Source organism: Pedobacter sp. AC190, assembly GCF_979258025.1.
In genome coordinates this window covers 3,229,605-3,690,977 of sequence record NZ_OZ409824.1, presented here as the reverse complement: position 1 = coordinate 3,690,977, position 461,373 = coordinate 3,229,605, and the positions used below count along the sequence as shown (strand labels likewise).

Genomic DNA, 461,373 nt, shown 5'->3' with positions numbered 1-461,373 from the left:
TTACAGTAGATTGCGCCTGACCTAATACAATCACGGTAACTTGCGATAACGGCAACTTTTCTTGGTTGTAAACTATCCCTGAAATCCTAACTAATGGTTGAGCCACAGCAAAACTGCAAATAGCAATTAAAAGGGAAAGGATTAGCCGAAATTTGAGCATTGGTTAGCGTAAAGATTATATTTTTTTTCACAGATGCATACAAATCTTTCAGGGAAATATGGAGTGATATGTTTTTAGCTTCCGTGATTTCTGTATTTTCGCGGCTAATTATTTACTCCCAATATTTCAATGAGTTTACTCTTTTATCTCCCGAAAAATTCGAGATTAAATGCTAATACTTGTGGTTACTAAATTTTTCATTTCGATAATGGTTTGGCTTGGGCTATCCGTCGCAAATATTGCACTTCCAGCAACGAAAGCATTAGCACCTGCCGAAACTAATTTAGCAATATTTAGCAAACTTACGCCACCATCAACTTGAATAATTAAATCTTCATTAACGCCTTGAATCAAGCGTTTTAAATCCTGAATTTTTTTATAGGTGTTATGAATAAATGCTTGTCCGCCAAAGCCAGGATTTACCGACATAATCAACACCAAATCTAAATTTTCAATTACATCTTGTAATAATGTAACTGGAGTATGAGGATTCAATGCAACACCCGCTTTACAACCAGAAGCTTTAATTAATTGAATAGTTCTATGTAAATGCGTACAGGCTTCGTAATGAACTGTAATCCGATCTGCTCCTGCTTTAGCAAATTCTGGAATAAACTTATCGGGTTCAACAATCATCAAATGAACATCCAAAGGTTTGGTAGCATGTTTTTTAACCGCCGTCATTACAGGGAAACCAAAAGAAATATTTGGGACAAAAACTCCATCCATCACATCAACATGAAACCAATCTGCCTCACTCTGATTAATCATTTCGATATCGCGTTGTAAATTGCCAAAATCGGCAGCAAGTATGGATGGGGCAATAATGTATTTCATTTATTTTATTTTGTCGTCATTGCGAGGTACGAAGCAATCTTAATGTACTGCTCTAGAGTAAAAAGGATTGCTTCGTACCTCGCAATGACGAATTGGTTAAAAATTATCCGTAACAATGCAAGTTACAAAATCATTGTTAAACAAAATAGATTCAAATAAAAAACCCTTCCAGTAAAACTGAAAGGGTTTAACAATTATTTTTTCAATTTAATTTCTATTGCTTGTCCATCTCGAGTAATCTCTACAAATTCCTCTATCCTGTCGGTGTAATTGTTTGTATAGTTTTGATACTCATAATAATCAGTTCTGCCCCCATAATTATTGTAACCACTACTACGATAAACTGGTGTAGTACCTGACTTTGAATAGCTGGCAAAAGACTGTATAAAATATTTACCAGGTTTCATTTTAACAAACTTAAATCGACCATAATCATCAGTTTGCACTGTAATACGATATTTAAAAGCTTGTTCTGACATGTAAACACTCGTTTTCTTGTTCTCTTCATTTTTCTTAACCGATACCAATCACTGAAATGGGTAGTTACTGGAAATAAGGTTACCACCACATTTTTGGCGTAAATTTTTTCAGGGCCCCACTTACCTGGTACTTTTGCGTACGCCAAGCCTTCTATACTTGATGTACCCAATCCAAGCATATTTATAGCCTGTAAGGAATCAAATGGAACTTGCGGGTAATAAGCGGCCTTTTGAGCATTTGCATTAAAAAAAAATAATGTAATGATTAGGGAGAAAATAATGATTTGAAATTTTTTCATAATTTAGATGTCGAATTTATTTTTTAAAATTGTATGTATAATACTACATAAATAAACTATTTTGTGTTAAAAACCAATAAACATGATAAAATATTTAACCATAATCGCCCTCGTTTTTGTTTCTAGTCTAGCCCTTGCACAAAAGGAAAAGCCATGCGGCGTGAAAGATGGATTGCAAGAGGGAACTTGTAAAGAATTTTTCTCGAATGGAAAACTGAAGTCTGTAGCAAACTTTAAAAAAGGAAAAAGAGAAGGAATATGTACTGAGTATTTTGAAAATGGTCAAGTAAAAGTTAGTGTTAACTATACAAAAGATAAGAGAAACGGACCGTGCAAATATTTTCATGATAATGGACAAGTAGATTCTGAAGAAAGTTATGTATATCGTGATTTTGCAGAAGTGAAGGAAGGTGTTTTCAGAAAATTCTTTCCCAGTGGAAAGCAAAAAGAGAATTACAAGTATATTGATGGTAAATTAGACGGTGATTACATCGCATATTATGAAAATGGCAACCTTAAAGAAACTAGAAAAACTTACATTAAAGATTTAATACAAGGCGAATTGAAACTTTATTACTAAACAGGAAAAATAAAAATGGAGGAGCAATACAAAGATGACTTGCGTAATGGCCAGTCAATTAGCTATCATCCAAATGGTGCGATAAATTGTACAGTTTTATTTATAAATGGTAAAGAGGGAGTGAAAATTTGTAAAGATGATAAAGGAAAGATTATTGGCAAATAGGCTAACAAAAAACCCTTCCAGTAAAACTGAAAGGGTTAATTTCGGTTAGTGGAGACACCAACCGATAGAACTTTATAAGTTCCCTTTAGGAGACTTAGGAGTTACGCCTGTGGCGCAGCGGGCTTTTCTGGTCTTGGTAATAAAACCTTACGAGAAAGTTTCATTTTACCTTGTTTGTCGATGTCTAATAATTTAACTTCGATTTTGTCACCTTCTTTCAATACACCGTCCATAGTTTCTAAACGTTCCCATGAAATTTCAGAGATGTGCAATAAACCATCTTTACCTGGCATAACCTCAACAAATGCACCGAATGGCATAATTGATTTTACTTTCCCTTGGTAAACTTCACCAATTTCTGGTTTAGCTACGATATTACGGATACGGGTAACAGCAGCATCAATTGCAGCTTTGTTATCAGCAAAAATTTCAACGATTCCTTTACCATCAACTTCTTCGATAGAGATTGAAGCACCAGTTTCGCGTTGCATTTCTTGGATAATTTTACCTCCAGGGCCGATAATTGCACCAATGAATTCTTTCTCAATAGTGATAGAAACAATACGTGGAGCATGTGGCTTCATGTCTTCATTAGGCTGAGCAATGGTTTTCTTCATCTCGTTTAAGATGTGTAAACGACCATCCTTAGCCTGTAATAAAGCTTTAGTTAATACTTCGTATGATAAACCATTGATTTTTAAGTCCATTTGACAAGCAACTATACCATTTTCAGTACCCGTTACTTTAAAGTCCATATCACCTAAGTGATCTTCATCACCTAAAATATCAGAAAGGATTGCATATTTACCAGTTTTCTCATCAGTAATTAAACCCATTGCGATACCAGAAACTGGAGATTTAATTTTGATACCAGCATCCATTAATGCTAATGTACCAGCACAAACAGTTGCCATTGATGATGAACCGTTTGATTCTAAAATATCAGAAACAATACGGATTGTATATGGATTAGCTTCACCTTGAGGTAAAACTTTTTTCAACGAACGTTGTGCTAAAGCACCGTGACCAATTTCGCGGCGACCGGCACCTCTGTTAGGTCTAACCTCTCCAGTTGAGAAACCAGGGAAATTATAGTGCAATAAGAATTTTTGGTAACCGTTAAAGAAAGCACCATCAATCATTTGTTCATCATCTTTGCTACCTAAAGTAACTGATGTTAAAGATTGAGTTTCGCCACGTGTAAATACAGCTGAACCGTGTGCAGCAGGTAAATAACCAACTTCACTCCAGATCGGACGAATTTCAGTAGTCTTACGGCCATCTAAACGAATACCCTCATCTAACAATAGATTTCTAATTGCATCGTACTGAACATCATGGTAATAATGTTTAGCCATTGCTTTAGTTAAATCTGCAGTATCTTCTGGCATTGCCTCGAAAAATTCATTGATGATGGCAGTGAAACCAACTTTACGCTCATCTTTGTTCGAACCAGATTTCGCAACTGCGTAAACTTTATCGTAAGTATCAGCATAAACCTTAGCTTTCAAATCAGCATCATGGTCTTCATGGCTATATTCACGTTTTACAGTTTTACCAGTAGCCTCAGTTAATTCAACCTGAATCGCACATTGAACTTTAATTGCAGCATGTGCAAATTTCAAAGCCTCAACCATCTCATCTTCTTGAATTTCATCACACTCGCCTTCAACCATGCCGATATCGTTAGCCGAACCAGCAACCATAAATTCTAAAGTTGCACGCTCTAAATCGCTAGCGTATGGATTGATTACCAATTTACCATCAATTTTCGCAACACGTACTTCAGAAATTGGACCGTTGAAAGGAATATCAGATACTGATAATGCAGCCGATGCTGCTAAACCTGCCAAACAATCTGGCATTATATTTTTATCAGCAGAAATTAATGAAATCATCACTTGAGTATCAGAGTGATAATCACTTGGGAACATTGGGCGTAAAGCTCTATCAACCAAACGAGAAATTAAAACCTCGTAATCAGATAATCTTGCCTCACGACGTAAAAAACCTCCTGGAATACGACCAGTAGCCGCATATTTCTCTTGATAATCAACCGATAAAGGTAAAAAATCAGTACCTGGTTTGGCACCCACAGTTGATACTACAGTTGCTAACAACATGGTATCGCCCATTTTAACTACCACCGAACCATCAGCTTGTTTAGCCAATTTACCAGTTTCAATTTCTACAATTCTGCCATCGCCCAAATCGAACGATTTTTTTATTACATTCATTTAAATAGAATTATGGCGTGTTTTCCTCTTTCTACACACCTTGTTTATATATGTTTTTGTTTTTGCAAACGAAGATAAGATTAAAAAAGCCTATCCATAACAAATCCCGTTAATTATTTAACAGGAAATGTAAAAAGCCATTCTCTAAAGAATGGCTTTCGCTGATAAAATTCGCTTATTTTTGTTTAATGATATCACGAAGCGATAAAGCTTTGATGATAGCACGGTAGCGCTCAATATCTTTTTTGTATAAGTAAGCCAAAATACCGCGGCGTTTACCTACCAATTTTTGAAGTGATAACTGTGTAGAGAAATCTTTACGATTTTTCTTTAAGTGTTCTGTTAAGTGCGCAATACGGTATGTAAATAACGCTACTTGACCTTCTGCAGAACCAGTGTTGGTTTCTACTTCGCCGTGTTGTTTAAAGATTTCGGCTTTCTTTTCTGGACTTAAATACATTCTTGAATAATATTAAAGTGTAAAAATTAATTAATTATGTCGCAAAGATAAAGTTTTTTAGCTGATAAACAAAGAGCCGCTAATTGTTTAATTAATAAACTATTAAAACTTTTTTTTCGAAAAGCAAGGTTTTGTTTTAATCGGTAACTACAGCCCCGCCCTCGCTGCAATCTTTTAAAAACCTCTGGATTGCTGAGGAACGAAGTGTCTGTTCCATCGCTTGCAGATTCTTCGTTCCTCAGAATGACAGTATATTCAAGGTTGCTGCAATTTTTAAAAGGATTTTCGCTAAGTCGGGTTTAGAGAACTTAAGATTGAATAAGCAACTTAGTTTTTCCTTGCAATCGTTCAAACAAAACAAATACCTTACTTTTGCACAAAACATTTACCCTTGGAAAAGAATCAATTTAGCATTTTCGAAAGCGAATTACGTGTCCGTCCTGATGATATAGATATGTTTAACCATGTGCACAACAGCAAGTACCTGGATTATGTATTGGCAGCACGATACGAACAAATGGAAAAATTCTATAACATGCCTTGGGAACATTTCACTAAGCAAGGTTTGGGTTGGGTAGTTAGTCATGTTGATATCAATTTCAAACGTCCGCTTTTGATGAACGACCTGATGTTAATACGGACTGGTATTTTAACCATGCATGATAAAGGTTGTTCGGTTCAGTTTGAAATCATCAATAAGAAAACTGGCAAAGTAGCTTCAGATGGGATTTTCGATTATGTACTAATAGACTTGAACACCAGCCGTGGTACAAAAGTCACTGAGGAAATGATAAAAGCCTATAGTATATAAAGTGATTTTCAGTTTTTATGTAATTCCATAGATTTTAGCCACCTCGGTTCATGTCATCACGAAATGGAAACTGCAACCTTTAAAACTGCTGTCATTCTGAGGCACGAAGAATCCGCAACCTAGTGGTTCTATCCTAAAATATTGCACTCACATTTTTCGTAGGTAAATTGGCGGTTGTATTTCATCGCTTGGAGATTCTTCACTGCGTTCAGAATGACAAACCTATAGTCATGTTGCATTTATACAGCATATGAATAAATGTTGAAATAAAATTCCGTGTCTTCTGTGCATCCGTGGCCAACAAATCAATCAACACCTTAAAAATCAGTCATCAAAATTTGACAATCAGAAAATTTATTTATATTTGCCATATCAAAAAGAACAGAACCATGATAGTATCTGCAATCCGTTTTAGGTTTTAACAACCGAGGATTCCCTCCATTCAATTTCAGATATTTGCAGTCAGGCTGCATATCTTTTGGTTTATTCATCACATTTTACAATATTAATATATGTCACAGTCAGTAAAGACGCAGGGCAAACTATCATCTTTTTTTGATGTACTTGTACAATCATTAAAAGGCCACGAAGTTGATTTAACTTCAATCAGTATAAAACGGGCCATAATTCTATTAGCCATTCCAATGATGTTGGAAATGGCCATGGAATCGGTTTTTGCTTTAGTCGATTTGTATTTCGTAGGGCACTTAGAAAACAGTAGCCATGCAATCCAAACGGTTGGTTTAACCGAGTCGGTTTTAACCATTATTTATTCATTAGCGATTGGCCTAAGTATGGCTGCGACAGCTGTTGTTGCCAGAAGAATTGGCGAGAAAAACCCAGAAGCCGCATCAAAAGCAGGTATGCAAACGATTGTGATTGCTGTCGCAATTAACATTTTAATCAGTATTGCAGGCTTAATTTACGCCAGAGAGATCCTTTTGCTAATGGGCGCTTCGGCGGAAACCGCTAATCATGGTACAACATTCATGAGAATTATGATGGGTGGAAGTATTATTATCGTACTCTTATTCTTAATCAACGGAATTTTTCGAGGTGCAGGTAATGCAGCAATTGCGATGCGAAGTTTATGGATTGCCAACATCGCTAATATAATCCTCTGCCCTATTTTTATTAATGGTTTCGGACCAATACCAGCATTCGGTTTAACAGGCGCTGCCATTGCAACAACTATTGGTCGAGGACTAGGGGTAACATATCAGATTTACAATTTATTTAATGGTAAAAATGCCTTAAAAATTCGCATCAGTCATTTCCTACCTGATCTTGAACAAATAAAGGCAATTGTGAAGATTGCTGCTCCTGCTATTTTTCAATTTGTAATTGCAAGTTGTAGTTGGGTTTTCTTAGCAGAATTAGTAGCTACAACAGGTGGCGATGAGGGTTCAGCAGGTTATCAAACGGCATTACGTTTGATGATGTTTTTCTTGTTGCCAGCTTGGGGATTAAGCAATGCAGCAGCAACTTTAGTGGGACAAAACTTAGGTGCAGGCCATATTGATCGAGCGGAGCAATCTGTTTTTCAAACCTTAAAATACATTATTGTTTTTATGGCGGTGGTTAGCGTTGTGTTTCTAACCTGCGGTCATTTGTTTGCATCTTTCTTTACTTCAGATGTGAAAGTAATTGAGATTGCTAGTAGGGCTTTAAAAATTTTAAGTATTGGCTTTATTATATATGGAGCCGCAATGGTGTTTAGCAGTGCTTTTAACGGCGCAGGCGATACCTGGACACCAACCAAAATAAACATTTTTGCATTTTGGTTGTTCCAGATTCCGTTGGCTTACTTCCTGGCAAAATACTTAGAAATGGGTCCTACTGGTGTTTTCATTGCCATACCAAGTGCAGAAGCAGGAATTGCCGTTGCAGCATTCATCTTATTCAAAAAAGGTAAGTGGAAGAAAACAATGGTTTAGAATTTTGTCAATACTTAAGTAACAGACTTAAAAAAACATGCGCTTTAGAAATTATGCAAAATCTGTATTTATAGTAAAATTCTTATTTTAAAAGCTATATTTCAAAACGATTTATTACTTATGTTGTTGTAAATGTACTTAAACTTAAATATATGACGATTCAGCTGAACACCGACAAAAACTTGACTATCCATCAGGAATACGAAAACAAAATTAAAAATGCAATTAACGAAGGTTTAAGCAGATTTGATGATTTAATTACTCGTTTAGAAGTTCATCTATCAGATGAAAACGGAAGCAAAGAAGGCTTAGAAGATAAGCGATGCTTATTAGAAGCCAGAATATCAGGAAAAGAACCAATTGCGGTCACCAATTTAGGAAGCAACTACGATTTAGCCCTACATGGTGCAATAAACAAATTGAAAAGCAAACTCGAAACAATAGCCGGAAAGCTTAAAACACATTAAAACAAAAACGCCATCATATTTGATGGCGTTTTTTGTTTTTAAATTAATTTATCTTTCAAAATTGATTAAGGTACTGCTTTTCTAAAGTTTAATTATACACTAACTTTTTCAAGCTGTTCGATATAGGCTAAAAACAAGTTCATTGCTCTTTTTCGATCATCTGTAACATCAAATTGAAGTTTGTGGTATAAATAATCTTCTAAATCGAAATTTGGTATTTGAGGCAAATCTTTCAAAACTTCGTTTCTGTGCGCCAAACCAAACTTTAAAGCTGCATTAAATTCTGTTTTAAATTCTTGCGAAATTTCTTTATTTGCTACCCAGGCAGCATACATAAAAGGTAAACCTGTAAAGTTTTTCCACTCCTCGCCCATATCATAAACGAAAGCAAAGTCTTCTTTTTTGCCGAAAGTTCTATCTCCAATTAAAACAATAGCATCTGTTTTAACAGTTGGATCGGTTGTAAATTCAACTCCTAGCTTCCAATGAAATTTCAGCAAAACTTTTGCAAGATTATTTGACGTCCTGGAGTGTGCATCCAATCTTAAAGTTTTAATCTCAGCAACAGGAACATCACTAAAAATAAATACCGAATTTACAGCGCCATCGCTGCCAATACAGTAATCAGCTACAATATTTGCATTAGGTACAAAAGGAATCGCAGCAACTGGCATTAATCCTAAGTCGACTTCGCCACTAATTACTTTGGCAGCGCATTCTGATGGAATATCTAAACTTAAATCGATTTTATTGATGATATCTGAATGCTCTAATCCGTAAATAAAAGCTTTAGTATTGGTATAGGCAACAGCCGATATTTTAATATTATTCAAGGTGTTATATAAATATTTTATTATAAAATTACAGTTATTGAAATAAAATCCAAAGTATGTAATGATTCTTTAATCAATAACCAAACCATCCAAATGAACGGCACTATTAAATTCGAGCACAGTAAACTTTCCATCTTCAAAACCCATTTTATATAAAACTGTATTCTGATGTGGAAACTCAGTCATTTCGCTTAATGGTTTATCTAAAAGTAAACAAAGAAAAACACGCATTGCTCTACCATGCATACAAAGCAAAACGGTTTGTTCTTCGGGTTTGTTAGATAAAACTTCCATTGGTTGTTTTAAACGTTCATATACATCCTGAACACTTTCTCCGCCTTCAAAATGAGCCGTATAATTACCATCTTCCCAGGCTTTCAGCATTTCACGAAAAGCATCTCTGGCATCCTCTGTATTTGCTTTACCTTCCCAAACACCCCAAGCTAGCTCATCCAATCCAGAAAGTTTTTCCCAAGGCAAATCAGAATCAATAAATTTCTGAACAGTTTGCCATGTACGTTTTAAATCTGAGGTATAAATTTTATCAAATGGAATGTTTTTATAAGTCTGATAAAAAGCCTCGGCTTGTGCTCTTCCCGTGTCATTTAAATCAGAATTTATACCTCTTCCCTGTACGATTCCTTGTTTGTTTAATTCTGTTTCTCCGTGACGGATGATATAAATTTGTTTAGCCAAGATCTTTATAATTTAAGGATAATCGTTATGATTTAGCAAATGCCAAATCTTGAATATTAATGTAAAACTATGCTGTAAGTTAATTCTTTAGGTAAAAAGATTATGAATTATGAAAATACCTTAATCTTAAAACCTTAATTAACTACAGGCAATTTATAGTAAGCTGGTTTCTTTTCTTCTTCAAAAACCACGTTTTCAAAATCGGTGACTACATTATATAAAGTATCTCGTTCGATTGCCTTTCTGCCGACTTGCTTAATCAAGTTTACCAGTTCTTTGGTACTCATTGCAGGCGTTTGTTCTTCCGCACCAGCCATCGAATAGATTTTAGTCGTATCATCTAAAGTTCCATCAATATCATCAACACCATAGTTTAAGGATAACTGAGCAGTTTCCCGACTAATCATAGCCCAATAAGCCTTAATGTGATCGAAGTTATCCATATAAATACGGGCAATGGCATAGTTTCTTAAATCTTCGATAACGGATGATTCAGAAACATTACTCATTTGATTATGCTGATTTCTAAATTTTAAAGGAATAAAAGTTTGGAAACCGCCGGTTCTATCTTGCAACTCACGTAGTTTTTCCATGTGATCTACCCTATGTTCAAATTTTTCGATATGACCATAAAGCATAGTCGCATTACTTCTCATGCCAAGCTTGTGCCATTCTTCGTGAATAGCCAACCATTGCTCGCCTGTACATTTATCTTTTGCAATCTGCTCCCGTATTTCTGGATGAAAAATTTCTGCACCACCACCAGGCATAGATTGTAAACCAGCCTCTTTCATCAATTTCATACCAGTAGCGTAATCAATTTTCGCTTTCTTAAAAATATAATGATATTCTACTGGTGTTAATGCTTTCACATGCAGCTCAGGACGATGTTCTCTTATAGCGGTAAACAAAGCAGAATAGAAAGCCATATCATACTGTGGCAAAACTCCCCCAACAATATGAACTTCAGTTACAGGCTCACCATCATATTTTTTAACGATATCGAGCATTTGCTCCATAGTTAAAGCCCAGCCTTCTTCTTTTTGTTTAATTAGTCGAGAGTAAGAACAAAATTTACAATCGTAAACACAAAGGTTTGTTGGCTCTAAATGGAAATTCCGATTAAAATAAGTGATATCGCCATGCTTTTTCTCTCTGATAAAATTAGCCAATATTCCTAAATAACCTAATTCGGCATGTTCGTAAAGATGCACTCCCTCTTCAAAAGTAATTCGCTCTCCGTTGAGAACCTTTTGTGCTATGTTTTGTAGTTCAGTTGATAAGTTAGTATCAGCTAATATTTTTTCAACTTGTGAAGTTGTAGTCATTCCTGATTTTATTTTGAACAAAAATACAATATTGAGGCGATTTGAAAATCATTTTCTTGTAACAAACGGCAAGTTAGCCGTAGATTAACTGTTTTTAAATTTCGGAAAACTGAAAAAAAATTATTTAAAATAAAAGTTGCTACGGAAGCATAGAAATATTTCCCCTTGAAATTAAGTGTCAATCTGTGTTTGCGTGGCAAAAACATTATAATAATCAATTCGGGAATCTGTGGCAAAAAAAAAGCACCTCTATTTAGAAGTACTTTTTAATTATGTTTTTTGTAGGTAGATTTTATCTTGCAGCTGGAACAAATGTTAATACAATATTTGCTGTTTTTCCTCCAAACTCAATTGGCGATTTCACAACCATCTGCGTACTAGAAAGTTCTGTTAATACTAAACGGTAACCTTCAGCAACATTTTTAGCTTTATCACCTTCGTAGATTTTTTTAAACTGGAAAGTTTGATCTTTAGGTGCAGCCGACCAGAAAATAGTTTGCATTACTGCTCCACAAGTGCTTGAAGCTGGTAATGTATAAGAACCATTTCCGCTGTTAGTTAATTTCCAGGTACTACCTTGAAAACATTTGTAAGATTTTTCTCCAAATAAACCTTGAACAGCACCATCAGGTAATCCTTCTAAAGCCACATTGCTTACAACCCAATCACGTACAACCGTGCCTCTGCTCCCTGTTACACCTGCAGTTACTCTTTTTGCAGTGTTACAACTTTGCATCATAATTAAGGTAGAACATGCTATCGCGATAGCTATAAATAATCTTCTCATTTTTTGTTTAATTAATTTTCGTCAGAACAAACACATAAATCTTGCCAAAACAAATTGAATCTAAAAATTAGTATCAAATTGTTAAATTGCGCATAAAAATATCCTCAATAACAAAAATCATAATGAAACCCGAAACCCTTGCTATTCACGCTTCTAATCTTGTTAAGAATACAACTGGAGATGTTACGCCACCTATAAATTTATCGACAACTTTTTTTCGTGATGAAAACGGAGCTTATCCAGGTGGGCATATGTATAGTCGTGTGAGCAATCCAAATCGTTCTGCTTTAGAAAACACTGTAGCCAAATTAGAATACGGTGAAGATGCAGCGGCTTTTGCATCTGGCAATAATTGCGGCATGAGTTTGTTTCAGGCTTTAAAACCAGGGAGCCATATTATTGCACCAGATGATATGTATTGGGGAATTAAAAAGCAATTACTAACGATTTTTAATGAAACATTAGAATTCGATTTTGTTGATCAAACAGACTTAGAGCTAATAAAAGATTGTGTAAAGCCAAACACTAAATTAATTTGGATTGAAACACCCTCAAATCCATTATTAAAAGTTACAGATATTGAAGAAATCTCTAAAATTGCAAAAAGCCACAACATTACTTTAGCTTGCGATAGTACTTTTGCATCGCCTATCCTACAAAATCCAATTTTATTAGGCGCCGATATTGTAATGCATAGCAGTACCAAATACCTTGGTGGCCACAGCGATATTCTTGGAGGAATTTTGGTAACAGCCAAAAAGGATGAATTGTGGGAGAAAATCAAAAATATTCAACAAACTGGTGGCGCAGTACCATCGCCATTTGATTGCTTTTTACTTTGCAGAAGTATTAAAACTTTGGCCTATCGCATGAAAGGTCATTGCGAAAACGGGAAAAAAGTTGCTCATTACCTAGCGAACCACCCAAAAGTTGAGGCTGTTTTTTACCCAGGTTTAGAAAGTCATCCTCAACATGAAATTGCAAAAAAACAAATGAAAGATTTCGGCGGAATGATGTCTTTTTTAGTTAAAGGCGATGCAGAAGAAACCAGTATGGTAGTTAATAAAGTACAGTTATTTGCACAAGCTACAAGTTTAGGCGGTGTTGAAAGTTTAATTGAGCATAGATATTCTGTAGAGGGACCTGATAGCAAAACACCTAAAAATTTATTAAGAATCTCGGTCGGATTAGAACACGTTGATGATATTATCGCAGATTTGGAACAGGCTTTAGGATAGAACTTTTGTCATCCTGAGCTTGTTGAAGGAAATACTCATTTAGATCGAACTAGAGTGTTTTTTTGACTAAATGGGCTAAAGTTTCTAATTACCAAAAACTAGAAATCCCATTCAGTAAGTACAAAGCAATCTTAAAATTTTTAGGTCTAGCTGATTAATATTGCTTCTTTCCTCGCAATGACGAACGCTTAATAACAGGTGGAAAACTACCCTTTGTTTATAAACCCGATTGCAGCGGCAGCCCCCGATTTTTTATCGGGGCTACAGCGAAAAGCGGGACTGTATATTCCGAAGAATTACAATCCCGCTCATTTTCAAATTTTATTTCGGATTACAAGCGGTGACTAACTTAGCCGAATAGTTTGGGTTTAATGGCTCGTTTGTTTGCGCTAAACGCTGAGAACCAGTATTTGCAGGACAAGCGATGTCGCCAGCAGCATCATAAACGATTCTATTTCCTGCAGCGATTAACTCTTTTGGCACATAAACCTGAACTTTTGTTATGGAGTAACCTGAAGGATAATAACGTACATAATACCCATCAGGATGTTTGGTCCAGATGCCGCTTGGCACATCGGTACGAGGTGGAGCCATACCAGCAATTATTGCATACTTTTCCATGTCGGCATAAGTATAATTACCTGAAGAAACCAGTTGGCGAATGTTATTTTCGGCTTCAAAAACTGCTTTTACACCAGATGGCAATTGGTCTTTAGCTTTCTCCATCACATCGAAAGGTAGAACGCCTAATGCGCCTCCTTCTAATTGAGTAAGCTGTTTAGGAGTTAAGAGTTTTATGGCAGTTAACTTAACCTGACCAGCATAATCGGCAAATTTTGTTCGGGCAATAATTGTCCACAGCAAAACCTGAATATCGTGCTGATCTACATCCTGGTGTTTTTCTGCACTTTTTAATATAGAAACTACAATTTCCTCTTTCGGGCCTAAAACTGGTGCAAACATATAACCATCGCCTTTTGATGGTGCAAATGTGCCTGCTTTTAGGCAATAACTTTTATTGGTCATTTCATAAAGTCCTTCGCAAAGCACAAAACCGCCATCTGGATTTTTAGGCAATAAGTATAAAGGCTGGGCTTTTAGCGTGGCTTTAAAGTCGGGCATCATTTCGCCTTCGCGATTTACATCTTCGAAAGCTGTTGTTATTGCTGCAGGTTGTTTTAAAAATTTATCTACTCCTAAAGCTTTGGCGCCTTGTGCAGTTCCAACTTTTAATAATTTATCTTTTAATCCGCCAAATTGAGCATTGGCATTATTGATACTTGCAATGGCTAATAACACTGCGAAGCAAAGGTTTTTTGCGTTTTTCATTAATGATTAGATTTTAATAGGTAAGACAAACTTAGAGTTTTAAGCGTAAATTTTATATTAAATATTGCGTTTTATCATTTCAATATAAAATTAGGTAGTTCATTTTCAATATATTATTTAATTTTCAGAATTTTATTTTGTGAATTAAAATTAAATTCTCACATTTGAAATATTATTTGGCAAAAAGCTAAATAAAAGTCAATCTTAATCGGGTTGATTTATAAAGAAGTGGCGAGAGACTGGCTCCGTGACCCACTGGCAACCCTCAGAAAGAGAAGGTGCCAATTCCTGACCGAATAACATGGTGTTATTTGGAGATATAAATTAGAACTGATGAAAACATTAAATCTTCTATCGCAAAGCGAGCCCAGTGTAAACCTTAAAAAGGTAGAAAACATTTCTATTTCTTTTATTTGTTGTGATATGCAGGCGATTACTTGTATGTGCTGTTGGATACAGTAATTTAAAAAACTTCCTTTTTTGTTTCTATTTCAAACTGGAAGGTCCCGATAAATCGGGATACGCCTAACGCCTACCAGAATTTTCATGATTTTAAGATTCATGATTTCGGGTAAACTTATCAAACAATCACACATTTAATTATTAGAAATTATGTCAACATCATATAAATTTGAAACCTTACAAATTCACGCAGGTCAGGAAATAGACCCAACAACTGGTTCAAGAGCTGTTCCTATATATCAAACCACTTCTTACGGCTTCAAAAATGCAGAACATGGAGCAAACCTATTTGCGTTAAAAGAATTCGGAAACATTTACACCAGGATTATGAATCCAACGAACGATGTTTTTGAAAAACGTATCGCAGCTTTAGAAGGTGGTGTTGCAGCTTTAGCAGTAGCATCGGGACAAGCGGCACAGTTTATTGCACTAAATAACATTTTAGAAGTGGGCGATAGTATCGTTTCTTCATCACACATTTATGGCGGAACTTATAACCAGTTTAAAGTTTCTTTTAAACGTTTAGGCATTCATGTAGATTTTGCTAACCCAGATGTTCCCGAAGAATTTGAGGCGAAAATTACAGAGAAAACAAAAGCTATTTATTTGGAAACTATAGGCAACCCTGCATTTAGTATTCCTGATTTTGAGAAAATAGCCGCAATTGCAAAGAAATATGATATTCCTTTAGTAGTTGATAATACTTTTGGTGCGGCTGGATATTTATTTAAACCATTAGAACACGGTGCAAATGTTGTTGTAGAATCGGCAACTAAATGGATTGGCGGACATGGAACCAGCATTGGCGGCGTTATTGTTGATGGCGGAAACTACAACTGGGGTAACGGAAAATTTAAACAATTTAGTGAACCATCTGAAGGTTATCATGGTTTGGTTTTCAGCGATGTTTTTGGCGTTAATGGTCCTTTTGGTAATATTCAATTTATTATTCGTGCCCGTGTAGAGGGTTTAAGAGATTTAGGCCCAGCCCTTTCTCCATTTAATTCTTTCCTTTTGCTACAAGGTTTAGAAACATTATCACTTCGTGTGCAACGCCATGTTGATAACGCTTTGGAATTAGCAACCTGGCTAGAAAATCACCCAGCAGTTAAAGAAGTTTCGTACCCAGGATTAGCAAGCAGCAAATACAATAGTTTAGCTAAAAAATATTTAAGCAATGGATTTGGTGCGGTTTTATCTTTTGAGTTAGACGGCAGTAAGGAAAGCGCAACTCAATTAATTGATAATTTAAAACTGATTTCTCATTTAGCTAATGTGGGTGATGCCAAAACACTGATCATTCAGCCTTCGGCAACTACACATCAACAATTAAGCGAAAGCGAACAACTGGCTGCTGGAGTTAAGCCAAATTCACTTCGTGTTTCGGTAGGAATTGAGCACATCGATGATATTAAAGCCGATTTCGAACACGCATTTTCGGCAATCAGTTCGCAATTAAACGTAAAAAGTTTACAGGCCTAATCACTTTCGTTACCAAATCAGAATATCTTTTAAGAATGAGCACATTATCAACATATAATTACAACAAACAATTCAAATTAGAAAGCGGCAAGAAACTTCGCAACCTGCAAATTGCTTATCAAACTTATGGCAAATTAAATGCTAAAAAAGATAATGTAATTTGGGTTTGTCACGCATTAACTGCTAATGCAGATGTTTTTGAATGGTGGGAAGGTTTATTTGGGCAAAATGCTTTGTTTAATCCAAACGATCATTATATAATTTGTGCAAACGTTTTGGGTTCTAACTACGGAACCACAAGCCCTTTAAGTACTAATCCAGTTAATGGATTACCTTATTATTTATCGTTTCCACAATTTACTGTTCGCGATTTTGTTTCGGCACACCAACTTTTAGCTACGCATTTAGGAATTGATTCAATTAAACTTTTAATCGGCGGTTCTTTAGGTGGCCAGCAGGCTGTAGAATGGAGTATTATCGAACCCAATAAAATTGAAAACTTAATACTTGTAGCTACAAATGCGGCACATTCTCCATGGGGAATTGCTTTTAACGAGAGTCAACGTTTAGCCATTACTACCGATAGAACCTTTTACGCAAACCAACCTGATGGTGGCAGCAAAGGTTTAAAAGCAGCACGCAGTATTGCGCTTTTGAGTTATCGTACGTATAATGCTTACGGAAGTACACAAGTAGAAAGTGTAAACGACAAAACAGATAATTTCAGAGCTTCATCTTACCAAAATTACCAGGGAGAAAAATTGATAAATCGCTTTAATGCTTACAGTTATTATTATTTAACTAAAGCGATGGATAGCCATAATGTGGGTAGAAATCGTAAAAGCATTGCGGAAGCCTTGAAATTGATCAAGGCAAATACCTTGGTAATTGGAATTGAAAATGATTTCTTATTTCCAATTGCAGAACAGAAATTCTTAGCAGATAACATTAGCGATGCACAGTTCGCAGCTATACATTCTGAATATGGCCATGATGGGTTCTTGATTGAAACCAACGCCTTAACGAACATCATCGGTACTTTTATTAAAGAAAGCCGTGACAAAAAGATAATTAAGCTACAGCACACAGCTTGATAAGATGGCGGAAGGTTTAAGGAAAAAACCTAGGCTAAAGAAGTAAAATAATTAATCAGCCACGGAAGCACTAAAATAAAGAAAATATGGAATTTAATTCCGTGTAAATCTGTACTTCCGTGGCAAAACATAATAAAATTTGATGGTGAGTATCAAACGTCCAATCTTGATACTCGCTACTTGATACACTAAAACACCATGAGTAAGAATTTAAAAATCGGTTTATTTGGTTTCGGAGTTGTAGGGCAAGGATTATTAGACATAATCCAAAGCCAGAACCTTAATTTAGAAATTATTAAAATCGCAATAAAAGATCCAAAAAAGAAGCGTACGCTTAATAAAGATTTATTTACAACCGATAAAAATGAAATCCTGAATAATTCGGAAATCAATACGATTGTAGAATTAATTAATGATGCTGATGCGGCCTATGAAATTGTAACTACAGCATTAAAAAACGGTAAAAATGTAGTCTCTGCAAATAAAAAAATGATTGCTACTCACTTAAAAGAGTTGGTAGATTTACAACAAAAACATGGCACTTCTTTATTGTATGAAGGTGCGGTTTGCGGGAGTATTCCAATTATAAGAAATTTAGAAGAATATTATGATAATGAGCTTTTTCATGCTTTAAGTGGTATTTTCAATGGTTCATCAAATTATATTTTATCAAAAATTTTTAACGAAAACCAAAGTTACAATGCAGCTTTAAAAGAAGCTCAGGATTTAGGTTTCGCAGAAACAGATCCGATTTTAGATGTTGGTGGTTACGACCCGAAATATAAATTGGCTATTGCAACAGCTCACGCTTATGGTTTATTTGTGAATCCTGATGCAATATTAAATATCGGAATCCAGAATCTTTCTGCTCATGACATTAAATATGCTCGTGAGAAAAATTTCAAAATTAAATTAGTACCCACTGCTCGTAAAGTAAATACAAAAGATATTGTTACCTATGTTTTACCTAAACTTGTTGCAAAGGATGATTTTCTATATAACGTTGAAAATGAATACAATGCAGTAACCGTTCAGGCAGCTTTTGCTGATAAGCAGTTTTTCTTTGGTAAAGGTGCAGGTGGTCATCCAACTGGTGCTGCCGTACTTTCGGATATCGCTGCTTTACGTTATGATTATCGTTATGAGTATAAAAAATATCACTCAGAAAATGGAGCGAAACATACCGAGGATATTTTACTTGAAGTTTATCTGCGTTATGCAGATGAAGATTTAATTAAGTTATTAGAGTTTGACGATATCAGCGAGCGCTATGCTGCAAGCAGTTTCAAATATGTAATTGGGACAGTTAAATTAGAAAACCTGATTAAAAATCGTGATTTACTTTTAGATACTAATGTTTTTATAGCCTACACTGGCAGACAAATTTATAAGCAAGACAAAGTTGCTGATAATGTTTTTGCAGAGGAATTGGCTGCCCTTTAATTTTTTTTAAGGTTAATTTTTTATTTGTTTTGTTGTTAAGCACAAAGGTCGGAGCGAGTCCGACCTTTTGCGTTATTCATTTTTCAAAACAATTTGACCTTAAATTTCCTAAATATTCTGAACTAGTTTCTTCCAGCCATATGCATTAACTTATGTGCTAAATCTTTGCCTAAATATCCATCGATAATTCCATGGACAACATATAAAATTGGAGTCATTAAGATTGCAACAACAAATTTATAGGTGTAACCAACTAAACCAATTGCAAATACCATCTGCCAACTATAGTTATAATTAGGATTAATGTAAAATGCAATAAATATCACAACAAAGCTATCAATAAATTGAGATACCAATGTCGAACCTGTTGCCCTTAACCATAAAGCCTTTTCTCCAGTGATTCTTTTTATGCGATGAAAAATATAGGCATCTAAGACTTGTCCTACAATAAAAGCGGTAATAGAACCGACGATAATCCACATTCCTTGCCCAAAAATACTATCAAAAGCATCAACCATATTTAATGGTCTGCCGTTAACCTTATTCATTACCCAAAAGTCTGATGCTGTTAGGTGAATTGCTCCCCATACAACCAAAAATGCAAATGCAATTAAAATAGCGGTTAATATGGAAAGAAAACGAACTTGTTTTAAGCCAAAATATTCATTAATGATATCTGTCATAACGAAAATTATTGGCCAAGTTAAAACTCCCGCCGACATGTTAAAAGATAAATGCGGAACGCCAAACAAATTCATATCAAACTTTTTAAAGCCCAAAGTCTCCTCAACACTAAACAATTTAACCCCAATAAACTCTGATAATATTGCATTTGCCACAAAAAAACTACCCAGAATGAGTAGTAAACGGCTTTCTTTAGTTTTAAAAGTCATAGAGGATAAATCTAAAAATAAATTGCATCAGATTTATTGTTTCGAATGTTAAATTTAAAATTTAAGTTAATTCTCATTACATTTTACAATCGTTCGACCTTAAAAATAGGTTAAGAAATTAAATCTACCAATCTTTGCGCCTCGGAAAAAACTAACAGAACATGGCTAAGAAAAAAAACTTTTATCTCATTTTAATTTTGGGCTCATTAGCAGCAATTGGGCCTTTCTCAATTGACATGTATCTACCTGGTTTTTTAGACATTGCCAAAGATTTGAAAAGTACAGAATCTACTGTAGCATTATCTCTATCGAGTTTCTTTATAGGTATTTCTGCAGGGCAATTACTTTATGGGCCCCTGTTAGATAAATTTGGAAGAAAAAAGCCATTGTATTTTGGATTGGCGCTGTATATTCTTTCTTCGTTTTTGTGTTTAGCGGTAACAGATGTTAACCAATTAATTGTCCTTCGGTTTGTTCAGGCAATCGGAAGTTGTGCAACAGCAGTTGCATCGATGGCAATGGTTAGAGATTTATTCACGGTAGAAGAAAGTCCCAAAGTTTTTGCTTCTTTAATGCTTGTTATTGCAGTTTCGCCAATGCTCGCCCCTACTGCAGGCGGTTATTTAATTTCGGCTTTGGGTTGGAAATATGTATTTGTATTCTTAGGTTTTATGGCAATATTAATGTTATTGGCATCGATATTTAAATTACCAGAAAGCTATAAACCCGATCCAAGTTATTCTTTAAAACCAAAACCTATTCTTACCAATTTCTTACTTGTTTTAAAAGAACCACAGTTTTACACGTATGCCTTAATCAGTTCGATTACATTTTCGGGCCTATTCGCATACGTGTCTTCTTCACCACAGGTGTTTATGAAAATTTACGAAGTAAGTAAAACTGGTTACGGTTGGATTTTCGCATTGCTATCTGTTGCATTTATAGGATCAAGCCAGTTAAACAGTTTAATTTTAAAATGGTTTACAAGCAAGAAAATAGTAACCTGGGCTTTGGTTGCTCAATGTACTTTTAGTTTATTATTCTTAATCTTCGCTTTAAACGATTGGTTAAATTTGTATTTAACCATCGGCTTTATCGCTTTATTTCTTTCTTGTTTAGGGTTTATAAACCCGAATGCAGCAGCCTTATCTTTAGCACCATTTACTAAAAACGCAGGAAGCGCATCGGCTTTAATGGGTGCTTTACAGATGGGATTAGGCGCATTAGCATCGGTAATGGTGAGTTTATTTAGCGAACATTCGGTTGTACCTATGCCCTTAGTGATGACTTCCGCTGCCTTTATTGCCATGTTTTGCCTACTAATTGGCCGAAGATTTATAGTAACCGAAATTGAGGCAAGTGCAGATACAGCAGTTGTTGCACATTAGTTTTCTTTTGAAAATACGTCCTTGAAAACTGTAATGATAAAAAGACTCGTTTTCTTAGAAAAACCCAAGCTATTTCAAATACTTTATCTGCATTAACCTATTTTTAGTTTCAGATTTTAGCAAATAATAGATTGAAATAAAAAATGTTAAAGTTAAACTGTCTTTACATCATTTTCAGCGTAATCCTCAATATCGGTGATATAATGATTAATCAAAAGGAAATCGAATAGTGGTTTGGCTTCTGGTGTAACAGGCATATTAGCAGTAGTAATAACCTGGTTGGTTTTTTTATCTAAAAAAGGATAAGCAAATAATCGAACATTGGTATTAAACATATCGTTTACATAACTCAATAACTGGCCCGAATAATTTTCGCCTTTAAAGTTCGAAGAATTAAATACAAACTTCAGGTTATTAATATTTGTAGCTAAACCAACACTTTTAGGCTTACAACGGGCTAAATATTTAGCCAATCGATTATGGCGGGTAAAGTTCGATACGATTACAATGTTACCTGTATCGCACATTTCCTGAGCTCGTTTGGCAACAGACTCTAAATCGATATCATCAGGCGTTTCGTTGTCATCTGATAAAACATTGGTTAATAAAACCTCAATCATAACAGCAATATTGCCATCCTCTACTTTATTGGTACGCTTAAATTGTTCTGTTGCTTTATTAAATAAGCTAAAATTTGGTAACGACTTCTGACCATACTTGGTTCTTAAAATCATTATATCTTTTTTGTACAATAAATCTTTTGCCTGACGAGGATGTGCATCAGCATCGAAAATTGCAGCGGCAGAAAAATCTTTCATAATCATATAAAGATTAAGCAAGATGTTATTCACCTCTGGAAATGCTGGACCTTTTACTGAAATTAAATCGATTTCTACCGATCCAATAGTTAAGTTATCAGCCAAAGATTCTACCATTAATTTAGGATCTTGATAGAGATAAAAAGCCGCATAAACCAAATTAACCCCAATAATACCTAAAACACGCTGCTGCATGTTTACGTCTGTATCAAGCAATCGAACGTGAAAGAATATTTCGTTTGGTAAACCCCCAGGTTCATTTTGAAAACGAAGGCCAACCCAACCGTGAGGTTCGTTAGTACGTTTATAATTTAAAGTGGTAACAGTATCTGCGAAAGCAAAAAAAGTACGACTTTCATACTTCTCGCCAGATAAACGTTCATTTAACAACCCAAATTCATGGTCGAGCATTTGCAAAAGCCTATTCTGACTAACATAGCGCCCGTTAGCTTCTGCTCCGTAAATAGCATCACTAAAAGTCATATCGTAAGCCGACATTGTTTTAGCAACTGTTCCAGATGCTGCGCCAGCATTAAAAAAGTTTCTAGAAACTTCCTGACCTGCACCAATTTCAGCAAATGTGCCGTAAATTCTTGGGTCGAGGTTTATTTTTAATGCTTTACGTTTAGTATCCAGAATTTCTCTTTCCATGCCGCAAAAGTACAAAAAATGATATTAAGCTGATTTTAAGAATGCAAAATAAAATCAATCTAAATACAATGCAAAAAAATAAGGTTAGCATCATCCAATGCTAACCTTATAAAACCTAAACTTAAACTATTATGAAACCTGCATCAGTTACTCAACATACCAAACTCACTCATCTTCTGATGCAAGATTCATAACCTTTTACCTAAACTAAACTATTATGAAAAACCCTCTTTCTAGAATATCTTTATTACGATACTACAATTTCTTTGTGTTGTAATTTAGCATCGTCTTTTTTGCTGATATTGATATTTAAAATACCGTCTCTATATTCTGCAGTAATTTTATCACCATCAGCTGTATCTGGTAAATTAAACGATCTGGCAAATGAGCTGAAATCGAATTCTTTACGAGTAAAATCTTTAGCCACCTGGGTTTCGTCTTTTTTAACTTCTGCCCAAACAGAAAGTGTGTCTTTTTTTAAATTAATTTGAAAATCTTCTTTCTTTAAACCTGGCGCTGCCAACTCAATAATATAAGCAGTTTCGTTTTCGTATATATTTACGTTTGGCGATTTATCAACCATTTTATTTTTAGTTACTGCATCGCTAAACAATGAATCGAAAACATTGTTAAAGTAAGGAGCTGTGTTGCGGGTTCTGTTGTTAAAATTTACAAGTGTCATATCTCTAATTTTTATTTTTTTTAATTGATACAAACCATTATTCAACTTACATACCAAACCAAATATTTATGATTTTTAAGACATTTTGGCAAAATAAATCCAAATCAAAAGACAAATTGACAGAAATACATCGTTTTTCAGACAAATTCAATTATAAAACGAATATTCATCTGCGCTTTGTTGATTTTGATATGATGGGACATGTAAACAATTCTGTTTACTTTACTTACCTCGAAATTGCCAGAACCAAGTATTGGGAAGAAATTGTAAAATGGGATTGGAAGCAAACAGGAATTGTAATCGCTCATGCGGAGTTAGACTATATTCAGCCGATTTTAATGAACGATAAAATTGCCATCCATGTTAAAACCTCAAGAATTGGAGAAACCAGTTTTGATTTAGATTATCAAATCGTAAAAATAAAGGGCAACGAGGAAGTGATTTGCAGCAAAGGCAAAACCGTTTGCATTGCTATAGATTATGCAACTAAAAGACCAACGGCTATCCCAACTGCTGAAAAGCAAAAAATGGTTGGATTTGAACAATTATCGTAAATTGTAAATATAAATTCGATTGTTACGTTTTTGGAGGCCTTGAAAAGCAAATTTTCACTAACAATTAATGTTAGTCGGGCTTTACACTAAATCTTTTTAACCTTATTCTTCGACTACGCTCAGAATGACAGGCTAAAAAGGATATCGTTTCAATCCCGTTTAGGGTAGCTTGGCAACTACAATTATTTACAGTTGCCAAGAGGCCTGGTAAAATCCGTTAACTTTAAACCCGACAGGAGCGGCAGCCCCGAGTTTTTTTTACGAGGGCTATAGCAAATGGCGGGACTACAATTGCCACAAAGATTGAAACTTACATTTCCAAAATTTTTCAAACAAAAAACTACAATTTATCAGGCATAATCTTTCCTGGGTTTAAAATTCCGTTCGGATCGAAAACCTGTTTAATTCCTCGCATTAAACTCAAGTGAATTTCGGAATATTTAATAGGCATAAATTCTTTTTGAACTAGGCCAATTCCGTGCTCACCAGATAAAGTACCGCCTAAAGCAGTGGTTAATTCGAAAATTTCTTTGATGCCAAATTTCAACTTATTGGTCCAGTCCTCATCACTCATTCCAGCTTTGATGATGTTTACGTGTAGATTTCCATCGCCAGCGTGACCGTAACAAACACTTTCGAAACCATATTTAGCACCAATTTCTTTTATGCCATTTACCAGCTTAGGTAAAGCGGCACGAGGCACAACAGTATCTTCTTCTTTATAAACCGAATTAGACTTTACAGATTCGGCCATTGTTCTACGCATCCGCCAAAGTTCTTCCTTTTGTTGGGCACTATCTGCGAATAATACTTCAGAGCAGTTGTGTTCTTCTAAAACGAGGTTGGTTTTTTCGCAATTTTTAAAAATGTCGTCTAAATCATCACCATCAAATTCGATCATTAATAAGGCAGCAACATCATCCTTTAAGTCGAATTTAATATCATCAAATTTAATTACCCACTCCACTCCTTTTCGCTCCATAAATTCTAAAGCTGATGGTGTTACACCTGCTCTAAAAATGGCAGAAACTGCAGCACAAGCATCTTCATTAGTTGCGAATGAACCCATCATTAAAACTGATTGGCTAGGTTTTGGCAAAAGCTTGGTTACAATTTTGGTTACCACGCCTAATGTCCCCTCCGAACCAATCATCAATTGGGTTAAGTTATAACCCGATGCATATTTCAAGGTATTGGCGCCAGTCCAAATGATATCGCCATTAGGCAAAACAACCTCAAGATTTAAAATATATTCTCGAATTGTGCCATATTTTACAACCCTTGGTCCGCCAGAACCATGAGCAACATTACCACCAATAAAACAAGAACCTTTGCTGCTTGGATCTACAGGATATAGTAAGCCTTTTTCTGCAACAGCATTAATAAACTCTTCGGTAATTACGCCAGGCTCAACCGTAGCTTGCAAGTTTTCTGTATCAATATCAATAATAGCCTTAAACTTTTCCATTGATAAAGAAACACCTCCATAAATCGGCAAGGCTGCGCCACTTAAACCTGTTCCACCACCACGAGGAGTTACTGGGATATGCTTTTCATTACAAATTTTCAGTAATGCAGAAATATCAGCAGCGGTAGCGGGTTTAACCACAACTTCGGGTTGGTAGCGTAAATCTTCCGTTTCATCGTGACTGTAATTATCCAGGCTCTCTGCATCAGTAAATACTTTTTCTGCACCAATTGCTTGTTTAATTTCTGTTAAGATTTCGGCATTTATTTTGGTAAAGTTCATTTTAGTTAGTTGGTGTGTAGGTTAGTTTAACAAAAGAATGGCCGATTTGGCCTGGCATTGGCGGATCGAGTTTTTTAATACTCACATCAATTTTTTCTACAAAAGGATAAAGCTTAATCACTTTTAAAATGATATTTTTCAAAACCGTTTCTAAAAGTTTTTGAGTGATTTTCATTTCCTCCAGAATGATGGAATTTAAATCCTCATAATTAACCGTTTGGCCTAATTCATCATCAAAACCAATTGGCGAAAATTCGGTTTCCAAATCAACAATAAAATGATTTCCTGTTAATTGCTCTTCTGGATAGTATCCGTGCAGGGCAAAGCATTTCACATCTTTTAAGGCTACGGTTTGTTTAAAGTGGTTCATCTATGTTTTGTATGTTGCAAAATTAAATTTTTATTCATGAATATAATACCCATTGCCGTAAATTGTTACCTTTGAAATGAACGCTTTATCATAACCAAATTAGAATAAATAATGAGCAAATCAGTAAAAAAAGACTTATACGAGGCCCCAGACTATTATTTGTTAGATGAATTGCTAACAGATGAGCATAAATTAATTCGTGCAACAGCAAGAGATTGGGTAAAAAAAGAAGTTAGTCCAATTATCGAAGATTATGCTCAAAGAGCCGAATTTCCGAAACATTTAATAAAAGGTTTGGCAGATATTGGCGCTTTTGGGCCAACAATTCCAGTAGAATATGGTGGTGCAGGTTTGGATTATACTGCTTACGGAATTTTAATGCAAGAAATTGAGCGTGGCGATTCAGGCATTCGTTCTACTGCATCTGTTCAGGGTTCGTTAGTGATGTACCCAATTTACGCCTATGGAACTGAAGAACAGCGTAAAAAGTATTTACCCAAATTAGCCAGTGGCGAAATGATGGGTTGTTTTGGATTAACAGAGCCAGATCATGGTTCAAATCCTAGTGGAATGGTGACCAACATAAAAGATGCAGGTTCTCATTACATTTTAAATGGTGCAAAAATGTGGATTAGTAATGCGCCATTTGCAGATATTGCTGTAGTTTGGGCTAAAGATGAAGCAGGAAAAATACGTGGAATGGTTGTAGAACGTGGAATGGACGGTTTTTCTACACCAGAAACACATAATAAATGGAGTTTAAGGGCATCTGCAACTGGCGAGCTGGTTTTTGATAATGTTCAAATTCCAAAAGAGAATGTTTTTCCAGAAATTAGTGGATTGAAAGGCCCTTTAGGTTGCTTAAACCAAGCTCGTTATGGTATTGCCTGGGGTGCTTTAGGTGCTGCAATGGATTGTTACGATACCGCATTGCGCTACTCAAAGGAAAGAATACAGTTTGGAAAACCAATCGGCGGATTCCAGTTGCAGCAAAAAAAATTGGCCGAAATGGTTACAGAAATCACTAAAGGTCAGTTATTGGTTTGGCGCTTGGGAACACTTAAAAGTGAAAACCGTGCAACTGCTGAACAGATATCTATGGCCAAAAGAAATAGCGTCGAAATCGCTCTAGATATTGCCCGAAATGCACGCCAAATGTTGGGCGGAATGGGAATTACTGGAGAATACTCTATTATGCGCCACATGATGAACCTGGAATCGGTAGTGACTTACGAAGGTACACATGATATACATTTACTAATTACAGGTATGGATGTTACAGGATTAAACGCCTTTAAATAAGGAGCAGAATTTTAATAGAATAAAAATTAGATTAATAGTTGATGAGAGATTACAAAAAATACACCTACATACCTGCCACACCTGAAGAGGTTTATTTAGCACTAACAAAAGATATTAGCATAAAACTTTGGACTGGTGCCGAAGTTGAATTTGAAGAAAAGCCAGATACTGAATTTTCTTTTTGGGATGGAGATATTGTTGGTAAAAACCTAGAGTTCGAAACCAATAAAAAAATTGTACAGCAATGGTATTTTGGCGAAGATGGAGAACCATCCATTGTTACTATAAAGCTTCATGCAGAAAAATCTGGAACATCTTTAGAATTTAAACAAACCAATATTCCTGACGAAGATTTTACTGATTTTACCGAAGGAATTGAAGAATATTTTATCGGCGGATTAGTAGATTTCTTCGACGAATAAAACATAAAGCCAGTCTTGCTGTTTTGATTTTAACCAATTTATAAAATCATGAATAAAACCGTAGGACTTATATTAATTATTGTTGGAATAGCCATGCTGGTTTGGACTGGCTTTTCTTACACTCGAAAAGAGAAAATTGTGGATGCTGGTCCGATACAAATTTCAGCAGATAAAGAGAAATCGGTTAACTGGCCTCCTTATGTTGGCGGGATAATTCTGGTTGCAGGCGTGTTTGTATTCGTAGCCTCGAAAAGAAAATAGAAAAATTGCCATTCTGAACTTGTCGAAACGCATTATTGCTGTTCGACAAGCTCAATGTGGCAAAGCACTATATATCGTTACTATAAACAGATCTTATTGCATCTCTTAAGTTATATTTTGATGCCATGACTTCTCCGTAAGCACCAGCACTGCGAATGGCAAAAACATCTCCCCTAAAAGATTCTGGTTGCTCAACTTCCTTACCGAAACAATCAGTACTTTCGCAAATTGGGCCAACTATATCGTACTTGATTTCATTTCCATTACCACGGGTTAAGTTCTCAATTTTGTGATATGCTTGGTACAACGCTGGGCGCATTAACTCAGTCATACCTGCATCTAAAACCACAAAGTTTTTCTTTTTCCCTTTTTTGATGTATAAAGCTCTGGTAATTAACGAAGCCGATTGACCAACTAAAGCTCTTCCTAACTCAAAATGAACTTCCTGATTAGGTTTAACCTCTAAAAATTCGTTAAAGATTTTAAAGTAAGATTCAAAATCAGGCACTTGATGATCAGGGTTATGGTAATCAATACCTAATCCACCGCCCACATTTAAAACTTCGATACTAAAACCTTTATCCTCAAACCAGGTTGCAAATTCGTTTACACGAACGCAAAGATTCTTGTAAACATCGAGGTTTGTAATTTGAGAACCGATATGGAAGTGAATTCCTAAAAACTTAAGGCTTGCAGATGCTTTTAAAGTTTCAGCACATTCGGGTAAATCCCAAGAATTAATACCAAATTTATTTTCATCTAAACCTGTTGTAATGTTGTGGTGTGTATGCGCATCAACATTTGGGTTAATACGAATAGCCACTTGTGCCACTTTGCCTTTCGCTGCAGCAAGTTCATTTAAAACTTCCAGTTCCTGAATAGATTCTACGTTAAAACAGAAAATATCCAAATCCAAAGCCTCATTTATTTCTTTATCAGATTTACCTACACCAGCAAAAACGATTTTTTTGTTGTCAAAACCAACTTCAACAGCTCTTCTCACCTCTCCTGCACTCACGCAATCTGCACCAAATCCAATGGTTTTAATTTGCTCTAGCAAAACCGAATTAAAGTTTGCCTTAAGTGCATAATGGATGTGAAACTGATAAGGAGCTGCTGCATCTGCGCAAGTACGCAATGTTTTTTGCAATAACTCTGTATCGTAATAGTAAAAAGGTGTTTCTATATTGTTAAACTTTGATATATCTTTATCCGCGAACATGTTCAAATTCCTTATTATAATTTTAATTTTATTCTTTGGGCTTATTTATTTGGGTAATTACCTCGATTTAAAGCATGGAAGAATTACCCAAAAGCAATACAACGGAAAAATCCGATTTTTTATCGTGTTACTCCTAATTGCATTGTTCCTTTTATTTATCAAAAAATGAAGATAGCAGCAGCCATATTTGTCTTTCTAATTATTTCAGCTGGATTATTTAACTCCTACAAGAAATATAAAAACGGAATGTTACCCGCAAACTTTTTAGCCTTTCATTGCTTAATGGGCTTGCTTTTTATTATTGCTGCATTCTTCTTATTATTCGAATAATCTGTTGTGAAGACTTCTCAAGGCTTCAGTTTTATACTCACTTAAAATCAGTAACGAAACGTTATAATTACTTCCTCCGTAAGAAATCATCCGAATTGGAATGTGTTTTAAACCTTCTAAAACTCTGCTGGCAAAACCATGCTTTTCTGAGCCGAAATCGCCAACAACACAAACAATACTGTGGTTGGTATCTACTTCTACAGTTCCGAAACCCTCTAACTCCTCAATAATTTTCGAAAGATTTCCAGTTTCATCAATCGTTAACGAAACGGCAACTTCCGAAGTCGTAATCATATCGATTGGTGTTTTATAACGCTCAAAAACTTCGAAAACACGACGTAAAAAGCCGTACGCCAATAACATTCTGCTCGATTGAATACGAATTGCTGTAATTCCATCCTTAGCGGCAATCGATTTAATTTTTCCTTTTTCGCTATCGTGCGTAATTAAAGTACCTGCAGCTGTTGGCTCCATAGTATTTAATAAACGAACTGGGATTTTGTATTTCTGCGCTGGAAAAACTGATTGTGGGTGCAAAATTTTTGCTCCAAAATAAGCTAACTCAGCTGCTTCATCAAAAGATAATTGAGCAATTGGCTTGGTTCCTTTAACAATACGAGGGTCGTTATTGTGCATTCCGTCGATATCTGTCCAGATTTGAACTTCTTCTGCAAGAATTGCAGCACCTAATAAAGAAGCAGTATAATCACTTCCTCCACGACGTAAATTATCTACCTCGCCAAAACTATTACGACAGATAAAGCCTTGTGTAATAAATAATTTATTGCCTTTATGTTGTTCTAATAATGGTGTTAAGTGTTTAGTTGTAAATGGAATATCTGGCTCATTATCTTCATCCGTTTTCATAAAATCCAATGCAGGCAATAAAACAGATTCTACACCAATTGATTTTAAATAGATATGATATAAGGTTGTAGACAATAATTCGCCTTGCGCTAAAACAACTTTCTCTTCAATCGAAGTGAAAATATCGTTGGTTAAAACGGCTAAAAAACTGAAATGATAATCGATCACCTCATTTCCCATCTCCTGAAAATCGGAAGCTGGTAAAAGCTCAATTACAAAATCCTTATATTTTTGATATAAATTTTCGACGCACTCGCTTCCCTTCTTCTTATCTCCAGCTAAAAAATAATTTGAAATTTCCACTAAGCTATTTGTGGTACCAGACACGGCTGATAACACTACAATTTGCTCTTCATTTGGATTAATGATATCCAACAACTTCGTCATGCGCTCGGGACTACCTACTGAAGTACCCCCAAATTTTAAAATTTTCATCTAATTAGTTATTATTTTTAGCTGTAATAAAAAGAACACAATTTTACATCGTGCCTACCAGACAATAAAAAAATGTGGTTGTCTCATTTTTAATACTGGATTTTCTTTATTATTGTATCGGGGCGTGAAAATAAGCAAAACAAGCTTAAAAGCAACAACCTCAACAAAATAAAATTTGGGAAAGTTTAATTTATTTTGATCACAACCAAACTTCCAGGCATACATTTTTGTTCAACACCAGATATTAAATTAAAATAAAGCTCAATGCAATCAATTGATCAATCAACACAAGCGACCATTAATCAATGGTTAGGCGGCAATTACGACAAAAAAACAAAGGCTGAAATACAAGCCCTTGTCGACCAAAATGCAACAACAGAACTTACCGATTCATTTTATAAAAGTTTAGAGTTTGGTACTGGTGGTTTACGCGGAATAATGGGTGCTGGCTCTAATCGCATCAACAAATATACTATTGGAACAGCTACACAGGGTTTGGCGAATTATTTAAACAACAAATACCCAGGCGAAAAAATTAGTGTAGCCATTGCTCACGATAGTAGAAACAATTCTGATTATTTTGCTGGAATTACTGCTGATGTTTTTTCTGCTAACGGAATTCACGTTTATTTCTTTGAAGCTTTAAGACCAACGCCAGAATTATCTTTTGCTGTTCGTCACTTCAATTGCAAGAGTGGTGTAATGTTAACAGCATCGCACAATCCGAAAGAATACAACGGCTATAAAGCTTATGGCGCAGATGGTGGTCAGTTTACTGCTCCTGATGATAAATTGGTTATCGACGAGGTAAATAAAATTCAAAGCATAGACGAAGTTAAATTCGATAGAGTTGATACAAACGTTGAATTAATTGGTGAGGCAGTAGATAAATTGTATTTAGATGGCATTACTGCGCTTTCAATTTCTCCTGATGCCATTAAAAGACAACATGATTTAAAAATTGTTTTCTCACCTATTCATGGAACAGGAATTACTTTAGTTCCTAAAGCGCTTGAACAATTTGGTTTCACTAACGTAACAGTTGTTGAAGAGCAAAGTAAACCAGATGGTAATTTCCCAACGGTTGTTTACCCAAATCCAGAGGAAAAAGATGCTTTAACTTTGGCAATGAATAAAGCTAAGGAAATCGATGCTGATTTAGTTTTAGCAACAGACCCTGATGCTGACCGCGTTGGTATTGCTGTTAAAGATAATAACGACGAATGGGTATTACTAAACGGAAACCAAACAGGCAGTTTATTAATCAATTATATTGTTTCGGCATGGGAAGAAAAAGGTAAGTTAACTGGTAAAGAATATGTAGTTTCTACAATTGTAACCACCAGTTTAATTAAAGCTATTTGCGATGCTAAAAACGTGGAGTACTTTAATACTTTAACTGGTTTTAAATGGATTGGACAAATCATTACTAAACTACAAGGCGAAAAAACTTTTATTGCAGGCGGTGAAGAAAGTTATGGTTATTTGGTGGGCGAATTAGTTCGCGATAAAGATGCTGTTGTTTCTGCTGCGTTTATTTCTGAAATGACTGCTTACTACAAAGATAAAGGTGCTAGTTTATACAATGCGCTTTTGGATATGTATGTTGAGTACGGCCTGTATAAAGAAGATTTAGTTTCATTAACCAAAAAAGGTAAAACTGGTGCTGAAGAAATTAAGGCAATGATGGAGAAATTCAGAAATAATCCGCCTGTATCGTTAGGTGGCTCTAAAGTTTCTGTTTTAAAAGACTACGAACTAGGTCAGGAAACTGATTTGGCTACAGGAAAAGTAACTAAATTAGATTATCCAGCTTCAGATGTTTTACAGTTTATTACAGAAGATGGAAGTATTGTTTCTGCTCGCCCAAGTGGTACAGAACCAAAAATTAAATTCTACTGTAGTGTAAATGCACCTTTAGCTGATAAAAAAGATTTCGAAAAAGTAAACGGAGAATTAGGCGATAAGATTAAAGCTGTAATGGCAGATTTGCAGGCTTAAGGCTCGTTAAACCACAGATAAAAAAGAATGAACACAGATGGATAATTTCATCTGTGTTTTTTTTATAATAGTAAATTTGATAATCGAAACATCTGGTCCTGTCTTTCCAGATTTATACGTATTTATTGCCGTTGATTTCAATCAACGGTCAAAGTAATTCTCTATTTTCTTTGCTGCAATCAATTTCTTTAATACTTTTGCAGCAATAAAATGTTAAAAAAAGTCCTAATATTTTTTCTGGTAATCTGTACAATTTCAAATTGCTACATGCAATTGGTTGTGTACTCAGGTTATCAAATGAATAAGGAGTATATCACATCCGTATTTTGTATCAATAAAGCACACCCAGAGTTACATTGCGATGGACAGTGCTTTCTAGCCAAAAAGTTGAAAGATTTAGATGGCAAGAACAAACAGACACAAGATAATTTAAAAAGAGTAATTGAGGCCGAACCAGAATTCCAGGTTGTAGGTATTAATCATAATATCCATTATTTCATTATCAAATCAGAAAGTGGTTATCTCGAAAAACCAATTAAAGACCTTTCTATTTCTATTTTTCATCCGCCGAAAATCGTTTAAAGTATTTTTATTTATTCATTGCGTGGGTCTTGCTCTCGCATGTTTGGCTATTTGTCATACTGAGCACAGCGAAGAATCTCAAAGCCAATAGCTATTAATTTGTTTTCTGCTGTAACGTTAATTTCTACTAAAGTGTTAGAGATTTTTCATTGCATTCAGAATAACATAGGACTATAAATTCACTTATTCAATTTTCAGATATGAAATTATCACAATACTTATTGGCATTATTATGCCCTATTATACTTTTATCGTCATGCAAAAAAAGCGATGATGAAATCTCTACAGATACAAAATCAAGTTTTACTTTAGAGTTCGAACATCAGGTAAATGGTGCTTCTTTAGCTTTAAATACAGCAACTTACAAAAACACCAAAGGCGAAGATTTCAAAATCAATGTTTTCAAATATTATGTAAGTAATGTTAAGTTAAGCAAAGCTGATGGTACAACTTATCTTATTCCAGAAAGTTACTTTTTAGTTGATGAATCTAAAGCAGCATCTAAATTAATCACCGTAAATAATGTACCTACAGGTGATTATACCAAGATCGAATACACTATTGGTGTAGATTATGCCCGTAATTTTGCAGGCGCACAAACTGGTGCCTTAGATCCTATTAATGGCATGTTCTGGACCTGGAACAGCGGCTACATTTTTGTAAAATTAGAAGGCACTTCGCCACAATCAACAGCGGCAGGTAATGCCTTAACTTTTCATATTGGTGGCGTAATTGATCCAAATAATACGATTAGAACATATTCTACGGAAATTAACTCAGCCAATCCGTTAAGAATTAGAGTAGATTCAAAACCAGATATGCACTTTATCGTAAATGCAGCATCGCTATTTACGGGTACAACTGATGTAAGTTTTGCTACATTAAACTTTACTATGGGTGGTGCCAATTCGGTAATTGTGGCTAATAATTACACAAAGGGTTTATTCCGCCTGGATCACATTCACAATTAATATGTGGAGGAAATCAATCGTCTTCGCAGTGCTTTTTTTAAGCATTGCGTTGATGTATGCTTGCAGCAAAAATGAAGCTGAAATTAAGCCGGAAGAAAAGAATATATCTTTTATCATTCCGTCTAATTTCCCTGCTCCAGCATACAATTTCGAGGAAAATAAGTTAACCAATGCAGGTTTTGAGTTAGGTAAGAAACTTTTTTATGATGCCCGTTTATCAGCCGATAAAAGCGTTTCATGTGGAAGTTGTCACCAGCAATTTGCGGCGTTTGCAAATCTCGACCATAAAGTGAGCCATGGTGTAAATAATTGCCAGGGAAAAAGAAATGCTCCACCCCTTTTCAATTTGGCGTGGCAAAAAGCATTCTTTTGGGATGGCGGTGTAAAAAACCTCGAAACATCGCCTTTAAATGCTATTACAGATGCTTGCGAAATGGGAACTGATATTCAAACGATCATTACGTTTTTGAAAGGTACAGCGCCCTACCCTGAAATGTTTAAGCAGGCTTTTGGTTCAACAGAAATCAATTCACAATTGGTATTAAAATCATTTACACAGTTTATGGGCATTTTGGTTTCTGGAAATTCGAAGTACGATAAAGTGATGCGTAAAGAAAGTGGTGTTTCATTTACTGCCGAAGAACAAACTGGTTATACGCTTTTCAAAGCCAAATGTACTTCCTGCCATGCTGAACCTTTTTTTACTGATTTTTCTTATCGCAATAATGGATTGGATTTAGTGAGTACCGATGAAGGCAGATCGCACATTACAGGCCTGCAGAGCGACTTCGGAACGTTTCGTGTTCCAAGTTTACGAAACATCGAATATACAGGTCCGTATATGCACGATGGCCGTTTTTACAGTTTAGATGAAGTTTTAGAGCATTACAATTATGGAATACAAGCAGCTCAAAATTTAGATCCTTCGTTAAAAAATGGCATCCAGTTAAACAGCTCAGAAAGGGCACAAATCAAAGCATTTTTAAAAACACTAACCGACAATGAGTTTATCAAAAATACATTATATAGCGAATCGTAAATTATTAATAATTGCGTTTCTTTTAATCAGCAGCAATATTTTTGCCTGTGATATTTGCGGTTGTTTTATGGGGATTACGCCTTATTACAATCGAAACAGTATCAGTTTGCTGTATCGCTACCGTTCATTTAATGGTTACGATGGTCAATCGCATTCCTTGTTCCCCAATGGAGGCAAATTTTTTATTCCCGCTAGAAATCAGGATTCGCCAATAACTGGTCATGCTGGAAATCCAGATGATTACGAATTATACCGCTCAATGGAGATTAGAGGAAAATATTTCATTAACAGCAAATTAGAAATTAACGCAATCCTGCCTTATGTTTCAAACAGCGAACGTTACAATGGTTATACTTCTACCGTTGGTGGAATTGGCGATGTAAATTTATACGCAGGTTATCACCTTGTGCAAAAACTAGAGGATAATTTTAAGCAGCAACTTATTGCAGGTGCGGGTATTAAACTTCCAACAGGTAAAAACAATTTCAAAAACACTTCAGGCATTCGTTATTCATCCTTGCAACAAGCTGGAACAGGGAGTACTGATGGTTTTGTTTACTTAAACTACATGGTTGGTTTGGGAAAATTTGGAGCGAGTTTAAATACGTCGTACAAAGTAAATGGAACTAATAATCGCGATGAGGGAATTGCAAACAGTACAACGAGTTTTTTGAATATTTTTTATACACAAAGAATCGGAAAAGATATTCAGATAATGCCATCAGCTCAATTTTTCTATGAATATTCTGGCGGAGAAAAGTACAACGGCGTTAAAACTGGCGAACATGTAATGAATAATTTAATGGGTGGCATCGGTGCTGATATTTTTTATAAAAACGTTGCCCTTAATGCAGGAGTACAAAAAAATATTTGGGAAGCAGAAACAGACCACCCGATGAGTGCAGGAAAAGTTTATGTAGGAATTACTTATAATTTTTAAAAACAATGAAAAAGAAAATAACAATAGTTGCTTCGGCATTAATCTTACTATTTAGTGCGTGTAAAACGGAGCCTAAAGCAAATGACATTAAGAAAGAAGTTTTAAATATCCACGATAAATTAATGATTGATGGCGAAAAAGTAATCAAGAATCGAATGAAATTAGATTCGGTTTTAAAATCTAATCAAATTAAGTCTACTCAAGATTCGTTAACCGTTGCAGATTTAATTATCCGTTTAAACAAAGCAGATGAAAATATGATGGATTGGATGCATTTCTTTAATGATGATTTTAAAGGAAAAAATGAGCAGGAAGATTTGGAATATTACAAATCGCAAATGATAAAAATTCGTGCAGTTGAAGATGCATACATTAAAGTTACCCGAGAATCAGATTCTTTATTGAACATTTTCAATGTAGATCCAGCTAATAAGATGAAAATTTCTAACCATAAGCATTAAAAAAAATGAAAGCAATAACATCGTTAATAATTCTAGTCGCGTTGATTACATTAGGCTTAAAATCAAATGCCGACCCAAAAATTGAATACAAAGAAATATCGTTTACTGATTCCGTACAGAAAAAAGTTGTTGACCCGGTTTGTAAGATGAAAATAAAACCAAATGTTGCGAAAAGTTCAGTTTACAAGAAGACTACTTACTATTTTTGTTCTGAAGGTTGTAAACAGAAATTTATGGCTACACCTTCTAAGTACGTACCTACTAAATAACAAGAAAAACATTGGTAGTGAACAGGGCGCTAATCAGGCTACTTCTGGCGGATAACAAGATCGTTTTTTGTATCTGTAATGGTCGTCTTTCAATCGTGTTTGCATTGAGTTTAGTCGAACGAGAGACGAACAAGAGACGAACAATACACGAACAAGGTAGGTTTTAGCTACCTGCCGATTATAGCACAAGTTACTACCAGTTACCGCGTTGATTAATTACATCACCATCACTTATTAAAATGGAGATTAGTGGACAAATCACGCATCAATTAATTGCCATCTGCAAAACAGAGGTGTATATTTACATTTTTAAAATCAAATCATGAATAAAATTATTTCTTCCATTGCCATAGGATTGGTTTCAGCAGTTGCACTCTCATCATGTCAACAAGATAAAAAACTTCCGTTTTATGGCGAGCGCCATGCAGAAACCATTAAAGATGCCGCAGGTGTAGAAAAAATTGATACCGTTTATCAAACCATTCCAAATTGGGCTTTTTTAAACCAGGATAGTGTTTTAACTACTAATAAAATAACCGATGGTAAAATTTATGTAGCCGATTTCTTTTTTACTTCTTGCACAACCATTTGCCCAACCATGCATCGCAACTTAATGACGGTTTATAAGGATTTCAAAACTAATCCTGATGTTATGTTTGTATCGCATACTATTGATTTCAAATACGACAAACCATCAGTTTTGAAAAAATACGCTCAAAAATTAGGCGTTGATGGTGCAAAGTGGCAATTTCTTTATGGCAGTAAAGACAGCGTTTATACCTTAGCCGAGAAAAATTATTTAGTTGCTGTTGGCGAAGATAGTACCGCTAAAGATGGCTATATTCATCAGGGTTATTTAATTTTAGTGGATAAAAACCGACGTATTCGTGGTGCTTACGATGGTACGAAAGAAGATCAGGTTGAACAACTGAAAAAAGATATTCCAGTTCTATTGGCTGAGTATAAAAAATAAATTTTAGCCACAGATGAAAAGGATAAAACACAGATAAAAATCAAAATCTGTGTTGATCATTGCTTATCTGTGGTTAATTCTAACAAAACATAAATGCGCAAATACATCATCAATTCCATTTTTCTGCTATCTGTTATAGCTATAATCATTTCTTGCCAAAACCAAAAAGACATTGATTTACAAAACTATATGTCGAACGGAAAAGATATTTATAAGGCTAAATGCCAAAACTGCCATGGTGTAAATGGTGAAGGATTAGGTCAGTTAGCACCACCCTTAACCGATTCTATATTTCTAAAAACCAACAAAACACGTTTGGCTTGTTTTATTAAAAATGGTGCTAACGAAACCATGGTAATCCATGGTAAAAAATACAAGGAAAAAATGCCTGCTTTCCCCGAACTGGCCGATATAGATATTGCTCAGGTAATGGTTTTCGTAACCAATTCTTTTGGAAACAATCAAGGTTTTGTTCCTTACACAGAAGTTTCTACGCAATTACAAAATTGTAAATAGCAGAAAAAATCTCTCTGTTTTTGCTGTCTTTTTGGTTAAAAAAATCCATCTTTGCCCAAAATGCAGGTTGTTCTATCGCTGTTTCGATATTATCGAGAGAGAGGAAAGTCCGGGCAACATAGGGCATCTCGCTTTCTAACGGAAAGGGATTTAGGAATGAAAACCTGAATTACGGATTAGTGCAACAGAAAATATACCACCCAGCGCAAGTTGGGAAAGGGTGAAAACGTGCGGTAAGAGCGCACGAGCATTGCAGGCGACTGCAGTGGTTTGTAAACCCCGAGCGTTGAAAGACCAAATAGGCTAACGCATGTAGGGCTGCCCGTCCGATGTTAGTGGGTAGGTCGTTAGAGGTAAACGGCAACGTTTACAGTGGATTAATGATAGAAATTCTGAGTAATCAGAAAACAGAACCCGGCTTATAGACCTGCATTTTTTATTTTTTCGGAAAGCTAAAACGGTACTTCTTCGTCTGCTTCAGCCCTGTTGCTTACTATATCTTTTTTGCGATTGCTGTCATGCTGAGGTACCAAGCATCTGCAGCTATGAAGCAGATTCTTCGTGCCCCAGAATGACAGTCTATTCAAGGTTGCTGCAAACAAAAAAGTATACCGTTCACATCAGGTTTATTAAATAAAAACTTGTAGAAATAAACTTACAGCCAAACTCAGATATTATTTCAAATCTGATAAAACCTTTTCATTGATTTCTCGTTTATAGCCTAAATCATTGTATGAAAAACTATACATTAATTAAAAAATAATATATTCGTAACTCAATTAGCATAAACAAATATTAAATGGCCAAACTATTAATTATTGACGATGAGCGGGCAATAAGAAGTACCTTACGCGAAATCTTAGAGTACGAAAATTACGACGTTGAAGACATAGATAATGGCATCGACGGGCTTGAAATGATTAAAAAAGGTAATTTCGACCTCGTTCTTTGTGATATCAAGATGAATAAAATGGACGGTTTGGAAGTGCTTGAACAGGCACAAATTATCAAGCCAGATTTGCCGTTCATTATGATTTCTGGTCACGGTACGGTTGAAACCGCCATTGAGGCCAGCAAAAAAGGCGCATTTGATTTTATTTCGAAACCACCTGATTTAAATCGTTTATTAATCACTGTTCGTAATGGTTTAGACCGTGGAACTTTAGTTACAGAAACCAAAGTTTTAAAGCGTAAAGCCAGTAAAACCCGTGAAATTTTAGGCGAATCTGAAAGTATTTCTAAAATAAAAGAAACCATTGAACGTGTTGCTCCAACGGAGGCTCGTGTTTTAATAACCGGAGCCAATGGTAGTGGTAAAGAACTGGTTGCAAGATGGTTACACGAAAAGTCAAACCGTGCTGATAGTCCTTTAATCGAGGTTAACTGTGCGGCAATTCCATCAGAATTAATTGAAAGTGAATTATTTGGACACGAAAAAGGCTCCTTTACATCAGCTGTAAAGCAACGTATCGGAAAATTCGAACTGGCTAACGGCGGAACTTTATTCTTGGATGAAATCGGCGATATGAGCCTTTCTGCGCAGGCAAAAGTGCTTAGGGCTTTACAAGAGCATAAAATATCTCGTGTAGGTGGCGAAAAAGAAATTGACGTAAATGTTCGTGTTTTGGCGGCGACCAACAAAGATTTGTTAAAAGAAATTGAAGACGGAAATTTCCGTATGGATTTGTACCACCGATTAAATGTAATTAATATCCATGTTCCGCATTTAGCAGAGCGTACAGATGATATCCCCGTTATTGCACAAAACTTTTTAGATAGCATTTGTAATGATTACGGAATGCCTGTTAAAAAAATTAACGACGGCGGTATGGCAGCTTTGCAGGCTTTACCCTGGACAGGAAACGTACGTGAACTGCACAATATGATTGAACGTTTAATTATTTTAAGTGATAAAGTAATCACGGAAAATGATGTACGTGCTTTTGCTAACCCAGGTGGTGGCACCAATATTGGTGCCGCAACAAGTGCGCAAATTGCAAATAATAACAACGGTTCAGGTATGTCATCATCTTTTGATAGTTTTAATAATTTCCAGGATTATAAAGATCACGCAGAAAAGGAATTTATTAAATTTAAGTTGGAGAAAAATAACTGGAATGTATCAAAAACTGCCGATGAAATTGATATTCAAAGAAGTCATTTATATAGTAAGATCGAAAAATTTGGATTGAAAAGAGCTGATACTCCCTAGCCCTCTAAAAGGAGGAATTATTAGCGAGATTTAAAATAAAGGAAGTTGAAATATTGAGATTTATCTTAATTTATTTCAACTTTTTTTATTATAATAATTGTTGACCTACATGAAAAGAGGAAAGTCAAAAGTCCGCTTTAGAGGCTTGAGGTTTTACCCCATGTAATCGTTCTGCCGCATTAGTAAAGCTCTGTATTTATTAAAAATTGCAGTTTTAGATACAAATCCTCTGTATCGATTAGCCTCATCAACAACAGGTAAAAGCCATGCATTTTCTTGCTCCATTTTTTTTAATACAGTTTTTAAATCTTCATTTTCCAATATTGTAATTGGAGCTGGCTGTACTAAATCTGTAGCTAACAAAGTTTCCTTATCAGGATTGTTTACCATTTCACTAAACAATTCCTCCATATAGATAATACCTTTAAAATCGTCTAAATCGTCGGTTACAGCACAAATATTTTTATGCGATTGCACTATTTCATTCATTTTTAATGAAATCAAATCATTCATATTTAATTGAGGATAAGTTTTCTCAATCAAATATTTCAATTTCATCTGATTTAAAACCGTTGTATCTTTATCTTCATGAGAAAGCAATTCTCCTTTATCGGCAAGAACCTTAGTATAAATAGAGTGTTTTTGTGAGCTACGATTAATGGCGTAAGAAATCGCAGTAGTAATCATCAAAGGAACCATTAGTATATAACCGCCCGTAATTTCGGCAATCAGAAAAATACCTGTTAATGGGGCGTGCATAATCGATCCTAATGCAGCAGCCATGCCAGCGACAATAAAATTAGAAACATTCAACTGTGCAATTCCAGAAAGATTTACGGTATAAGCGAAAATAAATCCAATTAAACCGCCCATAATTAAACTTGGTGCAAAGGTACCACCATTACCACCCGCACCCAATGTAATTAGAGTAGCAAGCGATTTCATAAAAATTGTTACCACCGTAAACAATACAACCAATGCTGGAATAGTATTATAATCTTGAAAAATACTGTTGTTAATTACAGCCAGGTAATCTCCTCTTAATAAATTTTTCATCGTAATATAACCTTCTCCATAAAGTGTTGGAAAAAGGAATACTAAAAAGCCAAGCATTAAACCGCCAACCACAACTTTTGTATACGGATGTTTGATTTTATAGAACAACCCTTTTACAGCATAATTAGCCTTAGTAAAATAGATAGAAAATAAGCCTATTAAACCTGCCAAAAGAACATAGTAAAATAACGCATTGATTTGCCAGCCTTCTGTTACGAGAAAAAATAGTTGCTGTGTATAAAATATTCTTGCTACAACGGCAGCTGTTGCAGCAGATAATAATAATGGGATAAACGCTGGAATGGTAAATTCTGGTAAGAGAATTTCGATTGCAAAAACAATACCTGCGACAGGACTATTAAAAGCGCCTGCAATGCCCGCTGCTGCACCACAAGCTACAAGCATGGTAATTTCTCGGTAAGACAGTCCTAAAAATCGACCTAAATTAGAACCAATAGCCGAACCGCTCGTTACAATTGGCGCCTCTAATCCTGTTGAGCCACCAAAACCAACGGTAACTGCAGCCGTTATTATTTGAGAATAAATATTGTGTGCTTCTACTCTACTCGATTTTTTTGAAATGGCATAAAGTAATGGTGTTAGCCCAGTTTCAAATTTACTTTTTCTGATAAAATACTTAATGTATAAAACCGTTAGAAAAATACCAATCATTGGAAATATGAAATACAGATAATATTTGTATTTCCAATGCCAGTCTGATTGCAGAAATTCTTCTATGTGATGCGTTAAACTTTTTAAAGCCGCGGCAGCTAATCCAGCTAAAACACCAACAATTACAGCTAGGATGACTAAGAAATTACGGTTTGATATTTTCGATTTTCTGTATTGATTAATCTTATCAAGGTAATTTACAAAACGGATATACATTCTCTTGTTTTTTAATATAGAGCGAATGTTCCAAATGTAGCTAAAAGTGAACGCCGAGGCAATATTTAACTTAATTATTTATGCATCAAACTTATCTAAAAGTTTAATTAGGGTTGCGTAATCTTTCGGATATGGTGCATCAATTACAATATCTTTATCATCCAAACCTTTAAAAACCAAGTGCCTTGCATGCAAAGCAAAACGCTTCATAATTGGTTGTTCTTCTTCGCCTTTGGTTAATTTATAGCCTCTTTTAATTGATGAAAGAAAAACAGGTTTACCCTTATACATATCATCACCGACAATTGCCGCTCTTTGAGTAGCCAGGTGAATACGAATCTGGTGCATTCTACCCGTAATTGGTTTACACTCTACCAAAGTGTAGTGCTTGTAATATTTTAAAGAATTGAAAATAGTTTCTGCTCTTTTACCTTCTGCTCTATCGATGGTTACATTCTTATTTCCGTCGTTTAAAATTGGCAAATCGACAATTAGATCGTCGAAAATTACGTGGCCATCTACAACAGCGTGATAAGTTTTATCAACTTTTCTTCTTTCAAACTGCATCGATGCATGGCGGTAACCTTCTGGATTTTTTGCAATAATTAAAGCTCCTGAAGTCTCCTTATCTAAACGGTGACAAACCTGTGCATCATCGCTATATTGCTTGGCTAAACGCAAAACATTGGTTTCACCAGATCCACCTCTTTCATCAAGCGATGCTAAGAAGGGTGGTTTATTGATTACGATAAAATCGTTGTCTTCGAAAAGAATAAGGTCTTTAAAATTTGGGTACTTCAAACTGTGCTGTTATTAATGAACCGCAAAAATACGGATTTATTTTAATTGCACTAAGGATTAGCCACAGATAAAGCAGCTGACTATCGATAAGAAGCTTTGAAAACATCAATTATTTAAAGGGTGCTGAAATTTTTCGGATAATATGAATAAAGTTTTAGCAAAACCCTTTAGATTATTTCAAAACTTGTATATCAATTATGGAGTGGTTACGGTTAAGCCTTCATGCGTTAACTCAAGTGTTTCTAATGCTATTTCACTATCATTTGAAATTAGAATAGGACCGCTATATTTAACTGGAAAAGCATTTTTTACCATCCATATAAAAATGGGCTCATGATCTTCATTAAGTAATTTAATGGTGATGTTTCTTCGTTCTATATTTCCAATACTTTTTGTGTTAATCCAATTAAAGAAATCATTGTCGTTTTTGGCAATGCTTCTTTTTAAAATAATATTTGAAAACTTTCGAATACCAGGAATCTTTCTACCACTATCTACAGGACTTGAGCCATCCCTCGTAATAACAGCCTCTATTTCAATATCCAATCCTGATATTTCGGTAAAACCAATTCTACTCCCTCCCCAATCTGCTGTAAAATTATATCGATTAATTGCATTCTCAGACATAGTATCTTATTTTAATTACTTGAAATACAATATAATAACAAAATTTAAACAAACGAAAAAAGCCGAAGATTAATTAATCTTCGGCCTTAATATTTTGATTTTAATATTTAAGATAACTCGAACTTATAACCAACACCTTTAACAGTTGATACATAAGTTTCGCCTAATTTTTCGCGTAGTTTACGAATGTGAACATCAATTGTTCTATTGGTTACCACAACCGAATCTTCCCAAATGTTTTTAAGAATAGATTCTCGGGTATAAACTTTTCCTGGCTTAGATGCTAATAGATACAATAATTCGAATTCTTTTTTAGCTAAAACCACTTTATTACCACCTTGAAAAACCAAATAGGCTTCTCGATCTATAACCAAATCGCCTATTTCTAATTTATTTTCTGATAACTCTTCAGTGCCAGAGTTTCTTCTTAATATAGCATTTATACGGCTAACTAAAGCTCTTGGTTTAATTGGTTTAGCAATATAATCATCAGCTCCGACGTTAAAACCTGCAATTTCTGAGTACTCTTCGCTCCTCGCGGTTAAGAAAACCATAAACGTATTTTTGAATTCAGGGATTGCACGCATTAAACGACAAGCCTCAATTCCATCCATCTTTGGCATCATAATATCCAGAATAATTAAATCAGGATGAACTTTTTTGGCAACTGTAATTCCCTCTTGACCATTCGACGCTGTAAAAACCTGATAACCTTCTTTCTTAAGGTTATATTCAATTAATTCCAGAATGTCTGGTTCATCATCAACAATTAATATTTTCTGACCTGCGTTGTTCATAGTTAAATATTTGTTACGAAAGTAGTGTCTCTGATGTACTTTTCAGTTAAGCCTAAGTTAAGAAATTGTTAATAACTTAAATTAGTTTAACATTGATTTTCTTTTAACGTAACGTTTTTGCTAAAAACGCTTCAAGCTCTTCGCCACGAAGGTTTTTTGCTGCAATTTTCCCAGCTGGATCAATTATGTAAGAAGTTGGAATTGCTTGAACTTGATATTTTTTAACTGTTTCTCCATTAAAATCTTTCAATTCAGAAACATGTGTCCAAGTTAAACCATCTGCCGCGATAGCGCTTAACCAAGCTGCTTTATCGGTATCTAGCGAAATACCTATAATATCAAAATTCTTAGTTTTGTACTTATTGTAAACCTTAACTACATTAGGATTTTCTTGTCGGCAAGGCTGACACCATGACGCCCAGAAATCTACCAAAACGTATTTTCCTTTATAATCAGATAAACTAACTGGTTTTCCATCCGCAGTATTAACTGTAAAAGCTGGGGCAACCTGGCCAACCTGAACTGTTTTCAGCAACGCCATTTGTTTAACGAAAGCATCAACAGTTGCATTCCCTTTTATTTCTTCTTTAACCTCATCTGCAAACTTCACTAATTCTGCCTCAAATTCTTGTGGGCTTAAAGTATTCATTGCATAAAAACTAGCTAAAGTACCTTTGTTATCCTTTGCAAATTTAATGATGGCCGAATTTAACTGATTAGTATATGATTCGTAACGTGGCTTTAATTCTTCCAAAACTGCAGCTCTATTTTGAGGTTGTGTAGATACTTTATTCTCAAAATCGGCTTGCAATTGTTCAACTTGCTTAGCATAAGTGTTTCTAATTGCATTTAATTCTGATAGTTTCTCAACTTCATTAGCGCCAGAAATTTTATAAGCCATTGTTTTATCAGCTAAATCTGCTTCTAGCTTAATTTCATCGCCGTTTTTAGCAATAAGCATAAATTCGTGGTTGCCAACAGAAACACGGAAAAAATCGACAGACGGAGTTTTACGAATAAACTTAAATTCGCCTTTTTCTGATAAATTGGTTGAATCAATAGCAACCATCTGGCTGCTTTGCATTCCATATAAAAATACTTTCTTTTCCGTTCCTGGATTTTTAAAAGTACCATCAATTGTAAAACTATCTTTTGGTTTACAAGCTGTGAAAGCAATCGCAATTAGTACGATCAGGCTAAAGTTTTTTAATCTCATTATTTAAGTTTTTCAAGTATTAATTCATTTATTTTTTTTGCATCAGCCTTGCCCTTGGCCAACTTCATAACATCGCCAACAAACAATCCTAAAACGCCTTTTTTGCCTTTTTTATACGCATCTACCTGTTGTGGGTATTTATTTAACACTTCATCAATAAAGCTACCTAGCTCATCACTGTTTTCAGAAATTAAAAGGTTTAGCGATTGTGCTAAATCAGCAACGTTTACATTTTCTTTTTGTTCTATTACAGGTAATAATTCTTGTATGGCAATTTGTTGTGTTAGCTTTTTATCATCAACTAAATTTATAGCAGCAGCCAATTGTTCAGGTGTTACTTTATAATTAACTATAGTAATTCCTTTATCGCTTAAAACGGCTCTTATTGGTCCAATTAACCAATTTATAAGCGTTTTTTTAGTATTTACAACTGGTAGAGCCTGATTAAAGTAATTTAGTAAATCTAAATCTTCGGCAAATAATGTTGCATCAGCCTTGCTGATTCCGAAATCGCTAACCATTTTCTTCGATATTTCATTTGGCAAAGCTGGCATAGCAGATTTTAGTTCCGCCAGCCAATCATCAGAAATGTAAATGGGTTGCAAATCTGGGTCAGAGAAATAACGATAATCATTTGCCTCTTCTTTGGTTCGCATTGGCGAGGTTGTTCCTTTATCAGCATCGAAATTTAAGGTGCTTTGTATAATGGCTCCTCCGTTAGAAATCACCTCAACCTGTCTCTTAAATTCAAATTCCATAGCTCTACGTACGTTACGCATTGAGTTTAGGTTTTTAACTTCGCAACGTGTTCCAAATTCAATACTACCATTTTCACGGATAGAAATATTTGCATCACAACGTAAGCTGCCCTCTTCCATGTTTCCATCGCTCACATTTAAATGGCGAACGAGTTTTCTAATTTCGCTTAGCAAAGCTGAGGCTTCTTCTGCACTGCGAATATCTGGTTCGGTAACAATCTCAATTAGTGGTACCCCTGCACGATTTAAATCAACTAAAGAATAGTGATCATCCTGATCATGAATACTTTTTCCTGCGTCCTCCTCTAAGTGAATACGGTTAATGCCGATTTTTTTTAGCGAACCATCTGCAAGTTCTACCTCCAAATATCCGTTTACACAAATAGGCTGGTTATCTTGTGTAATTTGATAACCTTTTGGCAAATCGGCATAGAAATAATTTTTTCTATCGAAATGATTAATTTGATTGATTGTACAATTTAAAGCCAGACCAATTCGAATAGCTTTTGCTACAACTTCTTTATTCAGCTTCGGTAAAGCACCTGGTAAAGCCAAAGAAACTGCAGATATATTTTGATTGGGCAAAGCACCAAAAGATGCACTATCAGCAGAAAATATTTTAGTGTTTGTATTTAACTGAACATGAATTTCCAGTCCTGAAACGAGTTCGTAATTGTTTTCGGTTGTCCCTAAACTCATATTAAAATGATGCCTTTAAGTGTATTGTGCTGGCAAATATAGTTAAAGAATGTTAAAACGGATTGCCACACTTAAACTAGTATGTAATGCTTGTGTCTATTTCAATAATTAACACACACAAGAAACCTTTAAATTAAAAGATTATGAAAAAGTTAGTATTATTTGCTGCAGTTCTGATGGTTTCATTATTCAGCATAAACAATGCAAAAGCTCAGTTTAGCTTAAATGTAAATATTGGCTCACAACCAGTTTGGGGCCCAACTGGATATAATCATGTAGACTATTATTATTTCCCAGATATTAATGCTTACTATTATGTTCCATCAGGTCAATACATTTTCTTAAATGGAAGCCGTTGGATTTGGGCGAATAGTTTACCTGCACAATTTGGCAATTTCGATTTGTACCGCTCTTATAAAGTTGTTATAAACGAGCCAAAGCCGTATTTAAGAAACAATGTATATGTTGCCAGATATAGCAAATTCAAAAACTATGGCGGTCGTCAAACAATTATAAGAGATAGTAGAGATACTAAATATTACGTAGTAAAAGGACATCCGAACTATAGTGTTAATAAAACTGTAGTTGTAAATAACAACCGACCAAACCGTAATCAAAAAACTGTTACAAGAGTGAATCAACCAACTCGCCAGCAACAAAGCAATGGCCGTGGAAATAACAAAGACAACAACAGGCCAGAACGAAATGGCGGTCAACGTGGTAACGACCGTCACTAATTAATATAGTTGGTTATCTAAAAGGAGTTTCTGTCGAAACTCCTTTTTTTATAAATCTGTTACAATAGAAATTTTGGCACAGCGTTTGAATTTGTATTAATACACACAAATTAAATTTAGATTACTATGAAAAAGTTATTAATCATCTCGGCGATTGTAGGTATCGTTGCTTTAACATCAAATCAATCTAACGCTCAAGTAAGTTTAAATGTAAACATTGGTACACAACCTGCATGGGTTCCTGCTGGTTACCAAAACGTTAATTATTACTATTTACCCGAAGTACAATCTTATTATTATGTACCACAAAGGCAGTTTGTTTATTTAAGTGGTAACAGATGGACAAGATCAAGATATCTACCAGCGAGATATAGAGGATATAACTTAAATCGAGGTAGAAAAGTTGTGGTTTATGGCAATAACCCATATAGAAACTACAATTCGCATAGTGTTCGTTATGCAACGCAAGCTAATTACTATGGAAGAGGAAACCGAGTTTTTCATAGCGAACCAAGAAGAACTTTTAAAACCTATAAAGTGGTAAACAGAGGCCACGAGTTTCGTGGAAGAGATCATCATGATAGAGGACGTGGAAGAGGAAGACATTAAAATAAAAAAGGAGACAATTAAATTGTCTCCTTTTTTATTTAAGCATTTTCTGGTTTTCCAGCTCTGCTTTTATCTATTTGAGCATTTATCCTTTTCAACACTTCATCAATATCGAAAGGTTTACTAATATAATCATCAGCAAATGCATCTATAGCTTTTTGTTCGCTATTATTTTGTGCAGACATTACTATGATTGGGATATGTTTAGTAAAAATATCCGTTTTTAAATCTTCGCAGATTTCAGCTCCATTTCCATCAGGCAACATTACATCAAGCAAAAACAAATCAGGCATTGCATCCTGAATATTTTTTTTAAGCTCTGAAAATGTTGATGAAAGCTGAAGTTCAAATCCTTCCTCTTTTAAAAGAATTTCAATTACATTTCTGATTTCCTGATCATCTTCTAAAATGTGTATACGTTTTTTTGACATGGTTCAAATTATTGTTTTGGTTTAAATATCGAAATTATTTTTATACGATAGTAACAGTAACACCTAAACCTTCTAAATGTTTTACAATTTGTTCAGAAATTCCTTTATCGGTAATTATATGATCAATTTCCTCTAATCCACAGATTTTACCAAAGCCTCTTTTCCCAAATTTTGTAGAATCGGCAAGTACAATTGTTTTTTGCGCAGCATTAATCATTTTGCGGTTCAATTGGGCTTCCATAGCATTCGTTGTAGTTAAACCAAAATCTAAATCAATTCCATCTACACCTAAAAAGAGCTTATTAAAATAAAAATCCTGTAAAACTTGCTCCGCATAACTCCCCATAACTGATGATGAACTTTTACGTAGCAAGCCTCCAAGCTGTATTACTTCTATCGTCGATTCCCGCATGAGCTCTAATGCTACGTTTAATGCAGAAGTTACAACTGTTAAATTTATTGCTGGCTGAATATTTTTGGCAAAATATAATACTGTTGTTCCAGAGGCAATTACGATCGAGTCGTTATCATTTAATAATTCAGCGGCCGCTGCACCAATTTTATTTTTTTCTGATGATTGTATTTTTTCTTTTTCGTTAACTGGTCGATCAACAGTGTACGGATTATTCATTGTTGCACCACCATGTGTTCTAAAAAGCAGGCTCTTGTCTTCAAGCAGTTTTAAATCCTTTCTAATAGTAACAGACGAAACTTTCAATTCCTTACATAAATCAACAACATTTATATATTGATCTCGTTGTAAACGGCTTAAAATCAACTGGTGCCTTTCAGCTAAATTCATCATAATAACTAGATATGTTTTTGCAGAGCCACAAAATAAACAATTTGCTAAAGCATTTAAATAAATTAGATGATATTTTTTTAACACGTACATAATATTATTCCGATTACGATTACTTATAATTGCGTATTGTTTCGTTTTATTATCTTTTGCTTTAAATGAAGAGAAATCATAATCCCGTAATTTCAGAAAACATAATATGGGACATCATTATTATCGGTGGTGGTGCTACTGGTTTAGGTACAGCTTTAGATGCAGCAAGTCGTGGTTATAAAACTTTACTGGTAGAACAGGCTGACTTTGCAAAAGGTACATCAAGTAGAAGTACGAAACTGGTGCATGGCGGGGTACGTTATTTAGCTCAGGGCGATATTAAATTGGTTAAGCACGCTTTAGAAGAACGCGGATTTTTACAACAAAATGCTGCTCATCTTGTAAATAAAGAAGAATTTATAATCCCTTGCTACAACTGGTTTTCAGTAATCAAATACTTAACAGGATTAACTTTATACGATTGGCTTGCAGGAAAATACAGCTTTGGAAAATCTAAGTTTTTATCAAAAAAAGAAGCTTTAGCCATAATACCTGAAATAAAATCGAAAGGCTTGAAAGGCGCAATAAGGTATTTCGATGGTAAATTTGATGATGCGAGATTAGCCATAAACATTGCGCAAACTGCAATTAAAAATGGTGCAACGCTTTTAAATTACACCAAAGTTACAGCATTAAAAAAAACTGGAGCAACCGTTAATGGAATTGAAACGGAAGACGCTTTAACACATAAAAAATCGACATTTACTGGAAAAATCGTAATAAATGCTACAGGTGTTTTCGTTGATGACATCTTAAAAATGAACGATCCGAAATCTAGAAATATGGTTCGACCTAGTCAGGGTGTTCATATTGTTTTGGATAAGAAATTCCTAAACAGCGAATCGGCATTAATGATTCCAAAAACTTCTGATGGCCGGGTTTTATTTGCAGTTCCATGGCATAAACATTTATTAATTGGCACCACAGATACTCCTTTAAATGAGCATAGCCTGGAACCAAGAGCCTTGAAAGAAGAAGTTGATTTTATTCTGGCTACCGCATCATTATACTTTAATCATAAACCAACTGCAAATGATATTTTAAGCGTATTTTCTGGTTTAAGACCACTCGCCGCTCCTTCTAAAACCAATGGAAGTAGCACTAAGGAAATCAGTCGCGACCATAAATTAATCGTTTCTGCAAAAGGGTTAATCACTATAACAGGTGGTAAATGGACAACTTATCGTCGAATGGCTGAAGAAACCGTTAATCTGGCAATTAGTGAAGCTGGTTTACCACCTAAAGATTGTATAACAAAAACCTTAAAAATACATGGTTGCATCGATCTTAGAGATGGAAATTATCTTGACATTTATGGTACCGACCGATCTAAAATAGAAGCGATGATAGCAGAAAATCCAGCTTTGGGCAAAAAACTTCACCCCGATTTTCCTTATAATGAAGCGGAGGTTACTTGGGCAATCAGAAATGAGATGGTTGAAACTGTTGAAGATATTTTAAGCCGAAGATTAAGGGTTTTATTTATTGACGCACAAGCAGCGATAGAAATGAGTAAAAAAGTTGCATCTATTTTAGCAAAAGAATTAAACGCAGACCAAGATTGGGAAGATAACCAGGTTGAAATTTTTAATAAATTGGCCTTAGGTTATATTTACCAACCGAACAATAAAAAAGAAACGGCTTCGGCCTGATGATACCTAACCAAATTTAACATTATGAGCAAGTTTATCTTATCTCTTGATCAAGGAACAACAAGTTCGAGGGCAATTATTTTTAATCACAACGGAGAAATTGTGGCAATTGCGCAAAGAGAATTTACCCAAATTTATCCTCAGGCTGGGTGGGTTGAGCACGATCCGATGGAAATTTGGACAACTCAGCTATCAGTTGCTGCTGAAGTTATTGTTAAGGCAGGTTTGGCAGCAAGAGATATAGATTCGATAGGCATAACTAATCAAAGAGAAACAACCGTTGTATGGGACAGGGAAACTGGGATTCCAGTTTATAACGCCATTGTTTGGCAAGACAGACGTACATCGGCTTATTGCGACGAAATTAAGGGTAAAGGATTAGCTCAAAAAATTCAGGAAAAAACTGGCTTAATCATCGATTCTTATTTCTCGGCAACCAAAGCAAAGTGGATTTTAGATAATGTTGAGGGCGCAAGAGAGCAAGCAGAAGCTGGTAAATTAGCCTTTGGAACTATTGATAGTTGGCTAATCTGGAAACTTACTGCAGGCAAAACGCATGTTACCGATGTTACAAATGCATCAAGAACAATGATTTATAACATCCATACTTTAGAATGGGACAATGAATTACTTGATTTATTTAGCATCCCTAAACAAATGTTACCGGAAGTAAAATCATCGAGCGAGGTTTATGGCGAAACAGCAGGCAACATTTTAGCTGCAAAAATGCCAATTGCAGGTATTGCTGGCGATCAGCAATCTGCTCTGTTCGGACAAATGTGTATTGAACCTGGAATGGTTAAAAACACTTATGGAACAGGCTGTTTTATGCTAATGAATATTGGAAAAGAGCCAAAAATATCGGCTAACAACCTTTTAACTACTATTGCATGGAAAATTAAAGATGAAGTTTATTATGCACTTGAAGGTAGTATTTTTATTGGTGGAGCGGTTGTACAATGGCTAAGAGATGAAATGGGATTAATTTCAAAATCTGCTGATGTAGAAACTCTGGCAAAAAAGGTTCCTGATACACAGGGTGTTTATATAGTACCCGCGTTCGCTGGCTTGGGTGCTCCACACTGGGATCAGCATGCCCGTGGAACCATAACAGGCTTAACTCGGGGCACAAACAAATCGCACATTGCAAGAGCTGCATTAGAAAGTATTGCCTATCAAACTATGGATGTTTTAAAAGCTATGGAAGCCGATGCTGGCGTAAACATTGCTGAACTTAGAGTTGATGGTGGTGCAACGGCAAATGATCTTTTAATGCAATTTCAGGCCGATTTGCTCCAAAGTAAGGTTATTCGTCCAGAAGTTACTGAAGTTACAGCAATTGGGGCGGCATATCTTGCGGGCTTAGCTACCGGTTTTTGGGGTAGCATCGAAGAAATTCGATCGCAGTGGAAAATTAATAAAACCTTCTCCGCACCAGATGGAATAGATAATACCGAAAGAATTAAAGGTTGGAACAGAGCTGTAAAAGCTGCCAGAGTTTGCGCCGAGGATTAACAATAAAACTTATTAATATGAATGCATATTTAGCAGAATTTATAGGCACAGCCCTCATGATTTTATTAGGCAATGGCGTAGTTGCCAATGTGGTACTAAAAGGCACAAAAGGCAACAATAGTGGCTGGATTGTAATTACTACAGCATGGGCACTCGCTGTTTTTGTAGGTGTTGTAGTAGCGGGGCCACATAGTGGCGCACATTTAAACCCGATCGTTACATTAGGTTTAGCTATTGGAAAAGGTTTTGATTGGGCTAAAGTACCCTTTTACATTATTGCTCAAATTAGCGGTGCCATGTTTGGTGCTTTACTGGTTTGGATAACGTATAAAGATCATTTTGATGCTACAGATGATAAATCTTTGAAAGCTGCTCCTTTTGCAACAGCTCCTGCAATTAGAAACAAGATTTCTAACTTATTTTCTGAAATCATCGGAACCTTTGTTTTAATCTTCGTTATTTTTTATTTTACTGATGCAACTTTGGGCACAAAAGAAGTTACACCGATCGGCCTTGGTTCTATGGGCGCAATTCCAGTTGCGTTTTTGGTTTGGGTAATTGGCTTAGCCTTAGGCGGTACAACAGGTTATGCAATAAATCCTGCACGAGATTTAGGCCCAAGAATTATACATAGTTTAATTCCAATGGAAGGTAAAGGTGACAGCGATTGGTCTTATGCCTGGGTACCGATAGTTGGCCCTATTATAGGCTCTACTTTAGCCGCATTGGCTTTTTTAGCCTTGAATATTAAATAACAAGATTTGAGTAAAAATCAACCTTTATTATAAAGATAACCTAATTTTTACCATAAAATTAATTAGTTGAAACCAATAATTAATACATTTGTTTCATAATTGATTCATTCATGTTTGAGCGCATGTTTGGGTTTAGATATGGGGTAGACTTTAATTAGTCTATCCCTTTTTTATTTCCCGTTAGCTATTTTATTTTCTTAATATAGATTAATTTTTATCTAAAATTATTGTTAGAAATTTGACCTTAAATAATTATCAATCAGTTAACGACATGAAAAATCAACTTAATTATGCTCAGCTCTTTTTAAGATTTGCACTTGGCATAGCTTTTATTTATGCAGTAATAGATCGCCTGGGTTGGCTTGGTCCTGCTGATGGTAAAAATATTGCATGGGGAAACTGGCAAAGTTTTCTGGATTACACACATATCTTAGTCCCTTTTTTAAGCCGTTCACTATCTGATATTTTAGGATTAATAGCTACAGTTTCAGAAGCCGTATTCGGAATATTATTAATAATTGGTTTTAAAACCAGATTATCGGCAATTGGTAGTTTTGCACTTTTGCTTGGTTTTGCGTTATGTATGGCTATTTCTTTAGGCTTAAAGGCCCCGTTTAATTATTCAGTTTTTTCTGCAAGTGCTGGCGCATTATTACTCTCTACAACCTCGGTTTATAAATGGAGTATTGACAATCTACTAATCAAAAATAAATGATGCTAAACCGAAAACACATTTGCATTTTTTACTTTTAAATACTGATATTCAAACCAATAACAAAAAAATTTTTCACTAGATTTAGTTGTTTTATAGCAGCAACAACTAAATTCGATGGTCGGGCAAATCAATCTTAATTTCAAAACTACCAGATTATTAATAAGTCTGATGGTTTTGATTTCTGCCATTCAGAATAGCGCAGCTCAAAACAAAAAAACGCTCTTATTTAAGCATTTAACACAAGAAAATGGCTTGAGTGATCCAACAGTAAGGGCCCTCCATATCGATAAAGATGACTTTTTATGGATTGGCACAGAAAATGGACTTAACCGATTTGATGGAACAAACTGTATCACCTATAAAAAAACGAAGGTTAACCAGTCAAATATCCCTGGCAATTATCTAACAAATATTATTGAAGACAAAAATGGAGATTTAATAATCGGTTCTCAAAGTAATCTGGTAAAGTATAATAAGAAAACGGATAATTTCAGTTTATATAATTTTTCGCTACCAGATTTACAGCAAAACTATTACTCCTTCCCTTTTTACATCGATAAGCAAGATAATCTTTGGGTTTATCTAGCAGGTAATATTTACAGGCACAATAGCAAGAAGAAACAGCTAATTAAAATAACAGAATTTTCAAATGGTTACCAGTTTAAGTCAAAACCATTTTATCAAGAGCTAAACTGGTTTATAAGCCGTGGTGTTAAAGGAATTTATATCAATAGAATTGAAGATGGAAAAGAAAAAAGTGCGACTGAATATTTCATGCCATCTTCTAATAAAAACAGCCTAATTTCCCATATAGAAGATGTTTACATTGCATCAGATACATTATTGTGGTTAGCTGGAGAGAAAGGTTTAATAAAATTAAACCTCATAAATGGTACTTACAAAGTATTCAATTCGCATGTTAAAATAAAAAACATCGTTTGTACAGCCATAGCCAAGTATCCAAATAAGCCCTTGTTGTTTGTAGGTACAAATGGCAGCGGTTTATTAATTTTCGATTTAGTTACCGAAACCTTCATAAATCATTATGAACACATTGAAAGCGATCCATATAGTATCTCAGCAAATTACATCCGAAGGATTTATATTGACAGTAAAAGCAATCTTTTTTTAGGTATTGATGGTTACGGACTCGATTACACAAATTTAAATCAGGTAATTTTTCCCAGATATGTAACAAAAGCGGAAAATAAGGATAATAATATAACCGCCATATTAAAATTAAAGGATCAAGTTTGGTGTGCAACCAAAAATTCGGGGATTAAAATTTACAATCACGATTTATCGAAAACTGTTAGCACAGAATTTCAGCATTTGGGCATTAACAAATTAATTCAGTTAGAAAATAATAATGTATTAATTGAATTAGCAAACGGTGCATTTTATCTTTTTCAATATAACAGGAATAAATTCACCCCTTTGAAGGCGATTTTTTCGAACAATTTTAAAGGAAAAGTTGATATCCATCAAATGCTAAAACTTGGCAAGGATAGCTTGTTTGGAGCCACGGAGTTTGGAATTGCAAGAGTTCAGATTAGTAAAAATAACACGATCCGATTCGACCTGCTAAATGAACCTAATAAATCAATAACATGGCCAAATGTTCAGCAATTAATTCAGTTGCCTGGAGATAAAATATTGATTCAAACTTATTACACAGCCATGTATTTATTCGACGTAAAGCATAACCAGTTTACATTTGGGCATAAAACAATAAGAACACCATACGCAACTAACGGAAAAGCGGTTATTGGCAAATACTTATATCTGGCCACAACTGCAGGGTTACTAAAGTACAATATTGAGAAACTTTCGGAAAAAGAAGAGCTTTTAATTGACGCGAAATGCACTAGTCTAATTACTGATGAGCACAATAATTTATGGATTGGAACTAATAATGGCTTATATTTTTATAATACGTTAAAAAAAACAACAATTAAGTACACAACTTCTGATGGTTTACAGAGCATGGTATTTAATGTTGGTTGCATATCGAAGTTATCAGAAAATCAGATTGCTGTTGGAGGCATAAATGGTGTAAATATTTTCAATCCTCAAAAAACAGTCCCGTTTAAAAGCATTGGTTGTCCTAAAATTGTATCTATTCAAATTAATGATAAGCCTTATAAAAATGCAGGAAATTCGCTAACAGCAAAGAAATTAAACTTAAATCACAATGAAAATACGATAACGATAGGCTTTAGTTCCATGGATTATATCAATCCCTTACAAAGGAAAATAAAATATAAAATGGCAGGCTACGATAATAGGGAAGTTATTGTAACAGGAAATAGCGAATTACGATTCCCAAATATGCCTTCTGGTTCATACATTTTTGAAATAACGGACCTAATGAGTAATAATAAAACGGTAATGGCCATAACCATTAACGCACCTTTTTGGCAAAAATGGTGGTTTATTACAGGCATAATCATTAGTTTAATTTTAATAGGAATTCTTGTTCTGTTTTTATACCTGAGATGGCTTAAGCAAATGCAAGTTTTGCAGTTGAGACAGATGATTACTTTCCAAAAAGAAGATAGAAAAAGGATTGCGGATGATCTTCACGATGATTTAGGTTTAAAATTATCGTCGCTAAAACATTATTTATTGGCTGGTGATATAAATAAAATGATAGAAAGTGGAGAGCTAAGAAAATTATCCGCACAATATATAGATCAGGCATTGCATGTTTTAAGAAATACTTTGATTAACTTAAGTCCTAAGACGCTGGATGAAAACGGTTTGATTATTGCATTGCATGATTTAACAAGCAATATTAACAAACTGGAAATCATTAAAATTTATTTAGATGATGTAGGTTTCAATGCCATTTTAAAGAAAACACAACAATATGCTTTGTATAGAATTTGCCAGGAACTGATTAATAACACAATAAAACATGCCGAAGCTAAGAACATATACATTTCTATTGTTAGCAGAAATGACAAAGTAATTTTACTGTATGAAGATGACGGAAAAGGTTTCGATTATTTTGGAGCCAAACGAGGTTATGGTCTGTCTAATATAGAAGCTCATATCCATGCAATTAAGGCAGAAATTAATATTGATACAGAAGCTGGAAAAGGTTTAGCTGCAACAATTACAATAAACCTTAAGGCAAAAAAAATAAAAACTCTAAATTAATGGTTAAAATACTTATTGCAGACGATCATAATATGATGATAAACGGCTTAAAGCTTATTTTGGCCGTTCGCACCGATTTTAATGTAATTGCTACAGCAAATAATGGTTTAGAAGCCATAGAACTTATTAAAAAGGATAAGCCCGAGGTTGTACTCCTTGACATTAATATGCCTTTATTAAATGGTTATCAAACTTTACAAGTCATCAAAACAGATTTTCCTGATGTAAAAGTGATCGTTTTATCAATGTCTGCCGACAGAAAGAGTGTACTTAGTATGCTCGAGGCTGGAGCAAATTCTTATTTATTTAAAAATACAGATGATAAGACCCTATTTAAAGCAATTGATGAGGTTTCTAATGGGCGATATTATGTTAGTACAGAAATACAAGACGTGCTTGAAGAATTTTTAAGCGGACACAAAGATTATTCTAAAAAGGGCAATCAAAAAATACTTTCATCAAGAGAAATAGAAATTGTTAAACTTATTACCGATGGAAATACAAATGCAGAAATTGCTGATATACTCTTTTTAAGTATAAGAACAGTAGATACACATCGAAAAAATATATTGTATAAACTTGGTTTAAACAACACCGCAACTCTGGTTAAATACGCAATAGAAAATAAAATATTTCTGGGTTTAGATTAGTTATGCTGAAATGGTGTATCTAATTAATAAACTTCAACTAATATATCTGATGAAAATATTTATTTAAGTATCCTTTTTAAAAAAGGTGCCTACTGAACACCTTTTTTAACACTAACAATCATCACAACATACTTCTGCCACAGGAACAAGCTGCGAGGTTCGATAAATTCTATAAGAGCCTAGTCCAGTTGTCAAAGGATTTAACGGTTCGGCAAGTCTTTCAGCATTTGCATAATCATGTTTTCCACCTTCTATATGCCACATATTATCCATTGGAAACATCTCAACACAGAGTACGCTTAAGCTGTTTTCTTTAGGCAAACCAAGTTCTACTAATCGCTGTTGAATATCTTCTACCTTTAAAATTGCAATTCCTGTTTTTCCACCTTCTTCCTTTGAAACTACATCATTTTTAGCCAAAACCCTCCTTTTAGGAGGTATATAAGGCATGTAACCCGAGCTTAACAATAAATTCCGATAAGATAAACCATCTGCCTGACGTACTTGCGTATATAACATGTACCATAAACTGGTTTGCGGAGGATTAGCAGTTATATTTTTACCATTTAATACGGCGGTTGCGAATTGTGCGGTAATAACCACTTCATTTTTAAAGGCAATATTAATTGAAGGTTTTTCTAATATTTGTCCGCTATCCTTTCGCAAACGTTCTACTTTATTGGCAACTAAAACCTCCTTTAATTTTTTCTCAAAAAGTGGTATTTTTCTTCTTATAACATTACACGATAAATTTGGTGCTGGGTGCTGCACACCGTTCACTTTCAAAGGCCTACCATATCTGCCTTGAGCGGTGCTCCACAACTCTTTTTTATGACCTAATCTTATCTCATAACTAAAAAAGCCAAAAAGTTCATCGCTATCTGCATGTAAGCCTGGAGGCAGAGGCAGCATATAAAAATTAGATTTACCAGAATTATCGTCCCCACGTAGTAATTCCTGCATGGCTCCCATTCCAGCAAAATCATTATCCATTCCTGGAATAATCGTCCTTATTTTCTCATCGTTAATATTTAGAGGAGCATCAACGGGATCGTAAGTTTTTAACTCCTCACTTATACTGCAAAGTAATGGATCTGGAGCATTTGATAGTACTCTGGCAAAGTAAGTGTCGTTACGATCTCTCGGGCCTTCTTCCATTTCTAGCCAAAGAAATCTTTGTCTTAAATCTGTTGATCTATACTTTTCTTCATCAGAAACATAAGGTGACAAGGCAATACCTGCTGAAACCAATTTTGGAATCTGTGCAGGAATTATAGTAACTGGAAGATGAATTTCTTTATCCTTAATTTCTGGATCAATTACAGATGGAATCCCTTTCTTTTTAAAATGAACTTCTATACGGTAACTGATAATTATTTCTGGCGGCAATAAAGAATCAACCTCTTTCGGATCAAAAGCATCCAAAAACAAAAGTCTGGAATACGTTCTTTCAGGCTCATGAAGTGCATTAATTGCTACAGTATCAGATACATTAATTACTCCTGCTAAAACCTCATTGCTAAACGAAACTTCACCTTCTCTTTTCCATTTTCTGTAAATGAAGAAACTTTCTTTTTCTAAACCATCCCAGGCCCAATCTCTAAGTAAAGTATAATCAACACCAATTATCCATCGATTAAACAATTCTGCCTGAGATGAAAAAGATATAGAAGAAGAATCTGGAGCAAGGGAATGTCTCATTAATTTGGAACAGCCAAACTGTAATCGCTTACCTTTTTCACCTTCTAAAGTTAAATTATGAGCCGTTATGTTAAAAGCATCAGCAAGTCTACTCAGCTCCACTGGAGTATTACTTTTTACAAACTGTAAAGTGATTTTATTTTTAAAAGTTTTAATCTGATGCTGATCTACAGCATGTTCTGGTTGTAAATAAACTGCCTTAAACCCGCCATCGATTGGCGACAATAATCCTGTTTCATCAGCTCCTGGCTGATAAGAAGTTAAGGTTATTCTTTTCCCCTCGGCAATACTTAAGTCTGCATAATCATTATCTGCGTGCTTAATAATTGGAATAAAAGTTAAGCGAATATGCCTCGATGTTGGTAAAACCAAATCATAATCAGCGCCTGTATCGTTATAACCTTCGGTAAAAGTCAATTGCTTTTCATCTTTATGAACAATGTTAAGCAAAACTTCATTATCAAAGTTGCCTTCATCGAAGTTGTACTCCTTTTGGTAAAGAACGATGTATGATTCTTTACCATTCTCAGAACGGCCATTATCCATCTCTAAGCTTTTGATTTCGACTTGTACCTTAAATGAAGATACATCCGGATCTGATAAACCTATATCAATACCCTTTTTTTCATCTGCAGGTAAATCATTTAAAATGGCTTTCAGCTTATCAATTACATTATTATACTTACCTGTAAAAACAACAGCAGGATAGCCTAGTAAAGGGCGTTGAATTTTCAAAACTGGGTTATCAATCGTAATCAGATTTTGCAAAATACTGGTGTCTTTAATATCTGCTACTGTTGTTGAAGGAAGATTATCATAAACGCTGCTAATGTTCGTGATTTTTAAAGCGCCTGCTGCAATGTGTCTTTTGAAATGTAAATCTGCCACAGGTTTTTCGCCACCGTTTAAAGCCTTTTCTGTAACAGATGGTCCGCCACCAGAAATATCCATTAATCTAACCCTGAATTGATAATCGTTTCCATAAACCAAGGGAATATTATTTCTTGGATCAGCGGCATAAGGATGAAATGTTCTTTTTGGTATAGAATTAATCGTATTATCAATATCTGGTCGAGGTTTGATCATTTTATCAGGATGCAGCATATTAATATCTTCAGCATCTTTATCTGCGATTGAAATTGGTTTCCCCATCCAGCTACTAAAGTACATTGGCAACCAAAAACCTGCCCCTTTCGAGTCTCCATGTGCCGAAGGATGAACTTCTATTCCTGGTTCTATAATTTCTCCAGCCTCAGAAATAATAATTCGCCCATTATTTAGGGCTGTATTTTGTTGAAGAATTAAACTATTTTGAGATAACCATTGCTCCTCACCCTTTTTCCGAACATCTACCCGATAGCCAAAAACGCCCAGTGGTGTATCAACATCACTTCCACTTTCCTCTTCTTTTTTAAGCATTTGGCGATTATACCAAATCGCAATCTGCTCATCATCCCATCCTAAACGAATACCTACATCTTTTAACGGAGGGTTAGATTTATCTTTTTCTTGGAGCAAATCTTGATTAACGGGCTGATTGGCATGAACGATTTTAGCGAAACCATCATCATAAACGATTGCATCTTTTAAAACTTCATCGTAACCAACATTATTAACGGCGGTTTGAGCAACGGGAAATTGTACTGCAGAAAACAGTACTCGTTCATTAAGCCCTTTCAAAGCTGGAATTCTTGCTGCATATTTCATTCCATCTAAACCTTCGAAAGCACTACCAGCTGCAAAACCTGTATAAAGCCAGCCACCGTTTTCAAAAAGATTTGCCGCATCATTAACAGCGATTGAAGCTTTATAAATTAAACCTGCCTTTTCTGCCAACGCAGGATTCCTTAAACAGAGTGCAGTTACTTTCCCCCAAGACAAAACATCTCTTTGAGTATTTTTATCTGTGTTTTCTGTGTTTTTATTTTTTATAGCACAACTGTATTCATCTCCAGTAACCGCATACTTACTTCTTGCTCTTACGAAATTAAAAGAGCTGCGATAACTGTCGGGCAAATATTTTCTAATAGAAACATTTTTATATCTATCAAGTGCATCTCCAGAACGCTGCTCCGCTTTTCCCGATTCCGCATCGCTGATTTTCATCCCATCAGTAAGTTCCATCTGAGTTTTTAATGCCTCCCAAATTTCGCGACTTGATGTAATTTGGTTTTCAATTATTAATGATGAGGATTCTAATGCATTACCTGCCAGGGGTAATCCATCTGAGCTATTTATAACCATAGCTTTAAATAGAAGTTCTGTATCTGCAAAAGCTGGTAAGCCGGCTTCTAAGGGCAACAACGGATTTAAATTTCTCGGAATAACAACAATATTAAACGTTATCCGACCATTTTGATAATATTGAGGGAAAGTTAAAATACAAAGACTTGGTTCCATGATAATCTTAATTAAGAATTAAGCAATGAGATTTGTTATTAAGCAATTTGACGGGTTTCTTCCCATGTTTCGGTAAAGTTGATATCGATAACCCAGAAAATACTGATATCTAGAGCAAAAGTACACATGGCAATACAGCTTGTTGGTCCACCATTTAATTGTTTCTGAATTTTACCCGCTGCTTCAATTTGAATGGTAATGGTTACAATACCACCAAATATTTCTGCACGACCACGGAAATAAATAAACGCTCCAACAACCAATTCTTTGGTATTTAGCGACATATCCACACCAACCATGTACATTACCGCTACGCTGCCTATTACAGGAAGGCCAACACAGAGCTCTACTCCAAAACCAAATTTAAAATACAAGGTGGGCGGGCTCTTTAAATCGGCGGCTAAACCAACTTCAGCCCTGCCAGTTGCATAAATTGTTGCTGCCGCGAGCGAAACACACATAACTCTTAAATCTGCCCCTAATTCTAAAAACGCACCAGCCGAAGGCATAACCTGATCTATAGTTTTAGGTATTTTTATTGGCTGATTGAAATAACAACCGATTTTAAAGGAAGCATCAAGTTTTAGAGGTGTAGTTGGCGAATTGTAATTAACCGGATCAAAAGGGAATTTTACAAAAGGAATTTCTTTTGATGCTTTGAATTTATAATCCCAGCTATCGGCAGCATTACTCATTGCAATCTTCAATCCTTTTTTAACCGCTTCAACAGGTTGTGTTGGATCCAGATTATCTAGAAATTCAAGAATCTGATATATTTTCTCTAAAGGTTCAGCCAATTTAAGTTGTGGTGCGCTTCCTGATTCAAAACCAGGATTTAAGGATGCTTTAGCCTTAAAATCGCCACTTATTGTCATCAATGATTTGAAAGAAGCTAAATCGACAACAATACTCATGTTACCCATCTCGTTTTTCCATTTATCTATTGCGCCTTCAGAATCTGTTACATAATCTACTAGCGTATTCGAACTTGGTCCTGTTTTTGGATCACTTTTGTACTTAATATACATTCTGAATGGGGAATCCTCAGAACCAATAACATCGAAGGTAAAATTATCTGGCACTTTAAAACCAGTAATTGCTTTTGATAAACCACCAGGAAGTATTTTAGTTACTGCGGATGCAACATCTTCTATTTTTATTGCATTACCAATATTTGGAAACGGGCCTTTACTATTCAGCAACCTAAAACTATCTGCCAATAATGGTGCTTCAGTTAAAAGTTGACCAATTTTTAATGTATCGTAACTTGGATCAGCTAATAGAAGTTTTTGCGTTCCTGTGTTTTGTACAAAACCGTACCTTTTAGCAAAAAAGGATTCGTTATCATTAAGTAAAGCTTCAGGAAAACTAATTTTCGAAATATTTTTAGGGCCCGGAATACTAAATGACGGTTCTTTTCTATCGCGTAAACCGTCTCTTATAACAGGTACACTTTCTTTATTTGCAACAGGAACTACATTACCAGTAATTTTATCAAGTTCTATAACGCTCCAGCTTCCATCGGCAGGCAACTGAACTGAACCCTTTGCTGCAGCAATAAAAGCAAATTTATTTTGATTATTTCCTCTGGAAGATGCAGAAACATCAACACGGTTAACCTGAATTACTTGCTCACTGGCACCAAGATTTAAAATGCAATCAACATTCCCTCCCACCGAATTCTGACTACGCATCATTAATTCTTTAAAAACATGCTGAGGAACAGGAACACCTTCTGGTGCGAGTTGTAAATAGCCCTTAAATTGCTTTCCAGTGTGCCTTTTATATTTGCTATAATCTCCCTTTCCTTCTACATCTAACAGTACGTCGGCATCAAAAGTAACCCCAATAAATTGCGCATGAACTAAAGAACCCGCAACATCTTGATGCACATAGTTCGATGGATCAGCTTTCCAGTACTCACCAGCCTGAGGCATGTAATCAATCGAAATAATATCACCAGAAACTTCCTTGATATTGTGTACATTATATAAACCGCCAACTAAGCCAGGGTAAATGAAATATGGATTATCAAACGAACCTACATTGCCTTGTGGGTTTTTCTTGGCCTCAAACGAAAAATCAAAAATACCATCACTTTTAGCTTGCCAACCGCTATCCTCTCTATAAATTATGGCATTATTTCTTCGGTAAAAAGTAACTGTTCTTACCATGCAAATTCCCCATGGATAAACCATACTTACCGCTTGCACAATCTCATGAGATAGACGGCCTCTCATTACGTCGAATTTAACCTGAGCAATTGTGGCAAATTTCGACAATGGCGCCAACCAGTTACTAAAGGTACTGGCTCCGTAACCCGAAAAATCGATATGCGTTAAAGGAACACCTCCAGATTGAATTCCTGACTCACTAAATCTCCCTGAAAATATGGTGTGTACACTTGCTCCCAAAATGCTTTGGGTTAATGGCTCATTGTATTCGCCAATTAAATTTTTCATCTGTACAGTGAGGCCACTCATTTCTGGAGGACTCATGGAATCAAATGGCTTGTTAGCAGCAATTCTAAACTGCAAACCACCTTTTAATTTAAGTTGTTGGAGTTCAAATTCGGGAACAATAAAATCTAAATGCCTGTTGTTTACCGTTGCCTGCTGCGTATTATAGGGCACCAAATTAGCAATAGAAAATTTGCCATTTGGTAAGCCAAAAAGTATGGCACTCCTTAAATCCCCATCTTTCTCTAAAGGATTTAAAGGTGTTGGATAAGTTCCCGCCACAACATCATCTGGCTTAAGGTTACGCCGAAAACGGGTCATATATTTCAGGGGATCAATATCTATTACATGATTATCAAGCTGTGTAAATACGGTTGCTGGTCCTTGATCACTGTAACCGAGGATGCCCATTTTAGGATATGTACTATCATCAGGTGGAGTTAAATTAATCAATGGTTCCCAGGTAATATGAGGCAGAGTAAAGCCGTTTAACATTGCCATGGGCGATCGCAAATTCATTTTCTCAATATTTACAACCTGTTCAGAAACTTGTTTAATTTTTGCATAACCAGCAGAAACCGATCTAATTTGATTAAACGACATCGAAATACCTAGCAAATCGTAATTTGTACTTAAATCCAGTAACGAAAACACGTGTGGTGTTCTCAAACTGGCAGAATTTTTCATCCTGTCGTACACCGCATGTTCAGTTGAAACCATTGCAACCGCAAATTGACTGTTACTGCTTTCCAATTCCTTGCCAGCAGGTTGAATCATTGGAGGAGCAACCAGATTGGTGTTATAATTTAACTTAAAATCAACTTTAACCGCTGCCATACCAGCATTACTTTGCTCCCAATCGCAAGTTGAAGTAAGTAAACCAGCCATGCTTTGGTTGTAACTTGCAGCATCGCGAAAAGTTGCAACGGCTCTACTTGGACGGTGTATAGTTTCTGTAGTATAAGGATGCGGTAAAGTTGGAATCAAGTCGGTTAAACCGTAAAGAATTGTTAGTTTACCCTTGTTGATTACGTTTTCCGTATTCCAACTTCCCGTTAAGATTAATCCTGCTGGTGGCGTACAAAGTAGATAAGCATTTTCTAAAGCAAACCGATATCGTAAATCAGCTTTTTTTATTTCCTTGAATTTAACTGGCGATATCAAATTTTCGGTATTTTCTGCTACGATGTTTTGTTCGTAAAGCATGTCCTGATCTATAACCATTAGCTGCGATAATGCGGTAGATGCATACTTAACATATATGCTATCTCTAGTCTTTGGTGCAACTGGTGTTCCGTCTGCCTGCAAAGGTTTATCAGCATCAACCTGAATATCGGCTAATGCAACAATGCCCTCCACTCCTTCTTCCAAACATGTGTAATCGAATTTTTTCTTTCGATTAAAGGATAATTTCAAATCAGTTTTAATTCCTGATCCTAAAGTGGTATCCCACATTTTGTAGTTTTCTTCAATAGTTTTGAAATCGGCTTTTAACTCATGAATTAGAAATAATCCTTGTTCTGCAAATATAATCGGACTATTTAAAGCGACAGGTAATCGGCTATCTAAACCTTGCCAACTACATTGCAAGCCAGGCTTTAAAAATAAAGTCAAGGCTCCATTGTTTCGAATGGCAAATGGTTTAGTAATATCAAGTTCATTTAAAGAAAGAGACCAACACGAATATCTTATCTCAGCTTCGCCATTAATTTTAAAAAAAGTAGATTTCACATCAGAAGAAATAAACCTTTCACTATCCGATGGCATTTGAATGAGGAGTTTATCAAGCGAAGCTTCAAAGGTGGCAGGTTTATTCGTATAAGAAAACGATCTGATATCACCATATAATTTCCAACTGGCAGTGTCAATTCGGTTAATGGTTATTTTTTTTACCGCATAAGCCAGCACTAAAAGGTTCGGTAGTTTAACATCCGATGCTCTTGAATCAGAGCCATACAAATCGGTACCTTTTGGAGCAAAAGTATTATCTAAATTTAACTCTAAAGCAAAAGTAATTTCGGCACTGAGCTTTATAGAATCGGCAAGCACGCTTACTGCTTTAGAAAAGGTCACTTTACCCGAATTCACTTTAAAGCCTGTATATTTTGTATTACCTGCACTCGGTGCGAATAGATCTGCACGAATCCAGATGCTACCTTTCGCCAAACTATATCCGTTAGTTCCTCTGGTAATTTTCGATAATTTTAAAGGAATGAGCATTAATGGTTTTGAATCGCCATTTAAGTAAATTGGTATCAGTTTTTCGTATGTAAGAAAATCATACCAAACTAATCGCCCATCATTCGCGATAAATGGCCCCAAAGTTTTAGAAACACCAGCAATGGATGTTAACCCACCTAAACTAGATAAAGCCTTAGAATTTGAAACTAAACTAGAAAGCTTTGTAATATTATTCAAAGATGAGAAAGGAGTTTCTCTTCGAATAACCAATTGATCGTTATCTCCTTTTGGTACTTTAAGGGCCGAAAATTCGCTTAAAAGTTGATTTCTGTTGATATTTTCTGTAATCTGAGTTAAAGTTTCCGTTTTTAAATTGCGACTACTAACTGCTGAAACATCGGATTGTTTTAGTTGATTTAGCAGCACACTGATTTCTTCTGAATGAGCTTCTGATTGAATTATCAAATCGTGAACCAGATTCAAGTGGCTTTTTAAGGAGATAGTTTTGGCCATTTTAAGGGATAATTACGGCATAAATGCCAATTAAAAATTAAAAACGAAATGCAAAAAAACTATAATCGAATAAGTGTAGCTGTAAAAAAAGATAGAGCAAATAATACAGGAATAATACGCACCAGTGGCTCTTTCAGAAGAAAGCCTTTCAATAATCTAACTTTAAGATCCTGTTATGTAAGCATACATATACACTATGTAAATCTGCAATAAAATTCTTGTTGTATAAATACCTGTTTTACGGTATAATGGAAAAAACCAGCCGAAAAAAACCCAATAAATCTGAAACTTTTTTAACAAAGGTTAATAACCTAAGTTTTGTTCATAACTATATTAAACAACTTAACAACGAACAGGTTATCTATTTAATACACAAAAACAAGGCTTATGAAAAAGTGCATTTATGTTGTAGAAGATAACCCAAGTATTAGAGAGATAATTGAGTTTTTATTAACTGAAGAGCTTTACGAAGTTAAAAGCTGTCGGGATACCAAAAGTTTTTGGCACCAAATGGAAAATCAAAAGCCAGACATGATTATACTGGATATTATGTTACCCGATGGAAATGGAATAGACATTTGTGCAAAGCTGAAACAAAACGTAAAAACATATGCGATTCCAGTTATGATGATGTCTGCCAATAATAATTTAGCACATGTAAAATCTAAATGCACAGCTGAAGATTTTATCAATAAACCTTTTGATTTAAATGATTTTGCAAAACGTGTAGAAAAGTATGTCCCAAACTAGTCTTTAAAATATATTAACATTAGTGCAAAACTTTTTCAATGTAAATATTGTTCAATTAGTGATTTTTGAAACAACCAAATCATAATTACTCCTCATATGAAATCTATTTTAACAGATACGGAATACAAACAAATTATTCGCCGTATCGCAACGCTTTCTTCTCTATCAGCTAAAGTTACTGATTTTGAGGAGTTAAAAACCTTGAGCGCCTTAGCTATGGATTACGAAACCCGTAGATATGATTTCAGTTTATCTTACAACTCGGCCGCTCAAAATTTCTCAATTAACCAGCATTAGTGCTCGATAATTGTGGGGTAGTCTTTTTAATTTTATTACTGGTTAAAATAACCATTATTAATGCTGTAGATAAAAAAGCACCTTGAATGATGTATGCCCTTCTTTTTTGCTTAATGCCCTTATAAAAATTATAAAATGCAATTGCGCCCATTCCCGCCAATTCTATATTCTTCTTCACTCTTGAAGTAGCATCATTTTTATGACTAAAGCCAGCCCTCATTAAACTATTTACAAGGCTCAAATTTTTTTCAATAGTTTTCTTTGTTTTTGATTTACTGGTATGTAAGCCAATTGCTTTTCCTGCCGTTTGTAAACCTGAAATAATTAATTCGTTTTTAATTTTTGTAGTATCCTTTTTCACCATAATCTTACATTTAATGTATTAATTCAACACTAAAAAAAGAGTTAAAGTTTTGGTTATTTTAAAATAAAAGAAGCGCAGAAAAAGGGATCAAGCAAAAAAGTTGGGGAGTTGAGAAGTTTATTTAATTTTGTTCAACATTATTATTTTGGACAGCTCAATATTATCTTTTATACTACCAGAAGGGTTAACTGAATACTTCGAACTTGATAAGTTCGAACTTTCTGAAGGCTCTTACCATATTTATCTTTTAGAGAAAAACATTCATCCCGAAGAGTATTCAGGAGAGAAGTTGATTTCTAAAGGCTTTTTCGATGAAATCACCGTTCGTGATTTTCCTTTGCGTGGAAAACCTTGTTTTTTGAAGGTGAAGCGGCGCAAGTGGCAAAATCTCAATACAAAAAAGATTGTTTTCAGGGATTGGAACCTGGTTGCCGATGGCACCAAGATGACTACCGAGTTTGCATTTTTTTTTGAAAAGCTATTTGGATTCAAGCCCAATAAGCTGTAAAACGCTAGGTCATTTCTTTGGTGTTGACGGCAAACGTCTTGAGGAACAATATGCTAGCCATCTGAGTGGATTTACCGTTTGGGATCAGCTGCAGCATGCTGAGGACTGGCTTATATTTCCTGAAAATATGGGTGAATATCTTTCCATAGATGAAACCAGCCTGTCGCAGGGAGAGTTGTATACCGTTTTGACCAATAAGGCTGCAAAAGGTAAAAAAGGTGCCCTTGTTGCAATTATTAAAGGAACCGAAAGCGAATCGGTGATCAAAGTCCTATCTCAGATCAAGGTAGGCTTGCGCAGAAAAGTGAAAGAAGTTACTCTTGATCTTGCTCCAACTATGTCTCGTATCGTTAAACGGTGCTTTCCTCAGTCCAAACTGGTCTCTGACCGGTTCCATGTTCAGCAACTGGCTACCGAAGGCGTCCAGGAAATAAGGATAAGACATAGATGGGAGGCGATAGAACAGGAAAATAAGGAAATGGAGCTGGCCAAGACTGTAAAAAAACGATGGGTGCCGGAATTACTTGAAAATGGTGATACAGTAAAACAATTGCTCGCAAGAAGTAGATACTTACTGTTCAAGCGAGAGGTCAACTGGACACCTTCACAATCACATCGGGCAGAACTTTTATTTGGCTTGTATCCTGATCTTGAACAGGCCTATAAACTGAGTCAGGGTTTGTCCACTATACTCAGTACATCCAAGGACAGGATAATTGCTTTTAAAAAGCTGGCCATCTGGTATAATCAAGTAGAATCCGCTGGATTCAAATCGTTTAACACAATTTCAAGAACAATCCAGAACAACTACGAAACGATACTAAACTACTTCGATAACAGATCAACCAATGCCTCCGCAGAATCCTTTAATGCAAAGATAAAGGCTTTTAGAGCACAGTTTCGAGGGGTTAGAAACGTAAAATTCTTTCTATTCAGATTATCTAAAATTTATGCATAGAATTGCTCCCCAACTTTTTTGCTTGATCCAGAAAAAGTATTGTGAAGATCTACAGTTTCATTATCAAAAAAGAAAGCCCTTAATTACATCGCTGCAATAAGGGCTACTTAAAACTTAATCAATTCTTCAATTATGAACTGACTAAATCATTACAACTATATAACAAACAGTATATCAGATGGTTTTATTGTTTAAAAAAAATATATTATCATTTAGATAAGACAACATAATTTGGGTCTTCAATTACATTAACCTCAATAACCGCTTCAGCATTTTTCAACAAAGTCCTGCAATCTGAACTCAATCCTCTTAAATGTAATTTCTTCCCAGCTTCTGCGTAACGTATAGTCAATTTACTCAGGGCATCTATTCCACTCATATCTGCAACTCTGCTTTCTGAGAAATTTATAACCACAAGCTCTGGATCTTGTTCTACAGTAAATTTTTCGTTAAAGGCAGAAACAGAAGCAAAAAATAAAGGCCCAAAAATTTCGTAATGCTTTACACCATTTTCATCAATATATTTTTTCGCTCTGATTCGTTTTGCGCTTTCCCAGGCAAATACCAAAGCAGAGATTATTACACCAACTAAAACTGCTAACGCAAGATTATGTAGAAAAATAGTAATTAATGCAACTAAAACCCCGATAACGATATCCTGTTTCGGCATTTTATTAATAATTTTAAAGCTGATCCATTCGAAGGTACCAACGGCAACCATAATCATAACGCCAGTTAATGCCGCCATCGGAACACGTTCAATTATAGGCGCTCCAAAGAGAATAATTAAAAGAATAGTTAAAGAGGCAATAATTCCCGATAAGCGAGCTCTCGCTCCCGCAGATAGATTTACCAAGGTTTGTGCAATCATAGGGCAACCTCCCATTCCAAAAAAGAAACCATTGGCAATATTTGCTGTTCCCTGCGCTATACATTCCCGATTGCTATTTCCTTTTGTTGCAGTAATTTCATCAACAAGATTAAGTGTTAGTAAACCCTCTGTTAATCCCACTCCTGCCATTATAAGCGCATAAGGGGAAATAATTTTTAAAGTCTCTAGTTCAAAAGGAATTTTAGGAATATGAAATGGCGGAAAACCACCACTTACTGAAGCAATATCTTTAACCGTTTTGGTATCAATATTTAAACCCAAAACAAGTAAGAACACAACCATAATTGCAACTAATGAAGGTGGAATTACTTTAGTTATTTTTGGTAAAAAAGCAACAATTGATATGGTTAGTAAAACCAAACCCACCATTAGATAAAGTGCATTACCCGAAAGCCAAACCAGTTGACCGTTTACTACTGTTTTAAATTGTTCGAGCTGAGCCATGAAAATCACTACAGCCAAGCCGTTAACAAAACCATACATAACGGGTTGAGGAACCAGCCTTATAAATTTCCCTAATTTAAAAAGGCCAACTATTATTTGAATTACACCCGCTAAAACGATGGCCGCAAATACATATTCAATACCATTCGATTTCATTAAGGCAATTAAAACGATTACGGTTGCTCCCGCCCCGCCCGAAATTAGGCCTGGTCTGCCACCAAAAATCGAGGTAATTAAACCCATAATAAATGCAGCATATAAACCTACCAAAGGCGGAAAACCTGCCAGAATAGCAAACGACAAAGACTCTGGCATCATCGTCATTGCCACCGTTAGTCCAGCAAGTATTTCGTTTTTATAGTTAACTTTTTGTTTAAAGTCGAATAAGTTTAGGTACGATTTCATATTTCGCACAAAGGTAGTTTAAAATTTATCTTGAGCTTTCAAATAATTTACCAGTGTGCGTTATTAATCTTAGCTAAATAAACCTGCAAAAATCTTATTCGAATGCAATTTGGCCTTATGGTCGTAGATATGAGAAGTGCTCATAATTTCATTTACGCCATATTTTGCAACAAAAGCCTCTAAATTTTCTTTTATCGTTTCCGAACCGCCAATAAAAGAATAATACAGCATTTGTTCTACCGCTTCTTTCTCGAGCTGATCCCAGTGTGCATTGATATTTTGAACAGGTGGTTTTAGCATTTCTCTTCTTCCAGTTATTACGCCTAAAAACATCCTTTTTACTGAGCTAGACAATACTTCTGCTTCATCATCGGTATCTGCGGCAACAACATTTACACAAGCCATAACATAAGGCTCTTTTAAAAATTTAGAAGGCTTAAAGTTGTTTCGGTAAATTGTAATGGCCTGCTCAAAATAAGCAGGAGCAAAGTGACTGGCAAAAGCATAGGGCAAACCTTTTTCTGCAGCAAGTCTGGCGCTATCGGTACTAGAACCTAAAATCCAGATTGGAATATCCAATCCCTCTCCAGGAATGGCACGTACTTTTGCACCATAATTATCTGCCGAAAATAATTGATGCAACTGATCTACATCCCTTGGAAAATTATGTGCCGCGTTAAAATTCTCACCTCTAATAGCCATAGCTGTAACCTGATCAGTTCCAGGCGCTCTACCTAAACCTAAATCGATACGATTAGGATAAAGCGAGGCTAAAGTTCCAAATTGTTCGGCAACAATTAGCGGTGCATGATTGGGCAGCATTATTCCACCAGAACCTACACGAATTTTCTTTGTGCCACCAGCTATAAAACCAATAAGTATTGCAGTTGCAGAACTGGCAACACCAGCCATATTATGATGCTCTGCAAACCAATAACGAGTATAACCTAATTCTTCAGATTGTTGAGCAATTTCTAAACTCGTTTTGAAAGTATCGGCAGCAGTATAGCCATCTAAAACGGTTGCAAGGTCGAGAACGGAGTATGGTATATTTTTAAGCGAATTGTTATTCATATCTTCAGGATTTTTAATCTGACGAACAAAAATATCTTTTATAAAACCAACTAAGGTTTATCTTTCTACAAATGACCTTCAGAAAACACTTCAGAATCGTTCAAACATCTCAGGAGTTAAATCTGTTAAAAACGTATGAAAATATTTTTACTATCGATGTTTTTTTCCATTTCGGGCTTAATCGCTAAAGCTCAGTTTAGCGATTCTACGAACTACCACATTAATGCAAGTTCTACAGGCTCAATAAATAAAACCAATAATGAAACTGCTTATTTACTAAATAACAACATCAACCTTGGGATAAAAAAGAAAAGTATCGTATTAAATAGCAGTACAACTTGGCTGTATGGGAAACAAAATAAAGCCTTAAGTAATAATGATTTCTCGACTACCATGAATTTCAATTTGTATAAAACCTTCCCTCATTTTTATTATTGGGGGCTCGTAAATTACAACACCAGTTATTCTTTAAAAATTAAAAATCAACTTTTAGCTGGAGGAGGAATAGCCTACAATTTTGTAGATAAAACCAATACTTATATTAATGTAAGTAACGGTGTTCTTTTTGATCAAAGTAGCTTAGTTGAACTTGAAGATTACAACACGATAAGAAATTCGCTCAGACTGCAATTTCATTTTTTAATCAAAAACATTGTAAGCTTAGATGGCAGTCATTTCTTACAAAATTCTTATTCAAGAAAAGGTGATTACATTATCCGTTCTTCTACAACTGTAGGTTTGAAAATTAGAAAATGGATTAGCCTAACAACTGCTTTAAATTACAACAAACTAAATATTACACAACGTGAAAACCTTAATTTAACCTATGGTTTAAGTATTGATAAATATTTTTAGCACTACCCAAAACACAAATATTCTTCAATAAATTGTTTTCGGCTAATCATTTCCAAATATGGATAATCGCCAGACAACTGTTTTCTAATTCGCATTCTGTAAAGAAAATGGCCACCCAAATCGACAATAATTGGTGCTTTAGCAGCAAACCAAACAGTATGGGGCTGTTTCCAGCAAAAGTGATAAAAGTTTGAGGTAATCTGTAAATCCTTGATTTCAGGATGATAAAAGTTTAAAACCTTAGGTGTGATTAGCGGATTTAAAACATCAGCCTTGCGAATCATTGACAAATGATCGGTATTGCAAAATTCGTAGTCTACAAGTTTAGGATGATCTGGATGAGGAAGGTTTTTTAACAAACGGAAACCTTTGAACTTTTTTCCATTCAATATCCAAACTAACTTCGGATAAAACGCCTCCCTACTCTGCATTTCAACTAAAGTTATTGGCGAGTTTTGAAACTCGATTGCGGTACCGCATGGGGTAAATACATCTGCACGATGTAATTCGCCAGTTATTTCACAACAAAAGCTTTTTTCACGAAAACTTTCGGGAAAGGCTTTTTTCCAATTTCGGTGCCACGGACTTTCTTTATAATATTTTTCGGGTAGCCAAAGTGGCGCTAAGTTTAAAGCGGGTTCTTTAAGGTTATCAATATTTTGTATTTCACTATTCATTCCCTTTAAAAACGTTCACCACATTAGTTTTCCATTTTATATAGCCAAGGTTACCACAAGTGTATGCAACAAAGTTTTCTACCTCTTCTGGCACATCGTTAACCACCCTAAATCTGATCGTATATTTTGGATTGTAGCTTATATAAACCACCAAATCATCTTTACGTTGACCAACAGACAACATAGATTGTAAATGAATATCCTGTAATTCTGCAGCAGCCTGTTTCAAACGTTCATTCATTATTCTAGCTAATGAAACATCAGGAACAAAATCAGTTTCTGTAATTGCTAATACGGTAACTGTCATAAAATATCTTCAAATTAATTCTTAATCAACAACACAAATGATATCAATTCTTGTTGAAACTACGGCAAAACTATACTAATATTTTTAGTAAACAAATATTAACGAAAGAATTTTACACGCTTATGGATAAGCCACTGTTAGTAAGCAAAATAAAATTTAAAGAGTAAAATAAGTCTGCCTACAGGTTTACCTTTTATTAGTTATCGCCTTAATATATTATCTTAGCCCTAATTAGTTTTTATGAGAAATATACAAAAAACAGCCTTAATATTGATTGGTTTATCTCTTTTAAATTTCCAATTATTTGCTCAAAAAGTAATCGAACCTAAGGATACACCTGCAGAATGGTCGAAACCTTACAAGCCTTTTCGCATTGCGGGCAACCTTTATTACGTTGGCACTTACGATTTAGCTTGTTACCTAATAACAACCGACAAAGGCAATATATTAATTAATACAGGCTTAGCCAACTCCTACGCTATAATTATCAATAACATAAAGCAATTGGGCTTTAAGGTTAGCGATATTAAAATCTTACTAACTACTCAGGCCCATTACGATCATTTAGGGGCAATGGCCGATTTCCAACAGCTAACTCATGCCAGCGTAATGATGGATAAGGAGGATGTAACTGTTGCTATAGATGGTGGAAGTTCTGATTATGCATTGGGCGGAAAAGAACCTAGCTACAAACCAGTTAAAACAAATAGACTATTAAGTGATGGTGATCTAATTTCTTTAGGAAACATGAAGCTTAATATGCTTCATCACCCTGGACATACGAAAGGTTCTTGCAGTTATATATTTGAAGTAAAAGATAAGAACAAAGCTTATAAAGTATTAATAGCCAATATGCCAAGTATTGTAACTGATAAAAAATTCTCAGAAATACCTGCCTACCCTAAAATTGAAGAAGACTACAGAAGTACCCTTCAAAAAATGAAGAGTTTATCATTTGATATTTGGCTTTCTTCACATGCCAGTCAGTTCGATCTTCACAAAAAACACCAGGAAAACGCAGCTTACAATCCTGAGGCATTTGTAGATAGAAAAGGATATGATGAAGCATTGAATAAACTCTCGGCAGATTTTTCGAAGAAGATTAAACAAAAATAGCTTCACTCTTATTACATGATTTTACATAGCGCTGTTAGTCAAAATCAGGAATAACTTTAGATTTGCTTGATCCTATAAACATTAATGGCAAAAGGCAGAAATACAATTCCAATAGAAAACATATCATTCAGAGATCGTTTATCGTCGCTGAAGAATTTACCCAATTTTTTTAAACTGGTTTGGCAAAGCAGCCCCAGTAAAACTTCCATCAGCTTTGCTTTAAGAATTCTTCGATCTGCAATGCCTGTTGCCTTGCTATATGTCGGCAAGTTAATTATAGATCAGGTTGTAGCCTTAAACAGCAATGCTGCTGGCGGAGATATTCAAAAGCTGTGGGAATTAGTTGCTTTGGAATTCGCTTTAGCTATACTAACAGATGGATTGAACCGAATGATAAACCTAACGGACAGCCTGTTAGGCGATTTGTTTTCTAACTACACTTCCATGCGTATTATGAAACATGCCGCAACTTTGGATTTAGATCAGTTTGAGGATTCTGTATTTTACGATAAATTAGAACGAGCCAGACAACAAACCATTGGAAGAACGGTCTTACTTTCGCAGGTGATGAGCCAGGTGCAGGATTTTATATCAATGGCATTTCTTTTAACTGCACTAATCGCTTTTAATCCTTGGTTAATATTACTCTTGCTTCTTGCTATAATTCCTTCTTTTCTAGGCGAATCCTATTTCAACAGTAAAAATTATGCGCTTTCGAGAAGCCAAACTCCAGAGAGACGGGAATTGGATTACGTTAGGTATTTAGGTGCCAGTGATGAAACAGCTAAAGAGGTTAAGATATTTGGCCTAGCCGATTTTATAATTGGAAGGTTTAAAACCTTATCAGATAAGTTTTATGCTGATAATAGCAAATTGGCTGTTCGTCGTTCGGCCTGGGGAACTTTCTTTTCTGTGCTCGGCACAATGGGTTATTACGCCGCTTATGGTTTTATTATTTACAATACTGTTCAGGGTAAAACTACCGTTGGAAGTTTAACTTTCCTTGCAGGTTCATTTCGCCAGCTTAGCGGTTTAATGGAAACCATGTTGGCAAGATTTACCATGGTATCGCAAGGTGCCATTTATCTGAATGATTTTATCGAATTTTTCGAGATTAAACCAAAAATCACCAAACCAGAAAATGCTTTACCTTTTCCAAATCCTATAAAAACTGGCTTTATTTTCGAAAATGTAGGTTTTCAATATCATAATACAGAAAGATGGGCAAACAGAAACCTGAGCTTCGAACTAAAACCAGGAGAAAAACTAGCGTTGGTAGGCGAAAATGGTGCTGGCAAAACAACTTTGGTAAAGCTTTTGGCTCGTTTATACGATCCTACCGAGGGTCGGATTTTATTAGATGGAAAGGATTTAAAAACTTATGATTTAGATGATTTAAGGCACAACCTCGGTATTATTTTTCAAGATTACATTCGTTATCAAATGACCTTTCACCAAAATATAGCCGTAGGAAACATAAAAGAAATAGATAACGAAGCATTGGTTAAAAAGGCAGCTGAAGAAAGTCTTGCCGATCAATTAGCGTTGAAACTTCCAGGTGCTTATCAACAATGGTTAGGTAGAAAGTTTAACGATGGCGTAGAACTTTCGGGTGGAGAATGGCAAAAAGTTGCACTTGCAAGAGCCTACATGAAAGATGCACAGGTTTTAATACTCGATGAACCAACCGCAGCTTTAGATGCCCGTGCGGAATATGAAGTGTTTCAACGCTTTGCAGAATTAACAAAAGGAAAATCGGCGGTATTAATTTCCCACAGATTTTCTACTGCTCGCCTTGCCGATCGGATTTTAGTTTTAGATAAGGGAACACTTCTAGAATCTGGCACTCATGCAGAATTACTTAAAGCAGATGGAAGATACGCAGAACTATTTAAACTTCAGGCCGCTGGCTATCAGTAAGTTACATCATCGAAAGTGAAGCACCAGTTTTAATAAAATTTGCTTTAACGGATGGGAACTTATTTTTAAGCCAATTGAGCATATATGTAGCTCCATCTTCTTCGCTTGCAACATGCCCAAGCACAATTAAACAAATATTTTCGCCTTTTGCTCTTGCATCCCGAACATATTCTGCGGTTTCCCATTCAGAAATTTCGCCAGTAACTAAAACATCGGGTTTATTTTTAATTATGGCCTCAATTTGTCTTTGTCCGCCCGCAGCACCTGGCATAAGTAAAATTTTGCTGCAAGAGGCCTTTAAATCTCCAATATAACGAAGCGAAGGAATTTCCAGTTTCGTCTTTAAATCATAAATAAGTTCCTTTAAACTTAATGCAGATGTAAAGTTGTACATATTCTGATCAGGATTACCATATTTACCCCAGCTTAAGCGTTCAACCAAACCTTTTCTAACACCATCTGGATGAACACTATGAATGTAATCATGATTTCGCCAAACAGCAATATTATGTTTTTTTAGTAATTCCGATTTATATTTAAAAACCTCATCATTTTCAAGCCATTTTGTTGCATCCTGATGATTATAAAAAGTTGGCTCGTGGGCTATTATAAAGTTTGCACCTAAAGCAATTGTTTTGCGAATAACTTCGATTGTAGCAAACATACAAGTAACCACACCAGTAACTACAATATCTGCATTGCCCGATTTTAATGTATCAACCGTGTTCGGAATTGCACCATTCGGAACCTCACTTATAAACGAATTCATGATCTCTCCTACGGTTATTTGACGAGATTCTTCTACAAATAGAGATGCTATGGAAGAGAATGGAGAAGAAACCAGCACTGCAGAACCAGTTGCAATAGTTAAATTACTTAGAAATTTTCTTCTCTGAACATTGGATACATTTTCTCCGTTTTTCATAAATCAGTTTAATTTGGTTTGAACCTAAAGTTAATTTTTATTTACCAGTAATCATCTGTACAATTGTGCCGTAACTCATCCATACCATGGTAATTACAACGGCCAAACCTGTTATGGTTAACAATAACGGTTGTTTATAATTCGAAACAATTTTAGAACGATACGCTGCAACAAGCATAATTCCTAAAGCAATTGGCAAAATAAACCCATTAATTGCCCCTACAGTTAATAATATAGAAACAGGTTTGCCAATAAGGATAAATATTATGCAGGAGATTGAAATAAAGGTTATAATTATTTCTCGGTTAAATTTCAATATCACAGGGTGAAAACTTTTAATAAATGAAACCGATGTATAAGCAGAACCCACAACTGATGAAATACCAGCAGCCCAAATAACAACTCCAAATATTTTATATCCAAATTCGCCACTTGCTAATTTAAAAACTGACGCCGCAGGATTTGATGGATCGAGCTTTACACCTGTGCTTACTACGCCTAAAGCGGCAATAAACAAGAGCAAGCGCATTAGTGACGCCAAACCAATAGCGCTTAGCGCACCCTTATTTACAGCACTCAGGTTTTCTATACCAGTTTGTCTGGCATCAAGTAAGCGATGTGCCCCTGAAAAGGTAATATAACCACCAACTGTTCCGCCTACGATTGTTAACACCGCGGTAAAGCTAAATTGCGTCGGATTTACAGCTCTTATTGCAGCTTCTGCTAACGGTGGTTCGCTTACCCAGGCAATAAACAGAGCAAGTAAAATCTTAATCAAACCCATGGTTTTTGCAAAAACGTCCATCGCTTTGCCTGCCTCTTTATAAATAAAAATGCCGATTGCAATAATGGCACTAATTATAGCGCCATGACTTACACTAATTCCGAAGAGTACATTTAAGCCAAGTCCAGCGCCCGCAATATTTCCGATATTAAATGCTAAACCACCTAAAAAAACTAAAAAAGATATAAAGTAACCCAAACCAGGGAATACCTGATTGGCAATATCTTGTGCAGGTTTATCGGCAACAGCAATAATCCTCCAGATATTTAACTGAGCTACAGCATCCAAAATAATCGAAAGTAGAATTACAAAGGCGAAACTTGCCCCCAGTTGTTCGGTAAAAACAGCCGTCTGCGTTAAAAAACCAGGACCAATAGCCGAAGAAGCCATTAAAAAAGCCGCACCTAAAAGAATACTCCAATTATATTTTTTCTTCATTTGATTAGTTATGGTGCTTTTACAGCAATTCCTTTCGATTTAAACGCTTCCCTTATTGTTTTAGCAAACTCTATAGCATGTTTACCATCGCCATGTAAACAAAGTGTTTCTGCATTTACTGCGATTATTTTGTTGTTCATTGAAACGACTTCTTGATGTTCAGCAAATCTTAAAACCTGTTGTACAGATTGTTTTTCGTCTTCAATCATTGCCCCGGGCTGCGTTCTTGGCGTTAATGATCCATCATCCTGGTAACTTCTATCGGCAAAAACTTCAGAAGCGGTAGCAAGTCCTGATCTTTCCGCTGCTTCAATCATCTTACTTCCAGCCAATCCATATAAAATTAGATTAGCATCAAAATCGTAAACCGCTTGTACAATGGCTTTAGCAAGCTCTATATCTTTTGCTGCCATGTTATAAAGTGCGCCGTGCGCTTTAACATGATGTAATTTTGCACCCACAGCCTTAACAAAACCATTTAAGGCTCCAATTTGATAAAGTGTGATCTGGTAAGCTTCCCTAGCAGATATTTTCATTTCCCGTCGTCCAAAACCTTGTAAATCCTGAAATCCAGGGTGTGCGCCAATAGCCAAACCTTTTTGCAAGGCCAGCGCTACAGTATCCTGCATAACCTGTGCATCGCCAGCATGAAAACCACAGGCTATATTTACTGATGAGATATAATCCATCAAAACGATATCATTGGGCATTGAATAATTTCCAAATGCCTCTCCCATGTCGCAGTTAATATCTATACTTTTCATCAGATTAAATATTTAAAATTTATAGAATCGGTAATTATTGATAATTCACTTTCCCGTTCAAAATACAAACGTTCAGCCTCATCTGCAGAAATTTCCGTAAAATTTATTACATCGCCTGGCTTTAATTGCGCACAAAGTGATAAATCTACATCTGCGATTCTGGCAATTCGAGGATATCCGCCAGTAGTTTGGCAGTCGGCCATTAAAATTATAAGTTCGCCACTTCCCGTAACCTGAATGATTCCTGGGCTTACGGCTGTGCTTAAAAGTTCTTTCTTTATTTTTCGTTTCAAAGATTTACCAACCAGCTGATACCCCATTCGATTACTTTTTATGCCAATAGTGTATGGATTAGACAAAAATGTGAGAATTGAATCTACATCAAACCATCCAAACTCATTTGCTGGAACAACTCTTATGGTTTTCAAATCCGCAGGGATTAATTCAGTTGTAGCAATGCTCCATCTGGTATATGAATAGCCTTTGCCTGATAGTTGTTTAAGAATCGTTTCGGCTACCGTATTTACTTCATTCTTATTTTCCAATACATCGCCCTTTTGTAAAACACGACCATTAAACCCGCCTAATTTTGCTGGCACATAAGTGCTTTTACTTCCCATTAAGTTTAATACATCCCATCCCCCCGAAATTGCTAAATAGGTACGAACACCATTTATATTAGGCGTTAACTTAATTACCGAACCTTCAGGAAAAAACAAGGGTCTATCATCTGGTACAATTTGTCCATTAAAATTCAGGTATGCTCCTTTTCCGCTATACGAAATCAAGATATCAGTTTCTGCTTTAAAACTTGCATCAGCGTATGTAAATTCAATAGTTGCGGCATTATCGTTGTTTCCAATGGCTCGATTAGCAATTCTATGAGCAAGACTATCCATTGCACCAGAAACTGGCACAGCTTGATCTAAAAAATTGTTTCTGCCTAAATCCTGAATGGTACTGAATATTCCTGGCTTAATGATACTGATCCTCATACTTCAACTAAATCATTAAACGCTTTGGCACTAATCGATTTAAATACAACCTGATCGCCTGCTTTTAAAAAAGATGGAATTTCTCTTGCGGCATCAAACATTTTAATTGGCGTTCGCCCTATAATTTGCCAACCGCCTGGCGTTTCCATTGGATAGATTCCAGTTTGCCCGCCTGCTATACCAACAGAACCTGGTGCAATTCTAGGATTCGGAAATTGCTTTCTTGGAGTAGATAATCTTTCATCCATCCCGCCTAAATAAGCAAAACCTGGCACAAAGCCAATCATAAATACCCTGTACTCAACAGCAGTATGCAATTGAATAACTTCTGCTTTGCTCAAATTATTGATATTAGCAACCTCCGAAATATCTGGACCAAATTGCTCATCATAACAAACTGGAATAATAACATGATCACTTAAAAAGGTGGCATCATTCTTTTCTTTTAGGCTAAGGAGATTTACATACGCAGATACTTTTTCGAAACAGGTTTCGCCCGAGAGTGCAGAAGCATTAACTAAAACTGGATCGTAAAAAATGCTTAAAGTACAATAGCCTGGAACAGTTGAATTTAGTCCCGAAAAGGGATTCCTTAGAATTACCTCGTTAAAAGCTGCTATTGTATCAGATAAATCCTTACTTATTGTATCTCCAAATTCTATTGTAACTGATTTTTCGCTTAAAGCGTAAATACGCATTGGAGAATCAGAAATAAAAGTTTTAGTCATATAAATTTGGAGGAAAATCTTATTAAAAATAAATTAATTAGCTGAAAAACAGTTACAAAATTTACATTTCTTAAAAATGATTATATAATACAACAATTGCAACCGTTTAACATTTTACCTTAACACTTAAAGCGAACCACCTTTTACAAGAATAGATTGATCGATTATGGTTTGCGCAAACGAACTTCCAGCTATACATTTCATCATTCTACTAAAAGCTAATTTACCCAACTTAAAGCCACTTGTTTCGGCATAAGTAATTTCTGGATAAAACAACTTAGGAATCATTCCATCGCTTATCGCAATTATACCAATATCCTCTGGCGTTTTAAGCCCTTTTCGTTGAATGGCTTTCATGGCTCCAGCTAAAGTTTCATCGCTCATGCAAAAAACTACAAAATCATTTTTCTTATAATTTAATAGCGCCTTTAAAGTCATACTTTCTGCTTCATCTGAACTTGTGGCGTGCACCGTTTCTAAATTTATGTCAGGATTTGCATTTAACAGCACTTCAGAGAATTTTGGTAACCTAACCTGGGTTATTGACATATTCTTATCGCCAAAAATGCCAAAAACACGCTTAACATCCTTCTTTAAAATTTCTAAAGCCGCTAAAGTTGCTGCGTGTGCATCATTAACACAAATTTTATTGCACGACTCATACGCAGGAACTTTATCAAAAAAAATGACAGGAATACCTTGCGTATCCAATTTAAGAAAAGGTTCTATTTCTTTGGTTTCTGATGTAATGGCAATAAATATTCCTGAAACTCTTTTATGCCTACAATTTTTCAAAATCTCCAGTTCGATCTTTGGGTCGTTAGATGAACGATAGATAATAATCGAATACCCATAAATCCTTGCATCTTCCTCAATCGAACTTATAAAGGAGTGATAAAAGAAATTCGAAAGACTCGGAACAACCACCGCAAACTCCTTGCTATTATGTGTTCTCAGGTTTACGGCATAAGGATTTGGGTCGTACTCTATAAGTTCGGCCAGCTCATTCACTTTCTTTTTTGTTTCAGCCGAAATATCTGGATGGTCTTTTAAAGCTCTGGAAACTGTTGATATACTTAGACTTAACTTTTCAGCAATTTTCTTTAATGTAGGATTTTGACGCATCTCTATTTATTTGGTTACTCAAATATAAGTTTTCCACAACAAACATTTCCGCAAATGTTTCCGCAAACGTTTGCGGTTAAATTTCTCTATTTTGCGGGGTTTCGAATCGCTTTTACTTTTATCTTCATATAATTATTAGAAACAAAAGGTAAGCCAGGCTTTAATTATTTAAGCCGTTTTCTTAATCTAGTAATCTAGCCAAATACCTAACTAAAACTAAACTTTAAATATGTTTCTAACCAAACTGATTAGAGTGATTATGAGTAAAATCGAAAGAAAAAAATACTCGCATTCGCCTATCTTTTTAACTAACGGTAAAACTTCCATATTTAGAAGACCGCAAGTTTCTAAGCATTTTAATCATGTTAAGGGTTTCTTATTGTTCACGCTTCTATTTATCGCTTCATTTGGCTATGCCCAAAAAGACAGCGATTTCAAAACAGTTAAAAATCGTACCTGGTGGAAGGAAGCTGTAGTGTATCAAATTTATCCTAGAAGTTTTAAAGATAGTGACGGCGACGGTGTTGGCGATTTAAAAGGAATTATATCTAAGCTCGATTATATTAAAAGTTTAGGGGTTGATGCTGTTTGGTTAAACCCAATCTTCTCTTCGCCTAACGATGATAATGGTTACGACATTAGTGACTATAGGAACATAATGAAGGAATTTGGTACCATGCAGGATTTTGACAAATTACTTGCAGGATTGCACGAAAGAAAAATTAAACTGGTTTTAGATATGGTTCTTAACCATAGCAGCGATGAACATGAATGGTTTAAACAATCAAAATCTTCTCGTACAAATTCTTACCGCGATTATTACCACTGGTGGCCAGCAGAAAAAGGAACGCCAACACCAAGATATAGTTTCTTCGATGTAAATAATGACGCCTGGAAATTCGATAAAACGACTAATGCATATTATTTACATTATTTCTCTCAAAAGCAACCCGATTTGAACTGGGAAAATGAAAAGCTTAGAAACGAGGTTTACGATATGATGAAGTTCTGGTTAGATAAAGGAATTGATGGATTGAGAATGGATGCCTTTCAATACGTTTCAAAAGATACTACCTGGCAAAAATATCCTGAAGGTTACGAAAAAAATATAATTAAATATTACGGTATGGGTCCAAACCTGCATACTTATTTAAAGGAAATGAATAAAACAGTTGTTAGCAAATATAATGTAATGACTGTTGCAGAAGGTGCAGGCAGTACGCTTGAAGATGCGCACTCGCTTGTAGATGAGGATAGAAATGAGTTAAATATGGCCTATCATTTTGAAGTGATGGATGTCGGGAACGATCCCAAAGGTTATAAACTTACTGATCTTAAGCGTGTTTTTACCAAATGGGAAACCTCATTTGCTGATAAAGGCTGGCTAGCTGTGTTTCTCGCCAACCATGATGTACCACGAATGGTGAGCAAATATGGCAACGATAATGAGCAGTTTAGAGCAGCTTCTTCTAAATTATTAACAACGTTAATTATGACCATGCGTGGTACACCATTTTACTTTAATGGCGATGAACTGGGCATGTCGAATATCAAATTCGATAAAATTGAAGATTATAAAGACATTGCCACCATAAATGCTTACAAAAACCATGTTGCCAAAGGCGAAAATGTTACAGCTTTTATGGAACAACAAAAATTCATATCGCGTGATAATACTCGAACACCTTTTCAATGGAATTCTTCAGAGAATGCAGGATTTACGACGGGCAAACCTTGGATAAAAATTAATCAGAATTACAAAGCAGTTAACGTAACAACTGAAGCGGTTGATCCAAATAGCGTTTTATCTTATTTTAAAAAGATAGTTGCCCTTCGTAAAAATAGCGCTGCTTTAATTTATGGCACTTATAAAGTTTATGATATAAACAACCCTGAAGTTTACTGTTATACACGTAGCGAAGGAAATGAGAAGGTGCTGGTTATCTTAAATTTTTCTACTAAAAAAATCAATTATAAAATTGATAAAAACATAAATACCAATGCTTCTAAACTGCTAATCAGTAATTATAATAAAGCAGCTATAACAGCAAACCGCATTAATTTACTGCCTTGGCAATCTGTAATTTATAAACTTAAATAACCTTAAATATGATTGTAGCTTCAGAAAAAAAGGTTGAAAGTTTTTCATCGGGAATTAAGTTAAATTTCGGATCTATTATAGCCATGAACTTCGGTTTCTTTGGCATCCAATATAGTTTTGGTTTACAGCAAACCAACATGACGCCGATATATTCTTACTTAGGCGCTAATGCAGATCAGATTCCATTGTTAAATCTTGCTGGCCCAATGACTGGATTAATTATTCAGCCTATTATCGGTGCAATGAGTGATAAAACCACCAGCAGATTTGGCAGACGAAGACCTTATTTTTTAATTGGAGCTATACTGTGCAGCATTTGTTTATTTGCCATGCCCTACAGCAGTTCTATTTGGATGGCGGCAAGCATACTTTGGATTCTAGATGCAGGCAATAACATTACAATGGAACCTTATCGGGCTTTTGTAAGCGATAAACTCCCATCAGAACAACATGCTCTCGGCTTTTTAACACAAAGTTTCTTTACTGGCCTGGGCATTACTTTAGCCAACTTAACGCCAGGTATTTTAATTGCTGCGGGCTTAATCAGTATTCACTCCAGAAGTGCAAACAATATTCCATATACCACTTATGCTGCTTTTTTTATCGGAGGAGTAGTTTCCATCGGCTCTATTATGTTCAGTTGTTTCACCACAAAAGAAACGCCTTTAACCGCAGAAGAAATTAAAAAGGTTAAAGCAATGCCTGGCGGAATCGGAAGCATTTTTAAAGATATTATCGAGGCCTTTAAAGTTATGCCACCAACAATGAAAAAGCTCGGCATTGTTTATCTTTTTAACTGGTATGGAATGTTTATCTATTGGCAATTCATTACCCTGTGTTTGGCCAAAACAATTTTTAACACCGTTGATCCCGCTTCTGATGGCTTTGCCTCGGCACAATTGCTAACAGGAACGGTTAATGGGGGTTACAATGTGATCACTTTTTTAGTTGCTTTTCCTTTGGCCTATTTCGCCAGGAAAATCACAGCACAAAGGGTCCATTTTTTAAGTCTGATATTAGGTGGTTTATGCCTGATTTCTTTACCAATGATAAACAACGAAGCTTTGCTCATTATTCCAATAATCGGATTGGGTATTGCATGGGCAAGTATGATGGGTACACCTTATGCCATGCTGGCTGGGAGCATTCCGAAAGCGCAAACTGGAATTTTTATGGGTATACTGAACATGTTTATCGTTATGCCGATGCTACTCGAAACCATAACTTTTAAATATATATACAAGTACCTTTTGGGCCATAACCCCGAAAATGCCATTTTATTTGCAGGTGCATTAATTGCTATTGGCGGAATAATGGTTTTATTCATCAAGAAAAAAAGCGTAGAACTAGGATGATCGATATAAATGCATATAACCTTTCTTTAAACCTTTTGCATGAGGCATCAACACCGTTTGGATTTGTTGCAGCTGTGCATGAACACGATAATTACAAACGTGTTTGGACTAGAGATGGAGTAATAACATCAATTGCCGCATTATTGAGTGACGATAAAAAATTAATAGAAACGGCTAAATCTACTATAGAAACACTTTTAAGCAATCAGCATTCGCTTGGTTTTATGCCTTCTAATGTTTCACCAACTGATCACACAGTAAGTTATGGCGGAACTTCAGGCCGAGCCGACAATCCATCTTGGGCTGTAATTGTTGTATGTGCTTATACAATTTTAACTGGCGATAAATCCCTTTGGGAAAAATATCAAAGGGAACTTAAAAAATGCTTTTCGGTAATGGATGCCTGGGAATTTAATGGCAAAAATTTAATCTATGTTCCACAAAGTGGAGATTGGGCTGATGAATATATACAACATGGTTATATACTTTTTGACCAGATACTAAGGGTTTGGGCATTACGTTTAGCTTCATCAATAACTACAAATAAACTTTGGACAGATCAGGCAGAAAAGATTGTAAAATCCATTCGACAAAATTATTGGAAAACAGAAGCTAATCAATCTACCTATGCACCAAACCTGCTTCATCAAATGGAAGATGCTTCGAACGAATTTTGGTTAATGGGATTTAATCCAGCAAGAATTTACAAATATTTTGATCTACAAGCCAACACATTCGCTTTACTATTAAATATTGGCGATCAGCACCAAAATGATAGCTTATTAAGTTGGATAAAAAACCTATATACCAAGAAAAAATTCATGCTCCCATCCTTCTATCCTACTATTAAAAATGAAGATGCAGATATGAATGAGCTTAAAAACAATTACGCCTATGCCTTTCGTAACCAACCAAATTACTTTCATAATGGTGGTTTATGGGCAGTTTGGAATGGCTGGTTGGTTTCCGCATTAAATCAATATGGAGAAGTGGTACTTGCAAAAGATTTAATAATAAATATACATACAGCAAATGCAAAGGCAGAATTATTCAATGAATGCTTACATGGTGAGGACAAAAACCCTTGTGGTGTACCAAATTGTACCTGGAGTGCTGCGGGAGCCATAATTGCCGAACAATCTATATTAAATAACTCCTTTGCAAAGCTTTTTAAATTTTAATTGGTGGAAAAGATGAATGAGACTATGAATGATCTATCGAAAAAAAAGGTGCTGGTAATTGGAGAGCTACTGGCAGATTTAATATCTGAAAAAGATATAGAATCATTGGCGTTTTCTTCTGGATTTGTAATGAGTCAAGGCGGAAGTTCTGCAAACTTATGTGCAAACTTAAAATGGATGAATATTGATGCCGAACTAATTGGCTCGGTTGGCGATGATGGTTTAGGGACCTATTTAATAAATGAGATAAAAGAAGTTGGATTATCGGATAAATATTTAACCCGACTTCCAAATTATCAAACAAGTTTGGTATTAGTTGGCAAGAGTAAGAACACTCCAGATTTTATCGCTTACAGAGGTGCAGACCTGCAGATAAAAAAAATTGAAGATAACCTCATTAATGAAGCTGAATTATTACACACCACAGCTTTTGCGTTGAGCAAGGACCCAGCAAAAAGCAATATTTTAAATGCTTTTTCGAAGGCTTACAAAATGGGTAAATATCTGTCGATTGATTGGAATTATGCCCCATCTATCTGGAATGAGGATAATGGAGTTAATGTTTTCAATCAAATTTGCAGATTTAAGCCTCTTATAAAAATAAGCTTAGATGATATTGAAAGATTTACGGGCAGAAAATTAACTATTGAAGAATCGATGCAGGAACTTAATCATATAGATGCACGAGTAATATGCCTTACTTGTGGAAAAGATGGTGTTTGGTTCAAAAAAGAAAATCAAGCCTGGTTTCATAAACTAGCCTTACCTGTTAACAAAGTAGTTAATGTTACAGGTGCTGGCGATGCATTTTGGGCGGGTTTTCTGGCACATTTTATAAACAAAAAATCTATCGAGGATTGTATTGAAAATGCGCTTACAACTGCTAGACAGAAAATAGAGAAATCTGAGCCATTATATAAGGGTAATTTGATTAACACGTAAAATAAATTGTATCTTAACTAATAACATCTAACCAGAAAAAACATGACAAAACACATCCCACCTTAAGATTAAACCTACAAAAACTTAAATAACCAAAATTTACTAACCAATTTAATAAATCAATTATGAACATTACTTTACCAAAAAGCAATTGGACTGTTTCGTCTTACAAACAGAAATTGCATTCTTTGGAGAAACTTATTATATTAAGTTTCTTAATGCTGTTCCTTAGTACAGCGGCATTCGCTCAAACTGTAGTAAAGGGTATCGTTTACGATAGCGATAAATCACCTATTCCGGGAGCAACGATTCAGGTAGCTGGCACAAATACCAGAACACAATCAGACATTGAAGGAAAGTTTTCAATTTCAGTTCCTTCACCTACGTCAAAATTAATTTTCAGCTTCGTGGGTATGGAAACCCAAACCGTAAGTGTTAATAACCAAACCACTTTGAATGTTACCTTACTTTCATCAAATAACCTTGATGCTGTAGTAGTTGTGGGTTACGGCTCGGTTAAGAAAAGTGACTTAACTGGGGCTGCTACAACTGTTTCGGCTAAAGATTTTAACAAAGGCCCTCTCAACGCACCTGATCAATTAATTCAGGGTAAAGTTGCTGGTGTGCAAATGATTAACAATAGCGGTCAGCCTGGTGGCGCATCTACAGTAAGAATCAGGGGTAACTCAGCCATTACAGGTACAGGACAACCACTTTATGTAGTTGATGGAGTTGCACTTGATGGTAGATCTGCAAGACCTTCTACCAGTGCAGGTATTGGTACTGCTCCAGATGGCAATCCATTAAACTTTATCAATCCAGCTGATATCGAATCGATGGAGATTTTAAAAGATGCATCTGCAACAGCAATTTATGGTTCTCGAGCTGCTTACGGTGTAGTTTTAATCACCACCAAACGCGGTAAATCTGGCGATACGAAAATAGATATTAGTGCATCTGCAGGTGTTGGAAGCATTTCAAAAAAGGTTGATGTTTTATCAGGAGATGAATATCGTGCAGCTTTAGCTAAATATAATTTAGCAAATGGAAACTTCGGCACAAGTGTTGACGCTTTAGATGAAGTTCTTCGTACCGCTTACAATCAAAACTATTCTGTAGGTATAAGTGGTGGTTCAAATGGAAATACTTTCCGTGCATCTTTAGGCTATCAAGATCAGCAAGGTATCATTAAATCTACTGATTTTAAAAAATACAGCGCAGGTTTTAACGGTAATTTTAAGTTCTTAGAAAGCAAAAAATTAGGCCTTGATATTAATATGATTAGTAATCAATACTTAGAAAGTATTGCACCAATTACAACCGACGCAGGTTTTACAGGAAGTTTAATTAGCCAGGCATTATCTTGGAACCCAACTCAATCATTTTATAACCCAGATGGTAGTTTGTTTATCGATTATGGCTCTACAACAATTAATCCTCTTGCTGCATTAGCCGCAAATAGCGATAAGGCTAAAGTATCAACCATTTTAGGAAGTGTATCTCCATACTATAAAATAACACCTTGGTTAGAATACCGAATGCTTGCAAGTGTTAATTACAGTAATGGTAACAGAAGGGCATCAACAAGAAGCTTCTTGAACTTACAAGGAATTCAGCCAGATGGTAATTTCTTAGGTGGTTATGCAAGTTATTCTAACACCGAATTAATTACTCAACAATTTACCAATACCTTAAACTTTAACAAAGAGATTGCAACAAAATTAAATTTAAACGCAATTGTTGGTTACGAATATTCGAATTTCATTAACAAGGGAACCATTAATACAGCAACAGGTTTTGGCGATATTGCATCAGATTATACCGATTCTTTTCAAACTACTGCGCCTGCTAACCGTACTTTCTCTGCTTTTAATAACCCAACAACAGAGTTGCAATCCTATTTCGCAAGAGCAATTTTTAACTACGATAGTAAATATATTTTAACCGCAACATTCAGAGCGGATGGATCGACCAAATTTGGTAAAACAAATCGTTATGGTTACTTCCCTTCGTTTGCAGCAGCGTGGGATATTAAGAAAGAAGCTTTTATGAAAGATGCTGCCTGGATTGACCAACTAAAATTAAGAGTGGGCTATGGTAAAACTGGTAACCAGGATTTCCCTTCTGGATCTGCACAACAACGATATGATTATGGCAATGCCAATGGTGCACCAACTTTAGTAGCGATTAACAACGCAAATCCAAACCTAAAATGGCAGTCGGATAAACAAACCAACGTTGGAGTTGATTTCGGATTTTTAGGCAATAAACTAACAGGATCAGTTGATTATTTCAACAAAGAAACCAACGATTTGTTATTCCCTCAAATTTCATTTGTACCTGCAGTTGGTGGAAATGTTCCTACTTGGGTGAATTTACCAGGCCAAATTATCAATAAAGGTGTTGAGTTAAGTTTAAGTGCAAATGTAATCGAAAAAGACAATATGTCATGGAATGTAAGTGGTAACGCTACATTTATCAAAAATAAAGTTCAAAACATTAACGGCATCATCAAAACTGGTTCATTAAACGGACAAGGTTTAAGTGGAGTGACAACAGAAGTTATTCAAAATGGATTACCGCTTTTTGCAATGGTTACCAGACAGTATAACGGTTTAGATGCAAATGGTTTCTCTTTATATACTGATGATGGTTTTACTAACTACTACGTAGGTAATCCGAATCCAAAAGTAATTATGGGTTTCAGTACTAATTTCAGATATAAAAAATTCTCCTTAACAGCAAACTTAAACGGTGCTTTCGGACAGAGCATTTACAACAATACAGCAAACTCAGTATTGGCAATTTCAAATTTAGGTACACGTAATGTTTCTTCAGCTTTAGTAAGTTTACCAGTTCAAGAATCTCTGGCAAATCCTATTGCTGCATCTTCTAGGTACATTGAAAAAGGAGATTATGTAAAATTGGCGAATGCTACAATTAACTATAACATTGGTAATGTTGGTAAAGCAATCAAATCTTTGAATATCTATGTTAACGGACAAAATTTATTTGTAATAACAAACTACACAGGTTTTGATCCAGAGGTTAATGTAAATAAGAGTGTAAGTGGCGTACCATCTGCAGGTATAGATTACACCGCTTATCCAACTGCTAGAACTTTCAATTTCGGAGTTAATTTTTCTCTTTAATTTAATTCATAATAACATGAAAAATAAATATATTATAGGTTTAACAATGGTAGCCTTAAGTTTTGCAGGTTGTACCAAGTTAAATGAAGACCTGAATGGTCAGGTTGGAAGTGCTGGGGTATCTGGCGGTAATGTTTCGGGTTTATTAGGTGCATCTTACGCAGCGATGATCGGCCCTTACCAAGCTCCATGGAATTGGGCAGCTCTACAAGAGGTAACCTCTGATGAGATAATTGTTCCAACCCGTGCAGGCGACTGGGATGATAATGGAGCATGGCGCTCGTTACACTTACATAAATGGGCTCCAGATCATTCTAGAATTTCTGATGTTTTCAGAGATTTAAATAGTATTTCTTATGTATCAACAAGCGTTTTGGGCGCAAATCCGACTCCAAGCCAGGCTGCACAAGCTCGTTTTTTACGTGCCTTTGCGCAATTTTCAATTTTAGATGGCTGGGGACAAGTTCCGTACAGAGACGCAGGTGAAGACGTAACTAAACCATCGCGAGTTAGAAATGCAGCCGATGAAGTTGCTTACTTGGTTAATGAATTAACGGCAATCATTCCTGATTTACCAGCTGGCCCAGCAAACATTGCCAATAAAAATGCAGCAAAAACACTTTTAATGAAAGTATATTTAAATAAAGGTGCCTTTATTAATAGAAATGCGCCTACTTTCGACGCGGCAGACATGGCTAAAGTTATCACATTAGCTGATGAAATTGCTACAGGTGGTTATGTTTTATCTGCTAACTACTTTGATAATTTTGCACCTACTAATGATGTATTGTCAAAAGAGAATATTTTTACTGCACAAAATATTGGTGGTACTTCTGGAAGCGATTTAGATGGCCAGTGGAAATGTACCACCCATTATAATCAAAACCCGAGTGGTTACAATGGCTTCTCTTCCTTATCTAACTTTTATGCTAAATTCGAAGCAGCAGATAAAAGAAGAGGTGGTTCGTATGCTGGTCAAACCAATGTCTCTGGTTTGAGAGTTGGATTTTTAGTTGGTCAGCAAGTTGATCAAAACGGTGCTGCCTTAAAAGATAGAAAAGGAAATCCTTTGGCTTTTACTCCAGAAGTAAGCATTATCGAACGCGATCCTAATCACTTAGAGGTTGCTGGTATCCGTGTTATTAAATATCCAGTAGATTATGCAAATTCAGGCTCTAAAAAACCTGATAATGATTGGGTTTATTTCCGTTACGCTGATGTGCTGTTAATGAAAGCAGAAGCACAATTAAGAACTTCATTAACGCCACAAGCACTAACGATTGTTAATTCAATTAGAACAGTTAGAGGTGCATCTACACTGCCAAGCTTAACTTTAGACATTCTACTTGATGAGCGTGGTCGCGAACTTTATTGGGAAAGTTTCAGAAGACAGGATTTAATTCGTTTTGGAAAATTCCTTGCAGCTTGGCAAGAAAAACCAGCGAGCGAGGCTAAATACTTATTATTCCCTATCCCTGATAACCAACTTGGAAATCCAAACCTGATTCAAAATACAGGTTATTAATTTACACTAAATATTAATTAAACTAAGCCTGATTTTATCAGGCTTAGTTTTTTAGTAAAAAGTACAATACAAATTTATCACCATGAAGATTACGCCGATACTTTTATTAATAATATCCTTTGGTTTGGTTTCGAAAGCACAAGACCCCTGGAAAATCAAAGCCGATAAAATAGATCCGAACAATTACTATGGCGTAACCGTTGCAAACGGAATTATTGGAATAGTTTCTGCCCCGCAACCTTTTAAAGTTAAAAATGTTGTGCTTGCTGGTGCTTACGATACTTACGGAAGAGGGCGTGTAAGTAATTTCCTAAACGGTTTTAATTTACTTAATATGTATATTGAAATTGATGGAAAGCGGTTGGATGGACAAAATACCCAAGCCATGCAGCAAGAATTGAATATGCAGCACGCCTCTTTTACCACACAGCTAAATTACGGAAGTAAAGCGACTATAAAGTATACTTACTATGCATTGAGGCAATTACCATTTTCGGTATTAATGGATGTAACAATTACAGCCAAAGAGGATTTAAAATTAACGGCCGCAAGCGTAATGGAAACCCCCGACGCGCTTAGAGATGTCGAAAATTACTATAATGAAATCGATAGACCGCATGTCACCCTTAGTTTACTTACTTCGACAGCGAAGAGTCCTACTGGCAAATTACAGTTATGCGCTTCGAATAGTTTTTTATTTACCGAACAACATGGTAGCGAGCCGAAAATTATCCATGAAATGTGGGATAATAATAGCCATTTGATGAAATTTAATAAAACCTTAAAAGCTGGCGAAAGCTATACCTATTCAGTTGTTGGAAGTACGATTAGCTCTGCTCAACATGCAGATCCGCTTAACGAAGCAGAGCGCATGACGATTTTTGCCAAGCTGGAAGGACATGACAGATTAATTAAATTCCATAATTCGGCATGGGATGAAATATGGAAATCGGATATTCAAATAGAAGGTGATCCGCAGGCACAGCAAGATGTACACAGCATGTTATACCATTTAACAGCCTTTTCTAGAGCAGGCACTTCCTATTCTTTGTCGCCAATGGGTTTATCTGGTTTAGGCTATAATGGCCATGTTTTTTGGGATACGGATATTTGGATGTTTCCAGCTTTGCTTGTTTTACATCCTGATATTGCCAAATCTTTAATCGAGTATCGTTTCGAGAGATTGGAAGCTGCAAAGAAAAATGCTTTTTCTCATGGTTTCAAAGGGGCCATGTATCCATGGGAAAGTGCCGATACTGGTGTAGAAGAAACACCTGTTTGGGCGTTAAGCGGTCCGTTTGAACACCATATTTCTGCCGATGTTGCACTCGCAGCCTGGAATTATTATGCTGTAACCCAGGATAAAATCTGGTTAAAAGAAAAAGGCTGGCCTATTTTATCTCAAACTGCAGATTTCTGGGCGAGTAGAGTAGAAAGAAATGGACCGAATCAATATGATATAAAAAATGTTGTAGCAGCAGATGAATGGGCAGAAAATGTTGATAATAACGCCTTTACCAATGCTGCAGCTAAGCTGAACTTAAAGAATGCAAATTTAGCCGCAGCTATTTTAGGGATGCCTTTAAATAAAGACTGGGAATTAGTTGAGAAAAACATTCCCGTTTTGAAATTTCCTGATGGGGTTACCAAGGAACACGCTAGTTACAACGGCGAGGGTATAAAACAAGCTGATGTTAATTTACTCGCCTATCCTTTAAAAACTATTGTAGATAAAAATCAGATTGAAAAAGACCTCGCATATTACGAAACCAGAATACCTGATGAAGGAACACCTGCAATGACTCATGCCATTTTTGCCTTGCTTTATGCAAGAACTGGAAACGGTAATAAAGCTTATTCTTATTTTAAAGAGGCATATCAACCAAATTTAAATCCACCATTCAGAGTTATTGCAGAAACTAAAGGGGGTACAAATCCTTATTTCGCAACTGGAGCAGGGGGTGTATTACAAAGTGTTTTAATGGGTTTTGGCGGATTAGATATTTCTCCAAAAGGAATTACACAGATACCAAGTGTTTTACCTCCAAACTGGAAATCAGTAAAAATAACTGGTGTTGGAGTTGATGGAAAAACATTCATAAATACCAATAAAAAATAAAACAACTTTAAGAAATTTAAGAATCTGAATAGAAGTTTAAATATTTTTTAATTCAGAAATTAATATCAAAACATTCTCAATAAAAAAGCATCATTTTATTCTCCCAATGAAAATAAAATGATGCTTTTAAGCTTGTAAACTCTATTTTAATAACTTTAGTAAGACACCGTTTGTCCAACCAAAACCATCTTGTAAAGGATATTCCCCTCCACCCCCGCCTTTACTATCGGCATTAACAACATTATATTTCTCCATAAGCTTACCTGTTTGTTTAAATACCGCGATGTTTAAATTTACCCATCGTTTAGTTATGGTATCAGCAAGTTTATCGTATCCATAATTATGCAGTCCTTGAATGCTTACCCATTGCAATGGTGCCCACGCATTTGGCGAATCCCATTGTTCTTTAGTCGTTTTTACGGTTGTTATTAAACCGCCTGACTTTAAAAAATCCTGCTCAACTTTCACCGAAACGAATTTGGCCTGAGCGGGTGTTGCTATTTTAAAATACAAAGGAAATAAAGCGGCTAAAGTAACTTGCTTTGATGGCATTTGCGTTTTCCAATTATAATCGGTGAAGAAATTCTGCTTATCGTTCCAGAAGTATTTTAAAATTGCCGTTTTACGTTTTTGCGCCTTGGCTAAAAACAAGCTTGCTTTCTTTAAATCGCCCGCCTCTAAATTGGCTGTCTGTATAGTTTTCTCCAAGTTATACATCAATGTATTTAAATCAACAGGGAGTATATCAGTCGTAATAATCTGACTAAAATTTTCGCCATCCGCAAACCAGCGGCTACTAAAATCCCAACCCGATTCTGCAGCAGAACGTACATTTCTTAAAAACACGGCAGGTATTTGCTTTGTCTTCTTTGCTGCTTCAAAATCTTCCTTGTAAGATTCTTCTCTTGGCTGATCGCCAGCATCGTAATAGCGGTTTAACACAGTTCCATCCTTCATTTTAACAGAATGGTTAATTGCTTTACCATTAGCTAAAGTTTCAGCGCCTTTCATCCAAAAGTTATATTCTTTTTCCAGCGCTTCTTTGTAGTCGCTAACCTTAACGTCTGGGTTGTTTTCGGCCAACAACTGAACCATAGAAGCAAAGAATGGAGGTTGCGAACGTGTTAAATAATAGCTTCTGTTTCCATTCGGGATAAAACCATAAGTATTAATCAGATAGGCGAAATTATCGATCATATCTTTCATAATTTTTGTTTTACCTGCTTTTTTTAGGCCAAGCATTGTAAAATAAGAATCCCAATAATATATTTCTCTAAATCTCCCGCCAGGTACTATGTAAGGTTTTGGTAAAGGCAAAAGTGATGTCTTAATGTCTGAAACCTGATCAGGACTTCTTTCCAAAACTTTCCAAAGTGTATCCAAATGCTTTTCTATTCCTGCACTTATATCAGATTGATAAAGTGCATTATGGTTTTCTGGCAAACTAAAATACTCATTAACAAATTTTTTGAGATCGAATTCTTTCAAATCTTTTTGCTTTGCATAAGCCTCCATAATCACATTCGATGTTCTTTTAGGAATAGCATCTGCAAAAGATTTACTATCGGGATAAATACCAGCCAACTGCACCTTTTCAAATAAACCTGGATAGGTTTGAATTGGGCTAAGCTGCTTTTGGGCGATTGATTTAAGGGAGATGAGCAGGAAACAAAAGATTAATATTTTTCTCATAAAATTATAGCATTGATATTAAAGATAAAAAAAATATCTTCCAAAACACTTTGTTAATTCATTAGTTTTTAATGAGGTAAACATCTTGTAAAAGCGAATGTTTTATAGCAGGAGTTTACGTACATTAGATATCGACCAGATTAAAGTTATGACCGAGAATCAAGATCTTTTTTTTTCTAATTTACCCATCAATAAAATTGCGCTAAGCGAATTACTGATAAAGAAAGATGCTTTTTTTGATGTTCCCAATGATTGGCATATTATTATTACAGATATTAAAGGTTCTACAAATGCAGTTTTATCAGGCTTACACGAAACCGTTAATCTAATTGCTACTGGAAGTATTGTTACTGTTTTAAACCTAGCATTTAAAGCAAAAATTTTAGTCCCATTTTTCTTCGGTGGCGATGGCGCAACTTTTATAGTTCCAAATGTTATTGTAAATGAGGTGATGAAAGCACTGTTGCTTTACAGAACCAATATGCTTCAAAATTTCAATCTCGATTTAAGAGCTGGAATTATTCCTGTTTCAGAAGTGTATGCAAAAAAACATAGCTTAAAAATCTGCAGATTTAGTAATTCGGGGAACTTTTCTATACCAATTGTTTTAGGCGATGGCTTGGAATATGCAGAAAAGATTATCAAGGGAGAAGATTATTTATTAAACGGACACGATGCCTCTGATGATGAACTGGATTTAAGCGGAATGCAATGCAGATGGGATAAGATAGAGCCACCAGAAAATAGCGAGGAAGTTGTAACGCTTCTTGTAATCGCTCAAAACTGCTCTAAACAAGCTGAGGTTTTTAGCGAAGTTATTAATCAAATTGATAAAATTTATGGAAATCAGGAGAAACGTCAACCCATTTCGATCCCTAAATTAATTTTCCGAACTAGTTTCAATAATCTTGGCAAAGAAATGAAACATCGTTTAGGAAAAATTAAGTTTTTAGAACTCATAAAAACCTGGATAATTAATCTTTACGGGCGTTTCTACTTTAAAACAGAAAGCGGCAAAAACTACTTAAAACAACTGGTAGAAATGGCTGATACTTTGGTTATAGATGGCCGAATTAACACCGTAATTACAGGTGTAAAACAACAAAGATTGGCTTTAGAAAAAGTATTAAATGAACTCGAAAAAACTGAGAAAATTATTTATGGATTGTATGTAAGTAATGAATCGGTTATGTCTTGTTATGTAAGAGATTTAGAAGATGATCACATCCACTTTGTTGATGGTTCGGAGGGTGGCTATACTAAGGCAGCTGGTGTTTTAAAAGAGAAAATTAAACAACAACACATACAATTATAAATAAGAAGAGGATGTTTTAAAACATCCTCTTCTTATAATGGAAATTTAGAATTTATTCTCCTTCTTCCCCACCATTTTTCATTTTCATTAAAACGGCATAGGCATTTTTAACAACAATATTTTCTGCCGTTATTTTAGTTTTTACTTCGGTAAAACCATCCATAGTAACACCAGGCTCTACAGTAATCATTTTGTAATGGTTACTGCCTTTATCAGCAAAAACATAAAATTTGTTTTCCCATTTCACAATTGCTTCTTCTGGTACAGCCTGAACATTTTCGTGGTTTAAAGCGATTGAGGCGTTTAAGAATGTGCCTGGCAATAGTTTACGATCTGCATTCTCCAGATCGCAATGTACACTTGTTGTTCTGTCATTTTCTATACTTGGTGTAATTAGGTGTATTTTAGCAAAATATTTTTTATTAGGATTTGCCGTTGTTGAGCATACAATTTGTTGACCGATTTTTAAGTTGGCAGCATCGCCTTCAAAAACAGTTAAGCTAACATGTAGTGCACCTGGACTAATCACTTCAAATAATATATCAGTCGGGTTAACATATTTCCCTGTATTTACATTAACTTTTGTAACATAGCCACTTATTGGGGCATAAATTTTAATGCTTTTCGAAATGTTGTTTTCCGTAAGCATTGCGGGATTAATGCCAATAAATCTTAATTTTTCAGCAAGCGATTTCACCTGAATTTTTTGATGATTAAATTCGCTCTCGGTTACCTGAAAAACCTTATCGCTTGTTGCTTTCGTTTGGTTTAAAGCCTTTTGCCTGTTGTAATCGGTTTCCGAAAATTTGAGTTTATTTTTCGCGGTAAGATAATCTTGTTGCAGCTGAATATATTCCTGATCTTCTGCAGTTGCCAAAACCGCACCCTTTTTTACCTGCATACCAGGTATAAGCATCATCTTATTAATGTAACCACCCATCGGTATACTTACAGAAAAGATATTTTCTGGTGGAACATCTACAACGCCGTTTACATTTACCGCACTATGCATACCTTTCGATTTGGGTTTCCCAATTGCGATACCAGCATTTGTTACTTGCTCGGCACTTAATTGAACTTCATCAGCTTGCAGCTGTATAGTTTTATTTATTGTCGTATTTCCTTCTTTTTTATCTTGATTACTACACGCAGTTAAAATTGCTACGCAGATAAAACTTGTTATTAATTTTCTTTTCATTTTTAATTATTTATCAATTGCAGTAATTCGTTCAATTTCAAAAGCCGCTTCGTTAAACTGCTGAACCTTATCGTAATATTCGTTTCTTAGCTGAATAGATTGATTAATCAAAATAACCCAATCCAGGTAGCCAATTTCGCCAGCATTAAGTTTTAATGTTGATGCATTAACGATGTCGCTTGCGTTAGGCAACATTTTTGTTCGATAAGATTGTATTACTTTTTGAAGCTGGTTATGGCTTTCTATAACATTCTGTAATTCTGTATGAAGCTGCTTTCTGGTTAATTCAAGTTCTTGCTTACGCTGTTCTGCAACTATACCCGAAGCTTTAATCCTCGATTTTTGAGCACCAAAAAATAGCGGAATTCCGACGCCAATACTCACAGAAGAAAATCGATTACTCCGATCAAAATATTGTTCTACGCCCATGCTATTGGTTTGATAACCTTTTATACTCGAATTATTATACCCTAGGTTTAAAGATGGCAACAGCTTGCTTCTTTCTAAAGCTTGTTGCTGTTTCGAAAGCTCAATTTGCTGTTCTTTTACACTTAAAAAGGGATTATCACTAATCTCTACTTTTTGACTAGCCGTTGAAACATAAACAATACTATCATTTAAGGGCGATAAATTCTTTTTACTATTCAGCAAAACGTTAAATCTGTTTAAGTTTAGAATATAATCTGTTTTTAATGCTTCGAGTTGATTTGCAATATGTTGCTTTTGATTTTCTGCAGTTCTATACTCCAATACATCAATGTCTCCCGATTTAAAACGCTGTGTAGATTTATCTAAAAAAGCTGAATAAACGCGATCTGCCCAGCTTAGTAATTTTTGCTTTTCATTTAGAATTAATAAGTGATAGTAGTTGGTTTTAACTTCCGAGCGGATATCCAACTGCAAACCTTTAACCTGTATTTTGCTAATACGAGCATTCGTTTTATGCAAGGCTGATTGTCTTGAATATACTGTAGGAAAATCAAGTGCCTGACTAACCGCTACATTATTATCATTTGCTAAACTATTGAATTTACCGTGTTGGTAATTAATTTCAGTTTTAGGTAAATCAAAAGCACTTTTCTTCAACTCCTGATAATACCTCGACTCTGTTTTTGCAATTTGAATAGAAATATTGTTCTTTATCGCAGTATCGAGTGCAGATTGAAGACTAATCTTTTCTTGTGCATTTGCATTATTTATCCCAAATAGAATTAAAAAAACCGCAATTGTAATTCCTTTTTTCTGACGGAAATAACTAAATCCTTTTTCGAATAAAATATATAACATAGGTAAAACAAAAAGAGTTAAAAGTGTAGATACTAGTAAACCACCAATAACCACGGTAGCTAATGGCTTTTGTACGGCACCACCAGCACCAGTACTTATTGCCATTGGGATAAACCCAAGTGAAGGAACAAGGGCTGTCATTAGCACCGCACGTAATTTAGATTTGGTAGCATGGATTACGATCCGTTTTACATCTGTCCAACCTTCGTTTTTCAAACGATTAAACTCTGACACCAGTAAAATTCCATTTAATACCGCAACGCCAAATAATGCAATAAAACCTACCCCTGCAGAAATACTGAAGGGCAAATCTCTGATCCACAACGCTAAAATCCCCCCGATTGCCGATAAAGGAATTGCCGTGTAAATTAGCAAACCTTGTTTAACTGAACTGAAAGCGAAATAAAGCAACAGGAAGATTAGCAAAAGCGCTATTGGTACAACAACAGCCAAACGTGATTTAGCCGCCACCATGTTTTCAAAAGAACCTCCATAAGAAATGGTATAACCTTTAGATAGATTGAGCTGCTGACCAGCTTTTTGTTGAAGTTCTTCTACAATAGATTGAACATCTCTATCCTTAACATTAAAACCAACAATAATTCTTCGCTTGGTATCTTCTCTTTGAATTTGATTTACACCTTCTACCTCATCGATAGATGCCACCATACTCAAGGGAATTTGATTACCAGATTTTGTTAAAATCATAAGTTTCTCTACATCTGTAATATTCTTTCTAGAATCGTCGTTTAGCCTTACAACCATATCAAAGCGCTTTTCGCCTTCGTAAACCTGCCCTGCAATTTGACCTGCAAAAGCCGTATTTACAACTCTGTTGATGTCGTTTACGTTAAGACCATACTTGGCCATGCCATCGCGGTTATATTTAATTACTACCTGCGGCATCCCAGTAACCTGTTCCTCGTATACATTTATAGCCCCTGGAACTGTACCAATAATAGCACCTAACTTCTTTGCATAACCAGCAAGAGAATCTAAATCTTCGCCGAAAATTTTGCAAACTACGTCCTGCCTCGCTCCCGTCATTAACTCGTTAAAACGCATTTGTACAGGGAATTGAAACCCAACGGTAATACCTGGAATTACTTCTAATTCTTTAGTCATTTTAGCACTTAATTCAGGGAATGATTTTGCAGAAACCCACTCTTTCTTCGGTTTTAAAATAACCATCATATCGCCTGCTTCAAATGGCATTGGGTCGGTAGGCACTTCGGCACTACCAATTTTGGTTACAATTTTTTGTACCTCAGGAAACTTAGCCAATAGAATTTTAGAGGCTTTTTGTGTGGTTTCTATGGTGTTGTTCAGGTTACTTCCAGTTAACAATCGAGTTTCTACAGCAAAGTCTCCCTCCTCTAACTGAGGAATAAATTCGCCCCCCATTTTTCCTAAAATAAAAACAGAAATGGCAAATAGAAATATGGTAATCGCTAAAATAGTTTTTGGAAAACCTAGGACTTTACTTAATGCAGGTTGATATTTTCTTTCGAACCAAATCATCAGCTTATCTGTAAGGTTCTTTTTATGACTGATGGTTTTATTTAAGCACAAAGCCGACATCATCGGTACGTAAGTGATCGACAAAATAAAAGCACCCAAAATTGCAAATGCAATCGTGAAAGCCATTGGCTTAAACATTTTTCCTTCAATACCTTCTAATGATAAAATTGGCAAGTAAACAATTAGAATGATAATTTGACTAAATACAGCAGATTTTATCATGGAGCCAGTTGATTTTCCAACCTCCGTATCCATTTGGTTTTGATCAATTCGACTTAATCCCCTAAAATGTTTACTATGCGAGAAACGATGTAAAATCGCTTCGACCACAATAACAGAGCCATCTACAATTAACCCAAAATCTATCGCCCCAAGCGACATTAGATTTCCACCAACACCAAATTTATTCATCAAAATGATGGCAAAAAGCATAGATAATGGAATTACAGAAGATACAATTAAACCTGCCCGTAAGTTGCCCAGAAAAAATACGAGCACAAAAATTACGATCAATGCACCTTCCAATAAATTGGTTTCAACAGTAGAAATAGCGTTATCCACCATTTTGGTTCTATCTAAAAAAGGTTCTATAACAACACCTTCTGGTACCATTTTTTGAATTTCGGCAATCTTATCTTTCACTCTTTTTACAACAACTGAAGAATTTTCGCCTTTAAGCATCATAACTACAGCTCCTGCAACTTCACCCTGATCGTTATAAGTCATTGCACCATATCGAATTGCAGAACCATATTGAACTTTGGCAACCTGCCCCATTAAAACTGGCATACCATTGTCTAATGTTTTAACTACAATTTTTTCAATATCCTCTAAACTTGTTGTTAGTCCTTCACTTCTGATGTACAATACCGTTGGCCCTTTTTCGATGTAAGCGCCGCCAGTATTCTCATTATTTTTTTCGAGTGCATCGAAAATTTCTGAAATGGTGAGTCCGTAAGCCTTAAGTTGCTCTTGCTTAACAGCTACTTCATATTGTTTAAGTTTTCCACCAAAACTCGAAACTTCTGCAACACCAGGTGTACCTAAAAGCTGGCGACGAACAATCCAATCTTGAATAGTTCTGAGTTCACGTTCATCATACTTACCTTCATAACCTTTCTTTGGTCTAACAACGTATTGATAAATTTCTCCTAAACCTGTAGAAACTGGCGCCATTTCGGGCGAACCGATGCCCTGTGGAATTTGCTGCTGAACTTGTTGCAGCTTTTCGCTTATTTGCTGCCTTGCCCAGTAAACATCCGTTTCTTCATTAAAAACAATGGTTACAAGTGAAAGCCCGAAGCGGGAAAAACTTCTGATTTGCTTTAGTCCAGATATGCTACTACAAGCCTGTTCTATCGGAAAGGTTATTAAACGTTCGATATCTGGCGCACCTAAAGAAGGTGAAACCGTTATAACTTGAACCTGGTTATCCGTAATATCCGGAAGGGCATCTATTGGTAATTTGGTAACTTCATATGCGCCCCAACCAATAAGGGAAAACACAAACAAAGCTATAATCAGCTTATTCCGAATGGAAAAGCCAATAATTTTATTCAACATAATATAAATATTAACGAGTATAATCTTGCTTCTTCAGCCAATAAATTGCCTGAAATTAATTGAGAAAAATAGAAGAAGATTAAGAAATTGGTGGTCGGAAAAGACTACCAAATGAAGGATTTGAATGTGCAAACTGGTAACAGAAAACCTTACTATCGTTCATTTTTAAACTCGTTGCTTTAATCATAACGAATTTATCTGCTGGTATTGCTAAAGAAATAATGTGATGACCATCTATTTTCTTGAATGGTAACTTCATATCCTCCTCCTCGTCGTTATCATTAATATCTTGCCCTAAGTAATGCATTTCAAGAAAACTCCAAAAGCCTACCTCGGCATTGAGTTCATGATGAACGATATAATGAGAAATTAATTGGGGTGTTTTCAACACCTCGCGTAAGGATGCGTTGAAAATAAAAACAGGGAACAGAAGAAAGAGTAATACTTTGCTCACGTCGCAAATATAGAAAAGACACCATTCATTTCAAACCAGCTGGGCTATCATATCTGTTACGCTATTTTATTCTATTTATAAATGGTTGATAATTTTTGTTCTGAAAAAATGAATTTTTCAAAAATCCATAAGATACACTGCTCCGTATGTATTCCCAAAAGATGTAAAAATCTTTTAATAAACCAACACAAATTAATGAATACTCAAGAAGCGAATCTTAAATGCTTTTTAAATAAAGTAAAACAACTCCGTGGTTTCGGAGATATGGATTCTTATCGCATTGTTAGTGAGTTAAAGAACCTGAAAGCAGATTTATCAGAAGAACAACTGCATTCCGTAATCCAAAACTTTTCTACGCCTGAAAGTTACGAAGAAGGTAAAAACTGGATCATTGATAATTTAGAAAATAGCTAAAACATATTCATAATGTATCCTTAACCTGAAAACCAAGTTTAAAAGGCTAAATTTACAAAATGAAAAACACCTTAATTATAGCTTCTATATGCTTAACCCTATCAGCATGTGGATCGTCTTCACACTTATCAGCAAATGGTTCTGATAACGATTCTACTGAAGTTGCACAAATTCAAAAACCAACTACAATTACTGGAAAAATGATGGCGCCTGAAAATGCCAAAGTTGGAGATTCAGTTAAAATCCGTTTTACAGTTTACAACAAAACAGATAGTACCCGTAAATTTTGCAAATGGCATACACCTTTTGAACCATTGATTAGCAAGTATTTAGACATTACCTCTGATGAAGGTGTTGAAGCATCTTACAAAGGGGCAATGGCCAAAAGAATTATGCCACCTCCGGCAGATAGCTATATTGCTTTAAAATCAGGAGATAGTCTGGTTTCAGAAATAAATATTTTGAAAGGATATGATTTATCTAAACCTGGCAAATATACCATCAAGTACAATGCTGAAAATATGAGCGGTATTGTAGTTAAAGACAGTATTACGATAGCACTCTTAAAGTAAAACAAAAGATGTTCGGGTATATTCCCGAACATCTCTTATTATAAGATAGACCTTATTAATCCTCCATCTACACGAATGGATGCTCCATTTGTTCCAGAAGCAAGTGGGCTCGAATAATAAGCCACCGCATTGGCTATTTCCTGTACATCCAAAAATCTTTGAATTAATGATGTTGGCCTCATATTTTTAAAGAAATCAGTTTCAACCTCAGCGGTTGTTAAATTTCCAGATTTTGCCAAATCTTCTATAAAGGCACCAACACCTTTCGATTTTGTTGGCCCAGGCAGTACAGAATTCACCGTAACATTAGTGCCTTTACAAAGCTCCGAGAGCCCTCTGCTAACGGCCAGTTGTGCCGTTTTGGTCATCCCATAATGAATCATTTCATCAGGTATAAAGACAGCTGATTCGCTGGAAATGAAAATAATTCTTCCCCAGTTTTTATCGAGCATTTTTGGAAATAAGTGTCGAGATAATCTAATCCCGCTCATTACATTAACTTCAAAAAACCTGAACCAATCTTCGTCAGAAATTTCGGCAAATGCTTTAGGCTCGAAGATGCCCGCGTTGTTAACCAGAATATCAACATAAGGCAAATCAGCAATTAATCGGGCTACATCTTCAGATTTTGAAAAATCGGCAGCAAAACCCGAAACCGAGCCCTGCGGATTCAAATCGCGAAGCGCTTTAACAGCCTCATCAACACTTTCATTTGTTCTTCCGTTAATGATTACGTTAACACCTTCCTTTAATAAGGTTTCGGCGATTGAATAACCAATTCCTGCGGTAGAGCCGCTTATAAATGCTGTTTTATTTTTAAGTTGTAAATCCATTATCAGGCTAATTATTGTGTTAAATCGATTTCAAAATATAAAGGCCTCTTATAAAAAGAAGCCTTCGAAAATTAGTTCATTTTCCAGTCTGGTCTTTCGAAATGACAGGTATATCCATACGGATTTTTTTGCAAATAATCCTGATGGTCTTCTTCTGCATTCCAGAAATCTGTAGCTGGAACAACCTCTGTTACAATTTTTCCTGGCCAAACACCCGATGCATCCATTTCTGCAATTAATGCGTTAGCCGTTTCCTGTTGAGCTTCATTCTCAAAGAAAATTGCAGAGCGATAAGATGTACCTACATCATTACCTTGCCTGTTTCTGGTTGTTGGATCATGAATCTGAAAGAAATATTCAAGGAGTTTACGATAAGATAAAATTGTTGGATCAAATGTTATTTCAATGCCTTCTGCATGGGTGCCATGGTTGCGATATGTTGCATTCTTAACATCTCCGCCAGTATAACCAACAATTGTTGAAGTAACACCTGGAAGATGACGAATAAGCTCTTCTACACCCCAAAAACAACCTCCAGCTAATACAGCTTTTTCAGTATTCATATATTAATTCGTTTTATAATTAAAGTTACATTACTAGTGCGTAAACCACAAGAATTGGAAAAAAAATGCCATTTTAAAGACATCCCAATACTTGGATTTGTTTTTAACTTTAGTAAATTAATATTGTTAATTGAATGAATTTCGGTAAGCTGTTGGCGATAGATTTGTTTTCTTTTTGAAAAGCTTATTAAACGATTGCGAATGTTCAAAGCCGAGTTGATAAGCAATTTCACTGATGGATAAATTATTATTCGAAAGTCTTTCTTTTGCTTTATCAATCAATTTATTATGTATGTGTTGCTGCGTACTTTGGCCTGTAAGTACTTTCAATAATCCACTTAAATAATTAGGAGATATATTTAATTGATCAGCCACATATTGCACTGTAGGCAATCCTTTCACCAGTAAGTCATCGCTTTCAAAATATGCATTTAATAGATCGTCCAGACTATCTAAAGTGTTATGGTTTGCAATTTTCCTAGTTAAAAACTGCCGATGATAAAACCGATCTGCATAAGTTAACAGCAATTCTAACTGGGCAATAATAACACTCTGACTGAACTTATCAATATTGGAATGATACTCTTGTTCGATGTTTTGCATAATGCCCAGCAACATAGTTTCTTCTTTATCAGAAAGATGCAAGGCTTCGCTTACAGAATAGCTAAAAAATTCGTATTTCTTTACCAGTCTAGCTAAGCTTGTATTCCAAAAAAAATCAGGATGAATCAATAAAAGCCATCCAGTATGTTTTATTTCTTCCTTTATTTCTATCGAAAAAACCTGACCAGGAGATATAAAAAACAAAATCCCTTCATCGAAATCATATTGCTGTTGGCCATATTTCATTTTTCCATTAAAATTTCTTTTCAATGCAATTGAATAAAATTCATCGACCATTGTTACAGATCGATTGCCTGGCAAATGTTTAATGGAATTAAGATTGATTACACTAATTAATGGGTGCTCTGGTTTAGGAAGCCCCATTAATTTATGATAGTCGCTTATTGTTTTATTTCTATGCGGTTGCAGATTTGCCATAATCCAATATAAACATTATTGATTATAAGCAGCCGCAAAATCGATTGCAAAATCTTTAAGTTTTACTTTGCCTGTTATTTTTGAATTACTTGCGTAGAAATCTTTAGCTAATAAACCACTATGCAGGCTTCCATATAATTCAACAATTTGTTCAGCCAATTTTATAGGGAAACCATTTGATTCTAAGCCTTTTTGCATTTCTTCATCGCTAATCAATATCCATTTTAAGTCGGGTTTCCCAATAGCCTGTCCCAAAATACTAGCAGCTTCATTACAAGTTACTTCATCGCTTGCTACGTAACGCACTTCTTCACTCGTCGTTTTTACCAGTTCATCTGCTGCTGCAATGGCAATGTCTTTAGGAGAAACCATCAATACTTTATCATCTCCTCCGTAATTGGATGCAATAAAACCAACACTTTTAATCATTTTAATAAAACCTAAAAGATTATAATAAAATGAAGTAGGCCGAATCCGAGTTAGTGACACATCAGGTAGCTTTTTCAGTATTTCTTCAACCAAATGCGAACCTAAAATAATACCAGTTCCTTTATCCAAATCGCCACCAAAACTACTTAACTGAACTACACGTTTTACACCTGAAGCCTTAATTGCTGTGGCATAATTATTTCCAACAACCTGGTAAAAAGTTAAAGGATCAATCGAATGATCGTAATAGTAAGTCGGTGGAACCATACAATAAACAGCATCTGCTTCGGCAAAAGCATTTGTTAAAAATTCAACATCCTCAAGTGATCCTATTGCGGCAGTTGCACCTAATAATTCAATATCAGCTTGTCTGTTCTGGTTACTACTAATTACCGTAACCAAATGACCTTTTTCTATTAACTCTTTTGTTAAGGGCTTGCTGATATTCCCCAAAGAACCTGTAATTATAATTTTCATCTTTTATTTGATTTATTTACAATCCAAAGGTCCTAAACAGTTAATGTTATAAATTAGCCAAATCTATTTTTATTGTAGCCTAAAAATGGGTTATTATTTTAATCTGTAAAGTTATGATCAGCACTTAACCTGGTGCTTTCATGATAATCTATTATAGAATTTATGACTCGAACTGCCGTGTTTAAATCCTTCTCTCCCACCAATTGCTTATAAATAAGGTTCATTTTTTGGGTTTCATTTTTTGCATTTAAGATAAACTCTTTTCCCGATTTAGTGAGAGATAATACTTCTATTCTCTTATCTTTCCCACTGGTAGCGCTAATAATGAATCCTTTGTCTTCTAATTCTTTAATCGATCGGCTTATAGTTTGTTTTGGTAACATCGATTTTTTTGCAATTTCTGATGCGGTACTACCTTCTACACTTATATTAAACATTACAGGCATATAAGATAGCTTCATATCTTTCCAAATGGGTTTTATATTATCATGTGCCCAAATATCAAGTTGTTTACGAAGATTAAAGATAATTCGTTGCCAGTTCTCTGAACCATTTCGTTCAAAATCAAGCAATTCTTTGTCGATGTCTTTTTCTACAGCCATAGCACAAACATAACAAAATTAATTATCAACATTGTTTACTAACTTAGTAAACAATGTTTACCTTTGTACTATTAAGATTATAATATTCCTCCTCAAATAATTAACTCTTTATTAATGCAAAGCTATACAATCATAATATCCACGATCATCAATTCGACTGAAGATTTAAAAGGCATACAAAAAGTAATCGAGCATTTGCCATCTATCTCAGAATGGTCTCATGATTTGGATGATTGCGATAAAGTATTGAGAGTAGTAAGCGAGATTAACGTTTCAATGGTACTGGTAGAACAACTAGGTAATCTAGGTATTACTGCTAACGTAATGGAAATATTTCAGGAAGAAACATCAGAAATTAATGGCTTTGTTATTCTTTAACTGAATCTGCGTATGACATCCAAATCTTAAGTAATCAGGAAATTAATCATTTGGAAGAAACAACTATAGAAACAAGCAAAAAAACAATTGTATATTTAAAAGGTGGTATCTTGTTGCAGCTGATAAACGGAAACCAGATTGTCTTCTAAGTTAAAGGCTAAAGATTTTTTACAACTTCCATCTTGCTCTACGCAATGCATAATTAACGTCGATTTAAAATCAATAAACATGCCTACCTTCAGCATTAATTCGTTAACAAAACTTATTGCAGATATCTCTTTAACAAGATGTATGTATACTTCCTCAGATGTTTCCCAAGCTGTATGATCAATAAGATCTACCCATTCAAGTTCAATTTTCTTTACAAAAGCGCCTACTTTTTGCCGTTCAATAATTGCGTGCATATTACCATTATTATTTTTTAAGCCTTCTTAAAACAAGAACCTGGAGAGTGTTATTTTGATTTAGGCTAAAAATATTTTAGACTGCGAATTACCGAAAAAAAGAACCCGAATTTTTACCTTTTATGCAAAGTGCATTAAATTTTATGCCAATAAGATCACCCGCAATAAATTTTTAACATCAAAAAGGAGCCAATTACGACTGATTACAACTACAAAGAATAATAAATCATATTTTTAATTTTTCCAAAAAACACCATAATTTTAATGCACTTTAACCGTCACATTTAATCTATTTTATGCAAACAGAGCCAAATATTATGCATATTGTCTATTTGTAACTAATGAGTTGCACAAAATGTGGCTATCTTTGCAGCCTTATATTTTTTCTAAAATATTTAGAATTTCTAGATTAATTTTTGTTTTAAAGCTTTTATACTATTAATGACTTTCACCTGTATTATCATTGATGACGATCCCGGAACCATAGAACAGCTTACTGAATACATTTCGCTAATTCCAGAGCTAAGTTTATTAAAGGGGTTTACTAACCCGATGCTTGCTGTTGAAGAAATTAATCGATCTGTCGATCCATTGGATTTTCTTTTTACAGATATAGAAATGCCAGAAATTAGTGGTATTGAAGTAGCTAAACAAGTGGGCAATAAAATTAAAAGCCTGATTCTGGTATCTTCTCATTTAAAATATGCTGTTGAAGGCTATGACTTATCCGCAAAACAGTTTTTACCAAAACCTTTCAATTTTAAAAAATTTGAATTAGTTGTTAATAATTTAATAGCTAATATTATTAAGGAAAGGCCTTTTTTATGGATTAAGGTAGGTAAGAAAAACGAATTCATGAAAACTGATATTGATCAGATCGTTGCATTTGAAGGCGCATCAAACTATATCAAAATACATACAATTGATAAAACCGTTATCACTTACGGAAAGATCTACGAATTTGAAAAACTTTTAGAACAATACAGCGGTTTTATCCGAATTAATAAGTCGTTTATAATCTCTGAGGCCTACATTCAAAAAATTGAAAGTAATATGGTTCATCTCACTAAGAACATTCAGGTTAAAGTTGGCGCTACCTTTAAAAAATCATTTTCTCTTCGTTTAGAAGAAATTACTCGCACAAAAATTATCTGATAATTTACCATTCTTGTTGTTGAGTAACCTATTTTATTGTTGCAAAATGCAATAATAAGCAGATTGTTTTAAAGCAAAAATGATCTGTTATTTAACTCGAAGTTTTTGTAATTAATGGTTCATTGAACAATGAACTTATAAATCATCTGGCACAAATTAGATATTTAATTTGTACCAGATGTATTTTTTTGAAGCGGAAAGCGAGGGATTCGAACCCCCGGACCTATTACAGTCAACAGTTTTCAAGACTGCCGCATTCGACCACTCTGCCAGCTTTCCGCTGCAAAAGTAAGCATCTCAATCAAATCTGCAAGACCCAAATGAAACAAAATGCAACCAACGGAGGTAACACAATGGTAATCAACGAAAATATTTTTATTTAGAACCGTAGAAACTGAAATTAACGATCAGAAATTGCCTGGAAATGTAGATTAATGCAATATTATTAATTTAACTTTGCTATCCATTCAAAGATTTTTCAAAATCATCGAACATGACTTCAAGTTCTGTTTTTTTGATAAAAATTGCTCCACATTCTTCCGGAACAGTTTCTATTTCTGTAAGCACAGTAACAGTTCTGATATTTAAATCAAACAACTGCGATAGTTCTTTAAATTTAGATGGTGCTAATTTGAAAACCATACGTTTTGCTTTTTAGAGGTTCAGCATACCAAGAAAGGCAAAAAAAATTAAAATAAAACACATCCACAACTAAAAGGTGTAGGATTATCACTTTATTTATTAACATAAATAGCTTATCCACAATTGCTTTATAAAAAACCCTTGCATAATTGCAGTAAGTTCATCCCCTATTAAGCATTAATCATTTAGCCTATTTTATATTTATTTTAAAAAAATCTATCGCAACATGCAACACAAATAACAAACCTGCGACTAAGAGATAAGAAACCTAATTAGATAACGAAATTAACAAACTCAAAAAGAATTGCAGCTAGCAGAAAAAATAACTGATCAGGAACTGATTATTATGTGCCGCGAAGGAAAAGACTTCGGCTATACTGGATTGTATAATAAATATGCTAAACGCATTTACAATTCTATTAGTCGCTTGATAAGCCATACTGCAGAGGCCGAAGATATTCTTCAGGAAACCTTTTTTACTGTATTCAGCGAGCCTGAGAAGTTAGTTAGCATTGTAAATTTCGAGGCTTGGGTAAGGCGGATGGCAATTAATCGCTCAATTTCTCATCTTCGGAAAAAGAAAATTAGCTTTTCTGAACTAGACGACTTCCCTATAGCCGCAGAAGAAGAATATGATGCAGAAGAAAATGAAATATTTGATTGTAAAGTTGAGGATGTGAAGAGAAGCATTGAAAGGCTATCGGAAGGTTATAAAACCATATTAAATTTATATGTATTTGAGAAAATGACACACGATGATATAGCAACAATGCTCGGTTTATCTTCCAGTACGGTAAGAACTCAATATCACAGAGCAAAAAAAAGAGTACTAGAATCATTAAAAGATAAGTGTTATGATGAATGATCAGTTAAAAGAATTTGTAGAGCATAACAGGGAAGAATTCGATCAGCTGGAAGCACCAGTTTTTAACCTTGAAGGTTTCAAAGCAAAACGAAACCAAGCTCCAGAAAAAAGAAAAAATAAAGTCCTTTTTTTAACAACCAATAAGTGGCTTGTCGCAGCTTCTATAGTTGTAGTATTTGGCTCTTTGTTCTTCTTTTTAATCAGAAATGAAAAACCATTCCCCACGGGTGAAATAGTTCGGAAAGTACAAAAAGATTTAAATGAAGAAATAAGGCAAGAACCGCAAATTAAAGATTCAGAGATAAAAGTACTTAATAATGGCACTAAAACATCTTATACTTCATTTAAAGGCACAACAGGGGCTAAAATAAAATATAAATTAACAGATAAAAATAACTTATACCTAAATCTTAATGATAGTACATCATCGAGCAACAGACTTTCGGCAATTCTTGAAATTGAAAGAACAGGCACAATGAGTAATGCGGTTTTAGATAAGTTATCAGAAACTTTAAATAAAGATGAAAATAGTAATGTAAGGCTTGCTGCCCTTGGTTTAATGGCAAAATACAGTTATGATGCCTATGCATCAGGTCTATTAATCCGTTCCCTGAATGTACAAACCGACCCAATGGTTCAACTAGAATTGGTAAACATACTTGGTAAAATAGAGAACATAAACATCAATGATAAGCTTTATGCATTAGCTAACGATCCAAATACTTTTAGCGCAGTTAAAGATGAAGCTTACAATATCTTACTTCGAGAAGACAAATTATAAAAACAAATAAACTTAAATACAAACACATGAAAAAGCAATTAATCGTATTACTCTCCCTTTTTTCCATTACCCTCTCAGTTTCTGCTCAAAAAGAATATAAACTATCCAAAAGTTCGGGTAAGCTTAATTTAAACATTAGCGGCGCTGTAATAGAAGGCTACAATGGCAACGAAATTATTTTCTCTTCGCCAAAGGCCGAACCTGTAGAAGTAGACGAGCGAGCAAAAGGTTTAAGAACAGTAAGTGGCTCTGGATTTACGGATAACACAGGTTTGGGAATAGATGTATCTGAAAAAGGAGAAGAAATCAATGTTAATCCGGTAGGTAGAAACACCAAAGGGATTCTGATAATTAAAGTACCACAAAACATTAAAATTTCTTTTAAAAACACCAATGTTAATCAAGACGAACTGATCTTAAAAAACTTGAAAAATGAAATTGAAGTATCGGCTAGTTATAATAAAATTAAATTAGAAAATAACAGCGGTCCAATGAATGTTAAAACCTTATACGGTTCTGTTGATGCAATTTTCAATGGAGAAATAAAAGGACCTGTATCGATTATCTCCGTTTATGGTTATGTTGATGTTTCTATGCCTGCAACAACTAAAGCAAATATCGAGCTGGGTACAAGTTATGGTAATTTATATTTGGCAGAAGGTTTTAAAATCGCCATAGATAAAAAACCAGTTGAAAAAACGGATGATGCTGCCTCTGGCTTAAACTTAGTAAGTTCAATGGGGAGTAGCAACTTTACAAGTAATTTAAGTCAGATTAATATCAGAGGAGATAAGGAAAATCTTAAAGGGAAAATAAACGGTGGTGGTGCTGATTTTATTATAAAATCGAACTATAAAAATGTTTATTTAAGAGATAAGTAATATCTTCCTTGTAAACGCTCTTTAAAACCCCTCCCATCCACATTTATGTGGACTAAACCTCACCTAATCTTAATTTATGAAAGCAATAATTTTCTGGCTGTTTACGGCCTTAGTGCCATGCATTGCCCTTTCTCAAACGAAAGTAACTAAATCATATCCTGTAAAAAATGGCCAAACGATACAGTTTCGCTTCGATTACCCTAAAATTATACGAATTAGCACCTGGGAAAAGAATGAGATTGCCGTAGAAGCAACGGTAAACATTAATGATGGGAAAAATAATGATGCTTTCAGTTTAGAAGAAAATACCGTTGATGGAAAAATTTTAATAAGCAACAAGCTGGATATAAAGCAAATACCAAATGCTTATTATATTGTTGAAAATGGTATTAAAACGAAATTCAACTCTAAAGAAGATTTGGATAACTATCAGAAAGATAAAAACAGACAGTCTGGTGTATCTATTTACCAAACACAGGATGTGCAAATAACCATCGATATTAAAGTTCCAAATAATGTAAATACAGATATCGCATCAGTTTATGGTATAGTAGAATTAAAAGATTTCAACGGTCCAATAAAAATTGATGCTAAATATGGTGGAGTTGATGCCAGTTTAACCGAAGCTAAAATTGGAAAAATTAAACTAACAAATCATTACGGCAAAATATACACCGATCTTAGTTTAAAGCCTACCGAGCAAACAGAAAAGAACTTTTTTACTTCGATAACTGCTTCGCCAGGTAAAGGCCCAGAGTATGATTTTAGTTCAAATTTTGGGAATATATACTTACGTAGTCAGATTAAATAAAATTAAATCTTTTGGTTTCTTAACATAAAAATAAAGGTGAGTGTTATCTAGCGATAATGCTCATCATTGTTTACAAGCAATATTTGGAACTATACACCGAACATCATTAGCAAAATGAATTTCGAAATATCCACTTAATGAATTATTAAGATTTGGCAGAGCTATGAAACGATCGATAAATGGTAAAACCGATAATCAGATAAAAACTAAACTTCCACTTCTTTATTGTATAACACGGCAAATCTCGTTAAAGAAATAATTAGAAATATTACTTCCTTCAACTTGATGCAAAACACCATCAATTCTTCGCAAATACCCATAAAAAATGCCATCGATCATAACTCTATAAAGCGAAACATCGTCTTTTACAGCAGTAATTATGATTATAGTTCCCTCTAAGTTTATAATTCGGGTATCGGTGCCCGGCATAATGTGCATAACGCAAAGTTTGCTAATTATAACTTCGAAAACAAATTCTATCTTAACAATAACTTATTATGGAAAAATCATCAATCGAGGTTATAATTGGTATTTGCAATTTCTTTGATGATGTCGAAATGTTCTGTTTTAAGTGGCTTACTTAAAAAGGAATAGACTAATTTGTATTTCTTAGCTTTAAGCCGATCAGATTCATTCTCAGAAGAAGAAACTAAAATTACCCTAATCTGCGAGGCATAAGGCCTTAATTCCAAAATATCTAGGAGCTCCCATCCATTCATGCCTGGCATATTAATATCCAACAAAATCAAATATCGTGTGTCTGGATCATTGCATTTATCAAGGTAAGCCAAACCATCTTTTGCGCCAGTGAAATAAACATAATTATCAGAAAATTCAGTTTGCTGAATTAATGTTTCATGAATGAACAAAATAAGTTCATCATCATCAATATTTAATAACTGTATTTTCATCTAACTTTCACACTTAATAGTATATTAAAACTATACTCCCTACTCAAAATAACTTAGTTAATTTTTCTTACAGCAAATATATTAAAATATGCTTGTTACCGTCTAAATGCTATTTCATAATACAAATAATGAAGATTTTGCTCATTTAACACAGGGTATTGATCTGCAAAAGATTAAAAAACAACAAACATATAATCTTTTAATAATCAACACCTTACTGCCTAAACAGTTTTAGCCATATGAATTATTTTTTATTTGTATGTCTCACAAGTATCACTTTCGACGAAAAATATCCATATTTGAATAAAGGATGCTTAAATATTACTATTAAATATTTCAATATCTTGTAAAACTAATCATCCCACAATGCCCTTACATCCTGGCTATTCTATTTTTAACCTGATTACCGCACCTGCGATATTACTGAAGCAGGAAGGAAAAAAATTAATCGTAATCGAGGTTAACAAGGCCTATGAGATGCTGATTGGTTTGCAAACTGAATCATTAATTGGAGCAGATATTTTGAATCCAGTTAACTTACCTGTAGAAAACAGATATTTTTTTGAGCACAAATTAGTAAAATCCTCTTTAAAGAAATCACTTAAAAACCAAACTGCCGATAAGTTTATTCTTAGTACGAATTCTCTTCCATACGAAAAGATAAAAGTACGTTCTAATGCCGAATTGATAGTAGAAAACGTTCCTGTTTGTGCCCCAACCGACCATACAATCTTATGGATTCATAGTATTGCAATTAATGATGTAATATCATTGCAACAGGTTGATGATAGTGAAAAAAGATTTAGAAATCTGGTTCAGGATGGTTCAGATATGATTGCGATATTAGATGAAAAAGGCAGCTACAAATATGTGAGCCCTACTTCAGAAGCAATACTTGGAATTCTACCAACATACCTTATTGGCAAAAATGCTTTTGATTTCATTCATCCAGATGATAAGGATTTTGTATTTGATCAATTTATTAAAATAGAGAAAAACAATAGGCTTGCTCTTGAACCTTTTAGATTCGCTTCGGCATCAAATGAATGGAGGTGGATAGAAACCATAATCACCGACTTAAGAAGCGATCCATCCATAAACGGCATTGTTGCCAATTCTAGAGATATAACGGAACGAATTGAAGCTGAAAAAGCTTTATTAATAAGCAACGAACGCTATCGGTATGTTACCATGGCAACATCTGATGCAATTTGGGATTGGGACGTTGTTGACAACAGCTTGTACTGGGGAGAAGGGTTTATGACATTATTTGGCTATAAAGAACAGCCAGGTTTTGTTGAAATTTCTTCCTGGATATCTCGTTTGCATCCAGAAGATATTGAAAGAGTTGAGACTGGCATTTATAGCTTAATTGAAAGTGGTGGAACGAATTGGTTAGATGAATATCGTTACTTAAAAGAAGATGGCAGCTATGCTTATGTAATAGATCGGGGTTTCGTGATCAGAGATATTAATGGCAAAGCAATTAGAATGGTTGGTGCCATGCACGATATTACCCAGAAAAAGAAAGAAGAACAACAGCTGCGTTTATTGGAGTCGATGGTAAAGCACACCAAGGATGCGGTAATGATTACGGATGCAAACAAGAACCATTCTGGATTAAAAATAACCTATGTAAATCATAGTTTTACTAAAATGACAGGTTATTCCATCGAAGAATCGTTAGGTCAATCACCAGAATTTCTTTCAGGAAAAAACACTTCAAAAAAAACAGTAAGAGATCTGCGTAAAAGCCTTAATAATTTTGTAGCGAATGAGGTTACCATGATTACCTACAAAAAAGACGGCACAGAATTCTGGATGAACCTCGCCACCACGCCTCTTTCGGATGAAAACGGAGTATTTACACACTGGGTGATAATCCAAAGGGACGTTACACAACAAATTAAGTATTATAGTGCTATAGAGCAGCAAAACGAACGCCTCAAAGAAATCTCCTGGATGCAATCTCACGTTTTACGGGCACCTCTTACCAGACTTTTAGGACTTACCTATATTTTAAAAAATAAAATTCCACAACAAAAAATGTCAGATCTGGAGATAACGAATGAAATCGAAAACTCTGCTCAGGAATTAGATTCCGTAATCAAGAAAATCGTACTCAGAACTGATGAGCTTGAAGAATTAGGCTAATAAGCGCTTTAACTTAGGGTGTTAAATATTTTCTTAATCCTAAACCTTTATTAACTGCATAATTTTCATAATTTTATAAGGTAATTTTTATCTATACTATGCCGTTTATTCCAATCTCTGAAGCAGATTTACAATCATTTAAAGACGACCTTTCTCAATCAAATAAGTCAGCTGCTGAGCTTTTTTCTACATTAAAAAATCTAAAGAACGGATTTAAAACCAATGAAGATGAGCTGGTTAAGCTTAAATACAATTCAGCTAAAAAGCGTTTAGAAAACGATTACCTGTTAAAGAAGGAGCATTGGGATGCAGAAATTCAAGAACTTAAAAAACAGTTCAAACAGTTAGATAACCGAATAGTTGCTGCAGAACAGAAATTAAAAAATGGTATTCCAGAAGATTTAAATATTATGGAAAAACTCATTGCAGAGCAAGAATCTATAGTCGAAGATCAGGAAAAACTTAATATTGCCGAAACAGAACTTATCGCACATGTAAGAAACATAGATATTGAATATGGCAAAGAGCAAGAAAAACTCAGTCAATTAAATACACCAGTCGACAACAATTATAACGGATCAATTGAAGATGATTCTCCTATTGATATAGCCGAAAAGCAGATAAAATTTAGAGTTAGCATCATATCACTGGTTCCAATTTTAATTATTCCCCTATTGGCCGATTTATTTGGAAAAGCTATTGGATTGCAACAAACAAATAATTTAAACCACCAGCTAATAAGCGGACATTATTTTTTCTTTATAGCTTTAATTTTAACAGAGCTATTCTTAGCAGATAAAATTAAAACCCGTATATCTAGATTGCTGTCAGTCCGTTATCTTCAGGCATCTTTCACCGAACTTCAACAGTTATTTAATAAGAACAACAAAGAATTAAATTCATTTAAATAATTAATTTAATCTAAAATTGAAAGTTTACTAATCATTTATAATAAAATTCAATTTGAGTTCAAACATTAAAAACCATATGATTAACTTTGTGCCCAATGATTTTATATAAAACAAACGAACAAGTTGAACTAATGAAAATTAGTGCAATGTTAGTAAGCCATACACTTTCCGAAGTAGCAAAAATTTTGAAACCAGGTATCAAAACAATCCAAATAGATAAACTGGCAAATGAATATATCTTAGATAACGGTGCAGTACCCTCTTTTTATAATTACAGCGGATTTCCACACCACATCATTACCTCTGTTAACGACGTGGTGGTACATGGTTTTCCAAATGAAACCGAACTTAAAGATGGAGATATAATCTCAGTTGATGTTGGTACGATAAAAAATGGATTTCACGGAGATCATGCCTACACATTTATCATTGGAGAAGTTAGCCCAGAAATATTAAACTTGGTTAAAACAACAAAAGAATCTTTATTTATAGGTATAAAAGAAGCTATAGTTGGCAAACGATTAGGTGATATTGGTTTCGCCATTCAATCGCATAATGAAAAACAAGGTTATGGCGTTGTAAGAGATTTTGTAGGTCATGGCTTAGGCAAAACAATGCACGAAGATCCCCAAGTTCCTAACTATGGCAGAAGAGGGAGTGGAATAATGCTGAAAGAAAACCTAGTTCTTGCCATCGAACCAATGATAAACTTAGGTACAAAAGACGTATTTATAGAAAAAGATGGGTGGACAGTGCGAACAAAAGATGGCAAACCATCTGTTCATTTCGAGCACGATGTATGTATTAAAAAAGGTGAAGCTTTAATTCTATCTGATTATACACCAATAGAAGCAGCAGAAAAAGCAAATATTAACCTAAACACTAGCTATTATTAGTAATAGCTAGTTGTTTTTTCTCACTATAAACTCTCCTTTAAATTGGCTCCCCTATTTTCAAATTATCAGAAAATATCTATAAAACTCAATTCAGTTTCCAGCTAATTATTTCCAGTAAAACAATTTCGTTGCTTATGGGCCAATGCAGTCCTGCTGTTTGCTACAATCTTTTTGGCCATTGGCAGTACCCGATCGTATAAAAGCCTGCCCATCCAAAAAGGATTTTCGCTACCATCAGGTTTAAAGCGCAAGGCCAGATACTTTTTTGAAACATTCATCCTACCCAAACTATAAAAATACCTAATAACCCTTAAATGAAACTGGAAACCTTAGATGTTCTAAGATGTCTTAGCTGGTAAAATTAATATCCTGTTACCCTTAACCACTTTGGTCTTTTAGCTTTCTGCTTTGATCTTTAAGAGTTCAGCATAAACAATGGAGCAATTGAAATCCCAAGTATTCCATTTTGGTCTTTTAACCTCACTCTTTACTCGATATTATTAATAAATTAAGCATCTAACAATCTGCGGTCATCCCTGTAATCTGAAGGAATTTATTAATAACCCTTAAATGAAACTTGAAAACTTAGATTCCCTTAGAATGTCTCCTATGTTTACAAAGGCTTAAATTTGTGAATATAATTGAAGGAGGATGAGAGCACATGGATGTCTAAATAGCTTTTTAGCATATTGTATCTAAGAACTTGCCTCATCCTTTTCTATCTTTTCGAGTTTGAACAGAATGTAAGGAACCATGCTTCATGATATCCAGAATATCCAACCAGGAGAGAAAACGAAGAGAGATTCATCAATTACATTATAAGATAAAAGATGAAAAAAGTATTAAAACAAGTATTGGGCATAGATGTAGCCCAGAAAGAATTAGTGGTAACCTTAGGTAGAACACTGGAAGATTTCACCATCGAGCTTTATGCCCATAAGGTTTTTAAGAATAGTGATTCGGGGATCAGATCACTATTGGAATGGGTTAAAAAACATACGGATAATACGATAAATATTCGTTACGTAATGGAGGCCACAGGCGTTTACCACCAGAAAATTGCCTATCATCTGGCAGAAAATGACTATGAAGTAAGTATTATTCTGCCCAATAAGATAAGCAACTATATGCGCACATTAGAGAACAAGACCATCACTGATAAAACTTGTTCAGAAGCTATAGCCCAGTTTGGATTAGAGCGTAAGTTAGATAATTGGCAAAGGCCAAAGGCGGTGTATAGAAATCTTCAACAACTATCACGAGAGCGTGATCAAATTGTATCAGAAAGATCCATGGTTAAAAATCAGTTGCATGCAGAAAGTTCTGAAGCATATCCCTACCAGAAAAGTATAGAGCGGCTACAGGACAGAATATTTTTTTTGAATAAACAGGAAAAAGAAATCAAGCAAGATATCAAAGAGATTGTTAGCGAAAATAAAGATTTGGAGCAAGAAGTGCGGATTATGAGCTCAATACCGGGTGTTGGAGAATTGACAGCAATAATAGTTCTGGCAGAAACTAACGGATTTGAATTGATACGGAGTAAAAAACAGCTTACCAGCTACGCAGGCCTTGATGTAAAAGAAAAACAATCCGGTACATCAGTAAAAGGAAAGCCAAAGATATCTAAGAAAGGAAATCGAAGTTTAAGAAAGGCAATGTACCTGCCGGCATTAAGTGCTGTTAAATGGGACGAAAGATTTAAGGCAATATATGCCAGAATTGTGGGTAGAAATGGAATAAAAATGAAAGGGTTAGTCGCAGTACAAAGAAAATTATTAGAAATGATGTATATATTATTTAAAAATAAAAATACATATGATACCCATTATCTTGAAAAAGAGAATAGCGTACAGATACAAGATCAGTACGCTATTACAGGCTAGTTCTAGACTGCCTAGAAAACAAAATTAATAAAATATTATTTGGAAATCAACACAGAATCTTAGATGGTAAAATCAATTTCCAGTTACCCTTAACTACTTTGGTCTTTAATCTTTCTGCTTTAGTCTTTTAGCTTTCCGCTTTAAGCATCATAAAAAACCCTGTAAACCAAGAAACCCCTGCAGTTGTTACTACAAGGGTTCTTTTATTAATCTGCTTTTAGCAGTTTAAGATTTGGCACCGACCTACTCTCCCACGTGTTACCGCAGTACCATCGGCTCTGGTGGGCTTAACTTCTCTGTTCGGAATGGGAAGAGGTGGACACCACCGATATAGGCACCTAAATGTTTTTAAATAAGTGTTACGTTTTAAGTATTAGCTTTTACGTTTTAACGTACCACCTACAACTTATAACCTACAACTTAAATGACATATTATTGAAAGAAGTTAAGTTTTGAAGAACAAACAACAGTATGTTGCTTTTGAAAGCTTCGGATGATTAGTACTACTCGACTATGCTGTCACCAGCTTTACATCTGTAGCCTATCAACGTAGTAGTCTTCTACGGTCCTATATGGAATTCTCATCTCGTGGCTAGTTTCGCACTTAGATGCTTTCAGCGCTTATCTATTCCCAGCGTAGCTACTCTGCAATGCCCCTGGCGGAACAACAGATTCACTAGAGGCTAGTCCAACCCGGTCCTCTCGTACTAAGGTCAGCCCCACTCAAAATTCCTACGCCCACAACAGATAGGGACCGAACTGTCTCGCGACGTTCTGAACCCAGCTCGCGTGCCACTTTAATCGGCGAACAGCCGAACCCTTGGGACCTTCTCCAGCCCCAGGATGTGACGAGCCGACATCGAGGTGCCAAACCTCCCCGTCGATATGAGCTCTTGGGGGAGATCAGCCTGTTATCCCCAGCGTACCTTTTATCCTTTGAGCGATGGCCCTTCCATGCAGAACCACCGGATCACTATATCCGTCTTTCGACCCTGATCGACTTGTCTGTCTCACAGTCAAGCAAGCTTATGCTATTGCACTCCTCATACGGTTACCAAGCGTATTGAGCTTACCTTTGAAAGCCTCCGTTACCTTTTTGGAGGCGACCACCCCAGTCAAACTACCCATCAAACAATGTCTCCCGCTTAGCGGGATTAGACACCGAATACAGAAAGGGTGGTATTTCAACGTTGGCTCCACGACGCCTAGCGACGCCGCTTCAAAGCCTCCCACCTATCCTACACATCCTGTATCCAATGTCAATGTTAAATTGTAGTGAAGGTGCATGGGGTCTTTCCGTCCCGTTGCGGGTACCCGGCGTCTTCACCGGGACCACAATTTCACCGAGCTCATGGCTGAGACAGCGCCCAGATCGTTACACCATTCGTGCAGGTCGGAACTTACCCGACAAGGAATTTCGCTACCTTAGGACCGTTATAGTTACGGCCGCCGTTTACTGGGGCTTCGATTCAATGCTTCTCCTTGCGGATGACATCCCCTCTTAACCTTCCAGCACCGGGCAGGTGTCAGGCCTTATACTTCATCTTTCGATTTTGCAAAGCCATGTGTTTTTGTTAAACAGTCGCCTGGGCCTTTTCACTGCGGCTGACATTACTGCCAGCGCCCCTTCTCCCGAAGTTACAGGGCCATTTTGCCGAGTTCCTTAGCCATGATTCACTCGAGCACCTTAGAATCCTCTTCCCGGATACCTGTGTCGGTTTGCGGTACGGGTTTTTATAACCTGAAGCTTAGCGGTTTTTCTTGGAAGTCTGTTTACCTGCTCTATCCACTCAACCGAAGTCTCGCGGTACTATTAGGTTTCAGCTAGGTCTGCGGATTTGCCTACAGTCCTAATACCTACGCCCTTTAACGATCTATTCCGTCAGATCGCGGCAGTGTCACTACTCCGTCCCCACATCGCAGTTATAAAAAGTACTGGAATATTAACCAGTTGTCCATCGAATATCCCCTTCGGGTTCTCCTTAGGACCCGACTAACCCTGATCCGATTAGCGTTGATCAGGAAACCTTATCCTTTCGGTGGGCGGGTTTCTCGCCCGCCTTATCGTTACTTATGCCTACATTTGCTTTTCTATACGCTCCAGCACCCATTACCAGATACCTTCGCTGCATATAGAATGCTCCCCTACCGATATATTTCAATCCCATAGCTTCGGTGATACACTTAATGCCCGTTTATTATCCATGCCCGATCGCTCGACTAGTGAGCTGTTACGCACTCTTTAAATGAATGGCTGCTTCCAAGCCAACATCCTAGCTGTCTGTGCAATCGGACCTCGTTAGTTCAACTTAGCGTACACTTAGGGACCTTAGCTGATGGTCTGGGTTCTTTCCCTCTCGGCCCGTGACCTTAGCACCCCGGGCCTCACTGCAGATCATATTATATAGCATTCGGAGTTTGTCTGGATTTGGTAGGATTTGACTCCCCCGCACCCAATCAGTAGCTCTACCTCTATATAACTTAATATCCACGCTGTTCCTAAAAACATTTCGGGGAGTACGAGCTATTTCCCAGTTTGATTAGCCTTTCACCCCTACCCACAGATCATCCGGAAACTTTTCAACGTTTATCGGTTCGGTCCTCCAGTACGTGTTACCGCACCTTCAACCTGTCCATGGGTAGATCACAAGGTTTCGCGTCTACCTCCTCTGACTATACGCCCTATTCAGACTCGCTTTCGCTTCGGATCCGTGTCTTAAACACTTAACCTTGCCAGAGAAGAGTAACTCGTAGGCTCATTATGCAAAAGGCACGCCGTCACGCCACCTGGACGCTCCGACCGCTTGTAAGTACACGGTTTCAGGTTCTATTTCACTCCCCTGTTCGGGGTTCTTTTCACCTTTCCCTCACGGTACTGGTTCACTATCGGTCTCTCAGGAGTATTTAGCCTTACCGGATGGTGCCGGCAGATTCCCACAAGGCGTCTCCGACCTCGCGGTACTCAGGATACTACTAGGCTAACATTCTATACGTGTACCGGGCTATCACCGTGTATCGCTGGGCTTCCCATCCCATTCCACTTCTGTTTGTTAATACCACATCGTAGTCCTACAACCCCCACTTTGCCGTAACAAAGTAGGTTTGGGCTCTTTCCCGTTCGCTCGCCACTACTTAGGAAATCATTATTATTTTCTCTTCCTCTGCTTACTTAGATGTTTCAGTTCGGCAGGTTTGCTCATTATATGTGACATGTCTTCAACATGCCGGGTTGCCCCATTCGGAAATCTTCGGATTAATTCCTATTTGCAAATACCCGAAGCTTATCGCAGCTTATCACGTCCTTCATCGCCTCTGAGAGCCAAGGCATCCCCCGTGTACTCTTTATTACTTTCTTCTACTTATACGCCTTTTGCGCCGTATAGTATGCTTTTTTGCTCTTGTTATGATGTCTCATACTTATCAGTCTCTTGCGATCCCTTTAAGTGAGCACAAACACAACAGTCGCCTATTGTTGTTTGCTCTTCTTTTTTAACTTCTTCCAATATGTCAAAGAACTTTACCAAGACCTAAGTAAAGGGTATAAGATTGCAGGTTTCATTGTCTGCGCTCAAGCCTTTAGCTTCATCTTGTTAGTAAAAAACTGCGGTCTCGAACCGTTTTATATAATATAGATTTATTATAAATGCCCCATGGCGTTTTCTTCTTTTCTTGTTATGTCAATGTAGTATACCGATCCCGGTAATCCTGTTTTTTAAAAGCTTTCTGCTTTCGTCGCTGAGCTTTCCGCTCAGGTGTGGAGAATAACGGAGTCGAACCGTTGACCTCCTGCGTGCAAGGCAGGCGCTCTAGCCAGCTGAGCTAATCCCCCAAAGGATTTGATTTTGTAGTCCCGTCCAGATTTGAACTGGAGACCCCTACATTATCAGTGTAGTGCTCTAACCAGGCTGAGCTACGGGACTTCTTGTTAGGTTGCTTATAGTTGCGGGTTAGTATATTACCGCTACCGCTTCCTTTGCTTACCTAGCTGTCCGTGCCGATGTCTTTTTGGTTATTGGGACAACCGTCATTTCTTCTGGGTGTTTCTTTGTTTTCTTTTCGTTTTTTCGTTGGTTGGTTGTTTGGTTCTTTCGTACCCGGTATATAGTATAAGAATAATATCTTTCAACTTTTAACCTTCAACGTATAACCTACAACTTACCACTTATAACTTTTTTACTTATTAGAGTATCATGTTGCGCAGCGAGTAGTCAACTCTGCTCCAGAAAGGAGGTATTCCAGCCGCACCTTCCGGTACGGCTACCTTGTTACGACTTAGCCCCAGTTATCGGTTTTACCCTAGGACGCTCCTTACGGTTACATACTTTAGGTACCCCCAACTTCCATGGCTTGACGGGCGGTGTGTACAAGGCCCGGGAACGTATTCACCGCGTCATTGCTGATACGCGATTACTAGCGAATCCAACTTCATGGGGTCGAGTTGCAGACCCCAATCCGAACTGTGAATGGCTTTGTGAGATTCGCATCATATTGCTATGTAGCTGCCCTCTGTACCATCCATTGTAGCACGTGTGTAGCCCCGGACGTAAGGGCCATGATGACTTGACGTCGTCCCCTCCTTCCTCTCTGTTTGCACAGGCAGTCTGTTTAGAGTCCCCATCATTACATGCTGGCAACTAAACATAGGGGTTGCGCTCGTTGCGGGACTTAACCCAACACCTCACGGCACGAGCTGACGACAGCCATGCAGCACCTAGTTTCGTGTGATTGCTCACTTATCTATCTCTAGATAATTCACTAACTTTCAAGCCCGGGTAAGGTTCCTCGCGTATCATCGAATTAAACCACATGCTCCTCCGCTTGTGCGGGCCCCCGTCAATTCCTTTGAGTTTCACTCTTGCGAGCGTACTCCCCAGGTGGAATACTTAACGCTTTCGCTTAGCCGCTAACTGTATATCGCTAACAGCGAGTATTCATCGTTTAGGGCGTGGACTACCAGGGTATCTAATCCTGTTTGATCCCCACGCTTTCGTGCCTCAGCGTCAATAAAACCATAGTAAGCTGCCTTCGCAATCGGTGTTCTGAGACATATCTATGCATTTCACCGCTACTTGTCTCATTCCGCCTACCTCTAGTTTATTCAAGCCCGTCAGTATCAAAGGCACTGCGATAGTTGAGCTACCGTCTTTCACCTCTGACTTAACAGGCCGCCTACGCACCCTTTAAACCCAATAAATCCGGATAACGCTTGGATCCTCCGTATTACCGCGGCTGCTGGCACGGAGTTAGCCGATCCTTATTCTTCTGGTACATTCAGCTTCTTACACGTAAAAAGGTTTATTCCCAGATAAAAGCAGTTTACAACCCATAGGGCCGTCTTCCTGCACGCGGCATGGCTGGTTCAGAGTTGCCTCCATTGACCAATATTCCTTACTGCTGCCTCCCGTAGGAGTCTGGTCCGTGTCTCAGTACCAGTGTGGGGGGTCATCCTCTCAGATCCCCTAGTCATCGTCGCCTTGGTGGGCCGTTACCCCGCCAACTAGCTAATGACACGCATGCCCATCTTAATCCTATAAATATTTGAACATTGAATAATGCTATTCTGTGTTTTTATGCGGTGTTAATCCGAATTTCTTCGGGCTATCCCCCTGATTAAGGTAGGTTGCATACGCGTTACGCACCCGTGCGCCACTTTCATATCCAGCAAGCTGGATAATCTCGTTCGACTTGCATGTATTAGGCCTGCCGCTAGCGTTCATCCTGAGCCAGGATCAAACTCTCCATTGTAAAATGTGTTGTAAGATTCTGACCAGTTTTAACTATTGTTAAAAATAGTCTTCTTTTTTTTAATTATGTCTGTCAGACATTGACTTTAAAATCAAGCTTCGGTACTCTGTACTTGAATCCGTACTTCATTACCCCGCTTGCGCTACATTGACATCTCTTTTAAGAACTTATTCGGCTCAGTACCTCGCGGCGGCCTTTTTATATATCTTCGGGTTTCAGTTTCTGCTGGTCTTATTCGTCCTGCATATGTTTCATCCGTTTCAATCTCGTTTTTTTATCTTCCCGACATCCGCCGTTCCGATCTTTTTGTTTTCCCTTCGTTTCCGTTGGGAGTGCAAAGGTAGGAATCTTTTTTAAACTTCCAAATAAAATAATTTTTATTTTTTCGTTCGTTTTAAAGGTTAATCATTATCACTTATCGCTCTCGCTAACAACCCTTATTCCCAGTCTTTCATTTTCTCCCTCTTCCTTCCGAAGCGGGATGCAAAGGTAATAATATTTAGCATTCCTGCAAAGCTTATTTTAAAATAATTTAAGCTCTTTTTCCTGCCCTACAATACCTCAAACATCTTTTCCCTTCCTTCCGAAGCGGGATGCAAAAGTAGAAAAATTATTCGCTCCAGCAAAGCCTGCCCCGCTTTTATTTGACACCACCACACTAACTCCATGAAGATCAATAAGAAAAAATGAAAACTTTTTTAAACCTGGGTTGTTTGGCTGGGCGCCTTGGATGCTAAATATCGGGGACTGAAAAGCATTTTGTTCCCTGTCGCCCGAACTTTAACCATCTAAGAAGTCTTAGAACATCTAAGTTGATGGCGGATTAGTTTGCACGTTGAGGGTTTTTCAGCCATATAGATAGATAGGACATTTATGTTAAAGGCGGATTTAGTTATATGGTGCACGAATTTTAACCATCTAAGAAGTCTTAGAACATCTAAGTTGATGGCGGATTAGTTTGCACGTTGCGGTTTTTAACCATATAGATAGATAGGATATTTATGTTAAAGGCGGATTTAGTTATATGGTGCACGAATTTTAACCATCTAAGAAGTCTTAGAACATCTAAGTTGATGGCGGATTAGTTTGCACGTTGCGGTTTTTAGCCATATAGATAGATAGGATATTTATGTTAAAGGCGGATTTAGTTATATGTTGCACGAATTTTAACCATCTAAGAACTCTTAGAACATCTAAGTTGATGGCGGATTAGTTTGCACGTTGCGGTTTTTAGCCATATAGATAGATAGGACATATAGAAAGGTTACCAATAGTATATAGTATATGTGGATGTCAGATGTTGAAATTATTTTTCTACAGATGTTACAAGGATTTGCTAAGCAGCAGTGAACGGGTAAATAACATCGATTAAAGGGGATTTCGAAGTTAATTAGTTGAGGGTTCTGAAATTGATGAGAGGGACAGCTGTATTCGGGCAAAGTTTCTTAGTTGACCGGAGATTTTTTTGGCTAGAGTTAACAGGGTGATAACAGGGTGTAAACTCGGTCAGGACTCGGTTATAACAGGGTGCGTAACCCTGTATAAAGCCTGTGTTTACCCTGGCTAAATCCTGATGACAAATGGGAAATTATCCGCGAAGGTTTTAAATGGCTATAAGGGGTGGTAGCGGGATTGAATCCAAGAGATTTTTTGGCTACTCATTAGAACATAAGTTATCAGAATGCATTTTTTGTTGTGAGAAGAATTGCAGGATCTGCAACCGTGCAACCTGACCTTTGAAATACCAGCCAGAATGAATTAAACCCGACCCTAATGGAAAACCCGCAGGATGAAGTAACGATGAGATCGGCACACACCTTAACCGAGGATTTGGAATGGAGGGCGGGACTGCAGAATAATAGTAGAACAAACGTGGATTTACATGTAATGAAACTATATGTTAAAAATTGTTAACTATATATATGTACTGATTTGCTTTCCATAGCTTAGCGCCGAATTGTTTTTATTGATGTTATCGTATTATTAATTATCTTTGCAGAATGTTTAAAGTTAAACACTTAATTATTTTAGTATTTGTTGCCGCTATTGGTATGGCGGGGTGTAAAAGTCGTTTCGAAAAACTTAGGGCTAGTAATGACGTTGCTAAAAAATACCAGGAGGCTATTAGATTATATAATAAAAGGGATTTTAGTAAAGCATTAGTGCTTTTCGAAGATTTATCTCAGAAATATCGCGGACGTGAGCAAGCTGAGGGTTTGAACTTTTATTACGCCAATACTTTATATAAATTACAGGATTATACTACTGCAAGATATCAATTTAAAAGCTTTGCCGACACTTATCCTGCGAGTAAAGATGCAGAGGAGGCTCGTTATATGGCAGCATATTGCTACTATTTAGAATCGCCAACTTTTTCTTTAGATCAGGAGAATACGTATAAAGCTATTGATGCATTGCAATTATTTATCAACTTATACCCAACAAGCGATCGTGCTGTGGCTGCTGCAAAGTATATTGCAACGCTTAGAGGTAAATTGGAAGATAAGGCCTTTGAAAATGCGAAAATGTATTTAACTACTGGCCCGAGTAATGTAGAAAATTACAGAGCTGCAGTTATTGCGTTAAAAAATGCACAAAGAGATTACCCAGATATTAAATATGCTGAAGAAATGGATTTTCTAATGATCAAATCTCAGTATATGTATGCTAAAAATAGTATCCCTGTTCGTCAGGAAGATAGATATAATGAGGCTACCGACTTATATAACGAGTTTACACAAAACTACCCTAAAAGTAAGTTTACCAATGATGCTAAACAGCTTAAATCAGATATTGAATCTGGTATAGCATTTAACAAACAAGAAATGGCTACTTTTGCTGCCGACCAGGCTAAGTATATGGAAATGCTTAAAAGAACAGGCAAAATTAAAGACACAATTTCTGCAAAGCCAATTAAAGCAGATAACACAAATATTAAAAACAAGTAACACATGAATACTAACAAACCTGCTGTACCAAATACAACAATTACCAGAAATGTACGCGATTTAGATAAATCAACTGATAACTTATATGAGTCTTTAGTTGTTATTGCTAAGCGAGCAAATCAGATTTCGAATAACATGAAAGAAGAATTGCATGGTAAATTGGCAGAATTTGCATCGAGCAATGATAACTTAGAAGAGATTTTTGAAAACCGTGAGCAAATTGAAATCAGCAAGCACTATGAGCGTATGCCTAAGCCTGTTTTGGTTGCAATTGATGAGTTTTTAAACGAAAAAATTTATCACAGAAATCCTTCAAAAGAACAAAAGTAAATTGCAAAGCATGGCGTTTAGGGCATGGCGTTAGTATGCATACGCTCTGGCTCTTTGCACTATAAAGTAATGCGTTTACGCTATGCTGAAAAATAAAAATATAATCCTTGGCGTTTGCGGTAGCATCGCAGCATATAAGTCGGCATTTTTAGTTCGGCTTTTAGTTAAAGCTGGTGCAAATGTTAAGGTTATCCTTACCCCCGATGGTGCTAATTTCATTACACCACTCACCCTTGCTACGCTTTCTAAAAATCCTGTTTATACACAATACTTCGAAGAAGAAACTGGGGTATGGAGCAACCATGTAGAACTTGGGCTTTGGGCTGATTTAATAATTATTGCCCCAATTAGTGCCAATACTTTAGCTAAACTTTCTACTGGAATATGTGATAATCTGTTAACTGCGGTTTATCTTTCTGCCAAGTGTCCTGTTTATGTAGCACCCGCTATGGATTTGGATATGTGGAAGCATGAAAGCACACAACAAAATATTGAGCGCATAAGCAGCTTTGGCAATGTTGTTATTTCGCCAGGAAATGGTGAACTAGCAAGTGGCTTAGTTGGAGAAGGCCGAATGGCTGAACCTGAAGAAATTGTTTCTTTTCTTGATAATGCCATAAAAAAATCGATGCCTTTGTTTGGCAAAAAGGTTATGGTTACAGCTGGACCGACTTACGAAGCCATTGATCCAGTTCGTTTTATTGGAAATCATTCATCAGGTAAAATGGGTTTTGCCATTGCTGATGAACTTGCAAGATTGGGTGCTGAGGTAACTTTAATTGCAGGGCCAACTGCTCAACAATCAAATCACACCTTAAAAAGAATAAATGTAGTAAGCGCTTTAGATATGCTAAATGCCTGCAACGTTCTTTTTAATGAAACCGATATTACAGTAATGTGTGCAGCTGTTGCAGACTACAAGCCTAAAACCGTAGCTAACCAAAAAATTAAAAAACAAGACGGCGATTTTAACTTAGAATTAGAGAAAACAACCGATATTCTTGCGTCATTAGGAAAAAGTAAAAAACCGAATCAGATATTAGTTGGCTTTGCTTTAGAAACTAACGACGAAGAAAATTATGCGAAAGGCAAACTGGAAAAGAAAAATCTAGATTTAGTTGTCTTAAATTCGTTAAACGATGCTGGTGCAGGATTTAAATCAGATACAAATAAAATTACTATTTTTAACAAGGCTTTAGAGAAAACGGTATTCGAATTAAAATCGAAAACTGAAGTTGCGAAAGATATTTGCGAAGCCATTTTAAAAATAATATAATGATAAAAAGGATTATTTGTTTGCTATTGCTTATCGGTTTTGGAAAACTACAGGCACAGGAACTTAATGCGAGGGTACAATTATTAGCGCCCCAGGTTTCGAACATTAGCAAACCTACACTAGATGCCTTACAAAAAACGATTCGGGATTTTTTAAACAACAATAAGTTTACGAACGAAAGCTATAAGCCACAAGAACGCATTGACTGCAATTTTGTAATTACAATAAACTCCTGGGATGGTGGTTCTGGTTATACTGCCGAGGCTCAAATTCAAAGCAGTCGCCCTGTTTTTAACAGCACTTACAACAGCACACTGCTAAACATGAGCGATAAAAATTTCGACTTTAGCTTTAATGATGGCTCCGTAATCGATTTTTCCGACCAGAATTACATTTCGAATATCAGCGCTCTGCTAACCTATTATGCTTATACCATTATTGGTTTAGATAAAGATAGTTTTAGTAAAATGGGCGGTACTTTTTACTTTAAAAAGGCTCAAAACATTATTAATCTGGCACAAGCTTCGGGTAATGCTGGCTGGAGAGCGGCCGATGGGTTACGCAATCGTTTCTGGTTCAATGAAAATGCGCTAAATCCAATTTTCTCTGAGCTACGCAATTTCATTTACAACTATCATTTCTCTGGTTTAGATCAATTAACGGATAACGATAAAGGACTAATGCCGATTGTAAACGCACTTTCTTCCTTGCAACAAATGGATAAACAGAAGTTGGGTTCAATTTTTCCAAATGTGTACTTCGCAACAAAAGCCGAAGAAATTACCAATGTACTTTCAAAGTTAAATACCCAGGAAAGAATGAAGGCTTACAATATGCTTTCAGAAATCGACCCCGCAAATATTGGCAAATACGAAGGTTTAAAACAGAACTAATTTCTGCTTGCAACACTTATAATCTCTTAAATGATGAAAAGGTTTTTGTTTCTTACTATTTGCCTTTTTCCATTAAGTTTATTTGCCCAATCATCTTTCATTATTCGTGGCTTTGGAAAAGGTTTTAAAGATGGTGATAAGATCTTTTTAAGCTACAGACAAAGTGGTCAGATAATTGATGATTCTACTATAGTAAATCAATCTACATTCGAATTTAAAGGAAGCACTAATACAAAAGTAAGAGGCTATTTATCGAGAAACAACAACCCCAGATATGCTGTAGATCTATCTGATTCCTTTAGCATTTATGTTGAGGCAGGACAAATTACCCTAAATTCTGTCGATACTTTGAGTAACTCAATCATCTCAGGAACACCATCAAATAATGATTATGCAGAACTTCTTAAAGCATTAGGTCCGCTTAATAAGCAAATGAAAAAATTAAGCGATGCTAATAAAGAATTGAAAGATACGGCATTACTAAATTTGAACAAAACAAGATTAGAGGCTGCCTATTATGATACATTTCCCATTCAATTTAACTTTATAACTAAGCACCCAGATTCTTATGTAAGTCTACTTACTTTAGGAAGTATGGCTCGATCTTCCAAATTCTTACCACAAGTAGAACAAAGTTTTGCCAAGTTAAGTGCCAACCTTAAGGCAATGCCAGAAGGCAAGGAAATAATCAGAAGGATTAGTGAAGGCAGAAAAATTTCAATAGGCATGCCAGCAAAGGATTTTATACAAAATGACATAAATGTAAATCCAATTAAACTCTCTTCTTATCGAGGTAAATATGTTTTGGTTGACTTTTGGGCGTCATGGTGTGCTCCTTGCAGAGCAGAGAATCCAAATATTTTAAATATTTATAAGCAATACAATTCTAAAAACTTCACTGTTTTAAGTGTATCTATTGATACAGATAAAACGAACTGGCTGAATGCTATAAAGGAAGACAAACTTCCGTGGATGCAGGTTTCTGATCTTAAAAAAGAAAATGAAGCGGCTAAACTTTATGGTGTTACAACAATACCTTCTAATGTATTAATCGATCCTGATGGAAAAATTATTGCTAAAGATATTAAAGGAAAAGAGTTACGTGATATGTTGGTTTTGTTATTAGATTCAAAGTAAATAACCCAAAAGCAATTACTTTTTTAATTAGCCCCGACAAACGCGAAAATACTTTTGGTTACAACAACTTAAACTCTTGCAGAAACCGTAACCAAAAGATTGTAGTATTGGCGGGAACGAGGTTACAAAAGAACCACAGGTTTTGCGCTTCAAATAATTTTATTAAAATCGGTAAGGCAATTAAGTATGTCCTTATTAAATTATAACGAATTACCTCCGAGCAGTTTTTCAAACTCCCCTACTCCGCAAATAATTGCCTAAAATTACATGCAACGTTTTCAACAAAACAATGTCTTATAGCAAACAATGCACGTTTTCGTTAAAAATTTGTTAAAACATTTTGATATTACGAATAACTTCGTACATTTGAATACGAAATAATTCGTAGAACTGTAACATATGAGCAATAACAACATCAAACCAACAGAAGGCGAAATGGAGATCTTACAAGTACTTTGGCAAAAAGGCCTTTGCACAGTTCGGGAAGTTCATGAAGCTTTAGATAAAAAAGATTCTGGTTACACAACCACCTTAAAATTAATGCAAATTATGCATGAAAAAGGAATGGTAGAAAGAGATACCAATCAGAAAACACATATCTACAAAGCGATAGTTAATCAGGATAAAACTGAAAAACATTTGGTAAATAAAATGATTGACAATGTGTTTAATGGTTCGGCAGCAAGATTGGTTATGCAGGCTTTAGGTAACCATAGCGCAAGTGCAGATGAAATAGACGAGATAAAAAAGTATTTAGAACAATTAGAAAAAAACAACTAATATGGAAACTTTAGTACAACAGTTTATCAAAGCATTCGGCTGGAGCATTGTTAACTCGCTTTGGCAAAGTGCCCTAATTTATGGGGCTTTGTTTATCGTATTACTTAGCTTACCAAAACTTGCAGCGAAGTATAAGCACAACCTCGCTTTTGGAGCAATCGTTTTAATGTTTGCCTTCTTTGTTTACAATTTTGTTAGTCATATTATAAAAAATATGCCGACTCAAAATGCATTGTCTGGAGTACAAAAGTTAGAGGCTTATCAATACTTTAATAATTTGCCACAAAGTTTTAGCAGCAAAGCTGAGCAATATTTCCCATTAATAATTATATTCTACCTGATTGGTATTGCACTGCAGTTATATGTTATTGTTAAAGGTTACAGTAAACTTTCTAAATTAAAAAAGGATAGCCTGAGCGCTATTCCAGCGCATTGGAAAACCATTTTCGAAACCGTTACGGCTAATTTAAAAATTAATAAATCTATCCAGTTTCATTTATCGGCTATTGTAAATGTGCCATTGGTAATTGGGTATTTAAAACCAGTTGTACTCTTCCCTATTGCATTGGTTAACCAATTAGACAACGATCAGGTTGAGGCTATTCTAATCCATGAACTATCACACGTTCGCAGAAACGATTTTCTACTAAACCTAATCAAAACCGCGATTGAAACCTTCTTGTTTTACAATCCGTTTGTTTGGATGGCGGGTAAATTTATACACATTGAACGGGAGCATGCTTGTGATGATCTGGTTCTTAAAATAACTGGAAAGCCACTAAACTATGCGCATGCCTTACTAAAACTAGAACTACTTAAAGACAAAACCAGTCCAGCTTATGCATTGGCTGCTACTGGCAAATCGCAAAATTTGTATCAACGTATTAAAAGAATAACCAACATGAAAACAAATTATTTAAACGCCAAACAGCAAATGGCAGCGCTAACTTTAGGTGTAGCTTGCTTATTCTCAATCGCCTGGATTAATCCTACTGCGAAGAAAAACACGGTAAAAAAAGAAATTAAACATAATATCCTTCAACTTACTGCTGTTGCAGACAATGGTAAAACAGTTGTATTTATGGATACGACTAAGAAACGAAAAATAAAAATTGTAACCATTGATGCAAATGGCAAGAAAACGGAGTACAATTCGGTAAAAGAAATGCCAGATAGCTTGAGAAAAGATTTTTATAAGGACGAGCTTTTTGCAGGTAGAAGAGCTTTCATTTATAAAAATGATTCGTTATTTGAATATAAAGATTCGTTATTAACTAGAAAAATGTACAATGAGTTCCATTCGCCAGCTGCCCAGTTGAAATGGAAGAAATTTGGAGAAGATGTTGCAAAAGAATACAGCTCGCCAGAAGCACAAGCGAAATGGAAAAAATTTGGAGAAGATATTGCAAAGGAATATGGATCACCTCAGGCGCAGGCTAAATGGAAAAAATTTGGAGAAGATGTTGCCAAAGAATACAATTCGCCAGAAGCACAAGCGAAATGGAGAAAAATGGGCGAAGATATGGCGGCTAAAATAAACACACCAGAATTTAGAGCGCAGCTAGATCGGGCCAGAATTAAAGCTTCAACGAATGCTCGTCTTAAAGGCTTATCAGAACTAACAATAGTAAGAGGTGATACTGCGTTTGGAGGTTCAAATAACAAACTTACTGGTCCAGACGGCTCTGTATTTTATTTCAACAACTCAAATAGCAAACTTAGACAAAGCGAAGAATATAAAAAGTTGAAACAAAAATTCGACATGGAAGTAAAAGAACTTAAAGAAAAAATGGAGAAACAGGAAAAGAAAGAAAAACCTGAGCAGCTTGAATTGAAAGAACAATAAAAAAACCAAACAAATTATAACCGACAGCGAAGATTTATCTTCGCTGTTTTTATTTTCGGCCATTGTTAAAATAACTTTTTAGTATTTTTGCTTAGGTATGCTACAAAAACTTTCCATTCGTAATTACGCATTAATTGATAGTCTTGATATCGAATTTGATCAAGGCTTAAACATAATAACTGGTGAAACTGGTGCTGGAAAATCCATCATTTTAGGTGCGCTTTCTTTAATTTTAGGTCAAAGGGCCGAAAGCAAGTATTTCTTTAATCAGGATAAAAAGTGCGTAATAGAAGGCACATTTTTATTAGCTGATGAAAATTTAAAAGTGCTTTTCGAGGAACAGGATTTAGATTTTTTTAACGAAACCATTCTTCGCCGCGAAATATCTATCGATGGAAAATCACGTTCTTTTATAAACGATACGCCAGTAAATTTATCGCTTTTAAAACAAATTGGAGAAAAGTTAATTGACATACATTCGCAACATGCCACACAAGAAATTAACAATGCCGATTTTCAATTGTTGATTGTTGATTCTCTTGCCAACCATAATGCCACTTTACTTCAGTATCGATCAGGTTTTAAAAAGCTGAAGCAAGATACTAGCCGTTTAAAAAAATTAACCAGTGATGCTGATGAAGCAAGAAGTAAACAGGATTACGAACAGTTCTTATTTAATGAATTGGAACAGGCAAATTTAAAAGAAGGCGAGCAGGAAGAATTGGAACTTGAACTGGAAAAATTAACGCATGCTGAAACGATTAAGAGGGCATTAATTACGGCCTCAGGATTATTAACTGAAGCTGAACCTTCGGCCATGCAACTTTTGAAAGAAGCACAGCTACAACTTCAAAGTATAGAAAAATTCGACTCGAATATTAATGTGCTTTACGAACGTTTACGTTCATCAATTATAGAAATTAAAGATATTGCCGATGAAACTTCGGCCATTGAAGCCAACACAATTCATAGCGCCGATCGACTGGAACTTATAAACCAGCGTTTAGATTTACTTTATTCGCTTCAACAAAAGCATCGGGTTGGTGGCAACGCAGAATTACTGGCCTTGCAACAACAATTGGAAAATAACTTGAACCAGTTATTATCTTCTGATGAAAACATTGAAAAGCTGCAAAAGGAAATCGAACAGTTAGAATCTGAATTGCTTAAACAAGCAAACCAGCTTAGTGCTGGACGAAAAAAAGCAATAAAATTAGTAGAAGCGCAAACCGCTCAAACTTTAATAAAGGTTGGTATGCCAAATGCTAAACTAGTATTAGCTCAAAATCAATTATCGGAACTGAACAAAGATGGTTTGGATGAGATTAATTTGCTGTTTACTGCAAATGCGGGTCAATTACCTGCTCCTGTTAGTAAAGTAGCATCGGGTGGAGAGCTTTCGAGATTAATGTTATCCATTAAGGCATTATTAGCTAAACACACAGCACTCCCTACCATTATTTTTGATGAAATTGACACAGGGATTTCTGGAGAAACAGCATTAAAAGTTGGCGAAGTGATTTCGGTATTGGGAGCAGATATGCAGGTTATTTCCATCACCCATTTACCTCAAATTGCTGCAAAAGGCAAGTCGCATTATTTTGTTTATAAGAATGATGATGGCGGAAAAACCACTACAGGAATCAGAAAGTTAAAGCAGGAAGAAAGAGTTAATGTAATTGCAGAAATGTTAAGTGGTAGAAATCCTGGTGCTTCTGCAATAGAAAATGCCAAGGAACTATTAAATTAATTTTCTTCATTAACGGTTTTTTTAAACCTCTTTTATAAACTAACAAATTAGTTTATATTTGTTTTAATGAAAAGAGCGTTAATATTTTCTTTGCTTGTATTTGTCGCCACGATCACATTTGCGCAACAAGCTTTTATGCTTTCGGGCGCAGTTAAAGGCAAAAAAGGAGAACCGCTCCCAGGCGCAGGTGTATACGTTAGTGGTTATAAAATTGCTACCGTTGCAGATAACAATGGTCGTTATAGCTTAAGTTTAAAACCTGGAAATTACGATATTCTTGTACAGCTAATCGGTTTTAAAGCTTTCAATAAGAACATTATAGTAGCCGATAAAGCCTTAACATTTGATTTTGTTTTAGAAGAAGATGCCTTCCAGCTTCAGGAAGTTACCATTAAACCAGATCCAAACCGAGAAGGATATATCAGAATGTTTACCGATTTTTTTATCGGGACCACGCCAAACGCCCAGCTTTGCAAAATTATTAATCCAAATGTTCTCATCATTGATTATAGCAACGACGATGCTAAGCTAACGGTGAAAACCAATCAGTTTCTAATAATCGAAAACCAGGCTTTAGGTTATCGGGTAAAGTATCAGTTAAATAATTTCGAGTTTGATAATAAGAGCAGAATCATTTATTATGAAGGCTTTCCTTATTATGAAGATTTAAAAGGATCGAAAGGGAAAATGAAAAGATGGGCTGAAAAAAGAATTGAAGCGTACCATGGCTCAACACAGCACTTTTTTAATAGTTTATATGCAGGAAAATCAAAAGAAGAAGGTTTCGAAATTAACAAATTAATTAGACAGCCAAATCCAAATAGGGCACCAGATAGCCTAATTAATGCCAATATTAAAAGATTAATGCAGGTTAAACAGGCTTTGAATGGTACAATAAAAATTATGGCTGGCGATTCTCTTAACTATTGGAGCAAGCAAAAAAATGCTCCTGCCACAATCGCCATGCTAAACAGGCAACAGGTTAATACCGATACATTAGTTAAAACGTATAACGAAAGTATAAAATCGATTAATTTTAATGATGTACTGTATGTAATTTATAAAAATGAGCGTGAGGCTTCCAGTTATGCCAACCGAATTGGGCAATCGATATCCAGACCTTTAGACATGCCCGATTATCAGGTTTCACTTATAAATTTACAGGTTGCTCCTGTTTATTTTTATGAGAATGGCGGTACTTACAATCCACGATCTATGTTGTATGAAGGCTATTGGAGTTGGGAAAAAATTGCAGATAGCGTGCCGCTCGATTATCTTCCACCAAAGCAAAAACCCTAGAATGTTAAAATTGTTAAAATCCAATAAAAGTTTTAACAATTATTATTCCATTTGGCTACATTCGCTCTCATGATTAAAAGCGCTTTTCTGTTTCTGCTTTTCTGGGTTTTTACAATGAGTGCTTTTAGCCAGGGAACTTTTTCGATAAGTGGAAAAGTTAGAGACAATGGTGGCGTATTACCTGGTGCGGGCGTTTACTTAAGCGGCTATAAAATTGCTACCGTTGTAGATAATAACGGTAACTTTAGCTTACCAAACCTTAAACCAGGGAGTTATGATTTATTGGTTCAAATGGTTGGATATCTACCTTTTTCTAAAAGTGTAATCATTTCAGATCAATCGGTACAGGTTGACCTCCTTTTAAAAGAAAATACATTTCAACTGAATGAAGTTACCATTAGAGCCGATCCAAACCGAGCAAAATATATAAAGCAGTTTACAGAGTATTTTATTGGAATTACACCCAATTCCAAGCAATGCAAAATTTTAAATCCGCAGGTTTTAAATGTAGATTTTGATGTTACTAAAAGCTTATTAACTGTAAAAACTACAGAATTTTTAATTGTAGAAAACAAAGCCTTGGGTTATAGGTTAAAATATATGCTTGATTATTTTGAATACAATAGTCGCACACATATAATTTATTTTTCTGGTCACCCATTTTTTGAAGAATTAAAAGCTTCGGCTGCCAAAAAGAAAAAATATGTTGAAGCCAGAGAAACGGCATATTACGGTTCGTCTCAACATTTTTTCCGTTCACTTTACGAAAATAAAAGTAAGGAAGAAGGATTTCTGATTAACAAAATTATAAAAACACCAAATCCAAATCGTTATCCAGAAGAGGTAATTAACGATATGCTTGTTAAAATAAAAACACTTCCCGAAAAAACAGGGGTAAGAAAAGTTGCAGGCAAGATTGATGGTGGCCTGCTTGAATTTTGGACCAAGCAAAAAGAAATGCCAAGGTTTATAGATAAATTTAGTCGGGCAGATGTTAATCCTGATACGCTTGTTCACGATTACAATAACAATTTAAGGTGGATCAATTACACAGATGCACTTTGTGTTCAGTACACCAAAGAAAAAGAATCTCTTGCTTATTCTAATACAGGTTTTTGGATTTTCCGTCCGCTTGATGTGCCTGAAAATGAAATCTCAGTTATAAATTTAAGTCAGGGTCCAGTTCGTTTCTATGCAAATGGTGGAGTTTACGATGCACGCTCTATGCTTTACGAAGGCTATTGGGCCTACGAAAAAATAGGCGATATGGTGCCGATGGATTATATCCCGATAGGAAAGAAATAGTTACTATGCGCTTTTTCTACTGGTAAATACTTCTACACAAATTATTAACATCTGCATAAAATTACTAAAAATATTAGTAATTTTATATTATGGTTAATGAGGACGAAAGCACATATTTTAAGGGAAGAGGCGCTCAATTTAACCCGCACAATAAATTTTTAAAAGATGCCTACGTAAAAGAGCATGATGAAGGGATTGATGATTGGGAAGAAAGTGATCACAAAACAACTTTTCTCTTCGAAAACTCGAAAACCATTGTGAATAAAGTTGATAGCCCTGATGTTGGCATGGATTATTCATTAAATCCTTACCAGGGTTGCGAACACGGCTGCACTTATTGTTACGCCCGTAATGCACATCAGTATTGGGGTTACAGTGCAGGCTTAGATTTTGAGCGAAAAATAATCGTCAAAAAAGATGCTCCTATCCTATTCAAAAAGTTTCTGGAAAAGAAAGGTTGGGATGCTACCACAATTTCTTTATCGGGCAATACAGATTGTTATCAGCCAGCTGAGAGAAAATTCAGGCTTACCCGCCAGCTTTTAGAAATCGCACTGGAATATAAGCAGCCAATTGGCATGATCACAAAAAATTCGCTTATTCTCAGAGATATTGATATTCTGCAAGAAATGGCTAAGCTTAATTTGATTATGGTTTATTCATCAATAAATAGTTTGAACGATAAACTAAGATTAGCTATGGAACCAAGAACTGCAACGGCAAAACAACGTTTAAAAGTTGTAGAAGAGTTAAGCAAGGCTGGAATTCCGATGGGTGTAATGGTTGCGCCGTTAGTTCCTGGATTAAGCGACCATGAAATTCCTACGGTTTTAAAAGCAGTTGCTAACGCGGGCGCCATTCGTGCAGGTTATACAATTGTTCGTTTAAATGGCGCAATTGCTCAAATTTTTGAAGATTGGTTGCGTAAAAATTTTCCTGATCGGTTTGATAAAGTTTGGCATATGATACAAAGTTGCCATGGTGGTAATGTTAACGACAGCAGATTTGGCGATCGAATGCGAGGCGACGGCAATATTGCGAAAATGATAAGAGATAGTTTTCGGTTACATTGTCGACTTAATGGTATAAATACGAAGGATATATTTTTGGATAGAAGTCAATTCAAAATCCCCACCGATCAAATGTCATTATTCTAATTTTATTTGTCAGTTAGTTGATTAAAACTTAGTTTTAAAAATGAATATTGCTTTAATAACTTACGAAGATAAAGGTGCTTATGATAGTCCGACGGTTGAAAGTGAAGATGATAAACTCCTGTTATTCTTAAAAGAAAAAGGTTTAAATATTGAAACGGTAATTTGGAATGATGAGCAGATTAACTGGGAAAATTATCAGCTTGCAATATTAAAATCGCCATGGGATTATTTTGATTTATATGAAGACTTTAAAAGTTGGTTGAATCTCCTGGAAGGAAAAAACATCAGACTGTTAAATCCGATTGATATTGTTAGATGGAATGCCGATAAACATTATTTAAAAGAAATTGAGTTGGCTGGATTGAATATTACACCTAGTATTTTCATTAACAATAGCGACGAAATAAATCTTAATGCTTTTTTTGAAAAGTTTAATACCGATAAACTTATTGTAAAACCTTGCGTTAGTGGTGGTGCTAAAAATACATTTAAAGTTACAATAGATAATGTTGAGGCGGTTAATGAAAAACTAAGTTTGCTTATTCAAAATGAGGATTTTATTATTCAACCCTTTCTCCCTGAAATTTTAGAAAACGGCGAATGGTCGTTTATTTTCTTTAATGGCATTTATAGCCATACTTTAGTTAAAAAAGCAAAACAAGGAGATTTTAGAGTTCAACCCGCACATGGGGGTTCTGTACATATCCAAAACCCAGATCAGGCTTTAATAGAAATTGCTGCAGAATATGTAAAGCTTTTCGCTAAAGATTGCCTTTACGCCAGGGTTGATGGCACATTCGTAAATAACCAATTCTTACTAATGGAATTAGAATTAATCGAGCCTTTTTTATTTTTGAATACTGCTCCTCAAAATTATGAGAATTATTACAATGCTTTAAAAGCATTAATCTAGATAAGTAAACATTTCATGGCCGTAGCAGCCATAGCCATGAAAACTTATTGCCTGCCAAATTCCTGAGTCCAGTATTTGCCATCTTTGGCAGCACCCATTTCCTTGAAATTAGCATTCATAATATTTTTGCAATGCCCTTCGCTGTTTATCCAGGCATCGAAAACAGATTGTTCCGTTGGTTGTCCTGCGGCAATATTCTCTCCATAGGTTGTCCACTTGTAACCAGCAGCCGTAATTCTATCTCCAGGATTTTTGCCATCTTTAGAAGTATGATCAAAGTAGTTATTGGCATTCATATCTTTACTATGCGATAATGCAGCGGCCGCTAATAAATTATTCCAGGTTAATTTAGCAACAGGAGGCATAACCGTTGTACCACAGTTACAACCAGCAATTCGCTTATCGTTTACAAGTTTTAATAAAAGATCGTTGTTTAAATTTGTGGTAACTGCAGCACCATTATTAATTGGAGGGATCGTTTCAACGTCAATTGCTGTCTTTTTACAAGCAGTAAAAACAATGGTAAAACCAATCATCAGGATAAATATCTTCTTCACAATTCGGGATTTTGTAACGAAAATACGTAGTTAATTGGTAAAAAAAGAATTTGCTGTTTATTTTCCAACAAGATGGCACAGACTTATTACTCACTACTAACCAGTTATTTACAAAAATGTAAGTTTACCAATACAGTTATTAATAACCACCTTAAGCAAAAAAGCTCCAGATTTTCATCTGAAGCTTTTTCGATTTATTAATTTGAAGAATCTTCTTTTTTAGGTTCTTCTTTTTTCTTCTCGCCCTTTTTATGAACGATGCTAATTAACTCTGTTGTTTTATCATAATCAATTTCTAAAACATCACCTTCGGTTAATTCGCCTTTCAAAATTTCTTCAGCAATTGGATCTTCCAAATATTTCTGAATAGCTCTCTTCAACGGACGTGCACCAAAATTACTATCAAATCCTTTGTCAGCGATGTAATCTTTAGCATTTTCAGTTAATACGATTTCGTAACCTAATGTATGAACGCGACCGAATAAAGCTTTTAATTCAATATCGATAATTCTGAAAATTTCATCTTTACCTAAGCTGTTAAATACAACTACATCATCAACACGGTTTAAAAACTCTGGCGCAAAAGCACGTTTTAAAGCACTTTCAATTACACCACGACTGTGAGAATCTGCCTGATTTGTTTTTGCTGCAGTAGAGAAACCAACACCCTGACCAAAATCCTTCAATTGGCGTGCACCAATATTAGATGTCATAATGATAATCGTATTTCTAAAATCTACTTTACGACCTAAACTATCTGTTAACTGACCTTCATCTAAAACTTGCAATAAGATATTAAATACATCAGGGTGTGCTTTTTCAATCTCATCCAATAAGATTACAGCATAAGGTTTTCTTCTAACTTTTTCAGTCAATTGTCCGCCTTCTTCGTAACCTACATATCCTGGAGGCGCTCCTACTAAACGAGATACCGCGAATTTCTCCATGTATTCACTCATGTCAATCTGAATTAGTGAATCATCACTATCAAACATGAAACGAGCTAATTCTTTTGCTAATTCTGTTTTACCAACACCAGTTGGGCCTAAGAAAATAAATGAACCAATTGGTTTTTTAGGATCTTTTAAACCTGCTCTGGTACGTTGGATGGCTTTGGTTAATTTCTTAATCGCATCATCCTGACCGATAATTTTCTCGGCCACTTTATCGTACATGTTCAATAACTTAGCGCTATCTGTTTGGCCAACACGTTGTACAGGAATCCCTGTCATCATGGCTACAACTTCAGCTACATTATCTTCAGAAACTTCGTAGCGCTTGGTTTTAGTTTCAGCTTCCCATTCCGCTTTAGCTTTATCTAATTCTTCAATTAAATTTTTCTCTGTATCGCGAAGTTTGGCCGCTTCTTCATATTTCTGACTACGAACAACTTTGTTTTTCTCTAACTTAATATCTTCGATTTTAGCTTCGATATCGATAATGTTTTGAGGAACATGAATGTTGGTTAAGTGAACTCTCGAACCTGCTTCATCTAATGCATCAATTGCTTTATCTGGCAAGAAACGATCCGAAATATAACGAGAAGTTAAAGTAACACAAGCCTGAATCGCTTCATCGGTGTAAGTTACACCATGATGTTCTTCATATTTATCTTTAATTCTGGTTAAAATTTCTACAGTTTCATCAGGAGTAGCTGGTTCTACCATTACTTTTTGGAAACGACGGTCTAATGCACCATCTTTTTCGATATACTGGCGATACTCATCTAAAGTAGTTGCACCAATACATTGGATTTCTCCTCTCGCTAAAGCTGGTTTAAACATGTTCGATGCATCAAGCGAACCCGATGCGCCACCTGCGCCAACGATTGTATGAATCTCATCAATAAATAAAATTACATCAGTAGACTTTTCAAGCTCGTTCATTACAGCTTTCATACGCTCTTCGAACTGACCGCGGTATTTTGTACCAGCAACCAACGATGCTAAATCTAAAGTAACTACACGTTTACCGAAAAGCACACGCGAAACTTTACGCTGCACAATACGCAAGGCTAAACCTTCTGCAATTGCCGATTTACCAACTCCTGGCTCTCCAATTAAAATTGGATTGTTCTTTTTTCTACGAGATAAAATTTGCGAAACACGCTCAATTTCTTTTTCGCGGCCAACAATCGGGTCTAAACGACCTTCTTCTGCGGCCTTCGTTAAATCACGACCGAAGTTATCTAATACTGGTGTTTTAGATTTTATATCAGAAACCTTTTTAGGCGCTGTAAAGCTTTCTTCTTCGCGATAATCATCATCACCACCTGTCGATGCGCTGTTTGAAATATCGTCTCTGAAACCGTTTTTATTTACTTCAACTTCCTGTTTAAAAACATCATAAGTAACCCCGTATTGCAACAATATTTGTGAGGCAATGTTATCATCATCTCTCAAAACCGACAATAATAAATGCTCGGTGCCAATTAAATCGCTTTTAAATATTTTAGCTTCTAAGTAAGTAATCTTTAAAACTTTTTCTGCCTGTTTGGTTAATGGTATATTTCCTAAATTTACGGTAACACTCGATGTACCGCGAACGGCATCTTCAATTGAGCGGCGCAATTTACTGGTATCAACCCCTAACGATCGTAAAATTTTTATTGCCATACCATCGCCTTCGCGGATGAGGCCTAATAATAAATGTTCGGTTCCAATGTAATCATGCCCTAAACGGAGAGCTTCCTCCCTACTAAAAGAGATTACATCTTTAACCTGTGGTGAAAATTTTGCTTCCATAATACCTTTCTTAACAGCTCGCCTCTAAACTATAAAATTAATTATAAAAAGCGACCTTACTGTTTTGTTTATTTTATCAACAATTGCGCCATATAGGTGGATAAACAGGCTTTCGGATATCTAACTACCTAAAAATTACTCTATGAATAGCATTCAGACAAATAATTACTCGCTTAAATATATCTACGTAATAACTGTTTCGTGGGTTTTAAAACAAGTTAAAGTCTAAAGCATAACTAAAACTACCTTATTTGTCGTCTAATTGTAAGGATTTATTCTGGCTATTTTACTGACAAATTGTTGCTTTTCGACTATGCAATTTACAGTTTTTGACAGAAAAATAAAAACAAGCTGACATCATTTAACATATTACAACGTTAAAATCTATATGCTTTTAGAAAATCTACTAACCTAAATAAATATTCATACGAAAGAAACCCTTAAAAAGTTGCTATTGTTTTAGAAAAGCAGTGTAGTTACTAATATTTAATGCCAGTCCCGCTAACGTTGCAATCTTTTGTGAATGGGGCAGGGAATTTATTTGAAGATTAACAAAAGTATTTTCACTTATATCGGGCTACTATACCCAAGCATGTAAAACCATCAGGTTTCGGCGGGTGAGACACCAGCCGATAGGTAAATATTAACCAAAGTATTTTCACTTATATCGGGCTACTATACCCAAGCATGTAAAACCATCGGGTTTCGGCGGGTGAGACACCAGCCAATAGGTAATGATTAACAAAAGTATTTTTACTTATATCGGGTTACTATACCCAAGCATGTAAAACTATCGGGTTTCGGCGGGTGAGACACCAGCCGATAGGTAAATCTTTTGTGAATGGTATAGGTTATCTGTTGGATCCTTAACATTCTGGAGCAATATGCTCCTGTTTTTTACTTGTTAATGTAGCCCCTGCACTGGCAATAACAACTAAACCGACAGCAAGCCATTCGTAAACCGAAAGATACTCATGCAAAAATATAAGGCCAGATAAGGCCGCAGCAGCGGGCTCCAAACTCATTAAAACGCTAAATGTTTTTGCTGGCATTTTCCGTAGGGCATTAATTTCTAAGGTAAAAGGAATAGCACTCGATAGTAAAGCCAGGGCTAAGCCCGAGAGTAAAAAAACTGGTTTTATATTAAATAAAAGTCCATCCCAAATGGCTACAGGAAGTACTAAGGCAGAGGCAAATAACATGCCTATTGCAACTGCTTGTCCACCATCCATTATTTTAGAAATGCGGCCACCCATAACAATATAGCCAGCCCAGAAAGCTCCAGCCAGTAGCGCCAATAAAACACCGATTAAATCTACACCGTTATTACTCCATGGCGCTATTAATGCAATTCCTGCCGCAGCAAGTATTACCCACAAATAATCTAAAATGCGCTTCGAACCTGTTAAAGCCAAAACCAACGGACCGATAAACTCTAGTGTAACCCCCAATCCGAGCGGAATTCTGGCTAGTGCTAAGTAAAAAATCAAATTCATTGCTCCTAATGTTAAACCATAAAGGGCAACTGCTTTCCATTGTGCTGATGTTAATTTTTTTAAATTGGGCCTATTATAAATGAACAAGATGATAGCAGATAAGCCAATCCTTAATGCAGAAGTTGATGCAGCGCCCAAAGCTGGAAAAATTCCTTTAGCAATTGCAGCCCCACCTTGCACACTTATAATAGATAGTAAGACAGCAGGTACTGGCGGAATTGAAAGGTTTTTTTTATTCTTAGTCATCAATTAAGGATTTCTGCAAAAGTAATCTTTTTGAATGAGCCTAAAATGTTTATTTAATTTATGGATTTACTGTTACAGTCTATCAAAAATGGTGTTATAATAGTAACCATTGCAAGTAAACATAATAAAGAGGCTTTTAAAAGCCTGAAAAGATATTTAACTACTCTTTAAATGACTAGAATTTAGCTTATATTTGAGTATAAACTTACCTCATATGCTATTATTTGCTGCTCCTTTATATTTTATAGCCTTTATTGGCTGGTTAATTTATGCATCTTTAGTAAAGAAAAACATCAAGCAGAACATGCAAATGGTTTACATTGGCTCTGTTTTTAGCGTAATCTGGATCGCTATTATATTCCTATCCATTTAAACGCAAATCCTGGCAATTCGTTAATCTCTTTATCTTTCTCGAAACAAGTTTCCATTTCATTTGAAATTAAGCATCTTTGCAAAAACAAAAATTTCACAATGTCTGACGAGAAAATAATATTTTCAATGGCTGGTGTAAATAAGATTTACCCACCACAAAAACAGGTTTTAAAAAATATTTACCTTTCATTTTTTTATGGCGCTAAAATTGGCGTTGTTGGTTTAAACGGCTCTGGTAAATCATCTTTACTTAAAATTATTGCTGGTTTAGACAAATCTTACCAAGGTGAGGTTGTTTTTTCACCAGGTTTCTCTGTTGGATATTTAGCTCAGGAACCTATTCTTGACCCTGAAAAAACTGTACGTGAAGTTGTTGAAGAAGGGGTTGCTGAAGTAACTGCAATTTTAAAAGAATACGAAGAAGTTAATGAAGCTTTTGGTTTAGAAGAAAACTATTCTGACCCCGATGCCATGGATAAATTAATGGCTAGACAAGGCGAATTGCAAGATAAAATTGATGCAATGGGTGCCTGGGAGCTGGATTCGAAGTTGGAAAGAGCAATGGACGCTTTAAGATGTCCTGATCCTGAAACTAAAATCGGTGTATTATCTGGTGGCGAACGTCGCCGTGTTGCGATGTGCCGTTTGTTGCTTCAAAAACCTGATGTTTTATTATTGGATGAGCCTACCAACCACTTGGATGCTGAAAGTATCGATTGGTTAGAACAGTTCTTACAAAACTACGAAGGAACTGTTATAGCCGTAACCCACGATAGATATTTCTTAGATAATGTTGCAGGCTGGATTTTAGAACTCGACCGTGGTGAAGGTATTCCATGGAAAGGAAATTACAGTAGCTGGTTAGAGCAAAAAGCAAAAAGATTAGCGCAAGAAGATAAAACGGAAAGCAAGCGTCAGAAAGCATTAGAACGGGAGTTAGAGTGGGTGCGTATGGCTCCAAAGGCCCGTCATGCAAAATCTAAAGCTCGTTTAGCCAACTACGATAAGTTAGCATCGGAGGATGGAAAAGAAAGAGAAGACAAATTAGAACTTTTCATTCCTGCAGGACCGCGTTTGGGTAATGTAGTTATTGAAGCTACTAACGTAACGAAGGCTTATGGCGATAAGGTGCTGTTTGATAACTTAAACTTCTCCCTTCCACCAGCAGGTATTGTAGGCATTATCGGTCCGAATGGTGCAGGTAAAACTACTTTGTTCCGTTTAATTACTGGTCAGGATCAACCCGATAGCGGAACTTTCCGTGTTGGTGAAACCGTAGAATTAGGTTATGTAGATCAAATGCATAACGATTTAGATGCTGATAAAACGGTATATGAAAATATTACGGATGGTTTAGATAATATTCAGTTAGGTACAAAAGCTGTAAATGGCCGTGCTTACGTTTCTAAATTCAACTTTAACGGTGGCGATCAACAGAAAAAAGTTGGTATTTTGTCAGGCGGTGAACGTAATCGCGTTCACCTGGCGATTACTTTAAAGAAAGGTGCTAACGTACTCTTACTCGATGAGCCTACCAATGATATCGATGTTAACACTTTACGTGCGCTGGAAGAAGCTTTAGAAAACTTTGGAGGTTGTGCGGTTGTGATTAGTCACGATAGATGGTTCTTAGACCGTATTTGTACGCACATTTTGGCTTTCGAAGGTAATTCTGAAGTGTATTACTTTGAAGGTAACTATTCTGATTACGAAGAAAACAGAAAGAAACGTCTGGGTGATGTTGCGCCGAAACGAATTAGATACAAAAAATTAAACTAAAAAAAACGCCCGATGAGAATCGGGCGTTTTTTTTATCTATTTTCCTATAATCTTTTTTATCGCGGCATCGGTTACAACTTCCATAACCTTATAGCCAGCCAAATTTGGGTGAACACCATCTGTCGTATATTCTGCCTTTTGACCATTTCTTTCATCAGCCAAAGGGGTAAAATAATCTAAAACGGTAAGGTTTTTCGATTCAGCGTAATCTACGATAGCTGCATTGAGAGCAATAATTTGCTCTGCTGTTCCTTTAAGCGATTTATTCCAAGGGTATTCGTAAACTGGCAGATATTTACAAAGAATAACTTTTATATGATTTTTTTTTGCCAATTCGGCCATTGATTTAATGTTATTGAGAATTGTTTCATTCGAAACGTGACCTTTATTTCCCGCCAGATCATTGCTACCCGCTAAAATAATTACAGCCTTAGGCTTTAAATTTATCACATCCTGCCTGAAACGGATTAACAACTGCGGCGAAATTTGTCCGCTAATTCCTCGATCTAGATAAGCATTGTTACTAAAATACGCTGGATCTTTTTGCTTCCAGAATTCAAAAATAGAACTCCCTAAAAACACCACACGCTTCTCCCCCTTTTTAGGAAGACCAACTAATTCGTTTTCTTTTTTATATTTTGATAAAGCCGCCCAATCATCAGAAAAATCTTCTTTCGTATTTTGTGCATGTAAACTGCACACGCTTGTAACGAGAATAAATAGGGATAATATTATTTTCATTTTTTAATAGAGATCTATTTGTCAAATCAATGATATGCAAAACCTATTGCGATAAACTCAGCCTGACAATCAAATTGAGAATTAACAAGATTTAAAAAATCTACAGAGGTTAAATTATTTATTTTTTCTCTTCTCTTGGGCCTCTTTTATAAATAACCAAACCGTTTAAGAAATTACGTAAAATCTGATCGCCGCAGGGCTTAAAATTTTCATGGTCGTCGTTTCTAAATATATCGCCTAATTCGGCTTTTGTTACTTTAAAACCAACCAAATCACAAATGGTTATAATATCTTCAGTTTTTAAAGAAAGTGCTACTCTTAGCTTTTTTAATATATCGTTGTTACTCATGTTTAATAAATGAATTTTGAATAATTAGATAATCAGATATCAGGCTTAATTACCTAACTTGTCACCCAATTTATTTTAACCTTTAACCTTTAACCTTTAACCTTTAACCTTTAACCTTTAACCTTTAACCTTTAACCTTTAACAAAAAACCTAACTTGCTACTTCGAGTTTTAGTTTTTTACCCTTTATTTTTTCGCCGCTTAATACCTTTAAAAGTTTATCAACTTTATTTCTTTTAACGGCAATGTAACTTGTTGTGTCTTTTACCTCGATAAGTCCCAGATCTTCTTTATCCAAGCCACCTTTTTGCAAAAATAAACCAACAATATCAATCTTGTTTATTTTATCTTTTTTACCATGAGCCAAATAAAGCGTTTGCCAATCACTAACTTCAGGCATTTTATATTTTTCGCCTAACTTTTCTTCTTCAATGTTTTCTGGCAGATATTTATAATGCTCCTCATTATTTAAAACCGCATAAGCAGTGCCTTTTGCATTCATTCTCGCGGTACGCCCATTACGATGAATGTAGGCGTCTTCTGTGTAAGGAAGTTGGTAATGAACGATGTTTTCTACTTCAGGAATATCAAGGCCTCTGGCCGCCAAATCGGTTGTAACTAAGATTTTGTGGCTTCCGTTTCTAAATTTCAGCAAAGCCTTTTCTCGGTCAAACTGTTCCATGCCACCATGAAAAACATCGTGCTCTAAGCCATGTTCAAAAAGCAAATCACTAATTCGGTCAACCGTTTCGCGGTGGTTACAGAAAACTAAGGTATTCTTGTTTCCAATCTTACTCAGCAATTTAAATAAAACATCAAGCTTATCAGCCGCTGTTGGCGCAACAACCTTTTTTAATTTTAAATCGGGCTTTACTTCTGCATTTTTAGAAAAATCAACTTCAACAGGATTATTTAATTTAACAAAGGCAGGAACTTCTTCCATTTTCGTTGCAGAAGTAAGTATTCGTTGTTTTAACGATAAAAGAGAACCGATGATGTACGACATATCCTGTTCAAAGCCAAACTCAAGCGATTTATCAAACTCATCAAGAATTAAGGTTTCAACGAAAGATTCATCAAAATTCTGATGTTCCAAGTGATAGGCAATTCGCCCTGGGGTGCCAATTAATACAGCGGGCGGATGCGCAAGATTGTTCTTTTCTATACGAACAGCGTGGCCGCCATAACAGCAATTCACTTTAAAAGAAGTGCCCATTTGCTTAAAAACCTGCTCTATTTGCAAAGCAAGCTCACGCGATGGCACCAAAACAAGCGCTTGTACACCTTTAATGTCGACTTTGAGGTTCGACAATAAGGGCAATAAAAATGCTAATGTTTTACCCGAACCCGTAGGTGCTATTAAAACAACATCTTTGCCAGCTTTTGCTGCCTTAAGCGATGCATTTTGCATATCGTTAAGGGCAGTTATATTTAATCTTTTAAGCGCATTTTCTATCATTACGCCAAAGATAATCATTTCTCTTTGTTGCTATCTACCGAAGATTTAATTAGAACTTCAGAAATCTTGTTTTTAATCTTTTCAAAACAGAAAAATTAAATCTTTTTTCTAATAACATTAACATTCTGCCTCTTTGCGACATAGAATTCGTAACTTTCTCAGTAACAGCATCAACCGATGAAATAATGGTTTCTGCAAGTTCATCTGCAAATTTATTAGCACGACTTTGTTGTAATAATTGAAGTTCCTGGATTAATTCAGCTTTCATAATAAAAAACGATTTGGTTAACTAATAGTAAATGTAACGTTTAGTAAACTGAAATTGTTGTAAAAAACACCAAAATAACCAACAAATTACATTTAACCTGTTGATAACTAAGTTTTTGTTAGCAAATAAACAATACCGACTTAACAAGGATTTAATTTTTAGCACTTATTTTTATAAAAACCTGATTACCATTTGTTAACCTCAAAAAAAACAATGTATGACATGGAAAAAATTTAGTGGCGAAGTAATCCAATCTTCTATCCTGGAAGAAATTGAACAAGCAATTATCAGAGAAACAGAAAATGGATACAAACTTAAAGTCTGTATCGGAACCGATTCGCAGGTTAAGGGTTTAATAACCGATTTTGCGACTGTAATCGTATTACTAAGAGAACATCATGGTGGTTTTATGTACATCCACCAGGAAAAGTCAAATCAACAGGTAAGTATTAAGGAAAGAATGTTAATGGAGGTGCAAAAGTCTATTGAAACAGCCTATTCCATTTGCGACTTGCTCGATATCTATGATGTAGCCCTCGAAGTACATGCAGATATCAACACCAATCCATCATTTAAATCGAATAAAGCTTTGAACGATGCAATGGGCTATATCTTAAGCATGGGCTTTATTTTCAAAGCCAAACCCGAAGCTTTTGCAAGCTCCACCTGCGCCGATAAAATGGTGCATTAACTATTTAAACATATTATGGAGTATCTTTAAAACATTAACTTATAATGGAAGAGATACTCCTTTTTCATTTTAAAATAAAAACAACAAAATAGCTTTTCGGCTGTTGTGTTTTAAATTTATAATTTGAAAACTTATCGTTTAGAATTCTCGCAAAAAATACCAGTTGATTTAGATACAGCCTGGAACTTCTTTTCATCACCACTTAACTTATCTGAAATTACACCAGATGATATGACTTTTGATGTGACTTCACCCATTTCAAAAGATGCAAAAATGTACCCTGGTATGATTATTACCTATAAGGTTGCACCTTTATTGGGGATCAAATTAAACTGGATGACAGAAATCACCCATGTAAAGGATAAAGAATATTTTATTGATGAGCAGCGATTTGGTCCATTTGCTTTTTGGCACCACAATCATCATTTCGAAGCCATTGATAGTGGTGTTTTGATGCACGATATTTTACACTATGCCATTGGTTGGGGTCCAATTGGATCTATTGCCAATAGTATTATTGTAAACAATAAAATAAATGGAATATTTAATTTCAGATATAAAAAAGTAGAAGCCTTATTTGGCAGGCTCTAAATCCTGGCTACCATTTTTTAGTCGATATTGTTTCCGCCTTTTTTTTCGGTTTCTCCGTAAGGTTAGTCGCAAGTGCTTTCTTAAAATTTTCAGCAAGCTTAGCTGCCTTTGCATAAGTAGCCTCAACAATATCCTTCCATTCGCCAGCATTTAGTTTGCCTGGCGTTTTTTCTAAGGGGGTTGCAATTTTGGTAGTTGCAACGTAATTACCATATCGATCACGTCCGTATGGAATGTACTCAAATTCGCTTAACCAGAACCTATATTTTTTATCCCTTGCTTCGAAGCTGAACTTGTAATTCACCTCTCCGCTTGGGTGTCCTGCCACTAAGATTGTTTTATCTATTATCATTTTACCCCTAGCAAGCATTGAGGTATCGGTTGTGCTTTCTGTGTTGATCGATTTTTTATAAAGATTAAAAAAAGAGGCAGCTCTTAACATCAAGCTATCTTTATTGGTTGTTTTCGTATCCACAACCTCATAGTAAATATATTTACCATTATCATCTAATGGAAATTGCTTTTGCTGGGCAACAACATTTAATGAAGCAATCGTTAATAATAAAATCAAACTGTATTTCATATTGGCAAATATTTACTAAAAAAATAAAGGTAATAAAAAGCCTCTGGCTTAAAAGCCAGAGGCTAGTTTTCGAAATTAATTATTTCTTAAAAAGCGTAAACAGCTGCTAAAGAGAACTGACCTGCATTAAGCGCAGCACCTCCTGTTTTATTAAAGAATGGTTTATCACCATTGTGATCTAATCTCACCTCAGGAATAAAAGTTAAACCGCCTGATTTAATATTAGCTGTAAGCGTTAAGCCCGTGTAAGATGTGCCTTGCACCGCTCCAACATCCTTTGTTTTGAAATACTCACCTCTTAAACCTAAAGTTACTGCTTCGGCAACAGCAATCTGAGGATACAAAGCAACGCCTGCGTAACCGCCTGCATCATCAGCCATATCGTAATTAGCTGCATTTAAACCCAATTTAAAAGATTTCGTAATTTGATATGAAGTTGTTAAATCTTCGATTGTACCGTAACCATAAGGATCTGCTCCAGATAATACATTTAAGTATGCCGTCCAGCCTTCAACAGGCGAAATCATTAACTGACCGCCAATGCTCGAAACACCTCGGGTTGCACTGTAAACATTCCAATCGTTAAATAAACCAGCCATTAAACTCACTTTATCAGAGAATTTATAGGTTGCTTTAATACCTGCATTCTGGAACGGACCATTTGTAAATAAGTATGAAGTTGAATAGTTAAAGTTTCCAACTGGCGAGATCACCTCATAGCCAATAAATGTTCCCATGTAACCTGCAGTCATTGAAAACTTATCCGAAAAATCATAATTCACATATAAATTCTGAATGTGGAATGATGAACCTCCAGCGGCAGCATCTGGAAGAGATTGTGTTTGACCACGGGGACCGAATGAAATTTCACCAACAAACGATGCTTTTCCTGTTTTTTTCTTTAAAACCAAATCGATCATCCCTAGAGAAACTGAATTATGGTCAGAAACGAATGATGTCGGAATATTAGATCTTTTAGCAAAATCATATTTATAATAGGTATCTACAGAACCTGAAAATTCAAGTGGAGACGTTGGCGCCTCTTGCGCCAGGGCACACGTAGTGCTTGCTATACTAAATATAGCGGTTAAAAATTTCTTCATGTTTGAGCTTATGAAATGGGTTTAGATATAAATTACTTGTTCCTAAAGGGCTTCCTGAACAGGACTATTAGATGCAACATAAGCTGCTCTTTCATCCACTAACAAGGTACCTTGAGAATATTTTTCATCATGTTGAGATGCATCAAGACCAATTTCCTCTTCCTCATCAGATACTCTGATTGGGTTGATTAAGTTGACTAGTTTGAAAATTACGAATGATACAACAAAACTAAAGATGATTACAATTACAGCACCTTTTAACTGTGTTACAAAGAATGCAGGGTTACCGTAAAACAAACCATCGGCACCAGCAGCATTTACCGTTTTGGTAGCAAAAACACCAGTTAACAACATACCAACAATACCACCTACACCATGACAAGGAAATACATCTAAAGTATCATCTAAGCTTGTTTTTTGTTTCCATGAAACAACAAGATTTGAAACTACTGCCGCAATAGCACCAATAAATATACTAGAAGGAATACTTACAAAACCAGCACCAGGCGTAATGGCAACAAGACCAACAACGGCACCGATACAAAAACCAAGAACCGAAGGTTTTTTACCTCTTGCAACATCAAAAAACATCCAAGATAAACCTGCCGCACCTGCAGCCGTATTGGTAGTTAAGAAAGCAGAAACAGCTAAACTATTTGCACCCAATGCAGAACCCGCATTAAATCCGAACCAGCCAAACCATAATAAACCTGTACCAATTAATACGTAAGGAATATTAGCAGGTGGAACTTCTTTATGCTCCAGGTGAGATTTTCTACGTTTTAACACTAGCGCACCAGCTAAAGCCGCCATACCAGCAGAAATGTGAACTACTGTACCGCCTGCAAAATCTAAAACACCCATTTTAAACAAGAAACCTTGTGGATGCCAGGTCCAGTGTGCCAATGGTGAGTAAACGAATATGGCGAATAAAACAATAAATAAAATGTAAGAGGTAAAACGGATACGCTCTGCTACTGCACCTACTACTAAACCAGGTGTAATAATTGCAAACATTAATTGAAACACAGCAAACAAAGAAAGCGGAATAGTTAAGTCCGATCCTCCTTGAAGGTGTGGTGCGCCTGAATTTACACCTTTAAAAAATAAAAATGTCGAAGGATTTCCTATAAAACCACCTATAGTATCGCCAAAAGCTAAACTGAAGCCTACAACAGTCCATAGAACCGTAATTACGCCCGCAGCTACAACACTTTTAATCATAGTAGAAAGAACATTTTTACGATGAACCATACCACCATAGAAAAATGCAAGTCCTGGTGTCATTAAAAATACAAGTGCCGCAGCAATTAAAATAAATGCCATGTCTGGCCCACTGTACTTTCCTTCATCAAAATTTGGAAGTAATGGAACAAATAGTGCCAAAATTGCGAAAATCATCAAGATCACAAATGGAGCATACTGTTTAACTAAAATTTTACCCATAGTTTTAAGTTTTATTTTGTTTGGTTGATTAAATAATAGAAATAACTAAAATTATTTCAATAAAAGTACAACATATTGTACTTTTTACACCACCAACATTAAATATTTTAACAAAAACAGGGAATTTTTATAAAACAGAACAAAAAATAGATCAATAATTGAAATTAATTAAAAAAAGCTGAGTTATGAACAACTCTTTTTACCAAAAACAAAATAACCAAATACAATACAATTGTATTATTTTACCTATATTTTATGAGAAATTAGCATTCAAAACTTCATAAAAACAAAAAATCTCATGAAATTTCATGAGATTCTATCGAAATTATATTAAATTTTAATTTTTTAGCTAAAATATGCTGAACCTTGAACAACGCCTCTTTTTTCAATTTCTTTATCAATATAGGTTTGAATTGACGATTTATTAAGCCCCCAGTTTGGCGCAATTAATAAATCCCAGTCAGAAATACCAAAAAGTCTTTGTATTACAATATCTGGGCGCAATAATGGAATTAACTCGCAAAGCAGATCAGTATATTCCTCTAAAGTAAAAAGCTTAAACGGTTCTTTTTTGTATTTAACACCCATAATCGAGCCTTCTACAATATGTAAATGATGAAACTTTACAAATTTGATTTGAGGAAAGCGGTTAATTTCGTGAATGTAACCCAACATCATTTCTTTTGTTTCCCAAGGGAAACCGAAAATTGTATGCACACATAAGTCAAGCTTGCTGTTTTCTAAAAGCTTTACAGCCTCCACAAACTCACCATGACTGCAGCCTCTGTTAATTTGATTAAGGGTTTCATCGTAAATCGACTCCATTCCCATTTCCAAATCAACATCATACCGATCGGTGTAACTTTCTAACAAAGCAACTTTTTCTGCATCGATACAATCTGGTCGGGTACCTACTGAAAAACCAACTACATCTTCTGGATTAACAGAAAGTGCCTCATCATACATCATCTTTAAATAATGTACAGGTGCATAGGTATTGGTATTGGGCTGAAAATAAACTATAAACTTATCTGCCTTATAAAAATTCTTTCCACGCTCCATACCTTTTTCAAGCTGTTCGCGGATTGTAGGCATTTTTCGAGAAATTTCTGGCGTAAAAGAATCTACATTACAATAAGTACATCCGCCATAACCTTTACTCCCATCACGATTCGGACATGTAAATCCGCCATCAACAATAGTTTTAAAAACCCTTTGCCCATTATACTTCTCACGCAAATGCGTGCCGTAATTTTTATATCCTTTTATTCCTAAATCAACCTGTGTTCCCATTGGCTGCAAAAATACACAATAACTATCGAGATTTGAGTATCAAGCAAAAAGACTTATATCAAGATTACAAATGCCTTATTAATATTAGCTCGATGTTCACTTATCAAGAACTAGGTTTACTTACTTATTAACTATGATTTTCGTATATTGAATTTATTGGGGTTGTGCGATGTTTGGGTAATCGAAGAACTGCTGTTGAATTTTGCAATTTCACCTCACCACTGCAAACGGCGAAGCCCTCATTGAGGATAAACCCTCGCTGGCGCTTTTCTGTTTATTTTTTACGCCTATAATAAAGTTGCGTTAAGCCTGTTTCAAATGCTTTGACCTCGATGAATTCAAGTATTTGCTCAGGTCTTCCATCTTTAAAAAGTCTTGTTCCGTTGCCTAATAAAACTGGTATAACCGAAATTATTATCTCGTCTATTAAATCGTATTTCAATAGTTCATTTATTACTTCTGCCCCACCATCGCAGTAAATATTTTTTCCTTCTTCTGCCTTTAATTGTTTAACCAATTCAGTTATGTTTCCTGTATAAAAAATGGTTCTGCCTATCTGCGGCCTTTCAGTCCTTGTAATCACATAAACATCTCGTTTTCCATTGTCGTAGTGAGATGAGCCAATTTCTTTAAGCACATAATCATAGGTTTTTCTACCAATAATAAATGTATCAATCGTGTCCGTAAATTCTGCATAGCCATAGTCTTCGCCTTCCTTTTCAACAAGTTTCAAGAAACTAAGGTCGTTGTTTGGTTTTGCAATGTAGCCGTCTAAACTTGTTGCAATAAAAAGTGATATTTTTCGCATCTGTTTTAAATTTTAATGGTTACGCAAAAATACTTTTTAACAACAAGTTGCACTTTGTAAAAATGCGACAAATTAAAGTAATGATGGTGGGAGACCAGTATTTCGCTTGATTTCATTGCTAAGATGCGAATGGTCGTAATAGCCACATTCAAATGCAATATCTAATAAGCTACCATTTTGACTTGATTTTTTGATTAAACTTAAAGCATTCTGAAAACGAATAATGTTTGAATATTCTTTTGGCGAAAGTCCGATGAGCTTTTTAAAATTTCGCTCTAATTGTCTTACTGTAGTGAAATGTTTTTTTGATAGCTCGTAAATACCAGTTTGTCCACCTGTTGAATGAATATCATTAATAACGGATTGTAATTGATTGGTTTTTGTTTTTATTCTTTCAGAATAAAAATGGTCGAAATAAATGAATGGATTTTCTAATGTTTTATCAACATTAAATGAATTAGATTTTTCAAATTCAACGGTATCATTGGTCAGCTCATTTTGTGAAGTATAGCTATAAAAGTTTGCAAAGGTTGCAGGTTTTAGACACACACCTGTTAAATGCGTTTCGTTATCAATAAAGCTGTCTTTAAATGAAGTCATTGCTCCAACTACATAAGTTTTCCCAAACTCCATTATAGTTGATCCGTTGTCAGTCAAACAAGCATCTCCCAAATTCATTACAATGCCCGCACAACCATCTGGAAAAACCCGTTCCCATTGTCTTTCAACTTCGTTTCCTTTCAGTTCCCAATAGAAATGAATATAGGGCTCTAATTCTTCGCAAGGTTTTATTTTTTTGTACTTCATTGGTTTCTGAGGTGTTGTTGGTTACGATAGCATTTTTTGGCTTTGCGAGGGTGGGCAACCGAAGTGCAAATCTTCAATTTTGTACAAAAGTTGAATCGAAGAACTGCCGTTGAGCTTTGCAGTTCGCCCCACTATTGCAAACGGCGAAGCCCTCACCTAAGGTAAACCCTTATTGTGCGTTCGTTATTTTTTTAGCTTTATGTTTTTCCAAATTTCTTTTGCCCAATCAAAATCATTCTTTTCGTCAAAATAAATGGCAATTTGTAAAACTTGTTTGTCAATTATTGAAAACCCATAAAACCCTTCTTGTCCTGCGCTAGGCATTTCGCAACCTAATAGAAAAAAAGAGAAACATGCAATAATAATGAAGTATTTTAATTTATGCATTGAGTCGTTATTTAATTACAGCCAACGTTTTGCACGTTTAAGTTGAGCCTAAAATTACTTGCACCAAATACCCAAAGCACTAATCTAAATAAATGGCATGAAATTTTCGTGTTCTTACTTCGCCCGAGGCTTAACTTAAACCTGTTGTTAGGTGTAGTACTTTTAATCGGGTATTTTGATAAAGGCTTGTTGTTTGATAAAGTCATTTTCGTCAAAATCACCAGTTACATTATAAGAAGTAATTGATAATCCATATTTCGAATTAAAATAGTCGATTTTAAAATGTTTTAAATTAATACTAGTGGCATCCATAGAAATCTGGACGTCATCCATTTTAAATTTTAATAATTCTTTGTTTGTTTTCAGAGCTATTACATTTCCATCTACTGAATATTTAGTACAATTGTATTCGCCACCTAAACCAGATGAAAACATGGAAAAATATTCTATTTCAATAGTCCAATCTTTCCACTGTCTTACTTCTTGCTTAAAGGGTTGAGTTTTCTGAAGTCCTGCGCCTTGAACCAGACATCTAACCGAAATTGTGTTTCTATCTTTCCATTTTATCCAAAACGGATAGTTATTTCCGAACCTTAAGAAATCTCGGGAGGAATAGTTGCAGTTTTTATTAAACGGAATAATTTGAATAGCTGTAAATCCCGAACCAAAAGCCATTGAGCTTTCTATGAAATATCGATATAAAGTAAATTCATTATTTGGCGAATTTAGCTTTTCTCTGCTCTTAATTAATGAACTGTCAATGCTGTTGTCACAACCGAGCGTTAATATAATCAACAGAATTGGTAGAAGGTTTTTAATTCATATGGTTTGTATTCGGTTGTATTACACCTAACGTTTCGGGGCTTTGCGATGGTGGGGCAATCGAAGTGTGCACTTCCCAAAATTCAGACCATTTAAAAGTAGAATTCTAGACCGAGCGCAGCGAGGCTATTAGAAAAACTATTAATTTTAATTGGTAATATGAAAAGAATCAAGTTTACGGAATCCCAGATTGTAAAAGCAATCAAGGAACATGAAAGCGGCAAAAACGTTCATGATCTCTGCAGAGAGTTAGGAATTAGCACTGCAGCCTTTTACAAATGGCGCCAAAGGTATGGCGGAATGGAAGTCAAAGAACTATCGAAATTAAAGGCGCTGGAAGAAGAAAATGCACGTTTAAAGAAGATGTATGCGAATCTTAGCCTCGTGCATGAAGTTTTCAAGGAGGCTGTAGAAAAAAAGCTTTAACGCCTGACGAGAAAAGGGATCTAGTGGATGAAATGGTAAAAAGGATTAGCCACCGTCAGGCCTGTAAATGCGTTGGATTGAACCGAAGCAAACATTATTATCAACATAAACGACGCGATGACAGTGAATTAGTTGATGCGCTTTCAGTTCTTGTTGAAAAGCACGTTTCCATAGGCTTCTGGCAGTGTTATTACCGATTGCGTCGAAAAGGGCTTAAATGGAACCATAAAAAGATTTATAGGATTTATACCTCAATGAGGCTTAATATCCGGCGCAGGGCAAAGAAGAGGCTGCCGGAAAGAGTCAAAAAACCCTTATTTGTGCCAGAAACGGTGAATGAGGTATGGTCTATGGGTTTTATGAGTGATGCGCTTTGGAATGGAAGGAAATTTAGGTTGTTGAACATCGCTGATGATTACAACAGAGAGATGCTTACTATGGAGATAGATTATTCACTTCCAGCATTGCGAGTTATAAGAGCCTTGGATGAGCTAAAACAATATAGGGGGCTTCCAAAAAAAATAAGAATGGATAATGGGCCGGAGTTCATCTCGCATAAGCTCGATGAATGGGCAAAGGAAAACAATGTTGAACTGGTGTTTATCCAGCCAGGAGAGCCAACACAGAACGCATATATTGAAAGATTGAATGGGAGCATCAGAAGAGAATTGTTAAATGCCTACATATTTCACTCCCTGGATGATGTAAGGGAGAAAGTGGAAGAATGGATGGTGGATTACAATTACCATCGACCACACCAGGCATTAAACTTCAAATCTCCTATAGATCTATTGCAGGAAATTAGAGGACAAAATTATACTTTTGAATGGTCTGAAAAACAGGGGAGCTTACAGTGTACCACTGTCTGCGAGTACAAAAGTAAACTATCGTTGCTTTGCCTGTAAAAGAAGGGTTGAAGTCCGTTAAAGATAAAATACTCATCACTCTCTTTCTTGTTGAAGTCAACTTTGTCAGTTGTTGAAATGATAGTTGTTTGGCTGTCGCCAGTCAAACCCCAATTCATTGTCTTAATAAATAATATTTCCTCAACTGTATTTGATTTTACTTCGGTTGTTCTGTAAGTTGCTTGGTCGTCAATTCCACAACCAAGCAAAGTTGATAAAAGTAAAATGTTTCCGATTGTCTTTCTCATTTCTAAATTTCAAATTGCGTTCGGTTCGTTTACGCTCGGTCTTACACTTGCCGCTAACGTTCGGCGGCTTTGCACAACTTAAACGTTTATTGTCGAATATAAACGTTTAAGCTTTCTTCTTATTTATAAAAGCATAAACAGGAACGCCCAACAAAACAATCACAAGTCCAGGCCAGGTATATTGTTGTTTATAAATTAAAAGCAAAATACAGAAGGCAGCACCAATTAATAAATATACGATTGGAGTAACAGGATATAACCAGGTTTTGTAAGGTCTTTCCATATCAGGTTTTTTAAACCTTAAATAAATCACACCAAAAACTGTAATCATATAGAACAATACAATTACAAAAGAGATCATATCTAAAAGATTACCATACTGACCGCTTAAACACAAAACTGAAGCCCAGATTCCTTGCATCCAAAGTGATTTTTCTGGAACTCCGTTTTTATTGTTTTCAATAGCTGCCTTAAAAAACATACCGTCTTTTGCCATGGTTTGAAACACCCTTGATCCAGCAAGTACAATCCCGTTTACACAGCCGAATGTGGAAATCATAACCAACACAGCCATTATAATTGTGCCTAATCCTCCTCCAAAAATCTGTTCAGAAACCACAACGGCAACTCGATCGTTAACAGCAAAAGCAATCCCATCTCTGTTCAAGCCATTTAAATAAACAAAATTGACTAACAAATAAAGGATCATTACTGCCGAAGTACCCAAAACCATCGAACGCACGACATTCTTTTTGGGATTTTCAATTTCTCCCGAAACAAAGGTTACGTTTTCCCAGGCTACACTAGAAAATACCGAACCAACCATTGCAGCTGCAATTCCACCCATTATCGTCATTCCAGAAATAGATTCCCATCCAGATTTGGTAAAGTTTCCGCCAAAATCTGTTTTTAAATTATTAAAAGCACTCCATCCAAAGCCCATATTTTCACTCCAGAAATTGTTTTTCACTAAAAGAAAACCTAAAATAATTAAGCCAATTAAAGCTATAATTTTTGATCCCGTAAAAACATTCTGCAACAATTTACCGCTCTCCACACCTTTTGTATTAATATAGGTTAAAAGCAAAATAACCGCAATAGCCAGAATCTGGATCCAGGTAATTTTATAACTACCACTTTGAAAAATTGGAGCAGCATCGTTTAATGCTGGAATCAGATAGGCCGTAAATTTACCAAAGGCAACCGCAACAGCTGCAATAGTACCTGTTTGAATTACGGTGAACATACCCCAACCATACAGGAAGCCCATCATCTTACCGAAAATCTCTTTCAAATAAGTGTATTGCCCGCCTGCTTTAGGAAACATGGAAGAAAGTTCGCCATAAGAAATCGCAGCAGCGACAGTCATTACGCCTGTTATGATCCACACAACAATTAGCCAGTAACCAGATCCTAAATTCCTCATAATATCAGAACTCACGATAAAAATACCGCTTCCGATCATCGAACCCATTACCAGCATTGTAGCATCAAAAAGACCTAATTTTCTTTTAGAAGGTTCTTTTTCCTGTAGTTTTTCCATTTTTTAGTTTTGTTTGGTTTGGTGTTTAGCTTTAGTTTGGGCTAATTTATTTAAAAAAAACAATTCAGCGCATCCTGCATTGTATCATTTTAATCGAATAAAAAATATTTTATTCATGTTATTAATTTTTCTCAGACGAGTAATCAGTAGTAATTTATTTATTATATTGCTAAACTAATAACCAAAACTAAACGATTCAGTATCCTCACATTAAGTACTAACCAAACTTAAAATGTTATGAGCTGTTGAGTACTGAATCAAGAACTCAAAAACCAAATATTAACTATGGATTTTTTACAAAACAATTTAATTTATGCAGTTCCGGCTTTAGGCCTTATCGGAATTATTGTAATGATGTTTAAAAGCGCCTGGGTAAGTAAGCAAGATGCTGGTGATGCAAATATGCAAGAACTCGCTGGTTACATCGCCGATGGGGCAATGGCCTTTTTAAAAGCAGAATGGAGAGTATTAAGCATTTTCGTAGTTTTTACTGCTGCACTTTTAGCATACTCTGGCACCATTACCGAAATTAATGGTGTACCCATGCATTCCAGCTGGATTATTTCCATATCCTTTATTATAGGCGCTGTATTTTCGGCTACAGCAGGATATATAGGAATGAAAGCCGCAACTAAGGCTAACGTAAGAACTACTCAGGCAGCCAGAACCAGTTTAAAACAGGCCTTAAAAGTTTCCTTTACTGGCGGAACGGTAATGGGTTTAGGTGTTGCAGGATTAGCCGTTTTGGGTCTAGGTGGATTATTCATTGTCTTTCTTTCTTATTTCAATGTGATCGGGACCGATGGTACCGTGAGCGTATTAAATATGAAAACAGCTATCGAAGTTCTAACAGGCTTTTCATTAGGAGCAGAATCAATTGCTTTATTTGCACGTGTTGGCGGTGGTATTTATACAAAAGCCGCCGATGTAGGTGCAGATTTAGTAGGTAAGGTTGAAGCAGGGATTCCTGAAGATGATGTACGTAACCCAGCAACAATTGCAGATAATGTGGGCGATAACGTAGGTGATGTTGCGGGTATGGGTGCCGATTTATTCGGTTCTTATGTGGCAACTATTTTAGCAACGATGGTTTTAGGCCAGGAAATTACGGTTACCGATAAGTTTGGCGGCATGTCTCCTATCCTCTTGCCAATGGTAATCTGCGGATTAGGAATTTTATTCTCAATCATTGGAACCTGGTTTGTAACCATAAAAGATGAAAAATCGAATGTTCAAAATGCATTAAACCTTGGCAACTGGTCTTCGATCGTTATTACAGCAATTGCATCTTTCTTTATTGTGAAATGGATGTTACCTGAAACTTTAAGTTTACGTGGCTATGCATTTTCGAGCATTAATGTTTTTTATGCAATTATTGTGGGTTTAGTTGTTGGTACAATTATGAGTATTGTTACCGAGTATTTCACTGCAATGGGCAAAGGCCCTGTTAATTCAATTATACAACAATCTTCAACTGGCCATGCTACAAACATCATCGCAGGTTTATCGGTAGGTATGAAATCTACGGTTATTCCAATCTTAGTTTTAGCTGGTGGAATTATGGCCTCATATCATTTTGCAGGTTTATATGGAGTTGCTATTGCTGCCGCAGGTATGATGGCGACCACAGCTATGCAGCTGGCAATTGATGCTTTTGGTCCGATTGCAGATAATGCTGGCGGTATTGCGGAAATGAGTCAGTTGCCACCTGAGGTTCGCGAACGTACGGACAACTTAGACGCCGTTGGTAATACGACTGCTGCAACAGGTAAAGGTTTTGCTATTGCATCTGCTGCACTCACTTCATTAGCACTATTTGCCGCTTTTGTTGGTATTGCAGGCATCACGGCTATCGATATTTACAAAGCTCCTGTTTTAGCGGGTTTATTTGTTGGTGGAATGATTCCTTTTATATTTTCAGCACTGTGTATTCAGGCTGTTGGAAAGGCCGCAATGGATATGGTACAGGAAGTTCGTCGCCAGTTCCGCGAAATCCCTGGAATTATGGAGTATAAAGCAAAACCAGAATATGAAAAATGTGTTGCCATTTCAACCAAGGCATCCATTAGGGAAATGATGATGCCAGGAGCAATCGCTTTAATTACACCAATTATTATTGGCTTTACTTTCGGACCAGAAGTTTTAGGAGGCTTACTTGCGGGCGTAACCGTTACTGGTGTACTAATGGGGATTTTTCAAAGTAATGCTGGAGGAGCCTGGGATAATGCCAAAAAATCTTTTGAGCAAGGTGTAATGATTAATGGGGAAATGTTTTACAAAAAATCAGAGCCACACAAGGCTTCTGTAACAGGAGATACCGTTGGAGATCCTTTCAAAGACACTTCTGGACCTTCGATGAACATTTTAATTAAATTAATGTCTATCGTTTCATTGGTTATTGCGCCATATATAGCAGTTAAGGCGGTTACAAATGAACATAAGCAGGAAATTCGCAAGGAAATCAGAATTCAGCAAAAAACTGATGGAGCAGGCAATACAATTATCGATACTTTAACAAATACAACCGACACTTTAACGCATTAGTTGTAAAAACATAGATATAAACAAATGATAAAGGGGGTTTTAACAAAAATCCCTTTTACTATTTCGTAATTTTTAATTAGGTTTACCGCTTATTATCATAAAATCAACAAACACAAAAGACTAAACAACTTATGAATCTTAAAAAGCCCATTGATGTGCTGATAGCAGAGTCTGCTGAAAGTGGTGAGGGTACACTCAAACGTACACTGAGCAGTACGAGTCTCGTAGCTCTAGGTATAGGAGCTATTATTGGCGCAGGTTTATTTTCTTTAACTGGTATTGCCGCAGCTGACCATGCAGGACCTGCCGTAACTTTATCATTTGTATTAGCTGCAGTAGGCTGTGCTTTTGCAGGATTATGTTATGCAGAATTTGCATCTATGATTCCAGTAGCAGGTAGTGCATATACTTACTCTTATGCTACAATGGGTGAGTTTATGGCTTGGGTTATTGGATGGGACTTAGTATTAGAATATGCCTTAGGTGCAGCCACTGTAGGTGTTTCATGGTCGGGATATTTTAATAAATTATTGCATGAATTTGGCTTGGAAATGCCGCTGTACCTCACAAAATCATTTGCAGAAGTTGATGGCGGAGGTATTAATTTTCCAGCGGTAGTAATTGTTTCATTACTTTCATTAATGTTAATACGCGGTACCAAAGAATCTGCAAGTCTTAACAATGTTCTAGTAATTGTTAAGGTTACAGTGGTGATTGTATTTATTGCGCTAGGTTGGAAATTCATTAACCCAGCAAATCATACACCTTATATACCTGCAAACACAGGCGTTAAAGGAGAATTTGGTATTTCTGGTATTGCGGCAGGTGCTGCATTGGTATTCTTTGCTTTCATCGGTTTCGATGCGGTATCTACGGCAGCACAAGAGGCTAAAAATCCACAAAAAGGAATGCCAATTGGTATATTAGGCTCATTAGTGGTTTGTACAATCTTATACGTTTTGTTTGCACACGTAATGACAGGTTTAGTGCCTTTTACAATTTTTAAAGGTGATGCTTCCCCTGCTGCTACAGCATTTAAAGTTACAGGATATACCTGGTTGCAAATGGGTTTAATCATCGCAATTTTAGCAGGTTATACTTCAGTAATATTAGTAATGTTAATGGGTCAATCTAGGGTTTTCTATACAATGTCTAAAGATGGGTTATTACCTAAGTTCTTTAGCAGTATCCACTCTAAATTCAGAACGCCATTCAAAACAAACATATTTTTTATGTTCTTTGTGAGCATCTTTGCAGGATTTGTACCAGTTACAGATTTAGGTCACATGGTATCAATTGGTACTCTATTCGCATTCTCATTAGTTTGTATCGGCGTAATGTTGTTACGTAGAACAGATCCAGACAGACACCGTCCTTTTAGAACACCTTGGGTACCTTTTGTACCAATTATGGGTGTAATTGTTTGCGTGTATTTAATGTCTTCACTTCCGTTAGAAGCTTGGATTAGATTAGCCATTTGGATGGCAATTGGTGTAGCCATTTATTTCTTCTATGGAAAAGGAAATTCAGTTCTTAGAAACAAAGGAAAGGTTGTTCAACCAGTTGACCCTCCTAAGCCAGAATTATAATTCTAAAGAAATATCTTTTTTAAAAGCCCCGACAAAATCGGGGCTTTTTTCATGTTAAATAATTGTTAATAATTTATCTTTGCAAAAAAGATCAGATGAGTCATCCATTTTCATTGTTAAAAAAATACTTCTTTACCATTATTCTTATCGTGCTGTTTTCAGCCCAGGCGTATTCGCAAAGAACCATTAACGATGTAATGGATTCCACTACAGTTAATCATTTGTTAATTATTTCCAAAAAATATGGCTCACTTTCTTTTAGTGGGTATTTACAGCCTCAATTTCAGGTTGCTCAATCGAATGGTACACAAGCCGAATACCAGGGCGGCAATTTTGGCGAATATACAAGCAATCGCTTTCGACTAAGAAGAGGCCGTTTGCGTGCAGATTACATGCTTTTAACGGATGAAGGTGCGCCATCTACCTATTTCGTGCTTCAATTTGACGGGACAGAACAAGGGGTTGCGATCCGCGATTTTTGGGGCCGTTACTATGAGAATAAATGGAAAATACTGGCTGTAACATTCGGTTTATCTGGTCGCCCGTTTGGAAATGAACTGCAATTATCTTCGTCTGTACGAGAAGCACCAGAACGCGGCAGAATGTCGCAAATTCTAATGAAAACAGAACGTGATTTAGGGGCTACCTTTACCTTAAACCCAAGATGGAAAGATGCTAAACTTAAAAACATTTCATTGGATTTTGGTATTTATAATGGACAGGGATTAGCGGGTTCAGGAGAATTTGATAACAGTAAGGATTTTATTTTTAGGTTAAGCCATAAGCCTTATAAATTTAAAAATATCCCGCTTAGTATAGCAGGAGGAATAAGTACACTTCAAGGCGGCTTAAATCATAGATTACCTGTGAGCTATAGAATGCAGAAAATTAACGATTCATGGCAAATGGTAAAAGACTCTTCCGCTTCAACGATAAATAAGGTTGCACCAAGAAGATATTATGGTGCTGATGTTCAATTATCAACCAATACAAAAAGCTGGAAATCAGAGTTTCGGGCAGAAGTAGTTTCTGGATTGCAAACGGCCACAGCAACAACTTCAACAACACCTGGATCATATCCTGTAGATAATAAATCGATCGCACTGCCCTATTATACGAGAACCTTTAACGGTGCATATTTTACCTATGTACAAACGCTTAATAGTACAGATAACCAAATCATCTTCAAATACGACTGGTACGATCCAAATTCAAAAGTAAAAGGCATGGATATTTCAGCCGCTCAGCGTTTAACTGCTGCAGATGTAAGATTTGATACTTTTGGATTTGGCTTTTTACATCACTTTAATCCACATTTTAAGGCTGTAGTTTATTATGATATAATTAAAAATGAATCAACGCAGATACCAGATTATACCGCAGACCGAAAAGACAATGTATTTACTTTGAGAACGCAATTCTATTTCTAATAAATTAATAAGGTTTTAAAACAAATTGCTATACCTTTGCTTAAAATTGTTACGCTATGAAATTCGATTTTATGAAGTTCGACTTAAGTCAGATTCTATCGACAACGATGGTTCTTTTTGCTATAATCGATATTTTAGGCGCAATTCCAGTAGTAATTGAGTTACGCAGAAAAGCTGGTCATATCGAATCAGAAAAGGCTTCTCTTGTTGCTGCCGGCTTAATGATTTTGTTTCTTTTTGTTGGCGAATCCTTACTTAAAGTAATTGGTTTAGATGTTGAATCTTTTGCAATTGCAGGTTCATTTGTAATTTTCTTTATTGCAATGGAAATGGTTTTAGGACTCACCATTTTCAAGGAAGAAGCTCCGGAAACGGTTTCAATTGTTCCTTTGGCATTCCCCTTAATTGCGGGAGCAGGCACAATGACCACGCTGCTTTCCTTAAAAACAGAATATCACACTCAAAATATCCTGGTCGGGATTATACTTAATATCCTGTTTGTTTACTTCGTTTTAAAAAACACCAACAGACTCGAAAAATTATTTGGAAAATCGGGCTTAAACATTCTTAGAAAAGCCTTCGGTGTAATCCTATTGGCTATAGCCATCAAGCTATTCAGAAATAATACGGGCCTGTAAGTAGCGATATAGCAAGGAAGATGTTGCATGGAGAATGAGTAGGTTCTAGTATCAGTTGTTGTCTCACTGACCGAAAAACTAAGATCTATAACAAAACTTCCTATGGTGTCTCACAGACCGAAAAACTAAGATCTATAATAAACCCCAACCATCTAATCTGTATCCTCATTACCTACCTGTTGGTGTCTCACCACCGAAAAACTAAGATCTATAATAAAACCCAATCATCTAATCTGTATCCTCATTCCCTACCGGTTGGTGTCTCACCGACCGAAAAACTAAAAATCTATAACAAAAACATCCTATCGGTTGGTATTTCATCAACCGAAATCTAAAAATCTGTAACAAAAATTGCGTATATTGATCTAAACAATAAAGCTATTATGAAAAGCTTTGAAGAATATACCGTTATTATCGGGGCAATTGCTGTTTTAATTGAAGCAGTAAAATACCTTAAAAAAAACCTCAAATCCTGGTTTGAGCATTCTTAGGTTTTGATTAACCTGGCCACAAACATCGTGTCAGCATTTTCAGTGTAACCTTTTATTAATTCCATCGATTCTAACTCAAGTGGTAAATTAGTTGTAATGTGCTTGATAACTTCTTCGTTTTCGGCAGCAAAAGCCGAGCAGGTAATGTAAATTAAAGGCTTTCCAGGTTTCAAATATTTAACAACATTTTGAACGATGGTTTTCTGAATTACCGAAAACTGATTTATTTTCCGTTCTTCAAAGAAAGTTAACATTTCAGGAGTTCTGCCCCATGTACCTGAACCTGTACAAGGCGCATCGAGGATAATGCCATCAAACTGGTAGTGATGTAAAATCTGCTCGTTGTTCTGCAATAAATCAAGTTCTTTTTTATGGTACTTTTTAATACCAGCCAATCTAAACCGTTCATCGAGATTCATCAGTACACTTTCACGTAAATCACTGACCAACAACTCCACAAGAGGCTCTAAACTATGCAGCAACAAAGATTTGCCACCCGATGCAGCACAACAGTCCCACCATTTATCCCACTTGTTAGGCTTAAAATAACTACCTGTATGCTGAGATGATAAATCTTGTACCTGATAACTTCCCTCGCTTAAAATAGTTTCGAGTTTGGTACCATTGGGTAAGGCTAGTGTGGTATCCGAAATCACATTAACCTCCACATTTTCTGCTTTTAACTTAGCGGTAACTGATGAAGCATTTTCTGCGGAAACCCTGATAAATAAATCAGGTTGCACAAAAAATGATTTGTAGAATTCTGCTTTATCAATACTTTCTGATAAATGGCTATTGAAGGGGTAAACCTCTTCCAACTTAAAATCGGGGTATTTAGCGGAAATTAGTTTTAGCTTTTCAGTTAAAGCAGCTGTTATTTTTTCACTTAAATCAGGCAAGTTTTTCTCAACAATCAGACTTAAAGTATCATGACAAAGAAAATCAGCTACACTTAAACGCTCTTCATTAGTTAATGGAGAGAGCGCTTTCCCTAATCTAAAAAAACTATATAAATGCCTGGTCGCCCACCTTCTATCTGAAGAGCCCATTTGTTTGTTTTGCTTAAAGTAAGCTGGCAAAAAGCGATGCAAAGGCAAATTTCCATCGTAATTTTGTAAAACCTGTTCAAAAGCCCTGATCTGGTGTTCAACTCTCATGCATTTAATTAATAAATTTTACTCAATAATATTTAAGGCAAAGTTTTTATAGCGCAAAAGCATCAGGCTCATGTTAATATAGCCATATTGCTCATCATGGATAAAAGTGAAATTATTTTGTAAGCCTTTATATTTCTCTTTAGTTAAATATTCCAGGTAATCTTCGCCATATGAAGCTAACACCTTACCGAAAAAGTAAGCTACATCGAAGCCTTTAAATGCATATTCTCCTGGCTCAAATCCATATCTGCTACGATATTTCTTTACAAAACTGATCACATTCGAACTCTTATAATCAACCTTATAAGATGAACTGATTATGGTATTTAAATCCTGAAGTTTATCGGTTGGATAATTCTGTTTAGACCACAGTGGGTGCCCGAACAAATTAATATTGTAACCACCAGAGGGTAAATTCTTCAACTTATAAAGCTTTTCGATAGTTGGTAATACAAAAGCCCGATCTGATGAAGTGATTACCACAACATACTGCTTTCCCTTAATCATTCTGGTTTCGAAGGTAAAAGCCGAAGCGTATTCCTGTACAACAAATTTATTGTTGGTTTGCGCCTGGAAGTAACCTCGTAAAGGATTAGCAAACTGTTCGTCTTCCGTTTTCTTCGGGTTAATAATTACAATAACTGTATTCGAAGGATTATAGGTTTTAGCAATATAAGCAGCTATTTTTTTCGAGTGTAAACCAATGTTGCTCACAACCGATATCAGATTTGGGTTATCAAAATCAGAAGGCTGCGAAGCTGCAAGAGGAGAAACAACGGCAACCTTGTTCAATTTGGAATAATTGGCTATGTATTTTAAACCATCGGGAAAAACTGGTCCTACAACTAAGTTGCTCTTTCTAAAATTTTCGTTTTGATAAAGAGAACCAATCCGTGCATTATTATCCTGGGTATCAAAAACATTAAGTTTAAAATTTAATCCAGAAGCAGCAACGGAATCCAAACCCATTTTAAAGCCTTGGTAAAAATCGATAGGCATAGCATATTTTTCTGCTTCAGCCTTACTCATCGATCTTAAATTAACTTCGTTAAGTTTAAATGGAACAAGAAGCGAAACATTAGCTTGAGAGAATTTTTTAATGCCTTTTTTCTCAGCTGTTTTCTCTTTCTCCTCAGTTTTTTTAGTTTCTGTTTTCGGGGTTAATACCTTAGGCGAACAAGCGCCTAAAATCATGGTAATCAATACCAAAAAACAATAATTCTTATTCAATTTCATACCTATCGTTTTTAACAAAATATGCCAGCAAAGTTTATTCCACATTGCCGGCATAATCATTTATTTTATGCAGCCCAGATCGAAAACCCAGGCTTAAAGCTCGAATGAATTATTCCCACTCTATAGTTGCAGGTGGTTTAGAGCTGATATCGTAAACAACTCTGTTAATACCTTTAACTTTATTGATGATTTCGTTAGAAATTTTGGCTAAAACAGGATAAGGCAAGTGACACCAATCTGCAGTCATACCATCTACTGATTCTACAGCACGAAGCGCAATTACGTTCTCATAAGTACGCTCGTCGCCCATTACCCCAACCGACTGTACGGGTAAGAAAATTGAGCCCGCTTGCCAGATTTTATCGTATAATCCAGCGGCTTTTAACTCATGCATGTAAATTGCATCAGCATCTTGTAATATTGCTACCTTTTCTGCGGTAACTTCTCCTAAAATACGAATACCCAAGCCTGGCCCTGGGAAAGGATGACGGCCTAAAATCACATCATCAATCCCTAATGCTTTACCTACTCGGCGAACCTCATCTTTAAATAATGTTTTTAAAGGCTCAATTACTTTCAATTTCATGAAATCGGGCAAACCGCCCACGTTGTGATGCGATTTAATAGTAGCCGAAGGACCATTAACGGATATAGATTCAATCACATCAGGATAAATTGTTCCCTGACCTAGCCAGTTTACACCAGTAACCTCGTGTGCTGCATCGTCGAAAACTTCAATAAAAACGCGACCAATAGCCTTGCGTTTTAACTCAGGGTCAGTTAAGCCGGCAAGCTGACTTAAGAAACGATCCTTAGCATCAATTCCTTTAATATTTAAACCCATGTGCTTGTATTGCTCCAGCACCTGACTGTATTCGTCTTTACGTAAAAGGCCATTATCAACAAAAATACAATGTAAATTTGCTCCGATAGCCTTGTGCAATAAAACCGCAGCAACACTGCTATCTACACCGCCTGATAAACCTAAAACAACTTTATCATTACCTAAAGTTTCCTTTAATTCGGCAATTGTAGTATCTATAAATGCTGCTGAAGTCCAGTCCTGACTACATCCGCAAATATCAACAAGGAAATTTTCTAAAAGAATTTTACCGTCTGTACTGTGTGTAACCTCTGGGTGAAACTGAATCGCATAAGTATCAGAATCTTTAATGTGATAAGCTGCAACTTTAACACTTTCTGTGCTCGCAATTAATTCAGCATTAGCTGGCATTTCGGTAATGGTATCGCCATGGCTCATCCAAACTTGAGAATCGATGTTAATGCCTTTGAATAACTTGTTCTCTTGGTTTACAAAGTTTAAGTTAGCACGTCCGTATTCACGGGTTGAAGAAGCCTGAACATTTCCACCAGATTGTTGAGCAATATATTGCGCACCGTAACAAACCGCCAATAAAGGAAACTTTAAATGGAAATTGCTCAGATCTACCTGAGGTGCATCATCCTGACGAACAGAATAAGGACTGCCTGAAAAGATAACGCCTTTTACGTCAGCGGTATTAATTTCAGGAAGATTGTTGAATGGATATATTTCACAGTAAATATTCAGTTCGCGAACTCTACGGGCAATGAGTTGTGTAAATTGCGAACCAAAATCGACGATAATGATTTTTTCTTGCATCCGCAAAGATAGAGAAAGAAAGGGAATTGTTAAATTGTTTTAATGTTATTTATTCCCAAATTTAAAGTAAGTTACCTGTTATTATATGCACGCTATCGATGGTTAATCATCATCCTAATAATTTGGCCTTTTAACGATTGAACAATTGATCAGTTAACTTAATCCTCAATCAACTTCACTTCAACCCCAAACTTTCTTAAAAAATCTACTCCTTCATCGCTTGACAAGCCTTTGTAGGCCGCATAAGACTTAGAATAATAGACCAATTTAATACCTGATGATAAAATTAATCTGGCACAAGCAATACAAGGCGATAAAGTGGTATACAACGTACAACCCTCTATTTTGGCTCCATTTTTTGATGCATATAGAATGGCGTTTTCTTCTGCATGTAAAGCCAATGAGCAACTTCCCTTACTATCTCTTGCACAACCATGCTCTGGCCATTCTTCATCACAATTATGCGTTCCAGCTGGCGGACCATTATAACCGATAGAAATTATGCGGGTATCTTTAGTTAAAACGGCTCCCACGTGCGCACGAACGCAATGAGAACGTTCAGCCAGCTCAGTGGCTAGATTCATAAAAATAGAATCGAAACTTGGTTTATTGGTCATGTATTGAATTAAAAAAGCCACAAAAGCTTACGCTTCTGTGGCTGCAAAAATAGTTTATTATATTTTAATGACCGCCAGAAATTTTTTGGTCAAAACTTATTCCTTGAGATCTTAATATTCCGCTAACTTTCCAGGCGTAAAATGCTAAATAAGCGAAGCAAATAATACCTACTATATAGCTATATTGAATACCTGTAAATTCTGACACGACACCTTGAAGCCAGCTGATGATACCACCACCCATAATCATCATGATTAAGAAACTACTGCCCTGGCTAGTATGCTTACCTAAACCACTTACTGCTAAAGTAAAAATACAAGGCCATAAGGTACTGCAGAACAAACCAACACTTGTAATGGCGTAAACACTAACCATCCCTTTTGTAAGCATACCAATTAATAAAGCTGCAATTCCTATTGCTGAGAAAATTAATAACATTCGTGCAGGGTTACCTTTACTTGCCATATCTGCAGCAATTAAAACCAAAATAATCAAGCCATAAACATAGAATGGAGCCAAATCGTGTTTAGCAATTGCATTTACAGCTAAGAAGATCCCAAATGCTAAATATGGAGCAATAAATCTTAATACTTTTTGAGTACTTACGTTATCGGTAAAAGCTTCAACAGCACCAGTCCATCTACCAATCATCATACTTGCCCAATAAAGCGAAATATATGGTGCAATGTCTTTAATTTCAAATCCAAGGTCTTTTTCCATGTAAGCAGGCAAATTACTTGCCGTAGAAACCTCTACACCTACATAAACAAAAATAGCAATCATACCTAATACCAGTTGTGGGTATTTTAAAGCAGAGCCTTTAACCGATTTATCATCTTCTCCCGAAGCCTCTACTAAAGTAGGTCGATCAGGCAAAGAAGACATTTTTAAGAATACGGCGACTGCTATGAATGCTACACCTAAAATTAGGTAAGGAATTTTAACACTTTCAACGCTTATATCTGTAGTTGCATTTGCGGCAGAACCAAATATGGCAAAACTTACTACTAATGGACCAATTGTTGTTCCGAAGTTATTAATACCGCCTGCTAATGTTAAACGCTGAGAACCTGTTCTTATTGGACCTAAAGCAATCGCTAGTGGATTTGCAACAGTTTGTTGTAGGGAAAAACCTAATGCAACAATAAATAAACCAGAAAGCATTAAAGGAAAAGAATGAAGATTTGCCGCTGGATAAAAAAGTAAAGTTCCAAGCGCAGAAATTACCAAGCCAAGTGCTAATGAATTTTTATAGCCTAACTTATTAACAATATCTTGTTTCATTAAAACAGAAATTCCATTGTAAATTAAAGCTCCAACGGTATATGCAATGTAAAATGCCAATGAAACCAATTGACTTTCTGCTTGTGATAAATCAAAAGCTTTTTTAAATACAGGAATTAAAATATCATTACTGGCGGCCACAAAGCCCCAAAAAAAGAAAACGGTAACTAAGGGTATAAACTGCCCCCACTTCGTTTGTACTTGTTCTTTGCTCATTTTTTAAATTTAGTTTTAGTGGGGCTAAACATAATTAAAAAAAAATTAAAAAACGGTTATTTTATGCAAAGCACCCAACAAAAATAAAGTTGATATGTTTAGCTTTAAATTGCATATTCGCATATTCATAAAACACACAATGCATGTTTGAAGCCATATTGTTGGGTATAGGGGCAGGGATTATTTCATCGTTTTTAACAGGGCCGGTTTTTTTTGCAATGATAAAAACCAGCATCGAGAGAGGCTTCAAAGCAGGCTTTTCCTTAGCTGTAGGTGTAATTATTAGTGATATCGTTTTAATTGCTTTAGTACTATTCGGCAGTCAGTTTTTTGATTATAAAGCAAGTTTTGATAAATATGTTGGTCTTATCGGCGGTGTATTTCTACTCGCCGTTGGCGTGTATTACCTCGTTTCTAAAATCACGGTTAATTACGATAGTTCTACACTAAAAAAAGTAAGTAAGCGAGGTTATGTTTTAAAAGGGTTTTTAATGTGCATTCTTACACCATCAACCCTTATGTTCTGGATTATTGTAAGCGGCATAATTTCGGTTAAGCTTAACAATATGTTAAACGAAAAGTTGGTTTGTTTTTTCATTGCAATGGCTACCCAGCTCTCTATAGATGGCGCCAAAAGCTTTTACTCGAGTAAACTCCGTTACAAAATCAAAGAAGATTCATTAAAAAAACTGAATAAAATAGCTGGCGTTATTATCGTTTTCTTCGCGATATGGTTATTGTACAAAACGTACATTCAGTTTTACGCTTAAGAAAAATAAGGTTGATATTATATTTGGTAGAATTAACTCGAAATTTTCAAAACTTTTAGAGCAAGAAGGTGTTATTTACTATTATTAATCATACGGTTTTTCTGTATTTTTGATAAATTAATCATTCTCCTATGAAAAGCGAATTTATCTATATCCCCTTCAATAGCTCAAATGAAAACTATATTGAAGAGATGGCCAATCTTTCAAGCAATTTATTTCATGTAAGTACGGATGTTAGTTCCGACAAGAAATCTTTGCAAATAGAATCAGAAAATCAAAATCTAGTATCAATCATGGTCAATCCAGTTTATGCGATTATTACTAAAGTAATTGAAAGCGATCTGGCGAATGAAATCTATGAAATGATCACCGCTAACACAAAGAAGTTCTGCAACTAGTTTTCCTAATGCAATATCGTCAACCGGTATCGGCAAGCGATCTCTTCATTAGTAATATTTAAAAAATAAGCACAAAAAAATAGCTCATATAAAAATATGAGCTATTTGTATTTTATTTAGAATTAAAGCTTTTTAATAAGCTCTTTGATTATTTCCTTCTTTCCAGTTAACAAAAGCTTTGTTTACAACCTTGTTACCACCAGGCGTTGGATAGTTACCAGAGAAATACCAGTCGCCCTTGTTTTTCGGACAAGCAATATGTAAATTCTCTAAACTTTGGTAAATTACCTCAACTTCTGCTACAGTACCTTTAGGTGTAATAATCTGCGCAATCTTAGCCGAAATTTCTTCAGGTGTAAAAGGTTTGTAGATTTCTTTTACATGGTTAACAATTTCTTCCTTTGGAAGGAATAACGAAGCTTTACATTTTGCATAAACATCTTCAATAACCTGCCACATACCTCTTTCAGTAAGCAACTGAATTGCGGCATCGAAAGCTACAAACTGCCCCATTCTACTCATATCAATACCGTAACAATCAGGGTAACGAATTTGAGGTGCAGAAGAAACGATAATAATTTTCTTGGGATGAAGGCGATCTACTATCTTAATAATACTTTGTTTTAATGTAGTTCCACGAACAATCGAATCATCAAGTGCAACCAAAGTATCCTGGTGGTTATTGATAATTCCGTATGTCGTATCATAAACATGTGCAACCATTTCTCCACGATCTGCATCCTGGGTAATGAAAGTACGAAGTTTAACATCTTTAACAGCCAGTTTCTCTACTCTTGGTGCCATAGAAAGTAATTCATCAAGCTCAGTATCGCTTAATTGTTCTTTTCTATGTAAAAGTGTGTCTTTCTGATGGTTACGAACATATTGCTGAACCCCATCTACCATACCAAAAAAGGCAACCTCCGCGGTGTTGGGTATAAACGAAAATACGGTATTCTTTAAATCATGACCAACAGCATTAAGCACCTGGTTGCACAATAAACGACCTAATTGCTTGCGCTCGCGGTAGATTTCTACATCGCTTCCTTTAGAGAAATAAATACGTTCAAATGAACAAGATAATCGCTCGGTAGGCTCACGAAACTGCTCCATGCTCACCTCACCATTTTTCTTGATGATTAAGGCATGACCAGGATCAATTTCCTTTACATCTTTAAACTGAATATTAAATGCAGTTTGTAATGCAGGTCTTTCTGATGCTGCTACAACAATTTCATCGTCGTAGTAATAATAAGCTGGGCGAATGCCTGCAGGATCACGCATGATGAAAGAATCACCATTACCAACCATACCACAAATCGAATATCCACCATCCCATGTTTTAGCCGAGCGACGAAGAATGTTTGCAATATCTAAATTATCAGAAATCTTATGCGTGATGGCTACGTTATCGTGTCCTTCTTTTTTATACTGATCAAAAAGGTCTTGATTTTCATCATCTAAAAAGTGACCGATTTTTTCTAATACCGTTACGGTATCAGCTTTTTCTTTCGGATGCTGTCCCAACTCATACAATTGCTCTAATAACTCATCAACGTTAGTCATGTTAAAGTTACCTGCAATAACCAGATTACGGGTCATCCAGTTGTTTTGCCTTAAAAAAGGATGGCAGTTTTCGATACTGTTTTTACCATGTGTACCATAACGCAAATGGCCCATTAACACCTCGCCGATAAAGCTAACGTTGTTTTTGAGCCATTCTGTATCCTGCATTAATTCAGGTGTGTTTTCTTGAATATCAACGAATTTGCCTTGAACATATTCGAAGATATCTGCTACCGCATTCGAAGCCATGCTCCGGTATCGGCTTATATACCTACTGCCAGGTTTCATATCTAACTTAATGGTTGCAATACCTGCGCCATCCTGGCCTCGGTTATGCTGTTTTTCCATTAAAAGATATAATTTATTAAGGCCGTAAAGTGCTGTACCGTATTTCTGCTGGTAGTAAGAAAGTGGTTTTAACAGGCGAATAAAAGCGATTCCGCATTCGTGTTTTATCTGATCACTCATTGTGTGGGTTTGAAGCCGCAAAGTTATCCTTTTAAACCATAGCTACCTAAACAAAAATGTTTTCTTTTGTCACAAGTAGGTTAATTTGAAATAAACTCAAAATGAAGCAATTGTAAACTTGAACCTATAGTATTATCTAGAATCTTTCTAAATAATTTGGAAGGTAAGTGTAATTTATACACCTTTGCGCTAAATTAGAATCAGTCTAAATTGAAGAAACTATACATTTCATTATTATTAGTTTTGATTTGTTTCGCCGGGATGGCGCAAATTCGGAACGTGGTCACTGGAAAACTGGTCGACCCTCAAAATAAGCCATTAGAGCTTGTAAATATTAAGGTTATAGAAACCAATCAGTATGCAATAACCGATAAATCAGGTGTTTTCAGGATAAATGGTTCAGAAATCAATAGTATTTTGACGCTGGAATTCTCCTATATCGGTTACCAGAAATTGAGAGTTCCTGCCACAATAAAAGCTGGAGAAACCAATCTTGGAAACATCGGCTTAAAAGTATTGGATTTGAGTTTAGAGAACATTGATATCAATGCCAAGAGAAATTATACTGGACAAAGCAACTCTTCTTTGGTAATCAATCGGGATCTAATTGAGCAAATACCAGCATTGAGTGTGAATGATTTATTAAATCAGATTCCAAACAGGAAAATTACACCTCCATCATTACAGAACATTCAAAATTTAACACTTCGTTCTGCATTTGAGCCTACCACGTCTGGTAGAGATGCGTTTACACTAAATAATTCATTTGGTGTGGCCATTATTGTTGATGGAAATAACATTAGCAACAATGCGAATATGCAAGGCTACAATCCTGGTTTAAGAGGTTTAGGCGCTACAAGTATTAGCAGCAACAGCTATGGTTTAACAGGAACCTCATCTACCAGCTCTTATAGCGGAGATTTTGCTTATGGAGGTACCGATTTAAGGCAGATACCAGTTGATAACATTGAAAGTATTGAAGTTATTGCAGGTGTAGCTTCTGTTAAATATGGAGACCTTTCTGATGGAGCGGTTGTTATCGAAAGGCAAGCAGGTAAATCTCCTGCGTATGTTCGTATGCAAATAAGAGATAATGCGACATCATATAGTTTCTCTAAAGGCTTTGCATTAAGTCCAAAATTAGGAAGTTTTAACGTAGGCCTTAATTATGTAGATTCTTATGCCGACAACAGAGATAAAATTAAAGCTTATAAACGAATCAATACTAGTGCAATGTGGACTAATAGTTTTGGTCGTGATAATAGATTAAAAAATACATTAAGTTTTGATTATGGTAGAAATTTAGATGGCATTAAAAAGGATGATGACGATCCTACCAGTAGAATAGTAAGCTTTAACAGTTGGAATATGAGCGTTAGTAATCGTTCGAATTATAGACTAAGTGGTTCTTTCTTAAAAAATATTGGTTTAAACTTAAGATATGGCGAATCTCATCAGCGAAGCTATACGGAACAATTTGTTAATAGTCCTTACATTTTATATAATAATGCAACAGAAACGGGCTTGGTTAGCGGAATTTACGATAAGGGTATTTACACCGCAGTAAGCGATGTAGACGGCAGACCAATTACGGCTTCAGCACTACTCGATTTTAGTGCTGAGTACAAAACAGGTAATCTAAATCATTACCTTAATTTTGGCGCAAGCTTTTCTTACGCAGCAAATAAGGGGCTAGGAAGACTTTCTGATCCAGCGAGGTCCAGAATAGGCTTCAATACTACAGGAAACAGTTTATCCAGCGGTCCATCAGAGCGTTATTACGATTTTGCCCTGGCCTACGCACAGAAAGATTTTGGCTTATATGCCGAAGATGTATTTAGTTTAAAAGTAGGTGGTCGGGATTTAAACTTCAGAGGTGGATTAAGATTAGATGGCCAGAATGGGTTTGTAACTCTATCTCCACGTACCAATATCAACTATCAGTTAACGGATGATTTTAGATTTGGATTTGCCTATGGTTTATCTGTAAAATCGCCAGGTTTAGGACAAAGATACCCTGGTCCAACATTTGTTGATGTTCCACTTATTAATGCTTATAACGGAAATGCTAATGAAAGTGCGAGTATTTTCTACGTCCGCAGATATGATCCAGATGGCAGCAAATTAAAATCATCAAAAGGGCAAACTTTTGAACTTTCAGGTCTATATAAAATAACAGATTATCAATTATCATTCTCTGTGTTTCATAAACTAAATACGCAGGGCTATAATACCGTGATTGAAAGAGAGATAGTTACACTCCCTCAATATTCCTCTACTTTAGTTCCAGGAAGCCAACCATTAATTACACAAAATGGAACAAAAAGATTTTTACTTACACATAATGAGTTCAACAACGATTTAAGGTCAAACAACCAGGGTTTTGATGTGATTCTTAATACGCCCAAATATGAGGCAATTTCTACATCTTTTAGTGTTAGTGGTGGTTTATTCAGATCGAGTTATCAGGAAACCGGACCAAGAGCGGCAGGACCAACTGCTGAAGATACAACTTCCCCAGATTACCCAATAACTGGTCTTTATGCGCCACGTAAAAAGACAACTTATTTTAGCTCAGGAAGAGTTACCTCATCAACCCACATTCCTGCAATAAGTTTAATTGTACAACTTACGGCCGAATTTAGCTTCTTAAACAAAACGATTTATAATCAAAATGATGGTGTTCCTTTTGCCTACTATACCAGGGATATACAATATGTTGAAATAACAAATCCAGATCCTAACAGTAAGGTATATGGTCATTTATTCATTCCACTAAATGAATTAACAACCGATAATCAGTATAGAATTTATTCCAATTATCACCTTAGCTTAGCAAAGGAAATAAAAAAACGATTCAAGTTTGCTTTCAACGCCTATAATTTTTTGAATTATCAGCCACGATATCAAAAGCCCAACAGCAACACGGTAAATGCTCCAAATGGTGCGCCAACATTTGGTATCGAATTATCTTTAAAACTTTAACAACGATGAAAAAAATTGCATTACTAGTAATTATAGGATTAGTGTTTGGTTGTAAAAAAAACAATCAACCCGATGTATTACCAACAGATTTGAATGTAAAAGTAACTTTCGATCTCGCAAACAGTGGTTATACCTTTCCTATATCAAATATCACTGTTAGAATAAAAAGCTTAACATCTGGCAGATTTCTATCTATAGCTACCAACGATAAAGGTTTAGGGAAATTTAATAATTTACCCGCAGGAAGATATGATGTTGATGTAAGTTATACAGTTTCAGCTGCCGATTACACTTCAATCACAGGAATCATTACCACAAAGCCCGTTACATTTAATGCTGCCGAAAAAAATAAATTGGTTAATAAAGATAATTCTGCTGAACTAACATTGAACCTAAAAGCAGGTGTTATTGGTACTTGGTTAGTAAAACAAGTGTATTATGCTGGTTCAGACAGAACGCTAGGTGCGCTATACAGAGATCAGTTTATTGAAATTTACAACAACACAAACGAAATTATGTATGCCGACAGCCTATACATCACCGAAATTTGGGGCAGACAAAGTTCGACAAACACGACCTATAATTTACAGGTAAATGGTCAATACGATTGGTCTAAATCTTTAAACATGAGTAGCACCAATGGTGATCCAAATACCGATTTTATTTATGCAAAAACACTTTGTATGATTCCAGGCAATGGAAAAACCCATCCCGTAAACCCAGGTGAAAGTATAGTGTTAGCTCAAACGGCTTTAAACCATAAATCTCCATTTGTTGGAACAGATGGTGTAACCATTTCGGTCCGTAGTCCTGAACTTACAGTTGATTTAAGCAAAGCCGATTTTGAAGCCTATTACGGATCTTTTTTAACAAAACCTCTGGATTCTGATATTGATAACCCTCTTGTTCCAAATGTTGAAATATTATCTTACACGGGTACGGATATGATTTTAGATAATACAGGTCGAACTGGTATTGCTATTTTCAAAGTAGATGGAACACAAATTGTTAAAAACTGGCCAATGTACAACGAGCCCAGTAAAACAACACCCTCTTCTACTGCTCGCAAATATTACCAAATTCCATCCAAGTATATTATCGATGCTATGGAAATTCAGCCAAATGTAGCTTCAGCAAGATTACCGAAAAAACTAGGGGCAGATTTAGACGCTGGTTTTGCTTTTGTTCCTAAAGGAGCATACACTTCCCAATCGGTGATTCGCAAAACAGAAAAAGTAGAAAATGGCAGAGTTATACTTAAAGATTCAAATAATTCCACTGAAGATTTTGACTTCTTAGATATTGCTTTACCTCGGGCTTTTAAATAAAATAACCAACAAACACGCACTATTATAAATACATGAGAAAACTCATCATATCATTATTGTTATTGTCAACAATCTTTCGGCTTAATGCACAAACTAAAGATGATAGTTCACAAAATCAATCTTTATTAAGCAAGAGCTATTCAATAGATTCAGCTTTGACACAACTCTACCGATTTGCTAAAAATAATCCATTATTTATGGAAACAATGATGCCAAACAAATTCAATAACCTTACGGTAAAATACAATTTAGATAAAGGTCATTATATTCCAGTGCAGGGAGCATCTAAAACACAGGGCATATCATTATTTAGTGAGGGTAAAACTACTTTAGAAAAATTTCATCTATACGGTGCATTCACTTATCAAAGAACAACTGAAGATAGTACCCGTTGGGCGCACCAAACAAGACAAGCAGGTTATGTACCTTATTATTTTGGCTCACAAAAAAACAATCATTACGAGCGCTCAATTTATAAAATTAATGCAGCCGTGAGCCGAAAAATGATTGGCAATAATCTTCCTGTTTCACTTGGGCTGGATTATCGGATTGGAAATCATTTTAGCAATAACGATCCACGAGGAGATATTAAAGATTTTCAGTTAAATCTTAACCCTGCAGTTGGTTATAATATTTCTAAAACAATTTTAATTGGCGTAGGCTACCAATATGGATATGGCAGAGAACAAACAAAAATAGGATACAAAAATAGTACATATACAGAAAATACGGTAGCCCCAATTTATATCAATTATTTAATGACAGGTTACAGCGGAGCGCAACAGGTTCAACAAACAAATTTGCTTAATTACGATAATAATCAAGATCGCCAGTTTGCTAAAATATTTGCCAACTACACATTAAATTCTAACAGCAGTATCGCTTTAACATTGAAAAAAGGCAAAGAATCACAGCTTTTTAAACGAAACATATCAGATGTGGTAGGATATAATAAGTTTATGACTTACAGTATTAAAACCTCATCCGCAGATTTAATTTGGTACAAAAATATTGGCAAAAATGAACTTAATGTTGCCATTAACTATAATTATGATGAAGGCTGGGCTTATGACAATGCACTTGCTGGTATTAATTACATTAATGATATTGAAAACTATGGTTTGAAATTAAATTACACAGCAAAAGGAAAAGATGGACTAATCAACAACATAATTTTTGGCGTTCAAAGTACCGACGACATTAAAAAAGACGGAAATTATTTGGTTGACATTGCTTACCGAAGAATTAATTTTAATGCAGGTTGGGGATTAAATAAACAGTTGGGTAAAAACCGAAGTTTTGGCGCTGATTTTAATGCTAGATATAGCTTAAAAGCTTCATCACATATTATTGCTCCATTAGAAAATGAAAATATTTTCTACAACTATGTCATGTATCCCGATTATCAATTTAACACCTCAAACAATTATAGTTTAGGATTATCGGCCGATTACGCTTTCCCTTCATATAAAGGAATACAGACTTCGGTAAAAATATCAGGCAGTTATACGCAACGTGTTGGTAATTATATAGATTTACAAAGAACCATATTTAACACGCCTGGCAAAGACCGTTTTTCTTCCAATATCAGCCTAAATCTGTATTTTTAACCCATGAATAGAGTTTTTATTACGCTTGCCTTTATCCTCACAGGATTAATTTTATTTTCATTTCAATCTTCAAATTTTAATAATGATGATGACTTGAGCATAGATAGCTTGCGTAAAGTTTATTCGAAACCAACCAGCGAATGGCCCAAACCAACGGTTGATCAAGGTGCCGTTTTTGAAGAGTTGGGCGAGCTACCTCCTACCCCTGTTGATATAAAAAATGATTCCGTTAAAAAGGTAATCGAACTTGGAAAAATCTTATTTTTCGATCCCCGTTTATCAGGCTCAAATCAAATTTCTTGCTCAAGTTGCCATGCACCAGATTTGCATTGGGCAGATGGTCGCCAGGTTTCTATCGGTCATGATCATTTAGCAAATATCCGCAATGCGCCATCCTTAGAAAATGTTTGGTTCTACAAAAAGTTGTTTTGGGATGGTAGAGCAAATAGTTTAGAAGAACAAGGCGAAAGTCCGATAAGTGCGCACAACGAAATGCATCAAGATACAAAAGCGCTAGCCAAAAAATTAAGTAAAATTAAAGGCTACAAGCCATATTTTACCGATGCCTTTGGCGATGCAAAAATTACAAATCAAAAGATTTTTGAAAGTCTTGCAACCTTTCAGCGAAGCATTGTAAGTAGAAGAACTGCATTCGATCGTTTTCTGGCAAAAGACAAAAAAGCCTTAACCGATCAGCAAATTGTAGGCTTGCATTTATTTAGAACAAAAGCACGTTGCATCAATTGTCACAACGGTCCGCTTTTTACCGATAATGAATTTCATAATGATGGGTTAACTTACTATGGTCGTAAGTACGAAGATTTAGGGCTTTACAACGTTACGAAGAAACCCGAAGATGTTGGGAAGTTCAAAACGCCAGGATTGAGAAATGTAATGAAAACAGCTCCATGGTTTCATAATGGGTTGTTCCCAGATATGGACGGTGTAATGAATATGTATAATATGGGTATGCCAGTGCAAAGGGTTAAACCAGAGCAACTGAATGATCCTCTGTTACCTAAAAACGATAAGCTTTTAAAAGGCTTAAGATTAAGCAATGCGGAGAAAGATGCATTAGTTTCATTTTTAGAAGCATTGTCTTCTCCAACCGTTCTAATAAGAATAGAAACTCTTCCACAGTAAAGCCGAATTTATCGTCAGGCTGAATTTATTTCAGCATCTTAATTAGAAATGGATAAGTGTGAAATAATTTCAGGTTTAAGGCATAAGCTTTAAGTAAGAGGAAATTGCTTAATAAGTAAAAGTATCGAACGCTTAACACTTCCCAGATAACCGCATGCCTATTGCATACATAGTGCATCCCTAAGGCATGATGATTGCATTTTAAGGCATATGTTATGCAAGCATACAAATATTACATTTTGGCCGATTTCAAATCCTCACCAAAAAAGATGGATGCATGTTCATCAAACGCTTTGGTATCGCCACTGGTATAAAAAGATTTTCTACCTGTTCTTGCCAGTTTTACTTCAATCTCAGGGTGTCTTTCTAAATAATTAACCAAACTACCAGCAACAATTTCACCCTGTGTTAAAATGCTTATATAATCAGGAAAAGTAGTTTTTAGTTTTGGTAATAACAAAGGATAATGTGTACAGGCTAATAAAACACAATCAATATCGTTGGCCTGTGCCAGTAATGAATCGCAATATTCTTTAACAAAAAAATCTGCACCCGTTTGAAGGTAATCATTATTTTCGATTAAGGGTACCCACATTGGACATGCCTGCTGGTGAACCTCTATTTCTGGAAAAAATTTATTAATCTCTAACAAATAAGATTTGGAGTTAACGGTTCCTCTTGTACCCATAACCCCCACCTGCTTACTCGTTGTGTAATTACCAATAACTTCTGCTGTCGGCCTGATTACGCCAAGCACCCGATGATTTGGATATTTTGAAGGCAAATCCTTTTGCTGAATGGTTCTTAAGGCTTTAGCTGATGCTGTGTTACACGCCAATATAACAAGCTCGCAACCGCTTGCAAAAAGCCACTCCACACATTCTAAAGTATATTGATAAATGGTTTCAAAAGAATGATCACCGTAGGGAGAACGGGCATTATCACCTAAATAAATATAATCGTATTGAGGTAACTTCTCTGCAATAGAGCGAAAAACCGTCAATCCTCCATATCCTGAATCGAAAATACCTATTGGTGATGATTGTTCCATAGTGTAATCTTTTGCTAATTATTTCGTGCTGAATTGTTAGCAATTAAACAATGTAGCAATTTATTTCCAAGATAAATCTTTCAAACAAAAAAGCGGAATTAAGTTGAACTTAATTCCGCAGTATTTTAATGAGCTAAAAAAAGCTTTCGCTTTAAGTGCTTAAATTATTTTTTAGGAGCTGCTGGTTTTGCTGCAGTAGCAGTAATACCTAATTTAGTTTTTACTGCACCTGTGATATCGTCGCCACCTTCCCAGAAAACTAAGTTGTTACCACCTTGTCCGTTAGCAATATCAAAAACGTATGCTAAACCTTTTTCTTTTGCAATTGCAGAAATAGCTGTAGCTACTTTACCTTGAATTGGCTGAAACAACTCACCTTGTTTAGTACCTAAATCTTGTTGAGCTTTAGTCTGTGCATCACCAATACGTTTTTGTAAATCTTGTAATTCAGTTGCTGCTGTTTGTAATTCTTTATCAACAGTTTCTTTATTTGCTTCGCTACGCGTTTTTTCTTTAGCTTGTGCTGCTGTTAATTTAGATTGATATTCTTTAATCATCACATCTATTTCAGCTTGTTTAGTTTTACTTAAATTTTCTAAAGTAGTTTGTGCGGTCTTAGATTCAGGTAAGTTTGCAAATACCTCTTCAGAATTTACGTGACCAATCTTTTGCTGTGCATTTGCCATATTCGCTGTAAACAATAAACCTGCTGCTACAAAGAATACGTTAATTAACTTTCTCATGTTTTATTTTACTTTTTATTTTTTTTAATTGTTTTTCCTAATTCAAAGGGGCGAATATACTAATTATTTACAGTCCCTGGTTTGTAACCTAATTTTACGATAACATCATTACTAACATCGTAACTGCTGCTTGCATAAATCATCATGGTAGCTTCACTACTTTTATCAAAAATGAAATCAAGGTATTTCGCTTTTGCAATCTGTTTAATCACATCTGCTACTTTTTCCTGGATAGGTTTGATCAGTTTAGTTCTGCTTTGGAAAAGATCTCCGTCTGGACCAAATTTCTGACGTTGAAATTCTTTAGCAGCTTTTTCTTTCTCGATGATTTCATTTTCACGACGTTTACGCATATCATCAGTTAACAAAACCTGGTCAGCCTGATAAGCTTTATACATCCTGTCGATTTCACCAAAGTTTTGATCAACCTGTTGTTGCCATTGTTTAGAAGCTACTTCTAACTGGCTTAATGCAGATTTATATTCGGGCATGTGCTTTAGAATATACTCTGTATCTACATAAGCAAACTTTTGGGCAAAAGCGCCAAAAGTTGTGCAAAGTAAAAATGCGATAAAAAGGTACTTTTTCATTTGTGTGTGTATTTAATGATTAGTTCTAATAACCTAAGCTTTTTATAAACTCAACTTACTTTGTTTTATTGCATAATTAATTATTTTTTTAATCATAAACAATTAAAATCCGCCTAATTGTTGTGCAATACTAAAGTGGAACTGGCCTTTATTTGCATCTGGTAAACCAGGAATTGCATCGAAACCATAACCATAATCAATACCCAGTAAACCAAATATTGGTAAGAAGATACGTGCACCAACACCAACCGATCTTCTGATATTAAAAGGATTGAAGTCGTTAAATCTATCCCAGGTGTTACCACCTTCAGCAAATGCTAAAATAAAGGCGGTAGCTTGCTGACTTTTAATTACTGGATAACGTGCCTCTAAAACATATTTAGTGTAAATCGGGCTACCTGATGTTTGCGCCTGATTTGCATTTGCGCCTACAGGAATAACGGTATTATTCGCATAACCACGCATCGCGATTAACTCAGAACCTTGCAAGAAATCAAATCCTTGCATACCATCACCACCCAATTTAAATCTTTCGAATGGCGACTGGCCAACACCACTGTTGTACGAACCTAAGAAACCGAATTGTGCCTGAGCTTTAATTACAAACTGCCCGCCAACACGTTGGTACCATTGTGAATCGAACTTCCACTTGTGGTACTCTGTAAATCTATATCTCGTTTTATCAGAAGCTGTAGCATAATTCACATTGTTAAATAATGAATATGGTGGTGTTGCCTGAATGGTAAAACGCAAGAATGAACCTGATGTTGGATAAATTGGCGAATCCCTTGAATCACGGCTAATCTCTTGTGATAAGTTAAAGTTATATGAAGTACCAGTAGAGAATTTAAATCCTGGATAATTTTGAAGGATATACTGTTGGAAACTTAAAGAGTGACTTAACTGGAAATAGTTATCTGGCCAGTTTAATCTTCTACCCAAACTTACCGTTACCCCATTTAAACGGATTTTGTAATAATTAGGATTACTAGAATCGCCAATACCACTCGATTGTAATGAAGTAAATGCACTTACACCAAAGCTTACTGGTTTCTCACCACCAAACCAAGGTTGAGAGAAAGAGAAACTATACGATTGGTAATATTTACCATTGGTTTGACCACGTAAACTTAATTTTTGTCCATCACCTTTTGGAAGTGGTTTATAAGCTTTAAGGTTAAATAAATTTCTTAAAGAGAAGTTATTAAAGGTTAAACCTAATGTACCGATAATACGGCCACCACCAAAACCACCCGATAACTCAATCTGATCAGAAGGTTTTTCTTCTACAGCATACTCAATATCTACTGTTCCATCTGCAGGGTTCGGACGTGGGGTTGGTACTGTTTTTTGTTCGTCAAAGTTACCTAAAGCACCAATCTCACGAACGGTACGAATTAAATCACTTTTGTTAAATTTCTGTCCTGGCTTGGTACGAATCTCACGTAAAACTACCTTATCATTAGTAATGGTATTTCCTTTTAAGGTAATACGGTTGTTGGTGTACTGCGGACCTTCATAAATGCGCATCTCTACATCAACAGTATCATTATAAATTTTAGTTTGAACTGGATCAATATTGAAAGTTAAATAACCATTATCAGTATATAAACTGTTAATATCGCCACCATTTTCGCCACCACCATTTATTTTTTTATCTAATTTATCCTCACTAAAAACATCACCTTTTTCGATACTTAAAACTTTATTTAAGATATCAGTGCTGTAAATTGCATTTCCAGCCCAGGTAATTTTACCGAAGTAATATTTTTTACCTTCATAGATATCCATTTTAATATTAACCTTTTTACTGTTGTATTGATAAATGCTATCCTTTAAAAGTTCTGCATCGCGGTAACCCTTTTCATGCAGTTTGGCAATCATTTTAATTTTGTTCTCTTCGTATTTTTCCTTACTGAATTTACCAGATCCCCAAAAACGCCACCAGGCAAACTGCTTCGGATTTTTAAGGTACTTTCTTAACTTAGCAGCTTTGAAATCCTTATTTCCGGTAAAATCAATGTGCTGAACTTTAACACGATGTCCTTTATCAATATTCGCCTCTAAAACCACACTGTTTTCAGAGTTTGGATCTTTACGCGTTGTGTAATTTATTTTAGTGAAGAAATAACCCTTATCTAAAAGGTATTTTTTTACAATTGCAGACGTTGTATTGTATAAGTTATCGTTAACGATTTTACCTGTTTTATCATTCAGCTTTTCTTGAATAGCTGTTTTTTCCGATTTACGAACACCTTTTAAATCAATTGAGCTTAAACGAGGACGTTCAACAACTTCAATTTCAAAATAAACGGTATCCTGAACAAATTTTTCGACATTTAATTTAACATCATCAAACAATCCTTGTGCCCAAAGTGTCTTAATAGCATCAGCGGTTGCTTCGCCTGGTAAAACAACTTTATCACCTTTTGCTAATTTGGATAAAGTAATTAATACCTCTTTATCCAGGTATTCAGTACCAGTAATTTTTGTACCACCAATGATAAATTCCTTTGGATTAAAATAATCGAGATCTAAGCCACCAACCTTCAATGAAGGGGTTGCCGGAGCCTGACCTTGTGGACGTATTTGAGCAAAGGCCGGAGCGGCTAAAACTAATAGGATTAAAACTTGAAATATTCTTTTCATTAAAATAATTTGTTCAGTAATGGCCACGAAGGTAACAATGTTTTACAAAGCAAAATTGCTTTATTTCCCATACCTGTTAAGTGGTTACATTTATCGTATAAAAGTGGCGCTAAGTTAATTTAAACGCTTGTTAAAAAGTGTTAAAAGAAAAATTAGTTTAATTGTTCGCTAATTTTACCAAAACGTCGTTCGCGTTTTTGATAATCAACAATGGCTTCAAAAAGATTTTCTCTTCTGAAATCGGGCCATAAAACATCAGTGAAATAAAACTCTGTATAAGCCATTTGCCAAAGCAAATAATTACTTATACGGTGCTCTCCACTCGTGCGGATCATCAACTCAGGATCTGGAATATTTACAGTTGTTAACTTAGACGAAAACAGATTTTCATCAATATCATTAATATCAATTGTATTATCTTTTACTTCAGCAGCAATTTTCTTTGCTGCATTTACAATTTCCCATTTAGCACTGTAGCTTAAAGCCAGCGTTAATGTGCATTTCACATTATGTGCTGTTTTATCCATAGCTTCTTTCAAATCATCTATACACTCTTGTGGTAACGATTCGATGTTGCCAATCGCATTAAGCTTAACATTGTTTTTGTTAAGTGTTTCGGTTTCCTTGTTTATGGTCGAAATCAGTATTTGCATTAAAGCATCAACTTCTGCTTTCGGACGGTTCCAGTTTTCTGTCGAGAAAGCGTAAAGTGTAAGGTATTCTATACCAACCTCTACACAGCCTTCTACAATATCTTTTACCGAAAGTACGCCTTGTTCATGACCAAAAACTCGCATTTTGCCCTGGCCTTTTGCCCAACGGCCATTACCATCCATAATAACGGCAATGTGCTTTGGTAGGCGGCTATAGTCTATTTGTTCTTTAAATCCCATTAATTATGTCAAAATCAGCTTAAAAGGAATAGCATTTTGAGGATACAAAGGTAAAAGATATGCCAACACTAACAAATAGATAAGTGTCTCTTTTTCTAAAATCTCCTCTTTGTACTCCAGCGGCACCAGTTTGATGCAATGAAGGATCGGATAAATTAAGCCCAGGGTTGTTCCCAACGTACACTGGATTTGCTGGATAAACACCGCTTACATCGTCCAAATAATCAGTAAACGCAGTTCTGTAGCCAAGTTCTGTAAATACGCTCCAGTTATCCTTATAATTATACCTGAACCCGCCACCAAATGGAATGGCAAGTGCTGTATTTTTATACCCGTTTTCCTGTCCTTCGGTACCTAAATAATCTAATCGGTAAGTTTCTCCCTGGTATTTTATTTTCGGTTTAAAATTTATAAAACCTATACCTGCAAACAAATATGGTGTAAACCTTCTGGTGCCATCATTTATCGCATAGTCGAAAAAATTAAAGTCGATAATTGCACTACCTTCATTTAATGCGGTTTTAAAGCTTAGGTTACGTTCTCTGAACTGCTCATTACTTGAATTTGCATCATTGGCCTTAATTTGCCCATAATTGTAATTAAACCGAAGTCCGAGGTACGAATTAAAGTTGCGCTTTACAAAAATGCCTGCATTAACCCCACTAACCTGAACCGGGTTATATTGATTTAAATCGCCAACATAGCCTGCTCCACCTGCAGAAACACCAATTTCCCAAGCGCCCCTGAACGACTGTGCACGGCTTAATTGAGAAAATGATAAGATAATGAGGATGAAAAGGATAGGTTTGTTTATCGCCATACTTAGTAGTTACGGGTATCGATGCCCCATAATAATTTATTCCTTAACGTACTTAAGTAGGTTTCATTGTTAAGACGAATAAGATTTATGCAAAAGTGGGCTTTTTTAATGGTAATTTTTACCGAGCGTTCTACTGTTACCGTTCTACTATCGCAGCTTACCAGAAATTTCGATTCCCTTGCCTCTACTTCAAAAGAAAGTGCATTATCATCAGGCACAACAACTGGCCTTACATTTAAATTATGCGGTGCAATTGGGGTTATTACAAAATTCTGAGAATCGGGGTAAATAATTGGTCCACCGCAGCTTAATGAATATGCTGTAGAACCCGTAGGCGTTGCAATAATTAAACCATCAGCCCAATAAGAGTTAACAAATTCACCATTCATAGAGGCATGAATAATCATCATTGCAGAGTTATCACGACGGTGAATCGTAATATCGTTCAAGGCAAAGTTTTCCTCCCCAAAAAGATGGTTATCAGATTCTAAACTTAAAAGAGAACGTTCATCTATAGTATATTCACCATGAATTAGTGCTTTTAAAGCCGATTCTATTTCATCTTTATTAATACTGGCTAAAAAACCCAATCGACCGAAATTAATACCTATTACTGGAATACCCGAATCTCTAATCAAAGAAAGTGTATCCAATAAAGTGCCATCTCCTCCTAAGCTTAATAAAACATCGGCATGTTCTTTTAATTCTTTGTGGTTATGGAATATTACTGTATTAGCTGGAATCTTAATTTTGCCGTGTAAGGAGTTTTTAAACTTATGATGGAGAACAGGCTGTACATTATGCCTTTTTAAATGGTCGAAAACTTCTTGAACGTAAGGTAACACGGTGTCATTAAAGTCTCTTCCGTAAATTGCAATCCTCATAATAAATTTAAACGTTTAAATAGTTCATAAAAGAATCAAAACGTTCTTGAGAACCATCATCAATTTGGGTATTGTTATAAACTTCTTTAACCTGATAATCGTAACGTTCGAAAGAAGCGACCAAGGAAGTAATTTCAGTTTTATTTACTTTCAAAGTGATTTCTAAACGAGTAGAATCTTCGAAAGAGCTTACATATGATGAAAGTATTTGTGCATTATCAGCCTCGACGATTTGCGCAATATGTGCCAGAGAGTTATCCCGATTACTGATTTCGAGTACAATAATTCCACCAGGCTCATTAACGGCATACAATTCGGCAACAGAGTTTATAATGTTGTTAATAGTGATTAAGCCTGTATAATTTTTCTGTTGATCCAAAACAGGTACAACAGTTAATTTTAGCGAACCTAATAACCTGATCACATCGTAAGTGTGTGCGTTTGTAAAAACAAAGGCATTTAATAGATTTACAGAAACCTCTTTTACTAAAATATTGTAATCGTGTATTTCCAACAAATCATCTTCGGCAAGCAAACCCAAAAACTGACCATCGCTAACCACAGGGATATGCTTAAGCTTAAACTCGTTCATACGATCTAAAGCTTTTTGCAGCGTGTCGTCCGTTTTTATAGGCGCTATTTCATTCGATATGATTTCTTCGGCAAACATTATTTTAATAATATTCTATCTAAAAACTTCTCTAAATATCCGTTAAATACTTCAGGATGCTCCATCATCGGTGCATGTCCGCATTTATCTACCCAGTTTAATTCTGAATTTGGCAATAGTTGGTGAAATTCTTCTGCAACTTCTGGTGGTGTAACTTTATCGTTTTTACCCCAAATTAATGAAACAGGTATTGTTATTTTCGATAATTCCTTAGCCATATTGTGTCTTATTGCAGATTTGGCCATGGTTAAAATTCGAATTACTCTCGATCTATCGTTAACGGTTTTAAAAACATCATCAACAAGTTCTTTAGTTGCAGTGGCAGGATCGTAAAAAGTAAATTCTACTTTTTCTTTTATATAATCGTAACTCTCTCTTCGAGGGAAAGAGCCGCCAAAGGCATTTTCATATAAGCCAGAGCTACCCGTAAGCACCAAAGCTTTAACAAATTCCTGATGAGCAACAGTAAAAACCAAACCAACGTGACCACCCAAAGAATTTCCAACAAGCACAACCTGATTCAGGTTTTTAAATTTCAGAAAACGATGAACATACCTGGATAATGCTTTAACCCCCAGTGTTAAAATTGGTAAATCATAAATTGGAAGTATAGGAACAATAACACGATATCGATCTTTAAATTGATCTAAAACAAGCTGCCAGTTACTCAATTCGCCCATAAGGCCATGCAATAATACCAGCGTTTCGCCTTCTCCAGCTTCGATGTATTTAAATCCGTCTTCTTCTATTACCTGGTATGTCATATATAATAAGTGGTATTGTGTTACTAAGTTAGTAGAGTAAAATTAAATTTTCGCATTTATATGCCATTTTTCTGAAATAAAATCAGAAACGGTATAAAAACATTGATTAAAGTACCAAAAACGAATATTATCAATGATCTATTCCGAATTGGTATTAAAATAATACTACCCGCTGTGTTTTTTTAGCTTTAAGCTCTGTACAGCTTAGCCTAGTTTCTCTTTCACTATTTCAGCAATCAGTTTTCCATCGGCTTTGCCTGCAAGTGCTTTATTAGCCATGCCCATAACTTTTCCCATATCTTTAACTGATGTCGCACCAGATTGTTTTACAACATCTGCAATAATTGCTTCAACCTCTGCACGATCTAATTGCTTAGGCAAGAACTGATTAATTACTTCAATTTCTTCTTCCTCTACCTGATATAAATCTGCACGATTTTGCGATTTGTAAATATCAGCAGATTCTCTACGTTGCTTAATTAATTTTTGAAGAATCTTAAGTTCTGTTTCTTCAGTAATTTCTTCTGATGCACCTTTTTCGGTTTTAGCAAGAAGAAGAGCAGCTTTTATGGCTCTTAATCCTCGCAATTGGGCATCGTTTTTAGCCAACATGGCCTTTTTTATTTCCTGATCTATTGTATTTGATATCATTTTTAACCTCAAAACCCAAAAAATGGGCATTCCTAATATTAGTTTAAAATAAAAAAATTATAGTGTTATTCCCTCTCCGTACTAATTCCTATCCAGGTAACTAGGGGGTTCTATTTATGATTGTGCCCGTAGCTTGTGCTGATGGCATAATTATCATATCATTTATATTTACGTGCTTCGGTCTGCTTACTACATACCAAATTGCATCAGCAATATCATCGGCAATTAATGGTTCAAAACCTTCGTATACTTTTTTGGCTCTATCTTCATCACCTTTGAAGCGAACAATCGAAAATTCGGTTTCTACACTACCTGGATTAATTGCCGTAACTTTAATTCCATGTTGCAAAAGATCTATTCGCATCGCTTTATTTAGCGCATCAACCGCATGCTTACTTGCGCAATATACATTTCCGTTTGGATAAACTTCTTTCCCTGCAATAGAACCTATATTAACGATATGCCCCGATTTGCCTGGAATCATCCAATTGGAAACAATTTTAGTTACGTAAAGCAAACCTTTCACATTGGTATCAATCATGGCATCCCAATCATCGGTATCCCCTTGATTAATTGGCTCAAGCCCCCGGCTAAGCCCTGCATTATTAATTAAAACATTTACCTTTTTCCAATCTTCAGGTAAAGCTTCCAGCGCAGCTGATAAACTTTCTTTCTCCTTCACATCGGCTAAAACCTGTTTAATGGCAATACCATATTTAGCTTCCAAATGATGAGCCGTTTTCTCTAAACGATCAGCTCTTCTGGCAACTAGAACTAAATTATAACCATTGTGAGCGAAGATATGTGCGCTAGCCTCTCCTATACCAGAAGTTGCGCCCGTGATTAAAGCTATTTTAGACATTTGATAAAATTAAAAAATTGCAGCTTGTTTTAAACAAGTTATCAATTGCAACAAAGGTAAGTTTTTTTGGTTTGCCAGTCTACTCGAAAAACAAGCTGAATGTAAAATGACGTAGCTTCGCTTTATCTAAAGGATTAGCAAAGGCTGTATTGTCATGTTGTATAATATCATTCATCGAATAGGAAACTTTTATTTCGGGCGACATTTTAAAATACTCGAAATATAAATCGAACCCGATACCTGTTTCGTAAGAAAGGTAATTCCGCTTATTTTTTAAAAACTTATTAATAGGTGTTTCCCCTTCATCGAAAGTTTTCTTTTTAGAAGCGATATCGATTGAATATTTTGCACCACCAAGCCAATAAGCTCTGAAATTATTTAAACGATTTGATTTTATCTTTATCGCTAAAGGAAATTCAAACATGGTAGCCTGAACTTTTTTATCAATGGAGGTTTGAAAGCCAGCAGGAATAATTGAAGTGTTAACGGGTTGAGCTACTTCTGGAGCAGGCTCATATTCGTAACGCATCACGCGGTCACTAAAAATTAATGATGGTGTGGCACGCAAATCAAAGTTTTCTGAAATCCTTCTGTTTACAACAAAGCCTAAACCAAAACCAACTGATGGCGGACTTGAAATGGCACGCATAGGTTGGGTAACCTGCTTACCATCAAAAGGATCGAAATAAGGATTACGCCAGTTGGCAGCCTTTAAAATTTTATACTCGGCAGAAATGTATTGAAAGCTGAAGCCAAAATGTAAGTCTTCATCATCTACCCCACCGCCCCAATTTTGAGCAAAAGTGATTGTAGTAACCAGTAAAAAGGAGATGATGAGGCTTAATTTTTTTATCATTTAGTACCCGTATAAATCGAACTTATTCCAAACGTTAAAATTCTTTGTTTGGTACTTTTGAAACCTACTTTTTCCATCAAATTGGTAAAATCAGCTCCATCAGGAAAAGCTGCAACAGATTCTGGCAAATAAGTGTAAGCTCGGTGATCTTTAGAAAACAGTTTTCCAAAGAAAGGAGTAACCTGCTTAAAATAGAAACTATATAATTGCTTAACAGGGAAAACCTTTGGTTTAGAGAATTCGAGGATAACCATTTTACCACCTGGTTTTAAAACCCGAAACATATCCTGCAAACCTTTTTCCAGGTTTTCGAAATTACGCACACCATAGGCACAAGTAATTGCATCGAAAGTATCGTCACTAAAATGCAGCCCCTCAGAATCGCCAACCTGAACGGAAAACACTTCATTTAAGCTGCGTTCGTTGATTTTCTTTTTAGCCACCTCTAGCATACCTTCAGAAATATCCACACCAATAACTTTTTCAGGATGAAGTTTTTTGATCGCTTCAAAAGCAAAATCGCCCGTTCCGGTAGCAACATCAAGCATAATTCTTGGATGTATAGAAACCAGTTCCTTAATTGCTTTTTTACGCCACAAAACGTCAATACCTAAGGAGAGGAAATGATTTAAAAAATCGTAAGTACCTGAAATGTTGTTAAACATAGTTGCAACCTGCTCCTTTTTAGTTGCATTTTCTACTTGATATGGAGTGATATTCTGATTCATGATATTGGCAAAGATAGGTTTATTGTTTAATTGTTTTAATCGGTGAATTGTCAAATGCGAAACAGATAATCAGTTAAAGAATTGAAACGCTTAACCATCCTCTCAAAATTACTACCTTTGCAATATGATTATCAAAACGGCAACATTTGTTTGCAGCAACACCCAGATCTCGGCTTTGCCGGCACCAACTATGCCAGAATATGCATTTATCGGCCGTTCAAACGTAGGTAAATCTTCTTTAATTAATATGTTGGTTAACCATCATGGTTTAGCAAAAACATCGCAACGTCCAGGTAAAACCCAGTTAATCAACCATTTTTTGATTAATCAGGAATGGTATATTGTCGATTTGCCTGGTTATGGCTATGCAAAGGTTTCTAAAACCAGTAGAGAAAAATGGGAAAAATTTATCCGAGCTTACATTACGAAAAGAGAGAGCTTACAATGTGTTTTCGTGCTGATTGATAGCCGTTTAGAGCCGCAACAAATTGATATTGAGTTTTGCTATTGGTTAGGCGAAAAGCAAATTCCTTTTGCTTTGCTTTTTACCAAAGCAGATAAACAAGGGATGAATGAATCTATAAAGAACGCCAATGCCTTTAAGAAAAAGCTTGGCGAATTTTTCGAAGAAGTACCAGCAAGTATTATAACTTCTGCCGAAAAACATACGGGGAAGGAAGATGTTTTGAACTTCATTTATGAAGTAAATAAAGATTTTGTTAAACCCATTATTACCAAGCAGTTTTAAAATTATTGGCTCCCAAAGCCAGATATTATAAAACACCCTATATATTAAAATGAAAAAATACTTTTCACTCGTATTATTCGCACACTCTATTTTTGCTTTGCCTTTTGCTATGATTGGCTTCTTTTTAGGTGTAACAACAACAGAAAATCCTTTTCAATGGCAAAAACTAATACTGGTTTTGCTTTGTATGGTTTTCGCACGTAATTCTGCGATGGCTTTTAACCGCTATCTGGATCGAAACATAGATGCAAAAAACCCGCGGACTAAAATGCGTGATATCCCAGCAGGTAAAGTTACGGCAAATGAAGCGCTGATTTTTGTAATAGCAAACTGCGTTTTCTTTATCATAGCAACATTTTTCATTAACAGCCTTTGTTTTTACTTATCGCCTGTTGCCCTATTTGTTGTTCTTTTTTATAGTTATACAAAAAGGTTTACCTCGCTTTGCCATTTGGTTTTAGGCTTAGGTTTATCGCTTGCTCCAATAGGCGCTTACATTGCAGTAACAGGTCAATTTGCTTTGGTGCCAGTTTTATATTCGTTTGCTGTATTATTCTGGGTAAGTGGTTTCGATATTATTTATGCTTTGCAGGATGAAGATTTTGACCGTGAAGAAAATTTACATTCCATACCATCAGCCCTTGGCATAAAAAATGCACTTAACGTTTCTGTTGTGTTGCATATTTTCTCTGCTGCCTGCGTTATTGCACCGATATTTTTAATGCCAGATTCGTTTAGCTGGGCTTATTATATCGGGGTTGCTTTCTTCTGCTTTGCCTTAACTTATCAGCATTTGCTGGTAAAGCCAAATGATATAAGCAAAGTGAATAAAGCATTTGCTACTACAAACGGAATGGCATCGGTGGTATTTGCATTGTGCTTTTTAATTGATGCCTATTTAAGAACTAAATAATAGAATTTTGAATAAGTTGATTAGCATTTTGTGTTAAAAAACCTCATCCATCATTCAATAATTATAATACTATGATTATAAATAAAAAACCAAGAACATATATCCCTAACGATTTAAAAATTAGCTGGGAGAGCTTAGAACCACTTTTTGCAGAGTTACAAAATCGTGAAATTGCAAGCGCTGATGAACTTGAACACTGGTTAAAAGATCGTTCGGAGTTAGAAGCTGCCCTGGAAGAAGATTTCGCCTGGCGCTACATAAAAATGAGCTGCGATACTGCAAACGAAGCCCTGGTAGAAAGTTTCCAGTACTTTGCTACAGAGATAGAGCCTAAAATTTCGCCCTTATCAAACGAATTAAATAAAAAATTTAGCGATAGTCCATTTATGGATGATTTGGATAAAGAAAAATATTTCGTTTACAGCAGAGCGATTAAAAAAGCTTTAGAACTTTACCGCGATGAAAACATCGAATTGTTTACGGAATTACAGGTTAAACAGCAAAAATATCAGGGCATAACTGGTGCTATGAGCGTTGAAATAAACGGACAGGAATATACCTTAGAACAGGCTTCGATTTTCGTTAAAGATTTAAACCGAGAAGTTCGTGAAAATGCCTGGAAAACCATTCAACAGCGTAGATTGATTGATAAAGATGATTTAAACATCTTATTTGATGAGTTGATTAAATTACGGAATCAGGTTGCCCTTAATGCAGGATTTGAAAACTATCGCGATTATATGTTTCAGGCTTTAGGCCGTTTTGATTATACGCCGCAAGATTGTTATGATTTTGCCAATGCGATTGAAAAAGAAATTGTTCCGATTTTAAAAGAACAGGCAGAAAAACGCCGAGAAGCTTTGGCTTTAGAAACCTTAAAACCTTGGGATTTAGAGGTAAGTGTAAGTGGTAAGCCTGCTTTAAAACCCTTTAACAGCGGAGCTGAATTGATTGATAAAAGCATTGCCTGCTTTAATGCTATCGACTCAAAACTTGGCGATAAATTGGCGATAATGAAAGCCAATAATCTTTTTGATGTAGAAAGTAGAAAAGGTAAGGCACCAGGTGGCTATAATTATCCATTAGCAGAAACTGGCGCTCCATTTATTTTTATGAATTCGGCGAATTCGCTTCGCGATTTAACCACTATGGTTCATGAAGGCGGTCATGCAATACATACTTTCTTAACTGCAAATTTAGAGCTTAACGATTTCAAACACTGTCCTTCAGAAGTTGCCGAATTGGCTTCCATGAGCATGGAATTAATTTCTATGGATAACTGGAATGTTTATTTCGACAATCCAGAAGATTTAAATCGGGCTAAAAAAGAGCAATTGGCTGATGTTTTGAAAACTTTACCGTGGGTTGCAGTCATCGACCAGTTTCAGCATTGGATTTATACCAATCCGAATCACACTGCAGCAGACCGTGAAGAAACTTTTAAACAAATTTATAATCGTTTTGGAGCAGGTTTTGCAGATTGGGAAGATTTACAGGCTCAATTTGGAAACGTTTGGCAAAAACAATTGCACTTATTCGAAGTCCCTTTTTACTACATAGAATACGCAATTGCCCAGTTAGGTGCCATTGCTGTATGGAAAAACTACAAAGAAAACCCTGAAAAAGCATTAGAACAATATTTAGCTGCCCTTTCGTTAGGTTACACCAAACCAATGAACGAGATTTACGAAACCGCTGGTATTAAATTTGATTTCAGCGCAGAATACGTAAAAGAATTAGCTCAATTTGTTAAAGACGAATTAGAAAAACTAGGTTAATACAACATAATTACGAGTAACGAGCCGTAACATTAAATGTTACGGCTTTTTTTGGCTCACTATATTCCTAAAAAAGGTTTACAGTTTCATAACTTTTAAAATAGGCATATTACAAATTTATACCGCAGTTAATTCGGATTCAATTGTCATATGTCCGAACTAAATCCGAATCAACTCCGATTAAGACCCGTACTAAAGGTTAAGATGAACTTAACCCATGTCTTATCCTTATATAGCTATACAGGTTATTGTTTTAATTTTGAATTGACTATACATCCAAATTTGGTAATTCTGTGTGAACTATACATTTGTGTTTTGATCTGATTTATATTTTTTAGGCTTCCACCTTTTTTTCAGTTCTCCCTGTTTAATGCTGTTTCTTTTGTTTCCATACACTGTCTTTAGTGTATAGCTTTTTTAGGAATCGACACTATTCGACGCTTTCTTCATTAGAACATCCGGGCAATTTGGTTATTATTTTTTAGTTTTTGTAAGTGTTGTTAAAAAAAATAACACAGTTTAAAAAGGCGATTTCTTTTTAAAAGAACCTGCCTTTTGTGAAAATTTGCTAATAAAGTTAAACATTGTTAAAAAGAGCTGTTTCAAACACCCAATGATTTAGTTTCGTGTAATTAATCCTCAGATCAGGAAACTAATCATCACTACTAAACTGCTATGAAACGAATCGCTCTGTTTTTCATATTACTTTCTGCTATATTATTTATTGATGTACAAGCTCAGGACAGCAGAGGTAAGATTTCTGGCTTGTTAATGAGCGAAAAAAAGAAATCAATTTCAGCAGTCATTACAATCAAGAGTTTAAAAGATTCAACATTTATTAAAACGACAGTTTCGGATGCTACGGGTATTTTTTATTTTGAAAATCTTCCTGTAGCTACCTATTTGGTATCAGTTAAGGCGATTGGTTTTCAAACTGTTGATGTTAAAATCGAAATTAGCGCTACGCAATTATCAGTTGATAAAACACTTTTGCTTACTGAAGAAAATATAAATTTAGGCAGCGTTAATATTTCAGGTAAGAAACCATTAATTGAGCGGTTTAGCGATAAAACAGTAATGAATGTAGAAAACAGTATTGTTGCAAGTGGAAATACAGCGCTCGAAGTGCTTGCCAAAATGCCAGGGGTTTCTGTTAATCAAGATGGGATTATTAACGTTAAAGGAAAATCGGGTGTTAATGTTTTAATTGATGGAAAAACTACTTATTTATCAGCTGAACAGCTAGTAACCAGACTTCGTTCTCTAAGCAGCAGTGAACTCAAATCAATCGAGTTGATTACTAATCCATCGGCTAAATACGACGCCGAGGGAAATGCAGGTGTAATCAATTTAAAGCTTAAAAAAAATACAGGTTTCGGTACAAACGGTAATCTAGATTTAGGATTTGGCTATGGCAAAAACTCTAAAAGTAATGCGGGATTTTCACTGAATCATCGAAACAAAAATTTTAATATTTTCGGTAATTTTGCTCATAACAATAACAAATACCAGGAAGATTTAGACATTAACCGCATCACAAATAATGGCGTATCGAATACTTTTTTTCATCAGTATAATACACAAATCCGTTCTTCTCATAACAACAATTACAAAGCTGGCATTGATTATTTTATTAATGAGAAAAATACAATTGGTTTTTTAACCAGTGGCTACTTTAATAACGGGCACGAAAAATCGAACGGTATAACCGATATTGGTACTAGTTTTATAAAAATAGATTCCTCTATTGTAGCTGATAACCCTTCTAAAAACAAATACCGAAATCAAGCTTATAATCTAAATTACAAATCGATTATTGATACGCTTGGGCAGGAATTTTCTGCTGATCTAGATTACGCACAATATCGAAGTGAAGAACAAACCGTTTATAATAACTATTTTTCAGATGTACTTGGAAATCCTTACAAAGCTCCGTTAACTTTTAGAAATTTAACACCATCCTTAATAAAAATAAAGGCGGCAAAAATTGATTATGTTTTACCTTTGAATACTGCGACAAAACTAGATTTTGGCTTAAAAAGCAGTTGGGTAAGTACTGACAACGATTTTCGATTTGAAAATTTTGTAGCTTCACAATGGCAAAACGACTTAGGTAGAAGTAATCGTTTTATATATGATGAAAGCATAAATGCAGCTTATACAAACTTCAAGCACGATTTTAAAACAACAAGTATTGAACTTGGTTTAAGAGTAGAACAAACCAATTCAAAAGGTAATTCGGTTAATGAGCAAAAAATAGTTAAACGACATTATTTCGATTTCTTCCCAAATTTTTCTCTAAATCAAAAGTTATCCGCAAACAACGAACTTAGATTTTCATACAGCAGAAGGATAGAAAGGCCAGATTATAAATCGTTAAACCCTTTTGTGTACTTTGTCGATTTGTACACTTTTAGTCAGGGAAATCCATTCCTAAACCCAGAATACACAAACTCTTTTCAACTTTCTTATAATTATAAAAAAGAGCTTAATGTAACTTTTGGATACAGCATTACAAACAATTTAATTCTTGATGTGCTCTTGCCTGACAACGTTAAAAAAACACTTTATCAAACCGTACAAAATCTTGATAAACAATATGCTTACGACTTAACTATTGGGTATCCAACTACAATAGGTAAATTTTGGAATATGGATAATACGATAACGAGCACTTACAATCAAATCAAAACATCCGATTTAGGCGGAAATAATTACGATCGAAAAAAGGTAAATTTTATTTTGAACAGCAACCATAATTTCGTGATCGGCCCATCTATTTCTGCCGAACTTTCAGTCGAATTTGTTTCCGCACAGATTTACGGAACTTATGCCATTAAGCCATATTATGGAATAGATTTCGGCTTAAAAAAATCATTCGCTGATAAAAAATTGAATCTAAAATTTGCCCTTAATGATGTTTTTGATACTCGCAAAGCCAGAATAAGCAGTGCTCTTACTGATTTAAATTATAATCTTACTCAGAAACAGGAAAGCAGAATTTTTAGGTTGAGCCTAGGCTATACTTTTGGCAGCAATGCAATTAAAGCGGTTAGGGAAAGAAAAACCAGCGTTACTGATGAGGAAGGGAGAATTAAATAAGTTGTAAAAAAATATAGTCCGTTTGTTTTCGCAGATTTACGCAGAAAATAAAGATCATAACTACCAAGATCTTTCCCACAGACATCCGAAACCTGCACAACAAAAAACCTAAACCTCTTCTTCCTTTTTAGTTATCATAATTAAAAACATTACTAAAACAGAAAGTATAATCATAACCAGGTAACTATGACTTAAATTCAATTCATCCTTCGCTGGAATTAAATTCACGATTGCGTAGCTCAAAAAAGAAACAATTACATAGGTAATTCCACCTGTTAAACCGCCAGCTATTCCTGCATTTTTAGGGAACTTACTTAAGCAAAAAGTAAAATAGTTGTTAAAGGTAAAACCTGCTCCAATGTGAATAATAAATGCAAAAAATATAAGCGACCAGAGGTTGGATATAAAATTGATGCTAATCATCATTAAAATCACAAATACTACCTGCAATATCGAATTAATCATCAATCGCTTAAAAAACGGCTTATTAATCGTTGCCTTACCAATAAAACCACCAACCATCCAGGCAAAACCTAAAACAAGCGAGCTATAACCTGCAACAACTGGCGAATAGTGTAATTCATGTTCAATAATAAATGGCCCTGTCATATTGTAAACCATCACCATACAATAGGCCAAACCAAGCATTACAATTCCTAAAGTAAAACTGGTTGTTTTTATCATATTTATATAGATGCCAGTAATTTTTTTGAGCTGAAAATCGGTAAAATGTTTAAGTGTTTCGCCGCTGAATACAAATTCTAATAACGCAAATACCAAAGCAAAACCTGCCAAGAAGTAAAAGTTAGATTCCCATCCAAAAGCAGTTTGAAGATACCCGCCTACAAACGGTGCTATTATTGGCCCTGTTGACCAAATAATAGAGAATAAACTTAAATAGTGTTTAAGTTGATCGCCAGAAAATAAATCTACAAAATAGGCTCTTTTAGCAACCACAATTGCCCCAACGGAAAGCCCATGAATTATTCGCATTAAGTAAATCAGATAAATATTATGTGTGATTGCAATGATTAAACTTGCTGCAGCAAAAATCAGCAACGCATACAAACCAATTTTATAACGTCCGAAGCTGTCTAAAACACTGCCAATAAATAGCTGTGCTACGCCATAGCTGATTAAGAATATACTCAGCGTTAATTGCACCTGAATATCACTAACCTGCATTTCGCCAGCCATTGTTGGTAGTGAAGGAATATAAATATCTGTAGCAAAACCAGATAGTGGAATCAATGCAAAAGCCAACAAGGTAGAAATCCCTTGGTTCTTTTCTTTAATATATTTTATGTTATTAATTTCTACAGCGGGCATTTTATCTTTATTTAAAATCAAAGATCGACAGAAGTCGATTGGGTAATCAAGGAAGCAAAATTAGTCTTTTGCTTTAAACCGAAATTATGAAAATCAAAGAATTAGTTTTACAAAACAAATATTGGCCAAATTTGACTTTCAACCTATATTTAGGGCTTTTTTAAATTAGAATTTTCAGTCTTTTTATCGTGTGATGAAATTTATATCTTGCTTTAAACGTTTTTAACTGATATTTTTTTAAGTTTGAGGAATACAACAACCAAAACAGATGTTCGAAAAGCTATTCAGAAAGAAATCTATCTCCAAGATATTACAAGATGCAGCAAAAGGCTACGGCGATCATGAAAGTTCCTTACATAAAACACTCGGTGTTCGCGATTTAACCGCCTTCGGTATTGCAGCAATTATTGGAGCTGGAATTTTCAGTACAATTGGTAAAGCCAGCGCTGATGGTGGTCCTGCGGTAATATTTTTATTTATTTTTACTGCGGTTGCTTGTAGTTTCGCGGCATTTGCTTATGCAGAATTTGCTTCAATGGTACCTGTTTCTGGTAGTGCTTACACCTATTCGTATGTTGCATTTGGCGAATTAGTTGCATGGATTATTGGCTGGTCGCTCATAATGGAATACTCTATTGGTAATATAACGGTTGCTATTTCCTGGTCAGATTATTTTACTGGACTACTTTCCACCATAAAAATTCCAGCCCTCGGTATTGAAGGCATCCATGTTCCCGATTGGATGACATTGGATTATTTAAGTGCTTACAACGGCCATAAGCATGCTGAAGCACTTTTAGCTGCTGGAAAAAACCTTCCAGATTTAGATACAGCAACAGCTCTTGCTAATAATGCATGGCTTACTGCTCCAAAAATAGGAAGTTTTCATATTGTTGCCGATATCCCCGCATTAGGTATAATTATCTTGATTACCTGGTTAATTTACCGCGGAATGAAGGAAAGCAGAAATGCCAGTAATGCAATGGTTGTGGTTAAACTTGCCGTTATTTTACTAGTATTAGCTGTTGGTGTTTTTTATGTTGATACAAAAAATTGGGATCCATTTGCACCTAACGGTGTTTCTGGTGTATTAAAAGGTGTTTCTGCAGTATTCTTCGCTTATATAGGTTTTGATGCAATTTCTACAACTGCCGAAGAATGTAAAAATCCACAACGCGATTTACCCCGCGGCATGATGTGGGCAATCATTATTTGTACCATTCTTTACGTTGCAATTGCTTTAGTTTTAACTGGAATTGTAAAATCAGATACTCTAGCAGTTGGCGATCCTTTAGCCTTTGTATTCGACCAGATAGATTTAAAATTAATGAGTGGCATTATTGCAGTTAGTGCCGTTTTTGCTATGGCTAGTGTACTTTTAGTTTTCCAAATGGGGCAACCCCGCATCTGGATGAGTATGAGCCGTGATGGTTTACTACCAAAATCGTTCTCTAAAATTCACCCAAAATACAAAACACCTTCATTTGCTACAATTGTGGTGGGTTTCGTTGTTGCTGTTCCTTCGCTTTTCATGAATTTAACTATCGTAACCGACCTTTGCTCAATAGGTACTTTATTTGCCTTTGTGCTGGTTTGCGCAGGTGTTTTAGTTTTACAAAACCGACCAGATGTACAGCGAGGTAAATTCAAAATCCCATATGTAAACAGTAAATTTATTGTTCCCATCGGTTTAATTGCAGGCTTAATTTTTGCTTTTACACAATATGGAAAAGAAACAAAAGCATTCTTTTTTAATTCTCCTAAAACGGTTCAAACGGTCAACTTTGTTACTTCATTAAGTGGTGATGAATTGAGAATTGTAAAAGAGGAAATCATTAATAATGCAAAACCACAAATCATTTTAAGCGATAAGGTTGATGCCGAATCTTACCTAAGCAATTTGCCTGCGGATAAATATCAACAGTTTATTTCTGCATCTAAGGTATCCATAGAAAAGAAATACGAAAGTGGCTGGAGCTTGTTTAAACACAAAATACCGATGTGGATTTTTATCTTCATTTGTATCACAATTTCTTTTTACTGCGTTACTAAAAATTTATCATTAATACCTGTTTTGGGCTTAATCAGCTGCTTATATATGATGTGCGAGCTTGGCATATCTAACTGGATTGGCTTCGGCATTTGGTTAGTTATTGGCTTGGTTGTATATTTCGCTTATGGCTTTAGACATAGTAAGTTGGCGAAAGAAAACGCTTAAACAATTCTTATTTGTTTTGGAAATGAATGACAAGTTCTTAGTGGCGGACTGTAGTCCCGCTATTGCTAATAGTCCTCATTCGTACCTCATTGCGGACTATTTTGCTCTATCGGGTTTATAAACAAAGGCTTTTGCCCAAAAACCTGAATGTAAAATCGTTTCGGTCGGTGAGACACCAACCGATAGATAAAAGATCTTGCAAATACGATGGGAATGATGAGTTTAATAAATTCTAAACCTTTTTCTTTTTAAACACAAATACGGTTAAAATAATTAATCCAACTCCTGAAAGTATAAGATAGTATTCGCTATGAGCTAAGCCATTAACCTTTGCTGCTGGACCAGCAATAAACAATACTATTGCTAATATTATTAAAATATTTCGTCCCATTATACAGGTAATCTATGTAACTCAATATCATCAGGCGTAACGAAAATTAAAGGAACTTTCTCTACGTCAACATAGCTACTATCCAAACCAAAACTTCGCTCTTCAGATAAGCTCAATTTTTTAAGGATAAAATAATAATCCATTATAGTACGCTCGTATAAACTCAGTTTAGTGAATTTAGATAAATGTTTTTCTAAAAGAACAAAACGGAAATCGCCTGCAATTTTATGTTTATTTAAAGAAGTATATTGACTGGTAATATCTACTTCACCATTTCTAACTAGCTCTTCAACTACCTTACGGTATAGTAAGTTTACTCTTTGCTCAATTCTGAAACCTAATTTAAAATCGATACGAATTAACTTCCCTGGAATTAAGAATTCAACCTTATAATCTAATGTATAAGGCTCATCCATTACATCAACGTGCACCAACCAATAAACATCGGCACGTTTTGGCTCTTTCTGAATAATAGAGTAAATAATTTTAGATTCTATTTCCGTTTTGAAGTTTGCACTTGTTAAATAAACCAATTGAGATGAATATTTCGGCACCGTTTCATCGGCGCTCAGCTCACTTAAAATATCATAATAATCTTCAATCTCGACATACTTAACGAAACGATTTTTAATTTTTCTGGCTACAAACCAGCTCCACATCACGGTAAAAAGTACCGAACCAATTAAAACCGTTAACCAGCCACCTTCTGAAAATTTGTGTAGGTTACTGAATAGAAATGTACCTTCGATTACAACGTAAACTGAAATAAAAATGGCAATTAAATACTTTGGAAAACGCTTACTTCTTAAATAAACACTAACCAAAATTGTTGTCATCAACATCGCAATTGTAATGGAAAGCCCGTAGGCGGCATCCATTTTCGAAGATTCTTTCCAGAAAAAAACAATACTACAACAGCCCAACCAAAGCATCCAATTAATGGATGGAACATAAAGTTGTCCTTTCGAGAGTGATGGATAAACAATTTTAATTTTTGGCCAAAGGTTCAAACGAACCGCTTCAGATATTAACGTAAACGAACCACTAATTAAAGCCTGACTGGCAATTACCGCAGCCATAGTTGCCAGAATAACCATCGGAATCTGAAACTGACTAGAAATAATCTGAAAGAAAGGATTCATTTTAGAACTAGGAATAAAAGTACCTTCGTTTTGCAAGATCCAAACACCTTGCCCTAAATAATTCAAAATCAAAGTTACTTTAACGAAAATCCAGCTGATTCTAATATTATTTCTTCCACAATGTCCAAGGTCTGAATACAATGCTTCTGCCCCTGTTGTACAAAGAAATACGCCACCTAATATAACAAAGGCTTTACTGTTGGTAACCAATAAGTGAATGGCGTAGTAAGGATTAAGCGCACGTAAAATGCTTAAATCTTTAACAATGAACAATACCCCTGCAACACCTAAAACAGTAAACCAAACAAACATTACAGGACCAAAAAGTTTACCAACCAAATTGGTTCCGAATTGCTGAATAATAAACAATAAGGTTAAAATTGCAATTACAACAGGTACAACAGGAACATCAAATTTATTGGTTAAACCCTCAATTGCAGATGTTACAGTAATACTTGGTGTAATAACACCATCAGCCAGAAGTGCACAACCACCCACCACAGCAGGAACAATTAGCCATTTAGCTTTTTTTCTTACTAAAGAGAATAAAGAGAAAATACCCCCCTCACCTTTATTATCAGCTCTTAAAGTGATAATAACATATTTGATGGTTGTTTGTAAAGTAAGGGTCCAAATGATACAAGAAAGTACGCCCAGTACGATATCATTGGTTATCGAACCAGGATCTGTAACCAATCCATGCTTAACCCCTAAAATAGCCGTAAAAATTGCATTCAAGGTGTATAAGGGCGAAGTACCGATATCTCCGAAAACGATACCTAAACTTATTAAAACCCCGCCTGCGGTTAACGCATTTACATTCTTATTATTTGACACTTTGTTAATTTTTTAGTGCGGCAAAAGTAAACTAACTATAACAATTTAACAACCAATTTATTGTGTATTTTAAACACTATATAATTGCAATTTTAATATATACTAAAAAAACACGAAATAGGCCAGCTAAAACGTTTTTTCGAGAAAGAAAATATGTGCATACGTAAAAAAACAAAATTTATTGTTAAATTGTGTTAAATTATCGCTTTTGAACAAAATGTTTAATTTCTTTGTTTTAAATTGATACATTTGCTACATAATTTGATGAAACTCTACCCAAAGATAACGCTTCTTTTAAAACTTGCCTGCATTTTGTGCATAGCAATGTTTTGCGGCATAAATTCTTGGGCTCAACAATCTGATAGCATTCGCATTAGCCTTAAAACAAGAGCTAAAAAAACAAGCAAAATTCCTGAAATTAAAGCCAATATTCAGCCGTATAAACCACTGTATATGTCAATTAACGGTGGTAGTATGTTTGGTACTTATTCTGCAACTAATAAAAGTACAACTGTAGCGACTAAAGATAAACTTCTAACAATTGTTAAAATCTATCCAAATCCAGTAGAAGACCAGTTAAATATCATTATTTCTTTAAACAGAGATACGCCAGTAAATATTAAAATTATTGATCTTTTAGGAAACGAAGTAGTTACTTTGGCTAACGAACGCCTAAATGCTGGCGAGCAAACTAAAAGCTTTGCAATTCCCAGCCGTCTAAATGCAGGCATCTACTTTTTAAAAGTTGCAGCAGGCGCAGAAACTCAGGTAAAACGAATCTCAGTTTTATAACACCGTTTTCTTTTCTATTTTTGAATGATTGAGATTTTTCAAATCTAATCTATTACTATAATTTATTTATATGAAGATAATAGCCATTGGCCGTAATTATGCCGAACATGCAAAAGAGTTAAACAATCCTGTTCCAACAACTCCAGTAATATTCTTAAAACCCGATACTGCACTTTTAAAAGACAATAAACCCTTTTACCACCCCGATTTTTCAACCGACGTTCATTACGAACTTGAAGTTGTTTTAAAAGTATGCAAAGAAGGCAAGCACATTGCAGAAAAATTTGCATCAAATTATTATGATGAAATTGGCTTAGGCATTGACTTCACCGCTCGTGATATTCAAAGCAAGCATAAAGAAAAAGGCTTGCCCTGGGAACTTGCTAAAGCATTTGATAGTTCTGCGCCTGTAAGTATATTTTTACCAAAAACAGATTTCGAAGATTTATATAATTTAAATTTCGAATTGAAGGTTAATGGCGAGCAACGCCAGAATGGTTATACTAAAGATTTACTGTTCTCGTTCGAGAAGATTATAAGTTTTGTTTCTCAATACATCACTTTAAAAAAAGGCGACCTTATTTTTACTGGCACGCCTGAAGGTGTTGGCAAAGCGAATAAAGGCGATAAGCTAGAAGCCTGGTTAGAAGGCAAACAACTTTTAAATTTTGATGTAAAATAAATCGAATGCAAATAAAATCAGGTTTTAATTTTAAGTATTACGTTACTCTTTTTTGTTTTTTAATTTCAGTAAGTCAAACTTTTGCTCAGCAAATATTCAGCAATAATAAATATCCGTTAACTTATTTCCGTCAGCCTTTAGATATTACACCCCCTGCCCTTGCAGGCTCTTTTGGAGAAATCAGGGCAAATCACTTTCATTCGGGTATTGATTTTAGAACCAATCAGAGAGAAGGTTACCCTGTTTATGCTATCGCAGATGGCTATATATCGAGATTAAGAGTACAAAATAGTGGTTTCGGACAAGCGCTTTACATTATTCACCCTAACGGATATACTTCTGTTTATGGACATTTACAACGCTTTGCGCCAAAAATCGCAACGATTGTCAAAAACCTAGAGTATGAAAAGAAGTCATTTGAAATTGACGAATTCCCGAATGAAACTCTGATTCCTGTTCGCAAAGGCGAAGTGATTGCTTGGTCTGGAAACCGCGGCAGTTCTGGAGGCCCACACTTACATTTCGAAATCAGAGATACAAAAACCGAGGAGACCATTAATCCTCAATTTTTCGGAATTGACATTCCAGACAATATTCCTCCCGTAATTTACAGTTTGTACACTTACCATCTAAATGGAAAAGTGTTTAATGAAAACACAGCTAAGCAAGCAATCCCAATTTCTGGGGCAAGTGGGAATTATAAGGCAATTGCACCTATTAATTTAACTGGTGAAGTTGGTTTTGGCATTGTAGCAACTGATAAACATAATGGTTTATCGGGCACAAATGGCGTTTATTCGATCCAGTTAGAACTGGATGGAAAAATAATCTACATTTCAGCCTTGGAAAGATTTGCTTTCGAAGATAGTAAAGGCATTAACGCACACATCGATTATCCTACCTTTTTAAATACCAAAAGGAGCATACAAAAAAGCTTTGTCGAGCCTGGTAATCCTTTAAAAATATATAGCAATTTAGTTAACCGCGGGCATATAAATTTCAATGATGGCCAACGTCATGAACTGCGTTACACCATTACCGATTCGAAAGGCAATGCCTCTATTTTGCAATTTATAGTTAATGCAGGCAATGCCCCTATCGCATCGCCAGTTGTGGCACCTGGTATAATTTATCCCTACAATAAGGTTAACGAATTTAATAGCGATGAAATAAAAGTTCTTCTCCCTTTAGGAACTTTATATAGTGATTTAAACTTTGCTTATAAAAAACTTCCAAAACCTGCTGGCAACTCTTGGTCTGCAGCACATCAGATTCACAACCGTTATACACCGCTTCATACAGGTTTCAATTTATGGATAAAAGCAGATCATGTTCCAGAAGAACTAAGAGCAAAGGCACTTATCGTTAACACCAATGGCTCATCACAAGGTGGAAGTTTTGACGATGGCTATATAAAGGCAACACCAAAAAATTTCGGTAGTTTTTACATCGCTATAGATACAATTGCTCCACGAATAGTCCCTGTTAATATTTCAGAGGGAAAAAACATGGCTGGTTTATCTAAAATATTTTTCAAAATCAGCGATAACCTTTCTGGCGTAAAAAGTTTTAACGGCTACTTAGATGGAAAATGGGTTTTAATGGAATTTGATACAAAAACAGCAACACTTTGGCATAGCTTTGATGAGCGTACAACCCCTGGTAAACATACGTTGGAACTGGTTGTTGCAGATCTGAAAGATAATACCAAACGCTATTCTGTGTCATTTTTCAGATAATTTGAGGCAATTACTAAACCGTATCATAGGTTATATTGTTAAATTGCACATCAATCATTTTATTATTCAAAATTCAATCATTTATATATGGCAGAGTTACAAGAAGGTGATTTAGCACCTGAAATTACATCTAAAGATCAAAATGGCGCATTAGTTTCTTTAAACGATTATAAAGGAAAAACGGTTGTTCTTTACTTTTACCCGAAAGATGATACGCCTGGATGTACAGCTGAAGCCTGCGATTTCAGAGATAACTATCAAGGTTTGCAGGCAAAAGGAATTGTAGTTTTAGGCGTAAGTGTTGATGACGAAAAATCCCATCAAAAATTTGTAACCAAGCATAACTTACCATTTACATTACTAGCCGATACCGACCAAAAAATTGTAAATGATTATGGTGTATGGGCAGAGAAAAACATGTACGGTAAAAAATATATGGGTACCGTCCGTACCACTTTTATTATTGATGGCGAAGGAAAAATTTCGCACATCGTTAAAAAAGTTGACACTAAAAATGCCACACAACAAGTACTCGATTTAATCAATAACTAATTATGATATAGCAAGTAAAATATTAACTTTGCTATGTAACAACAACCTCATATTTTAATGAAACATACAATTAAAGAGCTAGAAGATATTGCCTCTCAAATTAGAAGAGATATCGTAAGAATGGTTCACGGATGTCAATCTGGTCACCCGGGCGCTTCGCTAGGATGTACAGATTTTTTTACCGCTTTATATTTTGAAGTATTGAACCACAAAACGGACTTCACGATGGAAGGTAAAGGGGAAGATTTGTTTTTCCTTTCAAACGGACACATTTCTCCAGTATGGTACAGTACACTAGCGCATGCTGGTTATTTCGATAAAAGTGAATTGGCAACTTTCCGTAAGTTGGATTCGAGATTGCAAGGCCACCCAACTACACATGAGCACTTGCCAGGAATCCGCATCGCTTCAGGTTCATTAGGTCAAGGTTTGTCTGTTGCCATCGGAGCTGCATTAGCTAAAAAGTTAAACGGCGATAAATCTTACATTTTTGCCTTATTGGGCGATGGAGAGTTACAAGAAGGACAAAACTGGGAAGCGGCTATGTTTGCGCCTTTCAATAAAGTTGATCATTTAATTGCTTCAGTTGATTATAACGGACAGCAAATTGATGGACCAACCAGTAAGGTTCTTGCTTTAGATGATTTACAAGCAAAATTTGAAGCTTTTGGATGGCATGTAATCAATACCGACGGAAATGACATGCAAGCTATTGTTGAAGGCTTACATTATGCTAAAACCTTAACTGGTAAAGGTAAACCAATCTTAAACTTAATGAGCACACAAATGGGTGCTGGTGTAGATTATATGATGGGTACACACAAATGGCATGGTACAGCTCCAAATGATGAACAATTGGCAGCAGCTTTGGCACAATTACCAGAAACATTAGGGGATTATTAAAGTTGAAAGTTTAGCGTTTAAAGTTTAAAGCTGAAAGGCAAATGATTACAACGAAGAACAGAAACGAAAACAATAAATTAAGAAATTGTGAAAAAATATACATACACAGAGAAAAAAGATACACGTTCGGGATTCGGTGCTGGCTTACATGAAGCAGGCAAGAAAAACGAAAACGTAGTTGCATTATGCGCCGATTTAGTTGGATCGCTTAAAATGGATGCTTTTATTAAAGATTTTCCTGAGCGTTTTACTCAGGTTGGTATTGCAGAAGCAAATATGATCGGTATCGCAGCGGGTATGACCATTGGTGGTAAAATTCCTTTTACAGGTACTTTTGCTAACTTTTCTACTGGTCGTGTTTACGATCAGATTCGTCAATCGGTAGCTTATTCAAACAAAAACGTTAAAATCTGTGCATCTCATGCTGGCCTAACTTTGGGCGAAGATGGTGCAACTCACCAGATTTTAGAAGATATAGGCTTAATGAAAATGTTGCCAGGAATGGTGGTTATTAATCCATGCGATTACAACCAAACTAAAGCTGCAACAATGGCAATTGCTGAGTATGAAGGTCCTGTTTACTTACGTTTTGGTCGCCCAGTAATCCCAGTGTTTACAGATCCTGATCAAAAATTCGAGATTGGTAAGGCATGGATGGTTAACGAAGGAACCGATGTAACGATTATTGCGACTGGCCACATGGTTTGGAAAGCAATCGAAGCTGGAGAAAAATTAGCAGAGTTAGGTATCGATGCAGAGATTATCAACATCCACACAATTAAACCTTTAGATGACGAAGCAATCTTAAAATCAGTTAAAAAAACCGGCTGCGTGGTAACCTGCGAAGAGCACAATAAATTTGGCGGTTTAGGCGAAAGTGTTGCTCGTTTATTAACTACAGAATTACCTACACCACAAGAATTTGTAGCAACTAACGACACTTTTGGCGAAAGCGGAACACCAGATCAATTAATGTCTAAATACGGCTTAGATGCGGTAAACATTGTTGAAGCTGTTCAAAAAGTTATTGGCAGAAAGAAATAATAAATCGATAATAAACGCCTATTAAATTTACTGGGCGTTTATTATTTGAAAATGAGCGTACAGAAGTATTTGGCAAATTTGTCCCGCCATTCGCTGTAGCCTGCAATTGATAAAAATCAATTAAAGGGCTGTCGCTTCTGTCGGGTTTAGAAACAACATTTCTGTACAAACTACGTTTTGCGTTTAGTGTTTTTGCACAAACCGCAGTTAATAAACCTGATTGAAGTGAAAAGCCCGCAATCCCGATTTTCTAGGGAGCGGACTTGTAACGAAAAGCAGGGCTGCACAAACCTAAGAAACACGAACTTACATTTTCTAAAAATATAATGAGCTTTTTGTTAAACGGTTTTTAAAAATGGCCGAAAATTAAAACCCTATTAATGAAACAAGTTGAAGATGCCGAAATTCTTGCAAAGTTTGCTGTCGAGAAAACTCGAAACGAGGCATTTAACTTGCTTTTAAAAAAATATCAGCAAAAAATTTATTGGCACATACGTCGTTTGGTTTTAAATCATGATGATTGTGATGATCTAATTCAAGAAGTTTTTGTTAAGGTTTGGAAAAATCTTGATAAATTCAGAAGTGATTCTCAGTTATATACCTGGATTTATCGCATAGCTACAAACGAATCGATCACATTCCTTAACAAGCAAAAGCAAAAAAACAATATGCCATTAGATGAAGTATCATCTGAATTGGCTGATAACCTTGTTGCCTCTTCTTATTTTAACGGCGATAAGCTTGAGATTAAATTGCAAAAAGCGATTCTTACACTTCCCGAGAAACAGCGGATTATTTTCAATATGAAATATTTTGATGATATGAAATATGAAGAAATTTCTGAAGTTTTAGGAACATCGGTTGGTGCTTTAAAAGCGTCATTTCACATCGCGGCAAAAAAAATTGAAGCTTTTATTACAAATGATGAGATAGACTATTAAACCTTTTCACTTTAATTGTATCATATATCTGTGATGAATGAAAATTTAGAAAATAACGATTGGATTAACGAAGCGCCTACCCTTGCCGCAATGGGCAGACGTAATCCCTTCGCCGTTCCTACTGGATATTTCGACAATTGTGAAGAGGAAGTTTTCAGCAAAATCTTTTTAGATAACCTGAAACAAAAAACATTTGAAAATGCTTTTGAAGTTCCTCAAAATTATTTCGAAGAATTAACAGAAAGAATTGAAACCAAAATTGCTTTGGAGCAAATTATTCAGCGTGAAAAGAGCTTTGCGGTACCAGAAAATTACTTCGAAACCTTACAAAGCAGAATTACGAGTAAAATTGCTGCCGAAGAACCAAAGAAAGAAGCTAGAATTATACCGCTATGGAAACGCAGTTTTGTTAAATATGCAAGTGCTGCTTGTTTTGTGCTTATATCTTCTTTCGGAGTTTATTTCTACCAGAATAACGAAGTTGCAAATATTCCAGCGGCTCAGTTACAATCTGCAGATTTTGCAAACGAACAAATGCTTTATGATATCGACGAAAGTACAATTATAGACCATTTAGAAGCTCAAAACATATCAAATACAAAAACGACTTCTGCTTCAGATACAGAAGTGGAAAACTACATCCTGAACAATTATTCGTCGAGTGATTTGGCTCAGGAATTATAAAAATTAATAAAAATGAAGAAGTTATTTTTTGCCGTTTTAATGTTCATGTTACCTTCGATAATTTGGGCTCAAAAACCAAGAGGAGAAGAAATAGAAGCACTAAAAATCGCATTTTTCACAACAAAATTAGATTTATCAGCTGAAGAAGCAAAAGTATTCTGGCCTATATATAATGATATGCAGGCAGAACAGAATGCAATTAGAAAAGAACGTTTTCAAAAGATGATTTCTTTTAGAAAGGTTGCAGAAATTGATAATTTAAGTGATGCACAAATTCAAACTTTAATTACAAGTGAGTTCGATTTCAGGCAGCGTGATTTAAACATCGAAAAGAAATACTACAATAGATTTAAAGCGGTATTGCCTATTAAAATTATTGGCAAATACTACAGAGCGCAAGAAGCCTTTAAGCGAGAGCTGCTTAACCGTTTTAAAGATAAACAGTAAAATGAAAGACTTGCAGCGATGCAGGTCTTTTTTATTTTAAAGCAACCTTCATTTCCGTACTTTTGTACCATGTTAACACAGCGCCAGTTGTTTCTGCAACATAATGCACAAACATCACCAGAACCATTAATGCTCGAATTTGTAAAAGCCAAAGGAATTTATATTTATGATGCTGCAGGTAAAAAACACATCGATTTAATTGCAGGAATTGGCGTAAGCAATGTTGGTCACTGCCACCCTGCGGTGGTTAAAGCTATACAAGAGCAAGCTCAAACTTATATGCATCTAATGGTTTATGGCGAATATGTTCAAACACCACAGGTTAATTTTGCTAAAGCACTCGCTGATATTTTACCAAAAAGTTTAAACTGTACCTACTTTTTAAATTCGGGTACTGAAGCTGTTGAAGGCGCCATGAAGCTAGCGAAACGTTATACAGGAAGAAAGGGTTTTATCGCTTGTAAAAATGCTTATCACGGTAGTACGCAAGGTGCCGAAAGTTTAATGGAAAGCGATTTCTATTCTTCTGGTTATGGACCTTTTTTACCTAACGTAAGTTTTATCCAGCATAACAATATTGATGATCTGGATAAAATAACTGAAGAAATAGCGGCTGTTTTTATCGAACCTATTCAAGGTGAGGCTGGAATTAGGGTTGCTGACTTGGAGTACATGCAGGCGTTAAGAGCAAAATGCAATGAAACCAAAACGCTGTTAATTTTTGATGAAATACAATCTGGTTTTGGCAGAAGTGGTAAAATGTTTGCTTTCGAGCATTATAACGTAATTCCTGATGTTTTACTTTTAGCCAAAGGTATTGGTGGTGGAATGCCAATCGGTGCTTTCATAAGCTCTTTAGAAATTATGTCTGTACTTTCTCATAGCCCCATTCTTGGTCACATGACAACTTTTGGTGGTCATCCAGTTTGTTGTGCAGCAGGTTTGGCAACTTTAAGAACTTTAGTTGATCACCATATTGTTGATGAAGTTGAAGAAAAAGGACAGCTTTTTAAGCAATTGCTTGTTCATCCTGCAATAAAAGAAATAAGAGGAAGAGGTTTGATGCTTGCCGTTGAGTTCGAAAGTTTTGAAATCAATAAAAAAATTATCGATGCCTGTATTTTAGATGGCATTTTATCTGATTGGTTTTTACATTGCAGTAACTCTATGCGTATTGCCCCGCCTTTAATTATTGTTAAAGAAGAAATCGAAGAAGCGTGCCGTATCATTTTAAAAAATATTAACTTAGTTGTTGGTTAAAGCTGAAAAACGAAAGCGGAGAGATTAAAGCAAACCATGAAGGTCAATACCAGAAGCTTTTGCAATTTGTCTTGATACTAGCTACCTAATATTCGATACTAAAATGAACGTACTGATAGTTGAAGATGAGAAAAGCCTTGCGCTTGAAATGGATGAATTTCTGAGCAATGAAGGTTTCATTATTGAGCATGCCTGGAAAAAAGCATCGGCAGAAGAGAAAATTTTTGTAAACAGTTACGATTTTATTTTACTTGACTTGGGCTTACCTGATGGTGATGGTTTTGAAGTTTTAAAACAGCTAAAATCTTTGAAAGACAGAGATGACGCGGTAATTATTTTAACCGCAAGAAGTGCTGTAGATGACCGAATTAAAGGTTTAGATGAAGGTGCAGATGATTATTTACCAAAACCATTTTCTTTAAACGAACTTTTGGCACGTATGCACGCCATTATCCGTAGAAAACATAAACTAGAGAAAAACGAAGTTGATATTCATGGTTTTTTACTAAACATTCAGAACAGAACGGTTTCTTTTGCAGATGAAAGATTAAACTTAACTAAAAAAGAATTCGAAATTTTCAACTACTTAGTACTCAACAAAAATCGAGTGGTTTCGAGAATGAGCTTAACCGAGCATGTTTGGGGCGATATTTTAGAAGTGAATTCAGATTCTAATTTTGTTGATGTACATGTTAAAAATCTTCGAAAAAAATTATCGGCTGTAAACCCTACCGATTGGTTTGAAACGGTAAGAAGCATTGGTTATCGGATTAACTGCTAGTTAGCTAAATATCTAAAAACAGAAAGCCTAAAGGAAATCAATTTCTTAATTTTAAAATCATCCCAATCATCCGCCCAAGGCGAAACAAACGCAACATTCAATTTAACATATAACATCATCCGTAAAAAATGAAGTTACAGGTAAAGTTTTCACTTTATAATGCCATTACCAAAATTGCAATTATAGTGGTTTTGGGCGCTATTATATTGTTTTCACTCGATAGACTTGCCTACAACCAACTCGACAACCGTTTACTCAAAAAAAAAGGAAAAATAATTGAGCATTTAAGCGATGGAGAAATAGATAGCCTTTTAAGCAACGAACCAAGTTTTACCGATTATAATATCTTAAAGGAAGAGTTTATTATTTTAACTGACATTCCCGATAATCAAAAAGATTCATCAGCCAGGATTATCACTGAAAAAAGGGAAATTGAGGGCGATATTGAATTTTACAGAATACTAAACTATAAATTCAATTACCGCCAAAATTGGTATAAACTCGAACTTGGAGAGAGTATGACTGCCTTGCAGGGCATTAAAAACTCTATTCGGTTTTACATGCTAATAGTGCTTGTTGGTGCTTTAGTAATAACCCTACTTACAGATCTTGCTTTTACCAATTTTTTACTAAAACCATTTTATTTAATTATTGATAAAAAACTTAATAAAGTTAACGACCCATCGCATTATAATTATCAAAATATTCCTACAAATACGGATGATTTTAAAATTTTAGATAATAGTATTAATTCGCTAATGCGTAAAATCAACACACTTTTTGCATTAGAAAAGCAGTTTATCGCTAACGTTTCGCACGAATTATTAACACCTATATCAATTCTAAGTACAAGATTTGAAAATATGCTTAACACGCAAGGAATACCTGTTGAACATGAGAATAAAATTTTCGCTTCTTTGAAAACTTTAAATCGCTTAAAATTTATCATTAATAGTTTACTGTTAATCTCTAAAGTTGAAAACAACCAGTATTTAAAAACAGAAGAAATTAGCTTAAATGAAGAGCTTCAGGACATATATGAAGATTTAGAAGATCGAATGGCTGACAAAAACCTGAATTACCAGCTCGATTTGAAATCAAATTATCATTTTACAGGAAATAAAGCGCTTATACATACTTTACTCATCAACATAATAAATAATGCCATAAAGTACAATAATGAAAATGGCGAAATCAAGGTTATTGGGGAGCTTAAAAATCACCATTACAAACTAACTATTAGTGATAATGGGCCAGGGATGAGTCAGGAGCTGCTAGAAAATGCTTTTGATCGTTTTAAGCGTGGCAATACCGAAGAACATGGTTTTGGTTTAGGTTTAGCTATTGTACAAAGTATAGCCAAATTTCATAAAATTGAAATCGAGATCCACTCTGAAGAGCATAAAGGAACCAGCATAACTTTAATCTTTCCTAAAGAAAATAGTCTGATTTAGTGATGATAATCGGATAGTTACAAATTTGTAACTTTGTGGTTTATGTCGATGAAACTATTTTTCAGAAGTTTATTTCTCTTTACCATAAGTTTTATAGTTCTATTCAGTGCTGAATTAAAAGCTCAAAAAGTTGTAGAAATACACGATTCCATTCCACAGCATATTTTCACTTTTAAAGAAATTGAAGTACTCGAAGACAATGCTGACCAATATTCTTTTGAGCATATAAGAAGCAATTCTTTTGACGGGAAGTTTAAGGCCAGCATTAGCAGCACACCTCAAACTAAAAAACTTAATAAAACCTATTGGTTTAAAATTAAAATAAAGCAAAATGAATTGGCTAACAAGCCCTTTTTGCTCGAATTCTTTGATCAGACGATCGATCAGATGACCGTTTATATTCCACAAAGTGATGGAAGTTATAAAACTGAAAATCTGGGCGATGCACAGCCGTTTAATAAAAGACTTATTCACCATAAAAACTTCGAAATCCCTATTCAGAATGATGGGACAACCGTAAAAACTTATTATTTCAAAATAAAATCGTCGCAGATATCAGATATAATTATTGTATTAAGGAGTGCTGAATGGTTTATTTCTTATGCTTTAGATGAATATTTTTATTTCGGCATTTTTAATGGGATGATTTTAGTTTTCAGTTTCTATAACCTGATTATGTATATCGCAATTAGGCAGAAACAGTATTTATACTATGTTTTATACAACCTTAGTGTTGGTTTTTTCGAAACGAGTAACGATGGGATTGCTTACCAATATTTTTGGCCAAATGCACCTGCCTGGAATCAGGTAGCTTATGCTTTTGCACTTTGTGCTACCAGCATTTTTGCTCTGCTTTTTACTAAAGAACTTTTGCTCATTCAAACAAAAGCCCCAAAAATTAACAAATTAATTTTTGGGGTAATCCTGGCAAGATTAATCTTCTTCGCTTACTGCTATCTGTTTAATCAAAATTTATTTAGCTATAAATTTATCGAAGCAATACCTTTATCAGTAGCTTTTTTTACTGGAATTTATATTTATAAAAAAGGTTATAAACCTGCTCGCTTTTTTGTACTTGGTTACAGCTTTTTATTTGCGGGTTTCATGCTTAAATTTTTAATTATGCTTGGGGTGAGCTGGTTAAATTTTGGCGTGATTACTTATTACAGCCTTAATTTTTGTTTTATACTGGAAATGATTTTCCTCTCATTTGCCATCGGAGATAAAGTTCGAATATTAAAAACAACCAAGGATAAAGCGCAACAAAAAATGATTCGACAAATGGTTGTTAATGCAACATTAAAAGATACCATTAACCGAGAACTGGAGACTAAGGTTGAAGAACGAACCAGAGAGGTTTATCATAAATCATTAATTATCGAAAGCAAAAATCAGGCACTCGAAGAAGTAAATACGTTATTGCAAAAACAGGCTGAAGAAATATCGAGAATGAATGCTTTGTTAGCGCAAGACAATGAAGAACTGCAGGAGAATGTAGAGAAAGTAACCAGAGATCGGGTTATGAATACTGAAGTTGATTTTGAAGAGTTCAGCAAAATATATCCAGATAAAGAAGCATGCTACAATTTTTTAGCAGAATTGAAATGGAGTAATGGTTACCATTGTAGAAGATGCAGTAACGATCATTATTTCAATGGTCATATTTTAAATAGCAGACGTTGCAGTAAATGTGGTTATGAAGAATCGGTAACTACCTATACTATTTTTCATGGTACACGAATTCCAATCAACAAAGCATTCTATATGATTTTTCTAATCTATTCTTCAAAGGGAAAAATCTCTTCACATAAGCTTTCTGAAATTCTTTCTATAAGGCAAAGCACTTGCTGGACATTTGGAGCCAGAATTAAGAAAGTGATGGAAGACAGAAAAAAAACGCTTAAAAAAACAGGGAAAAACGGCTGGAGTCAGCTTGTAATCGAATAATTAAACCTTTATTAGGTCACAATAACGTTGTATTAAAACTTTTTTTCAAGATAATACCATAGGTACTTAAGCGTATAAAAATGCATTCGCCACCTAAGTTATTAATGGCACTTAAAGCCTGATAATCAAGCCAGAGCGAGTGTAAATCGGGATGGTATTAAAGCGTATCAAAATCACTATAAAACACTATATATCAACATCTTAAATAAAATTCAACATTCAAAATGCTTGGAATTAACATTTAATCCTTAGTAACTTTACTTCATAATTATATTAACAAACCAAAAAATTATGAGAAAAAAATTTACGTTGCTAATGGTATTTTTTCTTTGTGCCGTCTCTTTCAGTATGGCTCAGAATACAACCATCAAAGGGGAGGTAAAGGATCAAAAAGGCCTGCCGTTACCAGGCGTATCGGTAAAAGTAAAAGGCACAAATCTAGGTGCGTCTACAGCAGATAATGGTACATTCTCCATTTCAGCTCCACAAAATTCGACATTAGAACTTTCATTTATTGGATATAAATCAATCGAGGTGCCAGTAAATAATAGTACGACACTTAACATTACTATGTCTGATGATAATCAGCAATTAAATGAAGTTGTAGTTATTGGGTATGGCACTACTACTAAAAAGGATTTAACTACATCAGTTGTATCTGTTTCATCTAAAGATTTAGAAAATCAGCCGATCACCAATCCACTTCAAGCGATACAAGGTCGTGCAGCAGGTGTTCAGGTTAGTTCCCAATCTGGCAAACCAGGTTCTGGCATTACAATCAGTATTCGCGGTAATACTTCGATAACTGCATCCAACAGTCCACTTTATGTAATTGATGGTGTTACTTCGAGAGATGCAAGTTTCCTAAACGCAAACGATATCGAATCCATGACCATTCTAAAGGATGCATCTGCGGCGGCTATTTATGGTTCGAGTGGTGCAAACGGTGTGGTATTAATTACAACTAAAAAAGGTAGTTCAGGAAAATTAAAGGTTGCATTTAATGCTTTTACAGGTTTTTCTAATTTCTGGCAAACTCAAGATGTATTAAACAGTGAGCAATATATTGCTTTAATGAAAGAGTTAGGCTACACGACTTTCGGTGGCAACAATAACACTGATTGGCAAAAGGAAACCTTTAAAACAGGTACTCAAAACCAGTATCAGGCATCAATTTCTGGTGGAATTAAAGGTGGTCAGTATTATTTCTCTACGGGCTACCAACAAGATAAAGGTGTGGTTGCACCTGCAAAATTAGACCGCATAACAGCAAACTTTAATGGTAGTCAGAATATAACTTCGTGGTTAAAGTTAACAGGTAATGCAGTTTTAACTTCAAGCACTTCCGTTGATGTTGGGGATAACAGCAGTGTTTCTCGTGGTGGTGTTATTCTTGGTGCTTTAACAACCCCTCCTACTATAGGCATTTTCGAAAGCAATGGCCAATACACTACTATTCCAAACGCTGGCGGATGGGATAACCCATTAGCTTTGGCTTTTGGTTCGAACAACAGAACACGTAATTTTAGATTTATTGGCGCTTTTGGTGCTCAGGTAAATTTTACGAAAGATTTATTCTTTAAATCTACAATCAGTACAAACGCTAACAAGAATTTCTATCGCTACTTTACCGATAACTTCTTAACAACTTATGGCCGCCAGGAAAGGGGTGTTTATAGAGATAACACAACCAGAGACCATGTTTGGTTAAACGAAAACATATTAAACTATACAAAAAATGTTGGTAAAAATGCTTTCACTGCAACTGGTGGTTATACATTACAATCATCAGATTGGAAATATAGCAATAACGAATTAACTCGTTTTTATGATGTATCGGGCAGACCTACAGCACCATCTGTAGCCTTAACTATTCCGCAAAGAGCGCAATGGTCTAAACAATCGTACCTTGCCCGTATCACATACGCTTACGACAGTAAGTATTTATTTAGTTCTAACTTCAGAGCCGATGGTTCATCGAGATTTGCGAAAGAGAACCGTTTTGGATACTTCCCTTCATTTTCTGCAGGCTGGAGAATTTCTGGAGAGAACTTTATGAAAGACAGCAAAACCATCAACGATTTAAAAATTCGTGGAAGCTGGGGTAAAGTTGGTAATGATGAGGGAATTGGAGATTACGCCTATTTAAAACTTTACAGTGTAAATGCTCAAGGCGAATACAATTTGCAAAACCCAGCTAATAATAACCTGTCGTGGGAAAAAACCACTCAAACAAATATTGGTTTAGATTTAAGTATGTTTAACAGCCGCATTACATTTACTGCTGATGCGTACTTAAAGAAAACAAACGATTTATTAATTAATGTGCAACTACCTCCATCATCGGGTTTTGGTAGCCAGGCGTACAACATTGGTGCAATGGAAAACAAAGGTTTAGAATTTGTTTTATCAACAAAAAACTTCGATCGTGATAAGTTTAAGTGGAGTACCGACTTAAACTTCTCTATTAACCGAAACAAAGTAACTGATTTAGGTGAAACGACTAAATCTTTAGATTTTGCAGGAATTTATGAGCGTGATGCTGCTGTCCGCGTGGTAGCAGGCAAACCTCTTGGAAGTTTTTATGGTTATGTGTTTACAGGCGTAAATCCTGCAACTGGTGCTGCACAGTATGCTGATACAAATGGAAATGGCGTTACTGGCTCTGCTGACCCAGGCGATAGAACTTTCATTGGTTCAGCTCAGCCAAAATTTATATATGGAGTTACAAATAGCTTGTCATATGGAAATTGGGGCTTAAATTTGTTTTTCCAGGGCGTACAAGGAAGTCAGTTATTTAATGCTTCAAGAATTGATATAGAAGGTATGTTTGATTCTAAAAATCAATCGGCTGCAGTTTTAAACAGATGGACTACTCCAGGACAGATTACCAATATTCCAAAAGCGCTTAGAAGTAGCTCAGAAAATTCATTAACATCTAGCCGATTTGTTGAAGATGCATCTTACTTACGTTTAAAAACAGCGACGTTATCTTACAGTTTTGGTTCATCATTTTTAGAAAAATTAAAAATGAGTAAGCTTACTGTTTTTGCTACTGGCTACAATTTATTAACCTTTACCAATTATTCAGGTTTAGATCCAGAAGTTAACGTAAACTCGGCGAACGGCCCTGCAATGGGTGTAGATTATGGTACTTACCCACAATCTAGAAGTTTATTATTTGGTATTAATGTTGGATTTTAAGAATTAAAAAAATGAAACTATATATATATTCGTTAGTAGCAGCCGCAGCATTAACCATCACTTTGCAAAGCGGGTGTAAAAAAGATTTTCTGGAGAAACAACCATTTAATCAGGTAACAGGTGATGTAGCGTTTACAACCGCTGCAGGAGCAGAAAAATTAATGGCTGGAGCCTATGGAGGCATGTACAATGATTACCATATCTGGGATTACATGGTTAATGGAGATGTAACATCTGATAATGCTTATGCAGGTGGTGATAATCCTGCTAACATTCAAATCGATTTATTTACAGCAAATTCTACAAATGGTAATGTTGGCCGCGATTGGTCAGGGCTTTATTCGAATATTAAAAATGCGAATGAAGTATTAGAAAACGTTCCAAATATTAAGGATGCCGCTTTAGATGCCAATGGCAGAAGAAACCAGATTTTAGGCGAAGCTTCAACTTTAAGAGCATATTTTTACTTTCACTTAGTAAGATTATGGGGCGGTGTGCCACTAATATTAAAATCACCAACATCATTAGAAGAAATGCAAAAACCACGTTCTTCTGTTGATGAGGTTTATACACAGATTATTAAGGATTTGGAGTTTGCCTTACCAAATGTGCGTACAACCGCTCCTAATAAAGGTATTATTACTAAAGGAATTGTTAACGCTTTATTAGCAAAGGTTTATGCTTCTAAACCTAATCCAGATTGGGCTAAAGTGCAACAATATGCCGATGCTACTATAAACGGTGGCTACAGTTTAATTGGCTCTTTTGATCAATTATTTGATGGCGCACACAAAAATAACAGCGAATCTATTTGGGAAATGCAATACGACGGATGGGGCGGCCCTAGTGGTCGTGGAAATTGGATGACTGGTGTAATTGTTGGTACAGGATGGAAGCGTTTTTGCACACCAACCAACGATTTAATAGCAGCATTTGATGCGGAAGGTGATGTAATCCGTAAAAACTCAAGTACGAGTTTTAAAAACGTTAGCACTGAAGGATGGTCTGACGATTATTGGACAAAATCTAACTATCCATTTATTAACAAATATCGCAATGATGATTTAGCAAATTCTTACATCATTCGCCTTGCTGATATCAAACTATTAAAAGCAGAAGCTTTAAATGAGTTGAGTGCTTCTGGATGGTCTACAGCTGCGCCTATTGTTAATGAAATTCGTGGTCGTGTGAATTTAGGTATTACACCTGCCAACGATCAAGCGTCAATGCGATTAGCTATAGAAAAAGAGCGTCGTTTAGAACTTGCCTTCGAAGGCCAGCGTTGGTTCGATTTATTAAGAACAAACAGAGCAATTGCCGTGATGAATGCACAAAAAAATGGAAGCGGTGCTAATTTAAATTATAATGTTACCGCAGCCAAGTTACTTTTCCCTATTCCGCAAGCGGAAATGGATAGAAACCCTAACATACGTTAGTAGGGTTTTAAAACAAAAGGCGGCAATTGTCGCCTTTTGTTTTAAATACGAAATGTTAGACAAACGAACCTTTAAAAAATCTACTCTATTCACTAAACTGAATTCCAAATGAAATTATCCTATAGCATATTTTTACTCAGCAGTCTTATTTTTACTGGATGCGCCTGCAAAAAAAGCAACACGAAAAGTACTAACACAGGCAGCACATTTCCTATCGAACCTGTAAAAACCGAAGTGGCTTTCTGGCTTACTAAAGGAGATCAATCGCAATTATTGAGCAAGCAAAACATAGCCTTAAATTTTTCTGACGCAACAAATGCGAATCCGACCATAGAGGTTGATCCAAATACCAGTTTTCAAAGTATTGATGGCTTTGGTTATACTTTAACAGGTGGTAGTGCAAGTTTAATCAACGCACTTCCTGCAGCCGATAAAGACAAATTATTAAATGAATTATTTGGCACAGCCGATAATGCTATCGCAGTTAGTTATTTAAGAGTTAGCATAGGTGCTTCTGATCTAAGTGCATCAGCCTTTACCTATAATGATTTACCTGATGGTGAAACTGATGAAAATCTAGCTAAATTTTCGTTATCAAAAGAGGAAGCTGATTTACTTCCGATACTTAAAAAGATTGTAGCTATAAATCCTTCGATTAAAATTTTAGGTTCGCCATGGACTGCACCCGCCTGGATGAAAACTAATAAGAGTTTAATTGGTGGAAGCTTAAAGCCAGAATATTATGCTGCTTATTCGAAATATCTAATTAAATATATCCAGGCGATGAAAGCTTTAGGCATTACAATCGATGCCATTACGCCTCAAAATGAACCTTTACACCCAGGTAATAATCCGAGTATGTATATGGAAGCGTTAGATCAGGCCAAATTTGTCAAAGTTTTAGGACCAGCATTTCAAGCCGCAGGCATAACTACAAAAATTATTGTTTACGATCATAATGCAGATAAACCTGAATATCCAATCGCAATTTTGAACGATGCTGAAGCTAAAAAATATGTAGATGGTTCTGCTTTTCACTTATACGCAGGCAATATTTCTGCATTAACTCAAGTGCATAATGCTCACCCCGATAAAAATATTTATTTTACTGAGCAATGGGTTGGTGGTCCATCAAATTTTTCAGAAGATTTAAAATGGCATGTTTCTACATTAATAATTGGAGCAACACGCAATTGGAGTCGTAATGTTTTAGAGTGGAATTTAGCGGCCGATCCAAATTATAATCCACATACCGATAAAGGAGGATGTACAACTTGTTTAGGTGCCATTACCATTGCGCCTGCAGTTAGTAGAAATGTAGCATATTATGTAATTGCTCATGCTTCCAAATTTGTTAAACCAGGCTCAATACGTATAGCATCGAACATAGTTGGTAATTTGCAAAATGTTGCATTCAAAACCCCTGATGGTAAAACGGTATTAATTGTTTGCAATAATAACAATTCTGATACCTCTTTCAACATTAAATACAACGGCAAAATTGTTACCAGCTCTTTAGAAAAAGGTGCGGCTGCAACTTATCTTTGGTAAATATATTGGTGAAATTTAATCAGATTTGTTAATTTTAAATTTGAAAAAGCATTTAATTCTTAACTCAATCCCGTTAAAATGAAAAAATCACTCCTATTTATTGCTGCTACATCCATGTTCCTGGCTTCTTGCGAAAGTGATAGTAAAAAGCAAAGTACTTTAGACTCCAGTATTATGAGTGATCATGTTTCAGAGTACTCAAAACCTGATGAGTGTTATATTTACAATAAAGATAAAGACTTAGCAACATTAAGAATTTACAGTACTGGAGGAGATAAAATTTTAGGTCAGCTTACTTACAGCCTTGATGGAAAAGATAAAAATAGCGGCCCAATTTATGGAATAGTTAGAGGAGACACCATTATTGTAGATTACAAATTTCAGTCAGAAGGTGTTTATTCTAGAAGGCAGGTTGTTTGGGTAAAACAAGGAGATTCCCTATTAGAAGGGTATGGAGATGTTTATCAGGTAAATGGTGATGTGAAATTTAAAAACATAAGCAAATTAACATTTGGTAAATCGATAATTTTCGAACATACAAATTGCAAATAAGCAAAAAGGCTCGCTTCAAAATGAAGCGAGCCTTTTTATTACCGCATACGCGATAATAAGTTTTTATAGGTTTTCGAATCTTTCCCAAAAGCCATCTACTGGTAATTTGGCAAAAATATCAACTGGTTCTTTTTTAACTGGATGCAAAAACCTTAACCTCCTTGCATGTAAGCAAATACTTCCTTTTCTACTTCCTCGTGGATAACCATATTTATTATCGCCAACAATTGGGCAACCCATAGATGAAAGCTGAACCCTAATTTGGTGAGAACGACCCGTTAACGGATCAACTTCAATTAGAAAATAATCGCCAACCTGTCCAATTAAACGATACGAAAGTTCTGCCCTTTGCGAACCCTGAACCTCGGTATTATAATAAGTTACAACGTTTTTTTGCGGGTTTTTAACCAACCAATGAACGAGCGTTCCTGATTCTTTTTCGGGTTTGTTTTTTACTACCGCCCAGTAAGTTTTCTTTACCTCCCGATTTTTAAAAACGGCATTCATCCTTTCCAGTGCTTTACTCGTTTTAGCGAAAAGAATTACACCGCTTACTGGCCGGTCTAAGCGATGTACAACACCCAAAAAGGCGCCATTAGGTTTATTATATTTCTTAGCTATGTACTTTTTTACCTGCTCATCTAAAGGTTCGTCACCAGTTTCATCAACCTGTACAATATCTCCTGCCCTTTTACTTATCGCAATTAGGTGATTATCTTCAAAAAGTATGTCTTTATCGGTAATTGGCATAAAACCCCTCCGCCCCAAAAGGGGAACTTAAGTTCATATTTATTTTATCAAATTGCATAAATACTTAATCCATTAATTATTTTGAGAAAAGTTTTTTAACTGCCCTTCAGAGTGCTGGGATGGTTAATATTGTTCTTTCTCGCTAGGGAAATCGTTCGCTTTAACATCGCGAATGTAAGATTGCGCAGCACCCAGAATATCATCATATAAATTAATATACTGGCGTAAGAAACGAGGTTTAAAGCCTTTGGTTAAACCAATCATATCATTTACCACTAAAACCTGACCATCGCAGCCATTTCCAGCGCCAATGCCAATTGTTGGAATGTGTAAACTTTCCGAAACTTCTCTGCCCAAAGTTGCAGGAATCTTCTCTAAAACGATTGCGAAACAACCTGCTGCCTGTAAAGCTAAAACATCTGTTTTTAATTTATTAGCTTCCTCTTCTTCTTTAGCACGAACTGTGTATGTTCCAAATTTATAAATAGATTGAGGAGTTAAACCCAGGTGCCCCATTACTGGTATGCCTGCAGTAATAATGCGTTGAACTGATTCAATAATCTCTTCTCCGCCTTCTAATTTTACACCATGAGCACCAGATTCTTTCATAATTCTGATTGCAGAATTTAAAGCTTCTTTAGAGTTTCCCTGATAAGAACCAAAAGGTAAATCGACCACAACAAAAGCACGCTTAACCGCTCTAATTACCGATGCAGCATGATAAATCATCTGATCTAAAGTGATGGGCAAAGTGGTTTCATGCCCAGCCATAACATTCGAAGCCGAATCTCCAACCAATAAAACATCCAAACCTGCATCATCCAAAATGGTAGCCATCGAATAATCGTAGGCTGTTAACATTGATATTTTTTCACCACGTTGTTTCATTTCTTGCAAAATGTGTGTGGTTATTCTTTTTATTTCTTTATGTACCGACATGGCTTTTATTTTGTTGCACCAAAAGTATTGTTTTTTCTTTAATTAAGCCGAAAGACCAAAGTTAAAAGACTAAAGCAATCTCAGCCTTAAATCATTTTTATCCAAATCGGGTTTCTCGGTTTTCTGCTTTTAGCTTTAACCTTATTTCATTTTTTTCTTTAAATTCCCAATCGTAAATCCTATCTTTGTACCCCGAAATGGAAGGGATATATTCATCTTTTTTTGCACCCCGCAAAAACGGCTTTAATGCCGAAAGCCATTCTTTTTTCAACTCTTTTTTAAATCAAAATCCATATTGTAATTACCATGACTAACTACACCAAGTTACCTGCGATTTTATTACTGGCCGATGGCACAGTTTTTTACGGCAAAGCTGCTGGAAAAATTGGAACCACTACTGGCGAAATTTGTTTTAATACCGGGATGACAGGTTACCAGGAAATTTTTACCGACCCAAGTTATTTCGGACAAATTATGGTTACCACCAATTCTCATATCGGGAATTATGGTATCCAGAAAGAAGAAATCGAGTCTGATTCTATAAAAATTGCTGGTTTAGTTTGCAAAAACTATAACATTGTTTATAGTAGAAAACAAGCAACAGAATCTATTCAGGATTATTTCCAGAACGATAATTTAGTTGCAATTTCTGATATTGATACTCGTGCCTTAGTTCGTCATATTAGAGATAAAGGTGCAATGAACGCTATCATCTCATCAGAAATTACCGATTTAGAGGAATTAAAGAAAAAATTAGCTGAAGTTCCATCAATGGAAGGCTTAGAACTTTCATCAAAAGTAAGTACTAAAGAGCCTTATTTTTATGGAAATCCAGAAGCGAGTTTAAAGGTTGCTGCTTTAGATTTAGGCATCAAGAAAAACATTCTTCGCAGTTTTGAAAACCGCGATATTTATGTTCAGGTTTTCCCTGCAAAAACAAAATTTGCAGAAATGCAAAAATTCAATCCAGATGGTTACTTTATTTCAAACGGCCCTGGCGATCCTTCGGTAATGCCATACGCAGTAGAAACCATTAAAGAAATTTTAGAGGAAGATAAACCACTATTTGGTATTTGCCTGGGTCACCAGTTATTGGCAGAAGCAAACGGCATTGGTACCATGAAAATGTTCAATGGTCACCGCGGTTTAAACCACCCAGTTAAAAATATTATTAAAAACCATTGCGAGGTAACTTCTCAAAACCATGGTTTTGGTGTGGTACCTGATGAGGTTAGAAACTCTGATAAAGTTGAAATTACCCACTTAAACTTAAACGATAAATCTATCGAAGGTATTCGTGTTAAAGGTAAAAAAGCATTCTCAGTTCAATATCATCCAGAATCTTCGCCAGGCCCACACGATTCTCGTTATTTATTCGACGATTTTGTTGATGTAATGACTGGTAAATTAACTTGGTAATTTAAGCCAAAAGCTTAAATCAAATTATAAAATCTGCGAATCTATGGCTATAAAAGAGCCGAAGATTCGCAGATTTGTTTTACAGCAAACCTCACCTACCAAAAGCATCATTTTACCGACATTTTCGTTATAACTGATTAAATTGATTTTCTATTCATTTAAAGCTCCTTACATTCGTAATATGGAAACAAACAAAGCCATTATCAGTGTTAAAAATCTGGTAAAAAAGTACGATGATTTTATCGCTGTTCAAGATTTAAGTTTTGAAGTTTACGAAAATGAAATTTTTGGTTTATTGGGCCCTAACGGTGCTGGCAAAACCACAACACTCGAAATTATCGAAACCCTTAGAGCCAAAACATCAGGTGAAATAATCGTCGATGGTTTTTCGGTTGATAAGCAAGCACACGATATTAAGCAAATTATTGGCGTACAATTACAAGCTGCTGGTTATTATCCAAATTTAAACCTTGTAGAGCTGCTGGAGTTATTTGCAGGTTTATACGGAGCAGATATTAAGCCAATGGATATGCTGGAGAAAGTAAATCTTCAAGATAAAGCAAAAGCCAAATACAAAGCACTTTCGGGTGGACAAAAGCAACGTTTTTCTATCGCAACAACCTTAATAAATCAGCCTAAAATTATCTTTTTAGATGAACCAACCACAGGTTTAGATCCGCAGGCAAGAAGAAATTTATGGGATTTGATTACCGAAATTCGCGATGCAGGAACAACGGTGGTAATTACTACACATTATATGGATGAGGCGGAACAGCTTTGCGACCGTGTTGCCTTTGTTGAACGTGGACAAATCATCGCTTTAGATACACCAGATAATTTAATCGATAAGTTAGTTAACAGTGGTTTTGAGCGCAAAAAAGAAGTTAAAAAAGCCAATCTAGAAGACGTTTTCATCAATCTTACAGGCAAAGAGTGGCGAGAATAAACCAGAGCTAATCCTATATCGAAAAGCAATACCTGCATTTCAATTAAAGTTAATCCCGCTTTTCGCTTTAGCCCCGAGAAAATCGGGGGCTGCCGCTCCAATCGGGTTTAAAAACACAAAATAATACAACTATTAATCAGAATAGTAAATGAAAAAATACAGCAATACAACAGCAACACTGGCATTAGCAAAGGCAAGCTTTCGCTCCATCATGAGAAGCCCTTCGGCAGTGGTTTTTACACTTGCTTTTCCCTTAATCTTTATCCTCGTATTTGGCTTTTTAGGTGGCGGCGGCACGCATATCGATGTTGGCATTACACCTGGCTCCGACATAAATAACCCTGTTATTGGTATGTTAGAAAAAACAGGCATGATTCGCCTGGTAAAAGATAAATCAAAAGCAGATTACGACAAATTACTTGAAAAAGGAAATGTTGATGCCATGATTGATGTACACAAAAAGGTAAATTCGGTTGCGTATTCTGTTAATGTTGTTTATACATCGGCTTCAATGGATAAAGGCAATATCCTTAAATCGGTTTTAAACAATTTGTTTTACGATAAAGAATTAAAGCCATCAGTTGCTGAGATTAAAGAAAGTACCGTTCATGGTCGCGAATACAAAACCATCGACTTTATTTTACCAGGACAGTTGGGCTTCTCTTTATTAAGTACGGGCGTTTTCGGAACTGCCTTTGTGTTTTTGAGTTTACGCCAAACATTGGTAATTAAACGCTTTTTTGCAACACCTGTAAAACGTTCGAGCATTGTAATTGGCGAAGGCATTGCAAGAATCGGCTTCGCGCTACTAGGTGCATTATTTATCATTTTAATCGGTCATTTCTTCTTTGGGTTTACACTAGTTAACGGCGTGCTTACCGTTCTCAATATGCTTATTTTAGCCACACTCGGGATAATTGTATTCATGGGATTTGGCTTCATTATATCTGGCATTGCAAAAAACGAAAGTATGGTTCCGCCAATATCCAATATCGTAACATTACCACAGTTTTTATTATCAGGAACATTCTTTTCTATAGAAGCATTCCCGACGTGGTTGCAACCGATCAGTAGAGCTTTACCATTAACTTATTTAAACGACGCAATGCGTAAAGTAGCTTTTGAAGGCCTAGGTTTATGGGATGTTAAATTTCAGATAATGATTTTAGTAATCTGGGGAATCGGAATTTACGCTGTTGCGGTAAAAGTATTCAAGTGGGAATAATAAAAAAAGCTTTAATAAAAATGGGATATTGCTACAAACAATATCCCATTTTTATTTAAACTATAATTTCTTACTATAAAGCTGCCTTTACCAAAAATGGTAAAATCTCCTTTTGAAAACTGACAAAGTTCTTACGAACATCAGAATCGCTAACCGAAGTAAATGCAAATGAGAAAACAATACTTTTGCTCGCCTTAAGTAGAAAGGCTAAACCTTCTCTACGAGCTGGATTATTTTTAAAATTATCCAATTGCAAATAAGCAGCTAATAAAAGTGCCTCAAGTTGATCAGAAAGATGTTTTAAAAACTCCTGAGAATTGGCATTCTCGCGAACAAAATCCCAACCGATAAATTCGTTGCAGGCAGTAAAAGAAAGTCGACTGGTTTTCATTACCAGAGCCTTTAAATGCTCTTCTTCTGATGCATAACTTACTTTATTATGCAAAATTTCGTACAAATTCTGATCTAGATAATCCATTAAAATACTATCTAAAACTTGTTCTTTACTCTCGAAATATTTATAAATAGTTGCTTTAGCAATGCGTGCCTTTTTAGCTATTTCGTTTACACTTGTTTTGTGGTATCCGTATTTTCTAAAAAGTTCTTTAGCTGCCTTTTTTACAGTCTCCTTAATTTTTTCGGCTTCCATTCTAGTTGGTTACTTGTAAATTTTGGCCAGATATAGCCACTGTATATTGTTTTAAACCTCTTACCGCAGGTGCTTTTACTGGACTTCCATCTTCCAGTAAAAATTTCGCACCAGAACAAGGGTCGGTTACCGTAATTGTTGGGTCATCCAAATTTACAGCACATTTTTGCTCGGGATTTACGCTACTGCAGCGATCGAAAGCTACGTATCTGTTATCCGTTCTTCGGTAAAGTACTAAACCAGCTATTCCATAGCCATTAATAATTACTGCACCACCTGGACTGCTCAACCTGCTTAATCGTGGGTCGCTTGTTGGCATACTAAAACTTACCCCAACTTCTGGAATATAGCCTTCATCTTTTCCGCAACCTGTAAATAATACAAGTACAAATAATGCGCTATATAAATATTTCATCATTATATTAAAGCAGATTTATATTGCTTTAAGAAGCGAACATCGTTTTCTGAGAATAAACGCAAATCTTTAATTACATATTTAAGATTTGTAATTCTCTCTATTCCCATACCAAAGGCAAAGCCGCTGTATTTTTTCGAATCGATACCACAGTTTTCTAAAACATTCGGATCTACCATACCACAGCCTAAAATTTCTACCCAGCCGCTATGTTTACACATGTTACAACCTGCACCTTTACAAATGGTACAAGAAATATCCATCTCTGCTGATGGTTCTGTAAAAGGGAAATAAGACGGGCGGAAACGAACTTTTGTCCCTTCGCCGTATAATTCTTGTACGAAATAAAATAGTGTTTGCTTTAAGTCTGCGAATGATACATTTTCATCCACATACAAGCCTTCTATTTGATGGAAAAAGCAATGTGCTCTGGCCGAAATAGCTTCATTACGATAAACACGTCCTGGCATGATGGCACGGAATGGCGGTTGCCCTTGTTCCATCATACGTACCTGTACCGATGAAGTATGCGTACGCAAAGCGATGTCTCCCTTTTCGCCACCCTTTTTAATGAAGAAAGTATCTTGCATATCTCTTGCGGGATGTTCTTCCGGGAAATTTAAAGCGGAGAAATTATGCCAATCGTCTTCAATCTCAGGACCCTCTGCTACAGTAAAACCTAGTTTTGCAAAAATCTCTACAATTTCGCGACGAACCAAAGCTAGTGGATGACGAGAACCAATCTCAAAACCTTCGCCAGGCAAAGTCATGTCTAAAGCAGACTCTTCTGTTTTCGACGCAGCTCCTTCAGTTGATTCTTTTAAAGCTTGGTATTTTGATTCAGCCAGTTGCTTAAATTCATTTAAAACTTTCCCCAAAGATTTTTTCTCTTCCGTAGAAACCGTTTTAAATTCTTCAAAAATCTCTTTAATGATACCTTTACTACCTAAATATTTGATGCGAAACTGCTCTAATTCATCAGCTTTCTCCGTTACGAAAGCATTGATTTTTTCTGAGTACTGTGTTATTTTGTCCTGTAACATGGCTTCAAAGATACAGCAAATAATCTAATAAATTTAATCGAAAGCGGTTCAAAAACCATATTTAAACGTATTTCTTACAACAAAATGAACTATGTCACACAAAAAGTCATTTCTTGGTAAAATGAGATTTGAATATGGTCCAAATTATTAAAACTCCTAGTCCAAAACCTAATGAAAATAAATAGCAATAGCCGAATTCTATTTTAGTAAAAACATACTTAGACACTACATATAATATTGTTGCCCCAAGTGCAGTCAACCATAGAAATGCAGAACACATCATTAAAACAAAAACACGGTCGCCGCCTAAGTTTTTTAACTTCGATAAAAGCAAAAACAGAGCAAAGGGCAGTGTAAATGCTGATAAAATGAATTGATAAGTTTGCATTATTTTATAAATTTATTGAATGTGTAATTTTAGAACCGATTGTTTAAATAAGGCTAACTTATTAAATACAGCAGAACTCAGCGATTTATTGGGTTCGAATTGGATGGACGAGATGATACGCCATACTTATCAAACGGCAAGATACCAAGTACTGAAAACACGAAACGTTAAACAAATAGAGGCTTTAATTGGTATAGAAGGAAAAACGACTTTATATTTAATTGACGAACAATACTATCTTTTTGAGGATATAGACATTTGGATTCATGAAGTATATGCTTCAAAGCAGCTCATGTGTTTAATTGTTGAGCAAATGAGGGCTCAACAAATTACTTAAATCAATTAGAATCTATATAGAATTGTATCTTCTCTTGGATTTCTGTAGTGAAATAATAATAATCGTAATCGCCGTTTGCATCTACATAATCTCGCAAATGGAACTTATTGGCCAGTTCCACGCCAGTTTTTGCAATCATATAAACCATGTCCTCTTTCAAGCTGTAAGCAATGCCAGAATAGGAAATAACATTAATTAATTCATCATAGATAAAATTGCTAAAAGCTTTACTTGTAATATCGAAAACAGCCCATTTATGGCCTTTTTTGACACCAAAAAATTCATCTCCAATGTATTTGATATCGTCATAAATTAACGGAAAAACGACTGAATTAAAACCTTGTATATGGAATAACAATCCATTTTTATAATCGACAATGAGTTTCAAAACGCAATAAGGCTTATAAATGTTTTCTTCAGTAATTTCTTTAAAAAACGTATTTACAGGAACATCGAACGATACATTTAAATCTTCAATTTTATAACATTCAAAACCTAAAACTGATTTACCGTCCGTTTTATAAAGACCAAATTTATTGTTTTTTCGAATCAACAAAACGTCAGTATAAAATTCAATAATCTCTTGGTAACCATCAATTAAAACGAGTCCGTTATCAGAAATTAATAGATTTGCTGCTGCATACTGATGCTTTTTAACCTCATAAACGATGGTTTCGCCCATCTCCATCTCAATTACGTTGATGAGTTTTGGATCGTATCGCCCTAGTAAGAGAAACTGATGAGCATAAGCCAAGCTATTCTCACTATCATTTTCCCTTACGTAGAAAAATTTGCCCGATTCATCAGCTTCAAATTTGTTATTAAATTCAAAGGGTAAAATGCTGTTACTATTAACATCAATAATTCCGTATTTCTCCTCTAACTTGGCGCAGTAAAATATGTTGGGAGCAGAAATAAGATATATATCGTTATGTATTGGCGCCATCTTTATCTGCCCATCCAAATTGACTAAGCCAAATTTGCCATCCAGTTTTACGATGGCGCAGTCACCCTCAAAATCAAAAGCATCATCATAAGATAGTGGAATAATTATTTTACCTGTTTTATTGATGTAGCCAAATTTACCAGCCTTACTTACAACGGCAGTAGTACCTTGTTCGAAACCATAAAATTCATCAAAAAAAGGTTCGAATAATATGTTTCCCTCTTCAGATTTTAAACCCCAAAGACCATCCATTTCGAAAATTTCTACATCAGCCTCTTCTTCAAATTCTCGCCAAATGTGAACCCAACCATACTCGTAATCAGGATAATTCAACAGCGCTTTAAAGCTATCGAAACCTAGGGTAGCATTTTTATTAAAAGCATTAAAATCGATTAAAGAAACATCATCTGCTTCTAGTGCTCAGGTAAATACGGCATTGTTTTGTTGAATATCAAGAAGTAATTGCTTGGCTTGTGCTTCGTGACCTTTATTGGTCATGTTGAATACATCCCAGGCATCTAAGTGAAAATGAACCTCTTCCAACTTATCTAAATACGCGAATAATTTTTCTTTGGCCGATAGAAAAGTCTCCAAATTATCCACCAATCCATGATGCTGATTTTCAATAAGTAAGTAAATCTTTTTAATATGATCGATACAAGGTTTTGCATTGAAATACAAACCTTGGTTATTGAAGTTTACGTGGTTGTTGTAAGTATTATCATCAATAAAACCTCCATCTACCAGTAAGGCTTGCAATAAAAGTGGCACTTCGTAACCCTACTCGCTAACCATTACATCAGTTTGCTGACTCTGGGTCGGCTTGGCGACATTATAAATATAGATTCTGTGCGACATTTTGATCAATTTTAAATTGATGTTGCAAAGACACAGATAACAATAGAGAAAAACGGAACATCGATTTACAATGTTCCGTTTGAAAAAATTTTATTTAATTACGCCAAGTTCTTTACCAACTTTGGTAAATGCGGCAATGGCTTTATCTAAATGATGTTGCTCGTGGCCAGCTGATAACTGAACGCGAATCCTTGCTTTTCCCTGAGGAACAACTGGATAGAAAAACCCAATTACATAAATACCCTCTTCCAACATTTTAGCTGCAAAGGTTTGTGCAATTTTAGCATCGTACAGCATAACAGGCACAATTGGATGAAAACCAGGTTTAATATCAAAACCAGCTTCAGTCATTTTTTCACGGAAGTATTTAGTATTGCTTTCCAACTTATCTCTTAAAGAAGTCGTTTCGCTTAACATATCTAAAACAGCGATAGATGCACCTGCAATTGCTGGCGCTAATGTGTTTGAGAAAAGATAAGGACGAGAACGTTGGCGCAGCATATCGATAATTTCTTTTTTACCAGATGTAAAACCTCCAGATGCACCACCTAAAGCCTTACCTAAAGTCCCGGTGATGATATCAATACGATCCATCACATTAAAATGCTCATGTGTACCGCGACCAGTTTTACCTATAAAACCTGAACAATGAGATTCATCAATCATGATCAAAGCTTCATATTTATCAGCTAAATCCGCAATTTTATCTAAAGGTGCAACCGAACCATCCATAGAAAAAGCACCATCAGTTACAATAATTCTATGTCTGCAATCTTTAGCAGCAATTAATTGCTTTTCCAAATCTTCCATGTCTGCATTTTTATAACGGAAACGTTGTGCTTTACACAAACGGACCCCATCAATAATCGATGCATGATTTAATTCATCAGAAATAATCGCATCTTCAGCGTTAAATAATGGTTCAAAAACGCCACCGTTCGCATCAAAAGCTGCCGCATATAAAATGGTATCTTCCGTACCTAAAAAAGTAGAAATTTTCGCTTCTAATTCCTTATGTACATCTTGTGTTCCACAAATAAAACGTACCGAAGACATTCCATAGCCATGATCATCAATTGCTTTCTTTGCCGCTTCGATCACCTTTGGATGAGAAGAAAGGCCTAAGTAATTATTTGCACAAAAATTTATAACTTCTGCACCACCGCTTACTTTAATATCTGCACCCTGTGGAGTAATAATTATGCGTTCACGTTTAAATAATCCTGCGTTTTCAATTTCTTCAAGCTCTTTTTGAAGAACAGGTTGTAATGTTTTATACATGGCTTTTTATTGGTTGATTTTGTTATCAAAGTTATAAAAAAAACTACTCACGGCTGTAATTTGAAGCATTTAATGCTGAAATTTCGAAAACAAACGTTTGACGATTTGATAAAATCATGAATTTTCTGAAGTAAAATCTGCAACGTACAGCTAATTTTTATTCACCTTAACAAACTTTAACACCTAACTATATGTATAGTGTAAAAACTTATTCGATATTTATAGCGTAACTAGTCAACACTCATGATCAGAATCTTCAGCCTCATAATCTTTTGTTTCCTTTATAATTTTGCCTCCGCACAACAATTTACCGTAAATGGTATAATAAAAGATATTAGTGGACAAGTTGTTCCTTTTGCTTCTGTTTCTATTAAAGGCACAACAAAAGGTACATCGGCAAATGTTGATGGTAAGTATGAAATAAAACTAAATAAAGGCGAAACCACCTTAAATTTTAGAGCAATTGGCTATAAACAACAAGAACATACCCTTAATTTAATTGCTTCAAAAGAGTTAAACATCTCTTTAACTTCAGAAAGTTACACGCTAAATAATGTTACTATTAAAGGTAATGCCGAAGATCCAGCATACGAAATTATCCGCAAAGCGATAAAGCAAAGAAAAATTCATTTGGAAGAAGTAAACGCTTTTACTTGTGATGTTTACATTAAAGGAGTACAACGCTTAAGGAGTGCACCTAAAAAATTTATGGGTCAGGATATTAGAAAGGTAATGGAGCTTGACACCAACAGACAAGGGATTATTTACCTTTCAGAATCGCAAAGTAAATTCAGTTTCAAACGACCAAACGAAGTACACGAAGAAATGATTTCATCGAAAGTTGCGGGCAGAAACAATGCTTTCAGTTTTAACAAAGCATCGGATTTAATTATTAATTTTTACGATAACTATTTACTTGAAAACACATTAAGTTCGAGAGGTTTTATTTCGCCTATTGCAGATAATGCAATGTTTTATTACAAATACAAATATTTAGGCGAAACACGCGAAAACGGAGAAGTTGTTAATAAAATAGAGGTAATTCCCCGTCGCCAAAACGACCCAGTTTTTAGAGGTATTATTTATATTATAGAAGATAGCTGGAGAATTTACAATACCGATTTATACTTAACAAAAAGCGCTGGTATTAATTTTATTGATACTTTAAGCATCAATCAACAATTTACAAAGGTTAAAGAGGTTTACATGCCTACGAGTATTAATTTCCAGTTTAATGGAAATGTTTTAGGCTTTAAATTTGCTGGTTATTACGTTGGCGTTTACAGCAATTACGACATCTCACCTGTTTTTCCGAAGAAATTTTTTAGTGGGGAAATTTTGAAAGTTACCGAAATGGTTAACAAGAAAGATTCGATTTACTGGACAAACAACCGCCCAATACCGTTAACACCTGATGAGAAAATTAATTATGTTGTTAAAGATAGTATTGCCAAAAGGAAAGAATCTAAAGCCTACTTAGATTCCCTTGAAAAGGATAATAATAAATTCGGAATCGGAAAACTCTTACTTAGAGGTTATAGTATTAACGATCGTTTTGATAAAGAATACATTTCTTTCGACCCAATTTTACGTTCTATATTTTACAATACTGTTGAAGGCTTTGCAATAAAATATGGTGTAACTTATCGAAAAGTGTTCGAAAATCGTCGTAATTATAGTATCAGACCTGAGTTGAGATATGGATTTGCTAATCAAAAGCTTACAGGAAGTTTAACGGGCAGTTATTACTACGACCCGTTAAAAAGAGCAACTGTTGGTGCATCTTTTGGTAATGGTATTTTCGATTTGAATAATCTTGGCTCGATGACCGCCTTGGGAAACACGATTAACTCTTTACTTTATGAAAAGAATTTCCCTAAATTTTATGAAAAAACCTTTGTTAATTTGAATACAACCCGCGAATTAGCGAGTGGATTACAAGGTTCTTTGAGTTTAGATTACGCCAGAAATCATACTTTAACAAATTCATCTGATTTTAAATTTTTCGATAACAAGGAACGAGAATTTACCTCGAATAATCCGTTTACACCGACAACTGAAACACCACTTTTTCCAACTTATACATCGGTTAGTGCAACCGCAAGCTTAACTTATACAATAGGCCAGCAATATATTACCCGTCCAGATGGTAAGTTTTATACCGAATCGAAATATCCAAGAATAACGGTACTTTATAAAAAAGGGTTTAAAGATTTATTAGGAAGTAATGTAGATTATGATTTCGTGAAAGCAGAAGTTTATCAGGATAGAATTAGCTTAGGCTTATGGGGCTATTCATCGTTTTTGGTTGGAGCTGGAAAATTTATAAATAATAATCAATTGTATTACCCCGATTTCAAACATTTTGCAGGTAATATTTCAACCATTTTCCCACCAAACTTAAGAAAGTTTCAATATCTCGATTTCTATCAGTTTAGCACCAACCAGCAATACTTCGAAGCTCATGCAGAACATAATTTTGCAGGCTTTTTCTTAAATAAAGTACCACTTTTACGCAAGGCGAAGCTCGAAGAGTTTATTGGTGGTGGTTATTTATCTTCCCCAGAAAAGAGAAACTATAAAGAGTTTTACTTTGGCTTACAACGTTTAGTATTAAGAGTAAGTTATGGTTTTGCTTACGATGGTGGCAGAAAACTAACACAAGGGTTTAGAATTTCTTACGGATTTTAAGCACAAAGCTTGAAGGCTAAAGCTTTGTGCTTTGGTCTTTAAGCTTAATTTCTTATCTTTGCCCCCGCTTTAAACGCCGTTTGCAACGGTATCAACAGCGTTATGAAAAAATATCAAACACTACTTTACTATTGCTATAGTTACATAGCAGAGGCAGAACAATTCGCTGCCGATCACTTAAAATTCTGTAAATCGTTAGGTTTAGTTGGCCGCATTATCGTTGCCAATGAAGGTTTAAATGGCACAGTTTCTGGCTCTGCTGAATCTTGTAAAGCTTATATGGAAGCTATTCATGCTGATGAAAGGTTTGCAAAAACAGAGTTCAAAATTGACGATGTAGAAGAACTTTCTTTTATTAAAATGCATTGTCGTTATAAATCTGAAATTGTGCATTCGGGTTTAAGAGATACTTCCATCATCAATCCAAACGAAAAAACTGGTAAGCATTTAGAACCTGTCGATTTCATGAAAATGAAAGATGATGAAGATGTTATTATTTTAGATGTTCGCTCTAACTATGAGCACAATTTAGGCAAATTCAAAAATGCAGTTACTTTGGATATCGAAAATTTCCGCGATTTTCCAGAGCAGATTAATGAACTTGCAAAATATAAAGACAAGAAAATTTTAACCTATTGTACTGGTGGAATAAAATGCGAAAAAGCATCTGCCCTACTTCTACATCATGGCTTTAATGATGTTTACCAGCTTCATGGTGGGATTATTAAATATGGTAAAGAAGCTGGAGGTAAGGATTTCGAAGGTAAATGTTATGTTTTCGATAACCGAATTGCTGTTGATGTTAATGAGGTAAATCCAACAATTGTTTCCGTTTGTTTTAATTGCGGAAAAACCACTCCCAAAATGATTAACTGTGCGAATCCAGAATGTAATGAGCACATTACCCAATGCGATGAGTGCGGAGATGAATTGCAAGGCTGTTGTTCAGTTCCATGTACAACTAATCCTCGTAAACGACAATACGATGGCACTGGTTACTACGTAAAAGTTCCCCAGCCAGTAGCTAGTGCTAAACAAGTTAAAAATGCAGTGGTTTAGATAACAACTGCATTTTTAATTTTATTATTTCTTGTGCAGATAAGTATAAAAAATCAGCATTTGATAAACTTCCATTTTATCGCGAAATAATTCAATTTAAGATCTTCGATTTATTTTTCTTTAACTTCGTGTAAAAAAACGACTACCAAATTTACACATGCAAAAATTTTTACGCTGCGTTTTCTTCCTTATTATCTGTACTTCTGTAAACTTATATGCCGCTGATATAAAAAGTATCGGAGTTCCGTATATAGAAAATTTTTCGAAAGCGCTTTATGCTTCTGGTAACCAAAACTGGAGTGTAGCAAAAGATAAGGATGGCGTAATGTATTTTGGCAATGCCGAAGGTTTGCTTACTTATGATGGGAAATACTGGCAGCAGTACAAAATGCCGAATAACCAAATTGTTCGCTCGGTTGCTGTAGATAATAATGGTAAAATTTATACTGGCGGTTTTGGTGCTTTTGGATATTGGTCTTTTAAAAAAAATAAACTAAAATATACCTCCTTAACTAATTTAATTCCAAAATCCGACCAACTTAAAGATGAAATCTGGAAAATCCATATCTATGGCAATAAAATCATTTTTCAGTCTTTTAGCACCATTTATATTTATGTAAACGGCAAGATTTCAATATTAAAAAATGCAAGTAATTTTTTATTCTCTTACAAGATAGGCAATCGCTTTATTGTAGAAAACAAAGGCTTATACGAGCTTAAAGGAAATAATTTAGAATTTATACCAGGTAGCGACGTTGTGTGCAAAACAGGGGTTTTATCGATTTTACCTTTTAAAGAAAACATGTTATTAATTGGAACGGGTAAAGACGGATTGTTTCTATTTGACGGGAAAACATTTACACCGTTTAATACAGCAGCAAATTCTTTTCTTTCGGCGTTTCAGTTAAATAATGGAGCAAAAATTCTCGATAAATATTATGCTTACGGAACCATCCTTAATGGAATTATCATTATTGATGAAAATGGTAAAATCATCCAGAGGATAAACAAATCGAGCGGTTTACAGAACAATACTGTTTTAAGTTTATATGCCGATAATGAGCAAAATTTATGGGCTGGGCTGGATAATGGTATCGATAGAATTGAACTCAACTCACCTTTGTATTTCTATCTTGATAAAACAGGTATTTTTGGAACAGTTTATTCTAGTGTAATCTTTCAAAATAAAATCTATTTAGGAACTAATCAAGGTCTTTTTTATAGTGATTGGAATCAAAACGACCAGTTTTCGAACTTAAATTTTAAACTCATACCAAATTCGCAGGGGCAAGTTTGGGAGCTTACTATAATCGATGGTCAGCTTTTATGCGGCCATAACAACGGAACTTTTAACGTTATAGGCAATAAAATTGAAAAACTAACGGGTTATAGTGGCGGCTGGACAATAAAAAAGCTAAATAGCAATCCGAACATACTAATTCAAGGAACCTATACAGGTTTATTATTATTTAATAAAAATAGCAGTGGAAGATGGCAATTCTATAAAAAAATAGCCAATTTTAGCGAGCCTTCGAGATATGTAGAACAAGATAACAAAGGCGAAATATGGGTTAGTCATGCTTATAAAGGCTTATATAAATTAAAACTAAGTAGCGATTACAGCACCGTTATTTCGAACAAGTATTATGATGAGAAAAATGGTTTACCAACGAACTACAACCTTAATCTATTTAATTTAGAAGATAAGATTGTTTTTGCGAGTGAATCTGGATTCTTCACTTATGATAATATAAGCGATCGGTTTTCTAAATATAACATACTCAATAAAACGCTTGGCTCTTTTGCCTCCTCTAATAAAATTATTAATGCTGGTTCTAAAAAATACTGGTTTATTAATCATGGTAAAACTGCTTTGGCTAATTTCGGTGAGGCAGGAAAAATCTCTATAGATTCAAATCGTTTCAGCATTTTGGATGGAAAGATGGTTCAGTATTACGAAAACATCAGCCGAATAAGTGATTCTATTTATTTAATAAGTGTTGATGATGGCTTTGTTTTTTACAATGCAAGTCAGAAAATCCAATCATCTTCAAGTAAGATTCAGCAAAAGGTTTTAATTCGTAGAATCGAAGATATTACAGATAAGTATTCCATAATCAGTGAAAATGGTAATGGTGGTTCTGAAATTGAAATTAGAAATAGCAGAAATAATATCCGCATTTCTTTCTCGCTACCGCATTACAGGCAAGCTAAAATCAAGTTTCAGTATTATTTAGAAGGTTATTCAAAAGATTGGTCTGATTGGAGTTATGCCACTCAAAAAGATTTTACCAACTTAAGCAGCGGTAAATACCAATTTAAGGTAAGAGCGAAAATCGATGATTCGCAAGTTAGTGATATTACGACCTTTGAGTTTACTGTTCTTAGGCCATGGTATCTGAGCAACTGGGCTATAATCCTGTATTCGATTATGTTTGTGATTATTTTAGTCATGGGTAAAAAAATCTATGAGCGTAAACTTCAAAAAGATAGTCAGAAAATAACAGATAAATTGCAAGCCGAGCAAGATGAAATTTTAAAGCAAGAATCTGAAGCGAACGAAAAAGAGATTCACAAGCTGCAAACAGAAAAATTGCAAGCAGAGCTGGCTTCTAAAAACCGTGAGCTTGCTAATTCTGCTATGACGTTGGTTTACAAAAACGAATTACTTCAAAAATTAAGCGATGATATTTTAAAGCTTAAGGATGAAAATGGAAAAAAACTTGCAGATGAACAAATACGTAGAATTCAGAAAGTAATAAATGAAGGGATGAATGACGAGCGTGACTGGCATTTATTTGAAAATAGTTTCAATGAAGCACACGAAAGTTTCTTCAAAAAGCTTAAAGCGGGCCACCCGGATTTGGTACCAAACGACCTTAAATTATGTGCTTATTTAAGAATGAATATGAGCAGTAAAGAGATGTCTTCTTTACTTAATATCACCCTGAGAGGAGTAGAAATTCGCCGTTATCGTTTGCGTAAAAAGCTTAACGTTCCACACGATAAAAACCTCACCGAATTTTTAATGGAACTGTAATTTTAGAATACACAACGCTTGACATAAAATGTACATAAAATTGGTTTTTAACCATTTATTACTACTCACTACTTCTTTGGGACTACATCATTACCTCTCATAAGCAATATTTAATGTACTCAAAAAGCTTTGTGTAAATTATACACTTTGTGTGTACGTAATCATCTAGTTACAATTCAAAAAACTGCGTTTTCAGTCCAATTTCGCAATTGGTATGCAGCCTTGAGATACTACTCTTTTGTTAATGATGTATTAATGTAGAGGTAATACAGCTTGCACAAGAGCAAAAACAACCTCACATTAGATTAACAATTAAACTAAATTTATAATAAAGCATGAAAAGAATCTTTACAAGACTTTCTGTTCTAGCTGCTATTTGTCTACTAACAATTAACGTAGCATTTGCGCAAAACATTACTGTAAAAGGTAAGGTGATTGATGGAGGTGATAAATCATCTCTACCAGGCGTAACTGTATTAGTTAAAGGTACACAAACTGGTACGCAAACAGATGCAAACGGCAACTACTCAATCAGTGCGCCTGCAAACGCCACTTTGGTATTCAATTTTATCGGTTTTACTGCTCAAGAGCTGGCGGTATCAAACCGAACAACAATTAATGTATCATTAGCATCACAAGATCAACAATTAGAGCAGGTTGTGGTTGTGGGTTATGGTACTCAAAGAAAAATTGATGTTACAGGTTCTGTAGCGACAGTTAAAGGAGAAGATATTTCTAAACAAGCATCAGTAAACCCAGTAAGTGCCTTACAAGGTAAAGTAGCTGGTGTTTCAATTACGAACAATGGTGCTCCTGGTTCATCTCCTCAAATTACGATCCGCGGAACGGGCACAATTTATGGCAATACGGGTGTTTTGTATGTTGTAGATGGTGTTTGGTATGATGAAATAAGCTTCTTAAACCCTGCTGATATAGAAAATCTAAGTATTTTGAAAGATGCGTCTTCTCAATCTATTTATGGTATCCGTGCAGCAAATGGTGTTGTTTTAGTAACTACTAAGAGAGGCAAAACTGGCGAACCAACCATTAATTATAACGGTTCTGTAGGTTTCAAAGCGGTTACCAATCAGGTAGAAATGGCTAATGCAACAGAATATGCAACCATTATCAATGAATTATCTGCTTCTAATGGAGCAAGCCCATTATTTGCAAATCCTTCCTCTTTTGGTACAGGTACTAATTGGTATAATCAGGCATTCAGAAATGCTCTACAAACTAATCATCAATTATCTGTGAACGGTGGAACTGAAAAAACAACATATAACTTCTCATTAGGTTACACAAACGAGGATGGTATTGTTAAAACCCAAAATTACAAACGTTATACTGCAAAATTATCGAACGATTTTCAGGTACTAAAACCTTTAAAGATTGGTTACACGGTTTCTGGTACATCTATTAATTCAAATGACATTGATGGTGGTATCTTCCGTCAATTGTATGCTGCAGGCCCAGTTGTTCCAGTATATTATGCAGATGGAACCTATGGAGATGCTAATGATTTCAGTTTGGGTGGTGGTAATAACTTTAACCCCCAAGTTACTTTAGATTTCTTTAATCAGCAATCTAAAAACTATCGTATTAATGGTAACGTTTATGCAGAATTAACAATTGCAAAAAACTTTACTTTTAGAACTAGCGCAGGTGGTGATTTCGGTCAGGCAGAAGTTAGAGGTTATACACCTTTATACTCAGCAACTCAAGGCCAAAGAACTACTCAAAGTACTTTAAGAATTAACAGAACTGAAACCAGAAACTGGATTCTTGAAAACACATTAACATATAAAAACACGTTTGGTGATCATAGCATTACTGCATTAGTTGGTACTACAGCGCAAAGGAGAAAATCTTATAATATTAACGCAACGGCTTTTGATGTTCCATATTCTAGCGATGGCGATTTATATCTTTCATTAGGTACCGCAGCTACACGTACAGTTGTTGATGGTGGAAGTTTATCAACTTCAGCATCTTACTTTGGTCGTGTAAACTATTCATATAAAGATAAATATTTATTAAACGCAACAATTCGTAGAGATGCTGCATCTCAGTTTTTTGGTGGTGGTGATTTATGGGGTAATTTTCCTGCAGTTGGTGCTGGTTGGGTAATCAGTAACGAAAACTTTATGAAGGACCAAAAAGTAGTAAACTATTTAAAACTAAAAGGATCCTGGGGTAAAGTAGGTAATGCTGGTGTACCAATTAACCCGACAACTTTAACAGTTGCTCAAGGTGGTAATTTAGTAGCTTTCTTTAACGGTGTCGGCTATACGGGAGCAAATGTTAACTCTTTAGTACCATCATTCTTGAATTGGGAACGTACTACAGGAACTGATATTGGTATTGAGGCGAGATTCTTAGATAATCATTTAACAATCGAAACTGGTGTTTATAATAAGAAAACAGAACAAGCAATTTTCGAAATTCCTATCTTAACTTCGATAGGTACTGCATCTGGTACTTTAATTGGTAATCAGGCCGATTTCCAAAATCGTGGTTTCGAATTCTTAGCTACCTATTCAAATCAATCTAAAAACGGATTTGGTTATTCAGTTAGCGGTAACATCGGCATCAACAATAATAAAGTATTATCAGTCGTGACTGGTCAAAACCCAATTTACGCAGGTGGTGCTGGCATAGCAAATGGTGGTTTAGCAACACGTACTATTCAAGGTGGTGCGATTGGTCAATTTTTCGGTTACGATGTAGCTGGTATATTCCAAACTGCTGCTGAAGTAACAGCTTCTGCACAACCAAATGCTAAACCTGGTGATTTTAAATATGTTGACCAAAATGGCGACGGTGTTATTGATGGAAAAGACCGAATTGTTTTAGGTAATCCTAATCCTAAATTCAGTTACGGTTTAAATACAACTTTCAATTACAAAAACTTCGATTTATCTCTCGACATTCAGGGTGTAGCAGGAGTTGATGTATACAACGCAAACGTTGCATACCGCTTTGGTAACGAAAACTACAGCAAAGATTTCTATGATAACAGATGGCATGGTGCTGGTACTTCAAATATCTATCCTTCTGCAAATGTTGGTTCAACAGCAAATGCTGCTCCTAACTCTTTCTATGTTGAAGATGGCTCTTATATTCGTTTAAGAAATATCCAATTGGGTTACGCTTTACCATCATCACTGATGAGCAAATGGAAAATGCAAAGAGTAAGAATTTTTGTTGATGCACAAAATGCAATAAACCTATTTGGATATAAGGGCTTCACTCCAGAGATTGGAGGCACACCAACTAATGCAGGTATTGATGCAAATGTTTATCCACTATCAGCTACTTATAGATTAGGTCTTCAAGTTACTTTCTAATAAATAAAGCAATGAAATTAAATTATAAAAATAATTATATACAAAAGATTGGACTTATTGCTTTATGCGCTAGTCTATTTGTATTACCTGCATGTAAAAAAAGCTTTTTAGATGTAGATCCTCAAGCGCAACAACCAGCTATTAGCTTTTGGAAAACACAAGATGACGCAACAAAAGCTGTAAACTCCATCTATGCAAATCTAAGGAGCTGGGAAAACACAGCTTTTCCAGCACTTGCTGTGGAAAGTATCGCTGGTGATGATGCTGAAAAAGGAAGTTCTGCAAATGATGCAAGTTACTTAAATGGCTTTGATAGCTTTACAGTTACTTCAACCGAAGGTCAACTTCAAGGTTTCTGGACAGGTCAATATCAAAACATCAATCTTTGTAATCAACTTTTAGATAACATTCCTGCAATTAGCATGGACGCTACTTTAAAAGCGAGATATATTGCTGAAGCTAAATTTGTTCGTGCCTACTCTTATTTTAGACTAGTGCGTGCTTTTGGTGACGTTCCTTTACGTTTAAATGTACCAAAGGATGCTTCAGAATTTAATATACCAAGAACACCTAAAGCGCAAGTTTGGGCTGCAATTGAGAAAGATTTAGATGATGCTGCAGCTGTTTTACCTCAAACATATACTTCTGTAGATTTAGGAAGAGCAACAAAAGGTGCTGCATTAGGATTACATGCGAAAGTTGCTATGTACCAACAAAAATGGGCAGACGTACTTTCCTTAACAAATACAGTTATGACTTTAGGTTATAATTTAGTTCCTAGTTATGAGCAAAGTTTCCGTTTAAATAATGAAAACAGTGTAGAATCAGTTTTTGAAATTCAGTGTGAAATCATTCCAAGTATAGCTGGTTCTGCAACTTCTCAATATAGCCAAGTACAAGGAGTAAGAGGAAGTGTTGGTGGATGGGGATTCAATGTACCAACTGCCGTAATCGCTGCTGCATATGAAATTGGTGATGTTAGAAGGGATGCAACCATAATTTTCAGAGGAGAAACAACCCCTCAAGGTGATGCAATCAGCGCTACAGGTGATAACCCTATGTATAACCAAAAATCTTACGTACCGTTTAGTCAAATAATTACTGGATTTAATGAAGGTGCTCAACAGAACGTGAGGGTTCTTCGCTTTGCTGATGTTCTTTTAATGAATGCAGAAGCTGCTAACGAACAGGGCAACCCAGCTTTAGCTAGAACATCACTTAACCGTGTACGTGCTCGTGCTCGTGGTGGCGTTGCTACAGTTTTACCTGATGTAACCACTTCTGATAAAGATGTATTGCGTACTGCTATTCAGAAAGAAAGGCAAGTTGAATTAGCGATGGAGTCTGATCGTTACTTCGATGTAATCCGTCAAGGTCGTGCTGCGACTGTTTTTGGGCCAAAGGGCTGGAAAGCAAATAAAAATGAGGTATGGCCAATTCCATCCACAGAAATTGACAAAAGTGCTGGCACTTTAACACAAAATCCTGGTTATTAATCGCTTAATTTAAAAAAATGAAAACAAAATATTTTGTATTGATGGCGGCTGTAACCTTAGGGTTATCATCATGCCAGAAAGAATTTGAACCATCATCTTATGCACCTGCATTAAGTATTGGAGGATATACTAATTCAAAACAAATCGCATCAGCAAACCTAGTTGCACACTGGGCCTTTGATGGAAGTTTAGTAGATAGCGTATCAAATACTGCTGGTACCAATACTGGAACAAGTTTTGGTACTGGCATTAAAGGAAAATCTTTACAAGGTGGAACTGATAGTTATTTTTTAAGTGTACCATCGGCTAAAGTTTTAGGCTTGAAAAGTTTCACTTTAACCGAATGGATTAACACACCGCCACCGTCTAATGGTATCGTTGCTCTTTTTAGTCTTTCTAACAAATCTCAGTTTTGGGGAAATTTAGAAATCTTTGTAGAAAACGGCAGTACTAATGAAAATGCGACATTAAAAATCGTATTTACAAACAATGGTGTAGGTGATAAAACTTATACTGCTAGTAATGTTGTTAATTTCTTTGGGAAATGGAACGCTTTTTCTGTTTCATACGATGAAGCTACATCTACAGTTAAGGTATATGTTAATGGTTCTAGAGTAAGTTCTGGTAAACTTGATGGCATAACAGGTCCATTGAACTTTGTTAACTCTGGAAATTTGGTTTTCGGCACAACACAATTTATGACTACACCTAGCCAAACAACAAGTCACTCAAAAGAACCTTGGGCTAGTTATTTAACTGGCCAGTTAGATGAAGTTAAACTTTTCAATAAAGCATTATCTGATGAAGAAGTTGGATATATAGCTAAACTAGAAGGAAGAGGAAAGTAATTTTTTCGTCTTCATAGACAAAAATAAATGAGCCATCTTATGATGGCTCATTTCAACTACCTTACTATGAATATAAAATTTTATTTTTTACTGTTATTAACTGTTTTTTTTTCATGTAAAAAAAGCAGTACACCTTCCCCAATAGAACCTCCTATTGTTCCTCCAACATCATTTCAATTTTCTGATTTAAAAGTTAACGGAAATTTTGCTGGCTTTACTTATTACGGATTGAATAACATCCCTGTTGTAAAAATCACCTTTTCATCTCCCATCAATCTATCTTCCGTTGTAGGGAACATTACTTTTACCGATGCCGCGGGAACGGCAACTCCATTTACTCCAACTTTAGAAAACAACGATAATACGCTTGTAATAACGCCTTCAGCAGCATTACAACCAATTACAAAATATATTTTAACCACAAATACAGGTTTGCTTTCAAAAGCAGGCAACAAATTACAAAGCAGTGTTGCTGTAAATTTAATTACAGCTGTTGATGATACCGACAAATTTCCTCGAATTAGCGACGATGAGCTGTTAACATTAGTTCAAAAACAAACATTTAAGTATTTCTGGGATTTTGGTCACCCAACCAGTGGTTTAGCCCGAGAAAGAAATACATCTGGTAACACCGTAACTTCTGGTGGTTCTGGTTTTGGCATAATGGCTTTAGTTACTGGCATTAGTCGCAATTTCATCAGCAGAGCTGATGGGCTCACTCGAATGCAAAAAATTGTTTCCTTTCTTAAAACTGCTGAGCGCTTTCATGGTGCTTATCCGCATTGGTTAGATGGAAATACAGGAAAGGTAATTCCGTTTAGCACAAAAGATAATGGTGGCGATTTGGTAGAAACATCATTTTTAATGGCTGGTTTAATTACCGCTCGTCAATACTTTAACGGTGCAGATGCATCAGAAACTACCTTAAGAACAGACATTAACACAATTTACAATGGTGTTGAATGGAGTTGGTATCGTAAGGATAATGGCAATGTTCTTTATTGGCACTGGAGCCCTAATTACAATTGGGATATGAATTTGCCAATAAAAGGTTGGAATGAATCTCTTATTACTTACGTTATGGCTGCAGCCGCTCCTACTTATTCTATACCTAAAACCGTTTATGATAGTGGTTGGGCACAAAACGGTGCAATGAAAAACGGAAACTCTTACTATGGCGTTCAACTTCCTTTAGGGCCAGCTAATGGTGGACCTTTATTTTTTTCGCATTATTCATTTATGGGCATTAATCCGAAAGGCTTAACAGATACTTATGCCAATTATGAAACACAAACCAAAGCGCACGCTCAAATAAATTATAATTATTGCAAAGCAAACCCGACGGGTTATTATGGTTATGGGGAAAATTGCTGGGGCTTAACTGCTAGCGACATCAAAAATGGTTATACAGCAAGTTCTCCTGGTAACGATGTCGGTGTAATAGCACCTACCGCAGCACTATCATCCTTTGCATATACGCCAACTGAGTCTATGGCAGCTTTAAAATACTTTTACTATAAATTAGGCAACAAAACCTGGGGTGATTATGGTTTTTACGATGCTTTTTCACTTCAAGATCAATGGTTTGCTACTTCAACTCTTGCAATAGATCAGGGCCCGATTATCGTTATGATAGAAAATTATCGTACAAATTTAATCTGGAACCTATTTATGAGTGCTCCAGAGGTTAAAGCAGGAATGCGTAATCTGGGATTTAGTAGCCCAAATCTTTAATTACAATTTTACATAATGAAACTAACATTCCAAATCCTTCTTATTATTTCGATTACTTCTGGTCTAAATTGCACTAGCAATGCACAAGATTTCGAAGTTATAAAATTAGCTCCGCCGATAAAAAAAGGCTTATCAGATAATCAACTGCTCGATGTTGTACAAAAACAAACTTTCCAATATTTTTGGGATGGTGCAGAACCTGTTTCTGGCTTAGCAAGAGAGCGTTATCACGTAGATGGCGTATATCCAGAAAATGATAGAAATATAATTGCAACTGGAGCTTCAGGTTTTGGTTTAATGTCTATCCTTGTTGGTATCGATCGTAAATTTATCACTAAAAAAGAAGGCTATAATCGTTTAAATAAAGGTTTAAGCTTTCTGGCAAAAGCAGAAAGATTTCACGGCGTTTGGCCCCATTGGATGCTTCCTTCTGGAAAACCCAAAGCATTTGGAAAAAACGATGACGCTGGAGATTTAGTGGAAACTTCTTTTCTTGCACAAGCTTTACTTTGTGTGCGCCAATATTATGCAAACGGAAATACAGAAGAAAAAGCATTAGCAAAAAAAGCAGATGAGCTTTGGAAAGGCATTGAATGGAATTTTTATAGAAAGAATAACGAAAATGTATTATACTGGCATTGGTCGCCAACGGCAGGTTGGAAAATGAACTTTGCAATTACGGGCTATAACGAATGTTTAATAACTTATGTTTTAGCGGCATGCTCTCCTACCCACGGTGTACCAGCTGAGGTTTATCATCAAGGTTGGGCAAAAAATGGAGCTATTAACACAAATATTTCTTTATATGGTCATCCAATAAAATTAAAACATAATGTTGTTGGTGAAGGCGTTGGACCTCTTTTTTGGGCTCAATATTCTTATTTAGGTTTAAATCCGAAGGGCTTAAAAGATAAATATGCCAATTATTGGGAAGAAAACAGAAATCAGGCATTAATAAATTACGATTATGCTATCGCTAATCCTAAAGGCTTCAAAGGTTACGGAAAAAACTCTTGGGGCTTAACAGCTAGCTACTCCGTAAAAGGATATGCTGCTCATAATCCTCAGGAAGATGAAGGAGTGATCAGTCCTACCGCGGCTTTATCATCGTATCCATATACTCCGAAAGAAAGTATGCAGGTAATTAGATATTTATATGAAAAATTAGGTGATAAAGTATGGGGTAAATATGGCTTTTACGATGCATATAGCGAAACTGAAAAGTGGTTTCCTAAGCGATATATAGGTATAGATCAAGGGCCGATTGTGGTGATGATAGAAAATGGAAGAACAGGTTTATTGTGGAATCTATTTATGAGTGCACCTGAAGTGAAAACTGGATTAACTAAGCTAGGATTTGAGAGTCTGGCTATAAAATAATTATCATTTCGAGTTGCAAAGTATCTCATTTGTTGATTAGATTTTTTTGTACCTCGAAATGACTTTTCAAGTTTAAAACATGAAAAAAACAATACTTACAATATTAATATTAGGTTACATTTCTGCAGTTTTTGCGCAGCAACAAAAAACTTATTGTAACCCTATTAATGTTGATTATGGTTACACACCATTTGAATCCTTTACAGAATGGGGTAAACACCGTGCAACCGCCGATCCAGTTATAGTAAATTATAAAGGCGAATTCTTGTTATTCAGCACCAACCAATGGGGTTACTGGCACAGTTCTGATATGCTGAATTGGAAATTTATAGAACGTAAATTTCTTCGTCCGTGGAATAAAACCAAAGATGAACTTTGCGCACCAGGTGTCGGCATTATTGGTGATACAGTTGTCGTTTTTGGAAGTACTTATACTAAAAACTTCACCTTGTGGGGCAGTACAGATCCTTTAGGCAATAAATGGTTCCCATTAGTCGATTCGTTAGAAATTGGCGGCTGGGATCCTGCATTTTTTACCGATGATGATGGCAAGTTTTACATGTACAACGGAAGCAGCAACAATTATCCAATGTATGGTGTAGAACTAGATAGAAAAACATTTAAGCCAATAGGAACGCGTACACCGATGTACTTACTTCAAAGCTGGCGTTATGGCTGGCAACGTTTTGGCGAATATATGGACGATACTTTTCTTGATCCTTTTGCTGAGGGTGCGTGGATGACCAAACATAATGGCAAGTATTATTTTCAATATGGTGCGCCGGGCACAGAATTTAGTGGATATTCGGATGGCGTAGTAGTTGGATCCAAGCCGCTTTTTTACGATAGTCCCTATACACCTCAATCAGATCCACTAAGTTACAAAGGCGGTGGTTTCTCTCGCGGGGCTGGTCATGGTGCAACATTTCAAGATAATGCTAAAAACTATTGGCACATTTCTACCAGTATAATTTGTGTTAAAAATACTTGGGAACGTAGAATGGGAATCTGGCCTACTGGCTTCGATAAAGATGATGTGATGTGGACAAACACTGCATTTGGCGATTATCCGTTATATCTTCCATCTGAAAGAAAAGAGAACGGTCCTGCTGGCCCAGGATGGATGCTGATAAACTATAAAAAGCCTGTTACAGTTTCATCAACATTAGGATCATTTAATGCGAATAATGCTGTTGATGAAAGTATTAAAACTTATTGGAGCGCAAAAACAGCCAACAGCGGCGAATGGATTCAAACAGATTTAGGAAGTTTAGCAACAGTTAATGCCATTCAAATTAATTACGCTGATCAGGATGCGGAATTTATAGGAAAACAAACAGGAATCTTTCATCAATACAAAATTCTTTCATCGGTAGATGGCAAAAAATGGACTACTCTTGTTGATAAGAGTCAAAATAAAAAAGATGTTCCTCACGATTACATTGAACTAGAAAAACCTGTAAAAACAAGGTTTATTAAACTGGTTAACATACACATGCCAACGGGGAAATTCGCGATCAGTGGATTACGAGTTTTCGGAAACGGTAACGGACAGAAACCGGATGCTGTTAAAAACCTAATTGTATTACGAACCGAAAAGGATAAACGGAGCGCATACATAAAATGGCCTTCGGTAGATAATGCTTTTGCATACAACTTGTACTATGGTACAGCGCCAGACAAGCTTTATAACTGCATTATGATACACGATTTTAACGAGTATTGGTTTAAGGCCATGGATAGTCAAAAAGCTTATTATTTCTCTATTGAAGCGATAAACGAAAATGGCGTATCGGCAAAAACTGAAGTTAAAAAAGTTGATTAATTTTTAAAAGAATAATACACACATATAATGAACAAAGCGAAATTCCTTTTTATTTTACTGACAATTGTAGCAGTAAGTTCGAACGCACAAACGAAAAAACCTGTTTCTACCGATGAAGCAAAAATGAACACCTTTATCAGTAATTTGATGTCAAAAATGACTATCGATGAGAAAATCGGTCAGTTAAATTTGCCAAGTTCGGGTGACATTACAACTGGGCAGGCAAACAGTAGCGATATTGGTCAAAAAATAAAAGATGGTAAAGTTGGAGGGCTTTTCAATATTAAGGGCGTTGAAAAAATTAAAGCGGTACAAAAAGTAGCCGTAGAAAATAGCCGAATGAAAATTCCATTGCTTTTTGGTATGGATGTTATCCATGGCTACAATACAGTATTTCCAATTCCACTAGGTATGAGCTGCGTTTGGGATATGAACCTTGTTCAAAAATCGGCAAGAGTTGCAGCGATTGAAGCAAGTGCAAGCGGAATTAACTGGACATTTTCTCCGATGGTTGATATTTCCCGCGATCCGCGTTGGGGAAGAATTTCAGAAGGCAATGGAGAAGATGCCTATCTAGGTTCTCAAATTGCTGCTGCAATGGTTAAAGGTTATCAAGGCAAACTTCAAGCTAATAACGAAATTTTAGCATGTGTAAAACACTATGCTTTATATGGTGCAGCAGAAGCTGGAAGAGATTACAATACAACCGACATGAGTAAAGTACGCATGTACAACGAATACTTTCCACCTTACAAAGCTGCTATTGATGCTGGCGCCGCAAGTATTATGGCTTCTTTTAACGAAGTTGACGGTATCCCTGCAACTGGAAGTAAATGGTTAATGACTGATGTTTTACGTAATCAATGGGGATTTAAGGGTTTTGTGGTAACCGATTATACTGGTATTCCTGAAATGATTGCACATGGTATGGGCGATTTGCAAACTGTTTCTGCTTTGGCTTTAAACGCTGGTATAGATATGGATATGGTTGGCGAAGGTTTCCTTGGAACATTAAAAAAATCACTTGCTGAGAAAAAAGTAAGCATCGATCAAATTAATAGAGCTTGTCGTTTAGTACTTCAAGCTAAATACAAATTAGGTTTATTTACCGATCCGTATAAATTCTTAAATACAGAAAGAGCCGAAAAAGAAGTTTTCAATGCAGAAAACCGTCAGGTTGCACGCGAAATTTCGGCAGAAAGTTTTGTATTATTAAAAAATAACAACAACATTTTACCACTTAAAAAAACTGGAACCATTGGTTTAATTGGTCCATTGGCTGATAATACTGCTAACATGTACGGTACCTGGAGTGTTGCTGCTTTATTTGATAAGTCGGTTACGGTTTTACAAGGTTTAAAAAATGCAATAGGAAACGATGCTAAAATTTTAACCGCTCGTGGCTCAAACTTTTTAGCCGATTCTGTAGCCGAACATCGTTACGTAAATATTCACAATCCTACTTACAAACGCGATTCTCGTACAGAAGAGGAAATGATTAAAGAGGCTTTAAAAGTTTCCGAAAAATCGGATGTTATTGTTGCTACAATTGGCGAAGGTTCGGAATTTACAGGCGAGGCAAGTAGTGTTACGGATATTCAAATTCCTGAAACACAAAAAAACTTGTTAAAAGCATTAGCTAAAACTGGCAAACCAATAGTTTTAGTATTGTTTACTGGTCGTCCATTGGCTTTAAAATGGGAGCAAGAAAATATTCCTGCAATTTTAAACGTTTGGTTTCCAGGTAGCGAAGCTGGAAATTCGATTGCCGATGTGCTTTTCGGAAAAGTGAATCCATCTGGCAAACTGAGTACAACTTTCCCACAAAACGTTGGTCAGGTGCCGCTTTATTATGCACACAAAAATACGGGTCGCCCGTTGGCTGAAGGCAAATGGTTCGAAAAATTCCGTTCTAACTATTTAGATGTAAGTAACGATCCGCTTTATCCTTTCGGATTTGGTTTGAGTTACACCACATTTGGCTACAGTGATGTTAAATTAAGTTCAAACACCTTAAGCAAAGGGAAATCCATTACCGCATCAATTACCTTAAACAATACTGGAAAATATGAAGGTAAAGAGGTTGTTCAGTTATATATTCAGGATTTAGTAGGAAGTATTACTCGTCCCGTTAAAGAACTTAAAGGCTTCCAAAAAGTGAGTTTAAAGCCAGGCGAAAGCAAAAACATAACATTTACCATCTCAGAAAACGACTTGAAGTTTTATAATTCTGATTTGAAATTCGTTGCAGAACCTGGAGATTTTAAAGTTTTTATTGGTTCTAATTCGAGAGATGTAAAAGAAGCATCTTTCTTATTAAAATAAAAGTTAATATTGGTTGGTTACACCCCAGACTATTGCAAAGTAGCTGGGGTTTTTTAATTTTGCTTTATGAAGAAGATCATTCTAACCATATCCCTCGTTTCTTTGATATTGGCCTTAAAAGCTCAAGAGTTTAAACAATTTGAGAAAGGAAATTTCATAAAAGGTAGAGATTCAATTTATTACAGAATTCTTTTTCCCGAGAATTTTAACCCTGCTCAAAAATACCCAATCGTTTTCTTTTTGCATGGAAGTGGAGAAAGAGGAAATGATAACGAAAGCCAATTGGTGCACGGAGCTAAATTGTTTCTAAAAGACGAGAACCGTAAAAAATTCCCTGCAATAGTTGTTTTTCCACAATGCCCCGCTAATGATTATTGGGCAAATGTAAGCATTGGCCCTAATGAACAAGGTAAAAGAAGCTTTAGCTTTGTAAATGGTGGCGAACCCACAAAAGCTATGCATGCTTTGGTTGGCATGGTAAAAGATTTCTTAAAAAAACCATATGTAGATAAAAAGCAAGTTTACGTTGGCGGCCTTTCTATGGGTGGTATGGGTACATTTGAATTGTTGAGAAGGAAACGCAACACATTTGCCGCTGCAATTACCATTTGTGGTGGAGACAATACCAACAACATTAATAAATACAAATCGGTTCCGCTTTGGATATTTCACGGCGGCAAAGATGATGTAGTTGACCCAGCTTATTCAATTGCCGTTTCTGAGCGTTTAAAAACTCTTGGCGATGAAGTTAAATTTACACTTTACCCAAATGCAAACCATAACAGCTGGGATAGTGCATTTGCCGAGCCAGAGTTGTTGCCATGGTTATTTTCGCATAAAAAGAATTAGAAAAGCAGGTTTCAGTAATAATCGGTTTCGGTAGCCCCGCCATTTGCTTTACTTGCCTCATAAAAATTCGGTTACGTGTTCGCTCCTGTCGGGTTTAACCAATTTAGGTTTACCTAAGTAACCTAGACCCGACAAAATGTAAAGCCCGGAAACCGAGGAACGAGGTTGAGGACTTGAAATGGTGGCGGGACTGATGAGAGCAATGAGCACAGGTTCTGCTCTTCAAATAAAAAATGATGAAAATAACAAAGGCCTGAAGAAAAATCTTCAGGCCTTTGTTATAAATAATAATTCGATTTTATTCGGCCATATTGTGATAAACCGCTTGCACGTCATCGTCTTCCTCTAATTTGTCAATCAGTTTTAAAACATCGGCAGCTTGTTCTTCTGTAACCTCGTGGTGCGATAAAGCAATACGCTCTAATTTTGAGCTTTTTAACTCAATGCCTTTTTCTTCTAATGCTTTTTGTAAAGAACCAAAGTTTTCGAAAGCAGCTTGAGCAACAGCAATATCATTTCCTTCTTCATCGGCTTCAACGTATAATTCTTCCAAACCAGCATCGATTAATTCAAATTCTAATTCTTCCAAATCTAAGCCCTCTCCAGGCACAAACCTGAAAATAGATTTACGGTTAAAAATAAAATCAAGCGAGCCTGTTTTACCTAAAGAACCATCCGTTTTATTGAAGTAACTACGTACGTTAGCTACTGTACGGTTGGTGTTATCGGTAGCTGTTTCAATCAATACAGCAACACCATGCGGTGCGTAACCTTCGTAAACAATTTCCTCATAGTTAGCCATCGATTTATCCGAAGCACGTTTAATTGCTGCTTCTACCCTATCTTTTGGCATATTTACAGCTTTTGCATTTTGCATGGCTGTACGTAAGCGAGAGTTGGTTTCTGGATGAGGCCCAGATTCCTTAACTGCCATCACGATATCTTTACCAATACGCGTAAATTGAACGGCCATTTTGGCCCAACGCTTAAATTTTCTTTCTTTTCTAAATTCGAATGCTCTTCCCATTTTTAGTATCAAGTATTTAGTATCAAGTATCAAGACATTGGTCTAGGATTTACTATCAACCTTATTTATTTTTTATTTTGCTTTGGTCTTTCAGCTTTTACTTTTTGCTTCAGGCTTTTAGCTTTTCTTTAAATTATTTAACATATCAATTGTAAGTTTAGATAAATCGAACTCAGGTTTCCAGTTCCAATCTTTTGTAGCATAACTATCATCAATAGAACGAGGCCAGCTATCTGCAATTTGCTGACGAGGATCTTTATCGCCGTAAGTTAATTTAAAATCAGGAATATGTTTCCTGATTTCTGCAGCTAAAATTTCTGGTGTAAAACTTACACCACCAAAATTATAACTGCTACGAACCGAAATCTGATCAGCCGGGGCATCCATTAATTCAATTGTTCCTCTAATGGCATCATCCATGTACATCATTGGCAACTCAGAGCTTGCATTTAAAAAACTCTGGTAACTACCTTTTTTTAATGCATCGTGAAAAATATGAATGGCGTAATCTGTTGTTCCGCCACCTGGAGCAGCCTTCCAACTAATTAAACCTGGGTAACGAATACTTCGTACATCCAAGCCATATTTTTGATGATAATATTCGCACCATCTTTCTCCTGCTAATTTGCTAATTCCGTAAACGGTATTTGGATCCATGGTGCAATATTGCGGCGTATTATCTTTTGGCGAATTTGGACCAAAAACGGCAATAGAACTTGGCCAATAAACTTTTGCTGTTTTATACTCAAGTGCTAAATCCAAAACGTTTAATAATCCGTTCATATTTAAATCCCAGGCAAGTTTAGGGTTTTGTTCGCCAGTTGCCGATAACAAAGCCGCTAGTAAATAAACTTGTGTAGGCTTATATTTATGAAAAATGCCTTTAATCATTTCCTTATCGAGTACATTAACGAACTCAAAAGGTGCGGAGTTTTTGATATCATAGTCGGGTCTGCGAATATCGCAGGCAACAACATGATCATCACCATAAATTTTACGTAACATGGTAACCAATTCAGTACCAATTTGTCCGTTTGAGCCTAAAACAACTATATTTTCTTGCATATTTTTTGTAGAGATTGAGCAAAGGTAAAAAAATGAGATAAAAGGGCTGTAAAATATTTAAACTAAGTGAATAGCTTTAAAAAGTATAAACCATAATAACACACTTCAATAGTATTTATGCGCTTGCAAATTGAAGCTAAAAGAAATTAATTATTACATTTACTTCTATTCCAAATATAAATATGGGTTCCATTCAGCCAGAAGAATCTCTTGATTTAATTAATCGCCTAAAACTGGGTGATGCGGCTGCGTATGAAAAAATTTATAACGGTTTTAGTAAAGAACTACTAGCGCTTGCTTACAAAAAAACGAGTGATAAAGTTATTGCCCAGGAGCTGGTTCAAAATATCTTCATATCCCTTTGGGAAAAAAGAGCGACTGCAGATATAAAAGATTTACGTAATTACCTTTTTGGTTCATTAAAATTTGGTGTTATCAATCATATCCGTTCGGAAGTAGTTGCAAACCGATATATTGAATATGAACAGATTACTTATAGAACTAACTCAGAAGATACATCGAGTATGGTTGGCTTAAAGGATTTATCAGAAATTATTGAGAAAAGCCTAAATTCTTTACCCGAAAAAACTCAAGAGGTTTTTAGATTAAGCCGATATAATCATCAAACTACTAAAGATATTTCTAACGGTTTAAACATATCAGAAAAAGCTGTAGAGTATCACATTACGCGTTCCCTAAAACGCATAAAGGAATATCTTAAAAATTTTTACATATTTTTCTTGCTGTAAATCAATTAATTACAATTATTTCAAAACAATTAACACTTTAGCTTTAGGGTATCACCTCAGTTAGGTTACTTGTATATATTAACCAAATATTTCTTTTATGAACAAACAATCGTTTTACGATTTACTTACCCGATACGAATCTGGAAATTGTACTGAAAGTGAAAAACTTTGGCTTGACCAATGGTATGGTTTATTAGGAGATAAAATTATTAGCAATCTTTCTTCAGCTGAATTAGATGAAATGAAAGATAATGCTTGGTTAAAATTAAAACAGAATACTCAACAGCCCAAAAAACGAAACACTTTAAAATTAATTTGGGTAAAAACTGCAATTGCAGCATCTGTAATTATAGCTTTTATTATTTCTGGAATTTATGTTTTCAGCGATCATGCCGAAAGTTCATTTATGAATGATAATAGCGATTTAACCTTAATCTCTAAAACTAACGAAACATCAAAACCAATAATTATTTCTTTAAACGATAATAGTGAAGTTACGCTTCAGCCGAAATCGAATATTATTTATCCAAAAGTTTTTGCAGCTAATAATCGTAAAGTTTACTTAAAGGGTGATGCTTTCTTTTCGATAACTAAGAATGCTAAAAGACCTTTTTATGTTTATAACAATAAATTAATTGTTAGAGTTTTAGGCACAAGCTTTTTCGTAAAACAATCGTTAAAAAACTTGCCTGCAGAAGTTGCAGTTAGAACTGGTAAAGTGCAGGTTAATGAAAATACTTGTAACGATATTATTAATTTACCTGGAGAAAAAATAGCAATTCCTGTTTTGCTAACACCAAATCAGAAAGGCTTATTTAAAGCGCATAATATAAAAACCACTTTGGTTGAAAAACCAATTCCTTTAGCCGAAGCTTATAATATAAAAAACAGCATCAATTATAACTTCAAGGAAGAAAATTTAAAAGCCATTTTTAAAACCCTTACAGATGCGTATGGCATTGAGATAAAATCTTATAATGAGGAGATTTTAGCTTATACGTTTACAGGTGACCTAAGCAAAAAAGGACTTTATGAGCAACTAGACCTGCTTTGTGGTTCAATATCGAGCAAATACCAAATAGAAGGAACCAGCATTGTGGTTTCAAACAAAAACTAACCAAACATATAAAATTATGAAGATAGAAATGATATCAAACAGCCCATAATCTCGGCTCAACTTCCATAATATATTCTTAAAAAACAAAGCCGACAATGTGGGGCATTGCCGGCGAGTTAAATACATCTGAATGTATCTATGGTATTTCCATGTCCAATAAATCCAATCATTTAATGAACAATAACCAAATTTATGAAAAAAAATCAACTTATTTCGCTGGCAATTTATGCAATGAGAGTTTCGATTTACCAATTACTTGCAATAACTATTTTTACTTGTTCTGCGTTCGCTAAAAATGCAGATGCTCAAGACTTTCTTAACAAACAAATTTCAATTAAAGCCGATCAAACGGATATTAAAACTATTATAGAGAAAACGGAGTTTCTTGCAAAAGTTAAATTCGTTTATAGTCCTCAATTAATCAATTCTGATAGAAAAGTTTCTATCAACGTTGTAAATCAAAAATTAAAATACTTTCTTGAGAATTCGCTAAAACGTTATGACGTGGGATATAGGATAGTTAAAGATCAGATTTTGCTCTATTCTATTCCCGCTAATAACAACTTAGAAATTCTAAAAGCTTTTGAAGGTGTTGTAACAGGTAAAGTTACCGATGGAAAAGGCAATCCACTTCCTGGCGTATCTGTATCAGTCAAAGGCAAAACTATAGGCACAACTACTGATGAGAACGGTTCATTTTCATTGAAAGGCCTAACGGTAGATAGTCGCATATTAGTAGTAAGATATGTTGGCTTTATTTCTAAAGAAGTAAACTTATCGCCAGGCAATGCAGACGAGAACTTAACAATTAGCCTATCAGAAGATAATCTTCAGTTAGAAAGTGTAATGGTTACAGGCGGTAATCCGAAGAAGAAATTAGAAAGTAGTGTTGCATTAACTTCAGTAAGCAGCAAAGATATTACCAACAGAGCGCCTTTAAACAGCACCGATTTATTAAAAGCAATACCAGGCTTAACTGTAGAAAGTACAGGTGGTGATGGTCCGGGTAATGTTTGGGTAAGAGGGTTTCCTCAAGCAGGTGGCTACATTTTCTTAGGTATTCAAGAAGATGGATTACCATTACTTCCAACAGGATTTAACACTACACCATCAGTAGATCAATATTATAAAACGGATTTAACAATCCAAAACATCGAAGCCATTAGAGGTGGTAATGCTTCAATTATACAGGCAAATACACCTGGAGCGGTAGTTAACAATCTAAGTTATGTTGGCGCTGATAAACAATATGGTCAGGTTAAATTTACAACTGGTTTTTCTCAAGGCTTATATCGTTTCGATGGAAATACTGGAGGCAAAATCAGTGATAATGTAAAATATAACATTGGTGGTTTTTACCGCACAGATAATGGTGTAGTTGATCAAGGTTTTAATCCTGCTAACCGCGGAGGACAAATTAAAGGTAACATGACTTTTAATTTCAAAAACAATAAAGGTTTCATTCGTGTGTATGGTAAATACTTAAATGATAAGGTTCAGTTTCTGTTAACCAGTTATTATCCTTATGATGGAACTGGAAAACCAACAACTTACCGCGATTATAATATTGCTACCCAATCTATTGTTCCAGTTCAAACGGAATGGAGTTACAACGACCCGGCAAATGGCATGCACAATTTTAGCCTAACTGATGGTATGCATACTAAATTGGGTTCGGGTGGTTTCCAGTTTAATTACTTAACCGATGGTGGATGGCAAATCGTAAACAACTTCCGATACCAAAATACCCATACCAATGTTACCTACACAGCACCTGGAGGAATTGCGGCTAGAACAGCAACAACACCATATTATTTACCAGGCGGTGCAGTTTCTCCTTTTGTAGCTGGAGATCAAGTAATTACATCAAACGCACAAGGACAATTCAATACTGATGTTCAAATTATTGATTACTTAGATTTAAAGAAAACTATAAAAAATCATAGCTTAAACATCGGAGGTGGGATACATCAATATAATCGCGATGATTTACGTTATGCTTTTAGATCATTTACAGAATTCAAAGAACATCCAAGTATTATTTTACAATCTCCTACTGCTTTAGAAAGAACAATTACAACCAAAAACACATTCATTGGCGATACTAGAACATTATCTGTTTACGCAGGAGATGAAATTAAATTATCAGATAAATGGCGTGTAGATATTGGCGCCAGAATTGACAACCAAAATGTGCAAGGTGACAGACCTTACTATGCATTAAATGCTGATGGTACGGTTAATATTAGAGCAGCCGCTTCTCCAACTATTTTAGGTTATACCAGCTACGATGAAACATTAACTAACTGGGCTGCATCAATTGGTGCTAATTACAAAATCAGTTCAACATCGAGCGTATTTGCCAGAGCAACGAAAGCTTACAATGCACCAAACATTGGCGATTATAATGCATCGGCATATAATGGTGCTAACATTAAAAAACGCCCAGTTTACTTAGGTGAAGTTGGTTTTAAATATGCTAAAAACAACTTAGCAATTTTCGCATCGGGAAGTTATTCAGCAATTAAAAATGTATCGTTAAGCATTAATGTACCTACAGCAGCAGCTGGCCAACAGGCTTTGGTAGCCTTCGGTTCTACCCGTACATTTAGTGCTGAATACGAAATTTCATACAAAATCGCTAAACCTTTAAGTTTACGTTTTACGGGAACTTTACAAGATTCGAAATACACAGATTACGAAGCTAATACAAGTGGAAACGCAGCTGTTGCGGCAGAATTTGGTAACCGTGTTTACAGCTTTACTGGAAATAGAACTGAGCGTGTACCTGTTTTAAATACAGAACTAGGTGCAAACTACGATTACAAAAACTTTAATTTATATGTTGCAGCTAATTACGTAGGATCACGTTATACTTCACCAAGCGATAGTTACAAATTACCTTCTTACGTGGTAATGAAAGCAGGTGCAGGTTATAACTTCACTAAAAAATTAGCATTAAGAGTTTGGGCAGACAACTTGTTAGATGCAAAAGTGTTAACCGAAGGCGATGTTCGCGGAGATCAATTTAGAGACTTCGCAAATGTAGCTCCAGGTCAATTAATGATAGGCAGAACTTTACTACAACGTACTTTCTGGGGATCATTAGCTTATTCATTTTAACAATTAAAGCCGGGGTTTATGCTCCGGCTTTTTAATTAAAACATTTCATTATGACAAACAGAAGAGCATTTTTACAAAAAGCAGGCTTGGCCGCAGCAGCAGCTTATTTAAGTCCATCGTTTATTTCATCAGCATTAGCTAACCCAGCAAAGATTTCGAAAATAGGCATTGGCCTTTTTACACTAAGAGATCAATTAGCGGCCGATGTGAATGCGACAATCCAAAAAGTGGCAAGTATTGGCTACAACCAGGTAGAAACTTATTACGGCTACCCGGGCAAATACGAAGTAAAAGGTTTTTGGGGTTTAGAAGCAAAAGACTTTTCCAAACTACTTAAAAACAATAATCTCACTACACCGAGCGGCCATTACAATGTTTCCGATTTCTTATCGGGAAAGGGTGATACCGTTCTAAAATCGCACATTGAAACGGCCGCAACTGTTGGACAGAAATACTTTGTAATACCAGCCTTACCAACCGATGTTAGAGCAACTGGTACCTTAGATGATTATAAGAGAATGGCCGCATTATTTAATCAGGCTGGAGAACTATGTAAAAAATCGGCCTTAAAACTAGCTTACCACAACCACAATTTCGAATATAAGGATCAAGGAAATGGTGCAACAGGTTATAATATTCTTTTAAATGAAACTGATGCAAAACTGGTGAGTTTTGAATTAGATATTTTCTGGGCCGTAAATGCAGGCTTAGACCCAGTTGAAATGTTTAAGAAAAATCCAGGTCGCTATAGCATGTTTCATGTTAAAGATATGGATAAAACAGACAAAGCAGTTTTTGCAGAAGTTGGTTCTGGTCAAATAGATTTCAAGAGCATTTTTAACGCTTCGAAAACAGCAGGTTTAGATTATATTTTTGCAGAACAAGATTTAGTTAAAAAAGACGTTTATCAAAGTATTACAGAGAGCTACAAATACATTAAAACTAACCTAATATAAAGCCAATTACTTGAAGCCAAGGCGATGGTTATTCAGATATAAATTTAAAGCTTACCAGTAAAAACACCTGAAAGAATTTAAATTTTATCAGGTTTAAAAAAACGTTTTAGTAAACTGGAAATGAGCATTAAAGATTATTATTTAGAATAATTCCACCAAGTAACAATCACATTGCATAGTGTTATTTATACACTGTTGATTTAATATTTACCGCAGATTTTTCTAATATTACTAATTCAATATATTATAACCAAAATATATAAAATACACAAAGACGATGCATAGAAGAGAAGCACTAAAAAATGTTGCATTCTTGCTGGGCGGAGCAATCTCAGCGAGTACAATGGGCGTTTTATTTGAAAGTTTTACGCTCCCAGAAAACGAAAAAAACTTCGTATCATTCTCTCTGCAGGATGAAAAGATTTTTGCCGAATTTGCTGATATTATTGTTCCGACTACCAAATCGTCTGCTGGTGCAAAAGCTGCAGGTTTAGGCAAGTTTATTCCAATGATGATGCAAGATTGTTATCCTAAGGAAATGCAAACCTCATTTGCTAAAGGTTTCAAAGCGCTTCAGGCTAAATCACTGGCAGATTTCAAGAAAAGTTATGTAACCTTAACTACCGCCGAACGAACTAAACTAATGGTCGATTTAAGAACGATGTCTTTAGCTCAGAAAGAAACTAAATCAGAAGAAAACAAAGATTTGGTATATTTCTTTATTACCGCCAGAGATTTAACTTTACTAGGCTACTACTCTTCGGAAATTGGTTGTACCAAAGCCCGCGAATATGTTCTTATACCAGGAAGATATGACGGCAATGCGCCTTTAAAACCAGGCCAAAAATCTTGGGCAACTTAATTTCTAAACCTCAACTACAAAACATCATGAATTTAAATACAAATTTAAAAGCAGAAAATACTTACGATGCTATAGTTATAGGCTCGGGTATTAGTGGCGGCTGGGCTGCAAAAGAATTAACAGAGAAGGGTTTACGCGTTCTAATGCTCGAAAGAGGCATGAACATTGAGCACATTACAGGTTACGAAACTGCAATGAAAAATCCTTGGGATTTTAAACATGCGGGTAAGTTAACTGAAGAGCAAAAACGTACGCATCCTGTTCAAAAGAGAGATTATCCGTATAGCGAAGCGAACGAAAAATGGTGGGTTAACGATTTAGAATGCCCGTATACCGAAGATAAACGTTTCGATTGGTATCGTGGTTTTCACGTTGGAGGTAAATCTTTAATGTGGGGTCGCCAGAGTTACCGATTAAGCGATCACAATTTTGAAGATAATGCAAAGGACGGACATGGTTCTGATTGGCCTGTACGTTATGCAGAACTTTCACCTTGGTATGATTATGCAGAGCGATTTGCAGGCATCAGTGGTTCTAAAGAAAACTGGTCGACTTGTCCAGATGGAGAGTTTTTACCTCCAATGGATTTAAATATTGTAGAAAAATCAGTAAAAGCTCGAATTGAAGAGCACTATAAAAGAGAGCGTATTATGATGATTGGCCGTGTTGCCAATTTAACTGTACCTCATAAAGGTCGTGGTAATTGCCAGTACCGTAACTTGTGTAGCCGTGGTTGCCCTTTTGGAGCATATTTCAGCACACAATCTTCTACCCTACCAGCTGCAATGGCAACTAAACGCCTAACAGTAAGACCGTACTCTATCGTAAATCATATTATCTACGATAAGGATACTAAGAAAGCTAAAGGTGTAATGGTAATTGATGCGGAAACAAACAAAACGATGGAATTCTATGCGAAAATTGTTTTTGTAAACGGTTCTACTTTAGGTTCTACATTCATTTTATTAAACTCAACTTCAGAAGCGCATCCAAATGGATTAGGTAATGGAAGCGGCCAGTTAGGACATAACTTAATGGATCACCATTTCCGTTGTGGAGCATCCGGCGAAGCCGAAGGTTTTGATGATAAATACACTTATGGTCGCCGTGCCAATGGTATTTACGTTCCTAGATATCAAAATATAGGTAACGATAAACGTGATTACTTGCGTGGCTTTGGTTATCAGGGTGGCGCAAGCAGATCGAATTGGCAGAATGATGTTGCTGAGTTATCATTTGGTTCTGGCTTAAAAGAAAAAATGACTAAACCAGGTAAATGGAGTATGGGGCTAGGCGGTTTTGGAGAAATGTTACCTTACTACGAAAACAAAGTTTACATCGATAAAACCAAAAAAGATAAGTGGGGACAGCCTGTATTAGCAATTGATTGCGAATACAAAGAGAACGAGAAAAAAATGCGTGTAGATATGATGAATGATGCTGCTGAAATGTTAGAAAAAGCAGGTATGAAAAACATCAAAACTTACGATAATGGTTGCTATCCTGGTATGGCTATCCACGAAATGGGAACTGCAAGAATGGGTAACGACCCTAAAACTTCTGTTCTTAATAAATGGAATCAAATGCACGAAGTTAACAACGTATTCGTAACAGACGGTGCTTGTATGCCTTCTATCGCATGTCAAAATCCATCATTAACATTTATGGCTTTAACCGCCCGTGCTGCAGATTATGCAGTAAAAGAATTAAAGAAAAATAATATTTAAATAAAAGGTTAAGCTAAAAGGTTTAAGGTGAAAGGTTACAACCCTTCCGCCTTAAACCTTTTAGTATATATCCTCTAATCGATATGCAAAGAAAACTAAGAATGGGCATGATAGGTGGCGGTAAAGACGCCTTTATCGGCGCTGTACATCGCCTTGCGGCAAACATGGATGGTTTAATCGAATTATCTGCGGGTGCTTTAAGTGTAAATCCAGAAGTTGGATATGAATCTGGGAAACTTCTTTTCCTTCCAGATAACAGAATATACAAAAATTACGAAGAAATGTTGAAGGCAGAAAGTGAATTACCTGCCGACGAAAGAATAGATTTCGTAACCATCGTTACTCCAAATTTTGCTCACTTTGCGCCTGCAATGTTAGCGCTCGAACTTGGTTTTAATGTTGTTATCGAAAAACCAATGACTTTAACCTTAGAAGAAGCTAAACAGCTTAAAGCTAAAGTAGAAGAAACAGGTTTAACCCTTTGCTTAACGCATACCTATTCAGGTTACCCGATGGTTAAGCAAGCTAAACAAATGATTAGCGAAGGCGCTTTGGGTGCTGTAAGAAAAATTATAGTAGAATACCCGCAAGGCTGGTTAAGCACACTTTCTGAAAGAGAAGGCAATGCTCAGGCGGCTTGGCGTACAGATCCCTCTAAAACTGGTAAAAGTGGAAGTATGGGCGATATCGGTACTCATGCAGCTCACCTTGCCGAATATATTTCAGGTTTAAAAATTGAAAAAATTTGTGCTGATTTAAGCATTGTAGTTCCTGGAAGAGCAATTGATGATGATGGAAATGTCCTTCTTAAATTCGATAATGGCTCAAATGGCGTATTGATTGCATCGCAAGTTGCAGCAGGCGAAGAAAATGCTTTAAAAATCAAAATTTATGGCGAAAAAGGCGGTATGGAATGGCATCAAATGGAACCAAATACATTAATTGTAAAATGGAGCAACGAACCTGCTCAAATTTACAGAACTGGAAACGGCTACATGGGTAGTTTTGCGAAACACAATACTCGTACACCAGGAGGCCATCCCGAAGGTTATTTGGAGGCTTTCGCAAATATTTACAAAAATTTTGCTCTAACAGTTGATGCTAAGCTGAATAACCAAAAACCAACTGCAGAAATGCTTGATTTTCCAAATGCTGAAGATGGGATTCGTGGAATGGCGTTCATCGAGAATGCGGTAAATTCAAGTAATTCTGATCAAAAATGGTGGGACTATAAAATTTAATCAACAATGACAACGATAAAAGGACCAGCGGTATTTTTGGCACAATTTATTAGCGATGAAGCGCCATTTAACTCTTTAGATAGCATTTGTGAATGGGCAAAAGGCTTAGGCTTTAAAGGGATCCAAATGCCAACACTTGATAACCGTTTTATTGATTTACAAAAAGCAGCGGAAAGTAAAACTTATGCTGATGAGTTAAAAGGTAAAATTGCATCATACGGATTAGAGATTACAGAACTTTCTACTCACCTACAAGGTCAGCTGGTTGCAGTTCATCCTGCTTATGACGATTTATTTGATGCCTTTGCACCAAAGGAAGTTCATAAAAACCCGAAAGCAAGAACCGAATGGGCTGTACAACAAATGAAGTATGCGGCTAAAGCTTCTCAAAATTTAGGCTTAAATGCGCATGCTACCTTTAGTGGCTCGCTATTGTGGCAATACTTTCATCCATGGCCGCAACGGCCTGCTGGATTAGTTGAGGAAGGTTTTGCAGAATTGGCGAAACGCTGGACACCAATTCTAAATGAATTCGATAATTGCGGTGTAGATGTTTGCTACGAAATTCATCCAGGTGAGGATTTATTTGATGGCGAAACTTACGAAATGTTTTTAGCTGCAGTAAACAACCATCCTCGGGCATGCTTATTGTACGATCCATCGCACTTTGTATTACAGCAATTAGATTATATTCAGTATATCAACATTTATCACGAAAGGATTAAAGCCTTTCATGTTAAGGATGCAGAATTTAATCCAACTGGTAAGCAAGGTACATTTGGAGGTTACCAGAGTTGGGCAGATCGTGCAGGCAGATATCGTTCTCCAGGAGATGGCCAAGTTGACTTTAAAACCATTTTTAGTAAATTAGCTCAATACGACTTTAAAGGTTGGGCTGTTATGGAATGGGAATGCTGCATTAAAAATCAGGAAGATGGAGCAAGAGAAGGCGCAGAATTTATTAAGAAAAACATCATCAATGTAACAGATAAAGCCTTTGATGATTTTGCTGCATCGGGAAGCGATGCTGCTTTTAATAAGAGAATATTAGGATTATAATACAATAACAAAACACAAATACACACACACATGAAAAAAACATTTTTAATTTTAGGCGCTGTAGTCATTTTTATGGCGTCATTTTCGAAAGCCGATTTAGAGAAAGAGAAAGTTGTTACAGCAACTGCAACTACAAGTAGCCATGCATTTTATCAAATATCTGCAGGTGAAAAATTAATCAACAAATCAGATTGTTTAGGATGCCACAACAAAACCAATAAAATCATTGGTCCTGCGTATGTAGAGGTTGCTAAAAAATACCCTAACAACGAAAAAAACATTAATTATTTAGCTGATAAAATTATTAAAGGCGGAACAGGAGTTTGGGGCACAATGCCAATGACAGCACATGCCACTTTGAAAAAAGAAGATGCTAAGTTAATGGCAAAATATATTTTATCGTTAAAAAAATAAATCAGAGTAACATCTAAACCTTATCTAATAATGAAAACAGAGCAAGAAAATAAAAATGCGAGTAACCGCCGTGATTTTATTAAAACCAGCGCTATTGCTGCCGCTGCATTTATGATAGTTCCTCGCCATGTACTTGGCGGAAAAGGATTTTTAGCACCAAGTGATCGCTTGCTTGTTGCCAGTATTGGTGTAGGTGGTAAAGGAGAAAGTGATGTAGCAATGTTTGCTAAAAGCGGCAAAGCAGATATAGCTTTCTTGTGCGATGTTGACGATCGAAGAGCTGCTAAGAGTGTTAAAGCTTTCCCAAAAGCTAAATATTATAAAGATTGGAGAGAAATGTTGGATAAGGAACATAAAAATTTCGATGCCGTTTCTGTTTCAACACCTGATCATAACCATGCGATTCAAACTTTGGCAGCAATGCAGTTGGGGAAACACGTTTATGTTCAAAAACCATTAACTCACGATATTTATGAGGCCAGAATTTTAACTCAGGCGGCAAAAAAATATAAAGTGGTAACTCAAATGGGTAATCAAGGTGCATCGAATGATGGAGCCCGTCAAATGAAAGAATGGTATGAAGCTGGTTTAATTGGTGATGTACACACCGTTTATGCGTGGACTAATCGTCCAGTTTGGCCACAAGGTATTCCCTGGCCAACAACAAAGGCCGAAATTCCGAAAGAATTAGATTGGAATTTGTGGTTAGGTACAGCTCCAGAAAAAGATTTCGTTGATAAATTGGTTCCTTTTAACTGGCGTGGATGGTGGGATTATGGAACAGGTGCTTTAGGCGATATGGGATGTCATTTAATTGAAGCTCCGTTTAGTGTATTAAACTTAAAATATGCCAAAGAGGTCGAAGCAAGTGTTGGCTCTGTATATGTTGATGAATTTAAACGCGGCTACTTCCCAGAAAGTTGTCCGCCATCAAGCCATGTAACTTTGAAATTCCCTAAAACCAACAAAACCAAAGGCGATGTAACTATGCATTGGATGGATGGTGGCATTCAGCCAGAACGCCCTGAAGAATTAGAAGCTAACGAAACTTTTGGCGATGGAGGTAATGGAACTTTATTTATCGGAACAAAAGGCAAAATGATGGCCGAAACTTATAGCGCTAACCCAAAACTTTTACCATTAAGCAGAAATAAAGACATTAAAGTTCCTGAAAAATATGCTCGTGTAAAAGATGGCGCTAATGGCCATTACGCACAATGGGTAGATGCTGCAATTGCAGGTTATGGAAAGCAAGAAGTGAGCTCTCCGTTCGAAATCGCTGGTCCGTTAACCGAAGCTTTATTAATGGCTAACCTTGCAATTAGAAGTTTCGATATTCAAAAAACGGTTAATGGTAAGGTTACTTACCCAGGCAGGTACACAAAAATGCTTTGGGATAATGATAACATGAAAGTAACCAACTTTGATGAAGCAAACCAGTTCGTAAAACGCGAATATCGTAAAGGCTGGAATAATTTAACTCTTTAATTAAAATCAAACCTCATAGGCTTAAAAACTGTGAGGTTTATTTACAAAATCATAATGAAAAAATACATCCTTTCTGCCTGTATTTTACTAGCAGTTACTCAAATATCACAAGCCCAAAAAGGATTTAAACCCTTATTTGATGGTAAAACGACTACAGGTTGGCATACCTACAATAAAACTACAGTTGGTAGTGCATGGCAAGTTCAAGATGGTGCACTTCATTTTGATTTAGCTGCAAAGGGCAAAGATGGCGGTGGCGATTTGGTTACCGATAAAGAATATGGCAATTTCCACTTAAAATACGATTGGAAAGTTGCACCAAAAGCAAATAGCGGATTAATTTTCTATGTGCATGAAGCCCCACAATATGGAGCTACTTATTCAACTGGCCTGGAAATGCAGGTTTTGGATAATGATGGTCATCCAGACGGAAAAATTACCAAACACCGTGCTGGAGATTTATACGATTTAGTAAAAAGCTCATCAGAACCTGTTAAACCAGTTGGCGAATGGAACAAGGCAGAAATCATCAGCAATAAAGGTAAATTAACATTAATTTTAAACGGTGTTACGGTTGTAAAAACTACCCTTTGGGATGATAACTGGAAAAAACTTATTGCAGGAAGTAAATTTGCAACCTGGAAAGACTGGGGAACGTTTAAAACTGGAAAAATTGCCTTACAAGACCATGGCGACGAAGTTTGGTACAAAAACATTTCAATTAAAGAACTATAAAATATGGATGATGTAAGAGGAGAAATGTGTAATGTGAATTACAAAATCCTCTTAACCGTTATACATCATCCACCTTACATCCTACATTTTACATATAACCAAATAAACTAATGAATAGCACAACTCGCTTTAAACTCTCTTTCATGATGTTCCTTGAATTTTTCATCTGGGGCGCATGGTTTGTAACACTGGGAACTTTCCTGGCTAACAACTTAAAAGCTTCTGGTTCTGAAACTGGAGCTGTATTCTCAACGCAATCGTGGGGAGCAATTATTGCACCTTTTATTGTTGGCTTAATTGCAGATCGATATTTCAATGCAGAAAGAATTTTAGGTGTTTTACACATTGTTGGCGCAATTTTAATGTACCAAATGTATAATGCAACTGATGTAAGTGTGTTTTACCCTTATGTTTTAGGCTATATGATTTTGTTTATGCCAACACTGGCATTGGTAAATTCGGTTTCATTTAACCAAATGAAAGACCCAGAGAAAGAATTCGCAAACATCAGAGTTTTTGGTACTATAGGTTGGATTATCGCAGGTTTATTAATCAGTTTTGTTTTTCATTGGGATTCTCCAGAAGGAATTCAATCTGGTTTATTGAAAAATACATTCTTAATGGCTGGAATAGTATCTCTTGTTTTAGGTTTGTTTAGCTTTACATTACCAGCTACTCCTCCAAAAGTTTCAGAAGGTGGTGTAAAAGTTAAAGATATTTTAGGTTTAGATGCATTAAAATTACTTAAGGATAAAAACTTTGCAATTTTCTTCATTTCATCTATTTTAATCTGTATTCCATTGGCATTTTATTATCAAAATGCAGGGCTATTCCTGGCTGATATAAAAGTTTCTAATCCAACAGGTAAAATGGCAATAGGTCAGGTTTCTGAGGCCTTGTTTTTACTGGCAATTCCAGTTTTCTTCTCTAAATATGGATTTAAGAAAACTATTCTTGTTGGTATGTTGGCTTGGGCTTTACGATATGTGCTTTTTGCTTACGGAAATGCAGATAATTTAAGCTTTATGTTAATCATCGGAATTGCACTTCACGGCGTATGTTACGATTTCTTTTTCGTTTCTGGCCAGATTTACACAAACTCGAAAGCTGGCGAACAAGTTAAAAGCGCTGCACAAGGTATTATAACATTAGCTACCTACGGTGTTGGCATGCTTATTGGTTTTATGGTTGCAGGACAAATTACAGATATGTATAAATCTGGAGATATGACTGATTGGAAAATGGTTTGGATTATCCCGGCAGGAATTGCTGCTGTTGTCTTCTTACTTTTTGCATTACTATTTAACGATAAAACTAAATCCGAAGTTGAAGCTAAAACAGCATAATTCTAATTAAAAAATAAAATACTTACTAAGCAGGCTCATAAACAGCCTGCTTAGTTGTTAAAACAAAAAATATGTTAAACAGAAGAAAATTTTTAATTAATAGCAGTATGGCAACAGCGGCTGCTTTTTTAATTCCATCGTTTGCTTTTGCAGCTGATGAAAAAGTAGTTGGTTTACAGTTGTATTCTCTTCGCGATTCTCTTCCGAAAGATGTTAAGGGTGTTATAGAGAAAGTTGCTCAGGCAGGCTTTAAAGAAGTAGAAACTTATGGTTTTTCAGTTAAAGATCAATTCTGGGGATTAACTCCTCAAGAATTCAAAAGTATTTTAGATGCTAACGGTTTAAAAGCAGTTAGCGGACATTACAGCTTAGGAAGCTATTTGGTTGATGACAATACGGATGAATTGAAAGCTGCCATTGCTGCTGCAAAAGTTTTGGGTAGTGAATATGTAACCATTCCTTGGTTGGATCAGGGCATCAGAAAAAATGCCGATGATTACAAAAAACTGGCCATCAAAATTAATAAAGCTGGCCAAATGTGTAAAGATGCTGGAATAAGACTGGCTTATCACAACCACAATTTCGAATTTGATAAACAAGGCGATAGTAATGGTTATGAAATTTTATTGACAGGAACAGATAAAAGCTTGGTTGATTTTGAATTAGATTTATACTGGGTAGTTCGCTCGGGAAGAGATCCAATAAAATTATTTAAAGAAAATCCAGGGCGTTTTACCATGTGGCATGTTAAGGATATGGATAAATCGAAAAAGGAATTAAATACGGAAGTTGGAAAGGGTTCGATTAATTTCAAATCAATTTTCGCTGCGGCAAAACTTTCTGGTATGAAACATTTCTTTGTTGAGCATGAAACTAATTATCAGCCAAACCCAATCGAATCGGTAAAGGCAAGTTGCGAATACATCAAAAAAGAATTGATTTAACCTATAAATTTTTAACATGAACTCTAGAAGATCATTTATAAAACAAGCAGGATTAGCAGCGGGTGCAGCACTTTTAATTCCGTCGTTTGCTTTTGATAAAGTAACAAAAAACGTTGGTATACAGCTATATTCTTTACGCAAAGATTTACCTGGGGATGTGAAAGGCATAATTGCTAAAGTTGCAGAAGCTGGATATAAAGAGGTTGAAACCTATGGTTTCGCTAATGGCAAATTTTGGGGATTAACACCGAAAGAGTTTAAAACTTTATTAAAAGATAATGGATTGAAAGCTCCAAGCGGCCATTATGGTATGGATGAATTTAGCAAAACGGGTAAAACCGATAAGTTGAAAGCAGACATAGAATCATCTGCAGCAATTGGCGGAAAGTATTTTACAATAGCTGGTGCCCATGTAGATATGGATAAAGGTGTAGATGGCTTTAAAAAAGTAGCTGATGATTTTAATAAAGTTGCCGAACTTGCAAAAGCCTCTGGTTTAAAATTTGCTTACCACAACCACGATTTTGAATTTAAAAAATTGGGCGATACTACTGGATATGATGTTTATCTAACTGAAACAGATAAAAATCTGGTAAATTTTGAGTTGGATTTATATTGGGCTGTTCGTTCAGGCAACGACCCTATTGCATTGTTCAAAAAATATCCAGGACGTTTTCCAATGTGGCACGTAAAGGATATGGATAAAGCTAAACCAGAATGGAATACCGAAATAGGAAAAGGTTCAATTGATTTCAAGTCTATTTTTGCTGAAGCAAAACTATCGGGCATGAAGCATTTCTTTGTTGAACACGAAACAAATTACAACCCCACTCCTATCGAATCAATAAAAACAAGTTACGATTATTTCAAAGCAAACTTAATATAGTTAGATCTCCCACAGATTAAATGAGAATACAATATTTAATCTGTGGGAGTATTTAATTCAACTTCGTAGCAATTACACAAGTATTTTTAAATCGTTTGGTGTTACCCTTTAAGTCAAAAACATCAAAAACCACTACATAAATACCCACCTTAGCAACATTCCCGCTATCAGCTAAACCATCCCAAATAATATTTCCGCTTGTTGCTATTGTTTGGTTCTTTAAAAGTTTCTTTATCAAAACGCCCTCATCCGAATAAATATTTATAGTTGCTAGGCTCGAGTTTTCTGCAAACTGATAATCCAAAGCTAAAACATCTTCAAATCCATCACCATCAGGAGAAAATGTTTTCGATCTTAAACTTACAACGTTTTCATTTCCTGTTAATTCCTGAGAGTTTTTATAAGTTGGTGTTGCAAAACCAACAGATGCTGCTGCCGATTTAAAATTATTAGGTTCATTTGTATCAACAGAAAATGAAACTCTTTCTATAGAAATTCCATCTTCATTTTGGATTAATGGATGATGGATTTTAGCATCGTAATTTAACCGATCAATCACCTCATTGCTACTCAAAAGAATTAAACTTCCCTTATCATTATTATAAGCAGGTAATGAGCTTACTTGAGTAAAATGATCTGGATTTAAAGCAAAATAATTTTGTTTAATGTTTGAAGTATTACTGGTAATTACCCAATAAGTTTTTGGATTTAAAAGAAAACTTTTGGTAGAAATCGATTTCAAATTTGCAATCGCTCCTTTCGAATCTACACTTGCAACTTGCAAATCTTTTAAATCTAAAGGCTGAGTAGAATTATTGTAAATCTCTATAAAATCGACACCATTAGGTTTAGGATTAAACAATACCTCTGAAATAAGAATATCGTTCTTTAATATTTTCTTAGCAATAAATAATGTTACATAGTTTGCTGAAGCAGCCAGTTGATTTCCAGCACAATCTGTAACATTATTTATCTCCGTAGTGCTTGTTACACCCCTTGATAATGAACTACCTAATTTTAAAGTTACTGATGAAAACTGAGGTGAAATTATTACTTCAGAAGGATTACCGATACCATTGTTTATCTTATAATTTTGAGCCTGAACAGCCGATAAGCTATCTAAAGCTTTTGAAAAATCAATTAAGATTGTCACACTATCAATAACTGTAGCATTAATAATTTTCGGAATTTCGGCACTTAATTGAGTACGGTAAATAGAATTTCTCTTCCCTGGCGTTCCGCCGCTGGCATCTAACGTTGCAGCCCAGTTCTGACTTCCTTTACATAAATTTTTTGCATCAATTAATTCAAGAGTAAAACCGCCTTTGGTTTTTAAATCATCTTTATACCAGCTATCATTATAACCTACTTTATCAATTAATAATCCTTTTTCATTGCTTAAGGTAAGTACATCTTTATCGTTATTCAAACTTGGCCAAGGCGCCAGTCCAATGGTTTTACCAAAAGGTTTAAACTGATTTGTATCTGCGTTTGCGCACAATATAATATGCTCATTTGGTTTTATTGTGTCCGATAGAAATGTGTAAGTTGACGTTTGGTCAGCATATTTCCATCCTCGTGTTAATATATATTCATTAGAAGTATTCCATAATTCTACAAACTCCTTTTGCGGCAAACCAGGACTTCCTGCAGGGTTTGCAAAAATTTCATTAATTACTACATCACCATAATTGGCTAAGTAAGGCTTGATATAGAAAAAATTAATTAAGGAGTTGGGATCAATAACATTATCCTTTTTATCTTTTACGTTATTAATCACCAATGAATAATTATCTGAAATTAAAGGATTTTGAAACGTTAACTTACAACTACTTTGATTGTAAACCACAGAGTATGGATTACCGAAACCATTTGATAGACTATAATTCAGCAAAGATGAGGCGGAAGTTTCATCAAGCGGTTCGGAGAACGTGACTTCCAAATTATGTCCATCGATAACTGAAATTGCCTTAATGGTTGGTGGTGTAATATCAGCTGCTAAATCCTTTACTTCAAAATCATCGAAAAAAAATAAAGTATTTCTTGATGCAGTCGCATATCTACAATAAACACCTGAAAATGAAGACATTGTGTAAGTTTTATCAGTAACTGAACCCTCTAAAGCGAAACTCTGCCCACCGTTAACATCGGTAAATAAACTCCATAAACCATTTTCGTTTCTTGTTACTTTGATTTTTGCGGTTAAAACATTAGCATTTGCTCTGCTTCTCTGTGCTCCTGTTATTATTCTGGTTGTAGAAGTTCCTGTTTGCCTATATAAATGAAAGCCGTCTGTAGAGCCTGTTTCACCAATTTGGACAAAATATCCTCTCAAAGCAGATTTTAAATCGGCATTATCAGATGTTAAATAAACACGAGCATAATTAGTCGTAGTAGGGTTAAAATTTAACCTAACATAAAACTCCCAACTTGCATTTAAACTAGCCGAATTTACTGTAGACAATGATAAAATCTGCGACGCAATTGGTGGTCCATTTGCTTGTAATTGCTTTTGAGCGTTTACCAAAAAATAATTGCCATCGCCCTGCCACACAGGATTTCTAGAAAAATCTGCGTCATCAAAGCGATCGGAAAACTGGGAAAATGCAATTTTAGAAAATAACAATAGGGATATAAGCAGAATTTTCTTCATATTTGGCTTATATCAAATGTTTAATAAATATAATAATTAAAAATTAAAATGAAAGTAGCAGTAGTAGGTGCAACCGGATTGGTTGGTACCGTAATGTTAAAAGTATTGGAAGAAAGAAATTTTCCCTTAACAGAGTTGATTCCCGTAGCATCAGAAAAGAGTGTTGGTAAGGAAATTACTTTTAAGGGTAAGAAGTTCCCAATCGTTAGCATGGATACTGCAATCGGAATGAGACCAGACATCGCTTTGTTCTCTGCTGGTGGAAATACTTCATTAGAGCATGCACCACGTTTTAAAGAAGCTGGTACAACAGTTATCGATAATTCTTCGGCCTGGAGAATGGATCCAGCTGTTAAATTAATTGTTCCTGAAGTAAATGCACACGAGCTTTCTATCGATAATAAGATTATTGCTAACCCGAACTGTTCTACCATACAAATGGTAGTGGTTTTAAAACCTTTGCACGATAAATATAAAATTAAACGCGTTGTTGTTTCTACCTATCAATCAGTTACCGGAACCGGTGTTAAAGCGGTAGAACAATTGATGAACGAGCGTAAAGGCATTGACGGACCAAAAGCATATCCGTATGAAATCGATTTAAACGTTCTTCCTCATATCGATGTTTTCATGGATAATGGTTATACCAAAGAAGAAATGAAAATGGTTAAGGAAACGAACAAAATCATGAGCGATGACAGTATTAAAGTTACTGCTACTACTGTTCGCATTCCAGTTATGGGCGGTCACTCGGAGTCTGTTAACATCGAATTTGAAAACGATTTCGATTTAGCTGAAGTTCGCAGCATTCTAGAGAAATCGCCAGGCATTATCGTTGTTGATGATGTAGCTAATTTGAAATACCCAATGCCGAAAGATGCACACGAGAAAGATGAGGTTTTTGTAGGCCGTATCCGTAGAGATGAATCAGCTCCCAAAGCTTTAAATCTTTGGATTGTTGCAGATAACTTGCGTAAAGGTGCTGCAACAAATGCAGTTCAAATTGCAGAATATTTAATTCAGAAAGAATTAGTTTAAAAAAATTAAGCCTCCGATCAAAATCGGAGGCTTTTTTATGTGCTCTCCAATTATGAAAAATATTCCGATTGCATTAATATATTCCAGATTAATAATTGGTTTCCTTGTTATTTTCCTCAGTATTCTTCAGGTAAATCATTATCCAACCTTGGCTATTTCATTGCTTTCTATCGGATTTTTGACTGATATTTTTGATGGAATCATTGCCAGAAAGCTAAATATTTCTTCAGAAAAATTGAGGCGGCTGGATTCTAGCATCGATCAGATTTTCTTTATCTCTGTTGCTGTTGCCACTTATATTCAGTGTCCAGATTTTTTCAAAAATAATTTCATTAAGCTGGCCATTTTAACTGGCGCTGAAGTAATGATCTACTTAGTAAGTTACTTAAAGTTTAAAAAGGAGATTGCAACACATTCTATCGGCGCAAAAATTTGGACGATAATCTTATTTGCCACGTTGATCGAAATCATCGTTCATTGCGAATCAGTTTTATTATTTGAACTCTGCCTATGGGTAGGACTGATTACCAGACTGGAAATTTTAGCCATTGTTTTCACTTTAAAAAAATGGGCGAACGATGTACCAACAATTTACCATGCTGTAAAATTACGCCAAGGCAAAGAGATCAAACGCCACAAACTCTTTAATGGATAGTTTAAGCTACAGCAGATTTTATTTCAGATATTTTTTTTGGAAAGCAATTTCAGTAGCTTTTAGGTAATATCAGCCCCGCTCCCGCTTCTGCCGATAGAAAAAATCGGCATCTCGCTTTGATCGGGTTTAAATGGCTAAGATAGTAGCTCGAAACTACATAAATTAAACCCGACTGGCAGCGGTATCCTGATCTTTCCATCAGGATTTGGCAAAAGGCGGGGCTACATAAACATGAAACCCACAGGTTTTGCTTTCCAAATAAAAATAGTTACAATCCATTATTATTGGTCAGGGTTTTCAAATAATTTTATATTTGTTCATCATCAAAAGATAAATCTATGCGTTTAAAAATACCTTTGCTTTTCATATCGATTCTTGCAGGCAACATCGTTGGTGCTCAAAACAGAATTCAAAACCTCGAAAAAGCATTTAATAATTTACTGGCTGATGAACAGGCAAAACACGCCATTACCTCACTTTGTGTTTTGGATGCCAATACAGGAAAAGTTCTGTTTGCCAAGAACGAGCAGATTGGCTTGGCTACAGCATCAACTTTAAAAACGATAACTGCAGCAACAGCATTCAGTATTTTAGGTAAAGATTTTCAGTTTCAAACTACATTAGCTTATACTGGAAATATTACGCCTGATGGAACTTTAAAAGGAAATTTAATCATCGCTGGTAGTGGTGATCCAACTTTGGGTTCTCCACGTTACCAAAACAAAGAAAATGCAGTTTTAACACAATGGGTTGCCGCAATAAAAGCAGCTGGCATTAAAAAGATTGATGGTACCATTATTGGCGATGATCGTATTTTTGGAACGCAAACCACTCCAGAGGGTTGGGTTTGGCAAGATATTGGTAATTATTACGGTGCTGGAACTTCGGGTTTAGCATGGAGGGAAAATCAATTCGATATTTATTTAAAACCCGGAACAAGTACAGCTGATGAAGTTAAAATCATTAAAACCGTTCCTGAAACACCATATATTCAAATTGTAAATGAATTAAAAACAGGCAGTTCAGGAAGTGGCGATAGAAGTTATGCGTTTCTTCCTCCATACTCAAACGTGGCATATTTACGGGGCAGTTGGGGCATGGGAATTAGCAAAACAGGAATTTCTGTAGCGTTGCCCGACCCTGCTTTTGATTGTGCTTATCGTTTGCAAGATACTTTGAAAAGATTAGGCATTTCGACCAATCAACAAGCTACAACCACAAGGTTAATGGAATTGAATAAACAGGTAGTTCCAGCAATTACTCAAAAAATAAGCACCATAAGCTCACCAACTGTGAGTGAAATTACTTATTGGTTTTTGAAGAAAAGCATTAATTTGTATGGAGAAACATTGCTAAAAACCATTGCCTTAAAATCTGGGAAAACAGCAACCACCTCAAAAGGTGCCGAAACGGAAATTAATTATTGGGCAGCAAAAGGAATCGACAAATCGGCTTTAAACATTATTGATGGCAGCGGTCTTTCGCCAGGCGATCGGGTAACCACATCGGCAATGGCCAGTATTTTATTTCAAATTCAAAAAGAAAATTGGTTCTCTGATTTTTATAAAGGGTTGCCAGAATATAACGGTATGAAAATTAAAAGTGGTACTATAAATGATGTTTCTGCCTTTGCTGGTTATCATACCGATGGCGCTGGGAATAAGTATGTGGTAGTAATTAACATTAATAATTATAGCGGAAGTGGAATCAACAAAAAACTTTTTAAGGTTTTAGATGAGTTGAAATAAGTTTTAGGCAACTCGAATATCGACTATGGCTATTTTGCGTTAACGATGAAAGCGGCATCCTTTTTGGCTTGGCTGTAATGCGGAGCGTAGTCTAAGCACAGCCAAAAAGATAGAGCGTACAGCGTGTTAAAACGCCTAAATCATCTTGCGGCATTTGTGCTTAACCTAAAGGCCTAACCTGAAGTTTAATTCCCGCTTCGGTTAGAACCGTTTTAACATCGTTCATTGCTTCAGTACGAACTTCGCCAGCAACTGATAAATCAGCAACCCATAACAATGTTCTAATACTAATTGCGTATTCGCCAAAATCTTGAATAATAATTACAGGCTTAGGTAATGATAAAACCCTTTCGTTTTTCGCCAATTTATCTCCTATTATTTTACGGGCAACCTCTATATCCGTTTCATAAGGTACGCTGATGTTAAATTCTATGCGTTTACTTCTGTCTTGCATGGTCCAGTTGATCAGATGCTGCGATAATAAATCGCCGTTTGGAACAATAATATCAGAACCTTCAGCACTATGAATTTTACTCGAGCGTACTCCAATTTCTTTAACTACACCCGATTTTGTTCCTATTTCGATCTGGTCGCCAATTTGTATCGGGCGCTCAAAGGCGATGATAACACCCGAAACCAAATTATTTACAATATTTTGTAAACCAAAACCAATACCAACACCCAATGCGCCAAGCATTATCGAAAGTTTATCAATAGGAATACCAGCGGCCGCCACGGCGATAAAGAAACCGATTGTCCAGATAGCCAATCGAATCAGTAACATCATGGAATTTAATCCACTTCTCTTACCACCAGAAACTGCTTTCTCATGGCCAAAAAAGAAACTGATGAAACTTGAAATTACTGAGGAAAGCCAAAGAATACAGATAAAAATCGCAATGCTTGCAAAGGTGAATTTGTAACTGCCAATGCTTCTTGTTTCGTTAAAGAAATTAGATGTAGATGATGTAAGTAAATCGTATAATGTAATATTTCTAACAAAAGACACAAAAAATACCAATGCAGCAATTACCCATAAATAACGTTGGAGACGAAACTGCAATTCTTTATAATTGATAAAATCGGAAAACCTACTCGATTGATATGCTTCCGTTTGTAAATAAATGGCCTCTAAAACCATTGTACAAAAAACTTTTAAACTAATACCCAGCATTAAACATTGAATAGCACTAACGCCAAATATTTTTGCAAGCGATAATCTACCTGTAAGGTTGAATAATAATGATAATGCTACCTGAATAATGGTAAAGATGATTAAAGCCTTTGTTGCTGATGAGGGTTCTAACTGAATAAATAATTTTGTTTTATTTCGAAGAACACCTAAACATATAACGATTAGCAAAATTCCAGCAATAAATAGTGTCCATCTTTCTCCATAGGATGAGTCTAATAAAATATCATCCAGTGCGTAAAAACACCACATAATAATTAAAGAATACCACATCAACTTTGCTTCTCGAGTTAAAAACGGAGGAATCAAGATACATAATGCGGCAAGCCGAAGTAACTCAAATGTATGCAAGAGCGACATAGTCGGGTTGGCGAAAAGAAACGGAATGTATGTAAAAAATGCAAAAATTGAACTAATCAAAACACTACGTTTTAAGAAGCTTACTTGGTTTAAAATACTATCCTTATCCTCAAGCTTTTTAACTCTCCGCATGTTCGAGATCATCCAGGCGGTTAATAAGCCAAAGATAAAAAGGCCAAGTACCACAATAGATATTTTACCGCCTAAAAAAATAATAAGAATTCTACCTGAACGTTCTAATGCTTTAATTACCGTTTCAAAAAAGGGGCTATCATACTGACTTTGTTTAGAGCTAAACAATGGTGCTTCCTCTTGCGACCACATATTTATCCTTTTCGAAATTGATAAATAAACCATATCTGATGATAGGTTTTTGGTTTGCAAAAGATTAACAGATATTCGACTGCTTAATAAGTTAAGTTTAGTAAGAACTTGTTTTTGGGAAATATTAAGTTTTTTCCCGTCGTTTAAAACTTCTGAAAGTTGGGTTTTAAGCGTCGAATCGGCAACCTGAGCTTTTAAACCAGCATCGTCCAGCATTTTCTTTAAATCGCTGTTACTTTTATTTAATTGAGTTACGTATTCTGTTAAAACTGTTTTGTAACTAAGTAAATTATCAGAAACCTCTGCCAGCATAATTACGGCACTATTAAGACTCCTCAGGTTCATGTTTGCTCCATTTTTTTCGAAGCGGGTTTTGAAACCTTTTACCTTCTTCGTTATATCTGGCAATGCGTTTTCGATTCGGCGAACATCATAACCTCGTTGCAATAGAAATTTGTCTCGATCTATTTTAAAGTTGTAAGTCTCGATTTTTGTAACCAATAATGGAATTTGAGATTCATCAAGTAGCTTAATTTTTTTAACTGTTGTAGAATCTTTAGTTTGTGCAGATAGCAGTTGAACAGATAATAAAACTGTTGCAATTAAAAGTATAAAAAAGCTTTTTTTATGGAGGCCAATTGAAGACATATTTATGTATTACTGTAAATTTTAAATAAAGACTGTAAAACTTTGGATTGGTTTGAATAAGGAATGATAAAGTTAAAGTTTTATTCGCATTTTCATCTAAATCTTATCAAGTCGATTTCGTTGTTTGGGTAGCTTACTAGATCATGAAACTTGGTTTAGTGATTTGCTCATCAGGTAAGTTCCTTATCTGGCAATTTATGTTTTATGTGATTTACATTTTTGGCTACCCTGAATTCCCCTCCTTTGGATGGATGCCTGAAACACGGGGGGTTCTCTTGCAAAATTTAAGTTCTTTAAACCCGATTGAAGTGGAAATACTTTTTTACCGCATTGCGCTAGAATATACTGTCATGCTGAGGAACGAAGCATCTGCAACCGATGAAAAAGATAATTTGTGCTTCAATATGACGGAATTTGAAAAAAGATTGCAACGAAAAGCGGGACAACAGTAACCGAAAAGCAACTACAATTGCTTTCCAAAAATTCTATATTAATTTAAAATTAACGCCAAATTACTAACGTAACATTAACCTCGAAAACGCTTTATTTATTTAAAAAATATATTAACTTTGATGTTACGCTTAGTAATTGTACTTTGTACACTAAGCGGGTTAAAAAATCAACAAAAAATCAAATAGAAATGAGCATAATTGTTAATGTCCATGCGAGACAAATCCTCGATTCAAGAGGCAATCCAACAGTAGAAGTTGAAGTAGTTACAGAAGCAGGCGCATTTGGTCGTGCAGCTGTACCAAGCGGTGCATCTACTGGCCAGTATGAGGCTGTTGAATTACGTGATGGAGATAAATCTACATATTTAGGTAAAGGCGTTTTAAAAGCGGTAGAAAATGTAAACACTAAAATTGCTGATGCATTGAGAGGTGTTGATGTTTTTGAGCAAAACGCAATTGACAAATTAATGTTGGAGCTTGATGGTACTGAAAACAAAGGTAATTTGGGTGCTAACGCAATTTTAGGTGTTTCTTTAGCTGTTGCTAAAGCTGCTGCTGATGAAATTGGTCAGCCTTTATACCGTTATATTGGTGGCGTTAATGCAAACACTTTGCCAATCCCAATGATGAATATCATCAACGGTGGTTCTCACTCTGATGCGCCTATCGCTTTCCAGGAATTTATGATTATGCCAGTTGGGGCACCATCTTTCTCTGAGGCTTTACGTTGGGGAACTGAAGTTTTCCATAGCTTAAAGAAAATTCTTCACGATAGAGGTTTATCTACTGCTGTAGGTGATGAAGGTGGTTTCGCTCCAACTTTTGATGGTACTGAAGATGCAATTGAAACGGTTTTAAAAGCAATTGAAACTGCTGGTTATAAACCAGGTTCTCAAATTTGTTTAGCCTTAGATTGTGCTTCATCTGAGTTTTACAAAGATGGTAACTACGATTATACTAAATTTGAAGGCGCTACTGGCGTAATTCGTTCTAGCGAAGAGCAAGCACAATATTTAGCTGATCTTTCTGCAAAATATCCAATTATCTCTATCGAAGATGGTATGGACGAAAATGACTGGACGGGTTGGAAAAGCTTAACTGATAAAGTTGGAGACCGTGTTCAATTAGTAGGTGATGATTTATTTGTTACGAACGTTACGCGTTTACAACGTGGCATTGATGAGGCTACAGCAAACTCAATCCTGGTAAAAGTAAACCAAATCGGTTCTTTAACTGAAACGATTAATGCAGTAACCTTAGCTCAAAACAACGGTTATACTTCGGTAATGAGTCACCGTTCTGGCGAAACTGAAGATGTTACTATTGCTGATTTAGCGGTTGCTTTAAACTGTGGTCAGATTAAAACTGGTTCAGCTTCTCGTTCTGACAGGATTGCAAAATACAATCAATTATTACGTATTGAAGAAGAATTAGGCGAGAACGCTCGTTTTATCGGTTCGAAATTCAAATACGCTAAGAAATAACCCCTACATCCCCTAAAGGGGCTTAAGGAACTGCCATTAGCCCCTTTAGGGATTTGTGGTGTTAAAAAGTTGAAAAACTTATTTGCAGAACATCCGGAGATTTTAAATCTTCGGATGTTTTTTTATACATTTACGTCATTGCTTCGTGCCTAGCAATGGCGATTTTTTGAGAAAAATTATGAAACGTTTAATAGACCTTTTCCGCAACAAATACTTTCTTGCAACAGCGGCCTTTGCTGTTTGGATGTTATTTTTTGACAAAAACGATATGATGTCGCAATACGAATATCGTAGCCAGGCGAATAAATTGCAGGAAGAAAAGGAATATTTCGAAAAAGAAACCGCTCAGGTTAAAAAAGATTTAAACGAATTAAACACCAATTTAAACACTGCTGAAAAATTCGCTCGCGAAAAGTATTTCATGAAAAAGGATAACGAAGATGTTTTTGTGATTATCCATGAAGAGAAAAAAGATTAACCAGGATTTTTAAGGATTGAAAGATTTTAGGTTCGATTGTAAATAAAAATGGTAAAGTATATGCGATTTTTAGGATTTATAAAGTTAAAAACCAAAAAATTTTAATACTCAAATTTCGGAAGTGAGAGCTTAAACCTTACCGTTACTATCCTCAAAACAAAAATAAAAGCTACTACCGCAAGTTTTGCAACAACACTCTCCACATCTATTTGAATTAAAAAGTAGTAAAGTAAACCACCCAAAATACAAGCGGTAGCATAAATTTCTCTTCTAAATACTAATGGAATGGTGTTGAGCAAAGTGTCTCTAATAATTCCTCCGAAACAACCCGTGATTGTTCCCAATGCAATGCAAATACCAGGATTTAAGCCAAAGGCTATGCCTTTTAATATTCCAACCATTGTAAATAAGCCCAAACCCATACTATCAAACAAGAATAGTGTAATCTTTAATTTCTGCACATGCGTTTTAAAAAACATGGTTGCCAAGGCAGTAAACAAAACAATTAAGCAAGTTTGCATATCCCGCATCCAGGCAACAGGTGTATCGCCAATGAGTAAATCTCTAACCGTACCTCCACCAATTGCAGTTACAAAAGCAATAATTAAGACTCCAAATGGGTCGAGTTTGCGTTGCATTGCAGTAAAGGTGCCCGAAATTGCAAAAGCAATCGTTCCTAAAACTTCAATTACTTCTGATGTAGAAATATTATAATTCTCCATTGCGCTTACGTAAACACCATTCTGTGGCCAGTAGAATTAAAATCAATCCGAATAACCATTTCATGTTAATAAGCTCATCATATTTGCGATCTTCGTAGCTAATGGTTTTAATATTTTCGTTTTTAAGAATCTCATCAGCAATTTTCAGCAAATCAGCTGGCATAAAAAGCTTTCCATTACTTTGTTTTGAAATGGTATTAAGCAATTGATGATTGGCAGTAGTTTGCTGGTATTCAGCAATTAACGCATTTACATAGAAACTTCCAGATGCTGTGAATTTTTTACCGCCCAGAGAGGTACTTGCTGTATAGCTGTAGTTTCCTGCAGCCATTGTTCCAGCATCGAGTTGGTAAGCAGTTTCTGTTTTCGAAAAAACATAATTGAAATATTTCCCTGCCTCATTTTTAACCTGTAATTTCACTTCAGGTTCATTTACCGCTTGATAGCTTTCATTGTAAAGCGTTCCATTGAATTGGATAGATTCATTTTCATCATATGCAGATTTAGAAGTAAACACCTTAAATCTTCGCTTATCATCTTTTACTGAAAGATATTGTACGGTTTTAGAAATCAAATCATTTAAGCTTGATTGCTCACTTTCGTTTTCAGCTTCAGAAAGTTTCCAACGCCATAAGCCCTCTCCCATTAAATAACCTGACTTTTGGCTATTATCATTAATAAAGAATAATAGAGGTTGTGAGGTACTTACCTTTCCGATACGTTGGTTAAAAATTGGTGTTGCACTGGCGTTCACTGTTAACCTACCAAAAGGCATCAATAATGGGTCGAAAGTAGAAAACCGCTTCTTATCTTCTTCGGATAAATTAAAGCTCGTAAAACCATTAGCAAAATCGGGATAAACTTCTTGAATGGAACCATTGGCCGCACCTAAATTAACTTGGTTCTGGATTTGATTGAAAGCATTTACATTACTTTGTGCACCCAAAACATACCATATGGGTTTCTTTAAAGCTTTTACTTTTTGTAAAAATGCAGTCGAGATATTCTGAACATCTGGCAATTGATACAGTACAATCAAATCAAACTTGGATGGGTCTGTTGCATTTAAATCATCCGCTAAAGCAAGTTTTGCCTCATAATGTTTATTTAGTGAAACGGCTTCTTTCAAAACCGCTAAATCGGGATGCGGAGCAGCAGCAGCGAGCAATACTTTTTGTCTTCCATCGATCACTTCCACATAAAAAGTTTGTGAATTATTTTTCGTTGTGATTTCGTTTTGTAGTGCAGTAAGTTGAACGGTATATTTTTGAATACCGACTTTACCAGCATGTAATTTTACGGGAATGGTTTTCACAAAAGAATTTCCGCTAATGGCAATACTTTGTTGCTGAACCTTTGCACCATTTTGATTCACTGTTAACGCCGTGCTTTCTCTATCACTTTGAAATGCCTGAACCTGAACTTCAATCGTAAAATCGTCATCTAAATAAACGATGTTGTTATAGTTTACATTTGAAATTAAAACATCGCGTTTCGGAATGCTATCGCCCAAAGCAACAGTATAAACTGGTGTATTGATTTGGTTAATGCTATACAATGGATTACCGCCATGATTGAAAATACCATCAGTAGCCAAAATAATAGCTCCCACGTTTCTATTGGCATATTCATCTTTTATTTTCTGGAAAAATGACGATGCATCAGAAAGTTTACCTTGGTTTTTAAAATCTAAACCATCATTTACTTTATCTGAAAAATTGTAAGCTTTAACTTCATATTTATCCGAAAGTTTATCCTGTAAACTTTTTAGATTTTGTTCATAAAGGTTCTGGTTAAAACCTGGTGCTTTAACCTGACCAACAGATAGCGAATTATCTTGCCCGATAATGATGACAGCTTTATCTAAAGTATAGTTTAGCGTTTTAATTAATGGTGCAAATATCAACCAGGCGATAGCCGTGACAGCAATAAGTCTGATTGCTGTTAAACCATACTGTAGTTTTTTATCTAGATTTTTATTGTCCTGATACAATAACCACGCATACAAAATACCCAGAGCAAGGCAGCCTAAAAAATACAAAATAGAAGTACCAGCAAAAAAGCTATTCATATTTTATAAAGATGCTAATTTTGTGTTTAACCGCAAAGAAAGATGCTAAAGCTTTTGCCACGGAGATTTTTGAATTTTAATATTAACATATTTTGCCTCGAAAACACGGAAAGTACGGAAAAAGGTTTTCTTCAGTGTAAATCGGTGTTTCCATGGCATGGTTTACAAATAAATATTTAGCTTTAACCAAACCAAATTTTATGAAGTTAATCTATTTAACGTTTTTATTATCCCTCAGTATAATGGCCAGTGCCCAAAACAATTTCAAAACAACCCAAATTACATTCGAAAGAGTAGAAAAAGCTTACAACGAAAAATGGGGAACTTTAGAAAAATTTGTGAAAGCTGCTGGTTTTGGTAACGATTTTTCTATGCTGATTAACGCCTACAAAACTGAAGGAAAGTTAGAGGTTTGGTTGAAAGGCAATTCAGATCAGCAATATAAACTATTTAGAACTTACGATTTCTGTGCGCATTCTGGCACATTAGGCCCGAAAGTTATTGAAGGCGACGGACAAACGCCTGAAGGTTTTTATTACATTAATGTTTTCAACCCGATGAGTAGTTTTCACTTATCACTCGGTGTTAATTATCCAAATTCGGTTGATTTAGCCAGAACTGGAAATGATAGAAAACCTGGTAACGATATCTATATCCACGGCAAATGTGTAACGGTTGGCTGCATTCCACTTACAGATGAAAAAATTAAGGAAGTTTATGTTTTAGCTGTTGAAGCTAGAGATTCTGGTCAGGAGAAAATACCTGTTAACATCTATCCTTTCAACATGACAGCTGGAAATATGAAGAAATATGCATCTCAATTCCCTGCCCAAGTCAGCTTTTGGAAAACTTTGCAACCTGTGTATTTGGCTTTTGAAAAAAACAAAAACTTAGCTAATATTAAGGAAGTGAAAGGAAAGTATGTTGTAAAATAAAACCTGCTAAACTTTTTTGTCTTTAAACCTGCTTGCTGGTCGAGATTTATAATCTAGATCAATTCATTTATGGATTTGTAATCCATATTTAAAAAGACGGCATTGCAAATCCCGACTAACGAGTAAAGAACGTGAAGGAAAAGTACTTTGTAAAATAAAACCTGCTAAACTTTTTAAAAAGACGGGATTGCAAATCCCGACTAACGAGTAGAACGTGAAGGAAAAGTACTTTGTAAAATAAAACCTACTAAACTTTTTTGGCCTTTAAGCCTGCTTGCTGGTCGAGATTTATAATCTCGATCAATCACTTTTGGATTTGTAATCCATAATAAAAAGATGGGATTGCAAATCGCGACTAGCAAGTTAAGGAAGTGAAAGGAAAGTATATTGTAAAATAAAACCTGCTAAACTTTTTTGTCTAGCAGGTTAACTTTTATCTTTTGCCTTTAAGCTTTCAGCTTAAATTACAGCATTCCACCACAAACAGAAAGCGTTTGCCCAGTAACGTAAGCGCTCATATCTGATGCTAAAAACACACAAACATTAGCAATATCTTCCGTTTCACCAGCACGCTTCAACGGAATATCTTTTTCCCAACCTGCAACAACTGCAGGGTCTAAAACCTCAGTCATTTCAGTACGGATAAAACCTGGAGCAACTACGTTAGCACGAATATTTCTTGAACCTAATTCTTTTGCAACCGATTTTGTAAAACCGATAATTCCAGCTTTAGATGCGGCGTAATTCGCTTGTCCAGCATTACCCGTAACACCAACAACCGAACTCATGTTAATGAAAACACCTTTACGGGCTTTCATCATTACTTTAGAAGCAGCTTTGGTTACATTGAAGATAGATTTTAGGTTAATGTTGATAACATCATCCCAGTTTTCTTCACTCATACGCATTAATAAACCATCTTTAGTAATACCTGCGTTGTTCACAACGATGTCGATTGTTCCAAATTCTGCAACAATATCATTGATTAATTGCTCTGCCTGGTCGAATTTTGAGGCATCAGAACGGTAACCTTTAACTTTTGTTCCAAAGCTTTGTAATTCTTGCTCTAAAGCTTCGCCTTTTTCTACTGATGATAAGTATGTAAAAGCGACGTTAGCACCTTGCTCAACAAATTTTTCAGCTATTTTACGACCAATACCTTTCGATGCGCCTGTAATTAATGCTGTTTTTCCTTCTAATAATTTCATAACCCCAATCCCCTAAAGGGGACTTTTATATAATGTGTAAAAAATTTAAACTGTTGTAAAGTTAATACTTAAAACGAAATTGACTAATGACTTTCGACTTAAACCGCCGGCTCCTGCTGACTCAAGCAATGAAAACTTCCCAATCCCCAAATAATATCAACAGAATTTATCCCAATTACTTTTCTATCTGGGAAACAATCTTGAATAATATCTAAAGCTTTTTGGTCGTTTACATCATTAAAAATTGGCACAACAACTGCAGCGTTTGCGATGTAAAAATTAGCATAAGATGCAGGTAAACGTGTATCATCAAAAATTACTGGTGATGGCATCGGCAACTCCACAATATTCAATGAACGACCATCTTTTAACTTCATTGCTTTCAAAGCTTCTAAATTCTCCTGTAACAAAAGATAATTTTCATCCAAAGGATTGCTTTCAACAACCGTTAAAACAGTGTCTTCATTTACGAAACGTGTAATATCATCAATGTGACCATCAGTATCATCGCCTACTATTCCATCGCCCAACCACAAAACCTGTTCTTGTCCGTAATATTCAAGCAAATATTGCTCAATCTGCTCTTTCGTTAAATGTGGATTGCGATTTTCGTTCAACAAACACGCGGTCGTGGTTAAAACCGTACCAGCTCCATTAAATTCTACAGAACCACCCTCCATCACAATATCTGGAGTAAATAAAGGCAAATCGAAATGCTTCGCAATTTTAGTTGGTACCACATCATCTAAATCAAAAGGAGGATATTTTCCACCCCAGGCATTGTAACCCCAATCTATTACCGCCTTTTCGTTCCCTTTAACCACAAATGCAGGTCCGTGATCACGGCACCAGGCATCGTTAGTTTCGTTAAAATAAAATTCAATTTGCGATAAATCTGCATCAACTTTTGTTAATTCAGCAACAGCAAACGCTTTCATTTCTTCATCTTTAACATTAATGCGAACTTTTTCGCCTTCGGCAACAATTTTAATAAATTCGCAATATGGCTTGTAAATCGTTTCAATTTTCCCTGGCCAGCTCGCTTCCTTGTGCGGCCAGCTTAACCAGGTTGCCTCATGCTTCGCCCATTCAGCAGGGAAAGCATAACGTTGTTGTTTCGGCGAATAATCAAATTGATTAATATTTAAATGTTCTTTTGGTGGGAAATTTGACATCAATTTTTGTTTTATAAAATGAATGGTTCGTGAGGACACGAACCATGGATTTTCAATTAGGTTTTCACTTTAAGTTTTAGCCTTAATCTTCATCAATATATCTTTTCGTAATCGGCTGATAAGAATCAATCCTTCTATCTCTCAAAAACGGCCAATGCTTACGCATGAAGTCACTTTGGTCTAAATCCAGCTCTACCACTTCAGTTTCTTCTTGATCATGCGAAGCTAAATAAAGCAATTTACCTTGCGCATTCGTAGCGAAGCTTCCACCCCAGAATTTCATTGCACCATCTTGCTCAAAACCAACGCGGTTTACACTCACTACTGGAACGCCATTTGCAACCGAATGCGAACGTTGAATGGTTTGCCAAGCATTATATTGATCCTCGTTGGTTTCTTCATCCTGTGTTGTATCCCAACCAATTGCCGTTGGATAAAACATAATATCAGCACCCATTAAAGCTGTAATTCTTGAAGCTTCTGGATACCATTGGTCCCAACAAATTAAGATACCGATTTTGGCGAATTTCGTTTCGAAAACCTTATAACCTAAATCGCCTGGTGTGAAGTAAAATTTCTCGTAAAAAGCCGGGTCATCAGGAATATGCATTTTGCGGTATTTACCTAAATAAGAGCCATCAGCATCTAAAACAGCAGTTGTATTATGGTAAATACCAGCAGCACGTTTCTCAAATAAAGAAGCAATAATTACAACCCCCAATTCCTTAGCTACAACCTGCAAAGCATCAGTAGATGGACCAGGAATAGCCTCAGCTAAGTCGAAATTCGCATAATCTTCCACATCGCAGAAATACAATGAAGTAAAAAGCTCTTGCAAACACACAATTTGTGCACCTTTTGCGGCCGCTTCTCTTACTTTTACAATCGCTTTATCTAAATTTTCCTGCTTATCTTTAGTACAACTCATTTGTACCAAGCCAACTTTTACTTTCTTCATTTCTTAAAATTATTGGATGAAAGAACAATAGAATGAGTGAATTGCAAGCATTCAACCGTTCAAAATTCTTTCACTCTAAATTAAGTTGCAAAGTTACTATTTTGTTTAAAAGTAGAACGGCATAATTGTGTAATTGTTTTTTTTGAAAAGCAAAGGCAGTATTTAAATCATTGTCAGTCGGGCTATCCGTTAAATCTTTTTTTGTTACTGTCACACTGAGCCTGTCGAAGTGCAACAAAAAAAGGATATCACTTCTATCCCGTTTAGGTAAGAAAAGATATTGCTACTATTTTGGGTTGCAACATTTATAAATTCGGCTAAAGCCAGTTTAGAATTTTTAATATTCAGGCAGCTAAAGCAGCCTGCAATGAACAGCCCATTTAATAGCCACATATCATTTCATTGCCCCCCAGCTTCAGCCAACGGTTCGCTAGAAAGATTACACCCCGATCTCTTCCCTGTACTCTTGTTGTAACTCGAAAAGACATTTTGCGCACAAACAACCATCATACAATTCAGAAATGTATTGAACTTCATTAATGCTGAGTTGCACCACGCTACACTGGCATTTGGTATAAGAATTTGCTTTACATTCTATAGCCGTTCCACATCTTTCGCAGGGAATGATTTCGTGTTTGCTATGTGGAATGTTAGACATTTAGCAAAAGTAAGGACAAAAAATAAGGTTTTGAGCGTTTGCCCAAAACCTTATCTATTTTATTGCTTTAAGATTGCTTCGTGCCTCGCAATGACGAGCATGATGGCAAGCTTTTCACTTTAATCTCTCGGCTTTAACCTGAGCAGCTAATACAGCCTTCTTCCATTGAACAAACTGGTCCGTCAACAATTTCTTCTGCAACCTGGTCTTGAGTCATTTCAGCAGGAATTACCGCTTCGATAGCTTTACCACCTTGGTTTTCAACAGTGAATTTAACTGCTTGAGATGCCGCTTGAGTACGTAAGTAATACATACCAGTTTTCAAACCTTTTTCCCATGCGTAGAAATGCATTGAAGTTAATTTCGAAGTGTTTGGTGCATTTACAAACAAGTTTAACGATTGCGATTGACAGATATACGCGCCACGGTCTGCAGCCATATCGATGATGTTACGCATCTTGATCTCCCAAACGGTTTTGTATAATTCTTTAATGTAATCAGGAATTGCAGCAATACCTTGGATTGAACCATTTGCCAATATGATTTGATTTTTCATATCGTTATTCCACAAACCTAGTGCAACTAAATCTTTCAATAAGTGTTTGTTTACCACTACAAACTCTCCACTTAATACACGACGGGTGTAAATGTTTGAAGTATATGGTTCGAAACATTCGTTGTTACCTAAGATTTGAGAAGTAGATGCAGTTGGCATTGGCGCAACCAATAATGAGTTGTACACACCATCTTTAACAACTTTCTTGCGCAACGCGTTCCAATCCCAACGGCCGCTATCTGGAGTTACATTCCATAAATCAAACTGGAACTGTCCTTTTGATAATGGCGAACCTTTAAACGTTTGGTAAGGACCATTTTTCACAGCTAAATCGTGAGAAGCTGTCATCGATGCGAAATAAATCGTTTCGAAAATATCTTTGTTCAAACGTTTTGCTTCATCGCTTTCGAAAGGTAAACGTAATAAGATAAACGCATCAGCCAAACCTTGCACGCCTAAACCAACTGGTCTGTGGCGCATGTTTGAGTTTTCAGCTTCCTGAACTGGGTAATAGTTATGGTCGATGATTTTATTCAGGTTTAAAGTAGCCTGATAAGTTACATCGTATAATTTTTGGTGGTCGAAAGCACCATTGATTACGAAACGAGGTAAAGCTAATGATGCCAGGTTACAAACCGCAACCTCATCTTTAGAGGTATACTCAATAATTTCTGTACATAAGTTAGAAGACTTGATTGTACCTAAATTCTGTTGGTTAGATTTGCTGTTCGCTGCGTCTTTAAACAACATATAAGGTGTACCGGTTTCAATTTGCGAATCTAAAATGGCAAACCAAAGTTCTTGTGCTTTAATGGTTTTACGACCACGACCTTCAGCTTCGTATTTAGCATAAAGTTCTTCAAATTCTTTACCGAAACAATCTGCTAAACCTGGTGCTTCGTGTGGGCAAAATAATGTCCATTCGCCATTATCTTTAACACGTTGCATAAACAAATCGTTTATCCAAAGCGCATAAAATAAATCACGGGCACGCATTTCTTCTTTACCGTGGTTTTTACGCAAGTCTAAGAATTCGAAAACATCTGCATGCCATGGCTCTAAATAGATTGCGAAAGCACCTTTACGTTTACCCCCACCTTGGTCTACATAACGAGCCGTATCATTAAATACACGTAACATTGGAATAATACCGTTACTTGTACCGTTTGTACCACCGATGTAAGAACCTGTTGCGCGGATGTTGTGGATACTTAAACCAATACCACCAGCACTTTGTGAAATTTTAGCCGTTTGTTTTAGCGTATCATAAATACCCTCGATGCTATCGTCTTGCATGGTTAACAAGAAACATGATGACATTTGAGGTTTTGGCGTAGCTGCATTGAACAATGTTGGCGTAGCATGCGTAAACCAACGCTCGCTCATTAAGTTATACGTTTTAATTGCACTCTCGATATCTTCTTTGTGGATACCAACAGAAACACGCATAAATAAATGCTGAGGACGCTCAACAATTGCACCGTTAACTTTTAACAGGTAAGACTTTTCCAAAGTTTTGAAACCGAAGTAATCAAAACCAAAATCACGATCGTAAATGATCGAACTATCTAAAATATCTTTGTTTTTTTCAATAATCTCATAAACATCATCAGCGATAAGCGGTGCCGCTTTCTGTGCTTTCGGGTCGAAATATTCGTACAACATTTTCATCGTACCCGAGAATGATTTTGTAGTGTTTTTATGCAAGTTAGAAACCGCAATACGCGATGCTAACAAAGCATAATCAGGGTGTTTTGTAGTTAACGAAGCCGCAGTTTCTGCCGCAAGGTTATCCAACTCTGATGTAGTTACACCATCATATAAACCTTCGATTACCTTTTTGGCAACATCGATTGGGTCTACAAGGTCTGAATTTAAACTATAACATAGCTTTTGAATACGGGCTGTGATTTTGTCAAATTGTACCGCTTCTTTGCGGCCATCTCTTTTTAGTACGAACATAATTTATGAGATTTATTTTTTAGTATCTAGTAGCGACATCAAGTATCAAGACTTAACCTTTCGCGTTTATAATTCTTGTTTATTTTAGTATTAAGTATGAGGTATCAAGACCTTAAGCCTTTTGCCTTAAACCCTCAACCTTAAAAGTCTTCGTCTAAAGAAAACGCTTGTTTGTTGTTATCAGCAGAGGTTAAAACACCACTTTTTTGATAATCACCTACACGTTTCTCGAAGAAATTTGTTTTTCCTTGTAATGAAATCATTTCCATAAAATCGAATGGATTGGTTGCATTGTAGATTTTTTTGTAACCCAATTCTTGTAACCATCTATCGGCAACGAATTCGATATATTGGCTCATTAATTTTGCATTCATACCAATTAGGGCAACTGGCAATGCATCGGTAATAAATTCTTTTTCGATTTCTACTGCATCGCTGATAATACCGTGAACTTGTTCTTCACTTAATTTATTGCTTAACATGCCGTATAACAAACAAGCAAATTCACAGTGAGAACCCTCATCTCTCGAGATTAATTCATTACTGAAAGTTAATCCTGGCATTAAGCCACGTTTTTTCAACCAAAAGATAGAGCAAAAACTTCCGCTGAAGAAAATACCTTCAACTGCTGCAAATGCTACTAAACGTTCTGCAAAACTTCCGTTTTCAATCCAACGAAGTGCCCATTCTGCTTTTCTTTTTACTGCCGGAACAGTATCGATAGCGTGGAATAAACGATCTTTTTCTTCAGGATCTTTAATATAAGTATCGATCAATAAAGCATAGGTTTCAGCATGGATATTTTCCATCATAATCTGGAAACCATAGAAACAACGAGCTTCTGGCAATTGTACTTCACTCATGAAGTTTACAGCCAGGTTTTCGTTAACAATACCATCACTAGCAGAAAAGAAAGCAAGGATATGAGAAATGAAATGTCTTTCGCCATCATTTAAATTATCCCAGTGTTTTTGGTCGTCAGAAAGGTCAATTTCCTCTGCAGTCCAGAAACTAGCTTCGGTCTTTTTATACATTTCCCAAATTGCCGGATATTTAATCGGCAAAAGCACGAACCTATCTTTGTTTTCTTGTAGTAATAATTCCTGTTCCATAAGCTGATATTTTTTAATCTTCGTTTTAAACAGAGCCGACAAAACCACGCATCCATCAATTTTATATGATGATTGTAATGTTTTTTATCAAAACTCTAGAGTGAAAGTGCTAACCTCGTCGCCTGGCAAACAACGTAGTTTTTAGTTAGGTAAATTTAAAATTATTATCAGAAGGATATCTTTATAAATTACTAAAAACTAAGCTTTTATATTTGTTTCTAAGCGCAAGAAGTTAAAGAACTTTGTTGAAACAAATATATATACGATAGCCATTTTTAGTGAACCAAAGTTGTTAACACTACCATAATTTCAGTGGAGAAACTCATCAGCCAAATATCATTTTCGAGCGAAAAAAAAGCTAATCATTTCTTTTTAAGGGTTTAGTAAACAAATTTAAGTGTTAATAACTTAAATTTTGGGGGTAAAAGCACGTAAAAATAGAGCTAAAAAGAGTATTACTCTAATGTGTAACTCAACCTTACTTTTGCTATACCTTTACGATAGATACCGATCTGTTTAGCAGCACTTTCCGACAAATCAATTGCTAATCTTTTTGAAAAAGGACCTCTGTCATTTACCTTCACAACAACTGATTTTCCATTATCAGGATTAGTTACTGTGATCAATGTGCCGAATGGCAAAGTGCGGTGTGCAGCAGTTAATTTTTTTGCTCTATATTTTGCGCCGCTAGTGGTTCGGCGGCCTTCGAATTTTCTGTGGTAATAAGTTGCGAGAACTGTTTTTTTAATACTATCTGGCTCATTTGATGAATCAGAATTTTGTGCTTTACCTTGTAAAAACAGGAAACAAAAACTTAATAACAGAAAATACTTCATAGGCTAAAATTTCTTTATCGAGCCTGCAAATATAAGCATTTAGTTTATAATCAATAAATTGTAGAAAAACCATGCAAAAAAGGGAATAGAAAGAACGTTATTTTACTAGATAAATTAACCTACCACTTAACCCTACTCTCCCATTCTTCATACTGTGGCAACATCTTTTTATAGGTCTCAATATCCCAAATAATATCCCATTGTTTAACGTAGTCGGCTAGTGGTTGCAAACCTACTGAAGCTCTTCTTTTATCAACATTATCTGGATCAATTAAGGGAGATAAATAGTATTTATCAGGTTGATCAGGGACTGAACTTAGCTGGCTACCATAAATTTGTTTTTTACCTTCTCTAAGCGCAACACGATCTTCTAAAAGCGCTAGAGAACTTGCCCTAGCCTTATCATTTTTAACTGCTTTTCTCAGCATTGGCAAATACTTTTGTTGAGTTTTCAAATTTGCATGTTGAATCACTAAAAATAAAGTAAGATTTCCTTTTGCACCAACTTTATCTTCACCAAGCCAACCATACTGATCTAAAATTTGAGTGACGGTAATGGTGTTTAAACTATCGTGATAAACCATGAGTTTGCGCAAGCTATCTACTTTTGAACTGGCATGTCCATTGTTTTTTTGAGCAGCAATAAACTCCTGCCTTATGCCTTGATCAGTCTTGTAAACTTCTTCTAACTTAGTTTTTGCATCCTTATTATAATTCGATTCAATTTGATTAATCTTTGTCTGCAATTTTGCTATTAGTTTATTCCACTCAGGTTTATTATGAAGCGCACTTAAATCTGGGTCACTTTTAAAATGCGCTAGATCTACCCAACCGTTTTCTATGCTTAAATCTAAAAATTTAAAAGCACTGATCTGGTCTCCTGCAAGTGTTGCAGAGCAAGCAGCATTGTAAAAATCATTATTATCTTTTTGTTTATTTTTAAAAGCCAACAAATAAATCTCATTAGATTTTACGTAATTTTTCGATTTATACAAATCTTCCGCTTGTGAGATTAACTGCTTATAATTGCTTTGTGCGAGTGCATGAATCGTAAAATTTAAAAGCAATAAAACTAACAGGATATTTTTTTTCATGATGATGAATTTTTATCAGGCATTAACAAAACTAATCAATTAGTTCTAAAATATAAAGCACAAAAAAGGTGTACAGCTTATTGCCATACACCTCTACCTAACCCAACTATATCCACCTATTTCTTATCAGGCACGAAGTTCATAGAAATAGAATTTACACAGTGACGAGTGTCTTTATTGGTAAATCCTTCTCCTAAAAATACATGACCTAAGTGTGCACCACAATTAGTACAAACAATTTCTGTACGAGAACCATCTGCATCTGGAATACGCTTTACAGCACCTTTAATTTCATCATCAAAAGCTGGCCATCCGCATCTTGCATCAAATTTACTTTCTGATCGATACAATGCCGCATTACAACGTTTGCAAGTATAAGTACCTTTATCTGTAGTATGCTCGTATTTACCTGTACCAGGATATTCAGTTCCTTTATTTACAATTACTCTTTCTTCTTCGGGTGTTAATGGATTCCAGTTCATTTTCTTTTTTGGTATTATCTGTTCTGTTCCCTGCGATTGCGTTACAACTTTCTTATCTTGCTTTTGAGCGCAAGCAGAAAGCCCAGTGACTAAAACAACAGCAGAAATCAAAAATAGTTTATTTAACATTGTTTTCATACATCAATATACGTTATAGATTTCGTTTTGGTTTATTGGTTTAGCGGTTTGGTTTAGTGTTTACAAAGGAATGATAAATCGTCATTCTATACCTTACTTAAACAAGAAAGTAAAAGAAAATTGCCACGGAAACACGGAATACACGGAAAAGGTATGAAAATACTACATTCAAATTCCACATCGATTATCAACTAGAAAACAACGCGTCTTATTTCAAGTGGTGGCTTGCCAAAATTCAATACTAAAGCAACTTTACAATCAGCACATTTCAAGAATTTATAGTTTGGGCTAAATCTTCGTTTGCAATTCCATTTTTTGATTTTATTTCCAATATAACCGAGTCGAAAACCATGAAATCAGCATAGAAACTATGTGGCAACAAAATATCTTTATAATAAACGGGATAGTGCTTTTCACGTTCATAATGGTAGCCCCTACTTTCCAACTCAATACAAAGTGCATCTTTGTAAACAATCTCTAGAAAACCGCAGCCCAAATCTTTATGAACTTCGATTGCAGCATTAATAATTAAGTTAGTTTCATTTTTATAGGGAAGATTATCTTGTCTTATTTGATAATCCATAAAAGATAATTTTAACTAATCTAATCAAATTTCTCCACTCCCTTTAATTTTTAAACCTTTCACTTCTTCTTCTTCCATTTTCTTTTCCCCTTTTTAAATTTCCGTGTTTTCCGTGTTCCGTGGCAAATAATATTCACCCATTTATTAATTCCTTAACAACCAACATCTCCTCGAATTTCCATGTCTTCCGTATTTCCGTAACAAAAACCCAAAAACAAAAAAAGCGTCTCGAAATTAATCGAAACGCTTTCATTTATCTAAATTTTAAAATCTTATTTTGCTAATTCTTCTGCCATTGCAGCACCAATTTCAGCAGGGCTTTCTACTACACGAATACCACACTCACGCATGATTTTCATTTTAGCAGCAGCTGTATCATCAGCACCACCTACAATTGCACCAGCATGGCCCATTCTACGTCCGGCAGGAGCAGTTTGACCAGCGATGAAACCAACAACAGGTTTAGTACCGTTTTCTTTAATCCAACGGGCAGCTTCAGCTTCCATTCCACCACCAATTTCACCAATCATGATGATACCGTGAGTTTCAGGATCGTTCATTAATAATTTAACCGCTTCAACAGTTGGTGTACCAATAATAGGGTCGCCACCGATACCGATAGCAGTAGTAATACCCAAACCAGCTTTAACAACCTGATCTACCGCTTCGTAAGTTAAAGTTCCTGATTTAGAAACCACACCTACATGACCCTTTTTGAAGATAAAACCTGGCATGATACCAATTTTAGCCTCATCAGCAGTGATTACACCTGGGCAATTAGGGCCGATAAGCGTAACATCACGGTCAGAAATATATTCTTTAACCTGAATCATATCCTTAGTTGGGATACCTTCAGTAATACAAACAATCACTTTAATACCACCTTCGGCAGCTTCCATAATCGCATCAGCAGCAAAAGCTGGTGGAACGAAAATGATAGATACATTTGCTCCTGTTTTATCAACAGCATCTTTAACAGTATTAAAAACAGGCTTATCTAAATGCAATTGCCCACCTTTGCCAGGCGTTACACCACCAACTACGTTTGTACCATACGCTAACATTTGTTCTGCGTGGTAAGTTCCTTCGTTTCCGGTAAAACCCTGAACGATAACCTTAGAATCTTTATTTACTAAAACGCTCATGTATCAATATTTTTTTGTGCAAAGCTAATATTATTGACTGGAAAGTCAAGCCTAAAAACACATTATTTCCGCCATTTTTTCACGAAAATGTAAGGAATACCACTGTGGCCGTTTCAACCAAGCTCTAAACTTCAATCTTTTTTAAATCTATTAAATTTTTAAACCTTCGGGATTTCTTTCGCGGGATAAAAAAACCTTAAATAGAAGCAGATTCTAGTTGATTTAAACTGGATTGAAGTGGTATACTTTTTTGTTTCAGGTTTCTGACAAGCACAGACTGGCATCAACAAAAAAGATACAAACAAAAAGCCAGACTAACTTTAAAATTTAGTCTGGCTTTGCTTTTCAAATATTTTATCTATTTAGCTTCTACTTTTTCTGGTTTGGGCGTAGTTTCAACTTTCCATTTTTTCGCCCATTCTGCCTGTTCAGCTTCATCATGGAACGTCCAGGCCACAAAACGACTTATTTTCTGTCCCTGACTCATTTGAACCGTACGTACTTCGAAGGCATTTGCATTAACCAAACTGTTATAAATGCTTTTTAAGTTAGCACTTTTAGACACCAAAGAGCTAAACCATAAACATTGTTTAGGGATTTGAGCGCTTTGAATAATCATTTGCTCTACAAAGGCACGTTCTCCACCTGGGCACCAAAGCTCTGCTTTATTTCCACCGAAGTTTAAAACATGTTTTACTTCTTTTTCATTACCGCCCAAGTTGCGCCATTTTTGACGGGTACCTTGTTCTGCTTCCTTTAAAGAAGAGTGGAAAGGAGGATTACAAACTGTAAGGTCAAACTGCTCTCTTCCGCCAACAATACCTCTAAAAATACCCAATTTGGAAGATTGCAAACGTGCTTCAATAGCGCCTTGCAGCGGTTTGTTTGCATCTACAATACGTTGAACCGATTCAATTGAAAGCGGATCAATATCTGAAGCCACAAAATTCCATCCGTATTCCTGATGACCTATAATCGGGTAAATACAGTTTGCACCAACACCAATATCTAATACCTTAACGTTGCTTCCTTTCGGGATTTTACCCTTATTACTCGAGCCTAATAAATCGGCAACGTAATGAATATAATCTGCCCTGCCTGGTATAGGTGGACAGAGATAATCTTTAGGAATATCCCACTGTGGAATGTTATAAAAGTGTTTCAATAATGCCCTATTAAGCGCTTTAACGGCATTTTGATCGGCAAAATCGATTGAATCATCGTCGTGTTCGTTCTTAAAAACGAAACGTTTTAATTCTTTTGAAGAAGCGATAAGTTGTTTGAAATTGTAACGTGAACGATGTTTGTTACGTCCGTGTAACTCGCTTTTTTCGGAGCGGTTATTTTCTTTTTGAGCCAATGTGATTTGGTTTAATTAAACAAGCTGTGTTGCCCGTTTCTAGTACAAAGGTATGATAATTAGTTTGGAGTTTATTATTTAACCACAGATAGACAGGATAAACACGGATAAAAGTTTCTCTGGTTCAAATCTTATAAGCCTTAGTGACAAGATTAGTTTTTAAATTTAACCACAGATGGATCGGATGAATATTGATAAAGTTTTAAAGATTAAAATCTGTGCTCATCCGTGATCAAAACTATATTATTCCTCCTCGTTTTTTTCAATCATTGCTGGCTGAATTGCCTTTAAATATTTTGCCTGATCGAATTGGTTTTCGCTTTTAGCAATTACAATTGTTGCTACACCATTGCCAATAACATTAGTTATTGCTCTGGCTTCGCTCATAAAACGATCTACACCAATTAGGATGGAAATGTGTTCTATCGGCATAATTTTAAGCGCCGTTAAGGTTGAAACAAGTACGATAAAACCGCTTCCAGTTACACCTGCAGCACCTTTAGAAGTTACCATTAATACACCCAAAACAGTAATCTGCTGTCCAAGTGATAAATCGACATGAAAAACCTGACAAAGAAATATAACAGCCATGGCCAGGTAAATGGCTGTTCCATCTAAATTGAAAGAATAACCCGTTGGAATAACCAAACCAACTACTGATTTATCGCAACCAATAGCTTCCATTTTTTGCATCATACTTGGTAGAGCCGATTCGGAAGATGAAGTGCCAAGAACAATTAATATTTCCTGGCGGATAAACTTAAGATATTGCCAAAGGCTAAAATTGTAGTATCGGCAAATGCCATTTAAAACTACAAAAATGAATAAAATACAGGTTAAGTAAACAGAGCCCATAAGCTTTGCCATACCTACGATACTTTGCAAACCATGTGTACCAATACTGAAAGCCATACCACCGAAAGCACCAATTGGAGCAAGGCGCATAATGACCTTCATTATTTTAAAGAGCACTTTTGATATTTTATCAAAAGCGTTTAAAACCGAAGTACCTTCGCCCCCCAATTTATTTAAGCCATAACCAAATAGAATAGCAAATAGTAAAATTTGTAAAATATTACCTTCGGCAAATGCAGCAATTACATTGTGTGGAATTATATGAAGAAAAAATTCTGCCCAGTTCATATCTTTTGCCTGCTCTGCATAGCCTGCTATTTTGGTTGTATCACCTGCTTTTGCAACCATACCTGCACCTGGCTTAAGAATATTAGCAACTAATAAACCAATAGCTATGGCAACCGTACTCACAATTTCAAAATATAAAAGTGCCTTGCCGCCAACGCGTCCAACTTTTTTCATATCGCCCATGTGTGCAATACCTAAAACGATAGTAAAAAAAATAATTGGTGCAATTAACATACTAATCAGGTTAATAAAACCCTGACTGATTAATTTTGCAGTTGGCGCAAAACCTGGAAAATAGGTACCCACAAATATACCGACTGCTATTGCAACCAAAACCTGAAAGGTTAAGTTGGAAAGGATTGATTTCATTTATATGTTTTGAAAAATGAAATATAGGGTAATTTTTGTTTCTGATAAAATACTCCACAAAAAAACATACAACCTACGAAAACCGAACTGGTTTTATTTTATTAGGGCATTATATCGATTACATCGCCAGCGGCAAATATACCGAAATCTGCCTGATTGAATTTTAATAGTCCTTTATCGGTTTTAGTTAATCCTTTAGGATTTGCTAATCGAATAACCTGACTATCGCCCACAACAGTAGCTTTATTACCATGAACGATAATAGCCGTACTTTCATCAATTCCAATACAAATCAAATCGGGGTGTGCAGCCAAAGCAGAAATTAAGCGGTTGTAGCGATTACGTTTTAGAAAATGTTGGTCGATAATTGTGTTTTCCAACAACCCCATTCCTTCCTCAAATTCTATATTTTTATCCCAAAGCTTATTAAAAGTTTCTTTGTAAACGGTATCTAAAAGTTGTTTTCCAGTAATCATGTACTTGCTCATTACGGCAGCGCCAGCGCTTGTTCCTGCTATTGTAGAACCATTTTTATAGGCTTTATGAATTGCTGAGTAAATTGGAGTATTTAAAACCGATTTCATAAAGCGGCTTTGGTCGCCCCCTAAAATGTAAATTAACTTTGCCGAAGCTAAAGAATCAAGCCATTTTTTATCGTTTACATTATGTTTGCTAAAATTGAAGTTTTTAACATTATGCATATTAAGCTTCTTCATTTGGGCAGACAAAGTTTTAAATCCAGAATCGGGAATTGCGCTTGCCATTGGCAAAACAATAATATAATCTGTTGATTTTAAATTTGCAGTTTGAAGCATTTGTTTCATCAAGGCATCAGAACGTTCTCCACCTCCAATAATGAATAGGTTACCTTTATTTTGAGCTTTCGCAAATTGCGAAAGGCTTGCAATTACAAACAACAAAAATAGTTTTCTCATTATTTATAGATACTTACTTCTATTTTACCATCAGCTGTAATTGCACCACGATACATCCCTTCGGTATTAAAAGGCATTGCAACATTTCCTTTTCTATCTAAAGCAATTAAACCGCCGTCGCCACCCATTTTACCAACTTTATCTAATGCAATTTTAGATGCCTCAGCAACTGATAAACCTTTATACTCCATTAAATCGGAAATGGTTTTGGCTACCACATTACGAATGTAAAACTCACCCCAGCCCGTGCAAGAAATACCTGCGGTTTCGTTATTACAGTAGGTTCCAGCACCAATAATTGGTGCATCACCAACACGACCATATTTTTTATTCGTCATACCACCAGTTGAAGTCCCAGCCGCTAAATTTCCTGCCTTATCTAAAGCCACACAGCCCACAGTTCCAAATTTATAGTCGTGGTTTTTTGATCCCAACAATTCTGATTTCTTACTTCCATGATCCAAAACTGCTTTAGTTGAGTCCTCTTTAATAGCCTGTTGCAAACCATCCCAACGCTCTTTAGTCCAATAATATTTGGGATCAACAATTTCCAAACCTGCTTCTTTTGCAAACTGGTCTGCTCCAGCACCAACCATCATTACATGCTCAGATTTTTCCATTACTGCCCTGGCTGCCGAAATCGGATTTTTAACCGTTGTAACTCCTGCTACAGCGCCAGCCATTTGCGTTTTGCCGTCCATAATTGCGGCATCAAGTTCATTACGCCCATCATGCGTAAAAACAGCGCCTTTGCCAGCATTAAAATGTGGATCGTTTTCTAAAACATGAATTGTTGCTTCAACGGCATCCAAACTGGTTTTACCTTCCTGAATTTTCGCATAACCCGCTTTTAAAGCTTGCGTTAAAACTGCAATATAGGCCGCTTCTTTTTCAGGAGTCATATTCTTTTTTAAAATGGTTCCGGCACCGCCGTGAATAACCATAACATATTTTTTCTGTTGCGCAGAAACTTGAAGAGCGAGTACTGAAATTAATAGAACAGCCAGGAATTTTAAAGATTTCATCTTTTATAGATTTAAGAAGATGTTAAATTAAGAAAATACTTCGGAATAATCAGGATTTAAACCTTAGCGATTCCTTCTGATGAGAACTGCAAATCGTAAAGCTTTTTGTAGTAACCATTTAACTTAAGCAGTTGCTGATGCGTACCTTTTTCCTTGATTTCGCCTTTATCTAATACAATAATCTGATTGGCCTTTTGAATAGTTGATAAACGGTGTGCAATTACAATCGAAGTTCGGCCATCCATTAAGTTATCAATTGCCTTTTGAATCAATAATTCGGTTTCGGTATCTACGGATGAGGTTGCCTCATCTAAAACCAATATCGCAGGATTATGCACCAATGCTCGAATAAATGATATTAGTTGTGCCTGACCCGCTGAAAGTGTAGAGCCTCTCTCCATTACATTATATTGATATCCGCCTGGTAAACGTTCAATAAAATCGTGTGCACCAACTTTTTTCGCTGCGTTAACCACTTCTGCGATTGTAATTTGAGGGTTGTTTAAAGTAATGTTATTTAGAATTGTATCTGAGAACAAAAACACATCTTGCAAAACCGTTGCAATGTTGCTTCGTAAATAATCGAGCTTAAAATCTTTAATATGTATTCCATCAACAGTAATTTCTCCCTTTTTAACTTCGTAAAAACGGTTTAAAATATTTATTGTTGATGATTTCCCTGCGCCAGTTGCACCAACTAAAGCAACGGTTTCGCCAGCTTTTACGTTAAAGGTTAAATTTTTTAAAACATAATTCTCTTCGTTGTAAGCAAACCAAACATTTTTGAATTCGATATTTCCTTCCAGCTTTGCTGGCTCTATCGTTCCATTATCAATGGTTTTCTCGTCTGTATCCAAAACTTTAAAAACACGTTCTGCACCCACCATGCCCATTTGCAAAGTGTTAAATTTATCCGCCAGTTGGCGAATTGGCGTGTAAACCATGGCCAGATACATGATAAATTGGTTGATTACACCAGGCGTAATCGAGCTACTGAAAATGCTTTTACCTCCATACCAAATCAGCAACGCTAAAGACATGGCCGAGATTAACTCTACAATTGGAAAAAAGATAGAATAATACCAGTTTGAGCGAATATTCGCATCGCGATAGCGTTTATTAATATTGTAAAATTTCTTATACTCCTGTCTTTCTCTGGCAAAATATTGCACAATAGAAACACCGCTAATGTGCTCTTGCAAGAAAGTATTTAAGTTAGCAACTTCAGTTCTTACTTCCTGAAAGGCAGCTTTAATAGACTTTTGAAATTTTCTTGTCGCTATGATTAACAGCGGAACAGGAATTAAAACTACCAACGTTAACTTCCAATCTATGGCTAGCATTACGCCAACGATTACAACAACTTGCAAAGAATCACCAATCATAGAGATTAGTCCTTCCGAAAAAATATCAGCAATGGTTTCCAAATCAGAAACCGTGCGGGTAATTAACTGGCCAATAGGCGTTTTATCGAAATACTTTAATCTTAATTTTGTAATGTGATTGAATACATTTATTCGCAAATCTCGAATTACCGATTGACCTAAAGTATTGGTTAAAAGTGTTTGACTGTATTGAATGATGGTTTGCAGGACCAACATTAAAATCATAAGCATAGTCATGGTAACCAAGCCATTATAGTCGCCTTTTAAAATAAAGTTATCTAGTGTATAACCTATTAAAAACGGACGTACAGGAGAAATTGCAGCAAGTAAAACCGTAAGAATTACTGATAAAACAAAGACAGCACGATAAGGCTTAACGTACTGAAAAATACGCTTCAGCAATCCTTTGTTATATACTTCGCCTGTTACTGCCATTCTTATGGGTTATGGGTTTAGAATTTACTTAAGCAAAAGCTTAATTGGTTACGAATTTTTATTATTTTTTTTTACAGCCAGATCAATAACTCAAAATCTGTAACTTTTAACTAATTTATAAATGGATATTCTACCTTAACTAAAAATAAACCACAAGCAGGTACCGATTGCCCAGCGTTGCTGCGATTTTTACTATCTATAATTGCTTTAAAAGCATCAATATCAATTTCGTTTTTCCCTACACGAACCAATGTACCAACAATTGCTCTAACCATATTTCTTAAAAAGCGGTCGGCTTCTATTGTAAAAACAATACTTCCGTTTTGTTCTTCAACAATAGCCTGCACAATTTTGCAATTATTGGTAAAGGTTTGAGTATTGGATTTACTAAAGCAAGAAAAATCAGTATAATTTAATAGTTCAAATGCAGCTTTATTCATCAAATCTATATCTAATTTATCTTTTACCAACCACGAACGGTTAAGTTTAAAAGGATCTTTTTCGAAATGAATATAATACTTATAGGCTCTGGCTGTAGCATGGAAACGAGCGTGCGCATCCTCACTAACAGAAATAACCCTTTTTGCTGCTATTTGATAGGGCAAAAGGGCATTTACACCCGCTATTGAGTTTATTACTTTACTTTCTTCAATATTTTCTACATCAAAATGAGCGAAAAACTCTGTTGCATGTACACCAGCATCGGTTCTGCCACAACCTAAAGTTTCTATTGGCTGTCTAAAAAATGTAGACATAGCCTTATCCAACAACTCCTGAACGGTTATGGCATTAGGTTGAATTTGCCAGCCATGATAGGAGCCGCCATCGTAAGCGATTTGTATGAAATATCTTTTTTTACTCAAAGTGATGCAAAAATACTTTTTTCCTTTTATTCATGATGTTGTAAATCGGAATTAAATATATTTGTCGAAAATATTTGATTAACATGATACAGAGAATACAATCGATTTGGCTTTTACTGGCGACAATTGTTTTAATTTTAATGTTGTTTTTACCCATAGCAACAAATGTTGGAGGTAAAGAATCAGTGGTTTATATCAAAGGAATGCAGCAATCTTTTAGCGGAGATGGATTACTAGTGAAAACTAATATTCCGATGTTACTTACAGGAATAGTTATAACATTAATATGCTTTGTAAACATCTTCAACTTTAAAAGAAGAAGTTTACAAAAGAAGATTATTGTTTTTACAATCGCTGCAATTATTGGTTTTGCTTTTTGGTGTAGTATATATCTTAAACAACTTCCAACTGGTATTGAAGGTGCAAGTTTTGGCGTTGGTGCTTATATGCCTGCTCTCGCCATCTTATTTCTTGTTTTAGCAATTTTCGGTATCAATAAAGATGAAAGATTAATCCGTTCGGCAGAAAGGTTAAGGTAACTACCGAATGTCGAATTCTATTAAACAAACTTATTTTACAAAATTCAAAACTCAAATAGACCATCAAATTATTCTTGCAAAGTTTAATTTGATGGCTAATAAACCACACGAGCTTTGTTTAATAGCGGCAGATGAATTGCAGCATTATTTAAGCAAACAAACAGATTGGGTTCACAATTTTGGTTTATCTCATCAAGGTGAAGGTGTAATTATTGGAAAAATGTTCGGCGTTCTGGTCGTTCAAAATCAAGAAAATGAAATTGGCTATCTTTCAGCATTTTCGGGTAAATTAGCTGGCAGTAATAATCACCTCAAATTTGTACCTCCTGTTTTTGATTTATTAGCGAAGGATGGCTTCCTTAATAATGGAATGCAAGAACTTAGCCGCTTAAATCAGGAAATAAGAGATTTAGAAACAGTAAACCAAAAAGAGCACCATACATTAATTAAAGATTTAAAATTAAATCGAAGAAATCACTCGGTAGCCTTACAAAATAAAATTTTCGATCATTATCATTTTTTAAATCAAGCTGGAGAAGAAAAAAGCTTGACCGAAATTTTTAAAGAAGAAGGCCATAAAAACCCACCAGCTGGCGCTGGTGAATGCGCTGCTCCTAAACTTTTGCAGTATGCTTTTCAACATAAAATGAAGCCAATTGCGCTTGCAGAGTTTTGGTGGGGGCAATCGCCAAAGTCAGATTTTTGGAAACATGGCCATTTTTATGCTTGTTGTAAAGAAAAATGCGAACCTATTTTTAAGCACATGCTTAACAAAACTGACGTCCAAAAAGGTTAACCAGAACCTGCAATCAAGCTTATTAACATCGAAAAAAGCTTAAGCATTAATTTACAGGCTTTTACATTAAAAAACTATTTCGTTAACCATCAATAAAATACGGATTATTAACCGTACCTTTGCGGCTTAAATAAATAAAAGACGAATGACAAACCCATTTCAATTATTGGGGATAAGTGATGACGTCGTTAATGCCGTAAAGGACCTTGGATTTGAAACTCCAACGCCTATTCAGGAGCAAAGTATTCCTGTACTGTTAGAAGGCACTAATGATTTTGTTGGTTTGGCCCAAACAGGAACAGGAAAAACAGCCGCATTTGGTTTGCCGCTGTTAGAACTAATCGATTTTAAACTTAATAAACCACAGGCATTAATTTTATGCCCAACTCGTGAGTTATGTTTACAAATCGCTAACGACCTTAAAAACTTTTCTAAAAACGTTGCTAATGCCCACGTTGTTGCCGTTTACGGTGGCGCGAACATTATGCAACAACTACGCGAAATACGCCAAGGCGTTCAAATCGTAGTGGCCACGCCCGGCCGTATGTTGGATATCATTGGCCGTAAGGCAATTGATTTTTCTTCAGTTAAATATGTTGTGCTTGATGAAGCTGACGAAATGTTAAACATGGGTTTCCAGGATGACATTAACGACATTTTATCAACTACTCCTGATGACAAAAAAACCTGGTTATTCTCGGCTACAATGCCTGCAGAAGTTCGCCGTATAGCTAAAAACTACATGGATAACCCTGTAGAATTAACCATGGGCACAAAAAATACAGGTAACGTAAACATCGAACACGAATATTATATCGTTCGTGCCCGTGATAAATACGCAGCCTTAAAACGTATTGTAGATTTCAACCCTGAAATTTTTGCAGTAGTATTTTGTAAAACCAAATTGGATACACAAGATGTTGCTGAGCATTTAATTAAAGATGGTTACAATGCTGATGCTTTACACGGCGATTTATCGCAACAACAACGTGATAAAGTTATGCAACGTTTCCGTGAGCGTAACATGCAATTATTAATTGCTACTGATGTTGCTGCTCGTGGTATCGATGTGAGTGGCGTAACTCACGTAGTTAACTATTCTTTACCTGATGAGATTGAAAGTTATACCCACCGTTCTGGCCGTACTGGTCGTGCTGGTAAAACGGGTATTTCAATCTGTATTATCAACTCTAAAGAGTTAGGTAAAATTCGTCAGTTAGAGCGTATTATTGGTAAACAGTTTACTAAAGCTGAATTACCTACAGGATTTGATGTTTGTGAAAAACAATTATTCTCGTTAGTACATAAAGTACACAATGTAGAAGTTAATGCAGAACAAATCGAACAGTACATTCCTCGTATTATGGATGAATTTGCTGAATTGAGCAAAGAAGAAGTAATTAAACGTTTTGCATCTTTAGAGTTTAACCGTTTCTTAGATTACTATTCTAAAGCACCTGATTTAAATGCAGCCGTTGGTGATGATCGTGGTGAAAGAGGCGAACGCGGCGAAAGACGTGGACGTGGTAGCGAAGGTTACACTCGTTTATTTATCAACTTAGGTTCGGTAGATGAGTTTACTCGTGGCGATATGTTATCTTTTATCTGTAACAACGGTAAAATTGCTGGCAAAAGCGTTGGTAAAATCGATCTAAAAGGTGTTTTCTCTTTCTTTGAAGTTGAAGATGATGTTGCTGATAAAGTTTTTGAAGGCTTTAAAGCAGTTGAATTCAATGGTCGCCAGGTTCGTATCGAAAAGAGCGGAGATGGTGGTCGTGGTGAAGGTGCAGGCGAAAGACGCGGTGGCGGTGAAAGACGTAGCGGTGGTTTTGGTGGCGAACGTAGAAGCGGCGGTGGCGGCGGTTACCGTGGAAACGGTGGCGGTGGCGACAGAAGAAGTTCTGGTGGTAGCGGACGTAGAGAAGGCGGAAGTCGTGAAGGTGGTAATAGTGGTGGCGGTTTCAGAGATTTCTCTGGACGTAGCCGTGAAGATAAAGGCGGAAGTCGTGAAGGTGGAAGCGGACGTAGAGAAGGTGGAAGTCGTGAAGGCGGAAGCGGCGAACGTCGCAAAAAATGGTAAATTACTAAACCAAATATTTTACAAGCCGTTCCAATTTATTGGAGCGGCTTTTTTGTTAAAAATCATACCGTAAAAAGCGTATAAAACGCAGAAAAACATCTAAATACCATATAATCAATTCATTAGTAATTATATTTAATAACCTAAAAACCAAATATAATACTATGAGCAGACATGGAGCACTTTATCAGGACATCGTTCCTTTCACATCCCGCTATTATGACAAAGGAAAATTTGGCAGAATTTTCCCATCGTTACCATCCTTCGCACCAGACACAACAAAAGTTAGAGAGGCGCTGAAGGATATTGGTAAAAAAGGCGGGATTATGGATGCAAAGGATGATTTAAGTCAAAACCCAATTGATTTAATTACAAACCCTGCATTACAAGTAAACAATCCGAATTCGCCAGTTATGAGTGCTGGAATGACCTTTTTGGGTCAATTCATTGATCATGATATTACTTTTGATCCAACTTCGAGTTTGGAGAGACAATCAGACCCTGAATTTATTGAGAATTTTAGAACTCCGAGTCTGGCATTAGATAATGTTTATGGTAGCGGGCCAGGCGCCTCACCTCATCTTTATGATCAATCTGATGGTATGGGTATTAAAATGTTATTACACCCATTAGGTTCAAAAGGGAAAGATGATATCGATAAATTTGATGTGCCAAGAAACAATCAGAATACAGCACTAATTGGCGATCCTCGAAACGATGAAAACCTAATTGTTTCGCAACTCCAGGTGCTATTTTTAAGATTTCACAATATTTTATTAGATGCCATTAAAGTAAAATATCCTACAAAATCTCCATCGATTATTTTTAATGAGGCACAAGAACTAGTTCGGTGGCATTATCAATGGATACTTCTCCATGAGTTTCTCCCTTTACTTTGTGGGCAAGATATTGTTAATGATGTATTGTTAAATGGTAGAAAATTTTACGGCTGGCATAATCAACCTTATATTCCTGTAGAGTTTTCTGTAGCTGCATATCGTTTCGGGCATAGTCAGATTCGTCCATCCTATCGTGCTAACTTTGGCATTGCTAATAAACCGAATCCGACTCCATTTTTTGCAGATATTTTTGATTTTAATGCCGATCATACTCATCCAGATCCAAATGACTTACGCGGGGGAAAACGGGCGGATAGACGATTTTTAGATTGGCATACTTTTTTTAATCTCGGAGATGGGAGCATGCGGCCTAATAAACTGATTGACACTAAACTTTCATCACCATTATTCCAGTTGCCAGGCTTTGCTTCAGCAGATGTTATTTCTTTAGCGAGCCGTAATTTATTAAGAAGTTTAACTTTCAGTTTACCATCAGGTCAAAGAGTTGCCCATGCTATGCGCTTACAGCCATTAGGTGCGGATGTATTTGATGATTTAAAACATTACAAGGTTAACTTTGAAAATAGCACGCCACTTTGGTTTTATATTTTAAAAGAAGCGGAGGTACAACAGATGGGCTTGCGCTTGGGTGATGTTGGTGCACGTATTGTTACAGAAGTTTTTGTAGGACTATTGGAGGGAGATAATACTTCTTTCCTGAGCCAAAATCCTTTTTGGAAACCAACATTACCATGTTGGGAGCCTTATCGCTACAAAAAAGATTTTACAATTGCTGATTTAACAAGGGTGGCAGAAGGAAAGATACCAGTGATATTGTAAATGATGATACAGAGCCTGATCTTTTACTTAAAAAATCAGGCTCTGTATATATTTGTTATTATTAGAAATTCAAGTTTAATCTTGTAAACACATAACGACCAAGGAAACCAAATTGTGGAGCCTGGTTTGGATACAAAATTCCAGATGTGCCTTGACTAGCTAACAAAAGTTCTTGTGGATATACATCGAAGATATTGTTTGCGCCTACCGTTAATTTTAAGCTTTTTGTTAGGTTGTAACCTAAGCCTAAATCTGTAATTACACGACCTGTTAATTCTTGTCTGTTTGCCACACTACAACATCAGTAGTATTTAACTTTTTAGATACAATTCATTCAGAATCGTTCTAAAGGACTATCCGATTAGCCTTGGAAGAAAATTAGGTTATATTTACTCTTAAAAAATTTTATAAATGTTTTCTAAAAATTTAACCTTAATACTTATTCTTTTACTTTTTGGTTCTAAAGTTAATGCGCAACAAAAAGCCGATTTAAACAAAATGCAATGGTTTGCTGATGCAAAACTCGGCGTTTTCATCCATTGGGGCATATACTCGGTTAATGGCATTTCCGAATCGTGGGCTTTTTACAACAATTATATCAACCACGAAAATTATATGAAACAGCTTAGTGGGTTTACTGCTACAAAATATAATCCACAAGATTGGGCAAATTTAATTAAAGAAAGTGGTGCCAAATATGCAGTTATTACAACCAAACACCACGATGGTATTTCGCTTTGGAACACCAAAGCCCCAAAAGCAACTACAACCTTAAATACTAGTGCTGCAAAGAAAGATTTGATATCACCGTTCGTTACCGAACTTAAAAAATCGGGGTTAAAAACTGGCTTATATTTTTCACTTCCCGATTGGAGTTATGCTGATTATGATGTTTTTACTAGAGAAAGAAAACGCTACGATTCAAAAGCAGATTTGCAGAGGTGGAATAGATATTTAAATTATTATCAAAGCCAGCTGAAAGAACTTTCTTCACAATATAACCCAGATTTATTATGGTTTGACGGAGATTGGGAACATACACCAGAAGAATGGCAAAGTGATAAAGTTCACAGTTTATTGAAAGTTAAAAACCCGAACATAATCATTAATTCGAGATTAGATAAACATGGCGATTATGATACGCCCGAACAAGGGGTTCCTGTAGTAAAACCAAACGCCAAATATTGGGAGCTTTGTTATACCATGAACGATTCCTGGGGATTTCAACCTTATGATAACCATTACAAATCATCTAATATGATTATCAGAACTTTAGTTGATTGTATTAGCATGGGCGGAAATTTATTGTTGGATATCGGTCCGAAAGCAGATGGAACAATTGCACCAGAACAAGTTAAAATTTTAAAAGATTTGGGCCGCTGGACTAATAAACATAGTGAGGCAATTTACGAAACGCAGGCAGGAATTGCAGACGGACATGTCAATGCAAAAACGGCTCTATCGAAAGATAAAAAACAGCTTTACATTTATGTTGATTTCAAAACCACAAAAGGCATTGTATTAAAAGGCATTAAATCAACAATAAAAAAAGTAGAAATTATTGGAAGCAAAGCTGAAGTTAAATCGACAAAGTTTAACGATACAGATTATATTTTTGATGTTAAGGAAAATGATTTTGATAATGATGTTACCGTGATAAAAGTTTCATTCAACGAAGAAATTCAATTATCAGATAAGAAAGAAAATCCACTTTCTTTACAAGCATTATTTGAGATTACCCATGCAATGGATTTTACGAATTTAAACTTTAGAACCCTTGCTGGCGATATAAATAATGGAGTAAATATTTTTAATTGCACCAATCTTATGGCAGATGGCGTAGGGTTTAAATCAGGAATACAAAATGCAAAAAACAGTGTAAATGCCTGGGTGGTTAAAAATGCAGAAGCTTTGTACAAAACTACATCTGGAATTCCTTTTGGTCATTACACGGGAAACACGGCTTTATCCGCAGATAAACAAACGCTTTATCTTTTTGTAGAGGGGACGCCAACAGGTCCAATTGCTATTAAAGGATTAAAAAATAACATCAGCAGAATTAGAGTTGTTGGCGAAGGCACCATGCTATCGCACGAAATTTATAACAAATTATACTGGAGTAAAGTTCCTGGAATTATTTACATCGATATCCCGAAAGACAAATTGGACCGGCAATTAACTGTTATCGCTGTGCTTTTAGATGGGCCAATTGATTTGTATAGAGAAAAAGTTGGAGCTATTGAAAGCAATCTGTAATTATTTAACAATTGTAAAATAGTTATTCGACTTTATAATTATCCTCAAATTGAGTTACTTTCGCTAATTATGCAGGCAAAATATATTTCCTATAAGGAAACTGGTTCGTTTTCGAAACTGGTTTTAGATTATATTAACAATGAAGAGCAGCTAAAGGCTTTTTACAGTTATCGCCCTGATATGGCTGGCTTAGCCGAAGCATTAGAAAAAAGACATTTCATCGGCGATAGAAACACCCTTGTTGAGGTCTTGAAAGATCAATACCAGCATTTAACGCCCAACAAATCGGTTAGTAAAAACATCGAACTTTTAGGCTTAGATAATACTTTTACAGTTACAACGGGGCACCAACTAAATCTGTTTACAGGGCCGCTATATTTTATCTACAAAATTGTAACAACAATAAATCTTGCCATTGAGCTAAAAATTGCACATCCAGATAAAAACTTTGTGCCAATTTATTGGATGGCTACCGAAGATCACGATTTTGATGAGATCAACCACGTAAGTGTTGATGAGAAAAACATCAGCTGGATTCAAAATACAAATGGTGCAACAGGAAGATTAAGCACAAAAACTGTTGCCGCAGCTGTTACTGCTTACAAAGGTTATTTGGGCATTTCTAAAAATGGAAAACGAATTGCAAAATTGGTTGAGCAAGCATATTTAGAACACGATAATTTAGCAGATGCAACACGGTATCTGGTAAATAATTTATTCGAAAAATATGGTTTAGTAATCGTAAACGCAGATAATCCTCAATTAAAAAAACAGTTTTCGAATATTATAACAGCCGATATTACTGAGCATAATAGTGCTAAAAACATTAATCAAAGTTCCAAAGACTTAGAAGATTTAGGTTACAAAACTCAGGTTAACGGTCGGGATATAAATTTTTTTTATTTAAAAGATGATTTACGCGAACGCCTGATTTTTGAAAATAATAAATATTCAGTCAATCATACTGAAATAAGTTTTACAGAAGCCGAACTCAGGACTGAAATAGAAAGCCATCCAGAACGTTTTAGTCCAAATGTAGTAATGCGCCCGATGTATCAGGAAGTTATTTTACCAAACATAGCTTATATTGGTGGTGGCGCAGAAGTAGCTTATTGGATGCAATTGAAGGCTAATTTCGATTATTACAAAATTGATTTTCCTGTGTTACTTTTACGTAATTCGGCTTTGCTGGTAGATAAGCGTAGTGCACAGAATTTATATAACCTTGGTTTTTCTTTACAGGATGCATTTTTACCTGTTGAAGAATTAAAAAATATTTGGGTACAAAGAAATTCTACGGCTCAATTAAGTTTAGCTGATGAAACAAGAGCCATCAATAGTATTTTTGACCAGATTAAACTGAATGCATATAAAATAGATAAAACACTTTCTGTTTCTACTGATACCGCTAAACAAAAAACCAATCATTTACTTGCCAACCTCGAAAAGAAACTATTTAGAGCTGAAAAGCGCAAACATGAAACAGCTTTAATTCAGATTGACAATGTAAAGAAAAGGCTTTTCCCCAATGGAACGTTGCAAGAGCGAATTCTAAATATAGCGCCAATGTATGTAAATTATGGTGAGGATTTTCTTTCATCATGCATAGAAAACTTCGAACCGCTTGGCGGAGACTTTACTTTATTGTTACCTTAAAAACTCTGTTGTTGCGAAGTAAAAAGCAATTTTAAAAATAATGCAAATAAACAGTCGAAGTTTTAGGATTGCTTCGTAACTCGCGATGACAACAAATTGCATAAAATGAATTTCATAACCTTTACCGAATCTAATCTTCGAACATTTACTTTCAACGTTTTCAAAAAAATGGGCTGTTCTGATGAACATGCTGAACTTGCAGCTGATGTTTTAATCCGTTCTGATTTACGCGGAATAGATTCTCACGGTGTGGCTCGTTTAAGCGGGTATGTTCGTCTTTGGGAGAAGAAACGAATTAATGCTACGCCAAACATTAAAATTGTTCATGAAACACCAACTACAGCAACTATTGATGGCGATGCTGGCTTAGGTTTGGTTGTTGCGCCTTTTGCCATGAAGGTTGCAATAGAAAAGGCTGAAAAATATGGCAGCGGCTGGGTTTCAGTAAAAAACTCCAATCACTTTGGTATTGCAGGTTATCATGCTTTAATGGCAGTTGAAAAAGATATGATTGGTATCAGCATGACGAATGCAAGCCCTTTAGTTGCACCAACTTATGCCAACGAACGGTTGTTGGGAACTAATCCGATGTGTTATGCTTTTCCAGCGGGAAAATATCCGCCTGTTATCGTAGATATGGCAACTGCAGCAGCTGCCAACGGAAAATTAGAAATTGCCCAAAGGGCTAATAAAGATATTCCCGATGGATGGGTTCAGGATAAAGACGGTGTAAATTCTAACAACCCGAACGAATTAAAAACTGGTGGTTCTTTATTGCCATTGGGTAGCGATAAAGACCATGGTAGCCATAAGGGTTACGGTTTGAGTGCTACGGTTGACATTTTATCAGCTGTACTTTCTGGGGCGAATTACGGCCCTTGGGTGCCTCCTTTTGTTGCTTTTTTAGAGCCATCGGCCAACCCTGTCGGCGAAGGTTTAGGTCATTTTTTAGGTGCGATGCGTGTAGATGGTTTCCGCCCTGCTGAAGACTTTAAAAACCACCTTGACAATTGGATAGAACGTTTTAAAAGTGCAAAAACAATCGATCCTGAGAAGAAAGTTATTATTCCAGGAGAACCCGAGCATGAATTTGAGCAAAAAAGAAAAACCAACGGTATTCCTCTAATCGATGTTGTAGTTAACGATTTAAATGAGCTAGCCGAAAAATTAGGAATTGAAGGACTGAAGTAATCGCATAAAAAAGCCGTGGATATAACTAAAATCCACGGCTAAAAAAACTAACTAATACTTATGGTTTAACCTACCATAAAAGGCAAAATCTTTTATAATTTACCTGTTAAAGGGAACGCATTTTCAGAAATATTGCGGTTCTAGATTTGCTCGAAATACCATAACCTTGAGCCACAACACTAATCTGTAAAGTTTACTGAGGTGTAAATTCGAAAGCTAAAGCTGCACTTTTTTCAATGTTTGATAAGGATAAAATCGTTTCGCCATTTACAATTTGCCATTTCACCTTTTTACCTGTTGATAAAAGAATAATTTCAGTTCCCTTTTTAGGAAAACTTCCCTTCCATTTTACCGCTTTTATATTGGTTTCATCTTGTTTTAAGCAATATATAGCAAATTTCTTCTTAGCATCTTTACTTTGTGTAAACCAAAATTGACCATCATGATAATCTTTTGTAATTCGGGTGTTGTAAATAGCCTTTCCGTTTTTAGATGTCCATTTACCAATCTCGTTTAATTGATTAGTTACCTCAGTTGGTAAAGTTCCATCAGGTTTTGGTCCAACTCCAAGCAATAAACTTCCACCTTTGGCTACAATTTCCACCAATTTATGAACCACTTCTGCGGCTGATTTATATTGATCATTTGGTACGAAACCCCAGGCACCTCCTAACGTCATGCAGCTTTCCCAGGGATAATCCAATTGTTTTTCTGGAATTCTTTGTTCAGGGGTTTGATAATTCTCGTAGGGTCCATGAACTGTTCGATCGACCATTAGTAAACCAGGTTGTGCATTTCGGGCCATGGAAGCAATTTTTGGCATATCGATATCTTGGCTCCATTTTGGTATGTTTGCGCCCCACGATAAAACTTCTTCATTTACCGTTTCCAGCGGACGAACCCAACCTCCATCAAGCCACAAAATATCTACACTACCATAATTATGCATTAACTCACTGATTTGATTGTAGGTAAAATCTTTAAATTTGTTCCAACGCCAGGGATACTTTTTAATGTCATAATTGTTATTTCGATCTGCCGTAGCATATTTTTGCCACCAGTAATACTGCGAGTGCCAATCGGGTTTAGAAAAGTAGGCGCCTATCATAAAGCCATCTTTTCTAAAAGCATCAAAAACGTATTTGGCTACATCTGCTTTAGGGTTGCTGGCAAAAGGACCTTTAGCAATACTAAAGTCGCTTTGTTTGGTATCAAACATCGCAAAGCCATCGTGGTGTTTAGTTGTAAAAACGAGGTATTTCATACCTGCTCGTTTACCCGCTGCCGACCATTGTTCAGGGTTAAATTTTGTCGGATTGAATTGTTTACTAAAATCCCAGTACCACTTTTTATAATCATCATAAGAAATAGTCGAATCTCTTTCTATCCAATCTTCAGAGCATAAAGTCCAGGATTCTATAATTCCAGGAACTGCATATAATCCCCAATGGATGATCATTCCAAATTTCTTGTCTTGCCAAGTTTCTAATTTTTCCTTTACCAATGGATCTTTTGGCCATTCGTAAGTAGTTGACTGTTGTACAATATCATTCCGTTGTGCGTATGATAAAATAGAGCAACAGCCAATTAAAAGAGATAGTAGGAGTTTTTTAGTCATGATTTATAAAAGAAAAATCCCAGCCTTAATGGCTGGGATTATTAACTTATTCGTTTATGGCATCCAGAAAATCTTAGTTTTTCTAGTGTCTTTTGATTGAACTGCTTGATAATTTACACTATTCAATGTTTTTTCCTTTGCAGGATAGATCAATCTTGTTGGCGGTGTATCAAATCCTGATAACTTTCCTGCTGTTGGGAATGTTAATACAGGGAAACCTGTTCTTCTATACTCCGACCAAGCTTCTGTTGATTGTAAAACACCGTAGTGAATCCATTTCTGATTGTAGATTAAGGCTAATTTGGCTGCAGACGCACCTGCATAAGTTGCAGTTGATGTATTTACCCAAGTATCAACTACTGTTGTTGCAGGAGCTGCTACATTTTTAAAGCCACCGCCCTGATTTAAATTGTTAAGGTAATGGTAAAAAGTCACCGATTGTCTTAACGCATTATCATAAGCTGTTTTTGCATCTGCTGTGCTTCCCCATCTTTCGTAAGCTTCAGCTTTTAGGAAGTTAACTTCAGAAGCCGTAATTAAAATTCCAGGTAGTTTTTGGTTATACAAAAACGTTGCAGAATCTAAAACTGAATAATCTGCAAAGCTGTTCTCTTGTTGTGTAGTAGTAAAAGTAACTGGCATTGCTTTATAGTCTGCATTTTGAACAAATTTACCACTTACTGTGCGGCCAAATTTATCGTAAATTACAGGAATACGAGGATCGTTTGCAGGCAACATTACGGTATTTAAAGCATAGTCTGTTGCATACCAGGCGCCTTCAAAAAATGCATCATGCAAATCGCTTGTGCTATTTGTTAAAGTTTGCAGTAAAACATCTGAAGTTGCAGGGTTGTAAATACCTAGATTTCCACCATCCACTAAAGGTGTGGTTGTTTGATTTCCTAACATAGCTAAAACCGCTGTTCTGGCTGTAGTTTCATCTGTTTTAGAAATGCGCATTAACAATCTTAAGCGTAATGAGTTTGCATAGCGAGCCCACATATTCATACTTCCCTTTAATAAGATATCTGATTTAGAAAATGCTGCTGTTGTTGTATTACTATTAAAATAAGTACCTGCAGCGGCTAAATCAGCAATAAAGGTTGTATAAAGTGCCTTTTGTTCGTCGTATTTTGGATTGTTAATTGTACTGGTAGAGTTAAGACTCCCCGCAGCAGAATATGGAATATCACCCCACAAATCAACCATTTTAGCAGCTTGCTCAATTAAAACAACTTTTGCAGCTTGCATTATTGCTTTCTGATTAGCCTGTTCAGCAGCTGACAAAGAATTGTATTTCAATTCCATTACACGGTATTGTGCCATAACGCCACTACCGTTACCGCCAGTGCTATAGAAATCATCCCAATATTGCTGAGAATAACCATCGCTCTGCTGATAAATGGTATTTCCATTCGATATGTAACTCGTTTGTGCATATACACCTGGCATCTGTGTTAAAAAGGTACGAACATTCCAGTATTTAGCTGCTACTCTATCATTATTTAACATCCCAGTAAACAAGCCAGGTAGATTTGGGTCTAAGACTTTTTCTGGGTTATTGAATTTGTCTTCAAGATCCTTTTTACAACCAACCACGGTAGTTATTGCAATTAAAAGAAAGCTTGCTTTTATAATTAACTTTTTCATAATTCTTTTCTTAGCTGATTAAAAGTTTGCGTTTAATGAGAATCCAAAATTTCTCGATGCTGCTGTAGAACCTACGTCAACACCTTGCGACCACCATTTATTGCCTAGAGGTGCCTCAGGATCTAAATCTTTTAAAGTACGGTGGATGTAAAACAAGTTACGTCCGATTAATGAAAAACGAAGATTTGAAATACCAATCTTTTTTGTAAAAGTGGCTGGGATTTTATAAGTCAAGGTAATTTCACGCATCTTAATATAATTATTTTTAAAGATTTCAGCCTCAGTTAAAGATCCTTCACCCCAATTAAAAGTTGTTAAATAGTAATCAGCTGCAGAAAGAACTTTTGTATTTGGCAAACCTGTAGTTTCATTAACGCCTTGTAATAATACACCATCATTATAGGTTTTACCATTACTAGTGTAACGTAAACCACCATTATCGGCATCTCTAAACTCCATTGAGTTTTCTAACATACCTGCTCCACGCATATATTTTAAGTTAGGTGCAATCATTTTGCCACCAAAACGATAATCAATTGTAAAATCTAAAGCAACGTTACCGTAACTAAATGTATTCGAAAATCCACCGACTGCTTTAGGCATGATATTACCCGCTTTAACATAAACAGAGTTATCCATTACATAAAAACCGTCATCATTAATTAAATTGTTTCCGCTAGCATCTGTTTTTCTAGGACGGATATAAATGTTACCCAATTCTTCACCTGCTCTTGCAACAATTTTAGCTGTAGATTGATCTGAATTATAGAAATTGATTTCAGAATCTGCGTCCTTTAATGAATTTACTTTTGATTTGTTAGTAGAAAAGTTAAACCTTGTATCCCATCTAAACTTCCCTGCTATTGGAGTAGCGTTTAAAGCTAATTCAAAACCTCTGTTTCCTATTTCGCCAACGTTTACAATTTGGGTTTGGGCACCGTTTGTAGAACTTACATCTAATGGTAAAATCTGGTTTTTAATTTTGTTATCGTAATAACTTACATCTAAACCTAATCTACCGTTAAGAAAACGTGTTTCCAAACCAAACTCAGCCTCATGTTTTTTCTCTGGCAACAAACCTAAGTTTCCGTAAGATCGTGCTGAAATAATTGAAGGAACGGATCCGTTTATCGTTTGCAAAGAAGTTTGAGTATAAGAGATATTTGATTCATATACTGGAGGCGCGTTACCTACAACACCGTAAGATGCTCTTAATTTACCATATGACCAGAATTTAGGTAATTGCCACAAATCGCTGAATACAAAACCACCATTAACCGAATAGTAAGAATATTGATTATTTGCAGGAGGTAGTGTAGATACATACTCCTGACGTGCTGTACCCTCTACAAATAAGAAATCTTTATAGCTTAGGTTTAATAAACCTAAGTAAGCGTATTTTAATTGCTCTTTACGAGATTCTGTAGTTTCAGCTACACCGAATGAGTTTGATAAAGCAAAGAAGTTTTCAGTTACCAAACCGTCTCTTGTATTTGATCTCAAGTCTTTATAGGTTTCTTTTCTACCTTGATAACCACCACTTAAAGAAACATTAAAATCTTCTCCAATTTTATTAGAATAAGTTACCAATGCATCTCCGTATAATATCGAATACTGACCTTGACTAGTTGTATAAGAACCAGTGCTTGTATTGCCATTTAATGCGCTTGGAATTTCAGTAAACTGACGATTTTCGGCTTTAACACCTGTATAGTCATTACCAATACGACCTCTGAATTTTAAATTTTTAGCAAAATCATAATTCAAAGTAAAACTAGATAATAATCTGTTTTCATTCTCGTCGTAAGTATTTTTTAACTGTTGCCAGTAAAAGTCTAATAAGTTTGTTGCTCTAATATTATAAACAAATGGCTCAGGGCGAGCTGTTTGATCGAAAGTTGAATATTTATAACCGTTACTGGTTTGGTATTTTTCTTTCATTAAACCCATATCTTCAGCACGGCTAAAGAAACCAGCAAATGAACCTAAAACTTGTCCCAATTGATATGGTCTGTTTCTGGTTTTAGTATTAACATAACTAACAATAACATCAGCAGATAATTTAGGTGCTAACTTAACTGTTGAGTTTAAGTTGAAAGAATTTTTAGAGCCTGTATTTCCTGGTTGAGTTCCTTTGTAATCGAGTCTTGAAGCCGAAAAACGATAGTTTAATGCTTCAGTTTGATTAGATATTGCAACATTCGCATTCGAAGTGTAACCTGTTTGATAAACATCTCTATAGTTGTTTGGCTGAGGAGAATAAGAACGAATAGAACCATCCCACCATCTTACCTGCTGACCATCCATTTTAGGACCAAAGTTAGCGTAAGCTCTGAAATATGGTCTTAAACCTGTTGGAGAAAGTGGATCTGCAATCCATCCTTCTTCATTTGCACCGTTAGCTACGTTAGTTTCTCTATCGTAACCAGGACCGTAGGTGTTTTGAAAATTAGGTAGAAAAGCAACTTTGTCCATAGAACCTTGATAATTAAAATCAATACCAAGACCTCTGTTTTTTGAACCTTTCTTTGTGGTAATAACAACAACGCCACTTCCAGCATCGGAGCCGTATAGTGCAGATGCACTTGCGCCTTTTAATACCGTTAAGCTTTCGATATCTGCTGGGTTAATATCCAAAATACCATTACCACGAACACGTTGATCATCCCAATAGTTATTGTTATTTGCTCCAGCTGCACCATTCTGTCCATCATTTCTGATCATTACTCCATCAACAACATAAAGCGGCTGTTGATTATAGTTAATTGAGTTAATACCACGAATTTGAACATTTACAGCGCTACTTGCACCACCTGGTGCAGTTGTAATTTTAACACCAGCAGCTTTACCATATAATGCAGAGGCAAAATTGGTATTACCAGCTTCCGTTAATTGTTTCGCTGTAACGGTACTTACTGCGTAACCAAGAGATTTTTCTTGTCTCTTAATACCCAAAGCTGTAGTTACAATGTTTACATCGTCAAGTTGGTTAGCACTTTCCTTTAATACAATATTTAGTGTTGACTGATTGTTAAAAGGAATTTCTTGTTTAATATATCCAATTGCGGTAAAAACAACTATTTCGTTCGAGTTTACAGAAATGGTGAATTTACCCAGAGCATCCGTTTGCGTTGCTTTGGTTGTTCCTTTAATAGAAACACTAACACCAGGTAGTGATCCCGATGCATCTTTCACTGTTCCAGTGATATTCTTCTGTGCAAAAACTGTTATTGTTGATAAGACTAACAATAACATACTTAAGCATCTTAAGTACATTTTTTTCATATTTAATTAGGTTATTGTTTGATTAGTTTTGTTTAAGGGGGTATTCATTGCGGTTTTTTATTTCTCCATATTTTATTAATTAAATTATATTATCATTCAAATTGACTGTATTCTACTATTAAACTTGCTGCCGCTAATAATTCTGCTTCATCAGTAAGGGTTGATAATTTGATCGTTGTTAATTCTGATATCCGTGGCATGCAAAATTGGTTTATAGCTTGTTGAATTGATGGCAATAACATTTTTCCAACTTTAGCTCCTCTTCCACTTAAAACAATGCATTCCGGATTTAAAATATGCATCAAGGTTGCCAACCCTTTTCCAATTTGAAAGCCCGCTTGAGAAGCTATGCTTATAGCCAGCGGATCTTGCGCATTAACGGCATCTAAAAAGTGATCTCTGGGCTGCTTGCTTTTATCCTGAAAAAGAATCTTCATGCTTGATGCAGCACCTTCTGACAAGGCTTTCTCTGCCTTTTCTGCCATCACCAATAATGAAGTATCAACCTCTAAGCAGCCTCGTTTGCCACAAGAACATAAATTATTACTATCTGACAATGGAATATGACTGAATTCACCTGCATAACCGCTACTTCCTCGGTATAATTGCCCGTTCACAATAATTCCCAATCCAGTTCCCCAGCCAATGTTAACAACCATCACGTCTTTTAGATCAACAGCTTCACCAAAATTCAATTCTGCTAAAGCAATTAAACTCGAGTCATTATCAATATAAACTGGAAGTTTTATTTCTGCAGTAAGGTATTCGCGTAATGTAGAGCCATCCTTTACAGGGAGATAGGATGAATTAACGCCTAGCTCAGCATTTACGAAACCAGGCATCCCAACACCTACACCTATAATATCTTTTCGGCTGATATTTGATTCATTAATGCTTTTGTTTACGAAATCGATAAGTGTTTTTACATCACTATTATCTTTAGACATGTTAAAATCCAGATACTGCGTTGGAATTACCACATTACGAGATAAATCGTAAATGTTTAATCTGGTAATTAACTGATCCATTGCTACTGCAACGATAAACTTTTTATGATTCGGATTAAGCAGGTAAATTGACGCTCTTCGGCCACCTGTTGATGGCGCTAAGCCTTGCTCGATGATATAATTCTCTGCTATTAAACCATTTACAATAGAGGTAACCAATGGCAAGCTTTTTTTGGTAAGCTTACTCAAATCCGTCAACGATAACGTTCTTTTGTAATAAAGATGCTTGATAATATCTGCCCGAAGACGTTGATTTTTTTCAATTATTACAGACATTTTTATTTGGTTTATTGGCAAACTTAATAATTTTTAACAAAAGAATGGCATACTTAATAATTTTTTTTAAAAGTTTTTTTCCAAATAAAAAAGGCTTAAATCTCTTTAAGCCTTTTTGTTATGTTTTTTTTGTGGTTAATTCTTAATGAATTCCTCTAAGCAATCTACTCCAGCGTATTTTGTGCAAGAAAGACCCTTCACTATCCCAACTCATCCAAATAAATAACGCTTTACCAACAATGTGGTCTTCTGGTACAAAACCCCAATAACGAGAATCTGCTGAATTATGGCGATTATCACCCATCATCCAATAATAATTCATTTTGAAAGTATAAGAAGTCGCTAGTTTATCATTGATATACCAATCTTTACCCTTCTGTTCTACCTTATTACCTTCGTATGTTCTAATAGCCCTGTAGTATAAAGGCATTGTATTGCTATCAATATTTACGGTCCATCCTTTTGCAGGTATTTTTATTGGTCCAAAATTATCTCTGTTCCAAACACGATTTGGATCGTGAGGGAATGTACCTCCTGGTTCAATTTCAGTTGCTGTTGCAGCCGTCATTTTCACCGACTTAACAAAATCAAATGCCCTTATTTCATCAGCCATTTCTGGCGATATTTCTACACTGTAAGTATTTGCAGCAATCGGCTGCGCATCACCCATTTTCAAATTCAAATCATCAAATACACTGTAATTGAAATCCATGGTTTTGAACTGAATAATGTAAGGCATCATGCCTGTATTTTTTAACGGTTCATCCTTGCCATTAACATTGGCTATACCGTTTTTCATACTGATCACATCACCTCCAATACCAATACAGCGTTTAATAAAATTTTCTCTTTTATCAACCGGCCTGCTAATTATAGTAAACTGGCTATGAATTGAAGCCCTTCCGTATTGCCGAACTAAATCGTAATAACTTGGAACCTGATTTTCGACCGCAACGGTATCTCCTTCTGGGAAATTGAATACCACAACATCATTTCTTTTAACTTCTGATAAACCTGGTAAACGACGATATTTCCACTGAACGCCATCCCAATAAGCTTTTGTAGAGGTTGTTAATGGCATCGTGTGATGAGCAAAAGGAAAAGCAACTGGAGTCATTGGCACACGAGCACCATAATTAACTTTACTTACGAAAAGAAAATCCCCAATTAACAAAGAACGTTCCATCGAACCAGAAGGAATTGTGTAAGCTTCAATAAAAAACACCCTGATAATTGTTGCAGCCACAACTGCAAATACAATTGCGTCTACCCACTCGCGGGTTTTGGTTTTTTTCTTTTTATCGGCATCCTTTTTCTTCTGCCAGAATTTGTAATTCATATATATTAATTTTAACGGTTTAAATTAATTAAACCGATTAACGTTTATCTGATTCCATTTTAGATTTCAGCATTTTTCTTTTCCGCCGCAATCTTTAACTTTCTATTCAAAAATATCAGTAATACTGAAAAATCCTTTTTTGTCCTTCAACCACTCGGCCGCCACAACTGCGCCTAAAGCGAAACCAGCTCTGCTATGCGCTGTATGCTTAATTTCAATCTCATCAACTTCGCTACTGTAAATTACGGTATGTGTGCCTGGAATATTTTCTATTCTGTGCGATTCGATAAGTAATTGTTCTGCCTTAGGAAACAAATCTACATCTGTACCTACAACTTCATTTAGCCATTCCGATTTTCTATCCAGATGATCTACTATACCTTCTGCAATTGTAATCGCTGTACCGCTTGGTGCATCTAGTTTTTGGGTATGGTGAATTTCTTCTACCTGAACCTCATAAGCTGGATAATTATTCATCAGCTTTGCTAAAGTTTGGTTCAGTTTAAAGAACAAATTAACGCCAATACTAAAATTAGACCCATAAAGTAGCGTATTGTTACTACTATTACATTCATTTTTAACTTCCTGTAATTTACCATACCAACCAGTTGTACCTACCACTACTGGCACATTTGCATCAAAACAAATATTTATATTATTCAGTACAGAATCTGGTGTGCTAAAATCTATCGCAACATCGGCTGCTTTTAAATTTTGACGGGTGAGTTCTTCCTGATTATCGATTGAAATTTTTAAAACGATTTCGTGACCGCGTTCCAGAGCAAATTTCTCTATAATCTGGCCCATTTTACCATATCCTAAAAGCGCAATTTTCATTGAGTAATATTTTAGTTTTATTGTTATTGGTTTAAAATCTTAAAGATAGTTTTAATGCAGGAGATCCGTTAAAACCATACATCATATTTGGATTATTTATTAATGTCGGACTGATTTTAAATGAGATTGTATCGTCAATATTAAAATAATTCAACCTTGCTGCAACATAAGCATCAACAACATTTACCGCATAAACTGCAAAGTAAGAAAATATTACAATTTGGCTATTTCTTTTGTAAATCGATTGAGCATTTAACACATTCGTATCATCGTATCTTGCTATATCTGGATTTTCCTTTTGTCCAGGATTTTTGGCTCTAAACTGCGCTTCTTTTAAGAAAATATTATAATTTTTACGGCTTTCGATATAAGATAAGGTTAATGCCGTAAAACCACCATAAATTAACCCAACCTTACCTAGGGTATAAGTTCTCTGCCAAAAATGGCCTGTTTTTTCGCCTTTGGCATTCAACTTTTCATTTAAAAGCTGATTGTTATATAATTGTCCCCATCCTGGAATAATTAGAGATCTGAAAATCGCTTTCCTCCCTGCAACCTTACCTGGATTTACATATTTCTGCTTTATCGTATCGGCTTTTTTATTAGAAGAATCTATTCTAACTGCTCTTATCGGAGTAGTTTTTATTGTATCTGCAGGCCTTAATAATGTATCTTTAACCTGGCCCAAAGCCAGATTTGCCATACAGAAAGTAAGTATAGAAAAAATTATTAAACGCTTTAATTTCAGCATTACCAATCTAATAACTCTAAAATTCTATTTAAGTCATCATCGCTTACAAAAGGAATCTCAATAGCACCTTTACCATTTTGAGTAACCTTTAATTTTACACGAGTTGCAAATTTAGAAGCCAAATCATCTTGTAATTTTTGATATTGAAATGAAGCTGATTTTTCTTTAGGTTTTTCAGTTTTCAAAGGCAAATGATGCAAGTTACGAACCAACTCTTCGACTTTACGAACCGACAAACCTTTTTCTAAAATCTCTTGATGAATAAATAACTGTTTATCTACGCCATCTACATTAATTAATGCTCTTGCGTGCCCCATAGAAATTCTTTGATCGCGAATAGATGCCTGAATTACTGGTGGAAGCTTTAATAAACGAAGGTAGTTAGTTACCGTTGTACGGTTTTTACCAACTCTTTCGCCCAATTGCTCTTGTTTTAATCCAACCTCATCAATCATTCGCTGAAAACTTAAAGCAACTTCTATTGCATTTAAATTTTCACGCTGAATATTTTCGATAAGAGCCATTTCCAACATCTGCTGGTCGTTAGCACTTCGAATATAAGCTGGAATTTGAGTTAAACCTGCCAACTTCGAAGCTCTGAACCTACGTTCGCCAGAAATTAACTGGTATTTATTTGCACCAAGTTTTCTAACCGTAATTGGCTGAATTAAGCCCTGCACTTTAATAGAATCTGCAAGCTCGTTCAATGCAACCTGATCAAATTCGGTACGTGGCTGGTATGGATTGGTTTCAACTTCCGTTAAACTTACGTGACTGATATTACCAATCTGCTCGGTTTCGCTAACAGCATTTACCTGCTGTTTCGGCGGATGAGAAGATTCGCTATCATCTAAAAGCGCACTTAACCCTCTTCCTAAACCTGTTTTTCGCTGAAAAGATGTCATCTATAAATTTATAAAGTTGCTGTATCTATGTTTTCTTCTTCTTTTAACAAACCGTTTTTCTTAACAATTTCGCGGGCAAGATTAAGGTAATTAATCGCTCCTTTACAATTTGCATCATGCATAATTACCGATACACCATAACTAGGCGCCTCGCTTAAACGGGTATTACGTTGTATAATGGTATCAAAAACCAATTCATGGAAATGTGTCCGTACTTCTTCTACAACCTGGTTCGATAAACGTAAACGAACATCGTACATCGTTAATAAAATACCTTCTATCTCTAATTCAGGATTTAAACGGTTTTGTACAATTTTAATTGTATTCAGTAATTTACCCAAACCTTCCAATGCAAAATACTCGCACTGAACAGGAATAATTACAGAATCGGCTGCTGTTAGCGCATTTATGGTAATTAAACCTAAAGATGGAGAACAATCGATTATAATGAAATCATACTGATCTTTAATTTTCTCTAAAACCGCTTTCATTTTATACTCGCGATTATTGAGGTTAATCATCTCAATTTCTGCACCTACTAAATCGATGTGAGCAGGAAGTAAATCTAAATTCGGTGTATCAGTTTTCTGAATCGCCTGTAAAGGGTCGATATCATTGATGATACATTCGTAGATACTATCTTTTATATTTCGTGGATCAAAACCGATGCCTGAAGTTGAATTTGCCTGAGGATCAGCATCTACCAATAAAGTTTTGTATTCTAATACGGCTAAACTCGCAGCCAGGTTTATAGATGAAGTTGTTTTACCAACACCACCTTTTTGATTTGCTAATGCAATAATTTTGCTCATCTATATATCCGAAATTTACTCTACGTTTACGTTGGACGTTTTTATTTCATGCCTTTTAATCGGCAAAAAGTTCTATTTTTGCGTTGTTTACGCCCTTTTTCTCAATCAGCTAAGATACAAACTATATGGTAATTTTAGCAATAAGGGCATTCGGGTTTTGCACATCTTATTAACAATTTAAGCATGATTACTATAATTGCCGCCACCAACAGACCCAATAGCAATACGCTGAAAGTTGCTAAATATTACCAGCAGCAACTTAAACAAAAAGGTGTAGAATCTAACTTGTTCAGTTTGGAGCACTTACCTGTTGATGTTTTAAATACAGATATGTTCGGTAAAAGGTCTACTGCTTTCCAAAAAATTCAGGATTTAATTTCGAATACGGATAAATTCCTTTTCGTAATGCCCGAATATAACGGCAGCTATCCTGGTGTTTTAAAAGTACTTATCGATGCCTGCAATTTCCCAGATAGCTTCTACGATAAAAAAACGGCCCTTGTTGGTTTATCATCTGGCAAATATGGCAATATCCGCGGCGTAGATCATTTTACAGGCGTTTGCCATTACATCCATCTTCACATTTTACCTTTACGTATTCACATTCCTAATATCAAAACCGAGTTAGATACAGATGGCAATTTAATTAAAGAAGATACCATTAAATTTACCAACGAACAGATCGAGAAGTTTATTAAATTCTAACCGCATTCAATCTTTTATTCAAGTCAATCGCTTCTTAATCATTTGAAAAGCACAGCCTGCATTTCATTTTATTGTTAGTCCCGTTTTTCGCTTGTACGCTTCGCTTCGTCGTGCCTCCTTGCTGCAGGGTACCGCTACAACCGTGTTTAAAAACTCAGTTTTCTGCATTAAATAAAAATTTTAAAGGTTTAGTATTTACGGAAAAGAGGGGTTTTTTATTCTGAAACACAGTCTTTTATAAAATAAACCTGGTAACAGTGAACACGAAGCCCGATTTTTTCAGGGGCGAGTAAAGCGAATAACAGGACTTTCGAAACCGATAAGCACCGAAGCTTGATTTTCAAAACAAAAAAATATTTCGGTGTGTGCGGTTACCGACCAAAAATTAGAAATCTTTAAATAAACGAATTCCGAAAAGCTCAGAAAGACATGATTATTATTGGCTATTCAAGCGCATATACCGCAAAAGATGCTAGCCAATGATCACCACCATAATTGCCCGCAAAAACCAGGGGTAAGGCGTTAGCTAAAAACTTGTCAGCAGTTACTTCAAAATGTTTCTTTAATTTATGGTTTTTGGGTAAATCTTTCGCAATTCCTTTCATACACCAGGCTCTTGTAAACGACAAACCAACCAAATGAACGCCTTGATAATCATTTATATCACTAATAACAGGCAAATCGCTGATGCGTTTTAGGCTTCGCTCCTCGTAGAATTTATTAAGCCAGCTTACAAATTGTGCATTCGGTAAAACCCGACGCATTAAATCGGCTATTTCTAAACTTGGCGAAAAGAAATCAGAACCATCGGGTTCTAAATAGGCTGGAGTTGAGGTATTGTCTAAATAAAATGCTTTTGCTTTATCGTCAATTTGTTTTTCGAAAGCCGTGTCTTTGAATGTCCTAGCCCAATCTAAGGCGAACACCAAACCAAATGCAGTATTTGGATGCACGCCAGTTCTGTTCGGATAGGTTTGTTTAGGTAAATAAGCCTTCCAAAGTGTTAAAATTTGTTTAGTTAAAGGCTGTAAAGCGGCATACCATTTCTTGGCATCTGGATTATCCCAGGTGTATAATTCCTGATCTAGCTTTAGTAACCACGCCCAGCCATAAGTGCGTTCGTAAGTATTGGCAACCTGATATTTGGTAAAATATTCGGCCTCTGCAAGCATTTTTTCTGGCATAAAAGTTTTATTTAACTGCGCAATTATTTCTGATTTATTTTTAAGATCAGGGATTGTTTTCAACAACCTTAAAAGCATCCAATGTCCATGAACCGAACTATGCCAATCTAAGCAACCGTAAAATGCTGGATGCAATTCGCTTGGCAGCAACCTTCCATCAACTGCTGTATTAGCTACGTGCGATGTTTTATTTGGAAATTCCTGAATAATGCAACCCATTGGCATTTTTGAAAGCTTTTCTGCGACTTCAGCAGTTAAATTTGGTACAACCTGCGAATGGACAAATAAAAAGGAAAATAAAAGCGTAGAGATGGCAAAGAACTTTTTCATCGTTGACTGGATTATTAATTTATTATTCTTTATGCTGAAATTTAAATGATGTTTTCTTGAATGACAACTTCAATAAGCAACAAACATTTTATCAGGCTCCAAACCTAATCCATTTATCCCCTTCGTGACCAAAGATAAAAGAACCTGGGTGAAGCATTTCGGCCATATCTTCTATTAAGGAAACTGCATTTTCGGCAGAGCGTTCGCGATTAACATCATCGTTTAATAATATAATACGATTATTTTTTACTGCCTGCCAATCGGCATCTAAAACTGATGGCACTTCACGCATTAAATCGGTTAGTGTTTTTCCTGGTTGGTAATAAATAACAAATGCAGCACTTAAAATATCTGATTCGATCATTCCGCCTGCAAGGGCAATTTCTTCCGACAAAAAATAGCTTGGATTGTTGCTAACATCGAGTAAGGCAACAGGCATTTTATCCATAAACTTAATTTTGTGCTCAACAATATCTAAACGTTCCTGTAAATCTTCTTGCTTGCTGGCATCCAAGCCAATAAATAAATCGTTTAAAAAAGACATCTGCATTAAATTTATTAATTTGTGCAAAAATAACAATCCTTTTCATGCTAGGCTCATTTAAGTATATATTTTGGTTTTTTTGCAGTATTATTTTCATTTCGTGCAAAGAGCCAACAAATAATAAAGATAAAAAAACCTTTAATATTAATCTGGATCAGGGCTTAACCTCTTTAGATCCTGCTTTTGCTCGTAATCAAAATGCGATTTGGATGACCAACCAAATTTTTAACGGCTTGGTACAAATCGATTCTACTTTGCAAACCGTTCCTTGTATTGCAAAAACCTGGCAAATATCTGATGATGCTTTAACCTACACTTTTAATCTTCGAAATGATGTTTACTTTCAAGACGATCCTATTTTTGAAAACGGTAAGGGAAGAAAAGTTGTTGCCAGCGATTTTGCATATAGTTTTTATCGTTTAATCGACCCAAAAGTAGCTTCATCTGGAGGTTGGATTTTTAGCGATAAAGTAAAGGATCAAGGTAACTTTATTGCCGTCAACGATACCACATTTCAAATAAAACTAGTTCGCCCATTTCCGCCATTTATGAGTTTACTAACTTCTCAATACTGTTCTGTAGTACCCAAAGAGGTAGTAGAACATTATGGTAAGGATTTTAGAAGTCATCCAGTTGGAACTGGTCCGTTTAAATTTAAGTACTGGAAAGAAGGTGAAATATTAGTGCTTTTAAAAAACGAAAATTATTGGGAAAAAGATTCAACTGGCACCCGACTACCATATATCGATGCCCTAAAAGCTTCTTTTATTACCGATAAGCAAAGCGGTTTTATGAGTTTTTTGAAAAAGGATTTAGATTTTTACTACAGCGTTGATGGTAGCTATCGCGATGATATTTTAACCAAAAGCGGCAAAATGACATCAAAGTATAAAGGCAAATTTACATTAAGAAAAGGGCCTTATTTATGTACAGAATATGTTGGAATTTTAGTTGACACAACTTTAAAGGTTGTAAAAAAATCGCCATTAAGATTTAAGAAAGTTAGGCAGGCCATTAATTATTCCATCGATAGAGATAAATTAATTAAGTATTTAAGAAATGGAATTGGAATTCCCGCAACATCTGGTTTTATACCAAAAGGAATGCCTGGTTTTGATAGCGCTGTTGTACGTGGATATTCTTACAACCCTAAACTTGCAGCAAAATTATTAGTAGAAGCAGGTTTTCCCGAAGGAAAAGGCTTAACGGAAATTACCTTGAATACCACTACAACTTACAAGGATTTAATCGAATTTATTCAAGGTGAATTAAACGCCATTGGTATCAAAACTAAAATAGATGTTAGTCCGAGTGCCAGTTTAAGAGATTTAATGTCGAAAAATAATGTAAACTTTTTTCGAGGAAGCTGGATTGCCGATTACGCCGATGGCGAAAATTATCTGTCGATGTTTTATTCTAAAAACAAGGTTCCATACGGGCCAAACTACACTGCTTTTTACAATAAAGATTTTGATAAACTATTCGAAGAAAGTTACTACGAGCCCGATAATGAAAAAAGATTTAAACTCTACCGCCAAATGGACCAAATGGTAATGGATTATTCACCTGTTATACCTGTTTTCTACGATCAATCGGTTGTAATGTTGCAAAACAATATAAGTGGCTACCCAATGAATCCGCTGAGTTTAATGATATTGAAAAAGGTAAAGAAAAAATAAATTGTTTTTCTTGAATTATAGATTTATGCCATAAAAAAAGCCTTCGATAAAAATCGAAGGCTTTACTTTTTATATGATTTGGGTATCTATTGTTGAACACCGCCCATTCCACCTTGCTGTTGATCTTGCTTAGTATCGTCGTTTTTAATTTTTTTCTTCTCTGTAAATTTAAGCTTACCGAAAGAATAACTAAAGTTAACACCAAAAGAACGAAGTGGGTAGTAAATATTCTGACTTTGATAAACGGTACCTGTTGCAGTAACCGAATTATTAACAGTTTGAATATGTAAATCGCGGTTAAATGGATTCAAAGTATTAATACCAATGCTTCCTTTTTTCTTTAAGATTTCTTTCTTAAATGATGCGCCGTAGAAAATCATCGCATCCGTTTTACCTTGATAGGTTCTACGTGGAGAGTTTACAACACCAAATAACTCAAAGTTATAACCTTTACCAAAACCATAAGCCGAACGGCCGAAAATGTTATAATTCAAGAATGTTCCAGTACTAATATTTAATACTGTATTGGTAACCTCATATGTGTTTAAACCAATGTTAGTCATTAAAGTCCATTTTGGTTTAGGATTGTAAGATGCAAAAACGTTCATTCCGTAAGTTTGCGCTGTACCAACGTTAATGTATGAAGTATAAGTTTTGTTCGTACCGTTTTCAGATATTGGCGAAATTGAACTTTCGATTACGCCACCTGTACGACGGTAGAAGACAGATGCATTGATAATTGAACCTTTAATATAAGTGTTGTAGCCTAATTCAAAGTTATCACTAAGTTCAGGATTTAACTGAGGGTTACCCTGCATGATATTAAACTGATCGCTTTCGTTACGGAACGGATTTAAATAGGATTGACCTGGTCTTTGTAAACGACGGTTATAGCTTAATTTTAAAGTTGCATTACCTTTTAAAGTTTGCGATAAAATTGCACTTGGGAACAAATTAAAATAATCATTTTTCTGAACACCACTATTTTGTGTGTTGAAATCAATCTGCGTGTACTCACCTCTTACACCACCTTTAAATTTCAATTTTTTAGTAAGCTCGAAACTAACTACACCATAAACGGAAGAAACATCCTGGTTATATTCAAAATCTTGTGCAGCATTATCAAACTGACTTTTAATATCACGTAAGATAGCTTTTGCGCCAACCTCTAAAGTTGTGGTTTTAGTAAAAGGATAGGTATAATCTGTTTGGAAGGTATATTCGTTATTTTTACCAGTATTATTACTGATGGTTTGGAAACCCGCAGGGAAAGCTGCAGAGGTAAGAATATTACTAAAACTTGTTGGTGTACGACCGCTAGATAACTGAGCAGAAATCGAAAATTCTTCTCCTTCTTTTTTGCTTGTTTTTCTGTAATCGACATTCCAGTCCAAGTTATTAAAAGTCATATCCATATCACTAACATTAGTTGCTGGCAAGCCATTAATTATGTAATTCGATGCACCAGGACCGCCGTTAGAAAAACTATTCATTTTAACATTAGTACTGATGTTGTTATAAGCATTGAAATCGTAATCTAAACCTAAGCTACCATTATAACCCTGACGGCTCCATTTAGAATAACCATCTTGCGATACGCTATTTAAACTTCCGTTATTTAATGTTGTTTGATTTAAAATAACTACTCTCGAATTTTGAGCGTATGCTAAATTTGTACCCAAGCTTGTATTTACACTTAAACGACCAGTTTTAGCCGTTAAGTTGAAAGAGCCGTTGTTTTGGCGGGTTCCAGCAGAAGCATTTACCGTACCACTAACGCCCTGAGCATTAGATTTTTTTGTTATGATATTGATAATACCACCAGAACCTTCAGCATCATACTTTGCTGATGGACTTGTAATTACCTCAACACTTTTAATCTGCTCTGCAGGAATCATTTTTAAAGCATCAGCAACGCTGCTTGCCATTGTGCCAGAAGGTTTTCCATTAATTAAAACACGAACGGCACCACCACGTAGCTGAACGTTTCCGTTCATATCTACCGATAACATCGGTACTTTACGCATCACATCTGTTGCATCGCCACCAGCATTTGTTCCATCCGCTTCGGCGTTATAAACCATTCTATCGATTTTATTTTCGATAACTGCTTTTGTTCCTGTAACCTGAACTTCTGCCAAACTATTTTCTGTTGATGATATAAAAACATTACCGAGGTTAAAATCGGGTTTGGCTGGTGTAGTGCTTACCAAAACAGTTTTTGTTTTGTAACCCATAAAACCAATTAGCAATTTATAATCGTTTGGTGCAATGTTTTGTAGCACCAATTTTCCTTTAGCATCGGTTACACCACCGTTAACAGATTTTGTTGTTTTAACAGAAATCAAAGAAATTGTTGCGTAATCTATAGGCGCTTTAGTTACCGAGTCTAAAACAGTAATAGAAACACGGCCTAAAACGGATGACTTTTGAGCGCCACCCATGCCAAACTGTGCGTTTGCGTTAAAAAATATTCCAAGAATGATGAAGGTTAATAGTAGAATTCGTTTCATTTTAATAGTAGTCTTTTGTAATTAGTCTACGCAAGGTGCATTTTGTTACATAGCTGCAAAATACTTTTTATGCCACCGCGTTAATTTGGTCGGCAAAGGTGAGGTTTTTCTCGGTAAAAAATACCAGAATTTGAAAATGAATCATTTATAAACAAAAAATGGGTAACAAACTTTTAGTTCATTACCCATTTTATATTTTTTTTTTAGAATGATTGAATCTTAACTATCTTGAGGTATTATTCGGTCTAGAATAAACCAATTGCATTACATTAATATTCCGCATGGCGAAAGCAGCCTCACAGTAGTTTAAATAATAGTTCCATTTGCGAATAAAGGCTTCATCAAAACCCAATGCTTTTGCCTTATCTAAATTCTTATTAAATTCTAAAAACCAAAGATGAAGTGTTTTGGCATAATCCAAACCCATATCTTTCAAATCAACCATAGTTAAATCGCCTGTATTGTTAATGGCATTATTAATTGCAGCAACAGAAGGCAACAACGATCCAGGAAATATGTGTTTCTGAATCCAATCTACTCCATTTCTTAATTTATCATAGCGAGAATCGGGAGCAGTAATTACTTGAAAAGCAAAAATTCCGTTTGGCTTTAACAATTCCTGGCATTTTTCGAAATAGGTTTCTAAATATTGATGTCCGACAGCTTCCAGCATTTCTATTGAAACAATCTTATCAAATGTGCCGTCAATTTTTCGGTAATCCTGAATTATGATCGAAACTTTATCTTCCAAACCTTCTTTCTTAACACGCTCAATAGCCAGTTTTTGTTGTTCTTTTGAAATGGTTACCGAAGTAACTTTGCAACCATAGTTTTTGGCCAGAAATATTGCATTTCCGCCCCAGCCACTCCCAATTTCTAAAACATGATCTGTAGATTTAACTTTTAACTGCCTGGCTAATCTATCGTATTTTGCATATTGAGATTCTTCTAAATTTAAATCATCGTTTAAAAAATAACCACTTGAGTAAGTCATGGTTTTATCTAAAAAAGTAGCAAAGAAATCATTATTTAAATCGTAATGTTCTGATATATTTTTCTGAGAACCTGCCAAAGTATTCGCTCTGCGAATATGAGTAAGTTTATTAACCCACTTAAAAAGATTAAGAGCTACAGATTTTACCTTGCTTCCTGTAACTGATGGTGCATTTTCGATATTTAGAATTACCCATTTAATAACATTGGTAATGTTGTTGGTATCCCAAAGACCTTCTGTATAACCTTCTCCGAAACCAATATCGCCATACAAAGCTATAGATTTAAAAAAATCGGGATGATTTACCTGAATATTTGCCGAAATTTTATCCTCACCGTTGCCAAAAACTAACGTTTCTCCGCTTGGAAGCGACATTTCAAGTTTACCTAAAGGCATTTTCGATAATGCATTGATTACAATTCTTTCGAAAAAACCAGTTGATGTTTTGGTAGCGACTAGGGAATTCATATTTCTGGGAGCGTTTGTTAAGGTTTATATGGTTTATATACGTTACGTTGTAGCTCAGGGTTTTCGGCTTTTGGATGAAAAGATAGTTTTTTTAACCAAAGTCTGAATGCTTGCCAATGGATCATACCCATAATTTGCAAAGGAATTAATGGAATTGAGAAAAAACACTTCAACAAACTAACATTATTTAACGTTTTTTGTTCACCCTTTAAAGTGCTGATAAAAAATCGATTACCCTGTTTATCAATATCATCGATGTTGATTTCTAATTTATCCGTCGGTATTTTTAAGTTAAAATCAAATACATCATCATGATTGATAAATGGAGAAACATAAAAGTATTTAGTTGTTATTTTTTTAAATGTATCGCCATCCAACTCCTCTTTTCCGAAGAAAAAAAGTTTCATTTCGCGGTAAGTATTACTAATTTCAGCAACGCAACAAACTGGATTTTCAGCTTCATCGAAACAATAATAAAACGAAACGGGATTAAAATTATAGCCTAATACATTTAAATTGGTTAAAAGCTTAATTTTTAAACTACTTCCATCAACGCCGTTCTCTTTAAGGTAAGTTTCCAGGTGCTGTCTGGTATTTTTGGTTTGGTCAGGATTTTCCTTTGGTAATTGAAGATGTTCTTGATCCCTAAAAGAAAACAAATTAAACTTATTCCGACTAAACCAACGAAGTTTTTTAGCCAATAAATCTATTTCATCCAAATCGATATAAAACATATACACTTTGTACCAAAAAGAATGTTTTTTTGGCGCCAGGCGATGGTGCATTACTTTTGCAGTATATATGGATGATTTTAATGGCATTTATTTCAATTTACAAAAAAAAACACTTTATCGGTGAAGTGAAGTACGATGGCAGTGATTAACAGCTTTGTCATTTTGAGCGCAGCGAAGAATCTACAGTATATTCGTCAAAACGAAAATATCTTTTTATACACTATCAACTATTATCGGCAGCATTCTATCGACTTCAGATTCTTCGTGCCTCAGAATGGCAACAAAAACTACGGTCGAAATTACGACAACCTTTTACATCATTAAGCACAAATCTACCGCACTTTTATATGCATCTTCATGAAAACCATATTTAAAATAACTGCCACAATAATAAATCGGACCACTTTCATTTAACTCATGCAATCGCTCTTGTGCCTGCATTGCTGGCACATCAAACAACGGATGATGATAATCGATTTCCTTTACAATTTTACTTGGGTTTAAAGTTTCCGTTGGGTTGATTGAAACAAAGTAATTTGTTTTTTTAGAAACACCTTGCAGGCTGTTCATCCAATAAATGGTGCTCGGCAAAAACTTATCACCTTGTTTTTCTACACGGTAATTCCAACTGCTCCAGGCCAATTTAGCTTTAGGCATTTGATCTTCATCAGTATGTACAACCGCTCTATTTAACTGATATTTAAACTTCGAAAGCAACTCGGTTTCTAAAGCGGTTTTATCTTTTACAATATCAAAACTCTGGTCGGCATGGCTCGCCATAATTACTTTATCAAACTCAAACTTCTCTCCTTTTAAATTTTCGACCTCAACCTTTCCGTTTTCTAATCTATTCACGGAAACGATTTTATTATTTATTTTAATCCGCTCTCTGAAAGGTGCAATCAGCTTTTCGCGATAAGCCTGGCTCCCATTTTGCAAGGTGTACCATTGGTGTTGTGTATCTAAACCCAAAAAACCATGATTCTTGAAAAACCTGATTAAAGTTATCGCTGGGAAATCTAAAATCTGTTCCATTGGCGCACTCCAAACCGCAGCACTCATCGGAATAAGGTATTGCCAAAGCATATCATCACTGTAACCAAATTCCTTAAAAAATCTTCCAATCGAATAATCCTGATACTCAGGTTTATCTAAAATTTCTATACTTTGTTTATTAAAACGGTTAATTTGCATCAGCATTTTTAAATAAGAAATATTAAAAATATTCTTTCGCTGTGCGAATAAATGATTTAAACTCGAACCACTATACTCTAATTTTTTTGGCAAAAACTGAACGCTAAAAGACATATCCGTTTTAATAACAGGAGCATCAATCTCGGCAAACATTTCTGTCAAATTTGGATAGGTTTGGTAATTAAAAACCATAAAACCACTATCCAGATAAATCGGTTTTCCGTCTTCTTCAAGCGTAATAGTATTAGTATGTCCGCCAATGTAATCGGCCTCTTCAAAAACAGTAATATCGTATTTATGTTGCAGTTTATGGGCACAACCCATTCCTGCTATTCCAGAGCCAATAATGGCGAGCTTTTGCATGATGTAATTTTGAGATGTATGATTTTGCTTGGTCTTTCAACTTTTTGCTTTAAGCTCTTTTTTCGAATAAATAATGACAAACCATCCATTCGTTACCTTTATTATAATTAAATAATTCGGCACAACTCATGTAAAACAAACGCCAGTAAACCCACCATTTTACAGCCTGATCTTTACCGTAGGTGTTTGCTAAAATTGGCATGATTTCGGTTTTATGTTTATCCATATTGCTTAACCAGGCCTCAGAAGTTTTACCGTAGTTTGTACCGTTTACCACCCAATGTTTGTCGATTTTTAAATCATCATTAAAATAGAAAAATAGATGATTTGATGGCATAATTCCGCCAGTAAAAAAATATTTACTCATCCAATCGGTTTCATCAATTACCTCAAACTTGTAAGCTAAAGTTTTGTGTGTAAAAATATGAACAAACAACTTTCCATCGGGCTTTAAAAAACCTGCAACCTTATTCAGCAAAAATTTATAGTTGCGCATGTGCTCAAACATCTCTACAGATACAATTCTATCGAAAGTATCGGCAATGGTAAACGTATTCATATCGGCCGTTAAAACCGTTAAGTTTTCAATACCGCGTTGTTTAGCTGTTTCATCAATAAAAATTTTCTGCGTTGCAGAGTTAGAAACCACCGTAAATCTACTTTCGGGAAATTTAGCCGACATATAAAGCGATAAAGAACCCCAGCCACAACCCAATTCCAAAACATTCTGACCACTTTGTAAATCAGCTCTTTTACAGGTTAAAGCCAACATATCATCTTCAGAGGTATCAATATCCTTAACTCCAGGTTTCCAGTAACCACTGCTGTATTTAAGATTTTTACCTAAGCAATATTGAAAAAACTGAGTCGGTAATTCGTAATGCTGTTCATTAGCCTCGGCGGTGTTTACAGCAATTGGCGATTGCTTAAGCTCCTCCACCAAATCCATAAATTTTTCCTGCTGCAGTTCTTCATTATCTAAAGTTTCATCATCTAAACGCTGCTTACAAAGTTTTCTAATACCCAATCGCAAGGCAGTATCAGGAAGTTTATCGTTTTCTAAAAGTTTATCGTACCACATAATTTATAAGTTAATAGCTATAGGTTATAAGTTTGGGCAACTGTACACGCACCTCAACGCACAACCTCTAACCTAATTTTTCCAAGGAAAAAAAGCACTCGTTGTTTCCTGATATTTTTTATAGGCTACTGGCTTGCTTCTCAAATTTTGCTCTTCATTATTCGGAACGCCCGTAACTTTGGTTAATAAGTATAAAATTATGGCGGGACTAATGATGGCTAAAATTCCCCAAGGAGATGCCAAAGCAAAAACAAAATAAGCCATCCATGTTAACCATTCGAAAAAGTAATTTGGGTGACGGCTGTAATGCCACAAACCTGTATCACAAACTTTTCCTTTGTTTTTCGGGTCTTTTTTAAAGTCTGCAAGCTGTTTATCGGCAATCATTTCACCAAAAAAGGCAATAATCCAGATCCCAATTCCCACAAATTCCCAAATGCTTATCTGTTTAGATAAATTCGCGGTAATAATAAAGAAAGGAATCGCCAGTAATACATTAGAAATGGCCTGAAATTGAAAGAAAAAAAAGAAATTTCTATCCGCTTTTTCGCCCCATTCTTTTCGTAGTTGTTGGTATCGCCCTTCTTCTTCGCTTAAATGACCAATAACACGCTGCCAAAGATGTAAGCCTAAGCGCAGTTCTGCCAATAAAAACATACCACAAATTATAAGCTTTCTGGTTTCAAAACCCTCAGATAAAAAGAAAGTAATTAGGGTAATTACTGGAAAATTTAATGCCCAGAAAACATCTACAACACCAGCATTTTTAATTTTTTTTGCCCACAACCAAACCATAAACATAATGGCGCAGCAAGCAATTAACGATACAAGGGCAATGAAAAACAGGTGTCCCGTTTGAAAAGGCATAAAATTTAAGGTAAAAGGTTTAAGGCCAAAAGCCACAGTTTTAACATAACTGAAACCTTAGCAAGACACCCTACACCTTTAAACTCGCCCTATCGCTTACTAAGTAATTCTTTAACACCTTCACCCGGTTTTAGTTTAAATAAATAAACCAAAACATAAGCTAAAGTTGCTATGCTACCTAAACATACGAACAAAATTGTAATAGAGATTTTAAGAATAATACTTTTTTCTTTATAGAACATCCACAAAGTAATAATGAAGATGTTAGCATAGAAATCCCACAGCGTAGCACGCATCCAGGGAATGCTCCCTAAAAAATCCCATTGTTCAAACAGATCACTTTCTAAAGAAGTTGTAATAACCTTGTAGCACATAAAAACCAACAGTGCAGAGAAAACAATTTTTAGGAAGTTGATCATAAAATGAGATTTAATATTTATTTGAAAAGCAAGGTTCTGTTTATATCGGTTACGAAAGCCCCGCCATTCGCTTTACTTCGTTACACTCCGTGTTCGCTCCTGTCGGGTTTAAATAACAAAAATCATTGCAAAAATGAATAGCAAATGGTACATTTTTCTGCATAAAATTAATTGCCATTGGCTTCAACCAATGGATAAAAATTTTAACAAGCAAATAAAATCTTCCTTAAACCTTCCTAATTTTAATAATCCTCATCCAATGTAGCATCTTCATAACTGGGTATGTTGGATCAAACTCCCACCACTTCGATGCAAAATTCGGACTATTTGGTTTTTTGTGGTGATTATTTTGGAACAATTCGCCCATCAAAAGAAAATCCCATGGAAGAGAGTTTTTGCTATGATCATCATTATCGTGGTTTGAATAGCCATATTTATGACCGCACCAGTTAACAATTGCACCATGCAATGGACCCATTAAAAAATGAATTGGTAATAAGATAAATAACCACCAATGGTTAGCAAACATGATGTAAAAACCAATATAAAACAAACCACATCCAATTCTCCAAAACCATGAATCTCCAATTCGATCAACCAAAGGCCACTCAGGGTAATTACCTTGAAAAGCAGGTTCAGGCTGTATTTTAAAATGAAGATAATTCATATACATATTCTTTGTCGCAATCATCATCCCAAAAACATCCTTAAAAAAATGCGGCGAATGCGGATCTTTCTCTGTATCACTATAAGCATGGTGCATACGGTGCAAAATAGCGTAAGCCCTCGGATTTAAAAATGATGAACCTTGCGATATCAATAAAACCAAATAGAAAAATCTTTCCCAAAACAATTCCATTTTAAACATTTTATGTGATGAATAGCGATGCAGGAAAAATGTTTGGCTAAATAAAGATAAAAACCAATGGCAAAGAAAAAATATTAGAATAATCATGTATTGTGTGTGTACTTTATAAACGAAATTTGAGGGCGTTTAGTTTTGTAGGCCATAGAAACCTAAAAAGTGAGATTTTTGGAATAAAGAGAATCCTGTTCCGCATAACGAAACAGGATTTATGATTGTTATATTATCTACCGAAATCGTCTTGAACTCTAACAATATCGCTTTCATCTGATGGGTTTGAAGCATCAGTATGTTGCCAAATTTCTGCAACAACACCCCAATCTTCTAAACCGATTAAACGATGGCGTTTACCTTGTTGCAATTTAATCTGATCTTTTGGAGCGTATTTTTTTACTTCGCCTTCTTCATCAGTTTCGCTGGTTTTAATACCAACAGTACCGGTTACCACTTGCCAAATTTCGGCTCTGCGGTGATGATATTGCCAAGATAAGCGAGTATTTGGTGCAACAATTAAAATTTTAGGGCTTAATTTCCCGCCAATTTTAAGGTCCTCAACGTTTAAACCGTCGAAATAAGTATCGGCAAATTGTTGTGCTTGCGCTTCATCAATAACAAAAAAACCTCCCCAAGGACGGGTTTCATCGCGGTTTACTACATTAAAACCTTCAATTTTTAAGCGTTGTGCAACGTTATCAAATATTTCTTTTTTGTCGTTTTCCATAATTGGCGTAAAAATAATGCTTTGAAATTAAAAAAGCCCCTTCGGGCTTTTTATTTTCTTAATATTTCAAAAACTATTTAATTTCTGACATTACAATATCTGTTGCTTGTCCTGTACTTTGAATAATTAAAGGGAAAGCGGCGTTATTCAGCACCCATAATTCTTGTTTCCCATCTTCATTTATAACATGAAAAACATCAACATCTTTTCCATTTATTTTTATCGCAGCAGTTTCAGGTGTTTTAATTTTAAACTTTGCACCTCCATAAGTAAATGCTTTTGTATCCGTTAAAGTTTTAAAAGCATCTTTAGAAATAATAGAAAAAGTTTGAGCATCGCCCAACTTGGTTACACCTAAAGCAGGCTGGCTAACCTGAACTAGCTCTGTACCGTTTGCAAATGCTTTTTCACTCATTTCAAACGAACCTTCTCCATAACCATCTACACCCCAACCAATGCTATAAGGCGCTGTTGTACTAATAATTTTTAAAGCCAATGGAAATTCTTGTCCACCAACGATAGCTGTAGCTGTAATTTGTGTTCCCGTTTTAATTTCGGGCACAAATTTTTGTGCATTAGCAACTAAACAAATCGCTAAAAAGCAATAAATAAGAATAATTTTTTTCATGGGAATTAGTTTTTTATTGAAGATAAAGTTTTTTTCGCAACATAATTATCATACACAAAAAAAGCCTTCAATATTTTAATAATGAAGGCTTTGAGCTATTTTATTTCTTTAATTTTCGAGGAGATTTTCTATAACGCTTTCAATAAAGATCGATTTGCCATTATTCCACGTTTGTGGTGACGACATATCTTCTATTATATGTTTTATTTTAGAATCAGGAATGTTTCCAAGATCCTTAAACTCTGTAACTAAGCTATAAGAGTTCATATCACCAAAACCTCTTAGCTGCCTAACCTTTTGCAGGAAGATGCTTAAATCTGATTTTCGTTGTGGATTTTCCATATAGCAAATTTAGAATTTCCCCTAATTAATCATACAGTAAAAATACCCTTTTTGAAAAAAAATTATTGATTATTATCAACAAAACACAAACTATGCTTAATTTATGCAACATATAAAAAAAGCTTAATCGAATTTCAAAGCGCATCTACTTGTCTGGAGTGAACTTTTCTACCCGATTTTGAATAGGTTTAATACTTACCAAATAGCTATAAATTGCCTCTAAATCGGTTTTTTTCATTCCTCCATACATCACCCAGGGCATTGGAGTATTTATGCCATTGGTTTCTACCAAAGGAGATTGATAATTTTTATCTGAAAATGCTTTGAATCGGTTAACAAACATTACTTTGCTCCATTTGCCAATACCAGTGCTAACGTCTCCCGTAATATTTGAAGAACGCAACATTCCTCCTGGTAATTTAAATTCCATGCCTCCCCCAAATTCGGTTCCCTTAACTATATTTCCTTTATCTGTTTTGCTATGACAGTCTACACAGCCTGCAGCGTTTATTAAGTATGCACCATATTTTAAGGTGTCATTTTCTAAAGGTCTTGTTTGAAAATCAGCCTTTTTAGGCATTGTATTTATGATAAAGTTTACGGGAAAATCAGATTCTGATTTTGCTACTGAATGTTTTATTGGTTTCAGTATTCTAACATAAGCGATAATGTCATAAATGTCCTTTTTATCCATCTTTCCAAACCGATGCGAAGCCATTACTGGAAACAAAGCTTTACCATCTTTATTTACTCCTGCAGTAATCGCTCGAAAAATTTCACCATCGGTCCAACTCCCCAAGCCATAAGGTGTAAGGTTTGGAGCTACATAAGAACCAGGAAAACCCATTTCCTGATTAAAAACCTCACCTCCTTTACCTAAAGTATTAGCTTTTAAAGGCCCTGCAAATTTAGTCCAGTCTCTTGAACTGTGGCAATCTATACACACAGTTACATGATTGGCCAGATATTTTCCATTTTCAATAGTTTGAAGTGTTTTTTCAATCTTAATTGATGGTGCTGCACCTACATCGGGAAGGGCGATTTTTACATAAGTTCCAACTGCGACAGCCAAAAAGAAGATAATTCCAAGTAGGATTAGGATAATTTTGAGAGCTTTCATTAGTTTTTTGTTTTGTTTGTTATCTAAATTTCGCTAAAAAATCTGAATTACAGCACTTTACAAAAAAAATATCTAAAGTTTTTTTAATAATTACATTACTTATTACTTCGGTTTTATTATAAAAGATGTTGATTTTTTAGTTCTAGTATGAAAACTAAAAGAAACTCTGGAAGATCTACAATTGATCATCATTCTTTTAAAAAATGCTTGGGTAGGTATACTAATTCAAGGCATCTACCTAGTTATTAGCAGATAATAAAGATCACCTGGTAATCAAAGAACACTCGCCTGCGTTTAAGAATAATGTAGTGATTTATACAAAAAATGAGGATGATAGAGACAACTCATGCAGAATACGATGCTAAAAGAGCGATCCGCTTTTTACCAAAAACTTGAAGGGGAACCAATCATAAGGCCTGGCTGTTTGTCATCATGTGCCACACCTTTATTAATGAATATTAGCTTTTTATTAAAAACACGTAGGTAACAGAAACTAAAATTAATTGTTTGCATTAAAGTACAACATACTGCTTTAAACTATTCTCTATATGTGTTGCTATATAGCGTTTTTTATAATCCAAAAGGTTGCTTAAAACGTTTATAATACAAAGACGATGGAAATCGGAAACAGAACAAGCTGAAAATCTATAACAGAGTAGGCAACGTTTAAAACTTGAAATTATGAAAATGCAAGAATTGAATTTAAACGAAATGAAAGAAATTAACGGTGGCGGAATTTTTGGAAACAATGATTCTGCAAGTTCGGGCGGATTAGGCGGAAGCCTTGGAATTGGTAATTTATTATCCTTCTCCAATTCTACCCAGGATGGTGACGAATCCAACAACACCTCGTTCTCATTAGGCAACAATATTGGCGGCAGTTTAGCTGGCATTTTTGATAGCCTTAAATCATAAGTGAATGCCTTATGATTTAAAGGGGCAGCAATCTGTAAAGGTTGCTGCCTTTTTTATTACTTTTTGATAAAGGTGCGGTATTCAAAAAAAACAGAAGTAAGTCTGGACTAGAGGCCCCTTAATCTTCATCCAATAGGTATAACGTACGACAAAGCTGTGCTCTATTACAAATTCAGCATGCTGTATCCATATCAAAAAATCAATTCCTGATTATTTCTTCCTGAGAATAAGATCAAAAAACCTAATTACAACTTAATTCATGCTTTTCCTATGGTTGGAAATTGCTTGTTCCACATCTCTCTATATGCGCCCTTCTTATTTAATAAAAATTGATGCGTACCTTCTTCTATCGTTTCTCCTTTATTTAAAACCACAATTTTATCGGCATTTACCACGGTACTTAAACGGTGAGCTATTAGAATAATGGTTTTGCCTTTTTCACGTAATATCGAAATTGCATTGTGAATATATTCTTCCGAGGTGGAATCTAATGATGAGGTTGCTTCATCCAAAATTAAAATTTCAGGCTCGCGATATAAAGCTCTTGCAATCGCTAACCTTTGTCGTTGTCCTCCAGAAAGATTAGTGGCATTTTCACCTAGATAGGTTTCAAATCCTTGTGGCAAATTTTCTATGAAATCCAAAATATTTAACTGGCTGCAAACCCTTAAAACACGTTTCATATCAGGTTCCATTTCACCCACTGCAATGTTATCAATTACATTTCCAGCAAATAAATGCACATCCTGTGGTACAACACCAACCAATTTACGCAAGCTTTCGTTGGTTAAATAATTTATATCAAATTCTCCAATTGTGATATTACCCGACTGAAGCGGGTAGATATTTTGCAGCAATGACAGCAAAGTCGTTTTACCCGAACCACTTTCACCAACAATCGCTGTAATCTTCCCTTTTTGCACTTTCAGGTTGAAATCTTCAAATACGGTAACCCTTGTTCCATACCTGAAGTTTACATGTTTAAATTCGATATTGCCAATCATATCCGTGGTCAGTTCGGTACGATTTTCAGTTTTTTCCCTTTCCAAATCCATAATCTCGAAAAGTCGGTCTGCGGCAATTCTTGCATCCTGAAAAACCTTGTTCATACCAATTAAACCAATAACTGGTCCAGTAAAATAACCTATTATGGCATAAAATGATAAAAGTTCTCCTGGGGTAATTAAATTCTGAATTACAAAACTTGCACCTGCCCAGAGCAGAATAACAGCAAATAAACTAGATACAAAACTACTGGCATTACCAATTAGCAGTGAGTTTGTACCCGAAGTATATACGGTTTTCAGCAATTCTATAAACCTAATTTCAGTTTTAAGATTTGAAAAGTTTTCGAGTCCAAATCTTTTTATTGTACTTACAGAATTTACCGATTCGACTAGTTGATTCTCCAAATCAGCACTTTTCTCCATCAGTTTTCTTTGCGTACTTCTATTCAGTTTATTCGAGAAATAATAAATTATGGCATATAGCGGGATAACCGTAAGCATAATTAACGCCAGTTTCCAGTAATAGGTAAACATTAGCGCAAAAGAAAATATCAGGATGAAAACATTAAGGGCAAAACCAATTAACACATCATTAATAAAAGCCCTGATTTTTACGGCATCATTCATTCTCGAAATGATTTCACCAACACGCATGGTATCAAAAAATTGCTGAGGAAGTTTTAATAAATGTTTGTAATAGCCTAAAATTAGCCTGGCATCTATCTGCTGACCAGTTTTTATGGTTAAAAGTGTCTTAGCATAATTGATAAAAATCTGAAGCAAAATGATAATTATCATAACGGTTCCCATCAAATTAAGCAAATTTGTATTGCCTTCTGGTAATACGTTATCTACAATTTTTTGCAGGAAAATCGAGGTGGATAAACCTAAAATAGTATAGAAGATTGCACCAATTAAAACCTGAATCAGTATCGATTTATGGGGCATTAAAAGATACAGAAAACGTTTTTCCAATGAAATACGCTCCGTTCCCGCAGTAAAATCATCTCCAGGAAGCAGCATTAATAAAACACCACTCCATTTTTCTCTGAACTCGCTATGGGGGATTTTTTGCATTTCGCCATATGCTGGGTCCATTACCTCTATATAATCAGAATGAATTGCATAAATAACCACGTAGTGCGGCAGCTTATTTTGGATTACATGTGCAATAACAGGTAAGGGGATACTGAAGAGATTATCATAATCGGCTTTTACACCTTTAGCAGAAAACCCCAATCGGCTGGAAGCTTCAATTAAACCTAAAACATTTGTTCCTTTTTTATCTGTCGAAGCATATTGCCTGATTCTGGCAATTGGCATGTCGAGGCCATAATGTATCGCTATTGAAGCCAGACAAGCTGCTCCACAGTCGGTTACATCGTGTTGTTTTATAATGGTTCTTTTTGAATTGGAACCAACGGTAAATTTTGCTTTGATCCTGCTAAAGATTGTGTTCAATTTCATAGGCTTGTTAAAGTATTTTCTTTAGCTTGAGGAATTACATTTGGATTCAGCCAATCGTCTGCTTTATCGTAAAGAAGTTGAAAAAGAGTTCTTCGGGTTACAAAAAAACGAGCTTGCAATGTCATCCCCTTTTTAATTTTCCCCACATAGCCGTTTTTTAAATTAAGACTGTTTTTATCTAATAAGCACCGGACTTTAAAAAAAGGTTGTCCACCATTTTGCATAAAAACATCGCTGGAGATGGAAATAATTTTTCCTGTTGCCATCCCCCATTGATTATAGTTATAGGCATCGATCTGAAACCTGGCTTTGGTCCCTATATTTAATAAACCGATATCTTTTGGTTGTACGTAGGTTTCGGCAATAAGGCCCGAATCGGGAGAAATTTCCCCCAGAATTTCATTTGCAGAGATTGAGCTGCCAGGTTGAATACCTTTTAATTCCTGAACTGTACCAGTTAAAGGTGCTTTTATGGTATAGAATTCCTTTTCCTCCTCATACTGCTTGTCTTTTGTGCCAAGCTGTTGATTTTGAATGGTTAGCTGATTCAACTCAGTTTGCCACTTACTACCTTGTTCTTCGCCGATTAGAGAGAGCTCGTTAAATACATTATCTTTTTTGAGTTTAACCTCATCATACTCTAGCGCAGAAACAGCTTTCTTCTTAAACAAAAACGCATATCTATCAAAGTTTTTTAAGGCCAGCTGGTATCTTGCTTTCGCCTCGGTTACCCTTTGCATAAATAAGCTATATTGCTGACCATAAACGCCTGACTTAAGGTCGAGCTTTTTAGACCAGTCGTTACGTCGATAGGCATTGATCAATAAACCCAAATCAAAAAGCTGGTCTCCTACATCTGTTTGCTGAAACTGGTTCAACTCATCCTGACTTTCAATGTTCTCTTTTTTTATGGTAAATAATACCTGACCCGCTTTAACATGCATGTTTTCTTTAATAAAAAGAGAATCTATTCGTCCAGCTACCAAAGGTTTAATCTCGTTGCGCTCAGCGGTTGGCCTAAAAAGACCTGTGCTTTTTACATTTACATCTACACGGATAAGAAACATTGAAATAAATGCAACAAGCAATACAATCAGTAGTACCTGATAAATAATCTTGGTTCGGGAATTATGAGAATGAAAATGATATTCTGCAGTATTTTCAATAATCTCTTTCGGAAATATATATTTTTCGCTATCCATATCTACTGTTTATATACGAAAAGGAGCGCTTTTAGTTTTATAAAGAATAAAAGAACCGAGTGACTGGTTCTTTCATTTACTAGTTTTTCTAAATTTTATTTGTTTACTCCGATGCCGAAAGCAGATAAATTTAGATTAATCCCGTTTACGATGGATATCTTGGTAATGCTATGTTTATCGCCACTATTTCGCTCAATGGTTAAGTTCAACAAACTATCAGTGGAGCTACTTGCCGAAATCCCACTGGAATAGCTTTCGCCGCCACCATTAATTTCCCGCATCTCTTTTATTGATAAATTTTTCATGATAATAGATTTACTTAAACTTACTCTTTTAAAGGTTTTCAGCTTCCCCTTGTTTTGAGAATTTTTGTGCTACTTAGATAATAAACGCATTTCTAGCAGCTAAGGATTACGATTAAGCCGTATTTGAAACAACCCTCCCGAATAAGTTACAACTCCTGGTTGTCGGATATTTAAAACAAAAAAATATATTGAATTTTAGTTTTTTATTAAACAAAAAAGGCTTCGATTAAATCGAAGCCTTTTTATAAACTGAGGTTTTAATTCAAATTAGCTGGTTAAACTTTTGAATAAGCCTTCTAAGCTTCCACCAATGTTATTACCTAAAGAGAACGAGGTTTTACTCGATTCATCTCCGTCTTGTGTTTCATTAGAGAATGATAATAAATTACCAATTCCAATCGAACCTAATAATCCACCTGAACTAGCTGAATCATTACCACCTAATAAACCACCACCGTTGATTTCTTTCATTTCGTTTAAATTTAACTCTTGAAGTTTCATAACGTTTCTAATTTTAATAATGCCTACTCTATTTGAGGTTTTCGGCTAACCCTGCATCGCCTTCGCAATGTTATTATAAAAACGATACAGATGCTAAATTGGTTTTCACAAACCCTTGATTAACAACACCCCAGCAGAATACTTTAAAGCATTTAGTTGTTGTCTTTAAAATACTATTATCGTTTTGGATTCGTTTATCGCGTGTGCGTGAATTAGATTATTGTATAAATGAAGATGGTTGACAAATTAACAATGGGTAAACAATTCAAGCCTGCATTACCAATTTCCATTCATTTCCAAATTTGAGATATTGAAACGATTATGCACCTGCTCTAGCAAAGCGCTCCTCATCTTCGACAATACGTTTCCAGCTAATAAACAACACTTTACCAAGAAATAAAATTATTAATATGATCTTCCATAGAGCCGGACCATTTGAGCGAGTTTTTGTGCGGTCTTCTTAGTCATTTGATTTGGAGTTAGCCGCCAGGTCCAGTTGCCTTCTGCTGTACCTGGAATATTCATTCTAGCCGAACCATCTAAGTTTAAAACATCCTGAACAGGTAATATTACTAGCTTTCCCTGGCTAGCGTAAGCTAAGCGGGTGATTATTTCATTGATATTTTTAGTATTAATTTTCATACTGGTAAACCTACTTAATCGTTTTTTTTCACCTTGCTGGATATCTTCCATATACCACCCTAGAATGGTATTATTATCATGTGTTCCCGAATAAACGACTGTATTAGAATCGATATTGAAAGGAGCGTGAAGGGAGCCTACCAGATCTTCACCAAATCCGAACTGAAGAACGGCCATTCCTGGCAGCTGGAGCTTTGACCTCAGTTCTTCAGACGCTGCAGATCTTTCGCCTAAATCTTCAGCGATAAAAGGTAAAGCACCCAATGACTCTTTTATAATACGAAAAAATGCTTCTCCAGGCCCTTGTATCCACTCACCCGATCTTGCATCAACAGCTGCCGCATCAACCTGCCAGTATTTAGAAAATGCCAAAAAATGATCCAGTCGAATAACATCAAAACATTTGGCATTCCACTTCAAGCGGTCGATCCACCATTTATAATCATTATCCCTGTGTTTTGCCCAATTGAATATTGGCATTCCCCAGAGTTGACCTTTTTCATTAAAATAATCGGGCGGAACCCCAGCAACTTTATTGAGACTTAAATCATCTTTGAGTTTAAAATATTCAGGCTGACTCCAAACCTCCACCGAATCATAATCGAGATAGAATGGTAAATCGCCTATAATTTTGATGTGGTTTTGGTTGGCAAGGGCTTTAAGCTTAAGCCATTGTTTGTAAAAAATAAACTGCTGCCATTTTATCGCTAAAAGCTCATCTTGATTTTCCTTCTGAAAATCCTCCAGGCTTTTTTTGTTTCGATATTTAAATTCATCAGGCCAGTTGTACCATTCTGCTTGCTGATGATGAGCTTTTATAGCCGTATAAAGTGCAAAAGCATCGAGCCAGTTCTCCTCCAGCTTCATAAAAGAATAAAAATCCTTCCACAGTGCGTGTTCTTTTAAGCAAAGAAATTTTTGGTAGGCTGCGTCTAATCCTTTACGCTTTGCAGAACTGACCAGTTTAAAATTGATCCTTTCACCGTCTGGGATCATAAAATTTTCCAATTCTTTCCTGCTTAGCAGCCCCAGTTCGCTCAGGGATTCTAAACTGATTAGCAAGGGATTTCCCGCATGTGCAGAATTACTGGAATAAGGTGCGTGACCGTTTTCTGCTTTGGTTGGATTTAACGGTAAAATTTGCCAGTATCGTTGTTTCGATTTTGATAAAAAATCAATGAATTGATAAGCTTCCTTGCCCATATCGCCAATTCCAAATGCAGAAGGAAGCGAAGAGATGTGCATCAATAAACCAGCTGAACGCCCAGAAGGGTTTTCACTAAGCTGAAGTACAGCCACATTCAATTCGTGAAAAATCTGCCTAACCAATATACCATCTTTTAATATATCCTTATAAATGGCTTTACCAGAAATTAAATCGGTGATTCCAGAAGGTGCCTGTTTGGGAAAATGGATCTGCGTATCTTCCCAGCCTATTTTCAAGTCTTTAGTTTTAAAGCCCTCTATCCCTAATGGTAAGACTACAATAATCCATTGGTCATTCAGATTTCTGGCAAATGCGACAATTCTATCGGCATATTTTCCTTTAACTTTCAAAGGAACGTAGCTGCCCTGTTCAAACACGATTTGATGGGATTTTCTTAGTTTGAGGAGCACTGAAGTTAGATACAACTTGATCTTCCCATCGTAACGCTCCCTCCACAATTTAGCAGTATCTACCTGGTGGGCAATACCAGCTAATATTTGATTTCTCAAAGAATAATCGACTGGTCTTCTGTTATCAGGATCAACCAAACTCAAATCCCAAAGCTCTGTGCCCTGATACACATCAGGAATACCTGGAGCAGTAAATTTTAAAATCAGTTGAGACAGACTGTTCAGCACGGCTGAATCTGCAATTTTGTAAACCCATTCCTGGATCAACGAGCCAATAATATCGCCATTATTAAGGCAAACTTTGATAAAATCTTTAAGCACTTGTTCGTAACTGGTATCAGGCATTGCCCAATCAGAGCGCTTCTTTGCTTCTCTTAACGCTTTTTCAATAAATGCATCTAACCTTAAATTTAAATCCTGATCGGACTGACCAGCAAATGGCAGAATACCAACGATGTGTTGAAGAATAAAATACAAATCATTTGGATGTATGGAGCTGAAGTTAGGGTTAGTTTGTTTTGTTATGGCACGACTAATTTTGTTTATAAACTTTGCCCACTGCTTCGGTACATCGGTTAAAACATTAAGTCTGGCACGCACATCCTCTCCCTTTTTGGTATCATGAGTAGCACTCGCATTCATCGTAAAAGGATTTTTTTCTTGCCGTTCGATCATTTTTTTGTGAAAATCCTTAACCTGTAATCCAAATGCTTCGGGGGCATCTCCTACTTCATTATGCCCCGTAAAACGATTGAAGGTAAACATTAAAGTATCTTCAACTCCTTTTGCCATTAAGGGTCCCGAAAACTGCATGCATCGCTGATAAAACTCAGATACTTTTTTATTGTACACCGCATCATCTTCAAGTGTATTTTTCAAAAAGATTTTCTGCAACAGTTGTCCTCCAGCTGCTAAGGCTTTATCTTTTAACAAAGATTTTAATAAATGCCCAATATTTGCAGCGACTTCTGGCTTAGCAGGGAAATCATATTCGTAATATCTGTAAACAGGCATAGCGATGAGCATCTCACCAATAGAAGCCTTAAGTACCGAATGATCAAAACTTTCACCTCTCGAGAGGTTCAGACGCAGAAAAAAATCGAAAAGGTTGTTTAACTCTCCCTGCATATATTCCTTTAAAATGCAGCGTTTTTTTTCAATTACCATGTCTCGGGGGCTTAACTGCTTCCCAGTAACACTTCCGTAAACTTCATCGAAGATTTCTTTCGCTTTAGTATTGGTAAAAAGATTATTAGACAGCGCCATGAAATCGTAGCCAGTGGTTCCATCGCATTTCCAATCCTGCCCAAGAGTTTCGTTCTTGGCAAGAATTTTTTCAACCACCAGATAAACATCATCTCCCAAGGTAGATCGTAATTGGCTCAGGTAATTTTGAGGATCGTACAGGCCGTCGATATGGTCAATCCGAAGGCCATTAAATACCCCGATTTTGACCAACTTAAAGATATACTGGTGGTAGGCTTCAAAAACCTGCTTATCCTGAATGTTTAAACATATTAAAGCATGAACCGTAAAAAATCGTCGATAATTTATTCGCTCGTTTGTTTCCTGCCAGTCGCATAAACGGTAGAATTGTTTACCTATAATCTCTTTGAGCAGGTTTTTATCTTTATTGATTGCTGATAATTTTTTACCTGAAATCTTTGCTGAACCTTGCCTGTTAATTGGCCAGTTCTGGTTTCCATCATTTAAAAAATATTCGTTTTTATATTTAACAACCGTTATTTTATCTTCCTTTAGTGAATCTTCCAGAGAACCATCCAAAAAAGGGACCATCAGTTTCCCATCAAAACTTAAATCAAAATATGTAGCGTATTTGGATTTTTCGCCCTTCTTTAACACATCCATTAACCAGGTATTATCTGGGTGAAATGCCATGTGGTTGGGTACAATATCCTGCAACCAGCCAATTGAAGCATTATTAAGCAAACCAGAAATTTCAATCAGTTCCGCCTCCGTACCAATTTCAGGGTTAATCATTAACGGATTCACGATATCATACCCATGGGTACTTCCGGGTATGGCAGCAAAAATGGGAGAAGCATAAATGGTATCGACACCCAAATCCTTCAAATAAGGGATTATACTTTTTAATTTTTTAAAATTAAAGTTTTTATTAAACTGAATACGGTAAGTAGAGGCAGGTTTATACATGGCTTTGCGAAAAAATAAGCAGGGTTTCAGCGGTAGCTGTTATTGTTTTAAAAGTTGTGGAGGGCGGTGGTGACTGTATATTTCCATGCCCCAGAGAATTGAAGATCAGCGATGCTGCTTTAGGAATAATTTCGCTGATGATCTGGCTTTCAGCAGAAAAATTGAGGATGCAAAAAATACTTTCCTCCGAGTTCCATCTTTTTAAAATTACAGTTTGCTCGGCTATCAAGGCCTGAGCATCAAGGCAATTCCGATCCAGATTACCCAGCACTTTAGATTGCTTTCGTAAGGCAATCAGTTCTTTATAATACTCAAACATAGATGCATGTTTATCCAAGTGGAGCAGATTCCAGTTAAGTTTGGATGATTCGAAAGTTTCGATGCTTTGTGGGTCGGGCGGATGGCCGTTTTGATGAAAGGCAGAAAATTCCTCCTGACGGCCTTTTCTTACGGCCTCAATAAGCTTTTCATCGTGGTGACTTACAAAAAACAAAAAAGGATTTTCTTCTGCGTATTCCTCGCCCATAAAAACCAAAGGGACAAACGGGCTGCAGAAAACTGCGCCAGCCATAAGTTTTAGCATCGCATGGCTATACAATGCCGAACTTCGTTCACCTAACATTCGGTTCCCAACCTGATCATGATTCTGAGAGAACACTACAAACTGTTTACCCGCATTGCCAGTGGCTTTTCTGCCAAAGGTTTTTTTTCGGTGACGAGAATACTGACCATCATAAACATAAGCATCCCGATAAGCTTTGGCTAAATGTTCCACGCCATCAAAATCCTCATAGTATCCAGTTTTTGGCTCACCAGAGGCTACTCTTAATGCGTGGTGAAATTCATCTATCCATTGCCCATCCATTCCGTAACCCCCAGATTCTTGCGGGTTGATGTAGCGATTATCATTCAAATCCGATTCAACAATAAGATAATAATTCCTGCCTGTTAGCTGTGATAATTGAGCAGTGGCAGATTTTACTTCTTCTAAAAAATGATGGGCACTAAAATCTTTAATGGCATGAACGGCATCCAATCTTAAAGCATCTATATGGAAATCCCTGAACCACATCAGCACGTTTTCGAGGTAAAACTTTCTTACCTCATCACTATATGCATCATCGAAATTAATGGCTTTGCCCCATGGAGTTTGGTATTTATCGGTAAAATAACCACCAAAATCATCCAGATGATTACCTTCTGGACCAAGGTGGTTGTAAACGACATCCAATACTACCGCAATTCCTTTCTTGTGGCAGGTATCTACCAAATGTTGCAGTGCCTGGGGCCCGCCATAGGTGTTTTGTACAGCAAATGGAAATACTCCATCGTAGCCCCAGTTTCTGGCTCCAGAAAATTGAGCGACGGGCATAATTTCAATGGCTGTAATCCCTAAGTCAACTAAATAATCAAGCCTGTTTTCAATTGCTGAAAGTTCTCCATTGGAAGTAAAAGTTCCGCAATGAAGTTCATAGATAATGAAATTTTCCAAATCGGGGGTTTTCCAACCATCATCCGCCCAGGGAAAGGCCGTTAAATCGTAGGCGATAGACCTATCATCATTATTTGCTTTCCAAAGCATTGCGGGATCCAGTCGTTGCATCAATTTATGTTCAAAGCCTTTATCCCCATCACTGGCTTCCACAATTAAGTTATATATTTCTCCAGGTTGAATTTCAATACCATCCAGCTGCCAATATCCATTTGGTTTGGCAACAAAATCGATGTGATTGTCTGATGACTGAAGTTGTAAAATGACCTGTTTTAGCCTCGGCGCCCACAACCAAAATACAGCCTTACCCTGATCAAAATTTAAACCGATTGTGCGTTTACTGAGGTTAATTTCCATTTATTTTTGCTTCCAGAATGTTATAAAATGATGAACTAAGCCCTTTTTCCAAACCTCCAGGTATTTTGACAAATAATTCTGGGATTTGTTTTTAAAGGTTCCCCGAATACTAATAGTTAAACACAAACAGCAGTAGAAATTAGCCCTCTAGCCGATTTGGCCAAAATACATCAAACGTTTTTATGAACATAAACACTATCGAGAATAAAAAGGTTTAGGATTGCAATTTATTGGCATTTAAAGATCTGGACAGTCTTACATGCATTCGGAATTGGAGTAAATCAGTTCCATTTTTAAACTGCAGCAAACTATTCAACTAATTTAAATTATAGAAAACCTTTTTCGTTTATAAATGTCGTTAAAATGGTATAACCTTAGAAAAAATGGAAAATTCTGAACGAAACAAATCCGACAGGGATATTATAGAGAATATAAAAGAAGCTCACAAGATTGCAGATAAGAAGACTGAAAACCAGGATAACCCTAATAAATCGGATTCTATCTCAGGCGATCTAAATGAACAGATTAAAGGAAGCGACGCTGATCATGATCAACAAATTGCTAGTGGTGATCAGGAAGAAATAAAACAAGAGCAGATTAAGGGTAGCGACGCGGATCAAGATTAAACTAATCTGTGTGATACAACTGTTAAACAATTAATAAATCTTATCATGAACAAAGGAAAGCAACATACTGAGGATAATAAGGAAAATAAAAAAGAGGTGAATAATGAATCTGTGGATTCCGATAATTCATCTGCTGATAAAAGTAAACCAGAGGATAAGAATAGGCCTAATAATGAAGCAGAATTTGAAAATCCTGATGACGATCCTGCTTAACATCATCGTTCATAGTCACTTTTTTCCAAACTTTTGCTCCTAACTTACTGTTATTTACTTACATCATCCGTAAATTTTAGTTATGAAAAACTCCATCAAAATTTGCATGTTAGGTATATCATCTTTCCTGCTACTCTATTCAGCTACCAGTAGTAGCACCACGATTTATCCTATTGTTCATCATAATCATATTCAAAACAGCGATGAAGTCTTTTTAAAACAAAGCGCTCTGCTCTGCCTCGAACAGTTAAGGGCTTCTAATTTGGCAGCTAAACAAGGTGGCGAACGTATAAAAAAAACAGCAACCAGGTTAACTTTAGAACTGACTAAAGTTAGCGAAGAGTTAAGAATGCTGGCTAAGAGTAAATCCATCGATTTACCAACTAGCTTACCTAGTGGAGGAATGAACCCCGATGGAAGAATTGATTCGGCACCAGAAAATCTTCGTGACACCGCAAGGCTGAGAAATAATAACGGACAAGCGGGGAACACTGGTACAAGCGCTTCGGCGAATGCAGGGCTAAGCAATACTACCACAAATCAATTAATCGAAAATTTAACATCGCTTAAGGGTAATGCTTTCGATCAGGCTTATACTGCCCTGTTAAATAATGGCCATAGCAGAGCTTTGCAATTGTTAGAGCAAGGTGCAAAATCTTCAGATTCGGGTGTAAGTAATTTCGCTAAAAAGCATCTTAAAACCATACAGAAAATAAGCATCAAATAAATTATACCTAAAAATATTGAGCTTCATTTTTGTCATTAACTCACGCATTCAACTAATGTATGAGTTGCTACAGAAGCATAATTAATCTCATTGTATATCTATAATTTTAAATCATGAAAAAGTATAAATTTCTATTATTGAGCCTTTTTACTCTAAGCATTGCAGCTTGCAGCGGTGAAAAAGCAGACAAAGAACATGCAGATAGCATGAATAAATATACGGATACCAATTTCTCCACTGTCGACACCAATACGGTTGACAGCGCCAGAACAAAGGATTATCCTGATAGCACCACAAATGCACCAAGAATGACAGGCGGAAAAGCAAAAGTCGAATAAACAGCCTTAATGATTCTTAATTTTATTACTGGAAAGCATCATCTATCTAAAGAAAATATCCAGAGCAAAAAAATTAAAGAGTTAAACTCGGGCTAAAGTATCCTCATTGTCTTAATAAATAATTGAAAAATGGAAAATCAAAATAAAGAAAAACAACAAACCACTGATAAGGAAATCGAAAAGGAAGGTTATACTAAAGACGAAATTCCCTTTGCAGATGGGAAAGACACTAAACTTGATAAGGCGATTGATGATACATCAAAAACGAACAACAAAAAAGAAGATAAGTAAGATTGTTTTTGGTGAATGTGGCCAGATTTATAGATTCTAGAGCTAATTTCCTGAGAACATTTATTTATTTCTGTTGTATTAGTTAGACAGAATTTTAAGATTTTATGAGCAAAACAATTTATATTTTGGAAGATAACTTTGAAATTTTAGAAGTTATTAGCCTTATATTATCAGCAGAGGGTATGGAAGTTTGTGGATATAGCATGGTTTCTGAATTTCAAAAAGCCTTGGAAAAATCAATGCCTGATTTGTTTATAATTGACGTTACCCTTCCCGATGGCCATGGTTTGAACATTTGCGATCACCTTAAGTTGGATCAAAAAACAAAAAATATTCCAGTTATCTTAATCACTGCCAACTCCGAGATTGAGAAAATGAAACTTCGCAGCCGAGCCGACGACTTTATTGCCAAGCCTTTCGATATCGAGGACTTGGTTAAGAGGGTAAAAAGACTATTTTAAACTCAGAATTATTTTTTATCCTGTGCCTTAAGGTGCTTATCTTTTGCCTGTCTGAAGGAAGTGGGACATATTTCAACGAAACTCCTGGAGAAATCATTGAAAGACAATAAAGGGTTTTTCTTGATGTGATTAGTGACATTTCCATTTGCAGAGAATATATTACAATTCCATAAAATCTTTAATATTCCCAGATCAATTGGAGATTATCTCTTAACTAAAACATAGTAAGTTTGTATATGGTACTGAATGTATTGATCAATTTAGGGATCGCGCTCCTGACTTTTTGTGTAATGGAATGTGTATCCTGGCTAACGCACAGATTCCTAATGCATGGCTTATTCTGGAATCTACATGAAGATCACCACAATAAGGCACATGATTTTTTTGAGAAAAATGACCTTTTCTTTGTCATTTTTGCTTTAATTGCCATTGGCTTCTTTATGATTGGCAACTACATTGAAGGCTGGGGCTTTATGTGCTACATTAGCATTGGAATCACACTTTACGGACTTGCTTATTTTTTTGTGCATGATATTTTTATCCATCAGCGATTTAAGTTGTTTAAACGCACAGACAACTTTTACTTGCGGGCATTGAGGAAAGCACATAAAGTTCACCACAAACATCAGGATAAAACAGAAGGCGAATGTTTTGGTATGTTATTCGTGCCTTTAAAATATTTTAAAGAAGCAATTAAAAGTCAGCGTTAAAGATCACTGTCAATTCGCAATAAGCTTTTCAATTTAACGCCCTAGTTTACAAATAACTTCAGGGATGTCTTTAAGTAAATGCTTTCTGTTAAAATGCATTTCTATAGTTTAAGCGATGCGCTTCCAACATGAAAAATATTGCTTTTTATTTATTAAAACCCTTATTTCTTAACCCAGCATCGTTTTTATGATGCTCGAAAACTGTTGCTTTGAAAGTAGATATTCCATTAAACTATTAGTAAACAATTATGTATAATGGTACAAAAATACTTGTTCTATTGAAAATAAAAAAGCCGATCCAAAGTAATGAATCGGCTTTTGCGGGTGGAGAATATCGGATTCGAACCGATCACCTCTTCACTGCCAGCGAAACCGACAACTATATTTATATAAGTGATTATCAACCATTTAACTAACAGCAAAAATGCCGTTCAGTAAACATTTAGACAACAATTACTATTTTTTTAACAACCACTCCCCTTTGCCAGTGAGAATCCAGTCAGCATTAACACCATACTTTTCACTCAAAAGATTGATCACATAAAAGCTAGGAGTTCTATTAGGCTCCTTCTTTAGTCGATGATAGTTTGGGTATTGCAAATCATGATTAGCGCAGAAGTTAAATAGGTTTTTGATTTTACCTAATTGCTGCAGTCTATCCATTACAATGAAAAACCGCTTATTAACTTCTATATCGTAGGCTTTGGACCTTGAACCTTCTGTTTGCTTTTCTTTATTTTCCATTTGATTCCGAAAGTTTGGTCCAGCGTTCAAGTTGTTTACTGTCGTAGTTGTAGGCATTGAATGTTGTTGCAGCATCTTTATATTGTTTTAGTTCATCATCAGTCATGTAAGGAAGAAATTGCTCTATCTTAAGCATCTCTTGGATATTCTGGTGGAGGAAATATTTAACTTCATTAAACTGGCCTTGAGCAATCATTTCTCCATCACCCAGGATTAACCACCTGGCATCAACATCAGGATAAAGTTTTAAAATCTTTATCACAGGCTCTAATCCTACACTCCCACCCTCAGCAATTAGTCTAGCTACATATTGAGGAGTCGAATCAATCAAAGCAGCAAATGCTTTCTGGCTCCCACCAGACTTGATGTCTATAACCTGTTTAATCCTTTTATTAATTGACATAGTTCTATTTTAAAACCCGATATTTTGACACAAAGTCCTTCTAATGGCCAGCAGGTTGTGGAGGATTAATTCCAAGCTTTTCATAATTGATTCCTTTTGAGATGTCACTATCTTTAAAGTTGAATTTTATAAATGCTGGTATTTTCTTCATACCTTTTATTTTTTCATAATTCTCTTGGATATATTTGTAGAAATTTTTAGGTAATTCCCTAACTGTATTGTTTGAGATTGTTGACGGCTCTCTACCTTGTATTATAGCTATTGAGTCCTGCTCAAATTCTTCACTACTTTTCAAAATCGACACTATAAAACACTTACATCCATCATGACATCCGTCCCAAAGAAACGTTTTAGGGTATTTTCCATGAAACATTTTACATACATCATTCTCGTGTTTTGGATTATTTGAAGGTTTAATTTCATACCCCACTATAAAGTCCAGTTTTACATAGCTCTTTATGCTAGCAAGTCTCGATTCCCGATTGTATTTATCATTTACAATTTGCCGCTCTACTTTAATTTTGTCGTTAAGCTTTTTAAATTCTACTTTATCAATACTTCCATCTAAATAACCGACTTTTTGTAATCGTTCCTTTAAAAAGCCCTCGACTGGAATATCGAATGGCTGGTTAGATAATGCTAATTTTATAATTCTTTTTTCATTCTCGTAATCTTTATTCTTCCTGTAAAGAACAAGTAGACGGTAGTAGTTAAAAAATACGCTTTTATCTTTGGTAATTTTTTCTTCGTAGGATCCTATTGCTTCGTCAATTTTTCCAGATTTTTCTAAATCATAGGATTTGTTTTTTTGAAAATAATGGTCGTCGAAAAACATATTATTCTATCAATTTATAATTTTTATTAAAAGCTTCGTTTGACATTGAGAATTCAAACCTCATGTTATTAAAATATCTATAATTTCCATCCTTAAATAATTTAACCAAACCCTTTCTATAGAAGAACCCATTTACATATGCACTTTGCATGATTCTATGGACTATCTCTGATATTTCCTCTATTCGTTTTAACTCTCTATGAAAAATATTAATATTTATAGTCCCCGATAATCTAGCGTTCAAATCTTCTTCTGGATCTTCATCTCCCAGAAGTAAAACAGTTGACCCCTCATATTCGGAACCTTCATCATCTAAATATGATGATAAAAGATTTAGCTCAATAGCGTCAACCTTACACTCCATTGGTCTCGGTTTAATGTGAAAACCTCCTAATGGATAGGTGCCATCAGACCAAACCTCACTGTCTTTGAGGTGATCAAGAGCAAATATCAAAACATCAGTTTCCCAAGACTCCATTTAAGACATTTCCAGTATTTTTAACCTTTGTTAATTAAAGCATCAACTTCCGCTTGCAGCTCTTTTCTTCTACGCTCAAGTTCATCACTATCACCTGCCGCAATTACTTTGAAGCTTTTATTGAATACAAAATAATAATTATGGATTATAAGAGCGTTATAGGCGTTTCTCGCTCGAAAAGAGTGATCAATTCTGAATCCATCAAAAACTGGTTTGAATTTCTTCTCCTCAACTTTCATACGAGTTTTATACTTTAAAAGGACAGAATCGACCTGAGCCTCTAGACTTGAGTAATATAGATAAGAGCTGTTCGTTTCATAATTTAAAATATTATCAAGCTTTGCCCTGTGAACAAGTGAACTAGCTTTGCTTTTTGACTCTTGAAAAGAAGCGATACTGTCATTGAGGTTTTTCGCAATCCCTGAATCCTCAAAATCCGAATATGTCTTTGTCAGCTTCCCCCAACTTGCGGACTGATAGCTTGCGGGATTGTTCAAGTTCTTAATTAAATAAGCCTTCGCTGAACCCTTAGCTTTGCTGATATCGACTGGAGTCTGGGTAAATGCCGACAGTGAAATTAATGAGAGAAATGTTAAAATTAGACTTTTCATATTATCTGGTTTTCTTGATTATTTGTACTACACTAAAAATTTGCTCAACTTCATCCAGATAGAGTTCCTCATCAGGATAGTTTGGATTTAAAGAATGTATAGTAATGATCCCCTCCTCCACATCATGATTACTTATTTGCTTTATAAGAATACCTTCTGTTTTGTGTACAATTACCCAATTGTCATAGTTGTGGGTATGTAGACGGTAGACCCACTGATGACGAGGCAAGTCTCTACCAACAGCAATTCTACCAGGGAATATACTTTGTTCAGCTAAGTCTTCTGAATCTAAACAAACCATGCTATCTCCTCTAACTTCGAAACCAAGATAAGTACCTCGATGTTCCTGCTCAACTGCTATAACTACATAGTCAAAATCCTCAAAATATTCAGGATCAGCAAAACCTCTTAAATATCCTGCGTACGCTTTTGCTGGAACAACCTTTATCTTCATGCCCATTGTACCATCAGCGGCGTATAGAAATTTTTTGTTGCTCCCATTCTCGTCTTCCTTCACTGGATGCAAGCTAATTGGCGAGGCTTCATGACGTGGATTTTTATATTCATCATTAGGGTTAAGCATCAAGCCCGAACCAGTCTTCAAAAACTCCTCATTTAAGTCTGGAAATGTATTTAGAATTTTCTCCATAAATAATGGCTTTATAGCTGTAGAATTTTGGGCCATTTTTCCAAGCCTGCCATTACCAACCATAAGCATCTGCTCTGCCTCTCTCAGACTTAATCCTCTATACTTCAGAAACAAAGCTAATCGCTCATGCTGTTCTCGAATTTTTTTATCCTGATTTTCAGACATTTAGAAATTTCTATAAGAATTTCTACATTTTTCTATATTAGTGTAGAAATTTCTATTTACATTTGTATTATATAACAAAACAAAAGTAACGAAATACACTTAAGCGCACAATCCCAAATAATAACTAAATGTACAATGCGACGAAAAATAGCAGATTAATAGCTGGACTGATTGACAAGTCGGTAGAATTCTTTGTGCATAGGAACGAGGTTTACTGCCTGCATGACGGAATCAGATACACTTTTGACGAGATACCACAATGGATCCTTGATATAGTGGAACTTGATATGTTGAAGCATCCTGATGCTCTTAAAGCGCTTGCCTTATGGGAAAACCTTGATAGCGAGGATCACATCAGACAATATATCATTTGTCGATTCGGTGGAATCGATGATGAACCAGATATCGATGTAAATGGATTGGTTCATGAGGCCGAGTATTTTGATTGTGGATTGAGAGGAACATGCAGGTACGAAGGTAAGCTTTGCACCGCCCTTAAAGTTCAAAATGGATATCTAACTAAAATGGAGCTTGAAGTTCTAAAGCATTTAAACTTATCGGATAAGCAAATAGCATGTAAACTTAACATATCCACTGAAACCGTAATCACTCACCAACAAAACGCAAGAAATAAAACTGGCTTAAAATCAAAAGTTGAGCTTGCAATTTTCGCTCAAAAAAAAGGCATCATATGACGATCGTAAACATTACAAAAAATCCTACATGGACCGATATGATCACTGGTCTTGAAGTAGACGAGGAATTGAATGCTCCATATGAGAAAATGAGATCATTAACCTCTTTGATCAGTGGAACATTAAAATTGAAATACCCATTACGAAGCTTTACCACAAGCAAAAACACTCTTCAAGTTAAGGGTAGAAATGTGGAAGTACTTGTAATCAGAAGAACAATATAATTCATCAGCAAAATCACAACAACATGAATTTATTCCATCGCAACAACAAAAAGAACGGCAGCTTGCAGCAACAGGCTGTCGATCAACAAGCAAAACTGGTACCCGTTATATGCAGGTACCCTCACAGAGCTGATGCTAATGGTAGTGTACCCACAAAATTAGTATGGGTTCGCTCTACAGCTGAGCCTCAATTCCGTTTTGTAAACTTCATAGCATGGACTTTACATATCCACTTGATGAACGGAAAAGGCTTTCTATTCTTGATCATGAGAGGAGGTCAGGATGCACATTGAGTTTACTCTTCAAGCTCATGAGATTAGGAGGCTAATGACCGAAAGCATGGAGCTTGGAGCAAAAAAAACCTTAGTCGAATTAGGGCTGCTCACCCCCTACTTAAGCAAACAGCAAGCTTATAACATGTATGGTCGAAAGCAGGTTGATAGATGGCTAAAAGAAAAGCTGATCAATAAAATCAAAGACGGCACCAATACCAGTAGCATCAGGCTTTCCAGAATGGAGCTTGAGGTTGTATCAAAAACCAGTAACAGAATGAGCTGGTATAACAATTACGTAACGGAGGAAGATTAATGAGCCTAATAACAATAAAATTAACCAGACCAGTAACTAAAGCAAGTTTAATTGCTGACAAGTTCAAAAAGAAAAAGGTTGAAGTTTTAGGATTCATTAATAGAGCTGGCTTTTCAGAAAGTTTTTATAACAAAAACTTCTTTCTGATTGAGAAAGCCAACAAAGACACGACTGAAACCAATTTCGATTATTACGTCACTTATGATGGCTTTACAGCAATAACGGCATCATTAAGTGGAACAATTGCAGATAAGGCGAGATCAGAATTCATCCACGCATTTGCAAAATATCCAGTGGACGACGAGAATTCTAAAATCAGTCTTGTAAACAAAAACCTTCAACAAATAGAATCAATTCTAAACCAGTTAAAAGATGAAATCAAATTCTAATTACAACGAACCCTCCAAATCAAGGAGGTTCCGCGAACCAAGCAGGGAAGAAATGGTAAAGGGTGATAGAATAATCTTGGCTTTAATCTTTATGGCAGCATCTGCCTTAGCAATCATATCAGCAATCTAGTATTCACAACAACAAACAATCACAGCAATGAAAAGTATTAATCTAACAAAACTATCGCTTAGAAATTTCAAAGGTATAAAAGATCTTACCCTGGACTTTGCGAAACAAACAAACATCTTCGGAGCAAATGAAGCAGGTAAGACAACAATTTTCGATGCTTTTAACTGGCTATTATTCGGAAAGGATAGTTTCGATCGTAAAGACTTCGCAATCAAAAATACTGTTTTCCCTGAGCTTAACAGACAGGAACACGAAGTTGAAGGTGTTCTGGTGATCGATGATGAAATAGTTTCGCTAAAAAGAATCTATAAAGAAAAATGGACCAAACCAAAAGGCGCTACCAGGTCTGAACACACTGGAAATGTTCAAGAGTTTTACTGGAATGATGTTCCAATGCAAGCTGGCCAGTTCGCCGCTAAAATTAGCGAGGTGGTTGATGAAACTGTTTTCAAATTAATTACCAATGCTCTATACTTTAATCTGCTTCCATGGAAGAAAAGAAGAGAGTTCCTTTTCAAATTAGCTGGCGAAATTACCGACAACGATGTTGCCGCAACAAATAGCAAGTTCAAAGATTTAGTTGCAATTATCAGCAGCAAAAGCCTTGATGGTTATAAGGCTGAACTTAATGCAAAGAAAAAGAAGCTTAAGGATGATCTTGCTGCTATTCCTTTCCGTATTGATGAGCTTAGCCGCTCTCTTCCTGAGCAAAGAAACTTTGTTGCTTTAAAAGTTAAAAAAACCGAACTTGAAAGCAGCATTGCCGATATCGACACGTTGATCAGCGATAAAAGTAAAGCTAGTCAACAGCACTTAAATAATCTTCAGGAGAAACAACGTGGCATACACAAAATTAAAGGAGAATTAAACGATTTAAGATTCAATGCAGAATCAGATTTCAAAAAATCTATCAATGAACTATCGTCAAAAAGATCTACTCTTCAAAATGCCATCGCTGAGATCGAGCGCAATCTTAAGAGCAAAACTATCCTTATGGATAGCCAGAATGACACTAAGAAAGGCCTTGACCTAAGAAGAGACAATCTACGTCAGCTGTTTGATTCTACCAATAGCAAGGTTATTGAGTTTGATGATAATCAGTTTGCATGCCCTACATGTAAACGTGCATTCGAAGCTGAAGTAGTTGAGGAAGGTAAAGCGCAAATGCGCAAAAACTTCATGGCTGACAAAAATAAAGCGCTTGATGAAATTGAGGCTAAAGGGTTGGCACTAAAGAAAGAGTCCGAGGATTGCGAGCAAATGGTTTCAACTCTCACTACAGCAATCAATGACATAAATATTCAGCTATCGGCCGCGAGAAAAGATTTAGAAACATTCGAGGCTGAAAACCAAAATACATTCATAGTATTTAACGTTGAGAACTTCGAAAAAAGCGAAGCGTATGTTAAAATCAGCAACTCTTTAACAGCTGCAGAGCGTGAACTTGAAACTATTCAAGAGCCAGTAGAAAATAACACCGATGAATTAAAATCCCAAAAAGCTACGATATCAACTGAGTTAGATTCGATCAAAAAGGAAATTAATCTGGAAGATCAAATCACTATCGGCAATCAACGTATCGAAGATTTAAAGGTTCAGGAAACTAACCTATCTGCTCAGCTTGCAGAGCATGAAGGAACTGAACACACCATTGAAGAATTTACAAAAGCTAAAATTGAGCTTATTGAGCAAAGGATCAATGGCAAATTCCAGTTCGTTAAGTTCAAAATGTACGATTACACCATTGATGCTAACCCGATCGAAACTTGCGAAACGATGTATAAGGGAGTTCCTTTCAGTGATCTAAATACTGCTGGTAAGGTTTGGGCAGGCATTGATATTATCAATACGCTTTCTGATCACTACAAAGTGTTCGCTCCTATATTTTTGGATAACAGGGAAAGTGTGAGCATGATTCCTGCCACAGATAGCCAGGTAGTTAATCTAATCGTTTCACCAGATGATAAACAGTTGAGGGTTGCTTAATGAAAACGCAACACGGTAAACAGTACCCACTGGTCCGTTGTGATGATTGCAAATTCTATGAAACAACGGACCATCCATCAATCAAGTACTGCTCAAAAATAAAGATGATGCAGCCAGTGGTGGAATATAGAACATGTATAGTTAAACAAAAAATCAGCAAATAAAATGACAACAACAGCAGTAACAAGAACAAATCAAGCAGTATCATTCAATTTCTTTGATCCAGAACAATTTGCGACAATGAAAATGATTGCAGAACATTTTAGCGATTCAGAGTTAGTACCAGAAATGTACCGTACTAATTCAGAAAAAGGAATTACAGAGAAAAAGGCACAGGCCAATTGCATGATTGCGCTCAGTCTCGCTCAGAGAATGCAAGCTGATCCACTTATGGTCATGCAAAACCTAATCGTTATTCAAGGCCGCCCATCATGGTCTTCTAAATTCCTGATCGCAACGGTGAATACATGTGGCCGTTTCGAGACATTGAAATATAGATCAACCAACAAAGGGAAAATAGGAGTATTAAAGGTTCCTTACATAGTATGGAAATTATTACCTGGGGAATCTCAAAAAAAGAAAGTTACCGAGTACAAGGATGTTGATTACGGCACGCTTGAAAATATATGTATGGTAGCTTATACAAAAGAAAAAGGTTCGTCTGAGGAATTGGTATCTACGGAAGTTTCAATACTGATGGCTATACAAGAAGGTTGGTACGATAAGAATGGATCAAAATGGGTAACAATGCCAGAAAAAATGCTTAAGTATCGTGCCGCTTCCTTTTGGACAAACGAATATGCTCCAGAAATATCAATGGGAATGAAAACTGAGGAAGAAGCCGAGGACATCATCGACATTGAGCATACAGATGTCAGTACCCATGTCAATAATGAAATTACCGCAAAAGCAAATTCTAAAGAAATCAATTTCGAGGAAAACAACGGCAGCAATGGATCGGACGAATTACCAGAAAAAGAACCTTCAGTACTTGATCAGGTTGGCCAACAATTAGCAGAACAGGAAGAGGCAGGAGAATCTACAGGTAGAAGAGCTACATTCTAATGAATCTGCACGTAATAGGAACTGGTAGTAAAGGTAATGCCTATATCATTCAAAACGATGATGAGGCATTACTTATCGAATGTGGAGTTAAGTTTTCAGAATCAATGAAAGCATTAAACTTTAACACTCGTAAAGTTGCAGGCATCCTTATAAGTCACAGTCACTTGGACCATTGTAAGCACGTTAAAGATGTGATTAAGTCAGGAATCGATGTTTATTGCTTAAAAGAAACGAGCGATACTTTCGGAGTCGCCAGTCATCGAATTAATAATGTTCTACCAGGTAAAACATTTATGGTCGGTAACTTCAAAGTTGCTTCTTTCGACTTAAAGCATGATGTTCCATGTATCGGCTTCATTATCGAGCATTCTCAAACTGGAAGATTCTGTTTCATCACAGACAGCTACTATTGCGAATACAAGCTACCTGCAATGAACAACATGATTGTTGAAGCAAACTATTGCGAAACAATTCTGCAAGCTCGCTTAGATGCAGGTGAAGAGCCAAGCTTTCTGAGAGATAGGGTTATAAGAAGCCACATGAGCCTTCAAACCTGCAAGCAATTTCTTTTAGCTAATAATTTGAAAAATGTATTCAACATCGTTCTAATCCACTTAAGCGACAGAAACAGTCATGCACTAAGGTTCCAAAAAGAAGTTAAGGATTTAACTGCCAAAAAAGTAACAGTCGCCGCAAACGGCATCGTAATTCCTTTTGGCAAAACACCATTTTAAAATGAACAATCAAATATTACCAGTCCTTGATCTTGAAAAACTTCAAGAAAAAGCAAATGCTTCAGCTATGGCTGGAGCCACAAAAGCCATTGATGATTTTTACAACAGTTATGATAGTCCTTATAAAAAAGCAATCACTGAAAACTTGAAAAATAAGTCAGTAGATCAAAATTTTAACATTCCAGACATCATTGGTGTGCTTAACCAAAAGTTCAGCGAAGAAATCGACATAATAGCAAATACAGCAATTGCTAAAACCTTCGCACCAATGGTCAAGGCAATCCTGACACGGGAAGATGCAGAAATCAAATTTTCACGAATACTAAAGGAATTCATTGAAGCAACAGATTTCGAGTACAACAAACTAGATGTTGACGATTACCGAGTTGAGAGGGTAACCCGTCATGATGGAGTTTTAAGGGATAGTTTTTTTGAATATCAAATATCGAATGGTGAAGTAGGTTATGAACTTCATTTCTACAAGAACAATGAGAATACAACCATTATGAGCTTGCCTTATAAGCAGGATGAAAGAAAAAGCTATACCAGCAGAAGCTATGAAACTAAGCAAATCATGAAGATTTCTTTAGATGCTGGCGCAACGTTGGAATTGCCGTTCACAAAGGGAATTCTTGAAGACCCGTTCACCTCTTTTATTGCTCGTTTGGTGATAGGCAACAACCATGTAATTTTTGATGTCGAAGATTTTGATGAGGATATGTTTCCAAGAGATGAGTGCCATTGCTAAATAACTAAAACACTGGCTGGGAACCATGATGCAGCAACATCACCCAGCTATTAAATCACAACAACAATGATTGATATAGAATACGACGACTTTCTGAAAAGTAAAGTTAGACTGGCTCAACCTGATGGCTTTGACTGTAACCTAGACGAGATCAATCCAGCATTGAAACCGCACAATAAATTGATGGTAAAATGGTTGGTTGAAGGAGGTAGACGGGCTTGTTTTGCTTCATTTGGATTGCATAAAACTGTAACACAGTTAGAGGCTATCAGAGTAACATTAACTAAAACTGGTGGCCGTGGGTTGATCATTGCTCCTCTTGGAGTAAGAGCAGAATTTACCAAAGATGCGATAAACATTCTGGGATGGTCAGACGGCCCGAAATTTATTAGACGAATCGAGGAGGTTGGCGAAACTGGAATTTACATCACCAATTACGAAACCGTTCGCGATGGCAAGTTAGATCCTCGCCTATTTCAAGTGGCCAGTCTTGATGAAGCTTCTGTTTTACGTGGGCTTGGAGGTTCGAAAACCTTCCGTGAGTTCATGAGACTTTTTACAGGTGATGCTGGTCCTAATGGCGATCGTCGTGGAACTGAAATTGTAAAATACAGATTTGTTGCTACTGCCACACCATCACCTAACGATTACATTGAATTACTAGCTTATGCGGACTTTCTTGGCATCATGGATGTAAGCCAGGCTAAAACAAGATTCTTTAAGCGTGACAGCACAAAAGCTGATAATCTTAAGATTTACGAGCACAAGGTAGAAGAGTTCTGGATGTGGGTTGCAAGCTGGGCTTTATTCGTTTCTAAACCATCTGATCTAACAAATGATGAGTCGGATGATCAAGGCTACAATCTACCTCCATTAGATATCCGTTGGCATGAGATTCCTTCTGATCACACAAAGGCAGGTACCGAAAAGAATGGCCAATATAAAGCATTTGCAGAAACAGCCATTGGACTTGAAGGTTCAGCCAAAGAAAAAAGGTTAAGCCTTAAAAACCGTATTGACAAAATGGTCGCTATAGCAGCTGAAGATTCCGATGCGCATATAATCCTCTGGCATGATTTGGAGGATGAGCGTAGAATGATTGAGAAAGCATTTCCAGATTGCAAGTCGGTTTTTGGTAGCCAAAAGCTTGAGATCAGGGAAGATATTGTAATGGACTTTTCTTCTGGAAAACTTGGAAAGCTTGCAGGAAAACCATCAATGCTCGGATCAGGCACAAACCTGCAGAAGTTCTGCTCATGGGCAATCTATTCTGGAATCGGCTTCAAGTTTAATGATTTTATACAATCTATCCACAGGCTTTTAAGATTCGGGCAAACAGGAACAGTGCGAATAGATCTAATCTACACCGAGGCAGAAAGACAAATCAGAAAACAGTTAGAAAGAAAATGGCAGCAACACAATTTAATGGTTAACAAAATGATTGATATCATAAAACAATACGGCCTTTCACAGGCAGCAATGGCTCAAATGCTCACTAGAAAAATGGGCGTTGAAAGAGTTGAGATTAAGGGTGAGCGTTACACCTGGGTGAATAACGACAATGTTAAAGAATTGCCTTTAATCGAAACAAACTCAATCGGCTTAATTCTATCATCTATTCCTTTCGAAATGCAATACGAGTACTCTCCCAATTACGCTGATTATGGCCACTGTGAGAGCAGCGCAGAATTTTGGAAGCAGATGGATTACTCAACACCAGAAGCATTCAGAACTTTAATACCAGGTAGAATTTGTGCAATACACATTAAAGACAGGATCATACCTGGAGGAATAAATGGCTTAGGCTTTCAAACTGTAAGTCCTGTACATCTACATGCAATTAACCATTACACAAAACATGGCTTTGCCTACATCGGAATGAAAACGATCGTTACCGATGTTGTTCGAGAGAATAGCCAAACATATCGTTTAGGCTGGACAGAGCAATGCAAAGACGGTTCTAAAATGGGTGTTGGAATGCCAGAGTATCTTTTGCTTTTCCGTAAACCACCAAGTGACACCAGTAATGCATATGCAGATATTCCAGTAATAAAGCAAAAAAGAGAATTTGACAAAGCAAGCGGCCAGTACAGCAATAACGGTTATTCTCGTGCTCGCTGGCAGATGGATGCTCACGGCTTCACAAGATCTTGTGGTGAGCGATTACTAAATCCAACAGAAGTATCAAGACTTGAATCCGATGCTATTTTCAAACTATTCAAAACTCACAGCCTTGAGGAAGTTTGGGATTTCGAACAAGTAGTTAAAATTGCCGAAACTGTAGAAGCAGCTGGCAAACTTCCTCCAGGCTTCATGCTGCTTCAACCACAAAGCTGGAGCGAAGATGTATGGACCGATATCACCAGAATGCTTACACTAAACGGATCTCAATGGAGCCACGGTAAAGAAGCTCACGTTTGCCCAATGCAGTTTGATATTGCCGATCGAGTTATTGAGCAAATGAGTAATCCAGATGATATAGTACTCGACTATTTTGGAGGTTTGGGTACCGTGCCATTGCGAGCAATCAAGAAAGGCCGCCGAGGCTATGGTATAGAGCTTAATCCTGTCTATTTCTTGGATGGAGCAGGTTATTTAAAATCAGAAGAGCTTAAGCGTATTGTTCCAACATTATTTGATTTAGCGGAGGAGGTAGCGTAATGACTCACGGATCATTATTTAGTGGAATTGGAGGCTTCGATTTAGCCGCAGAATGGATGGGATGGGAAAACAAATTTCATTGCGAGAAAAACCCATTCGGACAAAAAGTATTAAAACATTATTGGCCAAAAAGTAAAAGTTATGAAGACATCACAACAACAGATTTCACTATTCACCGAGGGAAACTCGACATCATTACAGGTGGCTTTCCCTGCCAAGATGCAAGCACAGCAAAGCAGTGGGGTGAAGGTCAACAGGGGCTCAAAGGTTCCAGAACAGGACTATTCTGGCATATGGTTCGGGCAATTGAAGAAATACAACCCCGTTTCGGTGGTGTTTTCGAAAACGTCGAAAATTTTCTTAGAGTTAACGGAGGAAAAGACTTTGGAACAGTACTCGCTGAATTGGCCAGAATGGGGTACAATGCAGAATGGAGAGTTTGCAGAGCGTCAGATGTCGGTGCCCCCCATCACAGGGCAAGGTTGTATATCGTTGCTTACCCCAACAGCCTCAGATTACAGAAGGGACAAAGTTTTTTTTCCCATGTATACGAAAAGGCATCACCGATCGCCTGGGTCTCTAACGGAGCATCTGTACAGACTTTTCGGGGCGGTTCCTGGAGTAGTGAACCACCAACTTTATGCCTGGATGATGGGTTTTCCAATAAAGTACTTGGACTATCGGCGTCTCAGTTCAGAAAGCAACAGTTAATGGCTTATGGCAATGCAGTAGTTCCTGATATACCATTCAGAATATTTAAAGCAATACATCAATACGAATCATTATGAAAGTAGCATACATAGCTCACCCAATTGGTGGGAACGTACATTTCAACATCCGTCAAGTAGTAAAGAGAGTTGGCGAGATTAACAGAACGGAAGCAGATATATTACCGTTCGCACCATACATAGTTGATTGTATGGCTTTAAATGACAGTGATCCAAATGAGAGAAGCAGAGGATTTAAAAACAACTACCATTACTTTGAATCTGGCTTTATACAAGAGCTTCGCCTCTATGGTACCCACATTAGTTCAGGTATGCTAGAAGAAATCGAGTGGGCAGGTAAGTTTGGTATAGAAGTCAAAAACTACATTCACACTTTAGATAATGAAGATTCATTATTTGTTGAAATCCTTAATGCCGTATCTAAAACATTAGGCATTACTCCATCAGAGATCTTATCTAAAATAAGGAAAAGAGAGAACGTTATGGCCAGACAATTTTTGATAGGTATATATTATGACATGGATAAAAATGCTGGTCCAACTGATCTAGGCAAAAAGATGGGCTTAGACCATTCAACAGTACTTTATAACAAAGCTACCTGTGATGACTTATTATTCTCAGACAGCAAATTTAAAGCTCTTTATCAGGCCGCTAAGAGCCTTCTGTAGCTTTCGAAACATATCTTTTGGATATGTAACCAATTATCACTAAAATTGATGCATTAATGGCAAGGATTAGAACAATAAAACCAGACTTTTTTAAGAACGAAGATATAGCAGAATTACCAGCTTTAGTCCGACTTCTTTTCATCGGATTATGGACTCAAGCAGACCGTGAAGGGAAGCTCGAAGATCGTCCAAAAAGATTAAAAATAGAGATATTTCCTTACGATGAATTCGACATAAATGAAGGGTTAAATATGCTGCAAGATCGTGGTTTTATCACTAGATATTCTGTCATTGACGAGCATCATGAAAGCACAGTGCAAGTACCATGCAAGAACAGTGCGAGCACATACATTAAGATTTTAACTTTTCAAAAACATCAGCAGCCAAACACAAAAGAAGCCCGTAGCGCTATCCCTGACCCTGTTTTTCATAAAGCACCATACAAGCACAGTGCTAACACCGTGCTAGCATCACAGGAAGGGGAAAGGGAAGGGAAAGGAAAGGAAAGGGAACAGGAAGGGGAAGGAGAATGTTCCCCGCACCGTGATGAAGAATTTGAAAATTCAATTTTGGATTTTTTCGGGTTCAGCGTACACAGAAATTTTGATAAAGCAAGAACCGTAAATGAGTTCGTTTTTTCTTTAAAAAATTCTGATCGTTTGGATTATTTCAAAACCCAGTTTGACGCCTATCGAGACTTCAAAGATTTGTCGCAAGGTTTCATTCACTCGTTTCAAAATTTTATCGGAAACCAATCAACCGAATTTAATGACGGCGCATGGAACGCAGAAAACTGGACCTTCAGGCTAAACGAAGAAAAAGAAAAAAGTTCCGCGAAAAAAGAAAAAGCCAACGGAGGGCAGCAAACCACCAGAGGTATTCAGGCAGCAATGAAAGTGGGAGAAATTACCATGACGGAGGATTAACATGACACAGATCGCAACAACAACCAACGGATTGGCCATTCAGCAAAACAGCCATCCCCTACTCGCACCACCAGCTGTTCGAGAAGAAAAAACAGAAATTTTTAAAGCGGTTCAAATCGCTTTCGCCAAAGCTATGGCCGACTTAAGTCACAAAGGAATGTCGACCGAAGATTTGCAATACATCGTGAACGAATTGACCAAGAATATTCGCACAAAACCGAACCTAAACAACATCAGAGCCATTGAGATTCCGATCGCTTTTGCAAATGGTGTTCGTGGCAAATACGGCGAATACTTCGGTTTAAACGTGATATCTGGCGAGTTTTTCATCGAGAAATACCTCGAGAACGATAGACTAGAAGTTGCCAAAACATTGCCAGCTCTTGAAGTTCCAAAAAAAGAAATCATCATCACCAGAGATGATCGAATAAAGTTTGCCATTGCAGCTTTCGAAAAGTTTAAATTTCAAGACTCCTACAACGACCTAGGCAACATCGTTTACGATTTTCTTGATCGTGAAGGCCTAATAAAATTCACCACAAAAGAGAAGTTCGATGTGATGAATAAAATTCGACAAAAAGAATATCAACGATTATCAGCACCAACTTCCATCAGAGAAAAAGCTCAATTTGAAGTACAAATTCAAAAAATGATCGACTCAAACGAATCGATTATACCAGCAGCAAAGCGTGAATGTCTCCGAATGTTCTTCGCCAGTCTAAAAGAATCTGGTCAAGAGCTTCAGTTTGAAACGGCTCAATTAGATGATAATTTCTTGACTAATAGCGAATTAAACAAAACGCAGCTTAACGATGGAGGAGAGCCGAATCATGCCTAAAGTGCTCAAAACGAACGCTAAGAGTTCGAACCGCAAACCTGCGAAGAAAAAAAAGGGTGCACCAGACTTCTTTTGCGCTCTGGTTCGATCTGACCTGAAGCTTGAGATTATCACAGAGCATCGCTTCCATCCTACCCGACGTTGGCGATTTGATTACGCGATCCTTGAGCACAAGATTGCCATCGAAAAAGATGGTGGAGTCTGGATGAAAGGTGGAGGTGCTCACTCAAGACCTCAAAACATTTTGCGAGACATGGAAAAGCTCACGCAAGCGAGCGTTTTAGGCTGGACAGTAATCAGAAGAACTCCTGATCAGTTGAACAAGCAGGAAACGCTTGATTTAATTAAGGAAACTTTGAAAAATAGGTATTTAAAATAAAATAGCAGAAGTTATTTGATCCATATTGATATCGGTAGCTTGTGACCGATAAGTCTGTGGAGGTTTGACAGCGCAATGGCAGTTCCAACAGGAGTTAACGAAAAAGACTTCCATTTCGTGCTGTTATGAATACTTTTAGCCGCCATATAACCTTTCAAATTCTTCTCGCAGAATTCTTTCAGTTCATTTTCATCTAACTTATTTATCGCTAGAAAACCTACAATATATTGAATTCTTTCTTCTACAAACCCCATATCTCGCAAGGCTTTGGTTAAAGTATCTTTCTCGTTATATCTTAATTGCAGCTTTGTTTGATCGTGAAAACTTTCTATCAATAAGATGTTCGCTTCTGATTCGTTTAACTGGATTTCCTCCCTGCTAAAACCCTTTGCAAAATAAGGGGAATAAAATTTTAACAAATTCAACTGAGGATCACCCCACTTGCCAGTAGACAAACTACCTAACCTTAAGTATTCTAAAATCGAAATATCATCATCAACCTGATCAATATCTAATTCCGTCAGAAACGATGTGTATTCATTAAATTTTGAAACTAACTCCCCTAAGTTCAATTCACCTGTAAACTCTGTTTTTCTTATTATATGTGTTGCACTTAACAGATTCAGTTGATGAACTGTCAATGACGATGCTATTTTTAAACTTTCATCTAATACAATTCTGACCCTATTTTTTTGAGGAGTTTTAGCACGTTCAATTAAAATTTCAACCAGCATATCTGCAACATCCTCGTCACCATTTTTTGCATACTCCTTTTGCGCTTGATATAAAGAATCGATCATCCCAGGATCCTTAAATTCATCTAAGGATTCAGGGCTTTCGGTAGCCAAACGGGATATTAATTTTTCTGCAATTTCGGTAGCGCGTTCTATTGCTACGGCAGCAGCTTCGTCTCTAAGCTTCAGAAAATTATCCTTAAAGACATCAATAGCGATATTTTTGGCGTCTATATAGGTAAGCCCGTTATAATTATTGTTAATTGTCTGCGCCTGATTATTGGTAGAGGAATCACCAGCCGTGATATTAGTTTCATTTTTGAGAGCCATTGTTTATCGTTTGATTTATGTTACCAGTAGACTGATTGTTATTTGAATTAGGCCCTGAGTTGATTGTAAAATTTGGAGCCGATGGATTTTTTGTTTCGGATTTTTTGCCGAACATAGCAAAGGCAAGTGAAACTGAACTAATTAAGGCCCCTATGAATGGCAGAATAGATCTATCATTATATAACCATATAAAAGCAAAAATTACTATCAAGGAACAAAGAATTTTAAATGTCATAATATTTTAATTTACCATAAGTATTTATATGTAAAACTATTTAGAGAGAAAACTTTTTAAAGCATCAGTTGGCATTGCAGGCGCCCCGTCATCTTTCAACAGGCCTGTCTCAGCTCTACTGAACAATGAAGTAATAATTAGATTTTGTTGCTCTTTTTCAACTGCTGACTCTTTCAAGAGAGATAAATAGAAATTTGTTAATAATCGTCGTTCTTGGCAATCCCTTGCTAAATGATATGCGCTAAACATAATTTTTGTTATTTGCTTTATAGCAAATGCCATTAGTCCAATCATTGTTAGATAAGCTATTGTCCACCTAACAGCCGCACTTTTGTCATTATCAAACCAACTTTTGTATATGTTATCAGGAGCTTCTATTAAAATTACCCATAAAGAAATAGCCGAAATTAAAATCATGCTTACAAGAATTCCAAGGTAAAGATTCCCTTTCTGGCTATGGATTTTGCCTTCAGTTCTCCAGTGTTCAGCAGGAGCGGAGAGCATTAATTTTTTACTGAAAGTTTCCTCTAAATCCTCTATGGTTTTTTGCGAAGACTGGTCGAAATTATTGGCAGTTTCGGACATTTCAATAAACAAATTATCAAATTGCTTTTTTTGTTCTTCTTTTTGGTTGTCAATTTCAGTCCAAAACTGTATAAACGATTCGTTAGTTTCCCGTAAATGGACAGCTAAATCTTGCTCAACATCAGATAGTGTTTCTTCAACTTTTTTCTTTAAATCCTGTATAGGATTTTTATCAGTTAAATGAAGCTCGCTATTATTTTCCCACTTCATTAATCTTATCTCATAGCCGAGCATATATCCAGTAAAAGCATGATAATCTGCAATGTTTCCACAACTTTGCTTGGTAAGATACTGAAAAGTACTTGTTGCAATCGTTAAATTGTCATGCTCAAGTGAATTCAAAAGTTGTGTTTCTCGAGAATCGTAAGTGAATATTTTTGTTCCTCTGTTAATATAGGAAGATAGAAAATTTTGCCATCGGTTTAAAAGTTGTCCTTTCAATTCGTCAAAAGGGGTTAATGAAACTAATCCGACTAATTGCTCTTTAATAATTTGGAAATACTGAACAGACTGTGATAGATTACTTCCCTCAATAAGATCTAATTTCTCAAACCCATTTAGCTGATTGATAACAAATTGATATAAAGAGTTTATACCTTTGAAATTTACTGATTCTTGCAAGTCAGATAGCAGTATTTCCGATTCAAGGCTTGAAAATTCTTTTCGTACTTCAATACCTGTAGTATGTTTTCTAAATTCTTTTAAGTCCATGAGATGTTAATTTCCTCTAATATAAAACTAATTTGATTACTAATTAAGCATGAAAATTTATGGGGTACTAAGATGTGATTTGCAAAAAAAAGAACTAGTGGGCCAGCTAAGGAGAATAAAGTGAACTGACCGAGTTGCGGAAAATATGATAAATATGAAACTGTACGGCTAGAAAGTTAAAGGCACTGAAGAATTAATGTTTGATGAACTAATAAAATAAATATGAACTAGTAAATTATCATTTACCATATCATGTTCTAGATTACTTCCAGCTTTCTGAATTTAGTTCATATTAAAATCTAAAAAACCAATTCGTATTTGAAATCTTCAAAACCTCTTTTTTTAGATTTTCTCGTTTAACAACTCTTATAGATGAATCTGGCGTATTGTAAACGAAGTAAAATTTTTGCGATTTACCAATGAATATAACTTTAGTTGTACAGAGGATATATTCACTATCTTCTGTTATTAGTAAAGTGCCTTTGTATGGATTTTTCTTGGTCACGTAATTATATTTAAACATTGATATGGCCATTATTGATATAGTTAGCACCGCAAATGGAAGAGCGAACATTATATTTATGTAAGGAAAGTATCTTTTTGAAAGTGCTGCAATGGGATTTCTTGTTAGTAGATGCACACTATATTGAGCTTGAAAATATCCAATTGCTGAAAGTAAAGCCATTAAAACGAATGCTACATAACAGAAGGCTCTTGCTTCGCTTTCTTTAATAAATGTTCCACAACAAATCCCAATTAACCCTATTAAGACAACAGCAGCATAAAATTTTAAATCATCCTTTTCATTTTCGACCCTTTTTCTCAATGTCGAGTTATCAAAGAGCTTGAAAATACTCAGTTTTTTGAAAAAATTATATGCTACGGGCATTATGACTGCAATCTGAAGCTGAGTAATTATCAACAGAATAATGCCAACCAATAAAAAATCTTTAATGCTACCAATTATTACCTCATAAGAATCATAGTAGGTAATTGGAGAAAAATTAAAAAGCTGATAATATAATAATACCGATGCTTGTGAAAAGACAGTTACTATAAGGGTTACAGGGATCATCTTAGTTAAAGAAAACCCAGGAGATTTTTCGCTATTCATGAGAGATTAATTTTTGCGAATATAAAAAACTAATCTGAATAGCAGTTGATGAAAGAAATGGATAAGATATATTGCAAAGATAATTAATCTATCATGGATAGAAATAATAAAGCTAGACGATAAATTCTAAACTAGGCCGTTTTTGGATTTAGTATTTCTATCACCCTATCAACTTCAGCAGTAATGTAATCTCTATTAAGATCTGCAATTAAGATGGCATGCGTTGCTAATTTTAACCTTAAATCAGTATCGTTATGGTACAAGTCACAATGACTCATATTTCTTGGTTTTCCAATTATGTTTTTTCTGTCTCTTGGGGTATACATAAGCTTTTGAATTCTTTTTTCACTAATAATATCGCGCAAAGCAAGAGCAACTATCTCAAAGTTAGCAGGTACTTTGAGAGTTTCTGTATTATGCCTGAATGTCAAGCCTAAGCGAACTAAACATTCTTCTGGTGTTGTATATTTGCTCCAATCAAAGGAGATACCCTTAACATTCTCTTTGAAAACGTTTGAGTGCGGTTTATTATCTCGGATTTCATTTTTAGATACCTGACGATATAGAATACACTTGAGAGTAAAATCACCTACTATTTCAAATTGTGCATCCATTTCATCAAATGTTCGTAAACCCTATCCGTCGGGACATTCCCTTTTATATAAAGTTTATCCTTATAAAGATCTCCGTAATAATCCCCCACAATTTCATCATCTTCAAAGTAGAAGTTGATTAGAAACCTTGCTTTATCTAGCATCCATTCAAAATCTATTGAACCATCAGAAACAGGGTTTATTGTGGGTGACTGAATTACCATTCGTGATTCTGAATGGATCGCTTGAATATAGGATAAAATTGTGCTACAAGATGTTTTAAATAGATCAGAAGATATTTCTGGAGCGACGTCTCCGTCCCATCCTGATTCGAAATTTAAAATGTATTGTGACTTAGCGATTACCTCTTTGATATTTTCGAAAGGGTCAATATATTCAGCAAGATATTCGTTTTGGAAAATGTCTACATGGAAACCTTTCGATAGGAAATTATCCCCTAGTTTATCAAGGTCGAGAATTCTAGATTCCTTCCAAGTATGCATATAGCTACTGGTAAAAAATTCTGGCTCGTCTATAATAAAAATATTCTTACTTAGATCATCAAATTGCGACCAACCCATTTGATAATTTAAATCAAGGCATCGATCATTTGATTCTTCGAGCTTATTGTGAGAGGTTTGCTTTAATAGCTGCATTAATCAGTATATGTTATAAAAGAAAAAGTATCTTTATACTCTTCCATCAATGTATTAGTTTTGTCGATTGCTCTTTCGATTTGAGATTTAAGCGTCTTTAGTTCATCAAGATCTAAACTCAAGAAGAAATTTTTTTCTTCCTCATCATTAAGATAAGTAAAGCGTATCTGATTATTTACAACAGCATATCTTGGTTGTTGAGATAGATGATCTTGAAAGACAAGTCTAATGTCTGTCATTGTCGTCGAACTTCTGAAAGTGTTTTGGACATCTTGACTTAGAGCTAATGCCTTATAAGAGATCTTAATCGTATTAGAATGCTTGAACAAAGTGACAATTCTATCTTTCGACAGATCGTTGGTAATTGTTTTGTCTGAGTCTTGCCTAGATGAATAATACTCCATCAAATCATTCGCAATTTCTTCAAGGCTCTTTTCCTTCTCTAAAAGAATATTTCCAAAAGAATAAATCGTAGATGAAATATCATCTATATTCACTAATGCAAGATCTCGGAGAAACTCTTTGAACTTTATCGGATTACCACCAACTTTGAAATGCTCAATTTTTTCGATCAACCTAACAAAATTGTGGTCATCTAATTTGAGAATTGTCTCAAAACCTTTTATAAATCTATCGGGTACAAAATACTTTGCCATATACACTTTTTAAATTGTTAAATCATTTCAACATTTTAAAAACTAAACTAATTAAGTGATTTTATAACACATAATTGGGGTCAAATATACGGAAAAATACAATTTAGAACAATTCTAAATAAAACAAGCGTTAATAACATATCTTTTAGATATGTTTTTTATTTATCTTTGCGTATATGGAAATCGTTACGCAATCAATTCCCACCATTAAAATCTGGCCTAACACTGGTCAGATTGCTGGCATTCCACAGAACCCTAGAGGGATTCGGGATGACCGTTTTGTCAAGTTGGTTAAGTCCATTATCGACCATCCAGAAATGCTTGAACTTCGAGAATGTCTCGTTGTCGAGTATGCTGATGAATTCGTAGCGATTGCTGGTAACATGAGATTGAGAGCTGTTGTAGAGGCAGCCTCAATTTCTGATGAAGAGTTCGCGAAGGTCATTGAGCAAAAGCAATCCCTAGATAATTTTAATGAGTGGCTAGCCGCCTTCTCTGCATTGAAAGAAAATAAAACTATTCCCTGCAAGATCATCCCTAGAACCGCCACCCTTGAGCAAATCAAAGCCTACATCATTAAAGATAATGTTGGATTTGGTAATGATGATTATGATATCCTAGCTAATGAATGGGAGCAGCAAGATCTTATTGATTGGGGAATGGAGCTCCCAAACTTCATTGATCCAGAAGATGAAGAGGAGGAAAAAGATAAAAAGTCAGTTGTCAGGCTTGTAATTGAGTTTGACGGTGATTTAAGCGATTACGATGAGATCAAAAGAAGGGTGAGTAATATCGTTGAAGAGTTCCCATCTGCAAAATTGAAAGATTAGTATGGGAAAGAACTTCGTTGGCAACAAAACAGCAAAGCAAAAGAAAGAAGCGAGGTTACTACACGTAGCCGAGCTCTTCGCTAAAGGATATGGCTTCAGACAAATAGCCGAGGAGGTTAAGAAAAGACTTCGCCTAGAAACCTATTCCATTTCTACGGTAAAAAAGGATGTTGACAGTCTCAAGTCAGAATGGAAACAAAGCCGTATTGCTGAAATGGATGATGCGATTAACCATGAGCTCTATAAAATCAACATTCAAGAGCGAGAATTATGGGAGGCATGGGAGAAATCCAAATCTGATCAAAAGCTTACCAGCAAAAAACAGAAAGGTGTTGCAGGCAAAACTAAAGCTGTCGGTCCTAATGGTCTAGTTGATGCGGATAAGATCGTCACTACTGGCATTGAGAAGACCGAAAAGGATGAAATCAATTACGGTGATCCTAGATATCAAGCAGAGATCACAAAGCTTGGCCAAGAGCGAAGAAAATTAACTGGAATGTATGCAGCTGAGAAAAAAGAGCTTACTGGTAAAGATGGTGCTCCCTTATTCAATGGTTTTGATGCATTCATGGCGGACTGTAAAGACCTGGGAGATTTTGATAAAGAAGTAAATGAAGCAACTCAGCAAGAAACAACTAATAGCACTGGGTAAACTCCATTGGCAATGCCTAGTAAAGTTTGTTTTTTATGGTGGTGCTGCTGGTGGTGGTAAAAGCTGGTTAGGCTGCTTCTGGTTAATGACAATGTGTTGGCGTTTCCCAGGTACAAGGTGGTTTATTGGTCGTGACAGTTTAAAAGATACCCGTGAGTCAGTATTGATCACATGGGGTAAAGTTGCAAAAGAATACGGTTTTACTGAATGGAAGTATGCCGACAATGAAATAAAGTTTAATAACGGTTCGGCCGTTGTGTTCCTTGATTTATCGTTTTATCCACAGAAGGACCCGATGTTTGAAAGGCTCGGCTCGAAAGAATATACTGGAGGTTGGATTGAAGAGGCTGGTGAGGTTCACTTTGCGGCATTCGACACATTGAAATCTCGTGTAGGCAGGCACATGAATACCGAATATGGTATTGTTCCTAAGATCCTGATCACTGCTAACCCAAAGAAGAACTGGCTATATACAACGTTCTGGAAACCTTTTAGAAATAAATGCCTTGACAAAGCTTATGCATTTATCAGAGCATTATACCAGGACAACCCTTTCCTATCTGCCGATTACATTGACAATATGCGCCAGATTACCGACAAGGTAAAAAGAGAGAGGCTTTTGAAAGGGAATTTCGATTATGATGACAATCCCAATGCTTTATGTGATTATGACTCGATTGTCAGCATGTTCGGAGGCAACATTATCAAGCCAACAGGTAAATACTACCTAACTGCAGATATTGCCCGACTTGGCTCTGATAAGGCTGTGATCATGGTTTGGGATGGTTTCCGAGTGATTGATATGGTTGAGTTTGATGTATCAAGAACAACAGAACTGCAACATGCAATCAACACTTTACGCTACAAATACAGCATCCCTTCAGACCGATGTATTGCAGATGAGGATGGTGTCGGCGGTGGGGTCGTTGACAATTGCGGAATCTTAGGATTTGTAAATAATAGCAGCGCGTTACCTCATCCAGATAGCGGAGTTGATGAACCTTACGCTAACCTGCAAGCTCAATGTGCTTACAAGCTAGCTGAAATGGTAAATAAACGATTGATTTCGATTGATGATTGTGTCGACATACCAGCTGATATAAAAGATGATATCATCACCGAGATAGAACAGATCCAAACATGGAAAATGGATGATGATAATGCGAAAATTAGAATTAAACCAAAAAGTGAGGTTAAGGCAGATATTGGCCGCTCACCAGATTACCGAGATACGCTATTGATGAGAATGTATTTCGTTTACAGAGAACATGAACCACAAGACTTAGAAGGAGTTTTTTAATATGAAAGTTGAACAGATTGCACCAGGCGCCAGCATCGATACAGTGATTGCAAATTTAAAGATGAGGCCTTATCCCCTTCCAGACGTTACCAAATACGAAAAGAGACTCAATGTCAAAGGTCACGAGGTTTTCAATCCAGCTATGAGAGAGGATAAAACTATTTATCCTGATCCCGTAAAGGATGAAACTGGCAAGATCACCAGTAAGGGCGAAGCTAAAACTGAAAAGGTCAATCGCATTGGTTTTGCATTACAAAAGCTGGTGATTAAACGTGCTGTATCTTTTCTATTCGGAAATAAGGTTGTGTTAGACTATACCGCTGAATCTGACGAAGAAAAGGCTCTTATAGAATGCTTGGAAGAAATGCTCGAAGACAACAAAGAGGAGTTCTTAAATAAGCAGGTTGCTCGAAAAGTGTTTTCATTTACTGAAGCTGCTGAGTACTGGTTCACGGTTGAAGGAACCGAAACTCATGATGAATATGGATTCCCTACTAAGTTTAAATTGCGTTCTAAAATCTTTAGTCCAGACAAGGGCGATAAGCTTTACCCCTACTTCGATGAGCATGAGAACCTTGTTGCTTTTAGCAGAGAGTTCACCATCAAAAAACCTAACCTTGAAATTGTCTATTTTGAAACGTACACCGACGAAGAGCTGGTAAGATGGAAGCAGTCAAGCCTTTCTATCAATGGAAGCTGGATGGAAGATCACAGGGAAGAAATTCCGATTAAAAAGATTCCGATTGCTTATGCCAGACAGGATGAAATGGAAACGGAAGATATCGAGAGCATCATCAACCGTTTAGAAAAGATGTTTTCCAATCTTGGAGATACCAATGACTACCATTCTGCTCCGAAAATCTTTGTTAATGGCCGAATCTTAAGCTTTGGTTCAAAAGGATCAAGCAATACAGTTATTCAAGGCGAGAAAGATGCTAAAGCGGAATACCTTTCATGGGATCATGCTCCAGAGTCATTTTTAGTCGAGGCAAATAACCTGATCAAGATGGCTTATACGATTACTCAAACTCCTGATATAAGTTTTGATAGCGTTAAAGGCATTGGTGCACTTTCTGGCATTGCATTAAAGCTGATGTTTTTAGATGCGCACTTAAAGGTTAAGGATAAAGAGGAAATCTTCATCCCTTATCTGCAACGCCGCTACAAAATCATGAGAGCTTATGCTGTCGAAATGAAAAACAGCTTTAAATCAGCTTCTAAAATGAAGATTAAGCCAATTATTGAACCTTACATGATTGCTGATGAGTTAATGCAGGCACAAGTACTTTCAACTGCTAATGGAGGCAAACCATTTATGTCGCAACTGGAATCAGTAAAAGCTTACGGCGGTAATCAGGATGATTACGACAAAATCAAAGAAGAAAAAAAGGAAGATAGTCTGGTGAATACCTTCGAAAACTCTTATTAATAACAATTGGCTAAGCGCAGGCTTATAAATATCAATGATTCAGCTTTAGAGAAAGCTCACCTTTCGCGTATTGAAAATTATGCCGAAATGGTTAAGGCTATCTTTACTTCTACCATTGAAGAATATGTAAAGCTTGCGGTAACAGTGAGGGATTTTAATCCTGATAAGGTTTTTAGCTTCAAAGATTACCCGCAAACTAATGACCAGGTAAATAAGATCTTAAAATCCGCTTACCAGAATGTTATTGGAACAATTAGAAATGGAATCGATGAAGAATGGAAGTTTGCGGGAACCAAGAACGATAAGCTTGTGGAGGCAGTACTTGGCACTTCCAAACTTACCAAAGAACAGATCGAAAAATACAGCAATCGTAACCTTGATGCTTTAAAAACCTTCCAAAACCGTAAAGATGGTAAAGATAGATTAGGCTTATCAGAACGTATATGGAAAATTGTTAAAGATCATAAACAAGAAATTGAGTTAGGACTTGATATCGGAATTGGCGAAGGAAAGTCTGCTGCAGAGATATCTAAACTATTACGACAACATTTAGAAGACCCTTCAAATCTCTTTAGAAGGGTTAGAAACAAACGAGGGAATCTTATTCCATCGAAAGCGGCTCAGGCTTACAATCCTGGTACTGGTGTTTATCGCTCATCATTCAAAAATGCAATGAGAGTGACAAGAACTGAAACCAACATGGCTTACCGAGCCAGTGATCATGAACGTTGGGGCCAGTTAGACTTTGTGGTCGGCATTGAGATCAGGCTTTCCAACAATCCTAACCATTGTCCTTTATGTCTAGCTCTGGCAGGCTTATATCCTAAAACATTCAAATTTGTTGGCTGGCACCCACAATGCCGTTGTCATGCAATCTCCATTCTAAAAACTGCTGATGAGATCGATAGGGAAGAAAAAATTAAGATCAATGGCGGCAAACCAGACGGTAAGTCCTCAAGGACTATCACTGATGTACCAGACAAGTTTAAGGAGTGGGTAGAAGTAAACAAAGCAAGGGCAGGAAATGCTAAAAGCACACCATTCTGGATAAGAGATAATTTTAAGGATGGTAATATCAATAAAGGCCTGTCTCTACAATCTAAAACAGATCAACCTAAACCTAACAGAGTTCCAAAACCTCCAGTAACTAAAATAGAGAAGAAAGAAAAAGGTATTCTAAATTTAAAAGATTTTATAAAAGGAGATATCCCTACGAATAAAGAAGCTGAAGACATAATGCTTGCTTTTGCAAATAATAATCCAGAGAACTTTAGAACTGGACTTGGAACAGTTCGGTTCCGTCAATCACGATCATATATGATGCAGCATAGTGCAAACTATAAAAGCTTAACTAATGAATGGACTGGCAGGGCTGATATTTCTGTAAGTAAAAATACATTTTTGAGCATCGGGTTTAATCCAGAAAAGGAATTTAAAGAGGCATTAGCTGCCATCAAGAATGGTAATAATTTAACATTTAACCAAGAGTACTCGCTAGAATCAATGTGGCACGAAATTTTGCACGCAAAGACTAAGACACCTCCAAGAAAATTAACTACCAGTCAAACCCAGGCTATGGAAACCGTTAATCAGTTCGTAGCTCGTCATACCTACGAAGACTTTGTTAAAGCACTTGGTGGCAAGGCTTTAAATAAGGCCGCTATATTGGAAAAAGGTTACGGTTATTCATCTTGGATTACCAATTTCAGAAACCGACTAAAAACAGCGGGAATAAGTGAGAAATTAGCTTTAGATGAACTTACACCAATATTAATGAAAGACTACAGAAGTATAGAATTTGAATTAATGAAATTCTTTAGCAAACACTCTAAAACTAAATAGGATTTTGTGCATAATCTAAACCACCACGATATTGTCTTTCAATATCAGGAATTTGTTTCCAGATTGCTTTCGCCTCATCCATCAATTCACGATTTTCTAAAAGCAATGCGAGGTCTAGAAGTTTACCTTCATTACTATTTTCTTTATCGTAATCTGAATTCGGCAATTTAAAAACAGAGAAACCATAAGCCATTGTATCTGCCTTTTTATCAAATCCAAAGAGTTCAATAAGCTCTTCATCGGTCGGATTGTAATCAAAAATCGTTTTCATATTACTTTGTTTTCTATTCAAAAATACAAAACTAAATACTAAATTTGCTTTGTAAGCGTGAGAAACTTACTATCGAGTGTCAAACTTGAGAGCGTTAATTTAGATTATGTCGATGGATATCGACAGTAAAAAAGGTAAGCATTAAATTGTTTACCTTTTTTATTTCCAAAACTATTCTTAATAATTATGGTTCTATTATCAGGATTTAAATATATGATTGGGTAAAGCAGTTACATTCATTTGTAGCTGCTTTTTTTTGTTACTAAAATTATTTTGTTTTGCTAAAAATATTAGTAAACTTTGCATAACAAATAATGGAAACAAATATTCAAACATTCCGACCTGCATTAGAAAGACAGATCCAAAGCTGGTTCTGGCTTAATAATTTTATGCGTCCATGGATTTTGAGTCTTGATAAATTAATAGAGGTTGATGGTAGCACGATTATAATTAATCTTGTTGGCTTCAATGAGTTATACACAGAGCGATATTTCAAAGGTCAAATTAAAGAAATAGCTCCAAAATTGATTGAAACTCTTTTAAAACCCAACCTTGCTAATTTTATAAAGATTATAGGATTTCGTGGGCATACTTTTCTAATTGTTATTCGGGGTCGGGGAGAATTATTTGAGAAAGTATTAGGAATTAAAAATCCAGATTGGGAATGAGCAGCTTTGGACCACCTCCAGACTTCGCACGTGATTACAGGGCGCATCTGGCATTAACAGCAAAAAGGAACAAACAGTGGATTTTCAGTAAAACTACAAAGAAGTGGTATACACCTGAAGAATTTGGTTTTGCAAAGGAAGATATTAAAGTGCATAGAGGTCAAGCTTCGGCACCGCAGTTGATTTTGATGGATCCTCGACAAGCCCTTGACATTGCAAATGCTCAGGTAGTAAAAGCATCGAAGTTTATTGAAGAACACTCAAAACGGGTTTGGGAATATTACAACATTGAGCCTAAGAAAAAATTATAGACAAATGAACCACGATGAGTTTAAATTCAAGGCACAATTTGTTGATGAGGTAATTGATTGCAGGCTACAATTGTACTGGCCAGATAATTACTATCTATTTCTAAATAACTGCCTACATGGAATATTAATGAAGCGCTCTGATCACTGGACTTTTACCGCAACTGGTGGTCAAAAATATGATTCAGATGATATTTTGGTACTTGCAGAAATGGTCAAAACTAATTTCAACAACTAATGTTATAAAAAACATGAATACACAGGAGTTTACAATGTATCATTTAACTGGAACAGTGAAGGTTAAGCTTGAGCAAGAAGATGAGGTTTTCTTTGTTTCCATTAACGATGACTTTTTGGGATCAATGGAAATGGTCACAAATGCTGATGTTGATTTCACAACAGATGATGACAAACTGCAGGAGTATGTGGAAGGTATCTCGATGTACCTTCGTAATGAAAAAGCTAAAATGAAACTCGGTGAAAAGCTCATGGAAAGGTACTCACCTAACCTAATCACTTATCAGTATCTCGGCGATGATGTATTAGAACTTGTTGCACATCCAGAGTCAGATATTGAGGAATTTGGCAATGCCATTCGAGACTTAATATATGATGATGTAGAATTTGAATCTAAACTCAGCGTTGTCTTGAGCAAGGAAGGAAATGGTAAAACTTTTCATTTTGATATAAATTAAGATGCTCAAATTAAGATACAATCTAAAGCATCCAATGCGAACTGATTACCACTACCAGATATTTCAGATTAAACCAGGTGAACCTTATCAATTTTTCTTCAATGATAACAGAATTGGCAGCATTGAAAAGATTGATGGTAAATGGGAACAAATTAGTGGAAGGGAAACTCTCGATTCGATAGTCGAAGACATGGGTAAATTTATCGAGCAAAATTCGTAAATTAGTTTATGTGTTATACTGCAACCCAAGTCGTAAAAGCTTACGAGTTACAGAGCTTTTTGCAAGCAATAGTGCCAGAAACTTTACCAGATTCTGAATATTATAAGGCTGATGGATTTACTCATCCATCATTGATCGTATTGAATGGTAATCGAGAGTTGAAACTTATGCAATGGGGTTTAATTCCAATTTGGGCGAAAGCTGATGCAGCGGCAAAACTTTCTAACAGCACATTAAACGCAAAATCTGAAACGGTGAGAACACTACCGTCCTTCAAGGGAAGCATTGGTAAAAACCGTTGCATTATACCAGTGAATTCATTTTTCGAGTACAAACACGTCGATGGAGATAAACTTCCATACTGCATCCATCCAAAAGAGCAACCATTCTTTAATTTAGCTGGCATCTACTCCAATTACAAACAATCTGATGGAAACTGGATAAGCACTTTTAGTATTCTTACACAACCCGCGAATGTCTTCATGGCTGATATCCATAATTCAGCCAAAAGAATGCCGATGATGCTCTCAAATAGTCTTATTGATGATTGGATCAATCCTAACTCCCCTTCAAGCTTGGTCGATGATATTATGCAATATGCCTGCGATGATTCAAGTTTGGCAGCTTATAGAGTTAGAAGGGATTTAAAGAAAGCACCTAACGATTCATCGGTTCTACTAAGCGTGAGTGAGCAGCCAGAAATACCAATTAGTGATAATTTATCAATCTAAAGATTATGAATGCACAGGACCAAATCAAAAACGGAGCAAATCCTTATGGCGTAACCTTAGCAGAAAACATCAATAAGGTATTACCAAAAGCTAAATGTATTTATAGTAGTGGTAATATTTGTTTACACTTACCAGATTCACCAGGTTATAAGGCAAGCAGCAAGGGTTGGTTTCATACATTGCTAGAAACTTTACCAGAGATTGATGCACCATTAGAACGTTTGCAAGCGATCATCTATGTTAACGAGGCAATTGAATGTGTTACTATTATAAATCCTTCAGAGTTTGATGCTATGGCTATGGACAAAGCTATAATTGATGGTTTAAGCTTTTCCAGTGATGCGCCTCAAGGTTGGAATGTTCCAATGCCTCTAGACCATCCTTGGTATTCAGATAAATCCTATTTCAAAAAAAGTGGTGCTTTAAAAGATTATGCAACTAAAAAAAATCATCCTGAAGCTCACCTGTTCAAACAGATAAAAGATCAACCTAACGTCAAGACTATTCTCGATAATATGAGAAAAGATGGCTTAGATGTGTAATATCGGCTAATTACCCGATAATCGAAATTATCGGGTACTGATTTATTCGACTGGTCAGTAAGTTAGCTATTACTTTCAATCACTAACTTCATCGCTTTCAATCTCCAGAGTAATGGTTGATTAACTTTGCTATCTGGATTCGCTCTTAAAGGTGCAAAGTGTGATTCCAAGAAGTGAGCATAATCATTTACTTTCGTTGCGGCATCTAAATAAACTGGCATATCTGGCTTAGGTGCATTTCTAAACCATTCTTCTAATTCTTGGATATTCATCGTGCGAAAGTAAGTTAAAACTATTTGCGTTTACTTGATGTTTTATCAACATGGACGATAAATTGAAACAAGATGGTCGTGACGATGCTAAAGTAGATTTGAACGACCCAAATGAAGTGAGTTATGCAGCTCAGCAAGCTGGAGTGAGTACTCAAGAATATAAGGACTATGCTAAAGCATCTGGGAGCTCAAGCAGAAAGGTAATTGCTGATTACATTGTTAAACAGAAAGGTAAATAATGCCACGTCGTAAAAAATTTAATGTAAAGCTCGATGGAATCGCAGAAAAACTTGGAGCGGAAGTTTACAATGAATCGTTTGGGTTCGTTTGCTTACTTCCTGCAGATGTGCATGAAAGTGTACTTGGTCGGGGCGATAGCGTCGCGGAAGCTGTAAACAATTGGGATGCTAAGCTAGAAGCACATTTACGCAATGCTGGCCCTGATGATCCAGTTGTGAATTTCGTTAAGAATCACTTGGCCCTTGATAGAAAGATTGATACAATTATGCCAATCATTCCTAGAGTAAGAAAACAGGTCGCCTGGTCCGACGACAACAAACCTGCCCATGTGATTGAATGGGAAAGTCAGTTCAGACCGTATAAAGGAAAAGGTTCCTAGGATCTTATGTCATAGCTAAATAAAGAGAACCAGAGAAATTTCTCATTTCTCAAACAATTATAATGTTGCATTGTTCTTATCTCATCATCCACATATGATGATTCATACTTTGGTTAGTTTGGTTAAAAAGCCCTCAATTATTTGAAGGCTTTTTTTGTGAACTAACCTTTCGGTCACATTTGTTCAACTTGTTCATTCACAACATTTAACAATCATAATAAGTAGCTTCAATGTTTAATCTTTGTTATGAGAAAGATTGTGCTGTTGATTTTTATGCTCACATATTTGTCGAGCGCAAAAGCTCAACCAGGTGTGGGCTGTTTGAGAAATCTAGATGGATTACTTTACACTGAGAAAAACTTTTTAGGATTCTATGAGCTTGTTCTCGCTAAATATCCCACCTCCCCACCAGCATGCCCAAGAGTTCAATTAGGAGCTAAGACGGGTAATATATGTAAATTCACTTTAACAGGACCCAATAATGATGAATACAATTATATACTTTACACAGCAACTGGGCCATATCAATGTGATATCGATGATTATGTTTACGCAATCCTTGTAATATGTGTATTTATAGGAATCAGAAAAATAATAAATTAATAAAAATAGAATTATGTTTAAAGCAAACTCTCCATGGCTTTATTTAAGTTTAGTCACCTGCCTAATGATAGTGGCATTCATATTGGGTAAAATTTCTCCCACCGAGCCAATGACTATTACAAAGAAAGACTTAGAGAAAAATTGTAATGGAGAAATTGGATGTATGGCTGCCATTATCAATGCAGGATACACTGTCGTTGATTAACCGTTTGGGATTTCTAATCACTTAATCGTAATAAGGAAAAAACCACCTTTTGGGGTGGTTTGGACTTTAAGGTTTTCTTGCATCATCAAATATTTTCAACGAATGTCCGCATCGTTTGCAGATATAGAATTTTCTTGGAGTAATTTCATTGTATTTGTGAAGGCCGATTTTGCATAGCAGGTCTCCAATTGATTTTAATATTTTCATAGGTTTCGTAAGGTAGGTCTAAAAAATGAGTGTGTTTTACGGAAAACCGTAATCATGTGTTAGATTGAGGTTTAAAATTTTATAAATCCGATAGACTAATTATTTGCGCTGTTCCAATAACTTTAAAAGGTTTTTCATATTCCCATAAAGACAAAGCACCTTTAATATTCAGTATTGGGTTTTCGTAAAGAACAGCATTTTCTAAAACCCAATTATAAACTGGCCTTTCCACCTCGATGCCTTTTCGCAGTACGATTGCGCTATGCTCCGCCCAAATAGATGAATGGCCAAACACACAATCAACGATATCAACCTCGCCGATGATGGCTCCAAATGGCATTATACCTTTTATTGCGGTTTCAAAAATAGGCAACGACAATATTGTAAGTTGATCATTCATTTGAACATTGAACTTAGTAGCTGCTGAAACATGAATATAAATCCTGCCCCGAAAGTTTGTGCGCCAAGTACGGTTCTCAATGTCTTTAATCCCGTGAGCGATCAAGGATGCCCAAGGTTGCTTAATTGATAATGTTTTCATAATTTTTTCCGATATTGTTATATGGTAAATAATTTTAAAGAGTTCAAAAAGCCTTTAATTGAAATAATATTGCTGATTTTAGTAATTTTCATTCTTAGCTGGATTTTTGGCCCTGAGTATCTATTGTTTTCTAGGCAATTGTAACTAATCATGCTCTTTTGCTGCAATCAGCCCGTACATTTCTGCACAGACTGATTGAACATTTTCCCAAACTTTTCTGCCTCACTCCTGTTAATGTAACATGTCACCATTTAAAGCAGCAATAATAGTAGGCGTAACAATTGGCCTTGTTTCATTCGTAGGATTTAGAGTATTGATCAGTAAAACCAATTCAAATCACAACGATGAGATGTTCGTTTAACAAATAATTATTAATTATTTCGGCGGATAAATTTTTTGAGGAGGATCAGGATCATAATCTGCACCAGTCATTATCTTTTTGTCCTTAAGTGTCCTATTATCTATCGGTGGTTTTTTTCGCGGTTTAACTTCTTTCTTCTCACAACTACCGACGAATATTGCGAAAGCAACTACTATCATTAACTTTCTCATATATTTACCTCCCATACCCTATCCGCGATCAACTGATCAACTGCGTGTTTATCAATAAATAATTCTTGACCCTCTTTATTTAAATCATACATTCCTCCCTCGAATGATTGAACAGTGATGATTCCGTCAGGAGCTGTCAATTGGGTTCCTTCACGTAGTACAGCTACCATTTTGAACCCCCTTTCGATTTCGGTTCCTTTGCTGCCTGCTTTTCCAGAACATCGAAGTTGTCAAGGATGTAAGGCTTTAACCTACCCGCTCTTTCATTACGATAGAGCCATAGTAAATGGCTTGCTGGCACATTCACTAACGCTTGCCCCGTATATTTTCCAAAAGGCATTGGCGTTTTATCTGTAAAAATTTCTGTTTCCATGTTGTTGTTGTGATTAAATTTCAATTTGAAGTTGGTTTCTCACCATTGCTTTGCAACCGACAAACATTGGCATAAAGTCATCTAATAACTCAGCGTCTTTCTTTATCTCATCCATCCGCTTTTTGCTTGGATTCTGATTGATATCAAAGCCATGTTTTTGAATGGCATGCTTTCTAATTCGCTTCATCCAGTCTCCCCATTCAGGGTCGAATTTTGAACATGCCAGTCTTGATGCTTCATTCTGCATTGTACCGCAATTACATTCTCCTGATCTACCAAGTGCAATTGCAACTGGATTCCTTTTAATTCCTGCACTCTCGATAAGTTGCCTACAATCTGACTTTTCCCAAAAATGAATGATGTTTACCCATAGATTATTTCCTTGCCATTTATATGGATTATCTCCATATAACTTTGCCCTTTTACCACTCTCCTCTATCCGAACTCCGTTTAGCAGAAGAATTTTCCTTCCCGCTATACCTCTTCTTAAAAACTTGGAAATTGCTCTGTCAAAGGGATTTGTTTTTAGAATATGATAGCTGTACTCGTGTGCTGTATCTCCGACACCGAAGAAGCCTTTTCGATCTACGTAATCTTCGAAAGCAGTACCAGCATCAGCCTCAATGAATTTAATTTTATGCTGTTCGGCCAGATCTTTACAGTATTTTTTTACTGCTGGTAACCCTGAACCAGTCACGCCATGGATGATTGCATCAATCCTGACGCCAAGCATGATTGCTACATGCAACGCTGTGATTGAATCATCACCTCCTGAAAGCATCAACACAATTGCATAAGGGTTATGTTTTAGTATTGCTTGCAATACTATATCCTTGCTTTGAATAATGAGATCATCTAAACCATAAGTTATTGCAGGAACGGTTGCTATATTGGGCTTTCTAAGCAAATCTGATTGAACGCCTCTCACTTAAATACCCTCCCAAACTTCGAAAGCACTGTAAGATGCCATATCTGCATCTGATACAACTCGAAGATTGAATTTCATGTCTTTGATAAGCTGACGAGCTGATGCAACTTGTTTATCTAAGTCTTTAGCTTTAAACATCGCCTTCCCATTCTTGAAGTTCTTCACCCTGCTAGAAAACATATCGATAAATCTTTCCAAATCAGATTTTTTCTTAGTCATTGTGAACCTCCTCTCCTAGTTTATCTTCCAATAGGGTGTTAATGTCAATGCCAGTCAGATTTGAAATAATAATCACTACTGCTAGAGATGGCAGAGCACGTTGCTCTTCATAAGCAGCATATGCTGGCCTGCTAATCGATAATTGAGAAGAAAATTCTTCTTGGGTGAACCCCTTTTGCTTTCTGATTAGCTTGAGGTTGTGGCTTAAATTCTCGGCTACACTTTGAGAATCAAACGAACTTGATATGGCTTCGCCATTACACTGTTTTGATGTGTTCATGTTTGCTGTTTTTGTTAATCGTGTTGTTGTGTTTGTCTCGCCAGAAGTTGCTGCTTCTATTGGCTAAGACAATGCAATTATAATTAGCAAAATCCGTATTTCCAAATAATATTAAAATTAAATTAACTATTTAGTTAACTGTTTATAACTATTTATAAACAATTTAAAGCTTTATAAACATATCCTTTGGATATATTAACGCCTTTAATCTATCTTTGAGTAAACAAATTAGTTAACATTAATTTAAAAACATGGCATTTAGAAAAGAAATCTTTCAAAAGCTTAAAGCGAAGCACAAAAACGCACCAAAAAGCATCCTTGATAGGGTTGCTGACCAGCTTGAAAAAGGGGTAACAGAGGAAACGGAAGTGGATGAAGCTGTAGATAATGCAGATGATTTCGTTGCGGGCCTTTCTACACTTTTCCAATCAGAAGGTGATAGACGCGCGGAGCTTGCATTGAAAGGGGTTAAACCTGATGCAAAGAAAGAGGGCGACGAAGTCGAAACTCCATTACCTGGTAAGGATGATAAGGAAACACCAGCTTGGGCAAAAGCTTTAATCGAATCGAACAAACAAGTTACCGATCGGCTGAACGCAATAGAACAAGGAAAAACCGTCGATTTAAGGAAACAAGCTTTGGAAACTAAATTGAAAGGGGTTGACGAGAAGTTTGCAGGACAAACACTTAAAAGCTTTGGTAGAATGAAATTCGATACAGAAGAAGAATTCGAGACCTACCTGGAAGAAGTTGAGAGTGATGCAGCAGAGTTTACGCAAAATCTTTCAGACAAATCATTGTCTCAACAGAGAAAGCCACTCTCTGGCCAAAAAGTAGAGGCCGAGGCTTCCAAGGCGGAAGTCGATGCAGTTTTAGATAAAATAATTTAATTATGTCAACTACAGTAAATCTTAATGACGACAATATTGCGGTAAATTCCACGAAAGATGGAATCGCTATTGTAGATTGTTTCGCTGAGATACGCGGTGGCAGATCTTTGAATGTAACAGATTATCCTCTGCCAACAATCCAAGCTCTGCATCCAATTATCATGCAAACATCAAACAAGGATTATAAGCCAATGCCTTTAACACAGGATAAAACTGGCTTTGATGCTTTACCTGCTGGACACATCTATGCAGGAGTATTACGAGCTTCAATCTTAACTAAAAAAGCCTTTGCGGGTATTATGACGCAAGGAACCGCTAACCCAGCTGCTGCTCCTTTTCCGTTGACAAGTATTTTGTCAGCAATGAAAACAGCACTACCATTCATCGACTTCAGGGAGGATTAATTAAATGGAAACATCATTATTTATTGAGTACGTAAAAAAGTACTTCAAAGCAGTTTCACACGGTGTAATTGAAAAGCTTAACGGCACCAAAAAACAGCTAACCTATTTGCATAAAACCATGCTTCGTAAGGAGTACTCTGTTTCTGGTAAATGGGAATCCTTGACCGTTAATGGTTCAATGGTATCTGCCGATTATGTCGCAATGGATTCGAGCCTACCATTGAAAACCAGAGATAGCATCGGGAAAGCAAGTGGCGATATTCCTAAAATCGGGATGGAACTTTCTTTGAATGAGAGAGAGCTAACCGATTTAGATACTATGGTTGCAACTCAGGAAGCTGAAACAGCGATCGTTGCAAAATTATTCAGAGATACACCAAGAGTAATTGGTGGTGTTCTTGAGCGTAATGAAGCGAGTTTCTTAATGGGCTTATCAACTGGCTTAACTGTGGTTGAGGACGATAAAAACACTGGTACTGGTATTCGTTTGGATTTTAAATACCCTAACGAAAACAAATTCGGCGTCCCTGTTTTATTCTCAAATCCAGCATCGAAACCACTAACAGTGATCAACGAACGCATTTTGGCTAAAGCAAGTTTAGATGGCAATGGTGTGTTCAAAGTGCTGGTTGATAGAGCAACTTTTGCCAACATTGCAAAATCTGATGAAGCTAAAGATTTGTATGCCGCTAACGTAGGTAACTACAGCGACACCAACCGTCCAACTCCAAATTTAGCTAAGCTGAATACAGCAGTACAGGATGAGTATGGATATGTTTTCGAGATTGTTGACCGTAGTGTTGTGATTGAGAAAAATGGTAATCGTTCAACCTATAAACCATGGGCTGTTGGTGCTTTAGTTGCGGTAAGCGCTGAGATTGTTGGAACATTAACGTATGCTAAACTGGCTGAACAAAACCATCCAGTTGCAGGAGTAGAATACCAGGTTGTTGATGAATATATTTTGGTTTCAAAATATCGTCAAAACAAACCGTCTCTTTCAGAATACACCAGCTCACAAGCTCGTGTAGTTCCTGTTATTGCTGAAACTGTCTATTTAATGGATACCCTAACAATTCAAGCATAAATGGAAAATTTCAATAAAAATTCATTGAAGTCTGCTGTAGGAAAATATGGTCCACTTCATTTAGTAGAAAAAAAGTCTGAAGACGATATCAAAAAAGAAATCGAAAAGGACGACCGCAAATTCACTGATACTCAAATCGCTGATATCTACAGTGCAATATTAGATCCTTCAATACTTGAAAGCGATAAACCTAAAGAAGCTAAGGTATTTAAATATACCGTGCTTACTCCATTCAGAGATTTAAATGATTTCTCAAAGGAGCATAAGGTTGGATCTGATGTGAGCAAATTCGATGCTCTTAGATTGGCTTCTTTAGTCGAAAACGGTTTAGTTGAAAAAGTAGAGCAAGATTAAGCTGAGATGACGATCGGGAATTACATAAGAGCAAAATTTTCTAGGTTCCAGTTCACTGTTAGTGATGAGGAGCTTGAGGCTATGCTGGTTGATTTAGAGTTAACTCCTGAAACGGAGTATAGAGCTGAATTTTCCGACAAAGTGAAGAAAGTTATGATCAGTGTAATTCCCGAACTGTTGATCGCTCCAGATATCAGTCAAGGCGATTATTCGATCAAGTACAAAGTTGACGGGATTAAAGCTTACTATTCTATTTTGTGCAAGGATTTAGACTTACCAGACATTTATAACCCTATTCAAGATGCTATAGTTGGCAGGGAGGATATATGGTAAAAACGATTCAATACCCTCATACACTGAAAGTGAGTTTTGCATCGCAATCTTCAACCAAAGACGAGAATGGTGATTGGATTAAACCAGATGGCAGTACCGAATTGGATAACCTTAGATGTAGAGTTGAACCTAATTCAAAAGGCGCTTACACTAAAGGAGAAGATGGTAAAAGAATCGAGTTTAGTTCAATCATTTATATCGAAGGCAGAATAGAAACAATTCCTGTTGGTTCAAAAATTCATGTATATGATGGAGAGGAGCTGATAATATCCACCAGTTCTTTAAAATTTTCAAGAGACAGTTTTCATTCAAGGTTATGGGCTTAACTCCGACATTCACTAAAGCAGATATTAAAAGAGCTATTAAGCAAAAGGTTGATGCATACAGGGAAGCCGCTACCGAAAGGTTGATTTATGCTGGAGAGCAGTTCGTCAATTTAGCTAGGCAGGTTAATACTTATACCGACCAGACAGGAAACTTAAGAAGTTCAATTGGCTACATGGTGCTTTACAATGGAAAAGTTAAAAGCCAAGGTTTCGAAGGTAATAAAGCGGAAGGGAAAAAGGAGGCTAAAAGGATTGCAAATCTTATCGCTGCTGGTGATACAGGGGGTTTCATCTTAGTTGGTGTAGCAGGAATGGATTACGCAGCCGCGGTTGAGGCTAGAGGCAAAGATGTCATCACTGGATCCGAAAAGGTCACTCAAAAATTATTGAAAAGAGCTTTAAAAAGTTTAAACAAAAATTTCGATGTCTAGAAAACTTTCTGTTGAGGTTATTGAGATAGCTTACAAACTTCTAGTGGCGGTCTTGACAAATATTGAAATTTTCAAGGGGAATAAGCCAGACAATTTTACGGGAGAATGCATTGTTATCAATGCACTTCCCATGTCAAGTGATCAGCTGCAGTCTTGCATTATAAATGTCAATGTCTTTGTTCCCAATCTAACCCAAAAAGTTGGAGCGTCACAGGATAAGAGTCAAGCAAACTACCCCAGGATAAAAGCGCTTAGCTTGATTGTAAGCGACACCCTAGATGAAGTTGATCAGGATGACTGGAGCTTAAACATTGATCAGGAATACATAATATCAAACGATGGGTTTGACGAGCACTTCAACAATTTCAGGATAGAATTTAGAAACGAAAACATTTAAAAAAATTAAAAATTATGGCAAAGTCATTAAAAGGTTATAAAGAATTCCGATTCGGAGCCATTGCATCAGATGGAGGCATGGGCACAGTACTCACTGCAATTGGCGCGACTGTAAAAGGATCAGTTACCGCCACTACTTCAGAGGCTGCTACACAAGATTTCAATATCGAAGAGCAATCCGAGGCATTTGAATCAGTCGTAACAGAGCAGCCGCAGTTATCTGGCGTGCTAGAATGCTACGATGTAAGTCCAGATAATGCAGTAAAAATTGCTGGAGGAACCGTGACATCATCAGGTACAGGAGCTAACAAAAAGAAAGTATACACTCCGCCTGCAGTTTACAATCCTATCGAAGTATCTGGAGAGATTGAAAGTAAAAACGGAGGAGTACTTGGTGTGGTGCGGATGCAGTTGTTGCCAGTTTGGCAATTTAACTTCCAAGACAGTGAACTTGGAAAACTTATCATCAACTGGAAAGCGTTAGCGCCAACCAAAGCAGCTACGGGAGCTTGGTCATTATCGGTACCAGATCCCGCATAATTTAACTAGCCCCGCGCAATCGGGGCTTAATCAAACTTTATGGATGAAAGACAAAATCTGAAGCGAACTGGTGATGTTATCCTTAACAAAACAATCGACGTTGAGTTTGATATCGTTAAGCCTACGTTGATTGAGAAAATCAGAAAGAAGAAAGTTAGAGTTTTTAAAGTTAGAAGAGCATGCTTAGACACCTTACTTCTCTTCTCCAACTTGACTCTTGACATCATCACTGAAGGCTCAACAGAAAACAAAACATTGGCTGAACATTTAAAAGCCATTTCATGTGATGTAAAACTCACAGTAACATTAATTGCAATTCTACTGCTTAACACAGATGAATTACCAGACAACAAATTAGAAAAGTGGTTACTAAGGAATCTTGACAACGATGACTACTATAAAACATTGGTCATCCTGGTTGATCACTCTCGAATAGAAAATTTTTTGAATTCTATCATCTTACTAAAAGGGATGAGTCTACTGAAAACGGAGGAGATGATAGCCTTCGAAAACATAGTATCTGGGATGCTATCGGAGGATTAATTAAATATTATCCATCGATGGATTGGGAGTTTTGCCTAAGAGGCACAAGTTGGGCCAATCTAAAAATGATGATGGCAGTAATCCCAGAAATAAAATCGATAAAGGATGATGATGATAACGACAAAAAATCATCATCACCAAAGAACAAAAAATCAGAAGTACAAAATAGTTTAGAAGAAGCAGGTTTTTAAATGGGAGTTAGAGTTACAGATGGAGCATTAGGCTGGAAAGCAACTATCGATGATAGTGAGATTGATCGTGTAGCTGCTCGTATCGAAGCTAGAATTTCTGGTTTAACAAAAAAAATCAAAGATGAAGGCAGTGAGTTAGAAAACTGGGCAAAACGAGCCGCAGGATTAGCTGCAGGTTACGCTTCGTTTGCGGGTGCTAAAGACTTAATAGATAACATCATTCGCGTTAGAGGCGAATTCCAACAATTGGAAATCGCCTTTACCACCATGCTTAAAAGCAAGGATGAAGCAGATAAGCTGATGGCTCAGGCTGTTAGATTAGCTGCGACTACTCCTTTTGGTTTATCTGATGTTGCGAGTGGTGCAAAGCAATTACTTGCATATGGAACCGCTGCAAAAGATATTGTCCCAACACTAACTATGCTTGGTAACGTGGCCAGTGGTGTTGGTGCTCCATTAAACGACATTGTTTATTTGTATGGCACTCTACAAACTCAAGGACGTGCTTATTCAAAGGATATCCAACAATTTACAGGAAGAGGTATTCCAATTATTAAAGAACTTGCCGCACAATTCAAAGTAGCAGAGGGCGAAGTAATGGGTTTAGTTGAAGCTGGAAAAGTTGGCTTCCCAGAAGTGCAAAAGGCATTCCAGGCAATGACTTCCTCATCAGGCTTATTCTTTAACTTGATGGCTGAACAATCGAAATCATTAACTGGCCAGTTATCCAATCTTGAGGATAGTTTCGACGGAATGCTTAACGCAATAGGAAAAAGCAACGAAGGAATACTAAACGATGGTATTGCTGGATTGAATCTCCTTGTAGAGAACTACGAAAAAGTTCTTACTGTAATCGGATTATTAGTTACAACATATGGCTCATACCGAGCGGCATTGGTTTTAGAAGCGGCGTTAGCTCAAATTTCAGCCGCTAGAACAGTTGGAATGACTACTGCTGAATTATTACATCTTGGAGCAATTACAACAAAGACAGCAGCTCTAAGGATTTTAAATTCAGTGATGGCAGCTTCACCAGTAATTGCTTACACAGCATTAATCACAGCATTAACGGTTGCTATTTATGCTCTAAGTCAGACAACAAGTGCAGCTGCTGTTGCTACAAAGGCTCTTGGACAAATCGAAGGTGAATATTCTGGAAAGCTAGCTGAGCAAAAACTTGCACTTACTGAAATACTCAAAGTTGCAAAGGACAGAAATGTAACAGAGGATGATCGGATCGCGGCTGTTAAAAAACTTAACGATTTAAATCCACAATTTCTTGGCGGGTTAAATGCGCAGAATGTCTACACCAAAGAGGGCAGCAAGGCAATTGAGGAGTACTTAAAATGGCTTGAAGCAAAATTGCAAGGAGAAGCTGCTTATGCTGTTAAAGCAGAGGCTGTAAAACGAATTGCAGAAAGAAATGCTAAGGCTAGCCTAGATCCAACGGACAAAGGCTTAGATTTTACTACCAGGTTAGGTTATTCACTTAAAAATTTTTTCAAAGGCCGCTCCATGCTTTCTGCTCAAGACGAAGCTACGGATATTGTAAAAGAATTAAATAATCAAGATCAAAAAATTATAGATGCGGTAGATAAAAAATACAAAGATCAATTAAAGCAAAGAGTTACTGGAGGACTTACACAAACAAAACCTGATATCACACCTACAATCCATAACAAGGCCTTCTATGAAAAAATTGTAAAAGATAACACTGAGACTCTTGATGCACTCGACGAGTCTGCTAGTGATTTTAAAAAAAGGGCGGCTCCCCTCAAGAAAAAGATTTTAGATGCTCAAAAAGCATTGCTTTCGTTCGATCCAGAAGGAAAAAATCTAGTTAAAGAAAATGATGAGTTTGAGCGATGGACTGACCGAAGAGTTGAATTAATAGGGAAAATTTCAGATGCTTATCAAGGCGCAATTTCTAATCAGAAATCTCAGAATGAGCAAGAGATTGATGCTAATAGAGCCAAGTATAAAGCAATACGCGAAGAAATTGATAAGTATAACCTAGAAGCAAAACGCGAGAAAAAACCGCTTATAGGACAAGCCACTTACAAAATGGTGGATAACGCAGAATCTAAAGAACAATATGAAATAGAATATAAACAACAAACTACAACCCTCATATCAGAACTTGAAAAACAAAAAGTCGCTTATGCAGCATTCGAGCAATACAAATTAGATTTCGGGGAGAAAAAAGCAAAGGAAAAGTTTGATAGCGATATCAATTTAACGAAGACCTATCAGCAAGTTGTTGAAGAGCAATTGGGTAAATTATTGACTAAAGACCCTACTCAAATGACTGGTGCAGAGAAATCAGCTCTTGAAGCAGTCAAAAAGCTGAATGACGAAGCAATTAAAGCGGAATCTGATAAGAACGATGTCCTTCTAAAAGAATTCCAGAATTATGCTCAGAAGCGAGAAGGTATTCAAGAAAAGTTCTTGACGATAGCAGCTGATTTTAGGAAAAAAGGTGATACTACATCTGCGCAGGAGGCAATAACCAAAGGTGAAGAGGAAATAAAAGCTCTTGATGCTACGCAGATCAAGAAAATGAGTTCTTACAAAAATCTATTTGAATATGTTGGTAGACGGACTAAAAAACAGATTCTGGAGGCTATTGCACTTTATGAAATCGATCTCAAAGCTTTTAAAGGATCTGCTGAAGAAAAGGCAAAAGCTCAAAAGCAAGTTAATGATCTTAAGGCATCAATCAAAAATGATTCATCAAAAGACTTAGAAAACGTCGTTACCATGTTGGAGCGTGTGGGAAGCGAATTCTCTAGCATAAACTCTGATATCGGAAATATTGCCACAGTTCTTTTAAATGCTGCTCGATCTTATGTTGAGATACAGAAAAATGTAAAAACATTTAAGGATCCTAAAGCTTCCACAACAGATAAGATCGGTGCAGGTATTGGCATTGCTGGTGCAGCGATAAGCGTGGCAACAAGTGTTATTGGCTATTTCAAAGGGTTGAAAGCTGCGAAAGAAGCTGCTTGGAAAGCTACGGACGATTATCAAGCCGCTGCTATAAAAGGTGAGTTAGATTACCAGGCGTTACTTAGGAAACGCGAATCGGATGATATAAAACGTGGCAAAAATAGTTACAAGGCTATTGTTGATCAACTGGAATTGCTTAAAAAACAATCGCCAGAAATACAAAAAGCCTATGATAAGATCTTCTCCTCTCTCCAAGGCGAAAGCTACACTAGTGGAATTGGATATCAACACGGTACTTGGTTACGTAAGGCAAAGACATGGGATATCATGGCCAGTCTTGCTGGCTCGCAGTATGCCGATCTTGAAAAACTTTATACCCAAGGTAAACTACAGGACCAAGCTAAAGCTGATTTTGAAAGCTTAAAAGCTTTAAGGGAAGAATTAAAAGAAGCAGGAATAAGTGTTGAGGAATTACAAGGTCAGTTAAATGAGCTTCTAACTGGAACAACTGTTGGAGGTTTAGCGGATAGTCTTTCTCAATTATTTGAGAACGGAAAGTATGCAGCTACTGACTTCGCGGATTCTTTCGAAGAGATTATGAAGAAAGCTATAACAAATAGCTTTAAGTACAAACTTCTGGAAGATGGTCTTCAACCCTTTTATGATGAGTTTTCCGATCTGTTTACGAAAGGTACTCCAACGAAGGATCAACTAAATGCTTTGAAAACGCAATATCTTGCTTTAGGAAAAGAATTTGGTGACAAGTTTAAAGACCTTGAGGCAATCACTGGCATTAGCCTCACCGATAAGACGAAATCAACATCCGCTACAGGAACGATCACGGCGGCTGGCTTAACTGAAGATACAGCAAATAAATCAATTGGTGTTTGGAGGGGTCAGTATGATCTAACGAAAATTCTTGTTAAACAATCGTCTGATAGCTACATGCAATTGGTGATGATCGGCAAATCTTCAAGTGATTTATATAATCAGGGTGTTGCAAACTCCATTGAGCTTCAACAGATCAACGCTAACACGTTGCGAACAGCAAACAATACTGACAACCTTGATAAAAAGCTCGACAAGATCATCGCAAACACTGGAAGTTCCACAGGTTATCAATCTTTAATTAACGGAGGGTTTAAACCGTAATGTATAGTTTAGGAGGAGTTGATTTGAGTGCAGTCTCTTTTATCGGAGGCGTACAGCAAAATAGCGATATCGCTTTGTCGGGCATATTTGATATGCCAGCTCGATTAGGGAAAACGTTTCATAATTGGGCGAACATGAATGGTATTGAGCCTTACGTAAGTGCATCAGAGATATTTTTTGGGGGTAGATCACTTGACCTCGTAGGCTTTTTGAAGGGAATAGATAAAGCGGATTGTAATGCGAAGTTCGACTCTCTGGTTTCACTGATTGATAGCTTTACTGATTTAGTTCCGTTGGTTTCGAATTGGGGAACCTACCAGGTATATGTAAACGCTCCAATAAACGGGGAACGATTATCGAGTAATATTCTTGCGGTAAAGATTCCAATGAGAGAACCAATTGTAAATCTTAATGGTGTAAAACCGACAAGTTCTTCAGCTGAGTTTGGAGTTGATGGGATTTCGTTTGCAGCTCTTGGTGGTGCAAGCCTAAAGCTTTCTGGTGATCGATGGAATAGACCAGCGCCCAAAAGTGATTCGACATCAGTCTACGGAAAAGAGGTTGCAATCATGACGAATAAGCAAGCAGCCGAGCTTACCCTCACTTTAGGAATTAGAGATTTGACCTTTGCAGGTTTAAGGCAAAAAGTACAAAATTTAATTGCATTACTTTCTTCACCAGGCTTAAGAACACTGACATATCAAAACGATAAGCTCAGGAGCTTTTTCGTAAAAGATGGATTCCAAGCATCCGCTTTATATGCGAGACGAGCAATGAAGTTTTGTGTGCTCGAAGTTAAAATCATGCAAGTAGATGTTTTCGCTTCATCCCTTGACAATTTATTTGATGGTGATTTCTACCAGATGGTTGATATCGATAACAATAAAATAAAATTAATAATATAATGGACAGAATATTTCCTACTAATTATACTCGGCTTACAACGATTACTGGAAACGAAAAGGTCTTTGTGGCTCGTGGAAGTGATGGCAAACCTTTCTATGTGCTATTTTCTGACTTGATGGTAGCGGGACCAGTTGGCCCCAAAGGAGACACAGGAGCGACAGGCACAGCTGGTGCAACTGGAAGCCAGGGTCCGCAAGGGATTCCTGGTTCTACAGGAAGTCAAGGCCCAAAGGGTGATACTGGAGCGCAAGGTATCCAAGGAGTAGCTGGACCAAAAGGAGATACAGGGAATACTGGTGCCACTGGACCAAAAGGTGATGCGGGCGACATAGGACCACAAGGTCCGATTGGCAATACTGGCCCAGCTGGCGCAACTGGAGCAAAAGGTGATACTGGAGCGCAAGGCCCTCAAGGGGAACCTGGGCCATCAGGAGGATTAGTTAATACAGATGGCCTTTCCGAAGGTTCAACAAACAAATACTGGACATTGGCCAGAACTGTCGGGGCTTTGTTGACGGGATTTAATGCTGGGAGTACGCACGTTGCGGTAGCTGCAACTGATACAATCATGCAGGCATTGCAAAAGATATCTGGAAGTATCTCAGCGTCAAATGCAGCTATTTCAGGTAAAGAAGCGTCAATAACTGCTGGAACTACTTCCCAATTTTTTATTGGTGATAAGTCTTGGGCGAATATCCAAAGCACGGTTTTGGGCGTTTTACTAACTGGGTTATCTACAGCTTCAAGTGCTGTCGTCACCGTTTCTGATACCATTCTTGGCGCGATAGGGAAACTACAAGCGCAAGTTTCATTAAAGGCTAATATTGCTGGACCTACCTTTACAGGTGTCGCATCTGCTCCAACAGCGGCGCAGGGAACCAACACCACACAGATAGCTACGACATCTTTTGTCGATACAGCTATAAAGGTTTTACTTATTAATACACAAGTGGCCAGTTACAGTTTAGTCCTGACGGATGCAGGTAAGCTTGTACGAATGAATGTTACAACAGGAAATACATTAACGATTCCAACGAATGCAACCGTTGCTTTCCCAATAGGTACGCAACTTGTTTTCAAACAATATGGAGTTGGACAAACTACATTAACTCCAGCAAGTGGGGTTACCCTGAACTCATCAAACGGATTGAAAACAAGGATTCAGCATTCGGGAGGCACATTAATTAAGTCAGGCACAAACGAATGGGATGTTATGGGAGATTTGACAACATGATAGCGGCAATTCATGGCGCAATAGCAAAACCCGTTTCAAGTGGTGGCTCTACAGTATTAAGTCAAATCATTAATATCAAAATTGATGACACGGTACGTGGAGCAATTACAGATTGGAATTATTGGGCTTCGTACACGAGTAATTCTTTAAACCTTAAAAATAGCGCAGGCGCTGATACAGGAATCAATCTACTGGCTTTAACTGGCACGATAACAGGCGAGGATCAGGGAACACCACCATCATCTGTAAGATTTCCTTCATCAGTACTTAAATACTTGACTTATACTATCGATCAAAATGCAACTTACAGGTTTACTGGATTAAATGCATCAAGGAATTACAGGTTGATATTTGGCACTTACATTACTGCAGGAGCAGGAACAGAAAGTAACACGAACATTGTAATCAACGGCGTGACTACGCTTTATGATTGCTCAAACAATGGTTTCCATACTTTATCTATTGATGTAAACTTGCCAGCATCTGGAATCATAAATTTTGCAATGAATATTATTGGCAGCACTGGAAACGTCTGCTTGAACGGTTTAATCTTAGAAGAATACACACCTTAAATTAAAATTATGAAAAGATCAATTTTACTCTCAATTGCCTTGCTGACAATATCTGTCGGTTCGATGGCTCAAACAATCACGTACCAGAAACAAAAATTAAATTATGTAAAGGTTGGTGATATTACCGTAACAGTTAATGATGGGAAACAAACAAAGATCCTATTTAAAAACATGCCAGCCATGCCTACCGCCACTCAAGTTCTAGCAGAATATACAAAGTTATTAGCTACTCCTCCAGTTGTTGTGCCGCCACCTGTTAACATGATTGCGGTTACACCTGTTAGTGGAAAAACTATCGATTTGGGAGCATTAACAAAGAATGTAATTGTTAAGCCAGGGGTTTACGACAATGTTTATTTTACTTTTCAAAGTGCTGATAATGTTACTATCGATTTTACAGGAGTGACTTTCAAAAATTCAGTTGTAGAAGTTGGAGGGGGTAATAATGTTGTCCTATTAAATTTAACCTTTGATAAACAGAAATATAGACCATTGAGGTTTGATTTCGGTTTGAATAACCTTACTATAAAAGGCTTTACTTTCATTGATTGCGATGATTATGTAATTAGTTCAAATGGTAATAAGCAATATAATGGCAGCGATGGGACGCTTAATAAAGGCCTTAAAATATTGAATTCAATATTCGATAATTGTGGATCCATTAATCTAGGGAATTCTCTGGATGTTAACACTGGCGAAGACAGAGGCTTATTCAAAGATGTTGAGATTGCTTACAATACTTTCAAAAATTCTAGCCCTGGATCAGCCGTAAGTATGTCAAATGTTTGGAATTACGATGTACATCATAACATTGTTGATAATTTCAACACAATCAATGATCTACACAATGGGGTATTTTTCATGCAGGGTAACGGAAAGTTTCATGATAACAAATTAACCAACTATCAGGGAAATAGTATTCGCATGTGGCTGTATTCGAGAGGATCAACACCTTTTACAAATGAAGTTTACAATAACGTTTGCTTCAATACCCGCAAATACGGAGCTTTTGAGTTACAACAATTCGCTCGTAATATTTGGAATGGCAAAAGCACATTCGCAAATGCCAAAGTATTTAACAATACAGTTGGCCAAATGAATACTGGAAAAAACTGGGAAGGGCAAGTTTTAGACCTTTACGATATTTCGGGGACACTTGAATATTATAATAATCTAGGATTTAATTTAAACACTGTTAAATATCAATCAAGTGTTACCAATATGATAAACAATATGGGAAACACGAAGATTGTTAAAGAAGAGAATAATAAATATTTCATTAACAAAAATGATGCTGTCAATGAGGATTTATTATCGAAAGTTTCAAGTATAGGCGCAAGTAAGTAAACAATCATTTTTTATTTAAGCAAAAACATATCTTTTAGATATGTTTTTGCTTATTTTTGTTTTATAATAATCACAGTATTCAAATGATAAACTCGCTAGATATTTATAGACAAGGTGTCAAAATAGCCACTATTGACATAGATGAGAGTACTGTTTTTAATGGCAAGTTACCAGGAACGGAATTAATCTCCTGCCCTATCAAAAGCCTGCAGCTTCTTAATCTTCAAGAGGAAGACTATATCATTCACAGAGGAGCAGCCTACAAGATCAGAATATTGCCAGAGTTCAGTAAAGACAGCGAAAGTTTAGCTAGAAGTTATAAAATTGATTTCTTGGCTCGTTTCTATGATTTACTAGATGTCTATGTTCAGCATTTAGGAGCACATACCTTTCCTCTATACGGTAATGCTCGTGCTCAATTGCAAATGGTTATTGATAGTGCCAATTTATCCGATTCGGGGTGGATAGTCGGCAATGTTGATTTAACTAATGATAAGTTATTGAACTATGACTGGACTTTCGCCAGACCTGCACTAGATCAAATTGCTGAAGCATTCGGTTTAGAGTGGAATGCCGTGGGGACAACGATCAACATGGTTGCTTCAACTGGGAAAAACACTGGTTTAACTTTTGAATTAGGCCGTGGCGAAGGATTACATCAGATAACCCGATCAAGCGATACTTCGAAAGAAAAAATTAATAGAGTTTACGGAATTGGAGGTACAAGAAATATAGATTCTACTTACCGTAATGGCCAAGAGCCAAATTTAGTTTTTGAAGAGAGGTATGTTGAAACACCTGGTGTTACAGCTGGAACGGAACGTGTTCGTATGGGCAAATATGAGAATCTAGAAATTTACCCTCGCTTTGAAGGTATTGTTTCAAATCCTGTATTTGTAACTACTGGAGGTAAAATAACGAGTGCCACTATACAAGACCCAAACATCGATTTTGATTTGATGTTGATCTTACAGGATGGGGTGAAACCAAAGGTATCATTCTTAACTGGTCCAGTAACAGGAGTGGATTTTGAAATATCATCATTCAACTTTGCAACAAAGACAATTTCATTAGTTCCGTTTACAGATACATCAGGATATTATTTTCCATCGCCTACAAGCAAGCCAGAAGTTGGAAATAAGTTTACGTTTATCGATGTCCGAATGCCAGCTTCATATAAGATTCTCGCTGAAAGCAAATTAAAAGCTGAATCTAATAAATATCTTAATGAAAATAAGTTACAGAGATTAATCTATGGTGTAAAACCTGATGAAAAGCACTTACGAGATAATGCTATTGTTTTAAATTGTGGTGATAGAGCGAAACTAATAGATGTTGACTTCGGGGTAAACGAAATTCTAAGATTCACCGAGATAAGCTATCCTTTAGTAAACGAGTTTGATGTTACTGGAATAATCGGTAATGAAATTGTTTATGATCAGGTTGTAAAACAATATGCCGCAGTATTGAATAATACTAAACAGATTGCAACTGTCACTGCTCAAGGAATTATCCAGTCAAAAAGATCGGCTAAGGATTTACGAGCGTTAGAGGGAAGTATTTTCGACACTGAAGGAATGTTTGATTCTGACAAATTCAATGTTGGTGTGCTTACTGCTGTCCTTGGTATTTTCGGTGTAAAGTCTCAAAACTTTGTTTTAAGTGATGTGAGAATGGTCGACAATTTCGGAGGTAATCCTAATGCGGTTACTATTTCTGGAGGCCAATTAATACATTTAGAAATAACAAACGCTGGAGCAGGAGGTGATACATGGACCATGACCTCATCGAGCCTATCATCTTTACTTAGTTCTTCATTTTATTACATCTACGCTAAATGTAGCAAAGTGTCACAAGTTGGAAGTTGGGTAATTACTATTGATCAAATTAAACCTGATGATTTACCAGGTTTCTACCATTTTCTTGCTGGTGTAATTTATCCAGTAAATAATGGTTTCAGAGATAGTGAATTTACTTACGGCATAACTGATATCACTGGAAACAGAATTAAAACTGGCATCATTGCTGGCCGTAATGGTTCCGTCGAAATTAATTTGGAAACTGGTAATATTAAAGGGGATATCACTTTCTCGGGTAGTTCTCTTGCAAACATCAACAACATATCAAGTGCGGCTAACACTGGTGTTGCCAATGCTGCAACTGCGTTAGGGGTTGCCAATAATGCAGCAAACGCCGCAAGTGTTGCGCAATCATCTGCAAATACAGCCAATACCTTGTTAGCAAATATCGCAAATGATAATATTTTAGCAGCATCCGAGAAACCAAATGTACTTAAAGAATATAACATTATTGTTGGTGAAGTATCGATAATACAATCGCAGGCGAATCAATATTCTCTATCACATTCAACTTATACCGCTAATTATAATGCTTTAATAAATTATCTAAATCCTCTGCTTAGTGCAATGGGATCGGATGATGTTATCAATGGAGCTACTTTCAGACAGTATTTCACGAATTACTACAATGAAAAAGTATCATTATTAAGTGCAATATCCGTTAAGGCTAAACAGCTCGCTGATACAGCACAAAATTCTGCTAGTACTGCAATAAATAATGCCCAGATTGTCCAGAACAATTTAACTTCAATTCAAAATAGCTTAGGTGGTCTTGCTTATAAATCTGCTGTCGAATTAGCCCAGTTAGGTTCGACCATAATAAGTGGTGGTTATATTAAGACCTCCTTAATTGAAACTAATGCGTTGATCATTTCGGGGAGTTTAGCCACTCAAACTTACGCGAATAGTCAAGCAAATAGTGCTTTATCATCAGCGCAAAGTTATGCATCCTCAGTTGCAACAACTGCTGGTAATAACGCTTTATCGGCGGCTCAAATTTATGCATTGTCACAGGTTAACGCAATCCAAATAGGTGGTGTTAACACATTTAGTTCTACAACTCCTTTGGGTATTGCAAATATGGGTTACGCTTCTAATATTAAAGCGGGCGATTCAGGGGGCTATCCTATAACTAATGGTATTGGTTCTTTAGGTGTACCAACAGGAAACGGAGAAATAAGAATTTCAAATGTTATTACTTCAAATGGGGAGTGGACTGTATCGGGCCGTTGGATCGCAAATGGCCCGTGGACTGTATATGTTGATATTTGCGACGAAGGACAACAGGGATTAAATGTTACCACTGCCTACACAAATTTTAAATTTACTGTCAATGTTACAAATTATAATTCAAATCCATCAGTTTACAATTTTGTAGATTTTCAAGGCATACCCCATGTATATTTCAATATAAGTGATTTAAAAATTGAGAAAGGGAATAAAGCTACAGCTTGGAGCCCAGCGCAATCTGATGTGAATTTAAATGCTCAAAACTTAGCAAATTCAGCTTTATCTTCGGCTCAATCTTATGCAGATACAAAAGCTATAGCTACAATTAATGCCGCTCAATCTTATGCAGATAGTGTTGCTACTTCAAAAGCTAACATTGCACAAACATCGGCCATTTCCTCTGCATCAGCAGATGCCACCGCGAAAGCAAACGCAGCACAATCGGCCGCCGTTTCGGCCTCTCAAACTTTAATTAATAGTATTCAAGTTGGCGGTGTAAATACTTTTGGTAAAACTAAATCGGTTGTTGGAATTAGCGGCATGGTTAATCCATTAAATATTCCAAATGGTACTGATCCAAGCGGCACACACATTAATAATGGTATTTTTGCTGTTGGTTCACAAGGATCAACAAACGGAGTTGTTAGGGTTAACGATGTTATTACTTCAAATGGTTCTTGGACTGTATCGGGGCAAATGAGTAGTAACGGGGCAATGACAATTCAAGCAAGCGGTTGCGATGGCCCAGGATATAGCACTACTTCATTTAGTTATAATCCTTCTACTCTTAATAGTTGGGTTAATTTTAGTTTAACTTTTAATGTCACACAATTTGACTTAAATGGCAATACAAATTATAGGTTTATAGATTTCTTTTACATAGGTTGGCAGTATTTCAGAATACAAAATTTAAAAGTTGAAAAAGGAACTAAAGCAACTGATTACAGCCCATCAATAGAAGATACACAGGCTTTAATTGATGCCGCCCAAGCCACGGCAAATAACGCTGTAACTGCTTACAATAATTTAACCTCCAGCCTTAAATCTTTAGCGTTTCAGGATGTTGTTGAACTTTCCAAATTAGGTTCAACCGTAATTAATGGTGGCATGTTAAGTAACACGCTTATTGATACAAATTACATTAGGACAAATGTGATCAATGCTGGATATGTAGAAGCGTTAGATGTTGTTTCAAAAAATATCCGCACTGCAACAAGCGGAAACAAACGAGTTGAAATTACTCAGTCAACTAACAGTATAATATTTTACAATGCAGCAAATGAGCAGCTCGTTAGAATCGACGACAACTTAGCAGTTGAAAGTCCTGGCAATGCCATCACACCTGCAACCTATGGAGCTGGCATAAGAATCGGTCAAAGCGGTGCTACCACTTCTTTAAGTCGTTATGGATTATCTGTGACAAGTCCTAATGGAGACCTTTATCCAAAGACATTTATTGGTACAGTTGGAAGCGGCTACACTGGCTTTGCATCAATTGATGTAGAGGGAGGATTTAATGTAAAAAATTTAGAGCATTATTTTGGAGGCACAGGTAAAGGCGATTTTAAATTGGTTGCTGGGAATGTATTAGACTATAACGGCAATCAGATAAATGTACTGTTGGTTGTGCCACTATAACTTATTAATCATGAAAAAAACGAAAATAAATTTTAACGAAATCCCTCGCTTTATAGATTTAAGTGGAGAGGATAGCACTCCTGAAAATCGCTCATTGGTATTAGCTAATGGAATTTTTAAGGGAGTGACTACAGTAGAGTTATCAACTCAACTTGACCCAATTGTAAAAGCTTTATCGCGAGGCGAGGATGTTTATGTAACTGACGATGAAATTAAAGTAATGTCAGAAATTCTCGCACAAATAAAGCTTTACGTGCCCTGGTGTCAAAAAATGATTTTGGATTATTTAAACAATAAAATAGATTAAAATGGAAGTTACATCAACAACAACAAAATCCTATGCTTCTGACAAGGTTGGCGCATGGAATTTAGTATGAATTCGAATCAGCAAATGGAGCAAAACCAAATGGTGTTCGAGTTACTGGAGACAATGGCGCAGGTGGCTTCATCAATGCTGATATTTCCACAGCTAATAGCAATATCAGTCTCGGAGGTGGAGCCTCATTCGATCTGGAAACAGCAGGAAGTATTTTAACGAGTGTTGCGGATATTAACGCTTCATTTGAGCCAAAAACTGGAAAATAAAGAGTTGATATTTTTTTAGTCAAAAACATATCTTTTGGATATGTTTTTGACTACTTTTGAGTTACAATTATGAATGGTAAACAAGTTTTAATAATCGCAAAAAAATACATTGGATCGCCTTACGTTCTAGGAGCCTATGTTCCTAAAAATAATGCAAATTATGATGGTGCATTTGATTGTGCCGAGTACGTAGCTTACATGAATTACCAAACTTTTGCAATCCTTTATGGCACTGAGCTTAATAATTTCAGCAGAAAATTAAGTGACGATGCTTACACAGGCTACTTAGATAGAGATGCAAAGAAAAAAGGAACTATCATCTCAGTTGAACAGGCGGCTAGAACACCTGGTGCAATATTACTAAGAGTTGCAACGGGATCTTCAATTGGCCACACTGCTCTATCACAAGGTAACGGTAAAACCTATGAGGCACATTCAACTAAAACTGGTTGCATCGAATCAAAAGTTGATGGAAGGCGCTGGAGCTATGGCATTCTGTTGCCAGGGGTGGAATATGAAGAGCTTGTAACCGTAAAAACACAAGCGCCTATCCTTGTTTACCGATTGAAAACACCATTTATGCGAGATGCATATGTCGGCAAAATTCAAAAGGCATTGGGATTAGCTCCAGATAATGTCTATGGACCAAAAACACAATCTGCAGTTGTTGCCTATCAAAAATTAAAAGGTCTGGTAATGGATGGTGAAGTTATGCCTGGAGGGGAAACATCTCGATTACTCAAAATAAACTAATACAAATTTAATAATGCAGAATCTACCTAAAATCGGCTTTAATCAAGTTTTAAAATCGCCTCAAACCTACATGCTAATGGTAGCTGTTTCGTTGTTATGGTTTTTTGTGAATCAATTTACGGGTAGCTCTGATCAGGACAATAAAAACTGCCAGACAGAGAAAGCCGAGCTAAGAAAAGAGCTTAATCAAGCACGAGCTGATAAAGATGCATTAACAACCGCTCTACTGATCAAAAACGGAATAATTTTCAAACAGGAACAGGATAAACGAGAGCTAGATTCAGCTTTGAGAGATGGTCCTGGTAAAAAAGCAAAGCAAATAATTAAAGAAAAATAATATGAAAAATTTTAAATTTTATTTGATTATTGGAGTGTTATTCATTTTCATAATCGGACTTGGCAAACTTTATTTTAACGAAAAGAATAAGGCACAAGGTTTACAGAATGCAAAAGAAAATGTAAATAAGAAGATTCAAACCGAAGCGAAAGAGATATCAAGGAAGGTAGACGAAAAAGGGTTGGAAACTGTCTTATTTGATATCACCAATAACAAAGCAAAGAGCCCTGATGATGTCAGGATTGATTCTGATACAAAAGGAATAATTGATACTACGGCTTTAGCATTAGATATTAGAACGAAGCAACTTAAGGAGGTAACAGTAATTAGTGCCACGTTAAAAGCTGAAAATCTACAATTAAAATCCAGAATTGATTCATTGAAACGTCCATTCTATACTTGGTCGGGTAATGGGTTAAATCTGAGATTTAACCCTCCTTCAGACTCATCTAGTATTGCAACTGCTGATATTAATGGAAGAATAAACTTAACAGCTGCTCAGGCCTTTAAAAAAACTTGGTTCTTAGGAAAAGAAAAGACTTTACTTTCAATAAAATCTGACAACCCATTTATCACCATTGATAAGGTTAATTACATTGGATTTGATCGAGAACCATCACCTTTTAATCTCGAAGCAAAAGCGAAAGTTAATTACAATAAAATATTCGGAGCTTCCAGTGGCCCATCACTAAAAATAAAACTCGGCAAGTTCGATGTTGAAGGAGACTATCAATACTATATAAATAATAAAGCATGGACGTGGGGAGTATCTGGATCTTATAGTTTAGTCAAGTTCTAAAATATTTGTTTGTTGTTATGGAAACCAGCTGTCGTGAGATACCTGGTTTTTTTTATGATTTATAAATACTATTTTTACGGCGTTGTTGTGATTATTCAGTTTGCTGACTGATGTTAATCGCATCGAAGCCCGACTTGCTGGTCGGGCTTTATTCTTTTATATAATCTAAAACTTTCCTGTTTGCATCATCAATAATGGACCAGTCAGTCTCAATGTAAACATCAGTGATTGTTCCTATTGCATCGACATGGTTAAGAGCTTTGCCAATGATATCCTTATCAATATTGCATTTGTTTCTGGCAATAGTTGCCCATGCATGCCTTAAGAAAACGGAAGTCAACTCTTTATCGATGTTCGCCTGCGTAGCAACTTGCTTAAGACCATCGTTTACAGCCTTATTGAAATTACGCTCATTGGCATATCTCCTGTAAAATGAGAATACTTTTTTACTGTCTTCATCCCTATACTTCTCAATCAACTCCGCTGCCTCTGGCTCAACCTTAATTGAGATATACGCATCGTCTGCCCTCTCCCCCCTTGTCTTCCTTCTGTTGTAGGAAATTCGACCATTCTCAAATTTATTTATGTGGAATATATCGGTCGTATTCATTCCTATTAAATAGAAACACAACAAACCAACGTCTCGCCCCAGCTCCAATAAACTTCCCTTTTTGGAATTCGAGTAATCAACTTGCATTATAGCATTTATTTCCTCTTTTGTGAGGTTACGTTTCTTGGTTTTGGGCGCATTACCAATCTTGTATTTCCTGAATGGATAATGCTTAATTACTATTTCACCAGTGTCCTCGTCATTGTATTGCCTGATTGCTTCATTAAAAATGGTTCTTAAGTCCTTCATGTAATGAAACACACCAGCGTCCGTGGCAGCTGGCTTAGTCAGCTCTTTAGCAACTCCATGTTGATTATTTCGGATCATCTTACGTTCAGACTTTAGAAATGACTCCCACGCAACCAAAAACTTGTAATTGATTTCGGAGATATCAACGACAGGTCTCTTGAAGTAATCCTCTATAGAATTAATGATGGCATTGTAGGTCATTGCTTTAGAATCGCGGCCTTCCTTTTTAATTTTAGTAATGTAATCTCTTGCGAATTGTACAAAGTTCACTTTTGTTGAATCCTCTTTAGGCTTTTTTTCAAACTTGTTTTCCAGATGAAGTTTCAGTTCTGAAGCGGTCATAGAGAAGACGCTCATGCCTAATGCGGTTACTTCGTTTCTATAATTTTTCAGAATTTCATTCACAGCATCTAAAACATGATCGTCTTTTATTTCGAGTTTTTTATTGAGCTGCCCTTTAACTACAAAAATAGCAGTATTGAGAAATTTTATTCCACGCTGATGTGTCAGCCTGATCTTAACATTCCATGTTCCATCATTTTTCTTTTGGTCAGATCTTATTAATGCTTTGAAAGTAGACATTTCAGTAAACTATTGGTAAACAAATATGTATAATGGTACAAAAATGATTGTTCTTTTGAAAATAAAAAAGCCGATCCAAACTAATGAATCGGCTTTTGCGGGTGGAGAATGCCGGATTCGAACCGGCCGCCTCTTCACTGCCAGCGAAGCGCTCTAGCCAAATGAGCTAATCCCCCAAAGGATTTGAATCGTTAACAATTTAAATTATCAACTTGGGCAAAAATAGTAAATAGTTTGTCTAAAGCAAATGAAAATTGATCTTTAAACTTAAGGCAAACCCCGCAGCTACACTACAAATAGCCAATGCAGAAGATAAAGGATAGTTTATGAATAAAAAAAAAGCAGGAAGGCAGCCATTAACAAAACTATAAAAAAACATAAATGCTTTATAAATGGTGCCCATACAAAGCATCGAAACCGCAAGCAAAATAAATGCAAGAATGGCGATAATGGTTAGAAACATTAACCGAATGTAAAGCCCTTCTGTTACTTAACTATTAATCTTCTATTAATTCAGCAATTTTTTTGTTTAAGAATTCCTGATAAAGATCTGCGAACTGCGAAACATGAAATCCATCCATTAGCGCATGATTTGCATGAATAGAAATGCCCATAATTTTTTTTCCGTTTTCATCTCTAACCTTTCCAAAAGAAATTTTGGGGCAGCTATCTTTGTAAGAGAAATTACGGGCGTGCGAAAGCGAAGTAAAATTTAACCAGGGTAAAGCCGAATAGTGTATTACATTTTCTCCTGATGACGAAGGGATTAATCCTGTTGTATTTTCTACTTTTTCAATTTCTATTAAAGCGTGTTTTCTGAATTCAGAAAAGTCTTTATAAAAATCCATGTAGCCAAAACCAAATGTCCCGTTTCCTCGGTTAATGGTTGCGGCAGCATTAACTTCATTGTATTTCCAAACTTCGCCATCTATAATACGATATTTAAAATTCTCGATTTGGTTAGCTGCCAGAAGCGATTTATGCAAGTACATTAAAAAAAAAGAAACCCCTAAATCTTTTGCTTCCTTATAAGTTGAGGTACAATCAAAATCTACAGTAATACCGAAAAAGGGCTCTTCAAATGCGTTGAAAAAGTTAAAATGGTCTTTTCTTAACCAGTTGTTCAGATCTATTTTTTCTTTCATATAATTAATTTTGGTAAAACATCAGATAGGCTTTCCATCTGGTAAAAATTTGGGTGTTCAATGGTATGTTCAATATGTTCGTGTACCCAGGTGGTGTGGTAAGGAATATGCGCCGCATGGCCACCTATATTTAAAACGGGTAAAACATCCGATTTCAAAGAATTTCCAAGCATTAAAAACTCGCTTGGTTTGCAGTCGAGGTGCTTTAACAGTTTTGTATAATCACTTTCTTGTTTATCGCTCATAATTTCTATATGGTGAAAATAATGATCTAAACCAGATTTAGTAAGCTTACGTTGCTGATCGAGTAAATCGCCTTTTGTTGCTACAACTAATTTGTATTTCCCGAATAATGTCTTTAAAACTTCTTCAACCCCATCGAGTAATTCTACAGGTTTATTTAACATTTCCTGCCCTAATTGTATGGCTTTATTTATTATTTCTGGATTAACATTTCCATCAGAAACCCGCAAAACGGTTTCAATCATACTTAACATAAAGCCTTTAATACCATAACCATAAAGTGGTAAATTGGCGATTTCCGTTTTATACAATTCGGCTACGATACTATGGTGCGGCATAAAATCTTCTAACAAACCAGCAAATTGTTCTTCCGTTTCTCTGAAATAAGGTTCGTTTACCCAAAGTGTGTCATCAGCATCAAAAGCGATTACGCTAATCTTATTGTTCATTGTTATGATTACTTTTAGTGCGACAAAGTTAAATCAACCAACAAGTAAAAGAAAGGACAATTGTCCCGATTGGAAATATGTTACGTACAAACCCTACTTTTTTATCGTTTATTGAATCTTTATTGGGCGAAAAGGAAACGCATCAACATATAAAACTGAAAGATTTTCCTGAAGGATATAAGCTTATTGAGCAGGGCGGTAAAATAAATAATCTTTTTATTATTAAGGATGGAATTACCAAGTGTTTTATTTCCGAAGAAAACGGGAAAGATTTTATTATCGAGTTTCTTGGAAAAGGAGAAGTTGTTGGCGAGCTCGAAGCACTGAAAAAAATCGACTGCCTATGTAATGTAGAAACAATAAGTACGGTATCGGCATTCGTTATTCCACATCATTACTTTTTATCGTTAATTGAAACCAATGTAGATTTTACCAGAATTCTGCTGCAAGAATTATCAACCCGAATTATCCAAACCAGTAGCAGGGCTTCTTTTCAACAGCTATATACTTTAGAGTACGGCCTAACAAAATTATTAAAGCTACAAACCGAGGCAGATTTAGAAATTTCTAAAGAAGACATGGCCGCTTATTTAGGCATATCGGTTCGAAGTTTAAACCGAACATTAAAACAAGTTAAGCTTAATACCACCTTAAACACAATAGAGATTAAAACGCTATTAGAAAAACTTATTTAGTTCAAATTTTCTCAACTTTTAAGCATTAACCTTGTTTACAAAAGGAATGAAAATATAGTGAAGAGTGTTAATCGAAATAAAAAAATCTTTTATAGTTTTATAAAAAATAACATCCTTACTAACATATTGTATCATAAAAAAATATTAGAAGAATGAAAGTTGAAGACGTATTTAAAAATAACGAGAAATGGATTGCTGACAAGCTATCGATAGATGAAAATTATTTTACTGAATTAGCAAAAGGGCAAACTCCTGAGTTTTTATATATTGGCTGTTCTGATAGCCGCGTAACTGCTGAAGACCTAATGGGTATACAGCCTGGACAAGCATTTGTGCATCGTAACGTAGCCAATTTAGTAAACAACGTTGATTTAAACGTTATGACGGTTTTAAATTACTCGGTTCGCCATTTAAAGGTGAAGCACGTTGTAGTTTGTGGTCATTACAATTGCGGTGGTGTTAAAGCTGCTATGCAACCTGCTGATATGGGTATTTTAAACCCTTGGTTACGAAATATCCGAGATGTTTATCGTACCCATAAAGATGAATTAAATGCCATTGAGGACGAAGGTAAACGTTACGACAGATTAGTAGAGCTTAACGTACAGGAACAGTGTGTAAACTTATTGAAAACTGCTGCAATACAAGAAGCAATTACAGAGCGGGGCTTAACGGTTCATGGTTGGGTTTTCGACATCCGTACGGGTAAATTAATTGATTTAAAAATAGATTTTGATGCAATTTTGAAAGACATCAAAGAAATTTATAATCTTTACTAGTCGTACAGCAGTCCGAATGGGAAGTTAGCATTTAGTATATTATAAGAAAAGTCCGAAGGTTAAGTTAACACAAGTTACTTATCCTTCGGACTTTTTTTGTTTTAGATGTCTGGCTGCTTGCTTTTTTGAAAGGCTAAATGTTAGTTATCTAACAGACCAATCAACTAATGACCACTAAACCAAAACCTATCTCCCCATCCAACCGCCATCTACGGTTAAAATTGTTCCATGTATATAATCGCTTGCACTTGAGGCAAGAAACAGTGTCGGCCCTTTAAAATCTTCTGGAGTTCCCCATCTTCCTGCAGGGATACGAGCTAAAATAGAAGTACTTCTTTCCTGATCTTCACGCAATGCCGATGTGTTATCAGTAGCAATATAACCTGGAGCAATTGCATTAACATTTACACCTTTAGATGCCCACTCATTTGCAAAAGCTTTTGTTAAGGATGCTATAGCGCCCTTACTTGCTGCATAACCTGGAACTGTAATTCCGCCTTGAAAGGAAAGTAATGACGCTGTGAAAATAACTTTTCCGCTACCACGGGCGATCATATCTCTGCCAATTTCTCTGGTTAAAATAAATGGTGCAGTCTGGTTTACAGCAATTACTTCGTCCCACATTTCATCAGGATGCTCTGCAATTGGCTTGCGTAAAATAGTGCCTGCATTATTTACCAGAATATCGATAACCGAATGTTCGCTTTTAACTTTTTTAGTAAAATCTAACGTTGCAGTTCTATTACCAAAATCGCATTGATAGGCATAAAATTTTCTGCCCAAAGCAATAACTTCTTTTTCCACCGAACTATCCTGAAGTTCTAAACTTGCAGATACGCCTATGATATCGGCACCAGCTTCGGCTAAAGCTAAAGCCATTGCTTTACCGATCCCTCTTTTGCAACCCGTTACTAATGCAGTTTTACCTGCTAAATCAAATATGTTTGACATCTTTCTTTTCTTATTGAAATTATGTTCTATTTATCTAATAGTCGCCATTTCGGCCCATGCGGAAAAATCTTTTAAACTTATTTCGCTCTAATATTTAGGAAAGTAAAATCTACTTTAACTCGGTGATTGCACAATGGTCCATATCGCCATAATCCAGATTTTCACCAGCCATACCCCAAATAAAAGTATAATTACTGGTTCCAGCGCCAGAATGAATTGACCAGTTTGGTGAAATTACAGCTTGGTCGTTTTGCATCCAAATATGACGGGTTTCTTGTGGTTCGCCCATAAAATGGCAAACACTTTGCCCTTGCGGCACTTCAAAGTAGAAATAAGCTTCCATCCTTCTATCGTGTGTGTGCGCTGGCATGGTGTTCCATACACTACCTGATTTTAATTCCGTCATACCCATTTGCAACTGACAAGTTGGTAAAACACTATTAACTAAAAGCTTATTAATTATTCTGTGATTTGCCGTTTCTGGTGTACCCAGCTCTACAATTTCTGCATCAGCCTTGCTTACTTTTTTTGTTGGGTAAGTATGATGTGCAGGAGCTGAATTAATGTACAGCTTTGTCGGCTGTGCGGCATCTGCCGACTCAAAAGAAACCTCTTTCGTTCCTTTTCCAATATACAAAGCTTCTTTATAATCTAATTCAAATCTCTCTCCATCGGCAATTACAATTGCCTTTCCACCAACGTTAATAATACCTAACTCGCGGCGCTCTAAAAAGTAACTTGCTTTTAAATCGCTAGGATTAGGTAAATCCAGTTTTTGATCAACAGGCATGGCGCCACCAACAATGTATCTATCAAAATGCGATAATGTAAGGTTTACCTGGTTTGCTTCAAAAACATTTTCTATTAAAAAATTTTCCCGCAAATTAGCGGTATCCATTTGTTTAACTTCTTTTGGACTTTGAGCGTAGCGGCTTTCGAATTTATTCATTGGTTAAAATTTGAGATTTGATTAGGGATTTTAGCAAATGCTAAATTATAATCGCAAATATATTTATACCAAACTTAAAAACTGAATTAATACGCAACTTTATAAGTCTTTTTATTAATTCAATTTTACAGGCTTAAAAGTTCGAATTAATTGATAAAACTAATTCTAAAAGATTTTCTTAAATCGCCAGTTACAGAAGTAATTTCTGCATTTGTTCCATGATTTGTATTGGTACTACTTCCAATCGGTTTTGTAATCACAAACCTAAACTGATTGCCAGCATCGAGTTTAACTACATCAAAAGGAATGGTTATCGTTTGTACGGTATTGGCTGCCATTCCTTTAGAAAACACATTCTCCTGACAAACATATCTGTCGCGCATCCGTTAGTTTATTATTATTAAAATTTATGATATGTCGATATTAAAAAATAAAGTTGCTGTGGTTTCGGGTGCTGGATCTGGAATCGGACGGGCCATAGCCATTACCTATGTACAAGAGGGTGCAAAAGTTGTTGTAGCAGATATTAATGAAGAACATGCCGATGAAACGGTTAAATTAATTCTAGAAAGTGGCGGAGATGCTTTTAAGGTTAAGGCAGATTCTTCAAAAGCAGACGAAAATAAAAGATTAATAGAGGCGGTTGTAGAAAAATATGGCCGATTAGATATTGCCTGCAATAATGCAGGAATGGGCGGACCTGCAAAACCTACTGGGGCCTATGAACCAGATGAATGGGACAAGGTTATTGCGCTAAACCTTAATGGTGTATTTTATGCCTGCAAATACGAGCTCGAGCAAATGGAAAAAAATGGTGGCGGAACAATTATTAACATTGCATCAATTCATGGGGAAGTTGCAGCGCCAAACAGTCCTGCTTACACAGCTTCAAAACACGCAGTTGTTGGATTAACCAAAAACATTGCAGTGGAATATGCTCAGAAAAACATTAGATGTAATGCGGTCGGACCAGGGTACATCGAAACGCCTTTGTTATCAGCCAATCTGAATCCAGAAGCTATGAAAGCAATTGCTGCTAAAAGTCCTTTAAATAGACTAGGAACGGCACAGGAAATTGCGGATTTAGTTGCTTTTTTAAGTTCTGATAAATCATCCTTTACCACAGGAAGTTATATCATCGCAGATGGTGGTTATACTGCTATATAATTTTTTAGTTCAAAGTTAATTACACATCTAAATGTTGTGAATAATAAACTGATTATTTTAAACCTTGATAATTTCGAATGGTCATAGTAAGAGTTATTAAATATCTATACTATGAAAAAGATGATATATTTTTTGCTTTTAGCAATGGCTGTAAATTTTAGCTCTTGTGTAGTAAGAACTCGTCAGCCAAGGGCAGCTTGGGTTCCTGGACATTATGAAATTGGACCTTATGGTGGCCGACATTGGATTAGAGGACACTACCGCTAGTTGTTAAAATTCGAAAAATAAAAGGCTGAACTTAGTTACCAAGTTCAGCCTTTTATTGTGTTAAGAATCTTTAATTCTTTAATGAAGTCATATCAATTACAAAACGATAACGTACATCACTTTTAAGCATCCGCTCGTATGCTTCATTAATATCTTGAATTTTAATAATCTCTATCTCAGATACGATGTTATTTTCGCCACAGAAATCAAGCATTTCCTGAGTTTCGGCAATACCACCAATTACAGAGCCCGCAACAGACTTTCTGCCCATTATTAATGGAACTGAATTCAACATCGGATCTAACGGACCTAAATAACCTACCAATACAATCGTTCCATTGATACCCAATGTAGGCACATATTCATTAACATCATGCACATAGGGTACGGTATCAATAATTAAATCAAATTGTCCGCTTACCGCTTTCATTTGAGCACTATCGGTAGATATTACCACACCATCAGCACCTAATTCTTTTGCGTCCTTTTCTTTTTCTGGAGAACGAGAAAAAAGCGTTACCTCTGCACCTAAACCTTTGGCAAGCTTAATAGCCATATGCCCAAGACCGCCCAAACCGACCACTGCTACTTTACTTCCTGGGCCAACATTCCAATGTTTTAAGGGCGACCAGGTCGTAATTCCCGCACACAATAAAGGTGCAGTTGCTGCAGCATCAAGGTTTTCTGGCACCTTTAAAACAAAATGTTCATCAACCACAACTTTTTCCGAATAGCCGCCATAGGTTCTGCCACCCAAATGCTTATCCTTACTGTTGTAAGTCCCTGTAAATCCTGGAAGACAATATTGTTCCAAATCCTTTTTGCAAGATTCGCATGTTCTGCAAGAATCTACAATGCAACCAACCGCAGCCATATCACCAACTTTGAATTTGGTTACTTCACTTCCAACGTTGGTAACTCGCCCTACAATTTCATGACCAGGAACTGCTGGATAAACTGTACCACTCCAGTCGTTTTTAGCAGTGTGTAAATCCGAGTGGCACACGCCACAAAATAAGATATCGATCTCAACATCCTTTGGTGTAGCCGTTCTGCGTTTTATATTAATTTGTTTTAAAGCTGATTCCGCCGATTCAGTTCCAAAAGCTTTTACTTCGAAAGTTTGCATATATATATGATTATTTATTTACCAATTCGTACTCTTCGTGTGTAACAGGTGTAAGCCAGGTTACATTTTTTTCGTTTTTAAAATTGCTTATGGCCACATGAACGAGTCGTTCTGTATGCCCAGCACCATGCCAGTGTTCAATACCACTTGGAATATTTATAACATCACCTTGTTTTAAAGCTTTGGCCTCCTTACCCTTTTCCTGATAAAAGCCCGTTCCATCGGTAACAAGTAAAATCTGACCCGCTGGGTGAGTATGCCAGTTTGTTCTTGCCCCAGCTTCAAAAACTACATTACCAATACTATAAGTTCCTGTTTCATCTTTCGGAACTAAAATAGTAACCCAGGTAACACCAGTAAAATAATCAGCAGAACCTCGCTCCCCTTTCGGAAAGATTGTATTTTCGTTATTATTTATTATTTCCATCTTTTTTAATATTTATTGATTGCTCAATAAGCCATTTTTTAACTTTAATTTTTGCTTCTTCTTGCTCTGCTCCCCTAATCACTAAAAGTTTTCCGTCTTTTTCGATACCGCCCTTTATTTCGAAACCTTTTAATATTTTGCTATCTGGACAAAGTTCTTTTATGGTTTCAAAACTACTCCCTAAACCATAACCAGCATTTTTGTTAAATGGGATTAAGGTTTTTCCACCGAGATTATACTTTTTTAAGAAGCTTTTTACTGGAGGTGGTAATTTCATTCCCCAGGTAGGAAAGCCAATAAAAACAGTATCATATTTTTCTATATCATCGATTTTTGTTTTTAATGGAGGTAAATAACCTCGTTCATTTTCGCTAGCCACTTGGTCAACAGTTGTTTTGTAATCAGCGGGATAAGGCTTTTCGAGCTCTAAAGCAACTAATTGTCCACCAACGTTGGCATGAATGATTTCTGCAATTGCTTTTGTATTATTTGTTCTTGATAAATACACAATTAAAACCTTTTTGTTTGCAATAGGTTGTTGTGCTTGTGTGCAAGCTGCTGTAAAGCACATCATCAACAAGCTAAGGAAGTTAAAAACTCTATTTCTCATGCCAAAAAATTATATAAAACCTAAATCAATTAATCTATTTACCTACTCTATTTTGTAGATGTTGCGGATATCTGGCACCTTGCACAGCAATTTTCGAGGCTGCAGTTTCAATATTTTCTAACTCATCCTTGGTTAATTCAATATTCGCAGCAAGAATATTTTCTTGTAAACGATATAATTTTGTGGTACCAGGAATCGGCACAATCCAGGGTTTTTGCGCTAATAACCAAGCCAAAGCAATTTGAGCTGGGGTTGCATCCTTTTCTGTAGCAATGGTTTTCAAAAGGTCGACTAGCACCTGATTAGATTTTCTATTTTCCTCAGAAAAACGCGGTACAATGTTTCTAAAATCAGTGCTATCAAATTGTGTATTTTCGGTAATTGCACCTGTTAGAAATCCTTTACCAAGTGGACTGAAAGGCACAAAACCTATTCCTAATTCTTCCAAAGTTGGTAATATTTCATTTTCTGGCTCTCTCCACCATAGAGAATATTCACTTTGTAAGGCTGCAACTGGCTGAACAGCATGCGCCCTGCGAATGGTTTCTGCACCTGCTTCAGAAAGCCCCCAGTGTTTTATTTTTCCCGCAGCAATTAAATCTTGTATTGCTCCTGCAACTTCTTCTATTGGCACATTTGGGTCAACACGATGTTGATAGTACAAATCTATGTAATCAGTTTTTAATCTTTTCAATGCAGCCTCTGCAACTGCTTTTATATTTTCAGGGCGGCTATCCATTCCTAAATCGGTTTTGCCTTCTTTAAAACCAAATTTTGTTGCAATAACTAGCTGATTACGAAACGGAGCTAAAGCCTCGCCAAGTAATTCCTCATTTAAAAATGGCCCATAAGCTTCTGCTGTATCAAAAAAGGTAACTCCAGCATCAAAAGCTGCCTGTAATAATTTAACTGCTTCTTTTTTATCGGTTGCTGGTCCGTAACCAAAACTTAAACCCATGCAACCCAAACCTAATGCAGATACTTCTAGTCCGCTATTTCCTAATATTCTATTTTTCATAACCTTTATTTTATTAAAAATTACACCTGTTTCCATTTCACAAATCGTGATTACTAACAAGTACAATACAAAAGTCCTACCTATTTCTCGATACTTTGTTATATCAATTACGGTTATATATACCAATATTACTGATACCCGCTTACGAATTAGATTTATCTGGTTAGTAATATTAATTTTGACTAAGTATTAAATTGAAACAAAATGGATAACCTGGTAAGATTAAATAGTGTAAGTGATTACAATAAGCGGGTTGGGCAAGAAACACTTCATCCGCTGGTTAGTGTGATAGATTTATCAAAGTCGAAACCACTACCCCACGAGCGCTTGCATTTTGGGTTCTATACCATTTACTTAAAGGAAATAAAATGTGGCGATTTAAAGTACGGCTGCAATTACTACGATTACCAGGAAGGGACTTTAGTATTTGTTTCGCCTGGCCAGGTATTGGGCATCGAACCTAGTGGCGAATATTATCAGCCAAAGGGTTACGCACTAACTTTTCATCCAGATTTAATTAGGGGAACGGCGTTGGCTCGACACATGAACGATTACAATTTCTTTTCTTATGAAGTTTTTGAAGCACTCCATTTATCAGAAAGCGAGCGAAATGTAATTGTAGATTGTTTTTCTAAAATCGATTTTGAGTTGAAAAGACCGATTGATAAACACAGTAAAACACTTATTGTTACCAATATCGAGCTTTTCTTAAACTACTGCCTTCGCTTTTACGACCGCCAGTTTATTACCAGAGATCATGTACATAAAGGGATTTTAGAAAAGTTTGAACACAACCTAAACGATTATTTTCAATCGGACAAGCCGAAAACACTGGGCTTACCATCTGTTAGTTTTTTTGCCGATGAGCTTAATTTATCAGCTAATTATTTTGGCGATTTAATTAAAAAAGAAACAGGAAAATCTGCTCAGGAGTATATTCAATCTAAACTGATGGATCTTGCCAAGGAGAAAATTTTTGATACCAGTAAATCGGTTAGTGAAATTGCCTACGAACTTGGTTTTAAATATCCACAGCATTTTAGCCGTTCGTTTAAGCAAAGTGTAGGCTATTCGCCTAATGAATACCGAATGCTAAACTAATTTGGTTCAGTTTATTTAAAGTATAATTTTCAAAGATGAATAATGTAGAAACTATAGCAGATTTTTATACGCGTAAATACAATCGTATTCCAGAAAATTATCATAATGAAATCGGGCATTTCAATGTATTTAAGTTAGAACCAAACATTGGAGAGCATGCGATACCAATACCCTATAAACGTCGTGATTATTATAAAATAACTTTACTTATCGGCGAAAGTAAGATCGTGTACGCAGATAAAGCAATAGAACTCAAAAAACAGGCACTCATATTTTCGAACCCACTCATACCTTACCAATGGCAACATGGCGAAAATACTCGAAATGGTTTCTTTTGCGTATTCGACCAATCTTTCTTTCATCAATATGGTAACCTTGGCCAGTATTCTGTTTTTCAACCTGATGGCAACCATGTTTTCGAACTTAATGATATTCAGGTAAAGTTGTTAAATGCAGTTTATGAACGAATGTTTGATGAAATTAATTCAGATTACATTTATAGATACGATGTTTTAAGAACAATGATTAGCGAAATCCTTCATTTTGCAATGAAAATGCAGACATCTACACCATTGACTAAGCAACCAGCAAATGCGGCACAGCGTATTTTAGCCTTGTTTCTCGAATTATTAGAACGCCAGTTTCCAGTAGAAGAAACGCATAAAGAATTAACATTAAGAAGCGCTTCGGATTTTGCAAGCCAGTTAAATGTTCATGTAAATCATCTAAATCGGGCAATTAAAGAAACTACCAATAAAACAACCTCACAAATCATCGCTGAACGACTTTTAAAAGAAGCTAAAATTCTTTTGAGACAAACCAGCTGGAGCATTTTTGAAATCGCTTATGCTTTGGGATTTAGCGAAGCGACCAATTTTAACAACTTCTTTAAAAAGCATGCTCAATTAAGCCCTTCCAAATTCAGAAACATTGGGTTAAAAGTGATGTAGAAAATTATTCCAATATAACTTCTAAAAAACCTTCTTGGTTTTCATTTCTTAGATAAAGTGTATAGGTATCGTTTAGGTCTTTAAACCTTTTCTTAAGCACTTCGGCAAAATTTTTAACTGATGTTTCTCCAGTTAAAATAACCGTTAAATCTTCTGCATTACCTCTAACTTCGATAATTTCATTTGGAAACAGTTCTTTTAGTTCGTGTGGGAATTCCATAAATATAAAACGGATAAAGGTGTGTATAGTTTTAAATGATTAAATTATCTGAAACAGGTTATTTTCGAAAACCAGCATGTCGATTCAGTAAATTAAAGTTAAACATTATGTTAGCATTTGTACATTAAAATCAAAAGAAAGAATAAGGATTGATTAACTTTGGAAAATGAAAATATTTCAGCAAACCTTCTCTATTAGCGAACGTAAAAGGGGCTTTCATTTAATTACTTCTGATATCATTAATGCTTTTCCCGAACTAAAAGAGATAAAGGTTGGCATTTGTCAGGTTTTTATTCAACACACTTCTGCTGCTTTAACCATAAATGAAAACGCAGACCCAACTGTGAGGATAGATTTTGAAATGTATTTCAACAAAACTGTTCCAGAAAACGACCCCGACTATGAGCATGATTATGAAGGTTCTGATGATATGCCTGCACATTTAAAAGCTGCATTATTGGGTAATTCTGTAACCATCCCGATAACAAACGGACGATTAGCTTTAGGTACCTGGCAAGGCATTTATCTTTGCGAGCACCGAAATCATGGCGGAAGAAGAAAAATAATCGTTACAGCCTGGGGTTCATAATTAAACCTTTATTTCTGGATGGTTATCTTGAATAGAATTATTCCCTGTTTCTATTTCGACCTCCTTCGTGGTTACCGCATAATGAGAAGGGTGAATTTCGGCTCCATAAGCAATTGCATAAGCTTTGGTAAATTCTGCGCCAAAATATAAAATAATAGACGAATAATAGGTCCACAGTAAGAGGATAACCAACGATCCAGCAGCGCCGTATGTACTACCTACATTGCTAGATCCTATATAAAAGGAGATGCCGAACTTACCAATCATGAATAAAATCGCGGTAACAATTGAACCCGAAATTACATCACGCCATTTTATAATCGCATCGGGTAACACTTTAAAGATTACACCAAATATTAAAGCAATTACGGCTAAGGTTACAACTTGATTAATAACATAAAAAACGATTACAGAAACATCTTCATATCTGGCTTGAAGCCTTGCGCTAAACGTATCTAATACGGCCGTTACCGATAACGAAACCAAAAGCAAAAACCCCAAACTAATAATTACAGAAAAGGAAAGAAAGCGGTTTTGAAGCATCTTTAACCAACCTCTTTTGGGCTTAGGTTTTAATCCCCAAATGGTATTTATCGAATCCTGAATATCGCCAAAAACTGTAGTTGCACCAATCAATAATGTACCCAAACCAATTACAAAAGCAACTGTGCTTTTTCCATTTAAGTAAGCTGTTTTTATAATTTGCTGCAATTGCAACGCGGTATCTTTACCTAAAAAACCAGTTAATTGCTGATAAATTTGTCCTTCTGCAGCCTCCCTACCTAAAAAGATTCCGCAAAGCGAAATAATTACCACCAGCAAGGGAGCCATAGAAAATACAGTGTAATAAGCTAAGGAACCACTAAGTTTGGTTACTTTATGATTGTTAAATCCCGTAAATGATGCTTTTAAAACCTCCCAGATTCCTTTGAAAGATATGCGCTTTTTATCTAAATGTTTCGGCTTGTCCATAAACTTAAAACCGAAATCACACCATTTTTGTTTGAATAATTAGGTTTACAGTTTGCCTTATTGCATTATGGGGATTAAAAAACAAAAGGTGGAGCCTTTATTTTCTACCGAATCAACCCAAATTTTGCCATTTAATCTTTTAACGATTTCCGAAGAAATATACAAACCCAAGCCTAAGCCAGGAAAAGTATGTTCTTTATTTCCGCTTACGCGATAAAATTGTTCAAATACCTGATCTGTTTTGTCTTTGTTAATGCCAATACCAAAATCTTGTACACAAACCTGAACAGCACTTTCTTTTTCTTCTGTACTTATAATTACTTCGTTCGCATCAGGCGAATATTTTACAGCATTTGTAAGTAAATTGGTAACAACCTGACAAATACGCTCTCTATCGCCAAATATCTCCTTATTAAAGTTTAATTTTTTAATAATCGTATGCTTGCCAGAAGTCCTTTGAACCTCTTCAATCACCTCCTCAACCATTCCATTAAAATCAAAATAAGATTGGTTAAACTGCAAGCGACCTGCATTAATTTTGGTTACATCAAGTAAGTCGCTTATCAAATTAGTAAGCCGATCGACCTGTTTATTCATCTTACCTAGCAGCTCTGCGTTTTTAAAATCGCCAGAACGCTTAAACATGGCCTCCATAACTTGTGCATACGCCTTTAAGCTGGTAACGGGTGTTTTTAACTCATGGCTCGCAATGCCTAAGAAATTATCTTTTTGTTGTTCTAATTCTTTTTGATGCTGCACATCAGTATTTGTACCATACCATTTAACTATTTTGCCTTCAGCATCCTTTAAAGGTAAAGCCCTTACCAGGTACCAACGATATTCGCCATGTTTATTCATACTGCGAAATTCCGTTTGGTAAGCCTCACCTGTTTTTAAAGCATCTTGCCATTCTCTTCTGGCGTGTGGCACATCATCTGGATGGAGCGTTTCTATCCATTTTGTACCTAAAGTTTCTAGCTTAGTTTTACCGCTTTGATCGTACCATCGTTTATTCACATAATCTAAATTCCCATCTGGTTTACTTGTCCAAACCACAGAAGGTACAGTATCGGCCAGAAATTCTAATTCATTAACCAAATCTTGAAGCGTTGCATTTTTATCATTCAATACTTTAAGAATATTCTGTTCAGGACGTAAATCTCTTGCAATACCAGCAATAGCTACAGGTATGTTCGTAATTTCTTCCCTAATCATGTACAGTTGCTTATGAATTGGTACGATTGCACCTGTTTTTTGGTGTAACAACTCTAATTCGCCCGACCATTTTCCTTTCTCAAGGAGAACAGGCATAATTTCATTTTTAATCAGCGCATTAGTTTTTGCACTATGATAATCAAAAAGATTGCTTTTTACTACGTCGTCTTTCTCAATCCCAATCAATTCGATTCCTGAAGGATTAATATAAAGCGTATTGCCATTAATATCGCAATAGTTGCAAAAATCTTCACTACTATCCACGATGGTTGCAAGGCGCTGTAATTCGGCTCTTGCTTTTAATTCAGGGCGCAAATCTCTGGCAGTTGCGCCTCGGCCAATTACTTCTCCTGTTTCAGGATCTTTTATTAGAATATAATTAACGGTGCAAGGAATAATTTCTTTAGTGCTAAAGTTTTTAAGATAAATTGTTCCTTTCCAACCCGACTCTTCGCTTATTTCTTTTATAATATGATTTTGAACCCGATCTAACTCTTCTGGCGTGTAAAAATCGCGGGCACTCATTTGAGTGATATCTGCATTTAAATCAACGCCTAACAAGTTCTTCGAAGCATTATTCATATAAATCAGATTACCAGCCATATCGGCAACCGTCATGTGGTCGGCATTATGACTGATCAAACTCATTAACTGTTCTTCCCGCCTCTTTGAAATAATCTCGTTCGTAATATCCTGTGCTATCCCAGCGAAACGGAAAACTACATTTTCATCATTAAAATAGGCTTTTCCTTTGCAATGAACCCACCTTAATTTATGGTTTACTTTGCTTACTGTTCTGTATTTAATATCGTAAACACTTTTTGTTTGAGGGTTAATTGCAGCAAAAACTGCTTCGTTAACCATTTTCTCATCATCTTTATGAATGCAGCTTAGAACATCTTCATACCTGATTTCGCCATCTTTATCAAAACCAAAGAGTTCGCGGCAACGATTATCCCAGTTTACTTTGTTATTTATGGGATCTAAATCCCAGGTTCCGATACCTGCTGATTGGAGTGCGAATGTTAATCTTTCCTGAGTTTCTGCAATTTCTTTTCGAGCTTCAACCAGTTCAGTTAAATGGGCAGCGGTGTTTATAATGGCGTAAGTGTAGCCGTCATTATCTTTTAAGGGTTTGTAAATAAACGTGAAATAAAAGGTTTGCAGTTTGCCATCTACAATCAAATTTGCCTTCGATTCTTTTGCATAATAGGCTTCCCCAGTTTCAAAAACCCGCTGTAAAATATCGTAAAATGGTTGCCCCTCGAGTTCTGGAATAGCTTTTTCTAAGGTTTTCCCAATTACCGAGCTATCCTTCCCCCATAAATCGAGCATAGCCTGATTGGCGGTACTAATAAGCATCTCTTTCCCTTTGTAAATTGCTGTAGGCATGGGCGATGCATCAACAAGAGCATTGAACCTTTCTTGTTCAGTGTAAAGTTTAGTCATTAAATTATGGGAAATTTTATTAAATATAAACAAAATCCAAATTCGAATTATTTTCTGTTAAAAATTAATACTCAAAAAAAATAGCCTTAAAAATTTTAAGGCTATTACCGATTATAAAATTTACTACTAATTACTTAATTTTTATCCAGGCTACAATATCATTTATTAAACTCGCCGAAACACTCGAAAACGACATGTATTGTGCACCTGTACCTTTTTCTACCTGTTGACTAAGTAAGTGATTTAATTCTGGATAAAATTTATATTCAACATTTGTATTTCCAGCTAATCCAGCTTTCCATAAATCATAATCCTGTTTTGATACCTGATAATCATTCCCACCCTGAATAATAAAAACACGAGGTTTAGTTATTTTTTTCATCGCGGCAACCTGGTCGTAATTATTAATATCTACCCAATAAGCAGCAGAAATGCCCAAAATAGTCGAATCTGGCTTTATTGTTCCAAGTTGAGTAATTTTTGCTTTGGCAATTTCTGCCGTTGCTAAATCAAGCTGAGTTTTGGCAGCTTTTGTGGTATCGTTTGCTTTATCGAACAGATATTTATTTTGCTCTAGCATCATATCAGTAAATTTGCGTGCTGGTGCAGCAGCTAAAATTATTCCACTTAAATCAGGTACTGAAGAGGCAATTCTCGGTGCCAGCATTCCACCCAAACTATGACCGAAAAGATAAACGCTCTTTAAATTAACACCTGGTATTGTTTTCGCCAAAGTAATTGCTGCTAAAGCATCATCTAAAACCTCTTCTTTTACAGTATAAGCTTTCGCAAACTCGTATGGATAAACCAGGGTTCTTTTTACATATCGTACAGAAGCGATTCCCTGAGCGGCCAAACCAGCTGCTAAATCTTTAAATGGCTTGTTAGGACCAACTGTTGCATCCATATCAGATGGACCAGAACCATGAACTAAAACTACAACAGGGAAATTTTTAACATTCTTTGGTGTTGTAATTATGGCAGCAAGCTGATGTCCTGTGGCAGTTACATAAGTGCTTTTTTCAGAATATAGGGTTGTATCAGCGTATGAAGGCGCTAAATATTGCGATACAACTGGTTTTGGCGCTAGAAAAAAGCCAACTATTTTTTGAGTTTTATTAAACCCTAAAATAAAATTCTGCGATCCTCTTTCGAATTTACCTTCTACCGTAACTGCAAAAAACTCGCCTTGTGCTTTACTCTGAATGGCTTCCAAAGATTCTGCCTTACCTAAGTTTGTATTTATATCTGTCCAAATCTTTTTTAAATTTTCTTCTGATAATTTTGACTTTACCGTTTCATCAAAAAAACTGTAAGCTTCGGTATATTTCTCTTGTTGCATTAAGTCAAAAAAGTTATTGGCTCCATTGAATAAGGTTATAACGTTTTGAGAGAAAGAGGCGGTTGTAAATAATAATAGCGCAACTACTAGTAAAATGCTTTTTTTCATGAAATTATAATGTGTTGAGTTGTATTTGGTTTTCAATATACCAAAGTTAATAATATTTGATTCCTATTTCATTAATTAACAACTAATTTGTTAGTTTTTATTGTTTTTTTAAACCAACCTTGCAGCGAATATATTTATCATTTATGTATGATGGATTATTTTAACGAAAAAATAAATCAGTGCTTGTACAATAATTTTTAATCTCAGCGTTTATATTATCGAGAGCGTTAATTTAGATAACGGGGATGCTGCTTCGGCGGAATCCCCGTTTCTTTTTTTAAAGCCTTTTCTGTGTTAAAATTTCTTCAAAATAAAAAAAGGGACATGTAAAAATGTCCCTTTTTTGAATATATGATTGAGTTAAGAATTTTAGCTTTTCATATTGTGCATATCTGCCTGGTTATTTTGAAAATTCTGATCCAGATTTTTAAATTTCTTAGGTTTTAATATCACCCATAAACCTAAACCAATTAACACTAAAGATGTTGTAATTTTCGACATTTCGAAATCAAAAACGGTAATATCTTTTAGTGTAAATACTGCACCGATTACCGTTAGTGCAAGCCAGCCACTACCTTGGAAATTTTTACGGTAACCAATCCACAAACCTGCACCTAACATAATAGTATGCCAGCTAAGAATCCAGTGTGGCACATCAACACCTGTGTTTCTAAGTAAGAATACAGCACCAATAACTACGATTAAAATACCTAAACCCATTTGTTTATCAGTGTGGTTTTTTTTGATTAAATTTTCCATGACCTTTGTTTTTATATATCAAAAGTAGCACGGATATCGATGCTGTGAAATGGCTTTTCTGCCAACAAATAAGTTTTATCGGTGAGTGAAATAAATTCGTCGGTTAAAATATTTTCATGAAAAAGGATTGAAGAAAATGTCGGTAAAATTATTAGAGAACGATTGAGTTCCCACTTATCAAAAGTAAATACTGTCTTATCCTTATATAGCTATACAGTTATATTAGTTTTAATATCAGCAAATCTTCTATTGAAAAGTCAAGATGTGATCTCCTTTAGCCATAATGATTTTAGCTGTTAAATTGATAAAAAGACCGTGAGCCAATATTCCATCAATCTGGTTAAGTTGAGAAGCAAGTTGGGCAGGTTCGTTTATTAAACCAAAATCTGCATCAATAATGTAATTTCCATTATCGGTAATAAATTTCTGACTTTCTTTAACTCTAAGCGTTGCTTTTCCGCCGAGTTCTTCAATTTTATTAAAAACATATTGATAAGCCAATGGAACGACTTCGATTGGAACAGTAAAAGCTCCGAGTAAATTTACTTTTTTAGAAGAGTCTGTAATGATAATTGCGTTTTTACTCAGCGACGCTATAATTTTTTCTCTAAATAGGGCGCCACCACCACCTTTAATCAAGTTAAGGGTTTCGGTAAATTCATCGGCTCCGTCAATACTAATATCTATAGTGCCTAAAGTTTCGAGCGGTAAAATCGGAATTCCGAAAGAAATGGCCAGTTCTTCTGTTTTTATTGAACTTGCTGCCGCTTTAATTTCCAGGCCATCTTTAATTCTTTCAGCTAACTCTTTTATGGCAAAGGTTGCCGTGCTTCCTGTTCCTAGTCCTACTACGTCATGATTTCGGACAAATTTAACCGCTTCTTTAGCCGCAGCTAATTTTTCTGCATCCTGTTTGCTTTTATCAATGGCTTCCATGAAGTAAAAATAGTTAATTCTTCAACGACAGACTTACAGAAATAATGGATTAGTGTAAAGATTGGTAAATAAAAAAAATTTAGGCCGATGCAATAAATCCTAAATCTAGCGTTAATGTATATGAGAGCGTTAATTTAGATGATGGGGATTCTGCAACTGCGGAATCTCCATTTCTTTTTTAAAAGGGTTTTAAACGAAAAAGGTTGACATCGCTGTCAACCTTTTTCGTTATCATTTTCTTAGTTAAAATCGCCCTGTTAAAGTTACGCCGTACGTACGTGGATTACCAAGGTGAGCGGCTCCAAAATCGTAAGCATAATCAATGTAAGTTTTATCGCCCAGGTTTTTTCCCCAAACAAATAAGTCAAAGCGTTTATTAGTAACTCCTAACTTAGCATTAAAAAGATTATATCCTTTCTGTTCGATTTGATTGCCTAAATCGTAAAACTGATTTCCTGTAAAAATCCACTCGCCACGGGCAACAAGATTTAATCTTGAATTCTTATCCAACTCATAGCTGTATTGAGGGGCAAACATCGATGTTAATTCTGGCGTGTAAAGTTGTCTGTTGCCGTCTAAATTAACTGTTTCACCGTCTTTAGGCAATTGTAAAGACGTATATTTTGCATCGGTATAACCTAAATTATAATCGAAACTTAAGCCTTTTACGGGTTTTGCTGATAGCTCTAATTCCAGCCCTTTGCTTGTCAATTTCCCTGCATTTCGGGTAATGGTTACCGCATCAGGTAAAATTAAAACTGGAATTTGAGCATCTGTTAATCTTATATAGAAAGCAGTTAGGTTAATACTCAGTTTATCATCTAAAAAAGTATTTTTTGAACCAATTTCAAAATTATTGCTGTATTCTGGTTTGTAAGCAACCAATGGCAATGCAGATGGATCAGAACCTAATTGCGTTAATCCACCAGCTCTGTATCCTCTACTGTAGCTTGCATAAATATTGTTGTTTTCTTCGGTAATGGCATATGCCAGGCTAACCTTTGGCGAAAAAGCTTTAAAGCTTGCTTTGGCAGTTGTATCATTTTGCGAAATAGCAGGTGCCATTCCATCCATCAAAAACTCGCCAAGTGCGCTTTGTTTTTTATGTTCGTAATCGTAGCGTAATCCTGCAGTTGCAGATAGTTTTTCGCTTAGCGCATATGTTAATTGGCCATAAGCCGCAACACCATAGCTTTTACCCGTATTGGTATTTAAACTTGTGAAAAACGGAAATGGCGCACCAACAAAAGCGGCATCAGCACCAAAGTAAGTGCCCTGTTTTACAGGATTTTTTTGATAAAAACCATACAAACCAGCTACCCATTTTAATTTAGAGCTACTTGCTGCTGGCGAACTTAATTTAAATTCCTGCGTATAAACCCGAACTTTATTCCAATCGTTACCATAATTATTTATGATTGAAACACCATCAATCGGAGAAAAATCTCCATCAATTGGTTGCTTATAATATCTGTAATTAGATTGGTAAGCGGTTTGAGAACTGAAATTTATAACATTGCCAGTATAATTAGCTGTTAACGATGTATTAAATAAATTATCAACCATTTGAGTGGTTGCATCTTGATTTAGCTTAAATGGATTTTCTAAGGCATCGTTTACCGAGCCTGCAAGCGGAAACGTTCCATTATTGCGGTTTTCATTATGTTTTACATTTAAGGTTAAAGCAAACTTATCACTTGCCAAAAATTTCAGATAATAATTGCCTAAAAAGCCATGAAGTTTATCAAATTTCGAATTGTTAAATTCATTTGTATAAAAACCATCAGCCTTGTTAAATAGCCCAGCTGCGCCGAAAAATAGTTTATCCTTAATTAAAGCAGAACGAATGCCTAAGCTATATCGCTGCTGACCGAAATTACCAAGATCCACACTTGCAAATCCGCTGGTGGTATTAGTTGGTTGTTTGGTAATGATGTTAACTACACCGCCCATTGCATTTCTGCCATATAAAGTTCCTTGCGGACCGCGTAAAACTTCGATACGTTCTACATCGAATAACGATGCAATATAAGTATCTAAACCAAACTGATTTACGCCATCGATGTATGTAGCAACTGCTGGATCGTAAGACGTTGTACCAATACCTCTTATTGAGATTACATTACGACCATCGCCTGGATTGCTGCTGTAAAGATTTGGAACAATTGCTGATAAATCGCGTGTGTTTTGAATGCGATAATCCGTTACTTTAGCTGCAGAAAATGCCGTGATTGCTGCTGGTATGCTAAGAATTTTTTCATCTGTTTTTTGAGCAGAAACCGTTACTTCATCCAAGCGTAAATTGGTTTCGGCCAATACAACACCAATATTTTCATTTATGTTAGTGTTCTTTACAACTGATGCATAACCAATTGCCATAAATTTTAAACTTACTTTTCCTGCTGGAACATTATTAAATTCAAACGCTCCGCTTGCGTTGGTTAACGTACTTAAATTCGAGTTTAACACCTGAACTGTTACGCCAGAAATTGCTATATTTTTTGCATCGATAACTACACCCGAAATTTTACCGTTTTGCTGTGCATTCACTGCAAAGCAGATTAATAAGCTTAAACTTATTAATGACAAGATTCTCTTCATTTTCTCTCTATCCTTTTTTAAAACAAAACGGCCGATGTTTCCATCAACCGTTTTAACCAAACTTATACTAACTTATTATTTTTACTTATCTAATGAGTTAATCCATGCAGCAATTTTTAAACCTTCGGCTTTGGTAACCTGAGGCATTGGAGGCATTTCTGTAGAATAGCCTGGCCAATTTTGTGGTTGCGGATTATGAATTAACTGTACAATTTTCTCAGGTGAATATTTACGTTTTGCAATTTCTATAAATGCAGGGCCAATTTGTCTTTTAGTTGGATTGTGGCATGCTGTACAAGTTCTTTTTGTTAACAATCCTTCTACTTCTTTAAAAGTTGGCACTTTCGCAGCTGCAGTTGTATTTGCAGGCGTTGTCGCTGTAGCTCCTTTGGCCTCTGGTTTAGTTCCTGTACCTGCTTTAGGTTTCGCCGAGCCTTTTACAGGTGTTGCTGATGCTTTCGGACCTGCTTCAGAATTCTTTGTACTTACCTCGTTCATTGATAACTTTTCACCATCAGCAATTTGATTTAAGGTATAATAAGCCACAGGATGAATAAGGGAATAAAATCCTTCTTTATCGCGAACACCATCTAATGTTAATGTATGAATATAATATTGACGAAGATTTGAGATGATTAACCGCACTTTCATGCCATCTTCTGATACCTTAACGCCATTAATTTTTAAAGTTTCGGTATTTACTGGAGGAGAACCATAAACTGGGTGATATTTGTAAATAAAGCTTTCAGCTGCATAAGAAGCTAAATCTTCAGCCGATTTACGATCAACAGGTTTAGTAAACTCAACTTCAAAACCGTCGGGCATTGAACGCACCGCTTTCATTTCGAAAGGAACTTTATCGTTGTAAACCAAGCGCTCTAAACCTTCGTTTGCATCACCTGCCGAACCCCATCCACGATTTGTTTCGCCAACAAATAATGATCCATCGGTTCCCCAGGCCAATCTTAAAACGCCCGAACGGAAGCCTTTTCTGAATAAGAAAGCAGCGCCTTGCTCTTCGCCCTTAACCGTTTCTAAGAAAACTCTTGAAATGATACTCATACCCTGATCGCCAACTAAAATTTGCCCGGCAAAAGGACCAAAAGTATTTTCAGGGATTTTAACAGGTTCAGCTGAAGAGATTCCTAAAATTCCGTATGGTAACCAAACAGAAGGTAATTTCAGTTCAGGAAAAACCTTTTTCATATCGAAAAGTGTTTTAAAGGTTTCGTTAACACGATTTTCTGGCTTGATGTATCTGCCTTGCTCATTTTTTATTCTACGCTCATCAATACTTGAATAGAAGAAATCAGAAGTTAGCTTAACAGGAGAATCAGATCTGCCCGTCCACCTTAAACTTGCAGGATGCCCCATAAAATCGCCTTTATTAACTTTCCATAAACCGCCAGAACCAACCCAGTCTCCCTGGTTTTCTGTGAAATAGAATTGATTATCAATCATTCCGATACCTGCAGGAGAACGGAAACCCGCAGCATAAGGCGTCATTTTTCCATCTTCTGTAATGTTCATCGCCCAACCACGCATCGGCACGCGACTTTCGCCTCTCCACCATTCCTCATCTCCAAAAGCTACGTTTGCCGTTACTAAAAACGTTCCATCGGCAGCTATTTTCGGTCCGAAACTATATTCATGGTAGTGCCCGCTTAACGGCCATGCATATACCGTTTCATAAACATCGGCTTTGCCATCCATGTTTTTATCAACCAGTTTGGTTAATTCGCCACGTTGAGCAACGTAAAGTGCGCCATTTTTATAGGCAAGTCCTAATATTTCGTGTAACCCGCTGGCAAATTTGCGGAAATAAGGTTTTGTACTTGTCGGATTTTCGACAATGTAAACTTCTCCTCTACGGGTAGAAATTCCTAAATCGCCATTTGGTAAAGTAACCAAGCCACCAACCTCTAATATTGGTCCTTCAGGAACTCTAACTTTATTTATTCTGAAAAAATCTTCTTCCTTTGGTGTTTCCTGAGCAAAAAGCGTTGAGAAACTTAAGCTCAAAGCTAATGTTGCAAGTGTTTTAAATGTATATCTCATCGTTAATCAGATTAAAATAAAATAGAATAATTTAATTTGCTTCCGATAGGAATAATCAGTTGTTTTTTACCGTTTGCATCTCTAACAATTGGTTTTTCGCCATTTGGAAATTGCAAATAATAAGCTTTATCATCAACCAGATATAAACCTTTCGAAACTTCGTTAATATCTTTTACCTCACCCAAAAGGAGATAAAGATCTTTAGCAGGCTGCTCAATTGTTACTTCGCGGGTTAAACCTTGTCCGTTTTCCATAACTTTTACAGCATCTGTAACCTTAGTTCCGTATATGATATACTTAAATTCAGGACGTTCCTGACTATCCATTACATAACCTTTTGTGCGGAAACCTGTACCAGCAGTATCAGGAACCCATGCACTTTCTGGTGTGGTTAATTTTGAAATGGCTAAAACTGGTTTTGAAGTAAAGCGGGTTACGCTACCTAAGGGACGTGAGGTTCCATTTCCACGACCATCCCACATTGGAGTAGCATCCAGGAAGCCACCATTCCAGCCGTGTAATAATGTTCCGTTATCTAAATCGTAGCTGTAAGCGGTTTGTTGTGCACCACCGACCGAAATTGCATGTACCGAACGAACGCCAGGTAACACATCAACAAAACTACGAATCATTGTATTTACAGGGGCATCAACATAAATAGGATCGCCACCACCACCACGACGGCCGTTTTGAGCTGGAGCAACCGGGATGTCACTGATAGAAATATTTCTGAAAGCTACAGTACCCTGATCGCCTTGAATACGTAACGGAGCTAAAGCTTTTTCAGTTCCGAAGCCACCACGAGTTGCGCCAGTTAATTCAACATTCTCATGAATCGTAACGCCATTTAAATCAACACTTAATAATCTCGCATTTGCGATTTTTATACCTGAAGCATCGAACTTTGGCGCCTGGAAAACAACTTTAATGTGTTGCCATAAGCCAGGAGCTTTACTTACGTTTTGGCGTGGAGCGAAACCATCGAAACCTTTTTCTCCTTCAGGTTTATCATTATTCCAGCGTTCATGGGCACCACCATTACTTGATGAAACCGGGTTAGTTAATGTCCACGAATCTTCAATTTGAATTTCATAATTACTTTGAAGGAAAATACCTGAATTTGCACCTTTTGCAACCAGATAATCAAGTTCCAAAATCATGTCACCATATTCTTTAATGGTATATAAATCGAAACCTGGTTTTTTGGGGGTAGATGTATTCAGTAAAATGCCTGTACCTTTTGTACTTTTTACGGCATTGACCATATTCATATCAATGGTAACATCACCTACAAGAGTCCAGGAATTTCCTGGTTCCTTAAATGCTGATAAATCTGTAAGTGGAATACTGGATTGCTGGCCAAATGCCATACAAGTTCCAACGAGCCATATTAAGGCTGTTGAACCCGCTTTTAAGACGTTAATCTTCATAATATTTGGTTTTGTTAGATGTTTATTTGGTTGTTAACCTTTTTTAATTAAGCTACGCCAATCTCTTTCAATTTGAGCTTGTCGAAATTAATTGATCCGACAAGCTCAGTATGATTATTCTTAAATTATTTTTCTGTTGATAACGAATAAGGAAAATCTACAGGACTTGAACCTCTGGTTTTGTTTGGTGTTGCAGACATTCCGAAGTTAAGTACTGCACCTTTTTGTAAACCACTGTGGCTAATCCAGTTTTTAGAATAAGGTTTTCCGTTAAGCTGTAATGATTGTACGTAACGATTATTATCGCTATTTGATGGCGCATTAATTACTACAGTTTTACCATTCTCTAACGTTAAGGTTACTTTTTTAAACAATGGAGCACCTAAAACGTATTGATCTGTTGCAGGAGTTACCGGATAAAAGCCCATTGCCGAAAATACATACCATGCAGAAGTTTGCCCGTTATCTTCATCACCACAATAGCCATCTGGTGTAGCCTTATACATCCTATCCATGGTTTCGCGAACCCAATATTGAGTTTTATAAGGCGCACCACCGTAGTTATATAAATAAATCATGTGTTGAATTGGTTGATTTCCGTGAGCATATTGACCCATGTTGGCAATTTGCATTTCACGAATTTCGTGGATTACGCCACCATATGCACTTTCGTCAAATACTGGAGGCATAGAGAAAACTGAATCTAGTTTGGTTACAAACTTATCATGACCACCCATCAGCTTTGCTAAACCATCAACATCTTGAAAAACCGACCAGGTGTAGTGCCAGCTATTTCCTTCAGTAAAGGCCCCACCCCATTTAAACGGACTGAATGGGCTTTGGAAAGTTCCATCCTGGTTTTTTCCACGCATTAAACCTGATGAAGGATCGAAAAGATTTTTATAATTCATTGCTCTTTTCTTATAAATATCAATTTCAGAAGCAGGTTTATTTAAAGCTCTGCCTAACTGATAAATTGTAAAATCATCATAAGAATATTCTAAAGTTTTTGCTGCATTTTCGTTCTTTTTTACATCGAAAGGCACATAACCTAATTCGTTATAATATTTAACACCATCACGGCCAACTGCTGCCATCGGGCCTTCGTTATTAGCACCATGTTTTAATGCCTGCCATAAGGTTTCGATATCGTAACCACGCATTCCCTTAATATAAGCATCAGATACTACCGAAGCCGAGTTATTACCAACCATAATATTGGCATAACCTGGGCTACTCCATTCTGGTAACCAGCCACCTTCTTTATAATCGTTAATTAAGCCTTCCTGCATTTCCCTATTTATCGATGGATAAACAAGATTTAAGAATGGGTATAAAGCTCTGAAAGTATCCCAGAAACCTGTACCTGCAAACATATAACCTGGTTTAATATCACCAGTGTACGGGCTCCAGTGTACGATTTGGTTTTTAGCATCTACTTCGTATAATTTGTTAGGGAAGAATAAAGTGCGGTACAAACAAGAGTAAAAAGTTCTCATTTGGTCGATTGTACCACCTTCTACAGCAATTTTGCTTAATGTTTTATTCCAAACTGCCTTTGCTTTTGCTTTTGTGGCATCGAAACCATCGTTTACTAGTTCTCTTTTTAAATTAAGTTCTGCTTGTTCAAAACTGATGAATGATGATGCTGTTTTAGCATTAACCTTTTCGCCTTTTGCAGTTTTAAAACCAATAACTGCACCTGTGTGGTCGCTTGTTAATTCTAAATCATCATTTAATTGTTTACCACTCCAAGTTTTTGCAATAGAAAAATCTTTATCGAAATAAATTACAAAGTAGTTTTTGAAGTTTTTAGGTAAAGGCCCGCGAGCGTATTTACTGGTATAACCTATAATTTTACGCTCTTTAGGGAAGATTTTTATATACGAACCTTTGTTTTGAGCATCTACAACTACAAAAGAACTATCCGTTTTAGGAAAAGTAAACCTGAATTGAGCAGCTCTTTCAGTTGGTGTAATTTCAGTTGTAACATCGACATCGGCCAAATAAACGCTATAGTAATATGGTTTTGAAACCTCTGCTTTATGGCTAAACCAACTTGCACGATCATCATCAGTAAATTTTAATTTACCTGTTACCGGCATAATTGAAAAAGCACCGTAATCGTTCATCCATGGTGAAGGCTGGTGTGTTTGTTTAAAACCACGAATTTTGTCAGCATCGTAGGTGTATGCCCAACCATCACCCATTTTCCCTGTTTGTGGGGTCCACATATTCATACCCCAAGGCACACCTACTGCTGGGTAAGTATTACCGTTTGATAAACTTGGTTTGGATTGGGTTCCCATTAAAGGATTCACCCATTCAACTGGATCGGTAATTTTGCCTACCTGTTGTGCGAAACTTCCAGTTGCCGCAAAACTTAACAAGGCAATAAATAGTTTTCTCATATTTTATTATTCAGTTTATGTGTTTTCTCTTATCTGCTTACAAAAACATTCAAATGTCTTTCTTAAAGTTGTGGATTTTTAACGTAATCTGCCCAAAGTCCATCCAAATCTTTACCTGTTAATTTAGCCCAAATATCAGGCGTGTAGGTGTGGTCTCTTAAAGATGCATCTACAGCCTTAATTGTTCCTGGTTTTACCTTTTTTTCAATCCAGGTAAAGAACCTAGCCGTAATACGATAGCTGTTTTTATAAGTATGTTCTGGTTTTAATTCTGGCAGTGCCCATTTTGCACCAGCATTGTCGATACCAAATTTAGAGCGTGCAAAATCTGCAATGCCTTCGGTTAACCAACCTGGCCCAACACTACGACCATAATCCTGAACAATGTGCATTACTTCGTGGGTAACCACATCTATATCTTCGGGGTGTTTTACCATCCAGATTGAACTGTAAGTTACCTTACCGTTACTTGTTGCAGCAACGCCTTTATAGGCGGTATCTACAAAAAATGTAACTGTTTTTAAAGTGTTTGGATTATATTCTTTAGCCAGCTTTGGATAAACGATAAAGAACGTTTCGATTAAACGTTTTTTCAATTTCGGATCTAACGCTGCAAAATTGCTTTCGAAAGTTAGGCTATAGCCTTTCTTCTTAATTACTTCCTGCGCTCGTACTTTAGAGAATGGAAGAATTAATATTGTAGATAGAATGATTAGTAATGTTAGTTTTTTCATGTGTATTCAGAATTATAATTTTAAAACGATTGTTGTATATTTTTGCTGTCCTACGTTTTTATTTGTACTGCTTATTTTTAGTCTGATAAATTTCATTACTTCAATTTATTTACTAAATGGTTTTAGTATGTGTTTAAAAAAAGGTTTTTAACCTTTAATTAGTAATCTTCTTACTTTCTGGTTCACCACCTTCTTTCAAGAAATCAAGATCGCAGCAACTTGCCGCACCGATAAGCGAAGCATGTTCTTTTAGTTTTGTTACCTTAATACTTGTATAAATCTCGTTGCCTTTTAAGGTTGCTATTA

413 protein-coding genes, 4 tRNA genes, 3 rRNA genes, 1 other RNA gene, 1 pseudogene and 1 riboswitch (2 of these 423 running past the window's edge) are annotated in these 461,373 nt (G+C 36.0%); of the genes and pseudogenes, 220 read left to right on the top strand and 202 right to left on the bottom strand.

Annotated features, from left to right (window positions below):
- From ACZZZI_RS16265 to ACZZZI_RS16250, 4 genes are all read right to left on the bottom strand, one after another.
- A protein-coding gene (locus ACZZZI_RS16265; protein ID WP_463490007.1) for a TonB-dependent receptor crosses the window boundary here: on the bottom strand, positions 1–160 show its start. It extends 2,261 nt beyond the left edge of the window; the window shows 160 of its 2,421 coding nt (coding positions 1–160); its start codon is at positions 158–160; its stop codon lies off the left edge, out of view.
- 165 nt (positions 161–325) lie between these two features.
- Positions 326–997, bottom strand: a complete 672-nt coding sequence (gene rpe / locus ACZZZI_RS16260) for a ribulose-phosphate 3-epimerase (protein ID WP_463490006.1) — start codon at positions 995–997, stop codon at positions 326–328.
- 194 nt (positions 998–1,191) lie between these two features.
- Positions 1,192–1,404, bottom strand: coding sequence for a hypothetical protein (locus tag ACZZZI_RS16255; RefSeq protein ID WP_463490005.1), 213 nt, complete (start codon positions 1,402–1,404; stop codon positions 1,192–1,194).
- A complete protein-coding gene (locus ACZZZI_RS16250) occupies positions 1,401–1,775 on the bottom strand; it encodes a hypothetical protein (protein WP_463490004.1) in 375 nt (124 codons plus the stop codon). The genes ACZZZI_RS16255 and ACZZZI_RS16250 overlap by 4 nt, the downstream gene beginning before the upstream one ends.
- Before the next feature lie 82 nt (positions 1,776–1,857).
- Here ACZZZI_RS16250 and ACZZZI_RS16245 point away from each other — a divergent pair, with 82 nt between their 5' ends.
- Together ACZZZI_RS16245 and ACZZZI_RS16240 are read left to right on the top strand one after the other, a co-directional pair.
- Positions 1,858–2,355 carry a toxin-antitoxin system YwqK family antitoxin gene (locus ACZZZI_RS16245; RefSeq protein ID WP_463490003.1) on the top strand — a complete coding sequence of 166 codons (498 nt, stop codon included), beginning with the start codon at positions 1,858–1,860 and terminating at the stop codon, positions 2,353–2,355.
- 15 nt (positions 2,356–2,370) lie between these two features.
- Entirely contained in the window at positions 2,371–2,520 is a 150-nt protein-coding gene (locus ACZZZI_RS16240) for a hypothetical protein (protein ID WP_463490002.1), read from the top strand.
- A 101-nt stretch (positions 2,521–2,621) separates the two neighbouring features.
- Here ACZZZI_RS16240 and pnp read toward each other — a convergent pair whose 3' ends face one another.
- Positions 2,622–4,757 (bottom strand): polyribonucleotide nucleotidyltransferase, encoded by a 2,136-nt coding sequence (pnp, locus tag ACZZZI_RS16235; RefSeq protein WP_316760669.1) that lies wholly within the window; start codon positions 4,755–4,757, stop codon positions 2,622–2,624.
- A gap of 175 nt (positions 4,758–4,932) precedes the next feature.
- On the bottom strand, positions 4,933–5,217 hold the full coding sequence (gene rpsO / locus ACZZZI_RS16230) for a 30S ribosomal protein S15 (RefSeq protein WP_025146265.1): 285 nt from the start codon (positions 5,215–5,217) through the stop codon (positions 4,933–4,935).
- A 391-nt stretch (positions 5,218–5,608) separates the two neighbouring features.
- Here rpsO and ACZZZI_RS16225 point away from each other — a divergent pair, with 391 nt between their 5' ends.
- From ACZZZI_RS16225 to ACZZZI_RS16215, 3 genes are all read left to right on the top strand, one after another.
- Positions 5,609–6,028, top strand: coding sequence for an acyl-CoA thioesterase (locus ACZZZI_RS16225; protein ID WP_463482527.1), 420 nt, complete (start codon positions 5,609–5,611; stop codon positions 6,026–6,028).
- A gap of 512 nt (positions 6,029–6,540) precedes the next feature.
- Positions 6,541–7,965, top strand: coding sequence for an MATE family efflux transporter (locus ACZZZI_RS16220; protein ID WP_344765963.1), 1,425 nt, complete (start codon positions 6,541–6,543; stop codon positions 7,963–7,965).
- A gap of 152 nt (positions 7,966–8,117) precedes the next feature.
- Positions 8,118–8,432, top strand: coding sequence for an HPF/RaiA family ribosome-associated protein (locus ACZZZI_RS16215; protein WP_463490001.1), 315 nt, complete (start codon positions 8,118–8,120; stop codon positions 8,430–8,432).
- 92 nt (positions 8,433–8,524) lie between these two features.
- Here the strand turns inward: ACZZZI_RS16215 and ACZZZI_RS16210 are convergent, their stop codons facing one another.
- From ACZZZI_RS16210 to ACZZZI_RS16195, 4 genes are all read right to left on the bottom strand, one after another.
- A complete protein-coding gene (locus ACZZZI_RS16210; RefSeq protein WP_463490000.1) occupies positions 8,525–9,265 on the bottom strand; it encodes a menaquinone biosynthetic enzyme MqnA/MqnD family protein in 741 nt (246 codons plus the stop codon).
- Between the two features lie 69 nt (positions 9,266–9,334).
- Positions 9,335–9,961: a histidine phosphatase family protein gene (locus tag ACZZZI_RS16205; RefSeq protein WP_316760678.1), complete on the bottom strand. Its 627-nt coding sequence runs from the start codon at positions 9,959–9,961 to the stop codon at positions 9,335–9,337.
- 134 nt (positions 9,962–10,095) lie between these two features.
- Entirely contained in the window at positions 10,096–11,289 is a 1,194-nt protein-coding gene (gene mqnE, locus ACZZZI_RS16200) for an aminofutalosine synthase MqnE (RefSeq protein WP_316760680.1), read from the bottom strand.
- 292 nt (positions 11,290–11,581) lie between these two features.
- Positions 11,582–12,076 carry a hypothetical protein gene (locus tag ACZZZI_RS16195; protein WP_316760681.1) on the bottom strand — a complete coding sequence of 165 codons (495 nt, stop codon included), beginning with the start codon at positions 12,074–12,076 and terminating at the stop codon, positions 11,582–11,584.
- Between the two features lie 122 nt (positions 12,077–12,198).
- Here ACZZZI_RS16195 and ACZZZI_RS16190 point away from each other — a divergent pair, with 122 nt between their 5' ends.
- Entirely contained in the window at positions 12,199–13,314 is a 1,116-nt protein-coding gene (locus ACZZZI_RS16190) for a trans-sulfuration enzyme family protein (protein ID WP_316760683.1), read from the top strand.
- Between the two features lie 321 nt (positions 13,315–13,635).
- Here ACZZZI_RS16190 and ACZZZI_RS16185 read toward each other — a convergent pair whose 3' ends face one another.
- Positions 13,636–14,643: a hypothetical protein gene (locus ACZZZI_RS16185; protein ID WP_463489999.1), complete on the bottom strand. Its 1,008-nt coding sequence runs from the start codon at positions 14,641–14,643 to the stop codon at positions 13,636–13,638.
- A gap of 215 nt (positions 14,644–14,858) precedes the next feature.
- Positions 14,859–14,969: riboswitch (SAM riboswitch) on the top strand.
- A 286-nt stretch (positions 14,970–15,255) separates the two neighbouring features.
- Between ACZZZI_RS16185 and ACZZZI_RS16180 the strand changes: the two genes are divergently transcribed.
- The 3 genes from ACZZZI_RS16180 to ACZZZI_RS16170 all read left to right on the top strand — a co-directional run bounded on the left by ACZZZI_RS16180 (position 15,256) and on the right by ACZZZI_RS16170 (position 19,124).
- Complete coding sequence (locus ACZZZI_RS16180; RefSeq protein ID WP_316760688.1) at positions 15,256–16,587, top strand: O-acetylhomoserine aminocarboxypropyltransferase/cysteine synthase family protein; 1,332 nt, start codon at positions 15,256–15,258, stop codon at positions 16,585–16,587.
- Between the two features lie 35 nt (positions 16,588–16,622).
- Positions 16,623–17,681 (top strand): homoserine O-acetyltransferase family protein, encoded by a 1,059-nt coding sequence (locus ACZZZI_RS16175; protein ID WP_344765969.1) that lies wholly within the window; start codon positions 16,623–16,625, stop codon positions 17,679–17,681.
- Positions 17,682–17,879: 198 nt separating this feature from the next.
- Positions 17,880–19,124 carry a homoserine dehydrogenase gene (locus ACZZZI_RS16170; protein WP_316760694.1) on the top strand — a complete coding sequence of 415 codons (1,245 nt, stop codon included), beginning with the start codon at positions 17,880–17,882 and terminating at the stop codon, positions 19,122–19,124.
- A 122-nt stretch (positions 19,125–19,246) separates the two neighbouring features.
- Here ACZZZI_RS16170 and ACZZZI_RS16165 read toward each other — a convergent pair whose 3' ends face one another.
- Positions 19,247–20,017, bottom strand: a complete 771-nt coding sequence (locus ACZZZI_RS16165; protein WP_316760697.1) for a queuosine precursor transporter — start codon at positions 20,015–20,017, stop codon at positions 19,247–19,249.
- Positions 20,018–20,178: 161 nt separating this feature from the next.
- Between ACZZZI_RS16165 and ACZZZI_RS16160 the strand changes: the two genes are divergently transcribed.
- The gene (locus tag ACZZZI_RS16160; protein ID WP_463489998.1) at positions 20,179–21,405 is read left to right on the top strand and encodes a multidrug effflux MFS transporter; all 1,227 of its coding nucleotides are present in this window, start codon (positions 20,179–20,181) and stop codon (positions 21,403–21,405) included.
- A 152-nt stretch (positions 21,406–21,557) separates the two neighbouring features.
- Here the strand turns inward: ACZZZI_RS16160 and ACZZZI_RS16155 are convergent, their stop codons facing one another.
- The gene (locus tag ACZZZI_RS16155) at positions 21,558–22,874 is read right to left on the bottom strand and encodes a nicotinamide mononucleotide adenylyltransferase (RefSeq protein ID WP_316760703.1); all 1,317 of its coding nucleotides are present in this window, start codon (positions 22,872–22,874) and stop codon (positions 21,558–21,560) included.
- 247 nt (positions 22,875–23,121) lie between these two features.
- Positions 23,122–23,556 (bottom strand): Hsp20/alpha crystallin family protein, encoded by a 435-nt coding sequence (locus ACZZZI_RS16150; RefSeq protein ID WP_463489997.1) that lies wholly within the window; start codon positions 23,554–23,556, stop codon positions 23,122–23,124.
- Between the two features lie 68 nt (positions 23,557–23,624).
- Between ACZZZI_RS16150 and ACZZZI_RS16145 the strand changes: the two genes are divergently transcribed.
- Positions 23,625–24,110, top strand: a complete 486-nt coding sequence (locus tag ACZZZI_RS16145) for an acyl-CoA thioesterase (protein ID WP_344765971.1) — start codon at positions 23,625–23,627, stop codon at positions 24,108–24,110.
- Between the two features lie 340 nt (positions 24,111–24,450).
- On the opposite strand, the gene ACZZZI_RS16140 is transcribed toward ACZZZI_RS16145, so the two are convergent.
- Entirely contained in the window at positions 24,451–25,860 is a 1,410-nt protein-coding gene (locus ACZZZI_RS16140; protein ID WP_463489996.1) for an FAD-binding oxidoreductase, read from the bottom strand.
- A 1-nt stretch (position 25,861) separates the two neighbouring features.
- Positions 25,862–26,230: a dihydroneopterin aldolase gene (locus ACZZZI_RS16135; RefSeq protein WP_463489995.1), complete on the bottom strand. Its 369-nt coding sequence runs from the start codon at positions 26,228–26,230 to the stop codon at positions 25,862–25,864.
- A gap of 111 nt (positions 26,231–26,341) precedes the next feature.
- Between ACZZZI_RS16135 and ACZZZI_RS16130 the strand changes: the two genes are divergently transcribed.
- Genes ACZZZI_RS16130 through ACZZZI_RS16120 form a run of 3 tightly spaced genes read left to right on the top strand, consistent with a single transcriptional unit; the run spans position 26,342 to position 28,215 of the window.
- Positions 26,342–27,532, top strand: coding sequence for an acyl-CoA dehydrogenase family protein (locus ACZZZI_RS16130; protein WP_424059965.1), 1,191 nt, complete (start codon positions 26,342–26,344; stop codon positions 27,530–27,532).
- A 41-nt stretch (positions 27,533–27,573) separates the two neighbouring features.
- Positions 27,574–27,954, top strand: a complete 381-nt coding sequence (locus ACZZZI_RS16125) for an SRPBCC domain-containing protein (RefSeq protein ID WP_316760719.1) — start codon at positions 27,574–27,576, stop codon at positions 27,952–27,954.
- 48 nt (positions 27,955–28,002) lie between these two features.
- Positions 28,003–28,215, top strand: coding sequence for a hypothetical protein (locus ACZZZI_RS16120; protein WP_316760722.1), 213 nt, complete (start codon positions 28,003–28,005; stop codon positions 28,213–28,215).
- Positions 28,216–28,282: 67 nt separating this feature from the next.
- Here ACZZZI_RS16120 and lysA read toward each other — a convergent pair whose 3' ends face one another.
- Positions 28,283–29,437: a diaminopimelate decarboxylase gene (lysA, locus tag ACZZZI_RS16115; RefSeq protein WP_424059971.1), complete on the bottom strand. Its 1,155-nt coding sequence runs from the start codon at positions 29,435–29,437 to the stop codon at positions 28,283–28,285.
- Positions 29,438–29,602: 165 nt separating this feature from the next.
- On the opposite strand from lysA, the gene ACZZZI_RS16110 reads away from it, so the two are divergent.
- The gene (locus ACZZZI_RS16110) at positions 29,603–29,767 is read left to right on the top strand and encodes a hypothetical protein (RefSeq protein WP_344765976.1); all 165 of its coding nucleotides are present in this window, start codon (positions 29,603–29,605) and stop codon (positions 29,765–29,767) included.
- On the opposite strand, the gene ACZZZI_RS16105 is transcribed toward ACZZZI_RS16110, so the two are convergent.
- On the bottom strand, positions 29,756–31,069 hold the full coding sequence (locus tag ACZZZI_RS16105; protein WP_316760732.1) for an aspartate kinase: 1,314 nt from the start codon (positions 31,067–31,069) through the stop codon (positions 29,756–29,758). The genes ACZZZI_RS16110 and ACZZZI_RS16105 overlap by 12 nt on opposite strands.
- Before the next feature lie 264 nt (positions 31,070–31,333).
- Here ACZZZI_RS16105 and ACZZZI_RS16100 point away from each other — a divergent pair, with 264 nt between their 5' ends.
- From ACZZZI_RS16100 to ACZZZI_RS16050, 11 genes are all read left to right on the top strand, one after another.
- Positions 31,334–33,070: a phospho-sugar mutase gene (locus ACZZZI_RS16100; protein ID WP_463489994.1), complete on the top strand. Its 1,737-nt coding sequence runs from the start codon at positions 31,334–31,336 to the stop codon at positions 33,068–33,070.
- Positions 33,071–33,337: 267 nt separating this feature from the next.
- Entirely contained in the window at positions 33,338–33,652 is a 315-nt protein-coding gene (locus tag ACZZZI_RS16095; RefSeq protein WP_424059975.1) for a hypothetical protein, read from the top strand.
- Between the two features lie 200 nt (positions 33,653–33,852).
- Positions 33,853–34,623, top strand: a complete 771-nt coding sequence (locus tag ACZZZI_RS16090; RefSeq protein ID WP_463489993.1) for an MbnP family protein — start codon at positions 33,853–33,855, stop codon at positions 34,621–34,623.
- A 1-nt stretch (position 34,624) separates the two neighbouring features.
- Entirely contained in the window at positions 34,625–35,662 is a 1,038-nt protein-coding gene (locus ACZZZI_RS16085; protein WP_463489992.1) for a cytochrome-c peroxidase, read from the top strand.
- Positions 35,625–36,602 carry a transporter family protein gene (locus tag ACZZZI_RS16080; protein ID WP_316760746.1) on the top strand — a complete coding sequence of 326 codons (978 nt, stop codon included), beginning with the start codon at positions 35,625–35,627 and terminating at the stop codon, positions 36,600–36,602. The genes ACZZZI_RS16085 and ACZZZI_RS16080 overlap by 38 nt, the downstream gene beginning before the upstream one ends.
- A 5-nt stretch (positions 36,603–36,607) precedes the next feature.
- Entirely contained in the window at positions 36,608–37,063 is a 456-nt protein-coding gene (locus ACZZZI_RS16075) for a hypothetical protein (RefSeq protein WP_463489991.1), read from the top strand.
- Between the two features lie 5 nt (positions 37,064–37,068).
- Positions 37,069–37,332 (top strand): YHS domain-containing protein, encoded by a 264-nt coding sequence (locus tag ACZZZI_RS16070; RefSeq protein ID WP_316760752.1) that lies wholly within the window; start codon positions 37,069–37,071, stop codon positions 37,330–37,332.
- Positions 37,333–37,654: 322 nt separating this feature from the next.
- Positions 37,655–38,305, top strand: a complete 651-nt coding sequence (locus tag ACZZZI_RS16065) for an SCO family protein (RefSeq protein WP_463489990.1) — start codon at positions 37,655–37,657, stop codon at positions 38,303–38,305.
- A gap of 93 nt (positions 38,306–38,398) precedes the next feature.
- Positions 38,399–38,821: a c-type cytochrome gene (locus tag ACZZZI_RS16060; protein ID WP_463489989.1), complete on the top strand. Its 423-nt coding sequence runs from the start codon at positions 38,399–38,401 to the stop codon at positions 38,819–38,821.
- Positions 38,822–38,880: 59 nt separating this feature from the next.
- An RNA gene (gene rnpB, locus ACZZZI_RS16055) (RNase P RNA component class A) lies at positions 38,881–39,259 on the top strand.
- 361 nt (positions 39,260–39,620) lie between these two features.
- Positions 39,621–41,033 (top strand): sigma-54-dependent transcriptional regulator, encoded by a 1,413-nt coding sequence (locus ACZZZI_RS16050; RefSeq protein WP_463489988.1) that lies wholly within the window; start codon positions 39,621–39,623, stop codon positions 41,031–41,033.
- 153 nt (positions 41,034–41,186) lie between these two features.
- Here the strand turns inward: ACZZZI_RS16050 and ACZZZI_RS16045 are convergent, their stop codons facing one another.
- The 6 genes from ACZZZI_RS16045 to gatB all read right to left on the bottom strand — a co-directional run bounded on the left by ACZZZI_RS16045 (position 41,187) and on the right by gatB (position 47,875).
- Complete coding sequence (locus ACZZZI_RS16045) at positions 41,187–42,977, bottom strand: chloride channel protein (protein ID WP_463489987.1); 1,791 nt, start codon at positions 42,975–42,977, stop codon at positions 41,187–41,189.
- 78 nt (positions 42,978–43,055) lie between these two features.
- Positions 43,056–43,778, bottom strand: a complete 723-nt coding sequence (locus ACZZZI_RS16040) for an RluA family pseudouridine synthase (protein ID WP_463489986.1) — start codon at positions 43,776–43,778, stop codon at positions 43,056–43,058.
- A gap of 195 nt (positions 43,779–43,973) precedes the next feature.
- Positions 43,974–44,405 (bottom strand): phage tail protein, encoded by a 432-nt coding sequence (locus tag ACZZZI_RS16035; protein ID WP_463489985.1) that lies wholly within the window; start codon positions 44,403–44,405, stop codon positions 43,974–43,976.
- Between the two features lie 107 nt (positions 44,406–44,512).
- Positions 44,513–45,202, bottom strand: coding sequence for a response regulator transcription factor (locus ACZZZI_RS16030; RefSeq protein WP_316760773.1), 690 nt, complete (start codon positions 45,200–45,202; stop codon positions 44,513–44,515).
- A gap of 103 nt (positions 45,203–45,305) precedes the next feature.
- Complete coding sequence (locus ACZZZI_RS16025) at positions 45,306–46,418, bottom strand: TlpA disulfide reductase family protein (protein ID WP_316760776.1); 1,113 nt, start codon at positions 46,416–46,418, stop codon at positions 45,306–45,308.
- Complete coding sequence (gene gatB / locus ACZZZI_RS16020; protein ID WP_463489984.1) at positions 46,418–47,875, bottom strand: Asp-tRNA(Asn)/Glu-tRNA(Gln) amidotransferase subunit GatB; 1,458 nt, start codon at positions 47,873–47,875, stop codon at positions 46,418–46,420. The genes ACZZZI_RS16025 and gatB overlap by 1 nt, the downstream gene beginning before the upstream one ends.
- Before the next feature lie 143 nt (positions 47,876–48,018).
- On the opposite strand from gatB, the gene ACZZZI_RS16015 reads away from it, so the two are divergent.
- A complete protein-coding gene (locus tag ACZZZI_RS16015; RefSeq protein ID WP_463489983.1) occupies positions 48,019–48,612 on the top strand; it encodes a hypothetical protein in 594 nt (197 codons plus the stop codon).
- A 126-nt stretch (positions 48,613–48,738) separates the two neighbouring features.
- Positions 48,739–49,221, top strand: a complete 483-nt coding sequence (locus tag ACZZZI_RS16010; RefSeq protein WP_316760785.1) for a hypothetical protein — start codon at positions 48,739–48,741, stop codon at positions 49,219–49,221.
- A 38-nt stretch (positions 49,222–49,259) separates the two neighbouring features.
- Here ACZZZI_RS16010 and ACZZZI_RS16005 read toward each other — a convergent pair whose 3' ends face one another.
- Positions 49,260–49,652 carry a response regulator transcription factor gene (locus ACZZZI_RS16005; protein ID WP_316760788.1) on the bottom strand — a complete coding sequence of 131 codons (393 nt, stop codon included), beginning with the start codon at positions 49,650–49,652 and terminating at the stop codon, positions 49,260–49,262.
- 40 nt (positions 49,653–49,692) lie between these two features.
- Positions 49,693–50,457, bottom strand: coding sequence for a DeoR/GlpR family DNA-binding transcription regulator (locus ACZZZI_RS16000; RefSeq protein WP_316760791.1), 765 nt, complete (start codon positions 50,455–50,457; stop codon positions 49,693–49,695).
- A gap of 155 nt (positions 50,458–50,612) precedes the next feature.
- Between ACZZZI_RS16000 and ACZZZI_RS15995 the strand changes: the two genes are divergently transcribed.
- The 6 genes from ACZZZI_RS15995 (at position 50,613) to ACZZZI_RS15970 (ending at position 58,999) form a co-directional block, all read left to right on the top strand.
- Entirely contained in the window at positions 50,613–52,199 is a 1,587-nt protein-coding gene (locus ACZZZI_RS15995; protein WP_316760794.1) for a glycerol-3-phosphate dehydrogenase/oxidase, read from the top strand.
- Positions 52,200–52,223: 24 nt separating this feature from the next.
- A complete protein-coding gene (glpK, locus tag ACZZZI_RS15990; RefSeq protein WP_463489982.1) occupies positions 52,224–53,714 on the top strand; it encodes a glycerol kinase GlpK in 1,491 nt (496 codons plus the stop codon).
- 17 nt (positions 53,715–53,731) lie between these two features.
- Positions 53,732–54,469, top strand: coding sequence for an MIP/aquaporin family protein (locus tag ACZZZI_RS15985; protein ID WP_463489981.1), 738 nt, complete (start codon positions 53,732–53,734; stop codon positions 54,467–54,469).
- Between the two features lie 271 nt (positions 54,470–54,740).
- On the top strand, positions 54,741–55,184 hold the full coding sequence (locus tag ACZZZI_RS15980) for a TQO small subunit DoxD (RefSeq protein ID WP_316760801.1): 444 nt from the start codon (positions 54,741–54,743) through the stop codon (positions 55,182–55,184).
- A gap of 114 nt (positions 55,185–55,298) precedes the next feature.
- On the top strand, positions 55,299–58,349 hold the full coding sequence (locus ACZZZI_RS15975) for a ligand-binding sensor domain-containing protein (protein WP_463489980.1): 3,051 nt from the start codon (positions 55,299–55,301) through the stop codon (positions 58,347–58,349).
- The gene (locus ACZZZI_RS15970; protein ID WP_316760806.1) at positions 58,349–58,999 is read left to right on the top strand and encodes a response regulator transcription factor; all 651 of its coding nucleotides are present in this window, start codon (positions 58,349–58,351) and stop codon (positions 58,997–58,999) included. Before ACZZZI_RS15975 ends, ACZZZI_RS15970 begins: the two co-directional genes overlap by 1 nt.
- 111 nt (positions 59,000–59,110) lie before the next feature.
- Here ACZZZI_RS15970 and ACZZZI_RS15965 read toward each other — a convergent pair whose 3' ends face one another.
- Entirely contained in the window at positions 59,111–63,100 is a 3,990-nt protein-coding gene (locus tag ACZZZI_RS15965) for a hypothetical protein (RefSeq protein ID WP_463489979.1), read from the bottom strand.
- A 38-nt stretch (positions 63,101–63,138) separates the two neighbouring features.
- The gene (locus tag ACZZZI_RS15960; RefSeq protein ID WP_463489978.1) at positions 63,139–68,253 is read right to left on the bottom strand and encodes a hypothetical protein; all 5,115 of its coding nucleotides are present in this window, start codon (positions 68,251–68,253) and stop codon (positions 63,139–63,141) included.
- 387 nt (positions 68,254–68,640) lie between these two features.
- Between ACZZZI_RS15960 and ACZZZI_RS15955 the strand changes: the two genes are divergently transcribed.
- Both ACZZZI_RS15955 and ACZZZI_RS15950 read left to right on the top strand, forming a co-directional pair.
- Entirely contained in the window at positions 68,641–69,003 is a 363-nt protein-coding gene (locus ACZZZI_RS15955; protein WP_316760812.1) for a response regulator transcription factor, read from the top strand.
- A gap of 96 nt (positions 69,004–69,099) precedes the next feature.
- A complete protein-coding gene (locus ACZZZI_RS15950; RefSeq protein WP_316760815.1) occupies positions 69,100–69,300 on the top strand; it encodes a hypothetical protein in 201 nt (66 codons plus the stop codon).
- Here the strand turns inward: ACZZZI_RS15950 and ACZZZI_RS15945 are convergent.
- Positions 69,287–69,664 (bottom strand): hypothetical protein, encoded by a 378-nt coding sequence (locus tag ACZZZI_RS15945; protein ID WP_463489977.1) that lies wholly within the window; start codon positions 69,662–69,664, stop codon positions 69,287–69,289. The two genes, ACZZZI_RS15950 and ACZZZI_RS15945, sit on opposite strands and share 14 nt — an antisense overlap.
- A gap of 145 nt (positions 69,665–69,809) precedes the next feature.
- On the opposite strand from ACZZZI_RS15945, the gene ACZZZI_RS15940 reads away from it, so the two are divergent.
- Together ACZZZI_RS15940 and ACZZZI_RS15935 are read left to right on the top strand one after the other, a co-directional pair.
- Positions 69,810–70,172 (top strand): ISAon1 family transposase N-terminal region protein, encoded by a 363-nt coding sequence (locus ACZZZI_RS15940; RefSeq protein WP_463488484.1) that lies wholly within the window; start codon positions 69,810–69,812, stop codon positions 70,170–70,172.
- Positions 70,147–71,130, top strand: a complete 984-nt coding sequence (locus ACZZZI_RS15935) for an ISAon1 family transposase (RefSeq protein WP_463488483.1) — start codon at positions 70,147–70,149, stop codon at positions 71,128–71,130. Before ACZZZI_RS15940 ends, ACZZZI_RS15935 begins: the two co-directional genes overlap by 26 nt.
- A 208-nt stretch (positions 71,131–71,338) precedes the next feature.
- Here the strand turns inward: ACZZZI_RS15935 and ACZZZI_RS15930 are convergent, their stop codons facing one another.
- The gene (locus ACZZZI_RS15930; protein ID WP_463489976.1) at positions 71,339–72,871 is read right to left on the bottom strand and encodes a SulP family inorganic anion transporter; all 1,533 of its coding nucleotides are present in this window, start codon (positions 72,869–72,871) and stop codon (positions 71,339–71,341) included.
- A gap of 69 nt (positions 72,872–72,940) precedes the next feature.
- Positions 72,941–73,945 carry an LLM class flavin-dependent oxidoreductase gene (locus tag ACZZZI_RS15925; protein ID WP_316760823.1) on the bottom strand — a complete coding sequence of 335 codons (1,005 nt, stop codon included), beginning with the start codon at positions 73,943–73,945 and terminating at the stop codon, positions 72,941–72,943.
- 135 nt (positions 73,946–74,080) lie between these two features.
- Between ACZZZI_RS15925 and ACZZZI_RS15920 the strand changes: the two genes are divergently transcribed.
- Positions 74,081–74,800 carry a DUF481 domain-containing protein gene (locus ACZZZI_RS15920; protein ID WP_344765997.1) on the top strand — a complete coding sequence of 240 codons (720 nt, stop codon included), beginning with the start codon at positions 74,081–74,083 and terminating at the stop codon, positions 74,798–74,800.
- Between the two features lie 2 nt (positions 74,801–74,802).
- On the opposite strand, the gene ACZZZI_RS15915 is transcribed toward ACZZZI_RS15920, so the two are convergent.
- Both ACZZZI_RS15915 and ACZZZI_RS15910 read right to left on the bottom strand, forming a co-directional pair.
- Entirely contained in the window at positions 74,803–75,477 is a 675-nt protein-coding gene (locus tag ACZZZI_RS15915; protein ID WP_463489975.1) for a competence protein CoiA family protein, read from the bottom strand.
- A complete protein-coding gene (locus ACZZZI_RS15910) occupies positions 75,470–75,784 on the bottom strand; it encodes a hypothetical protein (protein ID WP_316760833.1) in 315 nt (104 codons plus the stop codon). Before ACZZZI_RS15910 ends, ACZZZI_RS15915 begins: the two co-directional genes overlap by 8 nt.
- Positions 75,785–76,024: 240 nt before the next feature.
- On the opposite strand from ACZZZI_RS15910, the gene bla reads away from it, so the two are divergent.
- Together bla and ACZZZI_RS15900 are read left to right on the top strand one after the other, a co-directional pair.
- On the top strand, positions 76,025–76,900 hold the full coding sequence (gene bla / locus ACZZZI_RS15905; protein ID WP_463489974.1) for a subclass B3 metallo-beta-lactamase: 876 nt from the start codon (positions 76,025–76,027) through the stop codon (positions 76,898–76,900).
- Positions 76,901–76,984: 84 nt separating this feature from the next.
- A complete protein-coding gene (locus ACZZZI_RS15900; RefSeq protein ID WP_316760839.1) occupies positions 76,985–78,820 on the top strand; it encodes an ABC transporter ATP-binding protein in 1,836 nt (611 codons plus the stop codon).
- A 1-nt stretch (position 78,821) separates the two neighbouring features.
- Here ACZZZI_RS15900 and ACZZZI_RS15895 read toward each other — a convergent pair whose 3' ends face one another.
- From ACZZZI_RS15895 to ACZZZI_RS15870, 6 genes are all read right to left on the bottom strand, one after another.
- Positions 78,822–79,745, bottom strand: coding sequence for a Nif3-like dinuclear metal center hexameric protein (locus tag ACZZZI_RS15895; RefSeq protein WP_463489973.1), 924 nt, complete (start codon positions 79,743–79,745; stop codon positions 78,822–78,824).
- 37 nt (positions 79,746–79,782) lie between these two features.
- Complete coding sequence (locus ACZZZI_RS15890; protein ID WP_463489972.1) at positions 79,783–80,967, bottom strand: NRAMP family divalent metal transporter; 1,185 nt, start codon at positions 80,965–80,967, stop codon at positions 79,783–79,785.
- 8 nt (positions 80,968–80,975) lie between these two features.
- Entirely contained in the window at positions 80,976–81,731 is a 756-nt protein-coding gene (locus ACZZZI_RS15885; RefSeq protein WP_463489971.1) for a LamB/YcsF family protein, read from the bottom strand.
- Entirely contained in the window at positions 81,731–82,726 is a 996-nt protein-coding gene (locus ACZZZI_RS15880) for a 5-oxoprolinase subunit C family protein (protein WP_463489970.1), read from the bottom strand. The genes ACZZZI_RS15885 and ACZZZI_RS15880 overlap by 1 nt, the downstream gene beginning before the upstream one ends.
- Complete coding sequence (pxpB, locus tag ACZZZI_RS15875) at positions 82,723–83,454, bottom strand: 5-oxoprolinase subunit PxpB (RefSeq protein WP_344766003.1); 732 nt, start codon at positions 83,452–83,454, stop codon at positions 82,723–82,725. The genes ACZZZI_RS15880 and pxpB overlap by 4 nt, the downstream gene beginning before the upstream one ends.
- A 126-nt stretch (positions 83,455–83,580) precedes the next feature.
- Entirely contained in the window at positions 83,581–84,579 is a 999-nt protein-coding gene (locus tag ACZZZI_RS15870) for a LacI family DNA-binding transcriptional regulator (RefSeq protein WP_463489969.1), read from the bottom strand.
- Positions 84,580–84,838: 259 nt separating this feature from the next.
- On the opposite strand from ACZZZI_RS15870, the gene ACZZZI_RS15865 reads away from it, so the two are divergent.
- The 7 genes from ACZZZI_RS15865 (at position 84,839) to ACZZZI_RS15835 (ending at position 96,954) form a co-directional block, all read left to right on the top strand.
- Positions 84,839–86,680, top strand: coding sequence for a glycoside hydrolase family 13 protein (locus ACZZZI_RS15865; RefSeq protein ID WP_463489968.1), 1,842 nt, complete (start codon positions 84,839–84,841; stop codon positions 86,678–86,680).
- Between the two features lie 8 nt (positions 86,681–86,688).
- Positions 86,689–88,035, top strand: a complete 1,347-nt coding sequence (locus ACZZZI_RS15860; RefSeq protein ID WP_463489967.1) for an MFS transporter — start codon at positions 86,689–86,691, stop codon at positions 88,033–88,035.
- Positions 88,032–89,216, top strand: coding sequence for a glucosidase family protein (locus ACZZZI_RS15855; protein ID WP_463489966.1), 1,185 nt, complete (start codon positions 88,032–88,034; stop codon positions 89,214–89,216). Before ACZZZI_RS15860 ends, ACZZZI_RS15855 begins: the two co-directional genes overlap by 4 nt.
- A 12-nt stretch (positions 89,217–89,228) precedes the next feature.
- Positions 89,229–90,158, top strand: a complete 930-nt coding sequence (locus tag ACZZZI_RS15850; protein ID WP_463489965.1) for a carbohydrate kinase family protein — start codon at positions 89,229–89,231, stop codon at positions 90,156–90,158.
- 125 nt (positions 90,159–90,283) lie between these two features.
- The gene (locus ACZZZI_RS15845; RefSeq protein WP_463489964.1) at positions 90,284–93,310 is read left to right on the top strand and encodes a SusC/RagA family TonB-linked outer membrane protein; all 3,027 of its coding nucleotides are present in this window, start codon (positions 90,284–90,286) and stop codon (positions 93,308–93,310) included.
- A gap of 16 nt (positions 93,311–93,326) precedes the next feature.
- Entirely contained in the window at positions 93,327–94,835 is a 1,509-nt protein-coding gene (locus tag ACZZZI_RS15840) for a RagB/SusD family nutrient uptake outer membrane protein (RefSeq protein ID WP_424057670.1), read from the top strand.
- Positions 94,836–94,917: 82 nt separating this feature from the next.
- Positions 94,918–96,954 (top strand): glycoside hydrolase family 65 protein, encoded by a 2,037-nt coding sequence (locus tag ACZZZI_RS15835; protein WP_463489963.1) that lies wholly within the window; start codon positions 94,918–94,920, stop codon positions 96,952–96,954.
- 141 nt (positions 96,955–97,095) lie between these two features.
- On the opposite strand, the gene treF is transcribed toward ACZZZI_RS15835, so the two are convergent.
- Positions 97,096–98,646: an alpha,alpha-trehalase TreF gene (gene treF / locus ACZZZI_RS15830; protein ID WP_463489962.1), complete on the bottom strand. Its 1,551-nt coding sequence runs from the start codon at positions 98,644–98,646 to the stop codon at positions 97,096–97,098.
- A gap of 97 nt (positions 98,647–98,743) precedes the next feature.
- Here treF and ACZZZI_RS15825 point away from each other — a divergent pair, with 97 nt between their 5' ends.
- Positions 98,744–99,961, top strand: a complete 1,218-nt coding sequence (locus ACZZZI_RS15825; RefSeq protein WP_463489961.1) for a DUF3095 domain-containing protein — start codon at positions 98,744–98,746, stop codon at positions 99,959–99,961.
- Between the two features lie 52 nt (positions 99,962–100,013).
- Here the strand turns inward: ACZZZI_RS15825 and ACZZZI_RS15820 are convergent, their stop codons facing one another.
- The 3 genes from ACZZZI_RS15820 to ACZZZI_RS15810 form a co-directional block, all read right to left on the bottom strand.
- Positions 100,014–101,159 (bottom strand): efflux RND transporter periplasmic adaptor subunit, encoded by a 1,146-nt coding sequence (locus tag ACZZZI_RS15820; protein ID WP_463489960.1) that lies wholly within the window; start codon positions 101,157–101,159, stop codon positions 100,014–100,016.
- A gap of 6 nt (positions 101,160–101,165) precedes the next feature.
- Entirely contained in the window at positions 101,166–105,530 is a 4,365-nt protein-coding gene (locus ACZZZI_RS15815; RefSeq protein ID WP_463489959.1) for a CusA/CzcA family heavy metal efflux RND transporter, read from the bottom strand.
- A 79-nt stretch (positions 105,531–105,609) separates the two neighbouring features.
- Positions 105,610–105,984 (bottom strand): hypothetical protein, encoded by a 375-nt coding sequence (locus ACZZZI_RS15810; protein WP_316760880.1) that lies wholly within the window; start codon positions 105,982–105,984, stop codon positions 105,610–105,612.
- Positions 105,985–106,179: 195 nt separating this feature from the next.
- Between ACZZZI_RS15810 and ACZZZI_RS15805 the strand changes: the two genes are divergently transcribed.
- Positions 106,180–106,398 (top strand): hypothetical protein, encoded by a 219-nt coding sequence (locus ACZZZI_RS15805; protein WP_463489958.1) that lies wholly within the window; start codon positions 106,180–106,182, stop codon positions 106,396–106,398.
- A 59-nt stretch (positions 106,399–106,457) separates the two neighbouring features.
- A complete protein-coding gene (locus ACZZZI_RS15800; protein WP_463489957.1) occupies positions 106,458–106,970 on the top strand; it encodes a putative periplasmic lipoprotein in 513 nt (170 codons plus the stop codon).
- A 38-nt stretch (positions 106,971–107,008) separates the two neighbouring features.
- Here the strand turns inward: ACZZZI_RS15800 and ACZZZI_RS15795 are convergent, their stop codons facing one another.
- The 5 genes from ACZZZI_RS15795 to ACZZZI_RS15775 form a co-directional block, all read right to left on the bottom strand.
- On the bottom strand, positions 107,009–107,803 hold the full coding sequence (locus ACZZZI_RS15795; RefSeq protein ID WP_463489956.1) for an SDR family NAD(P)-dependent oxidoreductase: 795 nt from the start codon (positions 107,801–107,803) through the stop codon (positions 107,009–107,011).
- 71 nt (positions 107,804–107,874) lie between these two features.
- On the bottom strand, positions 107,875–108,366 hold the full coding sequence (gene msrA / locus ACZZZI_RS15790) for a peptide-methionine (S)-S-oxide reductase MsrA (RefSeq protein ID WP_316760893.1): 492 nt from the start codon (positions 108,364–108,366) through the stop codon (positions 107,875–107,877).
- A gap of 126 nt (positions 108,367–108,492) precedes the next feature.
- Positions 108,493–109,407 carry a helix-turn-helix domain-containing protein gene (locus ACZZZI_RS15785; protein ID WP_463489955.1) on the bottom strand — a complete coding sequence of 305 codons (915 nt, stop codon included), beginning with the start codon at positions 109,405–109,407 and terminating at the stop codon, positions 108,493–108,495.
- Between the two features lie 15 nt (positions 109,408–109,422).
- Complete coding sequence (locus ACZZZI_RS15780) at positions 109,423–110,313, bottom strand: NmrA family NAD(P)-binding protein (protein WP_463489954.1); 891 nt, start codon at positions 110,311–110,313, stop codon at positions 109,423–109,425.
- Between the two features lie 98 nt (positions 110,314–110,411).
- On the bottom strand, positions 110,412–110,915 hold the full coding sequence (locus ACZZZI_RS15775) for a MarR family winged helix-turn-helix transcriptional regulator (protein ID WP_316760921.1): 504 nt from the start codon (positions 110,913–110,915) through the stop codon (positions 110,412–110,414).
- A gap of 114 nt (positions 110,916–111,029) precedes the next feature.
- Between ACZZZI_RS15775 and ACZZZI_RS15770 the strand changes: the two genes are divergently transcribed.
- On the top strand, positions 111,030–111,293 hold the full coding sequence (locus ACZZZI_RS15770; protein ID WP_316760924.1) for a hypothetical protein: 264 nt from the start codon (positions 111,030–111,032) through the stop codon (positions 111,291–111,293).
- A gap of 95 nt (positions 111,294–111,388) precedes the next feature.
- Here the strand turns inward: ACZZZI_RS15770 and ACZZZI_RS15765 are convergent, their stop codons facing one another.
- Positions 111,389–111,697 (bottom strand): hypothetical protein, encoded by a 309-nt coding sequence (locus ACZZZI_RS15765; RefSeq protein WP_463489953.1) that lies wholly within the window; start codon positions 111,695–111,697, stop codon positions 111,389–111,391.
- A gap of 441 nt (positions 111,698–112,138) precedes the next feature.
- On the opposite strand from ACZZZI_RS15765, the gene ACZZZI_RS15760 reads away from it, so the two are divergent.
- On the top strand, positions 112,139–112,852 hold the full coding sequence (locus ACZZZI_RS15760) for a LytR/AlgR family response regulator transcription factor (RefSeq protein ID WP_316760928.1): 714 nt from the start codon (positions 112,139–112,141) through the stop codon (positions 112,850–112,852).
- Positions 112,853–113,046: 194 nt separating this feature from the next.
- Here the strand turns inward: ACZZZI_RS15760 and ACZZZI_RS15755 are convergent.
- Together ACZZZI_RS15755 and ACZZZI_RS15750 are read right to left on the bottom strand one after the other, a co-directional pair.
- Positions 113,047–113,131 (bottom strand) — tRNA-Ser (locus ACZZZI_RS15755).
- Positions 113,132–113,311: 180 nt separating this feature from the next.
- Complete coding sequence (locus ACZZZI_RS15750; protein ID WP_316760930.1) at positions 113,312–113,494, bottom strand: hypothetical protein; 183 nt, start codon at positions 113,492–113,494, stop codon at positions 113,312–113,314.
- A gap of 304 nt (positions 113,495–113,798) precedes the next feature.
- Here ACZZZI_RS15750 and ACZZZI_RS15745 point away from each other — a divergent pair, with 304 nt between their 5' ends.
- From ACZZZI_RS15745 to ACZZZI_RS15730, 4 genes are all read left to right on the top strand, one after another.
- Positions 113,799–114,359 (top strand): RNA polymerase sigma factor, encoded by a 561-nt coding sequence (locus ACZZZI_RS15745; RefSeq protein ID WP_463489952.1) that lies wholly within the window; start codon positions 113,799–113,801, stop codon positions 114,357–114,359.
- Entirely contained in the window at positions 114,349–115,140 is a 792-nt protein-coding gene (locus ACZZZI_RS15740) for a HEAT repeat domain-containing protein (RefSeq protein WP_463489951.1), read from the top strand. The genes ACZZZI_RS15745 and ACZZZI_RS15740 overlap by 11 nt, the downstream gene beginning before the upstream one ends.
- 26 nt (positions 115,141–115,166) lie before the next feature.
- Entirely contained in the window at positions 115,167–116,021 is an 855-nt protein-coding gene (locus ACZZZI_RS15735; protein ID WP_424057683.1) for a DUF4097 family beta strand repeat-containing protein, read from the top strand.
- 76 nt (positions 116,022–116,097) lie between these two features.
- Entirely contained in the window at positions 116,098–116,832 is a 735-nt protein-coding gene (locus tag ACZZZI_RS15730) for a hypothetical protein (RefSeq protein ID WP_463489950.1), read from the top strand.
- Positions 116,833–117,054: 222 nt separating this feature from the next.
- Here the strand turns inward: ACZZZI_RS15730 and ACZZZI_RS15725 are convergent, their stop codons facing one another.
- Together ACZZZI_RS15725 and ACZZZI_RS15720 are read right to left on the bottom strand one after the other, a co-directional pair.
- The gene (locus ACZZZI_RS15725) at positions 117,055–117,270 is read right to left on the bottom strand and encodes a hypothetical protein (RefSeq protein WP_316760945.1); all 216 of its coding nucleotides are present in this window, start codon (positions 117,268–117,270) and stop codon (positions 117,055–117,057) included.
- 71 nt (positions 117,271–117,341) lie between these two features.
- Complete coding sequence (locus ACZZZI_RS15720) at positions 117,342–117,743, bottom strand: response regulator (protein ID WP_316760947.1); 402 nt, start codon at positions 117,741–117,743, stop codon at positions 117,342–117,344.
- A 366-nt stretch (positions 117,744–118,109) separates the two neighbouring features.
- On the opposite strand from ACZZZI_RS15720, the gene ACZZZI_RS15715 reads away from it, so the two are divergent.
- The 3 genes from ACZZZI_RS15715 to map all read left to right on the top strand — a co-directional run bounded on the left by ACZZZI_RS15715 (position 118,110) and on the right by map (position 121,704).
- Entirely contained in the window at positions 118,110–119,897 is a 1,788-nt protein-coding gene (locus tag ACZZZI_RS15715) for a PAS domain-containing protein (RefSeq protein ID WP_463489949.1), read from the top strand.
- Between the two features lie 98 nt (positions 119,898–119,995).
- Positions 119,996–120,808: a hypothetical protein gene (locus ACZZZI_RS15710; protein ID WP_463489948.1), complete on the top strand. Its 813-nt coding sequence runs from the start codon at positions 119,996–119,998 to the stop codon at positions 120,806–120,808.
- 95 nt (positions 120,809–120,903) lie between these two features.
- Positions 120,904–121,704, top strand: coding sequence for a type I methionyl aminopeptidase (map, locus tag ACZZZI_RS15705; RefSeq protein ID WP_316760954.1), 801 nt, complete (start codon positions 120,904–120,906; stop codon positions 121,702–121,704).
- A gap of 101 nt (positions 121,705–121,805) precedes the next feature.
- On the opposite strand, the gene ACZZZI_RS15700 is transcribed toward map, so the two are convergent.
- Positions 121,806–121,982, bottom strand: a complete 177-nt coding sequence (locus tag ACZZZI_RS15700; RefSeq protein ID WP_463489947.1) for a hypothetical protein — start codon at positions 121,980–121,982, stop codon at positions 121,806–121,808.
- Positions 121,983–122,534: 552 nt separating this feature from the next.
- Between ACZZZI_RS15700 and ACZZZI_RS15695 the strand changes: the two genes are divergently transcribed.
- Positions 122,535–123,590 (top strand): IS110 family transposase, encoded by a 1,056-nt coding sequence (locus tag ACZZZI_RS15695; protein ID WP_463488481.1) that lies wholly within the window; start codon positions 122,535–122,537, stop codon positions 123,588–123,590.
- A gap of 230 nt (positions 123,591–123,820) precedes the next feature.
- On the opposite strand, the gene rrf is transcribed toward ACZZZI_RS15695, so the two are convergent.
- The 5 genes from rrf to ACZZZI_RS15670 all read right to left on the bottom strand — a co-directional run bounded on the left by rrf (position 123,821) and on the right by ACZZZI_RS15670 (position 129,335).
- Positions 123,821–123,932: ribosomal RNA gene (rrf, locus tag ACZZZI_RS15690) — 5S ribosomal RNA — on the bottom strand.
- 136 nt (positions 123,933–124,068) lie between these two features.
- Positions 124,069–126,945 (bottom strand): 23S ribosomal RNA (locus tag ACZZZI_RS15685).
- Positions 126,946–127,345: 400 nt separating this feature from the next.
- Positions 127,346–127,419, bottom strand: a tRNA-Ala gene (locus ACZZZI_RS15680).
- Between the two features lie 16 nt (positions 127,420–127,435).
- Positions 127,436–127,510: transfer RNA gene (locus ACZZZI_RS15675), tRNA-Ile, on the bottom strand.
- A 303-nt stretch (positions 127,511–127,813) separates the two neighbouring features.
- Positions 127,814–129,335, bottom strand: a 16S ribosomal RNA gene (locus ACZZZI_RS15670).
- Together the 16S, 23S and 5S rRNA genes with 2 tRNA genes alongside form the textbook arrangement of a ribosomal RNA operon.
- 2,000 nt (positions 129,336–131,335) lie before the next feature.
- Here ACZZZI_RS15670 and ACZZZI_RS15665 point away from each other — a divergent pair.
- The 12 genes from ACZZZI_RS15665 to ACZZZI_RS15610 all read left to right on the top strand — a co-directional run bounded on the left by ACZZZI_RS15665 (position 131,336) and on the right by ACZZZI_RS15610 (position 144,969).
- Complete coding sequence (locus tag ACZZZI_RS15665; protein ID WP_316764964.1) at positions 131,336–132,283, top strand: outer membrane protein assembly factor BamD; 948 nt, start codon at positions 131,336–131,338, stop codon at positions 132,281–132,283.
- Positions 132,284–132,286: 3 nt separating this feature from the next.
- Positions 132,287–132,613 carry a DNA-directed RNA polymerase subunit omega gene (locus ACZZZI_RS15660; RefSeq protein ID WP_316764962.1) on the top strand — a complete coding sequence of 109 codons (327 nt, stop codon included), beginning with the start codon at positions 132,287–132,289 and terminating at the stop codon, positions 132,611–132,613.
- A gap of 82 nt (positions 132,614–132,695) precedes the next feature.
- On the top strand, positions 132,696–133,889 hold the full coding sequence (gene coaBC, locus ACZZZI_RS15655; protein WP_463489946.1) for a bifunctional phosphopantothenoylcysteine decarboxylase/phosphopantothenate--cysteine ligase CoaBC: 1,194 nt from the start codon (positions 132,696–132,698) through the stop codon (positions 133,887–133,889).
- On the top strand, positions 133,889–134,782 hold the full coding sequence (gene porD / locus ACZZZI_RS15650; protein WP_316764959.1) for a type IX secretion system protein PorD: 894 nt from the start codon (positions 133,889–133,891) through the stop codon (positions 134,780–134,782). Before coaBC ends, porD begins: the two co-directional genes overlap by 1 nt.
- Positions 134,783–134,812: 30 nt before the next feature.
- Positions 134,813–135,919, top strand: a complete 1,107-nt coding sequence (locus tag ACZZZI_RS15645) for a redoxin domain-containing protein (RefSeq protein WP_463489945.1) — start codon at positions 134,813–134,815, stop codon at positions 135,917–135,919.
- A gap of 399 nt (positions 135,920–136,318) precedes the next feature.
- Complete coding sequence (locus tag ACZZZI_RS15640) at positions 136,319–136,699, top strand: BlaI/MecI/CopY family transcriptional regulator (RefSeq protein ID WP_316764955.1); 381 nt, start codon at positions 136,319–136,321, stop codon at positions 136,697–136,699.
- Between the two features lies 1 nt (position 136,700).
- A complete protein-coding gene (locus tag ACZZZI_RS15635) occupies positions 136,701–138,545 on the top strand; it encodes a M56 family metallopeptidase (protein ID WP_463489944.1) in 1,845 nt (614 codons plus the stop codon).
- Positions 138,546–138,642: 97 nt separating this feature from the next.
- The gene (recN, locus tag ACZZZI_RS15630) at positions 138,643–140,295 is read left to right on the top strand and encodes a DNA repair protein RecN (protein WP_463489943.1); all 1,653 of its coding nucleotides are present in this window, start codon (positions 138,643–138,645) and stop codon (positions 140,293–140,295) included.
- Positions 140,296–140,361: 66 nt separating this feature from the next.
- On the top strand, positions 140,362–141,594 hold the full coding sequence (locus tag ACZZZI_RS15625) for a carboxypeptidase-like regulatory domain-containing protein (protein WP_463489942.1): 1,233 nt from the start codon (positions 140,362–140,364) through the stop codon (positions 141,592–141,594).
- Between the two features lie 69 nt (positions 141,595–141,663).
- Positions 141,664–142,899, top strand: coding sequence for a carboxypeptidase-like regulatory domain-containing protein (locus ACZZZI_RS15620; protein WP_344767105.1), 1,236 nt, complete (start codon positions 141,664–141,666; stop codon positions 142,897–142,899).
- Between the two features lie 89 nt (positions 142,900–142,988).
- Positions 142,989–144,056: a PA0069 family radical SAM protein gene (locus tag ACZZZI_RS15615; protein ID WP_344767107.1), complete on the top strand. Its 1,068-nt coding sequence runs from the start codon at positions 142,989–142,991 to the stop codon at positions 144,054–144,056.
- Positions 144,057–144,096: 40 nt separating this feature from the next.
- Entirely contained in the window at positions 144,097–144,969 is an 873-nt protein-coding gene (locus tag ACZZZI_RS15610; RefSeq protein WP_344767109.1) for an ATP-grasp domain-containing protein, read from the top strand.
- 44 nt (positions 144,970–145,013) lie between these two features.
- Here ACZZZI_RS15610 and ACZZZI_RS15605 read toward each other — a convergent pair whose 3' ends face one another.
- From ACZZZI_RS15605 to ACZZZI_RS15595, 3 genes are all read right to left on the bottom strand, one after another.
- Positions 145,014–145,526 (bottom strand): CAP domain-containing protein, encoded by a 513-nt coding sequence (locus ACZZZI_RS15605; RefSeq protein ID WP_344767112.1) that lies wholly within the window; start codon positions 145,524–145,526, stop codon positions 145,014–145,016.
- A 197-nt stretch (positions 145,527–145,723) separates the two neighbouring features.
- A complete protein-coding gene (locus tag ACZZZI_RS15600) occupies positions 145,724–148,270 on the bottom strand; it encodes an ATP-dependent Clp protease ATP-binding subunit (RefSeq protein WP_316764942.1) in 2,547 nt (848 codons plus the stop codon).
- Between the two features lie 866 nt (positions 148,271–149,136).
- Positions 149,137–150,012 carry an EamA family transporter gene (locus tag ACZZZI_RS15595; protein WP_463489941.1) on the bottom strand — a complete coding sequence of 292 codons (876 nt, stop codon included), beginning with the start codon at positions 150,010–150,012 and terminating at the stop codon, positions 149,137–149,139.
- A gap of 471 nt (positions 150,013–150,483) precedes the next feature.
- On the opposite strand from ACZZZI_RS15595, the gene ettA reads away from it, so the two are divergent.
- Complete coding sequence (gene ettA / locus ACZZZI_RS15590) at positions 150,484–152,163, top strand: energy-dependent translational throttle protein EttA (protein ID WP_316764940.1); 1,680 nt, start codon at positions 150,484–150,486, stop codon at positions 152,161–152,163.
- Between the two features lie 36 nt (positions 152,164–152,199).
- On the opposite strand, the gene ACZZZI_RS15585 is transcribed toward ettA, so the two are convergent.
- From ACZZZI_RS15585 to ACZZZI_RS15570, 4 genes are all read right to left on the bottom strand, one after another.
- Positions 152,200–152,904 (bottom strand): SGNH/GDSL hydrolase family protein, encoded by a 705-nt coding sequence (locus tag ACZZZI_RS15585; protein ID WP_316764938.1) that lies wholly within the window; start codon positions 152,902–152,904, stop codon positions 152,200–152,202.
- Positions 152,905–153,022: 118 nt separating this feature from the next.
- On the bottom strand, positions 153,023–153,253 hold the full coding sequence (locus tag ACZZZI_RS15580; protein ID WP_123205800.1) for a DUF1456 family protein: 231 nt from the start codon (positions 153,251–153,253) through the stop codon (positions 153,023–153,025).
- 150 nt (positions 153,254–153,403) lie between these two features.
- Positions 153,404–154,729, bottom strand: a complete 1,326-nt coding sequence (locus ACZZZI_RS15575) for a DEAD/DEAH box helicase (RefSeq protein WP_463489940.1) — start codon at positions 154,727–154,729, stop codon at positions 153,404–153,406.
- 31 nt (positions 154,730–154,760) lie between these two features.
- The gene (locus tag ACZZZI_RS15570) at positions 154,761–154,979 is read right to left on the bottom strand and encodes a hypothetical protein (protein WP_316764932.1); all 219 of its coding nucleotides are present in this window, start codon (positions 154,977–154,979) and stop codon (positions 154,761–154,763) included.
- Between the two features lie 217 nt (positions 154,980–155,196).
- Between ACZZZI_RS15570 and ACZZZI_RS15565 the strand changes: the two genes are divergently transcribed.
- Together ACZZZI_RS15565 and ACZZZI_RS15560 are read left to right on the top strand one after the other, a co-directional pair.
- The gene (locus ACZZZI_RS15565; protein WP_316764930.1) at positions 155,197–155,670 is read left to right on the top strand and encodes a ribonuclease H-like YkuK family protein; all 474 of its coding nucleotides are present in this window, start codon (positions 155,197–155,199) and stop codon (positions 155,668–155,670) included.
- 123 nt (positions 155,671–155,793) lie between these two features.
- The gene (locus tag ACZZZI_RS15560; protein WP_316764928.1) at positions 155,794–156,261 is read left to right on the top strand and encodes an SRPBCC family protein; all 468 of its coding nucleotides are present in this window, start codon (positions 155,794–155,796) and stop codon (positions 156,259–156,261) included.
- A 7-nt stretch (positions 156,262–156,268) separates the two neighbouring features.
- Here ACZZZI_RS15560 and ACZZZI_RS15555 read toward each other — a convergent pair whose 3' ends face one another.
- The 8 genes from ACZZZI_RS15555 to ACZZZI_RS15520 all read right to left on the bottom strand — a co-directional run bounded on the left by ACZZZI_RS15555 (position 156,269) and on the right by ACZZZI_RS15520 (position 163,483).
- Positions 156,269–156,844 carry a DUF4468 domain-containing protein gene (locus tag ACZZZI_RS15555; RefSeq protein WP_316764926.1) on the bottom strand — a complete coding sequence of 192 codons (576 nt, stop codon included), beginning with the start codon at positions 156,842–156,844 and terminating at the stop codon, positions 156,269–156,271.
- Between the two features lie 86 nt (positions 156,845–156,930).
- Positions 156,931–157,947, bottom strand: coding sequence for a porin (locus tag ACZZZI_RS15550; RefSeq protein ID WP_463489939.1), 1,017 nt, complete (start codon positions 157,945–157,947; stop codon positions 156,931–156,933).
- Positions 157,948–157,989: 42 nt separating this feature from the next.
- Positions 157,990–159,393 (bottom strand): ammonium transporter, encoded by a 1,404-nt coding sequence (locus tag ACZZZI_RS15545; RefSeq protein ID WP_316764922.1) that lies wholly within the window; start codon positions 159,391–159,393, stop codon positions 157,990–157,992.
- 345 nt (positions 159,394–159,738) lie between these two features.
- Positions 159,739–160,686, bottom strand: coding sequence for a tRNA modification radical SAM protein MnmL/YtqA (gene mnmL / locus ACZZZI_RS15540; protein ID WP_316764920.1), 948 nt, complete (start codon positions 160,684–160,686; stop codon positions 159,739–159,741).
- A 274-nt stretch (positions 160,687–160,960) separates the two neighbouring features.
- Complete coding sequence (locus ACZZZI_RS15535; RefSeq protein WP_463489938.1) at positions 160,961–161,494, bottom strand: dihydrofolate reductase family protein; 534 nt, start codon at positions 161,492–161,494, stop codon at positions 160,961–160,963.
- Between the two features lie 72 nt (positions 161,495–161,566).
- A complete protein-coding gene (locus ACZZZI_RS15530) occupies positions 161,567–162,301 on the bottom strand; it encodes a helix-turn-helix transcriptional regulator (protein ID WP_316764916.1) in 735 nt (244 codons plus the stop codon).
- A 183-nt stretch (positions 162,302–162,484) separates the two neighbouring features.
- Positions 162,485–162,688 (bottom strand): hypothetical protein, encoded by a 204-nt coding sequence (locus ACZZZI_RS15525; RefSeq protein WP_316764914.1) that lies wholly within the window; start codon positions 162,686–162,688, stop codon positions 162,485–162,487.
- Between the two features lie 162 nt (positions 162,689–162,850).
- The gene (locus ACZZZI_RS15520; protein ID WP_463489937.1) at positions 162,851–163,483 is read right to left on the bottom strand and encodes a hypothetical protein; all 633 of its coding nucleotides are present in this window, start codon (positions 163,481–163,483) and stop codon (positions 162,851–162,853) included.
- 186 nt (positions 163,484–163,669) lie between these two features.
- Here ACZZZI_RS15520 and ACZZZI_RS15515 point away from each other — a divergent pair.
- Positions 163,670–164,751 (top strand): annotated as a pseudogene (locus ACZZZI_RS15515) (IS3 family transposase); the annotation flags it as partial.
- A 444-nt stretch (positions 164,752–165,195) separates the two neighbouring features.
- On the opposite strand, the gene ACZZZI_RS15510 reads toward ACZZZI_RS15515, so the two are convergent.
- Complete coding sequence (locus tag ACZZZI_RS15510) at positions 165,196–166,632, bottom strand: APC family permease (protein ID WP_316764906.1); 1,437 nt, start codon at positions 166,630–166,632, stop codon at positions 165,196–165,198.
- 285 nt (positions 166,633–166,917) lie between these two features.
- Here ACZZZI_RS15510 and ACZZZI_RS15505 point away from each other — a divergent pair, with 285 nt between their 5' ends.
- From ACZZZI_RS15505 to ACZZZI_RS15490, 4 genes are all read left to right on the top strand, one after another.
- Entirely contained in the window at positions 166,918–169,176 is a 2,259-nt protein-coding gene (locus tag ACZZZI_RS15505; RefSeq protein WP_424056838.1) for a sodium-translocating pyrophosphatase, read from the top strand.
- Between the two features lie 131 nt (positions 169,177–169,307).
- A complete protein-coding gene (locus ACZZZI_RS15500; protein WP_316764902.1) occupies positions 169,308–170,765 on the top strand; it encodes an amino acid permease in 1,458 nt (485 codons plus the stop codon).
- A gap of 95 nt (positions 170,766–170,860) precedes the next feature.
- On the top strand, positions 170,861–172,195 hold the full coding sequence (locus tag ACZZZI_RS15495; protein WP_316764900.1) for a porin: 1,335 nt from the start codon (positions 170,861–170,863) through the stop codon (positions 172,193–172,195).
- A 71-nt stretch (positions 172,196–172,266) separates the two neighbouring features.
- Positions 172,267–172,833: a MarC family protein gene (locus tag ACZZZI_RS15490; protein WP_316764966.1), complete on the top strand. Its 567-nt coding sequence runs from the start codon at positions 172,267–172,269 to the stop codon at positions 172,831–172,833.
- Positions 172,834–173,320: 487 nt separating this feature from the next.
- On the opposite strand, the gene ACZZZI_RS15485 is transcribed toward ACZZZI_RS15490, so the two are convergent.
- The 5 genes from ACZZZI_RS15485 to ACZZZI_RS15465 all read right to left on the bottom strand — a co-directional run bounded on the left by ACZZZI_RS15485 (position 173,321) and on the right by ACZZZI_RS15465 (position 179,477).
- The gene (locus tag ACZZZI_RS15485) at positions 173,321–174,481 is read right to left on the bottom strand and encodes an RsmB/NOP family class I SAM-dependent RNA methyltransferase (RefSeq protein WP_463489936.1); all 1,161 of its coding nucleotides are present in this window, start codon (positions 174,479–174,481) and stop codon (positions 173,321–173,323) included.
- Positions 174,482–174,499: 18 nt separating this feature from the next.
- On the bottom strand, positions 174,500–175,717 hold the full coding sequence (locus ACZZZI_RS15480; protein ID WP_463489935.1) for an ABC transporter substrate-binding protein: 1,218 nt from the start codon (positions 175,715–175,717) through the stop codon (positions 174,500–174,502).
- 109 nt (positions 175,718–175,826) lie between these two features.
- A complete protein-coding gene (gene guaA, locus ACZZZI_RS15475; RefSeq protein WP_316764895.1) occupies positions 175,827–177,359 on the bottom strand; it encodes a glutamine-hydrolyzing GMP synthase in 1,533 nt (510 codons plus the stop codon).
- 158 nt (positions 177,360–177,517) lie between these two features.
- On the bottom strand, positions 177,518–177,976 hold the full coding sequence (locus ACZZZI_RS15470; RefSeq protein WP_463489934.1) for a deoxycytidylate deaminase: 459 nt from the start codon (positions 177,974–177,976) through the stop codon (positions 177,518–177,520).
- A gap of 64 nt (positions 177,977–178,040) precedes the next feature.
- Entirely contained in the window at positions 178,041–179,477 is a 1,437-nt protein-coding gene (locus ACZZZI_RS15465; protein ID WP_316764891.1) for an MFS transporter, read from the bottom strand.
- A gap of 143 nt (positions 179,478–179,620) precedes the next feature.
- Between ACZZZI_RS15465 and ACZZZI_RS15460 the strand changes: the two genes are divergently transcribed.
- Positions 179,621–180,247 carry a LysE family translocator gene (locus ACZZZI_RS15460; RefSeq protein WP_316764889.1) on the top strand — a complete coding sequence of 209 codons (627 nt, stop codon included), beginning with the start codon at positions 179,621–179,623 and terminating at the stop codon, positions 180,245–180,247.
- A gap of 131 nt (positions 180,248–180,378) precedes the next feature.
- Complete coding sequence (locus ACZZZI_RS15455; protein ID WP_463489933.1) at positions 180,379–180,645, top strand: hypothetical protein; 267 nt, start codon at positions 180,379–180,381, stop codon at positions 180,643–180,645.
- 132 nt (positions 180,646–180,777) lie between these two features.
- On the opposite strand, the gene ACZZZI_RS15450 is transcribed toward ACZZZI_RS15455, so the two are convergent.
- Entirely contained in the window at positions 180,778–182,679 is a 1,902-nt protein-coding gene (locus tag ACZZZI_RS15450) for an amidophosphoribosyltransferase (protein ID WP_316764885.1), read from the bottom strand.
- 210 nt (positions 182,680–182,889) lie between these two features.
- On the opposite strand from ACZZZI_RS15450, the gene ACZZZI_RS15445 reads away from it, so the two are divergent.
- Genes ACZZZI_RS15445 through ACZZZI_RS15430 form a run of 4 tightly spaced genes read left to right on the top strand, consistent with a single transcriptional unit; the run spans position 182,890 to position 189,745 of the window.
- Positions 182,890–185,664, top strand: a complete 2,775-nt coding sequence (locus tag ACZZZI_RS15445; protein ID WP_463489932.1) for a TonB-dependent receptor — start codon at positions 182,890–182,892, stop codon at positions 185,662–185,664.
- A gap of 5 nt (positions 185,665–185,669) precedes the next feature.
- Positions 185,670–186,992, top strand: a complete 1,323-nt coding sequence (locus ACZZZI_RS15440) for a DUF4876 domain-containing protein (protein WP_463489931.1) — start codon at positions 185,670–185,672, stop codon at positions 186,990–186,992.
- A 32-nt stretch (positions 186,993–187,024) separates the two neighbouring features.
- Positions 187,025–188,602: a DUF6850 family outer membrane beta-barrel protein gene (locus ACZZZI_RS15435; RefSeq protein WP_463489930.1), complete on the top strand. Its 1,578-nt coding sequence runs from the start codon at positions 187,025–187,027 to the stop codon at positions 188,600–188,602.
- Between the two features lie 3 nt (positions 188,603–188,605).
- Entirely contained in the window at positions 188,606–189,745 is a 1,140-nt protein-coding gene (locus ACZZZI_RS15430; protein ID WP_463489929.1) for a cytochrome-c peroxidase, read from the top strand.
- 232 nt (positions 189,746–189,977) lie between these two features.
- Here ACZZZI_RS15430 and murI read toward each other — a convergent pair whose 3' ends face one another.
- The 13 genes from murI to ubiE form a co-directional block, all read right to left on the bottom strand.
- Positions 189,978–190,796 carry a glutamate racemase gene (gene murI / locus ACZZZI_RS15425; RefSeq protein ID WP_463489928.1) on the bottom strand — a complete coding sequence of 273 codons (819 nt, stop codon included), beginning with the start codon at positions 190,794–190,796 and terminating at the stop codon, positions 189,978–189,980.
- Between the two features lie 164 nt (positions 190,797–190,960).
- Positions 190,961–191,539, bottom strand: coding sequence for an OmpH/Skp family outer membrane protein (locus ACZZZI_RS15420; RefSeq protein ID WP_316764870.1), 579 nt, complete (start codon positions 191,537–191,539; stop codon positions 190,961–190,963).
- Positions 191,540–191,598: 59 nt separating this feature from the next.
- Positions 191,599–192,129: an OmpH/Skp family outer membrane protein gene (locus ACZZZI_RS15415; protein ID WP_316764867.1), complete on the bottom strand. Its 531-nt coding sequence runs from the start codon at positions 192,127–192,129 to the stop codon at positions 191,599–191,601.
- Between the two features lie 102 nt (positions 192,130–192,231).
- The gene (gene bamA / locus ACZZZI_RS15410; RefSeq protein ID WP_463489927.1) at positions 192,232–194,778 is read right to left on the bottom strand and encodes an outer membrane protein assembly factor BamA; all 2,547 of its coding nucleotides are present in this window, start codon (positions 194,776–194,778) and stop codon (positions 192,232–192,234) included.
- 152 nt (positions 194,779–194,930) lie between these two features.
- Positions 194,931–195,671, bottom strand: a complete 741-nt coding sequence (locus ACZZZI_RS15405) for an isoprenyl transferase (RefSeq protein ID WP_344767168.1) — start codon at positions 195,669–195,671, stop codon at positions 194,931–194,933.
- 19 nt (positions 195,672–195,690) lie between these two features.
- A complete protein-coding gene (porG, locus tag ACZZZI_RS15400) occupies positions 195,691–196,491 on the bottom strand; it encodes a type IX secretion system protein PorG (RefSeq protein WP_463489926.1) in 801 nt (266 codons plus the stop codon).
- A 2-nt stretch (positions 196,492–196,493) separates the two neighbouring features.
- The gene (locus tag ACZZZI_RS15395) at positions 196,494–197,375 is read right to left on the bottom strand and encodes an NAD kinase (protein WP_463489925.1); all 882 of its coding nucleotides are present in this window, start codon (positions 197,373–197,375) and stop codon (positions 196,494–196,496) included.
- A gap of 7 nt (positions 197,376–197,382) precedes the next feature.
- Positions 197,383–198,045, bottom strand: coding sequence for a CBS domain-containing protein (locus tag ACZZZI_RS15390; protein WP_344767174.1), 663 nt, complete (start codon positions 198,043–198,045; stop codon positions 197,383–197,385).
- Positions 198,045–198,809: an alpha/beta fold hydrolase gene (locus ACZZZI_RS15385; RefSeq protein WP_316764847.1), complete on the bottom strand. Its 765-nt coding sequence runs from the start codon at positions 198,807–198,809 to the stop codon at positions 198,045–198,047. The genes ACZZZI_RS15390 and ACZZZI_RS15385 overlap by 1 nt, the downstream gene beginning before the upstream one ends.
- Before the next feature lie 204 nt (positions 198,810–199,013).
- Positions 199,014–199,460 (bottom strand): GatB/YqeY domain-containing protein, encoded by a 447-nt coding sequence (locus ACZZZI_RS15380; RefSeq protein WP_316764844.1) that lies wholly within the window; start codon positions 199,458–199,460, stop codon positions 199,014–199,016.
- Positions 199,461–199,560: 100 nt separating this feature from the next.
- Positions 199,561–200,322: an SDR family NAD(P)-dependent oxidoreductase gene (locus ACZZZI_RS15375; RefSeq protein WP_463489924.1), complete on the bottom strand. Its 762-nt coding sequence runs from the start codon at positions 200,320–200,322 to the stop codon at positions 199,561–199,563.
- A gap of 79 nt (positions 200,323–200,401) precedes the next feature.
- Positions 200,402–201,178: a type IX secretion/gliding motility protein PorT/SprT gene (gene porT / locus ACZZZI_RS15370; protein ID WP_344767180.1), complete on the bottom strand. Its 777-nt coding sequence runs from the start codon at positions 201,176–201,178 to the stop codon at positions 200,402–200,404.
- Positions 201,175–201,906, bottom strand: coding sequence for a bifunctional demethylmenaquinone methyltransferase/2-methoxy-6-polyprenyl-1,4-benzoquinol methylase UbiE (gene ubiE, locus ACZZZI_RS15365; RefSeq protein ID WP_463489923.1), 732 nt, complete (start codon positions 201,904–201,906; stop codon positions 201,175–201,177). The genes porT and ubiE overlap by 4 nt, the downstream gene beginning before the upstream one ends.
- A 124-nt stretch (positions 201,907–202,030) precedes the next feature.
- On the opposite strand from ubiE, the gene yihA reads away from it, so the two are divergent.
- The 4 genes from yihA to ACZZZI_RS15345 all read left to right on the top strand — a co-directional run bounded on the left by yihA (position 202,031) and on the right by ACZZZI_RS15345 (position 208,447).
- Entirely contained in the window at positions 202,031–202,654 is a 624-nt protein-coding gene (gene yihA / locus ACZZZI_RS15360) for a ribosome biogenesis GTP-binding protein YihA/YsxC (RefSeq protein WP_316764832.1), read from the top strand.
- Positions 202,655–202,703: 49 nt separating this feature from the next.
- Positions 202,704–203,567 carry a UbiA-like polyprenyltransferase gene (locus ACZZZI_RS15355; RefSeq protein WP_463489922.1) on the top strand — a complete coding sequence of 288 codons (864 nt, stop codon included), beginning with the start codon at positions 202,704–202,706 and terminating at the stop codon, positions 203,565–203,567.
- Positions 203,568–203,638: 71 nt separating this feature from the next.
- Positions 203,639–205,345, top strand: a complete 1,707-nt coding sequence (locus ACZZZI_RS15350) for a M3 family oligoendopeptidase (protein WP_463489921.1) — start codon at positions 203,639–203,641, stop codon at positions 205,343–205,345.
- A gap of 675 nt (positions 205,346–206,020) precedes the next feature.
- Positions 206,021–208,447: a TonB-dependent receptor domain-containing protein gene (locus ACZZZI_RS15345; protein ID WP_463489920.1), complete on the top strand. Its 2,427-nt coding sequence runs from the start codon at positions 206,021–206,023 to the stop codon at positions 208,445–208,447.
- Positions 208,448–208,555: 108 nt separating this feature from the next.
- Here ACZZZI_RS15345 and ACZZZI_RS15340 read toward each other — a convergent pair whose 3' ends face one another.
- The gene (locus ACZZZI_RS15340; RefSeq protein ID WP_463489919.1) at positions 208,556–209,776 is read right to left on the bottom strand and encodes an MFS transporter; all 1,221 of its coding nucleotides are present in this window, start codon (positions 209,774–209,776) and stop codon (positions 208,556–208,558) included.
- 268 nt (positions 209,777–210,044) lie between these two features.
- On the opposite strand from ACZZZI_RS15340, the gene ACZZZI_RS15335 reads away from it, so the two are divergent.
- Positions 210,045–211,994, top strand: a complete 1,950-nt coding sequence (locus ACZZZI_RS15335; protein WP_463489918.1) for an amino acid permease — start codon at positions 210,045–210,047, stop codon at positions 211,992–211,994.
- A gap of 232 nt (positions 211,995–212,226) precedes the next feature.
- Here the strand turns inward: ACZZZI_RS15335 and ACZZZI_RS15330 are convergent, their stop codons facing one another.
- Together ACZZZI_RS15330 and ACZZZI_RS15325 are read right to left on the bottom strand one after the other, a co-directional pair.
- Positions 212,227–212,385 carry a hypothetical protein gene (locus ACZZZI_RS15330; protein ID WP_344767195.1) on the bottom strand — a complete coding sequence of 53 codons (159 nt, stop codon included), beginning with the start codon at positions 212,383–212,385 and terminating at the stop codon, positions 212,227–212,229.
- The gene (locus ACZZZI_RS15325; RefSeq protein WP_316756807.1) at positions 212,385–214,364 is read right to left on the bottom strand and encodes a KUP/HAK/KT family potassium transporter; all 1,980 of its coding nucleotides are present in this window, start codon (positions 214,362–214,364) and stop codon (positions 212,385–212,387) included. Before ACZZZI_RS15325 ends, ACZZZI_RS15330 begins: the two co-directional genes overlap by 1 nt.
- A 264-nt stretch (positions 214,365–214,628) precedes the next feature.
- On the opposite strand from ACZZZI_RS15325, the gene ACZZZI_RS15320 reads away from it, so the two are divergent.
- The 17 genes from ACZZZI_RS15320 to ACZZZI_RS15240 all read left to right on the top strand — a co-directional run bounded on the left by ACZZZI_RS15320 (position 214,629) and on the right by ACZZZI_RS15240 (position 234,333).
- Complete coding sequence (locus ACZZZI_RS15320; RefSeq protein ID WP_316756805.1) at positions 214,629–215,156, top strand: T9SS type A sorting domain-containing protein; 528 nt, start codon at positions 214,629–214,631, stop codon at positions 215,154–215,156.
- A 70-nt stretch (positions 215,157–215,226) separates the two neighbouring features.
- Positions 215,227–215,838: a fumarylacetoacetate hydrolase family protein gene (locus ACZZZI_RS15315; RefSeq protein WP_463489917.1), complete on the top strand. Its 612-nt coding sequence runs from the start codon at positions 215,227–215,229 to the stop codon at positions 215,836–215,838.
- A gap of 5 nt (positions 215,839–215,843) precedes the next feature.
- Complete coding sequence (locus tag ACZZZI_RS15310; RefSeq protein ID WP_463489916.1) at positions 215,844–217,577, top strand: M23 family metallopeptidase; 1,734 nt, start codon at positions 215,844–215,846, stop codon at positions 217,575–217,577.
- Positions 217,578–217,664: 87 nt separating this feature from the next.
- Positions 217,665–218,129 (top strand): thioredoxin-dependent thiol peroxidase, encoded by a 465-nt coding sequence (gene bcp / locus ACZZZI_RS15305; RefSeq protein WP_316756798.1) that lies wholly within the window; start codon positions 217,665–217,667, stop codon positions 218,127–218,129.
- A 57-nt stretch (positions 218,130–218,186) separates the two neighbouring features.
- On the top strand, positions 218,187–219,032 hold the full coding sequence (locus ACZZZI_RS15300; RefSeq protein ID WP_316756796.1) for a transketolase: 846 nt from the start codon (positions 218,187–218,189) through the stop codon (positions 219,030–219,032).
- 87 nt (positions 219,033–219,119) lie between these two features.
- A complete protein-coding gene (locus tag ACZZZI_RS15295; protein WP_029274068.1) occupies positions 219,120–220,076 on the top strand; it encodes a transketolase family protein in 957 nt (318 codons plus the stop codon).
- Between the two features lie 380 nt (positions 220,077–220,456).
- The gene (locus ACZZZI_RS15290) at positions 220,457–221,017 is read left to right on the top strand and encodes an RNA polymerase sigma factor (protein WP_463489915.1); all 561 of its coding nucleotides are present in this window, start codon (positions 220,457–220,459) and stop codon (positions 221,015–221,017) included.
- Positions 221,018–221,050: 33 nt separating this feature from the next.
- Entirely contained in the window at positions 221,051–221,701 is a 651-nt protein-coding gene (locus ACZZZI_RS15285; RefSeq protein WP_463489914.1) for a hypothetical protein, read from the top strand.
- Between the two features lie 12 nt (positions 221,702–221,713).
- Positions 221,714–222,148, top strand: a complete 435-nt coding sequence (locus tag ACZZZI_RS15280; protein ID WP_316756785.1) for a hypothetical protein — start codon at positions 221,714–221,716, stop codon at positions 222,146–222,148.
- A gap of 69 nt (positions 222,149–222,217) precedes the next feature.
- Complete coding sequence (locus ACZZZI_RS15275) at positions 222,218–223,408, top strand: aspartate aminotransferase family protein (protein ID WP_344767206.1); 1,191 nt, start codon at positions 222,218–222,220, stop codon at positions 223,406–223,408.
- A gap of 103 nt (positions 223,409–223,511) precedes the next feature.
- Positions 223,512–224,189 (top strand): response regulator transcription factor, encoded by a 678-nt coding sequence (locus ACZZZI_RS15270; protein ID WP_424057607.1) that lies wholly within the window; start codon positions 223,512–223,514, stop codon positions 224,187–224,189.
- A 128-nt stretch (positions 224,190–224,317) separates the two neighbouring features.
- Entirely contained in the window at positions 224,318–225,643 is a 1,326-nt protein-coding gene (locus ACZZZI_RS15265; RefSeq protein WP_463489913.1) for a HAMP domain-containing sensor histidine kinase, read from the top strand.
- Between the two features lie 48 nt (positions 225,644–225,691).
- Positions 225,692–227,590 carry a 7TM diverse intracellular signaling domain-containing protein gene (locus tag ACZZZI_RS15260; protein WP_463489912.1) on the top strand — a complete coding sequence of 633 codons (1,899 nt, stop codon included), beginning with the start codon at positions 225,692–225,694 and terminating at the stop codon, positions 227,588–227,590.
- A 291-nt stretch (positions 227,591–227,881) separates the two neighbouring features.
- A complete protein-coding gene (locus ACZZZI_RS15255) occupies positions 227,882–230,794 on the top strand; it encodes a SusC/RagA family TonB-linked outer membrane protein (protein ID WP_463489911.1) in 2,913 nt (970 codons plus the stop codon).
- An 11-nt stretch (positions 230,795–230,805) separates the two neighbouring features.
- Positions 230,806–232,230, top strand: coding sequence for a RagB/SusD family nutrient uptake outer membrane protein (locus ACZZZI_RS15250; protein ID WP_463489910.1), 1,425 nt, complete (start codon positions 230,806–230,808; stop codon positions 232,228–232,230).
- Positions 232,231–232,338: 108 nt separating this feature from the next.
- On the top strand, positions 232,339–233,781 hold the full coding sequence (locus ACZZZI_RS15245; protein WP_463489909.1) for a glycoside hydrolase family 30 protein: 1,443 nt from the start codon (positions 232,339–232,341) through the stop codon (positions 233,779–233,781).
- Between the two features lie 78 nt (positions 233,782–233,859).
- Positions 233,860–234,333: a hypothetical protein gene (locus tag ACZZZI_RS15240; protein WP_463489908.1), complete on the top strand. Its 474-nt coding sequence runs from the start codon at positions 233,860–233,862 to the stop codon at positions 234,331–234,333.
- A gap of 63 nt (positions 234,334–234,396) precedes the next feature.
- Here the strand turns inward: ACZZZI_RS15240 and ACZZZI_RS15235 are convergent, their stop codons facing one another.
- From ACZZZI_RS15235 to ACZZZI_RS15225, 3 genes are all read right to left on the bottom strand, one after another.
- Positions 234,397–235,083 carry an RluA family pseudouridine synthase gene (locus tag ACZZZI_RS15235; protein WP_316756838.1) on the bottom strand — a complete coding sequence of 229 codons (687 nt, stop codon included), beginning with the start codon at positions 235,081–235,083 and terminating at the stop codon, positions 234,397–234,399.
- 123 nt (positions 235,084–235,206) lie between these two features.
- Complete coding sequence (gene panB / locus ACZZZI_RS15230) at positions 235,207–236,022, bottom strand: 3-methyl-2-oxobutanoate hydroxymethyltransferase (RefSeq protein WP_316756766.1); 816 nt, start codon at positions 236,020–236,022, stop codon at positions 235,207–235,209.
- Positions 236,023–236,119: 97 nt separating this feature from the next.
- Positions 236,120–236,293 carry a hypothetical protein gene (locus tag ACZZZI_RS15225; RefSeq protein ID WP_424057614.1) on the bottom strand — a complete coding sequence of 58 codons (174 nt, stop codon included), beginning with the start codon at positions 236,291–236,293 and terminating at the stop codon, positions 236,120–236,122.
- Positions 236,294–236,328: 35 nt separating this feature from the next.
- On the opposite strand from ACZZZI_RS15225, the gene carA reads away from it, so the two are divergent.
- The 3 genes from carA to ACZZZI_RS15210 all read left to right on the top strand — a co-directional run bounded on the left by carA (position 236,329) and on the right by ACZZZI_RS15210 (position 239,612).
- Positions 236,329–237,441 carry a glutamine-hydrolyzing carbamoyl-phosphate synthase small subunit gene (carA, locus tag ACZZZI_RS15220; protein ID WP_316756764.1) on the top strand — a complete coding sequence of 371 codons (1,113 nt, stop codon included), beginning with the start codon at positions 236,329–236,331 and terminating at the stop codon, positions 237,439–237,441.
- Between the two features lie 181 nt (positions 237,442–237,622).
- On the top strand, positions 237,623–238,387 hold the full coding sequence (locus ACZZZI_RS15215; RefSeq protein ID WP_316756763.1) for an ABC transporter ATP-binding protein: 765 nt from the start codon (positions 237,623–237,625) through the stop codon (positions 238,385–238,387).
- A gap of 148 nt (positions 238,388–238,535) precedes the next feature.
- The gene (locus ACZZZI_RS15210) at positions 238,536–239,612 is read left to right on the top strand and encodes an ABC transporter permease (protein WP_344767224.1); all 1,077 of its coding nucleotides are present in this window, start codon (positions 238,536–238,538) and stop codon (positions 239,610–239,612) included.
- Between the two features lie 73 nt (positions 239,613–239,685).
- Here the strand turns inward: ACZZZI_RS15210 and ACZZZI_RS15205 are convergent, their stop codons facing one another.
- Genes ACZZZI_RS15205 through pheS form a run of 3 tightly spaced genes read right to left on the bottom strand, consistent with a single transcriptional unit; the run spans position 239,686 to position 241,719 of the window.
- Positions 239,686–240,261 (bottom strand): TetR/AcrR family transcriptional regulator, encoded by a 576-nt coding sequence (locus tag ACZZZI_RS15205; protein WP_086547471.1) that lies wholly within the window; start codon positions 240,259–240,261, stop codon positions 239,686–239,688.
- A gap of 1 nt (position 240,262) precedes the next feature.
- Positions 240,263–240,679, bottom strand: coding sequence for a Rieske (2Fe-2S) protein (locus ACZZZI_RS15200; RefSeq protein WP_316756759.1), 417 nt, complete (start codon positions 240,677–240,679; stop codon positions 240,263–240,265).
- Positions 240,679–241,719, bottom strand: a complete 1,041-nt coding sequence (gene pheS / locus ACZZZI_RS15195; protein WP_463489907.1) for a phenylalanine--tRNA ligase subunit alpha — start codon at positions 241,717–241,719, stop codon at positions 240,679–240,681. Before pheS ends, ACZZZI_RS15200 begins: the two co-directional genes overlap by 1 nt.
- A gap of 407 nt (positions 241,720–242,126) precedes the next feature.
- On the opposite strand from pheS, the gene ACZZZI_RS15190 reads away from it, so the two are divergent.
- Positions 242,127–242,444, top strand: a complete 318-nt coding sequence (locus ACZZZI_RS15190) for a hypothetical protein (RefSeq protein WP_463489906.1) — start codon at positions 242,127–242,129, stop codon at positions 242,442–242,444.
- Between the two features lies 1 nt (position 242,445).
- Here ACZZZI_RS15190 and ACZZZI_RS15185 read toward each other — a convergent pair whose 3' ends face one another.
- The 3 genes from ACZZZI_RS15185 to kbl all read right to left on the bottom strand — a co-directional run bounded on the left by ACZZZI_RS15185 (position 242,446) and on the right by kbl (position 245,529).
- Positions 242,446–243,723: a WG repeat-containing protein gene (locus ACZZZI_RS15185; protein ID WP_463489905.1), complete on the bottom strand. Its 1,278-nt coding sequence runs from the start codon at positions 243,721–243,723 to the stop codon at positions 242,446–242,448.
- 87 nt (positions 243,724–243,810) lie between these two features.
- Complete coding sequence (locus ACZZZI_RS15180) at positions 243,811–244,149, bottom strand: hypothetical protein (protein ID WP_463489904.1); 339 nt, start codon at positions 244,147–244,149, stop codon at positions 243,811–243,813.
- Between the two features lie 189 nt (positions 244,150–244,338).
- On the bottom strand, positions 244,339–245,529 hold the full coding sequence (gene kbl / locus ACZZZI_RS15175; protein WP_344767229.1) for a glycine C-acetyltransferase: 1,191 nt from the start codon (positions 245,527–245,529) through the stop codon (positions 244,339–244,341).
- A gap of 243 nt (positions 245,530–245,772) precedes the next feature.
- On the opposite strand from kbl, the gene ACZZZI_RS15170 reads away from it, so the two are divergent.
- The 11 genes from ACZZZI_RS15170 to ACZZZI_RS15120 all read left to right on the top strand — a co-directional run bounded on the left by ACZZZI_RS15170 (position 245,773) and on the right by ACZZZI_RS15120 (position 266,126).
- Positions 245,773–248,220: a DUF5686 and carboxypeptidase regulatory-like domain-containing protein gene (locus ACZZZI_RS15170; RefSeq protein ID WP_316756748.1), complete on the top strand. Its 2,448-nt coding sequence runs from the start codon at positions 245,773–245,775 to the stop codon at positions 248,218–248,220.
- A gap of 102 nt (positions 248,221–248,322) precedes the next feature.
- The gene (gene trhO / locus ACZZZI_RS15165; protein ID WP_463489903.1) at positions 248,323–249,279 is read left to right on the top strand and encodes an oxygen-dependent tRNA uridine(34) hydroxylase TrhO; all 957 of its coding nucleotides are present in this window, start codon (positions 248,323–248,325) and stop codon (positions 249,277–249,279) included.
- Positions 249,280–249,436: 157 nt separating this feature from the next.
- Positions 249,437–252,319 (top strand): ligand-binding sensor domain-containing protein, encoded by a 2,883-nt coding sequence (locus tag ACZZZI_RS15160; RefSeq protein ID WP_463489902.1) that lies wholly within the window; start codon positions 249,437–249,439, stop codon positions 252,317–252,319.
- A gap of 335 nt (positions 252,320–252,654) precedes the next feature.
- Positions 252,655–255,669: a SusC/RagA family TonB-linked outer membrane protein gene (locus ACZZZI_RS15155; protein ID WP_316756741.1), complete on the top strand. Its 3,015-nt coding sequence runs from the start codon at positions 252,655–252,657 to the stop codon at positions 255,667–255,669.
- Positions 255,670–255,680: 11 nt separating this feature from the next.
- Complete coding sequence (locus ACZZZI_RS15150) at positions 255,681–257,165, top strand: RagB/SusD family nutrient uptake outer membrane protein (protein WP_316756739.1); 1,485 nt, start codon at positions 255,681–255,683, stop codon at positions 257,163–257,165.
- A 17-nt stretch (positions 257,166–257,182) separates the two neighbouring features.
- A complete protein-coding gene (locus tag ACZZZI_RS15145) occupies positions 257,183–258,013 on the top strand; it encodes a LamG domain-containing protein (RefSeq protein ID WP_316756736.1) in 831 nt (276 codons plus the stop codon).
- 66 nt (positions 258,014–258,079) lie between these two features.
- Positions 258,080–259,747: a glucoamylase family protein gene (locus ACZZZI_RS15140; RefSeq protein WP_463489901.1), complete on the top strand. Its 1,668-nt coding sequence runs from the start codon at positions 258,080–258,082 to the stop codon at positions 259,745–259,747.
- A 15-nt stretch (positions 259,748–259,762) separates the two neighbouring features.
- Positions 259,763–261,127 (top strand): glucoamylase family protein, encoded by a 1,365-nt coding sequence (locus tag ACZZZI_RS15135; RefSeq protein WP_463489900.1) that lies wholly within the window; start codon positions 259,763–259,765, stop codon positions 261,125–261,127.
- Positions 261,128–261,206: 79 nt separating this feature from the next.
- The gene (locus ACZZZI_RS15130; protein WP_463489899.1) at positions 261,207–262,952 is read left to right on the top strand and encodes a discoidin domain-containing protein; all 1,746 of its coding nucleotides are present in this window, start codon (positions 261,207–261,209) and stop codon (positions 262,950–262,952) included.
- A gap of 27 nt (positions 262,953–262,979) precedes the next feature.
- Positions 262,980–265,277, top strand: a complete 2,298-nt coding sequence (gene bglX / locus ACZZZI_RS15125) for a beta-glucosidase BglX (protein WP_463489898.1) — start codon at positions 262,980–262,982, stop codon at positions 265,275–265,277.
- A gap of 66 nt (positions 265,278–265,343) precedes the next feature.
- Positions 265,344–266,126: a carboxylesterase family protein gene (locus ACZZZI_RS15120; protein ID WP_463489897.1), complete on the top strand. Its 783-nt coding sequence runs from the start codon at positions 265,344–265,346 to the stop codon at positions 266,124–266,126.
- Positions 266,127–266,424: 298 nt separating this feature from the next.
- Here ACZZZI_RS15120 and ACZZZI_RS15115 read toward each other — a convergent pair whose 3' ends face one another.
- Together ACZZZI_RS15115 and ACZZZI_RS15110 are read right to left on the bottom strand one after the other, a co-directional pair.
- Positions 266,425–267,153: a YebC/PmpR family DNA-binding transcriptional regulator gene (locus ACZZZI_RS15115; protein ID WP_463489896.1), complete on the bottom strand. Its 729-nt coding sequence runs from the start codon at positions 267,151–267,153 to the stop codon at positions 266,425–266,427.
- Between the two features lie 117 nt (positions 267,154–267,270).
- Positions 267,271–268,218 (bottom strand): NAD-dependent epimerase/dehydratase family protein, encoded by a 948-nt coding sequence (locus ACZZZI_RS15110; protein ID WP_316756723.1) that lies wholly within the window; start codon positions 268,216–268,218, stop codon positions 267,271–267,273.
- Positions 268,219–268,400: 182 nt separating this feature from the next.
- On the opposite strand from ACZZZI_RS15110, the gene ACZZZI_RS15105 reads away from it, so the two are divergent.
- The 14 genes from ACZZZI_RS15105 (at position 268,401) to ACZZZI_RS15040 (ending at position 284,865) form a co-directional block, all read left to right on the top strand.
- Positions 268,401–268,967, top strand: coding sequence for an RNA polymerase sigma factor (locus ACZZZI_RS15105; protein WP_463489895.1), 567 nt, complete (start codon positions 268,401–268,403; stop codon positions 268,965–268,967).
- Between the two features lie 97 nt (positions 268,968–269,064).
- Entirely contained in the window at positions 269,065–270,084 is a 1,020-nt protein-coding gene (locus ACZZZI_RS15100) for a FecR family protein (protein ID WP_463489894.1), read from the top strand.
- A 192-nt stretch (positions 270,085–270,276) separates the two neighbouring features.
- Positions 270,277–273,207, top strand: coding sequence for a TonB-dependent receptor (locus tag ACZZZI_RS15095; RefSeq protein WP_463489893.1), 2,931 nt, complete (start codon positions 270,277–270,279; stop codon positions 273,205–273,207).
- Between the two features lie 50 nt (positions 273,208–273,257).
- Positions 273,258–274,163 (top strand): sugar phosphate isomerase/epimerase family protein, encoded by a 906-nt coding sequence (locus tag ACZZZI_RS15090; protein ID WP_424058909.1) that lies wholly within the window; start codon positions 273,258–273,260, stop codon positions 274,161–274,163.
- Positions 274,164–274,440: 277 nt separating this feature from the next.
- A complete protein-coding gene (locus ACZZZI_RS15085) occupies positions 274,441–275,025 on the top strand; it encodes a gluconate 2-dehydrogenase subunit 3 family protein (RefSeq protein WP_316756713.1) in 585 nt (194 codons plus the stop codon).
- Positions 275,026–275,051: 26 nt separating this feature from the next.
- Positions 275,052–276,752, top strand: coding sequence for a GMC oxidoreductase (locus ACZZZI_RS15080; RefSeq protein ID WP_424058911.1), 1,701 nt, complete (start codon positions 275,052–275,054; stop codon positions 276,750–276,752).
- An 83-nt stretch (positions 276,753–276,835) separates the two neighbouring features.
- Positions 276,836–277,993, top strand: coding sequence for a Gfo/Idh/MocA family protein (locus tag ACZZZI_RS15075; protein WP_463489892.1), 1,158 nt, complete (start codon positions 276,836–276,838; stop codon positions 277,991–277,993).
- Between the two features lie 6 nt (positions 277,994–277,999).
- Positions 278,000–279,052: a sugar phosphate isomerase/epimerase family protein gene (locus ACZZZI_RS15070; RefSeq protein WP_463489891.1), complete on the top strand. Its 1,053-nt coding sequence runs from the start codon at positions 278,000–278,002 to the stop codon at positions 279,050–279,052.
- A gap of 30 nt (positions 279,053–279,082) precedes the next feature.
- Entirely contained in the window at positions 279,083–279,466 is a 384-nt protein-coding gene (locus ACZZZI_RS15065; protein ID WP_463489890.1) for a c-type cytochrome, read from the top strand.
- 30 nt (positions 279,467–279,496) lie between these two features.
- On the top strand, positions 279,497–280,954 hold the full coding sequence (locus ACZZZI_RS15060; protein WP_316756703.1) for a Gfo/Idh/MocA family protein: 1,458 nt from the start codon (positions 279,497–279,499) through the stop codon (positions 280,952–280,954).
- 54 nt (positions 280,955–281,008) lie between these two features.
- Positions 281,009–281,689 carry a 3-keto-disaccharide hydrolase gene (locus tag ACZZZI_RS15055; RefSeq protein ID WP_344767268.1) on the top strand — a complete coding sequence of 227 codons (681 nt, stop codon included), beginning with the start codon at positions 281,009–281,011 and terminating at the stop codon, positions 281,687–281,689.
- 110 nt (positions 281,690–281,799) lie between these two features.
- A complete protein-coding gene (locus ACZZZI_RS15050) occupies positions 281,800–283,035 on the top strand; it encodes a nucleoside permease (protein WP_316756699.1) in 1,236 nt (411 codons plus the stop codon).
- A 71-nt stretch (positions 283,036–283,106) separates the two neighbouring features.
- On the top strand, positions 283,107–283,979 hold the full coding sequence (locus ACZZZI_RS15045; RefSeq protein ID WP_316756696.1) for a sugar phosphate isomerase/epimerase family protein: 873 nt from the start codon (positions 283,107–283,109) through the stop codon (positions 283,977–283,979).
- A 16-nt stretch (positions 283,980–283,995) separates the two neighbouring features.
- Positions 283,996–284,865 (top strand): sugar phosphate isomerase/epimerase family protein, encoded by an 870-nt coding sequence (locus tag ACZZZI_RS15040; protein ID WP_463489889.1) that lies wholly within the window; start codon positions 283,996–283,998, stop codon positions 284,863–284,865.
- Between the two features lie 52 nt (positions 284,866–284,917).
- Here the strand turns inward: ACZZZI_RS15040 and ACZZZI_RS15035 are convergent, their stop codons facing one another.
- Positions 284,918–287,518 (bottom strand): lamin tail domain-containing protein, encoded by a 2,601-nt coding sequence (locus ACZZZI_RS15035; protein ID WP_463489888.1) that lies wholly within the window; start codon positions 287,516–287,518, stop codon positions 284,918–284,920.
- A 48-nt stretch (positions 287,519–287,566) separates the two neighbouring features.
- Between ACZZZI_RS15035 and ACZZZI_RS15030 the strand changes: the two genes are divergently transcribed.
- From ACZZZI_RS15030 to dacB, 3 genes are all read left to right on the top strand, one after another.
- Positions 287,567–288,556 (top strand): aspartate-semialdehyde dehydrogenase, encoded by a 990-nt coding sequence (locus ACZZZI_RS15030; protein ID WP_316756690.1) that lies wholly within the window; start codon positions 287,567–287,569, stop codon positions 288,554–288,556.
- Positions 288,557–288,608: 52 nt separating this feature from the next.
- Positions 288,609–289,211, top strand: a complete 603-nt coding sequence (locus ACZZZI_RS15025) for a CDP-alcohol phosphatidyltransferase family protein (protein ID WP_463489887.1) — start codon at positions 288,609–288,611, stop codon at positions 289,209–289,211.
- A gap of 338 nt (positions 289,212–289,549) precedes the next feature.
- Complete coding sequence (dacB, locus tag ACZZZI_RS15020; RefSeq protein ID WP_424059507.1) at positions 289,550–290,959, top strand: D-alanyl-D-alanine carboxypeptidase/D-alanyl-D-alanine endopeptidase; 1,410 nt, start codon at positions 289,550–289,552, stop codon at positions 290,957–290,959.
- A 160-nt stretch (positions 290,960–291,119) separates the two neighbouring features.
- Here the strand turns inward: dacB and ACZZZI_RS15015 are convergent, their stop codons facing one another.
- Positions 291,120–293,483, bottom strand: a complete 2,364-nt coding sequence (locus tag ACZZZI_RS15015) for a mechanosensitive ion channel family protein (protein ID WP_463489886.1) — start codon at positions 293,481–293,483, stop codon at positions 291,120–291,122.
- Positions 293,484–293,626: 143 nt separating this feature from the next.
- Here ACZZZI_RS15015 and ACZZZI_RS15010 point away from each other — a divergent pair, with 143 nt between their 5' ends.
- The 3 genes from ACZZZI_RS15010 to ACZZZI_RS15000 all read left to right on the top strand — a co-directional run bounded on the left by ACZZZI_RS15010 (position 293,627) and on the right by ACZZZI_RS15000 (position 295,897).
- Positions 293,627–293,935 (top strand): hypothetical protein, encoded by a 309-nt coding sequence (locus tag ACZZZI_RS15010; protein WP_463489885.1) that lies wholly within the window; start codon positions 293,627–293,629, stop codon positions 293,933–293,935.
- 188 nt (positions 293,936–294,123) lie between these two features.
- Complete coding sequence (gene eno / locus ACZZZI_RS15005) at positions 294,124–295,419, top strand: phosphopyruvate hydratase (RefSeq protein ID WP_463489884.1); 1,296 nt, start codon at positions 294,124–294,126, stop codon at positions 295,417–295,419.
- Between the two features lie 178 nt (positions 295,420–295,597).
- Positions 295,598–295,897 (top strand): FtsB family cell division protein, encoded by a 300-nt coding sequence (locus tag ACZZZI_RS15000; protein WP_010599472.1) that lies wholly within the window; start codon positions 295,598–295,600, stop codon positions 295,895–295,897.
- Between the two features lie 101 nt (positions 295,898–295,998).
- Here the strand turns inward: ACZZZI_RS15000 and ACZZZI_RS14995 are convergent, their stop codons facing one another.
- Together ACZZZI_RS14995 and ACZZZI_RS14990 are read right to left on the bottom strand one after the other, a co-directional pair.
- Entirely contained in the window at positions 295,999–296,619 is a 621-nt protein-coding gene (locus ACZZZI_RS14995) for a trimeric intracellular cation channel family protein (RefSeq protein WP_316756673.1), read from the bottom strand.
- Positions 296,606–298,690, bottom strand: coding sequence for a hypothetical protein (locus ACZZZI_RS14990; protein ID WP_463489883.1), 2,085 nt, complete (start codon positions 298,688–298,690; stop codon positions 296,606–296,608). The genes ACZZZI_RS14995 and ACZZZI_RS14990 overlap by 14 nt, the downstream gene beginning before the upstream one ends.
- A gap of 200 nt (positions 298,691–298,890) precedes the next feature.
- Between ACZZZI_RS14990 and ACZZZI_RS14985 the strand changes: the two genes are divergently transcribed.
- The gene (locus tag ACZZZI_RS14985) at positions 298,891–299,625 is read left to right on the top strand and encodes a L,D-transpeptidase family protein (protein ID WP_463489882.1); all 735 of its coding nucleotides are present in this window, start codon (positions 298,891–298,893) and stop codon (positions 299,623–299,625) included.
- Between the two features lie 464 nt (positions 299,626–300,089).
- Here ACZZZI_RS14985 and fabG read toward each other — a convergent pair whose 3' ends face one another.
- From fabG to truA, 17 genes are all read right to left on the bottom strand, one after another.
- A complete protein-coding gene (gene fabG, locus ACZZZI_RS14980) occupies positions 300,090–300,833 on the bottom strand; it encodes a 3-oxoacyl-[acyl-carrier-protein] reductase (protein ID WP_463489881.1) in 744 nt (247 codons plus the stop codon).
- Between the two features lie 98 nt (positions 300,834–300,931).
- Positions 300,932–302,008, bottom strand: coding sequence for an agmatine deiminase family protein (locus tag ACZZZI_RS14975; protein WP_463489880.1), 1,077 nt, complete (start codon positions 302,006–302,008; stop codon positions 300,932–300,934).
- 82 nt (positions 302,009–302,090) lie between these two features.
- Positions 302,091–302,966 (bottom strand): carbon-nitrogen hydrolase, encoded by an 876-nt coding sequence (locus ACZZZI_RS14970; protein ID WP_424057087.1) that lies wholly within the window; start codon positions 302,964–302,966, stop codon positions 302,091–302,093.
- A gap of 439 nt (positions 302,967–303,405) precedes the next feature.
- Positions 303,406–303,624, bottom strand: a complete 219-nt coding sequence (locus ACZZZI_RS14965; protein WP_316756661.1) for a cysteine-rich CWC family protein — start codon at positions 303,622–303,624, stop codon at positions 303,406–303,408.
- Positions 303,625–303,757: 133 nt separating this feature from the next.
- A complete protein-coding gene (locus ACZZZI_RS14960) occupies positions 303,758–306,142 on the bottom strand; it encodes a ribonucleoside-diphosphate reductase subunit alpha (RefSeq protein ID WP_316756658.1) in 2,385 nt (794 codons plus the stop codon).
- A 140-nt stretch (positions 306,143–306,282) separates the two neighbouring features.
- The gene (locus ACZZZI_RS14955) at positions 306,283–307,254 is read right to left on the bottom strand and encodes a ribonucleoside-diphosphate reductase small subunit (protein ID WP_109931222.1); all 972 of its coding nucleotides are present in this window, start codon (positions 307,252–307,254) and stop codon (positions 306,283–306,285) included.
- Between the two features lie 455 nt (positions 307,255–307,709).
- Positions 307,710–308,090, bottom strand: coding sequence for a septal ring lytic transglycosylase RlpA family protein (locus ACZZZI_RS14950; protein ID WP_316756653.1), 381 nt, complete (start codon positions 308,088–308,090; stop codon positions 307,710–307,712).
- 119 nt (positions 308,091–308,209) lie between these two features.
- Positions 308,210–309,184: a DUF6624 domain-containing protein gene (locus ACZZZI_RS14945; protein ID WP_463489879.1), complete on the bottom strand. Its 975-nt coding sequence runs from the start codon at positions 309,182–309,184 to the stop codon at positions 308,210–308,212.
- A gap of 116 nt (positions 309,185–309,300) precedes the next feature.
- Positions 309,301–309,804 carry a methionine-R-sulfoxide reductase gene (locus ACZZZI_RS14940; protein WP_463489878.1) on the bottom strand — a complete coding sequence of 168 codons (504 nt, stop codon included), beginning with the start codon at positions 309,802–309,804 and terminating at the stop codon, positions 309,301–309,303.
- A gap of 268 nt (positions 309,805–310,072) precedes the next feature.
- Positions 310,073–310,387: a GxxExxY protein gene (locus tag ACZZZI_RS14935; protein ID WP_463489877.1), complete on the bottom strand. Its 315-nt coding sequence runs from the start codon at positions 310,385–310,387 to the stop codon at positions 310,073–310,075.
- 272 nt (positions 310,388–310,659) lie between these two features.
- Positions 310,660–311,532, bottom strand: a complete 873-nt coding sequence (sucD, locus tag ACZZZI_RS14930; RefSeq protein ID WP_290240883.1) for a succinate--CoA ligase subunit alpha — start codon at positions 311,530–311,532, stop codon at positions 310,660–310,662.
- Between the two features lie 358 nt (positions 311,533–311,890).
- Positions 311,891–312,892 carry a 23S rRNA (adenine(1618)-N(6))-methyltransferase RlmF gene (gene rlmF / locus ACZZZI_RS14925; protein ID WP_463489876.1) on the bottom strand — a complete coding sequence of 334 codons (1,002 nt, stop codon included), beginning with the start codon at positions 312,890–312,892 and terminating at the stop codon, positions 311,891–311,893.
- Between the two features lie 243 nt (positions 312,893–313,135).
- Complete coding sequence (gene dctA / locus ACZZZI_RS14920) at positions 313,136–314,404, bottom strand: C4-dicarboxylate transporter DctA (RefSeq protein WP_316756643.1); 1,269 nt, start codon at positions 314,402–314,404, stop codon at positions 313,136–313,138.
- A gap of 101 nt (positions 314,405–314,505) precedes the next feature.
- Complete coding sequence (locus tag ACZZZI_RS14915) at positions 314,506–315,339, bottom strand: cyanophycinase (RefSeq protein ID WP_463489875.1); 834 nt, start codon at positions 315,337–315,339, stop codon at positions 314,506–314,508.
- Positions 315,339–316,364, bottom strand: coding sequence for an isoaspartyl peptidase/L-asparaginase family protein (locus tag ACZZZI_RS14910; RefSeq protein WP_316756638.1), 1,026 nt, complete (start codon positions 316,362–316,364; stop codon positions 315,339–315,341). Before ACZZZI_RS14910 ends, ACZZZI_RS14915 begins: the two co-directional genes overlap by 1 nt.
- Before the next feature lie 56 nt (positions 316,365–316,420).
- Positions 316,421–318,184 (bottom strand): ABC transporter ATP-binding protein, encoded by a 1,764-nt coding sequence (locus ACZZZI_RS14905; RefSeq protein WP_463489874.1) that lies wholly within the window; start codon positions 318,182–318,184, stop codon positions 316,421–316,423.
- 110 nt (positions 318,185–318,294) lie between these two features.
- Positions 318,295–319,047, bottom strand: coding sequence for a tRNA pseudouridine(38-40) synthase TruA (gene truA / locus ACZZZI_RS14900; protein ID WP_463489873.1), 753 nt, complete (start codon positions 319,045–319,047; stop codon positions 318,295–318,297).
- An 83-nt stretch (positions 319,048–319,130) separates the two neighbouring features.
- On the opposite strand from truA, the gene ACZZZI_RS14895 reads away from it, so the two are divergent.
- The 4 genes from ACZZZI_RS14895 to ACZZZI_RS14880 all read left to right on the top strand — a co-directional run bounded on the left by ACZZZI_RS14895 (position 319,131) and on the right by ACZZZI_RS14880 (position 324,141).
- Positions 319,131–319,586, top strand: a complete 456-nt coding sequence (locus ACZZZI_RS14895) for a DUF4293 domain-containing protein (protein ID WP_424057522.1) — start codon at positions 319,131–319,133, stop codon at positions 319,584–319,586.
- 91 nt (positions 319,587–319,677) lie between these two features.
- Complete coding sequence (locus tag ACZZZI_RS14890) at positions 319,678–320,382, top strand: hypothetical protein (protein ID WP_463489872.1); 705 nt, start codon at positions 319,678–319,680, stop codon at positions 320,380–320,382.
- A gap of 145 nt (positions 320,383–320,527) precedes the next feature.
- On the top strand, positions 320,528–322,462 hold the full coding sequence (locus ACZZZI_RS14885) for a DEAD/DEAH box helicase (RefSeq protein WP_316756627.1): 1,935 nt from the start codon (positions 320,528–320,530) through the stop codon (positions 322,460–322,462).
- Between the two features lie 164 nt (positions 322,463–322,626).
- Positions 322,627–324,141 (top strand): peroxidase family protein, encoded by a 1,515-nt coding sequence (locus ACZZZI_RS14880; protein ID WP_463489871.1) that lies wholly within the window; start codon positions 322,627–322,629, stop codon positions 324,139–324,141.
- Positions 324,142–324,202: 61 nt separating this feature from the next.
- Here the strand turns inward: ACZZZI_RS14880 and ACZZZI_RS14875 are convergent, their stop codons facing one another.
- Positions 324,203–324,433, bottom strand: a complete 231-nt coding sequence (locus tag ACZZZI_RS14875) for a hypothetical protein (RefSeq protein WP_316756623.1) — start codon at positions 324,431–324,433, stop codon at positions 324,203–324,205.
- Positions 324,434–324,552: 119 nt separating this feature from the next.
- Here ACZZZI_RS14875 and ACZZZI_RS14870 point away from each other — a divergent pair, with 119 nt between their 5' ends.
- The 3 genes from ACZZZI_RS14870 to ACZZZI_RS14860 all read left to right on the top strand — a co-directional run bounded on the left by ACZZZI_RS14870 (position 324,553) and on the right by ACZZZI_RS14860 (position 329,244).
- On the top strand, positions 324,553–326,397 hold the full coding sequence (locus ACZZZI_RS14870; protein ID WP_463489870.1) for an alpha-L-fucosidase: 1,845 nt from the start codon (positions 324,553–324,555) through the stop codon (positions 326,395–326,397).
- 69 nt (positions 326,398–326,466) lie between these two features.
- Positions 326,467–328,053 (top strand): bacillithiol biosynthesis cysteine-adding enzyme BshC, encoded by a 1,587-nt coding sequence (bshC, locus tag ACZZZI_RS14865; protein ID WP_463489869.1) that lies wholly within the window; start codon positions 326,467–326,469, stop codon positions 328,051–328,053.
- Between the two features lie 105 nt (positions 328,054–328,158).
- Positions 328,159–329,244, top strand: coding sequence for an Ldh family oxidoreductase (locus ACZZZI_RS14860; protein ID WP_463489868.1), 1,086 nt, complete (start codon positions 328,159–328,161; stop codon positions 329,242–329,244).
- A 193-nt stretch (positions 329,245–329,437) separates the two neighbouring features.
- On the opposite strand, the gene ACZZZI_RS14855 is transcribed toward ACZZZI_RS14860, so the two are convergent.
- The 9 genes from ACZZZI_RS14855 to ACZZZI_RS14815 form a co-directional block, all read right to left on the bottom strand.
- Positions 329,438–330,862 carry an alpha-L-fucosidase gene (locus tag ACZZZI_RS14855; protein ID WP_463489867.1) on the bottom strand — a complete coding sequence of 475 codons (1,425 nt, stop codon included), beginning with the start codon at positions 330,860–330,862 and terminating at the stop codon, positions 329,438–329,440.
- Positions 330,863–330,916: 54 nt separating this feature from the next.
- Positions 330,917–332,512: a SusD/RagB family nutrient-binding outer membrane lipoprotein gene (locus tag ACZZZI_RS14850; protein ID WP_463489866.1), complete on the bottom strand. Its 1,596-nt coding sequence runs from the start codon at positions 332,510–332,512 to the stop codon at positions 330,917–330,919.
- Positions 332,513–332,530: 18 nt separating this feature from the next.
- Positions 332,531–335,767: a SusC/RagA family TonB-linked outer membrane protein gene (locus tag ACZZZI_RS14845; RefSeq protein ID WP_463489865.1), complete on the bottom strand. Its 3,237-nt coding sequence runs from the start codon at positions 335,765–335,767 to the stop codon at positions 332,531–332,533.
- A 122-nt stretch (positions 335,768–335,889) separates the two neighbouring features.
- On the bottom strand, positions 335,890–337,080 hold the full coding sequence (locus tag ACZZZI_RS14840; protein ID WP_316756607.1) for an ROK family protein: 1,191 nt from the start codon (positions 337,078–337,080) through the stop codon (positions 335,890–335,892).
- A gap of 142 nt (positions 337,081–337,222) precedes the next feature.
- Positions 337,223–338,419 (bottom strand): signal peptidase I, encoded by a 1,197-nt coding sequence (lepB, locus tag ACZZZI_RS14835; RefSeq protein ID WP_316756605.1) that lies wholly within the window; start codon positions 338,417–338,419, stop codon positions 337,223–337,225.
- A 102-nt stretch (positions 338,420–338,521) separates the two neighbouring features.
- On the bottom strand, positions 338,522–339,256 hold the full coding sequence (gene dapB, locus ACZZZI_RS14830) for a 4-hydroxy-tetrahydrodipicolinate reductase (RefSeq protein ID WP_463489864.1): 735 nt from the start codon (positions 339,254–339,256) through the stop codon (positions 338,522–338,524).
- Between the two features lie 31 nt (positions 339,257–339,287).
- The gene (locus ACZZZI_RS14825; RefSeq protein WP_316756600.1) at positions 339,288–340,007 is read right to left on the bottom strand and encodes a DUF5683 domain-containing protein; all 720 of its coding nucleotides are present in this window, start codon (positions 340,005–340,007) and stop codon (positions 339,288–339,290) included.
- A complete protein-coding gene (locus tag ACZZZI_RS14820) occupies positions 340,007–340,912 on the bottom strand; it encodes a ParB/RepB/Spo0J family partition protein (RefSeq protein ID WP_316756598.1) in 906 nt (301 codons plus the stop codon). The genes ACZZZI_RS14825 and ACZZZI_RS14820 overlap by 1 nt, the downstream gene beginning before the upstream one ends.
- A gap of 8 nt (positions 340,913–340,920) precedes the next feature.
- Complete coding sequence (locus ACZZZI_RS14815) at positions 340,921–341,724, bottom strand: ParA family protein (protein WP_056870038.1); 804 nt, start codon at positions 341,722–341,724, stop codon at positions 340,921–340,923.
- 183 nt (positions 341,725–341,907) lie between these two features.
- Here ACZZZI_RS14815 and ACZZZI_RS14810 point away from each other — a divergent pair, with 183 nt between their 5' ends.
- A complete protein-coding gene (locus ACZZZI_RS14810) occupies positions 341,908–342,429 on the top strand; it encodes an NADPH-dependent FMN reductase (RefSeq protein WP_316756592.1) in 522 nt (173 codons plus the stop codon).
- A 443-nt stretch (positions 342,430–342,872) separates the two neighbouring features.
- Here the strand turns inward: ACZZZI_RS14810 and ACZZZI_RS14805 are convergent, their stop codons facing one another.
- Both ACZZZI_RS14805 and ACZZZI_RS14800 read right to left on the bottom strand, forming a co-directional pair.
- Complete coding sequence (locus ACZZZI_RS14805; RefSeq protein ID WP_463489863.1) at positions 342,873–343,943, bottom strand: DUF2891 domain-containing protein; 1,071 nt, start codon at positions 343,941–343,943, stop codon at positions 342,873–342,875.
- Positions 343,944–344,034: 91 nt separating this feature from the next.
- Positions 344,035–344,487 carry a substrate-binding domain-containing protein gene (locus tag ACZZZI_RS14800; protein WP_316756585.1) on the bottom strand — a complete coding sequence of 151 codons (453 nt, stop codon included), beginning with the start codon at positions 344,485–344,487 and terminating at the stop codon, positions 344,035–344,037.
- A gap of 44 nt (positions 344,488–344,531) precedes the next feature.
- Here ACZZZI_RS14800 and ACZZZI_RS14795 point away from each other — a divergent pair, with 44 nt between their 5' ends.
- Positions 344,532–346,166, top strand: a complete 1,635-nt coding sequence (locus tag ACZZZI_RS14795; RefSeq protein WP_463489862.1) for an ABC transporter substrate-binding protein — start codon at positions 344,532–344,534, stop codon at positions 346,164–346,166.
- A gap of 86 nt (positions 346,167–346,252) precedes the next feature.
- On the opposite strand, the gene ACZZZI_RS14790 is transcribed toward ACZZZI_RS14795, so the two are convergent.
- The 12 genes from ACZZZI_RS14790 to ACZZZI_RS14735 form a co-directional block, all read right to left on the bottom strand.
- Positions 346,253–348,679: a TonB-dependent receptor domain-containing protein gene (locus tag ACZZZI_RS14790; RefSeq protein WP_316756581.1), complete on the bottom strand. Its 2,427-nt coding sequence runs from the start codon at positions 348,677–348,679 to the stop codon at positions 346,253–346,255.
- Between the two features lie 223 nt (positions 348,680–348,902).
- Positions 348,903–350,141 (bottom strand): cyclopropane-fatty-acyl-phospholipid synthase family protein, encoded by a 1,239-nt coding sequence (locus ACZZZI_RS14785; protein WP_344767366.1) that lies wholly within the window; start codon positions 350,139–350,141, stop codon positions 348,903–348,905.
- Between the two features lie 17 nt (positions 350,142–350,158).
- Positions 350,159–350,962, bottom strand: coding sequence for a DUF1365 domain-containing protein (locus ACZZZI_RS14780; RefSeq protein ID WP_463489861.1), 804 nt, complete (start codon positions 350,960–350,962; stop codon positions 350,159–350,161).
- 225 nt (positions 350,963–351,187) lie between these two features.
- Positions 351,188–352,432 (bottom strand): NAD(P)/FAD-dependent oxidoreductase, encoded by a 1,245-nt coding sequence (locus ACZZZI_RS14775; RefSeq protein WP_463489860.1) that lies wholly within the window; start codon positions 352,430–352,432, stop codon positions 351,188–351,190.
- Positions 352,433–352,481: 49 nt separating this feature from the next.
- Positions 352,482–353,513, bottom strand: coding sequence for an SAM-dependent methyltransferase (locus tag ACZZZI_RS14770; RefSeq protein ID WP_316756571.1), 1,032 nt, complete (start codon positions 353,511–353,513; stop codon positions 352,482–352,484).
- Positions 353,514–353,585: 72 nt separating this feature from the next.
- On the bottom strand, positions 353,586–354,380 hold the full coding sequence (locus ACZZZI_RS14765) for a DUF1295 domain-containing protein (protein WP_463489859.1): 795 nt from the start codon (positions 354,378–354,380) through the stop codon (positions 353,586–353,588).
- Positions 354,381–354,469: 89 nt separating this feature from the next.
- Complete coding sequence (locus tag ACZZZI_RS14760) at positions 354,470–354,799, bottom strand: DUF1475 family protein (protein WP_463489858.1); 330 nt, start codon at positions 354,797–354,799, stop codon at positions 354,470–354,472.
- Positions 354,800–355,025: 226 nt separating this feature from the next.
- Complete coding sequence (locus ACZZZI_RS14755; protein WP_316756565.1) at positions 355,026–355,754, bottom strand: acyl-CoA desaturase; 729 nt, start codon at positions 355,752–355,754, stop codon at positions 355,026–355,028.
- Between the two features lie 133 nt (positions 355,755–355,887).
- Positions 355,888–356,385, bottom strand: coding sequence for a cupin domain-containing protein (locus tag ACZZZI_RS14750; protein WP_463489857.1), 498 nt, complete (start codon positions 356,383–356,385; stop codon positions 355,888–355,890).
- 73 nt (positions 356,386–356,458) lie between these two features.
- Positions 356,459–357,013 carry a hypothetical protein gene (locus ACZZZI_RS14745; protein WP_463489856.1) on the bottom strand — a complete coding sequence of 185 codons (555 nt, stop codon included), beginning with the start codon at positions 357,011–357,013 and terminating at the stop codon, positions 356,459–356,461.
- Between the two features lie 108 nt (positions 357,014–357,121).
- Positions 357,122–357,355, bottom strand: a complete 234-nt coding sequence (locus tag ACZZZI_RS14740) for a hypothetical protein (protein ID WP_316756560.1) — start codon at positions 357,353–357,355, stop codon at positions 357,122–357,124.
- Between the two features lie 145 nt (positions 357,356–357,500).
- Positions 357,501–358,475: a c-type cytochrome gene (locus ACZZZI_RS14735; RefSeq protein ID WP_463489855.1), complete on the bottom strand. Its 975-nt coding sequence runs from the start codon at positions 358,473–358,475 to the stop codon at positions 357,501–357,503.
- Between the two features lie 681 nt (positions 358,476–359,156).
- On the opposite strand from ACZZZI_RS14735, the gene ACZZZI_RS14730 reads away from it, so the two are divergent.
- Positions 359,157–359,390, top strand: coding sequence for a hypothetical protein (locus ACZZZI_RS14730; RefSeq protein ID WP_463489854.1), 234 nt, complete (start codon positions 359,157–359,159; stop codon positions 359,388–359,390).
- Between the two features lie 257 nt (positions 359,391–359,647).
- Here ACZZZI_RS14730 and ACZZZI_RS14725 read toward each other — a convergent pair whose 3' ends face one another.
- The 6 genes from ACZZZI_RS14725 to treZ all read right to left on the bottom strand — a co-directional run bounded on the left by ACZZZI_RS14725 (position 359,648) and on the right by treZ (position 370,155).
- Positions 359,648–361,864, bottom strand: a complete 2,217-nt coding sequence (locus ACZZZI_RS14725; protein WP_463489853.1) for a peptidase domain-containing ABC transporter — start codon at positions 361,862–361,864, stop codon at positions 359,648–359,650.
- Positions 361,861–363,066 (bottom strand): HlyD family secretion protein, encoded by a 1,206-nt coding sequence (locus tag ACZZZI_RS14720; RefSeq protein WP_463489852.1) that lies wholly within the window; start codon positions 363,064–363,066, stop codon positions 361,861–361,863. The genes ACZZZI_RS14725 and ACZZZI_RS14720 overlap by 4 nt, the downstream gene beginning before the upstream one ends.
- Before the next feature lie 95 nt (positions 363,067–363,161).
- Entirely contained in the window at positions 363,162–363,371 is a 210-nt protein-coding gene (locus ACZZZI_RS14715; protein WP_463489851.1) for a hypothetical protein, read from the bottom strand.
- Between the two features lie 267 nt (positions 363,372–363,638).
- Positions 363,639–363,872, bottom strand: a complete 234-nt coding sequence (locus ACZZZI_RS14710; RefSeq protein WP_316756548.1) for a hypothetical protein — start codon at positions 363,870–363,872, stop codon at positions 363,639–363,641.
- A 405-nt stretch (positions 363,873–364,277) separates the two neighbouring features.
- Positions 364,278–368,306: a malto-oligosyltrehalose synthase gene (gene treY, locus ACZZZI_RS14705; RefSeq protein WP_463489850.1), complete on the bottom strand. Its 4,029-nt coding sequence runs from the start codon at positions 368,304–368,306 to the stop codon at positions 364,278–364,280.
- Entirely contained in the window at positions 368,299–370,155 is a 1,857-nt protein-coding gene (gene treZ / locus ACZZZI_RS14700; protein WP_463489849.1) for a malto-oligosyltrehalose trehalohydrolase, read from the bottom strand. Before treZ ends, treY begins: the two co-directional genes overlap by 8 nt.
- 383 nt (positions 370,156–370,538) lie before the next feature.
- On the opposite strand from treZ, the gene ACZZZI_RS14695 reads away from it, so the two are divergent.
- The 7 genes from ACZZZI_RS14695 to ACZZZI_RS14665 all read left to right on the top strand — a co-directional run bounded on the left by ACZZZI_RS14695 (position 370,539) and on the right by ACZZZI_RS14665 (position 373,521).
- A complete protein-coding gene (locus tag ACZZZI_RS14695) occupies positions 370,539–370,781 on the top strand; it encodes a hypothetical protein (protein ID WP_463489848.1) in 243 nt (80 codons plus the stop codon).
- Positions 370,782–370,826: 45 nt separating this feature from the next.
- A complete protein-coding gene (locus tag ACZZZI_RS14690) occupies positions 370,827–370,994 on the top strand; it encodes a hypothetical protein (protein WP_463489847.1) in 168 nt (55 codons plus the stop codon).
- Positions 370,995–371,076: 82 nt separating this feature from the next.
- Positions 371,077–371,721, top strand: a complete 645-nt coding sequence (locus tag ACZZZI_RS14685) for a DUF4142 domain-containing protein (protein ID WP_463489846.1) — start codon at positions 371,077–371,079, stop codon at positions 371,719–371,721.
- Positions 371,722–371,834: 113 nt separating this feature from the next.
- Positions 371,835–372,059: a hypothetical protein gene (locus ACZZZI_RS14680; protein ID WP_463489845.1), complete on the top strand. Its 225-nt coding sequence runs from the start codon at positions 371,835–371,837 to the stop codon at positions 372,057–372,059.
- Positions 372,060–372,188: 129 nt separating this feature from the next.
- Positions 372,189–372,350, top strand: a complete 162-nt coding sequence (locus tag ACZZZI_RS14675) for a hypothetical protein (protein ID WP_316756534.1) — start codon at positions 372,189–372,191, stop codon at positions 372,348–372,350.
- 104 nt (positions 372,351–372,454) lie between these two features.
- A complete protein-coding gene (locus ACZZZI_RS14670) occupies positions 372,455–372,811 on the top strand; it encodes a response regulator transcription factor (protein WP_316756532.1) in 357 nt (118 codons plus the stop codon).
- A gap of 236 nt (positions 372,812–373,047) precedes the next feature.
- Positions 373,048–373,521: a sterol desaturase family protein gene (locus ACZZZI_RS14665; RefSeq protein ID WP_424058050.1), complete on the top strand. Its 474-nt coding sequence runs from the start codon at positions 373,048–373,050 to the stop codon at positions 373,519–373,521.
- Between the two features lie 456 nt (positions 373,522–373,977).
- On the opposite strand, the gene ACZZZI_RS14660 is transcribed toward ACZZZI_RS14665, so the two are convergent.
- The 6 genes from ACZZZI_RS14660 to ACZZZI_RS14635 are packed head-to-tail and all read right to left on the bottom strand — an operon-like array spanning position 373,978 to position 377,406.
- Positions 373,978–374,265, bottom strand: coding sequence for a hypothetical protein (locus ACZZZI_RS14660; RefSeq protein WP_463489844.1), 288 nt, complete (start codon positions 374,263–374,265; stop codon positions 373,978–373,980).
- Complete coding sequence (locus ACZZZI_RS14655) at positions 374,255–374,668, bottom strand: helix-turn-helix domain-containing protein (protein WP_463489843.1); 414 nt, start codon at positions 374,666–374,668, stop codon at positions 374,255–374,257. The genes ACZZZI_RS14660 and ACZZZI_RS14655 overlap by 11 nt, the downstream gene beginning before the upstream one ends.
- A 40-nt stretch (positions 374,669–374,708) precedes the next feature.
- Positions 374,709–375,503 (bottom strand): tetratricopeptide repeat protein, encoded by a 795-nt coding sequence (locus tag ACZZZI_RS14650; RefSeq protein WP_463489842.1) that lies wholly within the window; start codon positions 375,501–375,503, stop codon positions 374,709–374,711.
- 1 nt (position 375,504) lies between these two features.
- Positions 375,505–375,981, bottom strand: a complete 477-nt coding sequence (locus tag ACZZZI_RS14645) for a hypothetical protein (protein ID WP_463489841.1) — start codon at positions 375,979–375,981, stop codon at positions 375,505–375,507.
- Positions 375,982–376,001: 20 nt separating this feature from the next.
- A complete protein-coding gene (locus ACZZZI_RS14640; RefSeq protein WP_463489840.1) occupies positions 376,002–376,592 on the bottom strand; it encodes a hypothetical protein in 591 nt (196 codons plus the stop codon).
- Position 376,593: 1 nt separating this feature from the next.
- Positions 376,594–377,406: a S24 family peptidase gene (locus tag ACZZZI_RS14635; RefSeq protein ID WP_463489839.1), complete on the bottom strand. Its 813-nt coding sequence runs from the start codon at positions 377,404–377,406 to the stop codon at positions 376,594–376,596.
- Positions 377,407–377,534: 128 nt separating this feature from the next.
- Between ACZZZI_RS14635 and ACZZZI_RS14630 the strand changes: the two genes are divergently transcribed.
- The 14 genes from ACZZZI_RS14630 (at position 377,535) to ACZZZI_RS14565 (ending at position 390,165) form a co-directional block, all read left to right on the top strand.
- Positions 377,535–378,101 carry a helix-turn-helix transcriptional regulator gene (locus ACZZZI_RS14630; RefSeq protein WP_463489838.1) on the top strand — a complete coding sequence of 189 codons (567 nt, stop codon included), beginning with the start codon at positions 377,535–377,537 and terminating at the stop codon, positions 378,099–378,101.
- A 247-nt stretch (positions 378,102–378,348) separates the two neighbouring features.
- Entirely contained in the window at positions 378,349–378,618 is a 270-nt protein-coding gene (locus tag ACZZZI_RS14625; protein ID WP_463489837.1) for a hypothetical protein, read from the top strand.
- Between the two features lie 34 nt (positions 378,619–378,652).
- Positions 378,653–378,913 (top strand): hypothetical protein, encoded by a 261-nt coding sequence (locus tag ACZZZI_RS14620; protein ID WP_463489836.1) that lies wholly within the window; start codon positions 378,653–378,655, stop codon positions 378,911–378,913.
- Positions 378,913–379,302 carry a hypothetical protein gene (locus tag ACZZZI_RS14615; protein ID WP_463489835.1) on the top strand — a complete coding sequence of 130 codons (390 nt, stop codon included), beginning with the start codon at positions 378,913–378,915 and terminating at the stop codon, positions 379,300–379,302. Before ACZZZI_RS14620 ends, ACZZZI_RS14615 begins: the two co-directional genes overlap by 1 nt.
- Positions 379,303–379,459: 157 nt before the next feature.
- Positions 379,460–381,418 (top strand): AAA family ATPase, encoded by a 1,959-nt coding sequence (locus ACZZZI_RS14610; protein WP_463489834.1) that lies wholly within the window; start codon positions 379,460–379,462, stop codon positions 381,416–381,418.
- Positions 381,419–381,583: 165 nt separating this feature from the next.
- Positions 381,584–382,483 (top strand): recombinase RecT, encoded by a 900-nt coding sequence (locus ACZZZI_RS14605; protein WP_463489833.1) that lies wholly within the window; start codon positions 381,584–381,586, stop codon positions 382,481–382,483.
- Positions 382,483–383,217 carry an MBL fold metallo-hydrolase gene (locus ACZZZI_RS14600; RefSeq protein ID WP_463489832.1) on the top strand — a complete coding sequence of 245 codons (735 nt, stop codon included), beginning with the start codon at positions 382,483–382,485 and terminating at the stop codon, positions 383,215–383,217. The genes ACZZZI_RS14605 and ACZZZI_RS14600 overlap by 1 nt, the downstream gene beginning before the upstream one ends.
- A 1-nt stretch (position 383,218) precedes the next feature.
- Positions 383,219–383,965: a hypothetical protein gene (locus tag ACZZZI_RS14595; RefSeq protein WP_463489831.1), complete on the top strand. Its 747-nt coding sequence runs from the start codon at positions 383,219–383,221 to the stop codon at positions 383,963–383,965.
- Positions 383,966–384,031: 66 nt separating this feature from the next.
- Positions 384,032–386,626, top strand: a complete 2,595-nt coding sequence (locus ACZZZI_RS14590) for a DNA methyltransferase (protein ID WP_463489830.1) — start codon at positions 384,032–384,034, stop codon at positions 386,624–386,626.
- The gene (locus ACZZZI_RS14585; protein ID WP_463489829.1) at positions 386,626–387,414 is read left to right on the top strand and encodes a DNA cytosine methyltransferase; all 789 of its coding nucleotides are present in this window, start codon (positions 386,626–386,628) and stop codon (positions 387,412–387,414) included. Before ACZZZI_RS14590 ends, ACZZZI_RS14585 begins: the two co-directional genes overlap by 1 nt.
- A complete protein-coding gene (locus tag ACZZZI_RS14580; protein ID WP_463489828.1) occupies positions 387,411–388,022 on the top strand; it encodes a DUF7768 domain-containing protein in 612 nt (203 codons plus the stop codon). The genes ACZZZI_RS14585 and ACZZZI_RS14580 overlap by 4 nt, the downstream gene beginning before the upstream one ends.
- A gap of 56 nt (positions 388,023–388,078) precedes the next feature.
- The gene (locus tag ACZZZI_RS14575; RefSeq protein ID WP_463489827.1) at positions 388,079–388,948 is read left to right on the top strand and encodes a hypothetical protein; all 870 of its coding nucleotides are present in this window, start codon (positions 388,079–388,081) and stop codon (positions 388,946–388,948) included.
- A gap of 1 nt (position 388,949) precedes the next feature.
- Positions 388,950–389,786 carry a hypothetical protein gene (locus tag ACZZZI_RS14570; RefSeq protein WP_463489826.1) on the top strand — a complete coding sequence of 279 codons (837 nt, stop codon included), beginning with the start codon at positions 388,950–388,952 and terminating at the stop codon, positions 389,784–389,786.
- Entirely contained in the window at positions 389,761–390,165 is a 405-nt protein-coding gene (locus tag ACZZZI_RS14565) for a hypothetical protein (protein WP_463489825.1), read from the top strand. The genes ACZZZI_RS14570 and ACZZZI_RS14565 overlap by 26 nt, the downstream gene beginning before the upstream one ends.
- Positions 390,166–390,176: 11 nt before the next feature.
- Here ACZZZI_RS14565 and ACZZZI_RS14560 read toward each other — a convergent pair whose 3' ends face one another.
- The 6 genes from ACZZZI_RS14560 to ACZZZI_RS14535 form a co-directional block, all read right to left on the bottom strand.
- Positions 390,177–391,229 carry an LPO_1073/Vpar_1526 family protein gene (locus ACZZZI_RS14560; protein WP_463489824.1) on the bottom strand — a complete coding sequence of 351 codons (1,053 nt, stop codon included), beginning with the start codon at positions 391,227–391,229 and terminating at the stop codon, positions 390,177–390,179.
- Between the two features lie 271 nt (positions 391,230–391,500).
- The gene (locus ACZZZI_RS14555; RefSeq protein WP_463489823.1) at positions 391,501–392,760 is read right to left on the bottom strand and encodes a DUF6161 domain-containing protein; all 1,260 of its coding nucleotides are present in this window, start codon (positions 392,758–392,760) and stop codon (positions 391,501–391,503) included.
- A 292-nt stretch (positions 392,761–393,052) separates the two neighbouring features.
- A complete protein-coding gene (locus ACZZZI_RS14550; RefSeq protein ID WP_463489822.1) occupies positions 393,053–393,874 on the bottom strand; it encodes a hypothetical protein in 822 nt (273 codons plus the stop codon).
- Between the two features lie 131 nt (positions 393,875–394,005).
- Positions 394,006–394,488: a hypothetical protein gene (locus tag ACZZZI_RS14545; protein ID WP_463489821.1), complete on the bottom strand. Its 483-nt coding sequence runs from the start codon at positions 394,486–394,488 to the stop codon at positions 394,006–394,008.
- Positions 394,467–395,123 carry a hypothetical protein gene (locus ACZZZI_RS14540; RefSeq protein WP_463489820.1) on the bottom strand — a complete coding sequence of 219 codons (657 nt, stop codon included), beginning with the start codon at positions 395,121–395,123 and terminating at the stop codon, positions 394,467–394,469. The genes ACZZZI_RS14545 and ACZZZI_RS14540 overlap by 22 nt, the downstream gene beginning before the upstream one ends.
- Positions 395,123–395,779 carry a hypothetical protein gene (locus tag ACZZZI_RS14535; RefSeq protein ID WP_463489819.1) on the bottom strand — a complete coding sequence of 219 codons (657 nt, stop codon included), beginning with the start codon at positions 395,777–395,779 and terminating at the stop codon, positions 395,123–395,125. The genes ACZZZI_RS14540 and ACZZZI_RS14535 overlap by 1 nt, the downstream gene beginning before the upstream one ends.
- A gap of 176 nt (positions 395,780–395,955) precedes the next feature.
- Here ACZZZI_RS14535 and ACZZZI_RS14530 point away from each other — a divergent pair, with 176 nt between their 5' ends.
- Genes ACZZZI_RS14530 through ACZZZI_RS14510 form a run of 5 tightly spaced genes read left to right on the top strand, consistent with a single transcriptional unit; the run spans position 395,956 to position 401,832 of the window.
- On the top strand, positions 395,956–396,609 hold the full coding sequence (locus ACZZZI_RS14530; protein ID WP_463489818.1) for a hypothetical protein: 654 nt from the start codon (positions 395,956–395,958) through the stop codon (positions 396,607–396,609).
- Position 396,610: 1 nt separating this feature from the next.
- Positions 396,611–397,261: a hypothetical protein gene (locus ACZZZI_RS14525; RefSeq protein ID WP_463489817.1), complete on the top strand. Its 651-nt coding sequence runs from the start codon at positions 396,611–396,613 to the stop codon at positions 397,259–397,261.
- Positions 397,221–398,561 (top strand): phage terminase large subunit, encoded by a 1,341-nt coding sequence (locus tag ACZZZI_RS14520; protein ID WP_463489816.1) that lies wholly within the window; start codon positions 397,221–397,223, stop codon positions 398,559–398,561. The genes ACZZZI_RS14525 and ACZZZI_RS14520 overlap by 41 nt, the downstream gene beginning before the upstream one ends.
- 1 nt (position 398,562) lies before the next feature.
- Positions 398,563–399,990, top strand: coding sequence for a phage portal protein (locus ACZZZI_RS14515; RefSeq protein ID WP_463489815.1), 1,428 nt, complete (start codon positions 398,563–398,565; stop codon positions 399,988–399,990).
- A gap of 6 nt (positions 399,991–399,996) precedes the next feature.
- Entirely contained in the window at positions 399,997–401,832 is a 1,836-nt protein-coding gene (locus ACZZZI_RS14510) for a hypothetical protein (RefSeq protein ID WP_463489814.1), read from the top strand.
- Here the strand turns inward: ACZZZI_RS14510 and ACZZZI_RS14505 are convergent.
- Positions 401,825–402,103, bottom strand: coding sequence for a hypothetical protein (locus ACZZZI_RS14505; protein WP_463489813.1), 279 nt, complete (start codon positions 402,101–402,103; stop codon positions 401,825–401,827). The two genes, ACZZZI_RS14510 and ACZZZI_RS14505, sit on opposite strands and share 8 nt — an antisense overlap.
- Positions 402,104–402,417: 314 nt before the next feature.
- On the opposite strand from ACZZZI_RS14505, the gene ACZZZI_RS14500 reads away from it, so the two are divergent.
- Genes ACZZZI_RS14500 through ACZZZI_RS14470 form a run of 7 tightly spaced genes read left to right on the top strand, consistent with a single transcriptional unit; the run spans position 402,418 to position 405,267 of the window.
- Complete coding sequence (locus ACZZZI_RS14500; RefSeq protein WP_463489812.1) at positions 402,418–402,771, top strand: hypothetical protein; 354 nt, start codon at positions 402,418–402,420, stop codon at positions 402,769–402,771.
- Complete coding sequence (locus ACZZZI_RS14495) at positions 402,768–403,082, top strand: hypothetical protein (protein ID WP_463489811.1); 315 nt, start codon at positions 402,768–402,770, stop codon at positions 403,080–403,082. Before ACZZZI_RS14500 ends, ACZZZI_RS14495 begins: the two co-directional genes overlap by 4 nt.
- 4 nt (positions 403,083–403,086) lie before the next feature.
- Positions 403,087–403,317: a hypothetical protein gene (locus tag ACZZZI_RS14490; protein WP_463489810.1), complete on the top strand. Its 231-nt coding sequence runs from the start codon at positions 403,087–403,089 to the stop codon at positions 403,315–403,317.
- Positions 403,318–403,330: 13 nt separating this feature from the next.
- Positions 403,331–403,774, top strand: coding sequence for a hypothetical protein (locus ACZZZI_RS14485; RefSeq protein WP_463489809.1), 444 nt, complete (start codon positions 403,331–403,333; stop codon positions 403,772–403,774).
- Between the two features lie 34 nt (positions 403,775–403,808).
- Positions 403,809–403,994, top strand: coding sequence for a hypothetical protein (locus tag ACZZZI_RS14480; protein WP_463489808.1), 186 nt, complete (start codon positions 403,809–403,811; stop codon positions 403,992–403,994).
- An 8-nt stretch (positions 403,995–404,002) separates the two neighbouring features.
- Positions 404,003–404,725, top strand: a complete 723-nt coding sequence (locus ACZZZI_RS14475; RefSeq protein WP_463489807.1) for an SOS response-associated peptidase — start codon at positions 404,003–404,005, stop codon at positions 404,723–404,725.
- A 5-nt stretch (positions 404,726–404,730) separates the two neighbouring features.
- Positions 404,731–405,267: a hypothetical protein gene (locus tag ACZZZI_RS14470; protein WP_463489806.1), complete on the top strand. Its 537-nt coding sequence runs from the start codon at positions 404,731–404,733 to the stop codon at positions 405,265–405,267.
- Positions 405,268–405,329: 62 nt separating this feature from the next.
- Here the strand turns inward: ACZZZI_RS14470 and ACZZZI_RS14465 are convergent, their stop codons facing one another.
- Positions 405,330–405,539, bottom strand: a complete 210-nt coding sequence (locus ACZZZI_RS14465) for a DUF6965 family protein (protein WP_463489805.1) — start codon at positions 405,537–405,539, stop codon at positions 405,330–405,332.
- A 50-nt stretch (positions 405,540–405,589) separates the two neighbouring features.
- Between ACZZZI_RS14465 and ACZZZI_RS14460 the strand changes: the two genes are divergently transcribed.
- From ACZZZI_RS14460 to ACZZZI_RS14445, 4 genes are all read left to right on the top strand, one after another.
- Positions 405,590–405,778, top strand: a complete 189-nt coding sequence (locus ACZZZI_RS14460) for a DUF3606 domain-containing protein (RefSeq protein WP_463489804.1) — start codon at positions 405,590–405,592, stop codon at positions 405,776–405,778.
- A complete protein-coding gene (locus ACZZZI_RS14455) occupies positions 405,778–406,158 on the top strand; it encodes a hypothetical protein (protein ID WP_463489803.1) in 381 nt (126 codons plus the stop codon). The genes ACZZZI_RS14460 and ACZZZI_RS14455 overlap by 1 nt, the downstream gene beginning before the upstream one ends.
- A gap of 246 nt (positions 406,159–406,404) precedes the next feature.
- On the top strand, positions 406,405–406,761 hold the full coding sequence (locus tag ACZZZI_RS14450) for a hypothetical protein (protein ID WP_463489802.1): 357 nt from the start codon (positions 406,405–406,407) through the stop codon (positions 406,759–406,761).
- A gap of 13 nt (positions 406,762–406,774) precedes the next feature.
- Positions 406,775–406,966 carry a hypothetical protein gene (locus ACZZZI_RS14445; protein ID WP_463489801.1) on the top strand — a complete coding sequence of 64 codons (192 nt, stop codon included), beginning with the start codon at positions 406,775–406,777 and terminating at the stop codon, positions 406,964–406,966.
- A gap of 286 nt (positions 406,967–407,252) precedes the next feature.
- On the opposite strand, the gene ACZZZI_RS14440 is transcribed toward ACZZZI_RS14445, so the two are convergent.
- The 5 genes from ACZZZI_RS14440 to ACZZZI_RS14420 all read right to left on the bottom strand — a co-directional run bounded on the left by ACZZZI_RS14440 (position 407,253) and on the right by ACZZZI_RS14420 (position 410,066).
- Complete coding sequence (locus ACZZZI_RS14440; RefSeq protein WP_463489800.1) at positions 407,253–407,714, bottom strand: ASCH domain-containing protein; 462 nt, start codon at positions 407,712–407,714, stop codon at positions 407,253–407,255.
- A 715-nt stretch (positions 407,715–408,429) separates the two neighbouring features.
- Positions 408,430–408,639, bottom strand: a complete 210-nt coding sequence (locus ACZZZI_RS14435) for a putative quorum-sensing-regulated virulence factor (RefSeq protein ID WP_463489799.1) — start codon at positions 408,637–408,639, stop codon at positions 408,430–408,432.
- A 13-nt stretch (positions 408,640–408,652) separates the two neighbouring features.
- The gene (locus tag ACZZZI_RS14430; protein WP_463489798.1) at positions 408,653–409,546 is read right to left on the bottom strand and encodes a phosphoadenosine phosphosulfate reductase domain-containing protein; all 894 of its coding nucleotides are present in this window, start codon (positions 409,544–409,546) and stop codon (positions 408,653–408,655) included.
- Between the two features lie 21 nt (positions 409,547–409,567).
- Positions 409,568–409,786, bottom strand: a complete 219-nt coding sequence (locus ACZZZI_RS14425; RefSeq protein WP_463489797.1) for a hypothetical protein — start codon at positions 409,784–409,786, stop codon at positions 409,568–409,570.
- Positions 409,779–410,066, bottom strand: coding sequence for a helix-turn-helix domain-containing protein (locus tag ACZZZI_RS14420; RefSeq protein WP_463489796.1), 288 nt, complete (start codon positions 410,064–410,066; stop codon positions 409,779–409,781). Before ACZZZI_RS14420 ends, ACZZZI_RS14425 begins: the two co-directional genes overlap by 8 nt.
- A gap of 251 nt (positions 410,067–410,317) precedes the next feature.
- Between ACZZZI_RS14420 and ACZZZI_RS14415 the strand changes: the two genes are divergently transcribed.
- The 18 genes from ACZZZI_RS14415 to ACZZZI_RS14330 all read left to right on the top strand — a co-directional run bounded on the left by ACZZZI_RS14415 (position 410,318) and on the right by ACZZZI_RS14330 (position 428,755).
- Positions 410,318–410,956, top strand: a complete 639-nt coding sequence (locus tag ACZZZI_RS14415) for a hypothetical protein (RefSeq protein ID WP_463489795.1) — start codon at positions 410,318–410,320, stop codon at positions 410,954–410,956.
- Between the two features lie 2 nt (positions 410,957–410,958).
- On the top strand, positions 410,959–411,360 hold the full coding sequence (locus tag ACZZZI_RS14410) for a hypothetical protein (RefSeq protein ID WP_463489794.1): 402 nt from the start codon (positions 410,959–410,961) through the stop codon (positions 411,358–411,360).
- A 4-nt stretch (positions 411,361–411,364) separates the two neighbouring features.
- On the top strand, positions 411,365–412,447 hold the full coding sequence (locus tag ACZZZI_RS14405; protein ID WP_463489793.1) for a hypothetical protein: 1,083 nt from the start codon (positions 411,365–411,367) through the stop codon (positions 412,445–412,447).
- Positions 412,448–412,801 carry a hypothetical protein gene (locus tag ACZZZI_RS14400; protein ID WP_463489792.1) on the top strand — a complete coding sequence of 118 codons (354 nt, stop codon included), beginning with the start codon at positions 412,448–412,450 and terminating at the stop codon, positions 412,799–412,801.
- 6 nt (positions 412,802–412,807) lie between these two features.
- Positions 412,808–413,134, top strand: coding sequence for a DUF6706 family protein (locus ACZZZI_RS14395; RefSeq protein WP_463489791.1), 327 nt, complete (start codon positions 412,808–412,810; stop codon positions 413,132–413,134).
- Positions 413,128–413,460 (top strand): hypothetical protein, encoded by a 333-nt coding sequence (locus ACZZZI_RS14390; RefSeq protein WP_463489790.1) that lies wholly within the window; start codon positions 413,128–413,130, stop codon positions 413,458–413,460. The genes ACZZZI_RS14395 and ACZZZI_RS14390 overlap by 7 nt, the downstream gene beginning before the upstream one ends.
- Entirely contained in the window at positions 413,451–413,891 is a 441-nt protein-coding gene (locus ACZZZI_RS14385) for a hypothetical protein (RefSeq protein WP_463489789.1), read from the top strand. Before ACZZZI_RS14390 ends, ACZZZI_RS14385 begins: the two co-directional genes overlap by 10 nt.
- On the top strand, positions 413,884–414,288 hold the full coding sequence (locus ACZZZI_RS14380) for a hypothetical protein (RefSeq protein WP_463489788.1): 405 nt from the start codon (positions 413,884–413,886) through the stop codon (positions 414,286–414,288). Before ACZZZI_RS14385 ends, ACZZZI_RS14380 begins: the two co-directional genes overlap by 8 nt.
- A 14-nt stretch (positions 414,289–414,302) precedes the next feature.
- Positions 414,303–414,827 (top strand): hypothetical protein, encoded by a 525-nt coding sequence (locus ACZZZI_RS14375; RefSeq protein WP_463489787.1) that lies wholly within the window; start codon positions 414,303–414,305, stop codon positions 414,825–414,827.
- A 39-nt stretch (positions 414,828–414,866) separates the two neighbouring features.
- Positions 414,867–415,370 carry a hypothetical protein gene (locus ACZZZI_RS14370; RefSeq protein ID WP_463489786.1) on the top strand — a complete coding sequence of 168 codons (504 nt, stop codon included), beginning with the start codon at positions 414,867–414,869 and terminating at the stop codon, positions 415,368–415,370.
- A 17-nt stretch (positions 415,371–415,387) separates the two neighbouring features.
- Positions 415,388–415,561 carry a hypothetical protein gene (locus tag ACZZZI_RS14365; RefSeq protein ID WP_463489785.1) on the top strand — a complete coding sequence of 58 codons (174 nt, stop codon included), beginning with the start codon at positions 415,388–415,390 and terminating at the stop codon, positions 415,559–415,561.
- Positions 415,562–419,662 (top strand): tape measure protein, encoded by a 4,101-nt coding sequence (locus ACZZZI_RS14360; RefSeq protein ID WP_463489784.1) that lies wholly within the window; start codon positions 415,562–415,564, stop codon positions 419,660–419,662.
- Positions 419,662–420,567: a hypothetical protein gene (locus ACZZZI_RS14355; protein WP_463489783.1), complete on the top strand. Its 906-nt coding sequence runs from the start codon at positions 419,662–419,664 to the stop codon at positions 420,565–420,567. The genes ACZZZI_RS14360 and ACZZZI_RS14355 overlap by 1 nt, the downstream gene beginning before the upstream one ends.
- A complete protein-coding gene (locus ACZZZI_RS14350) occupies positions 420,567–421,802 on the top strand; it encodes a hypothetical protein (RefSeq protein ID WP_463489782.1) in 1,236 nt (411 codons plus the stop codon). Before ACZZZI_RS14355 ends, ACZZZI_RS14350 begins: the two co-directional genes overlap by 1 nt.
- Entirely contained in the window at positions 421,799–422,374 is a 576-nt protein-coding gene (locus ACZZZI_RS14345) for a hypothetical protein (protein ID WP_463489781.1), read from the top strand. The genes ACZZZI_RS14350 and ACZZZI_RS14345 overlap by 4 nt, the downstream gene beginning before the upstream one ends.
- Before the next feature lie 9 nt (positions 422,375–422,383).
- Positions 422,384–423,721 carry a hypothetical protein gene (locus tag ACZZZI_RS14340; protein WP_463489780.1) on the top strand — a complete coding sequence of 446 codons (1,338 nt, stop codon included), beginning with the start codon at positions 422,384–422,386 and terminating at the stop codon, positions 423,719–423,721.
- 83 nt (positions 423,722–423,804) lie between these two features.
- Positions 423,805–428,448, top strand: a complete 4,644-nt coding sequence (locus ACZZZI_RS14335; protein WP_463489779.1) for a hypothetical protein — start codon at positions 423,805–423,807, stop codon at positions 428,446–428,448.
- 10 nt (positions 428,449–428,458) lie between these two features.
- Positions 428,459–428,755 (top strand): hypothetical protein, encoded by a 297-nt coding sequence (locus ACZZZI_RS14330; RefSeq protein WP_463489778.1) that lies wholly within the window; start codon positions 428,459–428,461, stop codon positions 428,753–428,755.
- A gap of 61 nt (positions 428,756–428,816) precedes the next feature.
- On the opposite strand, the gene ACZZZI_RS14325 is transcribed toward ACZZZI_RS14330, so the two are convergent.
- Positions 428,817–429,062, bottom strand: coding sequence for a hypothetical protein (locus ACZZZI_RS14325; RefSeq protein WP_463489777.1), 246 nt, complete (start codon positions 429,060–429,062; stop codon positions 428,817–428,819).
- A 40-nt stretch (positions 429,063–429,102) separates the two neighbouring features.
- Between ACZZZI_RS14325 and ACZZZI_RS14320 the strand changes: the two genes are divergently transcribed.
- Genes ACZZZI_RS14320 through ACZZZI_RS14310 form a run of 3 tightly spaced genes read left to right on the top strand, consistent with a single transcriptional unit; the run spans position 429,103 to position 430,922 of the window.
- Positions 429,103–429,786 (top strand): C40 family peptidase, encoded by a 684-nt coding sequence (locus ACZZZI_RS14320; RefSeq protein WP_463489776.1) that lies wholly within the window; start codon positions 429,103–429,105, stop codon positions 429,784–429,786.
- A 13-nt stretch (positions 429,787–429,799) separates the two neighbouring features.
- Positions 429,800–430,123 (top strand): hypothetical protein, encoded by a 324-nt coding sequence (locus ACZZZI_RS14315; protein ID WP_463489775.1) that lies wholly within the window; start codon positions 429,800–429,802, stop codon positions 430,121–430,123.
- A 1-nt stretch (position 430,124) separates the two neighbouring features.
- Entirely contained in the window at positions 430,125–430,922 is a 798-nt protein-coding gene (locus ACZZZI_RS14310) for a hypothetical protein (RefSeq protein ID WP_463489774.1), read from the top strand.
- Between the two features lie 148 nt (positions 430,923–431,070).
- On the opposite strand, the gene ACZZZI_RS14305 is transcribed toward ACZZZI_RS14310, so the two are convergent.
- The 4 genes from ACZZZI_RS14305 to ACZZZI_RS14290 all read right to left on the bottom strand — a co-directional run bounded on the left by ACZZZI_RS14305 (position 431,071) and on the right by ACZZZI_RS14290 (position 434,200).
- Positions 431,071–432,363, bottom strand: a complete 1,293-nt coding sequence (locus tag ACZZZI_RS14305) for a tyrosine-type recombinase/integrase (RefSeq protein ID WP_463489773.1) — start codon at positions 432,361–432,363, stop codon at positions 431,071–431,073.
- Positions 432,364–432,465: 102 nt separating this feature from the next.
- A tRNA-Ala gene (locus ACZZZI_RS14300) sits at positions 432,466–432,539 on the bottom strand.
- Positions 432,540–432,860: 321 nt separating this feature from the next.
- On the bottom strand, positions 432,861–433,508 hold the full coding sequence (locus ACZZZI_RS14295; protein WP_463489772.1) for a CatA-like O-acetyltransferase: 648 nt from the start codon (positions 433,506–433,508) through the stop codon (positions 432,861–432,863).
- Positions 433,505–434,200 (bottom strand): HAD family hydrolase, encoded by a 696-nt coding sequence (locus ACZZZI_RS14290; protein ID WP_316756517.1) that lies wholly within the window; start codon positions 434,198–434,200, stop codon positions 433,505–433,507. Before ACZZZI_RS14290 ends, ACZZZI_RS14295 begins: the two co-directional genes overlap by 4 nt.
- Positions 434,201–434,277: 77 nt before the next feature.
- Here ACZZZI_RS14290 and ACZZZI_RS14285 point away from each other — a divergent pair, with 77 nt between their 5' ends.
- Entirely contained in the window at positions 434,278–434,895 is a 618-nt protein-coding gene (locus tag ACZZZI_RS14285) for a Crp/Fnr family transcriptional regulator (RefSeq protein ID WP_463489771.1), read from the top strand.
- A gap of 152 nt (positions 434,896–435,047) precedes the next feature.
- The gene (locus ACZZZI_RS14280; protein ID WP_316756513.1) at positions 435,048–435,674 is read left to right on the top strand and encodes a carbonic anhydrase; all 627 of its coding nucleotides are present in this window, start codon (positions 435,048–435,050) and stop codon (positions 435,672–435,674) included.
- A 186-nt stretch (positions 435,675–435,860) separates the two neighbouring features.
- Here the strand turns inward: ACZZZI_RS14280 and ACZZZI_RS14275 are convergent, their stop codons facing one another.
- From ACZZZI_RS14275 to ACZZZI_RS14265, 3 genes are all read right to left on the bottom strand, one after another.
- Positions 435,861–436,625, bottom strand: coding sequence for an SDR family NAD(P)-dependent oxidoreductase (locus ACZZZI_RS14275; RefSeq protein WP_463489770.1), 765 nt, complete (start codon positions 436,623–436,625; stop codon positions 435,861–435,863).
- A 109-nt stretch (positions 436,626–436,734) separates the two neighbouring features.
- Positions 436,735–437,574: a 5-dehydro-4-deoxy-D-glucuronate isomerase gene (kduI, locus tag ACZZZI_RS14270; RefSeq protein ID WP_463489769.1), complete on the bottom strand. Its 840-nt coding sequence runs from the start codon at positions 437,572–437,574 to the stop codon at positions 436,735–436,737.
- A gap of 146 nt (positions 437,575–437,720) precedes the next feature.
- A complete protein-coding gene (locus tag ACZZZI_RS14265) occupies positions 437,721–437,957 on the bottom strand; it encodes a hypothetical protein (protein ID WP_463489768.1) in 237 nt (78 codons plus the stop codon).
- Between the two features lie 31 nt (positions 437,958–437,988).
- Between ACZZZI_RS14265 and ACZZZI_RS14260 the strand changes: the two genes are divergently transcribed.
- Entirely contained in the window at positions 437,989–438,741 is a 753-nt protein-coding gene (locus tag ACZZZI_RS14260) for an SDR family NAD(P)-dependent oxidoreductase (RefSeq protein ID WP_463489767.1), read from the top strand.
- A gap of 111 nt (positions 438,742–438,852) precedes the next feature.
- A complete protein-coding gene (locus ACZZZI_RS14255) occupies positions 438,853–439,008 on the top strand; it encodes a hypothetical protein (protein WP_344767537.1) in 156 nt (51 codons plus the stop codon).
- 70 nt (positions 439,009–439,078) lie between these two features.
- Here ACZZZI_RS14255 and ACZZZI_RS14250 read toward each other — a convergent pair whose 3' ends face one another.
- Genes ACZZZI_RS14250 through ACZZZI_RS14235 form a run of 4 tightly spaced genes read right to left on the bottom strand, consistent with a single transcriptional unit; the run spans position 439,079 to position 442,192 of the window.
- Positions 439,079–440,137, bottom strand: a complete 1,059-nt coding sequence (locus ACZZZI_RS14250) for an NAD(P)-dependent alcohol dehydrogenase (protein ID WP_463489766.1) — start codon at positions 440,135–440,137, stop codon at positions 439,079–439,081.
- A 10-nt stretch (positions 440,138–440,147) separates the two neighbouring features.
- Positions 440,148–440,564 carry a (R)-mandelonitrile lyase gene (locus ACZZZI_RS14245; RefSeq protein WP_463489765.1) on the bottom strand — a complete coding sequence of 139 codons (417 nt, stop codon included), beginning with the start codon at positions 440,562–440,564 and terminating at the stop codon, positions 440,148–440,150.
- Positions 440,548–441,174: a flavodoxin gene (locus ACZZZI_RS14240; RefSeq protein WP_463489764.1), complete on the bottom strand. Its 627-nt coding sequence runs from the start codon at positions 441,172–441,174 to the stop codon at positions 440,548–440,550. Before ACZZZI_RS14240 ends, ACZZZI_RS14245 begins: the two co-directional genes overlap by 17 nt.
- A gap of 34 nt (positions 441,175–441,208) precedes the next feature.
- Positions 441,209–442,192, bottom strand: a complete 984-nt coding sequence (locus ACZZZI_RS14235) for an aldo/keto reductase (RefSeq protein ID WP_463489763.1) — start codon at positions 442,190–442,192, stop codon at positions 441,209–441,211.
- A gap of 204 nt (positions 442,193–442,396) precedes the next feature.
- Between ACZZZI_RS14235 and ACZZZI_RS14230 the strand changes: the two genes are divergently transcribed.
- Positions 442,397–443,293: a helix-turn-helix domain-containing protein gene (locus ACZZZI_RS14230; RefSeq protein WP_463489762.1), complete on the top strand. Its 897-nt coding sequence runs from the start codon at positions 442,397–442,399 to the stop codon at positions 443,291–443,293.
- 35 nt (positions 443,294–443,328) lie between these two features.
- Positions 443,329–444,243, top strand: a complete 915-nt coding sequence (locus ACZZZI_RS14225; RefSeq protein ID WP_463489761.1) for a helix-turn-helix domain-containing protein — start codon at positions 443,329–443,331, stop codon at positions 444,241–444,243.
- 4 nt (positions 444,244–444,247) lie between these two features.
- Here the strand turns inward: ACZZZI_RS14225 and ACZZZI_RS14220 are convergent, their stop codons facing one another.
- Positions 444,248–444,463, bottom strand: coding sequence for a hypothetical protein (locus tag ACZZZI_RS14220; RefSeq protein WP_316756487.1), 216 nt, complete (start codon positions 444,461–444,463; stop codon positions 444,248–444,250).
- A 166-nt stretch (positions 444,464–444,629) separates the two neighbouring features.
- On the opposite strand from ACZZZI_RS14220, the gene ACZZZI_RS14215 reads away from it, so the two are divergent.
- A complete protein-coding gene (locus tag ACZZZI_RS14215; protein ID WP_316756486.1) occupies positions 444,630–445,052 on the top strand; it encodes a secondary thiamine-phosphate synthase enzyme YjbQ in 423 nt (140 codons plus the stop codon).
- Here ACZZZI_RS14215 and ACZZZI_RS14210 read toward each other — a convergent pair whose 3' ends face one another.
- The 11 genes from ACZZZI_RS14210 to ACZZZI_RS14160 all read right to left on the bottom strand — a co-directional run.
- The gene (locus tag ACZZZI_RS14210; protein WP_316756485.1) at positions 445,053–446,024 is read right to left on the bottom strand and encodes a YihY/virulence factor BrkB family protein; all 972 of its coding nucleotides are present in this window, start codon (positions 446,022–446,024) and stop codon (positions 445,053–445,055) included.
- Between the two features lie 57 nt (positions 446,025–446,081).
- Positions 446,082–448,688 carry a PAS domain-containing sensor histidine kinase gene (locus tag ACZZZI_RS14205; RefSeq protein ID WP_424058233.1) on the bottom strand — a complete coding sequence of 869 codons (2,607 nt, stop codon included), beginning with the start codon at positions 448,686–448,688 and terminating at the stop codon, positions 446,082–446,084.
- A gap of 130 nt (positions 448,689–448,818) precedes the next feature.
- Positions 448,819–450,138 (bottom strand): DUF3887 domain-containing protein, encoded by a 1,320-nt coding sequence (locus ACZZZI_RS14200; RefSeq protein ID WP_463489760.1) that lies wholly within the window; start codon positions 450,136–450,138, stop codon positions 448,819–448,821.
- 369 nt (positions 450,139–450,507) lie between these two features.
- Positions 450,508–450,897 (bottom strand): LiaF transmembrane domain-containing protein, encoded by a 390-nt coding sequence (locus ACZZZI_RS14195; RefSeq protein WP_463489759.1) that lies wholly within the window; start codon positions 450,895–450,897, stop codon positions 450,508–450,510.
- A gap of 246 nt (positions 450,898–451,143) precedes the next feature.
- A complete protein-coding gene (gene rpiA, locus ACZZZI_RS14190; protein WP_463489758.1) occupies positions 451,144–451,833 on the bottom strand; it encodes a ribose-5-phosphate isomerase RpiA in 690 nt (229 codons plus the stop codon).
- Positions 451,834–452,076: 243 nt separating this feature from the next.
- Positions 452,077–454,434, bottom strand: coding sequence for a TonB-dependent receptor (locus ACZZZI_RS14185; protein WP_463489757.1), 2,358 nt, complete (start codon positions 454,432–454,434; stop codon positions 452,077–452,079).
- 81 nt (positions 454,435–454,515) lie between these two features.
- Positions 454,516–456,492: a hypothetical protein gene (locus tag ACZZZI_RS14180; RefSeq protein ID WP_316756468.1), complete on the bottom strand. Its 1,977-nt coding sequence runs from the start codon at positions 456,490–456,492 to the stop codon at positions 454,516–454,518.
- A gap of 11 nt (positions 456,493–456,503) precedes the next feature.
- The gene (locus ACZZZI_RS14175; RefSeq protein ID WP_463489756.1) at positions 456,504–457,922 is read right to left on the bottom strand and encodes a 3-keto-disaccharide hydrolase; all 1,419 of its coding nucleotides are present in this window, start codon (positions 457,920–457,922) and stop codon (positions 456,504–456,506) included.
- 125 nt (positions 457,923–458,047) lie between these two features.
- The gene (locus ACZZZI_RS14170; RefSeq protein WP_463489755.1) at positions 458,048–460,333 is read right to left on the bottom strand and encodes a GH92 family glycosyl hydrolase; all 2,286 of its coding nucleotides are present in this window, start codon (positions 460,331–460,333) and stop codon (positions 458,048–458,050) included.
- Positions 460,334–460,395: 62 nt separating this feature from the next.
- Complete coding sequence (locus ACZZZI_RS14165; RefSeq protein ID WP_463489754.1) at positions 460,396–461,067, bottom strand: basic secretory protein-like protein; 672 nt, start codon at positions 461,065–461,067, stop codon at positions 460,396–460,398.
- A gap of 154 nt (positions 461,068–461,221) precedes the next feature.
- Positions 461,222–461,373: the final stretch of an ROK family protein gene (locus tag ACZZZI_RS14160; protein WP_463489753.1), read on the bottom strand. 763 nt of this gene lie beyond the right edge of the window; only the last 152 of its 915 coding nucleotides appear in the window; its start codon lies beyond the right edge, outside the window; the stop codon is at positions 461,222–461,224.

Bases quoted from the DNA above. Each gene is read 5' to 3' on its own strand.
- ACZZZI_RS14355 (WP_463489783.1), top strand. From the start codon at position 419,662: ATGTATAGTTTAGGAGGAGTTGATTTGAGTGCAGTCTCTTTTATCGGA.
- ACZZZI_RS14725 (WP_463489853.1), bottom strand. From the start codon at position 361,864: ATGAAATTGAACACAATCTTTAGCAGGATCAAAGCAAAATTTACCGTT.
- ACZZZI_RS14680 (WP_463489845.1), top strand. From the start codon at position 371,835: ATGAAAAAGTATAAATTTCTATTATTGAGCCTTTTTACTCTAAGCATT.
- bcp (WP_316756798.1), top strand. From the start codon at position 217,665: ATGGCAGAGTTACAAGAAGGTGATTTAGCACCTGAAATTACATCTAAA.
- ACZZZI_RS14500 (WP_463489812.1), top strand. From the start codon at position 402,418: ATGGAAACAAATATTCAAACATTCCGACCTGCATTAGAAAGACAGATC.
- ACZZZI_RS15860 (WP_463489967.1), top strand. From the start codon at position 86,689: ATGATTGTAGCTTCAGAAAAAAAGGTTGAAAGTTTTTCATCGGGAATT.
- ACZZZI_RS14290 (WP_316756517.1), bottom strand. From the start codon at position 434,200: ATGAACAATAAGATTAGCGTAATCGCTTTTGATGCTGATGACACACTT.
- ACZZZI_RS15895 (WP_463489973.1), bottom strand. From the start codon at position 79,745: ATGAAAAACGGAGAAAATGTATCCAATGTTCAGAGAAGAAAATTTCTA.
- ACZZZI_RS14165 (WP_463489754.1), bottom strand. From the start codon at position 461,067: ATGAAAAAACTAACATTACTAATCATTCTATCTACAATATTAATTCTT.
- ACZZZI_RS16175 (WP_344765969.1), top strand. From the start codon at position 16,623: ATGAGCACATTATCAACATATAATTACAACAAACAATTCAAATTAGAA.
- ACZZZI_RS15105 (WP_463489895.1), top strand. From the start codon at position 268,401: ATGGGTTCCATTCAGCCAGAAGAATCTCTTGATTTAATTAATCGCCTA.
- ACZZZI_RS14285 (WP_463489771.1), top strand. From the start codon at position 434,278: ATGTTACGTACAAACCCTACTTTTTTATCGTTTATTGAATCTTTATTG.
- eno (WP_463489884.1), top strand. From the start codon at position 294,124: ATGAGCATAATTGTTAATGTCCATGCGAGACAAATCCTCGATTCAAGA.
- porG (WP_463489926.1), bottom strand. From the start codon at position 196,491: ATGGCGATAAACAAACCTATCCTTTTCATCCTCATTATCTTATCATTT.
- ACZZZI_RS15385 (WP_316764847.1), bottom strand. From the start codon at position 198,809: ATGACATACCAGGTAATAGAAGAAGACGGATTTAAATACATCGAAGCT.
- ACZZZI_RS16125 (WP_316760719.1), top strand. From the start codon at position 27,574: ATGAGAGATTACAAAAAATACACCTACATACCTGCCACACCTGAAGAG.
- ACZZZI_RS15290 (WP_463489915.1), top strand. From the start codon at position 220,457: ATGAAACAAGTTGAAGATGCCGAAATTCTTGCAAAGTTTGCTGTCGAG.
- ACZZZI_RS15600 (WP_316764942.1), bottom strand. From the start codon at position 148,270: ATGGAAGCAAAATTTTCACCACAGGTTAAAGATGTAATCTCTTTTAGT.
- ACZZZI_RS15255 (WP_463489911.1), top strand. From the start codon at position 227,882: ATGAGAAAAAAATTTACGTTGCTAATGGTATTTTTTCTTTGTGCCGTC.
- ACZZZI_RS16170 (WP_316760694.1), top strand. From the start codon at position 17,880: ATGAGTAAGAATTTAAAAATCGGTTTATTTGGTTTCGGAGTTGTAGGG.
- ACZZZI_RS14240 (WP_463489764.1), bottom strand. From the start codon at position 441,174: ATGAGAAATAGAGTTTTTAACTTCCTTAGCTTGTTGATGATGTGCTTT.
- ACZZZI_RS15715 (WP_463489949.1), top strand. From the start codon at position 118,110: ATGCCCTTACATCCTGGCTATTCTATTTTTAACCTGATTACCGCACCT.
- ACZZZI_RS15910 (WP_316760833.1), bottom strand. From the start codon at position 75,784: ATGACAGTTACCGTATTAGCAATTACAGAAACTGATTTTGTTCCTGAT.
- ACZZZI_RS15850 (WP_463489965.1), top strand. From the start codon at position 89,229: ATGAATGAGACTATGAATGATCTATCGAAAAAAAAGGTGCTGGTAATT.
- ACZZZI_RS16045 (WP_463489987.1), bottom strand. From the start codon at position 42,977: ATGTATATCCGTTTTGTAAATTACCTTGATAAGATTAATCAATACAGA.
- ACZZZI_RS15435 (WP_463489930.1), top strand. From the start codon at position 187,025: ATGAGAAAACTCATCATATCATTATTGTTATTGTCAACAATCTTTCGG.
- ACZZZI_RS15775 (WP_316760921.1), bottom strand. From the start codon at position 110,915: ATGGCTGTAGAAAAAGACATCGACAAAGAATTGCTTGATTTTGAACGA.
- ACZZZI_RS14360 (WP_463489784.1), top strand. From the start codon at position 415,562: ATGGGAGTTAGAGTTACAGATGGAGCATTAGGCTGGAAAGCAACTATC.
- ACZZZI_RS14710 (WP_316756548.1), bottom strand. From the start codon at position 363,872: ATGAAACTTCAAGAGTTAAATTTAAACGAAATGAAAGAAATCAACGGT.
- guaA (WP_316764895.1), bottom strand. From the start codon at position 177,359: ATGCAAGAAAAAATCATTATCGTCGATTTTGGTTCGCAATTTACACAA.
- ACZZZI_RS16150 (WP_463489997.1), bottom strand. From the start codon at position 23,556: ATGACACTTGTAAATTTTAACAACAGAACCCGCAACACAGCTCCTTAC.
- ACZZZI_RS14805 (WP_463489863.1), bottom strand. From the start codon at position 343,943: ATGAAAAAGTTCTTTGCCATCTCTACGCTTTTATTTTCCTTTTTATTT.
- ACZZZI_RS14650 (WP_463489842.1), bottom strand. From the start codon at position 375,503: ATGTTTTTCGACGACCATTATTTTCAAAAAAACAAATCCTATGATTTA.
- ACZZZI_RS16030 (WP_316760773.1), bottom strand. From the start codon at position 45,202: ATGAACAACGCAGGTCAGAAAATATTAATTGTTGATGATGAACCAGAC.
- ACZZZI_RS15210 (WP_344767224.1), top strand. From the start codon at position 238,536: ATGAAAAAATACAGCAATACAACAGCAACACTGGCATTAGCAAAGGCA.
- ACZZZI_RS15760 (WP_316760928.1), top strand. From the start codon at position 112,139: ATGACTTTCACCTGTATTATCATTGATGACGATCCCGGAACCATAGAA.
- ACZZZI_RS14575 (WP_463489827.1), top strand. From the start codon at position 388,079: ATGGCAAGGATTAGAACAATAAAACCAGACTTTTTTAAGAACGAAGAT.
- ACZZZI_RS16120 (WP_316760722.1), top strand. From the start codon at position 28,003: ATGAATAAAACCGTAGGACTTATATTAATTATTGTTGGAATAGCCATG.
- ACZZZI_RS16135 (WP_463489995.1), bottom strand. From the start codon at position 26,230: ATGAACCACTTTAAACAAACCGTAGCCTTAAAAGATGTGAAATGCTTT.
- ACZZZI_RS16250 (WP_463490004.1), bottom strand. From the start codon at position 1,775: ATGAAAAAATTTCAAATCATTATTTTCTCCCTAATCATTACATTATTT.
- ACZZZI_RS14335 (WP_463489779.1), top strand. From the start codon at position 423,805: ATGATAAACTCGCTAGATATTTATAGACAAGGTGTCAAAATAGCCACT.
- msrA (WP_316760893.1), bottom strand. From the start codon at position 108,366: ATGAATACTGAAAAAGCTGTATTAGCTGGAGGTTGTTTTTGGGGTGTA.
- ACZZZI_RS14990 (WP_463489883.1), bottom strand. From the start codon at position 298,690: ATGAATAGCTTTTTTGCTGGTACTTCTATTTTGTATTTTTTAGGCTGC.
- ACZZZI_RS15625 (WP_463489942.1), top strand. From the start codon at position 140,362: ATGAAAAGAGCGTTAATATTTTCTTTGCTTGTATTTGTCGCCACGATC.
- ACZZZI_RS16110 (WP_344765976.1), top strand. From the start codon at position 29,603: ATGAAGATAGCAGCAGCCATATTTGTCTTTCTAATTATTTCAGCTGGA.
- ACZZZI_RS15375 (WP_463489924.1), bottom strand. From the start codon at position 200,322: ATGTCTAAAATAGCTTTAATCACGGGCGCAACTTCTGGTATAGGAGAG.
- ACZZZI_RS15460 (WP_316764889.1), top strand. From the start codon at position 179,621: ATGTTTGAAGCCATATTGTTGGGTATAGGGGCAGGGATTATTTCATCG.
- ACZZZI_RS14375 (WP_463489787.1), top strand. From the start codon at position 414,303: ATGGCAAAGTCATTAAAAGGTTATAAAGAATTCCGATTCGGAGCCATT.
- ACZZZI_RS14820 (WP_316756598.1), bottom strand. From the start codon at position 340,912: ATGACATCTTTTCAGCGAAAAACAGGTTTAGGAAGAGGGTTAAGTGCG.
- ACZZZI_RS15525 (WP_316764914.1), bottom strand. From the start codon at position 162,688: ATGCATAAATTAAAATACTTCATTATTATTGCATGTTTCTCTTTTTTT.
- ACZZZI_RS15310 (WP_463489916.1), top strand. From the start codon at position 215,844: ATGCAAATAAAATCAGGTTTTAATTTTAAGTATTACGTTACTCTTTTT.
- bamA (WP_463489927.1), bottom strand. From the start codon at position 194,778: ATGAAAAGAATATTTCAAGTTTTAATCCTATTAGTTTTAGCCGCTCCG.
- bla (WP_463489974.1), top strand. From the start codon at position 76,025: ATGAGAAATATACAAAAAACAGCCTTAATATTGATTGGTTTATCTCTT.
- ACZZZI_RS15215 (WP_316756763.1), top strand. From the start codon at position 237,623: ATGGAAACAAACAAAGCCATTATCAGTGTTAAAAATCTGGTAAAAAAG.
- ACZZZI_RS14815 (WP_056870038.1), bottom strand. From the start codon at position 341,724: ATGAGCAAAATTATTGCATTAGCAAATCAAAAAGGTGGTGTTGGTAAA.
- ACZZZI_RS15010 (WP_463489885.1), top strand. From the start codon at position 293,627: ATGAAACTTGGTTTAGTGATTTGCTCATCAGGTAAGTTCCTTATCTGG.
- ACZZZI_RS15785 (WP_463489955.1), bottom strand. From the start codon at position 109,407: ATGGCAAATCTGCAACCGCATAGAAATAAAACAATAAGCGACTATCAT.
- ACZZZI_RS15285 (WP_463489914.1), top strand. From the start codon at position 221,051: ATGAATGAAAATTTAGAAAATAACGATTGGATTAACGAAGCGCCTACC.
- ACZZZI_RS15415 (WP_316764867.1), bottom strand. From the start codon at position 192,129: ATGAAAAAGTACCTTTTTATCGCATTTTTACTTTGCACAACTTTTGGC.
- ACZZZI_RS15120 (WP_463489897.1), top strand. From the start codon at position 265,344: ATGAAGAAGATCATTCTAACCATATCCCTCGTTTCTTTGATATTGGCC.
- ACZZZI_RS16005 (WP_316760788.1), bottom strand. From the start codon at position 49,652: ATGTCAAAAAAACGTATACACATTTTAGAAGATGATCAGGAAATCAGA.
- ACZZZI_RS15395 (WP_463489925.1), bottom strand. From the start codon at position 197,375: ATGAGGATTGCAATTTACGGAAGAGACTTTAATGACACCGTGTTACCT.
- yihA (WP_316764832.1), top strand. From the start codon at position 202,031: ATGATTATCAAAACGGCAACATTTGTTTGCAGCAACACCCAGATCTCG.
- ACZZZI_RS14770 (WP_316756571.1), bottom strand. From the start codon at position 353,513: ATGTGGTACGATAAACTTTTAGAAAACGATAAACTTCCTGATACTGCC.
- ACZZZI_RS14645 (WP_463489841.1), bottom strand. From the start codon at position 375,981: ATGGAGTCTTGGGAAACTGATGTTTTGATATTTGCTCTTGATCACCTC.
- ACZZZI_RS14970 (WP_424057087.1), bottom strand. From the start codon at position 302,966: ATGAAGAAAGTAAAAGTTGGCTTGGTACAAATGAGTTGTACTAAAGAT.
- ACZZZI_RS16025 (WP_316760776.1), bottom strand. From the start codon at position 46,418: ATGAGATTAAAAAACTTTAGCCTGATCGTACTAATTGCGATTGCTTTC.
- ACZZZI_RS15350 (WP_463489921.1), top strand. From the start codon at position 203,639: ATGATTATAAATAAAAAACCAAGAACATATATCCCTAACGATTTAAAA.
- ACZZZI_RS14170 (WP_463489755.1), bottom strand. From the start codon at position 460,333: ATGAGAAAACTATTTATTGCCTTGTTAAGTTTTGCGGCAACTGGAAGT.
- ACZZZI_RS14405 (WP_463489793.1), top strand. From the start codon at position 411,365: ATGGAAACATCATTATTTATTGAGTACGTAAAAAAGTACTTCAAAGCA.
- ACZZZI_RS14275 (WP_463489770.1), bottom strand. From the start codon at position 436,625: ATGTCAAACATATTTGATTTAGCAGGTAAAACTGCATTAGTAACGGGT.
- panB (WP_316756766.1), bottom strand. From the start codon at position 236,022: ATGTCGGTACATAAAGAAATAAAAAGAATAACCACACACATTTTGCAA.
- ACZZZI_RS14485 (WP_463489809.1), top strand. From the start codon at position 403,331: ATGAATACACAGGAGTTTACAATGTATCATTTAACTGGAACAGTGAAG.
- lysA (WP_424059971.1), bottom strand. From the start codon at position 29,437: ATGTTCGCGGATAAAGATATATCAAAGTTTAACAATATAGAAACACCT.
- ACZZZI_RS14470 (WP_463489806.1), top strand. From the start codon at position 404,731: ATGAATGCACAGGACCAAATCAAAAACGGAGCAAATCCTTATGGCGTA.
- ACZZZI_RS15505 (WP_424056838.1), top strand. From the start codon at position 166,918: ATGGATTTTTTACAAAACAATTTAATTTATGCAGTTCCGGCTTTAGGC.
- ACZZZI_RS15635 (WP_463489944.1), top strand. From the start codon at position 136,701: ATGGAAACTTTAGTACAACAGTTTATCAAAGCATTCGGCTGGAGCATT.
- ACZZZI_RS14580 (WP_463489828.1), top strand. From the start codon at position 387,411: ATGAAAGTAGCATACATAGCTCACCCAATTGGTGGGAACGTACATTTC.
- ACZZZI_RS14610 (WP_463489834.1), top strand. From the start codon at position 379,460: ATGAAAAGTATTAATCTAACAAAACTATCGCTTAGAAATTTCAAAGGT.
- ACZZZI_RS14530 (WP_463489818.1), top strand. From the start codon at position 395,956: ATGGAAATCGTTACGCAATCAATTCCCACCATTAAAATCTGGCCTAAC.
- ACZZZI_RS16215 (WP_463490001.1), top strand. From the start codon at position 8,118: ATGACGATTCAGCTGAACACCGACAAAAACTTGACTATCCATCAGGAA.
- ACZZZI_RS16090 (WP_463489993.1), top strand. From the start codon at position 33,853: ATGAAATTATCACAATACTTATTGGCATTATTATGCCCTATTATACTT.
- ACZZZI_RS15480 (WP_463489935.1), bottom strand. From the start codon at position 175,717: ATGAAATTGAATAAGAATTATTGTTTTTTGGTATTGATTACCATGATT.
- ACZZZI_RS15045 (WP_316756696.1), top strand. From the start codon at position 283,107: ATGTTAAACAGAAGAAAATTTTTAATTAATAGCAGTATGGCAACAGCG.
- ACZZZI_RS15865 (WP_463489968.1), top strand. From the start codon at position 84,839: ATGAGTAAAATCGAAAGAAAAAAATACTCGCATTCGCCTATCTTTTTA.
- ACZZZI_RS15155 (WP_316756741.1), top strand. From the start codon at position 252,655: ATGAAAAGAATCTTTACAAGACTTTCTGTTCTAGCTGCTATTTGTCTA.
- ACZZZI_RS15530 (WP_316764916.1), bottom strand. From the start codon at position 162,301: ATGAAGTACAAAAAAATAAAACCTTGCGAAGAATTAGAGCCCTATATT.
- ACZZZI_RS14795 (WP_463489862.1), top strand. From the start codon at position 344,532: ATGCTAGGCTCATTTAAGTATATATTTTGGTTTTTTTGCAGTATTATT.
- ACZZZI_RS14555 (WP_463489823.1), bottom strand. From the start codon at position 392,760: ATGGACTTAAAAGAATTTAGAAAACATACTACAGGTATTGAAGTACGA.
- ACZZZI_RS14250 (WP_463489766.1), bottom strand. From the start codon at position 440,137: ATGCAAACTTTCGAAGTAAAAGCTTTTGGAACTGAATCGGCGGAATCA.
- ACZZZI_RS15190 (WP_463489906.1), top strand. From the start codon at position 242,127: ATGTGTAATTTTAGAACCGATTGTTTAAATAAGGCTAACTTATTAAAT.
- porD (WP_316764959.1), top strand. From the start codon at position 133,889: ATGATAAAAAGGATTATTTGTTTGCTATTGCTTATCGGTTTTGGAAAA.
- ACZZZI_RS14695 (WP_463489848.1), top strand. From the start codon at position 370,539: ATGGAAAATTCTGAACGAAACAAATCCGACAGGGATATTATAGAGAAT.
- ACZZZI_RS15320 (WP_316756805.1), top strand. From the start codon at position 214,629: ATGAAACTCTACCCAAAGATAACGCTTCTTTTAAAACTTGCCTGCATT.
- ACZZZI_RS14655 (WP_463489843.1), bottom strand. From the start codon at position 374,668: ATGTCAATTAATAAAAGGATTAAACAGGTTATAGACATCAAGTCTGGT.
- ACZZZI_RS14410 (WP_463489794.1), top strand. From the start codon at position 410,959: ATGTCAACTACAGTAAATCTTAATGACGACAATATTGCGGTAAATTCC.
- ACZZZI_RS14850 (WP_463489866.1), bottom strand. From the start codon at position 332,512: ATGAAAAAGTTAATTATAAAAGCAAGCTTTCTTTTAATTGCAATAACT.
- ACZZZI_RS15110 (WP_316756723.1), bottom strand. From the start codon at position 268,218: ATGCAAGAAAATATAGTTGTTTTAGGCTCAAACGGACAAATTGGTACT.
- ACZZZI_RS15485 (WP_463489936.1), bottom strand. From the start codon at position 174,481: ATGAGAGTTGAACACCAGATCAGGGCTTTTGAACAGGTTTTACAAAAT.
- bshC (WP_463489869.1), top strand. From the start codon at position 326,467: ATGCAGGCAAAATATATTTCCTATAAGGAAACTGGTTCGTTTTCGAAA.
- ACZZZI_RS14585 (WP_463489829.1), top strand. From the start codon at position 386,626: ATGACTCACGGATCATTATTTAGTGGAATTGGAGGCTTCGATTTAGCC.
- ACZZZI_RS14755 (WP_316756565.1), bottom strand. From the start codon at position 355,754: ATGATTATTCTAATATTTTTTCTTTGCCATTGGTTTTTATCTTTATTT.
- ACZZZI_RS14855 (WP_463489867.1), bottom strand. From the start codon at position 330,862: ATGACTAAAAAACTCCTACTATCTCTTTTAATTGGCTGTTGCTCTATT.
- ACZZZI_RS14880 (WP_463489871.1), top strand. From the start codon at position 322,627: ATGAGCAGACATGGAGCACTTTATCAGGACATCGTTCCTTTCACATCC.
- ACZZZI_RS16095 (WP_424059975.1), top strand. From the start codon at position 33,338: ATGCAATTGGTTGTGTACTCAGGTTATCAAATGAATAAGGAGTATATC.
- ACZZZI_RS14870 (WP_463489870.1), top strand. From the start codon at position 324,553: ATGTTTTCTAAAAATTTAACCTTAATACTTATTCTTTTACTTTTTGGT.
- ACZZZI_RS15740 (WP_463489951.1), top strand. From the start codon at position 114,349: ATGATGAATGATCAGTTAAAAGAATTTGTAGAGCATAACAGGGAAGAA.
- ACZZZI_RS15975 (WP_463489980.1), top strand. From the start codon at position 55,299: ATGGTCGGGCAAATCAATCTTAATTTCAAAACTACCAGATTATTAATA.
- ACZZZI_RS15430 (WP_463489929.1), top strand. From the start codon at position 188,606: ATGAATAGAGTTTTTATTACGCTTGCCTTTATCCTCACAGGATTAATT.
- ACZZZI_RS15805 (WP_463489958.1), top strand. From the start codon at position 106,180: ATGAATACTCAAGAAGCGAATCTTAAATGCTTTTTAAATAAAGTAAAA.
- ACZZZI_RS16035 (WP_463489985.1), bottom strand. From the start codon at position 44,405: ATGTCTGAGAATGCAATTAATCGATATAATTTTACAGCAGATTGGGGA.
- ACZZZI_RS14265 (WP_463489768.1), bottom strand. From the start codon at position 437,957: ATGCGCGACAGATATGTTTGTCAGGAGAATGTGTTTTCTAAAGGAATG.
- ACZZZI_RS14775 (WP_463489860.1), bottom strand. From the start codon at position 352,432: ATGCAAAAGCTCGCCATTATTGGCTCTGGAATAGCAGGAATGGGTTGT.
- ACZZZI_RS16080 (WP_316760746.1), top strand. From the start codon at position 35,625: ATGAGTTTATCAAAAATACATTATATAGCGAATCGTAAATTATTAATA.
- ACZZZI_RS14840 (WP_316756607.1), bottom strand. From the start codon at position 337,080: ATGTCTGTAATAATTGAAAAAAATCAACGTCTTCGGGCAGATATTATC.
- pnp (WP_316760669.1), bottom strand. From the start codon at position 4,757: ATGAATGTAATAAAAAAATCGTTCGATTTGGGCGATGGCAGAATTGTA.
- ACZZZI_RS15890 (WP_463489972.1), bottom strand. From the start codon at position 80,967: ATGAAGAAAAAATATAATTGGAGTATTCTTTTAGGTGCGGCTTTTTTA.
- ACZZZI_RS14515 (WP_463489815.1), top strand. From the start codon at position 398,563: ATGAAAGTTGAACAGATTGCACCAGGCGCCAGCATCGATACAGTGATT.
- ACZZZI_RS16010 (WP_316760785.1), top strand. From the start codon at position 48,739: ATGAAAAAGTTATTAATCATCTCGGCGATTGTAGGTATCGTTGCTTTA.
- ACZZZI_RS15355 (WP_463489922.1), top strand. From the start codon at position 202,704: ATGAAAAAATACTTTTCACTCGTATTATTCGCACACTCTATTTTTGCT.
- ACZZZI_RS16180 (WP_316760688.1), top strand. From the start codon at position 15,256: ATGTCAACATCATATAAATTTGAAACCTTACAAATTCACGCAGGTCAG.
- ACZZZI_RS14260 (WP_463489767.1), top strand. From the start codon at position 437,989: ATGTCGATATTAAAAAATAAAGTTGCTGTGGTTTCGGGTGCTGGATCT.
- treY (WP_463489850.1), bottom strand. From the start codon at position 368,306: ATGTATAAACCTGCCTCTACTTACCGTATTCAGTTTAATAAAAACTTT.
- ACZZZI_RS16185 (WP_463489999.1), bottom strand. From the start codon at position 14,643: ATGAAAAACGCAAAAAACCTTTGCTTCGCAGTGTTATTAGCCATTGCA.
- ACZZZI_RS14370 (WP_463489786.1), top strand. From the start codon at position 414,867: ATGGATGAAAGACAAAATCTGAAGCGAACTGGTGATGTTATCCTTAAC.
- ACZZZI_RS14495 (WP_463489811.1), top strand. From the start codon at position 402,768: ATGAGCAGCTTTGGACCACCTCCAGACTTCGCACGTGATTACAGGGCG.
- ACZZZI_RS15100 (WP_463489894.1), top strand. From the start codon at position 269,065: ATGAACAAACAATCGTTTTACGATTTACTTACCCGATACGAATCTGGA.
- ACZZZI_RS14280 (WP_316756513.1), top strand. From the start codon at position 435,048: ATGAAAGTTGAAGACGTATTTAAAAATAACGAGAAATGGATTGCTGAC.
- ACZZZI_RS14750 (WP_463489857.1), bottom strand. From the start codon at position 356,385: ATGGAAAACGACAAAAAAGAAATATTTGATAACGTTGCACAACGCTTA.
- ACZZZI_RS14350 (WP_463489782.1), top strand. From the start codon at position 420,567: ATGGACAGAATATTTCCTACTAATTATACTCGGCTTACAACGATTACT.
- map (WP_316760954.1), top strand. From the start codon at position 120,904: ATGATTTTATATAAAACAAACGAACAAGTTGAACTAATGAAAATTAGT.
- ACZZZI_RS15915 (WP_463489975.1), bottom strand. From the start codon at position 75,477: ATGAATAGTGAAATACAAAATATTGATAACCTTAAAGAACCCGCTTTA.
- ACZZZI_RS14195 (WP_463489759.1), bottom strand. From the start codon at position 450,897: ATGGAAAATTTAATCAAAAAAAACCACACTGATAAACAAATGGGTTTA.
- ACZZZI_RS14325 (WP_463489777.1), bottom strand. From the start codon at position 429,062: ATGTTTTTGACTAAAAAAATATCAACTCTTTATTTTCCAGTTTTTGGC.
- ACZZZI_RS14540 (WP_463489820.1), bottom strand. From the start codon at position 395,123: ATGCAGCTATTAAAGCAAACCTCTCACAATAAGCTCGAAGAATCAAAT.
- ACZZZI_RS15070 (WP_463489891.1), top strand. From the start codon at position 278,000: ATGACAACGATAAAAGGACCAGCGGTATTTTTGGCACAATTTATTAGC.
- ettA (WP_316764940.1), top strand. From the start codon at position 150,484: ATGTCTGACGAGAAAATAATATTTTCAATGGCTGGTGTAAATAAGATT.
- ACZZZI_RS15960 (WP_463489978.1), bottom strand. From the start codon at position 68,253: ATGGCCAAAACTATCTCCTTAAAAAGCCACTTGAATCTGGTTCACGAT.
- recN (WP_463489943.1), top strand. From the start codon at position 138,643: ATGCTACAAAAACTTTCCATTCGTAATTACGCATTAATTGATAGTCTT.
- ACZZZI_RS16130 (WP_424059965.1), top strand. From the start codon at position 26,342: ATGAGCAAATCAGTAAAAAAAGACTTATACGAGGCCCCAGACTATTAT.
- ACZZZI_RS14230 (WP_463489762.1), top strand. From the start codon at position 442,397: ATGGATAACCTGGTAAGATTAAATAGTGTAAGTGATTACAATAAGCGG.
- ACZZZI_RS15615 (WP_344767107.1), top strand. From the start codon at position 142,989: ATGGTTAATGAGGACGAAAGCACATATTTTAAGGGAAGAGGCGCTCAA.
- ACZZZI_RS14320 (WP_463489776.1), top strand. From the start codon at position 429,103: ATGAATGGTAAACAAGTTTTAATAATCGCAAAAAAATACATTGGATCG.
- ACZZZI_RS15015 (WP_463489886.1), bottom strand. From the start codon at position 293,483: ATGTCTTCAATTGGCCTCCATAAAAAAAGCTTTTTTATACTTTTAATT.
- rpsO (WP_025146265.1), bottom strand. From the start codon at position 5,217: ATGTATTTAAGTCCAGAAAAGAAAGCCGAAATCTTTAAACAACACGGC.
- ACZZZI_RS14220 (WP_316756487.1), bottom strand. From the start codon at position 444,463: ATGGAATTCCCACACGAACTAAAAGAACTGTTTCCAAATGAAATTATC.
- ACZZZI_RS14955 (WP_109931222.1), bottom strand. From the start codon at position 307,254: ATGGAACAGGAATTATTACTACAAGAAAACAAAGATAGGTTCGTGCTT.
- pxpB (WP_344766003.1), bottom strand. From the start codon at position 83,454: ATGACTAAAACTTTTATTTCTGATTCTCCAATGCGTATTTACGCTTTA.
- ACZZZI_RS15510 (WP_316764906.1), bottom strand. From the start codon at position 166,632: ATGGAAAAACTACAGGAAAAAGAACCTTCTAAAAGAAAATTAGGTCTT.
- ACZZZI_RS14345 (WP_463489781.1), top strand. From the start codon at position 421,799: ATGATAGCGGCAATTCATGGCGCAATAGCAAAACCCGTTTCAAGTGGT.
- ACZZZI_RS15270 (WP_424057607.1), top strand. From the start codon at position 223,512: ATGAACGTACTGATAGTTGAAGATGAGAAAAGCCTTGCGCTTGAAATG.
- ACZZZI_RS15340 (WP_463489919.1), bottom strand. From the start codon at position 209,776: ATGCCCGCTGTAGAAATTAATAACATAAAATATATTAAAGAAAAGAAC.
- ACZZZI_RS14570 (WP_463489826.1), top strand. From the start codon at position 388,950: ATGACACAGATCGCAACAACAACCAACGGATTGGCCATTCAGCAAAAC.
- ACZZZI_RS14550 (WP_463489822.1), bottom strand. From the start codon at position 393,874: ATGAATAGCGAAAAATCTCCTGGGTTTTCTTTAACTAAGATGATCCCT.
- ACZZZI_RS16220 (WP_344765963.1), top strand. From the start codon at position 6,541: ATGTCACAGTCAGTAAAGACGCAGGGCAAACTATCATCTTTTTTTGAT.
- ACZZZI_RS14995 (WP_316756673.1), bottom strand. From the start codon at position 296,619: ATGGAGAATTATAATATTTCTACATCAGAAGTAATTGAAGTTTTAGGA.
- ACZZZI_RS16155 (WP_316760703.1), bottom strand. From the start codon at position 22,874: ATGGAAAGAGAAATTCTGGATACTAAACGTAAAGCATTAAAAATAAAC.
- ACZZZI_RS15300 (WP_316756796.1), top strand. From the start codon at position 218,187: ATGAAACATACAATTAAAGAGCTAGAAGATATTGCCTCTCAAATTAGA.
- ACZZZI_RS14845 (WP_463489865.1), bottom strand. From the start codon at position 335,767: ATGTTATTGTTAGTCTTATCAACAATAACAGTTTTTGCACAGAAGAAT.
- ACZZZI_RS16255 (WP_463490005.1), bottom strand. From the start codon at position 1,404: ATGAAACCTGGTAAATATTTTATACAGTCTTTTGCCAGCTATTCAAAG.
- ACZZZI_RS15500 (WP_316764902.1), top strand. From the start codon at position 169,308: ATGAATCTTAAAAAGCCCATTGATGTGCTGATAGCAGAGTCTGCTGAA.
- ACZZZI_RS14390 (WP_463489790.1), top strand. From the start codon at position 413,128: ATGGTAAAAACGATTCAATACCCTCATACACTGAAAGTGAGTTTTGCA.
- ACZZZI_RS15095 (WP_463489893.1), top strand. From the start codon at position 270,277: ATGAAAAAAAATCAACTTATTTCGCTGGCAATTTATGCAATGAGAGTT.
- ACZZZI_RS14730 (WP_463489854.1), top strand. From the start codon at position 359,157: ATGAAAATGCAAGAATTGAATTTAAACGAAATGAAAGAAATTAACGGT.
- ACZZZI_RS14965 (WP_316756661.1), bottom strand. From the start codon at position 303,624: ATGTCTAACATTCCACATAGCAAACACGAAATCATTCCCTGCGAAAGA.
- ACZZZI_RS15240 (WP_463489908.1), top strand. From the start codon at position 233,860: ATGAAAAAATCACTCCTATTTATTGCTGCTACATCCATGTTCCTGGCT.
- ACZZZI_RS14940 (WP_463489878.1), bottom strand. From the start codon at position 309,804: ATGAAAACAATGTTAAATAAACTATTTTTGATTTCTGCTGTTGTTTTA.
- ACZZZI_RS15840 (WP_424057670.1), top strand. From the start codon at position 93,327: ATGAAAAATAAATATATTATAGGTTTAACAATGGTAGCCTTAAGTTTT.
- ACZZZI_RS14665 (WP_424058050.1), top strand. From the start codon at position 373,048: ATGGTACTGAATGTATTGATCAATTTAGGGATCGCGCTCCTGACTTTT.
- ACZZZI_RS14800 (WP_316756585.1), bottom strand. From the start codon at position 344,487: ATGTCTTTTTTAAACGATTTATTTATTGGCTTGGATGCCAGCAAGCAA.
- ACZZZI_RS14590 (WP_463489830.1), top strand. From the start codon at position 384,032: ATGATTGATATAGAATACGACGACTTTCTGAAAAGTAAAGTTAGACTG.
- rpe (WP_463490006.1), bottom strand. From the start codon at position 997: ATGAAATACATTATTGCCCCATCCATACTTGCTGCCGATTTTGGCAAT.
- porT (WP_344767180.1), bottom strand. From the start codon at position 201,178: ATGATAAAAAAATTAAGCCTCATCATCTCCTTTTTACTGGTTACTACA.
- ACZZZI_RS16240 (WP_463490002.1), top strand. From the start codon at position 2,371: ATGGAGGAGCAATACAAAGATGACTTGCGTAATGGCCAGTCAATTAGC.
- dctA (WP_316756643.1), bottom strand. From the start codon at position 314,404: ATGAAATCAATCCTTTCCAACTTAACCTTTCAGGTTTTGGTTGCAATA.
- ACZZZI_RS15145 (WP_316756736.1), top strand. From the start codon at position 257,183: ATGAAAACAAAATATTTTGTATTGATGGCGGCTGTAACCTTAGGGTTA.
- ACZZZI_RS15900 (WP_316760839.1), top strand. From the start codon at position 76,985: ATGGCAAAAGGCAGAAATACAATTCCAATAGAAAACATATCATTCAGA.
- carA (WP_316756764.1), top strand. From the start codon at position 236,329: ATGACTAACTACACCAAGTTACCTGCGATTTTATTACTGGCCGATGGC.
- treF (WP_463489962.1), bottom strand. From the start codon at position 98,646: ATGAGAAAAATATTAATCTTTTGTTTCCTGCTCATCTCCCTTAAATCA.
- ACZZZI_RS15735 (WP_424057683.1), top strand. From the start codon at position 115,167: ATGAAAAAGCAATTAATCGTATTACTCTCCCTTTTTTCCATTACCCTC.
- ACZZZI_RS16050 (WP_463489988.1), top strand. From the start codon at position 39,621: ATGGCCAAACTATTAATTATTGACGATGAGCGGGCAATAAGAAGTACC.
- ACZZZI_RS15330 (WP_344767195.1), bottom strand. From the start codon at position 212,385: ATGGGACGAAATATTTTAATAATATTAGCAATAGTATTGTTTATTGCT.
- ACZZZI_RS14745 (WP_463489856.1), bottom strand. From the start codon at position 357,013: ATGAAAAAAATTATTCTTATTTATTGCTTTTTAGCGATTTGTTTAGTT.
- ACZZZI_RS14615 (WP_463489835.1), top strand. From the start codon at position 378,913: ATGAGCCTAATAACAATAAAATTAACCAGACCAGTAACTAAAGCAAGT.
- ACZZZI_RS15945 (WP_463489977.1), bottom strand. From the start codon at position 69,664: ATGGTGAAAAAGGATACTACAAAAATTAAAAACGAATTAATTATTTCA.
- ACZZZI_RS14425 (WP_463489797.1), bottom strand. From the start codon at position 409,786: ATGACTAAGAAAAAATCTGATTTGGAAAGATTTATCGATATGTTTTCT.
- ACZZZI_RS15920 (WP_344765997.1), top strand. From the start codon at position 74,081: ATGAAAATATTTTTACTATCGATGTTTTTTTCCATTTCGGGCTTAATC.
- kbl (WP_344767229.1), bottom strand. From the start codon at position 245,529: ATGTATAAAACATTACAACCTGTTCTTCAAAAAGAGCTTGAAGAAATT.
- ACZZZI_RS14420 (WP_463489796.1), bottom strand. From the start codon at position 410,066: ATGAACACATCAAAACAGTGTAATGGCGAAGCCATATCAAGTTCGTTT.
- ACZZZI_RS15420 (WP_316764870.1), bottom strand. From the start codon at position 191,539: ATGAGAAAGTTAATTAACGTATTCTTTGTAGCAGCAGGTTTATTGTTT.
- ACZZZI_RS14910 (WP_316756638.1), bottom strand. From the start codon at position 316,364: ATGAAATCTTTAAAATTCCTGGCTGTTCTATTAATTTCAGTACTCGCT.
- ACZZZI_RS14245 (WP_463489765.1), bottom strand. From the start codon at position 440,564: ATGGAAATAATAAATAATAACGAAAATACAATCTTTCCGAAAGGGGAG.
- ACZZZI_RS15280 (WP_316756785.1), top strand. From the start codon at position 221,714: ATGAAGAAGTTATTTTTTGCCGTTTTAATGTTCATGTTACCTTCGATA.
- fabG (WP_463489881.1), bottom strand. From the start codon at position 300,833: ATGAAATTATTAGAAGGAAAAACAGCATTAATTACAGGCGCATCGAAA.
- ACZZZI_RS14225 (WP_463489761.1), top strand. From the start codon at position 443,329: ATGAATAATGTAGAAACTATAGCAGATTTTTATACGCGTAAATACAAT.
- ACZZZI_RS16075 (WP_463489991.1), top strand. From the start codon at position 36,608: ATGAAAAAGAAAATAACAATAGTTGCTTCGGCATTAATCTTACTATTT.
- ACZZZI_RS14185 (WP_463489757.1), bottom strand. From the start codon at position 454,434: ATGAAGAGAATCTTGTCATTAATAAGTTTAAGCTTATTAATCTGCTTT.
- ACZZZI_RS15870 (WP_463489969.1), bottom strand. From the start codon at position 84,579: ATGCGTCAAAATCCTACATTAAAGAAAATTGCTGAAAAGTTAAGTCTA.
- ACZZZI_RS15880 (WP_463489970.1), bottom strand. From the start codon at position 82,726: ATGAGGATCAGTATCATTAAGCCAGGAATATTCAGTACCATTCAGGAT.
- ACZZZI_RS15730 (WP_463489950.1), top strand. From the start codon at position 116,098: ATGAAAGCAATAATTTTCTGGCTGTTTACGGCCTTAGTGCCATGCATT.
- ACZZZI_RS14200 (WP_463489760.1), bottom strand. From the start codon at position 450,138: ATGAAAAAAAGCATTTTACTAGTAGTTGCGCTATTATTATTTACAACC.
- ACZZZI_RS15390 (WP_344767174.1), bottom strand. From the start codon at position 198,045: ATGTTTGCCGAAGAAATCATATCGAATGAAATAGCGCCTATAAAAACG.
- glpK (WP_463489982.1), top strand. From the start codon at position 52,224: ATGAGCAAGTTTATCTTATCTCTTGATCAAGGAACAACAAGTTCGAGG.
- ACZZZI_RS14905 (WP_463489874.1), bottom strand. From the start codon at position 318,184: ATGGCAGTAACAGGCGAAGTATATAACAAAGGATTGCTGAAGCGTATT.
- ACZZZI_RS14490 (WP_463489810.1), top strand. From the start codon at position 403,087: ATGAACCACGATGAGTTTAAATTCAAGGCACAATTTGTTGATGAGGTA.
- ACZZZI_RS15710 (WP_463489948.1), top strand. From the start codon at position 119,996: ATGCCGTTTATTCCAATCTCTGAAGCAGATTTACAATCATTTAAAGAC.
- ACZZZI_RS14690 (WP_463489847.1), top strand. From the start codon at position 370,827: ATGAACAAAGGAAAGCAACATACTGAGGATAATAAGGAAAATAAAAAA.
- ACZZZI_RS16105 (WP_316760732.1), bottom strand. From the start codon at position 31,069: ATGAAAATTTTAAAATTTGGGGGTACTTCAGTAGGTAGTCCCGAGCGC.
- ACZZZI_RS15075 (WP_463489892.1), top strand. From the start codon at position 276,836: ATGCAAAGAAAACTAAGAATGGGCATGATAGGTGGCGGTAAAGACGCC.
- ACZZZI_RS15700 (WP_463489947.1), bottom strand. From the start codon at position 121,982: ATGAATGTTTCAAAAAAGTATCTGGCCTTGCGCTTTAAACCTGATGGT.
- ACZZZI_RS15455 (WP_463489933.1), top strand. From the start codon at position 180,379: ATGAAAAGCGAATTTATCTATATCCCCTTCAATAGCTCAAATGAAAAC.
- ACZZZI_RS14235 (WP_463489763.1), bottom strand. From the start codon at position 442,192: ATGAAAAATAGAATATTAGGAAATAGCGGACTAGAAGTATCTGCATTA.
- ACZZZI_RS14315 (WP_463489775.1), top strand. From the start codon at position 429,800: ATGCAGAATCTACCTAAAATCGGCTTTAATCAAGTTTTAAAATCGCCT.
- ACZZZI_RS14440 (WP_463489800.1), bottom strand. From the start codon at position 407,714: ATGAAAACATTATCAATTAAGCAACCTTGGGCATCCTTGATCGCTCAC.
- ACZZZI_RS14860 (WP_463489868.1), top strand. From the start codon at position 328,159: ATGAATTTCATAACCTTTACCGAATCTAATCTTCGAACATTTACTTTC.
- ACZZZI_RS15770 (WP_316760924.1), top strand. From the start codon at position 111,030: ATGCAAAGCTATACAATCATAATATCCACGATCATCAATTCGACTGAA.
- ACZZZI_RS15265 (WP_463489913.1), top strand. From the start codon at position 224,318: ATGAAGTTACAGGTAAAGTTTTCACTTTATAATGCCATTACCAAAATT.
- ACZZZI_RS15565 (WP_316764930.1), top strand. From the start codon at position 155,197: ATGACATGGAAAAAATTTAGTGGCGAAGTAATCCAATCTTCTATCCTG.
- ACZZZI_RS14950 (WP_316756653.1), bottom strand. From the start codon at position 308,090: ATGAAGTATTTTCTGTTATTAAGTTTTTGTTTCCTGTTTTTACAAGGT.
- ACZZZI_RS14790 (WP_316756581.1), bottom strand. From the start codon at position 348,679: ATGAAACGAATTCTACTATTAACCTTCATCATTCTTGGAATATTTTTT.
- ACZZZI_RS15035 (WP_463489888.1), bottom strand. From the start codon at position 287,518: ATGAAGAAAATTCTGCTTATATCCCTATTGTTATTTTCTAAAATTGCA.
- ACZZZI_RS14310 (WP_463489774.1), top strand. From the start codon at position 430,125: ATGAAAAATTTTAAATTTTATTTGATTATTGGAGTGTTATTCATTTTC.
- ACZZZI_RS16165 (WP_316760697.1), bottom strand. From the start codon at position 20,017: ATGACTTTTAAAACTAAAGAAAGCCGTTTACTACTCATTCTGGGTAGT.
- ACZZZI_RS15250 (WP_463489910.1), top strand. From the start codon at position 230,806: ATGAAACTATATATATATTCGTTAGTAGCAGCCGCAGCATTAACCATC.
- ACZZZI_RS14455 (WP_463489803.1), top strand. From the start codon at position 405,778: ATGCCACGTCGTAAAAAATTTAATGTAAAGCTCGATGGAATCGCAGAA.
- ACZZZI_RS14175 (WP_463489756.1), bottom strand. From the start codon at position 457,922: ATGAAGATTAACGTCTTAAAAGCGGGTTCAACAGCCTTAATATGGCTC.
- ACZZZI_RS15845 (WP_463489964.1), top strand. From the start codon at position 90,284: ATGAACATTACTTTACCAAAAAGCAATTGGACTGTTTCGTCTTACAAA.
- ACZZZI_RS14735 (WP_463489855.1), bottom strand. From the start codon at position 358,475: ATGAAAGCTCTCAAAATTATCCTAATCCTACTTGGAATTATCTTCTTT.
- ACZZZI_RS15535 (WP_463489938.1), bottom strand. From the start codon at position 161,494: ATGCGAAAAATATCACTTTTTATTGCAACAAGTTTAGACGGCTACATT.
- ACZZZI_RS15825 (WP_463489961.1), top strand. From the start codon at position 98,744: ATGTTTTATAGCAGGAGTTTACGTACATTAGATATCGACCAGATTAAA.
- lepB (WP_316756605.1), bottom strand. From the start codon at position 338,419: ATGAATTACAAATTCTGGCAGAAGAAAAAGGATGCCGATAAAAAGAAA.
- ACZZZI_RS15040 (WP_463489889.1), top strand. From the start codon at position 283,996: ATGAACTCTAGAAGATCATTTATAAAACAAGCAGGATTAGCAGCGGGT.
- ACZZZI_RS16000 (WP_316760791.1), bottom strand. From the start codon at position 50,457: ATGATGAATTTAGCTGAAAGGCACCAGTTGATTTTAAGCCGTTTACAA.
- ACZZZI_RS14715 (WP_463489851.1), bottom strand. From the start codon at position 363,371: ATGAAAAATTTATCAATAAAAGAGATGCGGGAAATTAATGGTGGCGGC.
- ACZZZI_RS15135 (WP_463489900.1), top strand. From the start codon at position 259,763: ATGAAACTAACATTCCAAATCCTTCTTATTATTTCGATTACTTCTGGT.
- ACZZZI_RS15815 (WP_463489959.1), bottom strand. From the start codon at position 105,530: ATGTTGAATAAAATTATTGGCTTTTCCATTCGGAATAAGCTGATTATA.
- sucD (WP_290240883.1), bottom strand. From the start codon at position 311,532: ATGAGCGTTTTAGTAAATAAAGATTCTAAGGTTATCGTTCAGGGTTTT.
- ACZZZI_RS14630 (WP_463489838.1), top strand. From the start codon at position 377,535: ATGTACAATGCGACGAAAAATAGCAGATTAATAGCTGGACTGATTGAC.
- ACZZZI_RS14685 (WP_463489846.1), top strand. From the start codon at position 371,077: ATGAAAAACTCCATCAAAATTTGCATGTTAGGTATATCATCTTTCCTG.
- ACZZZI_RS14935 (WP_463489877.1), bottom strand. From the start codon at position 310,387: ATGGATTATCAAATAAGACAAGATAATCTTCCCTATAAAAATGAAACT.
- ACZZZI_RS14560 (WP_463489824.1), bottom strand. From the start codon at position 391,229: ATGGCTCTCAAAAATGAAACTAATATCACGGCTGGTGATTCCTCTACC.
- ACZZZI_RS15660 (WP_316764962.1), top strand. From the start codon at position 132,287: ATGAATACTAACAAACCTGCTGTACCAAATACAACAATTACCAGAAAT.
- pheS (WP_463489907.1), bottom strand. From the start codon at position 241,719: ATGTTACAGGACAAAATAACACAGTACTCAGAAAAAATCAATGCTTTC.
- ACZZZI_RS14180 (WP_316756468.1), bottom strand. From the start codon at position 456,492: ATGAGATATACATTTAAAACACTTGCAACATTAGCTTTGAGCTTAAGT.
- ACZZZI_RS14400 (WP_463489792.1), top strand. From the start codon at position 412,448: ATGGAAAATTTCAATAAAAATTCATTGAAGTCTGCTGTAGGAAAATAT.
- ACZZZI_RS15720 (WP_316760947.1), bottom strand. From the start codon at position 117,743: ATGAAAATACAGTTATTAAATATTGATGATGATGAACTTATTTTGTTC.
- ACZZZI_RS14330 (WP_463489778.1), top strand. From the start codon at position 428,459: ATGAAAAAAACGAAAATAAATTTTAACGAAATCCCTCGCTTTATAGAT.
- ACZZZI_RS15345 (WP_463489920.1), top strand. From the start codon at position 206,021: ATGAAACGAATCGCTCTGTTTTTCATATTACTTTCTGCTATATTATTT.
- ACZZZI_RS15235 (WP_316756838.1), bottom strand. From the start codon at position 235,083: ATGCCAATTACCGATAAAGACATACTTTTTGAAGATAATCACCTAATT.
- ACZZZI_RS15645 (WP_463489945.1), top strand. From the start codon at position 134,813: ATGATGAAAAGGTTTTTGTTTCTTACTATTTGCCTTTTTCCATTAAGT.
- ACZZZI_RS15160 (WP_463489902.1), top strand. From the start codon at position 249,437: ATGCAAAAATTTTTACGCTGCGTTTTCTTCCTTATTATCTGTACTTCT.
- ACZZZI_RS14385 (WP_463489789.1), top strand. From the start codon at position 413,451: ATGGGCTTAACTCCGACATTCACTAAAGCAGATATTAAAAGAGCTATT.
- ACZZZI_RS15275 (WP_344767206.1), top strand. From the start codon at position 222,218: ATGTTAACACAGCGCCAGTTGTTTCTGCAACATAATGCACAAACATCA.
- ACZZZI_RS14525 (WP_463489817.1), top strand. From the start codon at position 396,611: ATGGGAAAGAACTTCGTTGGCAACAAAACAGCAAAGCAAAAGAAAGAA.
- ACZZZI_RS14435 (WP_463489799.1), bottom strand. From the start codon at position 408,639: ATGGAAACAGAAATTTTTACAGATAAAACGCCAATGCCTTTTGGAAAA.
- ACZZZI_RS15450 (WP_316764885.1), bottom strand. From the start codon at position 182,679: ATGAGTGATCAGATAAAACACGAATGCGGAATCGCTTTTATTCGCCTG.
- ubiE (WP_463489923.1), bottom strand. From the start codon at position 201,906: ATGAATCAGAATATCACTCCATATCAAGTAGAAAATGCAACTAAAAAG.
- ACZZZI_RS14890 (WP_463489872.1), top strand. From the start codon at position 319,678: ATGGCTAATAAACCACACGAGCTTTGTTTAATAGCGGCAGATGAATTG.
- ACZZZI_RS15970 (WP_316760806.1), top strand. From the start codon at position 58,349: ATGGTTAAAATACTTATTGCAGACGATCATAATATGATGATAAACGGC.
- ACZZZI_RS16015 (WP_463489983.1), top strand. From the start codon at position 48,019: ATGAAAAAGTTAGTATTATTTGCTGCAGTTCTGATGGTTTCATTATTC.
- ACZZZI_RS14215 (WP_316756486.1), top strand. From the start codon at position 444,630: ATGAAAATATTTCAGCAAACCTTCTCTATTAGCGAACGTAAAAGGGGC.
- ACZZZI_RS14395 (WP_463489791.1), top strand. From the start codon at position 412,808: ATGACGATCGGGAATTACATAAGAGCAAAATTTTCTAGGTTCCAGTTC.
- ACZZZI_RS15440 (WP_463489931.1), top strand. From the start codon at position 185,670: ATGAAAAAAATTGCATTACTAGTAATTATAGGATTAGTGTTTGGTTGT.
- ACZZZI_RS14205 (WP_424058233.1), bottom strand. From the start codon at position 448,688: ATGACTAAACTTTACACTGAACAAGAAAGGTTCAATGCTCTTGTTGAT.
- ACZZZI_RS15465 (WP_316764891.1), bottom strand. From the start codon at position 179,477: ATGAGCAAAGAACAAGTACAAACGAAGTGGGGGCAGTTTATACCCTTA.
- ACZZZI_RS15955 (WP_316760812.1), top strand. From the start codon at position 68,641: ATGAAAAAGTGCATTTATGTTGTAGAAGATAACCCAAGTATTAGAGAG.
- ACZZZI_RS14825 (WP_316756600.1), bottom strand. From the start codon at position 340,007: ATGCTGAAATTAAAGCGTTTAATAATTTTTTCTATACTTACTTTCTGT.
- ACZZZI_RS14415 (WP_463489795.1), top strand. From the start codon at position 410,318: ATGGCATTTAGAAAAGAAATCTTTCAAAAGCTTAAAGCGAAGCACAAA.
- ACZZZI_RS15335 (WP_463489918.1), top strand. From the start codon at position 210,045: ATGTTCGAAAAGCTATTCAGAAAGAAATCTATCTCCAAGATATTACAA.
- ACZZZI_RS15055 (WP_344767268.1), top strand. From the start codon at position 281,009: ATGAAAAAATACATCCTTTCTGCCTGTATTTTACTAGCAGTTACTCAA.
- ACZZZI_RS15695 (WP_463488481.1), top strand. From the start codon at position 122,535: ATGAAAAAAGTATTAAAACAAGTATTGGGCATAGATGTAGCCCAGAAA.
- ACZZZI_RS15030 (WP_316756690.1), top strand. From the start codon at position 287,567: ATGAAAGTAGCAGTAGTAGGTGCAACCGGATTGGTTGGTACCGTAATG.
- bglX (WP_463489898.1), top strand. From the start codon at position 262,980: ATGAACAAAGCGAAATTCCTTTTTATTTTACTGACAATTGTAGCAGTA.
- ACZZZI_RS15080 (WP_424058911.1), top strand. From the start codon at position 275,052: ATGAATTTAAATACAAATTTAAAAGCAGAAAATACTTACGATGCTATA.
- ACZZZI_RS14480 (WP_463489808.1), top strand. From the start codon at position 403,809: ATGCGAACTGATTACCACTACCAGATATTTCAGATTAAACCAGGTGAA.
- ACZZZI_RS15820 (WP_463489960.1), bottom strand. From the start codon at position 101,159: ATGAAAAGAAAATTAATAACAAGTTTTATCTGCGTAGCAATTTTAACT.
- ACZZZI_RS14960 (WP_316756658.1), bottom strand. From the start codon at position 306,142: ATGTTCGTACTAAAAAGAGATGGCCGCAAAGAAGCGGTACAATTTGAC.
- mqnE (WP_316760680.1), bottom strand. From the start codon at position 11,289: ATGACTACAACTTCACAAGTTGAAAAAATATTAGCTGATACTAACTTA.
- ACZZZI_RS14660 (WP_463489844.1), bottom strand. From the start codon at position 374,265: ATGGAAAATAAAGAAAAGCAAACAGAAGGTTCAAGGTCCAAAGCCTAC.
- murI (WP_463489928.1), bottom strand. From the start codon at position 190,796: ATGGAACAATCATCACCAATAGGTATTTTCGATTCAGGATATGGAGGA.
- ACZZZI_RS14465 (WP_463489805.1), bottom strand. From the start codon at position 405,539: ATGAATATCCAAGAATTAGAAGAATGGTTTAGAAATGCACCTAAGCCA.
- ACZZZI_RS14595 (WP_463489831.1), top strand. From the start codon at position 383,219: ATGAACAATCAAATATTACCAGTCCTTGATCTTGAAAAACTTCAAGAA.
- ACZZZI_RS14985 (WP_463489882.1), top strand. From the start codon at position 298,891: ATGAAGTTAATCTATTTAACGTTTTTATTATCCCTCAGTATAATGGCC.
- ACZZZI_RS15050 (WP_316756699.1), top strand. From the start codon at position 281,800: ATGAATAGCACAACTCGCTTTAAACTCTCTTTCATGATGTTCCTTGAA.
- ACZZZI_RS15585 (WP_316764938.1), bottom strand. From the start codon at position 152,904: ATGAAAATAATATTATCCCTATTTATTCTCGTTACAAGCGTGTGCAGT.
- ACZZZI_RS15205 (WP_086547471.1), bottom strand. From the start codon at position 240,261: ATGGAAGCCGAAAAAATTAAGGAGACTGTAAAAAAGGCAGCTAAAGAA.
- ACZZZI_RS15765 (WP_463489953.1), bottom strand. From the start codon at position 111,697: ATGCACGCAATTATTGAACGGCAAAAAGTAGGCGCTTTTGTAAAGAAA.
- ACZZZI_RS15130 (WP_463489899.1), top strand. From the start codon at position 261,207: ATGAAAAAAACAATACTTACAATATTAATATTAGGTTACATTTCTGCA.
- ACZZZI_RS15855 (WP_463489966.1), top strand. From the start codon at position 88,032: ATGATCGATATAAATGCATATAACCTTTCTTTAAACCTTTTGCATGAG.
- ACZZZI_RS15170 (WP_316756748.1), top strand. From the start codon at position 245,773: ATGATCAGAATCTTCAGCCTCATAATCTTTTGTTTCCTTTATAATTTT.
- ACZZZI_RS14605 (WP_463489833.1), top strand. From the start codon at position 381,584: ATGACAACAACAGCAGTAACAAGAACAAATCAAGCAGTATCATTCAAT.
- ACZZZI_RS14675 (WP_316756534.1), top strand. From the start codon at position 372,189: ATGGAAAATCAAAATAAAGAAAAACAACAAACCACTGATAAGGAAATC.
- ACZZZI_RS14760 (WP_463489858.1), bottom strand. From the start codon at position 354,799: ATGATCAACTTCCTAAAAATTGTTTTCTCTGCACTGTTGGTTTTTATG.
- ACZZZI_RS14520 (WP_463489816.1), top strand. From the start codon at position 397,221: ATGAAGCAACTCAGCAAGAAACAACTAATAGCACTGGGTAAACTCCAT.
- ACZZZI_RS15995 (WP_316760794.1), top strand. From the start codon at position 50,613: ATGAAGAGAAATCATAATCCCGTAATTTCAGAAAACATAATATGGGAC.
- ACZZZI_RS15200 (WP_316756759.1), bottom strand. From the start codon at position 240,679: ATGATGAAATATTTATATAGCGCATTATTTGTACTTGTATTATTTACA.
- ACZZZI_RS15570 (WP_316764932.1), bottom strand. From the start codon at position 154,979: ATGAAAGCTGAATTAATCCAGGAACTTCAATTATTACAACAAAGTCGT.
- ACZZZI_RS16100 (WP_463489994.1), top strand. From the start codon at position 31,334: ATGCAATCAATTGATCAATCAACACAAGCGACCATTAATCAATGGTTA.
- ACZZZI_RS14975 (WP_463489880.1), bottom strand. From the start codon at position 302,008: ATGTCAAATTTCCCACCAAAAGAACATTTAAATATTAATCAATTTGAT.
- rpiA (WP_463489758.1), bottom strand. From the start codon at position 451,833: ATGGAAGCCATTGATAAAAGCAAACAGGATGCAGAAAAATTAGCTGCG.
- ACZZZI_RS15380 (WP_316764844.1), bottom strand. From the start codon at position 199,460: ATGATATCAAATACAATAGATCAGGAAATAAAAAAGGCCATGTTGGCT.
- ACZZZI_RS15085 (WP_316756713.1), top strand. From the start codon at position 274,441: ATGCATAGAAGAGAAGCACTAAAAAATGTTGCATTCTTGCTGGGCGGA.
- ACZZZI_RS15610 (WP_344767109.1), top strand. From the start codon at position 144,097: ATGAATATTGCTTTAATAACTTACGAAGATAAAGGTGCTTATGATAGT.
- ACZZZI_RS16140 (WP_463489996.1), bottom strand. From the start codon at position 25,860: ATGAACTTTACCAAAATAAATGCCGAAATCTTAACAGAAATTAAACAA.
- ACZZZI_RS15800 (WP_463489957.1), top strand. From the start codon at position 106,458: ATGAAAAACACCTTAATTATAGCTTCTATATGCTTAACCCTATCAGCA.
- ACZZZI_RS14450 (WP_463489802.1), top strand. From the start codon at position 406,405: ATGAGAAAGATTGTGCTGTTGATTTTTATGCTCACATATTTGTCGAGC.
- ACZZZI_RS14475 (WP_463489807.1), top strand. From the start codon at position 404,003: ATGTGTTATACTGCAACCCAAGTCGTAAAAGCTTACGAGTTACAGAGC.
- ACZZZI_RS14295 (WP_463489772.1), bottom strand. From the start codon at position 433,508: ATGAAAGAAAAAATAGATCTGAACAACTGGTTAAGAAAAGACCATTTT.
- ACZZZI_RS14670 (WP_316756532.1), top strand. From the start codon at position 372,455: ATGAGCAAAACAATTTATATTTTGGAAGATAACTTTGAAATTTTAGAA.
- ACZZZI_RS16190 (WP_316760683.1), top strand. From the start codon at position 12,199: ATGAAACCCGAAACCCTTGCTATTCACGCTTCTAATCTTGTTAAGAAT.
- ACZZZI_RS15950 (WP_316760815.1), top strand. From the start codon at position 69,100: ATGAAATCTATTTTAACAGATACGGAATACAAACAAATTATTCGCCGT.
- ACZZZI_RS15315 (WP_463489917.1), top strand. From the start codon at position 215,227: ATGAAGATAATAGCCATTGGCCGTAATTATGCCGAACATGCAAAAGAG.
- ACZZZI_RS15115 (WP_463489896.1), bottom strand. From the start codon at position 267,153: ATGGGAAGAGCATTCGAATTTAGAAAAGAAAGAAAATTTAAGCGTTGG.
- ACZZZI_RS15640 (WP_316764955.1), top strand. From the start codon at position 136,319: ATGAGCAATAACAACATCAAACCAACAGAAGGCGAAATGGAGATCTTA.
- dapB (WP_463489864.1), bottom strand. From the start codon at position 339,256: ATGAAAATTGCGCTTTTAGGATATGGTAAAATGGGCCAGATTATAGAG.
- ACZZZI_RS15470 (WP_463489934.1), bottom strand. From the start codon at position 177,976: ATGACCAATAAACCAAGTTTCGATTCTATTTTTATGAATCTAGCCACT.
- ACZZZI_RS14340 (WP_463489780.1), top strand. From the start codon at position 422,384: ATGAAAAGATCAATTTTACTCTCAATTGCCTTGCTGACAATATCTGTC.
- gatB (WP_463489984.1), bottom strand. From the start codon at position 47,875: ATGAGTTTAGGGACAACCGAAAACAATTACGAACTCGTTTCAGGACTG.
- ACZZZI_RS14565 (WP_463489825.1), top strand. From the start codon at position 389,761: ATGGAGGAGAGCCGAATCATGCCTAAAGTGCTCAAAACGAACGCTAAG.
- ACZZZI_RS15665 (WP_316764964.1), top strand. From the start codon at position 131,336: ATGTTTAAAGTTAAACACTTAATTATTTTAGTATTTGTTGCCGCTATT.
- ACZZZI_RS16065 (WP_463489990.1), top strand. From the start codon at position 37,655: ATGAATAAAATTATTTCTTCCATTGCCATAGGATTGGTTTCAGCAGTT.
- ACZZZI_RS14620 (WP_463489836.1), top strand. From the start codon at position 378,653: ATGACCGAAAGCATGGAGCTTGGAGCAAAAAAAACCTTAGTCGAATTA.
- treZ (WP_463489849.1), bottom strand. From the start codon at position 370,155: ATGGAAATTAACCTCAGTAAACGCACAATCGGTTTAAATTTTGATCAG.
- ACZZZI_RS14640 (WP_463489840.1), bottom strand. From the start codon at position 376,592: ATGAAAAGTCTAATTTTAACATTTCTCTCATTAATTTCACTGTCGGCA.
- ACZZZI_RS14305 (WP_463489773.1), bottom strand. From the start codon at position 432,363: ATGTCTACTTTCAAAGCATTAATAAGATCTGACCAAAAGAAAAATGAT.
- ACZZZI_RS15495 (WP_316764900.1), top strand. From the start codon at position 170,861: ATGAGTCATCCATTTTCATTGTTAAAAAAATACTTCTTTACCATTATT.
- ACZZZI_RS14895 (WP_424057522.1), top strand. From the start codon at position 319,131: ATGATACAGAGAATACAATCGATTTGGCTTTTACTGGCGACAATTGTT.
- coaBC (WP_463489946.1), top strand. From the start codon at position 132,696: ATGCTGAAAAATAAAAATATAATCCTTGGCGTTTGCGGTAGCATCGCA.
- ACZZZI_RS14535 (WP_463489819.1), bottom strand. From the start codon at position 395,779: ATGGCAAAGTATTTTGTACCCGATAGATTTATAAAAGGTTTTGAGACA.
- ACZZZI_RS14780 (WP_463489861.1), bottom strand. From the start codon at position 350,962: ATGCCATTAAAATCATCCATATATACTGCAAAAGTAATGCACCATCGC.
- ACZZZI_RS14945 (WP_463489879.1), bottom strand. From the start codon at position 309,184: ATGAAAAAAAATATCCTGTTAGTTTTATTGCTTTTAAATTTTACGATT.
- ACZZZI_RS14720 (WP_463489852.1), bottom strand. From the start codon at position 363,066: ATGGATAGCGAAAAATATATATTTCCGAAAGAGATTATTGAAAATACT.
- ACZZZI_RS15550 (WP_463489939.1), bottom strand. From the start codon at position 157,947: ATGAAGAAATTTTTAACCGCTATATTTAGTATAGCAAGCACTACGTGT.
- ACZZZI_RS14255 (WP_344767537.1), top strand. From the start codon at position 438,853: ATGAAAAAGATGATATATTTTTTGCTTTTAGCAATGGCTGTAAATTTT.
- ACZZZI_RS15580 (WP_123205800.1), bottom strand. From the start codon at position 153,253: ATGAGTAACAACGATATATTAAAAAAGCTAAGAGTAGCACTTTCTTTA.
- dacB (WP_424059507.1), top strand. From the start codon at position 289,550: ATGCGTTTAAAAATACCTTTGCTTTTCATATCGATTCTTGCAGGCAAC.
- ACZZZI_RS15885 (WP_463489971.1), bottom strand. From the start codon at position 81,731: ATGAAAAGTATAGATATTAACTGCGACATGGGAGAGGCATTTGGAAAT.
- ACZZZI_RS14545 (WP_463489821.1), bottom strand. From the start codon at position 394,488: ATGGATGCACAATTTGAAATAGTAGGTGATTTTACTCTCAAGTGTATT.
- ACZZZI_RS15620 (WP_344767105.1), top strand. From the start codon at position 141,664: ATGATTAAAAGCGCTTTTCTGTTTCTGCTTTTCTGGGTTTTTACAATG.
- ACZZZI_RS14460 (WP_463489804.1), top strand. From the start codon at position 405,590: ATGGACGATAAATTGAAACAAGATGGTCGTGACGATGCTAAAGTAGAT.
- ACZZZI_RS16145 (WP_344765971.1), top strand. From the start codon at position 23,625: ATGATTTTTAAGACATTTTGGCAAAATAAATCCAAATCAAAAGACAAA.
- ACZZZI_RS15930 (WP_463489976.1), bottom strand. From the start codon at position 72,871: ATGAAATCGTACCTAAACTTATTCGACTTTAAACAAAAAGTTAACTAT.
- ACZZZI_RS15260 (WP_463489912.1), top strand. From the start codon at position 225,692: ATGAAACTATTTTTCAGAAGTTTATTTCTCTTTACCATAAGTTTTATA.
- ACZZZI_RS15925 (WP_316760823.1), bottom strand. From the start codon at position 73,945: ATGAATAACAATTCGCTTAAAAATATACCATACTCCGTTCTCGACCTT.
- ACZZZI_RS14765 (WP_463489859.1), bottom strand. From the start codon at position 354,380: ATGCCTTTTCAAACGGGACACCTGTTTTTCATTGCCCTTGTATCGTTA.
- ACZZZI_RS14810 (WP_316756592.1), top strand. From the start codon at position 341,908: ATGATTACTATAATTGCCGCCACCAACAGACCCAATAGCAATACGCTG.
- ACZZZI_RS14915 (WP_463489875.1), bottom strand. From the start codon at position 315,339: ATGAGAAAACTATTTTTGTTGTTTGTAATTGCAAGCCTTTCGCAATTT.
- ACZZZI_RS16060 (WP_463489989.1), top strand. From the start codon at position 38,399: ATGCGCAAATACATCATCAATTCCATTTTTCTGCTATCTGTTATAGCT.
- ACZZZI_RS14505 (WP_463489813.1), bottom strand. From the start codon at position 402,103: ATGAAAACGATTTTTGATTACAATCCGACCGATGAAGAGCTTATTGAA.
- ACZZZI_RS16195 (WP_316760681.1), bottom strand. From the start codon at position 12,076: ATGAGAAGATTATTTATAGCTATCGCGATAGCATGTTCTACCTTAATT.
- trhO (WP_463489903.1), top strand. From the start codon at position 248,323: ATGAAAAAATATCAAACACTACTTTACTATTGCTATAGTTACATAGCA.
- ACZZZI_RS14740 (WP_316756560.1), bottom strand. From the start codon at position 357,355: ATGGAAAATCCACAACGAAAATCAGATTTAAGCATCTTCCTGCAAAAG.
- ACZZZI_RS15065 (WP_463489890.1), top strand. From the start codon at position 279,083: ATGAAAAAAACATTTTTAATTTTAGGCGCTGTAGTCATTTTTATGGCG.
- ACZZZI_RS14885 (WP_316756627.1), top strand. From the start codon at position 320,528: ATGACAAACCCATTTCAATTATTGGGGATAAGTGATGACGTCGTTAAT.
- ACZZZI_RS15245 (WP_463489909.1), top strand. From the start codon at position 232,339: ATGAAATTATCCTATAGCATATTTTTACTCAGCAGTCTTATTTTTACT.
- ACZZZI_RS14210 (WP_316756485.1), bottom strand. From the start codon at position 446,024: ATGGACAAGCCGAAACATTTAGATAAAAAGCGCATATCTTTCAAAGGA.
- ACZZZI_RS14380 (WP_463489788.1), top strand. From the start codon at position 413,884: ATGTCTAGAAAACTTTCTGTTGAGGTTATTGAGATAGCTTACAAACTT.
- ACZZZI_RS14365 (WP_463489785.1), top strand. From the start codon at position 415,388: ATGGATTGGGAGTTTTGCCTAAGAGGCACAAGTTGGGCCAATCTAAAA.
- ACZZZI_RS16070 (WP_316760752.1), top strand. From the start codon at position 37,069: ATGAAAGCAATAACATCGTTAATAATTCTAGTCGCGTTGATTACATTA.
- ACZZZI_RS16085 (WP_463489992.1), top strand. From the start codon at position 34,625: ATGTGGAGGAAATCAATCGTCTTCGCAGTGCTTTTTTTAAGCATTGCG.
- ACZZZI_RS15555 (WP_316764926.1), bottom strand. From the start codon at position 156,844: ATGAAATACAGTTTGATTTTATTATTAACGATTGCTTCATTAAATGTT.
- ACZZZI_RS14600 (WP_463489832.1), top strand. From the start codon at position 382,483: ATGAATCTGCACGTAATAGGAACTGGTAGTAAAGGTAATGCCTATATC.
- ACZZZI_RS14445 (WP_463489801.1), top strand. From the start codon at position 406,775: ATGTTTAAAGCAAACTCTCCATGGCTTTATTTAAGTTTAGTCACCTGC.
- ACZZZI_RS15795 (WP_463489956.1), bottom strand. From the start codon at position 107,803: ATGGATTTACAACTTAAAAATAAAACAGCATTTATAAGCGGCTCTACC.
- ACZZZI_RS15150 (WP_316756739.1), top strand. From the start codon at position 255,681: ATGAAATTAAATTATAAAAATAATTATATACAAAAGATTGGACTTATT.
- ACZZZI_RS15965 (WP_463489979.1), bottom strand. From the start codon at position 63,100: ATGGAACCAAGTCTTTGTATTTTAACTTTCCCTCAATATTATCAAAAT.
- ACZZZI_RS14635 (WP_463489839.1), bottom strand. From the start codon at position 377,406: ATGTCTGAAAATCAGGATAAAAAAATTCGAGAACAGCATGAGCGATTA.
- ACZZZI_RS15780 (WP_463489954.1), bottom strand. From the start codon at position 110,313: ATGAAAATTATAATTACAGGTTCTTTGGGGAATATCAGCAAGCCCTTA.
- ACZZZI_RS15060 (WP_316756703.1), top strand. From the start codon at position 279,497: ATGAAAACAGAGCAAGAAAATAAAAATGCGAGTAACCGCCGTGATTTT.
- ACZZZI_RS15000 (WP_010599472.1), top strand. From the start codon at position 295,598: ATGAAACGTTTAATAGACCTTTTCCGCAACAAATACTTTCTTGCAACA.
- ACZZZI_RS15595 (WP_463489941.1), bottom strand. From the start codon at position 150,012: ATGACTAAGAATAAAAAAAACCTTTCAATTCCGCCAGTACCTGCTGTC.
- ACZZZI_RS14625 (WP_463489837.1), top strand. From the start codon at position 378,349: ATGAATTTATTCCATCGCAACAACAAAAAGAACGGCAGCTTGCAGCAA.
- ACZZZI_RS15725 (WP_316760945.1), bottom strand. From the start codon at position 117,270: ATGCACATTATGCCGGGCACCGATACCCGAATTATAAACTTAGAGGGA.
- ACZZZI_RS15575 (WP_463489940.1), bottom strand. From the start codon at position 154,729: ATGATTATCTTTGGCGTAATGATAGAAAATGCGCTTAAAAGATTAAAT.
- ACZZZI_RS15405 (WP_344767168.1), bottom strand. From the start codon at position 195,671: ATGGGATTTAAAGAACAAATAGACTATAGCCGCCTACCAAAGCACATT.
- ACZZZI_RS15545 (WP_316764922.1), bottom strand. From the start codon at position 159,393: ATGGGTAAAATTTTAGTTAAACAGTATGCTCCATTTGTGATCTTGATG.
- ACZZZI_RS16245 (WP_463490003.1), top strand. From the start codon at position 1,858: ATGATAAAATATTTAACCATAATCGCCCTCGTTTTTGTTTCTAGTCTA.
- ACZZZI_RS16160 (WP_463489998.1), top strand. From the start codon at position 20,179: ATGGCTAAGAAAAAAAACTTTTATCTCATTTTAATTTTGGGCTCATTA.
- ACZZZI_RS15090 (WP_424058909.1), top strand. From the start codon at position 273,258: ATGACAAACAGAAGAGCATTTTTACAAAAAGCAGGCTTGGCCGCAGCA.
- ACZZZI_RS15980 (WP_316760801.1), top strand. From the start codon at position 54,741: ATGAAAAATCAACTTAATTATGCTCAGCTCTTTTTAAGATTTGCACTT.
- ACZZZI_RS15490 (WP_316764966.1), top strand. From the start codon at position 172,267: ATGAAGTTCGACTTAAGTCAGATTCTATCGACAACGATGGTTCTTTTT.
- ACZZZI_RS15025 (WP_463489887.1), top strand. From the start codon at position 288,609: ATGAAAAATATTCCGATTGCATTAATATATTCCAGATTAATAATTGGT.
- ACZZZI_RS15985 (WP_463489981.1), top strand. From the start codon at position 53,732: ATGAATGCATATTTAGCAGAATTTATAGGCACAGCCCTCATGATTTTA.
- ACZZZI_RS15750 (WP_316760930.1), bottom strand. From the start codon at position 113,494: ATGGTTTTCAAATTAGCACCATCTAAATTTAAAGAACTATCGCAGTTG.
- ACZZZI_RS15835 (WP_463489963.1), top strand. From the start codon at position 94,918: ATGAAGATTACGCCGATACTTTTATTAATAATATCCTTTGGTTTGGTT.
- kduI (WP_463489769.1), bottom strand. From the start codon at position 437,574: ATGAATAAATTCGAAAGCCGCTACGCTCAAAGTCCAAAAGAAGTTAAA.
- mnmL (WP_316764920.1), bottom strand. From the start codon at position 160,686: ATGGGAACACAGGTTGATTTAGGAATAAAAGGATATAAAAATTACGGC.
- ACZZZI_RS14785 (WP_344767366.1), bottom strand. From the start codon at position 350,141: ATGAATTCCCTAGTCGCTACCAAAACATCAACTGGTTTTTTCGAAAGA.
- ACZZZI_RS15140 (WP_463489901.1), top strand. From the start codon at position 258,080: ATGAATATAAAATTTTATTTTTTACTGTTATTAACTGTTTTTTTTTCA.